This is a genomic window from Mesorhizobium sp. C399B, from assembly GCF_030323185.1.
Lineage (GTDB): Bacteria > Pseudomonadota > Alphaproteobacteria > Rhizobiales > Rhizobiaceae > Mesorhizobium.
In genome coordinates this window covers 3,876,285-4,337,657 of record NZ_CP100472.1, presented here as the reverse complement: position 1 = coordinate 4,337,657, position 461,373 = coordinate 3,876,285, and the positions used below count along the sequence as shown (strand labels likewise).

At 61.6% G+C, this 461,373-nt stretch carries 412 protein-coding genes, 2 tRNA genes, 1 other RNA gene, 8 pseudogenes and 1 riboswitch (2 of these 424 running past the window's edge); of the genes and pseudogenes, 207 read left to right on the top strand and 216 right to left on the bottom strand.

Translation table 11 applies throughout. The features are described 5' to 3' along the window. The 3 genes in view from NLY36_RS20735 to NLY36_RS20725 are tightly spaced (at most 10 nt apart) and all read right to left on the bottom strand, a layout consistent with a single transcriptional unit that may run on beyond the window. On the bottom strand, positions 1-1,044 hold the 5' portion of the coding sequence (locus tag NLY36_RS20735; RefSeq protein ID WP_023736328.1) for a CRISPR-associated endonuclease Cas1. Its footprint begins 846 nt before the window's first position; only the first 1,044 of its 1,890 coding nucleotides appear in the window; the start codon lies at positions 1,042-1,044; the stop codon falls past the left edge of the window. Positions 1,045-1,054: 10 nt separating this feature from the next. After that, positions 1,055-3,052 (bottom strand): ATP-binding protein, encoded by a 1,998-nt coding sequence (locus tag NLY36_RS20730; RefSeq protein ID WP_198020853.1) that lies wholly within the window; start codon positions 3,050-3,052, stop codon positions 1,055-1,057. Then, positions 3,049-3,744, bottom strand: coding sequence for a hypothetical protein (locus NLY36_RS20725; RefSeq protein ID WP_286461350.1), 696 nt, complete (start codon positions 3,742-3,744; stop codon positions 3,049-3,051). Before NLY36_RS20725 ends, NLY36_RS20730 begins: the two co-directional genes overlap by 4 nt. A gap of 307 nt (positions 3,745-4,051) precedes the next feature. Here NLY36_RS20725 and NLY36_RS20720 point away from each other — a divergent pair, with 307 nt between their 5' ends. Together NLY36_RS20720 and NLY36_RS20715 are read left to right on the top strand one after the other, a co-directional pair. Then, entirely contained in the window at positions 4,052-4,297 is a 246-nt protein-coding gene (locus tag NLY36_RS20720; protein ID WP_023736325.1) for a hypothetical protein, read from the top strand. Further along, positions 4,297-5,061, top strand: coding sequence for a hypothetical protein (locus tag NLY36_RS20715; protein WP_023736324.1), 765 nt, complete (start codon positions 4,297-4,299; stop codon positions 5,059-5,061). The genes NLY36_RS20720 and NLY36_RS20715 overlap by 1 nt, the downstream gene beginning before the upstream one ends. Before the next feature lie 922 nt (positions 5,062-5,983). On the opposite strand, the pseudogene NLY36_RS20710 reads toward NLY36_RS20715, so the two are convergent. After that, positions 5,984-6,851, bottom strand: a pseudogene (locus NLY36_RS20710) (IS110 family RNA-guided transposase); the annotation flags it as partial. A 180-nt stretch (positions 6,852-7,031) separates the two neighbouring features. Between NLY36_RS20710 and NLY36_RS20705 the strand changes: the two are divergent. The 5 genes from NLY36_RS20705 (at position 7,032) to NLY36_RS20690 (ending at position 12,159) form a co-directional block, all read left to right on the top strand. Further along, entirely contained in the window at positions 7,032-7,325 is a 294-nt protein-coding gene (locus NLY36_RS20705) for a hypothetical protein (RefSeq protein WP_023736323.1), read from the top strand. Positions 7,326-7,424: 99 nt separating this feature from the next. Next, on the top strand, positions 7,425-8,525 hold the full coding sequence (locus NLY36_RS20700) for a hypothetical protein (RefSeq protein WP_023736322.1): 1,101 nt from the start codon (positions 7,425-7,427) through the stop codon (positions 8,523-8,525). Beyond that, positions 8,512-8,721, top strand: a complete 210-nt coding sequence (locus NLY36_RS31760; RefSeq protein ID WP_502882017.1) for a hypothetical protein — start codon at positions 8,512-8,514, stop codon at positions 8,719-8,721. Before NLY36_RS20700 ends, NLY36_RS31760 begins: the two co-directional genes overlap by 14 nt. A 798-nt stretch (positions 8,722-9,519) precedes the next feature. Next, positions 9,520-10,023: a hypothetical protein gene (locus tag NLY36_RS20695; protein ID WP_023736320.1), complete on the top strand. Its 504-nt coding sequence runs from the start codon at positions 9,520-9,522 to the stop codon at positions 10,021-10,023. Positions 10,024-10,293: 270 nt separating this feature from the next. Further along, the gene (locus NLY36_RS20690; RefSeq protein ID WP_023736318.1) at positions 10,294-12,159 is read left to right on the top strand and encodes a DUF7380 domain-containing protein; all 1,866 of its coding nucleotides are present in this window, start codon (positions 10,294-10,296) and stop codon (positions 12,157-12,159) included. Between the two features lie 941 nt (positions 12,160-13,100). Here NLY36_RS20690 and NLY36_RS20685 read toward each other — a convergent pair. From NLY36_RS20685 to NLY36_RS20670, 4 genes are all read right to left on the bottom strand, one after another. Further along, the gene (locus tag NLY36_RS20685; protein WP_156933228.1) at positions 13,101-17,060 is read right to left on the bottom strand and encodes an NACHT domain-containing protein; all 3,960 of its coding nucleotides are present in this window, start codon (positions 17,058-17,060) and stop codon (positions 13,101-13,103) included. Between the two features lie 279 nt (positions 17,061-17,339). Further along, positions 17,340-18,176 (bottom strand): NYN domain-containing protein, encoded by an 837-nt coding sequence (locus NLY36_RS20680; protein ID WP_023736315.1) that lies wholly within the window; start codon positions 18,174-18,176, stop codon positions 17,340-17,342. A 379-nt stretch (positions 18,177-18,555) separates the two neighbouring features. After that, entirely contained in the window at positions 18,556-19,854 is a 1,299-nt protein-coding gene (locus tag NLY36_RS20675; protein WP_286461346.1) for a recombinase family protein, read from the bottom strand. A 58-nt stretch (positions 19,855-19,912) separates the two neighbouring features. Beyond that, a complete protein-coding gene (locus NLY36_RS20670) occupies positions 19,913-20,794 on the bottom strand; it encodes a hypothetical protein (protein WP_023736312.1) in 882 nt (293 codons plus the stop codon). 100 nt (positions 20,795-20,894) lie between these two features. Here NLY36_RS20670 and NLY36_RS20665 point away from each other — a divergent pair, with 100 nt between their 5' ends. Continuing rightward, entirely contained in the window at positions 20,895-25,259 is a 4,365-nt protein-coding gene (locus NLY36_RS20665) for an NACHT domain-containing protein (RefSeq protein ID WP_023736311.1), read from the top strand. 443 nt (positions 25,260-25,702) lie between these two features. On the opposite strand, the pseudogene NLY36_RS20660 reads toward NLY36_RS20665, so the two are convergent. From NLY36_RS20660 to NLY36_RS20645, 4 genes and pseudogenes are all read right to left on the bottom strand, one after another. Beyond that, positions 25,703-25,810 (bottom strand): annotated as a pseudogene (locus tag NLY36_RS20660) (ABC transporter permease); the annotation flags it as partial. A 265-nt stretch (positions 25,811-26,075) separates the two neighbouring features. Next, positions 26,076-26,693, bottom strand: coding sequence for a nitrogen fixation protein NifQ (locus NLY36_RS20655; protein WP_023736309.1), 618 nt, complete (start codon positions 26,691-26,693; stop codon positions 26,076-26,078). Between the two features lie 353 nt (positions 26,694-27,046). Next, a complete protein-coding gene (locus tag NLY36_RS20650; RefSeq protein ID WP_023736308.1) occupies positions 27,047-27,238 on the bottom strand; it encodes a ferredoxin in 192 nt (63 codons plus the stop codon). A gap of 40 nt (positions 27,239-27,278) precedes the next feature. Further along, positions 27,279-28,496, bottom strand: a complete 1,218-nt coding sequence (locus tag NLY36_RS20645) for a cytochrome P450 (RefSeq protein WP_023736307.1) — start codon at positions 28,494-28,496, stop codon at positions 27,279-27,281. 427 nt (positions 28,497-28,923) lie between these two features. Here NLY36_RS20645 and NLY36_RS20640 point away from each other — a divergent pair. Next, positions 28,924-29,311: pseudogene (locus NLY36_RS20640) on the top strand (hypothetical protein). A 79-nt stretch (positions 29,312-29,390) separates the two neighbouring features. Here NLY36_RS20640 and NLY36_RS20635 read toward each other — a convergent pair. Further along, complete coding sequence (locus NLY36_RS20635; RefSeq protein ID WP_023736305.1) at positions 29,391-30,458, bottom strand: hemin-degrading factor; 1,068 nt, start codon at positions 30,456-30,458, stop codon at positions 29,391-29,393. A gap of 684 nt (positions 30,459-31,142) precedes the next feature. Between NLY36_RS20635 and NLY36_RS20630 the strand changes: the two genes are divergently transcribed. The 16 genes from NLY36_RS20630 (at position 31,143) to NLY36_RS20555 (ending at position 47,751) form a co-directional block, all read left to right on the top strand. After that, a complete protein-coding gene (locus NLY36_RS20630; protein ID WP_023736304.1) occupies positions 31,143-31,463 on the top strand; it encodes a HesB/IscA family protein in 321 nt (106 codons plus the stop codon). Positions 31,464-31,906: 443 nt separating this feature from the next. Continuing rightward, complete coding sequence (gene nifS, locus NLY36_RS20625; protein ID WP_023736302.1) at positions 31,907-33,073, top strand: cysteine desulfurase NifS; 1,167 nt, start codon at positions 31,907-31,909, stop codon at positions 33,071-33,073. A 25-nt stretch (positions 33,074-33,098) separates the two neighbouring features. Next, positions 33,099-34,307, top strand: a complete 1,209-nt coding sequence (nifV, locus tag NLY36_RS20620) for a homocitrate synthase (RefSeq protein WP_023736301.1) — start codon at positions 33,099-33,101, stop codon at positions 34,305-34,307. Beyond that, positions 34,304-34,684, top strand: a complete 381-nt coding sequence (gene nifW / locus NLY36_RS20615) for a nitrogenase stabilizing/protective protein NifW (RefSeq protein WP_023736300.1) — start codon at positions 34,304-34,306, stop codon at positions 34,682-34,684. Before nifV ends, nifW begins: the two co-directional genes overlap by 4 nt. A gap of 187 nt (positions 34,685-34,871) precedes the next feature. Beyond that, the gene (locus NLY36_RS20610; RefSeq protein ID WP_023736299.1) at positions 34,872-35,723 is read left to right on the top strand and encodes an electron transfer flavoprotein subunit beta/FixA family protein; all 852 of its coding nucleotides are present in this window, start codon (positions 34,872-34,874) and stop codon (positions 35,721-35,723) included. A 17-nt stretch (positions 35,724-35,740) separates the two neighbouring features. Continuing rightward, positions 35,741-36,850 (top strand): electron transfer flavoprotein subunit alpha/FixB family protein, encoded by a 1,110-nt coding sequence (locus tag NLY36_RS20605; protein ID WP_023736298.1) that lies wholly within the window; start codon positions 35,741-35,743, stop codon positions 36,848-36,850. A 9-nt stretch (positions 36,851-36,859) separates the two neighbouring features. Further along, positions 36,860-38,167 carry an FAD-binding protein gene (locus tag NLY36_RS20600; protein WP_023736297.1) on the top strand — a complete coding sequence of 436 codons (1,308 nt, stop codon included), beginning with the start codon at positions 36,860-36,862 and terminating at the stop codon, positions 38,165-38,167. Positions 38,168-38,178: 11 nt separating this feature from the next. Beyond that, positions 38,179-38,478 (top strand): ferredoxin family protein, encoded by a 300-nt coding sequence (locus NLY36_RS20595; protein WP_023678245.1) that lies wholly within the window; start codon positions 38,179-38,181, stop codon positions 38,476-38,478. A gap of 179 nt (positions 38,479-38,657) precedes the next feature. Then, positions 38,658-40,421 (top strand): nif-specific transcriptional activator NifA, encoded by a 1,764-nt coding sequence (nifA, locus tag NLY36_RS20590; protein WP_031249259.1) that lies wholly within the window; start codon positions 38,658-38,660, stop codon positions 40,419-40,421. Between the two features lie 239 nt (positions 40,422-40,660). Next, a complete protein-coding gene (gene nifB, locus NLY36_RS20585; RefSeq protein ID WP_023736295.1) occupies positions 40,661-42,136 on the top strand; it encodes a nitrogenase cofactor biosynthesis protein NifB in 1,476 nt (491 codons plus the stop codon). A 31-nt stretch (positions 42,137-42,167) separates the two neighbouring features. Continuing rightward, complete coding sequence (locus NLY36_RS20580; RefSeq protein WP_023672218.1) at positions 42,168-42,362, top strand: 4Fe-4S dicluster domain-containing protein; 195 nt, start codon at positions 42,168-42,170, stop codon at positions 42,360-42,362. Positions 42,363-42,458: 96 nt separating this feature from the next. Then, on the top strand, positions 42,459-42,776 hold the full coding sequence (locus NLY36_RS20575) for a nitrogen fixation protein NifZ (protein ID WP_023736294.1): 318 nt from the start codon (positions 42,459-42,461) through the stop codon (positions 42,774-42,776). Continuing rightward, positions 42,773-42,985 carry a putative nitrogen fixation protein NifT gene (gene nifT / locus NLY36_RS20570; RefSeq protein WP_023736293.1) on the top strand — a complete coding sequence of 71 codons (213 nt, stop codon included), beginning with the start codon at positions 42,773-42,775 and terminating at the stop codon, positions 42,983-42,985. The genes NLY36_RS20575 and nifT overlap by 4 nt, the downstream gene beginning before the upstream one ends. Before the next feature lie 33 nt (positions 42,986-43,018). Further along, on the top strand, positions 43,019-43,912 hold the full coding sequence (locus tag NLY36_RS20565; protein ID WP_023736292.1) for an SIR2 family NAD-dependent protein deacylase: 894 nt from the start codon (positions 43,019-43,021) through the stop codon (positions 43,910-43,912). Positions 43,913-43,997: 85 nt separating this feature from the next. Continuing rightward, positions 43,998-45,836, top strand: coding sequence for an ABC transporter ATP-binding protein (locus NLY36_RS20560; protein WP_023736291.1), 1,839 nt, complete (start codon positions 43,998-44,000; stop codon positions 45,834-45,836). A 22-nt stretch (positions 45,837-45,858) separates the two neighbouring features. Then, positions 45,859-47,751: an ABC transporter ATP-binding protein gene (locus tag NLY36_RS20555; RefSeq protein ID WP_023736290.1), complete on the top strand. Its 1,893-nt coding sequence runs from the start codon at positions 45,859-45,861 to the stop codon at positions 47,749-47,751. A 600-nt stretch (positions 47,752-48,351) separates the two neighbouring features. Here NLY36_RS20555 and NLY36_RS20550 read toward each other — a convergent pair. The 3 genes from NLY36_RS20550 to nifA (NLY36_RS20540) all read right to left on the bottom strand — a co-directional run bounded on the left by NLY36_RS20550 (position 48,352) and on the right by nifA (NLY36_RS20540) (position 52,606). Further along, complete coding sequence (locus tag NLY36_RS20550) at positions 48,352-49,392, bottom strand: LLM class flavin-dependent oxidoreductase (protein WP_023736289.1); 1,041 nt, start codon at positions 49,390-49,392, stop codon at positions 48,352-48,354. An 89-nt stretch (positions 49,393-49,481) separates the two neighbouring features. Further along, the gene (gene hisC / locus NLY36_RS20545) at positions 49,482-50,621 is read right to left on the bottom strand and encodes a histidinol-phosphate transaminase (protein ID WP_023736288.1); all 1,140 of its coding nucleotides are present in this window, start codon (positions 50,619-50,621) and stop codon (positions 49,482-49,484) included. A gap of 218 nt (positions 50,622-50,839) precedes the next feature. Further along, a complete protein-coding gene (nifA, locus tag NLY36_RS20540) occupies positions 50,840-52,606 on the bottom strand; it encodes a nif-specific transcriptional activator NifA (protein ID WP_050591526.1) in 1,767 nt (588 codons plus the stop codon). A 1,280-nt stretch (positions 52,607-53,886) separates the two neighbouring features. On the opposite strand from nifA (NLY36_RS20540), the gene NLY36_RS20535 reads away from it, so the two are divergent. Further along, the gene (locus tag NLY36_RS20535) at positions 53,887-55,215 is read left to right on the top strand and encodes a dicarboxylate/amino acid:cation symporter (protein WP_023736285.1); all 1,329 of its coding nucleotides are present in this window, start codon (positions 53,887-53,889) and stop codon (positions 55,213-55,215) included. Positions 55,216-55,517: 302 nt separating this feature from the next. Then, the gene (locus NLY36_RS20530) at positions 55,518-56,549 is read left to right on the top strand and encodes a LacI family DNA-binding transcriptional regulator (protein WP_023736284.1); all 1,032 of its coding nucleotides are present in this window, start codon (positions 55,518-55,520) and stop codon (positions 56,547-56,549) included. 503 nt (positions 56,550-57,052) lie between these two features. Here NLY36_RS20530 and NLY36_RS20525 read toward each other — a convergent pair. Next, positions 57,053-58,078: a LysR family transcriptional regulator gene (locus NLY36_RS20525; protein ID WP_023736282.1), complete on the bottom strand. Its 1,026-nt coding sequence runs from the start codon at positions 58,076-58,078 to the stop codon at positions 57,053-57,055. A gap of 238 nt (positions 58,079-58,316) precedes the next feature. On the opposite strand from NLY36_RS20525, the gene NLY36_RS20520 reads away from it, so the two are divergent. The 12 genes and pseudogenes from NLY36_RS20520 to NLY36_RS20460 all read left to right on the top strand — a co-directional run bounded on the left by NLY36_RS20520 (position 58,317) and on the right by NLY36_RS20460 (position 70,995). Continuing rightward, positions 58,317-58,910, top strand: coding sequence for a NodA family N-acyltransferase (locus tag NLY36_RS20520; RefSeq protein ID WP_023736281.1), 594 nt, complete (start codon positions 58,317-58,319; stop codon positions 58,908-58,910). Continuing rightward, the gene (gene nodB / locus NLY36_RS20515) at positions 58,907-59,566 is read left to right on the top strand and encodes a chitooligosaccharide deacetylase NodB (protein ID WP_023736280.1); all 660 of its coding nucleotides are present in this window, start codon (positions 58,907-58,909) and stop codon (positions 59,564-59,566) included. Before NLY36_RS20520 ends, nodB begins: the two co-directional genes overlap by 4 nt. Before the next feature lie 14 nt (positions 59,567-59,580). Continuing rightward, positions 59,581-60,939, top strand: a complete 1,359-nt coding sequence (gene nodC / locus NLY36_RS20510; protein ID WP_023736279.1) for a chitooligosaccharide synthase NodC — start codon at positions 59,581-59,583, stop codon at positions 60,937-60,939. A 35-nt stretch (positions 60,940-60,974) separates the two neighbouring features. Continuing rightward, a complete protein-coding gene (gene nodS, locus NLY36_RS20505) occupies positions 60,975-61,583 on the top strand; it encodes a nodulation methyltransferase NodS (RefSeq protein WP_023736278.1) in 609 nt (202 codons plus the stop codon). Between the two features lie 35 nt (positions 61,584-61,618). Continuing rightward, positions 61,619-61,852 (top strand): annotated as a pseudogene (locus tag NLY36_RS20500) (carbamoyltransferase N-terminal domain-containing protein); the annotation flags it as partial. Between the two features lie 55 nt (positions 61,853-61,907). Beyond that, on the top strand, positions 61,908-62,819 hold the full coding sequence (gene nodI, locus NLY36_RS20495) for a nodulation factor ABC transporter ATP-binding protein NodI (protein WP_023736276.1): 912 nt from the start codon (positions 61,908-61,910) through the stop codon (positions 62,817-62,819). A 3-nt stretch (positions 62,820-62,822) separates the two neighbouring features. Further along, positions 62,823-63,611, top strand: coding sequence for an ABC transporter permease (locus tag NLY36_RS20490; protein ID WP_023736275.1), 789 nt, complete (start codon positions 62,823-62,825; stop codon positions 63,609-63,611). Between the two features lie 66 nt (positions 63,612-63,677). Beyond that, positions 63,678-64,628 (top strand): LysR family transcriptional regulator, encoded by a 951-nt coding sequence (locus NLY36_RS20485; protein WP_023736274.1) that lies wholly within the window; start codon positions 63,678-63,680, stop codon positions 64,626-64,628. A gap of 899 nt (positions 64,629-65,527) precedes the next feature. Beyond that, positions 65,528-66,040: pseudogene (locus NLY36_RS20475) on the top strand (beta-barrel domain-containing protein); the annotation flags it as partial. A gap of 721 nt (positions 66,041-66,761) precedes the next feature. Then, entirely contained in the window at positions 66,762-67,562 is an 801-nt protein-coding gene (locus tag NLY36_RS20470) for a calcium-binding protein (RefSeq protein ID WP_031249252.1), read from the top strand. A 369-nt stretch (positions 67,563-67,931) separates the two neighbouring features. Further along, on the top strand, positions 67,932-69,707 hold the full coding sequence (locus tag NLY36_RS20465) for a type I secretion system permease/ATPase (RefSeq protein WP_245260296.1): 1,776 nt from the start codon (positions 67,932-67,934) through the stop codon (positions 69,705-69,707). Next, on the top strand, positions 69,682-70,995 hold the full coding sequence (locus NLY36_RS20460; protein WP_286461338.1) for an HlyD family type I secretion periplasmic adaptor subunit: 1,314 nt from the start codon (positions 69,682-69,684) through the stop codon (positions 70,993-70,995). The genes NLY36_RS20465 and NLY36_RS20460 overlap by 26 nt, the downstream gene beginning before the upstream one ends. A 283-nt stretch (positions 70,996-71,278) precedes the next feature. Here the strand turns inward: NLY36_RS20460 and NLY36_RS20455 are convergent, their stop codons facing one another. Further along, positions 71,279-71,509: a hypothetical protein gene (locus NLY36_RS20455; RefSeq protein ID WP_023736267.1), complete on the bottom strand. Its 231-nt coding sequence runs from the start codon at positions 71,507-71,509 to the stop codon at positions 71,279-71,281. Between the two features lie 406 nt (positions 71,510-71,915). Between NLY36_RS20455 and NLY36_RS20450 the strand changes: the two genes are divergently transcribed. Beyond that, positions 71,916-72,725 (top strand): AbiJ-related protein, encoded by an 810-nt coding sequence (locus NLY36_RS20450; protein ID WP_245260278.1) that lies wholly within the window; start codon positions 71,916-71,918, stop codon positions 72,723-72,725. A gap of 241 nt (positions 72,726-72,966) precedes the next feature. Next, positions 72,967-73,443: a hypothetical protein gene (locus NLY36_RS20445; protein WP_023736264.1), complete on the top strand. Its 477-nt coding sequence runs from the start codon at positions 72,967-72,969 to the stop codon at positions 73,441-73,443. Positions 73,444-73,485: 42 nt separating this feature from the next. Here NLY36_RS20445 and NLY36_RS31755 read toward each other — a convergent pair whose 3' ends face one another. Beyond that, positions 73,486-73,986, bottom strand: a complete 501-nt coding sequence (locus NLY36_RS31755) for a Shedu anti-phage system protein SduA domain-containing protein (protein WP_156933225.1) — start codon at positions 73,984-73,986, stop codon at positions 73,486-73,488. A 27-nt stretch (positions 73,987-74,013) separates the two neighbouring features. Beyond that, on the bottom strand, positions 74,014-74,697 hold the full coding sequence (locus NLY36_RS20435; RefSeq protein WP_050591525.1) for a hypothetical protein: 684 nt from the start codon (positions 74,695-74,697) through the stop codon (positions 74,014-74,016). A 251-nt stretch (positions 74,698-74,948) separates the two neighbouring features. Here NLY36_RS20435 and NLY36_RS20430 point away from each other — a divergent pair, with 251 nt between their 5' ends. From NLY36_RS20430 to NLY36_RS20420, 3 genes are all read left to right on the top strand, one after another. Further along, positions 74,949-75,542 (top strand): GIY-YIG nuclease family protein, encoded by a 594-nt coding sequence (locus NLY36_RS20430; RefSeq protein ID WP_023736263.1) that lies wholly within the window; start codon positions 74,949-74,951, stop codon positions 75,540-75,542. Between the two features lie 422 nt (positions 75,543-75,964). Then, a complete protein-coding gene (locus NLY36_RS20425; protein WP_050591523.1) occupies positions 75,965-77,704 on the top strand; it encodes a DUF6538 domain-containing protein in 1,740 nt (579 codons plus the stop codon). A 581-nt stretch (positions 77,705-78,285) separates the two neighbouring features. Beyond that, on the top strand, positions 78,286-78,852 hold the full coding sequence (locus NLY36_RS20420) for a hypothetical protein (protein WP_023736260.1): 567 nt from the start codon (positions 78,286-78,288) through the stop codon (positions 78,850-78,852). Between the two features lie 73 nt (positions 78,853-78,925). On the opposite strand, the gene NLY36_RS20415 is transcribed toward NLY36_RS20420, so the two are convergent. The 5 genes from NLY36_RS20415 to NLY36_RS20395 form a co-directional block, all read right to left on the bottom strand. Further along, entirely contained in the window at positions 78,926-79,411 is a 486-nt protein-coding gene (locus NLY36_RS20415) for an SHOCT domain-containing protein (RefSeq protein ID WP_023736259.1), read from the bottom strand. A 280-nt stretch (positions 79,412-79,691) separates the two neighbouring features. Further along, positions 79,692-81,392 (bottom strand): helicase HerA-like domain-containing protein, encoded by a 1,701-nt coding sequence (locus NLY36_RS20410; protein ID WP_023736258.1) that lies wholly within the window; start codon positions 81,390-81,392, stop codon positions 79,692-79,694. After that, entirely contained in the window at positions 81,385-82,593 is a 1,209-nt protein-coding gene (locus tag NLY36_RS20405; protein WP_031249244.1) for an SIR2 family protein, read from the bottom strand. Before NLY36_RS20405 ends, NLY36_RS20410 begins: the two co-directional genes overlap by 8 nt. A gap of 288 nt (positions 82,594-82,881) precedes the next feature. Further along, entirely contained in the window at positions 82,882-83,412 is a 531-nt protein-coding gene (locus NLY36_RS20400; protein ID WP_156933223.1) for a hypothetical protein, read from the bottom strand. Positions 83,413-84,225: 813 nt separating this feature from the next. Next, on the bottom strand, positions 84,226-85,182 hold the full coding sequence (locus tag NLY36_RS20395) for a hypothetical protein (protein WP_023736254.1): 957 nt from the start codon (positions 85,180-85,182) through the stop codon (positions 84,226-84,228). Positions 85,183-85,392: 210 nt separating this feature from the next. Between NLY36_RS20395 and NLY36_RS20390 the strand changes: the two genes are divergently transcribed. From NLY36_RS20390 to NLY36_RS20365, 6 genes are all read left to right on the top strand, one after another. After that, positions 85,393-87,042: a RecQ family ATP-dependent DNA helicase gene (locus NLY36_RS20390; RefSeq protein ID WP_245260277.1), complete on the top strand. Its 1,650-nt coding sequence runs from the start codon at positions 85,393-85,395 to the stop codon at positions 87,040-87,042. A 152-nt stretch (positions 87,043-87,194) separates the two neighbouring features. Beyond that, positions 87,195-87,455 carry a hypothetical protein gene (locus NLY36_RS20385; RefSeq protein WP_156933222.1) on the top strand — a complete coding sequence of 87 codons (261 nt, stop codon included), beginning with the start codon at positions 87,195-87,197 and terminating at the stop codon, positions 87,453-87,455. Continuing rightward, positions 87,455-87,787 carry a His-Xaa-Ser system protein HxsD gene (hxsD, locus tag NLY36_RS20380; RefSeq protein WP_023736252.1) on the top strand — a complete coding sequence of 111 codons (333 nt, stop codon included), beginning with the start codon at positions 87,455-87,457 and terminating at the stop codon, positions 87,785-87,787. The genes NLY36_RS20385 and hxsD overlap by 1 nt, the downstream gene beginning before the upstream one ends. Beyond that, complete coding sequence (hxsB, locus tag NLY36_RS20375; RefSeq protein WP_023736251.1) at positions 87,780-89,237, top strand: His-Xaa-Ser system radical SAM maturase HxsB; 1,458 nt, start codon at positions 87,780-87,782, stop codon at positions 89,235-89,237. Before hxsD ends, hxsB begins: the two co-directional genes overlap by 8 nt. A gap of 1 nt (position 89,238) precedes the next feature. After that, on the top strand, positions 89,239-90,414 hold the full coding sequence (gene hxsC, locus NLY36_RS20370; RefSeq protein WP_023736250.1) for a His-Xaa-Ser system radical SAM maturase HxsC: 1,176 nt from the start codon (positions 89,239-89,241) through the stop codon (positions 90,412-90,414). A 15-nt stretch (positions 90,415-90,429) separates the two neighbouring features. Beyond that, on the top strand, positions 90,430-90,645 hold the full coding sequence (locus NLY36_RS20365; RefSeq protein WP_023736249.1) for a hypothetical protein: 216 nt from the start codon (positions 90,430-90,432) through the stop codon (positions 90,643-90,645). A gap of 13 nt (positions 90,646-90,658) precedes the next feature. Here the strand turns inward: NLY36_RS20365 and NLY36_RS20360 are convergent, their stop codons facing one another. Both NLY36_RS20360 and NLY36_RS20355 read right to left on the bottom strand, forming a co-directional pair. After that, a complete protein-coding gene (locus NLY36_RS20360) occupies positions 90,659-91,447 on the bottom strand; it encodes a hypothetical protein (RefSeq protein ID WP_156933221.1) in 789 nt (262 codons plus the stop codon). A gap of 86 nt (positions 91,448-91,533) precedes the next feature. After that, complete coding sequence (locus NLY36_RS20355) at positions 91,534-92,445, bottom strand: CFI-box-CTERM domain-containing protein (protein ID WP_023736247.1); 912 nt, start codon at positions 92,443-92,445, stop codon at positions 91,534-91,536. A gap of 674 nt (positions 92,446-93,119) precedes the next feature. Between NLY36_RS20355 and NLY36_RS20350 the strand changes: the two genes are divergently transcribed. Beyond that, positions 93,120-93,902, top strand: coding sequence for a hypothetical protein (locus tag NLY36_RS20350; protein ID WP_023736246.1), 783 nt, complete (start codon positions 93,120-93,122; stop codon positions 93,900-93,902). A 303-nt stretch (positions 93,903-94,205) separates the two neighbouring features. Here the strand turns inward: NLY36_RS20350 and NLY36_RS20345 are convergent, their stop codons facing one another. From NLY36_RS20345 to NLY36_RS20330, 4 genes are all read right to left on the bottom strand, one after another. After that, a complete protein-coding gene (locus tag NLY36_RS20345) occupies positions 94,206-95,777 on the bottom strand; it encodes a M12 family metallopeptidase (RefSeq protein ID WP_197031294.1) in 1,572 nt (523 codons plus the stop codon). Next, positions 95,777-98,176 carry a S8 family serine peptidase gene (locus NLY36_RS20340; protein WP_198020850.1) on the bottom strand — a complete coding sequence of 800 codons (2,400 nt, stop codon included), beginning with the start codon at positions 98,174-98,176 and terminating at the stop codon, positions 95,777-95,779. Before NLY36_RS20340 ends, NLY36_RS20345 begins: the two co-directional genes overlap by 1 nt. 32 nt (positions 98,177-98,208) lie before the next feature. Then, positions 98,209-99,723, bottom strand: coding sequence for a tyrosinase family protein (locus NLY36_RS20335; protein WP_023698875.1), 1,515 nt, complete (start codon positions 99,721-99,723; stop codon positions 98,209-98,211). A gap of 625 nt (positions 99,724-100,348) precedes the next feature. Next, the gene (locus tag NLY36_RS20330) at positions 100,349-100,924 is read right to left on the bottom strand and encodes a recombinase family protein (protein WP_023698874.1); all 576 of its coding nucleotides are present in this window, start codon (positions 100,922-100,924) and stop codon (positions 100,349-100,351) included. 813 nt (positions 100,925-101,737) lie between these two features. Between NLY36_RS20330 and NLY36_RS20325 the strand changes: the two genes are divergently transcribed. From NLY36_RS20325 to NLY36_RS20305, 5 genes are all read left to right on the top strand, one after another. Then, entirely contained in the window at positions 101,738-102,022 is a 285-nt protein-coding gene (locus NLY36_RS20325; protein WP_156033689.1) for a hypothetical protein, read from the top strand. A 379-nt stretch (positions 102,023-102,401) separates the two neighbouring features. Then, positions 102,402-102,701: a DUF1236 domain-containing protein gene (locus NLY36_RS20320; protein ID WP_023669226.1), complete on the top strand. Its 300-nt coding sequence runs from the start codon at positions 102,402-102,404 to the stop codon at positions 102,699-102,701. A gap of 79 nt (positions 102,702-102,780) precedes the next feature. Continuing rightward, a complete protein-coding gene (locus NLY36_RS20315; protein WP_023697149.1) occupies positions 102,781-102,972 on the top strand; it encodes a hypothetical protein in 192 nt (63 codons plus the stop codon). A 505-nt stretch (positions 102,973-103,477) separates the two neighbouring features. Beyond that, positions 103,478-103,681 carry a CsbD family protein gene (locus tag NLY36_RS20310; RefSeq protein ID WP_084026228.1) on the top strand — a complete coding sequence of 68 codons (204 nt, stop codon included), beginning with the start codon at positions 103,478-103,480 and terminating at the stop codon, positions 103,679-103,681. Positions 103,682-104,075: 394 nt separating this feature from the next. Beyond that, positions 104,076-104,369 (top strand): helix-turn-helix domain-containing protein, encoded by a 294-nt coding sequence (locus NLY36_RS20305; protein ID WP_084026227.1) that lies wholly within the window; start codon positions 104,076-104,078, stop codon positions 104,367-104,369. Between the two features lie 64 nt (positions 104,370-104,433). On the opposite strand, the gene NLY36_RS20300 is transcribed toward NLY36_RS20305, so the two are convergent. Then, on the bottom strand, positions 104,434-104,595 hold the full coding sequence (locus NLY36_RS20300; RefSeq protein WP_023736243.1) for a hypothetical protein: 162 nt from the start codon (positions 104,593-104,595) through the stop codon (positions 104,434-104,436). 69 nt (positions 104,596-104,664) lie between these two features. Between NLY36_RS20300 and NLY36_RS20295 the strand changes: the two genes are divergently transcribed. Continuing rightward, positions 104,665-105,078 carry a hypothetical protein gene (locus NLY36_RS20295; protein ID WP_348626949.1) on the top strand — a complete coding sequence of 138 codons (414 nt, stop codon included), beginning with the start codon at positions 104,665-104,667 and terminating at the stop codon, positions 105,076-105,078. Positions 105,079-105,147: 69 nt separating this feature from the next. Here NLY36_RS20295 and NLY36_RS20290 read toward each other — a convergent pair whose 3' ends face one another. After that, the gene (locus NLY36_RS20290; protein ID WP_023670916.1) at positions 105,148-105,393 is read right to left on the bottom strand and encodes a hypothetical protein; all 246 of its coding nucleotides are present in this window, start codon (positions 105,391-105,393) and stop codon (positions 105,148-105,150) included. A gap of 81 nt (positions 105,394-105,474) precedes the next feature. Next, positions 105,475-106,248 (bottom strand): DUF2062 domain-containing protein, encoded by a 774-nt coding sequence (locus NLY36_RS20285; RefSeq protein WP_444849009.1) that lies wholly within the window; start codon positions 106,246-106,248, stop codon positions 105,475-105,477. Between the two features lie 25 nt (positions 106,249-106,273). Here NLY36_RS20285 and NLY36_RS20280 point away from each other — a divergent pair, with 25 nt between their 5' ends. Further along, positions 106,274-106,525, top strand: a complete 252-nt coding sequence (locus NLY36_RS20280; RefSeq protein WP_023699159.1) for a GlsB/YeaQ/YmgE family stress response membrane protein — start codon at positions 106,274-106,276, stop codon at positions 106,523-106,525. Positions 106,526-106,612: 87 nt separating this feature from the next. On the opposite strand, the gene NLY36_RS20275 is transcribed toward NLY36_RS20280, so the two are convergent. The 7 genes from NLY36_RS20275 to NLY36_RS20245 form a co-directional block, all read right to left on the bottom strand. After that, positions 106,613-107,005 carry a DUF4112 domain-containing protein gene (locus NLY36_RS20275; RefSeq protein ID WP_023737211.1) on the bottom strand — a complete coding sequence of 131 codons (393 nt, stop codon included), beginning with the start codon at positions 107,003-107,005 and terminating at the stop codon, positions 106,613-106,615. A 55-nt stretch (positions 107,006-107,060) separates the two neighbouring features. After that, positions 107,061-107,555 (bottom strand): YidB family protein, encoded by a 495-nt coding sequence (locus NLY36_RS20270; RefSeq protein ID WP_023737210.1) that lies wholly within the window; start codon positions 107,553-107,555, stop codon positions 107,061-107,063. 110 nt (positions 107,556-107,665) lie between these two features. Further along, positions 107,666-108,232 (bottom strand): DUF6894 family protein, encoded by a 567-nt coding sequence (locus tag NLY36_RS20265; protein ID WP_156933290.1) that lies wholly within the window; start codon positions 108,230-108,232, stop codon positions 107,666-107,668. Then, positions 108,207-108,842, bottom strand: coding sequence for a hypothetical protein (locus NLY36_RS20260; RefSeq protein WP_023699163.1), 636 nt, complete (start codon positions 108,840-108,842; stop codon positions 108,207-108,209). The genes NLY36_RS20265 and NLY36_RS20260 overlap by 26 nt, the downstream gene beginning before the upstream one ends. 4 nt (positions 108,843-108,846) lie before the next feature. Continuing rightward, a complete protein-coding gene (locus NLY36_RS20255) occupies positions 108,847-109,257 on the bottom strand; it encodes a phage holin family protein (protein WP_023713090.1) in 411 nt (136 codons plus the stop codon). A 17-nt stretch (positions 109,258-109,274) separates the two neighbouring features. Beyond that, positions 109,275-109,832: a hypothetical protein gene (locus NLY36_RS20250; RefSeq protein WP_245260344.1), complete on the bottom strand. Its 558-nt coding sequence runs from the start codon at positions 109,830-109,832 to the stop codon at positions 109,275-109,277. Positions 109,833-110,547: 715 nt separating this feature from the next. Next, positions 110,548-110,898: a hypothetical protein gene (locus tag NLY36_RS20245; RefSeq protein ID WP_198020881.1), complete on the bottom strand. Its 351-nt coding sequence runs from the start codon at positions 110,896-110,898 to the stop codon at positions 110,548-110,550. Positions 110,899-111,284: 386 nt separating this feature from the next. Here NLY36_RS20245 and NLY36_RS20240 point away from each other — a divergent pair, with 386 nt between their 5' ends. Then, a complete protein-coding gene (locus NLY36_RS20240; RefSeq protein ID WP_027049395.1) occupies positions 111,285-112,322 on the top strand; it encodes a UDP-glucuronic acid decarboxylase family protein in 1,038 nt (345 codons plus the stop codon). Beyond that, positions 112,322-113,398, top strand: coding sequence for a UDP-glucose 4-epimerase GalE (gene galE, locus NLY36_RS20235; protein ID WP_023699167.1), 1,077 nt, complete (start codon positions 112,322-112,324; stop codon positions 113,396-113,398). The genes NLY36_RS20240 and galE (NLY36_RS20235) overlap by 1 nt, the downstream gene beginning before the upstream one ends. 67 nt (positions 113,399-113,465) lie before the next feature. Here galE (NLY36_RS20235) and NLY36_RS20230 read toward each other — a convergent pair whose 3' ends face one another. The 3 genes from NLY36_RS20230 to NLY36_RS20220 form a co-directional block, all read right to left on the bottom strand. Then, on the bottom strand, positions 113,466-114,035 hold the full coding sequence (locus tag NLY36_RS20230) for a DUF995 domain-containing protein (RefSeq protein WP_023699168.1): 570 nt from the start codon (positions 114,033-114,035) through the stop codon (positions 113,466-113,468). Between the two features lie 229 nt (positions 114,036-114,264). After that, entirely contained in the window at positions 114,265-116,751 is a 2,487-nt protein-coding gene (locus tag NLY36_RS20225; protein WP_023699169.1) for a sulfatase-like hydrolase/transferase, read from the bottom strand. A 275-nt stretch (positions 116,752-117,026) separates the two neighbouring features. After that, on the bottom strand, positions 117,027-117,545 hold the full coding sequence (locus tag NLY36_RS20220; RefSeq protein WP_023746383.1) for a hypothetical protein: 519 nt from the start codon (positions 117,543-117,545) through the stop codon (positions 117,027-117,029). Positions 117,546-117,881: 336 nt separating this feature from the next. Here NLY36_RS20220 and NLY36_RS20215 point away from each other — a divergent pair, with 336 nt between their 5' ends. Together NLY36_RS20215 and NLY36_RS20210 are read left to right on the top strand one after the other, a co-directional pair. After that, positions 117,882-120,446, top strand: a complete 2,565-nt coding sequence (locus NLY36_RS20215) for a DUF6212 domain-containing protein (RefSeq protein WP_198022487.1) — start codon at positions 117,882-117,884, stop codon at positions 120,444-120,446. Positions 120,447-120,647: 201 nt separating this feature from the next. Beyond that, a complete protein-coding gene (locus NLY36_RS20210) occupies positions 120,648-120,887 on the top strand; it encodes a hypothetical protein (protein WP_023670631.1) in 240 nt (79 codons plus the stop codon). Between the two features lie 36 nt (positions 120,888-120,923). Here NLY36_RS20210 and NLY36_RS20205 read toward each other — a convergent pair whose 3' ends face one another. Continuing rightward, positions 120,924-121,937: a glycosyltransferase family 2 protein gene (locus NLY36_RS20205; RefSeq protein WP_027049390.1), complete on the bottom strand. Its 1,014-nt coding sequence runs from the start codon at positions 121,935-121,937 to the stop codon at positions 120,924-120,926. Between the two features lie 127 nt (positions 121,938-122,064). Between NLY36_RS20205 and NLY36_RS20200 the strand changes: the two genes are divergently transcribed. Both NLY36_RS20200 and NLY36_RS20195 read left to right on the top strand, forming a co-directional pair. After that, positions 122,065-125,367, top strand: a complete 3,303-nt coding sequence (locus tag NLY36_RS20200; protein WP_023746382.1) for a DUF6212 domain-containing protein — start codon at positions 122,065-122,067, stop codon at positions 125,365-125,367. An 85-nt stretch (positions 125,368-125,452) separates the two neighbouring features. After that, positions 125,453-126,229 (top strand): OmpA family protein, encoded by a 777-nt coding sequence (locus tag NLY36_RS20195; protein ID WP_023699174.1) that lies wholly within the window; start codon positions 125,453-125,455, stop codon positions 126,227-126,229. Between the two features lie 302 nt (positions 126,230-126,531). On the opposite strand, the gene NLY36_RS20190 is transcribed toward NLY36_RS20195, so the two are convergent. Both NLY36_RS20190 and NLY36_RS20185 read right to left on the bottom strand, forming a co-directional pair. After that, on the bottom strand, positions 126,532-127,041 hold the full coding sequence (locus tag NLY36_RS20190; RefSeq protein WP_023699176.1) for a M20/M25/M40 family metallo-hydrolase: 510 nt from the start codon (positions 127,039-127,041) through the stop codon (positions 126,532-126,534). Between the two features lie 468 nt (positions 127,042-127,509). Further along, entirely contained in the window at positions 127,510-127,755 is a 246-nt protein-coding gene (locus NLY36_RS20185) for a hypothetical protein (RefSeq protein ID WP_023711241.1), read from the bottom strand. Between the two features lie 930 nt (positions 127,756-128,685). On the opposite strand from NLY36_RS20185, the gene NLY36_RS20180 reads away from it, so the two are divergent. Continuing rightward, positions 128,686-129,123, top strand: coding sequence for a hypothetical protein (locus NLY36_RS20180; protein ID WP_286461330.1), 438 nt, complete (start codon positions 128,686-128,688; stop codon positions 129,121-129,123). Between the two features lie 501 nt (positions 129,124-129,624). Beyond that, positions 129,625-129,987, top strand: coding sequence for a nuclear transport factor 2 family protein (locus NLY36_RS20175; protein ID WP_023728174.1), 363 nt, complete (start codon positions 129,625-129,627; stop codon positions 129,985-129,987). 67 nt (positions 129,988-130,054) lie between these two features. Here the strand turns inward: NLY36_RS20175 and NLY36_RS20170 are convergent, their stop codons facing one another. Then, positions 130,055-130,276: a DUF3072 domain-containing protein gene (locus tag NLY36_RS20170; protein WP_023713780.1), complete on the bottom strand. Its 222-nt coding sequence runs from the start codon at positions 130,274-130,276 to the stop codon at positions 130,055-130,057. Between the two features lie 230 nt (positions 130,277-130,506). On the opposite strand from NLY36_RS20170, the gene NLY36_RS20165 reads away from it, so the two are divergent. After that, complete coding sequence (locus NLY36_RS20165) at positions 130,507-131,424, top strand: NADP-dependent oxidoreductase (protein WP_023711237.1); 918 nt, start codon at positions 130,507-130,509, stop codon at positions 131,422-131,424. Positions 131,425-131,597: 173 nt separating this feature from the next. Here NLY36_RS20165 and NLY36_RS20160 read toward each other — a convergent pair whose 3' ends face one another. Further along, positions 131,598-131,930, bottom strand: coding sequence for a VOC family protein (locus NLY36_RS20160; protein WP_245265712.1), 333 nt, complete (start codon positions 131,928-131,930; stop codon positions 131,598-131,600). 376 nt (positions 131,931-132,306) lie between these two features. Between NLY36_RS20160 and NLY36_RS20155 the strand changes: the two genes are divergently transcribed. Next, entirely contained in the window at positions 132,307-132,549 is a 243-nt protein-coding gene (locus NLY36_RS20155) for a DUF982 domain-containing protein (protein WP_023711235.1), read from the top strand. 168 nt (positions 132,550-132,717) lie between these two features. After that, the gene (locus NLY36_RS20150) at positions 132,718-133,002 is read left to right on the top strand and encodes a PilZ domain-containing protein (protein WP_023737203.1); all 285 of its coding nucleotides are present in this window, start codon (positions 132,718-132,720) and stop codon (positions 133,000-133,002) included. 402 nt (positions 133,003-133,404) lie between these two features. On the opposite strand, the gene NLY36_RS20145 is transcribed toward NLY36_RS20150, so the two are convergent. The 13 genes and pseudogenes from NLY36_RS20145 to NLY36_RS20080 form a co-directional block, all read right to left on the bottom strand. After that, positions 133,405-134,151, bottom strand: a complete 747-nt coding sequence (locus NLY36_RS20145; RefSeq protein ID WP_023699338.1) for a Crp/Fnr family transcriptional regulator — start codon at positions 134,149-134,151, stop codon at positions 133,405-133,407. Between the two features lie 1,321 nt (positions 134,152-135,472). Then, the gene (locus tag NLY36_RS20135; protein ID WP_023713138.1) at positions 135,473-135,958 is read right to left on the bottom strand and encodes a hypothetical protein; all 486 of its coding nucleotides are present in this window, start codon (positions 135,956-135,958) and stop codon (positions 135,473-135,475) included. 1 nt (position 135,959) lies between these two features. After that, positions 135,960-136,325 carry a DUF3768 domain-containing protein gene (locus NLY36_RS20130; protein WP_050591519.1) on the bottom strand — a complete coding sequence of 122 codons (366 nt, stop codon included), beginning with the start codon at positions 136,323-136,325 and terminating at the stop codon, positions 135,960-135,962. A 100-nt stretch (positions 136,326-136,425) separates the two neighbouring features. Then, complete coding sequence (locus NLY36_RS20125) at positions 136,426-137,034, bottom strand: hypothetical protein (RefSeq protein ID WP_023736108.1); 609 nt, start codon at positions 137,032-137,034, stop codon at positions 136,426-136,428. Positions 137,035-137,309: 275 nt separating this feature from the next. Beyond that, positions 137,310-137,861, bottom strand: coding sequence for a hypothetical protein (locus tag NLY36_RS20120; protein ID WP_023699343.1), 552 nt, complete (start codon positions 137,859-137,861; stop codon positions 137,310-137,312). Positions 137,862-138,127: 266 nt separating this feature from the next. Beyond that, positions 138,128-138,382 carry a DNA cytosine methyltransferase gene (locus tag NLY36_RS20115; protein WP_245260267.1) on the bottom strand — a complete coding sequence of 85 codons (255 nt, stop codon included), beginning with the start codon at positions 138,380-138,382 and terminating at the stop codon, positions 138,128-138,130. After that, positions 138,282-139,176 (bottom strand): annotated as a pseudogene (locus tag NLY36_RS31570) (DNA cytosine methyltransferase). The gene NLY36_RS20115 and the pseudogene NLY36_RS31570 overlap by 101 nt, the downstream one beginning before the upstream one ends. 224 nt (positions 139,177-139,400) lie before the next feature. Continuing rightward, positions 139,401-139,658 carry a hypothetical protein gene (locus NLY36_RS20105; RefSeq protein ID WP_023699346.1) on the bottom strand — a complete coding sequence of 86 codons (258 nt, stop codon included), beginning with the start codon at positions 139,656-139,658 and terminating at the stop codon, positions 139,401-139,403. 17 nt (positions 139,659-139,675) lie between these two features. Continuing rightward, on the bottom strand, positions 139,676-140,017 hold the full coding sequence (locus tag NLY36_RS20100; protein WP_156933219.1) for a hypothetical protein: 342 nt from the start codon (positions 140,015-140,017) through the stop codon (positions 139,676-139,678). Between the two features lie 460 nt (positions 140,018-140,477). Then, complete coding sequence (locus NLY36_RS20095) at positions 140,478-141,242, bottom strand: hypothetical protein (protein ID WP_156933220.1); 765 nt, start codon at positions 141,240-141,242, stop codon at positions 140,478-140,480. Between the two features lie 474 nt (positions 141,243-141,716). Beyond that, complete coding sequence (locus NLY36_RS20090) at positions 141,717-142,904, bottom strand: helix-turn-helix domain-containing protein (RefSeq protein ID WP_023736109.1); 1,188 nt, start codon at positions 142,902-142,904, stop codon at positions 141,717-141,719. A gap of 167 nt (positions 142,905-143,071) precedes the next feature. Then, on the bottom strand, positions 143,072-143,671 hold the full coding sequence (locus tag NLY36_RS20085; protein WP_023696660.1) for an SOS response-associated peptidase: 600 nt from the start codon (positions 143,669-143,671) through the stop codon (positions 143,072-143,074). A 68-nt stretch (positions 143,672-143,739) separates the two neighbouring features. Further along, on the bottom strand, positions 143,740-144,003 hold the full coding sequence (locus NLY36_RS20080) for a DUF982 domain-containing protein (RefSeq protein WP_023711382.1): 264 nt from the start codon (positions 144,001-144,003) through the stop codon (positions 143,740-143,742). Between the two features lie 498 nt (positions 144,004-144,501). On the opposite strand from NLY36_RS20080, the gene NLY36_RS20075 reads away from it, so the two are divergent. After that, the gene (locus NLY36_RS20075) at positions 144,502-144,960 is read left to right on the top strand and encodes a hypothetical protein (RefSeq protein ID WP_023696662.1); all 459 of its coding nucleotides are present in this window, start codon (positions 144,502-144,504) and stop codon (positions 144,958-144,960) included. 91 nt (positions 144,961-145,051) lie between these two features. On the opposite strand, the gene NLY36_RS20070 is transcribed toward NLY36_RS20075, so the two are convergent. Next, positions 145,052-145,261, bottom strand: a complete 210-nt coding sequence (locus NLY36_RS20070; RefSeq protein WP_023696663.1) for a DUF768 domain-containing protein — start codon at positions 145,259-145,261, stop codon at positions 145,052-145,054. 27 nt (positions 145,262-145,288) lie between these two features. Further along, complete coding sequence (locus NLY36_RS20065; RefSeq protein ID WP_023696664.1) at positions 145,289-145,450, bottom strand: hypothetical protein; 162 nt, start codon at positions 145,448-145,450, stop codon at positions 145,289-145,291. Positions 145,451-145,599: 149 nt separating this feature from the next. On the opposite strand from NLY36_RS20065, the gene NLY36_RS20060 reads away from it, so the two are divergent. Next, positions 145,600-146,352: a pseudouridine synthase gene (locus NLY36_RS20060; RefSeq protein ID WP_023696665.1), complete on the top strand. Its 753-nt coding sequence runs from the start codon at positions 145,600-145,602 to the stop codon at positions 146,350-146,352. Between the two features lie 22 nt (positions 146,353-146,374). On the opposite strand, the gene NLY36_RS20055 is transcribed toward NLY36_RS20060, so the two are convergent. Beyond that, positions 146,375-146,956 carry a histidine phosphatase family protein gene (locus NLY36_RS20055; RefSeq protein WP_023687390.1) on the bottom strand — a complete coding sequence of 194 codons (582 nt, stop codon included), beginning with the start codon at positions 146,954-146,956 and terminating at the stop codon, positions 146,375-146,377. A gap of 138 nt (positions 146,957-147,094) precedes the next feature. After that, entirely contained in the window at positions 147,095-148,429 is a 1,335-nt protein-coding gene (locus NLY36_RS20050) for a dicarboxylate/amino acid:cation symporter (protein WP_023681916.1), read from the bottom strand. Positions 148,430-148,659: 230 nt separating this feature from the next. Here NLY36_RS20050 and NLY36_RS20045 point away from each other — a divergent pair, with 230 nt between their 5' ends. From NLY36_RS20045 to NLY36_RS20035, 3 genes are all read left to right on the top strand, one after another. Beyond that, on the top strand, positions 148,660-150,519 hold the full coding sequence (locus NLY36_RS20045; RefSeq protein ID WP_023736110.1) for a sensor histidine kinase: 1,860 nt from the start codon (positions 148,660-148,662) through the stop codon (positions 150,517-150,519). Next, a complete protein-coding gene (locus tag NLY36_RS20040; protein ID WP_023736111.1) occupies positions 150,516-151,865 on the top strand; it encodes a sigma-54-dependent transcriptional regulator in 1,350 nt (449 codons plus the stop codon). Before NLY36_RS20045 ends, NLY36_RS20040 begins: the two co-directional genes overlap by 4 nt. A 184-nt stretch (positions 151,866-152,049) precedes the next feature. Then, a complete protein-coding gene (locus NLY36_RS20035; RefSeq protein WP_032885862.1) occupies positions 152,050-152,397 on the top strand; it encodes a hypothetical protein in 348 nt (115 codons plus the stop codon). Between the two features lie 17 nt (positions 152,398-152,414). Here NLY36_RS20035 and ggt read toward each other — a convergent pair whose 3' ends face one another. The 3 genes from ggt to NLY36_RS20020 all read right to left on the bottom strand — a co-directional run bounded on the left by ggt (position 152,415) and on the right by NLY36_RS20020 (position 157,797). Further along, positions 152,415-154,154 (bottom strand): gamma-glutamyltransferase, encoded by a 1,740-nt coding sequence (ggt, locus tag NLY36_RS20030; RefSeq protein WP_023736112.1) that lies wholly within the window; start codon positions 154,152-154,154, stop codon positions 152,415-152,417. A gap of 140 nt (positions 154,155-154,294) precedes the next feature. Continuing rightward, complete coding sequence (gene rhaI, locus NLY36_RS20025) at positions 154,295-155,587, bottom strand: L-rhamnose catabolism isomerase (RefSeq protein WP_023736113.1); 1,293 nt, start codon at positions 155,585-155,587, stop codon at positions 154,295-154,297. Between the two features lie 107 nt (positions 155,588-155,694). Continuing rightward, positions 155,695-157,797, bottom strand: coding sequence for a bifunctional rhamnulose-1-phosphate aldolase/short-chain dehydrogenase (locus tag NLY36_RS20020; protein ID WP_023736114.1), 2,103 nt, complete (start codon positions 157,795-157,797; stop codon positions 155,695-155,697). Positions 157,798-157,980: 183 nt separating this feature from the next. On the opposite strand from NLY36_RS20020, the gene NLY36_RS20015 reads away from it, so the two are divergent. From NLY36_RS20015 to NLY36_RS19985, 7 genes are all read left to right on the top strand, one after another. Next, on the top strand, positions 157,981-158,784 hold the full coding sequence (locus NLY36_RS20015) for a DeoR/GlpR family DNA-binding transcription regulator (RefSeq protein WP_023669662.1): 804 nt from the start codon (positions 157,981-157,983) through the stop codon (positions 158,782-158,784). A gap of 48 nt (positions 158,785-158,832) precedes the next feature. After that, complete coding sequence (gene rhaS, locus NLY36_RS20010; RefSeq protein ID WP_023669661.1) at positions 158,833-159,828, top strand: rhamnose ABC transporter substrate-binding protein; 996 nt, start codon at positions 158,833-158,835, stop codon at positions 159,826-159,828. Positions 159,829-159,912: 84 nt separating this feature from the next. Next, a complete protein-coding gene (locus NLY36_RS20005) occupies positions 159,913-161,454 on the top strand; it encodes a sugar ABC transporter ATP-binding protein (RefSeq protein ID WP_023736115.1) in 1,542 nt (513 codons plus the stop codon). Next, the gene (locus tag NLY36_RS20000) at positions 161,451-162,428 is read left to right on the top strand and encodes an ABC transporter permease (RefSeq protein WP_023736116.1); all 978 of its coding nucleotides are present in this window, start codon (positions 161,451-161,453) and stop codon (positions 162,426-162,428) included. Before NLY36_RS20005 ends, NLY36_RS20000 begins: the two co-directional genes overlap by 4 nt. Continuing rightward, positions 162,425-163,420 (top strand): ABC transporter permease, encoded by a 996-nt coding sequence (locus tag NLY36_RS19995; protein ID WP_023736117.1) that lies wholly within the window; start codon positions 162,425-162,427, stop codon positions 163,418-163,420. The genes NLY36_RS20000 and NLY36_RS19995 overlap by 4 nt, the downstream gene beginning before the upstream one ends. After that, positions 163,420-163,737 carry an L-rhamnose mutarotase gene (gene rhaM, locus NLY36_RS19990; RefSeq protein ID WP_023736118.1) on the top strand — a complete coding sequence of 106 codons (318 nt, stop codon included), beginning with the start codon at positions 163,420-163,422 and terminating at the stop codon, positions 163,735-163,737. Before NLY36_RS19995 ends, rhaM begins: the two co-directional genes overlap by 1 nt. Next, complete coding sequence (locus NLY36_RS19985) at positions 163,734-165,110, top strand: FGGY-family carbohydrate kinase (RefSeq protein WP_023736119.1); 1,377 nt, start codon at positions 163,734-163,736, stop codon at positions 165,108-165,110. Before rhaM ends, NLY36_RS19985 begins: the two co-directional genes overlap by 4 nt. On the opposite strand, the gene NLY36_RS19980 is transcribed toward NLY36_RS19985, so the two are convergent. Further along, entirely contained in the window at positions 165,111-166,937 is a 1,827-nt protein-coding gene (locus NLY36_RS19980) for an alanine racemase (protein ID WP_023736120.1), read from the bottom strand. Positions 166,938-167,083: 146 nt separating this feature from the next. Between NLY36_RS19980 and NLY36_RS19975 the strand changes: the two genes are divergently transcribed. Beyond that, positions 167,084-167,293, top strand: coding sequence for a hypothetical protein (locus NLY36_RS19975; protein WP_031203497.1), 210 nt, complete (start codon positions 167,084-167,086; stop codon positions 167,291-167,293). 7 nt (positions 167,294-167,300) lie between these two features. On the opposite strand, the gene NLY36_RS19970 is transcribed toward NLY36_RS19975, so the two are convergent. Both NLY36_RS19970 and galE (NLY36_RS19965) read right to left on the bottom strand, forming a co-directional pair. Next, positions 167,301-168,551 (bottom strand): D-amino acid dehydrogenase, encoded by a 1,251-nt coding sequence (locus tag NLY36_RS19970; protein WP_023736121.1) that lies wholly within the window; start codon positions 168,549-168,551, stop codon positions 167,301-167,303. A 97-nt stretch (positions 168,552-168,648) separates the two neighbouring features. Next, positions 168,649-169,644, bottom strand: coding sequence for a UDP-glucose 4-epimerase GalE (gene galE / locus NLY36_RS19965; protein WP_023669652.1), 996 nt, complete (start codon positions 169,642-169,644; stop codon positions 168,649-168,651). Between the two features lie 279 nt (positions 169,645-169,923). Here galE (NLY36_RS19965) and hemA point away from each other — a divergent pair, with 279 nt between their 5' ends. Then, the gene (hemA, locus tag NLY36_RS19960) at positions 169,924-171,201 is read left to right on the top strand and encodes a 5-aminolevulinate synthase (protein WP_023736122.1); all 1,278 of its coding nucleotides are present in this window, start codon (positions 169,924-169,926) and stop codon (positions 171,199-171,201) included. A gap of 18 nt (positions 171,202-171,219) precedes the next feature. On the opposite strand, the gene NLY36_RS19955 is transcribed toward hemA, so the two are convergent. Beyond that, positions 171,220-172,386 carry a pyridoxal phosphate-dependent aminotransferase gene (locus tag NLY36_RS19955; RefSeq protein WP_023736123.1) on the bottom strand — a complete coding sequence of 389 codons (1,167 nt, stop codon included), beginning with the start codon at positions 172,384-172,386 and terminating at the stop codon, positions 171,220-171,222. 158 nt (positions 172,387-172,544) lie between these two features. Next, a complete protein-coding gene (gene mscL, locus NLY36_RS19950; protein WP_023681933.1) occupies positions 172,545-172,964 on the bottom strand; it encodes a large conductance mechanosensitive channel protein MscL in 420 nt (139 codons plus the stop codon). A gap of 251 nt (positions 172,965-173,215) precedes the next feature. Here mscL and NLY36_RS19945 point away from each other — a divergent pair, with 251 nt between their 5' ends. Next, complete coding sequence (locus tag NLY36_RS19945; protein ID WP_023736124.1) at positions 173,216-176,698, top strand: hybrid sensor histidine kinase/response regulator; 3,483 nt, start codon at positions 173,216-173,218, stop codon at positions 176,696-176,698. A 66-nt stretch (positions 176,699-176,764) separates the two neighbouring features. Here NLY36_RS19945 and NLY36_RS19940 read toward each other — a convergent pair whose 3' ends face one another. Together NLY36_RS19940 and NLY36_RS19935 are read right to left on the bottom strand one after the other, a co-directional pair. After that, positions 176,765-177,424 carry a response regulator transcription factor gene (locus NLY36_RS19940; RefSeq protein WP_023703427.1) on the bottom strand — a complete coding sequence of 220 codons (660 nt, stop codon included), beginning with the start codon at positions 177,422-177,424 and terminating at the stop codon, positions 176,765-176,767. A gap of 117 nt (positions 177,425-177,541) precedes the next feature. Next, a complete protein-coding gene (locus NLY36_RS19935) occupies positions 177,542-177,970 on the bottom strand; it encodes a hypothetical protein (RefSeq protein WP_023726826.1) in 429 nt (142 codons plus the stop codon). A 105-nt stretch (positions 177,971-178,075) separates the two neighbouring features. Between NLY36_RS19935 and NLY36_RS19930 the strand changes: the two genes are divergently transcribed. Together NLY36_RS19930 and NLY36_RS19925 are read left to right on the top strand one after the other, a co-directional pair. Continuing rightward, a complete protein-coding gene (locus NLY36_RS19930) occupies positions 178,076-178,426 on the top strand; it encodes a DUF952 domain-containing protein (RefSeq protein ID WP_023669645.1) in 351 nt (116 codons plus the stop codon). Continuing rightward, on the top strand, positions 178,423-179,493 hold the full coding sequence (locus NLY36_RS19925; RefSeq protein ID WP_023736125.1) for a quinone-dependent dihydroorotate dehydrogenase: 1,071 nt from the start codon (positions 178,423-178,425) through the stop codon (positions 179,491-179,493). Before NLY36_RS19930 ends, NLY36_RS19925 begins: the two co-directional genes overlap by 4 nt. On the opposite strand, the gene NLY36_RS19920 is transcribed toward NLY36_RS19925, so the two are convergent. Further along, positions 179,490-180,827 carry an MATE family efflux transporter gene (locus tag NLY36_RS19920; RefSeq protein WP_023696686.1) on the bottom strand — a complete coding sequence of 446 codons (1,338 nt, stop codon included), beginning with the start codon at positions 180,825-180,827 and terminating at the stop codon, positions 179,490-179,492. The genes NLY36_RS19925 and NLY36_RS19920 overlap by 4 nt on opposite strands. A 217-nt stretch (positions 180,828-181,044) precedes the next feature. Here NLY36_RS19920 and NLY36_RS19915 point away from each other — a divergent pair, with 217 nt between their 5' ends. Beyond that, entirely contained in the window at positions 181,045-181,947 is a 903-nt protein-coding gene (locus tag NLY36_RS19915; protein ID WP_023696687.1) for a histone deacetylase family protein, read from the top strand. 67 nt (positions 181,948-182,014) lie between these two features. Here the strand turns inward: NLY36_RS19915 and NLY36_RS19910 are convergent, their stop codons facing one another. After that, positions 182,015-182,278, bottom strand: a complete 264-nt coding sequence (locus NLY36_RS19910; protein WP_023696688.1) for a DUF6460 domain-containing protein — start codon at positions 182,276-182,278, stop codon at positions 182,015-182,017. Between the two features lie 180 nt (positions 182,279-182,458). Here NLY36_RS19910 and NLY36_RS19905 point away from each other — a divergent pair. Beyond that, positions 182,459-182,532: transfer RNA gene (locus NLY36_RS19905), tRNA-Gly, on the top strand. 4 nt (positions 182,533-182,536) lie between these two features. On the opposite strand, the gene NLY36_RS19900 is transcribed toward NLY36_RS19905, so the two are convergent. Next, positions 182,537-183,544 (bottom strand): LysR family transcriptional regulator, encoded by a 1,008-nt coding sequence (locus NLY36_RS19900; RefSeq protein ID WP_023681942.1) that lies wholly within the window; start codon positions 183,542-183,544, stop codon positions 182,537-182,539. Between the two features lie 294 nt (positions 183,545-183,838). Between NLY36_RS19900 and chvE the strand changes: the two genes are divergently transcribed. The 5 genes from chvE (at position 183,839) to NLY36_RS19875 (ending at position 189,552) form a co-directional block, all read left to right on the top strand. Then, complete coding sequence (gene chvE, locus NLY36_RS19895) at positions 183,839-184,909, top strand: multiple monosaccharide ABC transporter substrate-binding protein (protein ID WP_023681943.1); 1,071 nt, start codon at positions 183,839-183,841, stop codon at positions 184,907-184,909. A 152-nt stretch (positions 184,910-185,061) separates the two neighbouring features. Further along, positions 185,062-186,594 carry a multiple monosaccharide ABC transporter ATP-binding protein gene (gene mmsA / locus NLY36_RS19890; RefSeq protein WP_027049369.1) on the top strand — a complete coding sequence of 511 codons (1,533 nt, stop codon included), beginning with the start codon at positions 185,062-185,064 and terminating at the stop codon, positions 186,592-186,594. Then, positions 186,591-187,877, top strand: coding sequence for a multiple monosaccharide ABC transporter permease (mmsB, locus tag NLY36_RS19885; protein ID WP_023669637.1), 1,287 nt, complete (start codon positions 186,591-186,593; stop codon positions 187,875-187,877). The genes mmsA and mmsB overlap by 4 nt, the downstream gene beginning before the upstream one ends. 202 nt (positions 187,878-188,079) lie before the next feature. Further along, positions 188,080-189,075: an AraD1 family protein gene (araD1, locus tag NLY36_RS19880; protein WP_023669636.1), complete on the top strand. Its 996-nt coding sequence runs from the start codon at positions 188,080-188,082 to the stop codon at positions 189,073-189,075. A gap of 27 nt (positions 189,076-189,102) precedes the next feature. Beyond that, positions 189,103-189,552, top strand: a complete 450-nt coding sequence (locus tag NLY36_RS19875; protein ID WP_155923575.1) for a hypothetical protein — start codon at positions 189,103-189,105, stop codon at positions 189,550-189,552. A 16-nt stretch (positions 189,553-189,568) separates the two neighbouring features. Here the strand turns inward: NLY36_RS19875 and NLY36_RS19870 are convergent, their stop codons facing one another. Together NLY36_RS19870 and NLY36_RS19865 are read right to left on the bottom strand one after the other, a co-directional pair. Beyond that, positions 189,569-190,339, bottom strand: a complete 771-nt coding sequence (locus tag NLY36_RS19870; protein WP_023736126.1) for an ABC transporter substrate-binding protein — start codon at positions 190,337-190,339, stop codon at positions 189,569-189,571. Positions 190,340-190,440: 101 nt separating this feature from the next. After that, complete coding sequence (locus NLY36_RS19865) at positions 190,441-191,535, bottom strand: 2'-deoxycytidine 5'-triphosphate deaminase (RefSeq protein ID WP_023736127.1); 1,095 nt, start codon at positions 191,533-191,535, stop codon at positions 190,441-190,443. A 140-nt stretch (positions 191,536-191,675) separates the two neighbouring features. Further along, positions 191,676-191,753: riboswitch (SAM riboswitch) on the top strand. A gap of 57 nt (positions 191,754-191,810) precedes the next feature. On the opposite strand from NLY36_RS19865, the gene NLY36_RS19860 reads away from it, so the two are divergent. Then, positions 191,811-193,001 (top strand): O-succinylhomoserine sulfhydrylase, encoded by a 1,191-nt coding sequence (locus NLY36_RS19860; RefSeq protein WP_023736128.1) that lies wholly within the window; start codon positions 191,811-191,813, stop codon positions 192,999-193,001. Between the two features lie 11 nt (positions 193,002-193,012). Here NLY36_RS19860 and NLY36_RS19855 read toward each other — a convergent pair whose 3' ends face one another. Continuing rightward, positions 193,013-194,164 carry a ceramide glucosyltransferase gene (locus NLY36_RS19855; RefSeq protein ID WP_023736129.1) on the bottom strand — a complete coding sequence of 384 codons (1,152 nt, stop codon included), beginning with the start codon at positions 194,162-194,164 and terminating at the stop codon, positions 193,013-193,015. Positions 194,165-194,385: 221 nt separating this feature from the next. On the opposite strand from NLY36_RS19855, the gene apaG reads away from it, so the two are divergent. Then, the gene (gene apaG, locus NLY36_RS19850) at positions 194,386-194,778 is read left to right on the top strand and encodes a Co2+/Mg2+ efflux facilitator ApaG/CorD (protein WP_023669631.1); all 393 of its coding nucleotides are present in this window, start codon (positions 194,386-194,388) and stop codon (positions 194,776-194,778) included. Positions 194,779-194,963: 185 nt separating this feature from the next. Here apaG and NLY36_RS19845 read toward each other — a convergent pair whose 3' ends face one another. The 3 genes from NLY36_RS19845 to NLY36_RS19835 all read right to left on the bottom strand — a co-directional run bounded on the left by NLY36_RS19845 (position 194,964) and on the right by NLY36_RS19835 (position 198,233). Continuing rightward, positions 194,964-195,995, bottom strand: a complete 1,032-nt coding sequence (locus NLY36_RS19845) for an Hsp33 family molecular chaperone (RefSeq protein ID WP_027049368.1) — start codon at positions 195,993-195,995, stop codon at positions 194,964-194,966. Positions 195,996-196,103: 108 nt separating this feature from the next. Continuing rightward, positions 196,104-197,015, bottom strand: coding sequence for an ornithine carbamoyltransferase (argF, locus tag NLY36_RS19840; protein ID WP_023669629.1), 912 nt, complete (start codon positions 197,013-197,015; stop codon positions 196,104-196,106). Between the two features lie 18 nt (positions 197,016-197,033). Beyond that, positions 197,034-198,233, bottom strand: coding sequence for an aspartate aminotransferase family protein (locus NLY36_RS19835; RefSeq protein WP_023681950.1), 1,200 nt, complete (start codon positions 198,231-198,233; stop codon positions 197,034-197,036). 358 nt (positions 198,234-198,591) lie between these two features. On the opposite strand from NLY36_RS19835, the gene NLY36_RS19830 reads away from it, so the two are divergent. Further along, positions 198,592-199,110: a GcrA family cell cycle regulator gene (locus NLY36_RS19830; RefSeq protein WP_023669627.1), complete on the top strand. Its 519-nt coding sequence runs from the start codon at positions 198,592-198,594 to the stop codon at positions 199,108-199,110. A 118-nt stretch (positions 199,111-199,228) separates the two neighbouring features. Here the strand turns inward: NLY36_RS19830 and NLY36_RS19825 are convergent, their stop codons facing one another. The 3 genes from NLY36_RS19825 to NLY36_RS19815 form a co-directional block, all read right to left on the bottom strand. Beyond that, the gene (locus NLY36_RS19825; protein ID WP_023669626.1) at positions 199,229-200,236 is read right to left on the bottom strand and encodes a magnesium and cobalt transport protein CorA; all 1,008 of its coding nucleotides are present in this window, start codon (positions 200,234-200,236) and stop codon (positions 199,229-199,231) included. 95 nt (positions 200,237-200,331) lie between these two features. Further along, positions 200,332-201,054, bottom strand: a complete 723-nt coding sequence (gene phoU, locus NLY36_RS19820) for a phosphate signaling complex protein PhoU (RefSeq protein ID WP_023736130.1) — start codon at positions 201,052-201,054, stop codon at positions 200,332-200,334. 115 nt (positions 201,055-201,169) lie between these two features. Further along, a complete protein-coding gene (locus NLY36_RS19815) occupies positions 201,170-202,435 on the bottom strand; it encodes an ATP-binding protein (protein WP_023696694.1) in 1,266 nt (421 codons plus the stop codon). Between the two features lie 102 nt (positions 202,436-202,537). Between NLY36_RS19815 and ppk2 the strand changes: the two genes are divergently transcribed. Continuing rightward, positions 202,538-203,443 (top strand): polyphosphate kinase 2, encoded by a 906-nt coding sequence (gene ppk2, locus NLY36_RS19810; protein ID WP_023711408.1) that lies wholly within the window; start codon positions 202,538-202,540, stop codon positions 203,441-203,443. A gap of 201 nt (positions 203,444-203,644) precedes the next feature. Here ppk2 and NLY36_RS19805 read toward each other — a convergent pair whose 3' ends face one another. Beyond that, on the bottom strand, positions 203,645-204,283 hold the full coding sequence (locus NLY36_RS19805; protein ID WP_023681954.1) for an acyl-homoserine-lactone synthase: 639 nt from the start codon (positions 204,281-204,283) through the stop codon (positions 203,645-203,647). 275 nt (positions 204,284-204,558) lie between these two features. Further along, a complete protein-coding gene (locus tag NLY36_RS19800) occupies positions 204,559-205,290 on the bottom strand; it encodes a helix-turn-helix transcriptional regulator (protein WP_023696696.1) in 732 nt (243 codons plus the stop codon). A gap of 296 nt (positions 205,291-205,586) precedes the next feature. On the opposite strand from NLY36_RS19800, the gene NLY36_RS19795 reads away from it, so the two are divergent. Further along, a complete protein-coding gene (locus tag NLY36_RS19795; protein WP_050586840.1) occupies positions 205,587-206,402 on the top strand; it encodes an ABC transporter substrate-binding protein in 816 nt (271 codons plus the stop codon). Between the two features lie 59 nt (positions 206,403-206,461). Here the strand turns inward: NLY36_RS19795 and NLY36_RS19790 are convergent, their stop codons facing one another. After that, on the bottom strand, positions 206,462-206,875 hold the full coding sequence (locus NLY36_RS19790; RefSeq protein ID WP_023696697.1) for a tellurite resistance TerB family protein: 414 nt from the start codon (positions 206,873-206,875) through the stop codon (positions 206,462-206,464). A gap of 156 nt (positions 206,876-207,031) precedes the next feature. Here NLY36_RS19790 and NLY36_RS19785 point away from each other — a divergent pair, with 156 nt between their 5' ends. After that, positions 207,032-208,681 carry a lysine--tRNA ligase gene (locus NLY36_RS19785; protein WP_023696698.1) on the top strand — a complete coding sequence of 550 codons (1,650 nt, stop codon included), beginning with the start codon at positions 207,032-207,034 and terminating at the stop codon, positions 208,679-208,681. Here NLY36_RS19785 and NLY36_RS19780 read toward each other — a convergent pair. The 7 genes and pseudogenes from NLY36_RS19780 to NLY36_RS19750 form a co-directional block, all read right to left on the bottom strand. Continuing rightward, positions 208,644-209,507 carry a thermonuclease family protein gene (locus NLY36_RS19780; RefSeq protein WP_023696699.1) on the bottom strand — a complete coding sequence of 288 codons (864 nt, stop codon included), beginning with the start codon at positions 209,505-209,507 and terminating at the stop codon, positions 208,644-208,646. The genes NLY36_RS19785 and NLY36_RS19780 overlap by 38 nt on opposite strands. Before the next feature lie 8 nt (positions 209,508-209,515). Beyond that, positions 209,516-210,166, bottom strand: a complete 651-nt coding sequence (locus NLY36_RS19775; protein ID WP_023681959.1) for a S24 family peptidase — start codon at positions 210,164-210,166, stop codon at positions 209,516-209,518. Between the two features lie 307 nt (positions 210,167-210,473). After that, positions 210,474-210,631 (bottom strand): annotated as a pseudogene (locus NLY36_RS31750) (thioesterase family protein); the annotation flags it as partial. 11 nt (positions 210,632-210,642) lie between these two features. Next, a complete protein-coding gene (locus NLY36_RS19765) occupies positions 210,643-212,862 on the bottom strand; it encodes a 3-hydroxyacyl-CoA dehydrogenase NAD-binding domain-containing protein (protein ID WP_023696701.1) in 2,220 nt (739 codons plus the stop codon). Positions 212,863-212,885: 23 nt separating this feature from the next. Then, positions 212,886-214,094: an acetyl-CoA C-acetyltransferase gene (locus NLY36_RS19760; RefSeq protein ID WP_023669613.1), complete on the bottom strand. Its 1,209-nt coding sequence runs from the start codon at positions 214,092-214,094 to the stop codon at positions 212,886-212,888. A gap of 31 nt (positions 214,095-214,125) precedes the next feature. After that, complete coding sequence (locus NLY36_RS19755) at positions 214,126-215,295, bottom strand: acyl-CoA dehydrogenase family protein (protein WP_023696702.1); 1,170 nt, start codon at positions 215,293-215,295, stop codon at positions 214,126-214,128. A gap of 232 nt (positions 215,296-215,527) precedes the next feature. Then, the gene (locus NLY36_RS19750; protein WP_023736131.1) at positions 215,528-217,336 is read right to left on the bottom strand and encodes an acyl-CoA dehydrogenase; all 1,809 of its coding nucleotides are present in this window, start codon (positions 217,334-217,336) and stop codon (positions 215,528-215,530) included. A 530-nt stretch (positions 217,337-217,866) separates the two neighbouring features. Between NLY36_RS19750 and NLY36_RS19745 the strand changes: the two genes are divergently transcribed. Next, positions 217,867-218,085 carry a DUF768 domain-containing protein gene (locus NLY36_RS19745; protein WP_023736132.1) on the top strand — a complete coding sequence of 73 codons (219 nt, stop codon included), beginning with the start codon at positions 217,867-217,869 and terminating at the stop codon, positions 218,083-218,085. A gap of 177 nt (positions 218,086-218,262) precedes the next feature. Here the strand turns inward: NLY36_RS19745 and NLY36_RS19740 are convergent, their stop codons facing one another. Next, complete coding sequence (locus tag NLY36_RS19740) at positions 218,263-218,721, bottom strand: MerR family transcriptional regulator (RefSeq protein WP_023736133.1); 459 nt, start codon at positions 218,719-218,721, stop codon at positions 218,263-218,265. 482 nt (positions 218,722-219,203) lie between these two features. On the opposite strand from NLY36_RS19740, the gene NLY36_RS19735 reads away from it, so the two are divergent. From NLY36_RS19735 to NLY36_RS19720, 4 genes are all read left to right on the top strand, one after another. Next, positions 219,204-223,196 (top strand): peptidoglycan-binding protein, encoded by a 3,993-nt coding sequence (locus NLY36_RS19735; RefSeq protein WP_023736134.1) that lies wholly within the window; start codon positions 219,204-219,206, stop codon positions 223,194-223,196. A gap of 193 nt (positions 223,197-223,389) precedes the next feature. Further along, on the top strand, positions 223,390-224,313 hold the full coding sequence (locus NLY36_RS19730) for a sulfite exporter TauE/SafE family protein (protein WP_023669608.1): 924 nt from the start codon (positions 223,390-223,392) through the stop codon (positions 224,311-224,313). Continuing rightward, entirely contained in the window at positions 224,313-225,104 is a 792-nt protein-coding gene (locus NLY36_RS19725; RefSeq protein ID WP_023736135.1) for a TIGR02186 family protein, read from the top strand. The genes NLY36_RS19730 and NLY36_RS19725 overlap by 1 nt, the downstream gene beginning before the upstream one ends. Positions 225,105-225,280: 176 nt before the next feature. Further along, positions 225,281-226,537 (top strand): Hsp70 family protein, encoded by a 1,257-nt coding sequence (locus tag NLY36_RS19720; RefSeq protein WP_023736136.1) that lies wholly within the window; start codon positions 225,281-225,283, stop codon positions 226,535-226,537. A 4-nt stretch (positions 226,538-226,541) separates the two neighbouring features. Here NLY36_RS19720 and NLY36_RS19715 read toward each other — a convergent pair whose 3' ends face one another. After that, a complete protein-coding gene (locus NLY36_RS19715) occupies positions 226,542-227,441 on the bottom strand; it encodes a LysR substrate-binding domain-containing protein (RefSeq protein WP_023699495.1) in 900 nt (299 codons plus the stop codon). Between the two features lie 278 nt (positions 227,442-227,719). On the opposite strand from NLY36_RS19715, the gene NLY36_RS19710 reads away from it, so the two are divergent. From NLY36_RS19710 to NLY36_RS19700, 3 genes are read left to right on the top strand one after another with little or no spacing between them, the layout of a single operon-like run. Then, on the top strand, positions 227,720-230,650 hold the full coding sequence (locus tag NLY36_RS19710; RefSeq protein ID WP_286461325.1) for a molybdopterin oxidoreductase family protein: 2,931 nt from the start codon (positions 227,720-227,722) through the stop codon (positions 230,648-230,650). Next, a complete protein-coding gene (locus NLY36_RS19705) occupies positions 230,647-231,375 on the top strand; it encodes a 4Fe-4S dicluster domain-containing protein (RefSeq protein WP_023681970.1) in 729 nt (242 codons plus the stop codon). The genes NLY36_RS19710 and NLY36_RS19705 overlap by 4 nt, the downstream gene beginning before the upstream one ends. A 3-nt stretch (positions 231,376-231,378) precedes the next feature. After that, positions 231,379-232,317 carry a dimethyl sulfoxide reductase anchor subunit family protein gene (locus tag NLY36_RS19700; protein ID WP_023696709.1) on the top strand — a complete coding sequence of 313 codons (939 nt, stop codon included), beginning with the start codon at positions 231,379-231,381 and terminating at the stop codon, positions 232,315-232,317. A 12-nt stretch (positions 232,318-232,329) separates the two neighbouring features. Here the strand turns inward: NLY36_RS19700 and NLY36_RS19695 are convergent, their stop codons facing one another. Next, positions 232,330-233,208, bottom strand: coding sequence for a LysR substrate-binding domain-containing protein (locus tag NLY36_RS19695; RefSeq protein WP_023736137.1), 879 nt, complete (start codon positions 233,206-233,208; stop codon positions 232,330-232,332). Between the two features lie 95 nt (positions 233,209-233,303). On the opposite strand from NLY36_RS19695, the gene NLY36_RS19690 reads away from it, so the two are divergent. Next, positions 233,304-234,275 carry a quinone oxidoreductase family protein gene (locus tag NLY36_RS19690; RefSeq protein WP_023688710.1) on the top strand — a complete coding sequence of 324 codons (972 nt, stop codon included), beginning with the start codon at positions 233,304-233,306 and terminating at the stop codon, positions 234,273-234,275. Between the two features lie 4 nt (positions 234,276-234,279). Here the strand turns inward: NLY36_RS19690 and pdeM are convergent, their stop codons facing one another. Together pdeM and NLY36_RS19680 are read right to left on the bottom strand one after the other, a co-directional pair. Next, positions 234,280-234,996, bottom strand: coding sequence for a ligase-associated DNA damage response endonuclease PdeM (gene pdeM, locus NLY36_RS19685; RefSeq protein ID WP_023688711.1), 717 nt, complete (start codon positions 234,994-234,996; stop codon positions 234,280-234,282). Continuing rightward, the gene (locus NLY36_RS19680) at positions 234,993-237,482 is read right to left on the bottom strand and encodes a ligase-associated DNA damage response DEXH box helicase (protein ID WP_245260272.1); all 2,490 of its coding nucleotides are present in this window, start codon (positions 237,480-237,482) and stop codon (positions 234,993-234,995) included. Before NLY36_RS19680 ends, pdeM begins: the two co-directional genes overlap by 4 nt. On the opposite strand from NLY36_RS19680, the gene NLY36_RS19675 reads away from it, so the two are divergent. Beyond that, positions 237,390-237,584 (top strand): hypothetical protein, encoded by a 195-nt coding sequence (locus NLY36_RS19675; protein WP_245259898.1) that lies wholly within the window; start codon positions 237,390-237,392, stop codon positions 237,582-237,584. The two genes, NLY36_RS19680 and NLY36_RS19675, sit on opposite strands and share 93 nt — an antisense overlap. 141 nt (positions 237,585-237,725) lie before the next feature. On the opposite strand, the gene NLY36_RS19670 is transcribed toward NLY36_RS19675, so the two are convergent. The 3 genes from NLY36_RS19670 to NLY36_RS19660 form a co-directional block, all read right to left on the bottom strand. Further along, positions 237,726-238,586 carry a C40 family peptidase gene (locus NLY36_RS19670; RefSeq protein ID WP_023736138.1) on the bottom strand — a complete coding sequence of 287 codons (861 nt, stop codon included), beginning with the start codon at positions 238,584-238,586 and terminating at the stop codon, positions 237,726-237,728. Between the two features lie 29 nt (positions 238,587-238,615). Beyond that, positions 238,616-238,966, bottom strand: a complete 351-nt coding sequence (locus tag NLY36_RS19665; protein WP_023669596.1) for a MarR family winged helix-turn-helix transcriptional regulator — start codon at positions 238,964-238,966, stop codon at positions 238,616-238,618. 62 nt (positions 238,967-239,028) lie between these two features. Continuing rightward, positions 239,029-240,390 carry a leucyl aminopeptidase family protein gene (locus tag NLY36_RS19660; RefSeq protein WP_023736139.1) on the bottom strand — a complete coding sequence of 454 codons (1,362 nt, stop codon included), beginning with the start codon at positions 240,388-240,390 and terminating at the stop codon, positions 239,029-239,031. 238 nt (positions 240,391-240,628) lie between these two features. On the opposite strand from NLY36_RS19660, the gene NLY36_RS19655 reads away from it, so the two are divergent. Further along, entirely contained in the window at positions 240,629-241,450 is an 822-nt protein-coding gene (locus NLY36_RS19655) for a tetratricopeptide repeat protein (protein WP_023688715.1), read from the top strand. Between the two features lie 113 nt (positions 241,451-241,563). On the opposite strand, the gene NLY36_RS19650 is transcribed toward NLY36_RS19655, so the two are convergent. From NLY36_RS19650 to NLY36_RS19610, 9 genes are all read right to left on the bottom strand, one after another. Then, on the bottom strand, positions 241,564-242,580 hold the full coding sequence (locus NLY36_RS19650) for a type II secretion system F family protein (protein WP_023692560.1): 1,017 nt from the start codon (positions 242,578-242,580) through the stop codon (positions 241,564-241,566). A 40-nt stretch (positions 242,581-242,620) separates the two neighbouring features. Next, entirely contained in the window at positions 242,621-243,634 is a 1,014-nt protein-coding gene (locus NLY36_RS19645) for a type II secretion system F family protein (protein WP_023669592.1), read from the bottom strand. Positions 243,635-243,789: 155 nt separating this feature from the next. After that, the gene (locus NLY36_RS19640; RefSeq protein WP_023688717.1) at positions 243,790-245,298 is read right to left on the bottom strand and encodes a TadA family conjugal transfer-associated ATPase; all 1,509 of its coding nucleotides are present in this window, start codon (positions 245,296-245,298) and stop codon (positions 243,790-243,792) included. Positions 245,299-245,384: 86 nt separating this feature from the next. Further along, entirely contained in the window at positions 245,385-246,668 is a 1,284-nt protein-coding gene (locus tag NLY36_RS19635; RefSeq protein ID WP_023736140.1) for a CpaE/TadZ family protein, read from the bottom strand. 55 nt (positions 246,669-246,723) lie between these two features. After that, positions 246,724-247,461 carry a CpaD family pilus assembly protein gene (locus NLY36_RS19630; protein WP_023696716.1) on the bottom strand — a complete coding sequence of 246 codons (738 nt, stop codon included), beginning with the start codon at positions 247,459-247,461 and terminating at the stop codon, positions 246,724-246,726. Between the two features lie 13 nt (positions 247,462-247,474). Further along, positions 247,475-248,986: a type II and III secretion system protein family protein gene (locus tag NLY36_RS19625; RefSeq protein ID WP_023736141.1), complete on the bottom strand. Its 1,512-nt coding sequence runs from the start codon at positions 248,984-248,986 to the stop codon at positions 247,475-247,477. Beyond that, positions 248,983-249,795 (bottom strand): Flp pilus assembly protein CpaB, encoded by an 813-nt coding sequence (cpaB, locus tag NLY36_RS19620; protein WP_023669587.1) that lies wholly within the window; start codon positions 249,793-249,795, stop codon positions 248,983-248,985. The genes NLY36_RS19625 and cpaB overlap by 4 nt, the downstream gene beginning before the upstream one ends. Before the next feature lie 208 nt (positions 249,796-250,003). After that, positions 250,004-250,522: an A24 family peptidase gene (locus tag NLY36_RS19615; protein ID WP_023736142.1), complete on the bottom strand. Its 519-nt coding sequence runs from the start codon at positions 250,520-250,522 to the stop codon at positions 250,004-250,006. A gap of 211 nt (positions 250,523-250,733) precedes the next feature. Beyond that, positions 250,734-250,922 (bottom strand): Flp family type IVb pilin, encoded by a 189-nt coding sequence (locus tag NLY36_RS19610; protein WP_023688723.1) that lies wholly within the window; start codon positions 250,920-250,922, stop codon positions 250,734-250,736. 347 nt (positions 250,923-251,269) lie between these two features. Between NLY36_RS19610 and NLY36_RS19605 the strand changes: the two genes are divergently transcribed. From NLY36_RS19605 to NLY36_RS19595, 3 genes are all read left to right on the top strand, one after another. Next, positions 251,270-251,692: a pilus assembly protein N-terminal domain-containing protein gene (locus NLY36_RS19605; protein WP_023681988.1), complete on the top strand. Its 423-nt coding sequence runs from the start codon at positions 251,270-251,272 to the stop codon at positions 251,690-251,692. Between the two features lie 153 nt (positions 251,693-251,845). Beyond that, entirely contained in the window at positions 251,846-252,463 is a 618-nt protein-coding gene (locus NLY36_RS19600) for a TadE/TadG family type IV pilus assembly protein (RefSeq protein WP_050587454.1), read from the top strand. Between the two features lie 57 nt (positions 252,464-252,520). Beyond that, a complete protein-coding gene (locus NLY36_RS19595) occupies positions 252,521-253,129 on the top strand; it encodes a TadE/TadG family type IV pilus assembly protein (RefSeq protein WP_245260268.1) in 609 nt (202 codons plus the stop codon). Between the two features lie 28 nt (positions 253,130-253,157). Here the strand turns inward: NLY36_RS19595 and NLY36_RS19590 are convergent, their stop codons facing one another. Further along, positions 253,158-254,111 (bottom strand): PhnD/SsuA/transferrin family substrate-binding protein, encoded by a 954-nt coding sequence (locus NLY36_RS19590; protein ID WP_023736143.1) that lies wholly within the window; start codon positions 254,109-254,111, stop codon positions 253,158-253,160. Between the two features lie 176 nt (positions 254,112-254,287). Here NLY36_RS19590 and NLY36_RS19585 point away from each other — a divergent pair, with 176 nt between their 5' ends. The 4 genes from NLY36_RS19585 (at position 254,288) to rpsT (ending at position 257,649) form a co-directional block, all read left to right on the top strand. After that, entirely contained in the window at positions 254,288-255,526 is a 1,239-nt protein-coding gene (locus NLY36_RS19585; RefSeq protein ID WP_023736144.1) for a phosphopentomutase, read from the top strand. Continuing rightward, positions 255,519-256,409, top strand: a complete 891-nt coding sequence (gene mutM, locus NLY36_RS19580; protein WP_023711432.1) for a bifunctional DNA-formamidopyrimidine glycosylase/DNA-(apurinic or apyrimidinic site) lyase — start codon at positions 255,519-255,521, stop codon at positions 256,407-256,409. The genes NLY36_RS19585 and mutM overlap by 8 nt, the downstream gene beginning before the upstream one ends. 40 nt (positions 256,410-256,449) lie before the next feature. Continuing rightward, complete coding sequence (locus tag NLY36_RS19575; RefSeq protein WP_023681994.1) at positions 256,450-257,223, top strand: enoyl-CoA hydratase; 774 nt, start codon at positions 256,450-256,452, stop codon at positions 257,221-257,223. Positions 257,224-257,382: 159 nt separating this feature from the next. Then, complete coding sequence (gene rpsT, locus NLY36_RS19570) at positions 257,383-257,649, top strand: 30S ribosomal protein S20 (protein ID WP_023681995.1); 267 nt, start codon at positions 257,383-257,385, stop codon at positions 257,647-257,649. Positions 257,650-257,675: 26 nt separating this feature from the next. Here rpsT and NLY36_RS19565 read toward each other — a convergent pair whose 3' ends face one another. Next, positions 257,676-257,891 carry a hypothetical protein gene (locus NLY36_RS19565; RefSeq protein WP_155923752.1) on the bottom strand — a complete coding sequence of 72 codons (216 nt, stop codon included), beginning with the start codon at positions 257,889-257,891 and terminating at the stop codon, positions 257,676-257,678. Positions 257,892-258,496: 605 nt separating this feature from the next. On the opposite strand from NLY36_RS19565, the gene dnaA reads away from it, so the two are divergent. The 7 genes from dnaA (at position 258,497) to NLY36_RS19530 (ending at position 265,585) form a co-directional block, all read left to right on the top strand. Continuing rightward, positions 258,497-260,041: a chromosomal replication initiator protein DnaA gene (gene dnaA / locus NLY36_RS19560; protein WP_031195619.1), complete on the top strand. Its 1,545-nt coding sequence runs from the start codon at positions 258,497-258,499 to the stop codon at positions 260,039-260,041. Between the two features lie 277 nt (positions 260,042-260,318). Beyond that, positions 260,319-261,437, top strand: a complete 1,119-nt coding sequence (gene dnaN / locus NLY36_RS19555; RefSeq protein WP_023669575.1) for a DNA polymerase III subunit beta — start codon at positions 260,319-260,321, stop codon at positions 261,435-261,437. Positions 261,438-261,499: 62 nt separating this feature from the next. Then, on the top strand, positions 261,500-262,645 hold the full coding sequence (gene recF, locus NLY36_RS19550; RefSeq protein WP_023703472.1) for a DNA replication/repair protein RecF: 1,146 nt from the start codon (positions 261,500-261,502) through the stop codon (positions 262,643-262,645). 31 nt (positions 262,646-262,676) lie between these two features. Further along, positions 262,677-263,432: a molybdopterin-synthase adenylyltransferase MoeB gene (locus tag NLY36_RS19545; RefSeq protein ID WP_023703473.1), complete on the top strand. Its 756-nt coding sequence runs from the start codon at positions 262,677-262,679 to the stop codon at positions 263,430-263,432. 4 nt (positions 263,433-263,436) lie between these two features. Further along, positions 263,437-263,925 carry a GNAT family N-acetyltransferase gene (locus NLY36_RS19540; RefSeq protein WP_023703474.1) on the top strand — a complete coding sequence of 163 codons (489 nt, stop codon included), beginning with the start codon at positions 263,437-263,439 and terminating at the stop codon, positions 263,923-263,925. After that, on the top strand, positions 263,922-265,175 hold the full coding sequence (locus NLY36_RS19535; RefSeq protein ID WP_023736145.1) for an aconitase X: 1,254 nt from the start codon (positions 263,922-263,924) through the stop codon (positions 265,173-265,175). Before NLY36_RS19540 ends, NLY36_RS19535 begins: the two co-directional genes overlap by 4 nt. Further along, the gene (locus NLY36_RS19530; RefSeq protein WP_023736146.1) at positions 265,172-265,585 is read left to right on the top strand and encodes an aconitase X swivel domain-containing protein; all 414 of its coding nucleotides are present in this window, start codon (positions 265,172-265,174) and stop codon (positions 265,583-265,585) included. Before NLY36_RS19535 ends, NLY36_RS19530 begins: the two co-directional genes overlap by 4 nt. 12 nt (positions 265,586-265,597) lie before the next feature. Here NLY36_RS19530 and NLY36_RS19525 read toward each other — a convergent pair whose 3' ends face one another. Continuing rightward, positions 265,598-266,599, bottom strand: coding sequence for a 2-hydroxyacid dehydrogenase (locus NLY36_RS19525; protein ID WP_023736147.1), 1,002 nt, complete (start codon positions 266,597-266,599; stop codon positions 265,598-265,600). 157 nt (positions 266,600-266,756) lie between these two features. On the opposite strand from NLY36_RS19525, the gene NLY36_RS19520 reads away from it, so the two are divergent. Then, positions 266,757-267,314 carry an SH3 domain-containing protein gene (locus NLY36_RS19520; RefSeq protein ID WP_023669569.1) on the top strand — a complete coding sequence of 186 codons (558 nt, stop codon included), beginning with the start codon at positions 266,757-266,759 and terminating at the stop codon, positions 267,312-267,314. A gap of 13 nt (positions 267,315-267,327) precedes the next feature. Here the strand turns inward: NLY36_RS19520 and NLY36_RS19515 are convergent, their stop codons facing one another. Further along, positions 267,328-267,687, bottom strand: coding sequence for a DUF4260 domain-containing protein (locus NLY36_RS19515; RefSeq protein WP_023669568.1), 360 nt, complete (start codon positions 267,685-267,687; stop codon positions 267,328-267,330). A gap of 10 nt (positions 267,688-267,697) precedes the next feature. Continuing rightward, positions 267,698-268,129, bottom strand: a complete 432-nt coding sequence (gene irrA / locus NLY36_RS19510; RefSeq protein WP_023688734.1) for an iron response transcriptional regulator IrrA — start codon at positions 268,127-268,129, stop codon at positions 267,698-267,700. A gap of 344 nt (positions 268,130-268,473) precedes the next feature. Here irrA and fabA point away from each other — a divergent pair, with 344 nt between their 5' ends. From fabA to NLY36_RS19490, 4 genes are all read left to right on the top strand, one after another. Beyond that, positions 268,474-268,989 carry a 3-hydroxyacyl-[acyl-carrier-protein] dehydratase FabA gene (gene fabA, locus NLY36_RS19505; protein WP_023669566.1) on the top strand — a complete coding sequence of 172 codons (516 nt, stop codon included), beginning with the start codon at positions 268,474-268,476 and terminating at the stop codon, positions 268,987-268,989. Between the two features lie 122 nt (positions 268,990-269,111). Then, positions 269,112-270,332, top strand: a complete 1,221-nt coding sequence (gene fabB, locus NLY36_RS19500) for a beta-ketoacyl-ACP synthase I (protein WP_023736148.1) — start codon at positions 269,112-269,114, stop codon at positions 270,330-270,332. 33 nt (positions 270,333-270,365) lie between these two features. Further along, positions 270,366-271,178: an enoyl-ACP reductase FabI gene (fabI, locus tag NLY36_RS19495; RefSeq protein WP_023669564.1), complete on the top strand. Its 813-nt coding sequence runs from the start codon at positions 270,366-270,368 to the stop codon at positions 271,176-271,178. 183 nt (positions 271,179-271,361) lie between these two features. After that, on the top strand, positions 271,362-272,915 hold the full coding sequence (locus NLY36_RS19490) for a putative bifunctional diguanylate cyclase/phosphodiesterase (RefSeq protein ID WP_023688736.1): 1,554 nt from the start codon (positions 271,362-271,364) through the stop codon (positions 272,913-272,915). A gap of 16 nt (positions 272,916-272,931) precedes the next feature. Here the strand turns inward: NLY36_RS19490 and NLY36_RS19485 are convergent, their stop codons facing one another. The 10 genes from NLY36_RS19485 to rimP form a co-directional block, all read right to left on the bottom strand. Beyond that, entirely contained in the window at positions 272,932-273,945 is a 1,014-nt protein-coding gene (locus tag NLY36_RS19485) for a class I SAM-dependent methyltransferase (RefSeq protein ID WP_023736149.1), read from the bottom strand. A gap of 85 nt (positions 273,946-274,030) precedes the next feature. Beyond that, a complete protein-coding gene (gene pnp / locus NLY36_RS19480) occupies positions 274,031-276,178 on the bottom strand; it encodes a polyribonucleotide nucleotidyltransferase (protein WP_023736150.1) in 2,148 nt (715 codons plus the stop codon). Between the two features lie 278 nt (positions 276,179-276,456). Further along, a complete protein-coding gene (gene rpsO / locus NLY36_RS19475; RefSeq protein ID WP_280790898.1) occupies positions 276,457-276,831 on the bottom strand; it encodes a 30S ribosomal protein S15 in 375 nt (124 codons plus the stop codon). A gap of 95 nt (positions 276,832-276,926) precedes the next feature. Continuing rightward, complete coding sequence (corA, locus tag NLY36_RS19470) at positions 276,927-278,021, bottom strand: magnesium/cobalt transporter CorA (RefSeq protein WP_023682006.1); 1,095 nt, start codon at positions 278,019-278,021, stop codon at positions 276,927-276,929. Between the two features lie 44 nt (positions 278,022-278,065). Continuing rightward, a complete protein-coding gene (gene truB / locus NLY36_RS19465; protein WP_023696732.1) occupies positions 278,066-279,037 on the bottom strand; it encodes a tRNA pseudouridine(55) synthase TruB in 972 nt (323 codons plus the stop codon). Beyond that, a complete protein-coding gene (gene rbfA / locus NLY36_RS19460; RefSeq protein WP_023669558.1) occupies positions 279,037-279,456 on the bottom strand; it encodes a 30S ribosome-binding factor RbfA in 420 nt (139 codons plus the stop codon). Before rbfA ends, truB begins: the two co-directional genes overlap by 1 nt. Positions 279,457-279,617: 161 nt before the next feature. Continuing rightward, the gene (gene infB, locus NLY36_RS19455) at positions 279,618-282,182 is read right to left on the bottom strand and encodes a translation initiation factor IF-2 (protein WP_023669557.1); all 2,565 of its coding nucleotides are present in this window, start codon (positions 282,180-282,182) and stop codon (positions 279,618-279,620) included. Next, entirely contained in the window at positions 282,179-282,829 is a 651-nt protein-coding gene (locus tag NLY36_RS19450; RefSeq protein ID WP_023696733.1) for an RNA-binding protein, read from the bottom strand. Before NLY36_RS19450 ends, infB begins: the two co-directional genes overlap by 4 nt. A 38-nt stretch (positions 282,830-282,867) precedes the next feature. Continuing rightward, positions 282,868-284,463 (bottom strand): transcription termination factor NusA, encoded by a 1,596-nt coding sequence (gene nusA, locus NLY36_RS19445; RefSeq protein WP_023669555.1) that lies wholly within the window; start codon positions 284,461-284,463, stop codon positions 282,868-282,870. Between the two features lie 47 nt (positions 284,464-284,510). Then, positions 284,511-285,155, bottom strand: a complete 645-nt coding sequence (rimP, locus tag NLY36_RS19440; protein ID WP_023669554.1) for a ribosome maturation factor RimP — start codon at positions 285,153-285,155, stop codon at positions 284,511-284,513. Between the two features lie 335 nt (positions 285,156-285,490). Here rimP and NLY36_RS19435 point away from each other — a divergent pair, with 335 nt between their 5' ends. Next, on the top strand, positions 285,491-285,655 hold the full coding sequence (locus NLY36_RS19435) for a hypothetical protein (RefSeq protein ID WP_023669553.1): 165 nt from the start codon (positions 285,491-285,493) through the stop codon (positions 285,653-285,655). 41 nt (positions 285,656-285,696) lie between these two features. On the opposite strand, the gene trmB is transcribed toward NLY36_RS19435, so the two are convergent. The 18 genes from trmB to NLY36_RS19345 all read right to left on the bottom strand — a co-directional run bounded on the left by trmB (position 285,697) and on the right by NLY36_RS19345 (position 302,947). Further along, on the bottom strand, positions 285,697-286,398 hold the full coding sequence (gene trmB, locus NLY36_RS19430) for a tRNA (guanine(46)-N(7))-methyltransferase TrmB (RefSeq protein ID WP_023669552.1): 702 nt from the start codon (positions 286,396-286,398) through the stop codon (positions 285,697-285,699). A 121-nt stretch (positions 286,399-286,519) separates the two neighbouring features. Continuing rightward, positions 286,520-287,785: a methionine adenosyltransferase gene (metK, locus tag NLY36_RS19425; protein WP_023669551.1), complete on the bottom strand. Its 1,266-nt coding sequence runs from the start codon at positions 287,783-287,785 to the stop codon at positions 286,520-286,522. A gap of 222 nt (positions 287,786-288,007) precedes the next feature. Continuing rightward, positions 288,008-288,427, bottom strand: a complete 420-nt coding sequence (locus NLY36_RS19420; RefSeq protein ID WP_023669550.1) for a helix-turn-helix domain-containing protein — start codon at positions 288,425-288,427, stop codon at positions 288,008-288,010. 137 nt (positions 288,428-288,564) lie between these two features. Continuing rightward, on the bottom strand, positions 288,565-290,157 hold the full coding sequence (gene lnt / locus NLY36_RS19415; protein ID WP_023669549.1) for an apolipoprotein N-acyltransferase: 1,593 nt from the start codon (positions 290,155-290,157) through the stop codon (positions 288,565-288,567). Positions 290,158-290,234: 77 nt separating this feature from the next. After that, positions 290,235-290,705, bottom strand: a complete 471-nt coding sequence (locus NLY36_RS19410) for a VOC family protein (protein WP_023669548.1) — start codon at positions 290,703-290,705, stop codon at positions 290,235-290,237. Between the two features lie 20 nt (positions 290,706-290,725). Beyond that, on the bottom strand, positions 290,726-291,820 hold the full coding sequence (locus NLY36_RS19405) for a hemolysin family protein (protein ID WP_023682011.1): 1,095 nt from the start codon (positions 291,818-291,820) through the stop codon (positions 290,726-290,728). Between the two features lie 28 nt (positions 291,821-291,848). Continuing rightward, a complete protein-coding gene (ybeY, locus tag NLY36_RS19400; protein ID WP_023669546.1) occupies positions 291,849-292,355 on the bottom strand; it encodes an rRNA maturation RNase YbeY in 507 nt (168 codons plus the stop codon). A gap of 17 nt (positions 292,356-292,372) precedes the next feature. Then, a complete protein-coding gene (locus tag NLY36_RS19395; protein ID WP_027049340.1) occupies positions 292,373-293,365 on the bottom strand; it encodes a PhoH family protein in 993 nt (330 codons plus the stop codon). 83 nt (positions 293,366-293,448) lie between these two features. After that, entirely contained in the window at positions 293,449-294,750 is a 1,302-nt protein-coding gene (gene miaB / locus NLY36_RS19390; protein WP_245260273.1) for a tRNA (N6-isopentenyl adenosine(37)-C2)-methylthiotransferase MiaB, read from the bottom strand. 184 nt (positions 294,751-294,934) lie between these two features. After that, the gene (olsA, locus tag NLY36_RS19385) at positions 294,935-295,735 is read right to left on the bottom strand and encodes a lyso-ornithine lipid O-acyltransferase (RefSeq protein WP_023669543.1); all 801 of its coding nucleotides are present in this window, start codon (positions 295,733-295,735) and stop codon (positions 294,935-294,937) included. Positions 295,736-295,763: 28 nt separating this feature from the next. Then, entirely contained in the window at positions 295,764-296,258 is a 495-nt protein-coding gene (gene rimI, locus NLY36_RS19380) for a ribosomal protein S18-alanine N-acetyltransferase (protein WP_023669542.1), read from the bottom strand. Beyond that, positions 296,258-296,935, bottom strand: a complete 678-nt coding sequence (gene tsaB / locus NLY36_RS19375) for a tRNA (adenosine(37)-N6)-threonylcarbamoyltransferase complex dimerization subunit type 1 TsaB (protein WP_023669541.1) — start codon at positions 296,933-296,935, stop codon at positions 296,258-296,260. The genes rimI and tsaB overlap by 1 nt, the downstream gene beginning before the upstream one ends. A gap of 107 nt (positions 296,936-297,042) precedes the next feature. Further along, positions 297,043-298,149 (bottom strand): DUF1513 domain-containing protein, encoded by a 1,107-nt coding sequence (locus NLY36_RS19370; RefSeq protein WP_023692588.1) that lies wholly within the window; start codon positions 298,147-298,149, stop codon positions 297,043-297,045. Between the two features lie 2 nt (positions 298,150-298,151). Beyond that, the gene (locus NLY36_RS19365; RefSeq protein ID WP_023736151.1) at positions 298,152-299,231 is read right to left on the bottom strand and encodes an imelysin family protein; all 1,080 of its coding nucleotides are present in this window, start codon (positions 299,229-299,231) and stop codon (positions 298,152-298,154) included. Next, the gene (locus tag NLY36_RS19360; protein WP_023692590.1) at positions 299,231-300,820 is read right to left on the bottom strand and encodes a di-heme oxidoreductase family protein; all 1,590 of its coding nucleotides are present in this window, start codon (positions 300,818-300,820) and stop codon (positions 299,231-299,233) included. The genes NLY36_RS19365 and NLY36_RS19360 overlap by 1 nt, the downstream gene beginning before the upstream one ends. 12 nt (positions 300,821-300,832) lie before the next feature. Beyond that, positions 300,833-301,318 (bottom strand): bacterioferritin, encoded by a 486-nt coding sequence (gene bfr, locus NLY36_RS19355; RefSeq protein ID WP_023669537.1) that lies wholly within the window; start codon positions 301,316-301,318, stop codon positions 300,833-300,835. After that, a complete protein-coding gene (locus NLY36_RS19350; RefSeq protein WP_023669536.1) occupies positions 301,284-301,595 on the bottom strand; it encodes a (2Fe-2S)-binding protein in 312 nt (103 codons plus the stop codon). Before NLY36_RS19350 ends, bfr begins: the two co-directional genes overlap by 35 nt. Positions 301,596-301,654: 59 nt before the next feature. Beyond that, a complete protein-coding gene (locus tag NLY36_RS19345) occupies positions 301,655-302,947 on the bottom strand; it encodes an imelysin family protein (protein WP_023692591.1) in 1,293 nt (430 codons plus the stop codon). Positions 302,948-303,438: 491 nt separating this feature from the next. Between NLY36_RS19345 and NLY36_RS19340 the strand changes: the two genes are divergently transcribed. Then, positions 303,439-304,692 carry an NAD(P)/FAD-dependent oxidoreductase gene (locus NLY36_RS19340; protein ID WP_286461320.1) on the top strand — a complete coding sequence of 418 codons (1,254 nt, stop codon included), beginning with the start codon at positions 303,439-303,441 and terminating at the stop codon, positions 304,690-304,692. Positions 304,693-304,813: 121 nt separating this feature from the next. Here the strand turns inward: NLY36_RS19340 and NLY36_RS19335 are convergent, their stop codons facing one another. Continuing rightward, entirely contained in the window at positions 304,814-306,091 is a 1,278-nt protein-coding gene (locus NLY36_RS19335; protein ID WP_023692593.1) for a 4-aminobutyrate--2-oxoglutarate transaminase, read from the bottom strand. Positions 306,092-306,286: 195 nt separating this feature from the next. Here NLY36_RS19335 and NLY36_RS19330 point away from each other — a divergent pair. Then, a pseudogene (locus tag NLY36_RS19330) lies at positions 306,287-307,063 on the top strand (efflux RND transporter permease subunit); the annotation flags it as partial. Positions 307,064-307,073: 10 nt separating this feature from the next. On the opposite strand, the gene NLY36_RS19325 reads toward NLY36_RS19330, so the two are convergent. From NLY36_RS19325 to ffs, 12 genes are all read right to left on the bottom strand, one after another. Beyond that, complete coding sequence (locus NLY36_RS19325) at positions 307,074-307,412, bottom strand: hypothetical protein (protein WP_023736153.1); 339 nt, start codon at positions 307,410-307,412, stop codon at positions 307,074-307,076. Between the two features lie 14 nt (positions 307,413-307,426). Next, positions 307,427-308,176: an ABC transporter ATP-binding protein gene (locus NLY36_RS19320; protein WP_023692596.1), complete on the bottom strand. Its 750-nt coding sequence runs from the start codon at positions 308,174-308,176 to the stop codon at positions 307,427-307,429. Continuing rightward, positions 308,173-309,009, bottom strand: coding sequence for an ABC transporter ATP-binding protein (locus tag NLY36_RS19315; RefSeq protein ID WP_023669526.1), 837 nt, complete (start codon positions 309,007-309,009; stop codon positions 308,173-308,175). Before NLY36_RS19315 ends, NLY36_RS19320 begins: the two co-directional genes overlap by 4 nt. A gap of 10 nt (positions 309,010-309,019) precedes the next feature. Continuing rightward, positions 309,020-309,940 (bottom strand): nickel transporter permease, encoded by a 921-nt coding sequence (nikC, locus tag NLY36_RS19310; RefSeq protein WP_023682024.1) that lies wholly within the window; start codon positions 309,938-309,940, stop codon positions 309,020-309,022. Further along, positions 309,937-311,004, bottom strand: coding sequence for an ABC transporter permease (locus tag NLY36_RS19305; RefSeq protein ID WP_023682025.1), 1,068 nt, complete (start codon positions 311,002-311,004; stop codon positions 309,937-309,939). Before NLY36_RS19305 ends, nikC begins: the two co-directional genes overlap by 4 nt. Positions 311,005-311,023: 19 nt before the next feature. Then, complete coding sequence (locus NLY36_RS19300; protein WP_023682026.1) at positions 311,024-312,667, bottom strand: ABC transporter substrate-binding protein; 1,644 nt, start codon at positions 312,665-312,667, stop codon at positions 311,024-311,026. Between the two features lie 264 nt (positions 312,668-312,931). After that, entirely contained in the window at positions 312,932-314,209 is a 1,278-nt protein-coding gene (locus NLY36_RS19295; protein ID WP_023736154.1) for a lytic murein transglycosylase, read from the bottom strand. A 175-nt stretch (positions 314,210-314,384) separates the two neighbouring features. Next, a complete protein-coding gene (gene recR, locus NLY36_RS19290) occupies positions 314,385-314,990 on the bottom strand; it encodes a recombination mediator RecR (protein ID WP_023669521.1) in 606 nt (201 codons plus the stop codon). A gap of 97 nt (positions 314,991-315,087) precedes the next feature. Further along, positions 315,088-316,056 carry a cell wall hydrolase gene (locus NLY36_RS19285; RefSeq protein ID WP_023736155.1) on the bottom strand — a complete coding sequence of 323 codons (969 nt, stop codon included), beginning with the start codon at positions 316,054-316,056 and terminating at the stop codon, positions 315,088-315,090. A 218-nt stretch (positions 316,057-316,274) separates the two neighbouring features. Continuing rightward, positions 316,275-316,598, bottom strand: coding sequence for a YbaB/EbfC family nucleoid-associated protein (locus tag NLY36_RS19280; RefSeq protein WP_023669519.1), 324 nt, complete (start codon positions 316,596-316,598; stop codon positions 316,275-316,277). A gap of 31 nt (positions 316,599-316,629) precedes the next feature. Then, entirely contained in the window at positions 316,630-318,441 is a 1,812-nt protein-coding gene (locus NLY36_RS19275) for a DNA polymerase III subunit gamma/tau (protein WP_023736156.1), read from the bottom strand. A gap of 204 nt (positions 318,442-318,645) precedes the next feature. After that, an RNA gene (gene ffs / locus NLY36_RS19270) (signal recognition particle sRNA small type) lies at positions 318,646-318,742 on the bottom strand. A gap of 157 nt (positions 318,743-318,899) precedes the next feature. Between ffs and NLY36_RS19265 the strand changes: the two genes are divergently transcribed. The 3 genes from NLY36_RS19265 (at position 318,900) to NLY36_RS19255 (ending at position 320,679) form a co-directional block, all read left to right on the top strand. Further along, positions 318,900-319,319: an HIT domain-containing protein gene (locus NLY36_RS19265; RefSeq protein ID WP_023682032.1), complete on the top strand. Its 420-nt coding sequence runs from the start codon at positions 318,900-318,902 to the stop codon at positions 319,317-319,319. Positions 319,320-319,356: 37 nt separating this feature from the next. After that, entirely contained in the window at positions 319,357-320,298 is a 942-nt protein-coding gene (gene nudC / locus NLY36_RS19260; RefSeq protein ID WP_023732459.1) for an NAD(+) diphosphatase, read from the top strand. Positions 320,299-320,373: 75 nt separating this feature from the next. Next, positions 320,374-320,679, top strand: a complete 306-nt coding sequence (locus NLY36_RS19255) for a Dabb family protein (RefSeq protein WP_023669515.1) — start codon at positions 320,374-320,376, stop codon at positions 320,677-320,679. Positions 320,680-320,686: 7 nt separating this feature from the next. On the opposite strand, the gene NLY36_RS19250 is transcribed toward NLY36_RS19255, so the two are convergent. After that, positions 320,687-321,550 carry a prephenate dehydratase gene (locus NLY36_RS19250; RefSeq protein WP_023682034.1) on the bottom strand — a complete coding sequence of 288 codons (864 nt, stop codon included), beginning with the start codon at positions 321,548-321,550 and terminating at the stop codon, positions 320,687-320,689. A gap of 23 nt (positions 321,551-321,573) precedes the next feature. Further along, on the bottom strand, positions 321,574-322,299 hold the full coding sequence (locus tag NLY36_RS19245) for a 3-deoxy-manno-octulosonate cytidylyltransferase (RefSeq protein WP_023669513.1): 726 nt from the start codon (positions 322,297-322,299) through the stop codon (positions 321,574-321,576). A 193-nt stretch (positions 322,300-322,492) separates the two neighbouring features. On the opposite strand from NLY36_RS19245, the gene NLY36_RS19240 reads away from it, so the two are divergent. From NLY36_RS19240 to NLY36_RS19210, 7 genes are all read left to right on the top strand, one after another. Continuing rightward, positions 322,493-323,158 (top strand): c-type cytochrome, encoded by a 666-nt coding sequence (locus NLY36_RS19240; protein ID WP_023669512.1) that lies wholly within the window; start codon positions 322,493-322,495, stop codon positions 323,156-323,158. A gap of 151 nt (positions 323,159-323,309) precedes the next feature. Continuing rightward, positions 323,310-325,187, top strand: a complete 1,878-nt coding sequence (locus NLY36_RS19235) for an extracellular solute-binding protein (RefSeq protein WP_023725788.1) — start codon at positions 323,310-323,312, stop codon at positions 325,185-325,187. Beyond that, positions 325,187-327,055, top strand: a complete 1,869-nt coding sequence (locus NLY36_RS19230) for an extracellular solute-binding protein (RefSeq protein WP_023712586.1) — start codon at positions 325,187-325,189, stop codon at positions 327,053-327,055. The genes NLY36_RS19235 and NLY36_RS19230 overlap by 1 nt, the downstream gene beginning before the upstream one ends. A 174-nt stretch (positions 327,056-327,229) precedes the next feature. Beyond that, positions 327,230-328,327: a microcin C ABC transporter permease YejB gene (locus NLY36_RS19225; RefSeq protein WP_023712587.1), complete on the top strand. Its 1,098-nt coding sequence runs from the start codon at positions 327,230-327,232 to the stop codon at positions 328,325-328,327. Then, the gene (locus tag NLY36_RS19220) at positions 328,327-329,466 is read left to right on the top strand and encodes an ABC transporter permease (protein WP_023682037.1); all 1,140 of its coding nucleotides are present in this window, start codon (positions 328,327-328,329) and stop codon (positions 329,464-329,466) included. Before NLY36_RS19225 ends, NLY36_RS19220 begins: the two co-directional genes overlap by 1 nt. Continuing rightward, positions 329,463-331,094: an ABC transporter ATP-binding protein gene (locus tag NLY36_RS19215; RefSeq protein WP_023736157.1), complete on the top strand. Its 1,632-nt coding sequence runs from the start codon at positions 329,463-329,465 to the stop codon at positions 331,092-331,094. The genes NLY36_RS19220 and NLY36_RS19215 overlap by 4 nt, the downstream gene beginning before the upstream one ends. Positions 331,095-331,113: 19 nt before the next feature. Next, positions 331,114-332,055, top strand: a complete 942-nt coding sequence (locus NLY36_RS19210) for a 2-hydroxyacid dehydrogenase (RefSeq protein ID WP_023682039.1) — start codon at positions 331,114-331,116, stop codon at positions 332,053-332,055. 12 nt (positions 332,056-332,067) lie between these two features. On the opposite strand, the gene NLY36_RS19205 is transcribed toward NLY36_RS19210, so the two are convergent. Together NLY36_RS19205 and NLY36_RS19200 are read right to left on the bottom strand one after the other, a co-directional pair. Next, on the bottom strand, positions 332,068-332,424 hold the full coding sequence (locus tag NLY36_RS19205) for a hypothetical protein (RefSeq protein WP_023708189.1): 357 nt from the start codon (positions 332,422-332,424) through the stop codon (positions 332,068-332,070). 104 nt (positions 332,425-332,528) lie between these two features. Continuing rightward, a complete protein-coding gene (locus NLY36_RS19200) occupies positions 332,529-333,461 on the bottom strand; it encodes a class I SAM-dependent DNA methyltransferase (protein WP_023708190.1) in 933 nt (310 codons plus the stop codon). Between the two features lie 105 nt (positions 333,462-333,566). On the opposite strand from NLY36_RS19200, the gene NLY36_RS19195 reads away from it, so the two are divergent. Together NLY36_RS19195 and NLY36_RS19190 are read left to right on the top strand one after the other, a co-directional pair. After that, positions 333,567-334,577: a ligase-associated DNA damage response exonuclease gene (locus tag NLY36_RS19195; RefSeq protein WP_023736158.1), complete on the top strand. Its 1,011-nt coding sequence runs from the start codon at positions 333,567-333,569 to the stop codon at positions 334,575-334,577. Positions 334,578-334,821: 244 nt separating this feature from the next. Then, positions 334,822-336,420 carry a cisplatin damage response ATP-dependent DNA ligase gene (locus tag NLY36_RS19190; RefSeq protein ID WP_023708192.1) on the top strand — a complete coding sequence of 533 codons (1,599 nt, stop codon included), beginning with the start codon at positions 334,822-334,824 and terminating at the stop codon, positions 336,418-336,420. Between the two features lie 7 nt (positions 336,421-336,427). On the opposite strand, the gene NLY36_RS19185 is transcribed toward NLY36_RS19190, so the two are convergent. Next, a complete protein-coding gene (locus NLY36_RS19185; RefSeq protein WP_023736159.1) occupies positions 336,428-337,669 on the bottom strand; it encodes a hypothetical protein in 1,242 nt (413 codons plus the stop codon). Between the two features lie 352 nt (positions 337,670-338,021). On the opposite strand from NLY36_RS19185, the gene NLY36_RS19180 reads away from it, so the two are divergent. The 6 genes from NLY36_RS19180 (at position 338,022) to NLY36_RS19155 (ending at position 343,907) form a co-directional block, all read left to right on the top strand. Next, positions 338,022-338,097 (top strand) — tRNA-Thr (locus NLY36_RS19180). A 492-nt stretch (positions 338,098-338,589) separates the two neighbouring features. After that, positions 338,590-338,778 carry a hypothetical protein gene (locus NLY36_RS19175; RefSeq protein WP_023736160.1) on the top strand — a complete coding sequence of 63 codons (189 nt, stop codon included), beginning with the start codon at positions 338,590-338,592 and terminating at the stop codon, positions 338,776-338,778. Next, on the top strand, positions 338,778-339,959 hold the full coding sequence (locus tag NLY36_RS19170) for an acyltransferase family protein (RefSeq protein ID WP_023736161.1): 1,182 nt from the start codon (positions 338,778-338,780) through the stop codon (positions 339,957-339,959). Before NLY36_RS19175 ends, NLY36_RS19170 begins: the two co-directional genes overlap by 1 nt. Beyond that, the gene (locus tag NLY36_RS19165; protein WP_023682047.1) at positions 339,956-341,068 is read left to right on the top strand and encodes a glycosyltransferase family 2 protein; all 1,113 of its coding nucleotides are present in this window, start codon (positions 339,956-339,958) and stop codon (positions 341,066-341,068) included. The genes NLY36_RS19170 and NLY36_RS19165 overlap by 4 nt, the downstream gene beginning before the upstream one ends. After that, the gene (locus NLY36_RS19160) at positions 341,065-342,111 is read left to right on the top strand and encodes a glycosyltransferase family 2 protein (protein ID WP_023699437.1); all 1,047 of its coding nucleotides are present in this window, start codon (positions 341,065-341,067) and stop codon (positions 342,109-342,111) included. Before NLY36_RS19165 ends, NLY36_RS19160 begins: the two co-directional genes overlap by 4 nt. Further along, entirely contained in the window at positions 342,111-343,907 is a 1,797-nt protein-coding gene (locus NLY36_RS19155) for an ABC transporter ATP-binding protein (protein WP_031249223.1), read from the top strand. Before NLY36_RS19160 ends, NLY36_RS19155 begins: the two co-directional genes overlap by 1 nt. Before the next feature lie 123 nt (positions 343,908-344,030). On the opposite strand, the gene NLY36_RS19150 is transcribed toward NLY36_RS19155, so the two are convergent. The 5 genes from NLY36_RS19150 to NLY36_RS19130 are packed head-to-tail and all read right to left on the bottom strand — an operon-like array spanning position 344,031 to position 349,270. Next, positions 344,031-344,861, bottom strand: a complete 831-nt coding sequence (locus tag NLY36_RS19150) for a dipeptide ABC transporter ATP-binding protein (RefSeq protein ID WP_023682050.1) — start codon at positions 344,859-344,861, stop codon at positions 344,031-344,033. Beyond that, positions 344,861-345,706, bottom strand: a complete 846-nt coding sequence (locus NLY36_RS19145) for an ABC transporter ATP-binding protein (RefSeq protein ID WP_023736163.1) — start codon at positions 345,704-345,706, stop codon at positions 344,861-344,863. The genes NLY36_RS19150 and NLY36_RS19145 overlap by 1 nt, the downstream gene beginning before the upstream one ends. Then, a complete protein-coding gene (locus NLY36_RS19140) occupies positions 345,706-346,590 on the bottom strand; it encodes an ABC transporter permease subunit (RefSeq protein WP_050485757.1) in 885 nt (294 codons plus the stop codon). Before NLY36_RS19140 ends, NLY36_RS19145 begins: the two co-directional genes overlap by 1 nt. A gap of 26 nt (positions 346,591-346,616) precedes the next feature. Beyond that, a complete protein-coding gene (locus tag NLY36_RS19135) occupies positions 346,617-347,624 on the bottom strand; it encodes an ABC transporter permease subunit (protein ID WP_023669492.1) in 1,008 nt (335 codons plus the stop codon). Positions 347,625-347,671: 47 nt separating this feature from the next. Further along, positions 347,672-349,270, bottom strand: coding sequence for an ABC transporter substrate-binding protein (locus NLY36_RS19130; protein ID WP_023669491.1), 1,599 nt, complete (start codon positions 349,268-349,270; stop codon positions 347,672-347,674). 476 nt (positions 349,271-349,746) lie between these two features. On the opposite strand from NLY36_RS19130, the gene NLY36_RS19125 reads away from it, so the two are divergent. Together NLY36_RS19125 and NLY36_RS19120 are read left to right on the top strand one after the other, a co-directional pair. Then, a complete protein-coding gene (locus tag NLY36_RS19125; RefSeq protein WP_023736164.1) occupies positions 349,747-351,738 on the top strand; it encodes a long-chain-fatty-acid--CoA ligase in 1,992 nt (663 codons plus the stop codon). Positions 351,739-351,818: 80 nt separating this feature from the next. Continuing rightward, the gene (locus NLY36_RS19120; RefSeq protein WP_084026225.1) at positions 351,819-352,475 is read left to right on the top strand and encodes a 50S ribosomal protein L11 methyltransferase; all 657 of its coding nucleotides are present in this window, start codon (positions 351,819-351,821) and stop codon (positions 352,473-352,475) included. 84 nt (positions 352,476-352,559) lie between these two features. Here NLY36_RS19120 and NLY36_RS19115 read toward each other — a convergent pair whose 3' ends face one another. The 3 genes from NLY36_RS19115 to pgi form a co-directional block, all read right to left on the bottom strand. Further along, positions 352,560-352,781 carry a hypothetical protein gene (locus tag NLY36_RS19115; RefSeq protein ID WP_155922478.1) on the bottom strand — a complete coding sequence of 74 codons (222 nt, stop codon included), beginning with the start codon at positions 352,779-352,781 and terminating at the stop codon, positions 352,560-352,562. Positions 352,782-352,850: 69 nt separating this feature from the next. After that, positions 352,851-353,582, bottom strand: coding sequence for an HAD family hydrolase (locus tag NLY36_RS19110; RefSeq protein WP_023688783.1), 732 nt, complete (start codon positions 353,580-353,582; stop codon positions 352,851-352,853). Then, entirely contained in the window at positions 353,579-355,222 is a 1,644-nt protein-coding gene (gene pgi, locus NLY36_RS19105) for a glucose-6-phosphate isomerase (protein WP_023688784.1), read from the bottom strand. Before pgi ends, NLY36_RS19110 begins: the two co-directional genes overlap by 4 nt. A gap of 427 nt (positions 355,223-355,649) precedes the next feature. Here pgi and pdxR point away from each other — a divergent pair, with 427 nt between their 5' ends. Beyond that, positions 355,650-357,143: a MocR-like pyridoxine biosynthesis transcription factor PdxR gene (pdxR, locus tag NLY36_RS19100; protein ID WP_023669484.1), complete on the top strand. Its 1,494-nt coding sequence runs from the start codon at positions 355,650-355,652 to the stop codon at positions 357,141-357,143. A 204-nt stretch (positions 357,144-357,347) separates the two neighbouring features. Then, entirely contained in the window at positions 357,348-358,967 is a 1,620-nt protein-coding gene (locus tag NLY36_RS19095; protein ID WP_023736166.1) for a trimethylamine methyltransferase family protein, read from the top strand. Positions 358,968-358,984: 17 nt separating this feature from the next. Here NLY36_RS19095 and NLY36_RS19090 read toward each other — a convergent pair whose 3' ends face one another. Both NLY36_RS19090 and NLY36_RS19085 read right to left on the bottom strand, forming a co-directional pair. Continuing rightward, positions 358,985-359,383, bottom strand: a complete 399-nt coding sequence (locus NLY36_RS19090; protein ID WP_023736167.1) for a hypothetical protein — start codon at positions 359,381-359,383, stop codon at positions 358,985-358,987. A gap of 140 nt (positions 359,384-359,523) precedes the next feature. Then, complete coding sequence (locus NLY36_RS19085) at positions 359,524-361,329, bottom strand: IlvD/Edd family dehydratase (protein ID WP_023682063.1); 1,806 nt, start codon at positions 361,327-361,329, stop codon at positions 359,524-359,526. Positions 361,330-361,472: 143 nt separating this feature from the next. Here NLY36_RS19085 and NLY36_RS19080 point away from each other — a divergent pair, with 143 nt between their 5' ends. Continuing rightward, positions 361,473-361,931, top strand: coding sequence for an SRPBCC family protein (locus NLY36_RS19080; protein WP_023712599.1), 459 nt, complete (start codon positions 361,473-361,475; stop codon positions 361,929-361,931). A 17-nt stretch (positions 361,932-361,948) separates the two neighbouring features. On the opposite strand, the gene NLY36_RS19075 is transcribed toward NLY36_RS19080, so the two are convergent. From NLY36_RS19075 to NLY36_RS19065, 3 genes are all read right to left on the bottom strand, one after another. Continuing rightward, positions 361,949-363,139: an Mrp/NBP35 family ATP-binding protein gene (locus tag NLY36_RS19075; protein WP_023688788.1), complete on the bottom strand. Its 1,191-nt coding sequence runs from the start codon at positions 363,137-363,139 to the stop codon at positions 361,949-361,951. Positions 363,140-363,216: 77 nt separating this feature from the next. Next, complete coding sequence (locus NLY36_RS19070; protein WP_023688789.1) at positions 363,217-364,221, bottom strand: inorganic phosphate transporter; 1,005 nt, start codon at positions 364,219-364,221, stop codon at positions 363,217-363,219. Between the two features lie 3 nt (positions 364,222-364,224). Continuing rightward, the gene (locus NLY36_RS19065) at positions 364,225-364,866 is read right to left on the bottom strand and encodes a DUF47 domain-containing protein (protein WP_023736168.1); all 642 of its coding nucleotides are present in this window, start codon (positions 364,864-364,866) and stop codon (positions 364,225-364,227) included. A 158-nt stretch (positions 364,867-365,024) separates the two neighbouring features. Here NLY36_RS19065 and NLY36_RS19060 point away from each other — a divergent pair, with 158 nt between their 5' ends. From NLY36_RS19060 to NLY36_RS19010, 11 genes are all read left to right on the top strand, one after another. Further along, positions 365,025-365,924: a LysR family transcriptional regulator gene (locus NLY36_RS19060; RefSeq protein WP_023688790.1), complete on the top strand. Its 900-nt coding sequence runs from the start codon at positions 365,025-365,027 to the stop codon at positions 365,922-365,924. Positions 365,925-366,117: 193 nt separating this feature from the next. Beyond that, positions 366,118-366,597, top strand: coding sequence for a formate dehydrogenase subunit gamma (locus NLY36_RS19055; RefSeq protein ID WP_023736169.1), 480 nt, complete (start codon positions 366,118-366,120; stop codon positions 366,595-366,597). Continuing rightward, positions 366,594-368,150, top strand: coding sequence for a formate dehydrogenase beta subunit (locus NLY36_RS19050; RefSeq protein ID WP_023736170.1), 1,557 nt, complete (start codon positions 366,594-366,596; stop codon positions 368,148-368,150). The genes NLY36_RS19055 and NLY36_RS19050 overlap by 4 nt, the downstream gene beginning before the upstream one ends. Positions 368,151-368,160: 10 nt before the next feature. Continuing rightward, positions 368,161-371,073 (top strand): formate dehydrogenase subunit alpha, encoded by a 2,913-nt coding sequence (fdhF, locus tag NLY36_RS19045; protein ID WP_023698931.1) that lies wholly within the window; start codon positions 368,161-368,163, stop codon positions 371,071-371,073. Positions 371,074-371,105: 32 nt separating this feature from the next. Beyond that, positions 371,106-371,330, top strand: a complete 225-nt coding sequence (locus tag NLY36_RS19040; RefSeq protein ID WP_023688794.1) for a hypothetical protein — start codon at positions 371,106-371,108, stop codon at positions 371,328-371,330. Next, on the top strand, positions 371,330-372,157 hold the full coding sequence (fdhD, locus tag NLY36_RS19035; protein WP_023698930.1) for a formate dehydrogenase accessory sulfurtransferase FdhD: 828 nt from the start codon (positions 371,330-371,332) through the stop codon (positions 372,155-372,157). The genes NLY36_RS19040 and fdhD overlap by 1 nt, the downstream gene beginning before the upstream one ends. After that, the gene (locus NLY36_RS19030) at positions 372,147-372,461 is read left to right on the top strand and encodes a formate dehydrogenase subunit delta (protein ID WP_023688796.1); all 315 of its coding nucleotides are present in this window, start codon (positions 372,147-372,149) and stop codon (positions 372,459-372,461) included. The genes fdhD and NLY36_RS19030 overlap by 11 nt, the downstream gene beginning before the upstream one ends. A 134-nt stretch (positions 372,462-372,595) precedes the next feature. After that, entirely contained in the window at positions 372,596-374,149 is a 1,554-nt protein-coding gene (locus NLY36_RS19025; protein ID WP_023732485.1) for an alpha/beta fold hydrolase, read from the top strand. Between the two features lie 110 nt (positions 374,150-374,259). After that, the gene (locus NLY36_RS19020) at positions 374,260-374,739 is read left to right on the top strand and encodes a carboxymuconolactone decarboxylase family protein (RefSeq protein ID WP_023688798.1); all 480 of its coding nucleotides are present in this window, start codon (positions 374,260-374,262) and stop codon (positions 374,737-374,739) included. A 76-nt stretch (positions 374,740-374,815) separates the two neighbouring features. Then, positions 374,816-375,178 carry a nuclear transport factor 2 family protein gene (locus tag NLY36_RS19015; protein WP_023688799.1) on the top strand — a complete coding sequence of 121 codons (363 nt, stop codon included), beginning with the start codon at positions 374,816-374,818 and terminating at the stop codon, positions 375,176-375,178. A gap of 54 nt (positions 375,179-375,232) precedes the next feature. Further along, positions 375,233-375,547, top strand: coding sequence for a hypothetical protein (locus NLY36_RS19010; protein WP_023732486.1), 315 nt, complete (start codon positions 375,233-375,235; stop codon positions 375,545-375,547). A gap of 28 nt (positions 375,548-375,575) precedes the next feature. Here the strand turns inward: NLY36_RS19010 and NLY36_RS19005 are convergent, their stop codons facing one another. From NLY36_RS19005 to NLY36_RS18965, 9 genes are all read right to left on the bottom strand, one after another. Continuing rightward, complete coding sequence (locus NLY36_RS19005; RefSeq protein WP_023732487.1) at positions 375,576-376,274, bottom strand: DUF3592 domain-containing protein; 699 nt, start codon at positions 376,272-376,274, stop codon at positions 375,576-375,578. Positions 376,275-376,427: 153 nt separating this feature from the next. Continuing rightward, positions 376,428-377,855, bottom strand: a complete 1,428-nt coding sequence (locus NLY36_RS19000; protein ID WP_023703526.1) for a gamma-aminobutyraldehyde dehydrogenase — start codon at positions 377,853-377,855, stop codon at positions 376,428-376,430. 104 nt (positions 377,856-377,959) lie between these two features. Next, positions 377,960-378,775, bottom strand: coding sequence for an ABC transporter permease (locus NLY36_RS18995; protein WP_023673416.1), 816 nt, complete (start codon positions 378,773-378,775; stop codon positions 377,960-377,962). Beyond that, complete coding sequence (locus NLY36_RS18990) at positions 378,765-379,730, bottom strand: ABC transporter permease (protein ID WP_023732489.1); 966 nt, start codon at positions 379,728-379,730, stop codon at positions 378,765-378,767. Before NLY36_RS18990 ends, NLY36_RS18995 begins: the two co-directional genes overlap by 11 nt. Before the next feature lie 220 nt (positions 379,731-379,950). After that, positions 379,951-380,949, bottom strand: coding sequence for an ABC transporter ATP-binding protein (locus NLY36_RS18985; RefSeq protein WP_023732490.1), 999 nt, complete (start codon positions 380,947-380,949; stop codon positions 379,951-379,953). Between the two features lie 206 nt (positions 380,950-381,155). Next, the gene (locus NLY36_RS18980; protein ID WP_023736171.1) at positions 381,156-382,310 is read right to left on the bottom strand and encodes an ABC transporter substrate-binding protein; all 1,155 of its coding nucleotides are present in this window, start codon (positions 382,308-382,310) and stop codon (positions 381,156-381,158) included. Between the two features lie 211 nt (positions 382,311-382,521). Continuing rightward, entirely contained in the window at positions 382,522-383,433 is a 912-nt protein-coding gene (locus NLY36_RS18975; RefSeq protein WP_023673412.1) for a LysR family transcriptional regulator, read from the bottom strand. A gap of 80 nt (positions 383,434-383,513) precedes the next feature. Further along, positions 383,514-384,125 carry a DedA family protein gene (locus tag NLY36_RS18970; RefSeq protein WP_023712606.1) on the bottom strand — a complete coding sequence of 204 codons (612 nt, stop codon included), beginning with the start codon at positions 384,123-384,125 and terminating at the stop codon, positions 383,514-383,516. Positions 384,126-384,531: 406 nt separating this feature from the next. After that, positions 384,532-385,296 carry a DeoR/GlpR family DNA-binding transcription regulator gene (locus NLY36_RS18965; protein ID WP_023685103.1) on the bottom strand — a complete coding sequence of 255 codons (765 nt, stop codon included), beginning with the start codon at positions 385,294-385,296 and terminating at the stop codon, positions 384,532-384,534. A 420-nt stretch (positions 385,297-385,716) separates the two neighbouring features. Here NLY36_RS18965 and NLY36_RS18960 point away from each other — a divergent pair, with 420 nt between their 5' ends. Both NLY36_RS18960 and NLY36_RS18955 read left to right on the top strand, forming a co-directional pair. Then, positions 385,717-386,601 (top strand): phosphotransferase family protein, encoded by an 885-nt coding sequence (locus NLY36_RS18960; protein ID WP_023736174.1) that lies wholly within the window; start codon positions 385,717-385,719, stop codon positions 386,599-386,601. Next, on the top strand, positions 386,598-389,051 hold the full coding sequence (locus NLY36_RS18955) for a GcvT family protein (RefSeq protein WP_023736175.1): 2,454 nt from the start codon (positions 386,598-386,600) through the stop codon (positions 389,049-389,051). The genes NLY36_RS18960 and NLY36_RS18955 overlap by 4 nt, the downstream gene beginning before the upstream one ends. 12 nt (positions 389,052-389,063) lie before the next feature. Here NLY36_RS18955 and NLY36_RS18950 read toward each other — a convergent pair whose 3' ends face one another. Further along, complete coding sequence (locus tag NLY36_RS18950) at positions 389,064-389,696, bottom strand: class I SAM-dependent DNA methyltransferase (protein WP_023698917.1); 633 nt, start codon at positions 389,694-389,696, stop codon at positions 389,064-389,066. 106 nt (positions 389,697-389,802) lie between these two features. Here NLY36_RS18950 and NLY36_RS18945 point away from each other — a divergent pair, with 106 nt between their 5' ends. Continuing rightward, the gene (locus NLY36_RS18945) at positions 389,803-390,705 is read left to right on the top strand and encodes a phosphotransferase family protein (RefSeq protein ID WP_023736176.1); all 903 of its coding nucleotides are present in this window, start codon (positions 389,803-389,805) and stop codon (positions 390,703-390,705) included. Position 390,706: 1 nt separating this feature from the next. On the opposite strand, the gene NLY36_RS18940 is transcribed toward NLY36_RS18945, so the two are convergent. Continuing rightward, positions 390,707-391,630 (bottom strand): DMT family transporter, encoded by a 924-nt coding sequence (locus tag NLY36_RS18940; protein ID WP_023692641.1) that lies wholly within the window; start codon positions 391,628-391,630, stop codon positions 390,707-390,709. A gap of 72 nt (positions 391,631-391,702) precedes the next feature. After that, positions 391,703-392,983 carry an amidohydrolase family protein gene (locus tag NLY36_RS18935; RefSeq protein ID WP_023736177.1) on the bottom strand — a complete coding sequence of 427 codons (1,281 nt, stop codon included), beginning with the start codon at positions 392,981-392,983 and terminating at the stop codon, positions 391,703-391,705. A gap of 175 nt (positions 392,984-393,158) precedes the next feature. Between NLY36_RS18935 and NLY36_RS18930 the strand changes: the two genes are divergently transcribed. Then, positions 393,159-394,916: an ABC transporter ATP-binding protein gene (locus NLY36_RS18930; protein WP_023698913.1), complete on the top strand. Its 1,758-nt coding sequence runs from the start codon at positions 393,159-393,161 to the stop codon at positions 394,914-394,916. Positions 394,917-394,983: 67 nt separating this feature from the next. Here the strand turns inward: NLY36_RS18930 and ilvD are convergent, their stop codons facing one another. Further along, positions 394,984-396,828: a dihydroxy-acid dehydratase gene (ilvD, locus tag NLY36_RS18925; protein ID WP_023736178.1), complete on the bottom strand. Its 1,845-nt coding sequence runs from the start codon at positions 396,826-396,828 to the stop codon at positions 394,984-394,986. A 270-nt stretch (positions 396,829-397,098) separates the two neighbouring features. Between ilvD and NLY36_RS18920 the strand changes: the two genes are divergently transcribed. Next, positions 397,099-397,569, top strand: coding sequence for a VOC family protein (locus tag NLY36_RS18920; RefSeq protein ID WP_023688814.1), 471 nt, complete (start codon positions 397,099-397,101; stop codon positions 397,567-397,569). 83 nt (positions 397,570-397,652) lie between these two features. Here the strand turns inward: NLY36_RS18920 and NLY36_RS18915 are convergent, their stop codons facing one another. After that, the gene (locus tag NLY36_RS18915; RefSeq protein ID WP_286461313.1) at positions 397,653-399,245 is read right to left on the bottom strand and encodes a peptide chain release factor 3; all 1,593 of its coding nucleotides are present in this window, start codon (positions 399,243-399,245) and stop codon (positions 397,653-397,655) included. A 138-nt stretch (positions 399,246-399,383) separates the two neighbouring features. Here NLY36_RS18915 and NLY36_RS18910 point away from each other — a divergent pair, with 138 nt between their 5' ends. Next, positions 399,384-400,457: an NAD(P)/FAD-dependent oxidoreductase gene (locus NLY36_RS18910; RefSeq protein ID WP_286461312.1), complete on the top strand. Its 1,074-nt coding sequence runs from the start codon at positions 399,384-399,386 to the stop codon at positions 400,455-400,457. On the opposite strand, the gene NLY36_RS18905 is transcribed toward NLY36_RS18910, so the two are convergent. From NLY36_RS18905 to NLY36_RS18895, 3 genes are all read right to left on the bottom strand, one after another. Next, on the bottom strand, positions 400,451-401,824 hold the full coding sequence (locus tag NLY36_RS18905; RefSeq protein ID WP_023736179.1) for an amidase: 1,374 nt from the start codon (positions 401,822-401,824) through the stop codon (positions 400,451-400,453). The genes NLY36_RS18910 and NLY36_RS18905 overlap by 7 nt on opposite strands. A gap of 301 nt (positions 401,825-402,125) precedes the next feature. Next, on the bottom strand, positions 402,126-402,920 hold the full coding sequence (locus NLY36_RS18900; protein ID WP_023685116.1) for a class II glutamine amidotransferase: 795 nt from the start codon (positions 402,918-402,920) through the stop codon (positions 402,126-402,128). A gap of 15 nt (positions 402,921-402,935) precedes the next feature. Then, positions 402,936-403,190: a DUF6356 family protein gene (locus NLY36_RS18895; RefSeq protein WP_023685117.1), complete on the bottom strand. Its 255-nt coding sequence runs from the start codon at positions 403,188-403,190 to the stop codon at positions 402,936-402,938. A 113-nt stretch (positions 403,191-403,303) separates the two neighbouring features. Here NLY36_RS18895 and NLY36_RS18890 point away from each other — a divergent pair, with 113 nt between their 5' ends. The 6 genes from NLY36_RS18890 to NLY36_RS18865 all read left to right on the top strand — a co-directional run bounded on the left by NLY36_RS18890 (position 403,304) and on the right by NLY36_RS18865 (position 407,894). Beyond that, positions 403,304-403,774: an Lrp/AsnC family transcriptional regulator gene (locus tag NLY36_RS18890; RefSeq protein ID WP_023672880.1), complete on the top strand. Its 471-nt coding sequence runs from the start codon at positions 403,304-403,306 to the stop codon at positions 403,772-403,774. Between the two features lie 85 nt (positions 403,775-403,859). After that, positions 403,860-404,345, top strand: coding sequence for a dUTP diphosphatase (dut, locus tag NLY36_RS18885; RefSeq protein WP_023672879.1), 486 nt, complete (start codon positions 403,860-403,862; stop codon positions 404,343-404,345). Between the two features lies 1 nt (position 404,346). Then, complete coding sequence (locus NLY36_RS18880) at positions 404,347-405,006, top strand: HAD family hydrolase (RefSeq protein ID WP_023736180.1); 660 nt, start codon at positions 404,347-404,349, stop codon at positions 405,004-405,006. 176 nt (positions 405,007-405,182) lie between these two features. Beyond that, positions 405,183-406,001, top strand: a complete 819-nt coding sequence (locus NLY36_RS18875) for a hypothetical protein (protein ID WP_286461311.1) — start codon at positions 405,183-405,185, stop codon at positions 405,999-406,001. A 77-nt stretch (positions 406,002-406,078) separates the two neighbouring features. Beyond that, positions 406,079-406,882, top strand: coding sequence for an isocitrate lyase/PEP mutase family protein (locus NLY36_RS18870; protein ID WP_023736182.1), 804 nt, complete (start codon positions 406,079-406,081; stop codon positions 406,880-406,882). Between the two features lie 13 nt (positions 406,883-406,895). Next, positions 406,896-407,894: a proline racemase family protein gene (locus NLY36_RS18865; RefSeq protein WP_023692651.1), complete on the top strand. Its 999-nt coding sequence runs from the start codon at positions 406,896-406,898 to the stop codon at positions 407,892-407,894. A gap of 5 nt (positions 407,895-407,899) precedes the next feature. Here the strand turns inward: NLY36_RS18865 and NLY36_RS18860 are convergent, their stop codons facing one another. Then, complete coding sequence (locus NLY36_RS18860) at positions 407,900-408,601, bottom strand: sulfate transporter family protein (protein WP_023736183.1); 702 nt, start codon at positions 408,599-408,601, stop codon at positions 407,900-407,902. Between the two features lie 197 nt (positions 408,602-408,798). Then, positions 408,799-409,701 (bottom strand): DMT family transporter, encoded by a 903-nt coding sequence (locus NLY36_RS18855; protein WP_023736184.1) that lies wholly within the window; start codon positions 409,699-409,701, stop codon positions 408,799-408,801. A gap of 215 nt (positions 409,702-409,916) precedes the next feature. On the opposite strand from NLY36_RS18855, the gene NLY36_RS18850 reads away from it, so the two are divergent. Continuing rightward, the gene (locus tag NLY36_RS18850) at positions 409,917-410,909 is read left to right on the top strand and encodes an adenosine kinase (protein ID WP_023698955.1); all 993 of its coding nucleotides are present in this window, start codon (positions 409,917-409,919) and stop codon (positions 410,907-410,909) included. A 71-nt stretch (positions 410,910-410,980) separates the two neighbouring features. Here NLY36_RS18850 and NLY36_RS18845 read toward each other — a convergent pair whose 3' ends face one another. The 3 genes from NLY36_RS18845 to NLY36_RS18835 form a co-directional block, all read right to left on the bottom strand. Beyond that, entirely contained in the window at positions 410,981-412,054 is a 1,074-nt protein-coding gene (locus tag NLY36_RS18845; RefSeq protein ID WP_023698954.1) for a sensor domain-containing diguanylate cyclase, read from the bottom strand. A gap of 124 nt (positions 412,055-412,178) precedes the next feature. Further along, positions 412,179-414,458 carry an NADP-dependent malic enzyme gene (locus NLY36_RS18840; RefSeq protein ID WP_023698953.1) on the bottom strand — a complete coding sequence of 760 codons (2,280 nt, stop codon included), beginning with the start codon at positions 414,456-414,458 and terminating at the stop codon, positions 412,179-412,181. 142 nt (positions 414,459-414,600) lie between these two features. Next, complete coding sequence (locus tag NLY36_RS18835) at positions 414,601-415,782, bottom strand: glycosyltransferase family protein (protein ID WP_032934763.1); 1,182 nt, start codon at positions 415,780-415,782, stop codon at positions 414,601-414,603. Between the two features lie 165 nt (positions 415,783-415,947). Between NLY36_RS18835 and mutS the strand changes: the two genes are divergently transcribed. From mutS to NLY36_RS18820, 3 genes are all read left to right on the top strand, one after another. Continuing rightward, positions 415,948-418,677, top strand: a complete 2,730-nt coding sequence (mutS, locus tag NLY36_RS18830; protein WP_023698951.1) for a DNA mismatch repair protein MutS — start codon at positions 415,948-415,950, stop codon at positions 418,675-418,677. Positions 418,678-418,750: 73 nt separating this feature from the next. Further along, positions 418,751-419,215 carry a nuclear transport factor 2 family protein gene (locus NLY36_RS18825; protein ID WP_023698950.1) on the top strand — a complete coding sequence of 155 codons (465 nt, stop codon included), beginning with the start codon at positions 418,751-418,753 and terminating at the stop codon, positions 419,213-419,215. A 66-nt stretch (positions 419,216-419,281) separates the two neighbouring features. Then, entirely contained in the window at positions 419,282-419,836 is a 555-nt protein-coding gene (locus NLY36_RS18820) for a TetR/AcrR family transcriptional regulator (protein WP_023698949.1), read from the top strand. A gap of 4 nt (positions 419,837-419,840) precedes the next feature. Here NLY36_RS18820 and NLY36_RS18815 read toward each other — a convergent pair whose 3' ends face one another. From NLY36_RS18815 to NLY36_RS18800, 4 genes are all read right to left on the bottom strand, one after another. Beyond that, a complete protein-coding gene (locus NLY36_RS18815) occupies positions 419,841-420,599 on the bottom strand; it encodes an MBL fold metallo-hydrolase (protein ID WP_245260269.1) in 759 nt (252 codons plus the stop codon). Positions 420,600-420,651: 52 nt separating this feature from the next. Further along, complete coding sequence (locus NLY36_RS18810) at positions 420,652-421,497, bottom strand: aldo/keto reductase (protein ID WP_023736188.1); 846 nt, start codon at positions 421,495-421,497, stop codon at positions 420,652-420,654. Between the two features lie 92 nt (positions 421,498-421,589). Then, positions 421,590-421,973 (bottom strand): CopM family metallochaperone, encoded by a 384-nt coding sequence (gene copM, locus NLY36_RS18805; protein ID WP_023685134.1) that lies wholly within the window; start codon positions 421,971-421,973, stop codon positions 421,590-421,592. 43 nt (positions 421,974-422,016) lie between these two features. Beyond that, the gene (locus NLY36_RS18800; RefSeq protein WP_023736189.1) at positions 422,017-424,530 is read right to left on the bottom strand and encodes a heavy metal translocating P-type ATPase; all 2,514 of its coding nucleotides are present in this window, start codon (positions 424,528-424,530) and stop codon (positions 422,017-422,019) included. 176 nt (positions 424,531-424,706) lie between these two features. Here NLY36_RS18800 and NLY36_RS18795 point away from each other — a divergent pair, with 176 nt between their 5' ends. From NLY36_RS18795 to NLY36_RS18770, 6 genes are all read left to right on the top strand, one after another. Next, complete coding sequence (locus NLY36_RS18795; RefSeq protein ID WP_023690024.1) at positions 424,707-425,549, top strand: glycosyltransferase family 25 protein; 843 nt, start codon at positions 424,707-424,709, stop codon at positions 425,547-425,549. 33 nt (positions 425,550-425,582) lie between these two features. Beyond that, complete coding sequence (locus tag NLY36_RS18790; RefSeq protein WP_023715570.1) at positions 425,583-428,378, top strand: [protein-PII] uridylyltransferase; 2,796 nt, start codon at positions 425,583-425,585, stop codon at positions 428,376-428,378. A 76-nt stretch (positions 428,379-428,454) separates the two neighbouring features. Then, positions 428,455-430,062 carry a murein biosynthesis integral membrane protein MurJ gene (murJ, locus tag NLY36_RS18785; RefSeq protein WP_023736190.1) on the top strand — a complete coding sequence of 536 codons (1,608 nt, stop codon included), beginning with the start codon at positions 428,455-428,457 and terminating at the stop codon, positions 430,060-430,062. A gap of 173 nt (positions 430,063-430,235) precedes the next feature. After that, positions 430,236-431,303: a tryptophan--tRNA ligase gene (gene trpS, locus NLY36_RS18780; protein WP_023672858.1), complete on the top strand. Its 1,068-nt coding sequence runs from the start codon at positions 430,236-430,238 to the stop codon at positions 431,301-431,303. 99 nt (positions 431,304-431,402) lie between these two features. Continuing rightward, positions 431,403-431,894, top strand: a complete 492-nt coding sequence (locus tag NLY36_RS18775; RefSeq protein ID WP_023672856.1) for a universal stress protein — start codon at positions 431,403-431,405, stop codon at positions 431,892-431,894. A 201-nt stretch (positions 431,895-432,095) separates the two neighbouring features. After that, on the top strand, positions 432,096-432,665 hold the full coding sequence (locus NLY36_RS18770; RefSeq protein ID WP_023685140.1) for a NifU family protein: 570 nt from the start codon (positions 432,096-432,098) through the stop codon (positions 432,663-432,665). 182 nt (positions 432,666-432,847) lie between these two features. On the opposite strand, the gene NLY36_RS18765 is transcribed toward NLY36_RS18770, so the two are convergent. Further along, entirely contained in the window at positions 432,848-433,465 is a 618-nt protein-coding gene (locus NLY36_RS18765; protein ID WP_023692663.1) for a L,D-transpeptidase, read from the bottom strand. Between the two features lie 238 nt (positions 433,466-433,703). On the opposite strand from NLY36_RS18765, the gene cueR reads away from it, so the two are divergent. Then, positions 433,704-434,120 carry a Cu(I)-responsive transcriptional regulator gene (cueR, locus tag NLY36_RS18760; RefSeq protein WP_023672853.1) on the top strand — a complete coding sequence of 139 codons (417 nt, stop codon included), beginning with the start codon at positions 433,704-433,706 and terminating at the stop codon, positions 434,118-434,120. A gap of 381 nt (positions 434,121-434,501) precedes the next feature. Here the strand turns inward: cueR and NLY36_RS18755 are convergent, their stop codons facing one another. Next, positions 434,502-434,822: a hypothetical protein gene (locus NLY36_RS18755; RefSeq protein WP_023736191.1), complete on the bottom strand. Its 321-nt coding sequence runs from the start codon at positions 434,820-434,822 to the stop codon at positions 434,502-434,504. 165 nt (positions 434,823-434,987) lie between these two features. Here NLY36_RS18755 and NLY36_RS18750 point away from each other — a divergent pair, with 165 nt between their 5' ends. Both NLY36_RS18750 and NLY36_RS18745 read left to right on the top strand, forming a co-directional pair. Next, the gene (locus NLY36_RS18750; protein ID WP_023685143.1) at positions 434,988-435,158 is read left to right on the top strand and encodes a hypothetical protein; all 171 of its coding nucleotides are present in this window, start codon (positions 434,988-434,990) and stop codon (positions 435,156-435,158) included. Between the two features lie 566 nt (positions 435,159-435,724). Then, positions 435,725-436,225, top strand: coding sequence for an MmcB family DNA repair protein (locus tag NLY36_RS18745; protein ID WP_023736193.1), 501 nt, complete (start codon positions 435,725-435,727; stop codon positions 436,223-436,225). A 53-nt stretch (positions 436,226-436,278) separates the two neighbouring features. Here the strand turns inward: NLY36_RS18745 and nhaA are convergent, their stop codons facing one another. From nhaA to NLY36_RS18720, 5 genes are all read right to left on the bottom strand, one after another. After that, the gene (gene nhaA / locus NLY36_RS18740; protein WP_023736194.1) at positions 436,279-437,466 is read right to left on the bottom strand and encodes a Na+/H+ antiporter NhaA; all 1,188 of its coding nucleotides are present in this window, start codon (positions 437,464-437,466) and stop codon (positions 436,279-436,281) included. A 359-nt stretch (positions 437,467-437,825) separates the two neighbouring features. After that, complete coding sequence (locus tag NLY36_RS18735; RefSeq protein WP_023672848.1) at positions 437,826-438,389, bottom strand: ActR/PrrA/RegA family redox response regulator transcription factor; 564 nt, start codon at positions 438,387-438,389, stop codon at positions 437,826-437,828. A gap of 76 nt (positions 438,390-438,465) precedes the next feature. Then, a complete protein-coding gene (locus NLY36_RS18730; protein WP_023703121.1) occupies positions 438,466-439,791 on the bottom strand; it encodes an ActS/PrrB/RegB family redox-sensitive histidine kinase in 1,326 nt (441 codons plus the stop codon). Positions 439,792-439,823: 32 nt separating this feature from the next. Next, positions 439,824-442,286, bottom strand: a complete 2,463-nt coding sequence (hrpB, locus tag NLY36_RS18725) for an ATP-dependent helicase HrpB (protein WP_023736195.1) — start codon at positions 442,284-442,286, stop codon at positions 439,824-439,826. A 41-nt stretch (positions 442,287-442,327) separates the two neighbouring features. Continuing rightward, the gene (locus NLY36_RS18720; protein ID WP_023694178.1) at positions 442,328-443,218 is read right to left on the bottom strand and encodes a DMT family transporter; all 891 of its coding nucleotides are present in this window, start codon (positions 443,216-443,218) and stop codon (positions 442,328-442,330) included. Positions 443,219-443,244: 26 nt separating this feature from the next. Here NLY36_RS18720 and NLY36_RS18715 point away from each other — a divergent pair, with 26 nt between their 5' ends. The 15 genes from NLY36_RS18715 to NLY36_RS18645 all read left to right on the top strand — a co-directional run bounded on the left by NLY36_RS18715 (position 443,245) and on the right by NLY36_RS18645 (position 457,663). Further along, a complete protein-coding gene (locus NLY36_RS18715; protein ID WP_023696984.1) occupies positions 443,245-443,943 on the top strand; it encodes a PIG-L deacetylase family protein in 699 nt (232 codons plus the stop codon). 254 nt (positions 443,944-444,197) lie between these two features. Further along, complete coding sequence (locus tag NLY36_RS18710; protein WP_023684201.1) at positions 444,198-445,529, top strand: ABC transporter substrate-binding protein; 1,332 nt, start codon at positions 444,198-444,200, stop codon at positions 445,527-445,529. A gap of 123 nt (positions 445,530-445,652) precedes the next feature. Next, the gene (locus tag NLY36_RS18705; RefSeq protein ID WP_031198535.1) at positions 445,653-446,600 is read left to right on the top strand and encodes a carbohydrate ABC transporter permease; all 948 of its coding nucleotides are present in this window, start codon (positions 445,653-445,655) and stop codon (positions 446,598-446,600) included. Further along, on the top strand, positions 446,597-447,547 hold the full coding sequence (locus tag NLY36_RS18700; protein WP_023696983.1) for a carbohydrate ABC transporter permease: 951 nt from the start codon (positions 446,597-446,599) through the stop codon (positions 447,545-447,547). The genes NLY36_RS18705 and NLY36_RS18700 overlap by 4 nt, the downstream gene beginning before the upstream one ends. A 214-nt stretch (positions 447,548-447,761) precedes the next feature. Continuing rightward, positions 447,762-447,965 (top strand): hypothetical protein, encoded by a 204-nt coding sequence (locus NLY36_RS18695; protein WP_023668776.1) that lies wholly within the window; start codon positions 447,762-447,764, stop codon positions 447,963-447,965. Positions 447,966-447,967: 2 nt separating this feature from the next. Beyond that, the gene (locus NLY36_RS18690; RefSeq protein WP_023711246.1) at positions 447,968-449,080 is read left to right on the top strand and encodes an ABC transporter ATP-binding protein; all 1,113 of its coding nucleotides are present in this window, start codon (positions 447,968-447,970) and stop codon (positions 449,078-449,080) included. After that, complete coding sequence (locus NLY36_RS18685; RefSeq protein ID WP_023736196.1) at positions 449,073-450,086, top strand: ABC transporter ATP-binding protein; 1,014 nt, start codon at positions 449,073-449,075, stop codon at positions 450,084-450,086. Before NLY36_RS18690 ends, NLY36_RS18685 begins: the two co-directional genes overlap by 8 nt. 64 nt (positions 450,087-450,150) lie before the next feature. Next, complete coding sequence (locus NLY36_RS18680; RefSeq protein ID WP_023736197.1) at positions 450,151-451,791, top strand: dihydroxyacetone kinase subunit DhaK; 1,641 nt, start codon at positions 450,151-450,153, stop codon at positions 451,789-451,791. A gap of 70 nt (positions 451,792-451,861) precedes the next feature. Then, entirely contained in the window at positions 451,862-452,464 is a 603-nt protein-coding gene (dhaL, locus tag NLY36_RS18675) for a dihydroxyacetone kinase subunit DhaL (RefSeq protein ID WP_023668780.1), read from the top strand. After that, positions 452,461-452,850 (top strand): dihydroxyacetone kinase phosphoryl donor subunit DhaM, encoded by a 390-nt coding sequence (gene dhaM, locus NLY36_RS18670; protein WP_023668781.1) that lies wholly within the window; start codon positions 452,461-452,463, stop codon positions 452,848-452,850. Before dhaL ends, dhaM begins: the two co-directional genes overlap by 4 nt. Positions 452,851-452,871: 21 nt before the next feature. Continuing rightward, on the top strand, positions 452,872-453,174 hold the full coding sequence (locus tag NLY36_RS18665; RefSeq protein WP_023684207.1) for an HPr family phosphocarrier protein: 303 nt from the start codon (positions 452,872-452,874) through the stop codon (positions 453,172-453,174). Then, a complete protein-coding gene (gene ptsP, locus NLY36_RS18660) occupies positions 453,158-454,744 on the top strand; it encodes a phosphoenolpyruvate--protein phosphotransferase (protein ID WP_023736198.1) in 1,587 nt (528 codons plus the stop codon). The genes NLY36_RS18665 and ptsP overlap by 17 nt, the downstream gene beginning before the upstream one ends. 10 nt (positions 454,745-454,754) lie before the next feature. Next, positions 454,755-455,180, top strand: a complete 426-nt coding sequence (locus NLY36_RS18655; RefSeq protein ID WP_023668784.1) for a hypothetical protein — start codon at positions 454,755-454,757, stop codon at positions 455,178-455,180. Positions 455,181-455,202: 22 nt separating this feature from the next. Beyond that, complete coding sequence (gene dhaK, locus NLY36_RS18650) at positions 455,203-456,189, top strand: dihydroxyacetone kinase subunit DhaK (RefSeq protein ID WP_023736199.1); 987 nt, start codon at positions 455,203-455,205, stop codon at positions 456,187-456,189. A gap of 448 nt (positions 456,190-456,637) precedes the next feature. Then, a complete protein-coding gene (locus tag NLY36_RS18645) occupies positions 456,638-457,663 on the top strand; it encodes a nucleotidyltransferase family protein (RefSeq protein WP_023736200.1) in 1,026 nt (341 codons plus the stop codon). 17 nt (positions 457,664-457,680) lie between these two features. On the opposite strand, the gene NLY36_RS18640 is transcribed toward NLY36_RS18645, so the two are convergent. The 4 genes from NLY36_RS18640 to NLY36_RS18625 all read right to left on the bottom strand — a co-directional run bounded on the left by NLY36_RS18640 (position 457,681) and on the right by NLY36_RS18625 (position 460,719). Next, positions 457,681-458,676: a phosphoenolpyruvate carboxykinase (ATP) gene (locus NLY36_RS18640; RefSeq protein WP_023736201.1), complete on the bottom strand. Its 996-nt coding sequence runs from the start codon at positions 458,674-458,676 to the stop codon at positions 457,681-457,683. Beyond that, positions 458,673-459,107 (bottom strand): lasso peptide biosynthesis B2 protein, encoded by a 435-nt coding sequence (locus tag NLY36_RS18635; protein ID WP_023668789.1) that lies wholly within the window; start codon positions 459,105-459,107, stop codon positions 458,673-458,675. Before NLY36_RS18635 ends, NLY36_RS18640 begins: the two co-directional genes overlap by 4 nt. Beyond that, complete coding sequence (locus tag NLY36_RS18630; RefSeq protein WP_023684213.1) at positions 459,107-459,394, bottom strand: PqqD family protein; 288 nt, start codon at positions 459,392-459,394, stop codon at positions 459,107-459,109. The genes NLY36_RS18635 and NLY36_RS18630 overlap by 1 nt, the downstream gene beginning before the upstream one ends. A 545-nt stretch (positions 459,395-459,939) precedes the next feature. Continuing rightward, complete coding sequence (locus NLY36_RS18625) at positions 459,940-460,719, bottom strand: DUF2259 domain-containing protein (RefSeq protein WP_245260270.1); 780 nt, start codon at positions 460,717-460,719, stop codon at positions 459,940-459,942. Between the two features lie 217 nt (positions 460,720-460,936). Between NLY36_RS18625 and NLY36_RS18620 the strand changes: the two genes are divergently transcribed. After that, positions 460,937-461,373, top strand: the 5' portion of a protein-coding gene (locus tag NLY36_RS18620; RefSeq protein WP_023736203.1) for a propionyl-CoA synthetase. 1,471 nt of this gene lie beyond the right edge of the window; 437 of the gene's 1,908 nt are visible here — the first part of the coding sequence; its start codon is at positions 460,937-460,939; its stop codon lies beyond the right edge, outside the window.

The window sequence follows — 461,373 nt, the reverse complement described above, 5'->3', positions numbered from 1 at the left end:
CCCGCGAATGGTAGCGTCTTGCATGGAAGCATCAAGGCCGGGCGTGGATGGCAGACCAAAAACCGCGCTACCCGGATAGAAAATCGACAGCAGCTCGTCCTCGATCACGAGTGCAACGTCTAACCAGACCTCTTTGGTCAAGGAGTTGGCCAGAGCCGCCAATTTCGTCGCCATGGACAGCCAATGAAACCGTTCCTTCGAGGACACTGCCAGCCAGGAATGGGACGCGTGGCGCGCCTGTGCGAACGCCGTATATTCGATGGCCGCAGTTTCCAGGTCGGCCAGACGCTCCTTCATTTCGGCCCGGAGCCCGTCGTCCTGCACTGTTAGTAGGAAGGTCGTGCAAAGCTTGTAGAGCTTTGCATCCGGACGGTGCTCGCTATTGTCGAGGGATCTTTCGAACCAGCTTCGGGCAGACTCAAGGGCCGACCAGAGTGCGTCCCCGGTGGGCGCGGCCAGCCCTTCGCGCAGCTCGGCCAACCCGATTTCCATTGACGCCTCGTCGGCGGCCGCATCCAGCGTCGCCAATTGCTCGAGAAGCGACCTGAAATCCGCATCACGATAACGACGTAGAATTGCGCCAGCCACCTTGGCGACGTGACGCAGGAATTGCGGATCGTCGTCCATCGACACGTCGAGGATACTGGCCTGTAGCCTTCGCACAAGCACCGCGTTTTCCTGCGCGAGCAGCATCGCCCCCCTCAGAGCGTGAGAACGCCCCCATGGATGTTTGCTCCGATCCTCGAAGTGGGAACGGAGACCATCCCAAGCCGGCCTGGCGAACCCGACCGGTATCTCGATCCTTTCCAGACAATCGACCATCTCGGCCAATGCCGGCGCGTCGTCCGTCCACGCCAACATCTCTAGTAATACGGACTGGACGGAGGTTTCGGATATCCATCGGCACAACCAGCAGAAACCATCGGCCCGGTCCACACCGGGCGCCAGCTCCCGGACCGCAGAGAGCAGTCGGTCCGCCGACATGGAGCCCGGATCACTGGATCCGCCAGCATCGGCCTGCAGCAACTCGATAAGATGTTCCATGCCCCACCGGCTAGAAAACGTAGTCGTCGCCCTTAGCGTGCAGTCTATGCTCGATAGGCACAACAGCTTCTACGGAAGGACGCGCTGTCGTGCCGATGATTATCTGCACATCGCCCATCTCCGAGGCCGCCGTTGACACGCTATCGAGCATCGCCTCGAAGTCCTTGTCCACGACCTCCTCGGACGCGGGCGAGTCAATCACCATCAAACCGGGATGGCGGCCATGGCCCCGTTCCCTTGCAACCTCCACCGCCGCGAGCGCCATGGCGATCTTGATGCGCAGCCGCTCACCCATGGTCAGGTTACTGAACCATTCGGTAGCTCCACCCTGCCTGACCTTGAGGCGACCTCCGTTATCCAGCTGCATCTCAGTTACGTTGGGCATGCCGAACTTCTGGGCCAGGACCATCACTGATTCCGAGATCTGCTTTAGGACTTCAGACTGCTTATCAGTCATCAGTTCCTTGGTGACCTCCGTGGCGGCACGAAGAATCTTGACCGCATCGTCGGTATTGCCGTCCTTGCTTGCAGCTTCGATTCCATCACCCATGAGGTCGCGAAGTTGAGCGGCCTGCGCTTCGAGTTGGACGATCTCCAGCTCCGGATCAGGGACCTTGACGGCAAGGTCCAGCTGCAGCGCGGAAAATCGTTCCTTCACTTTCCGCAGCTCGACTACGGCGTCGTTGGCCGATTTCTCCGCGGCTTTTTGCTTGGCCCTAGCCACTTTCAATGACGTGTCGAGTGCGTCGACCTCGTCTTTCGCCAGCTGGATGCGATCGTCCTCGAAATCGTCCGTGTCCTGAGGGATATCGTTCTTGCAAAGGAGGCAAGTGCTGCCGTCCCCGGCTGACTCAGCGGCGGCCACGACGTCCTTGTACGACGCCTCGCAGGCCGGGCAGCACGACGGGCTGAGCTTGCGGAAGGAATAGCCGGCTGACTGCTCGTCCTCTAATTGCTTCACCCTCCGCCGGGCATCATCGAAGCTTTCCGAAACCTTCTTCATCGACAGGTCAGCCGCTTCGAAAGCCAAGCGGGCGGATTCCGCCACCTCACGCAGCGTGACCACCCGGTCGTCCAATTCGTCCAGTTCGACGCGCTTATCAGCACGACCGTCTACCTTCGTCGCGGTGGTCTTCGCGGTTTCGAGCTTGCCTTCGACCGCCTCCAACCTCTTCGCAAGCTCCTTGTCCAAGGCAGACCTGTCCGGACGGACGGAACGGGATTCCTCGACCTCCTTCTGCGCCGTGAGCGCCGCGCTATAGGTCGAGACCCAAGGCAACCCGATGAACAGTTGCAGTAGGCGCAGCGGGATGCCGTCGATCATGACGTCCCCAAAAAGCGCCTTGGCGTTGGTGGAACTCGACAGAAACAATGCCGACGAGATCAGCGGCCAGCCATGGGCATGACCACCCGTGTTTGAATTGTGTGCATAGATAGGCGGGAATGTCAGTTCAGCCATCATCAGCTGCTCGGTTTGGGACTTCAGCCCCTCGCCGGCGTCACCGTCGTACAGCGCCACCCAGTTCCCGTCGCCGGCCGAACGGCTGAGGCGGGCAGTCGCTTTGACCGGGTCCTCCTCTCCGACATCCTTCCGCACTTCTGTACGGTGGAGATTGCCGTCGATCTCATAGGTAACGTCGATGATTTCCAGCCACTTCCACACGTCTGCTTTGAGCCTTCCCCGGAACTCCCCCCTGATGGCGGCGTAGAGCAGGTTCAGGATCGAGGACTTGCCGCGGAGATTGCGGTCCGACATCACCGCGAACAAGCCGGTGCCGAGATTGTCCCAAGTCTCGTCAAACGGCCCGTCACGGTCGGATTCGACACGCGTACCTGCGACACGGATGCTTTTGAACCGCAAGGACTTGGCCCGAGGCGGCGTGGTCTGGGGCTGGATATTGTATTTTTGGAGGACGGACTTGGCGACACCCTCCTCGACGGCGGAACGTTCCGCGATGGCGCGGAGCCAGCCACTCTCGGTGGATTGGATTGGAGCGGACTTGCTCATTTCAGCTTCTCCGAAATCTCATGCAGGCGTTTCTCGACTTCCCCACGAATGCTCGGGATGAGATCGCCGTGAAGCGTTTGGCCGTAGGTGGGATGCTCATATTGCCAGTCTTTGAGCTCCGAACCGCTCTTGCCGGATGCCACCCGCATCACCAGCACCATCCGGTCCCGGTACCACGCCAAGGTCGGATGGTCAGTCACACACTTGTCCAGGAAAGAGACGGCCTTCGACGAGATCAGGTATTCATAGCGACGTACCTTACCGTCCTCGCCTTTGAGCTGCATCGACTGGACGAGTCCGTAGTAGCTCAGCAGGGAAAGGGCATCCTCGATGTTCTCGTAGGCGCCCCGTTTCCACCGGACCATGCGCACGAGCCTGACGGACGGTTCATCAGCTTCGAAAATGCCTTCGACCTGTTCGAGAAGGTCCAAATCCGCCTCGGCTTCGACCATGTCGAGCAGCGCGTCAGCCAGATAGTCCGGATAGCGTACAAGGAAATCCATAGCCATTAGCCGCTTTTCGGCCCTGAAGACCTTCGCGCCTTCTTCAGTAGGCTCATCGGCATCGTCCGCGCCAGCAACCAGTATGAAGAGCAGCCGCAGGGCGTCACGGTATCTAGCACCGGCGGAAGTAGCAGCGGCGGTGGTATTCACCGACCCCGCTTCGCCTACACTATCTTCAAGCAAGTCCATGTCGCCAACTACGCCCCCCCCACATAGACCGAATGTATGTCAGTCCGGATAAATTCGCGAATATTCGTTAAGTGAGCAACACCTATGGTGTTTGGCATGACCGCTCGCAACCGGGAGTGGCCGGTTCCAGAATGTCGGCTTCTCGGCGTTGACGGTGAATAGCTGCGTACGCGGAACAACGCCTATTGGAAACAGAGTTCGTGATCTAGCCGTTTCGGCGATATGATACGCGCGCCAATTATCCAGTAGTGCGATTTCTTGGTCTCGTTTCGGTCATGGTCGCGCCGAGCAACGGAAGGGGGATGGCATGGGGCGCGTCAACTGGGCGAAGGTCGTTCCGACCTGCGTGTTCTTCTTCGTAGTGTGGCTGCTTCAGGAGCAGCTCTCCACGCTCTACGAGGCCGTCGAACCTACCTGCGGAGACTCCGGCTGCGGTGAGAAGATCGCGGTCGCCTACCAGCTGCTGTCGCTGTCTACCCTGGTGTCGGCGGGAGGCATCGCATGGGCGTCGTGGCGATTCAACACGGCCTTCCACAAGGACGGTAAGGCGTAATGAAGTTTCTGCTCGAACACACGCTTCGCGACTATGTCGCACTTGGCGACGATACCACGCGCAAGCTGCTGGGGTCGGAGACGCCGCTCGTCGCTGCCATCGCGGAGTACTACCGCTTTTTTCAGAGTGAACTCTGGACGGCGGACGACATGAAGATGTCACCCCACCAGGCCTTCCTGTCGATGCATTCATTCATGACTTGGACCGCGGCCGTGAGGATCGCGCTGTCAGGCCATGCGGCAGCCACGTTTCCCTTGTTCCGAACGGCGTTGGAGGCAGCCTGCTACGCATACCTGATGAAAGATAACGATGACTTGGAGAAGACTTGGTCAGATCGCCATGCCAGCGCGGAAGCGCTGAAGAAAAGTCGCAGGGCCTTCACGTCTGCTGTAAAGGAAGCTGCCGTCCGGATCGATGCTGGGGCCTCCCCGCCTAGATACGAGAAGTGGATCATGGACGCTTACGATGGGGCCATCGACCATGGCGCCCACCCTAACCCGAGATCGATCTACCGTCACGTCAACCCACCAAAGGACGCGGGTGACCGCGTGATTGTCCACCTGACGGGTATCTACGATGCCGAGGAGACCGAGACGCTGCGGACGCTGGTCGCTTGTCTCGACTTCGGACTTGTGATCGCGTGCGTGCTCGCGCACGGCCTAAAGGAGGTGCCCGATGACCTCAACGCAAACCTGGAAAGACTGAACCAGTTGAAGGAGAAGCTCTCCGGCGAGTTGCTTCAAATACACCCGCCAGAAGACTAGGGCGGCTCACTATCGAAACGGTGACGAAACACGATCAGACCTTAACACGCGGTTTGCGCATTCGTGTCAGGATGGAAGGGCTCGATGTCAGCCGATAGCAACTGCAGCTGGCGATGCTCAGCGCCCGCATCTCGAAGAGGATGCCGCGCCTACAAGCCGCGGCTCCTGTCACGGCCGGGGCGCTTCCATTGAGGCCGTGAAGCCTATGCATTCGCGGCAGCCGCACCGGCCGCCCATACCGAGCCACCACAGGGCAGGTCAACGAGATTGGGCGTTGAGTCCTCCAACGCGGCATCTGCCGGACACAGGAACCTGAACGGTCGCACCTGTCCATCTCCTCGTCCCGGCCCACGCTTTGTAAACTGCTCGCCGAGCGCCCGCACATTGCACTAAGCCAAGGAAATTGCTGCGAACTCGCGATTTTCGCAATGTGCGGTCAACATGCACACATTGCGAAATCACTGTCTAACCCATTGAAAAACAAAGACCAAACCGCAGCGCAATGTGCGCCCTTTTATCCTGCCGTCTTAATCGGTTGTGCTTTCGATGATCTTTCTGACATCGTCGTTTCTCTCCAAATCTGCGATAATACACTATTCTATGCTCTATGGCACGATTCCGTATTCTGGCGTCGAGTCCCGATGCGCCGTGCAGTCTTCCGCGATCTGCGACGGGGTCTACCGGCTGCATGAAAGCAGCGCTGGAACCGTCGTGGCGCACTTTTCCATCGGAGCGACGGAGCATCGTCACAGGCAATCCGGCGCGGTCCGGCCGTCTCGCGATCGGCGCGGCCGCAGGCAAGATAACGTGCGTTCCGTCGTTCCTGGTCTGCATCAGTCCTCATCCGCCGGAGCGGATTCCTTGTGTCAGATGGCGCCCGTCGGCGTGCCGACGCCATGCGTTTGAACTGCGCTCGAACCGCTCATCGATGCGCTCCGAGCAGCTTGCGGGCCTTGTCATGGGCGCGTCGGTCGGCATCCGCCTGGCTTGCCGTCGGATCGCCGACATAGAACGTCCCATCGCTCCACTCGCGTACATGATCACCGCCAGCTTGGGCGCCACGGCGACACAGGCCTTGCGGTGGCAGGAGCGTTTGGCGATCGCCTGGCTCCAACTCTTGACCTTGTCGGAGCCCTTGAAGCGCGTCATCAACCCCGACGCCGCCTCGTAGAGCGAGCGTCGAACATCGGCGTCGCCGGCTTTCGATATGCGACCCTGAACGTCGATCGAGGTGCCCGACTGCCATCGCCGCGAGGTCAGCCCGAAGTAGGCCGCGACATCGCGTGAGCGGCGGAAGTGCGACGGATCGTCGATTGCCGTCATGAACGAAAGTGCTGTGACGGGACCGACGCCGGGGATTGCCATGAAGCGCCGGCACAGTTCGCTGCGTGCCACCATTTTGACGACGAGATCGTGCAGCCGGCAATACTGCCCCCACAGCGCTGCGCGCGCCGACAGCATGGCGTCCATCAACTCGGCCGACAGCGGATCCTCCGCCACGGCGGTGCGCACCGCTTTCTCGAAAGCCCCTCGCCCGACCTTGCCCAGTCGGATGCCAAATGCCTTCAGCGAATGGCGGATGGCGTTCTCCAGGTCGAGGAACTTGGCCTTCAGGTTGCGCCGGTGCGTCAGCAAAAGCTTCGTCCGGTAGCAGCTTTCCGACTTGATATGGGCCTGCCGGAATCAGCCGGTGCGCATGATGTGGGCGATGCCCAGCGCATCGGCCTTGTCGGTCTTTTGCGCGGCGCCGACATCGCGGCGCGCACGTGCTGCGGCATCAAGGACAGAGCTTCGACGGCTGGGCTTGCTTACTTGAGCTCCTGAACGACTACCCTGCATAGCGACGGTCATGCGTCCGGCCGCGCTTGACCTTCGCTGGCGATCCGATATTTGACAACCCGACTCGCGGACGCTTGCATCTTGCTCCCGATAAGCCATGATTTGTCCATATTGGGCAGGGGCGCCTGGCTATGAATCGTCAGATGCAGGGACTTATCGCGGCAGCATGCATCGCGGTGATCGCGGGGGTCGGATATTACGTTTGGGGCGAATTCTCCAGCTATCGAGCGCGGGTAGCAGAGGAAGCGGAGGTAGAGAGCGTTCGAGCCGAGCTGTTCGATTTAGCCGAGGCAAAATCATATGAACCCGAAAAGGTTCGAATGATGTGCGCGCGGCTGAGGGAAAAATTAGAGACGGAATTAAAAGACAATGACATGGCCAAACAGGCTTTTGTGAATTGCCGCGTTCTCCGTTACGCCGATTGATCCGAATGGCCTTCCGATGCGGCTTTACAGAGTGAAGGCTGACCGCGTAACTCAGCCGTAACGCCCCTAATCAAGCGGCATATTGAAAGCCCAACGAGTATGTCAGAATCGCCCGTAGGCCCGCATTCCATTTATGAGGGCCACCCCAAAGGGCCAATCGATCTCGACAGCGAGGTCACTGCTGTCCAATTTGATGGGGAGCTTTCCACTATATCAACGGCCCGCGTTCGCCTTGATGAACGTTTGCGAGTTCTCGTGGATTGGGCGGAAACATCAAAGAAGCCGGAACTCCACATCCACGATAAGGACCTGCGCATCACCTTGGATAATAGCGATCCGATTGAATTTTTCGTCAACCATCACCAAATGAACTTGGTCAGTGACGAGGCCAAATTTGAAGCGGAGCCGACAACGGAACCTGCCTTGCTCTCCGGAAACCCGTCCAATGAGGCCTTCGGGTTAATAGTGAACGGACCAAGGCTCAACATCCCAAGGCTAGACGGTATCACGTTCGTAAATGAGAATTTGAACGTGACTCTGCACGTCTTCGACCATACGCATACACTCTACCAAGGGCGCGAGCGCCTGCATATTTCAAAGGCAATAACTCACTATTTCACCGCGTCTACGATAGACGGCATGGAGATAGACGGTTCAACGTTGTTCAAGCAGGTTGGGCGGCTGGTTGATTTTCTGGGCTTCGTGAAGGGCATCCGAATTGGCTTTGGCCAAATGAGAGGTAGTCCGAAAGTCTCTGACAGCTACCGGTTCCTCGGCTTCACAAAGCACGATCGTTTCGAGCCCCCCGCGAACTGGTTCTATCGATCGTTGACAGAGAACCTGCCCGCACTTTTCGAAGATTATGTCCGTCGCCTGGCGGTGATCGAAGGAAAACGCACGCTCGGTCGTGCGTTGCAGTACTACAAGGCTGGAAACTACACCCAGACCGATGCCACCGAAATCGCGCTCATAATGTCAGCTGCTGGCTTAGAGACCATGGCCTACCATGTCCTCTCTACGGAGGGCGGCTGGTCGAAGGCGCTATTCAAGAGTGCCACACTTGCCGATAAACTTCGCGCCTGCACCCGCCTTTTGAAGGTTAAGGGTGACCCTACCGAAAAATCCGAAGCGCTGAAAAAGATAGTGAAGGCAAAGAGCAACGATAAATACGACGGGTTTACACTTCTTGCGGATTTTTGAAAACGGACTGACTCATCCAGGAGAGTTTAGCTATTCGGGAGAGGAACTGCTACACGCGTGGTTTGCGACACAATGGTTGCTAGAAGTTCTAATTCTGGCCTTCCTTGGCTACAGCGGCAAATATCAGGATAGACGCATGCAGCTAGGTGGCAGGGCGGGTGCTCATGACGATCTTCCGATTGAGAAAACGGCGTGAATGCAGATCTGATGCACCATCTGCTTTCAACCTTTTTGCAGCGTGGCATCGTGTAGGCGAACGAGGCAGGCGGCATGGCGTTGCGTCAATCGGCCTAGTCGGCTAGAATAACTCCATGATGGATCTAGCAACTCATATGTTTGACCTTCTAACGGCGCTACTTGGCTTGGCAACTGCAAGCCTTCCTGCGTTCTTGTTTTTTAAAAATACCTAAAGGATCGATATCTGCTTTTTTTATACGAACGAAAACATCCTCGCCAGATCGGGAATCCTGAAGGGCGTTGGCACAAAGGACTGGAAGTCCTTTGTGAGACTTCTGGCGCAAGCCAAACGAGTGGCCGACAGTCAAATCTCAGAACCAGAGTTTATCCGGGCCGTGATGCCGGGGCAACCAGTGCACGCGATCTGCACCCAACCTCTCAAACATAAAACCATGTCGCCATGGTGCTGGCGTAGGAGCCGAACACCGGATCCTTGAAGACTGGTCTCCCTTTTTCAAGCCAGTTCGCGAGGATCACTAGGCAGAAATGCACTGAGGCTGCCCCGTCAACGCCGGACCAGTTCCTTGACACGCTTGTGCTTGAATTCGCCACGTGTCGCCTGACGATCCGTTTCGTATTCAAGTAGATCAGCAACAAACGTCGGGCCATTTGTTTTCCGAGCCACATCTTGTTACTGGTTGTCATCGTCCGGTATCTGATTGAAGAGTCGCCATTTCGGACGTCCGAGGATGCGGTCCCGGTGAACAGTGCCGGTAGCAAAGGCAAGCAGACTTCGACAACTTGAGGTGACTAAGCAATGGATGTTCTGTGGTTCCTGAAAGAGCGGACGAAATTCATCCGCAACTACTACGAGACGGCCAGTGCGGCGTTCCGTGAAACCATACGCAAAATCGACGCGGAGGAAGCGCCCTACGAGCCGCCCTACAGTGAGGACGGAGAACCGCCGTTTCTCGCCGAATGGGGCGCTGCAGATACTTCTCTGGAGATATTGGGGGCTACATGCATTTCGATGCTGTCGGAGTCCCTCAAGCTCTACTTCTCGACATGGGAGGAACTGCTAGGGGCAAAATGCCAGAAAAATTTCCCTGGCTCGTTCAAGGGGAAGGGCTTTGTCACCGGCTACAAGGATTGCTTCGGCGCAGTCCTCAAAACTGACTGGAGCACCTGTCCCGCTGACTTCGCCGTCCTCGAACAAGTAGTAATGGCCCGCAACGCGGCAGAGCATCCGGCCGATATCGTATTTCTGCACCTGAATCATCACGAGAGCCTGCACAGAAGTTCCCGACTCCGGTCTTCATAAGCGAATATGAAAAACGGCTCATTGAACAAAATGCGCAGGTGTGGCCGCATCTCCAACTTGTGGTGACCGGGAATGCCCTATTCGAGGCTATTCGACAGGTCGAGCTACTGGCGGAATGGATGGAAGAGCGCCTATTCAACGTGCTCTATCCCGGCAACCGCGCGGGAAAACTTTGACGGGGATTTGCAGACGTGAATCGACCTAGCGACTTTCTCGACGGCTCGACGGCCATCTCATCTAAGCGGCCCAGCGCCGAAAGGCTTATGTTCAATGGCTGATGGGGAAAACACGGAGGGAAAAGAAATCCCCGGCGTTACTTTCGTAGTTCCGCTAGATGCATTTCGGCGCGACGCGGTGCAAAGTGCGATCGCGGCAACAGCCGTGGTAGACAGCAGCGACATCTACGCTCGCATTCATGAAGCAAAGGCCGCCGCCAAGACAGGAGATGTTGACAGCTTATCGGCGTTAGAGGTGCTTAGGCAAATTTCAACTTACCATTTCGTGCCAGATGATCGCATTGAGCCGTTTCGTCCTTTGGCAATCATGGGCGGACGAAGGTCGCCAATCCCGGCCGACCTCCTATCCGATCAGATCGTCATCCTGGCGGAGTTGGTGCCCGACATTGGTCACCATGCCTTTCGAGCACGAGTCGCTGATGTCTGCTGGTTGCTAAACGAGAAGGACGCGGCCTCGGGCCTCCGGGCAGTCTCGTCGTATGTCGAATGCATCACGTTGGTGCTGAACGGCGAAGCCAAATTCGACTTCGATGAAAGCAACCCCGCTAGTGTGCCGGCCGTTGAGTATCTAACGCGGGCAACAATCATCGCACGATCAATGGGATGGAAGCGAAGTGAATTCGACCCGTTGCGACAGATCATTGCTGACGTGTCGCAACTTGCTCTGGATGCCGATGACGTATGGGGCTTCATTCACATTGGTCCTATCAACCTAAGCAATCACGTTTGGGAATTGGTCCAGACAGCACAGGCCGCTGAAATTCTCGCGGCAAGCGCCAAGCTTGGTGGTAATCACCCGGCCCGCCGATCTCTATGGGAGCTTGCGGGTCGCGCCTACCTAAGCGCCAAAGATGCCGAAAACAGCAATCGATGTTTGGTCGAAGCAGCCGAGACATACGCTGCGGATGCTGATGCGCGACAAGATTCGGCCGTCGTGCAAGTGCATTTCCTCAACGATGCGATTCAAGCATTAAGACCCATCCCGGGGACTGTCGATCGACGGCGGGCTTTGCAAGACCGATTGAGTGCGATCCAGCCTCGCATAATGGACGAAATGTCCAGCTTCTCACATCAAACCAACATTACAGAACTTGTGGAAGCGGCCGAAGCTGACGTTCGCGGCAAGCCGCTCGCGCAAGCCATTCGTAAGCTGCTTATGTGCGAGGACTCACCCGATCCTGACAAGCTGCGCGACCAAGTTCTGAAAGCAAGCCATGGAGGCCTAGCCGCTATATTCTCAACGACCGTGAGCGACAGCCAAGGCCGAACTCGCTTCATTGCACCCGGTCTCGATCTCAACGGTCCGCCAGACGAAAATCAGGTCCGGTTCATGATCAATCAGCATGACCGAATTCGCCGTAGCCTTGTTGTTGCGGGGAGAATTCATCCTATCCGGCGGGTCCTTTGGGAGGAGCATTCTGTGGACACGCTGTTGCCGCTGATGCGGGCAAGTCCGTTCGTCCCACCTCGCCACGAGTATACCTTTGCAATCGGTGCTGCCAAGTTCGTCGGCGGCGACGAACTCGAAGCCGCGCATCTAATCCTGCCGCAACTGGAGAACTCACTTCGCTACATCCTCAGTTCGTCGGGTGTAGAAACCAATCGCATCAATCAGGATGGCACACAGGAAGAGGCCATGCTTAGCCGTCTGCTAGGGGATTTCCGGGAGCCCCTTTTGCAGCTCATGCCTGCCGCCCTGGTTGAGGAGATAGACCTTTTGTTCAATTTTCGTGGCGGACCTGCGATACGCCATGAACTTGCGCACGGGAAAATGACCGATGGCGAGTTCTGGAGCCCGGACGTAACCTATTCGACATGGTTGGTCCTGCACATCGTCATTTTGCCAACGTTGAGTTTCTGGGACGATGTCGCGGCCGAAATGTCGCGTCGTGGTCGATAGGGACGGTTTCTCATCCGCCGCAGCGGAACTGGTTTTGTTCAGACGGCGATGCGCGCGCCCACCCACATTCGATGGTGGTGGAGCCTAAGAAGCTGAGTCGGGTTTATGCGGATATGGTCGCAAGTCTTCCGGTATTGTTCCGTATTGTCCCCGAAATCATCGATCTCGATGCAAAACAGCCTCTACCACTTGCCCTGATACCTCGGTATCCGCATCGGGCGAACGCAAGGTCCGCGTTCTTCGTGGCGCCAAGCAATCAGGAATGAGGACAACAATGCATGCCGAGGCCCGGCCTCCAGGCGTCAGTTGATCAACGCAATTCCTCACGGGATCACGTGATGCCCAAGAAGAAAATGGCGGTCCAAGTCGCGTCCTCCAGACGTGGCCTGAACGCTATTTCGACGAAACCGATTCAGGGCATCGTGGATCTGCGTCCTAGCGCCATCAGACGAGGAACCATGGTGCGGCGAAGCGTCCAGCTGAGCTTGATTGCGCAATCGTCATCGCTGAGGAAGGCAGTTTCCTTGGGTTCTCGCGACGCCTTAGAAACCACCATTCTGCATTAAAGTCGGCGCATTCCTGATCTTGAGTACTCGCTCGGAATCGCGCTTTTTGAGCGCCATACAAAACGGGTGGTCGACCAACTTCGGTCGACGCGAGGCTGCTGGGCAGTCTTCGTCGCGTTCTGACTGACCTCGATAGTAGGGTTGCCACGGTTGCAAGTGCCCGGGGAGGACAAGCAGGGAGCTTGTCGACAAGCTTTGAAGCGCCCTCGCCCGCGGCAGAATTTCTCGACGCAATCACCGCCGCATCTCGGTCGTTCAGAACAGCTTCGTCGCTTCCTGAAAGCGGACGGGACGGGCGCGCGCTGGCGGTCTCCGTCGAGCCAGTATTCGCACATAGGACAAACCTAGCAAGGCGAGAAACACTGAGGCCGGCTGTCACCTCGCTCTCGAGCTGCCTTGCAGCGATCCACCGTCTACCGCTTTTGATAGCGCCCTATTTCTGATCTGATGCTCACTATCTGCAGACATCCTTTCCGCATGTCGCTGGATACGTTCGGTGCCCATGTAGCGCTCGTGCAGCAGAGCCATCGCACAATACCGAACGACTTTGTCCGCGCTCACAAGCAACCGTTCCGCAGCGGTCAGCTCTTCGGCATCGAGCCGCACGCCGCTAGCGAGCACCTTGTCCACAACGCGACCCTGCACCTCCCCTGCCTCAACTTCGTTGAAGAACTGTAGTCGCTCTCCGTGGGGCTGTTGAAGCCGCTCAACCAGAAGCCTGGCACCGATGTCATAGATATCTGAACGCTCGTCGGACAGGTAATTCTTGATGGTTTCGTACGAAGGTAGCCCCAACCTGGCGCCAGCTTTTGCGAGGTTTGCACGCGGGCTCGCAGGGATAACTCCGCCCTTTGTTGGATAGGGCTCTTCATGCTTCAGCCAATACGCATATGCCTGATCGATCATGTCAGCGAGCTTTGGAATTCCTGGGCGGGCTAGTGCGAGCGCCAGTTTCGCGGCCGCTTTCGCGGTGTCGACGTCAGCGGCGAACAGCCCTGTTCGAATGGCTGCCTCTACATCGGGCGACCACGGCTCTTTCAGGTCTTCGAGTAGTTCGAATAGATACTCGCAGCCCGGCACCAATGGCTTGGCAAGCCGATCTAACACTATGGGCAGGGCAAGATCACGCCCCAGCTCCTCGGCCAGAGCGGCAGCCCCCCATAATGTCCGCCTACGACCTGTAGCGAATAAGCGTTCGACAGCCTTCTGGAGCTCTGCCGGTTCGAGCAACACACCAAGAAGGTTCGCCGCGATCCATTTCAGCCAATGCGACGGGTGGGTGATAGCGGTTTCGATCTGCATGGCGTCGAGTCCAAGCGATCGTGCGCGCGTCCAATCCATCGGCGGCGCGTCTACATTTGTCGTGATGTCGTAAATAAAGCGATCTTTCTTGGTCTCGAGATATCTCCGCGCAAGCACCGCATCCTGACAAAGCTTGTCCCGGTCCAAGCCAGTCGCCGCGACGAAGCCCCGTAGTGCTGCTATGATCGAGTTACGATCGAATGGTTCCGACCAGCTCCAAAAGTCACCAGCAGCCACCTTGTTCATTCCGCTGGCGTCAATAAACGCGCTCAGATGCAACAAGGCCGGCGGTAAAGGCTCGGCGTCGGCACCAGCAATATCTGGCGGCAGATCGAGCGCTTCGAAGATCAGTTGATAGAGGTTACGGCTCGCTTCATGGAAACCAGCCGGAAAATTGAGCCAAGATAGGGCCGCTTTGGACCATTCCGGTTTGCCGATCTGGTAATTCCGACCTTTCGCGTCCGCGAGTTGCATGGCCTTGGACATGAACCCGACGCTCCCAAGGTTGTCGTAATTGAAAACCTCTTGTAGCAGCGCATCAGCCACTTGGGCTGGAGCTCTATCGAGGATCTCCTCACTCGCTTCCAGAACGAAGGCTTCAGCCAGAGCGTGCTCATCGCCTCGGGCCAGAACCACACCCCCACCGAGCGACGAGCTGATCGTGGGTCCTACGGCTTTGATGTTGTCGCGCAGCGTACCGACCAAGTCGTCAAGATCGTAAAACCTGGGACCGGCTGCGACCGTACAGGCCCATGCGATTAGTCTGCTCCATGGCTCCCTCGCCTCAAGGTACGTGGCAGCGATGGCGCCTACTTCGTCAGGAAAGCGCCGCGCTGAGGCGATCAGCGGTTTCCCGATGTCGAATGCGAGCCATTGTCGGGTGCCTCCCATTATGGCGAATGCCTGCTCGAGAAGCTTTACTCGCAGCGGCCGGCTGGGGGGAGGATCTGCCTCCGCTACCAATTCGGTCGCCAGAACAAGCCGTTCGGGTAACGCCAACAGCAACTGGGCCGCGAGAATATCCGCCATGCCTAGCATTCCGGCGAGACGAAGCACCTCGGACCAAGCCTCGGAATCGGCGATTTCCCTAACGACCTGCGGCTGCTGCGTCGCAGGCAGTGTGCGCAGATAGTGCGCCGCCGCAAACTCGCCGAAGCTTTTGTGAATGAATGAAAGAGTCTGCTGACCGCCTTGGCCTACCCGTTCAACGACGCCGACATTCTGCCAGTAGTCGAGAAAGCGTTCTGCGTTGGCGACCGCAGCAATTCGCGTTGTGCCCATGTCGGCGGCCAGGTCGAGGGCGCAACGGTCAATCGTTTCCTTGATTGTAGCAAGCGGATGCGAAGTAATCTGCCAGCCAAGGATGTCGAGGAACCGTCGTAACAGACTAGGCGGTGCCGGGGGCTCTGGACTGCGTGCGTTTGGCGCCTCGCCGATGAGGTCGAAGATTTGCGCGAAAACTCTTTCGCGAGTGGCGCCAAGTTCTCGTCCTCGCAAGAGGATCGCAACCGACAAGCCAATCAGCAACGGTGTGCGGCCGACAACCTTGGCAATCGGTCTGTCACTCAGTTCACGCCGGCAGATTTCGAATGCGTCGTTAGAGAGCTCCGATCCAGGTGGAGCTGTCGCCTCGATGAGTTGTGCGGCGGTCCGATGAGCAGCGGACGTATCGAGCGCGAAAATGTCATAGTGCCGCCAGTCCTTAAAATGAGCAGCATTGTAGCCGATCGGGCGAGTGGTGATCAGGATGCGGCTGTCAGGGTGTCCCTGGGCAAATCGGGCCAAACCCGCTGCAACTTGTTCTTGCAACGAGCCGCACTCGTCTAGGCCGTCGCAGAGAAGCATCCAGTTCGGAAATCGCGCATCGCGCGCTTCGGCGACGGAGATGCCACTTCCGTCCAGGCCCAGCTCGAATACAGCCTCTTCGAAACCGAAACCGGCCCTTATGCGCGCCGCAACAGCTGAGAGGCGCACCAATAGCACTGGGATTTGGTCCTCGCTGTAGCGTCGGGCAACACGCTTGAGCAGTGTTGTCTTGCCCATGCCCGGTCCAGCGACCAAGACAGTTCTCGTGACGAAACGGCCGAGTGTCTCCGGATTGACCGACCGGGCACCTCGCGGAGCCGATCGGGTCTCCCATTCCTGATAGCGGCGCAGCGCCTCCTCAAGGCTGGTACTCTCGTTTGCCTTGTCGTCGCGAACGACAGCGCTGAGCGGTATCCAGTCCTCGTCCGTCTTGAGCGGCGTATCGACACCAAAGATCGTAAATGTGGCATGCGTCGCCAGCGTCCAGCGAGATAGCTTGGACAGAAGCTGGATCGGCGATGCCTTCGCCGTTGACGCAATAGCAATGCCCTCCGCACGGAGCAGGCGAAGGACTGATGCAACATCACGGCGGCCCCTCTGCTCGATCTGAGCCGAAGCGTCAGTATAAATTGCCTTCCACGCAGCATCGGTGTCGGCATCCGTCGCGCATACATGCGCGAGTTCCGCGCGCGCCGCCTGTATTGCCGCTTGGTCTGCTGCCAGCGCGGGTACGGTTTGGATGCGTAGGCGTGCGCAGGCATCAAGTGCCTTAATGCGCGCGGCTGCCAATTTGTCCATGAATGTCTTGGCGATGTCTGACAACCCGTCGACGCGGCCATTGCCGATCCTAATGAGGTCGTTCGCCAAGTCCTCTTTGACCGTGGCACTGCTGCTGGGAGACACAGCCAAAACGCCGAAATTCGCCGCCCCAGTCGTGACTGCACTCGCGAGTTTGAGTAGCGACCCCCAGAGATCAGCCCCTGATCTCAGGCCCTTCTTCGCCTGAACTTCGACCGTCTTGGCACCCTTGAGGAATAGACGAATATCGTCGCCCGCGCCGCCAGTCTCGGCCTCCACCGCAACCGGCGTGTCGTCGATGAGTTTGTCCAACCACATCAGCGGACGACCGCGCGCCATGTAAATGGTTGCAATCGCAGTCACTGCCGCCTGGAAATTCATTCCGCCGCCCGTGGCCGATCCTCCCGCCCGTCGTACTTTGCTGCCCAATCAGGACTCTCCGAGAGACTTGCCTTGCTTCGCGAATGCGGCGACTACACCGGAGATTCGGCCGACAGACCGCTTCGAGTCGCAATGTCGAAAGCGGCAGCTTCTATATCTTTTTCCTCAAGAGCAAGGTGGGAACCCGACCCGATTGATCGCCAGAGGAGCCGCATCGCCCTCAAGAGCGAATGCCGCTTCGGCCTGTCGTTGGTAGTGGCGTTAGCCGGCAAGAAAAGGGCCCGCCGGCGCCTTTGCCATCAACGGCAATGATGGAATTTCTTATCCCTATCGGCTCGGCTGTGGTGAGCGGTCCTTGTTCCGCTTGTCTGCGACGTAGCTCTGCCCATTCTCCATCTTCATTATGTCGAAGAGGCCAGTCGCCGCGAAGAGTGCCGGAAAGTTCTTCACTCCATAGTTTCGTGGATCGATAGGCGCCTGTCGTTTCGCTGCACTTCCTGCCGATGACATAGCTGCCCATCCATCGTCTTGCGCCGTGGCTTCCACAGCGCCACGCAGGATCGTCACGAGGGTCGTATCTTGCGATAGAGACTTGCCGGTTCGCTTGTCGGCGGGCTTTTCAGCGGGCGTTTTAGATCTGGTCGCTGATTCCGCTTTGGTCTTTGGTTTCTCGCCGGGGGCTACAGGAGTTGTCGGTAGCTCAGCATCGTCCAGGCTATCGAGATACAGAAAAGTCGTGCAGGCATTGATGAACGGTGTGGGCGTTTTGCGTTCCCCAAATCCGTAGACTTCGAGTCCATTGGCCTTCAACTGCATCACTAGTGGCGTGAAATCGGCGTCGCTGGAAGCCAAACAGAAAGCATCAAGCTTTTGAGTGTAGAGAAGCTCCATTGCATCGATCACAAGCGCAATATCGGTGGCGTTTTTGCCGGCCGAATAGGTGAACTGTTGAATGGGCCGAATTGCAAAATTGTGCAGCTTGTCTTTCCAGTTCCTGAGATTGGCGCTTGTCCAATCGCCATAGGCGCGGCGGATATTGGCCGTGCCGTATTTTGAAAGTTCCGCCAGTATTGCTGCGATCTTGCCGTGGGACACATTGTCCGCATCGATGAGCAAGGCGATTCGCCGATCAGATGTGGTTCGCGACCGGTCCTCATTTTCCATTCGATTGTTCGCCCTCGCTGCGCATCTTCATGATAGCATCTATGTGCGATGTGCGCACGATTGTGGTTCAAGCAGCGCCCCTCGGGTGCGCCGTGAGGGGCAATTGGCCTATCGAGACCGTGGGGGCCACGCCACCAATTTCGATCGATCTTCGGCGACGTTGCCGGCTATGCAGAGCGTCGCAGATAGCAGAGGAGTGCTTCTTCGATAGTGGGACTCGCGATGTAGCGGTCTCCCGCTACCATCTCCAACCCACCGGGTCTGCCGAGATAGAGGCGCCCTGACTCGATCCCCAATGGTGAGCGAACGCGCTGCAGGTGGATCTCGCGGTGATCAAACTGCCGGGAGCATTTCCAGAGCGATCGCCGCGATCAAGAAGCTAGGTTCTCAACGCGTTCCGATGCTCGGCCTCTTTCATAAGCGCCCGAAATTCGGCCGGAGGTGCAAGGCAGAAGGTTCGAAAAGCTTCCAAGAACCCCAGCCAAACTGGATGTCCTTTGGACATGGCTATCCCTTGGGACTGCTCAGTCGATAGCGCTGCGGTTGTTTCCGCAAGCAAATCAAACGGTTGTCGAAAGACAGCGCGAACCTTGCCATCGTCCCATGTGCAGTTCGACAGTAGCAGATTCAGAAGCCGTTTCTTCTCACCAGGAGCCTGTCGGGCAAACAGTTGGCGAGCATTTCGCGCTAGCTCCAACAGGCGCACGCCATCCTCCATGTATGATTCCTCGGCCTCGCCATGCCGCTCGATCTCACGGAGTAGACGCGTCTGCTCGACCCGCCATTGCGCTGACATTCGATCGTAGAAGGCGCTGTCGATGCGTCCGTCGAGCTTGTCCAGGTACATTGCCTGAAGCCGATCATCGAGGCGGTTGTATTCTTTCTGGCACCGCAGGATCGCCTGTTCCTGTTCCTTCCGCTCATCGGCGTGGCTGGCTTTGAGCGCGTCGCGGATCCAATCCAGCACCTCCTCATCGAAATGGAGTTTGTCCAGCAAGGCGCCAAAGGTCCCTTCCAGGATTTCCTCGCGGACATACTTGCGGCGGCACTCGGCATAGCCGCCGCGGCCTTTGTCGCTGTGGCCGGTGCAGTGGTAGTAGACGTATTTGCCCTTTTTGATCTCGGCCACTACCGCGCAGCCGCATCTGGCACAGGTCATCAGGCCACCGAAGGCGAATTCATAGCCGTAAGAGTGGATAGGCGTCGCGTGGCGGCCGGTCAGCACGCCTTGGACCCGCTCCCATAGCTCGATCGATACCAGAGGCTCGTGCTTGCCGTGGTGCAGCTTGCCGTTCCATTGAAACAATCCGGTGTAGAGACGATTGCGGAGAATCGAGTGAACCGTGCTGACCGGAACCGGGTGTCCATTCTTCGGATACACAAGGCCTTCAGCATGGGCTGCCTTCGTGATTGCCTTTAGAGAAAATCCACCGGTTGAGTAGCGCTCGAACAGCCTAGTTATCATCGACGCCAGTTCAGCGTCTGGCGCGATGACCTTCTTGCCGTCGCTCCCCGTGACGTTGAGATAGGGGTCGACAGCGGCCAGTCCGCTTATGGGAGCGGATGGCGGAAGGCTGCGGTTCGGCTCTCGACCGCATTGCCGCCGCTCCTGCGCTCCGGTAGGACTGCTTTTAGCCCTTAGCTGACTTGTGTCTCGGCTTTCCTGGTAAGCCTGCACGGCGGATGGCCAGTGGATGCCGCAAGCTGCCAATCCGCCTTAATTTCGTAACTCCGACTCAGTCGCTTTCTACAACGTAGTGCTTCCTAATCTCTTTTTCTTCGTAGAGATCATCACTAACCATCGCCACGATGATGGCGGCGACGGCAAAGCACAGATCAACGTCGGCCTTAGCAATCGGCTCTGTTTTCGTGTTGTGAGCGATAGCGTTTCTGAGTTTTTCGCACTTGTCGAAACCGTTCTTAACGTCTCCCCATACCTTCACTTTATCGAGGCCGCCGACAGACGGTGGCATGTTCGCCTTTATGATCGCCTGCAGTTTCTGCATCAGTCGGATGTCAGGTTTGATCCGCTGATCGTCGGATTGCCCCTTGTTGAGTTTCTCACGCTCCGATTCAACGAAGCTGTCGAGTGCCGAAAAATATGAGAAAAATGCCTGCTTGAGCTTTCCCTCTTCCTCGAACGCGAAACCTTCGGCAATCGCTTCCGCAGCATATCCGATACGACTGCTTTCTCCGGAGTAGGAGGCCACGATGAAATTGAAGCGCACATCCATGTTCATTTCCATGGAAGTACCAGACAAGCTTCCCCTGACCAGTGCTCGGCACCCAAAGCGGTCTGCCATCTGGAGTTCCAAGGCAAGCTTCCCTGTGCTTTCAGAAGTTGCTTTCGGCAGCTCATATTCGGGATCATCGTGCGGGTCATCGTCAACGAAGTACCCATAGTCGTCCAGTATCAAACTATGGATGAAAATCGCTTCGTCCGAGAGATCGAACTCGTGCCAGACTGGGTAGTCCTTATCGGTTCCCCCGTCGTACGGGATGAAATCGAAGTCGGGAAGGAGTTCAGTGGTCCTATAGACGCGCTTGACCTCGGAGGCCTCCAATTTAAGGCAAACACTGAGCTTGTCCTGGCTCAACGCCTCCGTCAGCTTACTCATGAATTCGACCTCGAATCTTGCAGAGCATTATATCCAGGTTCTGCTGATCACGTCGTCTGCGTGAGTACAACCACCAATGACTGAAACCCATGAGGGATTTATGACCACTTCCGCCGGCCAAAAACCAAGCTTGATGGACTTTGCTCGCGCAAAAACTTTGTTGGCGGCTCGACTTCGCAAACTCGATGCGACCGGCACGAGTGGGTTTGAAGGTCTCATGCGAGACGTCCTGTCAGAAACTACAGGTCAGCTGTTCAGGTTGGCCAAATCAGGCCCGCAGGCAGGATCCGATGTCCGGACGATCGAGCACAATACATTTCGCGTCGGTCTGGAAGCCAAAAGATATGGCGCGAAAACACGGCTTAGCCTTGATCAGATGAAGGCAAAGGTCGTCGACTCCGCTCTTCAAAGCGACCCTGTCGATCTATGGATACTGGCTGCCTCGCGGGAGATCCCGGTCACCGATATCGAAGCGCTCCGAGACATCGGAAACCGCCTGGGAGTAGCTGTGCTGGTCCTCGATTGGCCAAGCCACAAAGACTCGCTTCCCGACTTGGCGGTCCTTTGCCTTGAAGCGCCAGTCGCCATGGCGAGCCACTTTGGGAACGACCGATCTCTGCGGGACGTGGTCAGAGCAATTGGATCCCACCCGGATTTCGCAAAGTCTCGCGAGAGGGTCCGCCAAAGGCTGCTGGACGCCGATATCGGATATGCGGCAGCTGTGAGCGCCATGAAGACCTGGATTGAGGTTGGTTTGTCCAATCCCATGAACGCGGCATCACGTCTTGGCGGGAGCTTTAACAATCTGCATGACCCTGCCGTGAGGAAAGTCTTACGGCCATCGCTGAACGAACAGCTCGACAAATGGCTCATCAGCGGTCGACCTGCGGTTCTGCTCGGCGATGAAGGCATGGGGAAAACCTGGTCCTTCTTGTCCTGGTGGGCAGCGAATTCCGCAGACGGCCGTAATCTGCCTCTGTCGGTTTTCGTCTCGGCCAATGACGTCCGGGACGACAACGCCGAGGAGCTGCTGGCCAAGGTTCTAGCCAGACGGCTCGGCCATGGCGATGCGACGTTCTGGCTACGCAGAGTTGGGCTCTGGCAGCGCGCCGATTTCGCCGGTCAGCAGTTCATTCTGGTCGTCGATGGACTGAACCAGAATTGGCGAAAACGCGATTGGTCGGATTTCCTGCAACCGCTCTACGACGAGCGCTGGAAAGGTCGCTTTGCCGTTCTGACCAGCTGCTGGCCAGACCATTGGGCCGATCTGCACAGGCTGGCGCCGTTGGCTCCCCGTCCGGATGAAATTCGTGTTGGTCCCTTCAGCAACGACGAGCTGAAAGCGCTGTTGAAGTTGCACGCGGTGGAGGGTGAGGCGTTTGGAGATCGGATGCTGGATCTTATGAAGGTGCCGCGTCTCTCCCAGTTGGCTATCGAACGGCGTGAGGCCCTCGCGCCAACAGGCGACATAACGCCCGAGCGACTCGCATACGAAGATTGGAAGCACAGGGTAGGTCGGCGCGGAGCAGCGCTGGCGATTTCCGATGAGGAATTCCGAGATTTCATCCGCGATCTCGGCAGCGGCGTGAAGGTTTCGCTCGATGACGCAATGTTCACCCGCGTTGACCTGGTTACGAAACTGGGCCGGGAGAGCGGCAAGGGCCAGGACGACCTTCGCGAAACCGTGGCGGAGCTGATCGCCGGGCGTTGGCTGGAAGCAGGTGACGGTCCTCATCGGTTTAAACTCCGCAAGGAGCTTACGCCTTTCGTGCTCGGCCTAATATTGGCGGCTGAACTGAGAGGCCTGGGCGATGAAGGCGAGGCCGCTGCCATCATCGCCACGTTCGTAGATCCCTACAAGGGGCAACGGCTCGGCGTTTCGATCCTGCGAGCGACAGCAACAATCGCGCTCCTGGACGGGCTTGTCGGCCGGCCTGCTCGGCGTGCCATCGTTCATCGGTGGGTAGCCGAACAAAACTTCTCTCAGGTGGACTATGATGCTTTCTGGCGTTTGATCGGCCTGGATTTTGAACTTTTTTGCCAGATTGCTGAGGAGACCTGGCTCGCCCGGTCCGGCAACAGATCGATGGATGAAATCCTTATCAAGGGACTGGCACGAGCCCATTCCTTCGCAGAGATCGCGCCACGCCTCGTCAGGCAGGTGACGATCTGGCTGGGATGGCTCTGGGCAGACCCAGACGACGGACGCTTCCTTGGTAAGATTGATCCGAACTCCGAGCGATCGGTCACAAATCGCAAGCGAACTCATGACAACCTGAAACGATGGAATGACTCGCCGATATCGTCGACCTGCCCGACCGTTGAACTGGTGGCCACGGGCGACGTGAGTTGGCTCGCTCACCGGGTGTTCGGGATTCTTTCGTTCCTGCCGCTGCAGGCATTCACTGACGCGTTCCTGGCCTGGGCAATCAGCCGGGCAATCATGGCCACCGCCAATCATTTCGAGGAGCTGGCCTGGGTCTTGCGCCTGGGCGGCGGCAAATCTGGCGATTTTCATGCCGCGCTGCTGAAAGCCGTGGACGAACTGACCGCAACAGGTGATGACATTGCGCTAACTGGCGGGCAATGGCTTCTGGAGGCTCTTGGAGACGCTGTCGCCGGGACGCACCTGGCTGCGTTAGTAAAGGACAAATCACCTACACTATTTGCAGACCGCGCGGATACCCAAAGTCCGCTTGATCCGAACGCATGCGTAGCGAACCATGATGCCAAGTTCGCAGGCGACCAGCTTTGGCTGCTCGGGCGCCAGTCGAGTGATGACGACAATCGTTTTGAGCGCCTAAAAGCTATGTTGGCCCGCACAGACCCAAATCTCCTGCAACAAATCGTTCGCTTGGCGGCCCTGAGCGCCCCGGGGCGAAACGAACTCGAATTGCAACGTCTTGTGGCCGAGGCCAACCGACTTTCGCTACTGTATAGACAGGAGGAGAGACTTCTAATCGCCGATGCCATTAAGGATTTGATCGACGCCTCGGCCATCGCCAAGGACGATGATCTTCCTTGGTGGCGAGCACGCGAGCTGGAATTGCGTCTTTGGGACCTCGAACCGGAACAACTGCTGGATAGAGTGCTCGACGATTGTCTGAAGCTGCCGATCCTCGCCAGGATCGAGAAGGTGCTGCTGCGTTGTGGACAATCAGCCATACGATCGCGCCTTTCCAGATTCCCGCTAACCGGTCCTCGCGATGACGTGCTCAGCGGGCTTCTGCTCCTGGGCGCCATAGCTGATGAAGAGGCTCTGGATGGTTGGTCAGATTTGGCGCCACTTGTCAGCAGCGTGGACGCAGAAATACGCGGCGCCGCTTTCGAACTGGCACCAGAGACACGCGACACTCAGGTGCTGCAGGCGATCGCCGATAGCGGATGGAAAGCTGCGGAAGCGAACAACCTCAAAGACCGCTGCCGGGGATCATTGGCGTTGCTGGCTGCAAGCGAGATTCTGCAACGCCCGGAACTGATGGAAGAGGCGGATCCCGAAATCTGGGCCGTCATGCTTCAACGAAATCCTGAAGACCCGGTCGCGCTGCAAAAATATCATGACTTCGTTCGCGGTGCCTTCGATAGGCTGGATCAAAAGGGAGGCTCCTGGTCCTACCCGAGATATTGGGCAAACCACGACCTGCCGATGACCATCTTGATTGCGAGGCAAGGGGCGAGCCTCGTGGCCTGGTTGAACGCTTGGCTCGACGAGCGTAACCACATTTCGAACGTTGATACGCTCGATGAATTTCCTCTCATTGCCCTGTGTGAGGGACTCATTCGATCCTTGCCCGCGGCTGGCATCCCGTTGTGGCGGAAGTTGAATGACGCAAGGGACCGAGGCATCATAAAGAACCCTCGGATAACCCTGTTGCCAGTTGAGGCGCCAGCATGCGCTGCCGGAGATGAAGGACGCCGGGAGGCTCTTGACCTCTGCACGACTGACAATGTGTTGCTTGACATGGCGAGGGCCGCCATCCAGCACGGCCAATCGAGCTGGCTTGAGGCCACCATCCGAGATGACGAGGCCAGTGGCGATGCGGCCCGGATCGCGCGGGCTTATACGCTCCTGGGTTTCTGCGATCTGACACCCGCATTCGAAAAGATATGGACCGAGTTCGAGGCGAGGAAGCCACGAACAGGCTGGCTGGCCGAGGTTTACGCGACTGGCAGTGATCACTATCGTCGAAACAGATGGGCGCGCGAGTGGTATCGACGCTACCTACACGCCGCTGATCAAGCGACCGCATTTGCCGCCCACGCAGTTCTCGCGAAGACGATCGACGGGCGAGGCAACCTTTGGATCAAGGGTAAGGATATTGAGCTGCTCACGACTCCGGTCGGGCGACACTGGGACACGAACCTGACCGTACTGAACCAAGCCATCAAGAGCAGAAGCGAAACCCTTCAGGATAAGCTTTATGGCGCGAGAATCATGAGGCAGACCCAATCGCCTTGGCTCTGACGGGGATTCGACACCGAGCAAACCTGTTGGCAATGCGAATTCGAAGCGCTTGAACCAGCCGAGTATGTAAGTTGGGTTTCCGCGCAAGCTCGGTGATTAGATAAAAAGCAACCTTCTCGGCGGCGTCGCCCGAAACTGCCAGTCCGTTTTCGACCTCTTATCGACCATCATCGATGATCAGCGGCGAAGGCAGCTTCCGGCCAAAGAGCAGTCTGCCAGAATGGCCGGGATGAGGCGCAGAGCTGTCGTTCAAAAGGTAGCACGCTTGGAAGTTCGTGCTGACGCGCTATCTGGCGCATGTGCCAGAAGTCGATGCCTTCAAAGCTATCCAAAAACCGAATCTAGTGTCCTATTTTGTCCATAAGCAACCACAATTCAGCTGGCGGCGCGAAGCAGAAAGCTCGAAAAGCTTCCAGGAACCCCAGTGCGCGCCCTGCCGGAACCTGGCCGAGAATGATGGCGGAGCCGGCAGCAACGAAATTGATGGCCACGCCGGAGACAATCTGGCCGCCCCAATGGGTGAGCGAGGCGAAACTGTGCACCAGCGCGAACAATGACGTCGGTGAACCGCGGCCGCCCAGGCGCCGCAACCGCGAGGCAGGCGAGCAGCAACGGCCCGGAGAACACCAGTTGCTCGGCGGCGATGGTGCGGGTCGCATCCTGCACCGCCATCATGACGGCGCCCGCCGAAGCGAGCATCGCGAGCAATCGGACAGCATGCACAGCATTCAATCCCCGAAGGGAGCAGTCGACATTCGACAAGAGACATATGGCGCGGCGCGAGCGCTGGCGCTGTACAATTGACGAAAGCGGCTCTCAATCCTGGGCGTTGTCCTTGGTCCGTGTGAGGCGGCTTTCGCCTTCCTCCGGGCCGAAGCAGCTTTCGAAATCATTGCAGTCCCGGCAACTGGGGGAGCTGCACAGCGAAAAGCCTTCGGCCTCGCAGAGCTTGCGATAAAAGTATTTTTTCCATTTCATGTTTTGGGTGTTGCCGGCCGCCAGCGTCGGAAAATGCCAGGCGAGCAGGCGGCCGAGGTCGGTTCGATTGAAAAGGCCGAGGTCCTGCCAGAGGTGGTCATTGCGCATGGCACGCCGGGCGATGATCTTGGCGAAGCGGGCGCTCGCCGGGTCGCCATGTCGGGCATGCGCCAGCAGCAGTCCATGCAGAAGTTCTTCTTCCAGGTCCGGCTCGGGCTCGCTCACCTCTTTCAAGGCAAACGCGTTGATAGGAAAAGCAGGGAAACAGCGGACCAGGACATCGCGCAACTCGGCGCGCGAAAGTCCGGTTGCCTCCGTCGCCGTCGCCTCGCCGGCCTCGATCTCCTCGAGCGCACGTGAAAGCACACAGGCAAGCACATGCTGGTCGAACCTCCTCTCCAGCTCAATGTGCGGCCATTGGCCGGTGCTGAGCCGGGCATAATGTTGGGCAAATATGGTGCGTTCTCCTGGTTTCGTCCTATCAATTCATGCAGAGACCCGGCCTGCCGCAACATGGGTCGGGCAGTTCTTCGGGTGTACGCAGTCGCGGATCGCCTCGCGGTCGAGTAGTTCGGCAATTCTCGTCTGGTCCACTCGGCTCTGTCGCAAATTCTGTGATTGGAAGGAGGCGTTTCGCGAACCGCGGGGCCCTGCCGTTTGCGCCTCACGGGGAACACAGGCGCCGGAAATGCCCCTGCAGAGTTGGACGTGAACCGTGCGGGACAGAGGTCGCGTGCTGAGTGCGGCCACATGGTCGGCCCCATTCAAGCCCGCCAGACTCACGGTTGAATGACGTCTGATTCAGAGCGTCAGAGAGTGAGTTCCAGCGCACGTTCAGGACAGGATCGCGCGCCTCGCGATGCAGGCAGCTCCTCCCCTTCCGCAACTTCAATGTCACCGGGCAGGATGTAGCCCTCGTCATCAAGCTTGAAGATGTCCGGCGCTTGCGCCGCGCATCGCGCGTGACCCTGGCATTTGGCCTTTTGGACGATGATGCGCATGGCGCTGCCTCCATTGTCTGTGCCCCGGCTCGGGGCGGGCCTAAGACCAGTCCAGGATCAAATTTTCGATCCCGAACACATGGCCGCCAGTGGTTATGGGTGCCGTACCCCTCTTGATCCTGAAAGCTGGAATGCGCGCCAGCCACTCCTCCAGGCCAATGACAATCTCCCGCCGGGCAAGGTGTGACCCAAGGCAACGGTGGGGACCATAGCCAAAGGCGGCGTGGCGGTTGTCCTCCCGCTCCAAATCGATCGTGTTGGGGCATTCGAATTCCGCCGGGTCACGATTGGCAATCATGGTGGCGCAGGAAACATAGTCCCCCTTCCGGATCGGCGCGCCTTCGAAGTCGATATCTTTCGTGGCCACGCGGATCAACTGAATGGGCGGATAGGCCCGCAGTAATTCTTCGGTTGCGAGTGGGATGCGGTCCGGTTCGCTCCGCAGCAATTGCTGATCTTTGAGGTTGCGTGCGAGGTACGCCAAGTCAAAGCCTATAGCTGCTGCGACCGTGTCGAGCCCAGCGACGAAGACAAGCACGCCGATGCCGCGGACTTGGGTGTCCGTCAGCCGGCGGCCCTCGACCTGTGCCTGCACGATAAAGGTCATGAAATCGTCAACCGCCTCGTCGCGGCGCATCGCTGCAAGTTCGTCGATGAATGCCACGATCGTCCGGGCAGCCACAGGTCGTTCCTTATCGTCGCCGTGGAGCAGATCTTTCCCCCAGCCGACGAATGTATCGAGTCGGTCATCAGGCAACCCCAGAAAGCGAAGAAAGGTGCTCACCGCGAAAGGAAAGGCAAAATCCTTCATCACGTCGCAGCTTGTGCCCGACGCGGCGATCCTTTCGATCAGCTCGACCGCCCGTTCGCGGACAGCCGGTTCCAAAGCCAACACCCGCTTTGGCGAAAGCAGCGGACTGAGCAGTGAGCGAAAGACGCCATGGGCCGGTGGATCGAGCTCAAGCGGGATCGTCGGCCAGTTTTCACCCAGTATGGAGGAGAAGATGCTGCGATGGCTGGAAAAAGTCTCTGCGTCCTGCAGCACCCTCCGCTGGTCCGCGGCACGGGTGATGACCCAGGTACCCCGGCCATCTTGCGTGTTGTAGCGGGAGTAAAAGATCGGAGGCCCGTCATGTACGCGAGCGACAGCTGCGTGTGGATCCCCGTTGGGTGTTGGTGGCATCCCTGGCGATGTAAACAGGCTGAAGTCCCTCACCATTTCGGGTGGGACATGATCTGGAACGGGGTTGGTCGCCATTTTGTTTTCTCTACATTGGCGTTCATGGCTCGATTGAGATTGCACGGCTGTTCGTAAAGTCGATTTCCAGCATGGGCACGTCTCTTGTCGGGCGCCTTCTAGATTCTGTCGCCTGATACAGCCCACCTGCACCAGCGCGGATGAGATCGGTTGCGAAGTCGATCAGAAGGGGCATCTCCGCCGCTCTGCGGTCATGAAGCAAAGCCGCCGCTATCCCCGTTGGGGTTGAGAGGCTGGTCAATCACCTCTGAGCTCCGTGACACACTGCTGATGCCCTGCTGATCAAATCGTCGAAGCAAGTCTCGTGCCGGATAGGCGTACCCATGGCGCTGCACCAAGCAATGCCAGCCTGCACTGGGCCCGCCGCTGGGATCACCTGTCCATCATTTTTAGGACAACGTCCGACAACCGACATCCGTGGTCGGTTTTGTCGAGTCCGCGACATCAAGCTGTTCGGCTTGGCTGCTGCTGCACAGCCTTCCGGTCGACGAGCGAGGAGATCGCTCGCACGGCCCGGATTGAGCAACGACGCGATCCAGCGCAAGGATCGACTGCGGTCCGACAAGACCCGACGGCGCTTGCGCGCGATGATCGGAATATCAACAAGGTCGAGCCGCGCTTCGGTTCGGCGTTGATGGCGTATGCGTTTTATCGCTCGCAGGCGCTGCAAGGATTTTCGGTCAGACGGCGATGCACTCGTGCGCACCGGTCCGGCCGGCGACCAGCTTGACTGTATCGATGCGGTCCATTCCGGCGTGCATCACCTGACCGTGCGCATCCGCTACGACGGCAAGCCTTTCCGCTCATGGACCTAAATTTCCTCGCGAGCCGCTGTCGGAACGTGGTGCCGAGTCCTATAGCGGCCGGTTCAATCCGAGGGCCTGTCGGCACACTCTATACATCCCTGTCGCTCGGACCGGGAATGCGTGGCAGACTCTCGGCCAGAAACCGCCAGTCGCTGCGCTCGCGTTCGCCTTCCTTGCGCGTGCCGAAGAACTGGATGATCATCTTGCCGTCGGCGCCATAGGCTTCAATGGACGTCACGTGACCGTCCCTCATCGGCTTGCGCACGGCCCAGACCTCGCGGATGTGATGGGTCCTCAGATGCAGATGGAAGGTCTCGTCGAGCACATTGATCCGCGGTCCGATCTGCTTGACCGACTTGATCGGGCCGGAATGGATCTGGATGCAACCACGATTGCCGACAAAGCACATGATAGGCATCTCGTCTTCGGCCGCCTGTTGGAACAGGGCGCCAACGGCATCATTGTCGAGCAGCCAAGCGTAATCTTCGTCGGCCATACGCATTGCCTGGCAGCGGCTGAGCTTCAGTGTCTTCAACATATGGTAGAACTGATGCACGTCGCTCAGCCGGCTCCAGTGCTCGCGTAGGTCGTCGGCAGTGGCGGCTTGGTCTGGACTCACTGTGTTATCGCGCGCACCGCCCGCTTCGACCGATATGATCGGCTCCTGGTCGCAGGATACGAGCTCTGCCGTCAGATCCTGATAGGCGTGCAGGTTCGAGGCGGGCCTGAGATGTACTTTGTGCATCGCCTCGCCGGCGGCATCAAAGAATTGCAGGCTGCGGCGGATCTCGGCTCCCTCGCGCTTCTCGAAGGCGAAGCCATACGCCCACGCTTTCGGGAAGATGCGCAGGTCGATGTCGTCGCCGAGCACCATGGCATGCTGGTTGCCGGTGACCACTTTGTCGTAGACGCCGATCTTTTGGTGCACGGCACTTTCGTTGCGGGTGAGCGCCATCACCTCGCCGACCGCTTCAAGACCCATCAGCAGATCATCGACGCGCGGCTCGATGCGCACCGCGCCGTGACCACAATGCGCCGCGACCAATTCGGCTTCCGAAATGCCCAATCGAGCGGCGAGATCATGCTCCCGGATTTTCGGATTGTCTTCGCACGCCCACCGTATTTCATCCGGCGACGGTTTCTCGCGCTGGTCCATGTCTTACCCCTGGTTCTACCTACGTGTAAGGATCAGTTGCCCTGCCGGGGAATCTTCAGCCGATAGGGCGGCCGTAATGCTCGATCCTGATCTGCTGCTGGCCCATGAACAAAGTGTCGCTTGACAGCGTGCATACGGCGTCGCACCCGCGCGAAAACCGGCGAGCAGGCACATGCCGATGGCATCCCGTTGAGCCGGTCGGCGGCTAATGGGCGGTGGTGAGCGAGTGTGCGTGTTGTCGCAATCGGCCAAGCGGGCATTCGGATGCCACGGGCGGCGCTGCTTTGCCAAGCGAGGCGTATCTGACCCGGTCCTGACATGTTGCTCCCTTGCTTCGCCCCATCCATCGCGAGGGCACCCACGGCATGATTGCGGATCGGCATGCTCTTGCCGCCTCGCCAAACGGAGCCTCAAAAACCGTGCCAATTGCGCCGAAGCAAGCTCAGAAGACGTTCTGTATTTGCTGATGTGAGTTCAACCAAGAACTCAGGCCCAACATCCCTCGTGGCGATCCCGACAAACCCGACAGTACGTGTCGGTTGGCCGACAGCTTCGCAGCAATGCACTCACAAGAAGCACGGCAGTGTCAGAGATGCCGCGCTGTGTTGAAACGTTTTTTTTCGCTTTGGCACGGTGCATGCGACGTGATGCGCAAGCAGGTCCCGGACTGAGGAGAATGGAGCCATGATTACGCTCACCGACAACGCTGTTGCCGCCTTCAAGACTGCTCTTTCCCGCGCCAGCGAGCCGGCGGAAGGCTTTCGCATTGTGGTCGAGGCCGGCGGCTGCGCCGGCTTCAAATACTTAATGGGCCTGGAGAGCGTGCCGCGCGAGGGCGACGCGATCACTGACACAGATGGGATCAAGCTGTTCGTGGACGCGGGCTCCCAACCCCATGTAGCCGGCATGACCGTCGACTTCCTCACCGGGCTCGAATCCTCCGGTTTTGTCTTCGATAACCCCAATGCGCGCGAAAAGTGCGGCTGCGGCAAGTCCTTCAGTTAAACGCCCGAAGCGCCTGTGCGGCCGACAGACTGATTTTGCGGCAGAGGAGACTTATATGGCCGGCACGACAGATGTCCCCATCCTAAAGAACAAGGTAAGGTCAAAGCCGATCTCGGGACAGCCATTCGCTTCCCTAGGATGCAAAGAACGTCGCCTCCCGAAACAGCTCGGGTCCTGGTGTCACCCGAGCTGCTTGCGGACAAATCGCGCCGCTGCGCCAAATTCGGCTCATCGAAGACCTTATCGCGTTCGGGCCGTCCTTACCTGCGGGCTGACGACGGGCACTGCGAACATGTCCATCTCGACGGAGATCCGGTCTGCGTCAAACACTCCGGGCGTCTGCGCGGGCTGCCAGTTCAGGCCCATTATCATCAACGGCATGCGCCAGAGGCTCAACGAGTCGGTCCGCGCCGCATCATTCTGGTCAACTGAGGATCACACCTATGAAGCCTGTCTACCTCGACAACAACGCAACCACACGGGTCGATCCTGCGGTCCTGCAAGCGATGTTGCCGTTCTTTAGGGATCAATTCGCCAACCCTTCGTCGGCGCACGCTCTTGGCGCCTCAGTCAGTGCGGCGGTGACAAAGGCGCGGAGGCAGTTGCAAGCGCTGATCGGCGCGGAGTTCGACGATGAGATCACCTTCACCTCGGGTGGGACAGAAAGCGACAATGCAGCGCTTCTTTCAGCGCTCGAGGCGGCGCCCAACCGAACCGAGATCGTTACGTCCGCGGTCGAGCATCCCGCCGTGCTGACGCTTTGCGCGCATCTTGAGAAGACCCGCCGCGTCAAGGTGCACAGGATCCCGGTGGATTGCCGTGGCCGGCTCGACCTCGACGCCTATATGGCCGCCCTCACCCCACAGGTGGCAATCGTTTCCATAATGTGGGCGAACAACGAGACTGGTGTGATCTTCCCCGTGGCCAGGCTTGCCGAGTTGGCCAAGGAAGTCGGCGCCCTATTCCATACCGATGCTGTGCAGGCGGTCGGCAAGCTTCCGATGGACCTGAAGTCGACCTCAATCGACATGCTGTCGCTCTCCGGCCACAAGCTGCACGGGCCGAAAGGGATCGGTGCGCTTTTCGTAAAACGTGGCGTGAACTTCCATTCGCTGATCAAGGGGGGCCACCAAGAACACAACCGGCGTGCCGGCACCGAGAATACGCCCGGCATAGCCGGGCTCGGGACGGCGGCCGAACTCGCCTTGAAATTCATGGACGACGAGACCACACGGGTAAAGTCGCTCCGCGATCGCCTGGAGGGCGGGATCCTCCAGCGCATCCCAAGCACCTGTGTCACTGGTGATCCCCTGCAACGATTGCCCAACACCGCAAACATCTCCTTCGAACATGTCGAAAGTGATGGAATTCCACTTCTCCTCAGCCGCATTGGCATCGCGTGTTCCTCTGGCTCGGCCTGCACCTCCGGCTCTCTGGAACCAAGCCATGTCCTAAGCGCGATGAAAACGCCGCACGCGGCAGTCCGCTTCTCCTTGGCGCGGGACAACAGCGAAGAGGATATCGACCGGGTGCTCGAGGTCATGCCGGCAATCGTGGGGAAGCTGCGCAGCTTTTCCGGTTCTGGGCCGGGTAATCCGGTCTATGCGTGAGCGGCAGAAGAACAGGCTACCGGTCATGACCCGTCATGTCTCCCTCAACGATACGACCTTGCGCGATGGCGAGCAGGCGCCGGGCGTCGCCTTTACCACGACGGAAAAGCTGGAGATCGCTGAGTCTCTTGCGGCGGCCGGCGTGACAGAGATCGAGATCGGCACGCCGGTCATGGGCGTCGACGAGATCGAAACAATTCGCGCCGTGGTCGCGCGGCGTCTTCCGGTTCGGCTCATGGCCTGGTGCCGGATGACGTCGTTGGATCTCGATGCAGCGATCGAGAGCGGCGTCCAAGCGGTCAATTTGTCGCTGCCTGCGTCGGACATCCAACTTGCCGCCAAGCTCGGCCTCGACAGGGCGGGAGCGCTCCAGGTCATCGATGATATGGTCAGGCGCGCCGCCGCCGCCGGCTTCTTCGTCGCGGTGGGGTGCGAGGATGCCTCGCGGGCCAATCGGGATCATCTCGCCCGCGTCATCGAGACGGCCGCACGCGCCGGCGCAAGCCGCGTGAGGCTGGCCGACACAGTCGGTGTTCTCGACCCGTTTTCAACCTTCGAACTTGTCGCCCAGCTGGTGGTGCAGTCTCCAATCGACCTTGAATTTCATGCGCACAACGATCTCGGACTTGCTGGCGCCAACACGCTAGCCGCGATCCGCGCAGGCGCGCGCCATGCCTCCGTCACCGTCCTGGGGCTCGGCGAGCGTGCGGGCAATGCCGCGCTGGAAGAGGTGGCCGCCGCGATGGCGGTCTTCGGCGGCGCAGATACCGGCATCGAGCTGACCGCATTGCCCGGCCTCGCCGCCGAGGTGGCCTGGGCCGCCCGCCGGCAGACCGCGGCCACTAAGCCGGTCGTCGGCGCCGATGTTTTCACCCACGAATCCGGCATTCACGTCGCAGGGCTGCTGAAGGACTCGCGTACTTATCAGGGGCTTGATCCGGCTCTGGTGGGCCGCTGCCGGCGGATCGTCATCGGCAAGCATTCCGGCGCCACTGCGATTGCCCATGTGCTGAGCGAAAGCGGTCGCGATCTCGACCCGGATCTGGCAGCCGCGATGGTGGCCCGCGTCCGGCGCGAGGCGGCCGAGACCAAATCGACGCTCACTGCAACTCAACTGGTCGAGCTCTACGATAAAATGTGCAGCGAGGCGTCCCTCTTCGAGCTGTGCGGGTCCAGGTCAGCCGTGCGCGCGCGCGCAAAGGCCACAGTTTTGCGACCAGGGAGAATGCAATGAATTGTTCCGCTGACAGCCGCCCCATCGATGTCACAGACATCCTCGCACGACTGAAGCGCCTGTCGGCCGCGGAGGAGTTCTTCTCAGTCCTTGGCGTCTCCTATGACCCCAAGGTGCTGAATGTCTCGCGGCTCCATATAATGAAGCGCGTGGGCCAATACCTTGCCGAAGAAGATTTCTCCGGTCTGCCCGACCAGGTGATTGCCGCGAGGGTGCGCGCGACGCTCGAACGCGCTTACGAGGACTTTGCGATTTCCTCGCCGCTCACGCATCGGGTCTTCAAGGTGCTCAAAGACCACGATCCGAACAAACCTGCCGCGCCGGGTCACACCTTTGTCCCGTTCGACTCGGTGCTGAAGCGGTTCGGACGGGAATGAGCGGCGACAAGGGTTGCGACGCGACAATGTCGAGCAGCCGACAAATCCGGTCATCACCACAGCGCCGTCAGAAGCAACCAGCCGAAGTTGTAGGAAGGGGGCAGCGCAAGAGACTTGGCACGAATTATGCGGATCAAGGAGATAACCGCAATGCCCGCACCCGGACAGGAGCCTAGAGAAACCGCCAATGCACATCGTAATCTGCATCAAGCAGGTGCCGGACTCGGCACAGATAAGGGTCCATCCGGTGACGAACACAATCATGCGCCAGGGTGTTCCGACCATCATCAACCCTTACGACCTGTTCGCCCTCGAAGAAGCGCTCAGACTGCGCGATGCCTATGGCGGGCAAGTCACTGTGCTCACCATGGGTCCGCCCATGGCAGAGGACGCGCTGCGCAAGGCGCTCGGCTACGGCGCCGACCGAGCGGTGCTCTTGACCGACCGCTATTTTGCCGGCTCCGACACGCTGGCGACCTCGTTCGCCCTTTCCCAGGCAATCGCGAAGGTCGGCGAGACGTTCGGCACGCCAGACCTCGTCTTCACCGGCAAGCAGACGATCGATGGCGACACCGCCCAGGTCGGGCCCGGCATCGCCAAGCGCCTCGGACTCCTGCAACTGACCTATGTCGCGAAGATCCCCTCTATTGACCTTGCTGCAGGCGAGATCAAGGTCGAGCGCCGCTCCGAAGGCGGCACACAGATGCTGAAGAGCAGGCTGCCTTGTCTCATCACCATGCTAGAAGGCACAAACGAGATCCGCCGGGGCTCGATCCACGACGCCTTGTGCGCCGCGCGCAGCCAGGTCTTGAAATGGAGCGCGGCCGACGCCGGCATCGAGGATCTCACCAAATGCGGCCTGCGCGGCTCACCGACGGTCGTCAAGCGTGTTTTCGCCCCTCCTGCTCGAGCTGAAAAGGCGGCACTAATCGACACCGCCGAGAAGGCCTTGCGCGATGTCGCTGACGAACTCATCACCGCAATCTTCACCCGCCAGCCGGCGCTGGAACATGAGCTCGCCTTCAACGGCGGCGCGTGACGGCAAGGAGCAAAACGATGTCGACCGCGAACCGAGAAACCCCTCGCCCTGCCGCCGGCCGCGCCGGCATAAAGAAGGAGCTGTCCGCCCATTTCAAGGACTACCGGCACGTCTGGGTCTTCATCGAGCTCGAACGCGGCCAGGTCCACCCCGTATCATTCGAGCTGCTCGGCGAAGGCCGCAAATTAGCAGACAAGCTTCAGGTCCAGCTTGCAGGCGTCGTGCTCGGACCGCCGGGAGAGGCCGTCGGGAACGCCGTTGCCGAAGCATTCGCCTATGGTGCTGACCTTGTCTACATCGCCGAGGCGCCCCTGCTCGCCGACTATCGGAACGAGCCTTTCACCAAGGCGATGACGGATCTGGTCGATACCCACAAACCCGAAATCCTTCTTCTCGGTGCCACCACACTCGGCAGGGATCTTGCCGGCTCCGTGGCGACGACCTTGCAGACAGGGCTCACGGCCGACTGCACCGAACTCGATGTGGATACCGACAGTTCGCTCGCCGCCACGCGTCCGACTTTCGGCGGTTCCTTGTTGTGCACGATCTATACGCTCAATTTCCGCCCTCAGATGGCGACAGTGCGGCCAAGAGTCATGCCCATGCCGCAGCGGACGGATAAACCGGTCGGGCGTGTCATCCGGCACAAGCTCTCGCTTGCCGAGGACGAGATCGCTACCAAAGTCCTCGGCTTCCTGCCGGACAATCAGTCGGCAAAGGCAAACCTTGCCTATGCCGACGTCGTGGTTGCGGGAGGCCTTGGTCTTGGCGCGGCGGAGAACCTGCAGCTTGTGAAGAACCTCGCGCGAGCAATCGGCGGCGAGCATGGCTGTTCGCGCCCGTTGGTCCAGAAGAGCTGGATGCCAGCTGATCGGCAGATCGGCCAAACTGGCAAGACCATCCGGCCGAAGCTTTACATAGCGGCCGGGATTTCCGGCGCCGTCCAGCATCGGGTTGGCGTCGAGGGGGCGGATCTCATCGTGGCCATCAACACCGACCCGAACGCGCCGATTTTCGATTTCGCTCACCTCGGAATCGTCACCGACGCGATCCGCTTCCTGCCCGCACTGACGGAAGCCTTCACCCGGCGGCTGTCGCCCCACAGTCGCGATAAGCTTGCGAGCTAAGGGACGGACATGATCGAGGAAAACTTCGACGCCATTGTTGTTGGGGCAGGCATGTCCGGAAACGCAGCTGCTTACACCATGGCCAGCCATGGCCTAAAGGTGCTGCAGTTGGAGCGCGGTGAATATCCGGGCTCCAAGAATGTCCAAGGTGCCATCATGTACGCGAACATGCTGGAGAAGATCATCCCGGATTTCAGGGACGATGCGCCTCTCGAGCGGCATTTGGTTGAACAGCGGCTTTGGGTGATGGACGACACATCCCATACCGGGATTCACTATCGGTCGGACGACTTCAATGAGGCCAAGCCCAACCGATACACAATCATCCGTGCCCAGTTCGACAAATGGTTTTCGCGTAAGGTGCGCGAGGCCGGCGCGACGGTTCTGTGCGAGACGACCGTGACGGAGCTCATCCGTGACGCCAAGGACAGGGTGGTCGGCGTCCGCACAGATCGGGCCGGCGGAGCCATCTACGCGGACGTGGTCGTTCTCGCAGAAGGTGTCTGCGGACTGCTTGGCACGCGAGCCGGCCTGCGCCAGATGCCGAAGGCACAAGCCGTGGCGCTCGCCGTTAAGGAAATGCATTTCCTGCCCGAAGAGGTCATTGAGCAGCGGTTCGGCGTCAAGGGCGATGAAGGCTGCGTGATCGAGGCGGTGGGCACGACCTCCCGCAGCATGGCCGGGCTCGGCTTCCTCTACACCAACAAGGAGTCGATCTCATTGGGCATTGGCTGCCTCGTCTCCGATTTTGCCGCGATGGTCGAGAGCCCCTACGTTCTCCTTGACGCCTTAAAGAGCCATCCTTCTATCCGGCCGCTGATCGCCGGCTCGGAAGTGAAAGAATATTCCGCACACCTCATTCCCGAAGGCGGCTACAAGGCTATTCCGCAGCTGTTTGGCGATGGTTGGGTCGTGGTCGGCGATGCCGCGCAACTGAACAACGCCATTCACCGCGAGGGTTCGAACCTCGCCATGACCTCCGGCCGCATCGCGGCTGAGGCAATCATCGAGGTCAACAGCCGCAACGCTCCTATGACCAAACGAAATCTCGCTCTTTACAAAGCCATGCTGGACAAGTCCTTCGTGGTCAAGGACCTAAAGAAATACAAAGATATGCCGGCCTTGCTCCACACCAATTCCTGCAATTACTTCACAACTTATCCGCGGTTGATGTCGCAAGCCGCGCAGAACTTCATGCGTGTCGACGGCACGCCGAAGATCGAGAAGGAAAAGGCGACCACGGCGGCCTTCATCAAGGCGCGCTCGCGTTGGGGGCTGGTCAGCGACGCGGTCCGCCTTGCATTGGCGTGGCGCTGAAGGGAGACGAAATGACGATCGCAGTGACAAAGTCACGTGTCGAGGACAAGCTTTACCAGAACCGCTACTTGGTGGATTCCGGCCGCCCGCATATCAAAGTGCGACCGCACGAGAGGCCAAGCGCGAACTTGCTCGCGCTTACCCACGTCTGCCCGGCGAAATGTTATGAGTTGAACGACAAAGGTCAAGTGGAGATCACTGCTGACGGCTGCATGGAGTGCGGCACCTGCCGGATTTTGTGTGAGACCAGTGGCGAGATCGAGTGGAACTATCCACGCGGCGGTTTCGGAGTCCTCTTCAAATTCGGATGACCGACGCACGCACGTATTAAGAGGGTTGATCTTGATACAGTTTAGGTCTCGCCCAACGCCAAGTCTATTTTCTTTGCTTCGATCGTCGCTTTGACGAAGAGAAGCTCGTGAATACTGTGCTTTCAGAATTCAGATAAAAAAGGAGGAGCACTCTGGACGACAACCCCTGAGGTGTTTCCATGACCCACGGACCGCAAGATCGGGTCGACGAGGTTGGACCTCGGGAGACCCGCCCTGAACCGCCCATCAAAAGCATGCCCCAATCAGATATCGCGCTCAGAGGACTCTACGAGATATCGAAGGTGCTGACCGCCCCCAGCGAGCTGGAGATTACGCTCGCCAATGTCGTGAACGTCCTGCCTTCATTTCTGCAGATGCGTCACGGAGCAATCGTCGTCCTGGACGCTGAAGGAGAGCTGGAGATTGCCGCGACTGCCGGCAATACCCACGTACGTCAATCAGGCACTCGCCGCGTCATACCACAGGCCGTAACAGATCAAATCGTCGCTACGGGGACGCCGCTCTTCATACCGGACGTGCGCAAGTCCCAACTATTTCAGGCTGACCTTCAAACGTCTTCGAGCATCGGAACCATCCCAATTGCCTTTATCGGTATCCCGCTAAAGGCTGATCATGATATCCTTGGGACATTGTCGATCGACCGCGCCGGAGACGGCGCCACCGATTTTCGCGACGACGAGGACATTTATTTCCTGACGATGGTCGCCAACCTTGTCGGCCGGACCATCCGCCTCCATCGCGCCCTGAGTACAGATCGTCAGCGGTGTGGCCATGGGCAATCGGGACCGGAGAAATCGCCCAACGAGGGGAGGACCTACGACCCTGCCCGGCATGCGGATGCCAAAATCGACGGGATCATCGGGGAAAGCCCCGCACTCAAGCAGGTGCTCGAAACCGTCTCGGTCGTAGCAGGGACCAATTCCACCGTGCTTCTTCGGGGTGAAAGCGGCACCGGCAAGGAATTCTTTGCGCAGGCCATCCATAAGCTCTCACGTCGGAGGAAGAAGTCTTTCGTCAAATTGAACTGCGCCGCACTGTCTGAAAGCGTTCTGGAGTCAGAACTGTTTGGGCATGAAAAGGGCGCTTTCACGGGTGCTATCTCCCAGCGCGCCGGTCGTTTTGAATTGGCAAATGAGGGAACGCTGCTACTTGATGAAATCGGCGAGATTTCGCCGGCCTTTCAAGCCAAGCTGTTGCGTGTCTTGCAGGAAGGCGAGTTGGAGCGAGTCGGCGGCACCAAAACGCTACAGGTCGACGTGCGCCTCATATGCGCCACCAACAAGGACCTCGAGACGGCCGTCATAAAAGGGGAGTTCAGGGCCGACCTTTATTACCGCATCAATGTCGTGCCAATTATCCTGCCTCCGCTCAGAGAGCGAACCGGCGATATTCCACGCCTTGCGAACGCCTTCCTCAACCGGTTCAACAAGGAGAACGATCGCTCACTAGCCTTCGCGGCGCCGGCGCTTGACCTGATCTCGCAATGTTACTTCCCTGGTAACGTCCGCGAGCTGGAGAACTGCGTCCAAAGGACGGCCACACTTGCGCGCTCAAGGACGATCACTCCATCCGATTTCGCCTGTAAGAAGGGCCAGTGCCTTTCCTGGCTCCTCTGGAAGCGAGCCGACCGCTCGAATGGCGGCAATGCCATCGACGATCTCGCACGGGTCAACGCAGTGCCGGTCGGATTGCGGCTGCCGGCCAGTTGCATCGGTGCCTCCGCAGGCAAGATATCTCCCTTTACGGCCGGCGATCCGAACGATCCCACTTGTCCCCCGCGTCTGGCGGAACGCGACCGGGTGATCGACGCGATGGACAAGGCCGGTTGGGTTCAGGCCAGGGCGGCTCGTATCCTCGGCCTCACGCCGCGGCAAGTCGGCTACGCCCTGCGCCGGCATGGTATCGTGGTGAAGAAATTCTAGACGTCGTTATGACGTCAACCGTAAGCAGCCCGGAGTGGTCTCGTTCACACTTTGCGCGCCCAAGGCTGGTAGCCTCGCGACCCTATTTGCGTGTCCACTGTCGTAAGCCCGACAAAGGTGTGTCGGAGCAATCCGAAGGAATCTGACACGACAAGCCTATTCGTAAACCGAAACAGCTCTTTGAGCTGGCATAGCTCTTGCGCTTTGAACTGCGACATCACGCAGCAACGGAGCCGTTCATGTCTGCACCGGCAATTTCGCTTGAGAGCCTCAGCACGACATACGGTGACCAGTTGCTTGGCACCATGAAACCCGGTGGCTGCGCGTCATCCTGCGGCTCGTCGACAAAGCCCGACGACACGGATCCGGCTGTCTGGGAGAAGATCAAGGATCACCCCTGCTTTTCAGAAGAGGCGCATCACTATTTCGCGCGCATGCACGTCGCGGTCGCGCCGGGCTGCAACATCCAGTGCAACTACTGCAATCGCAAATATGACTGCGCCAACGAAAGCCGGCCTGGGGTGGCCTCTGAAAAGCTGACGCCCGACCAGGCGCTACGCAAGGTGATCGCGGTCGCCAGCGAGGTGCCGCAGCTTTCCGTGCTCGGCATCGCCGGACCGGGCGATGCCTGTTACGACTGGAAGAAGACGAAGGCGACCTTCGCCAGGGTCGCCAGGGAAATCCCAGACATCAAGTTTTGCATCTCCACGAATGGGCTCGCGCTACCGGACCATGTCGATGAGCTTGCCGACATGAATGTCGATCACGTGACGATCACCATCAACATGGTCGACCCTGAGGTCGGTACAAAGATATATCCTTGGATCTTTTACGACCATCGCCGCTACGTCGGCCTCGAAGCCGCCCGGATGCTGCACGAGCGGCAGATGTTGGGCCTGGAGATGCTGACCGCGCGCGGCATCCTCACCAAAATCAATTCGGTGATGATTCCTGGCGTGAACGATGAGCATCTGATCGAGGTGAATAGATGGGTCAAGGAGCGAGGCGCGTTCCTGCACAACCTCATGCCGCTGATTTCGGACCCGGCGCACGGCACGCACTACGGACTGAGTGGGCAGCGCGGCCCAAACGCAATGGAGCTGAAGGCTCTTCAGGATCGTCTCGAAGGCGGCGCCCAGTTGATGCGCCACTGCCGGCAGTGCCGGGCAGATGCCGTCGGCATGCTTGGCGAGGATCGTGGCCAGGAATTCACGGCCGACCGGATTCCCGGCGAGGTCACCTACGATGCCAGCAAGCGTAACGCCTATCGGGAGCTGGTCGCGCAGGAGCGCCGTGATCACGTGGCGGCCAGAAGTGAAGCGATCGGATTGGTCAAGGCAGCGAGGCCCGGCAAATCCGTCCTCTTCGCGGTGGCGACCAAGGGCGGCGGCCGCGTCAACGAACATTTCGGCCATGCGAAGGAATTCCAGGTTTACGAAGCCTCGCCGAGAGGGATCAGCTTTGTCGGGCATCGCAAGGTGGAGAAGTATTGCCTCGGCGGCTTGGGCAAGGAAGCCGCCCTCGATGGCATCATCGCAGCCCTTCAAGGCATAGATATCGTGCTGTGCGCCAGGATTGGAACTTGCCCGCAGGATCAGCTCGCGGACGCTGGAATCAGAGCCACCGACGCTTGCGCCCATGACTATATCGCGACGGCAATCAGCGCGATTTACACCGCCGCGTCAGGGGCCCCCGCACTCGCGGCGACGGCCTGAGCTGTCTCATCCATTCGGACCAGGAGTTAAAATGGCTTTCAAGATCATCGCATCCCAATGCACCCAATGCGGCGCCTGCGAATTCGAATGTCCTTCCGGCGCGATCAAGTTCAAAGGCGAGAGCTACGTGATCGAGTCACAGAAGTGCACCGAATGCGAGGGGGTCTTCGATGCGCAGCAATGTGCCTCGGTATGCCCGGTGCCGAAGACCTGCGTTCCTGCGTGACCCCATGGGCTGCCGACATGGTTGGGGCTGCCTACGCAGGACGCCTGGAGCGCCTTGTTCACAATCTGCAGCCCCAAGAGAAATCAGGGAACGGACATGTCGCTCGGACGCGAAGAGGAGATCGAAATCCGCAGGCCCCCACGATTCATGCCGGGAGAGCGGGTACGTGCCACTCGCCACATAAAGAATGACGGCACCTATCCTGGCAGGGAAATCGGCGAAAATCTCGTGCGCAAGGGCGACGAGGGATATGTGCGCGACATCGGCACCTTTCTCCAGCAGTTTTTCATCTATGCGGTCGAGTGGATCGACCGTGGCACCGTCGTCGGCATGCGAGCGCGTGAACTGATGAGCCTCGAGAAAGCCGAGTCCTGCAGTGCTGAAAGCAATTCCAATGAAGGGACGGCCAGATGAAAGTCATGATCCGCAGGACCGATGCTGGCTTGTCGGCGTATGTCCCCAAAAAAGACCTCGAAGAGCCGATCATCAAGCTCGAGAAGGAAGAGTTGTGGGGCGGAACTATCACGCTCCGGAACGGGTGGCGGCTCGTCTTACCCGATCTCCCACGGGATACGCGTCTGCCGATCACTGTCGAGGCAAGGAAGGTTTCCGCAGAGGACTGATGCTGCCGCTAAGTGCGTCGCGAGGAAACGAGCATGAATACGATCCTGACATCGGGCCACCTCGTCATAGTGCGGGACAGTTTTGCCGATAAGCTGCTTGACTTGGCGAAGGAAGCGCTCGCCGCCGATGAGGTGATCCCCTATCTCGGTCCGGGTCTTCTTGGGTTGAACTGTGCGGAACCGCCTGTGCCGCATACTCCGGAGGTCGTTGCCGCGGCACTCAATGCACGGGCGCCCGCCCCTTCCAGGATCCGCACCAATATGTGGTCGGTTGCGCAGTTCATCGAACAGCGCCGGCATCGCCGGACGCTTCAAGCTTGGATGACGGAGATATTCGCAGCGCCGGTGAGGCCAACCCTCCTCCACGCCTGGCTCGCAAGGCTGCCGCTCTCCCTCATCATCGACAGCTGGTATGACAGCGCGATGCGCACGGCTCTCGTGGAGACCGGCCGAACGGACGTCGTTGAGATACAAGGCGTCACGCGGGCGAACGAAATCGGCAACATTTGGACAAAAACCTACGATTTGTCCGGGAGGGAGCTCGACGCCCGATCGGGGGCAAAGACGGTCCTCTATGCACCTCACGGGAGTAGTAGGCCCGCGCAAAACTTTCTCGTCGCAGATTCCGACTATGTCGAAGTCCTGACCGAAATTGATATCCAGACACCGATCCCAGACGTGGTGAAGGAACGGCGCATCACCCGTGGATTTTTCTTCGTTGGCTGCCGCTTCAACGATCAGATGCTGCGCACCTACGCCAGACAGATCATGAAGCGCTCCCGCGGTCCCTATTGCACCGTAATGGACGCGGAAACCCTGACCAGAAACGAAGCGCGTTTCCTTGCGGCGAGCGGAATCACTGTGATCGACATGCCAGTAGGTGAAGCGGCGGCTCGGCTTCTGGGAACGGGCACGGCTGCAGGTTGAGGACGGGATTAACAATGGCGGATGCCTTTGATGATGCGTCCTTCGGCTTTCCACGAAGGCGCAAAATGCAGTCGGGAATACACCCGTGAACAGTGATGCTGTCGGCAGCGCAACGAACGCTCTGAATTCGTTGACCCATGTTGAAGCGGCGCGCTGGGGCCGGGATTTGAGTACGCTGTTGCGCATTACGCGTATGAATTTTCGGCATCCCTGGCAGGTCGCCTTCGCTATGGGCTCGACGATCATGGCGGCAATCCTCCAGTTGCTCATTCCCCAGCTTCTCGGCCGGGCTGTCGACCAGGCCCAGACAGCCATCGGGGGCGGCGGGAGCGCGGCAGGGCAAGCGCTCTGGACCCCGGCTCTCCTGCTGCTCGCCGTCAGCGCGCTACGCGGCCTTTTCACGATGGCGCAGAACTATTTTGCCGAAGCCGTCGGGCATCATGTCGCGTACGAACTGCGGCTCGCCTACTACGACAAGATCCAGCGTCTCAGCTTTTCCTTTCACGATCGGGTCCATTCAGGCGATCTGATCACCATCGGAATGCTCGATCTCCAAGGGGTGCGGATGTATTTTTCCACCGCGCTCGTTCGCGTGGTCCTGCTCACCATGCTGATCGGGATCGGCGCCTACATGATGATCTCGATCGATCTCATGCTCGGCCTGGTCGCGCTGAGCTTCGTGCCTTTTGTCGCCTGGCGCTCATCGACCACACAGCTTAGGCTGCGCGCCACCTGGCTCGACCTCTATGAGCGCCTTTCGGTACTAAGCCGCGTGATGAAGGAAAATCTCGCAGGCATCCGCGTGGTCCGCGCTTTTGCGGCTCAATCCTATGAGATGCTGAAGTTCGACCGCGCTTCCAAGACCGCGCTCGGCCTCGCCAACGATCTCGTTGACATCTACGTACCCAGCACGTCGGCGATGACCTTGTCCTTCTTTTTCGCAATGGGATTGGTGCTTTGGATCGGTGGCAACAAGCTCATCGCTGGCGAGATCAGCGTCGGAACGATGGCGACCTTCCTGACCTTCATGACCATCCTGCAAATGCCAGTCCGCCAGATCGGCCTCATGGTCAATGCCTTTGCCCGCGCTTCCAGCTGCGGTTCGCGGCTTTTCGGTCTCCTCGATCAGGAGATCACGATCAGGGATGCTCTCGAGGCCAGACCGCTTGAGATAAGCGACGGCACTCTGCGCTTCCACAATGTCTCATTTGCGTACCCCAATGTCGAAAACCGCGCCGTTCTGAAGAACCTCAGCTTTGAGGCCCGGAGAGGCGAGACGATCGCGATCGTCGGTCCGCAGGGTTCCGGCAAATCGACGATGGCTCATCTGATCCCCCGCTTTTACGACGTGACCGGTGGCGCCATCACGTTGGACGGCCAGGACATACGCAATGTCACCCTCGAGAGCCTTCGCAAGGCGGTTGCCGTTGTACAGCAGGATGCGTTCCTGTTCACCACCACGATTGAGAACAACATCGCTTATGGCGACCCCTGGGCGAAGAGACAGCGAATTGAACGCGCTGGCGAATTCGCCCAGCTCCACAACTACATCCTCGGGCTCCCAGCAGGGTATGAGACGGTCGTGGGCGAACGCGGCGTCTCTCTCTCTGGCGGCCAGCGCCAGCGTCTCACGATTGCTCGCACCATGATGCTGCGCCCCTCTGTCGTCGTTTTCGACGACTCGATGGCCGCGATCGATGCCGGCACCGAGCAGCGCATTCGCGCGGCGACGCGGCGCTTCGCCAAGGATCGGGTGACGATCATCATCGCGCACCGGCTGAGTGCGCTTATGCATGCCGATCAGATCCTTTTTGTCGATAACGGCGAAATCGTAGAACGCGGCAGGCATGAAGAGCTTCTGGCGAAGCGGGGACGCTACAGGGCCCTTTACGATCTCCAGACGCGCCCAGGTGATAGCATATGACCCAGTATGGGGGCGCCCGCTGATGGACCAGGGCCCCGGCGAACTCGAAGCCGAACGTGACGACGGCAGACGCCCTCCGCGCGCGGTCGTCGGCTCGCACCGGATCGAGGAGGAGATGTTCGGCCGCGCTTTCGACAAGAGCATCCTCCGCCGGATCTGGGGCTTCGTCCATCCCTATCGGGCAAAGGTAGTTGTCACGATTGTCGCGATGTTGATCTTCACCGGGACGCAGCTTCTCATCCCCTTGATCATCCGCTACGCGATCGACCAGGGCATGAACCCGGCAGCGAGTGATCGCTCAGCCCAGCTTGCGGCCGTCGGCGCGTTCCTTTCGGCGATTTTGGTCAATTTCGCCGCCGGTTACATGCAGGAAACCTTGGATGGGAAAATTGCCGAAACTGTCCTGTTCGACATCCGCCGCGCCATGTTTGGCCATCTGCAAAAGGTTTCGCTCTCTTTCATGGACAAGACTGAGGTCGGACGCCTGATGTCGCGCCTGCAAGGCGACGTTAACTCCATACAGGAGTTCCTGGAAACCTCGGTATATTCCCTAGGCGATGTTGCACTTCTCTTCGGCATCGTTTTCGTAATGCTGTGGCTCGACTTTCGCCTCGGCCTCCTGACGCTGTCGGTTCTGCCGATCCTGGTGATCGTCCGCATTGTCTGGCTGCCGCGTGCCCGCGACGCCTTCATGGCTGCACACGAAACCAATTCCGTCGTCAATGGCGCGCTGGCCGAAGCCATTCACGGCGTGCGGACCATACAGTCGATGGATCGCCAGCAGGTGAATTTCATTCTTTTCGACGACCGGGCCCATGCCAACCTCAGGACCCAACTGATCGCTGCCAGATATGCACTGGTCATGGTGCCTATCGTCGATGGCCTCACGGGCCTCGCCTTGGCCGCCGTTATTGTGGTCGGCGGCTCGATGGTCGTGAATAGCCGTATAGATGTGGGCGTGTTGGTAGCCTACCTGTTTTACATCCAGCGCTTCTTTGACCCGATCCGCTCACTCACCCTGCAATATTCGATCATGCAGCGCGCCATGGCCTCAGGCAAGCGCCTGACCGATGTGCTCGATGTCAAGATCGATGTTCAGGACAAACCCAATGCCGAGGTGCTTTCGCCCGAAATGGACGGCTCGGTTGAGTTTAGGGACGTCACATTCGGCTACGATCCGAACCGTTCGGTTCTGAAAAATGTCTCCTTCAGGGTCAATCCCGGCGAGACGGTCGCACTGGTCGGACCGAGCGGTTCTGGCAAATCGAGTGCGATGGCCCTGGTCCACCGCTTCTATGATGTTCAGCAGGGTCAGGTGCTGGTCGGCGGGCATGATGTGCGCGACCTCACCCAGGAATCGCTCGGCCGCCAGGTCGCCATGGTGCTGCAGGAGCCATTCCTGTTCACCGGGACGGTCTTCGAGAACATTCGATACCAGAAGACGGAAGCCACGCGCGACAAGGTGATCGAGGCGGCGAAGGCGGTCGGCGCGCATGACTTCGTCATGAGCCTCGCCGACGGGTATGAGACCCAACTTGGCGAACGCGGCGACAACTTATCTCTCGGCCAGCGCCAGCTTATCAGTTTCGCCCGGGCCCTCGTCGCTGACGCCAAGATCCTCGTGCTCGACGAAGCTACCGCCAACATCGACAGCTACACGGAATTGCAGATTCAGAAGGCTCTGATCAAGCTGCTTGAAGGGCGGACTGGCCTCGTCATCGCCCACCGCCTCGCCACGATCCGGGGGGCCGACCGCATCATCGTGCTTCAGAATGGCCAAGTTGTTGCGACTGGCAACCACGATGAGCTAATAGCCATGGGCGGCCTGTATTCCAAACTCTACTATCTCAACTATGCCTCCTTCGACGACATCCCCGAACACGAGACCACCGTGCAAGCTGGCTCCCAGACCTGACTTTTTGGCGGCCTTGTGGTAGTGGCGTTGACTTTCGGGCGTGTCGGCGGACCACTCAGGCACCGCAGACGGCCAGCAGGCAGCATTCAAGGACAAGCACTCCTCGCAGTTCGTGAAGACCGGCTGCGAACGATTTCCTCCAGCATCGTATCCCGACCGCGGTGCACCCCATCATCGGGCGAGCTCGCTCCTGGTGGTGGCTGGGCGTAGCAAAGCCGCTCGCGAGCGCGCCCTCAACAGCGCCGAAGCGAGTGGCGGCTTTGCTACCGCCGGGCCGCTGATGAAGCTGGAGGCGCCGCACCGACGCCGCCCCGGGCGAGAAGAACCTCTGCGGCGGGCTATGGGCAACGGCTAGCGCGAGCGCGACGAGCAGACGCGTGCCTGCATTGTGACGCGCTCGGCCATCATCTCCTTAGGATCATGCAGGTTCACAAGATGGCCCAGACGCCAGCCAACGCACAAACCTGGTATTCTGTGCCGCCGGCTCGTCGTCAGTTTGGCCTCCCTCCCGATTGCCCGTCCCCACCACGTGCACGCTAGAGCACGTGGATGTGAGGGAGCGCTGTACAACGATTCAACCTCAGACTGCGAATTTCATGGTCAGCCAAGTCGAGCCATGATTTCGGATTGGATGGTCGTCGCAGTGTACAGGGAAGCATCTAGCGGCAGATTTCCAAATGCCAGTTGACAAAGCAGGTAGTTGGCACCTGCCTCTTCCAACTGACCTAACAGAGCTTTTCGCACAGATTCTGCTGATCCTACCACGCACAATTCACTCTCGACTGCCGCATCGAAGGTCAGCGGCAGGTTTGGTGGAGTGGGGATAGCGTTGAGCTCGTAAAGGAATTGGAAGCTCTTGAGCCAGCGTTCGTAAGCAGGTGCCGCGAGCGAATAGGCATGTGTGTCACAACGCCCAACCACGACCATGCGGAGCAATCCGATAAATTGCGCCTGATCCCCCGCGCCAGCGTTGTCCTCTCGATAGGCGCGGAACGCATCAGTAGTTTTGCGAACAGAAGAGGAAGGTCCTACACACGCGATATTTGTTCCATTCGCAGCCGCCCAAGCTGCGGACTCGGGTCGATTGGCAGCGACCCATGTCGGCGGATGTGGACGCTGATGAGGTCTTAGCGTCAAAGGAACGTCATTGAGATCAAAATGGCGGCCTTGATAGCATAGCGTGCCGACCTTCATCGGATTAACAAGTATTTCCATGAGGATTTCGCTGGCTTCAGCATAACGGCCCGGCACCGCGTCCGCACCAATCCCGAAGTAGCCCAATTCGATCGGGAGAGCACCGCGCCCTATGCCCAGTTCGAGCCTGCCACCGCTCAACTGGTCCAGCATACAGATCTCTTCGAACGCACGCAGCGGATGATAAAGCGCAAGCAGCATCACCAAGGGTCCGAGACGCAAGCGCCGGGTGCGCTGGGCGACGCTCGATAAGAACAGATTCGGCGATGGACCTCTCCCATGGGGAGTACAGTGGTGTTCTGCGAGATGATAGGCATAGAACCCTAGCTGATCGCACGCCTCTGCTAATATCAGGCGATCTTCGTACTGCCGACCGATGTCGCGGCCATCCTCGTCCAGATGATCGAAGATGCCGAACGCTAGGTTTGAAGGAAAGACGTTTGTCACTCGATAAGTCCCCGATCTTAAAAGCAGGCTGTTCTCTTGCTGGGATGACCAAGCAAGTCGGAAGAGATGTGTGTGATCGCCGATTAACGTCAGCGTAACGAAGAAGCAGAGCCTGACGCTTCCCTGCCCTTGGAGCTTGGCACCGTTAAGCTTCCAGCAATGTCGCCAGCGGCAGCAAGAAATGCATCCATCTGCTCTTTTGTGCCGATGCTGACGCGGATGCAGTGTTCCAAGCCTTTGTCCGGAAAAAACGCGACAAGTATCTTTTGCCTTTCCAATGCTGCTTGCCACCATGAGCCGTCCTGTCCCGCGGGCACACGGGCCAGCAAGAAATTTGCGCGGGAGGGCGTTACGGAAAATCCGAGTTGCGACAGCGCGACTGTCACTCGCTCTCGTTCATCCTTGATGTGCTTGTGGTTCTCTGCGTAGGCGCCGCGATGCGCAAGCACGCTGATACCAACGGCATGCCCGATGACGTTCATGTTGAAGACGTTCTGGATGTTTCGCAGCCTGCCAATAATTTCAGGGTGACCGAAACCGAAACCGACGCGAATGCCGGCGGCGGCATAGCTTTTCGAGAATGACCTCAAGATCAGAACGTTCGGATACTGGTTGATGAGGCGCAGGCCATGATCGGGTGCAAAGTCGACGTAGGCTTCATCAAGGACAACCAAGCGGTCTGATTGTGCTACGAGGCGTTCGATATCGCTTATCGGGAGGAATGTTCCGGTCGGATTGTTTGGATTGGCCAACATAATGAACTTGGCGTCTTTTGCCGGACCAGAAAGCAATTGCTCCATTGGCAGGGAATGAGCTTGACATCCGATTTCGAGAAACTCGGCGCCCTGAATCATGGCAAGTTTGCGGTTGAACGAAAACCCTGGCGACATCATCGCAACCTTGTCGCCAGGCGCGAGGAAAGCTCTGTAGATCAGTCCGAGCAGTTCAGACGACCCATTGCCTGCGATGACCTGATCCCTGGAAACGCCATAGGTGCTGGACGCCGCTTCCCTCAAGCTGATGTTATCGTCATCCGGATATAGATACTGGCACTTGAGGGCCGCCACTGCACTTTGCATTATGATTGGCGGCAACGGAAACGGGTTCTCATTCGTATTCAGCTTGACAAAATTTCCGTCCGGTGCTGGTCCGTTGGACGGCAGAGCATATAAGTGTCGCGTCACTGGCGGAAGAGCCGAAAGCACAGTTTGCAGTTTTGCATCGGACATATTTTAACTCCGTTTTAGTCACCAGGGGCATCCGTATGAGCTCGCAACGAGAGCAACATGGCGGACAGGATTGACGATGGAAGCGTTGCCTCTCACACGATGGTCGCAACGCAGACACGGGAATTCGGCCAGGCTGTCCTCGATGAATCGAGTGGAAGCGGACGCGGACCTGCTTCGCTGCCGCAAGGCGCTAAGCAGCTCAGCTCATCTCCTCGGTTTCAGATACGCTTGATCTCGACGCCGTATTTCCTCAGCACGTAGCCAATCTGGCGCGGGGTCAGTCCAAGGAGGCGCGCTGCCTTTGCCTGCACCCAGCCACATCTTTCCATGGCAGCAATGACGCGCTCTATGTCGGGGGTCCTCGCACCAATTGGGTGTGTTGCGCCGGCACGCGGGACTGTGGTCGCGGCCGAACAGGCTGCCGCATCCGGCGGCGTGGCCGGATTCGCTGACTCCGGCAGGATCGGCGCTGGTTGCATCGCGGCCTTGCCCGATCTGCACTTCCACAGCGCCTCGGCAAAGCATTGGCCTTGGGAGCAGGCAAAGTCGTTTCTCCCGATTGATAGTCCCTCGGCCAGGATCGCTGTCCGGTGCACGCAATTTTCAAGCTCGCGAATGTTGCCGGGAAACTCACATTTCATCAGCACTTCAATCGCACACGGATCGAAGGTAAGCGTACAGCCGTTCTCGTCGTTGAACTTCTTGAGAAACTCAGCTGCGAGCAGCGGAATATCGCTGCGCCTCTGGCGCAATGCTGGTACCAGCAAGGGAACCACGTTGATGCGGTAGTATAGGTCGGCGCGGAACTCATTCCTTGCAACCGCCTCTTCCAGGTTCCTGTTCGTGGCGGCAATCACGCGAACATCGACCTTGATGGTCTGATTGCTGCCGACGCGCTCAAACTCCTGCTCCTGCAGCACGCGCAGCAGCTTTGCCTGGAACGAGGCCGAGATCTCGCCAATCTCATCCAGAAACAACGTCCCCTTGTCAGCGAGCTCAAAGCGCCCCTTGCGGGAATTGAATGCGCTTGTGAAGGCACCCTTCTCATGACCGAACAATTCGGATTCCAGGACTGTCTCTGGGAGCGCTGCACAATTGAGTTTAACGAAGGGCCGCTTGGCGCGCGGCGACAACTCGTGAATTGCCTTGGCAGCCAGCTCCTTCCCGGTACCGGACTCGCCTCGCAACAGAACCGTGGTTTTTGCCTTGGCTACGATCGCGATCTTCTCCAGCAGCGCGCTTATCGCCGGACTGTCACCAATCATCCCCTCGACATGAACCTTTTTGCGCCGGGGTGCAGGGTGCTTAACATCGGAAAATTTCGTCTGCAGCCGATCTTCCAACTCCGGCGGTCGCTCGCGGTCCCCCGCGCAGAAGCGGTGCAACTTGACTGTCTGTCCCACCATGTTGGCAATCATGGTGAGCAGTCGGACATCGTAATCGAGCCGATAGCTTGACCTGCTTTCCAAAGCCCTGTCCACAGTCAGCGCGCCTACGGCGTTCCCATCAACACGAATGGGAACGCCGATGAACGACACGGTGTCGGAGGCCCCAAGCACCTCAATGTCAGCGGCAGTGAAGGCCGGATGCATCGCTATGTCCTCGGCGATGAGCGGCGTGTCCGTCGTCACAATCTGATCGATGGCGTTGCGCGGCACGCGCGACCGGGAGGGCTCATTGCTGTTCGTGTCGCAGTCGCTGGCCACGGTGATGTCCAGTCCGGCCTCGGCATCGCAGAGAGTGATGATGCCGTGCCGCATCTGCACTAACGAGTGCAGGAGATCAACGACCTTGGCCAACGTGAGTTCGAGCCGGGCGGGACCGGTGAGTATTTTCGATATTTCGAAGATTCCGGTGAGGGCGCGCTCGTGCAATGCCCCATTCGCAGGATTCGTCTCGGACGTTGGACAACCCCTTATCGCATCCGGCAGCGATATGCCGCACTCGCTGGCATTTTGTTCTGATTTGCGAATGTTGTGGTGCATGTGATCCTCGATCTCGCGCCATCAAACGTAGGCCGGCGGCATGTGCGCCCGCGACGTCGCGAGCAAGCGCGAAAATACTCCGACGTGAACTCGTGCCGCCGCCGTTTGGTCGAGTGCAAAGCGGATCGAACCCTGATGCATCGCTTGGCTCTCCCCTCCACGAAGCTTGGCCATGGTCTCGGCTTGCACCAAGGCAACCACACGTTGTTTTCAACAGACTGGAGCGAGGCGGGATAGTCAATCGAGCTTTCTTTCATTCGTGAAAGGAAACCTCGCGGGATATGATAGAATTCATCAATTCTGTTTTTGCCGTTGAACGACGGAAATACTTGCGCCGGCGATGCGGTGCCCGAGCGGCTGACCGCGCCGAGTGTAAAAGCCGGGCCGTGCCATTCACCAGCGCCCGCGACGGAGGGGCGGAAGTGATAATAACCGCCAACGGCACTGGTCGTTTGCGGCAACCGCCATTTTGCTCGAGTTGATCATACGGCGGCGGTGTCGCGTGTGAAGGCGCGAAGCTGGCGTCGAGTACGGCTTGGTAGGCGGTGCTCGCAATTTCCAGATCGCATCGTCGTGGTCAGCGCCAACGGCGTCAATCTCTACGTCTCGACGTGGCTTTCATGCAGCGGGAGCGCTGCAAAGAGCACAGCCATTCTCGGCTCTGATGCCACCGATGAACCGCGAGCCAGAGGGATCGACTGGCAGCACTCTGTCAGTGAACATCAACGGGTCGTGCTGGACCCTCGTCGTTCCCGCCTTGTGCCAGCGCATTCATTCCATCATGGGTGCCACGGCTAGTCAGGGAAAGCGAAGCTCTCGGCCTCCTCTAGACCAACGGATTTCGTCATGTGGCGCAGGCGTTCCGGCGAGAGGAACTCGCCTCTCACAGCGCTTCCGAACAGGGGTAAGTTAGCCTGTCATCTGGACGGGCTTATGAACAGGCGACCTATTTGGTACGCGCTGGCGCCAGCGATGCGGCCCGGTCCAAAGCCGGCTAAAACGAGGAACCCACCACGCTCTGTGCAGCAAAACCGCTAGCCAGAGGGATCGACCGGCAGCACTCTGCCAGAGACCATCAAGGGCGTGCCGGACCGCGGCCATCCCGCTGGTCTGACACCGCATTCCTCCATCATTGGCGAGCCCACGTCAGTTCAGGTCATGCGGATTCATCTGGCATGGGTATTGCGGCGGCGTTGGTGCAGCGTTCGACCGGAGCGCTGCGATAGGGAGAAGCCCGGGAGAAGTCACGCCACCTCGATCCGGTCAGGGAGAGAGAAACAGTGTCAGCTGCACAAGTCCGCGGCGCGAGTCCCGCGCCCCGCAAACCCTTCTACACCAAGCTCTACGCCCAGGTGCTTGCCGCCATCGCGCTCGGCGTCGCAATTGGCTATTTTTATCCGGAGACCGGCGAGAGCCTGAAGCCGCTGGGTGATGCCTTCATCAAGCTGGTCAAGATGATCATCGCGCCTGTCATCTTCCTGACAATTGCCACCGGCATTGCCGGCATGAACGATCTTCATAAGGTCGGCCGGGTCGCCGGTAAAGCAATGGTCTATTTCCTCACCTTCTCGACGCTCGCGCTGATCGTCGGCCTCATCGTCGCCAATGTCGTCCAGCCTGGCGCCGGCCTCAACATTGATCCGGCCTCGCTCGATGTCCAGGCCGTGAATACCTATGCCGCAAAAGCCAGCGAGCAGTCGGTCACCGGCTTTCTGATGAACATCATCCCGCCAACGATCGTCGGTGCCTTCGCGGAAGGCGACATCCTGCAGGTGCTGTTCTTCTCGGTTCTGTTCGGCATGGCGCTTGCGATGGCCGGCGAGCCGGGCAAGCCTGTCGTTTGCTTCCTTCAGGCGCTCATCGCGCCTGTCTTCAAGCTCGTTGGAATTCTGATGAAGGCCGCGCCGATCGGCGCTTTTGGCGCAATGGCCTTCACCATCGGCAGATATGGCATCGGTTCGGTGGTCAACCTCGCGATGCTGGTCGCGACGTTCTATTTCACCGCCTTCCTCTTCGTGTTCGGGGTTCTCGGCGCGGTCTGTCGCTACAACGGCTTCTCGATCTGTTCTCTCATTCGCTACATCAAGGAAGAGCTGCTGCTTGTCCTCGCAACGTCCTCCTCGGAGGCGGCGCTCCCTTCGCTGATGCAGAAAATGGAGAAGGCGGGCGCCAGGCGTTCGGTTGTGGGTCTCGTCATCCCGGCCGGATACTCATTCAATCTGGACGGCACGAATATCTACATGACGCTGGCGGCCCTCTTCATCGCGCAGGCGACGAACACGGATCTGTCCATTGGCGATCAGGTGCTGCTGCTGCTCGTAGCAATGCTTTCCTCCAAGGGCGCTGCAGGTGTCACAGGCGCGGGCTTCATCACCCTGGCGGCTACGCTCGCCGTAGTTCCGAGTGTTCCCGTTGCTGGGATGGCACTGATACTCGGCATCGACCGCTTCATGTCCGAATGCCGGGCGCTGACGAATTGCGTCGGCAACGCAGTGGCATCCCTCGTCGTCGCCCGCTGGGAAGGAGAATTGGACCGAGCACAGATGAAAGCCGCCTTCTGCGGTCATCAGCTTGCCAAGGCATCAAACCGGCTACCCTCCTCCAAGTAAGGTGGGCGGCCCACGACCTGTTAAGTCGCCTAGCTGGTCACATGAACTGAACGACCGACCCGCAGCCTCTAAACGGCTCCTCACGGACCATGTAGCCGAAGCGCTAAATGTGTGAGTGCAAACCGTCACCGCCCTTTAAGCGAATGAGCCTTTCAGTATACCCGGCCGGTTTACGTCTGGAATGATGTTCGTCCAACACGCTGTTGGCCGTTCGTATGGGACGTTTTCACTTTGCCACCCGAAACCGAAACCCGTTAGGCGACAGAGAGCCGGCCGGCGTCAAAAAGATCAGAATAGGACCTATGACCAAGCGCCCCACAATTGCCGATCTCGCCCGCGAAGCCCGAGTCAGCGTAGCAACGATCGATCGGGTTCTGAACGCCCGCCATCCGGTGCGCGAGGAGACCGCGCGGCGGGTCCACGACGCCGCCCACGCGATCGGCTATCATGCTGCCGGGCTAATCAAGCAGCGCTTGCGGCGAGACCTACCGCACTACCGTCTGGGCTTCATCTTGAGAAAACCGGCCCAGCATTTCTACCAAGATTTTGCGCGCGAGGTCGAAGCATCGGTCAATTTGGCCCAGTCCTTCCACGGCATTCCGCTCGTCGAATTCGCCCCGTCACATATGCCGAGCGACCTGATCGCGCGGCTCAAGGATTTGGGCGCACGCTGCCATGCGATCGCGATGGTGGCACCGGACCACCCGAAAATTACAGCAGCGGTTGAGGACCTCAAGGCCAAAGGCATTCCGGTTTTCTCGCTGCTTTCCGACTTCGCCGCCGGCGTGCGACAGGGGTATATCGGCCTTAACAACCGCAAGGTGGGGCGCACGGCCGCTTGGATGGTGTCGAAGGTCGCAAAACGGCCCGGCAAAGTGGCGGTTTTTGTCGGCAGCCATCGTTTCCAGGGGCACGAGCTCCGTGACGTCGGCTTTCGCTCCTATTGCCGTGAGAACGCGCCCACGTTCGAGGTGCTGGATCCTGTCATGAACCTCGAGAAACGGCAGATCACCTACGAGGCAACGCTTGATCTCATGCAGCGAGAGCCCGAGCTCGTCGGCTTCTATGTCGCCGGCGGCGGCATGGAGGGCGCCATCTCCGCGCTCCGAGAAGAGGGCAAAAGTCGCGATCTCGTCGCGATCGTGAATGAAATCACGCCGGAGTCTCGGGCGGCGCTCGCAGATAATATCGTCACGATGGCGGTCGCCACGCCAATGCGCCGACTTTGCCGGGAGCTGATAACGCTGATGACGCGGGCTATCGAGACCGGCACCGCTGAAACACCCGGACAGACATTTCTCCCGTTCGACATCCATCTGCCGGAAAATATATGAAACTCATGGACTCTATCGTGAGCGGGGAGTTTCCTTTCATAAACGAGAGAAAGTTGAATGTTGATCCCATCCCGCGGGGTGGCCGCACCCACGGACCTCAGCCGGGCAGAATGTAGCGCCGATTAGATGAACGGATCGGCCACGCGTTCAGGCAGAAGCGCGGGGTCAATTGCCTGGGTCCGCAGCGTCAAGCTCGACCGGCTTCATTGCCAAGTGCCCGACTTTCTCGGTGCAGGGGACTGTCGTCGACGCCAGTAGCCGAGCGAGGCTGGCACAGATGATCGACCACGTGGACCGCCATCTCCTCGCCTGGCCGCGCGTGAAAAGCCGCGGCAAGGCCTGCGACGTTGGCATTTAAGTGGGGCTGAGCATCTTCTGGGACTCCGCAAGCAAAATCGGAGGCGGCAGTCAATTCAGTAGCAACCCAGGGCGTGTGTTCTGCTCGTTCCTGGCCCTCGTACTTGACGATCAACTGCGCCGCTCTGCTGGGCAAGGCCCGGTGTTTAAGTGGGGCTTAACATCTTCCGGGACTTCGCACGCGAAATCGAGGTGGCAGTCGGTACCAACAACCGCAAGGTCGGATCGGCGTGCCCGAGACGCTCATTGATTTCAGGCAAAGGCGCCAGGCTAGATGCCTCCTGCAACATCATTTCCCGCATCCACATGCTTGCCGGATCAGTATTGTGAAGCTCAGGCCATTGGACGGCCTCCGTGAATGCGGGAGGAGGAAGTGGCGGCGGAAGTTGGACAATCCGCAGGGGTGTTGTTTTTGCGAAATGCTGCGCCAGCCGTAAGGGCATGGTCCCGATGCGGTTGCTGCCTGACAGGACGGGCGCGATCAGGCTAAAGCCCTGTACGACGACCTCGACACGTCTCTCGAAACCGTGCTCGAGCAAATACCATTCCTCCATGGTGGGCTGCCGGGTGTGCCTGAATTTGAGCACGACATGCCCCATGGACAAGTATCGCTCGAATGTAAGTGGCTCTGACAGCTGCTTGTTCGTGCCGCAGCCTACGCATACGAGCATATCTTCGAACAGGACTGCGCGAGGATGTTTCGACATGAACACTTCCGGCATAATCAGAAAATCAAGGTCGCCGCGCCGGAGAAGCTCCTCGGGGTCGTCGCAAATAGGCAGACATTCAAAGCGAACGGCGGGTGCTTCCCGCGCAGCACGCTCTACGATCTTCTTAAAAAATACGAGCGTGATGTAATCGGAAAGCATCATTCGGAAGAGACGATCCGATTGGGCCGGGTTGAAAGCGTCGGAGGAAATAATCGATAGCTGGATGTGCAGCAATGCCTCCCGGACTGCTGTGGCGAGCCCGTCGGCGCGCGGTGTCAAAATGAGCTCGCGGCCGTTCATCGTAAATAGCTCATCGTTGAAATAGGCGCGTAACCGAGCAACGGCGGCGCTCATGGCCGGCTGGCTCAGGTTGATACTGCGAGCCGCGGCAGTGACTTTACGCTCCCTCATCAGAGCGTCCAGCACAACGAGGAGATTTAGATCGAGTCCCTTGAAACGCATGTCATGTTCTATCCAACGCGTGGATGCGTATCATTCAAACAATCAATTTTACGAATTTACGAGCCATGCATTAGAGGAACGTTAATGAGCGACGTCAAGCTCAAATCGACGACACGGGCCGGAACTTCGAGAGAGCGTCTGGCTCACCTTCGCCAACGACAACGGCTGAATGCAGCCAACAGCGCCGCTTTGGTCGGGTAATGCGGCCGCAAAAAACCAATATGAAGAGAGGTCCTGAATGCGCCATCAGGTGCAGTGGAAGTTGTGCTGGGAAAACGAATTGCAGCTCTCCGATCACGTTGAGCTCGCCGAGTTCTTTCGTGATACGTACGGGCCGACTGGGGCGTCCAACGCAGAACCGTTCGAAGGTAGTCGAAGCTGGGCCGGAGCCAGGCCTGAACTCCGCGTGATCGCCTATGATTCAAGTGGTGTAGCGGCTCACATGGGCATACTGCGCCGTTTCATCAAGGTTGACGCGGTCGACCTGTTGGTGGCTGAGCTGGGCCTGTACGGGGTACGCCCGGACCTTGAGGGTCTCGGAATCGCCCATTCAATCCATGTCATGCTTCCAATACTGCAGGAGCTTGGCGTTCCATTCGCTTTCGGAACGGTCCGGGACGCGCTGCGGAATCATGTTGAGAGGTTCGGGCGGCGATACAGGCCTTTGGCCGTTTTGTCGGGAATTCGCGTCCGCTCGACCCGACCAGAGGCCCGCCTCGACCTGCCGCCCACACGCATCGATGACGCACTCACCATTGTTCTGCCGGTTGGACGGCCGATCAGCGAATGGCCCACGGGCACGATGATAGATCGGAACGGACCAGAGCTATGAGCCGTCCCGATTGCTTGTACGAAGTGCGCCGTGAGTGCTCTGACGGCACCGGCCGTCGCAGCGTTTATCTGACGTTTGACGACGGTCCCAATCGACTTTTCACACCGGAGATTCTCGATGTGCTGGCAGAGCAGCGGGTGCCGGCGACTTTCTTCGTCATCGGCGCCTACGCCTTAGAGCACCCAGATCTAATCCAACGGATGATCGCAGAAGGGCACGAGGTAGGCAACCACACGATGTCTCATCCGGATCCGTACCAATGCGGTTTCGGCGAAGTGCAACGTGAGGTCTTTGAAGCGAACGACGCCATCATGAGAGCGTGCCCGCAGGCCTCGGTGCGCTATGTTCGCGCGCCCTACGGCGCCTGGAGTGAAGAAGTCTTCACAGCGTCACAGATCGCCGGGCTGGCGGCCCTCCATTGGTCCGTCGACCCTCGAGATTGGTCTCGCCCTGGGGTCGACGCGATTATCGATAAAGTGCTCGCCTCTGTCCGGCCGGGCGCAATCGTACTCTTGCACGACGGATGCCCTCCCGGCGAGTTGGGCCGGGGCGCTCACGCCGGTCTGCGCGACCAGACGGTCACGGCGCTGTCCCGGCTGATTCCAGCATTGCGTGAGCGCGGATTTGTAATCCGCTCACTTCCTCAACATCACTGAACAAACGAGATCCCATGACTCTTCTTGGTACAACCAGCACTGTGGCCATATCGCTTTATGCGCTGCTCTCGACTGCTTATAAGAGCATGCAGGGGCTTTATGCTCTGCCGACAAACGACTCATCGGCGTTGGAGGTTCTCGTCGGCTCCGATCAACTGCCCAGCGTGGATGTCATCGTCCCCTGCTTCAACGAGGATCCGCGCACGCTTTCAGAGTGCCTGGCTTCCATTGCCGACCAAGAATACGCCGGAAGAATTCGGGTCTATGTGGTTGATGACGGTTCTGGAAATCGCGAAGCCTTAGGAACTGTCCACGAAACCTACGCGCGCGACCCTAGGTTCGACATCATTTTGCTTCCCGAGAATGTTGGAAAGCGCAAGGCGCAGATCGCCGCGATACGCCGCTCATCAGGGGATCTGGTGCTTAACGTTGATTCAGACACGTTACTCGCGTCCGACGTCATTGCCAAGCTTGTACCGAAGATGCGAGATTCAGCGGTCGGCGCAGTCATGGGTCAGTTGACGGCCAGTAACCGGACCGAGAGCTGGCTGACCAGGCTGATAGACATGGAGTACTGGCTGGCTTGCAACGAGGAGCGCGCGGCGCAGGCTCGCTTCGGTGCCGTTATGTGCTGTTGCGGCCCATGTGCCATGTACCGCCGGTCTGCGCTCCTTTTGTTACTGGACCAGTACGAGTCGCAGTTTTTTCGGGGCAAGCCAAGCGACTTCGGTGAGGATCGCCATCTTACTATCCTGATGCTGAAAGCAGGCTTTCGAACCGAGTACGTTCCGAGCGCCATCGCGGCCACAGTCGTCCCGAACAGACTAGGACCGTATCTGCGCCAACAACTCCGTTGGGCACGAAGCACATTCCGGGACACGCTGCTTGGGCTGCGCTTGCTGCCCAGCCTGAATAGCTATCTCACGTTGGACGTGGTCGGACAGAATCTCGGCGCGCTACTCCTCGCCATATCGGTATTAACGGGCCTCGCACATTTCGCACTGACAGGCTCTGTGCCTTGGTGGACAGGACTGATGATTGTGTCCATGACCCTGCTCCGATGCAGCGTGGTAGCATTTCGTGCCCGACAGTTTCGATTTCTGGGCTTTTCGCTGCACACGTTCATCAACATCTTTCTCTTGCTTCCGTTGAAAGCCTACGCGCTGTGTACATTGAGCAATAGCGATTGGCTGTCGCGAGGCTCTGCTGTCGCTACATCGAACACTGGGGGAAAACAGGCCCCCACCCAAACTCCGATCACTGGTTCCAGCAGGGCAGAATTCTCGCCGCATGCGGCTCCGCTTCGCAGGCTCAATCTTGCGCGGGATTCTTCGGAATTAGTGCTGTCGGGCAACATTTGCGGCGACGAGTGATCGCTAATTACCTAGTGGACGAGAGGTGCACGAGTTTGACCCAGAACGTGAATCATCAGTTGCTTGATCGGGAATTGGCCGCAGACGATCCGTGGCTTCTCGACGGCAATCCGTTCGAGCGGAAGCGCCACACGCAAATGCTCCAGCTGGCGCTTGCCCAAGGCTCCATTTCAAATGCCCTCGAAGTCGGGTGCGCTGCCGGCGCATTCACGGAAAAACTAGCCCCCTACTGCCAAGGGCTCACCGTCATCGATGTCGTGGCGCAAGCGATTGCTCGAGCACGTCAACGGATAAACGAGCCGTCGCGCATCAACTGGATAGTCTCCGATGTTCAACAGTTTTCGACCGACGAGTTGTTTGACCTGATCGTTGTGGCGGAGGTCCTCTACTATCTCGAAGACATAGCCGAGATGCGCGAGGCCGTCAAAAACCTGGTGCGGGTGCTTGCGCCAGGCGGGCATCTGATCTTCGGATCGGCAAGGGATGCTAATTGCCGTCGCTGGGGTCACGCCGCTGGTGCTGAGCCGGTCATCGCCATGCTGAACGAAACGTTGATCGAGGTAGAGCGTCTTGAGTGTCGGGGCGAGTCGGTCAACGAAGACTGCTTGCTCGTCCGTTTCCGGAACCCGCTTTCCGCTTCCTGATGAATCGAATCTATCGCCGTTAACCTGGAGACACTATGCGCATCTGTGGTACCAAGCTGACCCATGATGGGGCGATCGCCCTGGTCGAGGATGGACGGCTCGTCTTCTGCGTTGACCAGGAAAAGCGGCACAACGATCCGCGTTACCCAGCCATCGATAATCTTGACGCAATTGTCGCCGCTTTACCGGAACAGGGGCTAAATCCTTGTGATGTCGATCAGTTCGTTATCGACGGCTGGGATGGCGAAGACGAGTCACAGTTTCAGGTCCGGCAGGCAACCAAGCAACCGCCAGTCTTGGCGTCCCTCTCGGTAAAATGAACCCATGTCCATGGTAGCGATCGATCTTACTGACGTAAGCAAAACTTATGACAAGCTCGTTGTCGACAGACTGTCGTTCCGCGTTGCGGCGGGGGAATGCTTCGGGCTCTTGGGACCGAACGGCGCGGGCAAAAGCACGATTGCGCGTATGGTCCTCGGCATGACATCGCCCGATGCGGGGAAGATTACTGTGCTCGGCGTTCCAGTGCCGGCGCGCGCGCGTTTGGCACGTATGCGCATCGGCGTGGTCCCGCAGTTCGACAATCTTGATACCGCGTTCACTGTACGCGAGAACCTGTTGGTGTTCGGGCGCTACTTCCGGATGAGCAGACGCCAGATCGATGCGGTCATACCATCGCTGCTTGAGTTCGCCCGCCTCGAGAACAAAGCGGATGCGCGCGTCGCCGAACTGTCCGGCGGCATGAAGCGGCGCCTGACGCTCGCGCGTGCGCTGATCAATGACCCGCACTTGCTGGTGATGGACGAGCCGACCACCGGCCTCGATCCGCAGGCCCGCCACCTGATCTGGGAACGGCTGCGATCGCTGCTGGCGCGGGGCAAGACTATTCTTTTGACTACCCATTTCATGGAAGAGGCCGAGCGGCTGTGCGATCGGCTGTGCGTTATGGAGGAGGGGCGCAAGATCGCCGAAGGCCGCCCGTCCGCACTCATTGACGAGCAGATCGGCTGTGACGTGGTCGAGGTCTACGGCGGCAATCCGCATGAACTGGGTGCGCTGATCCGGCCGTACGCACAGCGCATTGAGGTGAGCGGTGAGACGCTTTTTTGCTATGCACCCGATCCGGAGCAGGTGCTGGCGCAGCTACGCGGGCGCGCGGGTCTACGCCTTCTGCAGCGTCCTCCCAATCTCGAGGATGTGTTTTTGCGGCTAACCGGGCGCGAGATGGAGGACTGAACAATGGGCGAACGTTATGCGGCGGGCATGCCCGCCAATGCGTGGAATTGGGTCGCGGTTTGGCGCCGCAACTATCTTGGATGGAAGAAAATCGGGCTTGCATCGGTGCTCGGCAACCTCGCCGATCCGATGATCTATCTGTTCGGTCTCGGCTTTGGAATCGGAACAATGATAGGTCCTGTTGAGGGCACTTCGTACATTGCGTTTCTCGCGGCTGGCATGGTTGCCACAAGCGCGATGGCATCGGCGACCGCTGAAACGGTTTACGGGAGTTTCGGCCGCATGGGCGACCAGCGCACCTGGGAAGGAATGCTATGCACTCAGCTGACGCTCGGCGATATCTTACTCGGCGAATTGGCGTGGGCAGCCACCAAGGCCCTGATGGCGGGCACAGCAATCACTATTGTTGCGACCACGCTAGGCTACGCATCGTGGCCATCCATCCTCTGCTTGCTGCCAGTCATCGCTCTCAGTGGCCTCGCCTTCGCGAGTCTAGCGATGGTCGTCACGGCGCTTGCGCCCAGTTATGAATATTTCATATTTTATAATACGCTTGTTATAACACCCATGCTGTTCCTTTGCGGCGCGATGTTTCCGGTCAACCAATTGCCCGGCGCTTTTCAGGACGTCGCCTCCTTGTTGCCGCTCGCACATGCAATTGACCTCATTCGTCCGGCGATGCTTGGCCGTCCCGCCGGCAGCATGGGCCTGCATATCGGCGCGCTTTGCATATACACGGTTTTGCCGTTCTTCCTATCGGTTGCTCTGTTTCGTCGTCGGCTGATGCGTTGACGCTCTCACCATTCGTGAAATTGATTGTTTGGGCGATACCCATCCACGCGTCGGATAGGTCAATGCATGCGTTTTAAGGGACTCGATCTAAATCTCCTCGTTGTGCTGGACGCTTTGATCAGGGAGCGTAAAGTCACCGCCGCAGCCCGCAGTATTAACCTGAGTCAGCCGGCCATGAGCGCCGCCGTCGGTCGGTTACGCGCCTATTTCAGCGATGAGCTATTTACGATGAACGGCCGCGAACTCATTTTGACACCGCGCGCGGAGGGGCTCGCCACAGCAGTCCGGGAGGCATTGCTGCACATCCAGCTGTCGATTATTTCCTGGGACCCCTTTAACCCGGTCGGATCGGATCGTCGCTTCCGCATCATCCTTTCCGATTACCTCACACTCGTATTTTTTAAGAAGATCGTAAAGCGTGCTGCGCGGGAAGCTCCCGCCGTCCGCTTCGAATGTCTGCCTATTTCCGACGACCCCGAGGAGCTTCTCCGGCGCGGCGACGTTGATTTTCTGATTATGCCGGAAGTGTTCATGTCGAAACATCCTCGCGCAGCCCTGTTCGAAGATATGCTCGTATGCGTAGGCTGCGGCACGAACAAGCAGCTGTCAGAGCCACTTACATTCGACCGATACTTGTCGATGGGGCAGGTTGTGCTTAAATTCGGGGACACCCGGCAGCCCTCCATCGAGGAATGGTATTTGCTCGAGAACGGTTTCGAGAGACGTATCGAGGTCGTCGTACACGGCTTTAGCATGATCCCGCCCCTTCTATCAGGCACCAGCCGCATCGGGACCATGCCGTTGCGGCTGGCGCAGCATTTCGCGAAATTAACACCCTTGCGGATTGTCGAACTTCCGCCGCCACTTCCTGCCGCATTCACGGAGGCCGTCCAATGGCCTGCGCTTCACAATAATGATCCGGCAAGCCTTTGGATGCGGGAAATGATGTTGCAGGAGGCATCTCGTATGATTGCCCTGCCTAAGAGCACCGGACGTCTCAGTTGTCGGCCGAATTGAGAAACTGACCCCTCGGTTATGGGAGGAGGCATGGATGGCGATTGGGATTGGGCGATTCCTGCATTGTCGAGAACGATGCAGGGAGAGCAGATCCTTCAGCCTGAAGAGGTGGCAGCGATGCTGCGGCGGCATGAGGTTGGCGGGGAACCGACGGGCGAAGGAATTCGGGTGCGCGCGCAACACCGTGCATCGGCATCTAAGCGAGGGCGGGACTGTTCCGTTTCGCAAGCCCGTGCGGCCGACGGCGTTTGACGGACTGGACGATTGGCTGCGGGAGCGCTTCTTCCCCCATGGGTCGAGCCGGATGACGATCTCGACCCGCTCCAGATGCACCGGGAACGCCTTGCGCGGTCGCGCAGCACGTCGCGGCTCGCCTGTCGGTCTTGCGGCCTTGCGGCCTCGAGTTCGGACTCAATCGCGCCGAGCCCGGTCTGGATTCGAAGGCAGGCCTGCTGGGCACGTTCGAGCTTCTCGGAGCTGCGACCGAAGCGCCGCGCTCCAGCTGCTTGACGATCCCTGAAGGTCGGCGAGCCTCTCCTGGGCACGCTCGTGTGTCGCCATCCGGACGATCTCGGCCTTGAGTGTTCGCTCCGGAGTTGTTGCAGTTCGGCCTTCTCCGCCGCCATGGGGACGAATATCGCCTTGAGCGGAACGATTTCGTGGAGACGGGCCAAAGCGCTTCTCTTCATGACGCCGACAAAAGCTTATTTTGCACGGCCAGAGGCCCGCCTTTTGCGCCTGAGTCACTTCGCCACGGCCTATCCGGCCGACGTCGGACGCCGTCTCCGTTCGGCTTAAGCGCGCCAGTCCATGCCTTCGACGAGCGCCATCAGTTGGGCGCGGCAAGCCGGATCACGCCGTTCTCCACCCGCGCCCAGCGGAACTTGTCCTCGTCCAGCGAGGCGCAGGTCGGGGAGTATGGTGAGCGCAAGGTGGCGGCTGAACAGGAACTGCGACGGATCGATATCGTCGCGCCGCAGTCAGGCACCATTCAACAACTCGCAGTTCATACGCTCGGCGGAGTGATTACGCCCGCCGATCCGATCATGCTAATCGTGCCGGAAGGCGACGATCTTGCGCTGGAAGTACGGATCACCCCGAAGGACATCGACCAAATCCAGCTTGGTCACAAGGCCGTGCTGCGGATGTCAGCCTTCAATCTGAGAACCACGCCGGAATTGAACGGATATGTCAGCCGGATCGCAGCCGATCTGGCGACGGACGAAAAAAACGGCATTTCGTATTACCTGGTGCGTCTATCGGTTCCGCATGCGGAACTGACGAAGCTCAAGGACCTGACGCTCGTGCCCGGCATGCCGGCCGAAGCGATGGTCCAGACGGGCGAGCCTACGGCGCTTTCCTATTTTGTGAAGCCGCTGTCGGACCAAATCAGTCGGGCATTCCACGAGTAATGAAAGTAATTCTGTTAGCTTGGCGTAGGCCGCGTCGCGTAGAGCCCGTGCGGCCGACGTGCGGAAGCTGTCGTTCCGAGATCCTTGAACTCTCGGCTCGCGCGAACGCGCTCCCTAATGTTCCATTGCTCGCAATGGGCAGTGCTGGCGAGATACTCGGCAACACAGCCCTATGCCTGTTCTTCCGAGGCCGGCTTGACGGTGAGCGAATGCGTAACGCAGCTGTGAGGACCCGTCAGTTGTCGTTTCAGCTCGGCTTCGGTCAACTTCGACAGCCTGTCGGCGAAAGGCGCTATCACGAGACCATTGGCGGCAAATTGCCCCCCCCTGTTGCGCGGTAGCAGCATGCGTGTCGGGGAAGGAACCGTCTCCGGCCCCCATTCATCGCTGAGCCGCGCCGTACCCGCCGCCACCGGAACTTGTCCACGTCCAGCGCTTACGGTGCGGGTATGCCGGCGTCGAGCAAACAGAGAGAGGTTTGGGCCCAACCAGGGCGGCCGGTTACCAAGTTTTCCTCGTCCGCTTGAGTGTGAATGTTCGGGTCGATCGTCTGGGCGCGTCCCCGCCGCCTGCGAGCCCGCTACTGCTCAGCGGAAGGGCGAAGTGAACGTGAATGCATCCATTTCGTAAATGTGTGTCTATCCAAGCAATCGATTTCTCTAATTACCCGATGGGCAATATGAACGCGTCAGGCAGGGTGCATCATTAGGAGTATTTTTCGATGGCAAACATTATCGAGGGTAGCCCGGATGCCGAAACACTCCTCGGCACAAAGGGTGAAGATTGGATGGAGGGTTTCCAGGGCGGTGACTGGATTGACGGTCGTGGCGGCAACGACGAGATCTCGGCTGGCCCGGGCAGTGACCGAGCCCTTGGCGGCGAGGGTAACGACCGCATCTTCGGCGGAGATGGCTGGGACGATCTCTCCGGCGACAACGGCCGCTTCAACGCGCGCGTCTCCGGTGAGGACAATGACAGGCTCAGCGGCGGTCCCGGCCAGGATGTCCTCTACGTGGGTGACGGCCAGGATACGTTGACCGGGGGCACCGACAATGACACGTTCGTGTTCCAGTTCCACAATCCGGTGCCTGGGGTCAATCCGAGTGTCGGGTCGAAGCCGGACATTACCACTATCACCGATTTCAACCCGGCGGAGGACAAGTTCGCCTTCGATGCGGTGGGCCTCTACAACGACGGTTTTGGCGCGAACTTCGTCAACAACGCCAGCATACAGTCCGGCTACCCGGTGAGCAGCTTCTACAGTGGCGCGGCCTCGGGTGCGAACGGCGAACATGTCGTGGTAATCACTGGCGAATCTTTCAACTCTGCTAATGAGGCAGCGAGTGCGATCTCCGGCGAGCACGCCGGCGACATCATTGTCTACCAAAGCAGCTACACCGACAGAGTCGCAACTCTGGCCTATGTCACCGCCGACGGCAGCGCGCACGAGTTCGCCCACCTGGGCGGTGTGGTCACCGTGGCCGACCTAGGCCTGACCGCGTCGGACTTCACCTTCGTTTGATCCAGAAAAACGATACGGAACAGCGCCCCGCCCCCTGGGCGGGCGCTTTCCCTCTCCGCTACTTGCGATGGGCCGGGGCGCCGGGAGCAGTCGCAGCGTGTACAGCTTGACGAAGCCCTGCACGTCGCGCTGGTCGTACACCGAAATCTCCCTGAAGGCGTCTGTTCGGGCCCTTGCGGCCGGCCACGATGAATCCCTTCCAAACCTTCAGCCGGACGGTGTCGTTGTTGACCCGCTCCATTAGATGCCAAACCAAACAAATTCGGCGGGAGCACTGATCCTGAATCAGCGAGTCGGTTGCCGCTCGGGGAGCAATATAGGGAGCTGGGTCGCCAGATCCTCACGGAGACCTACGTGAGTAACCATTCCTTGAAGGATTCAGCTTTGAGACCTTTCCCTCTGACTTCCGCTATTTGGGGAATTCTGTTGATCAGCGGCGTGGTCAACGTGCTTGCGCTGATCTCGCCGCTGTTCATGCTTCAAGTCTATGACCGCGTTCTGGCAAGTGGCAGCGTATCGACGCTGGTGGGGCTCGTCGTGCTTGCTGCGGGGCTTTATGCGTTCCAATGCTTGCTCGACATTTTGCGCGCCCGCGTGCTGCTGCGGATTGGCGAGCGTTTCGATGGAGAGTTTTCCGGACGCGTTCACAATGCGATCGTTCGCCTTCCGCTTTCAACGCGCATGCCGGGCGACGGCTTACAGCCGCTTCGCGATCTCGACAATGTTCGCGGCTTCTTAGGTGGAAATGGTCCGACAGCGTTCTTCGATCTGCCATGGATGCTGCTTTATCTTGGCATTTGCTTCCTCCTTCATTTCTGGATCGGCATGACGGCACTTATCGGGGCGGTCGGCCTCACATCTCTGACACTCCTTGCCAACACTCTCTCGCAACGGCCGATAAGCGATACCGTTTCCCACAACATGGCACGCAATGGTCTGCTGCAAGCAGCGCGTTGCAATGCCGAGGTCGTGCAAGCTCTCGGTCTTGGAAAGCGGATCGCTGCCCGATGGCAAAAGGCCAATGCCAAGTTTCTGGCCGCCAACCGGAAAGCTGGGGACGTGGCAGGTGGGCTGGGTGCCATTTCAAAATCGCTGCGCGTGCTGCTGCAATCGGCCATTCTTGCCGTCGGCGCGTACCTTGTCATCAGACAGGAGGCTACGGCCGGGGTTATGATTGCCAGTTCGATCATGATGGGGCGCGCGCTGGCTCCGGTCGATCTGGCCATTTCAAGCTGGAAACCTTTCCTCATGGCGCGCCAGGGTTGGGCGCGGCTGGAGGAACTCCTGGAAAAGGTTCCTGAATCCGCTGCCGTTATGCCAATGCCTGCACCTGAACGCGAACTGCGCCTCGAAGGCGTGACAATCGTTCCGCCCGGCGCAAGGAAGCCGACCGTGACCGGCCTTGCGTTTGCCATTCAGGCGGGAAGCGCACTCGGGATCATCGGTGCATCGGGCTCGGGCAAGTCGACACTCTCGCGCGCCATCGTCGGCGCATGGGCGCCGGTCGCCGGAAAAGTTCGCATCGACAGCGCAAGCCTCGATCAATGGGACCGGGAAGCACTAGGCCGTCATATCGGCTATCTGCCGCAAGGTGTTGAACTGTTCGACGGCACCATTGCCGAAAACATCGCTCGTTTTGAAGATAATCCTGACCCTGAGGCTATTGTCGCCGCGGCGAAAGCAGCGGGCACGCACGAACTGATCCTCCGATTTGAGCACGGCTACGAAACTCCGATCGGTGAGGCCGGATCGGCACTTTCCGCCGGGCAGCGCCAGCGTATCGGCCTTGCCCGTGCTCTTTATCGAGACCCTTTCCTTGTTGTGCTGGATGAACCCAATGCCAATCTCGATTCGGAAGGCGAGGCTGCGGTCATTAAGGCGATCGCCTCCGTGCGCGAGCGCAAGGGCATTGCGGTTGTCGTCGCCCATCGGCCCAGCGCCATCCGCGCCGTGGATTTGGTGTTGGTGATGGAAGGTGGACGGCAGCGAGCATTCGGTGCGCGTGATGAAGCGCTTTCCAAAGTCCTGAAGGGGACAGCGATGGCACGAGGCGCTGGCGTCAACGCCATCGAGTCTACACAGGATCACGTGGGAGAGCGCGCTGACATGGAGGATCCCGGTGTCCGGCATTCATCAGAACAATGACATTTCCAGCTCCATTCGCCGCCACCTGGTGGCGGGCCTTCTGGCGAGCGTAATCTTTGTGGGAGGAGCCGGAGCCTGGGCGGCCTTCACGAATCTCTCCGGTGCGGTTGTCGCGTCCGGACACTTTGTCGTCGATTCCTATGTCAAGAAGGTGCAGCACCCGACCGGCGGGGTGGTGGGAGAAATCCTGGTGCGCGAAGGCGATAAAGTGAAAGCCGGCGACATCCTCATGCGGCTCGATGCCACCCAGACGCGCGCCAATCTCGCCATAGTCACCAAGCGGCTCGATGAGCTCGCCGCCTACCAGGCAAGACTCGATGCTGAACGTGACGATCTCGCGGAGATCGCCTTCCCGGACTGGCTGCTCGCCCGAAGAGATGTTCCGGACGTAGCTTCGGCAATACATAGCGAGACGCTGCTGTTCGAATTCCGCAGACAATCCCGCGACGGAAAGCAGGCGCAACTGGCGGAACACATTACTCAATATCACCACGAGATCGAAGGATTCGAGGCGCAGGAAATTGCCTGTGAAAAAAGGATCGAGGTTCTCCTAAAGGAAATTGCTGTTCTGAGTGGGCTGCGCGACCAAGGCATTGTCTCGGACCAACGGTTGAACAGCCTGAAGATCCAGGTTGCCACTTTCGGTGGTGAACGCGGTGAGAAGATCGCACATCAGGCACAGACAGCAGCCCGCATAGCCGAAACGCGCCTGCAGATCCCGCAGATCGATCAGGATTTCAAGACCGAAGTCGGCCAGGAGCTCAGAGAGGTTCAGGCGCAGATCGGGGAGTATGGTGAGCGCAAGGTGGCGGCTGAACAGGAACTGCGACGGATCGATATCGTCGCGCCGCAGTCAGGCACCATTCAACAACTCGCAGTTCATACGGTCGGCGGAGTGATTACGCCCGCCGATCCGATCATGCTAATCGTGCCGAAAGGCGACGATCTTGCGCTGGAAGTACGGATCACCCCGAAGGACATCGACCAAATCCAGCTTGGTCACAAGGCCGTGCTGCGGATGTCAGCCTTCAATCTGAGAACCACGCCGGAATTGAACGGATATGTCAGCCGGATCGCAGCAGATCTGGCGACGGACGAAAAAAACGGCATTTCGTATTACCTGGTGCGTCTATCGGTTCCGCATGCGGAACTGACGAAGCTCAAGGACCTGACGCTCGTGCCCGGCATGCCGGCCGAAGCGATGGTCCAGACGGGCGAGCGTACGGCGCTTTCCTATTTTGTGAAGCCGCTGTCGGACCAAATCAGTCGGACATTCCGGGAGGAATGAAATAAGCCACAGAAATATATTGTTGTATTTCTTGGTTTCTTTGAGAGTGGTAACACCTGAAGGCACAGACATATTTCCTCATTTGCCTCTGGTCACCACTTCTTTCTGTAGTGAATTTAGCATCTTAACGTACCTCAAATGCAGAAATGTCCGCGTTTCATGTTGCAACTGAGTATCCTTGGTTTTCAATGGTTTTTAATGGTGCGCGACATGAAAGGCGACATGAAACACCGCCACCAGCGGCAGCGGGCTGTTCGTTTCTCTTCTGCGGAATGAAAGTCAGTCAGTGCCGCGTGGCTGACATCGCCTCGAACATATCCCAAGCCTCATCTCGGTTTCGGTGCTTGCCGGGAATGCGGACCCAGCACTGCTTCGCAAAGATCCGAGCTTCTAGATCGTCATCAGGATGCGTATCGGTCATAAGCGCCGTCCAGTCCCACTTCCGGGCTTCGCGGCGCATCACGTCGACCACAAACCAGCCGGAAGGCGGTCGATCACGTTCGGTGGTTCGCATGGCAGTTTCCTTCTGAACGAAAGATCCATCTCGACGGTCTCTTCACCTGTGGGTGCAATGCATAGGAAGGTCAGAATCTCGCGGGAGGCGTCGGCTATGGCGCTTCAACTTGCTGTTCTTTGAAAGATCGCATCACAAAATGGTGTGGCGGTCTGAGCAACTGCCTCCCCGTTCGAACATCGCGATGATGATCATGCGTCCGCCGCAGCACGGGCACGGAAGCGCAAGCCGTCCGGTTCGGCTGATGGGTCGTTAGTGGCGGGAGGCACGGCCGCGAGCACGGGATCTGCGGTATTGTCGCATTAGATTACCTGGCTCGCGATCGAGACGGTCTCTTCGTCTTGCGTTGCCGTCGGCTCGATCTGAGATCGGGGCCTTCGATTGTTCAAGGGCCAGGTTCGGCGCTTTGCTCGAACAGGCTGTTCACCCCCTTTCCCGATCTGGCGATGAGCAGGCGAAGACGGTCGCTGCCCTGAACAAGGTCCTTTCGCGGGATGGATATGAGCTGGCCCAGGATGGCGAAATCTCCGGTCATCCGCTCTTCAGTTTTCGCTCTGTTGTGCGCGGGGTCGGTGGCAGGCCGAAGAACCTGATCTTTGCCTCGCGGGGACCAAAGCCGGAGATCGGCTTCGCCGATGCGATCAACAACGACATCGTCATACTGTCCGGCGAAGAGAGCTGCCTTGTTTACGACCGGCCGATCGGCGCGAGCGGACTTCTGTGGTCGGAGCTCGTCGCCTGGTGGGGCGAGGTTGCGCCGGGAGCAGATGCCGCAAAACTCGGGGCGCGCCTTCAGGAATCGCTGGCCTCGGACGCGGAACGCAAGCTTTTCGCGACCTACTTCAAGTCCTATCGCTCCGCCCTCGGCGAGGAGTTGCCCGCACTCCTGCCGCAAGTCTATCTTCACTATGACCCTGCAGTGGTGAAGACCCTGCGTCATCGACTGCCTCTGCCGCGTCAGCGCATGGACTTCCTTATGTTACTTCGCAACCGTCAACGCATCGTGATCGAGGTCGATGGCAAGCACCATTTCTCGGAAAACGACCTCCCATCATTGAATGTCTATGCCGACATGGTGTCGGCTGACCGTGAACTGCGCCTTGCAGGATATGAGGTCTACCGGTTCGGCGCGAATGAACTGGTCGGTAGCGGTGCCGAGGCGAGGATCACGGATTTCTTCGAGAAGCTTTTTCGGCTGCACCGCATTCGGCAATGAGGGTGTCGGGTCTCGGGCAAAAGGATGACTTCGCGCGGTTTCACATGGTCCGCGAGCGCGTCAGCGGCAGCGATGCCGCAGCTTGGATCGGCCCTCACGCGGCCATAGGTCGGCGCGACCTCCTCGCGAGGCCAGCGCTCGACGACCGCATCGCGTTCCTGCAAGGCGCAAGGCCAGCCAGGGCGACCTCGCTTGCGGCACAACGAACGCGTACTATAACGGCCGCTCGGGGAAAGATGACATGGACCTTTTGTTCGACGACGCGCAGCTGAAGCGGGTGTGGAATCAAGAAGCCATCCCGGTCATCTTGCGACGCATCGGTAAGGGCGAGAAATTACGGGTGCGGTTGCCCTACGGAGAAGGCAATCGCAAGTGGCTGCGCAATGAACGCCGGCATCGCCCGGAATGGATCGAGGAGCTGCGTTGCTGGGACTTGCCGAAAGCCTGGCTAAATGATTTCGTCGATCGCGCGCTTGTACGCTACCGCAGCGTTTACATTATTCAGCCGTACCGCGAGCAGGAGAAATGTTCCCCTGCTTGCCTCAACGCAACTGGGCACGATTGCGAATGTTCCTGCATGGGCGAGAACCATGGTGCAGGCAATGACGGCAGCTGGTTTGAAGTATCCGAGACATTCGCAACGCGATGGGGTGGGCCTGAGCTGGCGTGTCGGCTTCTAACAGCCAAAAGTTGCGCGTCAGCAGGCGACCACGGGTAGGTCGGATTATGGGTAGTCAAGCGCGGTGAGCGGAGGCCTGAACTACACGCAGCATCCCTGTTGACAATCAACCTTGATCCATCTGCTCTGGACCATGTTCCACGATGAACCTCGCGCGCTCCAACAACTCATCGAACGTGACAATTTCTGGGCGATTGGTGTGGCGCCGGTGAAGCTCGAATGAGCGAAACTTCGGGAGATTCGTCCCACGATCAAATTGAAATTCGGCCAGCGAACCGATGACGAGACAGGATCGCGGCTCGATGTTGATAGCGCTTCACCGGTCGGGTCGCCGTCCGCGGAGCTGGGCGTCAAAAGAGATCCCAGCTGCTCGACGGCACCATGAACCGTTGCCTGCATCTGTGCAACGCCACCGGTAAGCTCGGACGAAGGCTGCCAAGTATCCGGGCGATAGCGCGAAGAAGCCAGAAGCGGCGTGTCGTGCCGCTTGATCTCCACAAAACACAGTGAACCGATAATGCCGCGGGTCTTCATTAATCCATCGACGCGTTTTCCAGCGCCATCAAGCGTGTTACCGCGCACAATCTTTTCCAGTTTCCTCTCGTTAAGCTAAGAAAGAAACTGGTACGACAGGCCGTACCCAAATATCCATGTGTTGGCCTCGAAAAAGCGTTGCCACACGTCTTCCGGTCGGCACCCGAGCCGTTGCCGTTCTGCGGAGAAGAATGCGTTGTCGTTAAGCAGTCGATCGGAGTGAGCGAGCTGCTTTCGGCGATATCCGAGTGCAACCAAATCTCTTGCCACTTCCTCGTTCTGGGCCAGTTCGAGGAAAACGTCGGAATTCTTCTCGAAGATGCGACGTGCTTGCGCCTGGTTAAGCACCAGGTCGCGCACCACATCATCCGATACGTGAACCTTTGACGCGTCGTCGAGCGGTATGGTCTCAAGGCCTGCGGGGAACCCGATCAGCGTGTTGATCTCCGGCCCGACCAGCGTGAAATGCTGCTTATCGTGCGGTCCTGTCCGACTAAGATGTTTCTGAATAGTCAGCGATGAGATCGATCGATCGTCCTCAAAGAACGTGGCCTTTAGCTCGTATCTTCCGGCCGGCGTTCGGCGGAGGACGACTTCGTCCTTTATCGTTCCAAATACGAGGCCGGCCTCTCCTTCTACGATGTGTGTAGCGATACGCAGATGCTGGCCGGGAGCCATTCCAGGAATACGTTTACTAATTATCGTCTTGTCAGTACGGCGTTCAAAAAACCACTTACGCTCATCGTAGTCATAACTCATTCCCCGGCCCGCCAGCGACGTTTCGGGAATACTATCATAAATCGTTGGATCTCGCAGTCAGGATGCAATATCTGCGCACACCCTACACGCTGACCCCTGCAGTCCGGCCTATTGAATGGTGAAGCGCGGCGGCCGGATAGAGGATGGGCATACCCCGCCGATTTTCGGGGCGCACGAAAATTCTACCTTAACGTCTGACATGTGAGTGCGTAAGAGCCGCGTAGCTTGTTTGACATGGGAGGCGATTAGCGATGCCCATTTATTTCATCCTCGAGGAGAATAACGCCGATTGGCGGATGAAGATCGGTCGCGCGACGAACCTTAGAGGTCGTCGAGGTGCCTTACAGACCGGCAACTCGCGCCCGCTAAAGGTAGTGGGGTGGATCGAAGCGGAGAATGAGGCCGAAACGGAAAGGCGGCTCCACGAGAAATATGCAGCGCATAACATTGGCCGGCATGGAGGGAGTAGCGCCAGAGAGTGGTTCTACCTTCAACCCGCCGACATTCTCGAGGATCTGAAACGCGCGGGCATCAAGGGTTTCGTCGAAAAGAATGCAGATGCCTTTGAAGTCGTCGGTCACGATCGTGACGGCTCACCTGAATATCTCGGCGTCTGGGACTGGAGCAACCTCGAGCTTGAAGAGTGCTGCCCGTTTTGTGGCTGCTTGTGCGGCATGCACTTTCAGGACGCATCGCAGATGTTTCACTGTTTAAGCTGCGATGAACTCACCGATTTCTCACAGCCCGATTTTGACAACGAGGAAGACTATATGGCTTGGAAGGAGTACGAAGAGCGCTTGAAAGTAGGGCGTGCAAGTAAGGCGCGACGTAGCAGGTTAGCTTAGACGACGGCGGCTTTTGGGACCATTTGCACAGCGAATGAACGACCGACATCAGGCGCATTTGGGCCGCAAGCGGCCATCCGTTCTCATTGAGTGGTCTTGGGCAGCCGTGGTCTTCACTCGACCCCCTGCATGATGATAAATAACCCAAGAAGGATCTAGACCGAACCGGAAGAGACAAGGTGCAGGTGCGAGGCATTGAGAGAATAGCAGGAACCGAACCAATCCACAGAAATATTTTGTTGGTATTTCTGTTGGTAGTAGATGCGACTAGCCTTCGTATAAGTCTCTGAAAGGAAAACGGGATTTTCTTCACTTGGATTCCGCCTCTGGGCACCATCCACTTCCTAAGGTGTTGATGCAGCTGAAAAACCAGCAAAATTATATGCTTAGGGCTACCCGAGTGCTACACACAGGTGTTACACATGGTCCTAGCAATGAGCCGTCCCGTAAAACATCGTAAGACCGGCGTTTACTGGTTCCGGAAGCGGGTGCCAGTCGACGTTGCCCTGTTGACCGGCCGCCGGGAAGTCAACAAGACGCTCGGAACGAAGGACCCCGAAGAGGCAAAGCGAAAGTACGCGGAGGTCCTTGCGGAGTTTGAACACGAATGGGCGCAGCTTCGGCTCGGAAATCGCTCGGTCAATAGAACCGACTCGGGTCGTCCTTCCGCTGCCGATGCAGATGCGCTCACACCTCGCCCAATCACGGACCGAGAGGCGCACCTTCTTGCCACGGCCGTGCACGACGAATGGCTTGCAAAATTCTATGACAATCCGAGCGAGCAACTCCACTGGCACACCGATCTGTATCAGGGGATGTGGAAAAGGTACCCATTGCCATCAACCGATCCTGTTGTTGGAGTGGAAGGCGTCGCTGATCCCATCCCGGGGACAATGCCAATCGAGAATATCTTTTGGAAATCGATGAGGGTCGGTTGCATTAGCAGGGCTGAGGCCATCCTGGCCGACAATGACTACAGCGACGATCCGTGGAGCGTCCACAAGACTGCACGTGCTGTAGGGGCCGCTCTGCAGCGAGCTAGCTTGACACTGCAAAGGCTTGAACGCGGGGAGTTTGAACCAGAAGAGGAGCCCGCGGGGATTCATCGTCCGGCAAATCCTCCGCGAACTGACGGCCGGTCGCCAAAGAGGGCGGCCGCAAAGGATAGGTCCGACGCAGCGACTTTGACTGGACTCGTGAACGGTTGGTGGAAGGAGAGCAAAGCAGCGGGCCGAAAACCGAGCACTTATGAAAGCTACCGAGACGCCTTTGCCTATCTTGCCCGGTTTCTGAAACACAACGATGCATTGAAGGTTACGGTTGAGGATATCATTGCCTTCAAAGATCACCGACTGAGCACACCGTCTCCGAAAACCGGAAAGATCATTTCCGCAAAGACGTTTAAGGATAGCAATCTCTCGGCTCTGAAAGTCGTCTTCGGCTGGGGCGTCGCCAACGGAATCGTCGCTCACAACCCGGCTGTCGGCGTGACCTTAAAGGTCGGAAAGCCTGCTCGCCATAGATCGAAGGGCTTTTCTGATGAAGAGGCCAAAATGATCCTTTCTGGCGCGCTATCTCATCAGCGAGGCCAGGAAAATCCCAAGACATTTGCGGCGAAGCGTTGGATACCATGGTTATGTGCCTTCACTGGAGCTCGCGTAGGCGAATTGGCCCAGTTGCGAAAGCAGGACGTGTCCCTGCGCGGCGAAGTTTGGGTCATTCGCATTACCCCTGATGCCGGAACCGTTAAGACCAATGAAGCTCGCGAGGTGCCCCTCCATCAGCAGGTAGTCGACCTTGGATTCCCTGCTTTCGTACAAGGGGCTCCAAGCGGCCACCTTTTCCTGAATGTTGATGCGTCTGACAACGTCCGAGGGGCTCTGCGCGGCTTGAAAAACCGGCTCGCCGAGTTCGGGCGCGCCTTTGTGTCAGACCCGAATGTCGCACCCAATCATGGCTGGCGTCATCGTTTCAAAACAATTGGAATGGAGGCCGGAATTCCACCCCGAATTCTGGATGCAGTGCAGGGACAGGCGGCACGGACAGTTGCGGATACCTACGGTGAGGTCACCATCAAGACCATGGCCGTTGAAATTGCGAAACTGAGCTCCTATTCGCTCGACGCGCTACAGGATGCGAAGCTGTCTTGGCAGCGGCCATAGGGCGTCCCGAAGCATGCTCCTGGGAGCCGATGGATGCGTGGTTCGTTTACACCGAAGATGTCGGCGGTTCGAGCCCGTCATCGCCCACCATTTTGTTTTCAAATAATAATTTTGCCTTTCCCTTGCAGGCGGAACGCAGGGTATTTTGACCCATAGCTACAGAATAGCAACAACCGCCACTCACGAATCTGACACCAGCAGCTGCACCTCGGCGAAGTCGTTGGGTGCAATCTTAGGCGGTGGGGGCCTAAAGACATGGTTGCTTAACTCCGTTGCGATTGTCGCGCATCGAAAGTTGCCCGCAACCCGAGATGGGCCGAACGCGGCCTTTGGCGTGGGCAAACCATGAAGTTCATGAGGGCTCCCATCCTTCTGGTCATCATCGCGTTCTTTGCACCGAATGTCGCCAATGGAGATAACGTGGCCGTGACAGCGCTCCAGATGCTTGGTTGGTGAGCTCCGCTTGATGGGGGTTCCAATCCCTGAGGAATCTTTGCAGTGCTGCGCATGACTGGCGATACAACGAATTATTGACCGGGAAGATGGAGAGTAGGTGCTTGATTGTGCAAGGTCGAAGCCAAATGGACGTAAAAGAACTTAGGGAATTCGGGAAACGAGCAGCCAAGGTTGCCGCCGTTGGTCAAGTCAAGGCCACTGCAACTGCGGCCAAGCGTAGGGGGGCAAATAACTATGCCTTCTATGGTGCTATTGGTCTTTTCGGTTTCATCGCGATTGGATTTCTTGGCCAAATCATGAAGAGTACAAAGGGCGCGCCGGAGGAGATCGCGCCTACGGCCGTCCCGGTTGAAGCCAAGTACGACGGCGGATACCTGACAGAGCCTTTAGTGATAGATCGGCCGGGCGAGCCACAGGCAACCTACACGGTTCGCAAAGTGACTTACGAAGGCAAGGGTGTCGTAAACGTCCTGCACTCCCGCTACAGCAGTCAAAGCGGAATGTGGTTTACCCATGCTCGATACGACTGCAATAAGGGAACTCTGTTCACCCTAGGCGGTGCCGAGACTGCGGCCGTCGGGACAAGCGGCGCTGACTATAAGTGGAGCTTTCTTGTAGATGGCTCTTCGGCGACACAGGTCGCCCGGTTGGCGTGCGAGAGAGTCGGGCTGAAACTTGACGTATCGAGTTAAGCGATCAGATATCGACCATCGCAAGAATTTCTGAAAGTGCAAAAAGGCGGAAATTACTAATCGAAAATTCACCTTAGAAACCATCGAAATCAGCACTGATGTAGACCTTATCGTCGTCGCCTTGTTCGAATTTATAATTCATCCCGGTCTCGATGTTGCTATTCAGGGAGACACGGGCGCGGCACACCACAACTTTAGGGTTTGGCTGTGACTTGGAGCTTGAATCACCCAGCCATCGAACGATTTTCCTTCCTTGATCAAGACCAGTCGAATTTTCCGCAATCATGTTTTCGACCATGTTCCGAGCTTCAGTTGAGTTGCAGGTCGGAAGACCTGTAAGTAGCGCTTCCGGGTGCTCATTCACATAATAATACGCTGCTGCACCGCCTAGCATGATTACCAGCCAAAAAATGCTGAGGCGACCCTTTTTACGCGTATCCGGTTTGCCGCTGAGAACAGAAGCTTTTTGTTGGGCAAATTCCTTTTCTGTCAACACGCCAGAAGCTCGTAGTGCGGCCAACCGCTCAAGTTCTTGAGCAACACCACCAGTCTCAGACATCGATAGCCCTCCCAATCCACTCACAACGTAAATGCCCAATGCTGGATCGTTCATATCGGTCGTGACAAGTGTTGACCAGCAGAAGCCACGAAGATTTCATAGTCGGACTGCTTTGTTGGGGGACTAGCGAAGAATTCGAAAGCGGGATGTGTCAGGCCACGTCCGCATCTCGAGTCGTGGCGTCCGTCGCGCGTTCGCTCTAGCCCGGCAGTCCGCACGTGTTCGCGGCTGTAATGCACTTTTTTGAATGACACCTACCCAGCTGGGTAACGAAAAGGGACTACGGATTTATCCAAGTCGCCTCTTTTCTATCCGGAATTTCTGGTTGCGAACGCGGCATCGCAACTTGTATCGGCAGCGGCATGATCGCATGGCTGCCAACGATCATCGCTTCTCCTTCGCGCAAGTTAGGCAGAAAGGAAGCGACAGACGAGTCTATGGTCCCGCTCGCATTTATCACGACCGACTGATCGTGTTGATTTATCAACCGGTGAACTATGAACATCCCTATCTGGCTTAGGACATCCTCCGGCACATCCCTCGGCCGTTGCGTAGCTAAAAGGCAGGTGAGACCATATTTCCGGCCTTCCTTGGCTATCAAGCCAAACGCGTCGAGTGTTACCTTGTTGTACTCGTCACCGACCGACTTGTTGAGGAACTGGTGAGCCTCATCCAATGCGACAACCAATGGCATCTCGTGAAATTGTCCCATCCGGGCTCGGTTTAGAAGATGTCTGCCAATAGCATTGACAACTAACTCACGTGAGTGATGCTCAAACGGCAAGTACCTCATTGAAACACGTAATATTCGCTTGTCTTTATCCGCAAGAAAATTGTCAAAAGTTGCTGTAAGATCTTCCATGTAGGGTTCTGGGCTAAAAATCGGAGAAAGATGGGGAGATTTTATAGCCGACTCGATGCGCATTGAGAGGGTGACGCAGGCGCTCTGGGAATTCTCATGGACACCGCCCCAACTCTTTGGATCTCCAGCTTGAAGATTCACGCACTCGCGTAAAATCTGGTGGCTCAATTTCTTGATATTGTATTTCGCAGATATCGCGTTGATAGCCCCGTCATTCTGGATCAAGGCCGAGTTGATCGGTTTTTTAAGCGCAAACGCCTTAATTAGCTCTCCATCAGTTCCCAAGGACGGGACAATTTCCAGAAGCTTTAAGCTGGCGATAGCATCCCGTAATTTCGGAGCTTGTACTCCGGGACTTGGTTGGAAGAGCGCGAACAAGTCGAGTTCCGTCAGATGTCTATAGGGGAATGAGACAAAGTGGCTCGTGTCGTCTTCGTCTTGTCGTTGGCCGCCGAGGTGAACATGATCAGCGAGTCCGCCAAGTGTGTGGTATTCCCCGGTAGGGTCGATCAGAAGAAGTTTGCCCCTGAGTGCAGCAAGTTGCTCCGCCAAACGAGCTGTTGTCCAGCTTTTTCCACCCCCAGTTGATCCGAGAACTGCACAGTGCCTTCCGAAGAGTGCCAGCGGTGAAATAACAATCCTAGTCTCGCTGGCTCCGCTTAGGTGGCCTAAATATACACCGCCAGATTGGGTTGGTTCCGTGATGTCGATGGCGTGACGAATGAATTCTGGATGGGCTAGGAACACATAGTCACCGATCCGAGGTGCCTCAGCGATGCCCCTCGTGGACTTGCCGGTATCTATCTCCACAGATCCTAAAAGGCGTATTGTTCCTATCGGATTGGGTTCGGCTTGATCGCTCGCTCGCTCTGGTTCAACTGACAGCCGGTCTCGATCTGGTAATCGAATGTCCATAATTCTGCCGAGAACGGCCAACGATTGTCCTTCGATAACGACGAATTCTCCAACCTGCCCCCGGGTCACGCGATGACCAGCGTATTGAGAGGGAGCTATTTCGGTAGCGAAGGGAAAGTTGACCCTAACTTCAAGCGGGTTAACCTGAGTGATCGAGCCAAGGTAACGTGAGCGCTCAAAAGGAGCTATCTGGAGTTTAGCCATTTTGACCGATTTGCCTCAATCTTTCAGAGTGGCGCTCCAGTTCGGTCTCAGCGATTATGTCAGGGATAAAAGGTATCACTTCTTCAAACTTGGCCGCGACGAGAGTTATCCTTCCGTCGCCCTTTTCTACCAATTCGCTTATGGTAGCCAAATAGGAATTCGTTCTCCTCAGGGCCTCGCTTCTCGTGCCAGCAAGGCTGGGATCAATGATCATCAGGTTAAGTGAAAGATTTGCTCGTATTGCTGCCAGAATCGGCTCGGCAATGTGCTTGTCATTAAAACCAAAGCCGACAACAATCAAAGTTGTATTATTCAGACGGACAGATGCTTGAAGGCTCCCCATCATCTCTATGTATGGTTGGCTCAGGGCCATTTCGTATTTTGTCGAAACCGGATAAATGAGTAGTGGTGACGTCGTACCCGGAACCTTGCTGATTCTACCGTCTTTTTTGCTCAATTCCCAATCAATTGAACCATGCAATTTATGGATATGAAAAAGGTTTTCGATGAAATCAGACTTTTCATCACCAGATGATCGCCGAACTACATCGTATGAAAATTGTATCGGATCGAAGATCGCGTTACTACCAAATGCGAAACCATCGACGACGATAAACCCAGATCGGCGCGCTGCCATCTCAAAGCACAAATCATAATTTGTAGTGAAGAGCTTGATTCGCGAACGTCTTGGAGACCTTCGAGCCACCCGTCTGAGGAATGCTTCGTGGACAGAAAGATCCGTATCGTCCTTTAGGAAATCAACTTTAGAGCGGATCGCCGATTCGGCCTCCTGCAAGAGCTCTTCTGCCAGCTTTGCGTCATCAGATGTAAGAATTTCGGAAGCAATCTTTGCCCTTGAGAGCAATTGCTCAAGATCGATATCTTCCCCTGAAAGATTGGCTAGAGACAGGAAGCGTTCCCAACGCTTCACATTCCCCTTCAACGGTGCTGAGTTATCGAGCTCCTTGAAACGCAGCCTTACGGCCGCATTTAGATCTTGCATTGTGGGGGCAAGTCGAGCTTCGCTACTCTTGACGCATAGCGACGTTCCGAGGCCTGCTAAGATAATTAGGTTTTGTGATCGAAGGGCCTGCGAGAAGTTTCGAGAGAGTTCTGTAGCTGCAGGATCTCTCTCTGCCAAGGCAGAGGTTTGAACCGCGATCCACTCACCATTTGTCGCACTTGTCTTAACTGACGTCATTCGAAGACCCGCGCACGGCTACACATGATTCACTCTCCGCTGGCACCAACCAGACATCCTGACTGGCAGTCTGCGAGAAGAAGGCTTGCGTTGCTCGCGAGACAAATCGGAGATATCGACCGAGGCGGGCGTAGTCTCGAAATCTTGATGCTTGTCAGCTGAAAACTCGTCATCACCGAAAATGCTTATATTACCTTCTACAGAGATATTGCTTGCCGGACAATTTGACACTCTGTTTGCCTAACGTTCCGTTGCGATATGTGGCGTCTGCTTAAGAGCTAATACAGGCTAATCGGAAAAATTGCCTTCCCGAACGAGATTTGGTCCACCCGGAAATGGGCGACCAAATATTGACCCTCGGGGGGAGAGAAATCCGCTGATGACGCGATAAGCAGATGCCGAACCATTACAGCCCGGGATTAGTAATCTAATCGCAACGTTATCTTCTGCGCCGCCGTTCTCCGTTAGTAGATAGCCGCATTCGTTTTTGTAAGGCCCCTCCAATGACAGGCGAACACACAATTGATGCTCCCCCTGCTCGTCAGTGCCATCTTCATAAATTCCCTTCCACCGTGACAGGTTTTTTTCTTCGGTTCCATTAAAATTGAGCTTCATGTGAAAGGAGTTGCCGTGGCTATCGAAATCGATCCTCTGGCGGGTGGCATCTTCGACCTGGAGCCATTTTTCCTTCACAAACTCCGATGGGGTATCCTGATAAGAAAACTCCGACTTGATTTGCTCAATGTCACTCTGATTTGAGATGCATGTTTCTTGCGCAAAGGCCACCGAACAAACAGATGTTGCAATCGCGAGAGCCAACCCGAAAGTCCGCCTAACCATGCTGACCTCATATCAAAACCATTGATCTACCAGCGTAAACGTCATCCACACCCTCGTCTAGCGCGAGCCTTTGGGAATTGCCCCACCAAAAACCGTGTCGAACGACCAGTTCCATCACCTGCAGTTCGATTAGTTCTGATAGCAAAGGCAGGGGAGTAACAATGCCAAGCCGGGAGGCGTAGCATGGGAGAGCGTGGCGCTGGCTCCGCAGAACGGCATGATGTCGCTTCAAGGCAAGCTCCAGCGTGACGTTTGGGGCGAGCCATATTCTTTCAGCAGAGCACCAATCTTCAGTCAATTAGACATAGAAGGCAAACGGCCCCGTCGCTCTGCCCAAAGCCCGATAACCCCTAGGGTTTGGACGCTGTCACGAACACAGAAATCCAGTGGTCGCATGTTCGCTCGCCAAAAAGGCTGATCCAAGCCTAGCCGCTTGATGTTGCGGAGTTGCCAACCCCCTGGATCATGCTCCATTTCGCCACGCCTATGGGCCGCTAACTCTTTCCATTTGAGAGAACCGCATACTCAACGAACATCGTATTGTGGAAGTGTCTGAAGACTTCCAAAATGCTGTTGGCATCCCGCACAAGCGGCCCGTGCAGAACTATCGTGCAGTAGCCACCAGTTAGTTTGCGGGACATTTCCAAGCGGTGATGATCGATTGTGATTTGGCCCAAGTCGTACAAGCCACCGTAAGGCTGGTGACGAGGCATTCGAGCGCCCTCGGGCGAGCAAGCCACACCGATTAGGAAACCGTCCAGCACACTAATCCCCATACCCCATGGGGACGCGTTAGTTGGCTTCGACGATACTGCTCTCGATGAGCGTCCGGCCGTCAAAGAGGCACCGGATTGTATACTTCACGTGGACGTTGAAGGCGTTCTTTGCCGTGAAAGTCGAGTCAAGAGCTACACGCCCGTCCTGTCTGACCGAATAGGCGACATCCAGAAACTTGGAGAAGTCCACAGTCGAAGGGCGCGTCGCGGCAGCCTTCGCCGCCCGCTCGCAGGCAAGCACGGCATCACTCTGTGAGATCGGCGTCACGGCCGCGAAGGTTTTCCCCGCCTCCGACGGACGGAACCAGACGTTAAAGGGTGCTCCGGAGGAAGGGTTGCAGGTCACGAAGAACACCGGGTCCTTGGGCTTGCTGCGCGATGGAGACAACGCCACTGACGCAGTATCGAGATCGGAGCAACCGGAATGCTCCTGCGCAATCTTGTTCGTGACGGCGACGATCTGAGGCATGAACTTTGAGGTGTCGTCGTCCCAGATGAAATCTGTTTCCACGTACACCCGAGTGCCCGCGCTAGTCCTCTCTATCCCCCGCAGGATCTTGGTGGGCACCCAGCCCCTAACGTGGGTGAGCCATTCAGGCGTAACAATTTGGACTTCGCTCCAATCTCCTTCCGTGCATAGCTGTTTCACGGTCGTTGAGGAATCGATCTGGTGGTATCGAATGGATCCGAGGATCGATGAGGCTTTCTCATTCTTGATTTTGTGGCCCTCGTTTGAGGGCGCGGTTCTTGGCGCGAACTCATCTATCACCGCGACGACGTTGCTCGAGGCGGGCTGTCCGATGCTGCACGTGGATGCAGGCCGGGGAGTCGCAATGGTTGTCTTTGTCGCCTTCGGCGGCATTACAGCCGTGGGCGCGCTGATGGAGTTAGACGGCGGGTTGTTCTTCGTGTGCGGCATGATGATCCACGCGGCCAGAAATAGAAGAACGGCAGCCTGCGCCAGTTTTCTCATCTTACCCCCGATTTGTCCTCGGCAACGGCTACAGCAAGCGTGGGTCGCTCCCTCAGTCCACCCCGTGAACAGCTCTACACCCGGCTTTAACGGAGGTTCGCTTATTCCTACTGGACTCTGCTTCCAGCGATAGCCGCCAGCTGCTGACTAAAATCGAGGAAATTTGATCTGAACGCGCCATCCAGTAGTTGGTCTGTTGTCCGGAAGCAGGTGCTGCAACGCGACGGCCACTGCTGTGTCTCTTGCCGCCTCAAGCTAACGTCGGCGGATGCAGACGTCCATCACTTGCTACCACGCTCGATGGGCGGGACAGACGAGCTGTCGAATTTGGTGTCGCTTTGCGATGGCTGTCATGCGAGCCATCACCCGAACTTGGCAGGTGGCCTCGCGAGACGCGCGATTGAGAGATGGGCAGTGCGACTTGCCAAATGGCTAGACCGTGAGGAAATCGTGACCGAAGCGGCGGGCAACTTCGGACCCGCGTTACGGCTGTTTGGGCTGAAGCGATTTCGTCACGGTCAGCTCCCAATCATTTTGGCGGCTCTCTCAGGGAAATCCATACTGGTTGTTAGCCCGACAGGCTCCGGCAAAACCTTGTGCTTTCAACTTCCTGCCATGCTGAGACGTGGGGTCGCCCTTGTGGTCTCTCCCTTGAAGGCGCTCATGTCCGAACAGGTGTCCGACCTTCTAGCCAAGAAAATACCGGCAACGTTCATCAACAGTGATCTCAGCCGCGACGAGAAGGAGATCCGCTTTTCTCTGCTTGGCCTCAAGGCGATAAAGCTCCTCTATGTTGCGCCGGAGCGGTTTTTCGTTCGCAGCGATGCGGAGCGCAGCCAACTCAAGCGCAGCGAGCCGTCCTTTCTTATCATAGACGAGGCCCATTGCGTTGATCGCTGGGGTGACGACTTTCGCCCCGAGTACGGGCGCTTGCGAGAGGTTCGGGAAAAGCTCGGTGCTCCCCCGGTCTTGGCTTTCACTGCTACTGCTGGAAAGGAAATGCAGGACCGGATTCTCGCCTCGCTTGGCATCCCGGACGCTAAGGTGTTTGTCCGCGATGTGGATAGGCCAAACATCGCGATGTTGCGACGACATTGTCGATCTGAACAGCGAGCGCAGGAAATAGCATCCATGCTGGCGCTGCCCCAGTTGAAGGGGCAGAAGGCGATGATTTTCGTCCCTACGGTAAAAGTGGGTGACGAACTGCGGACTGCTCTGTCAGCGATGGGCTTGGACATCCCATTCTATCATTCCAAACTGGGAACTGCATGGGAGCGGCAGGAACTCGTGAAGCGCTTCTTGGGGCAGAGCCGCCCAGTGGTCGATCAGATTGTCTGCACCAACGCCTTTGGCATGGGCCTCGACGTTCCTAACGTGCGGCTGGTGGTGCACTGGCAACAATCAGCATCTGTTGAAGACCTGTTGCAGGAGTTTGGCCGCGCTGGAAGAGATGGGAAGCCGTCGGTCTCGGTCATGTTTCACGACGGTAAAGGTCGAGGTGATATGGGACGCCTCAAATTCATGGCCGAGATGACTGTCTCGAATGCACCGGGGGATGAGCACCAAAAAGCGGTCATGCTGGAGCAGCGGACCCGGAACATCGATCAAGTGGCCGGGATGCTCCGCTCGACTTCTTGTTTTCGCAATTCAATCCGCAACTATTTCGGCGATAGCGAGGGACGGCACAAACTGAGCATCGCAGAGCGGATCCTTGAATGGGTTTTTGGAACACGTGCGCCGATAATCCGCCACACCGCTTGCTGCGATAGCTGCGACGCCGCAACCATCAAAAAACACGGCGCGATTGCTTATGTTGCACGGGTCATGGGAGGTGACTTCCCGCGTTTAGGGCGAAAATGACCGATTTGATTGTGCTCAGAAGGGTGAACGTCATCTTCTCACCACAGTATTTGGCTTGAACATTAGTGATCTCTTAAGCACTTCTCCACAATCGGTACTTGTCCGGCTTGGCGCGTTTTGCTAATGAGTCCGTACAAACGGGGGTTTGGATAATGTCGAAACGCAATTTCCTGTCACCAATGGCCTTGTCGGCCACGATGATTCTCGGTGGCCAAGTTCAGGCTGCAGTCCTTGTCGAATCGGCAAATCAGCCTTCGGCCAAGCTCGCTGAAGCTGGCATTGTTCCGGCGGACCTCGGCTACGGTGAGGTGCTCGACCGCTCAAATGGTACAGACGTCATCATGGCGTACCATACCAGCCATTCAAGCCATGCTAGTCATGGGTCTCACTGCTCTGGCTACAGCTATTGTTGATGTCGGACACCTCTCGCGATAGCGAGCTCGTCCAGACTGCCCAAGTCAAGTTTGATCTGTCAGTCTTCAGCCTCGACTGTGTGAAGCGCGCAGCGTATCGGGTAACCGGCAACGCTGCGGTTGAGATCACGATCGAAGGCGGCTTCGCAGTATGCACGATCAACTTCAGCAAGGCGGCCGCGCGAACTTCGGCCGACGCAGCGGTAGAAAGACTGCGGCTAGAGGTCTTGGATCAGGACCTGCGTAGCAGCATCGCCGCCGAAACCGCCACTGTTAGAAACGCGATACTGGCGCTTGCGTTTTCCAGATCGGGCCTACAGTCCGATGACTAAGTTTGCTCCGGCAACTGAGTTCCAACGACCGTTGGACGACACATATCAGCTCGCGTACTTCCGTTTTTCCCAGTTGGACGACGAGCGGTATGTGCTGACCAACCAAGCGGGCGAATATCTGGTATTGCCGCGCGCCGTGCTGGCTTCGTTTGTCAAGCACGAGCTTCCCAGCACACACCCTGCCTACTCCCGCCTGCGCAGCAGGCAATTCCTCTTTGATGCATCCTCCAATATCGGCAAGGAGCTGCTGGCGCTGAAGGTTCGGACCAAGGCAAAAAGGCTGGAGAACTTCACATCGCTTCACATTATGGTCGTATCGCTGCGTTGCGAGCACTCCTGCCCCTACTGTCAGGTATCTCGCCAAAGCGAAGATCGTTCAGCCTTCGATATGTCAGAGGAGACTGCCGAGAAGGCGTTGGCGCTCATTTTCCAGTCTCCAAGTCCGGCTATCAAGATCGAGTTCCAAGGCGGCGAGCCGCTTCTGAATTTCCCGTTGATCCAACACGTCGTGCATCGGGCTGAAGCGATCAACAAGGTCGCCGGGCGGTCGCTGCAATTCGTTATCACGACGAATCTCGCTGTCGTTACGGACGAAATCTTGGAGTTTTGCCGCGAGCACAGCGTCCTAATTTCTACGTCGCTTGATGGTCCGGCCACTCTTCACAATGCCAATCGACCGCGCCCGGGAAAGAACAGCTATGAATTGGTTGTGGCAGGTATCGACAAGGCCAGACTGGCTCTCGGCCATGAACGCGTCAGCGCACTTATGACGACGACCAAAGCCAGCCTTCCACTGGTGCGCGAGATCATTGACGAATACGTGCGGCTAGATTTCCCCGGAATATTCCTTCGGCCGCTTTCCCCTTACGGCTTCGCGGTCAAGACAAAATCATACGCCGCCTACGATGTGGACCGCTGGCTCGACTTCTATTTCGACGGGCTGAACTACATCCTCGAACTGAATCGGAAAGGCATTCCCTTCAAGGAGTTTTACGCGGCCACCATCCTTACAAAGATGCTCACGCCCTTCGAGCCGGGATATGTGGACCTGATGAGCCCGGCAGGCATCGGTATCTCTGCTGTTGTCTACAACTATGACGCCAGCGTCTACGCGTCCGACGAAGCGCGAATGTTGGCCGAAATGGGCGACAAGACATTTCTGCTCGGGAATGTCCACGAAAACACCTACGGTGAGATTTTCGGGTCCGATGCTCTCCTCGATCCTATCGAGCAGTCTTTTGCAGGCTCCGTACCGATGTGCGCCGACTGCGCTTACGAACCCTTCTGTGGCTCCGATCCAGTGTTCCATACCGCAACGCAGGGCGACTTTGTTGGCCTCAAAACGCGGTCGGGATTCTGCAACCGCAATATGTCGATCTTCAAGCGGCTGATTGCGCTTATGGAAAGCGACGTCACCGCTCGGGAACTGTTTCTAAGCTGGGCGAACTAAGATGTTGCGACTGAGTGGGTTCGCTGCGTCAGCAAGCATCGGTGATTTCTCTCAGCGAGTGGCACTTAGGCTCGTGACGGGCCAAGCTGATCAAGCGCCTAATCCGGAGCATGATGCGTATCTTTTCAAAGGACAGGCGTTTCATTCTGAATGCCAGTGGGTTGTCACCTTTGAGGAGCATCGGCCAGAAGCTGAGCGCCTGTTTTCCAGCCACCGGCTCGTCGTTCTGCCAAACGATTTCGACTATCTCGGTGAGGGCGACGTCATCCGCTTTGTCCCGGACCGCAAAGCTGTGCGCGTGCTATTCAGAAAGGGTGCCAACGCCAACTATTTCCTCGTCACGGAACGCTGCAACCACCTGTGCTTGATGTGCTCGCAGCCACCTAAGGACGTTGACGATCGCTGGCTGGCGCGGGAAATCCTGGACGTGCTGCCCCTGCTGCCTGCAACGACCCCGTTTCTCGGGATCACCGGCGGTGAGCCGACGCTGGTGGGGGAGGACTTTTTTGACATTTTGTCCTCGGCTCGTGACCACCTTCCTTTTACGCCAGTTCATATTCTTTCCAACGGCCGAACATTTAAGGACCGGCAATTCGCAGAGCGGTATCAAGCGATTGGACATCGCCGCCTTTCGGTAGGCATACCGATCTACTCGGCGGACCCGGAGATCCACGACTATGTGGTTCAATCCAGGGGCGCTTTTGATGAGACCATCCGCGGGATCATGAACCTGAAGGCCGTTGGGGCTGAGGTTGAAATACGAGTGGTCGTTCACAAGCAGACCTATGAAGGTCTCGCCGATCTGTCAGATTTCATTTTTAGAAACCTCACCTTCGTAGACCACGTGACGTTCATGGGGCTGGAGATCACTGGCTTCACAAGGGCAAATATGGATAAGCTCTGGATGGACCCGTACGACTATCGAAGTGAGTTGCGGGCGGCTGTGCAATATCTGGCTGCGGCCAGGATCAATGTTTCAGTTTATAACCACCAGCTTTGCCTCATCGACGGATCGATACATAAGTACGCAAAGCGGTCGATCAGTGACTGGAAAAACGAGTACGTCGAGGAGTGTGCAATGTGCTCGAAACGGGAAGAATGTGGCGGCTTCTTTTCGTCGAGCAACCTTGCACGAAGTTCCCACGTATCCGCATTCCGGCAGGAAATGGATTTCTGAACAAAAGGAGATCGAATGGACAGCTCTGAGATGACGAACGTTAAAGATTTGCTCATGAAAGCCAGCATGGAGATTGCCAAACTTGCTAGCAGCCTCGACCATTATGTGCAGGACGACAATAATCCTGAGCACAAGAAGCTATTCGAGGAGCAGGTTCGTGATGCTAATGAATTTCATGCTGACATAGACGATTTGATTGCTTTATTAACTCTTGGGCAGAGTCCATTTTAAACTTACTTGACAATCAAGCCTGCAGTTGAGTCCCGACAAAAATGAGCTGAGCCCCCTGAGTCCATGCTTCGAGCGCAACAACTGCAGCCATTCCGTCGAGTTCGTTCTTAGCGCGCTCCATGAGTGAGTCTATGCGCCTCATTTGGAGGGCGCCGGGGCCGCGTCTCGGCCTCTTGCGTTGGTAGAGCCGTTCGATTTGTTCCCCCAGAGAGCGATTTTCCTTTTGGAGGTTCTCGCGCACTGACGCCGCCATTTGCTCTGGGCTATATTCTCGCACAATGCGGGGATCTGAGCATACGTAGCGCCGGGTTATGTCGTAAACTATACGATGTATGCCGCTGGCACCGGCGAGCGCGGCGAGTATGTCCGAGGGTTTGATCAACAGCGATCGACTGAGGACGTTGTCGGACTGATATGCGGCATCGTAGGCCTGCCATGTTGCGAACCGTGGAGCTGAATAGAACACTTGCGCGCCGCTGGTTTCGAACTCTATTAGCCTTTGGAACTGATGTCCTCCGACATCAACACGAAACTGCCAGAATGGATGATCGAGCGTCGGGACCGTTGTCTCGTTGGCAGTTCGACGGAAACGTTCAAGTTGCTGGCCAAGCTTAAATTGAGCCAGCAAAATTCCACCCGTCGAGCTGAACGAAACGTCAAATCCTAGCTCTTCTTCGTGAATTAGACTGGGGAGGAAAGGGGTGGCCGTGCAGCCAAACAGCTGCAGAAGCGATTCAATCTCACGTGTGACCCCATATCCGTATGAGAATTCTGAAAGGCGCTCGTGTAGGTTAATGACCATTAGATATCCATCAGCTTGCAGGTTCACGTGTGGTGACGGTTCTCAGCCTTATCTGCCGAGTCCAATTGCAGAACACGCGATTGCAATCAGCGAAGGTTCCGATCACCCTCATAGGGCAGTTTGCGCAACCGAGTATGCGCGAAACGAGCCGCTGGTCGCACCACAATGAGGAACGAGATTTTCCGAAGGAGTGTGCTTCTCTTTATCACCGAAGCTAGCGAAGGTCCGATCCTATAGTAGGTGTCGATGAAGGCCTTTCCCCACCACTTCTTTAATATCCATTCATCGCGGAATTCTCGCAGCAGCACGACTTTAGGATGGTCATAATCTCCCAAGGTCGCTGTGACAACAAAACAGGCGTCGGCCTTCTTCTTCTCTATCACGGGTGGTGAATACGTCCCGTCAATTGAGCGGATAGCTGCCACCGCTTGATCCATCCTTGATCTGAGCAGCTGCTCGTAGCTGTCCGTGATACCTAGCGCTACCGGTATGCCGTTGTTGAATCTGTCCCGAAAGGTATAGCCTTCGATGTTGTCTTTACAGAGGTGGACAATGTTATCGAGCGTGGTCCGATCTGTTGGCGACCACATTCTGGCCTTGTCGAGTGCATCGATCATCTGAGATACGTGTACGAGATAGCTTTGCCAAGTGTTGTCCAACGCAGCATACTCAACCATATGGTCACGTGCGATTCGGTATAGGGCAACGACGATGGCATTGACCTCTCCAACAACCTCGTTTGTGACCGTTGTTTTCGCCGCCTCTGGAGTTGTCGCTAGAGCGTGACTAAAGGCAATCAGAGTTTCGTTTAGGCGAAAATTAGCTAGTGACGATTGCCATCCAGCTGCCTTGCCCTTTCCGACCCAAGCCTCGGAAATCGTCGGATCGATTTCTAAAACCCTATTGTAGTAGCTGAAAGCTTCCTGCTGATTGCCACCGGCAGTAGCCGTCCGCGCCATCCCTATTAAGTTGACGACACTGTTTTCTTCGGAACTCATCTGACTACCCCAAATTGGCTCGTCTTATGCGAGCCTTCCCCTAGCTGCCGTCACTACATTGACCAACTGGGTCGCTTGTTACAAGTCTGTTGGGTTTACCAGAAGACGAGGGCGGTTGATAACATCAAGGTATACCCTGAGGCGACGTAACTAGACTGGTAAGGCATGGCGTAACATCTGGGTTAACATCGACCATTTGTGACAGGGTGGAGTTGAACCTAAACCTCGATGTGACATGGCGACAAACCGGCTCGATGTAGATGCAGGTTAAATCAAGCGAATGCCAGCTTTGCGCCCCACTCCTTGCCTATGCCCAACTCAGACGTCACCAATGGTGATGCCACGAGTCGCGGTGCGGCGGCATCGGCAATCCACGTAGGGTGATTCTGATTCGTCGCCGGAAGCGGGCGTCCAGTTTTCGACTAGTTTTTCCGCGTCGCCTCCAACTTCGCCGGGACCGTTGTCCTTCCTAGTGCTGCTCACAATAACGATGTCTATCCGCCTTTCTGTGGGTCTTGGCAGGTCAAACTGCGTACTCAAAAATAAGTACGCCTGCTTGGCGACGTTGCTTACCGTAAACACCCAAAAAAGTTTCGCGACATAAGTTGATTCAAGTTGCAAGCTCAATAAAAAACGCGCAGCAATACTCTTCAGAAGTACATGGGGGAATCCGTATGCGAAAGCTGTTCGTTTTCGCGGCACTGATTTGTGCCGTCTTGCAAGGTTGCGTTTCAACATCTTTCAGCGACCTCCAGCCGATCAGTCAGACGGATATCTACAAGGTCATCGCCGAGGTAAAGCGACAGATAAGTGTCTATTCGGCCTATCAAAATTCGTCGCTTGGCTATGTCGCTGTTGTTGCAAAATCTCGGACCAAGGTCTGCGGCAATGGGATGCTCGGCTTTGACATCGTCTCCGTAAAAATGGAGCTTCTTTCCACGTCAGAAGGAACCGCTGGCGTTGGCGCCTCATTGGGACCAGGACCAATCGGGGGAGGCGCCACAGCCGGGGGTTCTGTCGGAGCAAGCCAGGTCACTACCGACAGCCAGACCCTCCTTATTCAGGAAGAAGTGTCGTCCAGCAGCAAGGCTGTTCCGTATGCTTCCGACATGCTTGAGAGAGCTCCGATGGCCAAAGCGATGGTCAATCTATGGAGTGCGGCTCTGCAGAGTGGAGACGACGCCAGCGACATCTGTCTTAGGCTCAAGAAGGGTTCAGCGGACGCAAACATCTTCAAGATGTCCATCACCGTGGTGAAGGACGTGAACGGCAAAGTCAGCATCGGACTTGCCCCAGTGGCCTTAGCCGCCAACGGCGAGTTCAAGGGGACGACCGGCAACACCATTACGGTGAAGTTTGAGCCGCACGATTTCAGTTTGCCGACTCCGCCGCGTCCCAGGCCTTGTCCGCCAAAGGACACGAGCCCACGCTGCCAGCAGCATTTCGACCCGGCTTGAATGATCGCACGCGCGCTACTTGGGGAGTCCAGTACCTCTGTTTTCCCAGCCTCACTTTCCAAGTAGCTGCCAGTCCCCTTCCGGCCCAACTTCGGTTGCCTTGGAAAGGCTGTCACAGATTCTGCTTGGATTGAAGTCGGAGCGCTCGCTGGCGACCCAGCGCGATCCGTTTTGACCGGATGCGGGTCCTGGGGTGGCGGCGGATGTGCGAAATCCTGCCGAACGTCCGCGTCACGACGATTTGTCCCTTTACCTGTCCCGCTCTCTCGATCCAGAAGTGCACGGCATCGCGTCAGCCGTCAGCTACTTGCTGATGAAGGCCAAATCTGCGGCATCTTGCGGGACCACCGAAGCTCCTCTGTCGGCAAAGACGTCATGGTCGAACGCGTTCGATAGGGCCTCGACTTCGGACAGTGAAATATCGGGAAACTGCTCAATGGTCGCTTTCAGGTTCTCAAATTTCCGGCCTGTCTCGGGGTCATTTTCTGCCTCTCGGTAGAGCCAGACCTTTCCGCCGGTCTCGACAAGCTTCTCCGGTCCCCCGGCAGCGTCGAAAATACAGTTCTTCCCGCAGCTTTCACCCGGAACCAGTTCAACCCACTTGGGGCCACCGAGATACACCGCCGCGTACATGGTCTTGGCTTTCACGGCAGGGACCTTAAGGGCAACCATGGCGTCATAGAACATGCGGTGCGTCTGACGCCATGGGCGAACCAAGTTCTCCTTGTAGCAATAGTGGTCATGCAAAGCGGCGGCCATGAGATACTGCTCGTCGAACGGCTGCCCGACAACCGCCTGTGCCCATTTGGGTATTGATGCCCCATCCGTCGAGCCACTGTGCACCGCAGCGCCCCAAGCGGCGTTGCGCGCCGGCGCCTTCCAGCGCACGTTCGACTTGTCGGTGAAATATATGTCATTCTTCAGATAGCAGAGCCCGTGGTCGCGACAGCCCTCCGGAAAAAGCTCGAGCTTGCCTTCAAAACCGACTTTGGGCGGATCCATTGCAATGCCGCCGTTCGTATAAAGGGTTCGGACTGCGTCGACATCGCAGTCGGCAATATAGGAGCGCTGCCCGATCTCGATGCCTTCGGGAACCGTCTCGATTGTCTTGAGGACGTCGGGGCTTTTCGAGAAGGCATATGGACCGTAGTGCATCAACGAACCGTAGCAGTACTGTCCGACGTCCTCAAAATTGACTGGATCCCTTCGAAAATTGCCCTTGTAAAAACTAATAATGTTCTCTTCCAATACGACGACATGCTGCCCTCGATCTTCTCGCGCCTGCTCGTGATGAAGACCCAGTGCATGCCCGATCTCATGCATCGCGTTGCCCGTCGAGCAACTGTCGGCAAGATTGATGACCTGCCTCCCTCCGATCATCCCCACGCTTGAGCTACAGCCGTCGCCGGCAACGAACTCGACGTAGTTGCCTTCCGGCTTAGCAATCTCCTCGAATTTTACCTGTGCGGCATCCTCCCATGCCGCCAGCGCGGAGTAGACGCGCTGCTTGTCCTTCAAGGAGGCGTCGATCCTGTAACGCATCACCTCGCCGGGCCAACGCAGTTTCTCATCGCGGGCACCCAGGCCAAAGAGGACCGGCTCCGAAAGAGACATGAGATTTGTTCCATCTGCCAGCGATGCCAAGTTCGCCATCGGGCCGAGGATAATGTCTCCCTGGTAGAGCGCCTCATCCTGGGCACTACGCAAAACGGAAATCTGTCTCAGGCCGCCACCCACCGCTAGGTTGAGTGTGACAGGGTCGCCGCTGCCGGCCTGCTCAGGAAGCGTTTTGACCGAAACGCCATCCTGAGCCATCAAGTCGCCCCACGGGCATAACGCCATCATTGAAACCAAAACAATCGCGAGCTTGCGCATCATTGCATCCTTGGAACCAGGTCTTTGATATCAGTCGTCAGCACGGTCACTCTCTCGCCGCCCCGTTTTTTCAGGCTCAGTTGGGTAGCATTCGCTTCGCATGTGTTGCTGTGAAACGCCCCCCCTTTATCGAGGTAGTAAAGAAACCGCTTGCCTGTAGGGTCAGATGGATCCTTGGCGATCTTGATGATCTTCGCGTCGACCGGGTTGCTGAAGCCGCCCTTGCAGAAGTCGTCCAGGTGGATATCGCCGAAGCTACCCGTCAAGCGAGTCACCGTCCCTTTCAACACAACGTCCACGACATCCTCGTATAGAGAGATCGCCTTGATCGGATTAAGAGCCCTGCCATCTTCGATACCGTCGAGTTCGGGGAGCAGGTCGGCGGACGCGAGAATCCTCATCGCGACCTGGTTCGAACCGTTGGCGCCCTCCGGCGCCAGCGCCGCGACGATCGCGGCCACGTAGGCGACCATCGGGGCGGAAAACGACGTGCCGTTGAACTCGCCTTCAACGTAATGATCGTTCGTGCTGTCGGGAATCCAACTGGCGATGTGGCAGCCGGGGGCAGCTATCCGTACTGCGGTCTTGGAATAATTGGAGAAACTTGCGCGCTTGCGGCCATCGAGCGAACCCACCGTAAGCAAGGTGGGCCAATCGCCGGTTCTCGCCCCCCAGCTTTGGGGGAAAAGGTTGCCGACACCGATATCGACGCCCTGGTCAGCATTGTTCAGATTGTTGTTGCCGGCGGCAACGATGATCAGTTTATTCTTTCCGTATTTCGTCAACGTGCTGAAGATTTTGTCCTCATCGGTCGATGTGAAGCTCAGATTGAAAACGTTCACGTCCGACTCGGCGAACGCGCTTTCGAATTTCGTGTAGTTCAGAAAGGTCGTTCCGTTGGCGGTCGAATAGACTTTCCTCGGTTGGATTTGGATCTGAATCCCCAGTGCCGGCAACACACCGCGCAGGCTCGGACCACCCAACGCCACGCCTGCGACGGCCGTCCCGTGCGTAAAGTCTTTGCCCATTTCGGTCTCAGCCCTGTCACGGGGATTTGTCGTCGAGGTGGTGAATAGCGTATCTGGAAACGCATCTTGGTCATCGTGCGCAGACACAAAGCCGGAATCCAGAATCCTGATAATGGCCGTGCTGGTATGTTTTCCCTGCAGGTACGCCTCGACGCGAGATTGAGCGAGAGTTCGCAGGAACTCGTCGGCGAATGCCTTCGTCCCCCAGTTCAACTGCTCTTTCGACGTGCACTGGTCGCTCGCCGCCGAGAGGATCGGGAATCCACTCTGTTCCTTTATCTCCGGCGCAGGACTCGCGCCGGAGAAAGCCGCTTTCACGCTTTCCGTTGCTGAACCGGTGTCAAACTTTCTGACGGCGGCCAGGTCAATGGGGATTTCCGTTTGCTGCCGGACTGGCACAAGCGTGACCACCATGTCACCCAGGGCGAGCTTCGAATGCCGGCGCGTCTCACCAGGGGGAACGATCCATTCGACGGATCGCTGGAAACTTTGCGTATCCGATGTGCCTGGCGCATCGCGCTCCCAGACCTGCTTCCACTGCTCGGCAGAAAGCCCGCCGTTTGGTTCGCTATATTGTTTCAGGGCGAATTTGACGGCGTCGGCATCGTTTCCGCTCAAAACGTTGTCTAGAGCGGAGGCAACAAGGTCACGATCCACTCCGCTGCGGACAAGCTCGTTTCCGGCCAGAAAAGTCTCCGGCACGGCACGTTCCGCAGCAACGCCGATCTTGGCAGCCCTTTTCAACGCCTCCTTCACGATAAGGTCGTCGTTGGACGGAATGGCAGGACCGTCCTGCGAGCATGGGGCGGAGAGCGTGTTCCCGCAATAGGCGTTCAAATCCAGCCCGATCGAATTGAGATAGGTTGCTGAGCCAGAACCGGGATCGGAATTGCTGCTGGTCAGTTTGGTGGGCACGCCCTGTCCTGCGGGGCCGAAGGGCATCCCGAGGGCATTCTCACCGCCTGCACGGGTAAAATACCCCCATAATGTGGCCTCGCGGTTCGCGAACGTCGGCGCTCTCTCGGTCTTCGGCGCCGGCAGGCAGGGTGGGAACTGCAACGTCGTGCCGGCATCGTCAAGCTTGATACCGCCGTCAGCCCCGACGTCGGTGCCCTGCAATTTGAGCGTTTCCCGGAACAAGTCGTTGTTGCGGAGGGTGTCCTCACCGCACAAAACCTCCACATACGTGCCGAGCCGGGCTCCGGGAATGACCCTGTAGGACGTGCGGGCCCCAAACCTCGCCACGTAAGATACCAATTCGGGCGGTATGGGCTGGTTTGCATATTCAAAATCAACGAAGACGAGATCGTTGCTGTCGGCGGCGGAGGTGTCTGTCGCGCAAGCGATTAACGCTGGGACCAGGGCGAGCATTAAGCTCCTGAGCTTTGCCAAGCGCAACGCCATTAGCGCGAAACCGCTTGAAGTTCGATCGATGCGACCTCCAGTTCGACCCCATTGCGCAACGGGCCTTCACTGTCACTTGTAAGCAAGTCGAAGGGAACGATCTTGATGATCAGATCGGACGTCTTTGGCATCGCGCGAAGGCGTTCAGTGACGTTGAATGACTGCGACCCCGCCGGCCCGTGATGGCTGTGATCCAGTCCAAACAGGCCCAGGGTGCCGAGGTAAGGGGACGACGCCCGAGTGTCCGCCGGTCCCGGATTGACGTACACGTCAAAGCCCGACAACGGCGCGTTGCGAAACGACAATCCATTGAAGGCGACAAGGATGTCATTAACGTCGGATGCCATGGCGTCTTGCAGCGTCGTATCGGCACTGTCGAACTTGGCGGTGTCGGAGAAGTTGACGACGGTAGGTTCAGTTGAGGAGAACACAAGGGCTCGCGTCGCCGCGATGACGGCTCGGGACCTCGCCGCGACATCGAACACGCCTGGATTCCCGCCAGTCGCTGGGGGCAACGCGAGTGGCGCCTTGGAAAGGTCCTCGTCGGCGTACACATATCCGAGATCACGGTGGTTGAAATAGATCCTACGTTGAACGGTCTTTTGCGTTCCGTCCCCGTCGAAGAAAATCCAAGCATCCGTATCAAAATACGACGCGGGTGGTAGTGCACCCCACTTACGGCCGGGATCGCCCGACCAAATCGCCCAGATGCGGTCGATGTTGCTGTGATGGACCCAAAAGATGGGGTCAAACGCTGCCCTGGGCACATCCGCCATCGCCCCGCTGACGTCGCCGATTTGGCCCCCGATCGCGAAATGGAGCTGATCGTGCGGACGTCGCTCGATGAGACCCTTCGTTCCTGCGTCTGCGTCGCTAAGTCCGCCTCCAAACCCGTCCTCGTCTGTCCGGCCGAAGAAATTCGGCTCAAGCATGAGGTCGTCGATCGCAACCGCCTCAGCTGTCAGCGCATGTGTTCCGGCGACAAAGGAGAGCTGGCGATTGCGGTGGTAAAGTGGGTTCACTTCATTGCCACCGGAACCAGGTACTACGAACCTCGCGAACTCACGAGGAAAGGTCCGCTGCGCCTCATTTGTATAGTCCCAGTAGGGCAGGGTCAGCGCCGGATTGCCGCTTGCTGCGCGAAGGATGCGCTCGAAGAAATATAGGTAAGCGCGGTGCCACGGCAGAAACTCGGCCGATGGTGCCCCAAAATGCGGGCATTGGTTGAAGAAATCTCTCACCTCAAGGATTTTGGGATCGGCAAGCGCGGCGTCTTCGAAGGCTTCTTGGCTCACGGCGTGCATCGCAGCCTGGAAGAACCAACTCGTCGGATCCGATGGTGGACGACTCCGCATGACCTGAACACCGCGCCGGAACGAGGCCATTTTGGCGCTGTCTTGGGCAAACACATGAAGGGGAAAGCGGACAAGGTTGTCCGCGGCTCGCGTTGCGGTGGCCACACCTGCAGCCCCGAGCGCAGCAGTACCTATCATCAGTTCCCGTCTGTTTATCATGCCTTACCCCCTTAATGCCGCACGTGGCCGCTAGCGGCCCCGTTTGCGGCCGCTGATGGTCGCAAGTCGATCGGCATCGATGTTGGAGATTTGGCGAACGGTAACCTAACGCGCTCGCCGCGAACCTCTCGACGCTATGACGAGGCTGCTGGTGAGCAGTAGACTGTCACCAATAGATAGAATGGCTGATAGGGACGCTTGTTGACCATAACCGACCCCCTCAATGCAAAGAAGAAGAGCTGCAGGCAAAGCTACGCATCGATGCAAGGAATGAAGCTTCGTCGCGGAAACCTTCCCCTGCATGAAAATTCTACGTAAATTGATAACAGACGCTCCCGATTGTCAAGCCTGAGCGTAAGAAACCCAGGTATTGAGCAATATCGGCCCAGAATAAGTCAACAAACCGCCATTTGAAAACTCCGCCATAACTTTTGTGTGCAGAACGCGCGCCTGCCACTAACGGTGACAACTGTGCGCCCGAACTGCACAGCGTTTCCAAGCAGCGCAAACAGCATCGGGTCGGAAACGAATGGCCGCTCTCATCAGTTCGCTTATCTAGCGGGGAGTGCGTATCGCTGCTAATTGCAAAAGCAGTCACCTTACGACAAAACGCAATCGGAGCACGTTAGGGTTCGGTCGGGTCATGTTGAAATTTAGACCTGCCGTTCAGAATTCGATAAACCTGCATTCGAGAACAGCCGACAGCCTTCGCGATTTCGGTGGGTTTGACCCCATCACCATGGAGTTGGATCACACGTTGGTAGTCTAAGCGCTGCTGGCCACCCTTGTAGACACCATTGCGTTTGGCCTGTTCGATACCGTCACGCTGGCGCTCTTTGATGAAACGGCGCTCCATTTGGGCGACCATGCCGAGAACGGTTAGCACTATGTGGCCCATCTCACCTCTTGTCGAAACGTGCGGGTCAAGTACCGTAACGAATGCCCCTTTCTGCTCACACTCGTAGATTAGATTTAGCACGTCGCGTGTATCGCGGCCGAGCCGGTCCAGCCTTGTCACCACCAGTTCATCGCCTGGCCGTAGAAAGTCCAAAACAGTGGCTAGCTCGGTGCGTCCGTCGCGGCTTCCACCCGACACTTTCTCGGCACGAACGATTTCGCAGCCTTCAGCTTTGAGCTTTGAGTGCTGGCTTTCGAGATCTTGATCAATTGTGCTGACGCGAGCGTAACCAATTCGAGCCATAGCCTGTCACCTCAAGGTTTAGGCTCGACGCTACCTTGTCACAAATAGTCGATGTCAACCCAGATGTTACGTTGACGTGTCGCCGGCGGGTTACGTCACGCGGGGGTATACCCTGATGTTATCAGCGACTACCCACCCCTCGGCTAAGGCACCGGTTTTGAAATTCGCTTGATGGTGCCCCTGCCCTTGCCGTTCGATGCCGTCAATTCTGTCAACGTGTCGCGACGAGAGCTAGTCCCTGTCGTGCTGGTCCCTGTCGTCTCATCAGTAGCGTTGCGTTAGAAACCGTAGCAGTCCGGCGTCGTCTCCCTCAAAGCAGCGCCGGTAAGGCTCGGCGCCCTTCTTGGTTTCCCCGTATGTCAAAAGGACGTCGCCGGGCTTTACCCGGCCCGTTCCTCATCGCTTGCGGGGTGTCCTGATGGCTAAGCTTGGCCCCGTGGTGGCCGAACCAAACCTTCCGAAAAGCTTTCCCAGGCTGGCGGCAGCCGAAGCGCTGCACAAGACCCCCTGGGGCACCACAGCGACACCACCAAGCTCTAAGTCAGGTCCAGTCGGCCCCTGCTGATGAGTGCCCTTGGACAGATGGATTGCGTTTGCCACCAAAAAGGAGTCGTACCGGCCCGTTCTCAGCACGTCAGCCGGAACGGGCCATGGGCAGAAACAGCCAACTGGCTAAAATCGCAAGACGACCGAAGGACCACGTCGGCGATAGCACCGGACCCGACGGCGCCCGTGTCGCCAGTAACTACGGCAGACTCTTCTCCAGCCCCGCCGGCGGCGGCGGCGCCGGTGGTAGTAGTCTGGGTCGTAATCTTGGTCGAAGTATCGCCGATGGTTGACCGGCTCCACTTCCGCGTGAGTACCTTCGTTGTCGAAGGCGTCTGGCGCGTCGAGTTCTTCGAGAATGCCGCTTTTGGCCGCTGGAACACCGGCCAATGCGTTGATAGGCCGGACCGCGCTTGCAAAGGCTGCTGCCCCTGCAACGCCAAATATCGCTGTCAAAAAGGATCGCCGATCCATAGTAAACCTCCCAAGTTACATGAGCTGAACGAAGCGCCCCGCCTGCTGAAGGAGCAGGCCCAGCGCACGGTAAAATAGAGGATTCGCCAGCCAAGCAACTCGCGAATCCTATCAGCGCAGGAAGGGACCTGGCTGCGCCGATCCAAGACATGTCAGCTAAGGACGACCGCCATTACCAGAAAGGTAACGGCTGTTGCAAAAATCGGTGCGAGCAACCATCGCGCCTGGCCAACACTTTGATCCATTTGTTCTCTCCCGTTGTGGAGAACCAACAACCTGAAGCCCTAATCCGTTCCGCCTAGTCCAAAGGTAAGACCATTGCGTTGTACGGTCGGACTTTAGACCAATCGGATTAGACAAAGGTGCGTAGGCGGGAACGTTTACCCCGGTTCAAAGTTGGTTGCCGGGCAGTGCGGGACGATGACCGTCGTGTGCCGGTCCTTGCAGGAGAGAAGATATGAAGATGCACTTCGTGAACACCGCCGCAGCCATGTTGCTCTTGGCGGGGATCGGCTCCGCCGCCGCTGACGACATTATCATCCAGCCGGAACAGGACACGGTCATCCGTGAGTATGTCAAGAAGCAGCCCTTGGCTTCGGTGAACCTTCCCGGCGTGGAATTGAACGTCGGGACAGCTCTGCCGGAAACTGTGGAGATCCACGAGGTCCCCAACGTCAAATACCGTTACGTGGTGGTCGACAACCGCACGGTTCTGGTCGATCCGGGCACCCGCAAGATCGTGAAAGTTTACGACTGAGATTTCGAACGAACCCACGCTCGCCACCCTTGGGTGGCGAGTGTGTGCATTCAAACGATACTCAGCCGGACAACTGAATATGACGAACCCTGAACTCGAGACGACGCAAGCCCTCGTCGCCCGCTTGGCTGATCTCCAGGCAAGAATGCAGGCAGCACGGCTTGTTGGAGCCGATGTAACAACCTTCCGAAAGGTTGCAGCCATGATCGATGACGGCCGCGGCGACGAGCTGATCGCAGCATCGTTCCTAGTCGGCAACACGGTTAAGTGACTGAGCCGCATTCGCTGCAGCGGGCGACTGAGGCGCAAGATGTGATCGTTGACCCTGCCCAGCCGTAGAAACGGCCGGCGCGGTGGCGGCGGGGGAATTGAAGCCCCGTAAGATACATGCACATTAGCAACCACGCAATGCACCCTGACATCAGCGTTGAGACGCTTCTATTGGAATCCGCTCCTCGTGACGCGAGAGCTGGCAGATCCGTCAACCGGCTACCCACAGAAGCAGTGCGACACCGACCCCATAAGGGATGAACACAGCCGCCAACGCGACCCAGATGCCCGGATCGGCGAGCACGTGCATTTCCTTGCGAAGCTGTTCCATAGGACCCAACGGCAAAAGGCCGGCTGTGTTCCCAAACGGAAAAGGCCGGCGCACACAAGCGGTCGACGGGCATTAGGTCCATTGCTAAATCCACCAGCAAGCGCGCTTACCTGCAGCGGAACCTGACGGCCACTACGACCGTTATTCAAAAGGACAACGAAAGGAGATCGCCATCATGGACTGGAACCGCGTCGAAGGAAATTGGAAGCAATTCAAAGGTAAGGTCAAAGAGCAATGGGGCAAGCTCACTGATGATGATCTCGACCGCATAGCCGGCAACCGCGATCAGCTCGAAGGTACGATCCAGGAACGCTACGGCATTGAGAAGGATCGCGTGCGGCGATACGTCGACGACTGGTATGGTCGGCAAGACTCGTAGGATACGACAGTTGAATCTTTTCAAATAAAGGGCGCCGTCATGAACCGCGCCCTTTTCGCGTTTTGGCATCCGTGCACCGTTCGGCTCGGCCTTGAACAAGCGATTTTTGGGAACGTGTCGGCTTCCAGCCGCGTTGATCTCCACAATGGAGGTCCTAGCAATGTCCATCCACAAAGAAGACTATCGAACGAACAGAGCTGACTACCTGATAGCGAAAAGGTCAGATCTGATTGAGAAGACTAAGCCGAAAAAGAAGACGTTGCGGCGTGCAGATCAGCGTTCCGCAAAGTTATTCGAAAACCCCGCCGCGTTACCCGAGAGGCCGGCCTCACGCCGTTAGAAATCGCAGAAGGTCAAGAGGAACATTTTAGCGATATTGAATGTTCGACTGTTTATGGACAGCCGAACCGTACTCTCAGCAGATCAATCTAAAGCAGCACGAGCCCTACTGAACTGGCCGCGTGTGCGACTTGCCGCAAAGGCCAATCTTAGCGAAATGGTGATCAGCGATCTTGAGAACGAATTCAGGAGACCGCGTCCCCACAACCTCGCCGCCATCCGCAAAGCGTTTGAGGATGCCGGAATCGTCTTCACCGTCGAAGGCACTCCATCGCTAGCCCGCTCAGAAGGTGATAGCGGCCTAGCCGCTGATAATAGACAGTGGCGCCGCCGGGAGAAAAAAGCATAAGGGGAAAAGCCCGGGTACACTCCGCAACCCGATCTCTAAAGCGGCCGCTGACAAGGGCGGTTGTTCACTGACTTTGTTCCGGCGCAAAGGCCAGGGCATAGGATTCAAGCTCGAATGATCGGCTGTCTTCCTTCCCCTTCTCTACCACGCGGACGAACCATTCTCCGCAGGCTTCGACCACCTCAACCACTGTCTGAGTTTCGGTGTTTTGAACTGTGCCGCCCATCGCAATTGCCTCCACCGCCAAACGGGACAATTAATGGATTTATAAGACCTGGGGAATCGATCTTTCAAGGTGGAATCCGCATTAGCGCTGGATGTTGCATCGCGGCGCGGAGGGGTTTTATTAGCTCCCCCTCATCTTGACGCCGGCGCCGGCTGCTCCAAAGTCTTGGGCATCGCTCGGGGAAGTATCAAAGTTGGCGACGAGGTCGCAGTCACGGCGATTGTGCGCGGCCGGGTGACGCCCGATCGCATGAGCGTGACGATCCCCTCCTACGACTTCCCGCATTCTGTTGTCGATTCGACTTGGAAGACTGTGATTGGCCAGCATATGGAATTGATCGGCCCTGTCACACGCATCGACGGGGACAAGGTAACCGTCAGCCTCCGGCCATTGGTGACTGTCGAGGCCGAGCACGTGCGCCTTGTCGAAAGACATGTGGCACTTCCACGCGGGCGAAAAAAGTCGCTGGTTGACAAGGCTTAAACTTCGTTGCCGACCCCAGGAACAGCCCACTGAAACTTTCTCCTTCACATCGGCTCTGGTCGCCTCCCGCTAGCTGCCGGCGCGTTGCGATATCGGCACAGTAGACGGGTTGGCATTTTCCGAACTTTCCGCCATGTCGTCGCGATGACGTTGGCGAAGGCGCTTCAGCAGATCGCGTGAGGCTTGAATCGCCCTGCGCGATTGATCCATGTTCTGGCGAAACGTGGCGCGTTCCTCCATGGACTTCTGCCACTTCAGCAAGGTGGCCGTAGTCGCAGTAGCGGCTTGAGCGATTTCTATGGGCGTTGCAACCATCGCATTCTCCCTAAAAAGGCAATGGTAAACGCCAAATATTGCCGACGAGCGGAGGCAATTCACAGCTGTCCTACCAGCAATTCACCCCCCAGAACGGCGATGTCGAGCGGGCAGAGGGGGTGATAAAACGATGTCTTCCTGCTGCTGGAACTGGCTCCCCTTTTTGGCCAGTCGCTTGCGCCTCCGTTCCCGGAGGGCTGTCATGCCATAGCCAGTGATGCCGTACAACAACAGGCCAAAAATCAGCCCGAGTGGCACCGCACCGCACAGCATGGGCTTTAAGACCGGTGCCCACAATTGCGAAATTGAAAGGGTCTTCAACATCTCACTCAGATGGGCTGGCCGTTCGTAACTTTGCACGTGGACGTGCAACATGATCTTGCCGGTCTCCCAAGACGCTCCCACTACAAACGGGAGGGTCAGCGGGTTGCCAAAGACAAATGTTCCCAACCCTGCCGCCACCATGTTTCCTGAAATTAGCCAGCACACGATGGCGGCAATGGCGAAATGGGATCCTAGCGGAAAGAAAGACGCGAAAACCCCAGCCGCCACCCCAGCCGCGACGGCGTTTGGAGTGGCGTTCAGACGGAGAATGCGCTTTGAGACATACTGAAACGATCGCGAGAAGGAGCGGCGCGGCCACATGTAAATGCGCAATCGCTCGAAGAGACCATCAGGATTTCGCCGTCTAAAGAGCACTCTCTTGCCCACTTCAAACGCGGTCGGTTGAACGGATGGACCTCGTCTTGAAAAAAACGCAGCCTGTGCTGCTTTGTTCCGAATGGTTCCTTCGGCTACGAACGCCCTATGTGCCGGAACTTTACTGGCGTTTGGCACGTTTTCCCGTCGAACCAATTGCGGTTCCAGGAAAAGGGAAAATATGGAAGATCCAGGTGTGGGTTGGATAGCAGCGATCGTCATCGGCGGTATCGCCGGCTGGCTTGCCGAGATGTTCATGAAAAGCAACATGGGCGTGCTTATGAACATCATCTTGGGAATCGTCGGCGCTATCGTCGCCAATGTCCTTCTAGGGCTGCTGGGCGTTTCGTTGGCCGGCTGGCTCGGCTATCTTGTCGCCGGCTTCATCGGCGCGTGTATTTTGATTGCCGTGGCGCGAATGATTAAACGCTGAGCCTACAATCGAGTTGTGCACATCAGTATCGATAGGGGCGCGTGATCCTTAGGACCACGCGCCTTTCTTCAGAGCGGAAAATCGAGATCAAGCTGGTCGCGTCGCCGGAGCCTGTCCGCTGTACTTGTTGAGGTGCCGGCGTAGCAGTCTGACGTTGCGATTGTTCGCCTTGAAATAGACGTCGAAGATCGAGCCGAGAATTGGGACACTTCCTACGAGCGTATCCAGCAGCACGTTGCCTAGCATGCGAGCGACCAACCCATTTCCGGCACCGACGTTTCGAGCTCGCAAGACGATGTAGGCCGAGACAATGCCCGTCGCCGCATCTCCGAGTACGGGGACCAGACCTACGAGCGCATCCAGTCCAAAACGAATTGATTTGCCTGGAATGCGCCAGCGGGAATCGAGTAGCGCGGCCAATAGATCCAACTCGGCAAGTGCGTTTGCTGTATCACCACCGTGACCGCCCTGCCCGATCATGCCAATTCGCGCGCCAGTACGATTTAGTATCTCTCCCTGATGGATAGCCGTCACCTTAGATATCGCTTTGACCGCCTGAATTCGCTTGCGTCCTGTGCGATGGCACGTCGTCGAGCAAGGTCGTCTCACCGGAGCTTTTCGGCGCCTCAACGGGCAATTCACCAGTAGGCGTCATTTTGCTGACGGCCTCAGGCAAATCTCGCGTGATCCGGCTAATGAGCTCCTCGCGCGAAAGGCCGGTCTGCATCGAGAGGGAAGTCAGGGTGTCTTCGTCTATGGCTGCTTCCACCTCGCTTGGCTGGATCGGCTCGTTCGGCCCGGTGCCTACCCACGAATCGACCTTCGATCCGGCGCCTGCCCCTCTGAACCGGTCGAGAATATCGCCAAGCGCGGTCCCCGAAACGCCTTTTGAAAGCTGATCTAGAATCCCGCCTTGCGGATCATTTGGGTTGCGATCACCCGCTCCAAGGATCATGTCGCCGATCTTGTCGCGATTTTGGTATGCCAAGACGCCGAGCATCGCGATCGCCAATTTTCCCAGGTTAGCCATTGGTACCTCCACTGTTCAATGGACAAGGGCTCAACATCACAAAAGTTCCGACTGGCGACGATCTAATTGAATAAGGGCTGGCGTATCGACACAGACGTGAGCGGTCGTCCCTAAAGCGGCGTGTTGTCGTTGGCCTGCCGGGCGGCTTCGGCCTCGGCGACGTCGATCGTGCAAAGCTCGTTGCCTGCCTGATCGCGCATCCGTACCAGCCATCCAGTCAAATCGTCGTCGCCGGTTGCAGGGACGAGCAGGTCGATCGCGCAACGGATCGCTTCGGCGCGAGCAGCCTCAAAACTTGGCATCACGGCAGGCGGAACCTGGCGAGCCTGGTCGCCGTCGCGATATTCGAACGTATAGACATTGCTCTGCCGGCCGCGGACATTGCCGGATTCCGGTGTCCTATTGAAACCGCCAATTCTATCGACAGGCATTTCGAAGGTCGCGGTCTGAACAAGCAGGGCTTTTGCACGGTCGATTGCCCCCAGCGCGCCGTCGGCGACGTCGCCTCGCGCCATTTCGACCGCGATAGATTCACCCCCCTGGCCCTCAAACACCACTCTAACAAGAGGCAGGCCGGAAGGCGCGGCCGCCTGTCCAATGTTGATTCCGACGATATGCATGGGGATACCTTTGACGCTCAGTTTCGCACTCTCAGTGCTTTCGCTGCTCGTGCTCATCCGCGCGGACGAGATAGTCGCTAGCTGCGGCCAGTACGGCCAAGAACGCAGCGGCATATCTGGCAAACCCGAAGGCCTGCGCGGCGGCCAATTTCGCACCGCGTGCATGCTCGGCGATAAATGCATCCGTCGCATCCTGAACTTCAGCTCCAGCCTTGCCGAATAGGGTGCGCTCCTTGGCTGTGGGCTCAAACGCCTTACCGATTATGTGGCCGAGCAGCAGGCCACCCGCAGATCCAGCGAGCACCTTGGCCCGAAACAGGTTTGTGATCGCCTTGCGCGGATGGGCTTCATAACGAATTGACGCGGCGTCGGAATGCGAGGCGCCGGCGACCTTATCTACAGCTATATCGTCGGCGCCTGCCGGGCCATGCGTGCTTCGCCTGCCGGCGTCAAACACCGCAACTGCACCCAGTGCGACCGCGGCAGCAGTGCCGCCATTATTCTTGACGGCGTCCGACACACCGCCTAGCGCCTTCGCCACCTTCTGCTTCGCGTACCGGGTGGACGCATCGACCAGATTTCGGGGCTGCAGGCGCCGGCTTATCTCGCTGACAGGTTCAAACAAAGCCTGCCGCTCTGTGCGGCTTTGCAGCATGATCTCGCGCATCTCTTCACTGGGTTGAGCCAAAACGCATCCCCTGTTTCAATGCCGCGATGTCAGTGCGCACCTGGTTGACGGTTTCGACAGGTGTGATGGTCCATCCCGCGAGCGCTCGCTTCGCAAGATAGAGAAACAGCACGCCGCCTACCCCCAGAAGCGCTGCGACGATTAGGCAAGCTACCATCGGACCGACACCAAAGTGGATCATAGCGAGGATCAGGAACTGGACCATGGCGAATGCAGCCAAGACAAAGAGCACCAGTGCGGCGATGCCGCACGCGCCTGACGAGACGATCGTAGACGTCTTAACCTTCATCTCGGCTTGGAGAAGACGAAGATCGAGGCGCATCAGCGAAGCGAGATGGCTATACCCTTCGCTGAAAACGCTTCCCAAGGGTCGGAGATTGGAACCATCATCCATCTGGAACGCTCTTCGTGTCAGGACCGATCGGAGCTTCGCATGATCCGGGTCAGCACAACGCCGGCCAGGATGCCTACGCCGAAAAAGGCCGCCGGTTGGCGCTGGGCGAATTTCGTGACCGAGTCGAGCAGTTCACCCACGTTGCGGTCCCTGATATCCGACGAAATCCGTTCGACACCTTCGGCCGCGCTCCGAACCATGCCTGCAACCTGCGGAGATTGCTTCTCGATTCCATCAGCCGCCTCCTTCACGGAATGGGCAATGTTGGCGATCGCGTCGGCGCCGGCGGTCTTGTTCGACTCCACCGCTTCCTTGAAGGCGCCCGCAGCATCCGACGCAACCGAACCGGCATAATTTTTCGCGTCAGTCGTCACCGAAGCGGCAGCGGTTTTGAGATGCCCTGCGGTTTCGGCAGCGCTCGACTTTAGTTTGCCGAGCGCTTCCTTGCTGCTGTCGGCCACCTCGGCATCGTTAGTGTGTAGCCAGTTCAGGTCGCTCGATGATCCAGTGGGGTCGTTGCTGATTGATGTGTTCACGGTTTTCCACTCCTGTTGTTGTGAAGTGAACTCGGCCAATGGCAACCTGTTCCTGCCTAGAGCGAATTTTCCTGCCGCGAGGTCTCACTAGTAGCTCTAACATGCTATTTTCGATTTGGCCTGCTGCCGGAACAGAGCAGAACTCGGGCATCTGCACCAACCGCTTCGGATCTTGCCGGGCTAACGTCAACGGACTTCCAACCAGCATCTAAAACCTGAGTGCGGAGAACTGCTCCAGCACGCGATGCAATCTTGGAAGCGACGTTCTTGGTGCACCAAAATGCCCGATCCAACGAAGCCCGCTATCGATTTCAGCTACCAATACCTGCCCTACGGAACGCAACTCGACCACGACTTGGCCGAGCTCGTGCGCAGCGCCGACGAAACAATCGACGCGCTGGCCGATGTGCGGCGGGCCGACGGGGCACTGCCGAACGCAAAGGTAACGGTCGACAGTCTTTCTCCGGCCGTCCTGGCGCTGCTGCGTGGCGACGGCCCGACTGGATCAACAGGGCCGACGGGACCGGCTGGCGTCGGCGCGACGGGGCCGAGCGGTCCCGCGCGATCGACGCCCCAACCGCAGCTTCTAAGGCGTTCGACAGAAGGGACGACGACCGTTTTCGCGCGGCTTCGACTGGATCTCTGCTTCCGACATCCGCAAACCATACGCGGATCGCTTCAGAATGGACCGGGTTATTGGGTATGCTGCATCTGCCAACGAAGGCGCTGCGGCTGCGGAGAGCGGTTGTGTGCGTCAAGCCCGGGCCGCCGGTGAAAGAGATAGGCGTCCCGGGCGATCGGTTGCGATTACGCCCGCCTCGTCGCGCAAGATCTCGTCGGGCAGTTGAGGGCTGACCTGGCGGGGGTTCGGCACGCTTTGGGAACCAACCGCATTAGCTTGTAAGATTTTATTGACAAGGTCCCATGTACGAATATTTTCGATATTTTCAAATGCTAGACCTCTGTCAGTATAAGTTTTGCTAAAGTAAGTATTAGTCTTAGATCTGCCTATTTTTTGCGGAGGTGAGAGTGCCTTGATGGCCAAATTTCCGCCGATCGGCTGTCGAAAAATCAGAAAAATGGTCTTTATATTACTGTGGTCCATTCAAATTTATAGCCCAATTCTCAGCTTTATGCGGCTGCGCTGCCGCCCCGCGATTAACCACTCCCGAATGAACACGGTTAACGATTCGCTAATTTAGTTGACTATGTTTTGCACAGGTATATTTTCGAAACGTTGGGATGTGCAATTTGGGCGAGCAATAGGCGATGGTGGCATCAGGCGCGTGACCGCGGTTTCGGGGCGTATCGGATGCTGAACGGCAGCTAATAGCCGCGTAGCACCGCCCAGCAACTCAAAAAGCAATCGACAGACAACAGGAGTGGACGATTCCGCGGGAGCGGAAGGTTTGTGACGTTCTCAGGAACGTCGCCCGGCAACGCTATGGCCGGCAGTAGTGTGCGCAGTGCGTAAGGGCGAAGGGGTGGAGTATGGGTAGAACTGTCAATGTTCTGAAACTCGGGGCCGGGAACACCCGAAGGGGCGCGAATTCCAATCGGGGTCGCGCGCTGGTTGCCGGTGGGGCAGGATTCCTGGGTTCGCATCTGTGCGAGCGTCTTTTGCGGGATGGTTACGACGTTGTCGTGTTGGACAATTTCCACACCGGCAAAAGATACAATCTCAACGCCCTCGTGCGCGATCCGCGATTTACGTGCATCGAGCACGACATCGTCGACCCACTGCCCTTGGATCTCCAGGTCGATGAAATCTACAATCTCGCCTGTCCGGCGTCCCCGCCGCATTACCAGGCAAATCCGATCCATACGTTCAAGACAAGCGTGCTTGGTTCGCTGAACCTGCTCGAACTCGCGCGGCGGAACAATGCGAAGATATTTCAGGCTTCGACGTCCGAAGTCTACGGCGACCCCCTGGTACATCCGCAGCCGGAAGGCTACTTCGGCAACGTCAACCCGCACGGTCCGCGATCCTGCTATGATGAGGGCAAGCGTTCGGCCGAGACGCTGTTCTTCGATTATTCGAGAACGTATAGCCTCGATGTCCGCGTCGCACGGATCTTCAACACCTATGGCCGCCGCATGCAACCAGACGATGGCCGCGTCGTGTCGAACTTCATCGTCCAGGCTTTGCGCGGTGACGACCTGACCGTCTACGGCAGCGGCCGGCAGACCCGTTCATTCTGCTACGCGGACGACCTCATCGAAGGTTTTATCCAGTTGATGAACGCACCGAGCGCACCGCAGCACCCGGTCAATCTCGGCAACCCTGCCGAATTCACCATTCTGGAACTGGCGACACAGGTGCTCGAATACACCAACTCACGTTCGAAGATCGTGCATCGGCCGCTGCCGGTCGACGACCCCAAGCAGCGTCGGCCGGACATCTCATTTGCCCGGGAAAATCTTGGCTGGGAGCCAAAGATCAGCCTGAGCCAGGGGCTCGCGCATACCACGGCGTATTTTGACGCCCTTCTCTACCCGAACCGGCGCGTCAAAGAAGCTGCGATGTAATGAGCCGCCCGGCAATCCTGGTGACGGGTGGGGCCGGTTACATCGGCAGCCACACCTGCAAGCTGTTGTCAGCTGCCGGCTACCTGCCCGTCGTTTTTGACAATCTGAGCCGTGGCAATGAGAGATCCGTTGCCTGGGGGCCGCTTGTTGTCGGCGATATCCGGGACCGGGAGGCGCTACAGCAGGCGATCAGCACCTACCAGCCGCAAGCGATCATCCACTTTGCTGCGCTCGCTTATGTGGGCGAGTCTGTTCACGAGCCCGCAGAGTATTATTCGACCAATGTGTCGGGTACCATCGCGGTGCTTGATGCGGCACGCTCGAGTTCTATCGAAAACATTATCTTTTCAAGCAGCTGCGCGACGTACGGCGTGCCCGAAACACTGCCCATTCGAGAGACCTCGGCGCAAAATCCAATCAGCCCCTATGGGCGAACCAAGCTGATGGGCGAGCAGATCATCAGCGACTATGCCAGCGCCTACGGAATGAAATATGCGATCCTGCGTTATTTCAACGCCTGCGGCGCCGATCCCGACGGCGAGCTCGGTGAGTGGCACTCGCCTGAAACGCACCTGATCCCGCGCGTGCTCATGGCCGCATCAGGCACCATCGACGAGATCGAGGTTTTCGGCACAGACTACGACACGTCGGATGGCACCTGCGTGCGCGATTACATCCATGTCAGCGATCTGGCCCGCGCGCATCTGAGGGCTTTCATGCATCTGGAGGCGGGTGGCGAAAACCTGTCGGTCAATCTCGGCACCGGGCGCGGGGTTTCGATCAAGGAGATTCTCCAGGCGGTCACCCGGATGACGTCAAAATCGGTTCCGGTTGTCTTCCGGCCCGGGCGCCCGGGAGACCCGGCGGAGCTCTATGCGGACCCGATCAAAGCGCGCGAACACCTGGGCTTCGTGCCGGAACTTTCCGACATCGATACCATCGTCAGGACAGCCGCCCCGTTCTTCGGGCTGGAGGCCACCGCGTTCACAATTCCGATGCCGACGGCGAGGCGCCGCCGGTCAACTGCGCCAGGAATGCCAAATGCATTGGAGGACATCACCAGCTCGCAAAGCTAGTAGTCGTCCCTGTTTGTCGTTGTCGGGGACGTGGGCTCATTGAGGTGGGTGAGCTTCTCGGCGAGCCTCAACTTTTGGAATCGATCGAGGTACGGATCTTGTCGAACTGCGCGCCCTTTGTATCGCCTTCCTCGAACTTTCGTTGCTCGTCGGAAGGGTCTCCCGGAGAGTGCCGGAAACTGTACCAGACACCGTCCGGATCCTTGCGCTGTTCGAGGGTCCCACTCCGGAAGCGGTGGCTGAAACACGTGCGGATCGGCGCTGCGGCGTAGGTCTTGGACCGCCAGACGAGATCCATGCACATCTTGCCATCGTTGCTCAGATGCCATCTGCCTTCGCCGACAGAAGCCGTGTCTTGCTCGGAGGTCCAGGCCCGGACCGGTCGATCCTTCTGTCCGAAATAGGCCGCTCCGTTATCCCATATCCACGTGCGGTCAGCATAAACAAGCTGAAGTTGGAAAGCCGTGGGAACGGCAACGGCATCTGCAGGGCCGCTGTCTTTGGGACCAGCTGCGTGCGCGGCTCCGCAAAGCGCCATCTGGCACCAAATGGCCAGGACGGGCGCAAGCGAGATGGCAAGTCGATGGCGCCTCGCCCGGCTCGCTGACTCAAATGGCAATCCGGTCCTGTTCGTCATGCTGAGCGGTCGCATTCAATGTTCGCTTCCCAAGCGGGCGTCGACCAGCCGAGCATACCGCAAGAACGGGCCCGGTCCGTCCTGCGCTGACAAGTGGCTCCACGCTGCAACCGTCAGTGTTTCGCATGCTAGTGAGTACCCCTCGAAGATGTCAACCGGTAGGACGGTCAGTGTCTGTCGCGGCGCGCAGGGGCTGCAAATCGAGGACGACGGTCTGCCACGCGGCACGCTATAGACATCCCTCGACGAACGGGCCGCTAACCCATAGCGAGCCGTTGCTGTACATGGCGGTCCCGTTGTCGTCGGTGTAGCCGTGCGATTGCTCGTCGACACGCAGCCTGGTGTTTGGCACCAACTGACCGTTCACCTTGACGCTCTTGATGAACAGATTGCGATCACCTGCCTTGCCGTCTCCGCCCCACAGGTCGTTGCTGTAGCGAAGCTCGATCGTCTTCGGGTTAGGCACGCTGCTGAGATCGATGTGGAACGGCTTGGCCAGGGTTGACGCCTGCATCAGCTCCGCCATGGCGGCTTCCGGCGTCGAAGCGACGCTTTCCTTGCCCGGGACGTCGATCTCGGCAGTGGTCTTTCCGTCGACCACGACGTCGAACCGAGGCGCGCCCCGGAGATTAATGCCGGCAGCGTCGACCTCCAGACTGGTGATGGCGCAACGTCCTGTCTCTTTCGCCGCGGCGGCCACCAGGTCGGCCACGCGCTCTCTCTGCGATTGCACCCATCCGGCGATGGGCTGCAGCAGCGCGTTTCGATCGCCGGCATCAGTGAAGAGGTTGGTTCGCTCATCGGAATCGGCCTTGAGGTCGTATTCCTCCACCTTGCCGGTGGTCGCGTTGAAGATGACCTTTCGATCGTTCTCGCGATAGCCGAACAGGAAACCGGCCCAGGGATTGAAGAAGAAGGTCTTGTTTGGCCGTTGCTCGCTGAACAAAGTGCGCCCCTGCCACTGCTTGGGCAGCGCAAGTCCGAGTATGTCGAAGATCGTCGGGGCGATATCGACGATGCCGCCGACCGGGTGAGCAACTTCATCATGAAAGAGATGCTTGTTGATCATGATGAGCGGGATGTGGATGTTTTCCTCGTAAATCGCGCTGGCATGAATGTAGTCGCCATGCTCCCCGAACGCTTCGCCGTGATCGCCCAATATGACCACCAGCGTCGAATCGAGCTTGCCAGACTGCTTGAGCGATTCAAGGATCTCGCCAAGGGCCGTATCGCCGACCTTCAGGGCGTTGAGATAGGCATTGAATTTCTGGTCGTCCGAGTAGTGGACCAGCGTGTTGCCATCGGAGGAAGGCGCCATCTTTGAAAACATCGGGCTGTCGGTGATGTAGGGATAATGGGTCATCGCCGTGAACATGATGCCGAAGAAAGGTTTTGCCTCGTCCTTGTTCATCCAATCGATGATCGACTGCGCCGTGCAAAGGTCACTGTTGTAGTCCATGTTTTTCCACTGCTCGGAGCTGAGCTTGAAGGTCGGGGTGCCGCATTTCTGCCCCCGGTAGTCCTGGACCACATCCAGTCCCTTGTTGAGGAAAAACTCATCGACCCGTTGGAATCGGGAATCCGCGCTCCAGAAAAACCCTGTGCGGAAATTGTTCTTGGACAAGGTGTTGGAGATCGAGTCCAGCGGCAGATAGGGATACCTTGCCGTCATGCCATAATATGAAATGTCGTTGTACATCGAGGTGAGCAGAGAAAATATCGAGTAATGCGTGGACGGTGCGTGCGCATATATGTTGTCGAATCGTATCGAGTCCTTTGCATACCTCTTCATATTCGGCGTGACCGGATACTTGCCGCCAAACGTCTCGATGTATTTGGATGGCACCGACTCCATCATGAAAATCAGCACGTTCTTGATTGGGTTCGGCGTCGGCGCCTTGAAGGTCGACGTCTCCGGCGGTCGCTCGCCGACGCTGGCGACATCCGGGTCATTGGTGCTGGCATTCATCGTCAGCACGACCGGCGTTGGATTGAGCAGGGCCGATTTAACAAAATACAGGATCGGATTGTCGATCTCGGCCGCCGGCAGCGCTTCCGCACGTACGTGGTGTCCACTACCGGCGATGGCAGCGCCGACACACACAACGAGCACGCCCAGGAAGGCCCCGTAGCCAGCGGCGCTCAGCCGCTGGCACAAACTGGCCGCGGCATAGCCAAGAATGAGCACCAGGATGACGGACCCGGAAAGGGTAGCGAAGTCCTTGATGTTGAGCGCGTCGCCCATCGCGTTCCTGGCATCGGCATTCTGCAGGAAGTCGCCATAGACCAGCCACTGGAACGTGAACGGTTCGCCCAGCATTTTGACGAGATTGATGTTGGCAAATCCCCAGCCCAGAGAGACCACGATAGCAACATAGAAGAGCAAGACGACGATTGCTGAGCCGAGACGGCTCGCCTTTGCCAGGAACAGCAGGATCAAAGTCGTCACAGTCAGGGACGTAACGACAATCAGGTCATAGTAGCTCGATGCCAATCCCTTGGGGACGGCCGCCAAAAGGCCTAAAACCGTGGTTTGCGGATCAATGATTGCGCCGCGGTAGACACCCAAAAGCAGCCACGACAACAGGCCCGTGCAGATGACCCGCAGGCTCCTGCGCCGGAAGCGCACATTCTTCGCCGAAGCGGTCCCCGCCTTCGACTGCGTAAGGCCGCTCTCAGGTCGGCTCGCCGACCCCCTACTGCCGCCGATGCTCATACAAACTACCCGCCGCCAGTTTGCGCTTCGGCCCCAAACAATGGCCGACAGCCTTCAAACCCCCACCCGCAGAATCGGCTTGCGCTAAAAAAAAGTCAATGAAATGGAGCTTGCGTTAACCACGTCTCTTGAGAACTGGTTAATCCACGCGATAATCGGCGAGGCGTTGTGCCCAGGTGAGCTGTTCCATCAACTGGGCACCCGCCATATGAATTGACGAACGGCGGGCGCCGTCGACCGCCCGCCGTCATGACGTTTCAGTACTGCGCAGGCAATCAGCCGCCGCGCAGACGCGTTGGGCTCAGGCTCGCGACGGTCATGCCCTGCTGTTGGGAAGGACACGTCGGCAGAAAGCGGCTCGCATCCGCGTATGTCATGGTCGCGATGGAGCTCTTTAGCCCCCCACGCTTGGCGATCCAGCCGCGAACCCAGCCAGGGTAGTTTTTCATCATGAAATTCGCGGCCACCTGATTGCCGCGCGCAGAAACGCCATACGGCAGGTGAAAGCCGAACGACGCGCTCTGCGTAATGCACACCTTGCTCTTGGGCATCGACAGATAAAGCGTGCAGGCCGAGTCGCACGAACCGTTGAACCGCACAAAAGTGCCACTGCGACGCATTTTTAGCGCACGAATGGCATAGTCGATCACATAGCCGCCGCGATCGCCACTGATGGTCTTGACGTTGGCCGTGCCAAGGCTGATGCGCGGACGCAGCAATTCTCCTGCGGAGCTTGCCGAGACCAGTGCGCCGATCAAACCGAGCGCACCGAGAAACTTCATTGTCGTTTTCATTTGCGCCTCCTGCTATGCCGTCAATGACTAGCTGGGAGGCGTAAAAATTGAATATTCCGTGTCGCTAAATTTGAATCAGTCGATCGATTATGCAGTCGTTTTAGAACCTGATTGACGATTTGGTTTACCAATGACGCAGAAGCATGATCACTGAAAAGTAAACCTGTCGCAGGCATCATTGCAGATGACTGTGCTGCGTAGCGCAATCGGCGGATGTGGATCAGAGGAAGTCGGATGGCCGTTGGTGGCAAGGAGCGGAGGAGGTCAAAGGAAGGCAAGCCTCGCCGCGTCTGCGTCGTGACGAATGCAATCGACCATGGCGGCGAAGATGGCGCCATGGTCGAGTTGGCCAGGCTTTTTGCCGAAGAGGGGGACGACGTCACCCTGCTATGGGTTCCAGGCAGGGATGCTCCAACGGAGGAGGCCGCGCGCCACCGCGAGCTGGAGGCCGCATCGGTGCGGCTGGTCATTCTCGACAAGTCCGATCAGCTGCTTCCTTGGCTGACGACACCCGAGAGCCGGTCCGCCGCTGTGCTGCATTATCTCGAACGGTCCGGCCACGATTTGGTCTACGCGCCCCTTGAGGGCGGGCTGCCTTACTACACGCTGCTAGCTGTCGAGACTGCGGCTTTTGCCGCGCCGCCGATCGTGGTCGTCGCTCACGCTCCGGAAGAATGGGAACATGAAGCCGACAAGGCGTTCTTCGACAGCGCCGAGGTGATTGCCGTCGCCTATATGGAGAAATACTGCGCCGAGATGGCGAACCGGACGATCTGTGTGTCCGCAGCCTTGCGACACTGGATGTTGTCGAAGGGTTGGAAGGTGAAGAAGGCGATCGTGACGCCGATGTTGCCGCTGCAGCATCGTCTCGCTCCAGCCGGTGTGCGATCGTCGACGGGCGGAGAACTTGCCGTCTTGGCCGGATGGCGCTTCCGCGATGGCCTGACGCTGCTTTGCGACGCGCTCGACATCATAGCGCCAATGGCGCCAAAAGGGCTGACGGTCACCGCATTCGGTCCATTTGGAAAGATCATGGGCGAGCACAGCGGTGGACTGCTGCTGAGACGCGCCGAGCGGTGGCCGTTCAAGGTCAACCTGTTGGCGCACGCAAGCCCCGCCGCAAAGCTCGACTACGTCGCGCGGGCCGGCGCGATTGCCGTCATCCCCGCCCACGCCGCATCGACGGGCGGCACCGTTGCCGCATGCATCGAGGCGGGATTGCCTTTCGTTGCGACCAATGTCGACGCGAACGCCGAGCGCTGGAGTGCGCAGGCGAGGCAGCCGCGGCTGGTCGATCCTGACGCCGCCGCGTTGGCGCAGGCCATTTCGGCGGCGCTCGACGACCCGCCTCGCCCACTGCCTGTCGACAGCCTGAGCCAATGTCGGCAGTCCTGGCTGGATACGCGCAACTTGCCGACGCCAACTAGGCGCTGGCGCGTCGACAAAAGTGCCGGGTCGTCACCCCTGGTCTCTATTGTCATGGCCCATCGCAACCGGCCGCTCTATCTTAAACAGGCAATCGCTGCGATCGAAGCGCAAACCTATGATCACCTGGAACTGGTTCTGGTCGACGACGGAAGCGACCTGGATGAAGTCAGGCGATTGCTGGATACGCTGGAACCGACCTTCCGTCAGCGCGGGTGGAAGATTCTGCGCCGACCGCACAAGCACCTCGGTGCGGCGCGAAATGCCGGCATCCGAGCTTCGCATGGCGAGCTGATCCTGTTCGTCGACGACGACAACGCGCTGTTTGCAGAGGCCGTCGATCATTTCGTGCGTGCGATGGCTACATCGGGTGCCGACATCTGCACTGCGTTCCAACTGATCTTCTACGAGGATTTCGTGCCCGAAGATCGCGCCGACGGGCTGATCCAGTACCTGCCTCTGGGTGGTCCCGACGCGCTCGGCCTGATCCATAACGTCTACGGTGACGCGAATGCGATGATGCGCCGGTCTGTCTTCTCGCGGATCGGGTTCTTGATCGAAAAGCCGGGCTACGCCATGCACGACTGGGAATTCTTTGCTCGAGCCTCTCTCGCCGGTCTCAAGATCAGGACGATTCCAAAGCCGCTATACTGGTATCGCTCGAAACCGGATGGCATGTTTCGGACGTCGAACTGGTACGACAACCGGCTTCCCATCCTGGAGGCGTTCAGGTCGAGCCTGCCCGATGGCGCCCGCCTGCTGCATCATTTGCCCATTGCCCAGAACGCGCACCGGTCTGAAATTGAAAGTGCCCGCGAAAACCTGAAATATACCCCCGGCAATCGGAAATATCTGGAGCTTTGCGACATCGAGCCGAACAGCGATGCGGCCATAGAGAAGCTTGCCAGCATTGCTGGGTCGATCGGCCGCCCCGATACGGGTGCCACTTTGCTTGGGCGCCCCGCCACAGACCACAATGCCGCCGACCGTCCTGATGTCGGCGGCGGTTCTATCATTCTCGACTACGACATGCTGCGGAGTGCGCGGTTGCTTACACCGCGCGTCTCGGCTCTCCCGCTGTTGCTTGTCGCACCGGACGACGGCGGGGTGTTCTTGCGTCCGCATGCGGACGGCCCGGTCGCTGCATCGCTTGATCATCATTTTCCAGCCTTCTTCCGGAAGGTTGAAGCATCCGTCGAAATCGCTCATGCCGATGCGCCGGCGATGGATTTTGCTCTCGCCCTTGCTCGACCCGACCAGCCCATAGATTGGCAACAGGACATCGGCAAGCAAACGATCGCCTTCTCAGGCTGGATGAGCATCGAAGACAGATTTGTGCGTCATCACTTGGTGGCAACGCTTCGCACACGAAGGAAGATGCTGCTTTCAATCGTTCTCGCCGTTCGTTTCACCGCAACTTCCAACGGTTTTCCCACGAATGCGTTCTTCCGCACGCTGACACTGTTCAGCGACTAAACGTCGATCCAACCAGGCAAGGGAGATCCGAGCCCAAGCCAGGCCCGTTCATCGGTCGTGCGCGTTAACCACGTTGGTGGAACCTTCCAAGAATGGTTGACAAAACGTTAACAGACGCTAATGTTTCAGTGGGTTGAGTAGGTGGGGTGCGTTATGCGTAGGATTCATTCTCTACTGTTGGGTGGACTTAGTCTGCTGGGGTTGAGCGTCGCTTTTTCTGACGCGGCGCAGGCGAAGACCGAAGTTGGCGTCAAGGAAGCCGAGCTTGCCTGCGAGCAGGCCCTTAAAACCGGCACCATCGAGGCACTTGAGGATTATCTGCACCGGTACCCGAACGCTCCGACAGCCTGCAAGGCGCTTGCTCTCAACAGTTTGGGCCAGTTTGCGGGCGGTGAAGAGGGCAAAGGCCACGGTGAAGGCGGCGGCCGCTACGGCGGATAAGCATCAGCCGGATTTTCCCTCAGTAGTTCGAGCACATCAGGTGGCGTAGTCGCTGCGCTGGTGTTGCATGGCCAGGGTCGAAACGAAACCGGCGAAGGGCTCCGAGGTCTTCATCCAGCCGAGTTCGACGAGTTGCGCGCCGTCACCCCGATAGCAGACGGAGCTTTGGTTCCGAAGCGCGAGTTTCGGATTGCGCTCCAAGGCCTCCATGTAGGCAGCGCGCTCCTCAAGCGTCTTTTCCTTGAGCTGCGCATTTTCACTCAGAGACGACGCTGATTTCTGGCGGAATCCCCAGACGAATTTGAAGTGCAGCAATGCGACGCGCAGTTCGCTGAATCGGACCTTGCTGATCGTGTGCTGTGCGACGTGATAACGCGTGCCGCGCCCCCATTTCACGATCGGCACCTTTGTCAGGCACGGGGGAAAAGTTTGCTTGAACCGGCCGTGCCAGAAGACCCGTTCCCTCACGCCACCGAACATCTGCTCGGGTGGGTACATACCGTCGCGCGGGCGCAGCCATCCCGGCTCCGGGTCGAAGTAGGGTGAAGCTTCAACAAGCGGGATCTTGCCATCATAGCTGTATTCGGCCAACGGGCCATCGGCGTACATGTCGATCATGGAGCCTATGACAGCGTCGACGCCGGTCGAATCGAGGTAGCTGCAAAGCTGCTGGAGATTTGCCCGCTCAAAATCGGGATAGACGAGAAGTTCGTCGGCGTCGATCGAAAGGCACCAATGGCCGGTGCCGAACACATTCATGAGCGTGTTGATCCATCGCGGCGGATCGATGTTTTCAGCGAAATGCGATCCTTCCGTGTGGAAGCAGTGGCTGTCCGGCTGCTCCAGGATCAATTCGCGGGTCCCATCCGTGGAGCCATTGTCCAGGAAGAAGAACCGATCGACGCCCAGGCCGCGGTAGTGGTCGAGAAGTTGCCGCAGCAATTGGGCTTCGTTGCGCAGTCCGACAAAGCACAAGATCTCGCCATCGGTCACGTCAATGGGCCGGTCGTCCAGTCGCGCGAGATGTTTTGGGGATCGAAGTTCAACCATCCGAGGTCATCAACCAGTTTACGCGAAAGGCAGGTACGCTGCTGAGAGTCCCGCGAAACGATTATCAAAGTGTTATCCAACTGTTGGCAAGACTGTTTCGAACGAAGCAGGCTGACAAGGGGGGTCATTGAGCATTGGTTCCAAGGCAGGCGCCATGCCCACGGGCAAGCGACAGGCAAGCCAGAAGCCTCGCAATGTGTGTGTCGTTTCGGAGGTTGAGTTCGGCTCGACGGCGACTGGCGATCACGGGTCGGTAACCTACGCGCTGGCGCAGCATCTGGCCGGAACGGGCGATACCGTGACGCTGCTTTGGGCGCCGAGCCCGCTCGGCAGCCAGCCCGATGATCAGGAAATAGTCAGGCTGGGCAAATGGTGCTTCGACAATTTCCTGGTGCGGCTCGAATTGTTGCCGCCCTCGCCCGAGTTGCTGCGCGGCACGGAGTCCTGCGACAAGAACTCATTGGCCGCCTACCACTACCTCAAGCAGAATGCATTCGACGTCGTCTATTTTGCGCTTGAAGGCGGACTGGCGCATTTCTCCACCCTTGCGAAGCGCACAGGTGTCTTTCCCGATCCTCCTACGATCATCGTGCTCGCACATGAGCCCCTTGTGTGGAAGCTGGAAGCCAATTCACGGGCGGTCGAACGCAAGGAGCAGATGACCGTCGCGCACATGGAAAAGAGGTCGGCCGAGACGTGCGACCATCTTGTCATCGCTGGCCAGTCGCTGCTCGACTGGATGGCCAAGGCGGGATGGAAGCTGCCCACCAGCCATCACATTGCTGCGCCCCTCGAGCCGGAGGAGTGGCGTTCCAACTTCGCTGTCGATCACTACAGGCCGCGGGATCGGCCAACCGCCGAAGTGATTCATTTTTCAGGCACAGAGGCGCGCGATGGGCTGACGCTGTTCTGCGATGCGCTCGATCGTCTGGCCGACAGCGGCGTCACCGATCTGACAGTGACGGTAGTCGGCGCGTTTGGTCATGTCCTGGGCGAGCATTCGGGTGGCATGATCGTTCGGCGTGCGCGGCAATGGCCGTTCAAATTGAAGCTCCTGCCCATTCGAGATGAGCCTGACATCTATAGATACCTGCGGCAGAGTCATGCTCTGGTGGCGATGACGCACTCAGCGGCTCAGCTGCCGCTGGAAGTGATGACGTGCCTTAACGAAGAGATCCCGTTCATTGCGACAGATGTCGGCAGCATTCGTGACGTGCTCCATCCGAAGTCGGCCGATGCCGTCCTGATGGATGCGTCGGCCTCCGCCATCGCGGCCAAAATTGCGTCTGTGCTGGAAAGCCGATCGTTTCGTCCGGCAAAGCCCCTGCAAAAGCGGGAAGCGCTCGAGAAAGCCTGGAGCGGGCTGCACGCGAAATTCTCCCGCGAACCCGGCAAGGTCTCCAGTCGCAGGCGGAGCCAACGGCCGCTCGTTTCGATCATCACTGCGCACTACAACCGGGTGCACCTGTTGCCGCAGGCGATTGCCTCGGTTCGACGCCAGGACTACCCCAACATCGAATTGATTGTCGTCGATGACGGCAGCACCGATCCCGATGCAATCAACCTGTTGGCGGAACTCGAACCGGAGTTCGAGCAGCGAGGATGGCGGATCATCCAGCAGAAGAACGGCTTCCTCGGCAAGGCGCGCAACACCGGTATCCGCGCCGCCAGGGGTTCGCTGATCCTGTTCCTGGACGACGACAACGTGCTGTTCCCAAACGCCGTCAGTACGTTCGTCGCCGGCATGCAAAATTCCGGCGCCGATATCTGCACGACCTTCGCCAAGTGGCTCAACGAGCCCTTCGTGCCGCCGGACACCAGGAGCGGCTATGTGCTCTACTTCCCGGTCGGCGGGCCGACGGACATCGCCATGCTCAACAATCCGTATGGCGATGCCAATGCGATGTTCCGGCGTGAGGTGTTCGACAAGATAGGTTACCTCAACGAAGAGCGGGGGTTTTCCGCAAGCGACTGGGAGTTTTTCCTTCGCGCGGATCTGGCAGGCCTGGAGATCGTCCCTGTCCCGGAGCCGCTCTATTGGTACCGGTCGGCACCGACGGGCATGAATCGAAATGCCGAGTGGCTGAGGAATCGCAAGCCGATCATCGCTGTCTTTCGAAAGCATCGATTCGCGAAAACGGAAATGTTCGTGCAACTGGCCATCAGCTCGAACACCGACAATCATGAGAAGGAGCTCAATCTCTGGAATCTGGAGCTGCGGGTTAACGACGAGCGGTATCTCAGGTTGAGTACAGGTCCCGCCAATACCGCGGACGCCATGCAGTTGCTGGCCGAGATCGCGGCACGCGAAGGCAGGGCGGATACCGCAATTTCGCTTCTCGCCCGTGCAGGGCGAAGCGACTTTGCTGTGGGTGTGGTTGAAATACTCAACGCTGCGACCGGAGAGACGGTGCCCGAGTTGAATTCCTCGCTGTACCGCGAGCAGTATCTTTCCGCCGAGCCCATGCGCCTGGCTCATGTCGGTTCGTATCCGGATGCCGATCCGGACCTGCTGAGCTATGTCGAACAGTCTCCAGACCAGTTGTTCCTCGAAGCCAGGGGCAGCAATGTCACCATGGCTTTGCTGAAGGGAGTCTGCCCGCCGGGCACCGTAGGCGCGACGTGTTGGGTTTACCTCGACGAGGAACTGACGGGCTCTGCGCAGTTTCAGCTCGCGATCGTAGACGCAGAAAACCAGACCTTCAGCAATCTCGCCCGGCTGCTTGAGGTTGGCAGCGGGAGCGGTTGGGCTGATGTCAGCCGACGGCACGAGGCGCGTGAGATAGGGGCGATGGTCAGTTCGCCGGCAACCGGCCGACGCGATTTGTTGTTGGCAGTCAAATGCGGCGGCAGCCGCCCGGAGGCGCGCGTCCTCGGCGGCTTTTCCAGCGTCCATATCCGCCATGTCGTTTCGAACGATGCCAGGCGCCCGCGCCTCAACGCACCCCAACAGCGCCAACGCACGCGCCGAATGACCAATGATGATCTGAAGCGTGCGGCGCTTGTGACGGATTATCCCTCCGAGCTGCCGACGCTGCTCATCGCGGGCGACAATGGCGGTATATTCCTGCGGCCGAACACGCACGGTCCGGTTGTTGCCGCCCTCAATTCGGCGTTCCCGGCCTTTGCCAGAAGTGTCATCGCGACAGTGGAGATCGCCCACGATGAAGCATCCCCATTCGAGTTCGCCATGGCGCTCGGCAGGCAAGAAGAAAAACTTGTGTGGAAACACGATGCACCTGTCGGCGCGCTGTCATTCTCGGGATGGACGCGCGTCTCGAGACCGTTCGAACTGCATGACCTGAAAGTTTCGACCCGGGAGGTCGATCGCAAGTGGCTGACGATCTACCTGGCAATCCGGCTGCCATCCGGCTCGAAGCCGATGCCGTCCAATGCTTTCTGGCGCAAGCTGTTGCTGGTGTGGGACTGAGGGGCGCGGGTTGTCGGGACGCGGTCGCGCCTTGTCGACGTTTAAGTGCGGTAGTAGATTAAGTCCGCGTGGAGGCGCCAAGACAATGAAGAAATCGCTGGGCCTTGTTCTGGCATTTATTGTCATTACCGGATGCGCAATGTCTTTCGGCGCGGCCGCCCAGGAACGCGACGTGGGGTCTAAATGCACGCAGTGGAATGCACATCGCGTCCTCTTCAAAAAAGGTGACGGCAAGATATCCGAGGAATCCGCGAAGGCCCTTGCGGCTTTCGTCAAGGATGCTGGGCACGATTGCGGCTACCGCCTCTACGCAACGGCGAGCAAGGAAGGCAACTACAAAAAAGCCTACGACATCGCTGGTCTCAGGCTCGATGCAACCGGCGATTTTCTCAAGGCGCAAGGCGTCAAGCCCGAAATGGTGCTGGTGCTTTCGCATTGGGTTGACGACGGCGCCGCCGACACCAATACGGCGCGGAGCGCGATACTGTACACGCTGCCAAAGCAAGGCATATCTTGCCGGCAATATGAGAAGCGCAGCCCTGTGCAGGTCGACCTGTTTTTCTATAGCCAGTCCTATGTGATCTCACCGAGGGTCAAGGCCGACCTCGAGAAGTTCGCCGCCAGCATCCGCAACTCACGTTGCAATGTCGAACTGACGGCTCTCGCGGCTACGGAATTCACCGGCGCCGACGCTGCAAAGACAAACAAGGAACTGGCCAAGCAGCGCCTGAAGGCGGTCGAGGATATCTTAACCGCAGCCGGGATCGAAAGCGATCGTCTGGTAGACACGAAAGTGGAGTACGTTGGCGACCAGAAGCCGAACGGCGTTCGCAATCGTCTGGCGACCGCATCCCTGATGTAAGCTTGCCAGATTAGCTGACCCGCGACGGACCCGCAACGATGTGGGCTACGGCGCACCACACCCGACGCTGGACGGCTGGAAGGCCCTCCTCGACCAGTTACTCGCGATCGGCACGGGCAAGGTCTATGTCGGGCGTGGGGATTTCCTGCGGGTGGCCGAGGCGGCCCAGCAGATCGCCTATGTCGACAAGCCGACGAGATCGTCACCGCCTGCATCACCCGCGGCGTCAATGACGCCCCGGGGGTCTGGTGGGCTTTTCTGCTGGGTCAGGTGTTGAATGTGGGTCGATCGTACGTCCGCGATCAATCCGCCGCCGCTCGGCATCCTTGACCACCCGCTGCAGCCCGCCGACGTCGCGAAGTGATTGACGGGCACCAGGAACTCCTACGGGTTGCCTCTTCACGCCTGTGCCACCGTCGCCCCCAAGAGGCGGCGACGGTGGCCGCTTGCAGCAGAACCCGCGCGCCGGTAACCGCGTAGGCAGGCTCCACATATTCCGCCTCGTTGTGGCTCAGCCCGTCACGGCACGGCACAAAGATCATCACGGCAGGCGCCACCCGGGCGAGGAACAGCGCGTCATGGAATGCACCCGAGATCATCTGTTTGTGCGGCAGCTGTAGGGTATTGGCGGCCTCCTCGACGGTTTTGACCATATCGGCAGAGAATGCCTCCCCCGGCATGTCGAACGACCGACTGATCGTTACCGTGCAATGCTGAGCTTCTGCCTCCGCCGCGCACACCTGGCGCAGTTCTGCTTCGATGGCATCGAGCCGCTCTACCCGCGGATGCCTGATATCGACGGCGAAGACCACAGACTGCGGTATGGCGTTGATCGATCCCGGCTGGGCGGGAGCGGAACCTCTTTCCAGCCTTGGCCCGGCTGTCTGTGCACCCTGATGTTGGGCAGCCGGGCCGACGCCCTTCTGAATTCAATTATCGCCGGCGTCGCGGCTAACAGACGAAACCGTTGCTAGCCTGGTTCATCCCTGCCTTGGTGATCTCGCCTTTACAAATTCCAATCCTGGACGCTAAGCCAGCAGCGGCCACTCGCTGCTCTCCAATCAACAAGCCTCAAACATCAGGTCGCGGTTATATGCAAAAAAGCCGGCCACCTTTCAGCAGCCGGCCAGTGCAAACAAGGAAGGGAACGTTGCACTGATGGGGCAGTGCACCGTCCGAAGCGTTTCCAAGCGACAATGTTCCACCGACGAGAGAACAAAGAAGGCTTCACCGCCAGCGCACATTCCCGTTAGCCGCGCTGTGTTGCCGTCGCCTAGTGTCTAAAGGCCTTTAACCAGCCACGGATCGGTGTCGTATCCGAGGCGCGGCTTTTCCGGCATTCCACCGGCCGGCAATTTGGCGGTTCCGGTCGGCCTGCAGTCCAGTTCGAGCACCTGCTTCTTGGCAGAGTGCTTCGTAGAGCAAAGGTCCGTGGCGTCACTCACCACCACCTTCTTCTCCTTGGCCTCAGCGACACCAGTCCCAGCGATCACGATCGCCGCGCAAAACACAGCTACTCTCATCATACTCCCCACCGTTGCTCCTCCCCAAAAAGGCTGAGCATGACGTTACGGCACATTTAAATTAGCGCAAGCGAATATTAGCTTGGCTAGTCCCCTTCACATCGGCTCTGGTCGCCTCCCCCTTGCTGCTGCGCCTTGCGAAACCGGGAGCGCGATATGGTAGGATGGGCGCATGCCTGCTCATGATCGGAGGGCCGATGTTCATGACTTGAGCTCGACATGGCAGAGGGCTGCAACCGTCAACTTTCCCAAGTCGTCGTGGCGATGAACGATCGCGTCGAGGATCGCTTACTCGTTTACTAGGTTCCGCTGGTCTAGCTCTACGCGATCACACCATAACCACGTGATGACAAATCAGCCATGTGTGTGGCGCGGCGGGCCTGTTCCGCTTGTGGCCGGCGCCTACCCACCTGGGTTCCCCAACCATGGCGTCGGCCATTTTCGTTCTCTCAGCTATTATAGGCCTTTGCTATCGGCCTATGTGTCGGCCTTGGATGGCGAGATCGCGGTTAGATCACCTCGTTCGTTTGGATGTTTCGCTGGCGTTGGCAGGAGGCGCATATGTTCGCCAGCCGGCGGATTCCACACCGCCCCACCGGTCAGGCCCAGCGCGCCCGCTGCAAAGTCCCCGCAGACGGCTGCTGGGCCGCTGGCGGGCAGCGGCTACTTGCTGACGATCCAACCCATCAAACCTTGGGACTAAACATCTAGGCCTCGGAATGCAGAGCGGAGAACGTCGGCTTGAAACGCGGAGACGGCAACAGTAGACGGGTCGGCATCTTCCCAGCCTCGCGCCACGTCATCGCGATGACGTTGACGAAGGCGCTCGCGTGAGGCTCGGATGGCCCTGCGCGATTGATCCATCTCCCGGCTAAATGTGGCGGATTCCGCCATGGACTTCTTGCGCATCAGCAAGGTGGCCGTAGTGGCCGCTTGAGCGATATCTATGAGCTTTGCAACCATCGCAGCCTCCCTCAAAGCAATGGTAAACGCCACATTAATAAGCCCGCCGAAACTCTCTCTGCAATGAAAAGAGTTGTACGATTTTTACGAATTCCCGCACCTTCAGTGATGCCGGACCTCTGCTATCCTCGCTCTTGTTCTGTCATCGCAATGAAGGACGACATCTTCGAGCAGCCGTCGCACACCTGTTGCATGAAAAAAGCTGTAGGCGTTTATAGGTGCCCGGGGAATCCGCCGTTTGTTTGCGTTGTGGAGCGGGACAAAGCAAGTTTCCTCACTCAGGCTGCCTACCGTGAAGCGGGGCACAAGCCCGACTTCCACGCGTTGCCGTGGGAAGCTGAACACAGGGCCGTCAAAGAAAGGCAGGTGAACGGGACGGCGCTCGCTGAACGGGACGGCGCTCGCTGAACGCGCCGGCTGCCTTCACGTTCACAACCGGCGCGCCGCTGGTGCGGCTTCTCAGGCGCGCTCCATCGCAGAAGGGAAGGCATCAGCTGCAGCACTGCTGGCCTTTTCCCACACGAAGGCTTGCGCGCATCGCTCTCCCACGGTGTCGGTAAAGTTGTTTACTCGACCGACAAGAGAGTTGGTTTTTCAAACTCCGGACGCTTGCGTTCCGATCAAAGCAGCCGCAACACACGGCCCTCGTTGTTGAACAGAACGAGCGGTTGAAATGGTGAAGTCGCGTCTACCCATTGGGCGGCGACTCGTTTCGGAAGTAGGGAACTTGCGACACACCTCAACTCGACCTGATCTTCTGGCGGCCTTTGGCGCGAGGCGTCGTCCGAAGTAACCGCGAAAGCAACAAAGGAAACGGACCCAACTGGTCCGAAAAACCGTTTGCCTGTTGTCAGCAAGGATCGGTCCCTCCATGCTCTGACCGCTGCAAACAGGCGTGGAGAAGCCTCGATGTCACAGACCGATGAAAGTCTTATTACCGCTACCATCGAAGGTTACGTTTTGGCCATGTCCACCGGTGCCGAAGAAGGGCTGCGGGCAGCCTTCCACCCACGCGCATCAATCATCGGTAACTTCCAGGGCGCGGTCGAATGGCTGAGTGTCGATGCCTATGTCGGCGAGGTGATGGGTGCGGGCTTGCCGCCGAACACCAGCCCCAACTGGACAGTCGCATCGCTCGACATTACGGGCGATGCAGCCACTGTGAAGGTTGAGGACGAATTTGGAACCACAAGGTTCACCGACTATCTTTCCCTGCTCAAGATCGCAGGAGAATGGAAGATCGTTAGCAAACTCTACCACCTTCACCATTAGGACCGTCCAGATCACAGGCCAAATACCGCTAAGCTGGCGATCTCCTGTCGTAGGTCTCCCAGCGCCTTTAGAGCTTGAGCTCACTCCTTAGCGCGTCGATTCGCTTCGAGGCCTCGGCTTTGCTTAGATCTTCAGCGTAGCTTCTGTCGTCGCCCGCCTGCTCACATAATGTTTTCAAGTAGGAAGCTTGCGACGGAGTCATTGGCTCGTCACCAGTCGTCCATTCGTCAGGATCCTTGCTGATAGTTTCGCTTTTGGCTCGGGGTGAAGTTTGCATGACGCTCTCCATGTTGGGAACGGCACAACGTGTTTGATCTGCTTTTGTTCCACATGCTTGAAGTGTGTGAGATTGCGAGGGCATAGGTGTTCACGACTGCAAGTTTACCCGTGCTGGAACAATCCGACGAGATTGCTTAGCTTCCGCTCGCGGTCGCCAACGATGAGCCGACGCCAACTCTGCGCGACGTCGAAAGACCCTCCGCGCCCGCAATTTACCCCAACGGTGAGGAGACAATCCCCATGAAAGCAATCGTAGCGACGGACCGGACTGCAGGAACGGCCGGGATGAAGTTGGTGGAACTGCCCGAGCCTCAGGCGGCAATTAACGACGTGGTCGTACAGGTTCATGCGGCAGGATTCGTCAACACCGAACTGGAGTGGCCCTCGACGTGGGCCGACCGAGCCTTCCGTGACAGGACCTCTTCGATCCTCGGCCACGAGCTGGCTGGTGTGGTCACTGCGCTCGGCTACGGCACCACGGGGCTTTCAATCGGTCAGCGAGTGTTCGGCCTCGCCGACTGGCATCGCGACGGCACCCTCGCCGAGTATGTTGCCATGGAGGCACGCAATCTCGCGCCACTGCCCGGCGACGTCGACTTCACGGTGGGCGCGAGCCTGCCGATCTCCGGCCTGACCGCCTGGCAGGGGCTGTTCCAGCACGGCCGCCTTCAGGCGGGGCAGAGCGTTCTCGCGCATGGCGCTGCCGGTGCCGTCGGTTCGATGGTGGCGCAGCTTGCAAGGGAGGCCGGAGCCTATGTCATCGGCACCGGACGCGCCGCCGACTGCCAGAAGGCGCTCGACTTCGGTGCAAATGAATTCGTCGACCTCGGAAATGACACGCTGGAAGACGTCGGCGGTGTCGATCTGGTGTTCGATGTCATTGGCGGCGACATCCAGAAGCGGTCCGCAACGCTGGTCCGGGCCGGAGGAACGCTTGTGACAGCCGTCGGACCAACGGATATTCGACCTGCAGACGGCCTGGCGATTGACTTTGTCGTCGAGGCTGATCGAGCCCAGCTTTCTGAGATAGTTCAACGAATCCGGGATGGACGACTGCGGACGAACATCGGCAAAGTCTCGAGCCTGGACGATGCCGTCGCCACCTTCAACTCGACCAAGCGACGCACGGGAAAGACGGTTATCCGCGTTCGTCCGTGAGAACTTGGGAGAGGAGGCGAGTCCTCTCTCCTTAAGGTCGCGTCAGGCAGCTGACACGGTGAGGTGCAAATCAGCGCCTGTCGCGGAATGTAGCCATTGTAGGCAGGCGAGGAATTCGCGTCGTCCATCGTAACCCAATGAGCTGGTTTGCCAAACAGGGGAGTCGAAATCCTTCATGTGTTGTAAGGCCGCGATGGGGGCTCTGCAAGAGTGATACGATTGCCGTCAGGGTCTGCGATCTGGGCAATCTTCCCGTAGTCACCCTCCGATTCACCTGTGAGCGTCACGCCACTTTCTTCAAGCGACCTTCGGGCTTTGTCCATTTTGGGGACCACAATAGTCAGTCTGCCGGACCCAGCATTTTCCTTATCCTGGAAGATTTGCAAGTTGGCGCCTGCGATGTTGCGCCATTGGATCAACCCGTCCATGGGGCGATCATCAGGCCTCCGCTCGAATAGCCGGGTATAGAACTCCTCCGCTTTGTCCATCCTTGCTGTGGCGAGCACGGCGTAAAATCCTTGGATTTGCATTCACATGCCTCGAGCAAATGCGGTGTTTGCGGGAACCTGCTTTGTACGTTTCCGACTCTTGCCTTTTTCGGAAAGTGACCCACAGAATAGCTGATGAGGTTCTATCTCTCTGGGAGGATGGGATGGACATTCAAGCACCTGTTCGGCCTACGCAGCAAACGGCCAAGGAGCTGGTCCGCGAGGTCCTGTTGGGCTCACAACCCGGCAACATACTTCCGTCAAGGCGACCATTGCAGCGGTGCCCGAGCGCCGGCCGCGATCTTCTCGAAACTGACTGCCAGTTAGTCGAAATGATCGTCGATTCAGCCTCCGTTTGGGGACTGTTCATCGCCTTCAACGCTCGAGAAGCGTGATGCCCCACCGTTGGTTCAACCCTCCAGTTTATGTGAAGACCGAGCGCCCGGGGCTTCGCCTTGGTGTCAACCGGGTTGATGCCGCCGCTGAGGAGCTCCTAAAATGGTCCAATCGTGGCCCCAAGTGGCGGCTGGCGGCCGAGGCTTGCCTATCTGCGATGGATGGCAAAATGCTGGGTAACGACTTCCGGCTGCTGTTCGAGGCCGCGGCCGATGAAGAGGAAATGCTGCTGCCGGATTAACAACGCTATACGCAACGGGACCACTCGGGTCTGTTTTCGCGTTGGCGGCCGGCGAATTCACCAGCGCAACGGGCATCTATGCCGTCCGGCTACCGAGCGACGCCCCAGATGGACAGTTGTTCGCCGGTGGGCTTACCATAGGGCCGGGGGGTGACCGATGGAGGTCACATGGTTGATGAAGAGCATCGCCGCGAACGGAGGCAGCGGGTGCTTAAAGGCGCCTCAATCATCAGCGGAATTACAAACTCCGAGATCAGTTGCACCATTCGGAACCAAAACAGTGGCGGAGCTGAGCTCAAAGTCCCGGTGGAAGCGCGTGTCCCTGAGCGGTTTGTGCTTTACGTGCCGACCGACGGCGTTGCCTACCAAGCAGTCCTGCGGTGGCGCAGGAACGACCGAATTGGGGTTCAATTTACAGGAACGTTGCCGAAGCCGCGTCTCCACTATGGCTAAGCAGCGCCGGTGCATTGGCTTTGCGAAATTTGGACACTATCCGGCGCTCCGCACGTGTTTCAGGGCAGTCGTACTTTAGAGGTTACCCTAGGGAACCCTCGCCTCAGGTCGACACGGCCAGAAGGCTGAAGATGCCGGGAATATTCCTCGTCCAGATAGTTAGCCAGACGCCCACGCGCTGCGGGGGTATTACCCAGTGAAGACGTCAAACAACGTCCAGCTTTCGGCGGGTTCAAGTCGTAGCTTTGGGAAGCCATGCCGTCGCTAGGTAAGTCTGCGGTCCAGTTCTCAAGCAGTGATCGACATTCGACATTCCTGTTGGAGGAGTGCGGGTTCTACAGCAGATTCGGTTTCAAGGATCGCGAGGGGTTGGCTTAATGCATCATGAGCGACCCAGCATTCTCAGAAACCGGCACCCGTCTGCGCAGCCCTATGATGCAGATAGGTAGAGTCAAAATCTGCGGCGCGAACGAGCCCTGCCCAGTCGGGCGCATGAAAACGCGAGCCAAGGGTAGATATCAGACCGTCGCGTCGAAGGTCCTGAAGCACTCGGTTCACGTGCACGGAGGAGAGGCCAAGTGCGTCGCCAAGTGCAGCCTGCGTTATGGGGAGATAGGCCACATGATCTTCAATGCGACCGACCGAGCGAAGGCGGACAATAAGTTCGCAAAGAATGTGAGCCATACGAGAGTAGGCGTCGCGCCTTCCGACGTTGGTGACCCACTCTCGATAGATCGCCGCATCGATCACAGTGGAGCGCCAAAACACTCTCGTTATCGAAGAGTGCTGGTCGCAAATGGCGCGAAGATCGTCGTGCCGCATGAAGCCCACTCGAGAGGGCATCAGAGGGGTGAACGTGCAATCCATGACCGACAAATGCAAACCATGCAGGTCGGGAATGTCGCCCGGAACAAAAAAGGAGGATATCTGACGCTTGCCCTCCCCGGTTAGTTTGGTCGACCCTATCAAGCCGTCAAGAACGACGAAGGAAAGGCTCGGCTTCTCGCCCTCGCGCAAAATGTCTTCATTGGGCTGATATTCCTTCTCCTGAATCGAAATGTTCCCCAGAATGCCAATATCTGATTGTGCGAGTTCCGAGATGGTCTGGAGCTTGCGGATCAAGATGTTTGAAGAAGGAGCCTGTGCCATCAAGAACCCGTTCGGGTAGCCCACCAATTTGCTGTGGGCGCTAATTTCGATGGCGGTTGGGCTGGCGACGTTAGATCGTGCTTGATCCCTTTGGCTTCCCGCATCAGAGAGGACCAATTCCCTCCCAGCAGCGCTATCAACTCCAAGGCTTGCGCCTCCGTTATGTTGGTCTCGTCGATAAGCCTTTGGACAAGGCGACGCTCGGGCTCAGACATCATGCCGCCTAGGATCCTAACCGCTCAGAGACCCCTTCCTAACTATAACATTTGATATAAGTTCCGACCTAAGTGGCTGTTTTTGTGAGGGGCCATAGCGTTCGAAGCCGCGCACTCCGGATCACAGCCTGCTATCCCCCAGATCAACATATGTTATTATGCGAGGAACATTCGAGGCCTCGCCGTTGAATTGCTGAGGAATTACTCACGGGGGGCAGGCTTGCAATGCCGTCGGGTTCCGTCTTGATCGTGGAGGATGAGAGCATGATCCTCTTAGACGTCGAGAACTCTCTCCGCCAGGCCGGGTTCGAGGTGATCGCCGTCTTAAAGGGCCATTGTGACTTTTGATCGTGAGCCGGAGCGAGTTGCGGCTCTGCTGACAGATATCAGACTTGGAGACGGCCCGACCGGGTGGGATGTGGGCCGGCACCTCCGAGGCGCCAATCCTACTATGCCAGTGATATACATGAGCGGCGATGGTGCGGACGATTGGCCGTCTGGAGTGCCCAACAGCCTGATGATCACCAAGCCGTTTGTTATGCCGCAGATCATTACCGGGCTGGCAACTCTCCTCAATACACAGGGAGTGTACCAACTCCCAGCCTCAGAATAGCTGCGGTTGATAGCTGCCATGTGTATATAGGGAAGTCAGGGGGGCCTCTGCTATCCGCCATCATTTGCGGGCAAGTCTCCCAGAAGCTGGCTTAACGGACCAACCAAGGGACTGGGTAGCCTACTTGATTGAAGGATCTCAACGCTTGGGAATTTTGCAGCGACAGGTGGCGGCTCGCGCGGTGTCGGCGACTAAACCGGTGGGCTTTTGCTGATACTTACAAAGCGCGAGGCCACCTTTGGTCGAGGCATTGGGCCGCCAGCGCGTCGGCGCGTGCTGGCGGCCCGTATGCGGCCTCAAAAACACCCATCGAGGCGTCGACCGGGGGGTCGAGTTCGGCCATTTTTGGCCTTTGCAATGCAGGCGTGTATTGCAGCGCCAAAGCACAACCTTTGATCAGCCGCCTGTAATCAGCAGTACGTAAGTGGGCTCGAGAACGGTAAGTGTAACCCCACTATTCAAATGCTGTTCCAGATCGCAAAAGCGCTTGGCGTCAGCCATGTTGACCTCGTAATGCCGACTGAGCAGCAGGGTCAATCGTACGATCAGCCTGCCGACTCATCGACCTGAGGATCGCTTTGACCAGCTCCGGCTCCGGCTCGTCGCCTTCGAATATTCCGAGCAGGTAGGTCGCCTTGTCGTGGCGCTCGGCATCGTTTGCAGCCGGGTACGCGCAAAGGGCCAGCAGAAACTCTCTTTCTACATCGCTCGCCGAATCCAAACGGTCGAATTCATCGCGCGTGATGGGGCGACCCGCCACGACAGCATCGGCTTGGCGAGCAATTTGCCGAAGCTCCGAGTAGGCGGCGCAGTGCGAGCAGATCGCCTTCACCAGCGCAGGCGATACGTCCTGACAGTGAGGGGCAGCCGCACAGCCATGATATTCCGCAGCCCCGCCCACCGAGGGCGTCGCATGGTCGACAAATGCAAACGGCAAGGCGCCTAACAGAGCTCGCCGGGAAATCCCACGAACAAGCATCTCAGTACTCCTCGCCCAGCATGATTGTGAGTACGCGGGTCGTGATAGCTGGCTCGGCTGGGTCGTCTGAGGCGAAGGTCATCGACTGGTCGTAGTAGTCGATCTTCCAGATTACTGTCCTACCGTCGATTTCCAGCACAGCGCAGTCGTGCTCGCCGTGAGGGTCATTGTCGTCATTGAAGGCGTCGAAGGCAGCAACCGCCGCGACTGTGTCGGTAATGTCGGCAGCACTCAGGGCCGCGATTCCGGCCGTCATCACAATCCGTCCGCCTTGTGCGGTGGTGCGCAGGCAATCATTCAGCTGCGCGATGCGTTGCTGCCTACTTCCAAGCGGGCACGTCTCACCAAAGCTGCATTGCAAACTCATGTGCGAATCCTTCTCATCATGGCCCTTGTCGGGACCATTTTTTCTGCTGTGAGTTTTGGGAACGGTGGGCGGCGGCCTTTGGCCACACGCCCAGCTTGGGTCAGTCGGTATGTTCGGGATGCAACAGCGCGATATGGATCAGCTTGCGCGTGAACACTGGAACGTCGAGCCAATCGCGCCAGCGCAGGCTGTAGACGCCGTCAGGGCTGATCCTTACCACCTGTGCCTCGAACCACCCTTGGTAGGCGCCTTCCGTGGCCAAGACCAAGCTTCCCACTTCTATCTTCGCCCAATCGGTCGGCCGCGATGGTTCGGGACGTTTCGGCCCGCTCTCCTGGGTTCCGGTGCTGGATGCCTTTTTGCCGGGCTTCAGTTTCTCTGCAGAAGGCTTGGCGGCTCTGATCGGCCACTTGTAGGTACTTGGCAGGTGGGTCGCGATTTTGTCGAATGTCGCAGCCTTCACAAAGGGCACGAAAGCCTTACCGCTGGCAAACACCCTGCCCTGTGGGAGCTTACCCGCCAGATCGCGCAGCTCGTCGGTTGAGGCCCTAAGTGCCGCCATGCCCATCATACCCGCCGCCTTTTCGGCAACGTCGGTTTCGTCCTCGCCAAACCAGGAGGCGTGGGCTTTGCCGCCGTCATCGAGTCCTAGGACGATTAACGCTGGCGAGGCGGTTGCAGTACCGGCAGAAACAGCTGCGTTGGTCATTGAGGGTCTCCCAAAGAAAAGGGCCCCGAGATGGGGCCCTTGGTTGTGTTTTCAGATGATGAACAGTGGTGTCGGCGCCAAGCCGGAGGCGGTAATTGTCGGGCTCGACGCCCTGTGGCGATAGTGTTCAAAAACCCACCTTTTCAGCTGCCTCGGTACCAAAATCGGTCTTCCGAACCCGGCTCAGTATAGCGAGCCAATAGGCAACTGTCAAGAATTATGTTAATTAAATCAACATCTTAGCGTCGACACCCTAAAGGTGGATACGCGTAGTTTCAGTTCAGTGATCGGCGTTGTGCCCGATCTGATGAGCTTTTAACGCGCAATGCTGGGACACTTGCCCGACGATCAGTGATCCACCTGTAAACCACTTGCATGTCCTCTTCGGGCGTCGCTCTTAGTGTAACGTCGATTTTGATGCCCATCCCATGAAGCGATGGCAAACTCTCTATCTTGGTTTGACTCTTCGATTTCCTGAACCTCAAGTGCTTCAGCAGAACGGACCCCTCGGTAAGATGATCAATGAATGTCTCAAGCGAGACGCTGAACTCGCATCTCGCCACCGCCATTATCAGGCAGGAGATCATTTCGACGGTGTGCTGATTGCAACGCATCGTCTCCGGCTTGGCTGACGCCTCGCGAAGCCACCTCGATACGGCGTCCTCATAAAAGTCATCGTTTCGCATGTCTCCGAACTCGATGAACATCGCGATCAGGCCCTTGTAGAGTTCCACTATGCCGACAGGGACGTCTGCCAACGGCTCTCTCAACAGAATGTCGTCCGCGAGCCACATCACCAGCTCGGCGCTTTTTGTGATTATCTTCACTCTATGTTCCTTTCTTTAGGTGTGACGGATTGTAGACCGTTCATCGCGTTCCAAGGCTGGCGCAAAAATAGACCCGCAGAAGAATTGGTATTCGCTGGATGCGGGACATAGCGTTGGCGCCCGATTTGCCGTTACCGGTTATCCGATGGGTGGAGGCACCCGCTAAGACCACCAAACGCTGGGAAAAAAAGCCTCTACCGGCGACGCTAAGGTCGAAGCCGCGTCAAAGGCCGGCGGTTCTACAGGACGCGGCTGACTGCATTGCGTTAGATGAGAACAGCGAAGGTTGTTGAGGGGCCGTTATCTGCTGCCCTGAGCGCCGTGCGGATGCTCTTCGCCATGGCCTGCGCCAGCTGCGGAGGCAAGGCGTTGCCTACTTGGCGATAGGCGGCAGTCTTGCCACCGCTGAACTTCCAGCCATCAGGAAAGCCTTGCAGGCGGGCAACCATGGCGACGGTCAGGCGAGGGAAGCCGACAAAGCCACGCTCTGGTGCGGCATCGGCAACGGACTTGCCGTTCACGCCGAGCTTTTCCCACGCCTGCCGAGTGCGCGTAGGGCCAAGGTCCGGTCCACCGTGCTTCTTTGAGCCACCGACGATGGTGGGAGCCGGGCCGGTAGCGTTCGACCGCCAAGCCTTGGCATCGGCCCAACCATATTGGAGGTTTGGCAGCAGGCTCTGGCCATGCAAAGGCCGATGAATACCGCCTCAGCATTGCCACGATGAACACTCTCTGCCGGGCCTGCGGCACCCCGAAGTCAGCAGCATTGAACAGGCGCCAGTCGACCGCGTAGCCGAGCAGGCCGAGCTGGTTCCGCAATTGCTCGCGATATGTTTCGAAGCGAGGCGCCAAGAACCCCGACATTCTCGATCATGATGGCTTTGGGTCGCATCTCTCCGATCAGGCGCAAGGCGTCGGGGAACATGTTGCGCTCGTCGAGCTCTCCTTCCTGCTTGCCCGCGACGGTGAACGGCAGGCAGGGCAGACCGGCTGCAAGCAAGTCGACCTTGTCCAGGTAGCGGCGACCGTCGAACTTGGCGATGTCGCAGTGAAATACATCCCAAAGCGGCCGGTTTGCCCACAACGTCGAACAGCAGGCAGCATCGAATTCCACCAACGCCAGATGGTCGAAACCCGCGCGGGCGACGCCGATGGCTTGCCCGCCAGCTCCTGCACACAGTTCGATTGTAGTGGGATTGCAGGGGCCGACAGGGCGAACAGCCTTATCTGCTCTCCTGTTTGAACTGCCCTTGGCAATCGGCTGGCGCACGGCGAGCGCATGGCTCCGCCGGGACGCTGAAGCATCCTTTTTCATAAGTTCTCTCCGGGAAGGTTGGGTTACGCGAGGGGCTTGTTGCCGCCTCGCTTCAGCCCTTTACGCGCCATCATCCGAGGGATCGGGCGGCGGCATCCTCCGCGAAGAGAAGTCCAGTTGTGAATAGTGCATTGGGTAAGGGTGCCGGATAGAACGGCTACCTGCGTCTAGTGCGACGTGAAAGCCAGCCCTGGATGCTGGCAGCATCCAGGGCTGGCCAAGTTTTAAAAGTTGAGGTCTTTGAGGAATTCCCGCTCGGTCTTGTCGGCTCGAAGCGACTCCATTTCCGAGTGAGTACGCGGAAGGATGAACTGCCCGTCGAACCCCACACGAGGGGTCTTGATGCCCTTACGACCGTAGTCGACTACGAATGAAAGATCGTGCGTAATTGGCTGCGAATCCAGGCACCAAAGTGGGCGAGGTTTATAGCCTGAATAGCGGAACTGCTCGTGATGAAAATGGTCGTCGAGCGTCTGAGTCATGCGTGTGTCGGGAGGCCTTACAGCGATGACGGGATATGCCGCCCGTCATTGTTCACGATGGTGCGAAAGTTGTCTTTGTGGCGCTTAAAAACTGGATAGTCGGGCGTACAAATCCAAAACGGCATTTTGATCGTCGGTATGTTCTTAGGCTTCTTAAAACAGCGTGTCAGAATTTGCGAATAGACCTTCTCCACCGTTTCCTGCATCTTCTTGTTGACGGTCGATGTCGAGCCGCTGAGGTGGTTGAACTGGAAGGTGAGCAGCGTCGCTGTCGCGCCGCACACCATTCGCTCTTCTACCATTGAGGTGTATCCGTACGTTAGGTCCTCGATCATTTTCGGTGTCAGCTCTATAGCCATCGTCTCCTCCTTGGGTTGGTTGGTTGTGATGGGGTTGTCCTCCCGTGTGAGGTGTCTTCGTGGGTAGTGGGGGTCGGTGGCCTGCCTCCAATACCGTGTTGCCGTAGCCTCCTCAGGCAGCCCCAATCGCCTCCCACCGACAAACACAGCCATGTGCGGGTCCAGTGGAACCGACATCCGAAAGGGTGAAGAACAGGTTGGCTATGCGTGGCGATTCCGCGCGTGGCGTGACTGTTCGATGTTCGACAATTGGGATTGGGCCGTGGCTGGCAATGAGCCTTTACCGGCGACCTCGGCGCGTTGCCAAGACATCGCGACGAGAGGCAGGTTAAAAAGAGGCCGGCGGAGCTTTAGCTCGACCGGCCTTTGAAGAACGTCTTAACTGCAATTTCGGACCGTCCGAAATGATCGACGTCGACAAGTTTGCCTGCGGAAAAACGGCTCGGCTGACCGTGATGACCTAGTCGCGAGGGTCTGGGTCAAGGAAGGCCTCGTTGATAGCAATCTTGAAGGGATTCCCAAGGCTGATAACCCGAGCCCGCAAAATGAAATCCTTGTTCCTTTCCAAACCAAGAAAGGGCTGCGTGTTGCCAACGAACTCCACCTTGATGGAGCCATCGTAGTGCGCCCGCGTCGTCGTCGGCGTATCGGCTTTTGATGCCTCTGGTTTGTTTGCAATCTTGCTATCCAGTTTGGATTGGCAGGTAGCTTTGTTAGATGGACTATTAGGCTTGCTCGGTCGCGTACGGTGGCCGACAATCTTCTTTTTTTCTCGCTTCGACGAGGCACCAGTTGCAGCGAGTTTCTTGAGTGTACTTCGCTTCAAATGCTCTTCAAGCTCCTCAACCTCGACGCCTTCGTTGAGCAGCGCCTGCACCGCGCGACTATAAAGGCTGGCATTCTTGGCCGCGGCGCCTCCCAGACCAAAAATCCAACGAAAAACATGGTAGAGATATTTCTTACCATTGGATGGTGGCGCGTTGTCGCCCCACTTCGGCTCGTTAATGAAATCCGCCCACGCACGCGGCCCCCCTTGTCTGATTTCTTGGGCCACAGACGTGGCCTGTACGATGCAGAGGCGAAGGCCGTCATTGCGGAGGTCCTCGTAGGTTCCGATAGCCCTTTCAATGCCGTTAAGTTGCTTTGCAACCGAACTTTCGGGAGGTTGATTGTGTCCGAGGACGGCTCGCGTATTGGGTAATTGATTCGGTACAGTCGGTACCATTGTTGCTGACTCCTTTAAACTTGGAGTCGAGCCGCCGACGAGCATCTAAATGCCGTTCGCCAGCCCGACTCATGCTGAGTTAGGACTTGACGAGACGGGCCGTTCGGTCATCCGGAGGCGGTGTGAACGCCGTTGACCATGTTCCTGCTGACCGAGCAACTACAGAACAGGGATCGCTGTCTCTAAGCTGGGCCAAGGGAGCCCTGCTCACGCTCGTTGAGCGAGGCGGCATCTGCCGCGACCTTCCTCGTAAGTCAGAATCACGTAACTTTCAAGATGGGAACTGAGCGTTCTTGAGGCAGCAACGCATCCGAGGCGCAGGCTTATAGTAGACTTTTCTACACGCCGGTGTTACACAGCGAGTGCAAATCGGTCAGCCGCGTCGTTGATTTTGTTGTCTTTTTTCAGCGATCTGCCCATTCCGCCTCTGGGCACCAACATTTTCAGGTCCATTCCGGACACATAGGTTACGGTTTATATCGGAGACATGGGTAACACTTTTGGCCCGAAGGGGTTTTGGAGTGGTTCGAGCCTGCATGTCTCATCATCGAAGAAGCCCAAATCATAATCCATGAAGGAAGCCAGCCAGATATGGTCCTCGACCTGTTTGATGCCGACGGTCTGGCCGGCAAAGACGAGGCTGAGGTTGATCTTCTTGCGATTGTAGCAGATGCGGCCGCAGGTGGTGACGGTGACGGCCTTGTCGTGAAACGGATAATCGAGATCCGGCAGGCCGGCATAGATGCGCGGTGACGGCGTGTAGCGCTCGGCTGGACAGGCCATGTCGAGCGCCTGATGTGGGCGTTCTGAGTTGAACTCATTGATGAAGTCATCGAACCTGGCCTGCTGCTGCAGGAAATTGGCGCCAGCCGGTTTGGTGGTTTCCTTCTTGAGAGTCAGGTGCATGCGCTCATGGCGCCCGTTCTGCTGCGGACAGCCCGGCTGGATGCGCTCGATGTCGATGCCCAGGCGCAGCCACCAGACCGACAGTTTGCTGAGATTGAACAGCGCGTTTGGGCTGGCAAAGGGAACGCCATTGTCGGTCCTGATGGCGCTGGGCAGGCCGAACTCTTTGAAAACGCTCTCGAACACCGTGAAGGCATAGGCTTCCTTGGTAGTCGACAACGCCTCGCAGGCGATGAGATAGCGGCTGGCGAACTCGGTGATCGTCAGCGGATAGCAATAGCGCCGATCGGCGAGCATGAACTCGCCTTTGTAGTCGGCACACCACAGATCGTTGGGCCGATAGCCGTTTGAAAGTGGTGTTCCCATCGCCCTGTTGCGCCTTCGCTTGCGGCGCTCGACCAGGCCATGGCGGTCGAGAACCGCATGCACCGTCGAGATCGCAGGCCGGTGAACGTCAGGATACAGCCGGGCCAACCGTTCGCGTATCTTTGGCGCACCCCAGGTCGGCTTGTCTTGCTTGAGGCGCACAATCAGCTTCTCGATTTGAAACGGAAGCTGATTGGCGTGGCGGTAGGGTCGGCGTGATCGATCCGTCAGCCCCTCAAGGCCACTGTCATTGTAGCGTGTGAGGATCTTGTAGCCGGTCTTGCGCGAGATATCGAACTCACGGCAAAGCACCGGTATCTTCTCGCCGTCCAGCAGCCGGGCAATGAACTTCAGCCGCTCTTCCATGACGTTACACTCCTTCCAAGGCACCTTGCCCTCCTTGCAAAGGGCCGAAAGTGTTACCCATGTCTCCGGAATGAACTGTCACCCATCTCTCGGGCCGCTCACTGAACATCAAGGGCTTGACTTCCTGGCGCCGCACCGACGGATTCCTGATTTCGGCCTGCCGGCTGTGCCGGCAAGCCTGCGCAACCGAGTTATGAACTTTCGGGGCGCACGGTCTCCACGCGCAGCGAGCCGGCTGGAAGCGGCTGCAGCAGTCCGGCTTCCGGCTTCGTCAGACTGAGCCAAGCCGCCCAATCGCCGGGCCGAAGCACCACGACCTGCCGACTGTGATAGGGCGCAATATCCGGTCCAGGCTCGGTTGTCAGCATGGTGAAGGTTGGCGGCTTGTTGCCGCTAGCTTCACGCCAAAGCCCTGCGATGGCCATGAACGGCGAGCCGTTGAGCGTGAAGCGATGCTTTGCCTTCGGATACTTCGTGCCCGTGAACTCGAAGAAGGCGGATGCCGGAACGAGGCAGCGTTTGCTGCCGGCGAATTGCCTGCCTTCGGAGCGGAAGTTGAACACTGGTCCGCCTTTCGGTCCGGCCGGTGGAAATCCGAACGTCATCGGCGTCAGTTCGACAGCGCCGGCGTCGCCGGCGGCGCGCATGATCGGGGCCGGATCATTGATGTGGATGTCATCAACCTGCGGCAGGTCAAGTTCCGTCTGGTGGGTCGGGATCTCGAGTGCCAGCGACTCCAGCATCCGGCAATACTCAGCCCAGAGAATATGCTGCTCATAGTCGTTGCACATGGAAGGCTCCCGACCGGTCTGCCAGTTTACGTTACGCAAACAAAGAGGCGATGGAAAGCCGTGGCCGTTCAACCCTCGCGGTCGCGCTCGACCAGTATATCGGCCTCGATCGCCGCATTGACGAAGGCAGCGCGGGCATAGTGCGCCTCTTTCAGGCCTTCGAGAACGCCGAGGCAGGCCTTGCGGGCGGCGACGTGATAGCGGCCCGTCTTCGCGGGCCAGCGGTTCATCAGGATGTCGGCGGCCTGCGCCACGCGCCCCACCTTGTAGATCGTGTTTCCGGACCTGCCGAGCGCCACGCGAACCGGCTCATCGACATGCTGGTCTTGCATGCTTCCCCTCCCGAACGCGATCGCGAGTCAATTCGGCATGCACTGAAATGGTTCCAGAAACGAAAGAAGCCCGCCGGCCTGAGCCAGCGGGCTTTCTGTTGATCAGCAAGTCTCGCGCTCAGTGGAGCTCTATATCAAGTCTCGTCAGTGGATGGCGGAACGTCAATGGTTCCGCCGCCACCTGACGTAGGCGAAGCAACATGCGCCGCAAGTTTGCCCTTCCGGTGCAGGACCGGCTTTTCGTATACTTTTTTTCATTGAAATATGCCCCAAGGCCCAAACGCCCGGCGCAACCCGCGCCTCCATCAGCCCAATGTCAACCAAATACGAAAACCGGCGCAACGCGAATGACAGGCTTGCCGCGATAGGAGATGGCGGCGTCCAACATTTGCCGCCCAATGAAATCACTTTGCGCGCATCGGCCAAATGGCGGATTTGATTTGCTTGGTGATCCCGTCTGCCTAGGGCAAACTGCCTGCCGGGGCTGCAGGAGGAGAAATGCGAGCACGCGCAGCTACGATCGGCGATCTCGAAAGTGTCTTCCGCGATCTGTCCACGCGGATGTCGGACGAGTATGTGGCCGCCGGCAAGGACAGCAAGGTCGCCTACGACAATCTGATGATGAATTTGAAGGAAGGCCGGGCGCACGCGCTGGTCGACGGCGACAAGACGGTGGCGATCGTCGCCTGGCACGAAAACAGCGACGCCGCCGACACGCTGTTTGCCGCGCAGGAGGGTTTCTTCAGCGCCGCGACGGTCCGCTTCTGCAGGCGCCACATCCGCCACATTCAGGCGCTGGCCGGCAACCTGCCCATCCACTCGCGCAGCTGGCTGCAGCGGGCCGACGTCGGCAAATGGTTCCGTGTCATCGGTTATGTCGAACGCGGCCGGGAGAACGGCGCCACTGTGTTCGAATTGCCGCCGGCACGGGGAGCGTCAGCTGCGCGGGCTGCCTAGCGCTGGGCACCCTCGGATGCCATCACCGAAAAGCCCACCGCCAGGATGGCGATGGGCCGATATTCGCCTGCGATGGGCTCATATCGGGGGCTCAGATATCGGGCTGATCGAGTGCCTCGAAAATCACCCGTTCCAACGAACCGAACTCCTCTTCGATCTCGCTGACCTCAAGGCCTAAATGCCGAGCATCCAGGGCAGCTCGCGTGGTCAGGGTTCGAGCCGTTGCCTTGTTGGCAGGCAGTTCGCCCGGCAGGTGCTCGTGGATCCAGCCCTGCAGGAAATCAACGCCGCGCTCGCTCATCGATTTATCCCTTCCTTTATCTGGGGATCATTCACCCAGAATGACCCCAGAAGCGACGATCTGAGCCGTCAGGCTGGTGAGCCTGCCTCGCTTCACGAGCGTCGGTTTTTCGTAGATTCTCTTCATGGCGGTGCCTTTCGCGACAAATCGCTCGTCGGCAACAACGTCTCTCGCGGGGCTGCGTTCCATGGCGGGCTGTTGAGCCCGACGCCCTGACACATCGTATTTGAGAGCAGCCGCGCTCCCGCGAACTGGTGATGTTGGTGCCGCGGCAGGTTGCGAAGCCAATGCGGGGCGTGGCATTTGTCGATGCCGATCATTGGGATGGCAAGCAGGACATGGCACGGCCACCAGACATCGCCCAACACCAGGCCCCGAGCGCAGGCGTCAGCCTGAACCGGGCGCTTTCCAAACTCGGCCTGTGTTCGCGCAAGCAGGCCGAGCTGCTGATCGCCGAAGGGCGCGTGCAGGTTGGCGGCAAGGTGGTGCGCGATCCGTCGCTGCGTGTCGATCTCGGCCGCGACCGCATCGCTGTCGACGGCGAGCAGATCGTCGGCGAGGCAAAAGTCTACCTGATGATCAATAAGCCGCGCGGACAGGTCACCACGCGCGATGACCCGCAGGATCGTGGCACCGTCTATGACTGCCTGGTGGAACTGGAGTTGCCTTTCGTGTCGCCGGTCGGCCGCCTCGACAAGGCCAGCGAAGGCCTGTTGCTGATGACCAACGACACGCGCTGGGCCAACCGCCTGCTCGATCCGGCCTCGCATGTCGCCAAGACCTATCATGTCCAGATCGGCACCGCGCCCGACGAAGCGATGCTGGCGCGCTTTCGCGACGGAGCGATCGTCGACGGCGAACTGCTGACCGCAAGTTCGATCGAACTGCTGCGCAGCGGCGGCCGCACTGCCTGGCTGGAAATCGTGCTCGACGAGGGCCGCAACCGCCAGATCCGCCGCCTGCTCGGGGCATTCGACATCGAGGTGCTGAGGCTGGTTCGGGTGGCGATCGGCGGTTTGCAGCTCGGCGAGCTCGCCAAGGGCAAGGCGCGGCATCTGACATCGGAGGAATTGGCGGTGCTCGCGCGTTAAGAGGCAGGCTTGCTGAGAAACACTACTTCTGGTTCCACCTGCGTATCACCGGCTCGCTCAGATCGTGCTCATAGCCGAGGATGCTGAGGCTCGCGGTATCAAGCACGAAGTGCGCACCGCCTTCGGGTGGCAGACCGAGCCAGCGCGCGGCCAGCACGCGCAGGAAATGCGAGCTTGAAAACACCAGCACATTGCCCTCGATTGCCCGCAGCCCGGCGATGATCCTGTCGGCCCTGGCACCAACATCCGCTACCGACTCGCCGTCGGGACAGCCGTCACGGAACAATTGCCAGCCGGGGCGCTGCACAAGAATCTCCTTGGTCTTAACGCCCTCATAGGCGCCATAGTCCCATTCCTGCAGGTCGTCCTTCTTGACGGCAGCAGCGCCGAAGCCGGCAAGCGTGCAGGTGCTGAAGGCGCGCTGCGACGGGCTCGACCACACCGCCTGGAAGGACAGATCCTTGAGCCGGTCCGCCACGCCGCGAGCCGCCGCCTCGCCCTTTGCCGTCAACGGTATGTCGGTGCGGCCGGTGTGTTTTCCCGAAGCGCTCCACTCCGTCTCGCCGTGACGGACCAGATAGATCTCGGGGTATGCACTGCTCATTCGCCGGCCTTTCGGTTGAAAACCGCCGACATCCTAGCCGGGAAGCTTTGGCCAACACCAGCCGCCATGCGCGCCAAAACAAAAGGCCGCAACGGGCGAACCGGCTGCGGCCTTGTGGCGAACGTCTGCGTTCAGTAATCAGGCGGGCTGCAGATCGCCCGACAGCGCCAGGTCGGCTTCCTCGGACAATGTGCCGGCCATGGCGGCGGCGAACTTGGTCTGGTCGAGTTCGCCTTCCCAGCGCGCCACAACAATCGTCGCCACTGCATTGCCGACGAAGTTGGTCAGCGCCCGGCATTCCGACATGAAGCGGTCGACCCCTAGGATCAGCGCCATGCCGGCAACGGGTACCGTAGGCACGACAGAGAGCGTGGCGGCCAGCGTGATAAAGCCGGCGCCGGTGATGCCGGCGGCACCCTTGGAGCTCAGCATGGCAACCAGCAGCAGCAGAATCTGGTCGCCATAGGTGAGCGGCGTATCGGTCGCCTGGGCGATGAACAGCGCCGCCAGCGTCATGTAGATGTTGGTGCCGTCGAGGTTGAAGGAATAGCCGGTCGGGATGACCAGGCCGACCACCGAGCGGTTGCAGCCGGCGCGCTCCATCTTGGCCATCAGGCCGGGAAGAGCGGCTTCCGAGGACGAGGTGCCGAGCACCAGCAGCAGCTCTTCCTTGATGTAGCGGATCAAGGCGAGGATCGAGAAGCCGTTGTACCAAGCGACAGCGCCGAGCACGACCAGCACGAAGAGCAGCGACGTCAGGTAGAAGGTGCCGATCAGAAAGGCGAGGTTGGCAATCGCGCCGATGCCGTATTTGCCGACGGTGAAGGCCATGGCGCCGAAGGCGCCGATGGGGGCGGCCTTCATCAGGATGGCGACCAGGCGGAAGATAGGCGAGGTCAGCGCCTGCAGGAAATCGACGACCGGGCGGCCGCGCTCGCCGACCAGAGCGAGAGAGATGCCGAACAGCACCGAGAAGAACAGCACTTGCAGAATGTCGCCTTGCGCGAAGGCGCCGGTGATGGTGTCGGGGATGATGTTGAGCAGGAAGCCGACGATGGTCGTGTCATGCGCCTTCTCGGTGAAGGTGGCGACCTTCGAGGGGTCGAGCGTCGCCGCATTGATGTGCATGCCGGCGCCCGGTTGGACGACGTTGGAGACGACCATGCCGACGACCAGCGCCAGGGTCGAAAAGACCAGGAAATAGATCATCGCCTTGCCGGCGACGCGGCCAACCTTTTTCAGGTCGGAGACGCCGGCAATGCCGGTGGTCACCGTCAGGAAGATGACCGGCGCGATCACCATCTTGACCAGCTTGATGAAGGCATCGCCGAGCGGCTTCAGCGAAGCACCGAGTTCGGGATAGAAATGACCGAGCAGCACGCCGGCGGCGATCGCCGTCAGGACCTGCACGTAGAGATGACGGTAAAAGGGTAGCTTGCCGCGCGGTTCGGCGGCAGCGAATGCTGGCTGCATGACGTCCTCCATGGCGCCCCGATCGAAAGCTCGACCTCCCGGGGCAGTTGTTTTCCGCAGCCTTGCGACTGCTGTATTGGTCACTGCAACTGCCGTGCCAGACTGTGCGGCATACCGCAGCCATTGATTTTGTTGGGTATTCGTCCGATCGAGGCTGCTGCCGCTCAACGCAAGTGCGGACATCCGCATGACTGAATTGTGCTTTGTGCGAAATCATGCACAAATAGGGAATGCTGCAACGCCCTGCCGCGGTCCTGTCGCCGACGCCCGAGCAACTCGGCAAACGCGCGCGTCGCGCCTGGCTGCTGTTTGCGGCGATCGCGCTGGTGATCGTTGCCACGGCGCTCACCGGCGCCGGCCTCTACGCGCGCCGCGCCGAGGTCGCGGCACTGGCGGCGCAAGGCCGCACCGATGCCAATCTGAAGGTTGCGTTGCTGCGCGCCGTGCTGGAAAGCCCGCGGGCGCTGCCGCTGCTCTTGTCCGAGGACCAGCAGGTGCATGACGCCCTGCAGAACAAGGGCGCTGTCACGATCGACGTGCTCAACCGCAAGCTCGAAGGGCTGGTCTCCGGCACCAAGGCTTCGGTGCTTTACGTCACCGGCGTCGACGGGTTTGCGATCGCCTCCAGCAACTGGCGCGAAACAACCAGCTTCGTCGGCAACGACTATGGTTTCCGCGCCTATTTCTCCGGCGCCATGCAATCGAGAACGGCCGAATATTTTGCGCTGGGCAACATCAGCAAGCGCCCGGGCCTCTATATTTCGCGTCGCGTCGGCAATGCGGCGGCACCGCTCGGCGTCGTCGTCGTTAAGATGGAATTCGACCAGCTTGAAGCCGACTGGCATGAGGCCAACCGGCCGGCCTATGTCAGCGACGACCACGGCGTCGTGCTGATCACCAGCGTGCCGTCCTGGCGCTTCATGACCACCGCGCCGCTGACCGGCCCGGTGGCTGCCGCCATCCGGAGCAGCCAGCAATTCGGCAACGCGCCGCTGATCCCCTTGCCGATCACACGCCCCGAGGCATTGAGCCCTGACGTGTCGATGGTGCATGCGATAACACCGGGCGGCAGCGATGCCGAATATCTCAGGCTTTCGACACTGGTCCAATCGACGCCATGGCGGCTCGATTATCTCGTGCCGGTCGAAGCGCCGATCGCGGCTGCGGTGCGTGAGATGCGGCTGCTGGCGCTGGGCGTCGTGGTGCCGTTGCTGGCGCTGGCCGGCTATCTCCTGTGGCGCCGTCAGTCGGCGCAGATGCGCATCGCTGCCGAACAGGCAGCGCGCATCGAGCTCGAGCGCCGCGTCGTCGAGCGTACGCATGACCTCAGCCTGGCGCGCGACCGGCTGCAGGCCGAGATCACCGATCACCGCAGCACCGAAGCCAAGCTTCAGGTCATGCAGCAGGAATTGGTGCAGGCCAACCGTCTTGCTACCCTCGGCCAGGTTGCCGCCGGCGTCGCGCATGAGATCAACCAGCCGGTGGCGACCATCCGCGCCTATGCCGACAATGCGCGTGTGTTCCTGGAGCGCAAGCAGACCGCCTCGGCCGAGGAGAACCTTGGAGCGATTGCCGCGCTGACCGAGCGCATCGGCGGCATCACCGAAGAGTTGAAGGTCTTTGCCCGCAAGGGGCGCACGGCAGCCGAACCGGTCGAACTGCGCGGCGTCATCGAGGGCGCCGTGGTGCTGCTCAGAAGCCGCTTTGCCGGCCGGCTGGACGCGCTCGATATCACGCTGCCGCCGGTAACGCTCAAGGTGATGGGCAACCGGCTGCGGCTCGAACAGGTGCTGATCAACCTGTTCCAGAATGCGCTGGAAGCGCTGGACGGGCGCGACGGCGCCAGGGTGCAGGTGTCGGCCCAGGAGACGGCCGACGGTGTGGCGCTTGCCGTCGCCGACAATGGGCCGGGCATTTCGCCTGCCATCCTCAAGTCATTGTTCACGCCGTTCAACACCTCGAAGGAAAAAGGCCTCGGGCTCGGCCTCGTTATCTCGCAGGACATCGTTGCCGACTATGGCGGACGCATCGAGGTGGTGAGCGGCCAGGCCGGCACGCGCTTTACCATTCACCTCGCCAGGGCAGCATGATGGACACCGCACCGGTCGTATTGATCGACGACGATAGCGAATTGCTGAGGGCCACGCGGCAGACGCTGGAACTCGCTGGTTTCTCTGTCTCGGCCTTTGCGGTGGCGAACGAGGCGCTGGCCGGGCTCGACGCCAATTTTCCTGGCGTGGTGGTGTCCGACATCCGCATGCCCGGCATTGACGGCCTTCAGCTCTTCGACCGCGTCTTGCAGCTCGATGCCGACATTCCGGTCATCCTGGTCACCGGGCATGGCGACATCGCGGTTGCGGTCAAGGCGATCAAGGATGGCGCCTACGACTTCATCACCAAGCCCTTCGCCGCCGACCGGCTGGCGCAAAGTGTGGCACGGGCGGCGGAAAAGCGCCGGCTGGTGATGGAGAACCGCGCCTTGCGCGAAAGCGCCGAACAGGCGCAGGACGGCCTGCCGCTGATCGGGCAGACGCCGGCGATGGAGCGATTGCGCCGGACGCTGCGGCAAATCGCCGATACCGATGTCGACGTTCTGGTGACCGGCGAGACCGGCTCCGGCAAGGAGGTGGTGGCGAGCCTGCTGCATCGCTGGAGCCGCCGCGCCAGGGGCAATTTCGTGGCGCTGAATTGCGGCACGCTGCCGGATACGGTGATCGAAAGCGAACTGTTCGGCCATGAGGCCGGCGCCTTCACCGGCGCACAGAAGAAGCGCATCGGCCGCATCGAGCATTCGAGCGGCGGCACGCTGTTCCTCGACGAGATCGAAAGCATGCCGGCCTCGACCCAGGTGCAGATGCTGCGGGTGCTGGAAATGCGCGAGGTGACGCCGCTCGGCACCAATGAAATCCGGCCGGTCGACCTGCGCGTCGTCGCCGCCGCCAAGGTCGATCTCGGCGATGCCAGCCGGCGCGGCGCCTTCCGCGAGGATCTCTACTACCGGCTCAATGTGGTGACGATCTCGATCCCGCCGCTGCGCGAACGCCGCGACGACGTCGCCCTGCTGTTCTTCTACTTCGCCGAGCGTGCAGCCGCCCGCTTCCGCCGGCAAATGCCAGCCGTGCCTGCCTCAGTGCACCGCCATCTGAGCCAGCACGACTGGCCGGGCAATGTGCGTGAACTCGCGCATTTCGCCGAGCGTTTCGTGCTTGGACTGGAGGAAGCGGCGCAAGCGCCACCTTCCGCCCCGGCGGAGCCGGATGACGCCAGCTCACTGCCGGAACGGCTGGAACGCTATGAAGCCAATGTCATCCGCGAGGCGCTTGGCCGCAATGACGGCGATGTCCGGCGCACGATTGAAGCGCTCGGCATTCCGCGCAAGACCTTCTACGACAAGCTGCAGCGGCACGGCATCGTGCGCAGCGATTTTTCCAGGTAATTCATTTTCCAGGTATTCAGGCGTGTGGACCCGAAAGCAGGGTAGATTTTGTGAACCGGCGCAAAAAAACCGTGGCAAGTCGGCATCAGAAAGTGTTGAAGACCGCATCGGCGGCCTTCGGCACGGCGCGATCCGGTTGCGCTCGGCAGATGTTGATGATTTGTTGCCGGTCAGCGGAGAATGAATGATGCGAGAACCTGTCGGTCAAGATGAATATGGATCGACCAACCCGTTCGATCCGGACGATCTGACGAATTTGAACGCGATCGGCCCGGCCATGGGCGGCGGCAACGACTTCGAGAAATACGCCGTTGCCGTGATCATCGTCTTCGGCGCGCTGATCATTGGCGGGCTGATGGCCGCTTCCATGACCTTTGGTCACCGGAACGGCTTCCTGTTTGCGCTTGGCGGCGCAACCGCGGCCTGGATATCGGGCAATGCGCTGCTCCTCGACCGTCCTCGCATCTACGCGGCGTTCGTTGTGATCGCGGCGCTGATGCTCGTCGGGTCGACGCTTACGCTCGTCCTCTGATCAATCTCTTGTTGTGATCAGTAGCCAATCGCCTCGCCGGATGCGGCGCGGCTGTCGATGGCGCCGTTGTAACGGGCGCCGCCGCCCTTCTCGATTTCCGCCAGGCTCTTGCCGCCGACAAGAATGCCGGCAGCCTGACCCCAGGTAGAATCCGCGAGATCGAGGTGGTAGCCCATGCCGGCCAGCAGTTTTTCCGTGTCGGGCGACAGGCCGAAGGGTTCGACATAGATCGTGTCGGGCAGCCATTGATGGTGGATGCGCGATGCGTCGATCGCCTCCTGGATGTTCATGCCGTGGTCGATGACGTTGACGATGGCTTCCAGCGTGATGGTGATGATGCGCGAGCCGCCGGGGCTGCCGATAACCATGAACGGCTTGCCGTCCTTGGCGACGATGGTCGGGCTCATCGATGACAGCGGCGTCTTCTTCGGCTGGATGGCATTGGCCTCTCCCTGCACGAGACCGTAGAGGTTGGGCACGCCAGGCTTCTGGGTGAAATCATCCATCTCGTTGTTGAGCAGGATGCCGGTGCCGTCGGCGACCACGCCGGCGCCGAACGAACCGTTCAGCGTATAGGTGACCGCGACCGCATTGCCGTCATCGTCGATGATTGAATAGTGCGTCGTTTCCTTCGACTCGCCGAAGCCCTTCGGCATCAAATCCTGCGAGACGCCGGCGCGGAACGGGTCGATCTTGTCGCGGATCTCCTTGGCGTAACCCTTGTCGAGCAGTTTCGAGACCGGATTGTCGACGAAATCGGGATCGCCGAGCGCCGAGTTGCGGTCCACATAGGCGTAGCGCATCGCCTCGACCATGACATGCACGGTCTCGGCCGAGCGGGCGCCGAGATAAGACAGCGGGTAGCCCTCCAGCACGTTGAGGATTTCGCAGATGATGACGCCGCCGGAGCTTGGCGGCGGCGAGGACGTGATCTCATAGCCCCGATAGGTGCAGCTCACCGGTTGCAGCTCGCGTACCTTATATTGCTCGAAGTCTGAGTTGACCAGAATGCCGCCCTTGGCGCCGCTCGCCTTGACGATGGCGTCGGCGATGGCGCCTTTGTAGAAGGCGTCGGCGCCTTTTTCGGAGATGGCGGCGAGCGAGGCTGCAAGATCGGGCTGGAGGAAACGCTCGCCGGCGCCATAGGGTTTGCCGTCCGGCTTCAGGAAGATGGCGGCGGCGGCAGGGTCCTTCGCCAGCCGTGCGGCATTGCTTGCGAATGAAGCAGCGTCGCCCTGGTCGAGGATGAAGCCATCCTTGGCATAGGCAATTGCCGGCGCCATCAAATCCTGGCGTGGCAGCGTGCCATATTTTTCACGAGCCATCTCGAACCCTGCCACGGAACCAGGTACGCCGACCGCGAGGTAGCCATCAAGGCTGGCGCCCTTCACCGGATTGCCGTCCTTGTCGAGATACATGGTCTTGGTTGCCGCCAGCGGCGCGCGCTCGCGGAAATCGAGGAAGGTCGATTTGCCGTCCTTGAAGCGGATGGTCATGAACCCGCCACCGCCGATATTGCCGGCATTAGGGTAGACGACGGCGAGCGCATAGCCGACGGCGACCGCCGCATCGACGGCATTGCCGCCCTTCTTCAGCACCTCGACGCCGGCTTCCGACGCCAGATGCTGGGCGGTGACGACCATGCCGTGCTCGCCCTTCGCAGGTTGAGGCGATGCGGCATGGAGCGCGCCGGATGGCGCGAGCGCAATTGCGAGCGAAAGGGTGACGCCAATCAGCGTCCGGCGGGTCAAGGGCATGGCGGTGCTCCAAGTGCGGTGTGCCTAGAAGAGCTACATGGAGCGGCCGAGTCCATCATCAATATGAGCGAACACATATTGGTGTTCGCCTGCCGGCAGAGGCAAGCTAATCTCCCCCCCGTGGTGGAGATTAGCCAATCTCAAACAATCCCGCCTGACCCGCCCACAACCGCCGGCCGTTCCGCCGCGACCTTCGCCCGGTAGCCCGCCGCGCGATATGCGGCGACTGGATCAATGGCGCCGCCTGTGTTCAGCCGCGCCATGGCCAGGATCGGCTCGACATCGGTGCGGTAGGCAGCTTTCAGCGTCTGCGTCGCCATCAGCGCATCATTGCCGTCTTGGAAACCCTCGAGCGCCTTGCGGTCGACCAGCAGCGCCTGCGCATAGGCGCGCTGCACCTCGACTGCCGACAGCATCAGGCTTTCGATCGGGTCGGTGACGTTGTGGCTCTGGTCGAGCATGTGGGCGGGGTCGAACCCTTCCGCGCCCGACTGTTCGGCATCGACCAGTTCGTTGAAGACCAGGAACAGCCGGTAGGGATCGATCGAGCCGGCATCGAGGTCGTCGTCGCCATATTTGGAATCGTTGAAGTGGAAGCCGCCGAGCTTTTTGAATTGGATCAGCCGCGATACGATCATCTCGATGTTGACGTTGGGCGCGTGATGGCCGAGGTCGACCAGGCAGAACGCCTTGTCGCCTAACTCCTGCGCGATCATGTAATTGGTTCCCCAGTCCTGCACGACCGTGGAGTAGAAAGCCGGCTCGTACATTTTGTGTTCGGTGAACAGCTTCCAGTCGGCGGGCAGTCCAGCATAGATCTCCTTCATCGCGTCGAGATAGCGCTCGAAGACTTTGGCGAAATTGACCTGGCCGGGGAAATTCGAGCCGTCGCCGATCCACACCGTCAGCGCTTTGGAACCAAGCGTCTTGCCGATCTCGATGCATTCCAGATTGTGCTCGACTGCCTGCCGGCGCGTGCCGGCATCGGCATGCGACAGCGACCCGAACTTGTAGGACAGTTTTTGGTCCCTGGCATCCGAGAAGGTGTTGGAATTCATGGCGTCGAAGCCGAGGCCGAAGCGCGAGGCGGCCTGCTTCAGCCGCTTCGGATCGGCCTTGTCCCACGGGATGTGCAACGAGACGGTCGGTGTCGCCTGCGTCAGTTGGCTGATGACGGCGCAGTCCTCGATCTTGTCGAAAATGTCGCGCGGCTCGCCGGCGCCGGGAAAGCGGGCAAACCGCGTGCCGCCTGTGCCGACGCCCCAGGACGGAATGGCGACGGCGAATTTCTCGACCTTGTCGCGGATGGCATCGATGGCGATGCCGCGGCGGTCGAGGCGTTCGCCGAGCGACGCGTAGTCGCGCTCGAGGTCGGGTTTGCGCTGGGCGTTGTGGCTGGAGACGAGATCGGCGGCGATGATGGTTTCGGACAAGTGCTATTCCTCCCAATGCGTTCAGTCAGCGCTGCCCTTCATCCGGCCCTTCGGGCCACCTTCTCCCCGTATAGTGACGGGGAGAAGAGAAGCGCTCCGCCCTTAACTCAGCGCGTAAAGCTCTGCGCGTTGCCGGCGTCGACGTTGATGATGTTGCCGGTGGATTTGGCCGACATGTCGGACGCCAGGAAATAGATCGCTTCGGCGATGTCTTCGGGAAACACCGAGCGCTTCAGCATCGAGCGCGAGCGGTAGTGTTCTTCCAGATCGTCGGTCGACATCTTGTAGGCGGCGGCGCGCTGTTCCTTCCACTCGCCGGTCCAGATCTTCGAACCGCGCAGCACGGCGTCCGGATTGACGACGTTGACCCGGATCTGGGCTTCCGCGCCTTCCAGCGCCAGGCAGCGGGCGAGATGGATTTCGGCCGCCTTGGCGGTGCAATAGGCGGCGGCATTGGGTGACGCGGCAAGACCGTTCTTGGAGGCGACGAAGACGACATTGCCGCCGATCTTCTGGGCCCGGAACAGCCGGAAGGCTTCGCGCGAGACCAGGAAATAGCCGGTCGACAATATGTCCATGTTCTTGTTCCACAGCGCCAGCGTCGTCTCCTCGATCGGCGCCGAGGAGGCGAGGCCTGCGTTGGAGACGAGAATATCAATGCCGCCGAACTCGACGGCTGTCTGGGCGAAGCCGGAAATCACCTGCTCCTCCGCGGTGACGTTGATCAGCACCGGCCGGACGAAGTCCTTGCCATAGGCTTTCGCCAGTTCGTCGTTGGCGTTGGCAAGTGCGGTCTCGTCGATATCGGCCAGCACGACGCAGGCGCCTTCGCGCAGCAGGCGATTGGCGGTGGCGCGGCCGATGCCGCCGGCGCCGCCGGTGACCAGCGCGATTTGGCCGGCGAGCGACTTCGGCTTCGGCATGCGCTGCAGCTTCAAATCCTCGAGCAGCCAGTATTCGATGTCGAAGGCCTCCTGCGCCAGCAGGCCGACATAGGACGAAACGGTCGAGGCCCCGCGCATGACATTGATGGCGTTGACGTAGAATTCGCCAGAGATGCGGGCGGTGGCCTTGTCGCCGGCGAAGGTGAACATGCCGACGCCGGGCATCAGGTAGACCACGGCGTTGGGGTCACGGATCGGGGGCGAGTCCGGATGCTTGCAGCTGTCGTAATAGGCCTGGTAGCCGACACGGTACTCAGCAATATCGTCGGCGAGGCGCGCAATCACGGCTTCGACGTCGGGCTTCGCTGGGTCGAACTCGATAACCAGCGGGCGGATTTTTGTGCGCAGGAAATGATCCGGGCATGAGGTACCGAGTGCCGCCAGCGGGCGCAAATCCCTGGAGTTGACGAATTCGAGCACAGCGGCGGAATCGTCGAAATGGCCGAGCTTGTGGCTCTTCTCCGAAATCAGGCCGCGGATCCTCGGCATCAGTCTCGCCGCGATGGCGCGGCGCTCAGCAGCGTCTAGCGATTTGACGACTTCGCCGCCGAAGATGGCGAGACCCTCGGAGCGGCGCTCGAACCATTCGATCGCCTGGTTGATGACCGAGATCGTCGTCTCATAGCACTCCTTGGGTGTGTCGCCCCAGGTGAACAAGCCGTGGCTTTCGAGGATGACGCCCTTGGCCTCGGGGTGTTCGACGCAGAATTTCTCCAGCCAGAGGCCAAGTTCGAAGCCCGGCCGCTTCCACGGCAGCCAGCCGATGGCGTCACCGAATATCTCCTTGGTCAACGCCTTGGAATCCTTGGCCGCGGCAATCGCGATAATGGCATCGGGATGCATGTGATCGACGAACGGCTTCGGCACATAGGCGTGCAGCGGCGTGTCGATCGAGGCCGCGCGCGGGTTGAGATTGAAGGTGCAGTGGGGAAGATAGCCCACCATGTCGTCCTCATGCGCGACGCCGCGATAAAGGCCTTTCAGCGCCTGCAGTTTGTCCATGTAAAGCGTGGCGAAACCGTCCAGCTTGATCGAGGCGCTGTCGCCGCCCGAGCCCTTGACCCATAGCACTTCGACTTCGGCGCCAGAGAGCGGGTCCTTCTGCCGGATCTTGGACGAGGTGTTGCCGCCGCCATAATTGGTGACACGCTTGTCGGAGCCGAGCGTGTTGGAGCGATAGACCAGAAGCTCAGGCTCGCTCAGCCCCTTGGCTTTAGCATCGTCCCAAAGGTTGGCAAGGCGCGAGCCGGAGCGCTTGTCGAGCATGATTATCCTCCCTGGGACGCAAAAGGCGCGGTCCATTTTGCCGGAAATGTCTACGCAAGCATCTCGGTTGTCAATCATAAACGATCAAGATCGATCATATTGCACTGCACAATGAAATTATATGAGCGGAAATGATTGACACTGGTGGTTTTCTAGTGCCTCATGACCATGCAGGGAGGAACCATGCACGAAAAAGAGCGCCACAGGATCATTCTGTCCGCCGTCCAGGAAAAGCCTGTGGTGACGGTGCAGGAGATGGTCGACCTGACGGACTCCTCCGAGGCGACGATCCGGCGCGATATCGCGGCTCTTCATGTGCAAAAGCGCCTGCGTCGCGTGCGTGGCGGCGCCGAGGCGATCTCGCCACCGCAGTTCATCGGCCTCGCCGGCCGGCCCTTTTCCGTCAACGAAACGCTTAACGCTTCGCAGAAGCGCGCGATTGCGCGCGAAGCGGTGGAGCTGTGCAAGGACGGCGAACCGATCATCATCAATGGCGGCACCACCACCTTCCAGATGGTGCATTTCCTGACCGGACGCCGCATGCCGATCTTCACCAATTCGTTCCCCATCGCCGAGCACCTGCTCAAGCATTCGAAGAACACCGTCATGCTGTCGGGCGGCACCATCTACCGCGAGCAGAACATCATCCTCTCGCCCTTCGACAATGACGTGACGCGTAATTTCTACGCGCGCCGCATGTTCATGGGCGCTCAAGGGCTCGGGCCGCTTGGCCTGATGGAAGGCGACCCGCTGCTGATCCAGGCGGAGCAGAAACTGATCGACCAGGCCGACGAACTGGTGGTGCTGGTCGACTCATCGAAATTCCGCCAGCGCTCGAGCCTGATCCTGTGCGGGCTCAAGCGCATCGCCACCGTCATCACCGATGACGGCATCGAGGATCGCGAAGCCAACATGCTGGAGGCCGCGGGTGTGACGCTGATCGTCGCCCGCAAGTCGGCAAAGGAAGAATCCTCGCTGCAGGCCTGAGGCCAACCGCAGCGACGATGGAATGCAACGCTCAAGGGAGGAAATACGATGAGCTTTCTGAAGAAATTGATGGTGACGGCCGCGTTCTCGGCCGCCATGTTCGTGAATGCCGCCTATGCCGAGAACGTCAAGATCGCGCTGGTGGTGAAGTCGCTCGGCAACGGCTTCTTCGACGCCGCCAACAAGGGCGCCGAAGAGGCGGCCAAGGAACTCGGCGATGTCGACATCATCTACACCGGCCCGACCAAGGCGACCGCCGAAGCGCAGATCGAAGTGGTCAATTCGCTGATCGCGCAGAAGGTCAACGCCATTGCGATTTCGGCCAATGACGCCGACGCGCTGGTGCCGGTGCTGAAGAAGGCCATGGAGCGCGGCATCACCGTCATCTCGTGGGATTCGGGCGTCGCCAAGGAAGGCCGCCAGCTGCATCTCAACCCGTCCGACACCGGCCTGATCGGCGAGACCATCATCAAGCTGGCCGCCGACTATCTGCCGGAAGGCGGCGAAGTCGCCATTCTGTCGGCTTCGTCGACCGCGACCAACCAGAACGCCTGGATCGACGCGGCCAAGAAGATCCTGCCGGAGAAATTCCCCAAGATCAAACTCGTCGCCACCGTCTACGGCGATGACGATTCGGCCAAGAGCACCGACGAAGCCAAGGGCCTGCTGAAATCCTATCCGAACCTCAAGGCGATCATCGCGCCGACCACCGTCGGCGTCGTTGCCGCTGCCCAGGTCGTCACCGACGCGAACCTGATCGGCAAGGTCAATGTCACGGGTCTGGCGCTGCCGTCGGAGTTCAAGAAGTTCATCGACAACGGTTCCAGCCAGGCGGTTGCCCTCTGGAATCCGATCGACCTCGGCTATTCCGCCGTCTACCTCGCTCATGATCTGGCGGTGAAGAAGGAAGAGGCAAAGCCGGGCGCAACGCTGTCGATCGGCCGCGTCGGCAAGGTCACGCTCGATGACAGCAACTCGGCTGCGATGGCTCCGCCCTTCCAGTTCGACAAGTCCAACATCGAAAAGTTCTCCAAGATCTATTGATCTCGGACGTCTCGGACCAAGCGCGGCGGGACCAAAATCCCGCCGCGACTTTAAACGGACCTTGTTTCAGGGCTTGATACGGATATGGACACGACAGCCCAGCACGGCATTGCGAAGGAGGAGCCCACGGGTCCTGCCCCGCGCCTGACGCTGTCCGGCGTCTCCAAAAGCTTTCCCGGCGTGCGCGCGCTGCACAATGTCAGCCTGTCGCTTTACCCCGGCCAGGTTACGGCGCTGATCGGTGAAAACGGCGCCGGCAAGTCGACGCTGGTCAAGATCATGACCGGCATCTACCAGCCGGACGCCGGCACGATCAGCATTGACGGCCAGGCCGTCACTTTGCCCAGCGCGCATGCCGCCTTCGGCCACGGCGTCACCGCCATTCATCAGGAAACCGTGCTGTTCGACGATCTGAGCGTCGCCGAAAACATTTTTCTCGGCCATGCGCCGCGCACGCGGCTAGGCACCATCGACTGGCGCACCATGCGAAAACACGCGCGCGAAGTGCTCGACACCATGCATGCCGGCCATATCGACGCCGATGCGCGGCTGAAAGACCTCGGCATCGCCAACAAGCATCTGGTAGCGGTTGCTCGCGCGATGTCGATCGATGCGCAGATCGTTATCATGGATGAGCCGACCGCAGCCCTTTCAATGAAGGAGATCGAGGAGCTTTTCCTGCTGATCGAATTCCTCAAGGAGGAAGGCAAGGCGATCCTGTTCATCAGCCACAAGTTCGACGAGATCTATCGGATCGCCGATCGCTACACCGTGTTCCGCGACGGCGAGATGGTTGGCGAGGGCCTTATCAAGGATACCGGCCAGAGCCAGATCGTGCGGATGATGGTCGGCCGCTCGGTCGATCACATCTTTCCGCAACGCAAGGCCGAGATCGGCGCGCCGGTGCTGTCGGTCGCTGGCCTTTCGCACCCGACCGAATTCAACGACATCGGCTTCGAACTGCACAAGGGCGAGATCCTCGGTTTCTACGGCCTTGTCGGCGCCGGGCGGTCAGAGGTGATGCAGGCGATATCGGGCATCACCCGTATATCGGGTGGAACGATCACGCTGGAAGGCAAGACGATCACGCCGAAATCGGCGGCGGATTCCATCGAAGCCGGCATCGTCTACGTGCCGGAGGAACGCGGCAAGCAGGGCGTGGTGATCGGCCTGCCGATCTTCCAAAACGTCTCGCTTCCCTCGCTCAAGCGCACCTCCAAATCCGGCCTGCTGCGATTGTCGGACGAATTCGCGCTCGCCCGCTCCTACACCGAGCGGCTTGACCTCAGGGCCTCCTCGCTCAGCCAGGATGTCGGCACGCTGTCGGGCGGCAACCAGCAGAAGATCGTCATCGCCAAATGGCTGGCGACAGCGCCCAAGGTGATCATCCTGGACGAGCCGACCAAGGGCATCGACATCGGCTCCAAGGCCGCCGTGCACGGCTTCATGGCGGAGCTCGTCGCGCAGGGCCTGTCGGTGATCATGGTGTCGTCGGAACTGCCCGAGATTCTCGGCATGTCCGACCGCGTCGTCGTCATGCGCGAAGGGCTGGTCGCGGCGGTCTACGACAATAAGGGGCTGGATGCCGAGACGCTGGTCCGCACGGCAGCGGGGATCGCCGCATGAAGGCTTTGCTGAAATACCGTGAAGTCTGGCTGGCTGTGGCGATCGTCGTGCTGATCGCTCTGATCTCGACGCGCTTCCCCGCCTTCGCCGACCCCGACAATCTGCGCCAGGTGTTCAACGACACCTCTATCCTGATGATCCTGGCGTTGGGACAGATGGTGGTCATCCTGACCCGCTCGATCGACCTGTCGATGGCATCCAACCTGTGCTTCACCGGCATGGTGGTGGCGATGCTGAACGCCGCGCATCCGGCGATCCCCATCCCGCTGCTGATCGTCATCGCGCTCGCCGTCGGGCTGGTGCTCGGCGCCATCAACGGCCTCTTGGTGTGGCGGCTGAACATCCCCTCGATCGTGGTGACACTGGGCACGCTGACCATCTATCGCGGCGCCACCTTCGTCCTTTCCGGCGGCGCCTGGGTCAATGCCGACAAGATGAGCCCGGAGTTCATCGGCTTCCAGCGTGCCGCCTTCCTCGGCATCCCGGTCCTGTCCTGGATCGCCATCCTGGTCATCGCGCTGTTCTTCGTCGTGATGACGCGCACCGCGCTCGGCCGCTCGATCTACGCCATCGGCGTCAACCCGACGGCGTCGGTCTATGCCGGCATCGATGTCGGCCGGACGAAATTCATCGTCTTCTGCATCTCCGGCATGATCGGCGGTCTCTCAGGCTATCTCTGGATCTCGCGTTACGTCATCGCCTCGGTCGAGGTCGCCAACGGCTATGAGCTCAACATCATCGCCGCCTGCGTCATCGGCGGCATCTCGATCGCCGGCGGTATCGGCTCGGTCGGCGGCGCGATGTTAGGAGCGCTGTTTCTCGGCATCATTTCCAACGCACTTCCGGTCATCAACATATCGCCCTTCTGGCAGATGGCGATTTCGGGCAGCGCCATCATCCTGGCCGTCGTGCTCAACGCACGCGGCGAACGCCAGCAGGGCCGCATCATCCTGCGGAAAGCGGAGACGGCATGAGCGACATTCCCGCCCCGCGCCACATTCCCGACCGGCTCGACAAGCCGCTCCGCTCTGCGATCTTTTCCTGGGAGGCACTGCTGGTCGTGGTGGCCGTCGGCATCTTCGCCATCAACAGCTTCGCCTCGCCCTATTTCCTCGACGCCTACTCGCTGTCGGACCTGACCTTCAATTTCACCGAAAAGGGCCTGATCGCTTTTGCCATGGCGTTGCTGATCATTTCGGGCGAGATCGATCTCTCTGTCGCCGCCATCATCGCACTCGCCTCGACTATGATGGGCATGGCGGTGCAGGCCGGCGCCGGGACGCCAGTGCTGGTGGCGATCGGCATCGTCGTCGGGCTCGGCTGCGGCGCCTTCAACGGGTTGCTGGTGACAAGGCTTGGCCTGCCCTCCATCGTCGTCACCATCGGTACGATGAGCCTGTTTCGCGGCATCGCCTTCATCATCCTCGGCGACCAGGCCTACAAGGGTTACCCCGAGAACTTCGCCTTCTTCGGCCAGGGCTATGTCTGGTGGGTGGTGTCGTTCGAGCTGGTGCTGTTCCTCATAGCGGCCACCGTCTACTGGTTCCTCCTGCATCGCACCAGTTTCGGCCGCCGTGTCTTTGCCATCGGCAACAATCCTGTCGCGGCACAGTTTTCCGGCGTTCGTGTCGGCCGCATCAAATTCATCCTGTTTTGCCTGACCGGGCTGATGGCGGGCATCGCCTCGGTGCTGATCACCTCGCGGCTCGGCTCGACGCGGCCGTCGATCGCACAGGGCTACGAGCTGGAAGTCATCACCATGGTGGTGCTCGGTGGCGTCAGCATTCTGGGCGGCTCCGGCAGCATTGTCGGTGTCGTGCTCGCCGCCTTCATCATGGGACTGGTGACCTTCGGGCTTGGCCTGCTCAACGTTCCCGGCATCGTCATGTCGATCTTCATCGGCTTGCTGCTGATCGTCGTCATCGCACTGCCGATCGTCTGGCGGCGGCTGCGTGGTAGCAGCTGATGCCTGAGAAATACGCGTTCAAGATGAAGCTCAAACCCGGCATGAAGGCCGAGTACAAGAAGCGTCATGACGAAATCTGGCCGCCTCTGGCCGCACTACTGAAACAGGCCGGCGTCTCCGATTATTCCATCCATCTCGATGAAGAGACCAACATGCTGTTCGGCGTGCTGTGGCGGCGGGACGATCACGGCATGGCCGACCTGCCGAGCCATCCGGTGATGCAGCGCTGGTGGGCTCACATGGCCGACATCATGGAAACGAAGCCCGACAACGAGCCGGTGGCCATACCGCTGGAAACAATGTTCCATATGGCATGAACGTGCTTCGCCATATCGCCGTCATCGACATCGGCAAGACCAACGCCAAGGTGGCGCTGGTCGATCTCACGACGTTGAGCGAGGTCGCACTGCGCCGGATGGCCAATGCCCCGCTGCGGCAGCCGCCCTACCCGCATCACGATGTCGAGTCGCTGTGGAGGTTCATCCTCAACAGCCTTGCCAGCCTCAACCGCGAACAGCGTATCGAAGCGATTTCGATCACCACGCATGGTGCGACCGGCGTGCTGGTCGACGCAGCGGGCGAACTGGTGCTGCCTGTCCTCGACTATGAGTTCGACGGCCCCGACAGGCTGGCTACAGAGTATAGTGCGATCCGTCCGCCCTTCATTGAGACTGGGACGCCGCGCCTGCCGCTCGGCCTCAATCTCGGTGCGCAATTCTTCTGGCTTGAGAAGCGTTTTCACACCGAATTCGCCAGGGCCGCCGCGATGCTGATGTATCCGCAATACTGGGCGCTGCGCCTGACCGGCGTTGCCGCCAACGAGGTGACCTCGCTCGGCTGCCACACCGATCTGTGGAGCCCTTGGGAGGCGGACTTTTCCTCGATGGTCGACAGCCTGAATTGGCGCAGCCTGATGGCGCCGGTGCGGCCGGCCAGGGACCAGCTCGGCCCGATCCTGCCGGCGCTTGCCGCGCGCACCGGGCTCGATCCGCAGACCCCGGTATTCTGTGGCCTGCACGATTCCAACGCCTCCCTATTGCCGCATCTTCTGTCCGACGAGCCGCCCTTCTCGGTCGTCTCGACCGGCACCTGGGTGGTATCGATGGCGGTCGGCGGCAGAGAGATTGCGCTCGATGCTGCGCGCGACACGCTGGTCAATGTCAGCGCGCTTGGCGCTCCCGTCCCCTCGGCGCGGTTCATGGGTGGCCGCGAGTTTTCCCAGCTGACCAAGGACAAGCCGCAGGACTGCAGCGGCAGCGAGGTGCTGGCCGTTCTGACCGGAAAAATGCTGCTTTTACCTTCTACGCAGCAGGGATCGGGACCGTTCCCGCACCATGCCGCGGAATGGCTTGATGCCGACGGCATCAGCAAAGGCGAGCGGTTCGCCGCCATTTCCTTCTATCTGGCACTGATGACGGCGACCTGCCTCGAGCTGATCGGCGCCGACGGCCCGACCACCGTGGAAGGACCGTTTGCTCGCAACCGGCTCTTTGTCGGCATGCTGGCGGCAGCGACCGCGCGCATCGTCATCGCCTCCGAGGCGGCCACCGGCACCAGCATCGGCGCGGCACTGCTCGCATCCGATCAGCCAGTGACGCACGGCAAGGGCGAAAGAATTGAGCCGCAGACCGACCCGGTCTGGGCGGCCTATGTCACCGCGTGGCGCGCGGCAGTCGACGCGCAAGGCTGATCACAAAATCCGCTTCCCAAAGGCCGACATGACGAAGTTGACGGCGCCGGCGCCGATCCGCGGCTCCAGACCGGCGGTCAGCCCGGAAACATCCATCGACAGCAGACCGCCGGACAGCGAGATCGCCTCCATTGCCTGATGCGTCTCGCGCACCGTCAGCCCGCCCGAGCCCGCAGCCCAGCCGGTAAATTCGGTCGCCGTCGGCGAATAGCTGACGTGAAAGCCCTGCGTGCCCGACGTCGCGATGCGGATCGCCTCATGCATGAGGTCGCGCATGCCCATGGCGTCGATGTCGGTCATGGTGAAGGCCGAGACACGCGAATCCTTGAGCACCCTTGCCTCCGCCGGATCGGCATGGCGCAGGCCCACGATGACGACATTTTCCGGCGACAGCTGCGGCTGCAGCGCGCCGGGCTTGTGATCGAGACCGAGCGCGCGGGCCAGCACCGAGACTTCAGGCATGTCTTCGGCCTCCTCGTCCTCGGGCATCAGGGCGGCGAGGGAATCGATCCAGATCAGGCCAAAGGAATGCGTCGCCCGCGCCGTTGCGGTCAGCGCCTTGTGGGCGATACGGCGATCTGCGCCGGCGGCGAGACGGACGAGGCCCGAGGGCGGCCGCTCGACGTCGGCGAGTTCGACCACGTCGAAATTCATTGCCTCCAGCCGCGCGCCGGTTCCCTCGCGGGCGATAATCCCGCCGGCTTCCGGTTCGGCCGAGATCGACACCATCTTGCGGCCGGAGAAATCCGCGACGTCGTGCATCGGCGCCTTCTCGACATATTCCGAGGTCATCGCCAGAAGCATGGCGCCATAATTCATGCGGAAGGCGACACGGTCGCCGACGGTAGGTCGCGGATCGGCATCCTGCACATCGAGCAGCAGATGGTCGCTGGAAGCGCCGAGCACCCTCACCCCTTTGGCGATCGGCGTCAGCCCTTCGACCAGCACGTCCTCGCGGCCTATATTGGCGATGGCGCGCAGCCGGTCGCCCTCGTCGGCGAAGACCGGCTGGTTGCCGAAGGCGTCGTAGCCGGATGTGCCGATCGGCCGCGAAGGCTTGAGTTTGACCTCGATGATGTCGCTGGTCAGCCGGCAGGCATCGGGTTCGAGTTCGGGCCACGGCACGTCGCGAAAGGTTTCGACACCGCCTTGCAGGATCGCCTCGCCCACGCGCAGATTGTTGATGCCGGGCGGCAGCTTGCCTTCGAGCAGCAGCGTCAGCGATGACGAGGCGCCGCCGGAAATGAAGTCGAGGCTTTTGCCGGACAGGCGCTCGGTTTTGTAGGCATGGGCGACGAGTTGGCCAAGGTTCTCCGGCGTCGGCATTATGGCGCCGAAGCAGCCGAGATTGGTGCCGATGCCGGCGATGCGCACGCCCTTGAATTGTAGGATCTGCTCGACGGTGGGGATCAGGTCGCTTGGCCAGATGCCTTCGCGGAGATCGCCGAGATCGATCATCAGCATGATATCGTGGACGCGGCCCATGCGCTCGGCAATGCGCGATATCTCGCGGATGGTGGTTAGTTCCGACTGCAGGCTGATGTCGACGGTGCGCACGACCTCCTCTACGCGCGCCATGGGCGGGCTGCGCAGCAGCATGACCGGCGCATTGATGCCGCTGTCGCGCAGCCGGCGGATGTTTTCGAAGCGCGATTCCGCGATGCCGGCAACACCGCCGCGCAGCATGGCCCGCGCCACTTGCGGCATGCCGCATGTGCCCTTCGTAACTCCGAACACCTTGATGCCGGACAGCGCGCAGCGCTCGACGATGGTGCGGGCGTTGCGCTCGATGCGGCCAAGGTCGATAGCGACTTGCGGTCCCGACATTTCGTCACTCAGGGTTTGTAGAATCTGTCAGCCAGATGCATCTTCCAGATCGTCGTACGATATTTGTCAAACTTTGCGCAGTGACGGCCTCAATGTTGGAAACCAGAGCAATTGTATGTGGGCACGTCTTTCGATCGGAGAGGCCGGTGACGCTGGTCGTTCATCATTTCGATGGTGAGTGGCAACTGACCTGCGGCGAACATGATCATCCCGCGGACTGTGGAGATTTCGAAGTTATCGGTCTCGGCCATTTGACCTCCAGGCAGGAAAACTTGGCACAGATTGGCCAGCTTGAGCGCGGATGGCTTGCCGAATGGGTGCACGGCGAATGGACTCGATGCCAACACGACGACTAGAGCTCCCTCAGTTCCCGTAGACCAGCCCTTGCGGGTCGATCTCCGGCTTGCGGCCGGCGACGAGGTCGGCCAGGAACTTGCCCGAGCCGCAGGCCATGGTCCAGCCGACATGGCCGTGGCCGGTGTCGAGGTAAAGGTTCTTGTATTTCGCCTTGCCGATGACCGGCACCGAGTTGGGCATCATCGGCCGCAGACCTGACCACAACAGCGCCTTCTTCTCGTCGAAAGCGCCAGGGAAAAGGTCTTTGCCGGTGCTCAGCATAGACTTGAAGTCGCTGGGCTTGAAGCTGCGGTCGAAGCCGGTGAACTCGGCTGTCGAGGACATGCGCAGGCGGTTTCCGAGCCTGGAGTAACCAACCAGCCGGTCCTCGTCGGCGCCGCCCATGGTCGGTCCCTTGCTCTCGTCCTCCAGCGGGATGGTCGCGCTATAGCCTTTAACCGGATAGACGGGCAGGTCGATACCGTAGCGGCGGCCGATCAGGCCGCTCTCGGGGCCCATGGCGATGACGACGGCGTCGCCCGTCACCGGGCCGGCCGACGTCATGACCGCACGCACCCGATCGCCCTCTATGTCGAGCCCCTCGACCGTGGTGTCGAACAGGAATCTGACGCCGAGCTTTTCGGCGGCATAGGCGGCCAGCCCATCGACGAATATCCTGGAATCGCCGGTCTGGTCGATTGGCGAATAAACGCCGCCGGCGATCTTTTCCTTCACTCCGGCGAGCCCGGGCTCAAGTTCGACCAGCCGGTCGCGGCCGACGATCTCGATCGGCAGGCCATGCTTCGCCAGAAACTGGTAGTTGTCGGTGCCGGTGTCGAGACTGTGCTGCGAGCGGAAGAAATAAAGAATGCCCTTCTTGCGCTCGTCATAGTGGATGCCGGTGGCGTCGGAGAGCGCGTTGATGCAGTCGCGCGAATAGAGCGCCAGGCGCAGTTTGACCTGGCTGTTGGCGCGCAGGCGCTCCACCGTGCACTGGCGCAGGAAGCGCAGGCTCCAGGCGAGGAAATAGGGGTCGAAGCGCAGCCTGACCTTGATGCCGAGATCATGGTTCCAGAGAGCGCGCAGGAAGGTCTTCAGCGCCGCTGGCGAGGCCCAGGCGGTGGCGTCGCCCGGCGACACCAGACCGGCATTGGACTGGCTGGTGCCGCGCGCCGGCGCCGGATGGCGCTCGATCACGGTGACCTCATGGCCGTCGGCGGCCAGATAATAGGCGGCCGCGGTACCGACAACGCCGGCTCCAAGCACCGTTATCTTCATGCCACCCCCTCTTCGCGGCACAGCGCCTCCACGCCGCACCGCCATTGCTTCAATAGCGCTTCGCCGCGGGCCTTGCGAGCCCTCGGAAGTGCCCGGCTCAGCCCCGCGCGGAGTTCTTGCCGGTGAGGATACGCTCCCAGGCGAGTGCATCGGCGACGATCTGGTCGAGGTCGTCGCGTTGCGGGGTCCAGCCGAGTTCGGCGCGTGCAAGGTCCGAATTGGCAACCACGGCGGCGGCGTCGCCGGGGCGCCGGTCGCCCATCTTGACCTCGAAATCCCGGCCGAAGGCGCGCCGCACGCTGTCGATGACCTCGAGCACCGAATAGCCGTGGCTGTAGCCGCAATTGGCGACGAGGCTGCCGCCGCCGGCGCGCAGGCGCTGCAGCGCCAGCCTGTGGGCCGCGGCCAGGTCGCTGACATGGATATAATCGCGCATGCAGGTGCCGTCCGGCGTCGGATAATCGGTGCCGAACACCTGCATGAATGGGCGTTTGCCGAGCGCGGTCTCGCAGGCGACCTTGATCAGATGCGTGGCGCCAGGCGTCGACTGCCCCGTCCGGCCCCTGGGATCGGCGCCGGCGACGTTGAAGTAGCGAAGCGCCGTGTAGCGCAAGGGATGCGCAAGCGCTGCATCGCGCAGCATCCATTCGCTCATCAGCTTGGACAGGCCGTAGGGCGATTCCGGCGCCAGGCGGGCATCCTCGCGCACCGGCTCCAGGCCGGCGCCGCCATAGACGGCGGCGGTCGAGGAGAAAATGAAATGCGGCACGCCCTCGCGCACGGCGGTTTCGATCAGCGTGCGGGTCTTGGAGGTGTTGTTCTCGTAATAGGCGAGCGGATCGGCAACCGATTCCGGCACCACGATGGAACCGGCGAAGTGGATGATCGCGTCGACCTTGTTATCCCGGATGATCTGGCCGACCAATTCCCTATCGGCGACATCGCCGACGACAAGCTTGGCTTCCGGCGCTACCGCCCATTCGAAGCCCGTGGAAAGGCGGTCGAGAACGACGACGCTCTCGCCGGCATCCAGCAGTTCCCAGACCATGTGGCTGCCGATATAGCCGGCGCCGCCCGTTACCAAAACCGTCATCCGCGTCCTCTTTTACTCATGATTTATCGGAAACTGTCTCAATCACCGCCTTACTGGAAAGCCTGCGGCAAGGCCATTAGAAACGCCTGAATGTTAAATCCGTAACAGTCTCACCGGCCTGTGGCATCGTACGGAAACAAAATTGATCCACATCAAGGGAATAGGCCACGATCTGGCATCGTTAGGAACAGGCTTGGGGCGTGGCATTTTGACCAAAACGGCCCGGTGGACGACGAATGGGCCAACGATTATGATCCCGCGCAAAACTGGGAAGGCGACATGAACTATCAGCGGTTCTTCGAGGAAGCGATCGACCAGCTCCACGCCGAGCGGCGCTACCGGGTTTTCGCCGATCTCGAGCGCATTGTCGGCAAGTTTCCGCGCGCCATCTGGCGTTCCAACGGCCGCGCCGAGGAAATCACCGTCTGGTGCTCCAACGACTATCTCGGCATGGGCCAGAACCCCGATGTCATCGCCGCTTTCCAGAACGCGGCCGGCAAGATGGGTTCGGGCGCCGGCGGCACCCGCAACATTTCCGGCACCTCGAACCCGTTGGTCGAACTCGAGCTGGAACTGGCCGACCTGCACGACAAGGAAGCCGCGCTCGTCTTCACCTCCGGCTTCGTCTCCAACGAGGCCTCGATCTCGACCATTGCGCGGCTTTTGCCCAATTGCCTGATCATTTCGGACGAGCTCAACCATGCCTCGATGATCGAAGGCGTACGGCGCTCGGGCGCCGAAAAGAAGATTTTCCGCCACAACGACGTCGCGCATCTCGAAAGCCTGTTGCAGGTGGCGGGCCGCGAACGCGCCAAGCTGATCGTGTTCGAGAGCGTCTATTCGATGGATGGCGACATCGCGCCGATCAAGCAGATCGTCGAACTGGCCGAACGCTACAACGCCATGACCTATATTGACGAGGTCCATGCCGTCGGCATGTACGGACCGCGCGGCGGCGGCATCACCGAGCGCGAGGGGCTGGCCGACCGCATCGACATCATCGAAGGCACGCTGGCCAAGGCGTTCGGCACGCTGGGCGGCTATATCGCCGGCAACAGCGCCGTCATCGACGCGGTGCGCTCCTATGCGCCGGGCTTCATCTTCACCACGGCGCTGCCGCCGGCCGTCGCCGCCGCCGCCACCACGTCCATCCGCCACCTCAAGCGGTCGCAAGCCGAGCGCGATGCGCAACAGCGCCAGGCGTCGCGGACCAAGGAGGTTCTGTCTGCAGCTGGCCTGCCGGTGATGGAATCGCCGACACACATCGTGCCGGTGCTGGTCGGTGACCCCGAACTCTGCAAGATGGCCAGCGACCGTCTGCTCGGCGTGCACGGCATCTACATCCAGCCGATCAACTATCCGACCGTGCCGCGCGGCACCGAGCGGCTGCGCATCACGCCGACGCCGTTCCATACCGATACCCTGATTGCGGGACTGCAGGACGCGCTGGTCGAGACATGGGATGCGCTGGGCATTCCCTACGGCTCCGCCGGACGGCCCAGTGTCGCCAAGAGCGACCGGATTGTGCCGCTGCTGGTGCCGAAGTCGGGCGGCTGAAGCCGCCGGCCATTCACCTCAAACCGTCCTCATCCATCCCGCCAGCCGGTGTGCCGCTTCCTCGAGTTGGTCGAGGCGGCGGTGGAAGCACAGGCGCAAAAACGCCTCTCCGCCAGGGCCGAAGGCGGTGCCCGGCGCCAGGCCGACATTGGCCTTGTCGACGATGTCGAAAGCAGCCCGGCGCGGATCGGTGATGCCGTCGACCGTGAAAAACAAATAGAACGCGCCTTGCGGCACGGTGAAGCGCGCTTTGCCGGTTGCGCCGAGAATATCGCAGACCAGGTCGCGCGCTTTCCTGGCGCGCTCCACCTGCTCGACGATGAAGGCATCACCGTGGTCCAGCGCCGCGACGGCGCCGCGCTGCATGAACTGGGCGACGCCTGAGGTCGAATACTGGATCAGGTTCTCGAACACCTGCTGCAGCTCGGGATGGGTCTTGATCCAGCCGACGCGCCAGCCGGTCATCGCCCAGTTCTTGGAAAAGGAGTTGACGAACAGGATGCGGTCTTCCGCGGTCGAAATGTCGAGGAAGGACGGCGCACGGCCGTGGCCGTAGTGGAACAGCGAATAGATCTCGTCGGCGATGATCCACAGGCCCTTTTGGCGGGCGAGATTCAGGATCGCCTGCAGCGTTTCCTTATCGGCCGTCCAGCCGGTGGGGTTCGATGGCGTGTTGACGAACAGCGCCTTGGTGCGCGGCGTCACCGCAGCCGCAATCTTGTCGACATCGCAGGACCAGCCATTGCCCGACTGGTCGAGCGTGACCGCAACCGGGGTAGCGCCGGAAATACCGGCGGCGGCGGCGAAATTCGGCCAGGCCGGGGAGAGATAGACCACCTCGTCGCCGCTGCCGGCGACCGCGGCTAATGCCAACTGAATGGCATGCATGCCGGAACCGGTGGCGATGAATTCCTCTTCGGCGAAGCTCTTGCCGAAATGCCTGGCATAGTAGCGAGAAAGCGCTTGCCTCAACTCCGGAATGCCTTTCTGCCAGGTATAGAATGTCTCGCCATTGGCGAGCCCCTTGGCGGCGGCTTCCGAAATGAAGGCAGGCGTCGGCAAATCGCCTTCACCGGCCCAGAGCGGGATCATGCCCTCGCGCGAACGGCCGTAATTGACGACGGCGACAATGCCGCTTTCGGGGGCGGCCACCGCTTCGGCGCGCAAGCTATCGATCAGGGTCATGAACAGGTCCGTTTTGATGTCTGCTTTGATGCATGTCATTATCCAGAACCGCTGCGCACTTGTGGGCGACATGCATTGGCGGATGCTCTTAGCAGATGCGGCAACAGAAAACCCCGGCCGCGAACGACCGGGGTTTTGGTCCAGAAATCTGGCCTTATCTATTTCCTGGCGAGGAGATCGCGAATTTCGGTGAGCAAAGCGACGTCGGCCGGTGGCGGAGCCGCAGGTGCGGCCGGCTTCTCCCGCTCGAGCCGCTTGCGCATGTTGTTCACGGCCTTGACCATCAGGAAGATGATGAAAGCCAGGATGACGAAATTCAGCGCCACGGTGATAAAATTGCCGTAGGCGAACACCGCGCCTTCCTTACGCGCGTCGGCAAGATTGGTCGAATGCACTGTTGATGAGAGGCCTATGAAGTAGTTGGAAAAGTCGACGCCACCAAGTGCGCCGATGAAAGGCATGATGATGTCGTTGACAAGAGAATCGACGATCTTGCTGAAGGCCGCGCCGATGATGACGCCGACCGCAAGGTCCATCACATTTCCTTTGGAAATGAATTCCTGGAATTCTTTCAGCATTCGACCCTCCTTGTCGTGACGGACCGCGCTGCCGCCGTCCCTCCGGCGTCGGCCCGTGCGCACCATAACAAAAACCTGCGGTTGCAACAGAAGCAAAAGCTGGAAAACACCGCTTTCTCCTTACCTTGGTTCACGGTTCGACAGGGCAGCGTCGCGACCATGCGCCGAAAGCCGCGATGGACTTGACCTTAGAGCTGTGATTGCCTCTGGGCAGGCCGGGGTGAAAGCTGGCCGAGGAGGATTTTCGGGCCGTGCAGGGCTGGTTCATCGTCATCATTGCCGTCGCCTATGTGACGCTGCTGTTCGCCATCGCTAGCCTTGGCGACCGGCGGTCGACGGCGTCGGGACCCGGCCACGCCCGGCCCTTCATCTATGCACTCAGCCTCGCCATCTACTGCACCTCCTGGACCTTCTTCGGCTCGGTCGGCCTGTCCTCCGAGCGCGGCCTCGAATTTCTCGGCATCTATACCGGCCCGGTGCTGGTGTTCGTGTTCGGCTTTCCGCTGCTCAATCGCATCGTGCGGCTGGCCAAGAGCGAGAAGATCACCTCGATCGCCGACTTCCTCGGCGCCCGCTATGGCAAGAGCTTTGCCGTCTCGGCGATCGCCACGCTGATCGCCACCATCGGCGCGGTGCCCTATATCGCACTGCAATTGAAGGCGATCTCCGGTTCGGTCGGCCTGATGGTCGAGCATTATACGGGATCGCCGCCCTCCTTCGATCCCTTCGTCAGCGACATCTCGCTGGTGGTGGCCATGCTCTTGGCGCTGTTTGCGGTGCTGTTCGGCACCCGCCATGCCGACGCCACCGAGCACCAGGACGGGCTGGTGCTGGCGGTGGCGGTCGAAACCGTGGTCAAGCTCGCCGCCTTCCTGGCGATCGGCCTGATGGTCACCTTCCTGATCTTCGGCGGCCCGGGCGACATGATCGACAAGCTGGCCGAAAACAGCCAGGTGCGGCAGGCCATGGGCTACGACACCTCGCTCGCCACCTGGCTGGTGCTGACTTGCCTGAGCGGCTTTGCCATCATCATGCTGCCGCGCCAGTTCTACGTCACCATCGTCGAGAACCGCGGCGAGGCCGAACTGCGCACCGCGACCTGGGTGTTCCCGCTCTATCTCGTGGCGATAAACCTGTTCGTGCTGCCGATCGCCTTCGCCGGCCTGGCGCTGGTCGGCACCAAAACCACCAGTGACCTCTATGTGCTGGCGCTGCCCTTGTTCGGCGGCCATGATTTCCTCGCCATGGCCGCCTTCATCGGTGGGCTGTCGGCGGCGACCGCCATGGTGATCGTCGAAAGCGTGGCGCTGTCGATCATGATCTCCAACGACCTCGTCATCCCGCTGTTCGTGCGCCGCCTGCTCAAGACCACGACCTCTGAGAATGAGGATTGGTCGACGCTGATCCTCAACGTGCGGCGCGGCGCCATCTTCATCCTGTTGTTCATCGCCTTCCTCTACTACCGCGAAAGCACCAACTCGGCGCGGCTGTCGTCGATCGGCCTGATGTCGTTCGCGGCAATCGCCCAATTCGCGCCGGCGCTGATCGGCGGGCTGATCTGGCGCGGCGCCAATGGCCGCGGCGCGGCCCTTGGCATGGTCGCCGGCATCCTCGTCTGGGGCTATACGCTGCTTTTGCCGTCGCTCTCGGCAGCCGACGCGGACATCGTCGTGCAGGGGTTGTTCGGTTTCGAGGCGCTGCGGCCGCAGGCTCTGTTCGGCACCGTCGCCGAACCGTTGAACCACGGCGTGCTCTGGAGCCTGTCGGTCAACACGCTGTTCTTCGTGCTCGGCTCGCTGTCGCGCGCGTCAGTACCGCTGGAGCGTATCCAGGCGTCGATCTTCGTGCCGCGCGAATCCGGCCCGATGCCCAGCCTGCGCCGCTTCCGCACCGCCATCACCGTCAACGTGCTGAAAGACACCATCTCGCGCTACCTCGGCGTCGAGCGCACCGAGCGCTCCTTCCAGTCCTTCGAAAAGAGCACTGGCGTCTCGCTGCACGGCAATGAGCAGGCCAGCATGGATGTCATCCGCTTTTCCGAGCAGCTGCTGGCGAGCGCTGTCGGCTCGTCTTCGGCGCGGCTGATCCTGTCGCTGCTGTTTCGCCGCAACGACCGCGAGTCCAAGGACGCCTTCCGCCTGCTCGATGACGCCACCGAAGCGCTGCAGCACAATCGCGACCTGTTGCAGATCGCGCTCGACCAGATGGAACAGGGCATTACCGTCTTCGACCGCGATTTCCGCCTGATCTGCTGGAACAGACAATATCGCGCGCTGTTCGACCTGCCCGACGAGATGGGCCAGGTCGGCGTCTCGCTCGACCGCATCCTGCGCCACCTCGCCGAGCGCGGCGATATCCCGGCCGACCAGCGCGTGGCGATGCTCAACCGGCTGACCAGCTTCGTCAGCCCATGGCAGATGGAGTTGACGACCAGTGGCCGAATCCTCGAACTGCGTTCCAACCCGATGCCGGACGGTGGCATCGTTGCCACCTATGCCGACATATCAGGACGCGTCGAACAGGATTTGGCGCTGAAGCGGGCCAATGAATCGCTGGAGCAGCGGGTCAAGACGCGTACCATCGAACTGACTAGGGTCAATGAGGAGCTGGCGCAGGCGCAGATGCTGGCCGAGGAGGCCAATCTGGGCAAGACGCGCTTCCTCGCCGCCGCCGGCCACGACATCCTGCAGCCGCTGAACGCCGCCCGGCTCTACTGCTCGTCGCTGATCGAAAAGGCCGGCAAGGGCCCGGCCGGCAAGGCCGCTATCAACATCGAATCCTCGCTGGAATCGGTCGAGACGATCCTGGGCGCCGTGCTCGACATTTCCCGCCTCGACGCCGGCGCGATGAAACCGGACGACAGCGCCTTCCGCCTGGACGGGCTGCTGCGCCAGATCGGCAATGATTTTCAGCCGCTCGCCGCCGAAAAGAAACTCGATCTGACGATCATAGCCTCGTCGCTCAGCGTGATGACGGACCGCAACCTACTGCGCCGGCTGATCCAGAATCTGGTCTCCAACGCCATCAAATACACCCCCCATGGCCGCATCCTGGTCGGCGTGCGACGGCGCGGCGAACTCGCCGAAATCCAGGTGATCGACACTGGCATCGGCATTGCCGGCGACAAGCTGAACACGGTCTTCAACGAGTTCACCCGGCTGGACGAAGGCGTGCGCGAAGCCGAAGGTCTCGGCCTTGGCCTGTCCATCGTCGACCGCATCGCGCGGGTACTGCGGCTCGAGATCCAGATCTTTTCCAACCCGGGCAAGGGTACGCGCTTTTCCGTTATCCTGCCGGTTGCGGCGGTTGAGGCGCCGCGGCGCGAGGTCGAGCCGAAGGCGCCTGCCCGCACCGCGAATTCGCTGGCCGGCCTGCGCGTCATGTGCATCGACAACGACCCTCGCATTCTCGATGGCATGCGGCTTTTGCTCGAAGGCTGGGGCTGCAGCGTCGGCACGTTTTCGGGTTCGGAGGATTTTGGCAGGGCCGATCGTCCCGACATCGTGCTTGCCGACTATCATCTCGATGGCAGAAGCGGCCTCGACATCATCGCGCGCCTGCGTGACATCCATGGTTCGGACCTGCCGGCCGTGCTGGTCACCGCCGACCGCTCCACCGAGGTCCGTGCCGCTGCCGCCGCCATTGACGTGCCGGTGATCAACAAGCCGCTGAAGCCGGCCGTGCTACGCTCGATGATGGCCAGGGTCAGGCCGCTGGCGTCGGCGGCCGAGTAGAGTCCTATCTCTTTGTTTTTGCGCAATTCCCAAGGGAAAGCGCTACGCACTTTTCCTGGAATAGCTTTAGCCTGCTGGCTGCAACGGATCGCTGCCGATCTTGGACAGCTGGATCACCGCCTGGGTGCGGCTGTCGACGCCGAGTTTCTGCAGGATGGCCGAGACATGCGCCTTGACCGTCGCTTCGGAGACGCTGAGTTCGTAGGCGATCTGCTTGTTGAGCAGGCCTTCGGCCAGCATGCCGAGGACACGCGTCTGCTGCGGCGTCAGCGCCTGCAGCCGCTTGATCAGGTCGGATATTTCGGGGTCGCGCTCGACGCCGAGGTCGATGCCGACGGGCGCGGCGATATCGCCGGCCAGCACCGTCTGCACGGCGCCGCGGATCTCCTCCATGCTGGCCGATTTGGAGATGAAGCCGGATGCGCCGAGATCGAGCGCGCGCCGGATGGTCACCGGGTCGTCGTGGGCCGACACCACCACCAGCGGCACCGCCGGGTGGATGCCGCGCAGCGCGATCAGACCGGACAGGCCGCTGGCGCCCGGCATCGACAGGTCGAGCAGCACCAGGTCGACATCCTCATTGGCCACGACCAGGGCCTTGGCACTTTCGAAATCGCCGGCCTCGTGAATGGCGGCGACATCGCCGACGCCGGCAAGCGCCTCTTTCAAGGCGCCGCGGAACAGCGGATGGTCGTCGGCAATGACGAAGGTGTAGCCCGACGGCAAATGTTCCTCCCCAAATCCCTTATTGATTATCGGCTTTTACGGGACCGGACGATTATGCGGCGAAGCGCTTTGTTTCAAGCGGCAATGGCCGGACGGGGCATTTCCCCGCCGGGCAGTTCAGGTCTTTTTCGAATTGAGATTGGCGCCGTCATCCTTGTCCATCTCCTTGACGATGCCCATGAAGCCACGCAGCATGCGCTCCATATAGCTCATCGTCTTGTCGAAATCCTCTTCGCTCGGCAATTTCGACTCGAGACGGGCCGACAGCGAATTCTCCAACCTAGCGACGCGTTCGTCCATGGCCTTCATCGAGGCCTGCAAACGCTCGACCTCGTCCTGGAAGGCGGCGCGTTCGTCGGCCGCCATCTTGCAGACGAGCTGGCCGGAGCGCTCCTCGCAGATCGACATGGCGCCGGTCCGGGTGTCCATGCGGACATAGCCGTTGGCCGATTTTTCCAGCCGGTAGCGGTCGGTCTCTTCGGACCAGGCCGATGCCGCAACCAGCGAGACCAGTGCGGCGGGGATCAGTATGTGCTGCAGACGCATGTTCCATCCTCCACGAGCCAGTATGCGCAACCTATCACAGCTTTGCGCCGTAAATGCGGACGAGTTGCCCTTCCCCGCATGATCGGTTCGGATTATAGCGCAACCATGTCTCAGATTATCTACAAGATCGCGCCCGAAGCGCTTTGGCGCGAGGCCGAGAAAAACGGCCGTTTCACCGGCGCTCCGATCGATATCGCCGACGGCTTCATCCATTTCTCCACCGCTGATCAGGTCAGGGAGACGGCGGCGAAGCATTTCGCCGGCCAGATGGATTTGCTGCTGATCGCCATCGACGGGGCGCTGCTCGGTGACGCGCTGAAATACGAGGTCTCGCGGGGCGGCGCGCTGTTCCCGCATCTCTATGGCGTGCTCGATATGAGCGCCGTGCTGTGGGTGCGGCCACTGCCGCTCGGGGCCGACGGCGCCCATCAATTCCCGGCGCTGGAGGCCGAATGATCGTGTTCGATCGCATCGGCCAGAAACTGCTGTTCACCTTCGATCCGGAAACGGCGCATGGCATGTCGATCGCGGCGCTGCGATGCGGTCTGCCGGTCGGCGCGCGGACGGTGCGCGACGACAGGTTGAAGCTCAGCCTCTGTGGCATCGCCTTCCCCAATCCGCTCGGCATGGCCGCAGGCTACGACAAGAACGCCGAGGTGCCCGACGCGCTGCTTGGCCTCGGCTTCGGCTTTGCCGAAGTCGGCACCGTGACGCCGCTGCCGCAGGCCGGCAATCCGAAGCCGCGCATTTTCCGGCTGACTGAGGATGATGCGGTGATCAACCGCCTGGGCTTCAACAATGAGGGCCACGAGGCGGCGGAAAAACGCCTTGCCGCGCGCCAGGGACGCGGCGGCATTGTCGGCGTCAACATCGGCGCCAACAAGGACAGCGCCGATCGTGTCCGTGACTATGAGTTGGGCGTTTCCCGTTTTGCGAAATACGCCAGCTATCTCACCGTCAACATCTCGTCGCCCAACACGCCCGGCCTGCGCACCATGCAGGCGCGCGAACAGCTCGGCGAACTGTTGTCTCGGGTCATGTCGGTGCGTGCAGCAGCTTCGGCGCAGCCGCCCCTCTTCCTCAAGATCGCGCCCGATCTGGTCGAGGCCGAGCTTGAAGACATCGCCGCCGAAGTCAGCGAGAAGCAGATTGACGGCGTCATCGTCTCCAACACGACGCTGGCGCGAACCGGATTGCGTAGCGCCACCAGCGAGACCGGCGGGCTCTCCGGCAAACCGCTGTTCGAGCTTTCGACCATCGTGCTGGCCAAGATGCGCAAATTGCTCGGGCCGGAGCGCGCCATTATCGGCGTCGGCGGCGTCGATTCGGCCGAGAACGCGCTGGAGAAAATCCGCGCCGGCGCCGATCTCGTCCAGCTCTACACCGGCATGATCTATGCCGGGCCGGCGCTGCCGGGGCGCATCCTTGCCGGGATGGTGCGATTTGCCGACAAGGAGCGGCTGAAATCATTGCGCGAACTGCGCGACAGCCGGCTCGATCAGTGGGCTGCCAGGCCGCTCTAAAACGCCGTGCGCAACCGGAGCCGCAGGATGGCCAGCAGGCTGAAGCCGCGCACCAGCAGGAAAACGTGCAGCGCCGCCCACAGGCCGTGATTGCCGAGAGACGGCGCCAAGCTGAACAATGCGGCGCTGAAGGCCAGGAACGACACCAGCATCATGTTGCGCATGTCGCGCGACCAGGTAGCGCCGATGAAGACGCCGTCCATCTGGAAGGCCAGCACGCCGCTCAGCGGTGTCAGTGCCGCCCACGGCAGATAGATGTCGGCAACAGCACGAACATCCGGCGACGTGGTGATCAACGAAATCAGGCCGGCGCCGCCGAGCCAGAAGATCAGCGTGGCGGTTCCGGCGAGGCCGAACCCCCAGAATAAGGTCAGACGTACCGCCCGGCGGAACGCCGTCTCGGCACGTGCGCCGATCGCGCGTCCCGCCAACTGTTCGGCCGCGGTGGCGAAACCGTCGAGAAAATAGCCGGCGACGAGGAAGAAGTTCATCAGCACGGCATTGGCGGCCAGCGTCAGCGTGCCGAACTGCGCGCCCTGGCGGGTGAACAGCGCGAAAGCGGCGAGCAGCGAGAACGAGCGGATCATGATATCGCGGTTGAGCGACAGCATGCGCAGGAAAGCGGGCATGTCGAGCAGGCGATGCCGCGGCAGGCGGGGTGCGGCCCGGAAGCGCCAGACAACGATGGCGAGACCCAGCAGCATGGCCAGACATTCGCCGGTGACGGTCGCCCAGGCCACGCCGGCGACGCCCCAGCCAAGCTTCAGGCCGAGCAGGATGCAAAGCACGATGTTGATGCCGTTGAGCACCGCCTGCAGCATCAGCCCAAGCCCGCCCTCGCCGCGTCCAAGGACATAGCCGAGGATGGCGTAGTTGATCAGCGTGAAGGGGGCGGCGAGCATTCTGATGTGGATATAGACGCCCATCGCCTCGCCGACGCGCGCTTCGCCGCCGATGAATTTCTGGCCGGCGATGGCAATCAGCGGCGCAAGGACGACAAGCACGATGCCGGCGGCGACCGCGATCAGCACGGCGCGCCAGAACACCGCCTGCTCCTCCAGTTCGTCGCCGCGCCCAAACGCCTGGGCGACGAGGCCGGTGGTACCGGAGCGCAGGAAATTGAAGGTGCTGAAGACCACGTCGAAGACCAGCGCCCCGGCCGCCAGGCCGCCGAGCAGGGCGGCATCGCCGAACTGCCCGACCACCGCCGTGTCGACGATGCCGAGCAGCGGCGTCGTCAGATAGGCGAGCGTCATCGGCACGGCGATGGCGAGCACCGAACGGTTGGTGACGGCGAAGGGTCTCGCGTCGGCTGGGATTGCACCCGTGTCCAGGGGACTGCTGCCTTGCTGATTGCGGCTTGATCGAACAGCCGATGTGCCCCATTTTCCGGCCACCGCGCAATCACTCTTGCCGTGACGGCCAACCGAAATGTTCTTCTGGCGCGAGCCCGCCGGATCCGAGTACTGGTTTTAAGCAATTCCCAAGGGGAAGCGCTACGCGCTTCTCCCGGGAAAACCGCTGCACACTTTTCCTGGAATTGCTTTAGCCATGCCCCTGCAGATCGTCCATCATCCCGACTACGATGCCGGCTTCGCCGTCAATCATCGCTTTCCGATGAGCAAATATCCGCTGCTGATGCAGGCCTTGCATATCAGGGGTCTGATCCATGCGGGGGCGCTGTCGATGCCCGAGCCGGCGCCGGCCTCCTGGCTGAAGCTCGCCCATGCGGCTGATTATGTCGACCAGGTCATCACGTGTTCAGTGCCTGAAAAGATCGAGCGCGAGATCGGCTTTCCCGTGGGACCGCGCGTTTCGCTCAGGGCGCAACTCGCCGCCGGTGGTACGGTGCTGGCGGCGCGACTGGCGCTTATCAATGGCATTGCCTGCAACAGCGCCGGCGGCAGCCACCATGCGCGGCGTGCGCAAGGCGCGGGCTTCTGCACTTTCAACGATGTCGCCGTCGCTTCGCTGGTGCTGCTAGCCGAAGGTTCCGCCCAAAACATCCTGATAGTCGATCTCGATGTGCATCAGGGCGACGGCACCGCGGACATCCTGAAAGACGAGCCACGCGCGTTCACCTTTTCCATGCATGGCGAGCGCAATTATCCGGTGCGCAAGATTGCCTCCGATCTCGACGTTGCCCTGCCGGACGGCACCGGCGATGGCGCCTATCTCGAACGGCTGGGTGTCCTCCTGCCGGAGCTCTCGGCCAAGGCGCACTGGGACATCGTCTTCTACAATGCCGGTGTCGACGTGCATGCCGAGGACCGGCTCGGCCGGCTATCGCTCAGCGATGACGGCGTGCGTGCCCGCGACGCCATGGTGATCGGTCATTTCCGCGCGCTGGGCATCCCGGTCTGCGGTGTCATCGGCGGCGGCTATTCGACCGATGTCGCAGCGCTCGCGGCGCGCCACGCCATCCTGTTCGAGGTGGCGTCGGACTTTGCCTGAGTGGCCTTTGGTTTGAGCACAATCTTTTCCGAAAACCGGTTTCCACTTTTCGGGATCGTGGTCCGCTTCACTTCCGGTAGTTCGCGAGCCTGAGCAGGATGAACACCGGCACGACGATCGCGGCGCCGAGCAGGATATAGCCCAAGAAGCGATAGACCGCGTTGAAGCCGAGGTTCCAAAGATCGATGAAGAAACCCTGGATGCGGTAGAAGACGTCCATCGGCGTCCAGCCGAACGCATTCATGACCAGGCCGACCAGGAACGACACGACCAGCAGCTTGACGATCACCCTGACGGGCGAGTCACCGAGAAAGCGCGTCACTGTGGACAAGGGGCCTGCCTCCAGATTGGTGTGCCCGGATTCGGGGTACAAACCCACGAATACGCACTTGCTGCGCCCGCATCAAGGCGGGCGGACGGCGCAATCGGTCGGGTTTCCAACAGCCGTTTCCGAACAGCTGTCCAAGGGCGATTGCCCGAAGCACGCCCGTCATGATATCGAGAGGCCGACGCGGGTATGATGTAATGGTAGCTTGTCAGCTTCCCAAGCTGAACGCGAGGGTTCGATTCCCTCTACCCGCTCCAGTTCCTATCCCACTTCCCGCAAGATAAAATCGTGCAGCATCTTGGCTGCCGGCGACAGCACGCGGTTCTTCACCGTGATCAGGCTGTAGGGGCGGACCTCGATGTCGAACTCGGTCTGGACGACATCGATGGCGCCGGCGAGACCGTCGGGGTTCTGGATGAATTTTGCCACCTGGATCGACACCGGGGCGATGGCGTCGGACTGCGCCACCATGACCAGTGTGAGCAGCAGCGACGAGGTGTTGAGGATGCGGTCCGGCAGGGCGATGTTGCGGTTCAGGAAATTGCTCTCCATCGCCTGGCGCAGCGGCGACCCGCCCGACTGGAACACCCAGTCAAAGGCGGCGGTGTCCTCCAGCCTCACCGCCTTCCCATTGTTTAGAGGATGGCCGTTGCTCAGCGGGTGGCCTCGGCGCACGATCAGGCAGGCCTTCTCGACGCCGATGACGCGCGATTCGAACAGGCGCGGATTGAGGTCTTCGGGGACACGGGCGATGATGAAATCATGGCGCGTGGCGATCAGTTCGCGCGCCAGCACATTCGACGTCTCGACCTGCATGGTAATCTCGATGCGCGGATAAAGGCGGCGTATCTCGCGGATCGCCGGGACCGCCAGTTCGATCGCCGGCGCCGTCACCGCGCCAAGGAACACCGAGCCGCCCTTGCCGGCCTTGAGCTCCGATATTTCGCGGTCGGCCTCGCGCATTTCGAGCAGGATCGAGCGCGCGCGCCGCGCCAGCGCCTTGCCGTAAGGGGTGAGCGTGATGCCGCGCGGCAGCCTTTCGCACAGCTTGACCTCAAGCACCGCTTCCATCTCGGAAATCATGCGCGAGGCCGCCGGCTGCGAGATGTTCATCACCTGGGCGGCCGCGCTCACCCGACCGTGATCGTCCAGCGCTGCGATCATGCGCATGTGACGCAGGCTCAAGCCACTGCGCAGAAGTGTCTCGCCATCGCCCGGCAATTCATCGTAACCGCTTGAAATTCCCTGAGGACCTCGTAAAGCCGCCATGCCTTTTCCCGCTTCCGCCACTGTTCCAGCCCGGTCTAGTCATATACCGGTTTTGGTATAGCAACCACCGAAGATCGCATTTGACAGTTATGGCAAAGGGTCACACTTTCGCGCGTCCTCAAGACTTGACGGTCGATGACGAGCAAAATCGTATCGATTTAAATCAAGACTGAGGGCCGATTGGGAGGATACCGGAGATCGATTATGACGGCGGCGGCGCTTTGGCGCATCCGCCCGACTGCGCGGCCCGCGAAGCCCCGAGGTGTCGCGTCCATCAACCAGGGAGAGTTTTACGTGAAAATCATCAAGACACTGGCCGCCGTCGCGGCCCTTGGCATCGCTGCCATGACCTACTCGGCGCACGCAGCCGACAAGGGTCTTGTCGGCGTGCTGATGCCGACCAAGACCTCGCAGCGCTGGATCAATGACGGCGATGCCGTCAAGTCCCAGCTCGAAGCTCTCGGCTACACGGTCGACCTGCAGTACGCGCAGGACGACATCCCCAACCAGCTCAGCCAGCTGGAAAACGAAATCACCAAAGGCCCGAAGGCGCTGATCATCGCTTCGATCGACGGCACCACCCTTTCGGACGCGCTGCAGAAGGCCGCCGACGCCGGCGTCGTCGTCGTCGCCTATGACCGCCTGATCAAGAAGACCGCCAATGTCGATTACTACACCACCTTCGACAATTTCGGCGTCGGCGTGATCCAGGCGAACTCGCTGGTCAAGGGTCTCAAGGAGCGCTTCCCGAACACCAAGCCGTGGAACGTCGAACTGTTCGGCGGCTCGCCGGACGACAACAACGCATTCTTCTTCTACAACGGCGCAATCTCGGTGCTGCAGCCGCTGATCGATGACGGCTCGATCAAGATCAAGTCCGGCCAGACCGGCATGGACAAGGTCGGCACGCTGCGCTGGCTCGCCGCCACCGCCCAGGCGCGCATGGACAACCTGCTGTCGGCCAACTACTCGGACGGCAGCCGCGTCGATGGCGTTCTTTCGCCCTATGACGGCCTGTCGCGCGGCATCACCGCTTCGCTGCGCGCCGTGGGTTACGGCACCGACGCCCAGCCGTGGCCGATCGTGACCGGCCAGGACGCCGAGACTGCTTCGGTCAAGCTGATCATCACGGGCGAGCAATACTCGACCGTGTTCAAGGACACCCGCGAACTGGCCAAGGCCACCGTCGAACTCGTCGACAAGGTGCTCTCGGGCGGCAAGCCGGACGGCCTCGATGAAAAGACCTACAACAACGACGTCAAGGTCGTCCCCTCGATCCTTTTGACGCCGCATGAGGTCGACAAGTCGAACTACCAGGCACTGGTCGTCGACTCCGGCTACATCAAGGCCGACGAACTGAAGTAATCCGTTTATAAAGACAGGGGTCCTGCGCGACGCAGGACCCCTGTCCGTTCACAAGCGACCCCGGTATTGTTTCTACCGGACTTAGTTTGCGTGCATGTCGTTGTCTCAAACCGCAAGCACTTTGGAGCGACATGCAACAGGAGGAGCTTGCCCTGATGACGACGATTTTGGAGATGCGCGACATCACCAAGACGTTCCCCGGCGTGAAGGCGCTGTCGAACGTCAACCTCAGCGTCGAAGAAGGCGAGATCCACGCCGTGGTTGGCGAGAACGGCGCCGGCAAGTCGACGCTGATGAAGGTCCTGTCGGGCGTCTATCCCGCCGGCACCTATGACGGCCAGATCATTTTTCAGGGTCAGGAATGCCAGTTCAAAGGTATCCATGACAGCGAACACAAGGGCATCGTCATCATCCACCAGGAGCTAGCGCTGGTGCCGATGCTGTCGATCACCGAAAATATCTTCCTCGGCAACGAAAACGCCCGATACGGCGTCATCGACTGGGATGCCAACGAGGCGCGCACCGCTGCCCTGTTGAAGAAGGTGGGCCTCAAGGAGGACCCCAAGACACTGATCACCAATATCGGCGTCGGCAAGCAGCAGCTGGTCGAGATCGCCAAGGCGCTGAGCAAGGACGTCAAGCTTTTGATCCTCGACGAGCCGACCGCGTCGCTCAGCGAGAAAGACAGCCAGGCGCTGCTCGATCTTCTGCTCGAATTCAAGCGACAAGGCATGACCTCGATCCTGATCTCGCACAAGCTCAACGAGATCAACCGGGTCGCCGACAAGGTAACCGTCATCCGTGACGGGCGCACCATCGAGACGCTGGCCAAGAAGGATATCTCCGAAGACCGCATCATCACCTCGATGGTCGGCCGTTCGCTCGACGACCGCTATCCGCCGCGCGAGCCCAAGATCGGCGAAGTCGTGTTCGAGGTGAAAAACTGGTCGGTCTATCACCCGCTCCATGCCGAGCGGCAGGTGATCAAGGGCATCGACATCAATGTGCGCAAGGGCGAGGTGGTCGGCATCGCCGGGCTGATGGGCGCCGGCCGCACCGAATTCGCCATGAGCCTGTTCGGCCGCTCTTATGGCCGCCGCATCACCGGCGAAGTGCTGCTCAAGGGCAAGCCGGTCGATGTCTCCTCGGTAAGCAAGGCGGTCCAACACGGCATCGCCTATGTCACCGAGGACCGCAAGACCTACGGCCTCAACCTCATCGACCATATCAAGCATAACATTACGCTGGCCAATCTCGACGGCGTGTCGCGCCACAGCGTGATCGACGACATGCGCGAACTTGCGGTCGCCAACGACTATCGCAAGAAGACCAATATCCGAGCGTCCAGCGTCTATCAGATGACCGGTAATCTTTCCGGCGGCAACCAGCAGAAGGTGGTGCTGTCGAAATGGTTGTTTGCCGACCCTGACGTGCTGATCCTCGACGAGCCGACACGCGGCATCGATGTCGGCGCCAAGTATGAAATCTACACGATCATCGCGCGCCTTGCCTCGGAGGGTAAGGCGATCGTGGTCATCTCGTCGGAAATGCCGGAATTGCTGGGGATTACCGACCGCATCTACGTTATGAACGAAGGGCGCATGGTGGGCGAAATGCCGGCGGCGGAAGCAAGCCAGGAAAAGATAATGCGCGCCATCGTCCGGGGAGAAGGAAAAGCAGCATGAGCACCGAAAGCGCCCCCGCCCCGCAGGGAAACGTCGCCGACGAACAGCGCCCGCGCATCGCCGTCTCGGCGCTGGCGACGAATTTGCGCGAATACGGGCTGATCATAGCGCTGATCGTCATCATGCTGTTCTTCCAGTTCACCACGTCGGGAACGTTGTTCAAGCCGGTCAATCTCAGCAATCTGGTGCAGCAGAACTCCTTCATCATCGTGATGGCGCTGGGCATGCTGCTGGTGATCGTATCGGGCTATATCGACCTCAGCGTCGGATCGGTCGCCGGTTTCATTGGCGCGCTGGCGGCAAACATGATGGTCATCTGGCAACTCGGACCGCTGAGCAATCCCCTGGTGGTTTCGATCGTCTGCCTGGTCGCGGGTGGCCTGATCGGCGCCGCGCAAGGGTATTGGATCGCCTATCACCGGATACCGAGCTTCATTGTCACGCTGGCCGGAATGCTGATCTTCCGCGGCATTTGCCAGGCGTTGCTTGGCGGCGGCTCGTCGGTGGGTCCGCTTCCCGACGACTTCAAGATGCTCAGTTCCGGCTTCATCCCGGATGTGATCGGCCCACTGACGCTCGTCCCGCCGGTCGTGAACGCAGCCGGCAAGACCATCATGGGCAGCGGCGTGACCCTGCACATGACGACGGTCGTGCTGGGGCTGATCGCCGTGCTCGCCTATGCCTATTTCGGGGTCCGCACCCGGCGCAAACGAGAACGCCATGGTTATGAGGCCGAGCCCTTCACCCTGTTCGTGGTCAAGACGCTGGTCGCCAGCGCGCTGGCGCTGTTCCTAGTCTATGAGTTTGCCAGCTACCGCGGCCTGCCGGTGGTGCTGCTGGTCATGGGCGTGCTGATCACGCTGTTCGTCTTCGTCACCAAGCGCATGACCATCGGGAGGCGCATCTACGCCATGGGCGGCAATCCCAAGGCGGCGCAGCTGTCGGGCATCAACACCGAGCGGCTGACGCTGATGGTGTTCATCAATATGGGCGTGCTGTCGGCGCTTGGCGGCCTGATCATCGCGGCTCGTCTCGGCCAGGCGGTGCCGGCGGCGGGTCTCGGCTCGGAGCTCGACGTCATCGCCGCAGTGTTCATCGGCGGCGCCTCGGCGATGGGCGGCGTCGGCCAGGTCATCGGGGCAGTCGTCGGCGGCTTCATCATGGGCGTGATGAACAACGGCATGTCGATCATGGGCGTCAATGTCGACTGGCAGCAGGTGGTCAAAGGCCTGGTGCTGCTCGGCGCCGTGATCTTCGACGTCTACAACAAGAACAAGGCCTGACAAGCTTCAGGCGAGGCAAGCAGGAGGCATACGGTCGCGGCGCAGCCGGCAAGTTGTCGGCACAAGAAGTCCCCCGAGGGATGGAGCTCGCGAGCGCAATCCGGACGAAGAGTTCAACCCGTGGCGCGGCGAGGTCCGAGCCGCGCAGGTCAAGGTTTGCCAAGGGGCAACCCGGCCAAGGCACATGAGAGAGGATTTCATCATGCTAATCTCCCAGATCCTCGACGACGCCGAGACCATCCGCGTCGTCGCCCGCAATGGCGGCGGCAAGACCAGGATCATCAACGGCGCCCGCAGCGTCTATTCGCTGGCCATGGAAGCCGCGCGCACCGGAACGGGCCTCGCCGCGCTGATCGAGCGCAAGGGGTTCGGTGAAGCGATAGACCTCGACGCCGTCTACAAGAAGGGCCGGCTGGTGTCGCCGATCAACCATCCCGATCCTGCGCATCTGCATCTGACCGGCACCGGCCTGACCCATCTCGGCTCGGCGGCGACACGCGATTCCATGCACAAGAAGCTCAGCGATGGCGGCGAGGAGCAGCTCACCGATTCCATGAAGATGTTCCGCATGGGGCTCGAAGGCGGCAAGCCGGCCAAGGGCCAGACCGGCGTGCAGCCGGAATGGTTCTACAAGGGCAACGGCACCATGGCGGTGGCGCCGGGCGCCGCATTGATGTCGCCGGCCTTCGCGCAGGACGCCGGCGAGGAGCCGGAAATCGCCGGCATCTATGTCATCGGCGACGACGGCGCGCCGTTCCGCGTCGGCTTCACGCTGTCGAACGAGTTTTCCGATCATGTTACCGAGCGGGTGAACTATCTGTTCCTGGCACATTCCAAACTGCGCAACGCCTCGTTCGGGCCGGAAATCCTGATCGGCGACCTGCCGGCCGACGTCAGGGGCTCATCGCGAATCTATCGCGACAGCAATTTGCTGTGGGAAAAGCCGTTCCTGTCGGGCGAAGCGAACATGTCGCACACAATCGCCAATCTCGAACATCACCACTTCAAATATTCGGCCTTCCGCCAGCCGGGCGACGTGCATGTGCACATGTTCGGCACGGCGACGCTGTCCTTTGCCGACGGCATCAAGACTCAGGCTGGCGACGTGTTCGAGATCGAGGCCGGGGATTTCGGCCTGCCACTGCGCAACCCGCTGGAGATTGAGCAGCCGGTGAAGGTGGCGGTGAAGGCGCTTTGAGGCAGCATCACAATTTGGGAGCCGGAAATGAACGGAATGCGGCTTGTCATTGTGTTCACGGGCGTGGCCCTGTTCCTGACCCAACCGTCGGTGGCCTTTAGCGCCGGCCAGTGCAGCCCGAAGTCCTATCGTGAAGCCCGTTTGGCGATGACGAGCCGTCTTCTGGCAACCGGCTATTCGAAAGCCCAGGTGAGCTTTCTGATGCGCAACACGGATCACATGACATCAGCGCTTCGCAGCGACAGGCTGAACAACAATGGCAAGGTCTGCGGCATCGACTCCGCCAAGGCCCATGTCCTCGGTTGCCTCGACAAGCAGTTGTTCCCGTTGAAGCGCGGCTCAAACGCTTCGCTCGACGAGGTCAAACTGACCGAAGGCTTTTGGGGCAGGAAACGTTTGGCCGCACGCGAACTGCTGTTTATCGGCCATTTTCATGCCTGCCTTGGCGCCGCGAAAGAGTATCTCTTTCGCGGCTGACGCCGGCGGACGGGACTCAATAAATATCGAAATCGAAATACTTGGCCTGGATCTTCTTGTAAGTGCCGTCGGCGACGATGGCGTCTATCGCCGCATTCAGCTTGTCGCGCAGCGCCGTGTCCTCCAGGCGGACAGCGATGCCGGCTTGCGTCTCGGTGCCCTTGACGTCGCCGACAAGCTTGCAGCAGCCTTCGCTCGCCTTCTTCAGCCAGTCCATCAGCACGAATTTGTCGGAGATGACGGCGTCGAGACGGCCGTTCTGCAAGTCGGTGATCGCCTCTTCCTGGGTGGGGTAGAGTTTCGCCTCGGCGCCGGCCTTGCCATAGGCGTCCTGCGCATAGTCGGCCTGGGTGGTCGAGGCCTGCGCGCCCACCGTCTTGCCGGCAAGGGCTGCCGGTTCGGTGGAAGTGAGGTCGCTGTCCTTGGGCGCCACCAGCGCCAGCGGCGTCGTGTAGTATTTGTTGGTGAAGGCGACCTGTTTCTTGCGCTCCTCGGTGATGCTCATCGAGGCGATGATGGCGTCGAACTTTTTCGCCTGCAGCGCCGGGATGATGCCGTCCCAGTCCTGGGTGACGATCTCGCACTCGACCTTCATCTGCGCACACAGCGCATTGGCAATGTCGATGTCGAAGCCCTCGATCTTGCCGTCCGCGGTGATGGTGTTGAAGGGCGGATAAGCGCCCTCGGTGCCGATCTTCAATTTGTCCTGCGCCTCAGCCAGCGAGCCGGCCGATATCACCAGCATGGCAGCGCCCGCTGCCGATATGATCCATCTTGAAATCTGCATTTTGGTTCCCCTTGCGCGCCGTTCTCTTGCCGGCCACCGAAAGGCAGCCAAGCATGGTGACGCAGCGCAGGCAAGTATTTTGCCTGACGGTGATCGAAGGTTCAGCCGGCGGGGCGGAAATGCTTGGAGAGCTTGAGGCCTTGCGCCTGGTAATTCGAGCCGAGATCGGTGCCGTAAAGCGCCTGCGGCCGCTTCAGCATGTGTTCGTAGACCAGCCGGCCGACGATCTGGCCGTGGTCGAGGATGAACGGCACTTCGTGGCTGCGCACTTCGAGCACCGCCCGGCTGCCGGTGCCGCCTGAGGCCGAATGGCCGAAGCCCGGATCGAAGAAGCCGGCATAGTGAACACGGAATTCGCCAACCAGCGGATCGAAGGGCGTCATCTCGGCGGCGTAGAGCGGCGGCACGTGCACGGCTTCGCGGCTGACCAGGATGTAGAACTCGTCCGGGTCGAGCACCAGTTCGCCGGCGCCGCTCTTATAGAGCGGCTCCCAGAAATCGACGGCATCCTGGGCGGCGCGCTTGTCGACATCGACCAAGCCGGTGTGATGCTTGCCGCGATAGCCGACCAGGCCGTTCTGGTCGCCGTCAAGATCGATCGACAGCGCAATGCCGCCGCCGGAAATGTTGGGCGGCTCGGTCGCCACCAGCATCTCGGCGCGGTGCAATTCGTTCAGCTCTGCCTCCGACAACAGCGCGTTGCCGGTGCGAAAGCGGATCTGCGACAGTCTCGATCCAGCGCGTACGACGATCGGGAAGGTGCGTGGACTGACTTCGAGATAAAGCGGCCCGTGATAGCCGGGGGCGATCTTGTCGAACTCATGGCCGCGATCGGTCATCACCCGGGTGAAGATGTCGAGCCGGCCGGTCGAGCTCTTCGGGTTGGCGGAGGCGGACACGTTTGCGGGCAGCGCCAGGCTTTCGAGCAGCGGCACGATGTAGACGCAGCCGGTTTCCAGCACCGCGCCCCCGGCGAGACTGAATTCGTGCAATTTCAGCCGGTGAAGCTTGTCGGCCACCAGATGATCGGGACCCGGCAGGAAGGAGGCGCGCACGCGAAAAGCCTTCTCGCCGAGCCTGAGATCGAGGCTCGCCGGCTGCACCTGGTCGACATCGAGCGCGCGCGGCGACTTCAGCGCGCCGGACTGAAACAGCGCGGAAATGTCCTGATCGGGAAGAATGCCTGTCTGCCGCAAAAGGCTGGCTCCGCTCCAAGGTCGGTCTCTTTGTGGCAGGTTCTTGCCGCAAAACCGCTGGATATTATTGCGGAACCTGCCTGGTACAAACCTCTTAATGAAGCCGGCAATTGACGCAAGCGCAGGTGAGGTCTAAAGGGTCGTTATCCCGTGGTGATTTGGCCGGTCGGCTTGCAGCCACGTTAAACAAGTCGCTAAAGGACCGTCAGGCCGCAAGGCCATATGGACCGGTTGCGACTTTCGCGGCCGGTTTTTTTGTGTCTGGAACAAAAGCGATGAGCACCAAGAAGCGTAACTGGAAGCCTCAGACCGCACTCGTGCACGGGGGAACGCTGCGTTCCCAGTTCGGCGAGACGTCAGAAGCGATGTATCTCACTCAAGGCTATGTCTACGAGACGGCGCAGGCTGCCGAGGCCCGTTTCAAGGGCGAGGAGCCGGGCTTCATCTATTCGCGCTATGCCAACCCTACCGTCGACATGTTCGAAAAGCGCATGTGCGCGCTGGAGGGTGCCGAAGATGCCCGCGCCACGGCGTCGGGCATGGCTGCGGTGACGGCAGCGCTGCTGTGCAGCGCCAAGGCCGGCGACCATATCGTTGCGGCGCGCGCGCTGTTCGGCTCCTGCCGCTGGGTGGTCGAGACGCTGGCGCCGAAATATGGCATCGAGGCAACGCTGGTCGACGGCACCGACATCGCCAACTGGGAAAAGGCGGTGCGGCCGAACACGAAACTGTTCTTCCTGGAAAGCCCGACCAATCCGACGCTGGAAGTGGTCGACATCGCAGCGGTGGCGGCGCTCGCCACCTCGAACGGCGCCAGGCTGATCGTCGACAATGTCTTTGCCACGCCCTTGCAGCAGAAGCCCTTGCAGCTCGGCGCCCATATCGTCGTCTACTCCGCGACCAAGCACATTGACGGCCAGGGACGCTGTCTCGGCGGCATCATCCTGTCGGACAAGAAATGGATCGACGAGAATTTGCACGACTATTTCCGCCACACCGGCCCGAGCCTGTCGCCGTTCAACGCCTGGACGCTGCTCAAGGGCCTGGAGACGCTGCCGGTTCGGGTGCGCCAGCAGACGGAAAGCGCGGCCAAGATCGCGGATTTCCTGGCAGGACGGCCGGAAATCGCCCGCGTCATCTATCCCGGCCGCGCCGACCACCCGCAGGCCGACATCGTCAAGAAGCAGATGACGGGCGGATCGACGCTGATCTGCCTCGACGTCAAGGGCGGCAAGCAGGCGGCCTTCGCCTTGCAGAACGCGCTCGACATCGTGCTGATCTCCAACAATCTCGGCGACGCCAAGAGCCTGATCACCCATCCGGCGACCACCACGCACAAGAACCTCAGCGACGAAGCTCGCGCCGAGCTTGGCATCGGGCCGGGAACGCTCAGGCTGTCGGTCGGTCTTGAGGATACGGACGATCTGCTGGAGGACGTTGCGCAGGCGCTGAAGGCAGCCGGATAGGCCGCGAGGCGTCACGCTCCCGACGAAACCTCTTCCAGTTCGGCCGTCTTGGTGCCGATGGTCATGGTGTTGCCGCGCCAGTCGACGGCGCCGCTCAGCCAGCCGCGCGCCCAGATGGCGGGAAGCATCATGTCGCGGACCATCATCGCCGGGACCATGCGCAGCGACAGATGCCAGCCCTTGGCCGCGGCCAGCGCGCATTCGGGAATGTAGGCCGCCGTCAGCACGGCCATCACCGTGGCCGGCAGGCTGATGCCGGCACTTGCGGCCGCCACCAGCGCCAACGCCAACGGCACGGCGACGCCGGTCAGGATCTCGGGTGCGAAAAACAGCGGGAAGGTGACGCGGCGCAACCGCGCCCAGCGCGCCTGGCGCGACCAGATGTCGGCAAGTCGGCGCTGCCCCAGTGGTTGCTCGAAAGGCGAGGCAACGAGATTGACGTGCAGGCCCAGTCCGTTGACCAGCTTGGTTGCAGCAGCATCCTCGGCGATCTCGGCGGCCAGCGCGCGGATACCGCCACTGGTATCGAGCATCGGCTTGTTCCACAGCATGCTCTTGCCTTGGGCAAAGCCGAGACCGAGCGCCTCGCCGGCATATTGCCAGCGCGCCTGCAGCGTGTTGAGGAACGCGCATTCGACCTCGGCCCAAAAGCCATCCGGCCGAGAGCCGATCGGCGTCGAGCAGATAAGCCCGGTATTGGTCCGCCAGGCCGCCATCAGGTGCTGGACGTAATCCCTTGGCATCAGCACGTTGGAATCCGCCAGAATAACCCAATGATAGCGCGCCGCTTCCCAGCCCTTGACGCAGTTGTTGAGCTTCGGGTTGCTGCTGACGCGGTCGTCGCCGATCAGCAGCCGGGCCGGCACGTTGGGAAACAGGACGATCGCCCTGTTTATCAGTTTGACGACGGGATCGTCGGCGTGAGCGACGCAGAAGATCAGTTCGTAGCGCGGCCAGTCGAGCGAGAAGGCTCGCTGCAGCGTCTCTTGTGTGAACGGCTCCACGCCGCGCGACGGCACGACGATCGAGACCGGTGGCTGCTCGCCGGACGGCGGAGGGATAAGGCGACGCGCTTGCAGTTTCGACGAAGCAAGCAGGATGCTGGCGAGATTGGAAAGAAGCAAAGCGGAGGAAGCGAAGGCGGCTGTGAGAGCTAGTTCCATCGAGATCTGGTCACTCCGGAAAGGCCGCTCGCGGCTGCTTTGTCAGTCGACAGATGGGCCTTGAGTCGCCGGCAAGGTTTGCGCACACCAACATTGTCATGTGTCACTTAAATGACATTGTTTGTCGGCACTGCGCTTTGAGGCTGGCAGGACATGCCGCTCTGCGCGTATCAAACCGCATGGCGCGACAAATGTTCCCTGCTGCGCAACCGGAGCAGCCCATGTACCGCGCCGTCACGCGCAACATCGAAGTGCAGGTCAGACCGTTCTACCTGGAGGACCGCTCGGACCCGGCGGAGAACCGTTATGTCTGGGGCTACCAGGTGACGATCGACAACCAGTCGGACGATTTCGTGCAGCTTATGGCGCGTTACTGGCACATCACCGACGGCAGCGGCCGGGTCGAGGAAGTGCGCGGCGCCGGCGTGGTCGGCGACCAGCCTGAGCTCAATCCCGGCGACAGCTATCAATACACGTCAGGCTGCCCGCTCTCGACGCCCTCCGGCTTCATGGTCGGCCACTACACCATGCGCAACAAAAAGGGCGAGACGTTCGACGTCGCTATTCCCGCGTTTTCGCTGGATCTGCCGGGGACCCGACGGACGGTGAATTAGGGGTTTTCTCCCCATCTCTATACGGGGAGAAATGCCCGGCAGTGCAATGAGGGGCGCCGCCGGACTCATGAGGTTTCTTCCACGCACATGACGTAGGCTATGCGCGGCCATTCACCAAAGTTCGCGCTGCCCCTCATCCGCCCTTCGGGCACCTTCTCCCCGTGAACGGGGAGAAGGAAGAGATGCTACTGAGCTGCAAACTCCGCCGGGTCGAAGTCGTACTGCTTCGAGCAGAACTCGCAGGCGACGTGGATGCCGCCATCTTCGGTGCTGTCCTTGATCTCCTGCGCGGAAAACCCCTCGAGGATGCCGCGTATCTTGTCCCTTGAGCAGGAACATTGGTCGGCGACCGGCACGCCGCCGAAGACGCGCACGCCATGTTCGTGGAACAGCCTGTAGAGCAGCCGCTCGGCGCCGATGGTCGGGTCGATCAGCTCGGTCGGCTCGATGGTGCCGAGCAGCGCCACCAGCTCGCGCCACGAATTGTCGGCCGGCTCCTGCGTCACGTCACGCGGATCGCCGTCGCCGCCCGAAATGTCCGGCACGCGCATGCGCTCGGGTGACTGCGGCAGGAACTGCGCCAGGATACCGCCGGCGCGCCACTGCTCGCGCGCACCGCCGGGGCCGGGCGTCAGAAGCTTGGCCACCGACAGCCGGAGGTCGGTCGGGATCTGCTCCGACTGGCGGAAATAGGTGCGCGCGGCGTCTTCCAGCGTCTCGCCGTCGAGCTGGACGATGCCCTGATAGCGCTGCGTGTGCGCGCCTTGGTCGATGGTCAGCGCCAAAACGCCGCTGCCCAGCAGCGTCTGCTGCGAGGTCTGGCCTGCGGCCACCAGGGCCTCCAGCCGGTCGGCGTCGAAACGCGCATAGGCGCGCAATGCCGAAGGCGTGGAGAAATCCGCGACCAGCATGTCGACCGGGCCGTCGGTGCGGGTCTGCAGGATGAACTTGCCTTCGAATTTGAGCGAGGTGCCGAGCAGCACCGTCAGCACACAGGCTTCCGCCAGCAGGCGGGCGACCGGCTCGGGATAGTCGTGACGGTTGAGGATGGCGTCGAGCATCGGCCCGAGTTGCACGGTGCGGCCGCGCACGTCGAGCGGGCCGACCTCGAAGGGTACGACATGATCGTCGCCGGCATAGCCGAACTCGCCGAGTTTGGGGTGATGTTCAGTCACTTGATGCGTTTCCAACATGACAAAGCTCCAGGGCGCGGCCATGCGGCCCGGAGGGGTGCATGCGTCCAAACGCGCTTGATTTGCGTGATGCGGCGCAAATAGGCATCGCGCCGCCCCGGATCAAGCGCTTGGAGATCAAGCGCCTGGAGATCAAGCGCCCAGACACCAGGCCAAAACCGCCTTCTGGGCGTGGAGCCGGTTCTCGGCTTCGTCGAAGACCACCGAATGCGGACCGTCGATGACCTCGTCGGTCACTTCCTCGCCGCGGTGCGCCGGCAGGCAGTGCATGAACAGGGCGTCGGGCTTGGCCCTGGCCATCAGCGCCGCATTGACCTGATAGGGCGAGAAGACATTATGGCCGCGGGCGCGGTGTTCCTGGCCCATCGACACCCAGCAGTCGGTGACGATGCAGTCGGCCTGGTCGACGGCTTCCTCGGGCGAGCGGGTGAAGTGCAGCTTGCCGCCATTGCTCTTCGACCAGTCGATATGCTTTTGCGCCGGCTCGCTGCCTTCCGGCACTGCGACGTTCAGGTTGAAGCGGAACCGCGCCGAAGCCTCGAGCAGCGAATGCAGCACGTTGTTGCCGTCGCCGGTCCAGGCGATGGTCTTGCCGGCAACCGGACCGCGATGCTCCTCGAAGGTCATGATGTCGGCCATCAGCTGACAGGGATGGGTGTCGTCGGTCAGCCCGTTGATGACCGGAATCGTGGCATTCTCGGTCAGCTCGAGCAGCCGCTCATGCGACGTGGTGCGGATCATGATGGCGTCGACATAGCGCGACAGCACCTTGGCGGTGTCGGCAATGGTCTCGGAGCGGCCGAGCTGCATTTCGGTGCCGGTCAGCATGATTGTCTCGCCGCCGAGCTGTCGCATGCCAACGTCGAAGGACACGCGCGTGCGCGTCGACGGCTTGTCGAAGATCATGGCCAGCACCTTGCCTTCGAGCGGTTTGGTCCGTTCGCCGGCCTTGAGGCGCGCCTTGCGCACCACCGCATCGTCCAGCATCAGGCGCAGATCGCCTTCGGAAACGGCGGAAAGATCGGTGAAATGGCGAAGGCTCATCGGGAATGGTTCTCGGGATTACTTCGCGGCGGCCGCGGCGATGGCGTCGGTCAGGCCCTTGGCGCCGGCGCGGATGCGATCGAGCGCTTCGCCGATCTCGGCGTCGGTGACGGTCAGCGGCGGCAGCAGACGAATGACGTTGTCGCCTGCCGGCACCGCCAGCAGATGCTGGTCGCGCAGCGCCATGTTGACCTTGGTGTTGGGCATGGCGCATTTCAGGCCAAGCATCAGGCCGCTGCCCCTGATGCCTTCGATGACATCAGGAAATTCGTCGGCGACCGCCGCCAGGCCCTGCTTCATCAGCAATGCCTTGCGCTGGACGTCTTCGAGGAAGCCGTCTTCCAGCACGACGTCGAGCACAGCGTTGCCGACCGCCATGGCCAGCGGATTGCCGCCGAAAGTGGTGCCATGCACGCCTGCCGTCATGCCGACGACAGCGTCGTCGGTGGCGAGGCACGCGCCCATCGGAAAGCCGCCGCCAATGCCCTTGGCAATCGCCATGATGTCGGGCGTCACGCCGGTCCATTCATGCGCGAACAGCTTTCCGGTGCGACCGATACCGCACTGGACCTCATCGAAGATCAGCAGCAGGCCGTGCTGGTCGCAGAGCTGCCGCAGCCGTTTCAAGGATTGCGTCGGCACCGGGCGGATGCCGCCCTCGCCTTGCACCGGTTCGATCAGGATCGCGGCGGTCTCTGGTGTGATCGCCTTTTCGGCGGCGTCGATGTCGTCGAAGCCGACCTGGTCGAAGCCTTCGACCTTGGGCCCAAAACCTTCGAGATATTTGTACTGGCCGCCGGCGGCGATGGTCGCCAGCGTGCGGCCGTGGAAGGCGCCTTCGAAGGTAATGACCCGGAAGCGCTCGGGATGGCCCTTGACGAACTGGTAGCGCCGCGCCGTCTTGATCGCGCATTCGAGCGCCTCGGCGCCGGAATTGGTGAAGAACACCTTGTCGGCGAAGGTGGCGTCAGCCAGCCGCTCGCCGAGCCGGGCCTGCCCCGGGATCTCGTAGAGATTGGAGACGTGCCAGAGCTTGGCCGCCTGTTCGGTCAGCGCCGAGACCAGATGCGGATGGCTGTGGCCCAGCGAATTGACCGCGATGCCGCCAGCGAAATCGAGATATCGCTCGCCCTTGTCGGTAACCAGCCAGGTGCCTTCGCCATGATCGAAGGCCAAAGGGGCGCGGGCAAAGGTCTCGTAAAGCGCCGAACCGCTCATTATATGCGTCTCCGGTACCGGAAAAATCAAAAAAGCCGCCAAAGCGGCGGCCTTTGCGGCTTATCGTGTTTTTCGGCCATGAAGTCAACGAAAACGTCGTGCAGAGGCGCGTGGCCAGCTCCCGACGAGACGCCGGCTCATAAGCGACCGGGCAAGTTGGGGAAAACCTAAAAAACCGATTCGTGTTGCACCTGGGACTCTTGTCACCGAGTCAACACATGAGGTAATTGTAGTCGGGAAATAACTAGATTTCGTGCGGCGGACCTAATCACCTAATATATGTGGTGTCTGCCCCGGCAAAGATTGCCGGGTCGGGAACGGATTCCGGCTGCCGCACACATAGCAGGAGCGCGGTCTCATGAACTGGACTGACGAGCGGGTCGAACTTCTCAGGAAACTGTGGTCGGAGGGCTTGAGCGCAAGCCAGATCGCCGCCCAACTCGGCGGGGTCAGCCGCAACGCGGTCATCGGCAAGGTGCACCGGCTGAAGCTGTCGGGCCGCGGACGCTCGACTGCAACGCCGGCGCGTCAGAAGAAGACAACGCAGGGATCTTCGATCCAGAAATCGGTGCCGCGCGCCGCAACCACGCAGCGCCATGTCACGACGTCGATCGGGGCGAACGCGCTGCAGGCGCAGTTCGACGCCGAGCCAGTGGCGCGCCACTACATCCGCCCGGTCGAAAACGTCGTCGTGCCGATCTCGCGGCATCTGCAGCTCACCGATCTCACCGAGCGCACCTGCAAATGGCCGAATGGCGACCCGCTGTCGGAAGACTTCAACTTCTGCGGCAACGAGGCGGCCGAAACCGGACCTTACTGCAAGTACCACGCAAGGGTGGCGTTCCAGCCGGCTTCAGAGCGGCGCAGAAGCCGGTAGTTAGGAATAGGGATTGGGGACTGGGCAGTAGGGAATGGGGTAGCGCTCGTGAGGCGCCACCTTATTCTGCCTACTGCCTACTGCCTACTGCCTACTGCCTACTGCCTACTGCCTACCATCACAGCCACCCACTCTTCCGAAATCGCCAATACAAAAACGAGCAGATCAGCGCGATCGAGACCAATACGACGGGATAGCCGTATTGCATCTTCAGCTCCGGCATGTCGTCGAAATTCATGCCGTAAATGCCGGCGAGCGCCGTCGGCACCGCCAGGATCGCGGCCCATGAGGCCAGCTTCTTGGTGTTCGCGGTTTCCTGGCTCTGGCCGACCAGCAGGCTGGCTTCGAAAGCGAAGGCCAGAACCTCGCGCAGGCTGTCGATCTTTTCCTGCACGGTGCGGATATGATCGGTGACATCGCGAAACAGCGGATGCATGGCGGTATGGATCTGCGGCAGGTCGGCGCTGGTCAGCCGGCGGCAGACCTCGACCAGCGGCAGCGCCGCATTGCGCAGGCGCAACAGATCGCGGCGCAGCATATAGAGCCGCTCGATGTCGGGACCGGTCATCGGCTTCAGCAGCACCCTGTCCTCGATCGCCTCGACCTCGTCCTCGATCTGCTCGAGCACCGGCATGTAGTTGTCGACGATGAAGTCGAGAATGGCGTAGAGGACGAAATCCTCGCCCTTGGCCAGTGAGTGCGGACAGCTTTCCCAGTGCTGGCGCACGGCGGCGTATGAGGTCGAGGGACCATGCCTGACGCTGACGATATAGCCTGAGCCGACGAACAGATGCGTCTCGCCGAAGGTGACGCGTCCGTCGATCAGCTGTGCAGTGCGGGCAACGATGAACAGCGCATCGCCATATTGCTCGATCTTCGGCCGCTGGTGCGGATGTTCGGCGTCTTCAATCGCCAGCTCATGCAAATGGAATTGCGCCTTGACGCGCAGCAGAAGCTCGCGGTCGGGTTCGAGCAGCCCGATCCAGACGACATGGCCCGACTTCTTGGCCCATTCACCGGCTTCCTCGATCGGAATGTCGGCGATGCGCTTGCCGGCGGTGTAGACGCTCGACGCGATGATGCCGGACGATGCCGGCGCCGGCTTGAACTCTCGGACATATTCCATCGCAGCCTCCTGAGCGCCTGGCCTTGGCCAGGAACCGAGACGCTAACATCCGGGTAGTTTAGCGCAATATGATTAAGCGTTCGAGGGGCGCGCGATCACTTCACCGGCAGCGCCGGAAGGGCAATCTTGTCGGTCTTGTCGCCCTTTGGACGCTCGGCCGGCAACTGCTCGCCGGTGACGATGTAGTAGATCGTCTCGGCAATGTTGGTGGCGTGGTCGCCGATGCGCTCGATGTTCTTGGCGCAAAACAGCAGATGCGTGCACGGCGTGATGTTGCGCGGATCTTCCATCATGTAGGTCAAAAGCTCGCGAAACAGCGAGGTGTACATGGCGTCGATCTGGTCGTCGCGGTCGCGAACGAAGCCTATTTTCTCGACCGAGCGCGAGGCATAGACGTCGAGCACTTCCTTGAGCTGGGTCAAAGCGAGTTCGGCAAGCGCCTCGAGGCCGCGAAACAGGCTGGTCGGCTGGCGGCCGTCAATGACGCTGACCACACGCTTGGCGACGTTCTTGGCGAGGTCACCGACCCGTTCGAGGTCGGCCGAAATGCGGATGGTGCCGACGATCTCGCGCAGATCCGTCGCCATGGGCTGGCGCTTGGCGATGATGACGATGGCTTTGTCGTCGATTTCGCGCTGGCCATCGTCAAGCACGATGTCGTCACGAATGACCTTCTGGGCGAGGCCGGGATCGGCATTGACCAGCGCCTGGATCGCCTGCTCGACCATGCGCTCGGCATGGCCGCCCATCGCAGCGATGCGCTTCGCCAGGTATTTCAGCTCTTCGTCATAGGCGCTGACAATGTGTACGGACTGCATGGGCGAAATGCCTTCCTTAAATCTTTGGCCTTTTGAGTCGTTTCCTCGACCCCTGTGCTGATACGCTAGCCGGATGACAGAAAGAAGAAACAGGCAGTTAGCAGATAGTACCGCCTCAGCCTGCCGGCAAATGGACCGTGAACGCCGCGCCCTTGCCAACCTCCGACTTGATCGAAAGCCGGGCGTTGTGGCGCGTCAGAATATGCTTGACGATGGACAGGCCAAGACCGGTGCCTTTCTGCGTGCGGCTGCTCTCCACGTCGACGCGATAGAAGCGCTCGGTAATGCGCGGTATGTGCTCTTCCGGGATGCCCGGGCCGTAGTCCCTGATGGTTACATCGATGCCCGGTTCCGGGCCGGCCTCGCCCCGCGCGATCGACACCGTGACGCGTCCGCCAGGCTGGCCGTATTTGCAGGCGTTTTCCAAGAGATTCTCGAACACCTGGAACAGCTCGTCGCGGTCTCCGGGCACGTCGAGCGGCCCCTCGGCGTAGTCGCGTTCGATGACGACGCCGTTCTCGCTGGCGAGCGGGCCTAGTGAATCGATGACGCTGTCGATGGTCTGGCGCAGATCGACCTCGGTTCCCGGCCTCAGGTAAGGCTTCATTTCAAGCCTCGACAGCGACAGGAGATCGTCGATGAGGCGCGCCATGCGGCCGGTCTGGTTCTGCATGATCTGCAGGAACTGCTCGCGCGCCGCCGGATCGTTGCGGGCCGGGCCGCGCAACGTCTCGATGAAGCCCGAGATTGAAGCAAGCGGGGTGCGCAACTCGTGGCTGGCATTGGCTATGAAGTCAGCGCGCATGCGGTCGATGCGGCGCGTGTCACTCTGGTCCTTGAATACCAGCACATAGAGATCGGTGGCGTGGCCGACCGAGGACGCGCTGACCCGGTAGGCCCGTTCAACCGGCAGCTTCTCGGTGTAGTCGACGGCATCGGAGGCGACGGTTCCCGACAGCACGCCGTCGAGCAAGGCCTGCATTTCCGGCGCGCGGAATTTTAGCGACAGCGACAGGCCGGGCGCGATACCGACAAAGGCGGCAAAGGCGGCGGCATTGGCGTGGACGATGGTGGCGGTGCGGTCGAAGATGATCAGCGGATCGGCAACGGCAGCCGCAAGATATTCGCCGGAAAGCCGCTGCAGCCCGCTCGCCTCGATCGTGGCAATGGTCTCAGCAGACCGGCTGGCGCCTCCGGTTGGCAGAAGCGCGGCGGCCAGCAGCACCGTCAACGCAGCCAGGACGACATAGGCGGAGATACCGGCAAAACCATAAACGGCCATGATGGCGATCGCACCGGCGGCAAGCAGCCATCGGCTGTTCCACAGCCGGCCGGCGACGGCCTGCCCCGTGGTTGTCCGCTCTGCGCCGGTGTCAGCCATTCGTGCTTTCCGTGCTTCTGCGCCGGTCCCGCCGAAACTTCCGCTGGACCGGGTTTGAGGCCCCCCATAGCATGAGTCCGCAAGCTGGAAAGGTTCGTCTCGATGAAAAAAGCCAAGGAAAGTCCCGCCGCAGAGCCGGCAGAGGGGCCGCTGAAGATCAAGGTGGACGGCAAGGAGCGGGAGTTCGACATCGAAAACCCCGAGCTTCCCAGCTGGATCGAGGACCACAAACTGACCGCAGGCGACTACCCCTACGACAAGAAAATGAAGACCGAGGAGTATGACGAGACGCTGGAGCGGCTGCAGATCGAACTGGTCAAGGCGCAGGCCTGGCTGCAGGCGACCGGCAGCAGACTGATGTCGCTGTTCGAGGGGCGCGATGCCGCCGGCAAGGGCGGCACCATCTCGGTGCTGCGCCAGTATCTCAATCCTCGAACCGCGCGCAATGTGGCGCTGACCAAGCCGACCCCAACCGAAGTCGGGCAATGGTACTACCAGCGCTACGTCGCCCATTTCCCGACATCGGGCGAATTCGTCACCTTCGACCGGTCCTGGTACAACCGCGGCGGCGTCGAGCCGGTGATGGGCTTCTGCACACCGGAACAGCATGCAAAATTCCTCGACGAGACGCCGCATTTCGAGCGGATGATCTCCAACGACGGCATCTATTTCTTCAAATTCTGGCTCAACATCGGCCGCGAAACCCAGCTCGAACGGTTTCACGACCGCCGCTGGTCTCCGCTGAAGAACTGGAAGTTCTCGCCGATCGATATTGCCGGCATCACCAAATGGGACGACTACACCAAGGCGCGCGACCAGATGGTCGAGCGCACGCACAAGCAGTTCGCGCCCTGGATCATCGTGCGGGCCAATGACAAGCGACGCTCGCGGCTGGCCGTCATGCGGCGCATCCTGTTGTCACTGCCCTATGATGGGCGCGATCTCGACGCCATCGGCAAGGAAGACAAAAAGATCGTCGGCGAAGGGCCGTCGTTTCTCGAGAAGTAGAGACTGGCCTCGATAGGCAGAGGCTGAAATTACAGAGCCCACCCCCACACGGAGGTGGGCTCTGTGGCCATTGTCTAAAGCGCATCGCATTTGAACGGATTCACGCGACGCGCTTTAGGTCTTTGTTTCATGCATGTCGTTCTCTCAAAACCGGGGCCACTTTGAGCGACATGCATTAAAGCGCGTCGGGTGAAGACAGTCTCACGACGCCTGCCGCATGCCGAGCATGTGGGGGGTGCCCCTGGCCAACACCGGGGCGTGATGGTTGCGGCGCGAACGCACGACATCCAGCGTATGCTCGTTGAAGGTCAGCAGTGTGGCGACGACCTGCTGGTTGCCATAGGTGCGCTGGTACCCGAGCGGCGTCGCCAGGAAGTGCAACTGCAGCGTCCGCAGCACCCACACCGGCTCGACCTCGATAATGACCTGATCGACATTGCGAGCAAGGCCCCATTCGACGAAGCCGGCGATCAGTTCGGTGCCGACCGTAGACACGCCGCGCTTGCCATCGCGAAAGCCTGGCGCCACCGCGTAACGGGTTAGCTCCCAGACATTCGGTCCCGAAGGGCGCTTTCCCTCGCAGAGTTCCGGCATCACATCGCTAAGGAGATGCGGCCGTGTGGTCGGCAGCATCCGATGATAGCCTGCAAGCTCGCCATTGCGTATGACAAGGTGGTGTTCGGCCTCATCATGGTCGAATTGATCGATTTCGAGGCCGTCCGGGCGATCGAGATCGGTCCACCGCATCTCATCGACGAAGACCTTGTAACGCAGGCGATGGACGGCCTCCCATAGGTCGGGACGTTCCATCAGTTGTTGAGTGGTAAGGGAAAATAGCATTAGCCGTCTCCTGGGCTTAAGAGGAAGATACGGCCGGGCTTTCCCGAAAAAATTGCGCGAAGGTGTTGGCAAGGATTTCCAGGCTGCCACAGCCGACATGGCTAATATAGCTGCGTCTAAACGCCTCCGCGATGGCGTGCACCCTGTTGGCGACGCCGAGTCTGCTTTTGGCGTTAAGAAAGCATTAGCCGTCTCAAGAGGACGACAGGGGCCGGTCTTTTCTGAAGATATGACGCCAACAATGCGGCCATAAATTTCGGGCCGCCAGAACCGGCCTAGCTGATATAGCCGTGCCTGACTGCTTCGGCGACTGCCTGCACACGGTTGGCGGCGCCTAGTTTGCTCTTGGCGTTGAGAAGGTGTTTCTCAGAGGTATGCTCCGAGATGCCGAGGATCTGCGAAATCTCCCACTCGGATTTTCCGACCGCCGCCCATTGCAGGCATTCGCGCTCGCGCGGCGTCAATTCAATGTGATCGATAGATTTGCCGGCCGTCGTTTGAAGCTGCATGGCGCGGCCGATGGCATAGGTGGAGGCCAGCGAGACCATTGCGAATTCGGCTTCGGACAGTTCGACCGCCTCACCGCCCAGCGAGACCAGCGCGATCTGGCCTTCGAGCGTGATCAGCGGGAAGGCGAGGCCGTCACGCAGCTTGAACTGGCGGGCGTCGCGCATTACCTCGGCGCTGCTCTTGTCGGCGGGCATGCTTTGAACGGCATCGCGCCATTGGAATGGCGCCCGAAACTGCTTCAAATGGCTGACGACCGGATCGTGGTCGACGTAGTTGCGCGATAAGTAACGCTCCAGCCATTCGGTAGGCCAATCGCAGAGCAGCACATGGTCCTTCGTCTGGCTGCTTGGTGTACCGGGCTGCGGCACCGTTGCGGCTATCAGGGCCGTCAATCCGAAATTCGAGGTGACACTAAGTAGCTGCTCGCACACCGCAGCCGACGTGTCGGCACGCTGCACCCGGTCAATATATTCAAGTGTCCGGTCAAAATAACCCATCGCAACATCTACCCCATGTTGCCTACCGCTCTTGAGACCGATGCTACGTGCCTGCCCCGCACTTAGCCATCAACCCCGGATTGCAAAGCCACATCCTTAGCTTTTCTAACGCCAGCGACCGCCAACCCCGGGCCGACTCTGTGCGGCTATTTGCAACCTCGCCAAAGCATAACCCGAAATTTGCCCTTTGAAATCAAAAACAATTGTGCCTGCGCCGTTTTCGTATCACAAGCCAACGGCCAAGACGGGCGGAGTTTTTTGTGACATCACGCTGGATAACCATCGCCTTGCTGTCGATGCTGATCGGAGTGCAGCCGTTTGCCGGCGCTGTGCGGGCAGCGGAACCGCAGGTGCCGGTGCTTTGGGATGCCAAGGAGCGGCTGCCGAAGCCGGACCTTGCGGCGCTGCCGAGGCTCAGGTTCCTCACCACAACCGATTTCCCGCCCTTCAATTTTCTCGACGGCACGGGCCGACTGTCCGGCTTCCACATCGACCTGGCGCGGGCGATTTGCGCCGAACTCGACATCGCCGACAAATGCCAGATCCAGGCGCTGCCCTGGGCCGAACTCGACGACGCGTTGCAGAAGGGCGAAGGCGAGGCGATCATCGCCGGCATCGCCGCAACGCCGGAGACGCGGGCGAAGTACAGCTTTTCGCGCTCCTATCTACAGTTTCCGGCGCGCTTCATCATGCCGAAGACCAAGGCCTTCGCCGAGCCGATCCTCGACAAATTGCGCTCGAAGCGGGTCGGCGTGCTGGCCGGCTCGGCGCATGAAAAGATGCTGCGCGATTATTTCGGCACCGTGCAGATCATCCGCTTTCAACGGCCGGAAGACCTCTACAGCGACTTGAAGAGCGCCAAGATCGATGCCGCCTTCGGCGACGGCATGCGCTTTTCCTTCTGGCTGGGCGGCACGGACGCCGCCGGTTGCTGCCGCTTCGCCGGTGGACCCTACCTGGCGCCGGAATATCTGGGGTCCGGCATGACCATTGCCACCCGGGCCAGCGACCCAGCGCTGGCCGCAGCCATGGACTACGCGCTGCAGGAGATATCGGTGAAAGGCACCTTCGCCGAATTCTACCTGCGCTATTTCCCGGTCAGTTTCTTCTGATCCGGTTCCCGGTCAGCTTTTTCTGATCCGGTCCCGGTCAGCTTCCTTTAGGGGCTGGATCAGGTCAGCGTGCGCAGGCGGGCCTTCGCCCCGCGCGCGATGGCTGCGGCGGTCAGCGTGTCGAGATCGAGCTCACGCCGGATCAACTGCAGCACCCGCAATTCCTCCATGCGCATTTCTAGATCGACGGCGGCAACCTCGAAGGCCGCGGCATAGGCGGTGTCGTGCAGCCGTTCGGGCAAAGTCTCGGCGATACGCTCGAGCACGCCTTCCAACCCATCCTTTTCATGCAGCATCTTCTGGCAGTCCTGCGCAATGGCGATCAGCCTGTCCTGCTTGAAATCCTCGAACACCGGCCAGCTGCGGACGACGTCGCCGATGCGCGCCAGTTCGATATCGGTCATGTCGCGATCGGAAGCCGAGGTGATGACCATCAGGTAGATCAGGGCTTCATGGGTGGACGGCAACGGCATTCAAAACTCCTTGATAGTGAGGGTCGAAGGTAGGGACGCCACGGCGCCGTCGCAACGAAAACGCCTGATATCGTTGACGCTCCGCCCTGTCGCGCCTAGAGACCCGGTTGAAAAATCTTACCAGCCGCGAAAGCCGGCCATGACTGGAACTTTGACATGACGGGATCAAACATCGCCGATCTCAACCCCGAAATGCTTGCGGCAGCCGCCGAAAGCAAGGCCTGGCCGTTCGAGGAAGCCAAAAAGATCATCGAGCGCTACAAGGGCGGCGACTTCCCGGAGATCGTCCTGTTCGAGACCGGCTACGGCCCGTCGGGCCTGCCGCATATCGGCACGTTCGGCGAGGTCGCGCGCACCTCGATGGTGCGCCATGCCTTTCACGTGCTGACCGGGAACAAGGTCAAGACCAAGCTGCTCTGCTTCTCCGACGACATGGACGGCATGCGCAAGATCCCCGACAATGTGCCGGATCGCGCAGCCCTCGAGCCTTATCTTCATATGCCGCTTTCGTCGGTGCCCAACCCGTTCGGCGGCGACTATGCGAGCTTTGCCGACCACAACAACGCGATGCTGTGCCGCTTCCTCGACACGTTCGGCTTCGACTACGAATTCGCCAGCGCCACGCAGTACTACAAGGCCGGCCGCTTCGATGCGATGCTGGTGCGCGCCGCCGAGCGCTATGAGCAGATCATGGCGGTGATGCTGCCGACGCTGGGGCCGGAGCGGCAGGCAACCTACAGCCCGTTCCTGCCGATCTCGCCGAAGAGCGGGCGCGTGCTCTACGTGCCGATGAAGCATGTCGACGCCAAGGCCGGCAACATCACCTTCGACGATGAGGGCACTGAGACCACGCTTTCGGTGACCGGCGGGAAGGTCAAGCTGCAGTGGAAGCCGGATTTCGGCATGCGCTGGGCAGCGCTCGGCGTCGATTTCGAAATGTTCGGCAAGGACCACCAGACGAACGCGGTGATCTACGACCGCATCTGCAACATTCTCGGCGGGCGCGCGCCCGAGCATTTCGTCTACGAACTGTTCCTGGACGAGAACGGCCAGAAGATCTCGAAGTCGAAGGGCAACGGGCTGACCATCGACGAATGGCTGCGCTACGCGCCGACCGAAAGCCTCGGCCTCTATATGTATCAACGGCCAAGGCAGGCGAAAAAGCTCTATTTCGACGTCATCCCACGCGCCGTCGACGAGTACTACACCTTCCTCAACGCCTATCCGCGCCAGGACTGGAAGGAGCGGCTGGGCAATCCGGTCTGGCACATGCATGACGGCAAGCCGCCTTCCATCGACCTGCCGGTGCCGTTCTCGCTGCTGCTCAACCTGGTCAGCGCCTCCAACGCGCAAAACAAGGATGTGCTGTGGGGCTTCATCTCGCGCCATGCATCTGGCGTGACGCCGGCGACGCATCCCGAACTCGACCAGCTGGTCGGTTTCGCCATCCGCTACTTCGACGATTTCGTGAAGCCGACGAAGACCTTCCGGCCGGCCGACGATGTCGAACGCGTGGCGCTGGAAGCGCTTGGCAACGCGCTTGCTGGCCTGCCGGCCGGCGCCGACGGCGAAGCGATCCAGAACGCTTCGCTCAACGTGGCGCGCAAGATCGAACGCTATCAGGACCATTCGAAGAAGAGCCCGGACGGCGGCCCTGGTGTCTCGGGCGCTTTCTTCCAGATGATCTACCAGGTGCTGATCGGCCAGGAACGCGGACCGCGCTTCGGTTCGTTCGCAGCCCTCTACGGCATCGCCGAAACCCGCGCGCTCATTGAGCGGGCGCTGGCTGGTCAGCTGGCGGCGTAATTTCCGTCCCGGCCGGCGGCGTGTCCATCGCCGGGGCATCGAGGATCGGTTGCGACGCCGTCGGTGCCGCAACAGGCGTTGGCGCCGGTGGCAGGCCGCCAAGATCGGGCGCGGCGCCGAAGACGCCCTTCTTGGCGGCGCGCGCCTTGTCGCCCGCTTCGACATAGGGGCCGCCTGCCGTGGCGCGCGCCCAGCCGTTTTCGACCAGCCACTGGCCGAGATCCAGCTTGCCGATGCGGCATTCGGCGGCGATCAGCGCACGGTCGGCCTCCGGCGGCACCTTGCAGGCAACGGCCCGGCCGCGCAGGAAAGACCGGAACGCGGTGCGCGCCCTGATACCGCAAGCCCAGGACTTGCCGCCCTCGGTGCAGGTCTCGTCTTGCCTGACGATGTCGATGCCGGAGACCGTCACGGAATAACCATTGGCTTCGATCAGGCCGGCGGCGGCCGCGACCGGCTGGAACAGTTTTGTTCCTCCCCAGTCGTCGACCGCTCTGCGCCCACGCGGCTTGGGCGGTCCGGCCAGCGCCAGGTCGCTCAGCGGCTCGCGTGGCTCAACCCGTTCTACCGGCAGCGGCGGCGGTGCGATGGCCTCGGGATCGATCGCCCTCGAATGCACCTGAGGCGAGTGCATCGGAGGCTTGACGGGCTGGACCTCGGGGATCGCCGACGTCGCCGGCTCCTCGGGCACGGCCTCGGTGTCCGGGTCGATCTGGTCGACGGTGATGGCGGTGCTTTCGTGATGCAGCGCGCGACCGCCGGCGACGACAATGGCGACCATCACCGGGACCGCCAGGAGGGCTATGAGGATTTGAAGCAGACGCACCGCGAGACCTACTGGCTTGCCCAGACGATCCGCGCCACCCATTCGACATCGCGCATCGCGATGTCGCGGTCCGGGTGGTCGGGGTTGAGCGAAATCAGCACGATCGATTTCGTCGTCTGGCGGTCGAGCACCTTGGCCATGACTTCGCCGGCATTGGTCTTGACGACGACGCGGTCGCCCTTGCGGGTAGCGGCGCCCGGCTCGACGATCAGCACATCGCCGTTGCGGTACAGCGGCAGCATGGAATCGCCCTGCACCTTCAACGCATAGGAGGTTTCGGTCGCCCGTGCCGGAAGCTCGACAAGGTCCCAGCCCTGGCCTGAGGGATAGCCGGCATCATCGAAGAAGCCGCCGGCGCCGGCCTGGGCAAAGCCGAGCAGCGGCACCGCCGAACGCTGCGCGGCTACCGAGCCCGAAGCGGCCTTGGCACGGCCTTCGACCAGCCCGGTGAATTCGTCGAGCGAGGCGCCGGTCGCCTCGATGATCTTCGCCAGCGATTCGGTCGACGGCCAGCGCGGCCGTCCATCCGAGGACAGCCGCTTCGATTTGTTGAAAGCGGTGGAGTCCAGACCGGCTCGCCGGGCCAGGCCGGAGGCCGACAACGAATAGCGCTCGGCGAGAGCGTCGATGGCTGCCCAAACTCGGTCATGCGAGAGCAATTCGCTCTCCTCAAAACAGGAAAAAATACCTTTTCCTTCTAACGCGCGGTCATCCGATTGTCCACCGGCGCGCGGCCCGATCCCCTAAAAAGCGGTGTGCGGCGAAGTCGTCATGGATGCCTCAAACTGCCTTGGCAAGGCTGCGCAATCCCTGGTCGGAGCTCATGAAAACCCGCTCGGCCTCGGTCGGCGGTCGCGGTTGAACGGAGCGGGCAAGCGTACTGTTGGACGCGCCAAGGACGCTGTAGCATTTTGATTTGGCACATGACCCCGAAAATCGATTCCGATTTTCGGGGTCATGCGCGAGGTCGGCGAGCATCATGTAGCGGGCGTTGTTGAGATGGAGGTTGAAGTCGATCTCGGTCGGCAGGCAGCGAAAAGCCAGTCGGCTTTCGCTACCGACCGCGTAAGGCCACGGCGCCTTGCCGTGGCCATCATGCGCGCAAGGCGCCCCCAGACGTACATGGGGCGCTAGCTCAAGCGGCCTTCTGCACCTCGCCTTTCGCATAGGGATCGAAGCGCTGGTAGAAGGTCTCGCCCTTCTCGGCCAGGTCGAGCAGCAGCTTTGGCGCCTTGAACTCGGCGCCGTATTTCTTCTGCAGGCCTTTGGCTATTCTGACGAACTCCCTGGCGCCGATGCCGTCGATATAGGACAGCGCGCCGCCGGTGAATGGCGCGAAACCAAAGGCGAGGATCGACCCGAGATCGGCCTCGCGCGGATCGGTGACGATGCCTTCCTCCATCACCCGGGCCGCTTCCAGCGCAATGGTTACCAGCAGGCGCTGCTGCAGTTCCTCATAGTCGACCTTCTCGGCCTCCAGCTGCGGATAGAGATCCTTCAGGCCCCGCCACAGCTTCTTCTTGGCAGGCTTGGCGGGATAGTCGTAAAAACCCTTGCCGTTCTTGCGGCCGAAGCGGCCATGGGTGTCGACCAGCGTGTTGATCAACGCCATCTGCCTGGGGTCGACGGCCTTGTCGCCGAGGTCCCTGATGGTCTGCTTCATGATCTTCTGGGCAAGGTCGATCGCCGTCTCGTCGGTCAGCGCCAGCGGGCCGACCGGCATGCCGGCGGCCTTGGCGGCATTCTCGATCATCGGCGCCGGAACGCCTTCGATCAGCATCTTGTAGGCTTCCGACATGTAGCGCAGCACGCAGCGGTTGACGTAGAAGCCGCGCGTGTCGTTGACGACGATCGGCGTCTTCTTGATGGCGCGCACGAAATCGATCGCGGTGGCCAGCGCCTTGTCGCCGGTCTTCTTGCCCAAAATGATCTCGACCAGCATCATCTTGTCGACCGGCGAGAAGAAGTGGATGCCGACGAAATTCTTCGGCCGCGCCGAATTCTTGGCCAGCGCGGTGATCGGGATGGTCGAAGTGTTGGAGGCGAAGACCGCTGACGATTTCAGCACGGCTTCGGCCTGCTCGGTGGCAGCCTTCTTGACGGCCGAATCCTCGAACACCGCCTCGACCACCAGATCGCAGCCGGCGAGATCGGCATAGTCGGCCGTCGGCGTGATCAGCGACAGAAGTCTGTCCTTCTCCTCGGGCTTGGCGCGGCCCTTCTTGACCTGATCGGAGATCAGGCTGTCGGAATGCGCCTTGCCCTTTTCGGCCGACGCCATGTCGCGGTCGAGCAGGACGACCGGGATGCCGGCCTTGGCGGTGACAAAGGCGATGCCGGCACCCATGAAGCCGGCGCCGAGAATACCGATCTTCTTGAACTTGGTCTCCGGCACGCCGGCCGGGCGGCGGGCGCCCTTGTTGAGCTCCTGCAGCGACACGAACAGCGAGCGGATCATCGCTGCTGCTTCCTTCGACTGCATGATTTCGGTGAAATAGCGCTGTTCGATCCGCAGACCGGTGTCGAACGGCACCAGCAGGCCCTCATAGACGCATTTCAGGATGGCCGCGGCGGCCGGATAATTGCCGTAGGTCTCGCGGCGCAGGATGGCGATGGCCGGCGGCCACAGATTGAAGCCGGCCGGCGTATAGATTTGGCCGCCAGGCAGCTTGAAGCCCTTCTCGTCCCAGGGCTGGACGGCTTTCAGGCCGTTCCTGATCATCGCTTTGGCGGTCTCGATCAGCTTGCCGGGTTCGGCGATCTCGTGGATCAGCCCCATCGCCTTGGCTTTCTGCGGCGACAGCGTCTGGCCGGTGGTCAGCATCTGCAACGCCTGCTGCTGGTCGGTCAGGCGCGGCACGCGTTGGGTGCCACCGGCGCCGGGGAAGATGCCGACCTTGACTTCCGGCAAGGCCATCTTGACCTTTTCGGAGTCAGCGGCAACGCGGCCATGACAGGCCAGCGACAGCTCGAACGCGCCGCCCATGCAGGTACCGTTGATCGCCGAGACCCAAGGTTTGCCCGACGTTTCGAGCTTGCGCCACAAGCCACCCATGCGGCCGGCATTGTCGAACAGGAGCTGTGCCGCCTTCTCCGGGTCCTTGGTCTTCTCCTTGGCAAATACGGCCAGCATCTTCTGCAGCATGGTCAGGTCGGCGCCGCCCGAGAAGCTGTCCTTTCCCGAGGTGATCACCGCGCCCTTGATGGCGGCGTCGGCCACCACCTGGTCGATGATCTTGTCGAGCTCGTTCATCACCTCTTCGGTGAAGACGTTTATCGAGCGGTCCGGCATGTTCCAGGTGACCATCGCGATGCCGTCTGCGTCCGTGTCGACCGTGAAGTTTGTATAAGTCATGTCTCTCTCCTTCCGGCCGAAAATCAGACGCGTTCGATAATCGTTGCGGTGCCCATGCCGGCGCCGATGCAGAGCGTCACCAGAGCGGTGTTCAAATCGCGGCGCTCGAGCTCGTCCAGCACCGTGCCCAGGATCATCGCGCCGGTGGCACCGAGCGGATGGCCCATGGCGATGGCGCCGCCATTGACGTTGATCTTGTCGTGCGGGATTTCGAATGCCTGCATGTAGCGCAGCACCACCGAGGCGAAGGCCTCGTTAAGCTCGAACAGGTCGATATCCGACAGCTTCATCTTGGCGCGCTTCAGAAGCTTCTCGGTGACGTCGACCGGACCGGTAAGCATCAGCACCGGCTCGGAGCCGATGTTGGCAAAGGCGCGGATGCGGGCGCGTGGCTTCAGGCCCATCGTCTTGCCGGCCTTCTTCGAGCCGAGCAGTACGGCGGCCGCGCCATCGACGATGCCGGACGAGTTGCCGGCATGGTGGACGTGGTTGACCTCTTCCACCTCAGGGTGCTTCTGCACGGCGACCGCGTCGAAGCCGCCCATTTCACCAGGCATGACGAAGGACGGGTTGAGCGAAGCCAGCGACTGCATGTCGGTCGACGGCCGCATATGCTCGTCATGATCGAGGATGGTGAGGCCGTTCTGGTCCTTGATCGGTATGACGGAGTTCTTGAAACGGCCATCGGCCCAGGCCTTGCCCGCACGCTTCTGGCTCTCGACCGCATAGGCATCGACGTCGTCGCGCGAAAAACCGTATTTGGTGGCGATCAGGTCGGCCGAAATGCCTTGCGGCACGAACCAGCCGGGCAGGCCGACGGACGGGTCCATGAACCACGCGCCGCCCGAGGCGCCCATGCCGACGCGCGACATCGATTCCACGCCGCCTGCAATGACGATCTCGTCGGCGCCTTGAGCGATCTTGGCGGCGCCGAAATTGATGGCGTCGAGGCCTGAGGCGCAGAAGCGCGAGATCTGCATGCCCGGCGCCTTGTTATCGTAGCCGGCCTCGAAGGCGGCGGCACGCGGAATGACGGAGCCGGCTTCGCCGACCGGATCGACGCAGCCGAAGATGATGTCGTCGACGTTTGCAGTGTCGAGGCCGTTGCGGTCGCGCAACGCTTCAAGCGTCCTGGCCGCAAGCCGCACCGCCGGCACCTCGTGCAGCGAGCCATCCTTCTTGCCCTTGCCGCGCGGTGTGCGCACGGCGTCATAGACATAAGCTTCAGCCATTTGCTTGCTCCTTGCTTTGCCGACGTCGCTCTCAGAGAGAGCGGCCGATCAGCAATTTCATGATCTCGTTGGTGCCGCCGTAGATGCGCTGGACGCGGGCGTCGCGGAACATGCGGGCGATCGGATATTCATTCATGTAGCCATAGCCGCCATGCAATTGAAGGCATTCGTCGACGACTTTTCCCTGCAGGTCCGAGAGCCAGTATTTCGCCATCGACGCCGTCACCGGATCCAGCCCGCCATTGATGTGGCGGGTGACGCAATCATTGTAGAAGACGCGGCCGATGGTGGCCTCGGTCTTCAGTTCGGCGAGCTTGAACTGGGTGTTCTGGAACTCGATGATCGCTTTGCCGAAAGCCTTGCGATCCTTGACGTAGTCGATGGTCAGCGCCAGGGCGCGTTCGATCATGGCGATGGCGCCGGTGCCGATCTGCAGGCGCTCCTGCGGCAATTGCTGCATCAGCTGGATGAAGCCCTGTCCCTCTTCGTGGCCAAGCAGGTTCGAGGTCGGCACGCGCAGATCATTGAAGAACAGCTCCGACGTGTCGTTGGCTTTCAGGCCGATCTTGTCGAGGTTGCGGCCGCGTTCGAAGCCTTCGGCCTCGTCGGCCTCGACGACGATCAGCGAGGTGCCCTTGGCGCCTTTGGCCGGATCGGTCTTGGTGACGACGATGATGAAATTGGCCAGTTGGCCATTGGTGATGAAGGTTTTCGAACCGTTGATCTTGTACTGGTTGCCGTCCTTCTCGGCGCGCGTCTTGACGCCTTGCAGGTCGGAGCCGGCGCCCGGCTCGGTCATGGCGATGGCGCCGATCAGTTCGCCGGTTGCCAGCTTCGGCAGCCATTTCTTCTTCTGCTCCTCGGAGCCGTAATGAAGGATGTAAGGAGCAACGATCGCATTGTGCAGGCCGATGCCGAAACCGTCGACGCCGACATGGCCGATCGCCTCGATGATGGCGCTCTCATGCGCGAAGGTGCCGCCGGAGCCGCCATATTCCTCCGGCATAGAGGCGCAGAGCAGGCCGGCGGCACCCGCCTTGCGCCAGCTCTCGCGGTCGACCATCTCGTTCTTCTCGAACTCGTCGTAGCGCGGCGCGATCTCTTCCGACATGAAGCGGTGCGCCATGTCGTAGAGCATGCCGACCTCGTCCGCCGCCCAGGCGGGCTTCGGCAAGGAGAGCACTTCGGCTGGATTTGTCATGCCGTTTCTCCCGCGCCAACGTCCCCCTCCCCCTCGAGGGGAGGGTGGCCGCGAAGCGGTCGGGTGGGGTCGCCGATGACGTGCTCGACCTTATCTTCGGAATTGACGCGGGTTTGGGGCATTGCGATCATCTCCTACCAAAGCGCCAACCAGCCGGCGCACTGCACGCAAGGACCCCTCCCGGCCCTTCGGGCCACCCTCACCTCAAGGGGGAGGGGGACGCCAGCCATTTCTAGAACGCTTCCGCAGGCAGCGCCATTAGCGTGTCCGCACCACTGGAAATGCGGGCGAGATGTGCCGATGTCTCGGGCATGATCCGCTCCATGAAGAAGCGCGCCGTCACCATCTTGTTATCGTAAAAAGCCCCATTTTCGTGGACAGATTGGGAGCCATTGGCCCCGGTCTTACCGAGCGCGGCCTTGGCCATCTGCGCCCACATATAGCCCAGCGCGACCAGGCCGAAGAGATGCATGTAATCGGTCGACGCGGCACCGGCATTGTCGGGCTTGGCCATGCCGTTCTGCACCAGCCACATGGTTGCCGCCTGCAGATCGTTGAGGCCCTTCTTCAGCGCCTTGGTGAACGGCGCCAGCTTCTCGTCGGCGCGGTTCTCCTCGCAGAACTCGCCGACATCCCTGAAGAAGGCCTGGATGGCGCGGCCGCCATTGAGGCCGAGCTTGCGGCCGACGAGGTCGAGCGCCTGGATGCCGTTGGCGCCTTCATAGATCATGGCGATGCGGGCATCGCGCACAAACTGGCTCATGCCGTGTTCTTCGATATAGCCGTGGCCGCCGAACACCTGCTGCGCCATGACGGCGTGGTCGAAACCCTTGTCGGTGAGCACGCCCTTGATCACCGGCGTCAGCAGGCCGGTATAGTCGTCGGCGGCCTGGCGATCCTTGTCGTCGGCAGAGCGGTGGGCGATGTCGGACTTGATCGCCGTCCACAGCGCCAGCGCGCGGCCGGCCTCGTTGAAGGCCTTCATGGTCATCAGCGAGCGGCGAATGTCGGGATGGACGATGATCGGATCGGCTTGTCTGTCCGGCGCCTTGGCGCCCGACAGCGAACGGCCCTGCAGCCGGTCCTTGGCGTAGGCCACCGCGTTCTGATAGGCGATCTCGGACAGCGACAGGCCTTGCAGGCCGACGCCCAGGCGGGCTTCGTTCATCATCGTGAACATCGCCTTCAGGCCGCCATTGGCCTCGCCGAGCAGCGTGCCTTCGGCCTCGTCATAATTCATGACGCAGGTCGAATTGCCGTGGATGCCCATCTTCTCCTCGATCGAGCCGCAGGAGAGCGTGTTCTTCTCGCCCGGATTGCCCGAGGCGTCGAGCTTGAGCTTCGGCACGATGAACAGCGAGATGCCCTTGACGCCTGCCGGCGCGCCTTCGATGCGGGCCAGCACGAGGTGGACGATGTTGTCCGACATGTCGTGCTCGCCTGCCGAGATGAAGATCTTCTGGCCTGAAATCTTGTAGGTGCCGTCGCCGTTCGGCACCGCCTTGGAGCGCAGCAGGCCGAGATCGGTGCCGCAATGCGGCTCGGTCAAGTTCATGGTGCCGGTCCAGGAGCCCTCGACGAGCTTCGGCAGCCATGTCGCCTTCTGTTCGTCGGTGCCATGGGTGATGATTGCCGCGATCGCGCCTTGCGTCAGGCCCGGATACATCATCAGCGCCATGTTGGCCGAGACCATGTATTCGGCAACCGCCGTGTGCACGGCATAGGGCAGGCCCTGGCCACCGTACTCGACCGGTGCCGCGAGCCCCATCCAGCCACCTTCACGATACTGGTCGTAGGCTTCCTTGAAGCCTTTCGGCGTCGTCACCGAGCCGTCCTCATGACGCACGCAGCCTTCCATGTCGCCGACGCGGTTCAGCGGATGCATGACGTTTTCGGCGAGCTTGGCGCCCTCGGCAAGGATCGCCTCGACCACATCCGGCGTCGCGTCAGCAAATCCGGGAAGATTGGAATAGCGCTGGTAGCCCAGCACCTCATTGAGCACGAACAGCGTGTCCTGGACCGGCGCCCTGTAGATCGGCATGTGTTTCCTCCACCATGCGGGTCTTGGCCGCGAGATCGGCCCCCGAAAAGCAAGGTCGGGGCAGCATGCGGGCCAAAGTTGAAATGGGGATAGCAAAAATTGACGTTTGCGTAAACGTCAATTTTATCGCCGCGACAAAATTTCCTTGCGCAGGCCTATCCACGCAGCGCGCCGAGATCAGCCGACGGCATCGCGCCCACGTCACGATCCATTGAAGATTTATCCATTTCCCATCAGGGCAACCGCATATGGCAGTACCGCCCCTTGCTTGAGCGCGCGGCGCGAGCGGCGATTGGCGCGGTTTCGTCATTCATCAACCGGCTCGTCCGTCAACTCCGGACCAAATTATCCGCTGGCCCAAACCGACAGGTTTTTTGCGTTAGCTTGGGAACGTCTCGTCGGTGAGACTGTTGTCGGGTACCCGGCACGTGCTCCCTCAGCGCGCACCGGCGACCAAGGTGTCCCCCATCATGGTCCGGCCCGCGCCGCCTTGACCGAACGCGCGGGCCAACCCTTTGAAGGCCTCCAAAATGAGACAGCGTGCCGAAAAATTTTTGGATGAATGGATCGAGAAGTACGACCTGATCCAAGGCTGTTCTGGCCGCGACCAGACTGAGATTGAGCGGCTGGCACAACGCCTTATCGCAGACGCTGAGGCAGAGGGGATCAATGAGACTGATCTGACCGAAGCCTTCAACGATGATACGCGCTACTCGGCTTTGGCGGGTCTGCTCGTCCCTAAGGATTAGATGCCCATCTACGCCTCGACGGCGGCGGGCCTTATTCATCATGATGATCCTAGCGTAGCGTCTTCGAGACCGTTCGTGAGGCGATGCACAATCGCTTTGGCATCTATTGAAACGTGGCAAACGAAAAGCCGCGTAGCAAGCCACGCGGCTCATCGTCAATCAGAAGGAGGCGCCGCCTCAGCTGGCGGCGCTGGCCGGGGCGGTCCGCTCGGACAGCATCTGGCGCACGGCCGACATCGAGCCGCTCAGCTCGTTGATGGCGTCGTCGATCAGAGCCCGCTGCTTCTGCAGGCGGGCAAGCTGCTTCTCCGACTTGTCGAGCGCCAGCCGCAGCTGCTTGCTGTTGGATCCCGTTGGATCGTAGAGATCCATCATCTGCTTGACGTCGCGCAGCGAGAACCCGACCTTGCGGCCGAGCAGGATCAGCTTCAGCCGCGCCTTGTCGCGGCGCGTGTAGAGGCGCGTTGCCCCATCGCGCTGCGGATTGAGCAGGCCCTTGTCTTCGTAGAAACGCAGCGTGCGCAGGGTCACGCCATATTTCTTGGCCATTTCGCCGATGCGCACGAGGTCCTCGCCGGCTTCGACAGATATAGTGTTGGTGTTGGCCGCGGCTTCGCCGGGCGAAACAAGTTTCATGGTCACTGGCTTTCCCCTGTCGTGGCGTCGCGGTTCTCGGACCTTGCAACACCTGAGTGGAAGCGGGGGCATGCTTCCAGTCGTGGGTTTCAACTAATTCCTCGCAAAAGGCACGAAAGCGCCCCTCTTACGTTTACGTCAATTCTATATCGATAGCCGCCTCATGACGCAAGGGCGTTCTGGGATTGCGAAACCTTATGCCGCACCCTCGCTACAGTCGTTGAAGTGCGCCGACCGTATTTCAGCAATGTCGCACCTTCTTAAGCTTGGTTAACGCCTTGTTTACCACGATGGGTGAAATGTGCGTATGTCGGTCACCCGTGTTTATCCAGTAGCGAATTTTTCACGGTTTTTCGGAGTGCGGGCCTGGCCCGGGAAGCTCGTCTTTCGCCGCAGCGACAGCCGCGCGGCCGCCTTCGTTCCCGACAGGGACTTTGGGGAAACTGGCAGCAAGCCGGCCATTCTGAAAAACGGACGCATCGATGAACAGCAAGCGGTCCTATCTCGATACACTCAACGCAGGCAGGCCGCGCAGGCCGAACACCACGCTTGATGAATTGAACCGCTCGCTGGAAACGCTGGAGCAGCGGCTGGAGCGCAAGCGCGAGGACGCCACTGAGCGCTTCGACCCGCGCCGGCCGCCGATCGAGCCGCGCTACGCCAGCGCCCAGCCTTACGCCCCGCCGCCGCGCTGGTATGAGGACCCGCAGCCCACGCCGCGGCCGAAAAGCCCCGTGACGACCGGCTTCGACCAGAACTATCAGGCACTCGCGCGCGACATCGACCGCGTGCGCGGCCAGGAAGACAGCGTCGCGGTGGTCGGCAAGATCGCCGGCGAATTGCGCGGCCTGCGCGAGGAACTGCGCCATCAGATGACCGCCGGCCTGCAGCGCGAATTCGCCGCGTTGCGCAAGGACATCGAGCGGGCGTTCCAGGCGAGCAACCAATCGGGTGGCCAGGCAGGTGGCTTGCCCGGCAAGGGCAGCGCCGAACTCGGCCTCGAATTCGAGCGGCTGTCCGGCGCCATCCAGACGCTGGCCGAAAAGAGCGACGACAGAAGCGTCAACATGCTGCGGCTCGAGCTTGAGCAGGTGAAGGCCGCGCTCGACACGCTGGCGCGCGAGGAGAGCGTGCTGAAGGTCGACCGCCGCTGGGACGATTTCGACCGCCGCTGGAGCGCGTTCGAGGACCGCGTCGACGCCGACCAGCGCAAGCGCGCGGACGGCCCCGGATTTTCTGCCCTGACCGACCGGCTCGAACAGATCAGCAATGCCGTCAACAATTTGCCGGAATCGCTGTCGCTGCGCTCGATGGAGGAAAAGGTCCGCACCCTTGCCGGCGCCGTCGATCATTTCGTCAGCCAGCAGAACAACCGTGGCGGCGACACGCTCGGCCTGATCGACGAACGGCTTGACGAGATTTCGCGCGCCATCGTCGCCTCGACCGTCGCCGCGCAGGCCCATTCCTTCGACCCCGAACCCTTCGAGCGTATCGAGAAGCGGATCGCTTCGCTGGCGCAGCAGATCGAGGAAGTCATACAGGACCGTCCAAGCAGCGAAGTCATCGACCGTCTCGGCATGCTGTCGAGCCGGGTCGACGATCTCGCCGGCCGCGCCAATCTGCCGGAGCAGGCGATGGAGCGCCTCGGCAAGCAGATCGCGATGATTGCCGACAAGATCGACCGCGCCCCGGCCATGCCCGACGCCGACTATATCTTCCAGGGCCTGGAACAGCGCTTCGACGTGCTGTCGGGCATGATGGAACGCCGCCAGGGCGACGCCATCGAACAGGGCAACATGCTGTTTCGCGACCTCGAACGGCGACTGGACGAGGTCGCCGACAGGCTGGACCAGCGCCAGCCGCAGGCCGACAGCGCCGGCATCATGGACGCCATCGACGCCCGCTTCACCGCGCTCGCCCAGCGCATGGAGACGCGCATCCCCGATCCCGCCAACCAGGCGGCGATCCGCGGCCTCGAAAGCCGGCTCGAAGACATTTCAAGCCGATTGGAATCGTCGGCTGCTCAAGTCGCCGGCATCGACCCGGCGCTGATCCGCAGCCTTGAGGCGCAGGTCTCCGGCCTGTCGGCGCATCTGTCGAAGCCCGGCACGCCGCTGCCGGAATTCGAGGACATCAGCCCGCGTCTGAACGAAATCGAGAAGTCGCTGGCCGGAACGCGCGATTCGATTATGGGTGCGGCGCGCGAGGCGGCCGAGAGCGCCGTGCGCTCATTGGCCGATTCCAGTGCCAACACCGCTGCCGTCTCCGGCCTGGCCCAGGATCTGAAGACGCTGGAATCGCTGACGCGCCGCTCGGACGAGCGCAATTCCAGGACATTCGAGGCCATCCACGACACGCTGCTCAAGATCGTCGACCGCCTCGGCTCGCTGGAAACCAGCGAGCCGGTCGAGGCGGTGAGCGAGCTCCTGGATACGTCAGAACCGGCGCGGCGGGGGCGCACTGCCCGCGCTTCCAAGATCGCGGTGCAGGACGCGCCGTCGATGGACATCGACCAGCCGCTGCCGTTGACCGGGGACATGGCCGACCTCGACGGCCGCGCCGCCGCCATCATGCGCAACGAGCCCGATATGCGCGCCGAACCTGACATGCGCAGCGACCTGGCTGCGCGTAGCGCCCCGGTACGGCGCTCGCCCGCCGAGGCAGCTGCTGCGGCCGCCCAGGCGGCGCTCGGGTCCGACACGATTGCCGAGAACGGCGAAGGTGCCGGCGGCAAAAAGTCTTTGTTCGGCGGATTGGCGCGTGCCTTCAGGGGCAAGAAACAGGCGGATATGCCGCCGCTTTCTGGCTCAGGGCCCAATGTCGACATACCGAGCGTCGATCTCGACGAACCGCTCGATCCGAAGCTCGCCAACCGGCCGCTGGAGCCGGGCTCCGGGGCGCCCGACCTCAATGCCATCATGAAGCGCGTGCGCGACGAGCGCGGCCCGCCGATGCGCCAAGGCACCGCCGATGCGTCGAAATCCGACTTCATCGCCGCAGCCAGGCGCGCGGCGCAGGCCGCAGCAGCCGAGGCCGACGCGCTGAAACGCCAGTCCACCATGAAGGGCCCGGTCAAGGCGCTTCGTATCGGCGACCTGCTCAAGGCGCGGCGCAAGCCGATCCTGATGGGAGCGGTCGCGATCATGCTGGCGCTTGCCGGCCTCCAGTTGGGCAAGGCCTTCTTCGCCGACCCGGTCGAGGTCGCAAGCAACGATACAGCGCCGATCGTCGCCTCGCAGCCGGTCGAGACTGCCTCGGTCAACGCTGCCAGCCAACCCAAGGCAGATGCGCAGGTGGCCGTTCAGGACGTGCCGGCCCGGATCGTCAGGCAGGCGGAGCCCACGGAACCGGCAGGTGGCAACGATGCGCCAATGAATGCGGCCTCGGTCGCCGAGCCCGAAGTGCCGGCGGTGGAGCCCGCGCCAGCGCCGATGGCTTTGGCCGATCCGGCCCCCACGCCAAATGCAATGCTGCCGACCACCGCCACTGCGGAACCGGCGGCTGCCGACGCGCAGCCTGCGGCCGCCGTCATGGCGCCCTCGGCCTCGGATACGACGGCCTCGGATACTACCGGCGCCGTTCCGCCGGCTGATGCCGCGGTAGCACCTGTCGTGGCCAAGATAGACGTTCCGGCCGATGCCGGCCCGCAAGCCTTGCGCGACGCGGCTGCCGGCGGTGACGCCAAGGCGCTGTTCGAGCTCGGTTCGCGCTATGCTGAATCGCGCGGCGTCAAGGAAGACATGGCGGCAGCGGCCAAATGGTACGAAAAGTCGGCCGAGCTCGGCTTCGCACCGGCGGAATACCGCATCGGCAATTTCTACGAGAAGGGCATCGGCGTCACGCGCGACGTCAAGAAGGCAAAGACCTTCTACCAGCTCGCCGCCGCGCAGGGTAATGCCAGCGCCATGCACAATCTGGCCGTTCTGTTTGCCATGGCCGCCGACGGCGTGACCGACAATGAATCGGCCGCGCACTGGTTTCAGGCGGCGGCCGATGTCGGCGTCAAGGACAGCCAGTTCAATCTCGGCATCCTGGCGGCAAAGGGCGTCGGCATGAAGCAGAGCCTGGAGGAATCCTACAAATGGTTCGCGCTCGTCGCCAAGACCGGCGACAAGGATGCGGCTGCAAAGCGCGACGAAGTCGCCACTGCGCTGCGCCCCGAACAGCTGGAGCGGGCGCGCGCCGCCACGGAACTGTGGAAGCCGAAGCCGCTCGACCCGGCGTCCAACTCGGCCGACATTCCTGAATCCTGGCAGGAAGGCACGCCGCAGACCACCGCCAGCGTCGACATGAAGAAGGCGGTCAAGAACATCCAGCTCATCCTCAACAAGAACGGCTACGATGCCGGCGGCGCCGATGGCGTGATGGGCGGCAAGACCAAGACCGCAATCATGGCTTTCCAGACCGACAACAAGATGCAGGCGACCGGCGAAATCGACGAAAAGCTGGTGAAGGCGCTGCTGGCGCACAAATAACGGCAGATGCGTCGCTAACGCGACGCCCTTGCCATACATTTGCCTGTTAACTGCTTGAGATGTTTTTTGTTTCGGTAGGGCGGCGGGGTTTGATCCCACTGCCCCGGCGGTGCAAGAAAGAATTGGCTTTTCGGTGCGACAATGCCCTGGAATGGCTGCAATCGCCGACAGGCAAACTGATCGAGACTGACGGGTGGGCATCTATCTCCCGATCGCGGAAATTTCCGTCAACGTCTTCGTGCTGCTGGCAATGGGCGCGGCGGTGGGTTTCCTGTCGGGCATGTTCGGGGTCGGTGGCGGCTTTCTGATCACGCCGCTCTTGATCTTCTACAACATCCCGCCGGCAATCGCCGTTGCCACTGGCGCCAACCAGGTTATCGCCTCCTCCTTCTCCGGCGCGCTGTCGCACATGAAGCGCGGCACGCTCGACTTCAAGCTCGGCGGGGTGCTGCTGGCCGGCGGCATCGTCGGCTCGACCGGTGGTATCTTTGTCTTTGCCTTCCTGCGCCGGCTCGGCCAACTCGATTTGTTCATTTCGCTGCTCTACGTCGTGCTGCTCGGCACCGTCGGCGGGCTGATGCTGGTCGAGAGCGTCAATGCGCTGCGCGCGACGCGCAGCGGTGCGGCGCCGGTCTTGAAGAAATCCGGCCAGCACAACTGGATCCACCGGCTGCCGCTGAAGATGCGCTTCAGGGCCTCGAAGCTGTTCGTCAGCGTCATTCCGGTGCTGGGGCTCGGCGCCGGCATCGGCTTCCTGTCGTCGATCATGGGTGTCGGCGGCGGCTTCATCATGGTGCCGGCGCTGATCTATCTCTTGAAAGTGCCGACCAACGTCGTCATCGGCACCTCGCTGTTCCAGATCATTTTCACCTCGGCCTACACCACGCTTGTCCACGCCACCACCAACCAGACGGTCGACGTCATGCTTGCCTTCCTGCTGATGGCGGGCGGCGTTGCCGGCGCGCAATATGGCGCCAAGGCAGGACAGAAGCTGCGCGGCGAACAGCTCAGGGCACTGCTGGCGCTGCTGGTGCTGGCGGTTGCCATCCGGCTTGCCATCGATCTCTTCGTCACGCCGCCAAACCTCTATTCGCTGACCGCCGCGGGCCTGAACTGATGCCGCGGTGGGGGATTTTTTCGGCCGCCGCTTTGCTTATCGCCGTCGCTCTGCCGGCCGCAGCGCAATCGCCGAACCCCTTGCCGGAAGGCATCCAGATCGGTCTCTCCACCGACGCCGTGTCGATCACCGCCGGTTTTTCCGGCGCCGACCTGACCATTTTCGGTTCGCTGGAAAATCCCGACCCGCTGGTCGCGCGACAGGGGCGCTATGACGTCATCGTCGTGCTCGAAGGCCCGCCGCGGCCGGTGGTGGTGCGCCGCAAGGACCGCGTGCTCGGCGTCTGGGTCAATCTGGAATCCGAGACCTTCGAGAACGTGCCGGTCTCCTACTCCGTCGCCACGACACGGCCGCTGCAGGACATCACCGAACCCAACAGCTACAAGCAGCTGTCGCTCGGCGCCTCCAACCTTTACATGCAACCGGCCGACGTAACCGACAGTCCGGCGACGATCGAGGAATTCACCGTGGCGCTGCGCGAGCGCAAGGCGGCGACCGGCCTCTATAGCGAGAATGTCGGCGGCGTGCAGTTCCTGTCGCAGAACCTGTTTCGCGCCACGGTGCGGCTGGCGCCCAACGTCCCGGTTGGAACGCATAAAGCCCGCGCGTTCCTGTTCAAGAGCGGCCTGTTCCTCAAGGAAAGCTCGGCCCAGCTCGAAATCCGCAAATCGGGTTTCGAACAGTCGATCTTCCGCGTCGCGCATGATTACTCCTTCCTCTACGGCGTCTTCTCCGTGTCGCTGGCCATGATCACCGGCTGGCTGGGCAGGCTGATCTTCCGCAGGGATTGACGCGCACGACCCATTTCCGGGGAAAGGGGGTTCCCCTTTTCTCAGTCTTGCGATAGACCGCCGCCTCCCAACCCTCGGGTTACACGCACAATCATTCGGCAGAACGGTCAGGCCTCTGGACGGCGCGCGCCTTGCGGACGCCTGCCACAGCGACGACCCAATGACAGGAGGCTGCAATGCACCAGGCATTTGGCGGCATCGATTTCGGCACGTCCAATTCTACGGTGGGCGTGATCCGCAACGGCCAGGCACGGCTGGTGGCGCTGGAAGGCGGACAGCCGACATTGCCAAGCGCGGTTTTCTTCAACTTCGAGGACGGTCACACCTATTTCGGCCGCCGCGCCATTGCCGACTACACCGATGCCATCGAAGGCCGGCTGATGCGGTCGCTGAAGAGCGTGCTCGGCAGTTCGCTGGCGCATGAGAAGACGCGGATCAAGGCCCGGCAGATCGGTTTCATCGACATTGTCGGCATGTTCGTCGGCCATTTGAAGAAGCGGCTTGAGGAAGATGCCGGCGCTCCGGTGGAGAACGTTGTGCTCGGCCGGCCGGTGCAATTTGTCGACGACGATGTGGAAGCCGATGCCAAGGCGCAAAGCGAGCTTGAAAAAGCGGCGCGCGCGCAAGGCTTCAAGCACATCGCCTTCCAGTTCGAACCGATTGCGGCAGCACTCGACTATGAGCAGGACGTGAAGCGCGAGGAACTGGCGTTGATCGTCGACATGGGCGGCGGCACGTCCGACTTCTCGATCGTGCGCGTTTCGCCGCAACGCGCCCGCTCACGCGACCGCAAGGACGACATCCTCGCCAACCGAGGCATTCATATTGGCGGCACCGATTTCGACCGGCTGCTCAGCATCGCCCATGTCATGCCCAAGCTCGGCTATCTCTCGCCCACAAAAGACGGCAAGCGCAACCTGCCGGCGAGCTATTTCATTGATCTCGCGACGTGGCAGCGCATCAACCTCGTCTATACTGCCAAGGCGATGACGCATCTGAGGCAAATCCGCTTCGAGGCCGTCCGCGCCGACCTTGTCGACCGCTTCATCCATATTGTCGAGCACCGTTACGGCCATGCGCTGGCCGGCCTCGTCGAACGAGCCAAGATCGCGCTGACGGATCAGGCTTCGGCCGATGTAACGGTGGCGCTGCCTAGCGCGCATTTCGCCGCCGAGATCTCGCGGACCGGCCTGGAAGAGACCATCGCCGCCGACATCGAGCGGGTGTCCGCTACGGTGCGGCAGACGATTGCCGATGCTGGCGTGAAAGCGTCCGACATCACCGCCGTGTTCCTCACCGGCGGCTCGACCGCCATCCCGCTGGCACGGCGCGAAATCCTGTCGCTGGTGCCGCAAGCCGCCGTTATCGAGGGCGACATGTTCGGTTCGGTCGGCCTTGGCCTGGCGCTGGATGCACAGCGGAAGTTCGCCTGATCGCTTACGCCGGATTGCTGACGGCCTCAGCGCCGAGATGCGCCTTGAGCGCCATCTGGGCGAGGCTTGCCTGGCGGTCGCGATGGGTGATCATGGCGAAGTCGCGCTTCGGCAGTTCGAGCGGCACCGACCGGAGACTGCCCTCGGCGACGGCGCGTCCGACGACGAGGTCCGAGATGATGGTGGCGCCGGCGCCGGCCTCGACCGCCTGGCGAACCGCCTCGTTGCTCGGCAGCACCAGAAATATCTGCAGGTCGCCAAGCGATATCCCCTCGCGGCGGGCCAGGTCCTCCAGCACCTCGCGCGTGCCCGAACCACCCTCACGGATGATCCAGCGCAGCCCTCTGATATCCGGGCGGCCCGGCGCAATCTCGGCGATTTCGGGATGCGAGGCGGCGACGACCAGCATCAACCTGTCGACGTCGACCTTGGTGCGGCGGAGGATGTCTGACTCGGTGCGCCCCTCGACCAGACCGAGATCGGCGGTGCCGTCGAGCACATTGGCCTCGACCTGCCTGGTGTTGCCGATGCTGACGCTCAAGCGCACCGCCGGGTAGGCCTCGTGGAAAGAGGCCAGCCTGCGCGGCAGCCAGTAGCTGGCGATGGTCAGGCTGGCGGCGATCGACAGGCTGCCGGCGACCGTCTGCGAGACATGCTCCAGCACATTTCGGGCGGCGGCGGCGCGTTCCAGCACCGCCTTGGCCTCGGGCAGGAAACGGTGGCCGGTCTGAGCCAGCTCGATGTTGCGGCCGACACGGTTGAACAGATGAACGCCATGCTGCTCTTCCAAAGCGCGGATGGCCGCCGACGCCGCCGACTGGGAGATGCCCAAAAGCTCCGCCGCCTTGGTCATATGGCCGCGTTCGGCAACGGCAACGAAAATGCGCAACTGGTCCAGCGTCATGTGTGCATTAAGAACCAATTCCGATCGAATTTACAAGAACAACTGATTAGACGGATCGATAGCTTTATTCTACTTTTTCAGTCGAAGTTAGAAAAAATTCGCCAACAAGTCGCGGCCAACAAAATGATCGGGCGGTTCAGATCCCTGTTTGCGCATTGGACCCGTGGCCTCAGGCGGCGGCTGGCCGGCGATCGATATCATCCTGAAGAACACTATATGCGTGGCCCCGGACCGAAGACGCGGGCCAAATTCGCAGGTAGCAAAAGCACGCCGGCATCATGAACCCAGCTGCGCCGCGCGGAGCCAATTCCGCACCGTCGCAACGGCCGCTTGGCGACACGCGCGCGCCTGATGAAGGCGACGGCGTCGACACCTCGCCCGCTATCTCCGACAGCATCGCCAAGACCACCTGTTATATGTGCGCCTGCCGGTGCGGCATCGACGTCCACATCAAGGACGGCAAGGTGCGCTACATCAACGGCAACAAGGACCATCCGGTTAACCGCGGCGTAATCTGCGGCAAGGGCAGCTCCGGCATCATGCAGCACTACAGCCCGGCGCGGCTGAAGAAGCCGCTGTTGCGCAGCGGCCTGCGCGGCTCGGGCGAATTCCGCGAGATCGAGTGGGAGGAAGCGTTTTCGATTGCGACCGGGCGGCTATCGAATATCCGCCGGGCCGATCCGAAAAAGCTCGCCTTCTTCACCGGGCGCGACCAGTCGCAGTCGCTGACCGGCTGGTGGGCGAGCCAGTTCGGCACGCCGAACTTCGCCGCCCATGGCGGCTTCTGCTCGGTCAACATGGCGGCCGGCGGGCTCTACACGATCGGCGGCTCGTTCTGGGAGTTCGGCGAGCCGGACTGGGACAATACGAAATACTTCATGCTGTTCGGCGTCGCCGAGGACCATGATTCCAACCCGATCAAGATCGGCTTGGGTAAACTCAAGGCGCGCGGCGCCAAGGTGGTGTCGATCAACCCCTGTCGCACCGGCTACAACGCCATTGCCGACGACTGGATCGGGATCCGGCCCGGCACCGACGGCCTCTTCGTCTTCGCCCTAATCCATGAACTGCTGAAGGCAGGCCGCGTCGATCTCGATTATTTGTTGCGCTACACCAACGCCCATGTGCTGGTCGTCCAGGAGCCGGGTGCGGCGGACGACGGGCTGTTCCTGCGCGACAGCGACAACAATCTTCTCGCCTGGGACAGAGTGGCGAAGACAACCGTCAACGCAGCCGATGCGGATGCGAAACCGGCGCTGACCGGCAGCTTCGCGTTCGCCGGCCGCCGTTGCGTGCCGGTGTTCCGGCTTATCGCCGACCGCTACATGGACGACAGCTACGCACCCGATGCGGTCGCGGCACGATGCGGCATTCCGGCCGACACCATCCGCCGGATCGCTGCCGAACTCGCCCACGTCGCCTTCGAACAGACGATCGAACTGCCGGTTGCGTGGACCGACTGGGCCGGACGGCGGCACGAGACGATCAAGGGACGGCCGGTGTCGATGCATGCCATGCGCGGCATCTCGGCCCACTCCAACGGCTTTCACTCCTGCCGTGCCATCCACCTGCTGCAGGTGCTGCTCGGCACGGTGGACGTGCCCGGCGGCTTCCGTTTCAAGCCCCCCTACCCGCGCTCGGCGCCGCCGGGACCGAAGCCGGCCGGCAAGGTGGTCAGGCCGATGACGCCGCTCGACGGCATGCCGCTCGGCTTCGTCTGCGGGCCGGACGATCTCCTGGTCGACGAGGCCGGCACGCCTTTGCGCATCGACAAGGCTTATTCCTGGGATGCGCCGCTCGCCGCGCATGGGCTGATGCATACGGTCATCCGCAATGCGTGGGCCGGTGACCCGTACCCAATCGACACGCTGATGATGTACATGTCGAACATGGCGTGGAATTCCTCGATGAACACCGTCGAGACCATTGCCATGCTCACCGACCATGACGAAGCGGGTAACTACAAGATCCCCTTCATCATCTATTCCGACGCCTATTATTCCGAGACGGTGCCGTTCGCCGACCTGGTGTTGCCCGACACCACCTATCTCGAACGTCACGACTGCATCAGTCTGCTCGACCGGCCGATCAGCCATGCCGACGGGCCGGGCGACGCGATCCGCCATCCGGTGGTCGAACCGGACCGAGATGTCAGGCCGTTCCAATCGGTGCTGATCGAACTTGGCGCTCGGCTTGGCCTGCCCGGCTTCGTCGAGGACGATGGCTCGGCCAGATATGCCGACTATGCCGACTACATCGTCAATCACGAACGCACGCCGGGCATCGGCCCGCTGGCCGGCTGGCGCGGCAAGGACGGCACTTCCGTCGGCAAGGGCGAAGTCAATCCCGACCAGTTGCAGCGCTACATCGGCAATGGCGGCTTCTGGCACCAGGATTTTGCTGAGGACCAGCGCTATTACAAGATGGCCAACCGCTCCTATCTCGACTTCGCAGAGCAGATGGGGTTCATCCCCAAGGCCGAGCCGATCGTGTTCCAGCTCTATTGCGAACCGATGCAGCGCTTTCGCCTCGCCGCGCGCGGTCATGGTCGCGTCCAGCCGCCCGAGAGCGAACGCCGGCGCATCGAGACCTATATGGATCCGCTGCCGTTCTGGTTTACCCCGTTCGAAGAGGCCGCCGTCGATCCGCAGAAATATCCGCTGCATGCGCTGACGCAGCGGCCGATGCACATGTATCATTCCTGGGGTTCGCAGAACGCGTGGCTGCGGCAAATCACCAGTCAGAACCGCCTGTTCGTGCACCGCAAGACCGCGGCGGGCCTCGGCCTTTTCGACGACGACTGGGTGTGGATCGAAAGCATCAATGGCCGGGTGAAGGGGCAGATCAAGCTGGTCGACGGGGTCAATGCGGATACGGTCTGGACATGGAACGCCATCGGCAAAAGGCGCGGCAGCTGGGGGCTTAAGGACAACGCCGCCGAGAGCAATCGCGGCTTCCTGCTCAACCACATTATCGGCGACCAGACATCGGCTGACGCGAAAGGCAAACGCTATTCGAATTCCGATCCGGTGACCGGCCAGGCGGCGTGGTTCGACCTCAGGGTACGCATCGTCAAATGCTCTGATGAGGAAGCCGGCTTCACCGAACCGCAATTCGAGCGCTTCAGCCAGCCGCCAAATGTCGAGCCTTCGCCCGACATCCTTCGCTTCGGCGCCGAGTTCCGCGTCCATAGGGAAGCCGTGGAATGACCTGCCTTCCCGCCCATACAGACAAGAAGCTTGGCCTAGTCATCGACCTCGACACCTGCGTCGGCTGCCAGGCCTGCGTCACCGCCTGCAAGGAGTGGAACACCGGCGGCCACATGGCGCCACTGACCGACATCGACCCCTATGGCGGCCGTGTCGACGGCGTCTGGTTCAACCGCGTGCACAGCTACGAGCACACGACCGAGGCGGGCGGGCGCACGGTCAACTTTCCGCGCTCCTGCCTGCATTGCGAGACGCCTGCCTGCGTCACTGTCTGCCCGACCGGCGCGTCCTACAAGCGGGCGTCGGACGGCATCGTGCTGATCGACGAAAGCAAATGCATCGGCTGCAAACTGTGCAGTTGGGCCTGCCCCTATGGCGCGCGCGAATTCGATACCGACGTCGGCGTGATGAAGAAATGCACGCTGTGCGTCGACCGTATCTACAACGACAATCTGGCCGAGGAAGACCGCGTGCCGGCCTGCGTTGCCGCCTGCCCGACCAGCGCCCGGCATTTCGGCGACCTCGGCGATCCCACCTCGGCGGTATCGCAACTGGTGGCGGAGCGTGGCGGCGTCGACCTGATGCCGGAGATGGGTTACAAGCCGACCAACAAATATCTGCCGCCGCGCGCCCAGCGCGCCGCATCGGTGCCGGCGCCAAGGCTCGAGCCAGTCACGGTCGAAGGCGGTTTTCTTGGCTGGATCGACCGCATGCTTTCGAACTGACCAATGCATCCAGCCTTTTCCGTCGTTTTCTTCACCACTGCTACAGGAGCGGGCTACGGACTGCTGGCGCTGCTCGGCGTGCTTGGCGGACTGGGTTTTATCCCGGCCCATTTCTGGCTCGGCCTTATCGGCATGGGGCTGGCGCTTGGCCTGATTGCCGCCGGCCTTTTGTCGTCGACCGGCCATCTCGGCCGGCCCGAACGCGCCTGGCGCGCCTTTTCGCAATGGCGTAGCTCCTGGCTGTCACGCGAGGGTGTATCGTCGGTCGCAACCTTCATTCCCGCCGGGCTGTTCGGCATCGGCTGGGTGTTTTTTGGCCGCACCGGAGGCTGGATGGCCATCGCCGGGTTTCTCGCAACTATCGGCGCAATCGTCACCGTCTGCACCACCGGCATGATCTATGCCTCGCTGAAGCCGATCGCGCAGTGGCATAGCCCGTATACGCTGCCGGGCTATCTCATCTTTTCGGCGATGACCGGCAGCGTGCTGTTGAACGCGCTGCTGCAGGCTTTCGCCATCAGCCCGACCGCCGTTGCGGTAGCCGCCCTGCTGCTGACCTTGCTCGGCTGGGGCTGGAAGCTGGCGACGTGGCGATACAATGACGCGCTGGAGATCGCGACCACCGCCAACACGGCGACAGGCCTCGCCGGAGGGACGGTGCGCTCGCTGGAATGGCCGCACACCGAGGAGAACTACCTGCTCAAGGAAATGGGCTTTCGCATCGCCCGCAAGCACGGTGCAAAGCTGCGGCTGATCACGCAGTTGCTGGCTTTCGCCTTGCCTGCCCTGCTGCTGCTTTCTGTCTTATTCGCTTTGCCCTGGCCATTCGCAGCGGTGCTGTCGGTGCTTGCGGCAACCGTCCAGTTCGCCGGCATGCTGGTCGAGCGCTGGCTGTTCTTCGCCGAGGCCAAGCACACCGTCACCCTCTATTACGGCCGGTAGAGCGTCCCGCCGTCAGGCGGCCCGTGCTCGTGGCGCCGCCGGCAAATCCTTAAGCAGGATTTCGATCGCGGCATCGATTACAGCTGTCCTGCGGTCGTGCGCGTAAAGGCCGTATTGGACCGTGAGCGGCTCGGGCAGGCCGGCTGACGTCTTCAGCACCCCCATCGAAGGGGTGCGCACGGATTCGGGCGGAAGCAGTCCAACGCCCAGTCCGTTCTCGATCGCGGCCTGAAGGCCGGTGACGCTCTGGCACGACAGGACGATCCGGTGCTCCCGGCCGGCGGCGACCAGCGCCTCGATCATCCGCCTGCGCCAAGGGCAGGTTGCGCCGAAGGCGGCGAGATCGAGTGGCCGGTCATGGTCCAGCACATAGTCCTGGGCGCAGACCCACTGCAGTTCGACGTTCCATGTCGTCACGGCATCGGCCGCGACGACGGATGTCGGGGCAATCATGACATCCAGCGCATCCTCGCTCCACAGCCGTCCCAGCGCGACGCTGTGCTCGACCATCGCGTCGAGGCTGATGTCGGGATAGGTGCGATGCAGCCGCCCAAGCGCGGCCGAAAGCGCGGCCGTGGTGACCTCTTCGGCAAGACCAATACGCACGCCGCCGCCAATGCTAGCCTGCTGCAGACGCGCCACCGCTTCGTCGCCGAGAGCGAGGATGCGGGTCGCGTATCCCAGAAAGAGCTCTCCCGCCGCAGTCGGTACGACACCGCGGCCGGTGCGCTGGAACAAGTGCCGTTGGAGCAGGCCCTCCAGCCGGCGCATCTGCATGCTCATCGCCGATTGGGTCTTGCCGGTCTGCGCGGCGACCCTGCTCAGGCTACCTTGCCGGCAGACCGCGACATAGGTGCGGAGAAGGTCGAGGCCGATCTGCCCAGATATCATTTTGTTTGAACTCTGATGTCATAGGTATCAGTCTACAATGATATCTCGCCACGCGCTATCTCACACTCAAGAGAAACAGCGCAGGGAAGAAAACCATGAAAGCGATCCGTGTTCACCGCCATGGCGGGCCAGATATGCTCGCCTACGAAGATGTCGACATCGGCCAGCCCGGACCGGGCGACGTGCGCGTGCGCAACCGGGCGGTCGGCCTCAACTTCGTCGACATCTATTTTCGCACCGGCGAATACGCGCCGCCCGCTCTGCCATTCATTCCCGGCAATGAAGGCGCCGGCGAAATCGTCGCCGTCGGTGAAGGCGTCAGCGGCTTCGCGCCTGGCGACCGAGTCGCCTATGTCGAGACGCTCGGCGCCTATGCCGAAGAACGCATCGTGCCCGCGCATTTCGTCGTGCATCTGCCCGACGCCATCGATTTCGAGACAGGTGCGGCGATGATGCTGAAAGGGCTGACGGCGCAATATCTGCTGCGCCGCACGTTTCGCGTCGAGGCGGGCCATACCATCCTGGTGCATGCCGCGGCGGGCGGCGTCGGCCTCATCCTGACGCAATGGGCCAAACATCTCGGCGCGACCGTCATCGGCACGGTCGGTTCACCCGAAAAGGCCGAACTTGCGCGCGCCAATGGCTGCGACCATGTCATCGACTACAGCAAAGAGAATTTCGCCGCACGGGTGAAAGAGGTCACCAACGGCGAAGGCTGCCACGTCGTCTATGACGGCGTCGGCAACGCGACCTTCCCCGCCTCACTCGACTGCCTGCGGCCGTTCGGCACCTTCGTCAGCTACGGCACAGCGTCGGGGTCGATCCCGCCATTCGACATCATGCTTTTGATGCAAAAGGGTTCGCTGTTCGCCACCTGGCAGTTGCTGTTCCATCATCTCGCCAGGCGTGAGGACGTCGTCGCCATGAGCGAGGATCTGTTCAGCGTCGTCCTCAGCGGCGCAGTGAAAATCCCGGTGCACACAAGCATGCCGCTTGCCGAAGTGGCGGAGGCGCATCGCCGGCTCGAGGCACGGCAGACGACAGGCGCAACCGTGCTTATACCGTAGAAACTTAGCCCGGCCGCAGCATCGAACCGGAAATGGCGAAGATGCGCGCGGCGCCCATCATATAGGCCATCAACGTCTCGCGGCGGAACAGGCCGGCATAGGCGCGGTCGAGCACGTTGAGCGAGCCGGTATAAGCGCCGAAGGCCGGCATGATCATGCGGCCGCCATCGCCGGCAAAGCAGCGCCGCCGCACCGAGCGGCCCTGCTGGACGATGCGGGCGCAAGGGTGAAGATGGCCGGCAACTTCGCCCTCGGTTCTTATCTTCGACGGCTCGTGGCGGAACAGCAGCGAGCCGATGGCGAGTTCGCGCACCGTCTCGCCGGGCAAATCCGCCGGCGCTTCCGGGTCATGGTTGCCGGCGACCCAGAACCAGTCGCGGCCGGCCATCAATGCTTCCAGCCGATCGCGGAAGGTTTGATGCATGCGCTCGGCGCCGCCGCCGTCGTGGAAGGAGTCGCCCAGGCTGATGACGATGGCCGGCTGGTAGTCCGCGATTACCGCCTGCAGCCGGAGCAGAGTGGCGCCGGTATCGTAGGGCGGGATCAGTGCGCCGCGCCTGGCGAAGGACGAGCCCTTTTCCAGATGCAGGTCGGAGACCGCGAGCAGCCTCAGATCGGGGAAATAGAGCACGCCGCGCGAATCACAGACCGCGCGCTCGCCGGCGATGCCGACAAAGTCGGCCTCGGCGATCAGCGATGCCCGCGCCAGCGAAAAATTCATTCCTCAACCATCCCAGGACCCATGGCTTCCTCGACCAAAGTCGCGGCATCCATCAGCAGCGTTTCGTCGGCCTCGCCGTTCACCGGCATCTTGCCGATTTCGAGCATGATCGGCACGGCCAGCGGCGATATCTGTTCGAGTGCCTTATGCACGATTCGACCCTGGATACGCGAGAGCATGTCGGCAAGTCTGCTGACATCGAGCAGACCGGTCGCCGCGTCGGCGCGCGTCGCCTGCAGCAGGATGTGGTCGGGCTCATGGCTGCGCAGCACGTCATAGATCAGATCGGTCGAGACGGTGACCTGGCGGCCGCTTTTCTCCTGGCCGGGGTGACGTTTCTCGATCAGGCCTGAAATCAGCGCGCAGTTGCGGAAGGTGCGCTTGAGCAGCCAGCTGTCGGCCAGCCAAGCCTCGAGGTCGTCGCCCAGCATGTCCTGGTCGAACAGAGCGCCAAGCGAAGGTTTCCGCGATTTGAACATCGCGCCCATATCGCCCAGCGACCAGATGGCCAATGCGTAGTCGGTGGCGACGAAGCCAAGCGGCCTGGCGCCGGCCCTGTCCAGCCGGCGGGTGAGCAGCATGCCGAGCGTCTGGTGCGCCAGCCTGCCCTCGAAAGGATAAGCGACGAGATAGTGACGGTTGCCGCGCGGAAAGGTCTCGATCAAGAGGTCGTCGCGTTTGGGCAATACCGATTTGTCGGCCTGGTAACGCAGCCAATCCGACACCTGCTCGGGCAGCTTCTTCCAGCGCTGCGGGTCGTCCAGCATGGCGCGCACCTGCTCGGCGAGGTAGGTCGAAAGCGGAAATTTGCCGCCGCCATAATAAGGCACCTTGGCGTCGCTTCCCGGCGCATTCGAGACGAAGCATTCGTTCTCGCGGATGCCTTCGAAGCGCAGGACTTTGCCGGCAAACATGAAGGTGTCGCCATGCGTCAGCGTTTCGAGGAAGGCCTCCTCGATCTTGCCCAGAACCCGGCCGCCGTGCGAAGCCGAGCCTTTGCTGCCGGCCTTGACGTAACGCACATTGAGCGCCGGCACCTCGATGATCGTGCCGACATTCAGCCGGTATTGCTGGGCAACGCGCGGATTGGAGACCCGCCACATGCCGTCCTTGTTGAGGCGGATTCGGGCGTAGCGCTCGTAGTTCTTCAGTGCATAGCCGCCGGTAGCGACGAAATCGATGACGCGGTCGAATGCCGGCCGGTCGAGGCTGGCATAGGGCGCTGCTGTCAGCACTTCCTCGTAGAGATCGTCGGCGCGAAACGGCGCTCCGCAGGCGCAGCCCAGCACATGCTGGGCCAGCACATCGAGCCCGCCATTGACCAGCGGCGGCGTATCCTGGGCGCCCAGATAGTTGGCGTCCAGCGCTGCCCGGCACTCCAGCACTTCGAAACGATTGGCCGGGATCAGGATCGCCTTCGACGGCTCGTCCATGCGGTGATTGGCGCGGCCGATGCGCTGCGCCAGCCGGCTGGCGCCCTTGGGCGCGCCGACATGGACGACCAGATCGACATCGCCCCAATCGATGCCAAGGTCGAGCGTCGAGGTGGCGACGATGGCACGGAGCGCGTTTTCCCCCATCGCCTTCTCGACGCGTCGGCGCTGGGCGACATCGAGCGAGCCGTGATGCAGCGCGATCGGCAAGGTATCCTCGTTGACCCGCCATAATTCCTGAAACAGCAGCTCGGCCTGGCTGCGGGTGTTGACGAACAGCAGGGTGGTCTTGTGGCGCTTGATCTCGCGATAGATTTCCGGCGTCGCATAGCGCGCCGAATGGCCGGCCCATGGCACGCGCTCTTCCGAATCGAGTATCGAGATTTCGGGCTTCGCGCCGCCGGTTACGACGATGAGTTCAGCCATGTCTCCCGGTGGATTCTGGCCGACCAGCCAGCGCCGCAATTCGTCGGGCTCGGCCACCGTTGCCGACAGACCGATCGTCTGCAGGCCGGGCACGATGCTGCGCAGCCGCGCCAGCCCGAGCGCCAGCAGATGGCCGCGTTTTGATGTCACCAGCGAATGCAGCTCGTCGAGCACGACATAGCGCAGGTCCTCGAAGAAGCGCCTGGCATCGCCGGCCGCAATCAGCAGCGCCAATTGCTCGGGCGTGGTGAGCAAGATATCGGGCGGCGCCAGCTTCTGGCGCTGCCGCTTGTGGGAAGGCGTGTCGCCGGTGCGCGTCTCGATGGTGACGGGCAGGCCGATCTCCTCCACCGGCTTGCCGAGATTGCGCTCGATGTCGACGGCCAGCGCCTTCAGCGGCGAGATGTAGAGCGTATGGATGACGCGCCGCGCCATACCGGCTTTGCGTCTGGGGCGGTTGGCCAGTTCGGTCAGCGACGGCAGGAAGCCGGCCAGCGTCTTGCCGGCGCCGGTCGGTGCGATCAAGAGCACCGATTGCCCGGCTTGAGCCTTCGCCAGCAGCTCGATCTGGTGAGCGCGCGGCGACCAGCCTTTTTCGCCGAACCATCTGATGAATGGTTCGGGCAGAAGGACGGCGGCATTCTGTTTGGCAAGGCGCGGCTGCTCGGTCACGCGAAAGAGGTAGCGCGATGGCGCGCGATCGCCAAGGAAAATCGGAACAAAAGGTGATCGGGTGAGCTATCCCTCGCCGCGTTTACGGGGAGAGGATGCCGGCAGGCAGGTGAGGCGCAGCGCGACCTTTCAGTCGCTGTCGTCGCCCCTCATCCGCCCTTCGGGCACCTTTCCCCGTGAACGGGCGAGGAAGAGGCGCTAGGGCCGCCGAAACCCAGTCGGCCCGCCATAGAGATACCCAATCCGATCAACCGCATCCTTCAGCCCTTCGCGCGAGACCAGCATGGTGTGGCCGTTGGCGTGGATCATTGTCTCGGCGTCGGTCATGATCGCGACATGGCCCTTCCAGAACACCAGGTCGCCGCGTTTCAGTCCGGCATAATCGAATCCCGGATCGAGCGGCTCGCCGAGGCCTGCCGCTTGCATGTCGGAATCACGCAGCACATTGCGGCCGGCCATGCGCATGGCCAGTTGCACAAGGCCCGAACAGTCGATGCCGAAGCCGGAGGTGCCGCCCCAGAGATAGGGCGTGCCGAGAAACATCTCGGCGACCGAGACATAGTCGGCGGCGATGTCACTGACCGGGCACATATGGCCGGCAATGAGCGCCTCGCCGGAGGGCAACAGCGCATAGTCCGTGCCGCGCGTTTCGGCAGCGCCGGTTACCGTCACCGTCGAGCCCATCGACAATTGGCCGCTGATCGGGAAGCGCAGATCCGGGCCGGGATAGAGAAAAGTGCGCGGCGCCGTGACGATGTGGGTTGGCGCATGCTCGCGTGCGCCCAGCATGGTGGCGCCGACGTAGCCGACATAGCCGTCGCGTTCGGCCTGGACCCAGGCCCAGCCTTCGGCTTCCTCGAAGACAAGCACATCGTCGCCGAACAGTACCTGCGTGTTGACGCCGGCATCCGGGCGCGGTGCCTTGCGCACGTCAGCCACGGGGGCCGTGATCCGGGCCCGACGGCCGGTGACGAAGCGATCGGCCGAAACCTCCCCTTTCAGCCTTGCATCGGCGAGGTCGGAACGGAAGGCGTGGAGGCGGGCATCCCTGGCAGTCAAATCGGTACTCGTTCTAATTCATGGATTGATCAGATGGGCAGTTCATGAGCCCTGGCAACGATACCATCCCCGAAGCGCTCGACAAAGAGCGCGCCTTCGACCGTGCGCCGGATCAGCACATTGCGCTTGTCGAGCTCGTCGCGATGGCGTGACACCAGTTTCAGCGCACCCATCGTGTCGAGCGCGCGGGTGATGACCGGCTTGGTAACATTGAGGCGGGCGGCCAGACCGCGCACCGTGTGCGGCGGCGGGTCGAGATAGATGGTGAACAGGATCGCCGTCTGGCGCATGGTGAGATCTGGCGCGCCGGCGCGCACCTGCGACAGCATCACCTGCTGCCACAGCCGCATCGCCTGGCTCGGACGCATCGAAATCGACATCGCCCGAGCATGACGGCAAATTGTTTCGGTTCCGTTTCAGTTTTGGTGGCCGTCTCAGGGCGTCAGGCATAGCGCCTCGAAATGACCCGCTCCAGTGCACGGATGCCTTGCGCCTCGCCGCCGGCGGGTCCATAGGGGCGATCGGACGGGTTCCAGGCGAAGATGTCGAAATGCGCCCAGCCCGTTGTCCGTTCGACAAAGCGCTTGAGGAACAGCGCCGCGGTGACCGAGCCGGCGAAACCGTCCGTGGTGACGTTGTTGATGTCGGCGATCTTCGACGCCAGCCTGCCGTCATAGGGCCGCCACAACGGCATGCGCCACAACGGATCCTCGACGGCCACCGAGGCCGCAGCCAGTTCGGACGCCAGCGCTTCGTCGCCAGTGTAGAAAGGCGGCAGATCGGGACCGAGCGCGACACGCGCTGCCCCGGTCAGCGTCGCCATGTCGATCAGCAGTTCCGGCTCCTCGTCATCGGCCAGCGCCAGCGCATCGGCCAGCACCAGCCGCCCTTCGGCGTCGGTGTTGCCGATCTCGACGGTAATGCCCTTGCGGCTGGTCAGTACATCTCCAGGCCGGAAAGCGTTGCCGGCAATCGAATTCTCGACCGCCGGGATCAGGACGCGCAGCCGGATCTTCAGCCCGGCAGCCATGATCATCGAGGCCAGGCCCAGCACATTGGCGGCGCCGCCCATATCCTTCTTCATCAAGAGCATGCCCGACGACGGTTTGATGTCGAGGCCGCCAGTGTCGAAACAGACACCCTTGCCGACCAGCGTCACCTTCGGCGCGCCTTCCGGTCCCCAAACCATGTCGATCAGTCGCGGCGCTCCGACCGAGGCCCGGCCGACCGCATGGATCATCGGGAAATTCTGCTTCAGGAGATCATCCCCCTTGATCACCGACACCTCGGCCTTGTGAGTGGCCGCCAGGGTCCGCACGGCCTTCTCCAACTCGTCCGGTCCCATGTCGCTGGTCGGCGTGTTGACGAGGTCGCGCGCCAGGAAGACGCCGTCGGCGATGCGCCGGACGCGTCCTGCATCTACGCCGAGCGGCAGCGCAAAACGCAGCGTCTTGCCTGATTTCTTTCCGTAGCGAGTGAAGACGTAACCGCCGAGCACCAAGGCTATGGCCGCGAGTTCCGGCTCGGCTGGAGCGGCGGCAAAATGCCAGTCGCCTTCCGGCAAGGCTCTCGCCAGCATGCCGACGGCCAGCGCCCCCTCGCCATCACCGACGCCGAACAAGGCGCCGGCAAGGGAACCGTTGTCGCCGGGCAGGGCCAGCGTCCTGCCGGCTTCGCCGGAAAAGCCGTTGGCGGCCGCCCATGCGATCGTGGAAGGCGAAAGCGCCAAAGCCTCCAGTCCATCCCTCGCGACCAGATGGACCGGCAAGGCAGTGCTTAGTGTCTCGATGAGTTCGACAGGCATTCGATGGTCTCCGGGAGGCTTGCAGATCGTCCTCAGTCAAGTGACAGGGACGTCGAATGATTTCAACATCTATGCACAGAGCCGGGCATGGGACGTGCCAGGCCAGTGGCTTCCGGCGGGCCGTTCACCGATCCGACGGCTCGCTTTTTAACTGTCCGTTAGGGTTAACAGAATATTTCTGCGGGGATGAAGATGGCCACGTGAATGGCCACGCGCAGGAATGGAGAGCCCCGTGCCGATGCCCACCAACCGCAGGATGAACGTCACGGGTAAACGGCTGGTGACCACAGCGCTGCTGATGGCGTTGGCGGCCGGTGCTGCGGGGTGCGGAACCAGCAAGCTCACGACCGGCTCGATCGGGCGCACCAGCGGCAAACCGCTGGAAACCATGTCGGCCAGCGAGTTGCACGGGGCGACCGGGCGGCTCGGCGTATCCTACGCAAAGAACCCCAACGACAAGCGGCTGGCGACAAATTTTGCGGCGGCGCTCCAGATGGACGGCGATGCCGACCAGTCGCTTGCCGTGATGCGCAAGCTGGCGATCGCCTACCCCAAGGACCGCGACGTGCTTGCCGCCTACGGCAAGGCGCTGGCCGCCAACGGCCAGTTCGAGCCGGCGCTCGACGCCGTGCGCCGGGCGCAGACACCGGAATATCCGGACTGGCGGCTGATGTCGGCCGAGGCCGCCATTCTCGACCAGCTTGGCCAGAAGGATGAAGCGCGCCAGAACTACCGCAAGGCGCTGGACCTCAAGCCGAACGAACCCTCGATCCTTTCCAATCTCGGCATGTCCTATGTGCTGGAAGGCGATCTGCGCACCGCCGAGACCTATATGCGCTCGGCAGCCCAGCAACCGAATGCCGACAGCCGGGTGCGCCAGAACCTTGCGCTGGTCGTGGGACTGCAGGGCCGCTTCGACGAGGCCGAGAAGATCGCCTCGCAGGAGCTTTCGCCCGAACAGGCGCAAGCCAATGTAGCCTATCTTCGCCAGATGCTTGCCCAGCAGAACGCCTGGAGCCAACTCAAGGATCAGGACAAGGCAAAGCCGGCGACCAACTGAGCGCCGCATGGGCGCCGGCCCCGCACAGCGCAAAATCCGTCCCCATATCAAAGCTGAAAAAACAAGAGCCGCACTGCATGGCAATGCGGCACTTTGTATGGCCGCAACGAGGCCTACTGGCTTGAGGAACTGTGCTGGTCGCCGAAGATGCCGCGCTGGCTGACCTGGATGCCGGCCGGGCCCAGAATGATGGCGAACAAAACCGGCAGGAAGAACAGGATCATCGGCACGGTAAGCTTCGGCGGCAGGGCGGCGGCCTTCTTCTCGGCGGCATTCATGCGCATGTCGCGGCTTTCCGAGGCCAGCACGCGCAATGCGTGCGCCACGGGTGTGCCGTAGCGTTCCGCCTGGACCAGTGCCTGGGACACTGACTTGACCGATTCCAGGCCGGTACGAGCCGAGAGGTTTTCATAAGCCTGCTTGCGCTCCTGCAGATAAGAGAGTTCGGCGTTGGTCAGCACGAATTCCTCCGCCAGCGCCACCGACTGTGAACCGATCTCCTCGGAGACCTTGCGCAAGGCAGCCTCGACCGACATGCCCGACTCGACGCAGATCAGCATCAGGTCGAGCGCATCCGGCCACGCCGCCTGGATCGACTGCTTGCGCTTGGCGGCACGATTGTTGACGTAAAGGATCGGCGCGTAGAAACCCGCGTAGGCGACAAGGATGCAGACGAACAGTTTCACGAAGGCCGGCCGGTCCGGCAGTCCGCCGAGCACGAACAGATAGATCGCTGCCAGCGCGAAACCGACAAAAGGCAGGATCAGGCGGAAGAACAGGAAGCGCGTCAGCGGGTTCTGGCCACGAAAGCCCGCCACCTTGAGCTTCTGCAACGTGCCTTCATCGGCCAACGCACGCCGCAGGTCCAGCCTGTCGACGATGTTGCGCATGCCGATCGACTGCTCTTCGCGCAGCCCCTTGCGGCGACGATCGGCTTCATTGGCAAGCCGCGCGCGCTGCTTGGCGCGCAATTCGTCACGCTCCAGCGCCACCGATCTCATGCGCGTCTTGAGCTGATTGCCACCAAGGGCCGGCAGCACCGTGAAGACGGTCGCGAACACCGCAATGCCAACCAGCAACGCTATCAGGAAGGCAGGATCGGTCAGCGATTTTACGACTTGGTCGGTCATTCGTTTTCAGTCTTTTCGTTTCGAGCTTTCCAAGGTCGGCCTAAACTTCAAAGTTCATCATCTTGCGCATCACCAGAATGCCGATCGACATCCAGACGCCGGAACAGCCGAGGATCAGATTGCCGGTGCTGGTGGTGAACAGCGGCATGATGTAGTTCGGGCTCGACAGATAGACGAGAAGGGCGACGACAAAAGGCAGCGCGCCGATGATGACGGCCGACGCCTTGGCTTCCATGGAAAGCGCCTGGACCTTGGCCTTCATCTTCTTGCGATCGCGAAGCACGCGCGACAGGTTGCCAAGCGCCTCGGAGAGATTACCGCCGGCCTGTGACTGGATCTGGATAACGATGCCGAAGAAGCTTGCCTCGCTGCACGGCATGGTTTCAGCCATGCGCAAGGTGGCATCGGGGATGGACATGCCAATCTGCTGTGAATCGACGATCCGGCGGAACTCGGTCTTGACCGGCTCCGGCGATTCACTGGCGATCAGGCGAATGGCGTCGTTGAGCGGCAGGCCGGATTTGACGGCGCGCACGATGATGTCGAGGGCGTTGGGAAATTCGTTGAGGAACGCCTTGACCCGGCGCGCGCGGCGAAACGAGACGAACCAGCGCGGCAGGCCGAGCGCCCCCGCCAGCAGCGCGCCCGGCAGGACCAGAAGCGGCGCGCCGGCGAGATAGGCAAGCACCGTCAGCGCGATGCCGCAAATGACGGAGTAGATATAGAAACGCTCGATCGAGACCTGCATGCCGGCCTGACGAATCTGGGCCTTTAACGGCGGCTTCTTGACGGCGAGTTCGTTGGTTTTCTGCTTTTCGTCGAGCTGTTTCAGCGTGTCCTGGACAGATTTACGCCGCTTGACCGCCTCCGCGACACGGTCGCGCGAAGCCTTGACGACCGAACGATCGGTCTCGGCGGCCTTGATCGTCTCGAGCCGCTTGCCGGCCTGCTTCTCGTTGCTCATCTTGGTGAACAGGAAGGCATAGGCGACCGCACCGGCGCTGAAGCCGGCGAGCACGATGAACGCCAGTACGGTGGTGTCAATTCCGAACATCGACCTCGGTCCCCAGCGCATATCGCCGTTTCAAGGAAACGGCGATATGCGCTATCGCTTTGTTTTGACGCAATTCCCAAGGGAAAGCGCTACGCGCTTTTCCCGGGAAAACCGCTTCACACTTTTTCTGGAATTGCTTCCAACCTCGATATGCGTCAGTCAGCGCGTTTCTCCATCGATTCCAGCGCATTGGCGAGGCGCTGTTCCTCGCCATAGTAGCGGGCGCGATCCCAGAAGTGCGGACGGCCGATGCCGGTCGACACGTGCTCGCCAAGCAGCCTTCCATTCGAGTCCTCGCCCTTGATGTTGTAGAGCACGATATCCTGCGTGATGATGACGTCGCCTTCCATGCCGATCACCTCGGTGATGTGGGTGATGCGGCGCGAGCCGTCGCGAAGGCGTGCTGCCTGGATGATGACATCGATGGAGCCGACGACGATTTCACGCACGGTCTTCTGCGGCAGCGAATAGCCGCCCATGGCGATCATCGATTCGATACGGTTCAGGCATTCGCGCGGGCTGTTGGAGTGGATCGTTCCCATCGACCCATCATGGCCGGTGTTCATCGCCTGCAGCAGGTCGAAAACCTCCGGTCCGCGCACTTCGCCGACGATGATGCGTTCGGGCCGCATGCGGAGGCAGTTCTTGACCAGGTCGCGCATTGTCACCTCGCCTTCGCCCTCGAGATTGGGCGGGCGGGTTTCGAGACGCACCACGTGCGGCTGCTGCAGTTGCAGTTCGGCCGAGTCTTCGCAGGTGATGACGCGTTCCTCGCGGTCGATATAGTTGGTCAGGCAGTTGAGCAGCGTCGTCTTGCCGGAGCCGGTACCGCCGGAGATGACGATGTTGCAGCGGACGCGGCCGATGATCTTGAGGATCTCGGCGCCCTGCGGCGAGATGGCGCCGAACTTGACCAGCTGATCGAGCGTCAGCTTGTCCTTCTTGAACTTGCGGATGGTGAGCGCGGTGCCGTCGATGGAGAGCGGCGGGGCGATGACGTTGACGCGGGAGCCGTCGGGTAGGCGGGCGTCGCAGATCGGACTCGATTCGTCGACGCGGCGGCCAACCTGGCTGACGATGCGCTGGCAGATGTTGAGCAGTTGCTGATTGTCGCGGAAGCGGATGCCGGTCTGTTCGACCTTGCCATTGACTTCGATGTAGACGTTCTTGGAGCCGTTGACCATGATGTCGGCGATATCGTCGCGGGCGAGCAGCGGCTCCAGCGGGCCGTAGCCCAGCACATCGTTGCAGATGTCTTCGAGCAACTCTTCCTGCTCGGCGATCGACATTGCGAAATTTTTGATGGCGATGATGTCGTTGACGATGTCGCGGATTTCCTCGCGCGCGCTCTCGGGATCGAGCTTGGCGAGTTGCGACAGGTCAATGGTGTCGATGAGCGCGGAGAAGACCTGGCTCTTGGTGTCGTAGTAGGTTTCACTTTTTTCGCGCTGGATCTTTTTTGGCGGCTCCGGCGCCATCGACGGCGCCTCAACGGCACGGCGAGTTGGCGGGGTTCCCGGCGCTCCAGGCGGCGCTGCCGCGGGCCGGGCAAGTACCGCCATGTCCGCAGGCGTTGCAGTGGCCGGCGCCGCTGGCGCCGGTGCTGGCTGACGGAACTCCGGGGTGAACCGGCCGCCGTCGTCGGAGCCTCTTTTACCAAACATGATCGACTACCAATTCCGTCCAGAACATGATGCCGAAGCGGTTTTCGAACGACATCATGCTCTACTTCTTGATTTGGAGGGGAGCGTCATTTCTTGTTACGCGAGAGCTTGCCGAGCAGGCCGCCAAGGCCTGCCTTCTTCCTGGCCTTGATTTCGCTGCGACCGGTCAGGACATGCGCGATTTCGTTGATCATGCCGACGACCGGGCTCCTGGCATCCATCTCGCCCAGCATGCGGCCGTTGTTGGCGGCATTTCCAAACAACAACGGGTCGAAGGCGATGACCGACATCGGCGTGAGGCTGAGCGGCTCGGCGAAGTCGGAAGCGGATATCTCGGGTCGCTTCGGTACGCCGGCCTGGTTGATGATCAGTTTCGGCGGCGGATCGTTCGGGCGAAGCCGCGTCAGCATATCGACCAGATTCTTGGTGTTGCGCAGATTGGCCAGTTCCGGCGTCGCCGTGATGACGATCTCGTCAGCCTTGATCAGTGTGTTCTTGGTCCAGCCGGTCCAGACATGAGGAACGTCGAGCACCAGCAGCGGCACACTGCGCTGCGCGGTGTCGATGAGTTGCGTGAAGGCATCGGGATCGAAATCATAGACACGTTCCAGTGTGGAGGGCGCGGCGAGCAGCGACAGATGTTCGGCGCACTGGGCAAGCAGACGGTCGAGATAGACCTCGTCGACGCGTTCGGGCGAAAATACGGCTTCGGCGATGCCTTGCGCAGGGTCCTGGTCGAAATTTATGTTGGCCGTCCCGAAAGCCAGGTCGAGATCGGCGACGACCACTTCCGACTTGAACAGCGATGACATCGCCCACGCTACATTGTGGGCGATGGTCGAGGAGCCGACGCCGCCCTTGGCGCCGATGAAGGCGATCGAGCGGCCGATCGGCTCGGCTTCCGGATCGACGAAGATCGATGACACCACGGAGACGATATCGGCCATCGACACCGGCGCGATGACATATTCGGAAATACCGAAGCGGATGAGTTCGCGGTAAAGACCGACATCGTTGTAGTGGCCGACCACCACGACTTTGGAGGAGGGATCGCAATATTCTGAAAGCTGGGCAAGCTGCTCCAGCAACTGCTTCGGTTCGCTGCGCGATTCCAGCAAGATGAGGTTCGGCGTCGGCGCCGACTGGTAGAATTCGATCGCCGTGGCGATGCCGCCCATATGCACTTTCAGATGGGCCTTGGCCATGCGGCGATCCTCGCCGGCCCGCTCCACCGGATGCGCAACACCTTCCGTCTCGCAAAATGCCTGGATAGAAATACGCGGCACCGGCCGCAGCGCCTGCATCGCTGCAATATCCGATTGGGAGCTGCCGCCGCCGTCTCCGGGCGTGTCGTAGGCAAGATTGCTCATCGTCATGCTCTTTTCCGTGACTTCTCTTTCCGGTCTCTACGCGGGGCCGGCGCTCCTAATACGTCACTTCCGAATTGCCGAGGAACTCGTCCGAAATACCTCTGCCGCGATAGACGTCGATCACCGCGCCGCGGTTCTCGGCGTCGATATCGGACGACTTTCTTGGCCCGAGCAGATCGGCCGGATTGGCGAGTTGCGCGGCGAGGTTGTTTTGAGAGGAGCAGCCGTAATCGGCGTAGTGCTTGTTTTCGGAGGTTGCGAGGATGTCTTCGGGCCAGCGCCCGCATTTGTCGGTCTGGGCTCTCACCGAAATATAGGAAACCCGGATAGGCGCCGAGGCTTCCGGGGAAACCGACTGGTAGGAGGTCACCACGATCCGGTTTCGCTTGATGCCGCTGGCAACCGCCAGCCTGGCGAAATCGCGCGCCGCGGCAGTCGCCGCCACCTCATTGGCCGAGCCGATCGGGGTTGCGATCGTCAGCGCCGGGGCAGCGCTCCTGTCGTAGCCGTCAAGGAAGCCTAGAAGCGTGTCGCGCTGCGAGCCGGTCATGCCGCGATCGCCGGCGCCGACCGGGAGGTCCAGCTTCTGGTTCTTCTCGGCAATCACGATAGGATGCGTGGTGCGATAATCATCGGGAATCGCCCCGACCGTGATGCTGTCGCGCTTGGCACAACCGGCGAGCGAGGCCGCGATCGCGATCGCCAGGATCGGCATTGCCGATCGGCTGATCCGCGCACCACCGGACCGCACTGTCGTGGCGACCGCTATGGCCTTCGATGCTGACTGAGACATGTCCGCTCCCCGCTTACTTGTAGATGAAGCCGACAACGCCGTGGTAGCGGCCGTTGGGCTTGTCGGTCTGCATGGTGCCGTAGACGCGGTTGACGCGGCCAAGGAACATGGCCGGGCCATCGCCGGCGGCGTTGAAATTGTCGTCCGGCTTGGTCAGGTCGTTGCGCGCCACGGGCCGCGCCAGATAGGGCGTGATGATGATGACCAGCTCGCTTTCGTTGCGGACGAAATCGCGGCTGCGGAACAGCGTGCCGAGCACCGGGATCTTGGTCAGTCCGGGCAAGCCGTTTACGGCCTGCCTGACGTCGTCGCGGACGAGGCCGGCTATCATCATCGATCCACCCGAAGGCAGTTCCACGGTCGTGTCGGCCAAACGTTTACGCAGCGATATAATATTGGTGTCTCCGAAAGAGACCGCGCCTTCGGTGGTCGGTTCGGAAACCGACGTCCTGACCTTCAGGCTGATGCGACCGGGCGACAGCACCACAGGCTGAAATTCCAGGCCGATGCCGTATTCGATTTTCTGAGCCGTCCAAACCCTGTCGGCATTCTGATTGGCGTCCGACTTGGCGTTTGTAACGGCGCTGACCATATTGTATTCGCCGCCGACCCTGAAGGTCGCCTTCTCGCCGGAGACGGCCGTCAAAGTAGGCTCGGCCAGCGTTTTCATGACGCCGGACTGCTCCATCGCAGTGATGTAGCCCTGCAGAGCAGAGGTGGCGAAATTGACCCCCGAACTCGACAACGGCTTGCCTAGGCCGGGGAAGGTGTCACTGGTCGCATTGAAGCTGATGCCGTTGGAGCTGCCTTTGCCAACCATGTTGACGCCGAGCTGCTTCATCACCGAGCGGCTGACTTCGGCCACGGTCACCTTCAGCGTCACCTGGTCGTCGCCGATGATCTGAAGCAGGTTGACGATCTTCGAGACCCGGCGTTCGGCATCCGGATTGTTGATGTCGACGCCGCCATTGGCATTGCCGCCTGCCGCGGTCTGCGAATACTGACCGGTCGTCGCTTCACCGCCGGACACGAAGATGGTTGCCAGATCGACGGCGCGCTTGGCATCGAGCGGCGTGTCCACCGTCCCGGTCAGGACGACGTTGTCGTTCAGCAACTCTACCTTGATCTCGGCATTCGGAAGGAAGCGCTTGAGATAATCTTCCAATCCGGCGACGTCGCGTTCGACGGCCAGATCCAGGCTGGCGATCTGCTCGCCATTGGGACCGAAGACGAAGATGTTGGTTTCGCCCACCGACTTGCCGAACAGATAGATCCGCCTTGCGGTGCGGGTGACCGCATCGGCGACCGCGGGGTTGGCGACCAGGATGTCGTAGGCGTCGCTCGGCAGATCGATGACCACCGATTTGTTGAGGCCAAGCTTGACACGTTGCGTGGCCGACGAGGCCGTGACCCCGACGCTCTTTCCGGCGGCCTTGGCGTCGACAAGGCCACTTGCATGGGCTCCGAGAAAAAGCAGGCCGATGGCCGCAGCCGTGGTGACCGGCAGTCTAGCGACTAACCTCATTTCCTTGCCCCTACTTCGGAAACTTCGCCCGATTTGATCAACCGCACCGTTCCGCGCCGCCCATTGCCGGAAACGAGGTAGTCGGCTTCATCGGTACCCTTTTCCTTGTTGTCGGTGATCGAGCGCAGCGCCAGCGTCAGGCGATCGGCCATCTGCTGGGCGACGGTGATGATCTCGGCCTGCTGCGGCGTCAGCTCCAGCGTCGCCGTCTGTCCGACCCTGGTCTTCTTGCCTTCCTCGTCCTCCTGGATGGTCTGATCGATCGCCAGGACGCGGATGTTCTTGAGGATGGTCTCGGTGGTGAATCCGCTACCGCCGTTGCCGGTGTCGGATCTGCGGGTCATGATGACGTCGACAAAATCGTTAGGCAGTATAAAGCCGCCTGCCGACGTGTCGGCCGAGATCGCGGTGGCGACGGCACGCATGCCGGTGGGCAGGATCGAAGACATGAAGCTCTGCCCCTCGCCGATCAGCTTGGAGCGCCGCAACGGCTCACCGGTGTACATCGCCATGCGGGCGACGGAGCCCTTCAGCTTCTCCCGCGCTTCGGGTTCGGCGGCACGGGTGATGAAATTCGCATTGATGCCATCGGACGGCCAGGACTCCCAGCTGAGATTGTTCTCAAGCGGGCTTCCCATCGGCACGTCGCCGGAAAGCACGAGCACATCCTGCAAGGCGATGGCCGGCGCCTGCGGGGCATCGACGACGACCTGCTGGGGCGGGACCGCCACCATATTCTTGGCAACATAACCTGCACCACCCGCCGCGGCCACCGCCACGCCCAGAATGATCAGTCGGGATGCTGGCATCTGTCCGAACCCTCGCCTTTAGGCAACCACCTAGCCAGGCCGGACTTTGCAGCGGCAATCGTCAAAACAAGGTTAATACAATGCTTACGATCGTGATTAATTCAAGGTTTACATAATTACACGACCATGCTCCGACAAATGAAAAAGGCGGCCAAGCCGCCTCTTTTTTTCAGGATCGATGCCGGAAGGGCAGAGGAGGTTCGCTACATCAGGTCGCCAACCTTGCCAATGCCCATTCCATCAAGGGCGAATCCGGATAGGTCAGCAGCCCGCCAATGCCGAGTGCGATGCCATAGGGAACGCCATTCATCTCGTCGGCGAAATGGCGCAGGACCGGATTGTGACTGGTGTAGGTCGCCAGCGGCGATTTCCGATAGAGGAGAATGGCGAGCGTCAGCAGGCCACCGATGAACGTCGAAGCCAGGAGGTAATTGACAAGGTGAATGTTGAGCCCCATCCAGATGGACGTGGCTGCCAAAAGCTTGGCATCGCCGCCGCCCATGCCGCCGAGCGCAAACAGACCGAAAGTCACGGCCAGCACCAGGCCGCCGGCGGCGAAATGCCAGCCATAAGTTGCCCAGTCCATACCCGTCAGTGGCGCAACCACGGCAAAGACGGCCACAAGCAGCACCGGCACCCGATTGGAGATTGTCATCGACAGCGCGTCGGAGATCGCCGCAAAAAGCATGCAAAACGGAAAGACAACGAAGATCAGTGCGTTGAGCATCGGTCTCTCATGGTTGGAAAGGCAACGATGGCTGCAGGTTAGGCGGCTTGGGTTAAGGATTGGTGAGTTCTGCTCATCCGGGTCAAATCCCGAGAAATGTCAGCGCGCTAAGCGGCGCAGCAAGACCAAAGCCAAACGATCTTCAAAAGACAAAAGGGCCGCCAGCGAGGCGGCCCTTCCAGTCTACCCGTCGAAACAGGATGCTAGATCATTACTTACAAGCAGCGTTCGTCGGATCCTTCACGCAATCCGCGATGGTCGTGAACTTGGCGTTCAGGGCATTGCCGAGCTGACCAGCGCCAACCATGATGGCAAGCGCGATGAGAGCGGCGATCAGACCGTATTCGATAGCGGTCGCGCCGGATTCGTCCTTCGCGAAACGTGCGATGAGATTAGACATTCGAGAGCTCCTACTCCACGTGTTACAGCACTTCCGTCAACTTCTGTGGTGGTTGATCGGATGCTGCCAATCTACGGAGAAGCTCTTTCAATCGGCTTAATAAACAGCCTTACCGATTCCTTTCCCGCTTCGAACAGCTTGCGTGGTTAACCGTAAACTAAACGCTGGACAGTAGCTCGCCTGCCCGTGAAGAGCTGTAATTTCACGGCTATCGGCAGGATGCATTGTTACATTAGCTGGCAGCAGGATTGGTGCGAATACCCCGGCGCCGGTCAAGGGTTTAACCGTTGGTTCACCAATCTCCTTCATGTTTCTTTGAACAAGTTTTGCCGCTGTGGAGCGCCTTGATGACTGCCATGAAATCGTCATTCCTGCTTGTCGCGCTTCTCGCCGTCCCGGCTTTTGTGCTGCCGGCCAAGGCCGGAGCCGGCATCGAAGTGACGATGAATCAGGCCAAGATCGTCAAACTGACACGCCCCGCCGACACCATAGTCGTCGGCAATCCGGCGATTGCCGACGCCTCCGTCCAGGATGCATCGACGATCGTACTGACTGGCAAGGGGTTCGGCGTCACCAATCTGGTTGTCCTCGACCACGATGGCAGCCCGATCGTCGACGAGCAGGTGACCGTGGTGCGCCAGGACGCGTCGTCCGTGCGTATCTACAGGCGCGCCTCGGTACAGACCATGTCCTGCACGCCCTATTGCGAAAGCTCGTACAAGAGCGACTCGGAAAAGTCGTCCGAAGCCGAGATGAGCGCTGGGCAGTAAGCGCCTCAGTTGGCTCGATTGTCTCGGGAAAGCCGCGTCGGTTAGCGGCCGGTTAATGTCGCCTGGTCGAATTTAACGGTCATTCAAACCGGAGCTAAATGGGTTCTTGATAGTGGTGCTGACGGTACCGCATCAGGATCGCAGGAACGGGATATGGGCGACGTTTTGGACGAGGATTCAGAACGCGAGATCTGCAAGGCCAAGGCAGGGCGCGTGACGTTTGCCCCTCATTTCCTTCGTGATCGGCGCGGCAGCACGGCGATAGAATTCGCGATGCTTGCGCTACCGTTTGCGGCTCTCGTCTTCGCCATCCTCGAGAGCTGCGTTTCATTTGCCGGACAGGAGGTGATGGCCAACATCACCGATGATATCGCCCGTCAGTTGCGTACTGGCCAGTTGAGGCAAGCGGATGTGACGGAAGAGAAGCTGAAGGGCTTGGTCTGCGCCAGACTCGAGATCATTGTCGCGAAGGGTTGCCCCGGTTTGCTGGTGGATCTGCGCCCGTTCAAGACCTTTGCCGGGGCAGCCAGTGCGGGTTTCACGATTTCCGGCTCGACCATCACGCTGACGGGCAAGGATCCGGATACAGGCAAGGACCCGGCTTTCGGGACCCCTACAATAGGTCCGGCAGAATCAAAGAACATGCTGCGGGTCTTTTACCCTTGGCCGGTCATGACCGATTTCATGGCTCAATACATGTCGAATATGGATGGCGGCAAGACTCTGCATTACGCGACGACAACGTGGCAAAACGAGCCATTCGACAACTGAAATTGCACGTGTAAGCAAAAGGAAAAGTGCATGTTTCGTGCGGGGGCACATCCGGGGATGTCGGTTAGCTGGAAGAGAGCGGAGCGGTTTTTTTCCGATCGGCGCGGCATAGCGGCCGTCGAGTTTGCCCTCATCGTGCCTGTCTTGCTGATCATGTATTTCATTACGATGGAGGCCTCGCAAGCCATCGAGGCCAGCAAGAAGGTCAGCCGCATCAGCTCCATGGTTGCCGACCTCGTCACGCAGCAAACGTCGGTGGTCAACGCAGATCTCACCGACATCATGAAGATCGGCAACTCCAGCCTTCAGCCTTACAACCGCTCGGTCGCCAATATCTCCATTACGGCAATCGACATCAGAACCGACCCGAACAATCCGATACCGCAAGCAAAGGTGGCGTGGTCCTGGAGCGTGCTGGATGGGAAGACTGGCCGCGACTCCAACCCGACAACTTCCACCACCGTTCCGGCGACGCTCAATGTTGCGGGGACTTTCCTCATTCGTGTCAAAACCACTCTAGCATACCAACCGATCATCTCCTGGTCGGAAGGCTCCGAAAAGCCGCTCGGATTTATCTCGGCCTTCAACGAAGGCAAGATAACGATGAGCGAAACCTACTATCTCAGGCCGCGCCGGACCACGTCGATCCCCTGCAGCGATTGCTGAAGCAGCTCTGGCCCATCCGACCCCGGCTTTATTGCGCGCCGCTGTCGGTGCTGCCCGACACCAGGCGCACGATGGAATCGGCCATCGCATAGTCACTCGCAGCGGCGAGCGTGAACCCTCCCGAATGTTTCGATTCCACGAAATCGTAGACTTCCGGCGACTGCGATCTGAGATTGGTGAGGAAGACGGTCAGTCGGCGTTTGGCTTCGGGGTCGAGATCGCTGCGGACGGCGTGAGGGCCGTATCTGAGCACGCCGGAGGTCCAGATGATCTGGAGCGCGGCTTCTGGAATGCCCGCCGCCTCCAGTCGCGCCGCCGTGCCGTCCGGATCAGCCGGCTGATCGCCAGCAATCGCCGTCCGGTTTTCCGCCGTGGCCCGCTCCCAGCCGAACAAGGCATCGGCCTGGCCATCGACCAGCATCGCTTCTGCGGCGGCAGCCGAGCCGGCATGAGCGAGGAATGGCGCATCCTGGCTGATCTTGATGCCGTCGGCCGCCAGCCCGGCGAGCGGTAGAAGCGAACCGCCGACATTGTCGGAAGGCGCCATGGCGATGCGGTGCGTTTCCAGGGCCGCGAGATCGGAAAGCCTGCCGTCGCGCGTCAAAAGCACGGAGCGGATGCCCGTGGCACCGTCGGCGTCGACCGGCGCCACAAGAGGTTCGACGCAGCCGCAGCGCTCCGAGGCGGTGGCGTAGGCGGTCGCCGAATAGACCGCGTATTGAATCCGGCCATTGGCCTGCGCCTCGATCAGCGCCGCATAGTCATGCGCGACGACGAATTCCACCTTCATGCCGAGCGCCCTGCCGTAGGCGTCAGTCAGCATGGCCAGACCCGGAACCGTGTTGCCGGCGTCCGGCTCGGCAACGATGCCGATGCGAAACGTGCCGATCTGGTCGCGCCAGTCGGCGTGCGCGGCGAGCTGCGAGGCCAGGAGCGCTACAGTGGTCGCTAGTGCACTCCAACCGAGGTCAGCCCGTCTCATCGATCCATGCCCCGCACACCGTTTCCTTGAAGCGCATCGCATGTCTCAAGGATGCGTACAGCGCGCCTGCCCGACCTCGCGACTATTGCGCCAGGCCGCTGCCGCCTGGTTTACGATTTGCCAATGCCGCGACGGGACCTTATGTCTGGTCAACCAGACTGGCAATGACGGCACCGATGTCACGCGCTTTCCTCTTCGTTCTCGATTCTTTCGGCATTGGCGGCGCCGCCGATGCCGAACGCTATGGCGACGCCGGCTCGAACACATTCGGACATATCGCGCTGGCCTGCGCGGAAGCCCGCGCCGATCGCGAGGGCCTGCGCGAGGGACCGCTGAAGGTGCCCACCATGGTTTCGCTCGGTCTCGGCCGCGCAGCAGAAACCGCAACCGGCTTCCAATTCGACAGCAAAGCCGCCGTTTCAGCCTCCGCCTTCCACGGCGCCGCGCAGGAGATTTCGAGCGGCAAGGATACGCCGTCGGGTCACTGGGAAATCGCCGGGCTGCCCGTGCGGTTCGACTGGGGCTATTTCCCCGATAAGGTGCCCGCCTTCCCTGCCGAACTGACCGAAGCGATGATCCGCGAGGGCAAGGTGCCGGGCATTCTCGGCAACTGCCATGCGCCCGGCACGGAGATCATCGAGCGCTTCGGCGAGGAGCATATCCGCACCGGCCAGCCGATCTGCTACACCTCGGTCGATTCCGTCCTGCAGATAGCAGCGCACGAAGTTCATTTCGGCCTGGAGCGGCTCTACGAGTTCTGCAAGACGGTACGCCGGCTGGTCGATCCGCTGAAGATCGGACGGGTGATCGCACGGCCTTTCCTGGGCGAAACATCAGCCACCTTCGAGCGCACCTACAACCGCCATGACTACGCCGTGCCGCCGCCTGAGCCGACGCTGCTCGACCGCTTGACCGGGCGCGGCAGCCGGGTGATCGCGGTCGGCAAGATCGGCGACATCTTCGCCCACCGCGGTATCTCGGAAGTACGCAAGGCGCCCGGCAACATGGCAATGTTCGACAAGGCGCTGGGCGCGATGGACGATGCCGGCGACGGCGACCTGGTGTTCGCCAATTTCGTCGACTTCGACACCGCGTTCGGCCATCGCCGCGACGTCGCCGGCTATGCTGCGGCGCTCGAAGCCTTCGACCGCCGGCTGCCCGAGGCACTGGCAAAGCTGAAGCCGGGCGATCTGCTCATCCTCACCGCCGACCATGGCAACGATCCGACATGGCGTGGCACCGACCACACGCGCGAACGCGTCCCGGTCATCGGCACCGCACCGGGTCTCACGGGCGGCGACATCGGGCTCAGGACCACCTTCGCCGATATCGGCGAGACGGTCGCCGAACACCTCAAGCTGGCGCGCGGCCGCCACGGCGCTTCCTTCCATTCGGCGATAGGCGGCCATGCCTGAACTGCCCGAGGTCGAAACGGTCCGGCGCGGCCTGCAGCCGGTTCTGGAATGCGCGCGGATCGTGCGCGTCGAGGCGCGCCGGCCCGATCTCAGATTTCCGTTTCCGGCGAAATTTGCGCAGCGGCTGACCGGCAAGACGGTCATCGCGCTTGGCCGCCGCGCCAAATATCTCACCATACACCTGGACGGTGGCCCGGTGCTGATCTGCCATCTCGGCATGTCGGGCTCGTTCCGCATCGAGGCCGCTGATGACAAAGAGACGCCCGGCACGTTCCATCAAGAGCGCTCGAAGGATGCCAAGCACGACCATGTGGTGTTCCATGTCGTGTCGCCTGTCGGCGTCCAGTCTCGCGTGGTCTTCAACGACCCGCGTCGCTTCGGCTTCATGCTGTTTGCGGAAGGCCTGGCCGACGCGCATCCGATGCTCGCGGGACTGGGCGTCGAGCCGACCGGCAATGCGCTGGAAGGCGCCCTGCTCGCCTCTCTGCTGAAGGGCCGCAGATCGCCGTTGAAGGCGGCGCTGCTCGACCAGAAGCTGATTGCCGGGCTCGGCAATATCTATGTGTCGGAAGCGCTGTGGCGCGCCGGCCTTTCGCCATTGCGCGAGGCAGGCACCATCGCCGGGACCGGCAAGAAGGCCAAGGAACAGAGCGAACGACTGGCCGAGGCAATCCGTTCGGTGATCGCCGATGCGATCGCCGCCGGCGGGTCTTCGCTGCGCGACTATGTGCACACAGACGGGTCGCCGGGCTATTTCCAGCATTCCTTCGCGGTCTACGATCGCGAAGGCGAGCCCTGTCCGACGCCCGGCTGTCGCGGCCACATCGAGCGCATCGTGCAAAGCGGCCGCTCGACCTTTTATTGCCGGACCTGCCAGCGGTAAGCTAGACGGTCCTTCAGTGCCGCAACCAGGAGGCCAGCCCATGAGCTATGAAACCATCATCGTCGAGACGCGCGGCAAGGTCGGCCTGATCACGCTGAACCGGCCCAAGGCGCTGAACGCGCTGAACGCGCAGGTGCTGGCGGATTTGCTGACGGCGGCAAAGGGGTTCGACGCCGATCCCGGCATCGGCGCCATGGTCATCACCGGTTCCGAGAAGGCTTTTGCGGCGGGCGCCGACATCAAGGAAATGCAGGCCGTCACCTACGCGGAGGCCTATGTGCAGGATTTCTTCGTCGGCTGGGAAGAGTTTACCCGTGCGCGCAAGCCGATGATCGCGGCGGTCGCCGGCTATGCACTGGGCGGCGGCTGCGAACTGGCGATGATGTGCGATTTCATCATTGCCGCCGACACGGCGAAATTCGGCCAGCCCGAAATCACGCTCGGCGTCATTCCCGGCATGGGCGGGTCGCAACGGCTGACCCGCTTTGTCGGCAAGTCGAAGGCCATGGACATGTGCCTGACCGGTCGGATGATGGATGCCGCCGAAGCCGAGCGCAGCGGCCTGGCCTCCCGCGTCGTGCCGGCCGGCGAGTTGATCGAGGAGGCGATGAAGGCCGCGGCCAGGATATCAGAGTTTTCACTGCCATCGGTGATGATGGCCAAGGAGGCAGTCAACCGCGCCTACGAGACGACGCTGGCGGAGGGACTGCGCTTCGAACGCCGGCTGTTCCACTCGCTGTTTGCGCTCGACGACCAGAAGGAAGGGATGGCAGCCTTTGCCGAGAAGCGGAAGCCGAATTTCACCAATCGCTAGAGTGGCGGCGGCGCGGACCAAAAAGAAGCCAAAGCGGCGTTGACGCGCCGGAAAAGCTGAACTATAAGCCGCTCCAACCGAGGCGGCCGTTGGCTGCCCGTTTGTTTTTTGCGCCCTGCGGCATCCCGCATGCGCCCACCAGATCAGAAGAGAGGCATCATGGCCAATACCTCCTCGGCCAAAAAGGCAACGCGCAAGATCGCCCGCCGCGCAGCGATCAACAAGAACCGCCGCTCGCGCGTGCGTACATATGTCCGCCAGGTCGAAGAGGCACTGGCTGCCGGCGACAAGGCAGCCGCGCTGGAAGCCTTCAAGACCGCAGAGCCGGAATTGATGCGCGCCGCGACCAAGGGCGTGATCCATAAGAATACGGCATCGCGCAAGGTGTCGCGTCTGGCTCACCGCCTCAAGGTGCTGTCGGCCTGATTGACCGTTCCTGAACTGTCGTTCTTTCAAACCCGGCCAATCGTGCCGGGTTTTTTCGTTTGCCGGCAAGCACTTAAAAAGAACGGCCGCAAAGCACGCCCGAGCCGCATTCCAGAGTCTGGAATGCTTTGCCGGCACATACACTCCCACTGATATTCCAATCCGCCGAAACGGCCCACGCCAATAAATTTGGCTGTCACAAATTGCTGATATTTTTCAACGACTTGCTGGAAGTGATCCACAGCTTGTTCACATCGCCTGTGGGCGATAGGCAGCAAGTTGGTGTCAAGCGAATTATTTCAGAAAATTTCAAACCGCACAGCCATTTTCATATTCGCGGCAAAAGGGTTTGAATCCCAATGGCTTTGTCAAAATATGCGCTTCCAGCACGGAGCCCGAACCGTTGTTCACTAACCAGATTCCTTAAAAATCCGTTAGAGGTGGCCTTGCCCTATCCACAGCGATTTCGGTAATGTCGGTCTATCGAAAGGGACGGGCCATTAGCCCTTAACCCAGCCTGAATCGGCCAGCTAACAGTGGCAGAATTCATGACGTGGATCAATTCCGCGAACGGGTATGGCTTGCCTTTTCGATACGATAGGGGACTGGCGTAATTGTACATGGCAGCTTGATGGCGCACCGGCGTTTTCGCCGGGTAGCACCGCTTTGCCCGAACATGTCAGACGGACTGGCTTTAAGCAGCCGGGACCCATCCCATTCTGACGAGGCAACGTCATCCGCCGGCGGCGGCGGTGGTGTTGTAGCGAAGATACGGTCGCCGGAAACATGGGTGCAGGAGGCGCACTCCCGGCGGAAAAAAGGTACAAAGGAAAAGGGACGCACAATCATGCAGAGCGGCATCGAGCGGGAGCTTACGGGCGACCTGCCATTTCCCGGAACATTGGTCGGAGCGCACGATATGGCGGCTTCCAGCGACGCGGAACAGAAGTTCGACCGGGTCAAGGCCCAGTTGAAGGCGCGCCTGGGAACCGAGGTCTATTCGAGCTGGTTCGGCCGTATGAAGGTGGCTGAGGCTTCCCGGGGCATTGTACGCATCTCGGTGCCCACGGCCTTCCTGCGCTCGTGGATCAATGGCCATTATCTCGATCTCATCGCCGATCTGTGGAAGCACGAGGATCCCGAAATCCTCAAGATCGAGATGGTCGTGCGCACCGCGACCCGTCCTGCCCGCAATGGCGTCGAACCCGAGGCCGTGCCGGCGCGCAAGATGACCAAGCATACGCAGACCGCATTGGCGGCCGGCACGGTCGGCCCCGGCAGGGTGGAGCGGGCGCCCGCCCCTCGTCCCGGCACGCCGATCGAGAGCGAATTCCGGCACAATGTGCTGGGGTCGCCGCTCGACCCGCGCTACACGTTCGGCTCCTTCATCGAAGGCCCGTCGAACCGGGTGGCTTTCGCCGCAGCCAAAGCCGTGGCGGAATCGCAGTCGAGCGCGGTGCGCTTCAACCCGCTGTTCCTTCATGCGACCGTCGGGCTCGGCAAGACGCACCTTTTGCAGGCGATTGCGGCCGAATCCCTGAAACAGAACCCGAAATCGCGCGTCGTCTATCTGACGGCCGAATATTTCATGTGGCGCTTCGCCACCGCGATCCGCGACAACAATGCGCTGACGCTGAAGGAACAGCTGCGCGACATCGACCTCTTGATCATCGACGACATGCAGTTCCTGCAGGGCAAGTCGATCCAGCACGAATTCTGCCATCTCATCAACATGCTGCTCGACAGCGCCAAGCAAGTGGTGGTTGCCGCTGACAGGCCGCCGTCGGAACTGGAATCGCTGGAACCGCGGGTGCGCTCGCGCCTCAATGGCGGTGTCGCGCTGGAAATGTCGGCGCCGGACTTCGCCATGCGCATAGGCATGCTCAAACTTCGGCTTGCCACCGCCAAGGTTGACGATGCATCGCTCAATATTTCGGAGGAGATCCTCAACCATGTCGCCCGCACGGTGACCGGCAGCGGTCGTGAGCTGGAGGGCGCGTTCAACCAACTGCTGTTTCGTCAGTCGTTCGAGCCGGCGATCACCATCGACCGCATCGACGAGATCCTGGGGCACATCTATCGCTCTGGCGAGCCGAAGCGGGTGCGCATCGAGGACATCCAGCGCATCGTGGCGCGCCACTACAATGTGTCGAAGACCGAGTTGCTGTCCAACCGGCGCACGCGCACCATCGTGAAGCCCAGGCAGGTCGCCATGTACCTGTCGAAGGTATTGACGCCGCGCTCGCTGCCGGAGATCGGCCGGCGGTTCGGCGGGCGCGACCACACCACGGTGCTGCATGCGGTGCGCAAGATCGAGGACCTTTCCGGCGTCGACAACACGCTGGCGCAGGAACTGGAACTGTTGCGCAGGCTGATCAACGACCAAGCCTGATCGGCGCGGCAAACGGTCGTCGCGCTTTAAATTTTCTTGTTTTGATGCATGTCGTTGTCCCAAAACCGCTGCGCAGTTTTCGGCGACATGCATCGGTTGCCGGCCAACGTCCGCTTTATCCCCAGAAAGCCCGCTTAACCGGCGCGAACCGGTGGCCCGGACTTGCGTTTGCTGGCTTTTTCCTGTCAGTTTGCATAGATTCTGAGCCTGTTCAGACCTTTCGCGGGGCGCCGCCCACTGGTGACCCGTCCATTCATTCAAGCGAGCCTGTTTCGTCATGCGTGTTATCCTGGAACGGTCCAATCTCCTGAAGTCGCTCAACCACGTTCATCGCGTGGTCGAGCGGCGCAATACCATACCGATCCTGTCGAACGTGCTGCTCAGCGCCGAGGGCGCCAGCCTTGAAATGAAAGCCACCGACCTCGACCTCGAAGTGACCGAAGCGACGCCGGCAAAGGTCGAGCGCGGCGGGGCGACGACGGTTCCGGCGCACCTGCTCTACGACATCGTGCGCAAGCTGGCCGACGGCGCCGAAGTGATGCTGAAGACCGACGAGGACGGCAACGCCATGACGGTAACGTCGGGCCGCTCGAGCTTTCGCCTGCAATGCCTGCCGCAGTCCGATTTCCCGGAGCTTTCGGCGGGATCCTTCTCACACATCTTCCGGCTCGATTCCGTCGCCCTGAGAGGCCTTATCGAAAAGACCCAGTTCGCCATCTCCACCGAAGAGACGCGCTACTATCTCAACGGCATCTACCTGCACACGCATGAAACTGGCGGCAAGCTGAAGCTGCGTTCGGTGGCGACCGACGGCCACCGCCTGGCGCGCGCCGAGATCGACGCTCCGGCCGGGTCCGAAGGCATGCCGGGCATCATCATTCCGCGCAAGACGGTCAGCGAATTGCAGAAGCTGGTCGACGATCCCGATGTCGCGGTGACCACCGAATTGTCCGACACCAAGATCCGCTTCACCATCGGCAGCGTGGTTCTGACCTCGAAGCTGATCGACGGCACTTTCCCGGACTACCAGCGCGTCATTCCGACCGGCAACGACAAGAAGCTGATCATCGACCGCCAGAGCTTCGCCGCCGCCGTCGATCGCGTCTCGACCATTTCCTCCGAGCGCGGCCGCGCGGTGAAGCTTTCGATCACCGAAGGCCAGGTGACGCTTGCCGTCAACAATCCGGATTCGGGCAGCGCCACCGAGGAACTGGCCGCTGATTACTCCTCAGACCCGATCGAGATCGGCTTCAACGCCAAATATCTGCTCGACGTCGCTGCTCAACTGACCGGCACGGAAGCCAAGTTCATGCTGGCCGATGCCGGTTCGCCGACGCTGATCCACGACATGGCCGATGAGACCGCGCTCTACGTGCTGATGCCGATGCGGGTGTAGCAGCCGCACTGCGGCACACTGCAGCATAATTGATTGCGGCGACTTCTACAGGCGGATAGCGGTTGCCGGAACAAAATCACATAAGTAAGCTCACACTTACGAATTTCCGCAATTATGCGGCGTTGTCGATCGGCTTTTCACCCGGCGCGGTGGTGTTTTCCGGCGACAATGGCGCCGGCAAGACCAATCTCCTGGAAGCCATCTCGCTGCTGACGCCTGGCCGCGGCCTGCGCCGTGCGCCCTATGTCGACGTGGCCCGCGAAGGCGGCGATGGCGGCTTTGCGCTGCACGCAAGGCTCGACGGGCCGGAGGGGCAGGTCGAGATCGGCACCGGCATCACCGGGGGTGAAGCGGCCGGCGAGGGCGGTCGCAAGGTGCGCATCAATGGCGCGCCGGCACGGTCGGCCGACGCCATGCTGGAATGGCTGCGCGTGGTCTGGCTGACGCCGGCCATGGACGGCCTGTTCCCCGGACCTGCCGCCGACCGGCGGCGCTTTCTCGACCGGCTGGTTTTGGCTGTCGATCCTGGCCACGGCCAGCGTGCGCTCGATTACGAGAAGGCGATGCGCGGACGTAACCGCTTGCTTACGGAAGGCTCGCGCGACGGCGCCTGGTTCGACGCCATCGAGATGCAGATGGCCGAAACCGGCGTGGCGATCGCGGCTGCGCGCGCCGAGCTGGTGCGCCTGCTGGCCGCCATGATCGACAGGTTGCCGTCCAGCGGGCCGTTTCCGCAAGCCGACATCAGCCTCTTCGGCGACCTTGAAAGCCATGTCGCCTCAGCACCCGCTGTGGATGTCGAGCAACGCTATCGCGACGCCCTTGCCGACGGCCGCGAGCGCGACCGCGCCGCCGGACGCACGCTCGACGGCCCGCACCGTTCGGATCTACTGGTGCGCCACCGCCCCAAGGCGATGCCGGCCGAACTCTGCTCGACCGGAGAGCAGAAGGCGCTGCTGGTCGGCATCGTGTTGTCGCACGCAAGGCTGACCGGCGAGATGTCGGGGATGACGCCGATCCTGTTGCTCGACGAGATTGCCGCGCATCTCGATGCCGGCCGGCGCGCCGCGCTGTTCTCGATCCTGGAGGAGCTGAACTGCCAGGCCTTCATGACCGGAACCGACGCCGCGCTGTTTTCCAGCCTGAGGGGACGCGCGCAGTTCCTCACCGTCGACCACGGCACGGTTGGGCCAACCGAAGAGACCTGACAAGGTTTTTGCTCCGCTATATGGTCGGGCAATGACCCCTGCCGCCCTCACCGACGAAGAACTCGAACGCTATGCCCGCCACATCGTGCTGCCTGAGATCGGCGGCGCCGGCCAGCAGAGGCTGAAGCGGGCGCGAGTGCTGGTGATCGGCGCCGGCGGCCTCGGCGCGCCGGTGCTGGAATATCTCGCTGCCGCAGGCGTCGGCACGCTTGGCATCGTCGACGACGATATTGTCTCGCTGTCCAATCTGCAGCGGCAAGTGATCCACGCCACCGATACGGTCGGAACGGCGAAGACCGAGAGCGCCAAAGCAGCGATCGCCCGGATCAATCCCCATGTCGCGGTGGAATTGCACGATTTCAGGCTGACGGCCGACAATGCTGCCGTTCTCGTGGCGCGCTACGACGTGGTCGTCGACGGCTCCGACAATTTCGAGACGCGCTATGTGGTGGCGGATGCCTGCGCGGCGGAAAAGCGGCCGCTCGTGCATGCCGCCGTCGGCCGCTTCGACGGCTCGGTTACGGTGTTGATGCCGTTCGGCACCGGCACCGACGGCAGACCGAACCCTGGATATCGCGACCTCTTTCCCGAAGCGCCGCCAGAGGGGCTGGTGCCATCCTGCGCGGTGGCCGGGGTCGTCGGTGCGCTGACCGGCGTCGTCGGCACGCTGCAGGCGATGGAAACGATCAAGCTGATCACCGGCATCGGCGAACCGCTGGTCGGCCGGCTGCTGCTCTACGATGCGCTGTCGGCGCGCTTCGACACGATCCGCTACAAGAGAAGCTGACCGCATGGATCAGCCTGCCAGTGTTTTGGTCACGCAGCTCGCCCCCGGCTTCGACCGCTGGGACGAACTGCTCAGCCTGATCATGCGCGCCTTTGCACCGATGGACGGCGTCATCGACCCGCCCTCCTCGGCACATCTGCTGAACGCCGGAAACCTCAGGGACAAGGCTGGCCGAGAGACCGTGTTGCTGGCCCTGCAGGATGACAGGATCGCCGGCTGCGTTTTCGCGCTGGAGAGAGCCGATGATTTCTACATCGGCAAGCTCGCCGTCGAACCTGAGCTTCAAGGGCAAGGCATCGGCAGGCGGCTGATGCAGGCTGTCGAATTTCTCGCCCGCAGCCGGAACAAACCGGCCATCGAACTGCAGACGCGAATCGAACTGACCGTAAATCATGCAACCTTTGCCGGTCTCGGCTTTCGCGAGACTGAACGCACCGCGCATGACGGCTATGACCGGCCGACCTCGATCACCTTGCGCAAGGAGTTGGCGTGAGCCTTGCACTCAGCTCACAGGAGCAGACAGTCGCCTCCGGCCATGACGGGGCGGCGATGGCGATGCGCATCGTTGCCGAAAGCGCTGCGCTGCTCGGCGCGCCGCGACTTATCCCGATCGCCTCGACGCATATAGACGGCGCGCTCTATCACGGCGATTCCGGCACGCTGTTTGCCGAAAGGCTGGTCGATAGCGGCGCCAGGGTCGCGGTGCGCTCGACGCTCAATGTCGGCGCGCTCGACCTGATGGGCTGCTCGCGCGTGCGCCTCGAAGAGCCGGCGCGCGGCATGGCGCGACGAATGATGGAGGCCTACCGCAAACTGGGCTGCGAGCAGAGCTGGACCTGCGCGCCCTATCAGGCCGGCCACAGGCCGGCGCTTGGCAGCGATGTCGCCTGGGGTGAATCCAACGCGGTGGTGTTCTGCAATTCGGTTCTGGGGGCACGCACCAACCGCTATGGCGACTTCCTCGACATCGCCTGCGCCATATCGGGCCGCGCGCCGGATTACGGCCTGCATCGCCCCGAGAACCGGCAGGCACGGCTGGTGTTCGATGTGTCCGGCCTATCCGCCTCGTTCCTTGGCTCCGAGATCGCCTGGCCGGTGCTGGGCAACCTCTACGGCCGTGAGGTCGGCAATGCGATCGGCGTCGTCACCGGCATATTCAGCCATCCCGGCGAGGATGCGCTGAAGGCCTTCGGCGCGGCGGCGGCATCGTCGGGCGCCGTCGGCCTGTTCCACATTGCCGGCGTGACGCCCGAGGCGCCCGACGCCGAGACCATCCTGGTGGGCGGCAGGCCGGAAACGATGATCCGCGTAACGCCGGAGATGGCCATGAAGGCCCGCGCCGGCCTGTCCACCGCAGCCACGCAGACCGCCATCGATGCCGTGGCGATCGGCAGTCCGCATCTGTCTTTGGCCGAATTCGATGCACTTGAGCGGCTGATTGGCGGGCGGCGGCTCAGCGTGCCGATTTACGCCTGCACCGGCCGCCACGTGCTCACCAGGCTGGAGCAGAACGGCAAGCGCAAGATGCTCGAAGCCAGCGGCGTCATCATCGTCGCCGACACCTGCGTGGTGGTGACGCCGATCCTGCCGGATCTGGCCGGCGGCGTGCTGATGACCAATTCGGGAAAATTCGCGCACTACGCGCCGGGCAATACCGGTTACGCCGTGCTTTACGGCTCGCTGGCCGACTGCGTGGAAAGCGCGGTTGCCGGTAAGCCCAGGTTTACGGACATCGCCGCATGAATGCTGCAGCCGACATACTGGTGCCGGGCAGCGGAGGCGAAGGGCTGGCCTTGGTGCTGACGGCGCCGATCAGCTTCTGGGGTGGCGTCGATCCGAAGAGTGGCCGCATCGCCGATGTCCGCCACCCCCAGTATGGCGAAACCATTTCCGGTCGCGTGCTGTTCCTGCCCGGCACGATCGGCTCGTCCTCGGCGTCCGCCGTGCTGATGGAACTCCTCCACAATGGCCATGCGCCGACGGCACTCGTGCTGCACGAGCCGGACGCGATCCTGCTGCTTGGCTTGATTGTGGCCAGGCAAATGGGCTGGCGGACGCCGGTAGCGCTCAGGCTTAGGCGCGACGCTTTTGAGGCCTATCCCGGCAAGCGTGTGAGTGTCGCGGCGGATGGCGCCCTCACAACCGCATCCTGAACGCGGCCCGCTTCAAGTCCGTAGCGGCAGCACGCGGTCCGGCGGCCGGTGGCCGTCGAAGAAGGCGCGGATATTGATGATCACCTTCTCGCCCATGTCGATGCGGCCCTCGATCGTCGCCGAACCCATATGCGGCAAAAGCACGACCTTGTTCTTGGCGGCAAGCTTCAGCAGTTTCGAGTTCAGCGCCGGTTCGTGCTCGTAGACGTCGAGGCCGGCCCCGGCGATCTTGCCGTCCTGGATAAGCTTGACCAGCGCTTCCTCGTCGATAATGTCGCCGCGCGCGGTGTTGACCACATAGGCGGTGGGCTGAAGCAGAGCCAGGCGCCGCGCCGAAAGCAGATGAAAGGTCGCCGGCGTCGACGGGCAGTTGACCGAGATGATGTCCATGCGGGCAAGCATCTGGTCGAGGCTTTCCCAATAGGTCGCCTCCAGCCCTTCCTCTACCGCCGGCAGCACGCGATGGCGGTTATGGTAGTGGATCGACAAGCCGAAAGCCTTGGCGCGCCTCGCAACCGCAGTGCCGATACGGCCCATGCCGACGATACCGAGGCGCTTGCCCCAGATGCGCCGGCCGAGCATCCAGGTCGGCGACCAACCGGCCCATTTCTTGTCGCTGGTCAGCACATTGGCGCCTTCGGCCAGCCGCCGCGGCCCGGCCAGCATCAGCGCCATGGTCATGTCGGCCGTATCCTCGGTCAGCACGTTCGGCGTGTTGGTGACGGTAATGCCTTTCCTGGCCGCCGCAGCGACGTCGATCTTGTCGACGCCATTGCCGAAATTGGCGATCAGCTTGAGATTGTCGCCGGCCTGGGCAATCAGCGCCGCATCGATCTGGTCGGTGATGGTCGGCACCAGCACATCGGCTTCCTTGATCGCCGCGACCAGCTCCGGCTGCGTCATCGGGCGGTCCTCGACAATCAGCCTGGCGTCGAAGAGTTCGCGCATGCGGGTCTCGACCGGATCGGGCAGCTTGCGCGTGATGACGACGAGAGGCCGTTTTTTGCCTGCCATTGTTTCCTCGAACCCGATCTCGTTGAGACCTCTTTAACCAAGACAGGCGAAACTGAATACCGGTCGCGGTGCCTGCCACTCCTGTAACAAGCGGTGCCGCCGAAGACAAAGAAAAAGGGGCGCCCGGACCAAAGGGCACGCGCCGAAAGGAATGAAAGTGTCTGGTTTCGCGTCGCTTCGCCTGATCCTCAGCGCAGCGCTTCTCGGCGCTCTCCTGCATTCCCCGCAAGCCGCGGCGCAAGGTGCCGCCGCACCTGTGCAGACGGTCACGCTCGGGCCGAGCGGCCTGCCGCTGCCGCGTTTCGTCAGCCTGAAATCGGCTCGCGTCAACTCGCGCGTTGGCCCCGGCGCCAACTATTCCGTCGACTGGATGTACACAAAGGCCGGCCTGCCGATGGAAATCATCCAGGAATTCGATACCTGGCGGCGCGTGCGCGATGCCGATGGCTCGGAGGGTTGGATCAACCAGTCGCTGCTGTCCGGCCGCCGGACCGCGATCGTCGCCCCCTGGCAACGCACCAAAGGTGGCCGAATCAATCTGCTCGACGATGCCGATAAGGACGCCAGCGTCATCGCCATCATCGAGCCGGGCGTTACGGGCACGATCAAAACCTGCGATGGCCAGTGGTGCGAAATGACCTTCGACGGCCACACCGGCTGGATCGCCCAGTCGCAGGTGTGGGGCGCCTATCCCGGCGAGCACGTCAAGAATTGAGATTGCTGGAGGCCTAACGGCCGATACGGCCGAGATGGGTGTCCTGAAAACCAGTCGACAGTTTGAGACCGTAGCCGAGCGCGCGGTCGACGGCGATGTGGATGATCCAGATCAGACCAATAGCGGTCGCCGTCGAATTGGCCAGAACATATCCGGCGAGGGCCAGCAACAGCGGGACGATCAATATGTGCAACGCGTTGTAAGCGACAGCGCCGATCCGTGCCCCGGCGAGATAGCCCAGCATCGACAGGTCGGGCGCCAGAATAAGCAGGGCGAACAGCCACCAGGAAACGCCTGACGCGGCATAGGCGACTATAGCCACGACCGCGACCGCAACCCATTCGAGCCGGATTGCAAAATCGACAGGTTTCACGGGTTGGGGCTTAAACGCTGCGCTTCGGGCGCAGCCTCACCACGATGTCGACATTGGCGATCTCCATGCCTGCGGGTGGCTCCGGCAGGTTGGAGACGGTCACCGGACCGCTTTCTATATCGAAGATCCTGTTTTCGCCTTCGATGTAAAAATGATGGTGATCGGAGGTGTTGGTGTCGAAATAGGTCTTGGACCCCTCGACCGCCAGGATGCGCAGCAGGCCGGCCTGGGTGAACTGGTGAAGCGCGTTGTAGACGGTGGCGAGCGAGACCGGCACGCCGGCGGCGACCGCCTCTTCATGCAGTTCCTCGGCCGAAAGGTGGCGGTCGCCCTTGGCAAACAGCAGATCGGCCAGCGCAATGCGTTGGCGTGTCGGCCTGAGGCCGGCTTCGCGAACCCGCTTGTCCACAGCGACATTTTCCTTCCGGCAGCCCAGATCCATCTATCCGTCCAAGCCCACAGTTCTGCCTCAAGACACGCCCAGAGTGGCGAAAAAACGTCATCAACCGAAACTGGATACCTCCCGACATATATTCTGTTGGCGGAATACGATCAATAGAGCGACGTGCGTCCAGTTGGACGCACTAAGTGCGCTCTATCGCTTTTTTGGCGTCGCATCGTGCTTTCCGGAATCGAGATCGATTTCGGGCCGATGCGAGAGCGCGCATTGACCCGGGCAGACGGGCGGGTTAAGCGCAAACGCCGGTTTCCGGACCGAAAGGGATTGTGTTAGGAAACCAACGACAAGGGCGCCCCACCGCCCGGGACATTATGGGGACGAGACATATGGCGGGTTCGAAATCCAGCTACGGTTATGAGGAATTGCTTGCCTGCGCCCGCGGCGAGCTGTTTGGGCCTGGCAACGCCCAGCTGCCCTATCCGCCGATGCTGATGTTCGACCGCATCACCGAGATCAGCGAGACCGGCGGCGCCCACGACAAGGGCTTCATCCGCGCCGAATTCGACATCAAGCCGGACCTGTGGTTTTTCGCCTGCCATTTCATCGGCAATCCGATCATGCCGGGGTGCCTGGGCCTCGACGCCATGTGGCAATTGACGGGTTTCTACCTCGGCTGGCTCGGCGAGCCGGGCAAGGGCATGGCGCTGTCGACCGGCGAAGTGAAGTTCAAGGGGATGGTGACGCCTTCGGTCAAGAAAGTGGAATACGGCATCGATTTCAAGCGCGTCATGCGCGGACGCCTGGTTCTCGGCATCGCCGATGGCTGGCTTAAAGCCGACGGCGAACCCATATACGCGGCGACAGACCTCAAAGTGGGGCTGTCCAAGCAATCGGCCGCCTGACCGGCGCCACTGCAGCAGGGCGTTCCCGGACGCGCAACGACGCTGCGGCATTTTTGTTTTGCGTATGATCGCCGGCGAAAACCGACTAGGGTTTCGGGATCATCCGCTGGAAGGAGTTGCGAATGAGAAGGGTCGTCGTCACAGGCCTCGGCATCGTATCGTCGATCGGCAACAACGCCAACGAGGTGCAATCCTCGCTCCATGATGCCAAATCAGGCATCAGCTTCTCAGATTCCTTCGCCGAACACGGCTTCCGCTGCCAGGTCTGGGGTGCGCCGACGCTCGACCCGACCCCTATGATCGACCGGCGCGCCATGCGCTTCCTGAGCCAGGGCGCGGCCTGGAACCATGTCGCGATGGACCAGGCGATCGCCGACGCCGGGCTTGGCGAAAGCGACATCACCAATGAGCGCACCGGCATCGTCATGGGCTCGGGTGGCCCCTCGACCCGCACCATCGTCGAGGCGGCCGAGACCACGCTCAAGAACAACAGCCCCAAGCGCATCGGTCCGTTCGCGGTGCCGAAGGCGATGTCGTCGACCGCGTCGGCGACGCTCGCCACCTGGTTCAAGATCCACGGCGTCAACTATTCGATCTCGTCGGCCTGCTCGACCTCGGCGCATTGCATCGGCAACGCCTACGAACTGATCCAGTGGGGCAAGCAGGATGTGATGTTTGCCGGCGGCCATGAGGACCTCGACTGGACGATGTCGGACCTGTTCGATGCCATGGGGGCGATGTCGTCGAAGTATAACGACAAGGCGTCAACAGCGTCACGCGCGTATGACGCCACCCGCGATGGCTTCGTCATCGCGGGTGGCGCGGGCGTCCTCATCCTGGAGGAGCTCGAACACGCCAAGGCGCGCGGGGCCAAGATCTACGCTGAGATCGTCGGCTATGGCGCGACGTCGGACGGTTACGACATGGTGGCCCCGTCGGGCGAAGGCGCGGTGCGCTGCATGCGCCAGGCTCTGGCGACGGTGTCCACGCCGGTCGACTACATCAACACCCACGGCACCTCGACGCCGGTCGGCGATTCCCGGGAAATGGGCGCCATCCGAGAGGTGTTCGGCGACAAGATGCCGTTCATCACCTCGACCAAGTCGCTGACCGGCCATTCGCTGGGTGCCGCCGGCGTCCAGGAATCGATCTACTCGATCCTGATGATGCAAGGCGGCTTCATCGGCGAGAGCGCCCATATCGAAAACCTCGATCCCGAATTCGAGGGCATGCCGATCGTGCGCAAGCGCATCGACGACGCCAGGATCGACACGGTTTTGTCCAACTCGTTCGGCTTCGGTGGCACCAACGCAACGCTGATTTTCCAGCGCTATTCCGCATAAGGCCAGCGTTTTTTTGTAGGGGGATTGCCGGCCATGGACGGACTGATGAAGGGCAAGCGCGGGCTTGTCATGGGCGTCGCCAACGATCATTCGATCGCCTGGGGCATCGCCAGGAAATTGTCCGAACACGGAGCGGAGCTTGCCTTCACCTATCAGGGCGACGCATTCGGGCGCCGCGTCAAGCCGCTTGCCGAGAAGCTTGGGGCGTCTCTGGTGGTGCCGTGCGACGTCGAGGACAGCGCATCGGTCGCCGCCACCTTCGAGACGCTCGGCAAGGAATGGGGCGGGCTCGACTTCGTCGTCCACGCCATCGGCTTTTCCGACAAGAACGAGCTCAAGGGGCTCTACGCCGACACCAGCCGCGACAATTTCGTCCGCACCATGGTCATCTCCTGCTACTCCTTCACCGAGGTCGCCCGCCATGCCGCCCCGCTGATGAGCGAAGGCGGCGCGATGATCACGCTGACCTATGCCGGTTCTGTCCGCGTCATGCCGAACTACAACGTCATGGGCGTCGCCAAGGCCGGACTGGAAGCCAGCGTGCGCTATCTCGCCAACGACTATGGCCCGCGCGGCATCCGGGTGAACGGCATATCGGCGGGACCGGTGCGTACTTTGGCCGGCGCCGGAATTTCGGACGCCCGCCACATGTACTCCTACCAGCAGCGCAACTCGCCGCTGCGCCGCACGGTGACCATCGACGAGGTCGGCGGCTCGGCGCTCTATCTTTTGTCCGACCTCTCGTCAGGCGTCACCGGCGAAATCCATTATGTGGATTCCGGCTATCACATCGTGTCGATGCCAACCCTGGATGAGTTGAAGCAGACCGACAGCGTACGCGATTAATTCACCAGTAAAATTAGATGCATGGGCGGAAACTCATTTTAAGGAGATATCCGCTAGAAGTCCTATGGGCTTGGGCTCTGCGCGTTCTTGCTGGGCGCAAAGGATGCTTTAGCCTTTATGAATTTGCGCTTGATATTTCCCGAAGTCGAGTTGATTTCGGGATCATGCGACAGGGACTGAGCAATGCCTGCTGTCAGCAACCCGAAGCGAACACCTGTGTTCCGGCTGCTCACCGTCGCCAGTTCGGGCCTTGGCAGTTTCATCCTTGGGCTTTGGGGCCTCCGGCATGGTTTCGGGGACGGCTTTGCCGGCATGCAGGCGGAAACCATGATCGGCATCGCGTCGGCGCTATGCGCGCTGGCCGCCGCCGGTGCTGCCTTGTCCTTCTTCGCCGGCGTCGATGAATCGGTGGACTACGTTTTCAACGAAACCCATTTCGACAAGCTGACCGGGCTTTTTGCGCGGCCGGCGATGGTCGGCAGGATTGCCGACGCGGCGTCCGCGACGATCAGGACCGGTGAGCCGGTGTTCCTCATCGACATCGACATCGACCGCTTCAAGCAGATCAACGACGCCATCGGCTACAGCCATGGCGACGAACTGATCCGCGGCTTCACCAAGCGGTTGAAGGCCTGCATGCCCGAAGGCGCGGTCATGGGGCGCATCGGCGCCGGCGAGTTCGCTATCCTTGTCTGGGAACACCAACTCCAAAGGTCCATGGAAAGCACCGTCGAAACCATGATCGAGGAGATGCTGAAGCCGTACCAGCTCGATTCCCACCTGCAGTCGGTCGGCCTGTCGGTCGGCATCGTGGCGATGCCAAAGGATGGCGTCGATCCGGTCCTCATCCTGCGCCGCTCCAACCTGGCGCTGCAGAATGCCCGCGCCGGCGGCGTGGGCAACTGGTCGGTCTTCCATTCCGACATGGGCCAGGTCGCCGACTACCGCCACTGGATCGAATCCGAACTGCACATCGCCTTCGACCGTGGCGATTTCGACCTTCATTACCAGCCGCAGCTCGACCTGCCGACCGGCCGTGTCGTCGGCTACGAGGCGCTGATCCGCTGGAAGCACCCGGAACGCGGCATGATCCCGCCGATGGAATTCATTCCTATCGCCGAAGAGACCGGCATGATCCACCCGATCGGCAATTGGGTGCTGAACAAGGCCTGCAGCGATGCCCGTCATTTGCCCGAGGACTGCTTCGTTGCCGTCAACATCTCGCCGGTCCAGTTCAGGACCAAGGATTTCGTCGGTATCGTGCGCGACACGATGGCCAGCACCGGCATCAAGCCGTCGCGGCTGGAGCTCGAAGTGACCGAGACGGCGATGATGCAGGACCGCGACCGCGCCGCCATCATCCTGCAGCAGCTTGCCGACATGGGCATTTCGGTGGCCGTCGACGATTTCGGCACCGGCTATTCCAATCTCAGCTACCTGATCGACTTCGCCTTCGGCAAGCTGAAGATCGACCGCTCGTTCGTCAGCCGCATCGACACCGATTCCAATTCGGGCGCCGTCGTCTCTACCATCGTCGGCCTGTCGCGGGCGCTCGGCGTCGGCATCATCGCCGAAGGCGTCGAGACCGAGAACCAGGCGACGCTTTTGCGAGCAGCTGGTTGCGAGATGGTGCAAGGCTATCTGTTCGGCAGGCCGGCGCCGCTCAAGATCAAGCCTGGCGATATCAGACCGACCATTCCCGTCCACGAGCCGGCGCGCATCGTCAGCATGCATTGAGGCGACCGGCACCGTCCTATCGGCGCGCGGAGAAAACCTTGAACATGCCGTCGCGGGCGAGCTCGGCATGGCTGGAGAAGACGGCCTTCAGAACCGGTTCGTAAGGCAGCTGACGGTTCGCCACCATGAACAGCCGCCCGCCCGGCTTCAGCGCCTTGCCCGCCGCCTGGATCATGCCGGCGCCGATTTCCGGCTCGGCCGCCCGGCTGCGATGGAAGGGCGGGTTCATGACGATGGCATCATAGCGCCGCTCGACCGGCTCGCTCAGCAGATCGGTCCAAAAGAAGCCGGGCTCGAAGCCTGTCTGGCCGATATTGCCCTTGGCCGCCTCAAGCGCGTCGAAATCCGCTTCGTAAAGGTCGAGCCCCGTTATACCGGATGAACGTGCCGCGACCTCGGCGGCGACATAACCCCAGCCGGCGCAGAAATCCGCAATGTTGCCGCGCAGGTCTTTGGGCAGGTTGTCGACCAGAAGTTTCGAGCCGGCGTCGATCCGGTCGAAGGAGAACATGCCGGGCGCGGTGCGGAAGCGGTCCTCTACGACCAAGGCGGGATTGGCGACGCGCAGTTTTTCCGCAGGCGCCAGATCGACCGGACGGCGAAGCCAGAAGGCGATGCCGTGATATTTCGGCAGATGCCCTTCGATGGGAACAAGCTCGTCGATGCGCTTGCGCAGGCTGGCGATGCCTTCGTCCTTACCGCCGGCGACAATGATCAGACCGCCCGGCGTGACGCGTTCGATCGCCTCGGCAATACGCATCTCGTTTAGCCCACGATGGCGGCCGGCAAGCACGAGCGCTGCATCGAATGCATCGCCTTCCGCGCGCGGCGTTACCTTGTGACCGGCACGCTCCAGCGCTCGGAGATGCGGCCGGAAACCCTGTGCAAGATGGAGCTCTGCCTCGAAGCCTTCCGGCAAGCGGAAGCCGGGCTCCGCACCCAGGAACAACACACGCTCGCCCTTTTGCGGCAGAGGGAACCCCTCGGCCTCGAAGGGATGGAACAGTGTCTTCAGCGGCTCAGCGGCCATTCTTCGATTCTCATGTCGTAGACGGGTATTAAACGAAAACGGGCGCGACATAAGCCGCGCCCGTTCAACTCTATTGTCAGACCACTCAGGCGGCGTTTTCTTCGCCTTCGGCCTTCTTGTCGCGGGCGATTTCCTTGCCGGTGGCCTGGTCGACGACCTTCATCGACAGGCGGACCTTGCCGCGCTCGTCGAAGCCCATCAGCTTGACCCAGACCTTGTCGCCTTCCTTGACGACGTCCGAGGTCTTGGCGACCCGGTCGTTGGCAAGCTGCGAGATGTGGACGAGGCCGTCACGCGGACCGAAGAAGTTGACGAAAGCGCCGAAGTCGGCGGTCTTGACGACCGTGCCTTCGTAGATTTCGCCGACTTCCGGCTCGGCGACGATGGTATGGATCCACTTCTTGGCCGCCTCGATCTCCTTGGCGTTCGACGAAGCGATCTTGACCGTGCCGTCGTCCTCGATGTTGATCTTGGCGCCGGTCTTCTCGACGATCTCGCGGATAACCTTGCCGCCGGAGCCGATCACGTCGCGGATCTTGTCGGTCGGGATGTGCATGACCTCGATGCGCGGTGCGAACTCACCGAGTTCGGGGCGGGCGCCGGTCAGAGCATGCGCCATCTCGCTGAGGATATGCTGGCGGCCGTCCTTGGCCTGGTCCAGCGCGATCTTCATGATCTCCTCGGTGATGCCCTCGATCTTGATGTCCATCTGCAGCGAGGTGATGCCGCCTTCGGTACCGGCAACCTTGAAGTCCATGTCGCCGAGGTGATCTTCGTCACCCAGGATGTCGGACAGAACCGCGAAGCGCTCGCCTTCCTTGATCAGGCCCATCGCGATACCAGCAACCGGCTTGGCCAGCGGAACGCCGGCATCCATCAGCGCCAGCGATGTGCCGCAGACGGTGGCCATCGACGACGAACCGTTGGACTCGGTGATCTCCGAGACGACGCGCAGCGTGTAGGGGAACTGGTCCGCGCTCGGCAGCATCGGACGGATAGCGCGCCAGGCGAGCTTGCCGTGGCCGATTTCGCGGCGGCCCGGCGAACCCATGCGGCCGGTCTCGCCGACGGAGTAGGGAGGGAAGTTGTAGTGAAGGAGGAACTTCTCCTTGTACATGCCGGTCAGCGAATCGACATACTGCTCGTCCTCGCCGGTACCCAGCGTGGCAACGACCAGCGCCTGGGTCTCGCCGCGGGTGAACAGCGCCGAACCGTGCGTGCGCGGCAGGACGCCGACTTCCGAAACGATCTTGCGGACAGTCTTGAGGTCACGGCCATCGATGCGCGAACCGGTGTCGAGAATGTTCCAGCGCACGACCTTGGCCTGGAGTTCCTTGAACACCGAACCGATCTGCTCGGAGGTGTACTTGGCGTCTTCGCCTTCGGCCGGAGCGAACGCCGCCTTGACCTTCGCCTTGACGGCGTCGACGGCGGCGTAACGCTTCTGCTTGTCGACGTTTTTGTAAGCATTGCTGAGCTCGTCGCCGACGATCTTCAGCATTTCGGCTTCGAGCGCGGAGTAGTCCGGCGCCGTGAAATCGCGCGGCTCCTTGGCGGCAACTTCGGCCAGCTTGATAATGGCGTCGATCACCGGCTGGAAGCCCCTGTGGCCGAACATGACGGCGCCGAGCATCAGCTCTTCGCCGAGTTCCTTGGCTTCGGACTCGACCATCAGCACGGCGTCGGCGGTGCCGGCGACAATGAGGTCGAGCCTGGATTCCTGCATCTCATCGACATGCGGGTTGAGCACGTATTCGCCGTTGATGTAGCCGACTCGGGCGCCGCCGATCGGGCCCATGAAGGGAACGCCCGACAGCGTCAAAGCGGCCGAGGTGGCGACGATCGACAGGATATCGGGATCGTTCTCGAGGTCATGCTGGACGACGGTGACGACGATCTGGGTGTCGTTCTTGTAGCCGTCGGCGAAGAGCGGGCGGATCGGGCGGTCGATCAGGCGGGAAACCAGCGTTTCCTTTTCGCTCGGACGTCCCTCGCGCTTGAAGTAGCCGCCCGGGATCTTGCCGGCGGCGTAGGTCTTTTCCTGGTAGTTGACGGTCAGCGGGAAGAAATCGAGGCCTGGCTTCGGCTCCTTCATCGAAACGACGGTGGCGAGAACCTTGGTTTCGCCATAGGTCGCAAGCACCGCGCCGTCAGCCTGACGTGCGATCTTGCCGGTTTCCAAGATGAGCGGACGGCCGCCCCATTCGATTTGCACTTTGTGGTAGTTGAACATATCTTGTCCTTAATAAGCGGAAAGGGCCGCGCCGTTTCACGGTGCGCGGATGCCCTTTCCCTGGCTTCCTTTCTCGGGCAGCCACGGGCAAGACAACGGGAAGCTCGGGTAGATTTCGGCGCTGGTTAGCGCACGAGCGTCCTGCAATCCTGCCCCATGACCGTCCATGGGCGGTTTCGAGTGGCCTCTGCACGCTCGAAACCGGGTCTGGCCAATCGGTGCGACTGGCAGAATGCGCGACCGGCGGGCTCTCCTTCGAAAGCCCGCCGGTCAATTCGTCAACGGCGCAGACCGAGCTTCTCGATCAACGTCTGATAGCGCGCGTCATCCTTGCGCTTGAGATAATCAAGCAGGCTGCGGCGCTGGGAGACGAGAGCGAGCAGACCACGGCGGGAATGGTTATCCTTCTTGTGGTCCTTGAAGTGGTCGGTCAGGTTCTTGATGCGCTCGGAAAGGATGGCCACCTGGACTTCCGGAGACCCGGTATCGCCCTTGGCGGTTGCGAATTCACCCATCAATTCCTGTTTGCGCTCGGCAGTAATCGACATCGTGTTTTTCCTTATCTGTTTGAGGAAACGGGTCGCCCTCAGCCGGGATGTCGTCCAGCAGGGGCCGGTGCAAGCAAAGCGACATGGCGCGATGCTGCGGCGCATATAAGGCAATTCCCTGGAAAACACCAGCCCATTCATAAAGCCGGCTCCTCGCAGCCCTTTGCTCAGGAATCCAGGATCCCCCTGACACCTGAAGCTTACAGCCACTTTTTGCTTTTGAAGAAGACGATCAGCCCGACAGCAACGGCCAGCATGAACAGCAGCGAAGCCGGGTAGCCATAGTAGGCTTTCAGTTCCGGCATGTTCCACGGCGAGCTCTCGGGATCGAAATTCATCCCCCAGATACCGACCAGGAAGGTTAGCGGCATGAAAATCACCGAGACGATGGTGAGATAAGAGATCACATCGTTCGTGCGCGCCTGGCTCAGCGACAAATGCATTTCGATCAAGCCGGTCAGCATATCACGCTGGTTCTCGACCAGCTCGATCAGCCGCAATGCGTGGTCGAGCGTGTCGTTGAAGAAGATTTTCGTCTCCGGCTTCACATAGGGCACGTCGTTGCGGATCAACGTCGCCAGCGCGTCGCGCATCGGCCACAGCACGCCCTTGAGCACATTGGCGTCGCGCCGCAATTCGTGCAGCTGGCGCATCTGATGCTTGTGAGGCGTGTTGAGCATCTCGTCCTCGATGCCATCGACCTCCTCGCTAGCGGCCTCAATCGGCGGGAAATAGCTGTCGACGATGGAGTCGATGAGCGCATAGGCCAGATAGTCGGCGCCGCGCATCCGCAAGCGGTTGGGCAACGCTGCCGCGATGCGCTTGCGTACGGGGTCGAACGGATCGCCTTCGCGCTCCTGGAAGGTGACGACGAATTTCTTGCCGAAGAACACCGCGATCTGCTCATAGCGATGCACCTTGACGTCGTCGATCATGCGCATGACGACGAAGGCGTGGTCCTCGAAGAAGTCGACCTTCGGCCGCTGGCCGGTGTTGACGACATCTTCCAGAGCCAGTGGATGCAGGTTGAAGATCCGGCCGATCTCCTCGATCAGCTGGATGTTGGCGAGACCGGTGCAGTCCAACCAGACGACCGGCCAGTTGTCGCAATGGGTGTTGAGATCGTCGATGCTGGCATCGTTGATGGTCTTGAATTTTTCAGGCGAAATCAGCGTCAGCCGCAGCTCGGACCGTCGCGCCGCCGGATCGGCGATCAGCGTGCCGGGCGAGGCGCCAACCGGCGGCCGGCGCGTTGTCACCGGCGCCCGCTTCTTCACCGCCTCAGCCTTTGCCATGTGCCCCTCGGATGTGACGTCGACGTAAGACTAGACGAGAGTGGTCAGCCGACAAAGACCCGCTTCGGCTTGAACATGCCTTGCTCGATGGCGCCGATGGCGACAAGCTTGCCGCGCGCGGTGGCGCAGGCTTCCTCGGCTTCCACGGGCGCGTCGCGGCCGCGGATGATGACGGGATTGCCAAGGCGGATCTTGGTCGCCGCTTCGTCGCTGATGGCGATCTGGGGCAGGCAGTCGAGCGCGGCAGCCGTGTCGACAAGCAGCGCATCGATGGCGCCGAAGTCGATCGGCGCATCGGCAACATCGGCGTCGCCCTCTCCGTCAGCTTCGCGCTGTTCGCCGAAACGGGCGACTTCCAGTTCGGCGAGGGTGACGAAATCCTCCTGGGTGAACGGCTCGACCTCGACCCGGCGCAATTCGGCGATGTGGCCGAAGCAGCCGAGGTCGCGGCCCATGTCGCGGGCCAGCGAGCGAACATAGGTGCCTTTGCCGCATTCGACCTCGAACAAGGTGTGGCCGGCAGCGTGCTCGACGATGTCCAGACGGCCGATCTCAATCTCGCGCGCGGGGATGTCGACTGTCTCGCCCCCACGAGCGAGATCGTAGGCGCGTTCGCCTGATATCTTGATGGCCGAGAATTGCGGCGGTGTCTGCATGATGACGCCGGTGTAGTTCGGCAGCAGCGCCCTGACATCTTCTTGCGCCGGACGGCGGTCGGAACTTTGCGTCACCGGGCCTTCGAGATCGTCGGTCGAACGCTCCTCGCCCCAAGCGACGGTGAACCGGTAGATTTTGGCGCCGTCCTGCACATAAGGCACGGTCTTGGTTGCCTCGCCCAGCGCGATCGGCAGCATGCCAGAGGCCAGCGGGTCGAGTGTGCCGGCATGGCCGGCCTTTTCGGCCTGGAAAAGCCATTTGATCTTGGAGACGGCTTCGGTCGAACCCATGCCAACCGGCTTATCCAGCACCACCCAGCCGGAGATCGGCCGGCCCTTCTTCTTGCCGCGGCGCCCCACTATTTCTCGTCCTTGTCGTTGTCTTCGCCATCGGCACCCAAGTCTCGCGCGACTTCGGGCGATTTCAGCAAATCGTTGATCCTGGCGAAATTGTCGAAGGACGTATCGAGCTTGAAGCGGAACTCCGGCATGAACTTCATCTGGCGGAGCGCGCCGGAGACGCGGCCACGGACGAACTTCGCATGCTTGTTGAGCGCGTCGATGACCGCACCCGTGTCCTTGGCGCCAAGCGGCGAAACGAAGGCCGTTGCGACCCTCAGATCAGTGGACATGCGCACTTCCGAGACCGAAACCACGGTGTTCTCGATCAGCGGGTCGATAATCTCGCCGCGCTGCAAGGTTTCCGACAGCGCATGGCGCACCTGTTCGGCGACGCGAAGCATGCGCTGGGATGGGCTGGAGGCGGTTGGACGGGGCATTTTTCTCAATCCGGAAAGCGTGAGGCGCGGGATGGGACCGTGCCGCCATGTCTCATATTTGTTCTATGCATGTCGTTTATCCCGCACTTTTGGGCGACAGGCATTAAAGTTAGGGCGGCGGTCTTTCGACCACCGCCCGGTCGTATCGACAGTATACGAACTCAGAGCGTCCGGGTCACCATCTCGACGCGGAAGCACTCGATGATGTCGCCGACGCGCATGTCCTCGTAGTTCTGGAAAGCCATGCCGCACTCCTGGCCGCCCGGAACTTCCGCGACTTCATCCTTGAAGCGCTTGAGGGTCTTCAGCGTACCTTCGTGGATGACGACGTTGTCGCGGATCAGGCGCACGCCCGCTCCACGTTCGACCTTGCCTTCGGTGACACGGCAGCCGGCGATCTTGCCGACCTTGGTGATGTCAAAGATCTCGAGGATCTCGGCATTACCGATGAAGGTCTCGCGGCGTTCCGGCGACAGCAGGCCGGAAAGTGCTGCCTTCACATCGTCGACGAGGTTGTAGATGATCGAGTAGTAGCGGATTTCGATGCCCGCGGCCGCCGCGGCCGCACGTGCCTGCACGTTGGCACGGACGTTGAAGCCGATGATCGCGGCCCCCGAGGTCTCCGCCAGCGACACGTCGCTTTCGGTGATGGCGCCGGCGCCGGCATGAACGATGCGCGCACGCACCTCGTCGGTGCCAAGCTTGTCGAGAGCGGCGTTGATCGCCTCGATCGAACCCTGCACGTCGCCCTTGATGACCAGCGGGAATTCCTTCAACCCGCTCGTCTGCAGCTGCGACATCATCTGTTCGAGCGAGCCGCGCTGGCCGGCATGGCGAGCCACTGCCTTCTCGCGCGCCAGACGCTGGCGATATTCGGTGATCTCACGGGCGCGGGCCTCGTTGTTGACGACAGCGAAGCGGTCGCCGGCTTGCGGCGTGCCCTGCAGGCCAAGCACCTCGACCGGCATTGCCGGCGGAGCCTCCTTGATCTGCTCGCCACGGTCATTGACCAGCGCGCGCACCCGGCCCCATTCGTTGCCGGCGACGAGGATGTCGCCCGGCATCAAAGTGCCGGTCTGCACCAGTACGGTGGCGACGGGGCCACGGCCCTTGTCGAGCTGGGCTTCGATGACCACGCCTTCGGCGGTACGGTCCGGATTGGCCTTGAGGTCGAGGATTTCGGCCTGCAGCAGGATCGCTTCCAACAGCTTGTCGAGGTTGGTGCCCTTGGTCGCCGACACTTCGACGTCCAGCACTTCACCGCCCATCGATTCGACGAACACCTCATGGCGCAGCAGTTCCGACCGAACCTTCTGCGGATCGGCATCATGCTTGTCGATCTTGTTGATCGCCACGATGATCGGAACGCCGGCCGCCTTGGCATGGCTGATCGATTCGATGGTCTGCGGCATGACGCTGTCGTCGGCCGCCACCACCAGGATGGCGATGTCGGTCGCCTGAGCGCCGCGGGCGCGCATCGCCGTGAAGGCGGCGTGACCGGGCGTGTCGATGAAGGTGATCTTCTGACCGTTCTTCTCGACCTGGTAGGCGCCGATATGCTGGGTGATGCCGCCGGCTTCGCCGGAGACGACATTGGCATTGCGGATGGCGTCGAGCAGCGAGGTCTTGCCGTGGTCGACATGGCCCATGATGGTCACGACAGGCGGCCGCGACACCAGGTCCTCGGCATTGTCGGCAATGTTGAACAGGCCTTCCTCGATGTCGGACTCGGCGACGCGGCGGACCGTGTGGCCGAATTCTGTGGCGACCAGCTCGGCCGTGTCGGCGTCGATGATGTCGCCCGGCTTCAGGATCTGGCCCTGCTTCATGAAGTACTTGACCACATCGACAGCGCGCTCGGACATGCGCTGCGCCAGTTCCTGGATGGTGATGGTTTCAGGCAGGATCACTTCGCGCATAACCTTCTCGCGCGGCTCATTATGCATCGCGCGCTTGAATTTTTCCTGGCGGCGACGCATCGACGACAGCGAGCGGGCGCGCGCGTCCTCGTCGGAAAGAGCCGTGTTGAGGGTCAGCTTGCCGCGACGACGGTCTTCCTCGGCCTTGGTCGGCTTGGCCGGGCGCGCCACTTCGGGCGTAACCGGACGGCGTACCGGGGCACCGGCGGCGGTGCGCTTCGGCTTGACCTCTTCCTCATCGTCCGACGCCACAAGCTCGGCAGCCTGCGGCGCGCGGCGGCGCGCTTCTTCCTCGGCGCGGCGGCGGGACTCGGCCTCGGTCTGCAGGCGGGCTTCTTCCTCGGCCTGACGGCGCGCGGATTCCTCGCGCTCGCGCTTGCGGCGTTCCTCATCCTCGTTGCGGCGCTTGGCCTCTTCGATGGCGCGTTGGCGGTCCTCGACGTCGCGAACCTTGGAGCCTTCGAGCGCCCTGCGGCGCGCTTCCATCTCATTGCGCGACAGTTCGTTCAGCACCATGCCGCCGCGTTCGGCCGGGGGCGGCGGAGGCGGCGCCTTGGGCGCTTCCTGCACGACGGGGGCTGCCACTACCGCGGGCTTGGGCGTAAATACGGGTGCAGCCACCGGCTCCGGCTTGTCGCCGGGCATGGAGAATTTGCGCTTCTTGATCTCGACCTGGACCTGCTTGGTGCGGCCATGCGAGAAATTCTGTCGCACGACGCTCTGCTCGGTACCGGGGCGCTTCAGCGTCAAGGTCTTCTTCGGTGTAACACTCAACGTCTTATCGTCGCCCGATTTCGTATCGCTCATTCCATATCCTCTGCAGCATCATCTTCGTCAGCAACGGCCGCAAGCATTGCCAGATCGTCGGGGGTTCCGCCCCGATATCGGTCGAGCGCAACCATGCGCCTCTCAACCGCCTTGCCCGCGTCTCCCGCGAGAACGGCAGCATGTATCACATTTGTACCCCCCAATGCCAAGCTCAACTCGGCCTCGGAGAAAAGTTTGTAGGCAAGGACTGCCGGCCCGCCGAGGTGGACAGTTGCCCGCCGCGCCTGACTGATCTTGCGCACGCCATCGTCGGATGCCTCGGTCGCGTGGAGCACGAAAAGCGCCAACCCCGAGCGCACCGCGCTCTCGACCTTGGTTGCGCCGAGTGCGATCGAGCCAGCCTTGCGGGCAAGGCCGAGCATACCCAAAGCGGATCGTGCAAGCAGTCCGTCGACCATGCCGCCGAGATCGGGCGGCACGATGACCTGCGCCTTGAAGGCGCGGGCAAACAGGTTCTTCGCCGCCGCCTTGTCGATATGTAGGCGGTCGGCGCTCACCCAACAACCACGGCCGGGCAGATTTCTCTTTAGGTCAGGAACGACGGCCGAATCCGGGCCGACGACGAAACGGATCAGCTCATCCGGCTCGGCTTGCTTGCGCGTGACGATGCAGGTGCGATCGTTCATCTCGTCCTGGGGCGGGTTGTGTGCGATGCGGTTTCACCTCACGCACCAACGGCTTCGTCAGCCGGGACCTGTTCGGCTGCAAGCTCGTCTTCGGTGATCCAGCCGGCCTTGAGGCGGGCTGCCAGAACCATCTGCTCGGCGTCGGCGCGCGACACGCCGTGATTGGCGAGCACACCCGGGAATACCTTGGTCTCGCCGTCCTTGCGTTCCTTCCAGCCGGTCAGGTCGTCGGCGGCATAGCCGGCGAAATCCTCGATCGTCTTCACGCCATCCTCGCCGAGCGTCACCATCATGGCGGTGGTGACGCCAGGGATCTCGCGCAGTTCGTCGGTGACGCCCAGCGCCTTGCGCTTGTCGTCATGCTCGGCTTCGATCTTCTCCAGATATTCGCGGGCGCGGGTCTGGATTTCCGAAGCGGTGTCTTCGTCGAAACCGTCGATCGAGGCGATCTCGCCCGAATCGACATAGGCAACTTCCTCGACGCTGGTGAAGCCTTCGGAGGCCAAAACCTGGCCGACCATCTCGTCGACATCGAGGGCTTCCATGAACAGCGACGAGCGTTCGACGAATTCCTTCTGGCGGCGCTCGGACTCCTCGGCCTCGGTCAGGATGTCGATGTCCCAGCCGGTGAGCTGCGAGGCAAGACGCACGTTCTGGCCGCGACGGCCGATGGCCAGCGACAGCTGGTCGTCGGGAACCACCACTTCGATGCGCTCGGCATCCTCGTCGAGCACGACCTTGGCGACTTCCGCCGGCTGCAGCGCGTTGACGATGAAGGAGGCGGCCGAAGGCGACCACGGAATGATGTCGATCTTTTCGCCCTGCAATTCGCCGACCACGGCCTGGACGCGGCTGCCGCGCATACCGACGCAGGCGCCGACCGGATCGATCGACGAGTCACGCGAAATGACGGCGATCTTGGCGCGCGAGCCTGGGTCGCGGGCGACCGACTTGATCTCGATGATGCCGTCATAGATTTCCGGCACTTCCATGGTGAAGAGCTTGGCCATGAACTGCGGATGGGTGCGCGACAGGAATATCTGCGGGCCGCGCTGTTCGCGGCGCACGTCGTAGACATAGGCGCGGACGCGGTCGCCGTACTTGTAGTTTTCACGCGGGATCAGCTCGTCGCGGCGGATAATGGCCTCGCCACGGCCGAGATCGACGATGACGTTGCCATATTCGACGCGCTTGACGGTGCCGTTGACGATCTCGCCGATGCGGTCCTTGTATTCGTCATACTGGCGGTCGCGCTCGGCCTCGCGCACTTTCTGCACGATGACCTGCTTGGCCGACTGGGCGGCGATGCGGCCGAAATCCATTGGCGGCAGCTGTTCGGCGATGAAGTCGCCAAGCTGGGCGTCCGGATTGCGCTCGCGGGCCGAGGAAATGGCGATCTGGGTGGCGTAGTCGTCGACCTTCTCGACCACTTCCATCAGCCGCTGCAGCTTCATCTCGCCGGTGTTGGCGTTGATGTCGGCGCGGATGTTGGTTTCCTGGCCGTAGCGCGAGCGCGCGGCCTTCTGGATCGCATCAGCCATGGCGGCAATGACGATCGACTTGTCGATCGACTTTTCACGCGCCACCGCGTCGGCGATCTGCAGCAGTTCAAGTCTGTTGGCGCTTACAACCATCTTATTTCTCCCGAGCTTGTTGCCGAGCTTTTAGGCCCGGCCGCTCATCATAGTTCCTGTTCGATTTCGTCTTCCGCGCCGCCTTCAGCACCTTCGGGTGCATCATCAGCTTCGCCGCGGCGTTTCTTGGCTTCCTTGCGTTCCCGGTTGTCCTTCGAAAGGGCATCGCGAATAAGGTCGTCGGTGAGGATCAGCCGCACATCGGCGATCGCGTCATAAGGAATGCGAACCGTCGGCTCTTCGCCGTAGGCGGCCTTGTCGCGCTCGAGCAGCATGTCGTCTTCGCCGGCTTCGGCGATCTTGCCCTTGAAGCGCTTGCGGTCGGCGACCGGCACCGAGGTTTCCATCTTCACAAGATGGCCGGTCCAGGTGACGAAATCCGACTTGCGTACCAGCGGCCGGTCGATGCCCGGCGACGACACTTCGAGATGATAGGCCTTTTCGATCGGGTCATCGACGTCGAGCGCCGGCGACACAGCGCGGCTGACCTCTTCGCAATCCTCGACGGTCATGGTGCCGTCTTCGCGTTCGGCCATGATCTGCAGCGTCAGGCCGTTCTGGCCCGACAGATGCACCCGCACGAGACGGAAGCCAATGCCTCGCAACACCGGCTGAACGATCAGCGCGATGCGCGCATCGATACCGCTTTCGCGGATGATGCGGTCGTCGGCTTCGCTTGCCGTTGCAGTCATGCGGTTCCTGTCGTTCTCTGGATCAGGATGATCGTCGTCCCGAACCATCTCTTTGCTGATGGCTGACCGGCAGGTAATAAAAAAGAGCGGGACCGGGTGGACCCACTCTTCGTCATACCGACCAAGAATTTGAGGCTGATATAAACGATCCCGGCCGGTGTTTCAAGTCTGTTGACGGGCCGGGCAGAGTGCAGCCGGGGACGGCTGGCAGGATTGCGCGCGGCGCATGCCGGCTATGCGGTAACGGCCCTGTGATCCCGGATTTCACATCCCTATCTATGTTGCACTGCACAAATCAAAGATGAGCGCGCGGTGGCGCGCGAAAGGTCAAGACAATGAGCAACCGTACCGTGTTTTCCGCCATAGGCGACGCCTTTGCCCTGTTCGGCAGCGCCGTTGCCGCCTCGCGGGCCGTCGAAGCCGGCCGCAAGCCGCGCGCCAACGATCTGCGCCGGCTCGGCATGGACCCGACCGCTTTCGGCAAGATCGGCCGTTTCTGAACCAGACCGGCTGTCGATGCGGGACACTTTCCCGCATCGAACTATTTTCTGATGAAGGTGAGATAGGCCGGCCGTCGGCCCTCGCGAATGGCTTTTGCCTCGTAGCGTGTGCCCGGCCAGCCTTCATAGGGCCGATGCCAGTCGGCCCCATCTTGCACCTGCCAGAGGAGCGCGCCATGCGCCCGACAGTGCAACAAGGTCCAGTTCACATAGGTGTCGATGTCGGATGCGAAGCGGAATTTTCCGCCCGGCTTCAGCACGCGCGCGAACCGATCGAGGTTGAGCGGGCTGACAAAGCGCCGCTTCCAATGCTTTTTCTTCGGCCAGGGATCGGGGTAGAGCAGATCGATGCCGTCGAGCGACGCCTGCGGCAACCAATCGAGCAGGCGCGTGGCGTCGTCGTCATAAACGCGAAGATTGGCAAGCGGCTTTTCCCGCACCGCCATCATCAACTTGGCCATGCCGTTGACGAACGGCTCGACACCGATGAAGCCGGTCGCCGGTGCCTCCGTGGCACGGTGCAGCAGATGCTCACCGCCGCCGAAGCCGATTTCCAGCCGAACCGTTGAAACATCCGCTGAGAATAGCGCGCGCAATTCTGCCGGTGCCTGGACGGAGAGGTCGAGGCCATACGCTCCAAGACCGCTTTCCAGCGCCGCGGCCTGCTGCGGGCGAATGGTCTTGCCGTGCCGGCGGCCGAAGAACCCTTCGGTCGCGCGGCTCCGCCTGTCCTGTGGATCCATGGCCTGGTCGCGCGCCGCGCTTAGATTGAGATGAGATTTGGCTGAAATCTCATTCTCAATCTAATCCTTTGTTGGAGCATGATCTTTTCCAAAAAACCGGTACCACTTTTTGGAATCATGCCTAAGCAGCGATCGCGTCCTTGAGCGCCTTGGCCAGATCGGTCTTTTCCCAGGAGAAGGACCCGTCTCGGCCGGCCTTGCGGCCGAAATGGCCGTAGGACGAGGTCTTTGCGTAGATCGGCTTGTTGAGGTCGAGATGCCTGCGGATGCCGGATGGCGACAAATCCATCACCGTGCGCAGCGCTTCCTCGAGCTTGGCCTCGTCGACCTTGCCGGTGCCGTGCAGGTCGACATAGACCGACAGCGGCTGGGCAACGCCGATGGCGTAGGACAGCTGGATGGTGCAGCGGTCGGCGAGCTTGGCCGCCACTACATTTTTGGCGAGATAGCGCGCCGCATAGGCGGCGGAGCGGTCGACCTTGGTGGTGTCCTTGCCGGAGAAGGCGCCGCCGCCGTGCGGGGCAGCACCACCGTAGGTGTCGACGATGATCTTGCGGCCGGTCAGGCCGGCGTCGCCGTCCGGTCCACCGATGACGAACTTGCCCGTCGGGTTGATGTACCACATGCAATCGTCGGCGATCTTGAGGTCGCCGAGCGCCTCACGGATGTAAGGCTCAACGACCTTGCGGACCTTCTTGGAATCCCAGGTCGCGTCGAGATGCTGCGTCGACAGCACGATCTGCGTCGCTTCGGCGGCTTTGCCATCGACATAGCGAACGGTGACCTGGCTCTTGGCGTCGGGTCCGAGCTTGCCGGCTTCGCCGTTGTTTTCGTGACGGGCAGCGGCGAGCAGTTCGAGAATCTTGTGGCTGTAATAGATCGGCGCCGGCATCAGGTCCGGGGTCTCGCGGCAGGCATAGCCGAACATGATGCCCTGGTCGCCGGCACCCTCTTCGCCCTGGCGGTCGGCGGCGTTGTCGACTCCCTGGCCGATGTCGGGCGACTGGCCGTGCAGCAGAACCTCGATCTTTGCCGTCTTCCAGTGGAAGCCGGCCTGCTCGTAGCCGATTTCGCGGATCGCCTTGCGGGCGACCGACTTGAACTTGGCCGGGTTGACGACCGAATGCCCGGCGGCGTCCTTGAGGATGTTGCCGGCTTTGTCCCGCTTCAGCAGAGTATCGGGAACCCTTACTTCGCCGGCGATGACGACGCGGTTGGTGGTTGCGAGCGTCTCGCAGGCGACGCGGACTTTCCACGGGTCCATGCCGGTCTTCTTGGCCTCGCGATAGACCAGATCGACGATCTCGTCCGAGATGCGGTCACAGACTTTATCGGGATGACCCTCGGCCACGGATTCCGAGGTGAAGAAGTAGTTCTGCCGCGTCACGGGTGTCCCCTCTTGAAAAAACGATCGGCAGGGCTGCCGATTTTGGCGCGCCACGTGTTAACGGTGCCGGGCGCCGCTCGTCAAGCGGTGCCGCGGTTCTGGCATGAGTGCCGCAGCAATATATCTTGTACCACCGGCGGCTTGGCGCCGCCGGCAGTCGAGCCTCTGGGCTACTCGGGCCCGGGGGATTACTGGGGCCAATGGGTCAATCGACCCACCGAATCACTCGGCATCTTCGGCAGAAAGGGACTTCACAAGGTCGATAATCCGGCGGCGCACCTTCACATCCGCGATCTTGACGAACGCGCGGTTGAGCTGAAGCCCTTCCGGACTGCCGCAGAATTCGACGGCGAAAGCCATCGAAGTGTCCTCGGCAAATCCTCTATTACCCACCGGCTCCTGCCCTGGCGCATCCTCGAAAAAGAAGGCGACAGGCACGCTGAGTATCGAGGCTATTGCCTGCAGACGGCTGGCGCCGACGCGGTTCGTTCCTTTTTCATATTTTTGGATCTGCTGAAACGTAATACCGAGATTTTCACCAAGCTTTTCCTGGCTCATTCCAAGCATATTGCGCCGAAGGCGGACGCGACTTCCGACATGGATGTCGATCGGATTCGGTTTCTTCTTGTTTTCTTCTGTCATTTTTTCCTCGCCGAATTTTTCCGGCCTTTTCTATTTTTCTCGCCCAAACGAAGCCGGAGCCAACTGCCCCAACAGAAACACCAACCGACTTCGAGAAAATTAGGCGGTAACAGTATGAGTTTCTAATGTGTCGACTGTCAATTCACCCGTAGCCGTTGCCTTACGTTCAAGCTGAGGGCGATTGCGGCAAACACCAACATGATCAGCATTCCGTTAATGCGCCGCCCCGCGGCGGAGATGAAGGCTTGGCCGGAGATCGGCACCCGCACGTCGATGGCGCCACGTGCATCGACCGCCAATGCGTCGACGATGCGTCCCCGCGTATCGACAACGGCGGAAATGCCGTTGTTGGCGGCGCGCAACAGCGGCAATCCGTTTTCCACCGCGCGAATCTGAGCCTGCCTGAAATGCTGGTACGGCCCAGGCGTGTCGCCGAACCATGCGTCGTTGGTGACGTTCACAATAAGCTGGGATGACGTTGCGTCAACAGCCACAAGATCAGGAAAGATCACCTCGTAGCAAATAAACGGCAAGGCGCTGATGCCGCCGGGCAAAGCGATCGGATGGCGCTCGTTGCCGGCGGCGAAATTCATCGGCCCGGCGACGAGCTGTCCGATGCCGAAGCGGCTGAGCAGACCGGAAAACGGCAGATACTCGCCGAACGGGACCAGATGGACCTTGTCGACGGCATCAGCGATTTCGCCCTTGTCATCGATCGCCACCACCGAATTGTAGTAGCGGCTGTCGGCATCCGCCCCGGATCCGCGCTCCTCGCGCACGACGCCGGCAATCAGCATCTGACCAGGCTGCAGCATGTCGCCGACCGCGGTCAGCGCGTCCGGACGCTCGGTGAACAGGAAGGGTACCGAGGTCTCCGGCCACAGGATCAACTGCGGTTTGTTATGGCCGGGATCGGGCGCTGCGGCCGACAGGCCCATCATCGTGGCGAAGATGCGGTCGCGCACCGAGGCGTCCCATTTTTCGCTGAGGTCGACATCCGGTTGCACGATACGGACATCGAGAGTGCGGGTTGTCGGCTTGTCGGGGGTCGCGAGCCTGAAATAGCCGAAGCCAGCATGGGCGGCGACGAGAATGGCAAGCAGGACCACACCGAGACGGACATGCCGGCGTGCTGCAAGCAAGGCCGGCATGGCGAAGACAAAGACCGCCAGCGCGTTCATGCCGACCATGCCGGTCACCGACACGCTTTGCATCAACAGCGGCACGGGCATCGCCGCATAGCCGACGGCATTCCAGGGAAAGCCGGTGAACAGGAAGCCGCGCAGCCATTCCGTCAGGCCAAAAGCAAAGGCAAGGGCGGCAACGCGGCCAATATCGTTGGTCCATAACAGCCGCGCGACGACGGCGGCGAAGCCGTAGAAAAATGCCAGCGCCAAAGGAATGCCGACGACCGCGAAGGGTAAGGCCCAGGCGAAACTGTCGGCCTCGACCAGAAGCGCCTCGCCGATCCACCACAGGCCGGCGAGGAAATAGCCGAAACCGAACCACCAGCCGATGGCAAAAGTCGGCCGCAGGCGCCTGAGCCAGCCGTCGGAAGCCTCGCCGGTGGCGCCGTCGAGCAGCCAGACCAGCAGTGGAAACGAGACGAAACAGACGGCGAAGAAATCGTAAGGCGCCTGGGCGAGCACCGCCAGCGCCCCGGCAAGAAACGCCACCAGCGCGCGTCGCCAGCCCCAAAGCAGAATTATCCGGCCGGCAAGGCGCTCCATACAGACTTCCCAAGTCGCGCGAATCAGGAGCCAAGATTTATCAGATTTATTGAAACGCGAACCGGCCGATCGCTGCGCTATCGGTGCCATCCCTCGATGGTGAGCCCGCTCAGGTGCTCGGCCTCCTCGCGCGGCACGGTGCGCACGGTCTGGGTGAAGGTCCAGACATGGCCTTCGGGGTCGCGCGCCCGATACTGCCGTTCGCCGTAGAAATGGGCGGCAGGCTCCTCGACGATTTGGGCTCCAGCCGCCATTGCCCGCTCACAATGCACGTCCAGGCCGTCTTTCAGATGCACACAGACCGACTGAGTGTTCTTGCCGCCGACGCTTACCGGACTGGCAATATGATCGGCCCATTCGGAATCGACGATGATGTAGCCGTCGCCAAAACGCATTTCGGCATGGACCAGCCGTCCGTCGGCGTCGCTGACCACCATGCTCGGCTCGAAGCCGAAGGCCGTTTCGAGCCATTTCAATGCGGCTCGCGGGTCCTTGTAGAACACACCCGAGCCAAAGGTTGAGTGCTTGAAGGGATCGTCGATCGTCATCGGCCGGGCGACGTTCTGTCCTAGGCCTGCTCGGTGCGGGGGGCGGTCACGCGGCGGCGACGCTCGCCCTTCTGGTTCTGGACGATGCGCACCCGCTTGACGCGGCGCGGATCGGCGTCGAGCACGTGGAATTCGAAGCCGGGGATGGCTTGCACAACCTCACCACGCGCGGGCACGCGGCCCAGCGTGTTGAAGATCATGCCGCCGATCGTGTCGACATATTCACCATGCTCACCGGCGGTAAAGTCCTCGCCGATCATCTTGGCGACCTCGTCGATCTCGGCCTTGCCGTCGACGACGAACACGCCCTCGCCGGTCTGGGTGATCAGCGGCTCGTCCTCGTCATGCTCGTCCTCGATATCGCCGACGACCATCTCGACGATGTCTTCCAGCGAGGCGAGACCATCGGTGCCGCCATATTCGTCGATGACCAGCGCCATCTGGGTTCGCGTCGTCTGCATATGGCCCATCAGGTCGGAGGCAAGCATCGAGGGCGGCACGAAAAGCACCGGGCGGATTAGATTGAGGTCGCCGATGGTGCGGCCGAGATCGACCTGGGCGAGGTCGAGAAGCGTCGTTGCCGGCGTCTTCCTGGATGTTCTGCCCTTCTTGACCCGGGCGACCTTGGTGATGTGGGCCAGCACGTCGCGGATGTGAACCATGCCGCGCGGATCGTCGAGCGTCTCGGAATAGACCGGCATGCGGGAATGGCCGGACTGCTCGAACAGACCGAGCAGATCGCCCAACGTCGTGGTGATCTCGACGGCCTCAATATCGGCGCGCGGCACCATGACGTCCTCGACGCGTACCTCGCGCAGGCGCAATATGTTGTTGAGCATGGCGCGTTCGCCGGGCGAGAAAGACCCGGCATCGCTGGTCGTTTCGGCAAGCGCGCCGGCGATTTCCTCGCGCAGGCTGGTGCCGTTCCGCTGCCTGAAAAGGCCCAAGACGCGGTCGAACAGGGACGGACCGGCAGGCGATGGCTCGCTGGCAATGCTACCAGAAGCGGGGCTGCCGGAACTGGGACTCGGACTCGATCCCTCTTCCGTCGTATCGGAAGGCTTTGTCGCACTGCCAGCCTCGGGGCGGGCGGCAGTTTCTGGTTTGTCGTTCATCGTCGTCCGGTCAATTGGTCTTTTGTCATTACGTGTAGGGATCGGGAATGGCAAGCCTTGCGAGCGCTGAGCGCTCGATGGCTTCCATCTCATCGGCCTCTGCATCGGTCTCGTGATCGTAGCCCAGCAAATGCAGCAGGCCGTGGATGACGAGATGGGTGATATGGTTCTCGAAGGGCTTGTCTTCCAGGGCTGCTTCGCGCGCCACCGTCTCGGCGGCCAGCACGATGTCACCCAGCATGGGCGGCAGCTTGCCACCCCTGGGGAACGGAAAAACAGGGAAAGACAAGACGTTGGTCGCCTTGTCCTTGCCGCGCCAGCCGGCATTGAGGGTACGGATATGGGCATCGTCGGAAAAGACGATGCTGAGTTCGGAAGGACCGGCAGCAGCGGTTTCGGCAAAGGCAGCCGACACGGCGCGATCGACCAGACGCGTCAGCGCCGCCTCATCGGGCCAGTCGCCGGCCTCGACCGACATATCGATCTCGACGGGAACCGAACTATCCCCGCCGCCAGGTCTTATGTCTTCAGGCATGAGCCCGCATCGTCACATCAGCTCTCGGCGCCGAGGCCGCGCGCCAGCTTGGCGTCGCGGTCATAGGCCCTGACGATTTCGGCCACCAGCGGGTGGCGCACAACGTCGACATCGTTGAAGCGCACGGTTACCGCGCCCGCCACGCCGTCAAGGACACGCAAGGCTTCGACGAGGCCCGACTTGGTGCTTGGAGGCAGATCGATCTGCGTCGGATCGCCGGTGACGATCATGCGCGAATTCTCGCCGAGGCGGGTCAAAAACATCTTCATCTGCATCGGCGTGGTGTTCTGCGCCTCGTCGAGGATGACGGCGGCATGCGCCAGCGTGCGGCCGCGCATGAAGGCCAGCGGCGCGATCTCGATGACCTCGGCGGCAATGGCGCGCTCGACCTTGTCGGCCGGCATCATGTCGTAAAGCGCGTCATAGAGCGGCCGCAGATACGGATCGACCTTTTCCTTCATATCGCCGGGCAGAAAACCCAGCCGCTCGCCGGCCTCGACCGCCGGCCGTGACAGGATGATGCGCTCGACCATGCCGCGTTCGAGCAGCATCGCCGCATGCGCCACCGCCAGATAGGTCTTGCCGGTGCCGGCGGGGCCAATGCCGAAGACAAGTTCCGAACGCTCCAGCGCCCGCATATAGGCGTCCTGGTTGAGCGAACGGGCATAGATCGTCTTCTTGCGGGTGGAGATCTGGGCGGCCGAAACCTTGCCCTTGCGTTCCAGCGTCGGCAGCGTCAGCTGGTCGTCGGCGGCAATCGCCATGCGCACGGCGCCATCGACGTCGGACTGGCCAATATCGGTGCCCTTCTGGAGAATGCCGTAGAGATTGTCGAGCGCGCGGCGCGCCTGCTCGGCCGCCGAGGCCGAGCCCTTGATGGTGAGCTGGTTGCCGCGCGAGCGGATGTCGACGCCGAGCTTCTGCTCGAGCCGGGCCAGGTTCTCGTCGAACTGGCCGTACAGGGCGCTGGCAAGCTTGTTGTTGTCGAAAGTCAGAACGATGTGCGCCATGTCAGAGGCCCCGGACGTCTGGTTCTGGGGCAGAGTCTTCACTTCAGCAGCGCTCAACCGTCTCTCCTCATCTGCCGAGGCCATCAAGCCAACTCGGCGAACAGGCTATTGTAGCCCGTCTTCGTGATTCGCACCCGGATAATGTCACCGATTTCGCCGGCCTTTTCATCAACAATAACCGGCTGCAGCCAGGGCGAGCGGCCGACCTTCTGGCCGGCCTGACGGCCGGGCTTCTCGATCAGCGTGTCGATGGTGCTGCCGACCAGGCCCAGGCCGAAATCCTGCTGCTGCTTGAGCAACAATGCCTGCAGCTGTTGCAAACGTTCATCCTTGACCGCTTCCGGCACGTGATCGGGCATATCGGCGCCCGGCGTGCCGGGACGCGGCGAATATTTGAACGAGAAGGCCGAGGCGTAGTTCACCTGGCGCACCAGACCCATCGTCGCCTCGAAATCCGCCTCGGTTTCGCCGGGGAAGCCGACGATGAAGTCACCGGACAGCGCGATGTCGCCGCGCGCAGCGCGGATGCGCTCGAGCAGCGCCAGATAGTCCTTGGCCGTGTGCCTGCGGTTCATCGCCTTGAGGATGCGGTCTGACCCGGATTGCACCGGCAGGTGCAGATAAGGCATCAAAGCCGGGAGATCGCGATGGGCAGCGATCAATTCGTCGTCCATGTCGCGCGGATGGCTGGTGGTGTAGCGCAGCCGCGCCAGGCCAGGAATTTCGGCCAGCCGGAACAGCAGGCGACCAAGCCCCCATTCCATGCCATCCTCACCCTTGCCGTGCCATGCATTGACGTTCTGCCCCAGCAGCGTCACCTCGCGCACACCGGCATCGGCCAGCCGCTCGGCTTCGGCGACGATCTGCGCCACCGGCCGCGACACTTCCGAGCCCCTGGTATAGGGCACGACGCAGAAGGTGCAGAATTTGTCGCAGCCTTCCTGTACCGTGAGGAAGGCGGTGACGCCGCGCTTGATCATTTCGGCACGCTTCGGCTGCGGCAGATGCTCGAACTTGTCCTCGATGGCGTATTCGGTCTCGACGATCTTTTCGCCGCCACGCACCCGGGCCAGCACATCGGGCAGCCGGTGATAGGTCTGCGGGCCGATGACCAGATCGACAGCAGGCGAACGGCGGATGATTTCCGGGCCTTCGGCCTGCGCGACGCAACCGGCGACGCCGATCAGCATTTCGCGCCCAACTGCTGCGCGTTCAGCCTTCATGTCGCGGATGCGGCCGAGCTCAGAATAGACCTTTTCCGCCGCCTTCTCCCTGATATGGCAGGTGTTGAGCAGCACCAGGTCGGCGTCGGCGATGACATCGGTCGCGGTGTAGCCGTCGGCGGCCAGCGCATCGGTCATGCGCTGTGAGTCATAGACATTCATCTGGCAGCCATAGGTCTTGACGAAGACCTTTTTGGCCGGGGCGGACGCCGCAGCAGCGCTTTGCGAGGCGCTGTCGGTTTCGTTCCGCTCTATCGTGTTCAAATCCATCCGGCGGCTTCTAACGCCTTTCCGTGACAAAAAACAGACGATTCTCGGGCATCGGCCTGTAGGCGCTCGGCCTGCGCTAGCGGCTCGGTCGGGGATCGGCGAGCGCGGCCTGCATCATGGCGCGCACCTTGCTTTCCATCATCCTCGACGTTTCCTTGCGGTTCGAGCCCTTGGAAAAGGCGATGGGCTCGCCGAAATGCACCTCGACGTCAATGGCGCCTTCGGCCATCAGCACCTTGAGATGCGGCATCAGGTCCTGATCGCCGATCCAGGCAGCGAGCGGCCGGTGGCGACGGCCGAGAGGCACGCCGTGCACCCGCGTGTAGGCAATCGCCAGCGGCTGGATGAAGACCTGCTCGGCCGCGCCTTCCGAAATCGCCATCGAGGCGGCGCCGAACAAGGTGCTCTTGAACGGCAGGATGGTGTTGCCGTCGCCGGTAGAGCCCTCGGCAAATAGCACCATAGCGTCGCCCTTGGCCATGCGGCTGGCGATCTCGCTGGCCTGGTCGCCAGCTGTCCGCTTACGCTCGCGTTCGATGAAGACCGTACGCTGCAATTTCGACAGCCAGCCGATCAGCGGCCATCCCTCCATGTCCGCCCGAGCGATGAAGGTCACATCGGCAAAGGAGCCCAGCACCATGATGTCGGTCCAGGAGATATGGTTCGAGGCGACCAGCAGCGGGCGCTGGCTGGACAGCGCACCTTTGACATGGATGCGCAGGCCGAGCGTCCGGACGATGAGGCTGTGCCAGGCCTTCAGAATGACCGTCTCGCGCCAGATTCCAGTCTTCATCGACAGCAGCTGCAAAGGCACAAGGACCAGCGAACCGATGACAACGAGGCTCAGCGCCAGGAAAATCCTGATTTTTCCGATCATGCAGCTTGGCCCTGCCCCAAAACTTTGGCTAGCGAAGATCGCGGCGCATGACAAGCGCGCCGGTAGGACCATGTTCGGTCGAGCGGTAATAATTGGCGCGGTGCCCGACCTGGCGGAAGCCCAGCCGCCGGTAGAGGGCGATGGCAGCGACATTGGTCTCGTCGACCTCAAGGAACAGCGCCTCGGCGCGCTGCGCATGCAATTCGCGCAGTACGGCGTCCATCAATTGCCAGCCGAGCCCCTGGCGGCGATGCGAGCGCGCCACCGCCACGGTCAGAATCTCGCCCTCGCCGGCTGCAAGCCTGGCCAGCACGAAGCCGACCGGCGGCTTGGCGCCCTGGCCGATTTCGCGCGCGGCATAGCCGAACACGGTTTCCTGTTCGAGCAACGCGGCGAACTCGCCATCGGTCCAGGGCCGGACGAAATCCTCGCGGTGCAGCACCGACGCTGCCGGGCTGTCGGCGATGGTCAGCGGCTCGAGCGCATAGTCCCTGCGGCGCGGCTGGAGGAAAGGGATGCGCATCACTTTTCCTGCCTCAACAGGATGAACCCGGCCTGCGCCTTGGCATCGGCGCCGCGCAGATAGAGTGGCTTCGGCTTGTCGCCCTCGCCTTTTGCAGCGGCGAGCCGGGCGTAGACGGCAATGTCGGCGGTGGCAGCCGTCGGGCCGATATCGAAATCGCGACCGGCCGCGGCTGCGATCTGCACGGCGGCCGTGCCGGCAAGCACCGGACGATTGTCCGCCGCCATTCCCGCGGCTTGCGCAAGTGTGGTCACCGCCGGACCATAGCGCAAAATCGCTTCCGCATCGTAAAGCGCGGCATGGATTTCCTCGCGGCCGGCATCGAGAGCGGCCAGGACCGGGCGGCCGGGAAATGCCGCCCTCGCCTCGGCCGCCAGCGCCTCCAGTGTCGTTACCCCGATCGCCGGGATCTTCAGCGCCAGCGCCAGGCCGCGCGCCGCCGAGACGCCCACCCGCAGGCCGGTGAAGGAACCCGGACCGATGGAAACCGCAACGGCGCCAAGGCCGGCATAATCGGTGCCGTCCGCTTTCAGCGCTTCGTCAATGACAGCCATCAGGTGTTCGGCATGGCCTTTGCCGAGATCGAGTACCGAGCGGCCAAGTTCTCTGCCGCCCGATGCGTCATAGACGCAAGCGGCGCAGAGATTGGCGGCACAGTCGATGGCGAGCAGTTTCATGGGCGACCGGTTCGAAAAACAGTCTCCCTCTGCCCGCCACGGCGCGCCGCCGCAAGAGCCAGCGCGTAAATTGTTAAGTGGCTTCGCTTCGGTGCAGGCCGGACGGCTTACGCCGCCGGCGCGATGCGCAGCATGTGGTTGTCCCAGACATAGTCGGGCTCGGAGCGCGTCGCGCCGCTGCCTTCGATGATTTCGCCAGCACCCGTGGTTGCCATGAAGCCCGGGCCGTCGGGCGCCAGGCCGCAGACCTCGACCAGCGCCTTGGTGGCGACGATCTTGCCGCTGGCGGCGTCGATGACGGCCAGCGAATTGCCTTCCGGCGAAGACACCGCGACCGTGCCGGCAATCGGGTTGGCGGCGACCGAGCCGATGTAATTCCGGAAGCCGGATAGCACGTCCTGCGGCATGTCGAGCAGCTGCAGCCCCTTGCCGCGCGTGGCGCGGCCGACCAGCGGTGGCCGCTCGGTGCCCGGCCCGCGGTACTGGCAGCCGAACCAGATGGTGCCTGTGGGGTCGGCATCCATGTGGCGAATCGACAGCTGGTGCAGAGCCGGCGGCAGTTCGTGCTTTTCGATGAGATCGCCGGTTGTGCGATCGACCAGCACATAGGACGGCTTCATGGTGGCGATGTTGAGCTCGGCGCGGCCATAGTCGGGATGGGTCTCGATGCCGCCATTGGCGATGGCGATCGTCCGGCCGTCTCCGAGCAGCAAGAGCTCATGCGGCCCCATGCCATAGGTCGGAAACTCGCCGATGCGGCTGAACTTGGCCCGTGCGTCGTAGATCCCGACGACGCCGGCGGCATTGTCGAAATTGTTTTCGGTGGCGTAAAGCAGCGCGCCGTCGGTGGAAAACACACCGTGGCCGAAGAAATGCCGACCGGTGATGCTGGCGATGGTCAGCGGCGGCTCGCGGCCGGCATGGTCGAAGACCACGGCGAAGGTGCCGGGTTGCCGGGCGAAGACCACGGAGCGCTTTGAGGCCGGATCGAAGGTGACGTCGTGGCCACGGTCGGGCAGGTCGATCGCATGCAATACTTTTCCGGCTTCCGACAACACAGCGGCGCCAAAGCTGCCGTCGCGCTTGCCGAAGGCGGTGGCAAAGACGGCATCGGCGGCAAGCGTGTCCGCCCAGGCCCGCGGCGCCATTGACGCGACGAAGCCGGCGCCGGCAGCCCTGAGAAAATCGCGGCGGTCGATCAGCGGCGTCCTCATGATCAGTCTCCGTCGAGCGAGGAGAAGCCGGCGGTCAGGCCGAACTCGGCGGTCAGCCTGGTTCCGATCAGGCCCGACAGGCTGGAGGTGATCAGCGCGAAATGCTCGAGTTTTCCGCGCTCCGCGGGATCGGCCAGCGTCTTGTCGATCGGACCCTGGATGGATTTGGCAGTGGCAACGCCATTGATGAGCTGGATATGGATGGATTCCGCCATCCATCTGCTATCCTCGGGCAGCGCGTCGCCGAGCTTCGAGGCCTGGAACAGCGCATCAATGCCGGAGAGGTTGCCGGCTAATGACAGGCCGGTGTTTTGCGACCGCCAGTAGATCGCCTGCCTTGGCTTGTCAGCCTCCGGCTTGGCGCCGAAAAAACCTTTGAGGCGCACGTCGCGGACCATTTCCAGCTCGTTGATGAAGACGCCGACCAGTTCGGTCACCGCTTCGGTGCCGTCGCGGTAAAGCGCATTGTCGGGTCCGGGATTAGCCCACGAGGCTGCAAAACCGTCCGGTTTTTTCCAGGCCGCGTCGACATCGGCCGCCATGGTCTCGATGTTCTTGGCGACTGCCGCGCCATAGGCGCAGCGATAGGGCTCGTCCTTGCCGACGAGCGTCTCGGCGCCGTCGCCGTAAAGCACGAGCTCAAGCGCCCCTAATCCCTGCATCGCGACACTCTTGCCCGCCAGCTGCGCCGGATCGGTGGCGGTCGGATCCTTGCCGGCCAGCGCCGCCTGCACCTGCTTCAGGCCGATGCTCTTTCGGTCCGGCCAGTAGAGCATGCGCTCCAGCCGGTTGTTCTCCTTGATTGGCCCGAAGCCGATGATTTCAGCCGACGACCAAGCTGCGACCGTGGCCGAGAATCCGGCATGCGCGGCATCGAGGTTGCCCTGCGACGGCGCCTGGCAGAGCGCGTCCATGGCCTTCGCCAAGGTGCCGGCATGGCCATGCAGGCTGGCATAGGCGGGGCGGACAAAGCCGTCGATCGCTCTTTGGATCACGTCGGAGGCTTTCACCGAGGCCGATGCCGGGGACGCACCGAACAGAGCCAATGGGAGGAGGAGAACAGGCAAAACCCGCTTGAGCATCAGAATGACTCCAGGAATTTGATGAGAGCATCGCGGTCGGCCGTATTGGCGGCGGCAAAGCGATCGCGCGCCTTCTGCCCCTCGCCGCCATGCCACAGGATCGCTTCGGTAAGCGTGCGCGCACGCCCGTCATGCAGGAAGAAAGCGTTGCCGTTGACGGTCTTTGTCAGGCCGATGCCCCATAGCGGCGGGGTGCGCCATTCACTGCCCGTGGCATCGCCCACCGCCTGGCCGTCGGCAAGGCCAGGCCCCATGTCGTGCAGCAGAAAGTCGGAATAGGGCCAGATCAGTTGGAACGCCTGCGCCTTGTTCCCGCGCATGGTGACGAATTTCGGCGTATGGCAGGCAATGCAGCCCATCTCGTAGAACAGCTTCTTGCCGGCGAGCACGGCGGGTGCGCCGACATCGCGCCGCGCCGGCACCGCAAGGTTCTGTGAATAGAAGGTGACGAGGTCCATCACCGGTGGTGGCGCCTCGACCGGGCCGAGCCGCTTCTGCACGCCATTGGGCATGGCTAAGCAGGCCTCTTCGGCTGCGGTGCAATCGCCCCAGTGGCTGGGCTCTTCCGGCGTCGAAATGCCGATATCGCCGGCAAAGGCGTCCGCCGCCTGCTGGCGGATCGATGCGGTCTGCGCCTTCCAACCGAAGCGGCCAAGCGTCAGTTGCCCGCTGCTGAGGTCACGCACCATGTTGGGCTTGCCGGAAATGCCGTCGCGGTCGTCGGGATCGGCATGGGCAAGGATGTCGGCCGGCGCGATCTGTTCGATCAGGCCAAGGCCGATCATGGGCGGGGTCAGACGTGGCGACAGCGTGGTGCGCGGGTCAAGCGGGCCGTAGCCAAGCCCGTCGAGCGAATAGCTCGGCTTGCGCAGCGAAACGATGCTACCGTCGCCGAGCGTGACCTTTTCCTTGCGATAATCGACATACATGCGGCCTTCGCCCTTGAGGCCGGGCACCGCCAGTTCCTGCAACTGCGCGCCGTAGACCGGATCGGGGAAGTTCAGCACCTTGTGCACGGCAATCTCGGCTTTTTCCTCGGCCGTGCTCGCATCGCGCGCCAGCCGCAGGAACATCGACGTGGTGCGGCTGTCGGCGGCCGGCGGGCGGCCGCGGCCATCCTTCAAATGGCAATTCTGGCAGGCGCGCTCGTTGAACAGGGGTCCGAGACCGTCCGAGGCCTGGGTCGAGGATGGCGACGACACCCAGTTCTTGCGGAAAAGCGCATTGCCGAGCTTGAAATTGCCCTGTTCCTCGAAGGTAATGTTTTCAGAGGGTTGCGAGAAGGCGTCGCGGTCGACCTGCTTGCGCGACGTGCCGGCGCCGCCTTGCATCGTTTCGAAGGATTCGGGCTTGGAGAAATCCTGGGTTGGCCTGGTAACTGCAAGGACGCGGGCCTGGTCCTTCGGCGTCAGGTCGGTGCGGCTCGTGGCGAGGCCGACCGGTTCCGACGATCCGGCCAGGGCCGGGGCCAAAATTGCCGCCAGGGTTACAACCGAAAGCCCGCGAAAGGCCTGATATCGCGGGTTTTTGAGGAGCAGCGGGCCGGCGGCCCGCCGCAAGCGGCGCAGAATATCTATGGGGCGCCGCATTCCTGCATGGTCCTATTCCGCCTCGTCCGCCGATGCGGCGTTGAGCTGGCCGTATTTTTCCTCGCCGATCGAGGCAAGGAGGTCGAGCTGCGTCTCGAGGAAGTCGATGTGACCTTCCTCATCCGCCAGCAATTCCTCGAACAGCTTCATCGTCACGTAGTCGCCGGCTTCGTTGCAGATCTCGCGCGAACGCTTGTAGGCGGTGCGTGCGTCATATTCGCCGGCGAGATCGGATTCGAGCACTTCCTTGACGTTCTGGCCGATGCGCAACGGCGCCACGGACTGCAAATTGGGATGCCCTTCGAGGAAGATGATACGGGCCACCAGCCGGTCGGCATGGTGCATCTCCTCGATCGATTCGGCGCGTTCCTTCTTTGCCAGCTTGGCATATCCCCAATCTTCGAGCAGGCGGAAATGCACCCAGTATTGATTGACGGCGCCAAGCTCCAGGAACAGAGCCTCGTTAAGCCGCTCGATGATCTGCGGTTCGCCTTTCATGGATTCTGCTCCCATATTGGACGCGCAGGCCTCTGACGCGATCCAGGTGTGAAACGATGTCCACGCCGCTCGCCTCCGAACGGGTGTGGTAATTTTCGGTGACCCGAATGATCGTTTCGACCACATTTGGGAAGCAGCCGCAACAGCGACCGCGCTTTTGCATCGTGTGATAGACCTTCGCCGGCACGATCAGTTGCCAGGGGTCCTGATCCAGCAGATCGACGATCGTCTGCTCAATCTCCTTTTCGGTGATGATGTTGCAATGGCAGATCAGCATGGATTGGCTCTGGCTGACGGCGCCCCTCCGCGCCGTTTGGCTGGTAGTTGGTTGGGGTGCTACTTGAACACCTTGTCCGGTGCGTCGAGGCTGTCGGACCCCTCGAAGGCTATGTTGTTCAGGTTCAGCGCGCCGACGGCGCGTTCGATCGACTTGGTCTGGTCGACCAGCGCGTCGATTGCCGCCTGCACGGTAGCATTGCCTTCGGTGTTGCCCTCGGCGATCTGCTGGTCGTAGGCCTCGCCGGCCACTTCCCGCGCCTTGATCGCCTCCATCTTGGCGACCGAGACATCGAGCTTGTCGGACAGTTCCTTGTCGATCGCCGGATCGGCCGCCTTGACCATATCGTGCACCGACGGGCCTGAAACGACGGTGCCGTCGATGCGCGTGTAGCTGGCGAGATAGGCGGCGCGGATGCCGATGGCGTCATAGAGATGCGAGTTGTAGGTATTATCCGAGAAGCAGTCGTGCTCCTCTTCGGGATCGTGCAGCAGCAGGCCGAGTTTCATGCGCTCCCCGGCCAGTTCGCCGTAGGACAGCGAGCCCATGCCGTTGAAGATCACCGAGATAGCGGTGTTCGGCTGGCCATCGACGAGGTTCTTGCGGGCGGCGCCGTCTTCCTTCCAGTTGCCGACCATCTCCTGCAGGTCGGAGACCAGAAGATCGCTGGCCGACTTCAGATACTCGGCCCGGCGATCGCAATTGCCGCCGGTGCAGTTCTTGAGGTCGTAGTCGGTGTACGGACGCTCGCCGGCGCCCGGGCCGGTGCCGTGCAAATCCTGGCCCCAGAGCAGGAATTCGATGGCGTGATAACCGGTGGCGACATTGGCCTCGATGCCGCCGGCCTCCTGCAGCGTGCCGGCGAGGAACTCCGGCGAAAGCTTCGAGGCGTCGACCTTCTTGCCGTCGATCTCGATGTCCTTGTTGGCGATGACATTGGCGGTGTAGAGCGCGTTGGCGTCGGACTCGGTGCCGTAGCTCTTGGCGACGTAGTCGATCAGGCCTTCGTCGAGCGGCCAGGAGTTCACCTTGCCTTCCCAGTCGTCGACGATCTTGTTGCCGAAGCGGTAGACCTCGGTCTGCTGGTAGGGCACGCGCGACGCCTTCCAGGCATCGCGGGCGGCATTCAGCGTGTCCGCCGACGGGTTGGCAAGCAGCGCGTCGACAGCCTTGTCGAGCGCCTGCGCCGTGGTCAGCGAATCCTCGTACTTGGCCAGCGCGATGTCGGAATAGGTCTTGATGACCGCCTTGGCATCGATCTCCGCCGCCTTGGCCGGCAGGATGAAAACCGCCGCCGTCAACATAGCCGTGGCACCGATCGCAGCCAGTCTGCCGCCATATCGCGCTGTCATCATCAGTCTCCAGTTCAAAGGGGATTCGGTAAAAGGCGCGCGTGCCAAACGGTGCCGGGACATAGGCATGCCGTAGGACACCACAGATGCCGCGCCGCTCTGCGGCTCACGGGAGAAAGACACCAAATGCCTCCAATCGAACGGGTTCAAGGCCCAAACATCAAAGGGATGCGCTGACGCGCGAGCCTCCATAAAACGATGGCGAGGCCGGAAGTCAACTGGTGAACCCTAGAAAATTCAATTGAAACAACAGTTTAGAATTATTCTAAACTAGGACTGTCAACTTTAAATCGTATAGCCAGCAGCCAAGATGAGAGACGGCGCGATTGACAAGCGACCGTTCCGGGTGCGACCCGGACCGGGGCTCTTGCGACGGCGGCAGACAATCGCCATCTGGCGGAACGGCTCACAATCAAAGCATGATGTCGTCCGAAAACCGCTTCACACTTTCGGCATCATGCTCCAGATTTGAAACAGGAATTCGGTTTGCGATGAAGAACGGGGTCGTCATTCTCGGTGCGGGTCATGCGGGCGTGCAAGCGGCCGCCAGCCTGCGCGAGGAAGGCTATGACGGGCCTGTCGTACTGATCGGCGACGAAACCGATCTGCCCTATCACAAGCCACCGCTGTCGAAGACCTTCATCAAGGACGCCGATGCCAAGCCGCAACCCTTGCGCGGCGAGGCCTTTTACACCGGCAGCGCCATCGACTTCAGGCCGGGCGTCCGAATCGACAGCATCGATACGGCAGGCCGCAAGCTGGACATAGCAGGCGGCGGCGTGCTGCCGTTCGACCGGCTCATCCTGGCCACCGGTTCGCGGCCGCGGCTCCTGCCGCTGCCGGGCGCCGACCTCTCGGGCGTGCTGTCGCTGCGCTCGATCGCCGATGCGCGGCTGATCCGCCAGCTCAGCGCCCAAAGCGAAGACGTGGTCATCCTCGGCGGCGGCTTCATCGGGCTGGAGATCGCGGCTACGCTGAGGGCCGCCGGCCGCAACGTCACCCTGGTCGAGGCTGTCGACCGGCTGCTTGGCCGCGCCGTGGCGCCGGTGGTGGCGAGCCATGTCCGCCAACGGCTGGAGGCGATCGGCGTGCGTATCCTCACCGGCACCACCATTGCCAGGCTGGAAGGGGAAAACGGCCATGTCTGCGCTGCCATCACCTCCACCGACGAAAGGCTGCCCGCGCGCATGGTCATCGTCGGCATCGGCGCCGTGCCGAATGTCGAACTTGCTCAGGCTGCCGGACTGACTGTCGCCAATGGCATCCGCGTCGACCAACAGATGCGCACCTCAGTGCCTGATATTCTGGCCATCGGCGACGCCGCTTCCTACCGCCACTGGTCGACCGGCGGCGACGTGCGGCTGGAATCGGTGCAGAACGCCACCGACCAGGCGCGGCTTGCCGCACGCACGATCACCGGCCATACGGACGCCTATGCGGCGGTGCCGTGGTTCTGGTCTGACATCGGCGACATGAAACTGCAGATGGTCGGGCTGACCTCGGGCGGCGACAGCCATGTCGTGCTGGGCGACCTCGCTGAGAACAAGTTCTCGATCTACCACTATGCTGGAAGCCGGCTGCTCGGCATCGAATCAGTCAACAGGCCGGGCGACCATATGCTGGGCCGCAAGATGCTCGGGGCCGGGTTTTCGCCGATGGCGCAGACTGTTGCGGAAGGGCCTGATGGGCTGAAGGCGGCGCTGGCCGCGTTCCAGCAGGATGAGCCGGCACGGGCTGCGGGCTAGACGCACTTACCCTCCCCCTTGTGGGGAGGGTAAGTGCGAAGCAGCGGGGTTGGGGTCGGCGCGAGGCCCCCACCCGGACCTGCGGTCCGACCTCCCCACAAGGGCGAGGTAGGGGTTTGCGCTAGGCAGCGCAGACTTCGCGGATCGAGCTTTCCAGAATGTCGAGCGCCTCGTTCATGACATTGTCCTGGATGGTGATCGGAGCCAGGAAACGGATGACGTTGCCGTAGACGCCGCAGGTCAGCAGGATCAGCCCCTTGTCGAGCGCCTTCAGCCGGATCGCGTTGGCGATCTCGGCCGACGGCAGGCCCTTCTTGACGTCGTTGAACTCGACCGCGTTCATGAAGCCGAGACCCCTGATGTCGACAATCTCGGGCACATCGTCGCGGATCGACTGCAGCCGCTGTTTCAGCCGGGCGCCCAGCGTATTGGCGCGGTCGCACAGCTTTTCGTCCTCGATGACGTCAAGCACGGCGTGTGCTGCGGCGACACCGATCGGGCTGCCGCCATAGGTGCCGCCGAGCCCGCCAGGACCGGGCGCATCCATGATGTCGGCGCGGCCGGTGACCGCCGCCAGCGGGAAGCCGCCGGCCAGGCTTTTCGCCATGGTGGTAATGTCGGCCGCGACCTCATGATGATCCATGGCGAACATCTTGCCGGTGCGGGCAAAGCCGGTCTGCACCTCATCGGCGATCAGCAGCATGCCGTGCTGGTCGCAGAGCTTGCGCAGCGCCGTCAGGAATTCGCGCGGCGCGTCGTAGAAGCCGCCCTCGCCCTGGACCGGCTCGATGATGATGGCGGCAACGCGAGCCGGATCGACATCGGCCTTGAAAAGTCTGTCGAGCGCGGCAAGCGAATCGGCAACCGACACGCCATGCAGCGGCACCGGGAAGGGCGCGTGGTAGACGTCGCCCGGCATGGCGCCGAAGCCGACCTTGTAGGGCACGACCTTGCCGGTCAGCGCCATGCCCATGAAGGTGCGGCCGTGGAAGCCGCCGGCAAAGGCGATGACGGCTTGGCGGCCAGTGGCGTTGCGGGCGATCTTGATGGCGTTCTCGACGGCTTCAGCGCCCGTGGTGACGAAGATGGTCTTCTTCTCGAACTTGCCGGGCAGCATGCCGTTCAGCCGTTCGGCCAGCCGCACATAGCTCTCATAGGGCACGACCTGGTGGCAGGTATGGGTGAAGCGGTCGAGCTGTGCCTTGACCGCCTCGATCACCCTGGGATGGCGGTGGCCGGTGTTGACGACGGCGATGCCGGAGGAGAAATCGATGTATCGGCGGCCTTCTACATCCCAGATCTCCGAATTCTCGGCGCGGTCGGCATAGATCTGCGTCGTCATGCCGACGCCGCGCGAGATCGACTGGTTCTTGCGCTCGGAAATGGCTGCGTTCTTCATTTCGTCCCTCATCGGGCCGACGCCCGTTCTCGTTAGATGAATGCCAAGGCCTCTTCTGACCTTATTTCACGTTTTCCTCAAGTTGGCACCGCCGCCGGGCGATTGGGCCTGTCGTCGATGCGGGCCACTTCGACAGACCGGTCTTAACCAGCCGACCGATACACGTACGGGGCAGTCCGTGACAGCTCACCCGTCACCGGGAACGGCGAAGCGATCCCGCTCGCGGCAGTGGCGACTTCCGCTACGACCTCGAACAGCCGACGGTGTGGCGGCGCAACCGCATCCCGACGATCACCGTTCGCGCCTCGTTGGCGACGTGCTGCCGGCCACCGTCGTCAACGAATTGAAGCCGTCGGTCGACGCCTTCATCGCCAAACTGCCGCCCGGCTATTCCGTTGCAACCGCCGGCTCGGTCGAGGAAAGCGCCAAAAGCCAGGGACCGATCGCAGCGGTGGTGCCGCTGATGCTGTTCGTGATGGCGACCATCCTGATGATCCAGTTGCAAAGTTTTCAGCGCCTGTTCCTGGTGGTGGCGGTGGCGCCGCTCGGCCTGATCGGCGTGGTCGCGGCCCTGGTGCCGAGCGGCGCACCGCTCGGCTTCGTCGCCATTCTGGGCGTCCTGGCGCTGATCGGCATCCTGATCCGCAACTCGGTGATCCTGATCGTGCAGATCGGGTATCTGGTGGCCGAGGGCCAAGACCGCTGGGAAGCCGTGATCGAAGCGACCAAGCACCGCATGCGGCCGATCGCGCTGACAGCCGCGGCCGCCAGCCTAGCGCTGATCCCGATCGCGCGCGAAGTGTTCTGGGGCCCGATGGCCTACGCCATGATGGGCGGCATCATAGCCGGCACGGCGATCACGCTGCTGTTCCTGCCGGCGCTTTAAGTGACGTGGTTCAGGATCAAGAGCCTAAGCAGGGGGACGAACCATCTGTTCCGGAGAACGGCGAACTGGCGCAAAGCTCGACTTAGCCCTGCTGCATCACTCGTTGTCGTTGGAGGGTACAGGGAGTGATTTAGCGCGCTGCCAGGGCGACAATTTTGAGGTGCGCCAAGCATGCCAGCCTTTTGGCAAATCGGCCAATTCCAGGATGCTCTCATCCCGCTGAACCACATTCTGGAGGCTGACGAGCATTATCTCGGGTTCATCTCGATTTGGCTTGTCGCTGCTATGAAATTGCCAACTGCCACCCTCATCGTTGTGGTTATCGTCGTCATCAGCTTCATGCACAACGTATGCGATCCAGTCACCACGTTTAAATATGCTTCTGTCCGACAACACCGCGACATTGGGTGGGTCTTCGAACTTCCATTCCGCCATAGGAAACCCCAGATTCAAGCGGTCCGCACAAACCCCTCGCTCGCCCTCAACAGATTGCGCGTATAATCCTTCTCCACCCGATGCCCGATCAGCTGGCCCGCGGTGAGATTTTCCACCGCTTCGCCATTCTGCATCACCATCAGGCGCTCGCACATATGGGTGATGATGGCGAGGTCGTGGCTGACCATCAGGAAGGTCAGCTTGCGCCGCCGGCGAATTTCTTCGAGCAGGTTGAGCACTTCGGCCTGCACCGAAGCGTCGAGCGCCGATGTCGGTTCGTCGAGCAGCAGGATCGACGGTTCGAGGATGAGCGCCCGCGCGATCGCCACGCGCTGACGCTGACCGCCGGAGAGCTGGTGCGCGTAGCGGAAACGGAAACCGTTGCCTAATCCGACCTCGTCGAGGGCGCGCTGGATGCGTTGCTCGCCATCGGCAAAGCCGTGAATGGCGAGCGGTTCCTGTAGCAGGCGGTCGACGGTCTGACGCGGGTGCAGCGAACCATAGGGGTCCTGGAAGACCATCTGCACTTCGCGATAAAAAGCCTTGTCGCGGCGCGCTCCCAGCGTCTTGCCATTGACCGTGATAGTACCGGATGCGACAGGCACCAGGCCGGCAATGGCTTTGAGCAGCGTCGACTTGCCGGAACCGCTCTCGCCGACCAGGCCGAAGGATTCGCCGGACTTCACCTCGAGGTTCGCCCCTTTCAGCGCGCGAAAACGGTCGAACACCACCTCCAGCCCTTCAATCGAAATGGCTGGCGTCATGCCGCCCACTCCGGCTTGCGGTCGAGCACCGGCAGCGGGTGGCGTTCGTAACCGATCCTGGGCATGCAGTTGAGCAGGCCGCGCGTGTAGGGATGCTGGGCGTCGCGCAGCTCCGACGCCTTGAGCTGCTCGACCACCTTGCCGGCATACATGACGATGACGCGGTCGCAGAAGGAGGCGACCAGCCGCAGATCGTGCGAGATGAAGATCAGACCCATGCCGCGCTCACTGACCAAGCGGTCGAGGATGCCGAGCACATCGAGTTGCACGGTGACGTCGAGCGCCGAGGTCGGCTCGTCGGCGATCATCAGTTCCGGTCCGGCGATCAGCATCATTGCGATCATGGCGCGCTGGCCCATCCCGCCGGACACCTCGTGCGGATGCAGGTCGAAGACACGCGAGGGATCGCGGATCTGCACAGCTTCCAGCATGGCCAGCGCCCGCTCGCGCGCTTCGGCCTTGGAGACCTTTTCATGCGTGCGCAGCGTCTCGACGATCTGGCGGCCGATGCTCATCACCGGGTCGAGCGAATATTTCGGATCCTGCAGGATCATGGCGATGCGTTTGCCGCGCAGCGCCCGGCGCTGGCGGGCGGGTATGTCCAAAAGATCGATGCCGTCCAAGGCGAGCTTCTTGGCCGAAACCAGAGCCTGCGGCGGCGTCAGCCCCATGATGGCGCGGCCGGTCTGCGACTTGCCGGAGCCGCTTTCGCCGACAATGCCCAGCCGCTCTCGGCCAAGCGAAAAAGTGACGCCGCGCACCGCCTGGATGAGGCCGGTCCGAGTCGGGAAGGTGACGCGCAGGTCGTCGACATCGAGAAGTGCACCGCTCATTGGTCACCACTCATTGGTCGCCACTCCGGGGATCGAGCGCATCGCGCAGGCCGTCGCCCAGCAGGTTGAAGCCGAGACTGACGATCAGGATGGCGAAGCCGGGCGCGCCGGCCACCCACCATTGGTCGAGCACGAAGCGACGGCCGGACGCGATCATGGTGCCCCATTCCGGCAGCGGCGGCTGCGCGCCGAGGCCGAGGAAACCGAGGCCGGCGGCGGTGAGGATGATGCCGGCCATATCGAGCGTCACCCGGATGATGAGCGAAGAGATGCAGAGCGGCATGATGTGGCGCAGCACGATGCGGAACGGCGAGGCGCCCATCAATTGCACCGCCTTGATGTAATCGGAATTGCGCACGGTCATCGTCTCGGCCCGCGCAATTCGCGCGTAAGGCGGCCACGAGGTGATGGCGATGGCCAACACCGCGTTTTCGATCCCGGGGCCAAGGGCGGCGACAAAGGCCAGTGCCAGGATCAGCTTGGGGAAGGCGAGGAAGATGTCGGTAATGCGCATCAGAATGGCATCGGTCCAGCCGCCGGCATAGCCGGCGACGGTGCCGACCAAAAGGCCGATGGGGGCTGCGATGACAGCGACAAGAATGACGACATAGAGGGTCCAGCGCGAGCCAAAAAGAATGCGCGAATAGATATCGCGGCCGAGATCGTCGGTGCCGAACCAATGCGCCGCACTCGGCGCCAAAAGCCGGGCATTCTTGAGATCGCCGATGGTCGGCGAATAGGGCGCCAGCACATCGGCAAAGGCTGCGACCAGCAGCAGCGCGATGATGATGAGCAGGCCGAGAAACGCCAGCCGGTTGGCGGAAAAGCGCCGCCAAGCGACGTAGGCGCGGCCGAGCCGTGCCTGCATGCGCGAGGCCGGCCGATCGCTGAGCAGCCAATCGCGGCGCGTTTGGATTGCTTCGGCGCTCATCCTGTCTTCGTCCTCGGATCGAGCACCTTGTAGAGAACATCGGACAGGAGATTGATGCCGATGAACACCGAACCGATGACGATGGTGCCGCCGAGCACGGCGTTCATGTCGGCGTTCTGCAGCGAATTGGTGATGTAGAGGCCGATGCCGGGCCAGGAGAACACCGTCTCGGTCAGCACCGAACCTTCGAGCAGCCCGGCATAGGACAGCGCGATCACCGTGACCATCGGCACCGCGGCGTTGCGCAGCGCATGGCCCCAGATGATTCGCGTTTCAGACAGGCCCTTGGCGCGCGCGGCGACGATGTATTCCTGCGACAGCTCGTTCAGCATGAAGGAGCGCGTCATCCGGCTGATATAGGCGAGCGAGAAATAGCCCAGCAGCCCTGCCGGCAGGATGATGTGGCGGTAAGCGTCGTAGAAGACATCCCACTGGCCCTGCAGCGCGGCGTCGAGCAGGTAGAAGCCGGTGATCGGTGTGAATGTGTACTCGTAGACGATGTCGAGGCGGCCGGGAAAAGCCACCCATTGGAGCTTGGCGTAGAACAGGACAAGCCCCAAAAGCCCGATCCAGAAGATAGGCACGGAATAGCCGATCAGGCCGACAATGCGAACGATCTGGTCGATGAGACTGCCGCGTTTTACCGCTGCCAGAACGCCGAGCGGCACGCCGATCAACGACCCTATCAGAGTGCCCAAAGTCGCCAGTTCGATCGTTGCCGGAAAGGCACGGCGGATGTCGGTCATCACAGGATTGGTGGTCAGCACAGAGGTGCCGAAATCACCGTTCAGCGCATGCTTGAGATAGATATAGAATTGCTCGATCAACGGCAGGTCGAGCCCCATCTCGCGGCGGGTGCGCTCGACGACATTGGCCGGTGCGCGGTCGCCGAGCACCGCCAGCACCGGATCGATCGGAATGATGCGGCCGATGAAAAAGGTCACCGCGAGCAGGCCGAGATAGGTGGTGACGGCGATGACCAGGAAGCGGCCGATCGCCAACAAGATAGCGACGGCGCGGGCGCTTCCCTGCCCCGCCGTCGCCTGGTTTTCAATCGCGCTCATCAGGGCGCGTCCGCCGGCGCTATTCCTTGGAGACCGGGCCGACGAAGTTGGTGTCGAAGCTCGGACCGAGCGCAAAGCCTTTCAGGTTTTTGCGCAGGCCTGCCACTTCCAATTGCTGGTGGATGATTACGAAGGGGCTGGTGTCGAGGATCGTCTTTTCAAGGCTCTTGTACATATCGGCGCGCTTGCCGGCATCCTTCTCCAGCAAGGCTGCTTCGGTCTGCTTTGTCAGGTCCGGGATGTCCCAGGCATTGCGCCAGGCCAGCGTCTTGGTCTTGCCTTCATCAGAATTGTCCGGGTTTGAGGCAAAGGTCTGGGCGTTGGAGTTCGGATCGAAATAGTCCTGGCCCCACTGGCCGATATAGATGTCATGATTGCGGGCGCGGTATTTGGTCAGCGTCTGCTTGCCGTCGCCCGGGATAATTTCCAGCTTGATGCCGGCTTGGCCAAGCGTCTGCTGGATCGATTCCGCCATGCCCGTTGTCGGCTGTCCCGTGCGTACGTCCATGGTTACGCTGAAGCCGTCGGCCAGGCCGGCCTTGGTCAGCAGTTCCTTGGCTTTGGCGACGTCGAACTTGAACGGATTTTCGTCCAGTTCGCCCAGCACGCCCTTGGGCAGGAAGGTCTGGTGAATCTCGCCAATGCCCTTGAGGATGGTCGTGCTCAGCGCATCGTAGTCGACCAGATATTTGAACGCCTGGCGAACCTCGGGCTTGGCGAGGTTCGGATTCTTCTGGTTGAGACTGATGTAAAAGACCGTGCCCTTCGGCGCGCTGGTCGTGGTGAGATCGGCATTCTTGGCGATGGCGTCGAGATCGTTCGGCTCGAGGTTGCGGGCAACGTCGATGTCGCCTGCTTCGAGCGCCAGGCGCTGTGCCGAGCTTTCCTTCATGTTGCGGTAGATGACGCGGGCGAGCTTGGCCTTCTCGCCATTGTAATTGTCGTTGCGCTCCAGCACGACGACCTCATTGGCCCGCCATTCGCGCAGCTTGTAGGCGCCGGAGCCGGCATAACCGGTCTTCAGGAAGGCGTTGCCGAAATCGTTGTCCCATTTGTAGTCGGCACTCGGCGTCACCGCGGCGACATGTTCCTTGACCAGCTTTGCGTCGACGACCGAAGCGACCGTTGCCGACAGGCAGTTTAACACGAAGCTCGGCGCATAGGCCTTGTCGACGGTGAACTGGAAGGTGGTATCGTCGACGGCCTTGGCCTTGTCGGCAACATTGTCGCCGCTGATGCCGAACTGGTTGATGATGAATGCCGGCGGCTTATCCAGCTTGATGGCGCGCTCGAAGGAATAGGCGACATCGGCGGCCGTCAGTGGATTGCCCGAAGCGAACTTTAGGCCGGGCTTGAGCTTGAACGTATAGACCAGGCCGTCGTCGGAGACGGTCCAGCTCTCGGCAAGGTCGCCCTTGACCTTGGAGGTGTCGCTGAGGTCGAGGCGGACCAGCAGATCATAGGTGTTGCCGGTGACTTCGGCGGTCGACAGTTCGAACGCCTCGCCCGGATCCATGGAGATGATGTCGTCGATGGCAAAACCTTCGACCAGCGTGTCGGCGGGGGTCACGGCAAAGGCCGGCGCGACGCCAATGAGCAGAGCGGACATGGCAGCACCTGCGAGCCAGACGCGCGAACGTAGAGCAAACTTTTCCATCATCATGATGATTGTTCCCTGTTTTGTTGATTGTTGACCCCGAGTTCCCGGCTCAGGGCTGCAGTAATCTTTTTCGCGGCCGGAGGACGACCGTTAGACCCCATACCGTGTTGATTTTTTTCCAGTTGGTCAACACCCTATCCGGCAGCCCTCCAACCGGCAACGGGCATTTTTGCGAGCCGGCATACTGGACCGGAATATACTGTGCGCGTCGAAGCATGGGCGAGCCAATTGCAGCCGCCGATGGGGAAAAATCTGCTCTTTTCCGTGTTACTTGATGGCAGCAACCAGATCGGCGTCGGGGAAGCAGGTGGCGGGGCGGCCGTTCTTTTCCTGCCAGCTGCCGATCGAGCGGCGGGTCTTGAAGCCGGGCAGGCCGTCGGCGCTGCCGACATCGTAGCCCTTGGCCTCCAGCGCCCGTTGCAGCGCGGCGATGTCGGAACGATGCAGGCCGCCGACCGCACCCCAGCTGCCGACGAAATCAGCATCGCCATGGGCGATGCGGTCAGCGCCATGGCCGATGAACAGGGCGTAGAGGTCGCTGGTGTTGTATTGCTTCAGCACGTAGAAATTTGTCGTGGCGATGAAGGCCGGACCGCTGCGTCCGGCCGGCATCAAAAGGAACCCTTCCGCCTTCAGTTCGTTGGCCGGAAAGGCTTTGCCGCCGACGCGGCTGATTCCCATCGCCGCCCAGGCTGAGATCTTCTTGCCCTGGTCGGGACCTTCGAGCGAGCAGGAAACGCTTTCCGGAACCGTCACCTCGAAACCCCAGCCACGCCCCTTCACCCAGCCATAGTGGACGAGATAGTTGGCGATCGAGGCCAGCACGTCCGGCGTCGAATTCCAGATGTCCGGGTGCCCATCACCGTCGTAGTCGACGGCGTGCTTCAGGAACGAGGTCGGCATGAATTGCGGCTGGCCGAGCGCGCCGGCCCAGGACGATTTCATGGCGCCGACCGGCGCCAACCCATGCTCGACGATCTCGAGCGCCGCCAGTACCTCGGTGCGGAAGAAGTCCTTCTTGGTCGACATGAACGCCTTGGTGCCGAGAACATCGAAGGCGTCGTAGGGCATTTTCGCCGCGCCGAAGCCGGTCTCGCGGCCCCAGATCGCCAACAGTATCTCGCCCGGGACACCGTAGCGCTTTTCGATCGCAGCCAGCGTCTTGGCGTTGGCCGCCTCGCGCGTGCGCCCACCTGACGTGACGGCGCGCACCGTCTTTTCGGCGAAATAGGCGCCGGGCGAACCGAACTCGGCCTGATGCTGTTTTTGCGGGGTTTTGGGTTTCTCGCCGGGCAGGACGAGGTCGGGCAATTTGAGGTTCGGCTTCACGCCATCGAAAGCGGCGTCGAAGGTGGATTTGGAGATGCCTTTGGTCTGGGCTTCCGGCCAGAGATCGGTTTGCAGCCAGGCGCGGAACTGGTCGTCGATTTTGGCCGCGGAGGCGGGGGCTACAAAAAGCAGGGCAACAAGGGATGCGAGGAGCGCAACGAGCGCCAATCCGAAAGATCCGCGTTCTGTCGCGCCCCCCTCTGTCCTGCCGGACATCTCCCCCTCAAGGGGGGAGATTGGCTGTCGCTTCGGTTTTCGCCAACCACCAGCGTTGAAAGAAGAATGCCGCCCGAGAAGCTGCTGATCTCCCCCCTTGAGGGGGAGATGTCCGGCAGGACAGAGGGGGGCCCGAAGGAATGCTGTCATCTCCGGAGCATCCCCGCCAATTGCGTCAAAACGCCGTCCGCGATCGCAACGCGGCTGCCAGCGTACCCTCATCCAGATAATCAAGCTCGCCGCCAACCGGCACGCCATGGGCAAGTCGTGTCACCTTGACCTCGAAGCCCGACAACTGGTCGGTGAGATAATGCGCCGTCGTCTGGCCCTCGACGGTGGCGTTGACGGCGAGGATCACCTCCTTCACCTCGCCGCCGGCGACGCGGTCGACCAGCGAGCGGACATTGAGCTGGTCGGGGCCGATGCCGTCGAGCGGCGACAGCGTGCCGCCGAGCACGTGGTAGCGCACATTCATGGCCGCCGCCCGCTCCAGCGCCCAGAGGTCGGAGACATCCTCGACGACGATCAGCGTCGAGGCATCGCGGCGCGGATCGGTGCAGATCATGCAAGGGTCGGAGGTATCGACATTGCCGCAGGTCGTGCAGATGCGCACCTTGTCGGCGGCTTCAGCCATGGCGGCGGCGAGCGGCGACAAAAGCTGCTCCTTCTTCTTGATGAGGTGCAGTGCCGCACGCCTGGCCGAACGCGGCCCTAGTCCCGGGACCTTGGCCAGGAGCTGGATCAGGCGTTCGATCTCGGGACCGGCGATTCGCTTCGACATCGCACTGATCTAGGATTTTTCCGCGCGCTTTGAAACATGCCGCATACGCACCGAGCCCGCCATGCTACCATGGCGGGCTCGGAAACTGTTTTAGGCGTCAGTAGGCTGAGAGCGGCCGGGTTTGATCGACGATCATTGCGCCGATAGCGTCGGTGTTCTCAGGCGTCGACTGGAAGCCCATCGACGCTTCCTGCGTCGCCGATGGAACCGAGGTGATGTAGCGGGCGTTCAGCGTGCCGCCGAAACGCGAGGCATCCGGCTCGGCCATCGGCTCCTGCATCGCCACCTCCGTCTGCTTGGCGGCGACGCGGGCGCTCTTGGCGGGCGCCGCGGAAGCCGTCACATAGGTCTGCTCGGCCGGGGCACGTGTCGCCTTGGCTGCGCGAACCGCCGCGGCCTGCTTGGCAGGATCTGGACGGACAATGGTCTTCACCACCGGCTCGGCGTAGGCAACCTGCACCGGCGCTTCAGGCACAGGCGCGCGCGGCGTCCCCGAGGCAACCATGGTCGTGGATTCATCCGGCAGCGGCTGCCAGTTGCGGCCGCGCTTCTCGTAGAAGGCGTTGCCGCCGGCAACCATGGTGTAATGCATGTTCTTGTAGGGGAACCTCAGGCCGGCGGTGTGGAAGTACATCGTGTTCTTCAGCTTGGCCTTGCGCTCGCCCTTGAGCACCGCATCGGCGGCCTCCTCGACATCGGGCATCGCTTTCGAATTCATCGCCCGCGTCATCACGCCGGGCGCGAACTGGCCCGGTTCGCCAACCACTTGGCAAATGGTGCTGCCATGATTGCCGGAGCGCAGCCGGTTCATCACCACCGTGCCGACGGCGATCATGCCGTCACGGCTCGAGCGGTTGGACTCGAAGAACATCGCCCGCTCCAGGCATTCCTTCTCCTTCGGCGTGTTGCGGTAGGCGCGCGTCGAAAGGAAACTGGGCGTGATGGCGTCGGTCAGGCTGGCGACCGACAGGCCGTGCGAAGACGTGGTCTGGCTGCAACCGGCCAGGAACATAGGGGAGAAGATGATGCCGAGCAGAAGCGGCGTCTTCCATCGCGTCGCGATCAACAAAAATGCCTCATTGTCCAGATGCCAGCCCGCCCCGAGATGTGGCAAGAATGAGACTCTTAAAGGCAAAAAGATGGCTAAAGGATTAGCTTTCGTGCAGCATAGGTAAAACTTTATAAATGCCCGGATATGTCCGCGTGAGCAAAGCCGGAGAAAGTCTTAACAACAGCCCCCGCAGCCGATTTCCCTTCATAATCAATTAACTGGTTGGAGCCGGCTCAGAACGGCAATTTCATTCCGGGCGGGATCGGCAAGCCTGCCGTCAGCGCCTTGGTCTTCTCCTGCATAATCTGCTCGACCTTATTTTTGGCGTCATTGTGAGCGGCCAGCAGCAGGTCTTCGAGAATCTCGACCTCGTCCTCCTTGAACAGCGACGGATCGATCTTCAGCGACTTCATTTCGAACTTGCCGGTCAGCGTGACATTGACCAGCCCGCCGCCCGCCTGCCCGCTTGCTTCAATCGTCGCGATCTCGTCCTGCATGGCCTGGAACTTTGCCTGCATTTCCTTCGCCTTGCCCATCAGGCCGAGAAGATCTTTCATGGTCGGGTCCTTTGCGGATTCGTGGCTATGGTCAGGTTTCGTCGTCGTCGGACGGCGGCTCGACCGGCGCTTCGGCCTTGTCGGTGTCGACTTCCGGCGCGTCGGGAATGCGCACGTCGATGATCTTGGCGCCGGGAAAGCGCGCCAGGATGGCGGCCACCGCCGGATCGCTTTTCGCGTCGGAGAAAGCGGTCTCGCGCCTGGTCGATTCCATCTCGGCCAGCGTTTGGCCGCCCTCTTCCTTCGACAATGACACCAGCCAGTTGCGGCCGGTCCAGGCCCGCAGCTTCGTCGTCAAGTCGTTGAGCAGCATCTTGGGCGCATCGGCGGTCAGGCCGACGTCGATACGGCCGGGCTCGATGCGCACCAGGCGAATACAGCTCTTGACCAGCACCTTGAAGGCGATGTCACGCTGCGCGTCGGCAAGAGCGACAATATCGGCCAGCGATTTCAGCGGCGGCGATTGCGGCTCGACGACCGGCTGCGGAGGCGCGACAAAGGCGACCGGGGGCGCGTCGACCAATCGCATGGTTTGCGCACCGGCTGGCCCGGACGGCATCCGGGTCTGCGCTACCGCGCTGGCGCCGCCGCCATTGCCGGCATTTACCGGCGCACCATTCGGGCGTGAAACACCACCGGACGCCGGAGCGCCGCTCTCTAGAGATTTCAGCGCCTCGTCCAGCGTCGGCAGGTCGGCGGCATGCGCCAGCCGGATCAGCACCATCTCGCCGGCGCTGACCGGTCGGTTGGACGACTGCACCTCGGGAATGCCTTTCAAGAGCATCTGCCAGGTTCGCGACAGAACCTTGACCGACAGCGTGCTGGCGAAGTCGGCGCCGCGGCGGCGCTCATCCTCGGACAGGGAAGCGTCGTCGGCAGCCGTCGGCACGAAGCGCAGCCGGGTGACGAGGTGGTTGAATTCGGCCAGATCGGTCAGCACGGCAGCCGGATCGGCGCCGGTGTCGTACTGGTTGCGGAATTCGGCAAGGGCGGCCGCCACATCGCCCTTCATGACATGTTCGAACAGGTCGACGATGCGGGCGCGGTCGGCGAGACACAGCATGGCGCGCACCGCTTCGGCGCTGACGGCGCCGCCGCCATGGGCGATCGCCTGGTCGAGGATGGAGAGCGAATCGCGGGCCGAGCCTTCGGCGGCGCGCGCGATCATCGCCAGCGCGTCGTCGTCGACCGATATGCCTTCCTTGCCGGCAATCGAGGAGAGGTGCGCGACCAGTGCGCCAGCATCGATGCGTCTCAGGTCGAAACGCTGGCAGCGCGACAGCACGGTGATCGGCACTTTGCGGATTTCGGTGGTGGCAAAGATGAATTTGACGTGCGGCGGCGGCTCTTCCAGCGTCTTCAACAGGCCGTTGAAGGCCTGGGTGGAGAGCATGTGCACTTCGTCGATGATGTAGACTTTGTAGCGCGCCGACACCGGGGCATAGCGCACGCGCTCGATAATGTCCCTGATGTCGTCGATGCCGGTATGCGACGCGGCGTCCATCTCGATGACGTCGACATGGCGGCCTTCCATGATCGCCTGGCAGTGCTCGCCCAGGAAGGCGAGGTCGACCGAGGGATGGTCGACCGTCGGCGTCTTGTAGTTGAGCGCCCGCGCCAGGATGCGCGCCGTCGTGGTCTTACCGACGCCGCGCACGCCGGTCAGCATCCAGGCCTGGGCGATGCGGCCTGTGGAGAAAGCGTTGGTCAAAGTGCGGACCATCGGCTCCTGGCCGATCAGTTCCGAGAAATTCGACGGACGATATTTGCGCGCCAGCACGCGATAGGCGACGGCCTTTTGCTTCTCCAGGTTTTGGGGGTCCGAATTTCCGGCTTCGCTCATTCGCCCGTAAAGCTCCAAAAGGCCGCGTCTCAGCGTAGCCGATTCCTGCTAGATCGTTTCACCGTTTTCTGAAACGGCAAACCGCTCTACCCTTTGCTTTAACGCAATTCCGGACGGGAAACCGCTCACACTTTCCCTGGAATTGCTCCAATAGTCTCGCCCGCGCTGCAATGCGTCGTCAATGTCGCGAGAGGGGCCGATGAGGTGGGAGGCTGGAACAATGACCCGTTCCGGGCTCGTTAGGGCTGCTTCCTTCCGGACCTGACCCGGTTGGCGAGTGGATCGTCCACCACCAACCTCCCGCGTTCCATATCGGCAATTCAGCGATCAAATGCAAGGGTGCATTGAGAATCGGATGCCCTTGAACTCCGCCGCTCAATGAATCGCTTGCAGCCCCCGTGCAGCCGCTCTAGCGTCATGAGTTTGGGAATAATGCGAGAAGCGCAAGGGAAACGCCAATGCTACCGGGCCTCAAGGCCGGATTCACGCTCGACTCCAGGCTGGAGGCGGATAGCGAGCAGCTGATGTGGCTCGGCCTGTGCGAGCTCAGGGTGATGAACGATAGCCGCTGGCCATGGCTGGTCCTGGTGCCGCAGCGGCCGGGGGCCGAAGAAATCCACGACATGACGCCGCTCGACCAGGCGATGTTGACCTTCGAAACCAACATGGTGGCGCAGGCGCTGAAAAGAACCACGGGCTGCACCAAGATCAACACCGGCGCGCTCGGCAACATCGTTCGGCAATTGCATGTCCATGTCATCGCCCGCTCGGAAGGCGATCCGGGCTGGCCGGGGCCGGTGTGGGGGCACGGCATGCGCGAGCCCTATGAGCGTTCAGGCATCCGCCAGTTTGCGCAACAGATCAAGGCGGCGCTATAAGCGCCGCCTGTGTCCATTCCTAGACGTTCGAGCTTCCATGACCTTTCGCCTTTTTGACGCGCCCTTGCGCGAACCGAGCCAGTTCGTCGGCTTCGCCGGAAACACGATTGATCGGCAATCCGAGAACCGCGCCGACGATTCCGTCGAAAAGGCGTTGGCCGATCCCTCGGCACGTCTTTTGCCGATGCATGGCGGACGGCTGTATCTGAAATTGCACGATGGCAGCTTCGACCCTTGGTTCGATCTGGCTGAGAGCCAGAAGCTGCAGCCATCACTCGCACAAGGCGTGCTGCTTGGCTTTGCCGAGAGCGGCCCGGTACTTGCCGTGCCGGTCGGCCTCGATCCCGAACAGCTACCGGAGACCATGAAGGCGATCGATTATCGCTCGGTCTATATTCAGGGGCTGATCGACGAGGCGGCAGCGGGCGCGCTGGCGCAAGGCGCCGCCCTGCTTGCCTGGCATGCCACCCATCGCTTCTGCAGCAAATGCGGCCATGAATCGCAAATGCGGGCCGGCGGCTACAAGCGCCATTGCCCAAATTGCGGCACCGAGCACTTTCCACGCACCGATCCGGTGGCGATTATGCTGACGGCGACGAGGGAAAAATGCCTGCTCGGCCGCGGCCGGCATTTCGGGCCCGGCATGTACTCGGCGCTTGCCGGCTTCATCGAGCCGGGCGAGACGATCGAGGCGGCGGTGCGCCGCGAAACGCTGGAGGAAGCCGGCATCCGGCTCGGCCGCGTCGTCTACCATGCCAGCCAACCCTGGCCGTTCCCCTATTCGCTGATGATCGGCTGTTTCGGCGAACCGCTCAATGACGACATCCAGGCCGATCTCAACGAGTTGGAAGATTGCCGCTGGTTTTTTCGCGACGAGGTGCGTTCCATGCTGGAGAGGACGCACAAGGACAATCTGGTCACGCCGCCGAAAGGCGCGATCGCGCATCATCTGATCCGCGCCTGGGTCGACAGCGAATAAGACTTGTTATTTTACGCAATTCCGGACGGAAAACCGCTTCACACTTTTCCTGGAATTGCTTAACGGGAGCAAAAAATGATCCGTCACACCGTGGTTTTCACCCTGAAGCACCCGCAGTACTCGCTGGAGGAAAAGCGGTTCCTCTCCGATGCCAAGCGCATTCTCAGCGCAATCAAGGGCGTCACCCATTTCGAGCCGCTGCGGCAAGTCAGCCCGAAGAACGACTATCACTTCGGCTTCTCGATGGAGTTCGTCGATCAGGCCGCCTACACCAGATATAACGAGCATCCCGACCACGTTGCCTTCGTGCGCGACCGCTGGATCCCGGAAGTCGAAACCTTCATGGAAATCGACTATGTGCCGCTGACCCTGCTGGTTTAGGGGAACCTTAGTCCGCGACCTTCCACTGCTCGCGCGACTCGCTGGCGGGATAGACACCCAGGATGCGCACTTCGCGCGAGAAGAAGCGCAGTTCGTCCAGCGCCAGCTTGACCAGTGGATCGTCGGGATGGCCCTCGATATCGGCGTAGAACAGCGTCGCGGTGAAGGCGCCCAACTGATAGCTCTCCAGCTTCGTCATGTTGACGCCGTTGGTGGCGAAACCGCCCATTGCCTTGTAGAGCGCAGCCGGCACGTTGCGGACACGGAACATGAAGGTCGTCATCATCTTGGTGTCGGCCGAGGGCCGTTCGGCCAATCGCTTGTCCTTGGTCAGCACGACAAAGCGGGTGACATTCGAATCCGTGTCCTCGACGTTCTTCTCGATGATGTCGAGGCCGTAGAGTTCTGCGGCTAGCGCCGGGGCGAGCGAGGCCATGGTGCGGTCCTTGAGCTCCGAGACCAGCTTCGCAGAGCCCGCCGTGTCGCCGGCGATCACCGGCTTCCAACCGTTCTTGCGGATGTATTTGCGGCACTGTCCCAGCGCATGGATATGGCTGTGCACGGTCTTGATCTCTTCGCGTTTGACGCCTGGCAGCACCATCAGCTGGAAGTGGATCGGCAGAAAATACTCGCCGACGATGTGGAGTTTCGATTCCGGCAAGAGATGATGAATGTCGGCGACGCGGCCGGCGATGGTGTTTTCGATCGGGATCATGGCGAGGTCGGCCTTGTTGGTCTCGACCGCGTTGAAGGCATCCTCGAAGGTGGGGCACGGCAACGGCTCCATCGAAGGGAACATGTTGCGGCTGGCGGTGTCGGAATTGGCGCCCGGTTCGCCTTGGAAGGCTATTCTGTTGGTCTTGTCAGGCATGCCGATATCTCAGGTTGAAGGTCTCAGGAAAGAATTTGTCGGGCGCGTTCGAGGTCTTCCGGCGTGTCGACGCCCAGCGGCAGCGATTGCACGATCTCGGCATCGATGCGCATACCGGCCTCCACCGCCCGCAACTGCTCCAGCCGCTCGCGCCGTTCGAGCGGCGAAGGTTTTAGCGCGACGAAGCGTTCGAGGGCTGAGCGCCGATAGGCGTAGAGGCCGACATGGTGATAGAGCGGCCCCTCGCCCCAGGGCGCGGTGGCGCGGGTGAAATAGAGCGCCTTCAGCCGCGTCGCCGACAACGGCGAACCGACGATCTTGACGACGTTGGGGTTGGCCTTTTCCTCGTCGCGGACGATCTCGACGCCGAGCGTGGCGATGTCGACCGCAGCGTCCTCGAACGGTTTCAGCGCCGCACCGATGATCTTGGGATCGATGGTCGGCAGGTCGCCCTGCACATTGACGATGGTTTCGACCTTGCGATCGGGGTCGAGGGCGGTCAGCGCCTCGAAGATACGGTCGGAACCGGATTCGTGGTCGGTGCGCGTCATCACCGCCTCGAAACCGTGCGCGCGCACCGCTTCGGCCACGTTGCGCGTGTCGGTTGCCACCACTACCCGGCCAAGCCCAGCCTCAGCGGCGCGGCGGGCGACATGGACGATCATCGGCGCGCCGGCTATGTCGGCCAGCGGCTTGCCCGGCAGGCGCGTCGAGGCCATGCGGGCCGGGATCAGGATGAGCGTGGACATCGAGGTTGCAAGGCGTTCGAAAGAGGATGGGGAAAGTGGCAAAAGGTCTCACTGGAAGCGCCCTTATAGGTGTTGCAACGCCCAAGCAAAAGACCTAGTTTCCGCCCGATTTGACCGGCTCGACGGGGTGGGTCACGATACCGACGGACGGAGTGGACGGAGAGGTCCGCCGGAAAAGGGAGCCCTGGGGCGTATGGATTCCAACGAAGTCAACAAACTGCTCGCCGGGTTGCTTGGAACCTGTTTCGTCGTCTTCTCGGTCGGTTTGGTGTCCGACGCCCTGTTTGCCTCGCCGGCGCCGGAAAAACCCGGCTTTGCCATCGAGGCGACGGAGCCTGCCGAAGGCGGCGCCGCCGGACCCGCAGCAGAGGCGAAGCCGATCGCCGACCTTTTGGCCACCGCCAATGTCGAGCAAGGTGCGGCCGTCTTTAAGAAATGCCAGGCCTGCCATTCCGGCGAAAAAGGCGGCCCCAACAAGGTCGGCCCGGATCTCTGGGACATCGTCGACCGCCCCGTCGCCGAGCATGAGGGCTTTGCCTATTCGGCCGGCATGAAGGAGTTTTCCAAGGGCGGCGCCGAGAAGTGGACCTATGACAATCTCAACCACTTCATCACCTCGCCGAAGAAATTCGTGAAGGGCACGGCGATGGGCTTTGCCGGCCTGCCGAAGGACGAGGACCGCGCCAACGTCATTGCCTATCTGCGCACGCTGTCGGATAGCCCGAAGCCGCTGCCGACGCCAGGTGCCGCCGCCGATGCAACGGCGCCGGCCAAGCCGGCCGAGGGTGCCGCTCCGGCCAAGCCGGCTGAAGGTGCAGCTCCAGCCCCTGCGACGCCGGCACCGGCGCCCGCCAAATAACCGAATTGTCATCTCCATGACCTCAAAAAAGCCGGGTTCAGCCCGGCTTTTTGTTAGGAAAATCGCATATGCGGCGACAAAGCCGCCGCATGGCGGTTTTCACCGGCGTCAAATCATTTAGGATTGCCGGGCATCGCGACGAGGAGAACGCATGACGGTTGGCCGAACGCTTCTGAGGTCCTTTCTGGTTGTGGGCGCCCTCGCAGGCGGCCTGCAGGCATCCTTCCCCCAGGAATGGCACACCACCTCTTCGCTGATCGGCCCCTCCAAATATGGCGAGAACTTCCAGCGCTACGATTATGTGAATCCGGATGCACCGAAGGGCGGTACCTACAATTCGGTCGTTTCCGGCACGTTCGACAGCTTCAATCCCTACGTCGTGCAGGGCTCGCCGGCGGCCGGCCTGCAGCCATTTGGCGGCGGCCTGCTCTACGACACGCTCATGGATCAAGCGACTGACGAAGGCAGCGTCAGCCACCCGCTCATCGCCGATGCCTACAAGTACCCTACCGACTATTCCTCGGCCACCTACCGGCTCGACCCACGGGCGAAATGGCATGACGGACAGCCGATCACCACTGACGACGTGATCTGGTCGTTCCAGGTGCTGAAGGCCAACAGCCCGATGTACAGCCGCTATTTCGAAAACGTCACCGACGCCGTCGCTGTCTCGGACCGTGAGGTCGAGTTCCACTTCGACCAGAAGGGCAATCGCGAACTGCCCAAGATCCTCGGCGACCTTGTCGTGCTGCCCAAGCATTGGTGGGAAGGCACCGACGACAATGGCAAGAAGCGCGACATCACCAAGGGGACGCTGGAGCCGCCGCTGGGCTCGGCTGCATACAAGATCGCCAGCTTCAAGGCGGGGTCGGAAATCGTCTGGCAGCGCGTCCCCGACTATTGGGGCGCCAAGCTGGCTGTGAAGATCGGCCGGGAGAATTTCGACACGCAGCACTTCACCTACATTCTTGACGACAACGCCTCCTGGGAGGCGTTCAAGAAAGGTGGCCTCGACGATATCAAGCCGGAAAACAGCTCGAAGCGCTGGGCGACATTTTATGATTTCGCGGCGATCAAGGCCGGCGATGTGATCAAGCAGGAGTTCAAGACCACCTCGCCCGAGCCGATGCAGGCTTTCATGCTCAACCAGAGACATAGGTTGTTTGCCGATCGTCTGGTCAGGGCCGCGCTCACCTACCCGTTCGATTTCGAATCGATGAACCGCACGCTGTTCTTCGGTTTCAACACTCGCACCCACAGCTATTTCCAGGGCACGGACCTAGCCTCCAGCGGCTTGCCGCAAGGCAAGGAATTGGAGATCCTGGAGAAGTACCGCGACAAGCTGCCGCCGGAAGTATTCACCCAGGAATTCAAGTTGCCGGTCTACGATTCGCCGCAGGCGGAGCGCAAATATCTGAAGCAGGCGGTCGACCTGTTCGCCCAGGCCGGCTGGGTGATCAAGGGCGGCAAGATGGTCAACGCCAAGACCGGCGAGCCATTCAAGTTTGAAATCCTAGGCTCGAATGAAACCGACCAGGTCATTTCCAGCCCCTGGATCGCCAATCTGCGCAAGATCGGCGTCGATGCGACACTGCGCATCGTCGACCCGAGCCAGTACACCAACCGCGTCAGAAATTTCGATTACGACGTCATCACAGGACAGCTCCAACAGTCGGAATCGCCCGGCAACGAGCAGCGCGATTTTTGGAGCTCCAAGTCCGCCGGCACACCGGCATCGCGCAATTATTCCGGCATCAAGAACCCGGTCGTTGACGCCCTTGTCGACCGCATCATTTTTGCCACGGATCGCGATGACCTCGTCGCCACCACCCATGCGCTCGATCGCGTGCTGCTGTGGAATTACTATGTGGTGCCGCAATACTATCGCGCCGTTGTGTGGCTGGCTTACTGGAACAAGTTCGGCATTCCGGAAAAGCAGCCCGGCTACCGTGGCGCCGATATCGATTCCTGGTGGATCGATGCGGACAAGGAAAAGGCCCTGGCCGCCAAGTACAAGGGCAGCAATTGATGGCGGGGCTCCCTCGCCGCGATTTCCTGGCCCTCAGTGGCGCCGCGGCTGTTGCTGCGCTGCTGCCGGGCAAGGCTTTCGCCGCCAGCCCAACCCGCGTGAAACTGCATGGACTGTCGGCTTTCGGCGACCTCAAATACAAGCCGGACTTCACTCATTTCGACTATGTCAATGTCGATGCGCCGCAAGGTGGCGTCTTCAACTTCCTGCCGCGCAACTGGCTTGCCAACCAGACGCCGCTGACCTTCAACACGCTGAATTCGTTCGTCCCCAAAGGCGATTCGCCCCAGCGCACGGAGATGTGCTTCGATTCACTGATGGTGAGAGCGTACGACGAACCTGACGCCGTTTACGGGCTGATCGCTGACGGCGTGACGATTTCCGACGACCGCAACGACTTCACCTTCTCGCTGCGCCCGCAGGCCCGCTTCCATGACAGCACGCCATTGACCGCAGAGGATGCCGCCTTCACCTTCAAGCTGCTCAAGGACAAGGGGCACCCGTACTATTCCCTGCCGCTAACGCATCTGGATGACGGGATTGCCGTGGATGCCCACACGCTGCAGCTTAGGTTTTCCGGCAAGCAGACAAGCCGCACCATCCTCAACGTCGTCGAGTTCCCGGTCCTGTCGAAGGCGTTCTACACGACCAACCCGTTCGATTCCTCGCAGATGAACCCGCCGTTGGGGTCAGCCGCCTACAAGGTCGGTCGCTGGTCGGCAGGGGCCTGGATCGAATATGAGCGTGTGGCTGATTATTGGGGCAACGACCTGCCGGTCAATCGCGGCCAGAACAATTTTCAGCGGATTCGCGTTGAGTTCTATCAGGACCGTAGCGTTGCCTTCGAAGCGTTCAAGAAGGGAGAAATCCTCTACAGGGAGGAATTCACCTCGCGCGTCTGGGCGACCGGCTACGACTTCCCAGCCTTCACTGCCGGCAAGGTGGTGAAGCACGAATTCCCGGCCGAAACGGTGCCTTCGATGCAGGGCACCGCCGTCAACCAGCGGCGCGAGCAGTTTCGCGACTCGCGCGTGCGGCAGGCGATCGGGCTGTGCTTCGACTTCGAATGGACGCGGCGCAATTTCTTCTACGGTTCCTATGAGCGCTCGCAATCCTGCTTCGAGAAATCCGAATTTCGCGCCGAGGGCAGACCGTCGCCACAAGAATTGGCTCTTCTTGAGCCGCTGCGTGAGCAGATTCCCGCCGAGGCTTTTGGCGAAGCCGTGATCCAGGACGCGTCGAACGGCTCCGGCCGCGACCGGCAGTTGCTTGGCAAGGCGGCCAAGCTTCTGGCCGAGGCCGGCTGGAAACGGTCCGGCAATTTCGTCGTGAACGACAAGGGTGGTCGGTTGTCCGCAGAGTTTCTTGTCGACGACGAAGTCTTCGAACAGGTCTACTCGCCCTGGGTCGAAAACATGAAGGCGGTCGGCATCGATGCCTCGATCCGGCTGGTGGATGCCGCGCAATATCAGCTGCGGCAGAATTCGTTCGACTACGACCTCGTCTCGGTCGCGGCCTCGTTTCCGGCGACGCCAACCCGTGATGACCTCGAAACCATTTTCCATTCGCGAGCAGCTACCGTATCGGGCTCTCGCAATCTGCCGGGAACGTCGAGCCCGGCCATCGACGCCCTGGTTGACGCCGCAGGTGCCGCCGAGGGTCGCGAAAGCCTGACAATTGCCATGCGCGCGCTCGACCGGGTCTTGCGTGCACGGAGGGATTGGATTCCAAGTTGGTTCCTGGCGAATCATCGAAGCGCCTATTGGGACATGTTCGGTTTTCCCGAGCGGAAACCCGATTTCGACTTCCCGGTCGAAGCGCTGTGGTGGGTCGACAAGGGCAAGGCGGCAAAAATTGGCAAAGGGTAGGCTGTTGCGCGGCACTTTACCCTCCCCCTCGTGGGGAGGGTCGGTGAGCACTTCGTGCGCAGCGCGAATGGCGAACCGGGGTGGGGGTGTGACGGCGTACGCCGGATCGAGACTACCCCCACCCCGCTCCGCTTCGCGGATCGACCCTCCCCACAAGGGGGAGGGTGAAAGCTGATGGGCGCCTACATACTGCGCCGTATCCTGCTGATGATACCGACCCTGTTCGGCATCATGGCTGTTGCTTTCGTCGTCACTCAATTCGCACCGGGTGGACCGGTCGAGCAGGTCATCGCCAGCCTGACCAACCAGGGCGGCAGCGATCGCCTCGGCAGCGGCGGCGGCGATGCAGGAGGCGGCGGCAATTTCGATGTGGCCGGCGATGTCGGTTCGAAGTACCGCGGCGCGCAAGGGCTCGATCCTGAATTCATCAAGAAGCTGGAAAAGCAGTTCGGCTTCGACAAACCACCGCTCGAACGCTTCGGCATGATGCTGTGGAACTATGTCCGCTTCGATTTCGGCGACAGCTATTTCCGTGACATCTCGGTGCTCGATCTGATCCTGGAAAAGATGCCGGTGTCGATCTCGCTTGGGCTGTGGATCACGCTGTTGTCCTATCTGATCTCGATTCCCCTTGGCATCCGCAAGGCGGTCAAGGACGGCTCCGCCTTCGACGTCTGGACCAGCGGCGTGATCATCGTCGGCTATGCCATACCGGCCTTCCTGTTCGGCATATTGCTGATGGTGCTGTTCGCGGGCGGCTCCTTCTGGGACTGGTTCCCACTGCGCGGCATCGTCTCCGACAATTGGGACCAATTGTCGTGGCCTGACAAGATCGTCGATTATTTCTGGCACATGACCTTGCCGCTGACGGCGCTGGTGCTGTCGGCCTTCGCGACGACGACGCTGCTGACCAAGAACTCCTTCCTGGAAGAGATACGCAAACAGTATGTGGTGACGGCCCGTGCCAAGGGCCTGTCGGAGCGGCGGGTGCTTTACGGACATGTGTTCCGCAACGCAATGCTGATCGTCATTGCCGGCTTTCCAGCGGCCTTCATCTCGGCCTTTTTCACCGGCTCGCTTTTGATCGAGAACATCTTTTCCCTCGACGGTCTCGGGCTGCTCGGTTTCAGGTCCGTGTTGGCGCGCGACTATCCGGTCGTGTTCGCCAACCTCTATATATTTTCGCTACTTGGCCTGTTCGTGACGCTGTTGTCCGACCTGATCTACACATGGGTCGATCCGCGCATCGATTTCGAGCGGAGAGACGTCTGATGACGCAGGCTGCAGCCGAGATCACACCGACAAGGATCGCCCGCCCCTGGCTGTCGCCGCTCAACAAGCGGCGCTGGCAGAACTTCAAGGCCAACAGGCGCGGCTACTGGTCGTTGTGGATATTCCTCGCTCTGTTCGTGCTGTCGCTGTTTGCCGAACTGATCGCCAACGACAGACCGATCGTCGCCTACTACAAAGGCGAGATCCTGTTCCCGGTGGCGGTCGCCTACCCCGAGGAAAAATTCGGCGGCTTCTACGCCGTCACCGACTATCGCGACCCGGTCATCCGCGACGAGATCAACGCCAATGGCTGGATGATCTGGCCGCCAATCCGCTATTCCTACCGCACCGTCAACAATGCGATCCCCGACGCCGCTCCCGCAAAACCGTCATGGGAATACGACGCGCAGAGGCGATGCAGCCAATATCCGCAAGGCGCTGCCGATCCTGACTGCATTGTCGGCAACTGGAACTGGCTGGGTACCGACGACCAGGCGCGCGACGTGCTGGCGCGCATCATCTACGGGTTCAGGATTTCCGTGCTGTTCGGGTTGATCCTGACCGCGGGTTCGTCGGTTATCGGCGTCGCCGCCGGCGCGCTGCAAGGGTATTTCGGCGGCTGGACCGACCTTCTCTTTCAACGCTTCATAGAAATCTGGTCGGCGATACCGCTGCTGTATCTGCTGCTGATCGTCGCTGCCATCCTGCCGCCGGGCTTCTTCATCCTGCTCGGGCTGATGCTGCTCTTCTCCTGGACGTCGCTTGTCAGCGTGGTGCGCGCCGAATTCCTGCGCGCGCGCAACTTCGAATATGTCAACGCGGCCCGCGCGCTTGGCGTGTCCAACCGCACCATCATGCTGCGCCATCTTCTGCCCAATGCCATGGTGGCGACGCTGACCTTCATGCCTTTTCTGGTCAGCGCCTCGATCTCGACACTGACCTCGCTCGACTATCTCGGCTTCGGCCTGCCGCCCGGCACCGCGTCGCTCGGCGAACTGCTAAAACAGGCGCAGAGTAACCTCAATGCCCCCTGGCTCGGTATATCGGGCTTCATCGTCATCTCGCTGATGCTGTCGCTGTTGGTGTTCATCGGTGAAGCAACGCGCGATGCTTTCGACCCGCGCAAGGCGTTCCGATGAGCAGCGAACTCCTGCTCTCCGTCCGCGATCTCAGCGTTGCCTTCACCCAAGGCGGCAACGAGTCGACCGCCGTCGACCACATCTCCTTCGATCTCGCCAAGGGCGAGACGGTGGCGCTTGTGGGCGAATCCGGTTCCGGCAAATCGGTCTCGGCGCTGTCGGTGCTGAAGCTTCTGCCCTACCCGACGGCCAGCCATCCCTCGGGCAAGATCCTGTTCCAGGGCGCCGACCTTTTGGCGATGAACGAAAAGCAGTTGCGCAGCGTGCGCGGCAACAAGATCACCATGATCTTCCAGGAGCCGATGACCTCGCTCAATCCGCTGCACACGATCGAGCAGCAGATCGTCGAGATCCTGGCGCTGCATCAGGGCATGGGCGACCGCCAGGCCAAGGCGCGCACGCTGGCGCTGCTCAACGAGGTCGGCATTCGCGAACCGGAAAAGCGGCTCGACGCCTATCCGCACCAGCTGTCCGGCGGCCAACGCCAGCGCGTCATGATCGCCATGGCGCTGGCCAACGAGCCTGAACTGCTGATCGCCGACGAGCCGACGACGGCGCTCGACGTCACTGTCCAGGCGCAGATCCTCGAATTGCTGGCGGGGCTGAAGAGCCGCAAGGGCATGTCAATGCTGTTCATCACCCATGATCTCGGCATTGTCAGAAAGATCGCCGACCGCGTCTGCGTGATGACCAAAGGCAAGATCGTCGAGACCGGGCCGACCAGGGACATCTTCGCCAACCCGCAGCACGCTTATACCAAGCACCTGCTCGCCGCCGAGCCGAAGGGCAAGCCGCCGGCCACCAACGACGCCGCCAAACCGGTTATGACCGGCAAGGACATCAAGGTTTGGTTCCCGATCAAAAAGGGTTTCTTTCGCACCACCGTCGACAATGTGAAGGCTGTTGACGGAATCGACGTCACCGTACGCGCCGGCCAGACGCTAGGCGTCGTCGGCGAATCCGGCTCCGGCAAGACGACGCTCGGGCTGGCGCTGGCGCGGATGATCTCATCGACCGGCACCATCCAGTTCAATGGCAGCGACATCAACCAGCTTTCCTTCAACGCCATGCGGCCGCTGCGCCGCGAGTTGCAGATCGTTTTCCAGGACCCATTCGGCTCGCTCAGCCCGCGCATGTCGGTCTCGGAGATCATCGAGGAAGGCTTGAAGATCCACGAGCCGAAGCTGTCGCCCGACCAACGCGACGACAAGGTCGTCGCCGTGCTGAAGGAGGTCGGGCTCGATCCGGCGACCAGGAACCGCTATCCGCATGAATTCTCCGGCGGCCAGCGCCAGCGCGTCGCCATTGCGCGCGCCATGGTGCTCAATCCACGCTTCGTCATGCTGGACGAACCGACCTCGGCGCTCGACATGAGCGTGCAGGCGCAAGTGGTCGACCTCTTACGCAATCTGCAGGCCAGGCACGACCTTGCCTATCTGTTCATCAGCCACGATCTGAAAGTCATTCGCGCCCTTGCCAATGACGTCATCGTCATGCGCAATGGCAAGATCGTCGAAGCCGGCCCTTCCGAACAGATTTTCGAGCGGCCGCAGACCGACTATACGAAGGCGCTGATCTCGGCCGCGTTCAAGATCGAGACGGCGCCGGTCGGTATCGTCAGCGAATAACAGGGAATACAATCCGCAAATGGAAAAAGGCAAAATCCTGCTTGCCGTCACCGGCTTTCATCCGCAGCGCTGGCGCGAGCTGCTGTCGGCCGAGCGCGAAGTGGTGCTGGAGCCGGACGGCGCTTCGGATCCGTCGATCACCTATGCGGTGGTGTGGAAGCAGAAGCCGAACCTCTTGAAATCGCTGCCCAATCTACGCGCAATCTTCTCGATCGGCGCCGGCGTCGACCATATCTTCGCCGATCCCGGCCTGCCCGATGTGCCGATCGTCAAAGTGGTAGCCGACAACCTCACCCAATACATGACCGAATATGTCGTCTGGCGGGTGCTCGACCATCATCGCCAGGGCATGCTCTATCGTGCCCAGCAGCCGAAGAAGACCTGGCACGAACCGCCGCAGCGGCCGGCCGGCGACATCTCGGTCGGCATTATGGGGCTCGGCAATCTCGGCCGCGCCGCGGCGTCGGTGCTGTTGTCGCTCGGCTTTGCCGTCAATGGCTGGTCGCGCAGCGACAAGGCCATGAAAGGCGTTGCGACCTATGCCGGAGAGGCCGGGCTGATCCCCTTCCTCAACGCCACCGACATACTGGTGGTGCTGCTGCCGCTGACGCCGGATACGCACGGCATCATCAATTACGGCGTGCTGAAGGAATTGCGCAAGCGCAACGGCCTCGGCGGCTCGGTGCTGATCAATGCCGGGCGCGGCCGGCTGCAGAAGGACGCCGACATATTGCGCGCGCTGGGCGACGGCACGCTGAAGGAGGCGAGCCTCGACGTGTTCGAGGTCGAGCCGCTGCCGAAGACCAGTCCGCTATGGAGTCACCCGAAAGTGTTCGTGACGCCGCACGCGGCGGCGACCTCCGACCCTGTCCACCTGGCGCCGAGCATGTTGCGGCAGATGGATGCCTTCGAGCGCGGCGAAAAGCTTGATAACGTGGTCGACCGCAAGGCGGGGTACTGAGGAAGTTCAGGTTCAGCTCGGCAGACTGAACTTCTTCTGCTTATTGGGCTTGCCGCAGTCGCGGCGGACGATCGAGCGGTTCATGGCGTCGATCTTGCCACTAGCCAGATCAGTATCGCGCTTGCTTTTGGAGCGCATATCCGGGGTAAACGGGCCGAAGCCCATCGCCGGATTGGAGAAGCTCGGCTTGGCGGCCGTCGACAGATGGTATTGCTGCGCCAGTTCGTTGCGCTGCGCCAGCAACTGGTCGCAAGGCACATTGTCATACTGCAGCGACGATTGTACGTCCTGGTCCTGCCGCTCCGACATCGAACTGCTGCAGCCGGTCATCGCCAGGCAAGACACCAAGACCATCATGTTCCAGCGCATGTGTTCCTCCTCAATGCCTGCCGAGGGCTTTTCTAGGCTTGTATCCTACCTGATGCCGCGCCAGCCGCAAAAATCCTATTCACGTTTTCGAACAAGACGAGACATCAACCCTTGGACGAGGGCACCGCCAGCGCGGCAAGCCCGTCGACCGGCTGGCGGCGATCCCAGCGGATGACGGTCGGCTGCATCGACAGCACCGACAGGCCGTTTGCGGCAAGCACCCGCTCGACATAGGCTTGAGAATGGGCGTAGCGACGAGACGGCTGCAGCGCGAAACCGGCGTCGCCGCCCGCCCCGCCCTTGGCTGGCGTTTCGACGGAAAAGGCAAACAGGCCATTGGTGGCCAGAATGCCGGCGACGGTCTTCACCACGCGATCGAGCGCGCCGACATAGATGAACACGTCGGCCGCCGCCACCAGATCGGCTTTCGGCCCGGCATAGGCAAAATGCTGCAGATCGGCCTTGGCGAGCAGGTCGTAGACGCCCTTGGCGCGGGCCTTTTTCAGCATGGCGGCGGAGATATCGTAGCCCTCCAGCCGTTCGGCGACCGGCCGCAGTTTCTCGCCCATCAGACCGGTGCCGCAACCGAGATCGAGCGCCAGCGAAAAGCGGCCCGGTCTTGCCGCGCGAATGGCGCGATCGAGAAACTCCGGCAGCCGGTAGCCGAGCTTGTCGACCAGCGAGTCCTCGAAAGTCTCGGCATAGTGGTCGAACAGCGTCTCGACGAAGGCGCTGGGTGGCGCTGCGGCAGCCGGCGCCTTGCCGATCAGCTGCAGCTTCAGCGCAGCACCCAGGCGATCCGCCGGGTCCAGTTTCAGCACCGTCGCCCAGGCCTGCGTCGCCAGGTCGAGCAGCCCCGTTGCCTCCTGCATCTCGCCCAGGCGGAACCAGCCCGCCGCCCATTGCGGCGCCAGTTCCAGCGCGCCGAGCAGCAGTTCCGCCGCTGCCGCGTGCTCGCCCGAGCCGAAAAGCATCTCGGCATAGTCGGCGCGACGGTCGGCGGTCAGGTCGCCGGACGAGATTTTCAGCGGTTGCATGGCGATGGCCCCGCCGGCTGATGCGGCCGGTGGCTGGCTGTAGGCCGAGTCAGCAGTCTCTTGCAACAGGCTTCCCGCGCTGGAATTAGCCACTATCTTGACTGGATGCGCGCCAGCGACCTGCTCCATCCCCGGCCTGAAGGCCTTTATTGCCCATTCGGCGATTTCTTCATCGACCCGGTGCGGCCAGTCAACCGGGCGTTGATCACGCATGGCCATTCCGACCATGCCCGATCCGGCCATCGTTCGGTGCTGGCGACGCAGCAGACGCTCGACATTATGGGGTTGCGTTATGGCGAGGATTTTGCCGGGACAACGCAAGCGGCCGTGCTTGGCGAAGCGATGGCGCTGAGCGATGTCAGCGTCACCTTCCATCCGGCCGGCCATGTGCTGGGCTCGGCGCAGATCGCGGTCGAGCACAAGGGCAGGCGCATCGTCGCCTCCGGCGACTACAAGCGCCAGAAGGACGCGACCTGCGCACCGTTCGAACCGGTCCAATGCGACGTCTTCATCACCGAGGCGACCTTCGGCCTGCCGGTGTTTCACCATCCGCCCGACACGGAGGAGATCGCCCGGCTGCTCAAATCGGCGGCGCAGTTTCCCGAGCGATCGCATCTGGTCGGCGCCTATGCGCTGGGCAAGGCACAGCGGGTGATGCGGCTGCTGCGCGATGCCGGTTATGACAGGCCGATCTATATCCACGGCGCGCTGGCCAAGCTCAGCGAATATTACCAGAGCCAGGGCATCGACCTCGGCACGCTGGAGCCGGCAACCGTCGACAGCGGCGGCAAGCAGGATTTCACTGGGGCCATCATTGTCGGCCCTCCATCGGCCTTCGCCGACCGCTGGGCGCGGCGCTTTCCCGACCCGATCTCATGCTTCGCCTCGGGCTGGATGCGCATCCGCCAGCGCGCCAAGCAAGGCGGCGTCGAACTGCCGCTGATCATTTCCGACCATGCCGACTGGGATGAACTGACCGCTACCGTCAAGGAGACGGGCGCCGGCGAAATCTGGGTGACGCACGGCCGCGAGGAAGCGCTGGTGCGCTGGTGCGAGCTGGAAGGCATCGCCGCCAGGCCACTGCACCTTGTGGGCTATGAGGACGAGGGCGATTGATGGTGATTTTTGATCCAGAAATCGCCGGCGCGGCGATCCTTCCCACCCCCCTCTGGCCTGCCGGCCATCTCCCCCGCAAGGGGGGAGATCAGATGTCACCTCCGCTTTCGCCAATCGCCAACCTCGCAAGATGGGCGGCAAGATCAAGGCTGCCAATCTCCCCCCTTGCGGGGGAGATGTCCAGCAGGACAGAGGGGGGTGTGCCAGAGCGCAAACCTCTGCCGTCAACGCGGTCCTTGCATCCATGAACCGCTTTGCCGAACTCCTCGACCGTCTGGTGCTGACGCCGTCGCGCAATGGCAAGCTGACACTGCTCGTCGATTATTTCCGCAGCGTCGAGGACCCCGACCGCGGGCTGGCGCTGGCGGCTATCACTGGCGACCTCAACATTGCGGCGGTCAAGCCGGCGATGCTGCGCACGCTGGTCACCGAGCGCATGGATCCGGTGCTGTTCGGCTATTCCTACGACTATGTCGGCGACCTTGCCGAAACCGTCTCGCTGGTTTGGCCGCAAACGCCGGGACATATCCCCAACCGGGAGCCGACGCTTGGCGATGTCGTGGCGACGCTGCAGGCGGCGAGCCGCTCCGACGGACCCAAGGTGCTGGCCGGGCTGCTCGACAGCGCCGGCATTTCGGCGCGCTTTGCCATCATTAAGCTGGTCACCGGCGGCTTGCGCATCGGCGTTTCGGCGCGGCTGGCCAAACAGGCGCTGGCCGATTTCGGCAAGGTCGATGTCGCCGAGATCGAGGAGCTGTGGCACGGGCTGACGCCGCCCTATATCTCGCTGTTCGCGTGGCTGGAAGGCAAGGCCGAGAAGCCGAAGCGGACCGCACTTGCCCTGTTCAGTCCGGTGATGCTGTCGAACCCGGTCGGCGACGGCGACCTCGAAAAGCTCGATCCGGCCGCCTATGCCGCGGAATGGAAATGGGACGGCATCCGCGTTCAGGCGGTGTGCGAGGGCGGCGTGCGCCGGCTCTATTCGCGCACCGGCGACGATGTGTCCGGCGCATTCCCCGATCTCGCCCAGGCGATGAATTTTTCCGCCGCGCTCGACGGCGAATTGCTGGTCGGCGAGCCCGCGGCGACCGGCACGTTTTCGGACCTGCAACAGCGGCTCAATCGCAAGAGCGTGGCCCCGAAGATACAGCAGCAATACCCGGCCTTCATGCGCTGCTACGATGCGCTGCAGATCAACGGCGAAGATTTGCGCGCGCTACCTTTCCGCGAGCGGCGGGCCCGTCTTGAGGCCTTCATCACAACGCTGGACCCGCACCGTTTCGATCTGTCGCCATTCGTCGAATTCCGGGATTGGCAAACGCTGGAGGAACTGCGCCGCGCGCCGCCGCACCCGATTATCGAAGGCGTGATGCTGAAGCGCTGGGATTCGCCCTATCTCGCGGGACGGCCGAAAGGGCCGTGGTTCAAGTGGAAGCGCGATCCGCACACGGTCGATGCTGTACTGATGTATGCGCAGCGCGGCCATGGCAAGCGGTCGAGCTTTTATTCCGACTATACGTTCGGCGTCTGGTCGGGGCCGGAAGGCGCGGAGGAATTGGTGCCGGTCGGCAAGGCCTATTTCGGCTTCACCGACGAGGAGCTGAAGCAGATCGACAAATTTGTCCGCGACAACACGGTCGAGCGTTTCGGCCCGGTGCGCTCGGTGCGCGCCGACCGCAGCCAAGGCCTGGTGCTGGAGGTGGCGTTCGAAGGTCTCAACCGTTCGACTCGCCACAAATCCGGCGTTGCGATGCGATTTCCCCGCATCTCACGGCTGCGCTGGGACAAGCCGACCGCCGAAGCCGACCGCATCGAGACGCTGCAGGCGCTGCTGGATCGCTAGGCAGCGCTCACGGTTCGATCGAGACGCGGATCTCGTAGATGTCGACCGCCTTGCCCTGCTTGTCGAAGTCGGAGTTGATGGCGATGCTCCCGGCGGCGCCCGGGGGCTTGTCGGGGAATTTCACGTCGAACAGATATTCGTTACGCTGCTGGCCGACCGCATAGCGCTTGCGGCCGCAATCGCCGAGATCGCCGAAATTGCAGTCGACGGAGATCTGCGTGTCCTTGCCGTCCTCGGCGCGGGCGACGATGTCGAACACGGCATGTTTGCCGGCAAGCTTCTCCAGCACGCCCTGCCCGACATCGAAGCTGATGGCCGAGCCGGAAGCACCGGAGCGGATGCGCAGGAAGGAGCCGGTGTCGTCCTGCACGACATCGGCCTTGGCGTCGGACGGGGTCGCCACATGCGTTGGATCGGTGGGTGTAAACACGTTGATCCAGTCGCGCGTCTGTTCGGCGACACCAGGCTGCTGCGGCGCGCCAGGCTGCTGCGGCTCAGTTGTACCGGCAGGCGGCGTGAAGTCGTCATCGTCGACGGTCGGCGGCGCTTCGGGCGGCGCCGTGTCGAGCTGCGCCGGCGTCTTGAACACCCCGGTCTGCACGGCGAAATAGAGGCCGATGCCGGCGGCGGCGAGCAACGTCACGCCAAAGAAGATCGCCGTCAGCGGCAGGCGGCGGCCCCTTATCCGCCTTTCATCGCGATCAGGCGCCACTTCCGCCGCGGCCTCGGCCGGCGCGGAATCGGCCATATCGATCGCCGGGGCGCCGGGCAGCGTGGCGTCAGGCATGATGTCGGGGACGACCGGCAGCACGCGCGAACGCGGCGCGTCGGATGCCTCGGGCTGAACCGGTTCATCAACGACGATCGCCGGCGACGGTCCGGCCGCGACACCTGTCGGGGCATCGACCGCGGGCGCTTCGGCGGCGCCCTGTACGGCGTCTTGCGGCTGCGCAACGCGTTGCGGCAGCGCGGTATCTTGTGTCTGCGCAGCGCTCTGCGTCGGCGCGGCGCTCTGCGTGGGCGCGGCGACATCGGGGACCGCGGGCAGGAATTCGGATTCGATCTCGGCGATCTTTTCCTGGACCGCCTTGCGGCGCTTGATGGCGGCTTCCACCGTCACGCCGGGATTGGCCTGGAGCACGCGGTCGAGCGCCGCGAAAGCCGACCGATAGACCCTCTCGCGAAATGCCCGGTCCTCGGCGTTGCCTTTCTCGAAGGCGTTGCGGATCGCTTTTTCGATCGCGTCCAAGCGAATTTCCCCTGTCCGTTCGCTTACATTGCCATGATCGTTAGCCGCAGGAGACCAATCAATCAACGGGCGAGCGCCCGCATTCTGCCTTACAGGCCTGTTCAAGGCCCATTTCGATGCGTTTTGGCAATAAAATCAGTCGGTTTTGCCGCCTTGCCGGGCAGTTTGTGCGCAGTCCACCGCGACGTCTCCGCGTAGCCGAAATAGCAAATGAGGCGGTGGCTCATTGCGCGCCAATGGAAAATGCCGGGACGAATTGCCGGATGCCGGCTCGAAATCGCGGTTGCCCATCTTGAATTAGCGGCCGGTTGAGTCTATCACCCAGCCGATCCTGGAACCTCGCGCTTCCCGGGCCGCTTTAGCTCAGTTGGTAGAGCACATCATTCGTAATGATGGGGTCAGGTGTTCGAGTCACCTAAGCGGCACCAGTTCTCCATCCGACGCAAGCGTGACGGCAGGTGCAAGGCTAATGCACGTCACTCCCTACGCCAACACCGGCACTTCCTGTCTGCCTCGTCGACATGCGCCATATGGCCGCCGCCACAGGATTGCGTCGTCAGACGCTTGACCATCGACTATGCTGCATCGCGCAAGATCGACAACCTAGAGAACCCGACACTACAAGCATAATTTATAAGATACAAAACCACTACCTTAGAATAATCTTCGTCAATTTTGACCTATATCAGACACTCCGGATTATAGTTGTGTAATTAAACCGTGTCTTTTCTGACATGGTACCACTTCTCGTACAGCATTGCGGACGTGAAAAACCCTCAGCGACGCAACGCACTCGCAAATCATACCCATTTTTAGCACTAACTCACACAAATATTACAGCTCGATAGATATTTTGTGTTGCACTGCACCATTACCCGGTTGCACCATTTCTTGGGGGATTTGGTACTGGGAAGTGCGCCGTGGAGGATTCCGCCAAGTTGATCAGCTTGAATTTTTCGCTGGCCAGCACCGATTTCGAGGCTGCCCCGCGCAAAAGGCGCGGGTTTGTTGTTTTCGGCGCACTCTCGACGCTGGCAGGCCTCGACCTGAGGCCCGGAATGCAGGGCCGCTGGCTTCATCGGAGATTTCAGACCGGCGGAAATGGCTGATGGCGGTCGCGCGTGACAATCAGTTGGACGCTCTGCGCGCCATCGCTGTCACGATGGTTCTCTATTCCCATTTCCTTGCACCCAACGGCTCCTCCTTTTGGGGCCACATCGGGGTGCGGCTTTTTTTTGTGCTGAGCGGCTTCCTGATCACACGACTGCTGCTCGAAGCGCGCGCCGCGGCCGAATTCAAAGCCGGCCCTGCATTGAGTTCCTTCTACATCAGGCGCGCGCTGCGCATATTCCCGCCCTATTTCGCCGTGCTTGGGTTCGTCTGGCTGACCGATCTGGAGCAGTCCAGTGGCTCGCTCGTCTGGCATGCGCTTTACCTGTCGAATTTTTGGTACGCGCTGCGCAACGAATGGACGCCCTGGCTACTCTGCCATTTCTGGAGCCTGAGCATCGAGGAGCAGTTCTATATCGCCTGGCCGCTGGTCGTGCTTCTCGCACCCCGCCGGCGGGTGGAAGCGATCACTATCGGCGTCATCCTGTTGTCGCTGGCCTATCGCTTCTACTGGCCGATCACCGCCACCCCGGCGCTAGCGCGCGACCTGCTGCCGCCAGCATCGATGGACGCGCTGGCGTTTGGTGCTTTGCTTGCCTGCCGGCGGACCAGAGGCGCCGGCCTGCCGCAATGGATGCGGCTAGGCTGGCCAGCCCTTGCGGCTGTCTTCCTGGCGATTGAGTGGCTTATCCCTGCGCCGGCCGATCCTATGCTGGAATGGGCCCGCTGGGCGTTGCTGCAGATCCTGCCCCTAGTGCCGCTGGTGGCCGTTGTGGCCGTCTGTTCAGCCGGCCTTGGCGGCGTCCTCGGCAGGGTTTTCGAACTGCCACCGCTGCTGTCACTGGGCCGCATCAGCTACGGCGTCTATCTTTACCATCCGATCCTTCTGTCGCTCGCCGTCAAGTCACAGCCCTGGATCCCGCTCAATGTCTCGGAGCAGGGGCCAGGGCGTTTCCTGGTCGCGAGCGCCGCCACGATCGCCGTCGCTTCGATCTCGTGGACGGCTTTCGAAAAGCCGCTCAACGGCCTCAAGCGCCGCTTCCCCTATGTAGCGCGCCGCCGCTCCCAGGCACGCTCTGGCGATGCCGGCTGGCTCGGCAGGGCGGCGGACGCCTATCCCGGCGGATCCCCCGATGGCCGCGCCGCACTCGAACTCCGGCGAACGGATGCACAGAGATGACCACCGCGCCGCTCGTCTCCGTCCTGCTGCCGGTCTACAATGCCGGGCCTTATCTCACCGCTGCGCTGGAGAGCATTCTGCGGCAAGACTACGATCGCCTGGAGGTCATCGCTATCGATGACGGATCGACTGACAACTCGCTCGAGATTCTCGAACGATACCGCCGGGCAGACAATCGCGTTTCTGTCATCTCGCGTGAGAACCGCGGCCTCGTCGCCACCCTCAATGAAGGGCTACGACTGGCCCAGGGCGAGCTTGTTGCGCGAATGGATGCGGACGATGTCGCCTATCCCCGGCGCCTCTCGCGCCAGGTCGCACTGTTCGAGCGGCGGCCCGATCTCGGCTTCTGCGGCGCCTGCGTCGATACCTTGCTTCACGGCCGTATCGCCAAAGGCAGGCTAGACCCGGTGTTCCGGCTCGGCCGGCTCGACATATTGTCGATGTTCTTTACGATATTCTTACATCCGACGGTGATCTATAACAGGAAGGTTATTGGGAACAACGATCTCTATTACGATCCAAAGTATAGGCATGCCGAGGATTTCGATCTCTTCAGACGGCTTGCCGGCCGTTTCCCGGCGACCATATTGCCCGATAGCCTGCTCGTCTATCGCATCCATGCGGGAAGCGTGACCATGCGGCATGCCAAGGAAATGCGCAGGACGCATTTGCGGATCGTGGCCGAAAATCTCGAGCGTGAGGGGCTTGCGGAAACCACAGCGGATCTGCGCGACATCGGCGAGGCCGTCTCTTTCGACACGGTTTCGCGCGCAGCCGATTTCATCCGTGCGCTCGAAGAGCGGATTTCCGAGCTGCCGACCGACACACGGCCAAGCTTCGAGGCAGGCGCGCTGAACCTGTTCTATTTCCTCTACCAACTCGTCGGCGACGAAGGAGAACCGCCGCTGACCCACGAATTGCTCACGCGGACGGCGAGATGGAATTTCATCCGGCGCCGCGAACAATATGCGCTGCGTCCCGGCGTCTGGGCGCCTTGGCTCAGCCTGCTCTCGATAAGGGCCGGAAAGCGGGCGGACGCGGTGGCCTACTTCTTCAAAACCACGCCGGCCGAAGCGGTGCTTGCGCGTTATCAGCGGGGACTGGTATGACCGACAGGCCCCACCCGCTCCTGCGCGATCACCAGTTTGCGAGTGCGCCTGTCCCGACATCTCCCCGATCGGAGCGGCCGTCGCTCGAGGTCAGTTTCATCGTCTGCACGCGCGACCGCGCCGCTGTGCTGGAGGCTTGCATAGCCTCGATCCAGGCGGCATGCCGGGTGCACGCCACCTTCGCGGCAGAGTTGGTGGTGGTCGATAATGGTTCACGGGACGGCACGTCAAAGCGGCTGGCCGCTATCGCCGAAACTTCCGACATCCCAGTCACAGCCGTCTCGGAGACTCGCCCCGGACTAGCCGCTGCCCGCAATGCCGGATTGGCGCGAGCGCGAGGCCGCGTGCTGGTCTTCGTCGACGACGACTGCAAGCTCGACCGCGACTATCTCCGCGACCTGGAGCGGCACTACCGGAGTGGCGAGAAGTGGCTGATCCGCGGCGGCCGGGTCGAGCTCGGTGATGCCCGGGACCTGCCCTTCACCATAAAGCTCTACGAGGCAAGCGAGCGGCTGACCCCGGCGGTCCACCCCGGCGGCTTCGTGCTCGGCTGCAACATGACCATGCACCGCGACGTCGCGGCCCGCATCGGGTCGTTCGACGAACGCTTCGGCGCTGGCGGCCCGCTACGCTCGGCTGAAGATACTGATTATCTCGTGCGGGCGATGCTGCTCGGCATGCCGGTCGAGTATGTGCCCGACATGACGGTCTTGCATCATCACGGCCGGCGAGACCGCAAATCGATCGACAGGCTGCACCGCGACTATAGCCTCGGTAATGGTGCGCTGTGCCTGAAACATGTCCGCCACGCCCCTTGGCTGCTTCGCCATGTCTATTGGTCCGCGCGGGCCGCGTTCAGGGAACTGGCGGGCCGTCCTCGCTTTGACCGCGACCTCGATCTGTCGCACTGGCCTATTGTCGTTATGAATCTGGCAGGTGCCGCCAGATTTGCGCTGCTCGTCATGATGGGATGGCCAAAACGGCTGCCGCTGCGCCACGACCGACAAGCCAGCGAAGCCAACGCGGAGGCCAGAGCGCGATAATGTCACTGATTCCGTCAGCCCTGCCAATGCTGCGCCGCGCGCTTGGTGGCAGGCTGTTGCGGCTCGTTCCCGTCGTGGTGGGGCTCGGGCTTGCAGGCGCCGCGCTGGAAGGCCTCGGCATCGGTCTCATCATTCCGCTGCTTGGCATCATTATGGGACGTGGCGAAACATCAGGCATGGCCGGTTTCTCAGCCCTCCTCCAGCAGGTTGGAGCGGACCTCGGCGAGCGCCAGCGGCTGATCACCATTTCGGCCGCGATCCTCGGTTCGATCGTACTGAAAAATGTCTTTGCCTTCGCCAACACGCTGCTGACCAGCTACATCTACGGCAAGGCAGGTTATTCGATCCGTAGCGCACTGTCGGAGCAGTTGCTCAGGGTCGGCTACCCCTTTTTCCTGCAGCAAAGCCCCGGGCGGCTACTCAACATCATCTCCAACGAATCGTGGCGAGCATCCGACGCTATCCAGGCCCTGCTCGGCGCGATCGTCAGTGCCTCGGCCGCCGTCATCCTGCTCGCCTTCCTCCTGCTCCTCTCTTGGCAGATGACGCTGCTGGTGACGCTAGGGCTGGCGCTCGTCCAGCTGGCGCACGGGGTTTTGTCGTCCAATCTGAAGGCGCCGAGCCGCAGCGTCGTCTCGCGCAACAGCGCACTGGCGTCGCAGATGCTGCATCTGGTGCATGCCGGGCGCCTAATTCGCATCTTCGGGCAGGAGAACCGCGAAAAGGCAGTCTTCGCCAAAGCGTCCGACGGGGTGCGGCGGGCGGCTTTCGTGCTTTCAATCCGCCAGGGCGTCTTACCGCCACTGACCGAGGTGTTGCACGCGATGCTGTTCCTGGCGGTGGTGATCGGAGCCTGGCTGGCGAATGTAAGCTTCCCGCTGACCGTCGCCTTCCTCATCCTGCTCTACCGACTGCAGCCGCATATGCGCGCCTTGCAGATGTCCTGGAGTCAGTTGCAAGGCATGAGCGGCTCGCTGGAGGAGGTACAATGGCTGCTCGATCCTTCCGACAAGCCCGAGGCGCCGCAGGGCAGCCTGCCGTTCGACGGCTTGCGCCAAGGGATCAGCTTCGATGATGTGAGCTTCGCCTATTCCGGTCCCCTGTCAGACCCCGACGCGCGCGAGGCGGTGCTGCATAAGGCGGTGTTCGACATCCGCAGCGGCCGCTCGACGGCGCTGATCGGCCGCTCGGGCGCCGGCAAGACGACGATCGTCAATCTCCTGTGCCGCTTCGTCAAACCCGACAGCGGCAGGATCCTCGTCGATGGGGCACCGCTCGATGAACTCGACCCAAGCCAGTGGCGGCGGAACATTGCCCTGGCCAGTCAGGAGCTGGAACTGGTCGATGGCACCATTTTTGAAAACATTATCTACGGCTACGACACGGCGTCGGCCAGCGACGCCATGCGCGCCGCAAGGCTGGCCGAGGCACATCAATTCATCGAGCACCTGCCGCAGGGTTACGCGACGCTGGTCGGATACCGGGGCATCAACCTGTCAGCCGGACAAAGGCAAAGGATCGCCCTGGCGCGGGCGCTGGTGCGCGATCCCGATATTCTCATCCTCGACGAAGCCACCAGTGCGGTGGATGGGTTGTCAGAAGCCGCTATTGTCGAGACGCTGAAGTCGCGGGCCGGCCGCCGCACCACCATTGTCATCAGTCATCATTACAGCACCATATCGTTCTGCGACGACGTGGTGATCTTGAGCCGCGGTCGGGTGAAAAAACAGGCCCCCTTCGCAACCCTGGCAATGCTCAGCATGGACGAGCTTTACCAGCACGGAGCGGGTGAGTGATGGGGCGCACCCCAACCTGCGACGCGGCTTGCGCCCGGCAGCTCGCAGATCGCGATCAATCCTGCCGGCAAACCACCGCCGCGACGCATTTCCGATTGTTCAAAAACAATTCTCGGTGAGAGGTCAGGCGGCCTTCTTCTTCGCCAACCGCGCCTTGATCGAGGCGACGTCGGCGCGCGGCGTCGCGGCGAACAGCGTCCTGGTGTAGTTGTGCTTGGGGTCGGCGAAGACCTCCTCGCGCGAGCCGTATTCGACGGCTTCGCCGAAATACATCACCATCACATCGTCGGCGATGTAGCGCACGACCGACAGATCGTGGCTGATGAAGACATAGGTCAGCTGGAATTCGTCCTGCAGGTCGGCGAGCAGGTTGAGCACCTGCGCCTGCACCGAAAGATCGAGCGCGGAGACCGGTTCGTCAAGCACCAGCAGGCTCGGGTTCAGCATCAGCGCGCGGGCAATGGCGATGCGCTGGCGCTGGCCGCCCGAGAACATGTGAGGATAGCGATTGTAGTGCTCGGTTCCGAGGCCGACTTTCTTCAGCATCCTCATGGCGAGGTCGCGCCGCTCTTCGGCCGGCTTGTCGGTGTTGATGAGCAGCGGCTCGCCCAGCACATCTCCGATCTTCTGGCGCGGATTGAGCGATCCGTAAGGGTTCTGGAAGACGATCTGCACCTTGCGGCGCATCTCCCTGGTCAGGCCGTTCCTTGCGATGTCGACCTTGTTGCCGTCGATGAACAGCTCGCCCGACGTTGCCGGATCGATCAGCGTGATGATGCGCGCCAGCGTTGACTTGCCGCAGCCCGATTCACCGACGATGGCCAGCGTCTTGCCCTTGTCGACGCTGAACGAGACGCCCTTGACCGCATGCACGGTGCGCGCGCCGCGAAACAGGCCGCCGCCGACGTGATAGTCGCGCACGATGTCCTTGCCTTCGACGACCTTGATGCTCATCAGAAGCCCCCGGCAGCCGGTTCGAACAGCATGTCCGAGACGGTCGGCAGCCGGTCGCCGATGGCATTTTCCGGCAGCGCCGACAACAGCGCGCGGGTGTAATTGCTCTTCGGCGATTCAAACAGCGACAGCACGTCGGCCTCTTCCATCTTGCGGCCCTTGTACTGGACGATGACGCGGTCGGCCGTCTCGGCGACCACGCCCATATTGTGGGTGATCATGATCAGGCCCATGCCGTATTTGACCTGCAGCGACACGAGCAGGTCGAGGATCTGCTTCTGGATGGTGACGTCGAGCGCGGTGGTCGGCTCGTCGGCGATCAGAAGCTTCGGATTGCAGGCGATGGCGATGGCGATCATCACGCGCTGGCACTGGCCGCCCGACATCTGGTGCGGAAACGAGTTCAGCCGTTCGGCCGGCTCGGCAATGCCGACCTGCGTCAGCAATTCGATGGCGCGCTCGCGACGCTGGGCCTTGTCCATGCCCATATGGAAGCGCAGCACCTCCTCGATCTGAAAGCCGACGGTGAAGCACGGATTGAGACTGGCCATCGGCTCCTGGAAGATCATCGACATGTCCTTGCCGACGATCTTGCGCCGGTCGGCCGGGCTCATCTTCAGGAGATCGCGGCCGTTGAAGCTCATCTCGTCGGCAGTGACCGTCGCCGTCCACGGCAACAGCCCCATCACAGCCAACATCGACACCGACTTGCCGGAGCCGGATTCGCCGACGATGGCCAGCACTTCACGTTCGTTCACATGGAGCGAGACGCCATCGACCGCGCGGAACGGGCCGGATGCGGTCTGGAACTCGACGACGAGATTGCGGATGTCGAGCAGCGCCATTACGACCTCCTCAGCTTCGGATCGAGCGCATCGCGCAGACCGTCGCCGATCAGGTTGATGGCAAGCACGGTGATGAGGATGGCCAGACCGGGGAAGGTCACCACCCACCAGGCGCGCAGGATGAATTCACGCGCCGAGGCGAGCATGGTTCCCCATTCCGGCGTCGGCGGCTGGGCGCCAAGGCCGAGAAAGCCGAGAGCGGCCGCCTCCAGGATGGCGTTGGAGAAGGACAGCGTGCCCTGCACGATCAGCGGCGCCAGGCAGTTGGGCAGGATGGTGCGCAGCATAAGCCTTATATGGCCGGCGCCGGCGACCTTGGCGGCGACCACATATTCGCGGCTCTTTTCGGCCATGACGGCAGCGCGCACCAGACGGGCAAAGTGGGGTTGCAGGACAAGCGCGATGGCCAGCATGGCGTTGAACAGGCCGGGGCCGAGGATGGTGACCAGAACCAGCGCCAAGAGCAGCGACGGGAAGGACAGGATCAGATCCATGACCCGCATGATCGCCACGTCGACCCAGCCCCGGAAATAGCCGGCCAAAAGGCCGAGCGTGATGCCGCCGACAAGCGCCAGCGTGACCACGACGGCGCCGATGAGCAGCGAGAAACGCGCGCCATAGAGCAGGCGCGAGAGCATGTCGCGGCCGACCGCGTCGGTGCCAAGCAGATATTCCATGCTGCCGCCTGCCTGCCAGGCCGGCGGACGCAAGAAAGCGGTCTTGTCCTGGATGTCGGGCGCATAGGGCGCGAGCAGCGGTGCAAAGAGCGCGGCCAGCACCAAAAGGATGAAGACGAACAGGCCGATGACGGCGCCGCGGTTTACCGAGAAATAGTGCCAGAAAGTCCTGAAGCCGGTCAGTCGGTCAGGGTTGCCGGCGGCCATCGGGGCGATTTCGGTCGACTGGCTCATCACGCCGCCCTGATGCGCGGGTTGATGACGGCATAAAGCACGTCGACGATCAGGTTCACCGCCATGACGATGAGGGCGATCAGCAGCAAGCCTGACTGCACGACGACATAGTCGCGCTTGGATATGGATTCGACCATCCACTTGCCGATGCCCGGCCAGGCGAAGATGGTTTCTGTGAGAATGGCGCCGGCGAGCAGGGTACTGACCTGCAGGCCGATGGTGGTGACCACCGGGATCAGTGCATTGCGCAGCGCATGCACGCCGATGACGCGGGACGACGACAGGCCCTTGGCGCGGGCGGTCCGCACATAGTCTTCGCCCAGCACTTCGAGCATGGCCGAGCGCGTCTGGCGCGCGATCACCGCCAGCGGGATGGTGCCGAGCACAATTGTCGGCAGCACCAGGTGACTCAATGCCGAGCGGAAAGCATCCCATTTGCCGTAGAGCAGGCTGTCGAGGGTCAGGAAGCCGGTGATCGGCTTGATAAAGAACTGAAGGCCGATGCGTCCTGAAACCGGGGTCCAGCCGAGATAGCCGGAGAAAAAGATGATCAGCAGCAGACCCCACCAGAAAATCGGCATGGAATAGCCGACAAGGGCGGTGCCCATCAGCCCCTGGTCGAACCAGGAGCCGCGTTTGACCGCAGCAATGATGCCGGCCGGTATGGCCAGCACCATGGCGAAGATCATGGCGAAGACGGAGAGCTCGATGGTTGCCGGGAACAGCGTCATGAAATCTTCGATGACCGGCCGCTTGGACGAAATCGACACGCCGAAATTGCCGGTCGCGGCATCGCGGACATAATGCGCGTATTGCTGCCAGATCGGCAAATTGTAGCCGAACTGTTCCTTCAGTTCCGCGTAACGCTCGGGCGACACGCCATGCTCGCCGGCCATGGCAAGAATGGGATCGCCGGGCAGCAGCCTGACGAAAGCGAAGGCGCAGATGGTGATGCCGATCAGCGTCGGCAGCACCAAGACGATTTTGTTTAGGAGATATCGGAGCATCTTGAAAAGCGGGCGGCGCCTGATTGCGCGCCGCCCGCCTAACAGTTCTATTCGGCCTTGTCGACGCCGTCGAAGCGATGAATGCCGAGCGGGTCCATCATGAAGCCGCTGACATTCTTGCGCACGACTGCGTAGACCTGGCTGTGTGCCATGAGGAAGGCCGGAGCCTGCTTCTGGAAGACAACCTGCGCCTCTTCATAGAGCTTGGTGCGTTCGGCCTGGTCGCTGGTCTTCTTGGCCTTCTGGATCAGATCCTCGAAGTCCTTGTCGCACCAGCTGGAGTAGTTCGACACGCCGATGGCCGAGCAGGCGAACAGCGTGGCGAAGAAATTGTCCGGATCGCCATTGTCACCGGTCCAGCCGATCTGGAAGGCGCCCGGCCGTTCCTTCTTCTTGCCTTCCTCGCGGTACTTCGTCCACTCGTAGCTGACGATCTCCGCCTTGACGCCGACCTTGGCCCAGTCAGCCTGGATCAGTTCGGCGGCGCGCTGGAAGTTCGGGTTGTAGGGACGGACGCGGTCGGAGGCCCAAAGCTGGATCTCCTTCAATCCGGCATCGGCCAGCACCTTCTTGGCGGCTTCCGGATCATAGGCGTCGGACTTCACGTCCTTGTTCCACGACCACATGGTCGGCGGGATCAGGTTTACGGCCGGCGTGGCGCCGGCGTCCTGGAACAGCGACTTGATGAGCGATTCCCGATCGATCGCCTGGTTGAGCGCATGGCGCACTTCAGGCTTGTCGAGCGGCGGGATGGTGGTGTTGTAGCTCATATAGCCGATGTTGAGGCCAGCCTGATCCATCAGGGTCACGTCGGCGTTGGCCTTGATCGTGCCGATGTCGGCAGGATTCGGATAGGGCGCGATATCGCATTCGCCGGCGAGCACCTTCTGGATGCGGGCGGTGGCGTCAGGCGTGATCGCGAAGACGAGATCGTCGATCTTTTCCTTGCCCTTGAAGTAGTCCGGGTTGGCCGCATAGCGGATGACCGAATCCAGCTGGTAGTCGACGAACTGGAACGGACCTGTACCGACCGGCTTGGTCGAGAAGTCGGCCATCTTGCCGTCTTTTTCCAGCTGGTCGGCATATTCCTTCGACACGATCGAGGCGAAGTCCATGCCGAGATTGGCCAGCATCGGCGCGTTCGGCTCGGTCAGCGTCAGCTTCACGGTCAGGTCATCGACCTTTTCCCACTTGGCGACGTATTTCGGCATGTCCATGCCGGTGTAGTAGTCCCAGGTCAGGTTCGGCAGGTACTTCTCGCCGTTCCAGGGGTTTTCCTTATTGAACTGGCGATCGAACGAAAAGACGACGTCGTCGGCATTGAAATCACGCGTCGGCTTGAAGAAATCCGTCGTCTGGAACTTCACGCCCGGATGCAGGTGGAAAGTATAGACCAGACCGTCGTCCGAAATCTCCCATTTGTCGGCGAGACCGGGCACAACTTCGGTGCCGCCATGCTTGAACTCGACCAGGCGCGAATAGACGGTGCGCGACGAGGCGTCGAAGTCGTTGCCGCCCGTCGTGGTACCCGGGTCGAAGTTGGCCGGCGAGGCCTCCGAGCAATAGACCAGCGTCTTGGCATTGGCCACACCGCCGAGGACGCTTGCAGCCAGCAACGCGGCTGCAAAAGTCAGTTTCTTTTTCATTGAGCACTCCCTGATGTTCTTCCAAGCCCCTCTATAGGCTCGCGAAGCGCGCATATAAGCACCGTTTTTCCGGCTTTGGAACACCCTGTTTGCCTACCCCACCGTAAGCAGAAAATATTTCTCGGTCTTTGACGAACTGCAGAAACAAATAGCAAAATCTGCTAATCACGGGATTGTTAACGACCGCATTTTTTCATTGATCGCAGCAATCGTAAGCCAAAAATCCACAAGCCTGGGTTTCGCCACCGAGATGACCGGACGGCATTGCCTGAGCTGGCATCGCGGGAAGGATTTCGACGGCAAATCTTTGCCGTCCTGCCGCTGGGGCAAGACTTGCACGGCCGCCGATAGTCGCAATAGATAGATGACACGCTGGATTTTCCGGGAATCCGCGACATCGCTGCAGCGGAGGACGCCTCACCACATCGAGGCGGCGCAGCAGGAGCAGGCAACAGAACGACCGAGGGAGGCTAGAGGTGGCGAAAGCAACAAAGACAACGGCCCCGGCGAAAGCAAAAGCGGCGAAAGCTTCAAAACCGGCCGCCGCTGCCGCCAAGTCGAAAGCGCCACCGGCCAAAGCCACTCCCGCCGTCAAGCCAACGGCAACCTCGACGCCGGCGAAGGCAAGCGCCAACCCGGCAGCGAAACCTGCGGTCAAGCGCGCGGCGAAGACAACACCCGCTGCAAAGCCCGCCCAGCCGCCAGCCGCGAAGACAGCCGCGGCGAAGCCCGCCTCGAAGCCGTCGCCGGGCGCGGCCAAAAAACTGCCGAATACGCTGACGGCGCTTGCCGCGGGCTTGCCGGAAAAGCCATGGCTAAAAAGCTATTCGAAAGTCGTGCCGGCGGAGATCGGCGCCCTGCCCTACAGTTCGATCGGCGACTTCCTCGTCGGCGCCTGCAAGCAGTTTTCCGGCCAGCCGGCATACGTCTGCATGGGCAAGTCGATCTCCTATGCCGAACTCGAGCGGCAATCGGCCGCCTTCGGCGCTTATCTGCAATCGAAGGGCCTGCAGAAAGGCGCACGCGTGGCGCTGATGATGCCGAATGTGCTGCAATATCCGGTGGCGATGATGGCCGTGCTTCGCGCCGGCTATGTCGTGGTGAACATCAATCCGCTCTACACGCCGCGCGAGCTCGAACATCAGCTCAAGGATTCCGGCGCGCAGGCGATCGTCATTCTGGAGAATTTCGCCAGCACCCTGGACGCGGTGATTGCCAGGACGGCGGTCAAGCATGTGGTGGTCGCGGCGATGGGCGACATGCTCGGCGCCCTCAAGGGCACGATCGTCAACCTCGTCGTGCGCCGGGTGAAGAAGGTGGTGCCGGCCTGGTCGCTGCCCGGCCATGTCAAATTCAATGCGGCGGTGAAAGCCGGCGCCGGCATCGCCTTCAAACCGGCCAAGATGGAGGCCGGCGACGTCGCCTTCCTGCAATATACCGGCGGAACCACGGGGATTTCCAAAGGTGCTGTGCTGCTGCACTCCAATGTGCTGTCCAATGTCGCGCAGAACACGCTGTGGCTGCAGGACGCCTATGCGATCAAGCCGAAACCGGCGCATCTCAACTTCATCTGCGCACTGCCGCTCTACCATATCTTCGCGCTGACGGTGAACGCGCTGATGGGCATGCAGCAGGGCGCCCAGAACGTGCTCGTTCCCAACCCGCGCGACATTCCCGGCTTCGTCAAGGAGCTGCAGAAATACCCGATGCACATTTTCCCCGGCCTCAACACGCTGTTCAACGCGCTGCTCAACAACGAGGATTTCCGCAAGCTCGACTTCAAGCCGCTGATCATGACGCTGGGTGGCGGCATGGCGGTGCAGAAGGGGGTTGCCGAGCGCTGGAAGGCGCTGACCGGCAATTCGATCACCGAGGGCTACGGGCTGTCGGAGACCTCGCCGGTGGCCACCGCCAACAAGTTCAGCGACAGCAATTTCACCGGCACGATCGGCCTGCCGCTGCCGTCGACCGAGATCGTCATCCGCGACGATGACGGCAACAACCTGCCGCTGGGCGAAGTCGGCGAGATCTGCATTCGCGGGCCGCAGGTCATGGCCGGTTACTGGAACCGGCCGGACGAGACCGCCAAGGTGATGACCAAGGACGGGTTTTTCAAATCCGGCGACATGGGCTTCATGGACGAGCGCGGCTACACCAAGATCGTCGACCGCAAGAAGGACATGATCCTGGTCTCCGGCTTCAACGTCTATCCCAACGAACTCGAGGAAGTCGTCGCCCAGCATCCGGGCGTGCTCGAAGTGGCGGCGATCGGCGTGCCGGACGAGCATTCGGGCGAGGTGCCGAAGCTGTTCATCGTCAAGAAAGATCCGGCGCTGACCGCTGAGGCAATCACCGCCTATTGCCGCGAAAGCCTGACCGGCTACAAGCGGCCGAAATACATCGAGTTCAGGACCGAACTGCCGAAGACTCCGGTGGGCAAGATTTTGCGCCGGGCGCTGCGGGAATAGATTTGAACGACGAGCCTAGTCGCGGCGAAAGTGTAGACGACAATCCGCGTCCCGACGCGGCGACGTTCATCAAGGCGAACATGCGCCTTGCGCCTGTTCCCGCCCTTCGTGAAATCCAGCTCTATACGGCTCATTCCGGCAGCGGCCTGAGGCGGCTTGTCGAGTGGCGAGCTCATGGACCGGAAGACGGCAGCCAAACCGAGCAGCACGAAGCTGAGCCGCAGCCGCCCTACTGGGCCTATGCCTGGGCCGGCGGCGCCGTGCTGGCGCGCTATATACTCGACCATCCGCAAATCGTGGCCGGTCACCGCGTGCTCGATCTCGGCGCCGGCTCCGGCCTCGTCGGCATCGCCGCCGCCAAGGCCGGCGCCAGCGCGGTGATCGCCGCCGAGATCGATCGCAACGGTATCGCCGCGATCGGCATCAATGCCGCGGCCAACGGCGTCGAGATCACCGTCCTCGACACGGACATCACTACAGGTCCGCCACCGGCGGTCGACCTCGTGCTTGCCGGCGACGTGTTCTACGGCCGCGAGGTTGCTCTGCGGGTTATCCCGTTCCTCGACCGCTGCCTGGCAGCCGGCATCGAGGTGCTGGTCGGCGATCCCCGCCGCGCCGATCTGCCGCTGTCGCGGCTACGATTGCTCGCCGAATATCAGGTGCCGGATTTCGGCGACGCAAAGGGTGATGTGACCAAGCCGAGCGGTGTGTTTTGGTTCGAGCCGGAAGATTGCTAGCGCGACGCGGCAAAGCCCAGTCGCTCTGAATGGCCGGATTCTACTCATTGTGGACAAACCTCAAGGGGCAGAAAATAGATTGGATTAGCCGTTGATAGGAGAAGTCGAATGGCGTGGATTAAAGTTGTTCAACGTATCGGCTTCATAGTTTGCCCAAAGTGCGAAAATCGCGGCTTCGAGCTTCAGCCTGGCGAAGACATCGATAACGCAAGCGCCAAGATCAGGTGCGGCAGATGCGGGTACGTTTGCTCTGCTGATGAGTAGCCCACTATGTCCGAAAACAAACCAGAAGCTCCATAGTTTCATGGCTGCTTCCCCCAACTCGGCCATTGGCGGGGAAATCCCGAGCCGAATTGAGTTTGCCCCAGGCCCCCGTCAGACCGTCTCCTTGACCCGCGCCGACAGAAAGTCCGGCAAGTCGGCAACCGAATCCAGAACGACATCGGCGATCGACGCCAGCGATTCCCGCGTGCCGGTGCCGGAGAGCACGCCGACCGCCAGGCCGCAGCCGCCGGCACGCGCCATCTCCAGGTCGTGGCGGTTGTCGCCGACCATGGCGATCTCGGACGCCTTCAACCCGGTCAGGTCGCAAAAGGCGACGATCGTGTCCGGCGCCGGTTTCGGATTGGCGACCGCGTCATAGCCATAGGCGGCGGTGAACAGCTGCGCGACGCCGAGCGTGACCATGGTCTTTTCGGCACCGGCAGTCGAATCATTGGTGGCGACGCCGAGCCGGTAGGATCGCTTGTGCAGAGCCGTCAGCGCCGCGACGATGCCGGGCAAGGCCACCGCCATCGATGAGCCTTGCACCGAGGTGATCTCGTTGAAACGGGCGACGGCCAGCATCTGGTCCTCGTCGGACAGGCGCGGGAACCATAGTTCGACGACATCCATGTTGGTGCCCGAGGCGAAGATGGAATCCGGCTTGAAACGCTTGGCGACAAAATCGAAGCCCGCCGCTGAAAGCAGCCTGTCGGCTTTCCAGCGATCGCCCTCGGCAGCATCCATGGCCATGAAATCGGCGATGCCGAGCCAGGTCGCGTTGAAATCGACAAGCGTGCCGTCCTTGTCGAACAATATGCCCTTGATGTCGGCCGGATTTTTCATTGCGCCCCCCGCAGTTGCTGGATGCGCGCCACCAGCCCGGCCGTCGATGCGTCGCGCTTGGCGGCGCTCTCCTTGCCTTCCACGACTGGCAACAGGCCGGTCGCCAGCTCCTTGCCGAGCTCGACGCCCCATTGGTCGAAGGAATTGATGTTGAACAGAGTGCCTTCGACGAAGACGCGGTGCTCGTAAAGCGCGATCAGCCGGCCGAAGGTGCGCGGGTCGAGCTTGCGGTAGAGGATCGTCACCGAGGGGCGGTTGCCGGAGAAGACGCGGTGCGGGGCTATTCTGTCGACATCGGCCGGCTTCATGCCCTTGGCCAGCATCTGCGCGCGAGCCTCGTCCAGCGTGCGGCCCTTCATCAACGCTTCCGATTGGGCCAGGCAATTGGCAAGCAGTAGATCGTGCTGGTGCTTCAGATCCGGCTCATGGCCGACGGCAGCGGCAAGGAACTCGACCGGGATGGAATCGGTGCCCTGGTGCAGCAGCTGGAAGAAGGCGTGCTGGCCATTGGTGCCGGGCTCGCCCCAGACCAGCGGTCCGGTCGGCGTCGTCACCGGCGTGCCGTCGAGGGTGACGCCCTTGCCGTTCGATTCCATGTCGAGCTGCTGCAGATAGGCCGGCAGCCTGGAAAGGCGCTGGTCATAAGGGATGACCGCACGCGCCGGATAACCGCAGATCACGCGATGCCACCAGCCGACCAGCCCCAGCAGCGCCGGCAGGTTCTTCTGCAGGGGTGCGGTGCGGAAGTGCTCGTCCATCTCATGCGCGCCATCGAGGAAGGCGCGGAAGTTGCGCGGGCCGATGGCGATCATCACCGGCAGGCCGATGGCGCCCCACAGCGAATAGCGGCCGCCGACCCAGTCCCAGAAGCCGAACACGCGATCCGCTTCGATGCCGAACTTGGAAACCAGGTCGAGCGCGGTCGAGACGGCGGCGAAATGCTTGCCGACAGCTTCCTTGCCGAGCGCCTTCTGCACCCATTCGCGCGCCGTCTCGGCATTGGTCATCGTCTCGACCGTGGTGAAGGTCTTCGAGGCGATGATGAACAGGGTGGTTTCGGCCGACAGGCCCTTCAGCGTGTCGTGGATATGGGCGCCGTCGATGTTGGAGACGTAGTGCGCGCGCGGGCCGTCGTGATAGGGCGCCAGCGCCAGCGTCGCCATGGCCGGGCCGAGATCGGAGCCGCCAATGCCGATGTTGACAATGTCGGTGATTTTCTTGCCGGTGGCGCCGGCGGCCTTGCCGGAGCGAATGGCGTCGGCGAAAGCGCCCATGGCGTCGAGCACGGACAGCACATCCGCCTTGACGTCCTGGCCATCGACGGTGACGCCCTTGCCCGAGAGGTTGCGCAGCGCCGTGTGCAGCACGGCGCGGTCTTCGGTGATGTTGATTTTCTTGCCGGAAAACATTGCGGCGCGGCGACCTTCGAGATCGGCGGCGGCGGCGAGCTTCTCGAGCAGTTCCATCGTGCCCTGGTCGACCGCGCATTTCGACCAGTCGAGCAAAAGGTCGCCGTCGCTGGCCGAGAACGTCTCGAAGCGCTTGGGGTCGGCGGCAAAAGCCTCGCGCATCGTACCCGATGCCGCCGCGCGCGCAGCACGCAAGGCGACAAGCTGTTTGTCGAAGGAGGAATGATCCACTTTCGGCTCCTGATCGTTTTTCACGACATCTTATCAGACCGGATGTTTCCGGCGCGTGTCGTCGCGCTGATCTTATTGAGCCGAATTCCGCATGTTTCAATGCGTGGGGATGACGCAGTGCAGCATAGTGCGATGTGATGGAGCTATGACGCTGCGCGCCGCGCTGGATGATTTGATGGGAGTAGCGACGACGCTGCGCGTCGCGCTGGGGATAATGAGGCGCGACGACGCTTCGCATCGCGCGGGCGTCCGCGCTGCGGGATGACGCAAGCGTCACCCGGGGATGCGACGACGCTGCGCGTCGCGCATAGATCACTGGCATAAATCCCAGCGATCAGAAAAATTGATTGGCGCAACCCCTTGTGCCACGGTTACCTTCCGCTGGTCCAGCCAAGCAAAAAAGACTGGCCATCGAGGAACACCTTCCATGCCACAGCGTAACGACACGGCCATATGGTCCGGCCTGTTCCGGATTTCGGCGGAATCGGGCCAGACCCTGCAGGCGCAGATCCGTCAGGCGATCGTCGCCGCCATTCTCGACCGGCAGATCGCCGCTTCGATGCCGCTTCCGTCCTGCCGCATCCTGGCTGAAAAACTCGGCGTCGCGCGCGGCACTGTGGTGCTGGCGTTCCAGCAATTGGTCGACCAAGGTTTCCTGGTGGCGCGCGAACGGCGCGGCCATTTCGTCAATCCGGATGTGCTGGCCACCCCCGCCAAGCCGCACCAGAAGGCGCCCGACCAGCAGAACGAGATCGACTGGAAGGCACGCCGGCAGATCGCCGCCAGCGACATGCCGCCACCGGCCAAGCACGACAACTGGATCAAGTCCTCCTACCCCTTCGTCTACGGCCAGTTCGACCCGGCGCTGTTCCCGACAGCCGAATGGCGTGAGTGCAACCGCATGGCGCTGGCCGTGCTCGAAATCCGCAACTGGGCCTCCGACATGGTCGATCGTGACGATCCGCTCTTGATCGAGCAGATCCAGGCGCGGCTGTTGCCGCGGCGCGGCATCTTCGCCAATCCGGACGAGATCATCGTCACGCTGGGCGCCCAGAACGCGCTCTATATGCTGGCGACACTGCTGATGACAAAGGGCTCCAAGGTCGCGATGGAAGACCCGGGATACCCCGACGCGCGCTCGATCTTCCGCTTGGCAGGCGCCGAAATCCAGCCGGTTCCGGTCGATCAGTCCGGCATCGTCACCTCGTCCATTCCCAACGATTCCGGCTTTGTCTTCGTCACCCCCAGCCACCACTGCCCGACCATGGTGCCGCTGTCGGCGGAGCGGCGGCAGGACCTTCTGGCGCGCGCCAACCGCCACAACCAGATCATCATCGAGGACGGCTATGACAGCCAGCTTCTCGACGAGGCGCCGCAGCAGGCGCTGAAGAGCCTCGATCGCTCGGGTCGCGTCGTCTATGTCGGCTCGATGTCGAAGACGCTGGCTCCGGGCCTGCGGCTTGGCTACATCGTCGCTTCGGCTGGACTAATCTCCGAGCTCAGGGCGCTGCGTCGCTTCATGCTCAGGCACCCGCCGGCCAACAACCAGCGCGCGGTCGCGCTGTTCCTGTCGCTCGGCCATCACGAAGCCCTGGTGCGGCGGCTGTCGTCGGCCTTCGACGAGCGGCGCAAGCGTCTGGTCCATGCGATTTCCGCATTCCTGCCGGAATGGCGCTCGACCGATTCGGCCGGCGGCACATCGCTCTGGCTGGAAGGCCCGCGCGGCACCGATTCACGTGGACTGGCCGAGGCCGCGGCCTCGCGCAGCGTCATCATCGAGCCGGGCGATCGCTTCTTCGATCGCACCGAAAAGCCGTCGCGTTTCATGCGCTTGGGCATTTCCTCGATCGCACTGCAGCACATCGAGCCGGGTATTCGCGAGCTCGCGACCGCAGCCGGACGCAGGCCCGCTGCAGCCTGATTTGCCTGTGCCGGGGCTTTGAACAGCCCGGCCCTTGGCATGATCACCAACATTCTGCATTAGCTCTCTGGCATACTCGGCTGCGTTGACTGGCCCATAGGCTGGGCCAATGGCACGGCATAGTCGGCTGACAGAGGGACGAAGCAGGCCGACGGTGGACCAATCACCGCGTCGTGTTTCGCAAGCTAAAGGTGGAGTGCCCCCATGTCAGTGGCTGTTGAGCAGCAGGATGCGGCTCTTAAGGATGCGGCTCCTAAAGATACATCAGCCGACCAGCGTTCGCGACGATCCGGCGGGCGCGAAGCGCGCCGCGCCATGCGGGCAGCACCTTTGGCCGACGACATCAGGCCGGTACGTGCCGGGCTTGAAGGCGGCAGTTACGGCCCGCTCAACCGGAACGACCAGGAGCGCATCCATGAAGCGGTGCTGACGCTGCTGGAGACCGTCGGCTTCGCCAATGCCATTCCCTCCTGCATCGAGGCTCTGACCGGGGTCGGCGCCGTCTATGGCGATGACGGCCGCGTCCGTTTCCCACGTGGGCTTGTGATGGACACGATCAGACGAGCCGCGCGAAATTTTACGCTGCACGGCCAGGACCCCAGGCATGACATGCTGATCCAGGGCAAGCGTGTGCATTACGGCACGGCGGGTGCGGCGGTGCATCTGGTCGATGTCGAAAAGCGCGAATACCGCGAGTCGCTGGTGCAGGACATTTACGACGCCGCTCGCCTCGTCGAAGGGCTCGACAACATCCATTTCTTCCAGCGGCCGATGGTGCCGCGCGACATTCCCGATCCGCTCGAAATGGACTTCAACACGCTCTACGCCTGCGTGATGGGCACGTCTAAGCATGTCGGCACCTCGTTCACGGTGCGCGAGAACGTGCAGCCGGCGCTGGAAATGCTTTATGCGATCGCCGGCGGCGAGGAGAACTTTCGCGCCCGGCCGTTCGTATCCAATTCCAACTGCTTCGTCGTGCCGCCGATGAAATTCGCCGAGGACGCCTGCGGCGTGCTCGAAGCCTGCGTCGAAGGCGGCATTCCGATCCTGCTTCTATCGGCCGGCCAGGCCGGCGCCACCGCTCCGGCGGCAATTGCCGGCGCTGTGGTGCAAGCGGTGGCCGAAGTGCTGGTCGGCCTCATCTACGTCAACGCCATCAAGCCCGGGCATCCGGCGATCTTCGGCACCTGGCCGTTCGTCTCCGACCTCAGGACCGGCGCCATGTCGGGCGGCTCGGCCGAGCAGGCAGTGTTGACTTCGGCCTGTGCGCAGATGGCGCAGTTCTACGATCTGCCGGGCGGTTCGGCCGCCGGCATGACGGATTCGAAACTGCCCGACATCCAGTCCGGCTATGAAAAGGGCATCACCGATGTGATGGCCGGTCTTGCCGGCCTCAATCTGGTCTATGAATCGGCGGGTATGCATGCCTCGCTGCTCGGCTTTTGCCTGGAGAGCCTGATCATCGACAATGACATGCTGGGCCACTGCCTGCGCTGCGTGCGCGGCATCGAAGTGACCGACGAAGCGCTGTCGATCGACACCATCACCGAAGTCTGCATGAATGGCCCAGGCCACTATCTCGGCAATGAGCAGACGCTGCGCCTGATGCAGACGGAGTATTTCTATCCGGCCGTCGGCGACCGCTTTTCGCCCAAGGAATGGAACGAGAAGGGCCGGCCCGACATCTTGCAGCGGGCGATCATCGAAAAGAAGCGCGTGCTGGCCGAGCGCTTCCCGCGCCATGTGCCGAAGCTGCTCGACGACAAATTGCGTGCCCGCTTCGGCGAGATGATCAAGCTGCCACGCAGCGGCATGGGCGGGTAAGCTTCACCTTACGAAGGTCAGTCCGCACTTAGCCCAAAGCGCTCGACGACTTCGGCGCTGATCAGCTTGCCATGCAGCGCCATCAACACGATCTGGGCATCCAGGCTGTCGCCGGTTTCAAGCGCAGCCTCGATGCGGCGCTCAGCGTCCAGCCGCCGCTCCGGCCCATTGGCCTGCTCGAAGGTTTGTGGGCCCGCGATGCAATAGCCAAACAGCTGCGCCACGGACCGGTAGGCGTCCGGCGGCGGCTCGTCCGGCCAACAATCCTTCATCAAATTGACGATGGTGAGCTTTACCCCCTCAGGGACAAGCGCCGGATGCAGATCGGCGCCGCGCAGCGCGTTGTCCAGTTCCCGCAAATCGCCGGAGCGGCCGAACATGCCGAGGAAACCGATTGAAGAGCGCCGCTTCGTCATTGATGGGTGTTATCCCTCGTGCAGGACCTGTCGAGACGACGTATCTGTAGACTTGGCCCAATCGATACAAGAGCGTTGCCATGAGAAAAGGCGGCCTGCCCGATGGCAAGCCGCCTTCGATTTCACCAAGCTTGCAACGCTTAGTGGTTGTCCCTCGGCACGCCGCTGGTATGGGCGACATCCTGGTATTTCACCGCCGGCTTCAGCACCATGCCCTCCGAGAACTGGTCGACCATGGAGCGCTGGATCTCCTGCCATGGCGTCTGATGCTTGGGATAATGATAGCCGCCATCGACCTGCAGTTCGGCACGGCGGCGCGTGATTTCCTCGTCGGTGACGAGGATGTTGGCAGTGCCTTTCCGTAAATCGATGCGCACACGGTCGCCTGTCTTGAGCAGCGCCAGGCCGCCGCCAATGGCGGCTTCCGGCGAAGCGTTGAGGATAGAGGGCGAGCCCGATGTGCCCGACTGGCGGCCATCGCCGATGCAGGCCAGCGCGTGAATGCCCTTCTTGATGAGATAGGCGGGCGGCTGCATGTTGACCACCTCGGCGCCGCCGGGATAGCCGATCGGGCCGGCCCCGCGCATGAACAGGATGGTGTGCTCGTCGATGCCTTGCGCCGGATCGTCGATGCGGGCGTGGTAGTCCTCGGGACCGTCAAAGACCATGGCGTTGCCTTCGAAGGCTTCCGGGTCGTTCGGGTTGGAGAGATAGCGCTCGCGGAATTCCGGCGAGATGCCGCTCATCTTCATGATTGCGGAATCGAACAGATTGCCGCTGAGATTGATGAAGCCGGCATTGGCCTTCAGCGGCTCGGCGACGGCGCGGATGACGTCGGTGTTCTCGTTGGCGACACCCTTGCAATTGTCACCGATAGTCTTGCCATTGACGGTCATCGCTTCGGGATAAGGCAGCAGCTTGGCCTTCATCAACTCGGCCACCACAGCCGGCACGCCGCCGGCATGGTGATAGTCTTCGCCGAGATATTCGCCCGATGGCTGCAGATTGACGATGAGCGGCACATGGAGGCCGACCGTCTGCCAGTCGTCATTGGTGAGCGGCACGCCGAGATGACGGGCAATCGCGTTGAGGTGGATCGGGGCATTGGTCGAGCCGCCAATCGCCGAATTGACGACAATGGCGTTCTCGAAGGCCTTGCGCGTCATGATGTCGGACGGCTTCAGATCCTCATGCACCATCTCGACGATGCGCTTGCCGGTCTCATAGGAGATCTGGCCGCGCTCGCGGTAGGGTGCGGGAATGGCGGCCGAACCCGGCAATTGCATGCCGAGCGCCTCTGCCAGCGAGTTCATCGTGGTGGCGGTGCCCATGGTGTTGCAATAGCCGGTCGACGGCGCCGATGAGGCGACGATGTCCATGAACTCGTCATAGTCAATCTCGCCGGCGGAGAGCCGCTGGCGCGATTCCCAGACGATGGTGCCGGATCCCGTGCGCTTGCCTTTGTGCCAGCCATTGAGCATCGGTCCGACCGAAAGTGCTATGGCCGGAATATTGACGGTGGCCGCCGCCATCAGCAGCGCCGGCGTGGTTTTGTCGCAGCCGATGGTCAGTACGACGCCGTCGAGCGGATAGCCGTAAAGCACTTCGACCAGGCCGAGATAGGCAAGGTTGCGGTCCAGTGCCGCGGTCGGGCGCTTGCCGGTCTCCTGGATCGGATGGCACGGGAATTCGAAGGGGATGCCGCCCATCGAGACGATGCCTTCGCGCACGCGCTTGGCGAGTTCGATATGATGGCGGTTGCACGGCGACAGATCCGAGCCGGTCTGGGCGATGCCGATCAGCGGCTTGCCCGACATCAGCTCGGCCCGCGTCAGGCCGTAGTTCAGGTAGCGCTCGAGGTAGAGCGCGGTCATGCCTGGATTGTCGGGATTGTCGAACCACTCCTGCGAGCGAAATTTCTTCTTTCCGGTGGGGGCGCCTGCCATCATGGTCTCCGTATTTGTAAGACAAATCGATATGGCAACGCGCGGAAGCAGGCAAGAGGGCGCACCGTCGCAACCGGACTTTGGTGCGATAGACACAGACCAGACCGTGCGTTAGGCCTTCGAAGTCTGTCCGGGAGGTGTCGATGGCTTTGGTGATCGAAGGCGAGGAACGCATTGCCGCCCCCCTGCAGAAAGTGTGGGACGCGCTGAACGATCCGAAGGTTTTGCAGGCGACCATTCCCGGCTGCCAGCACCTGGAGATGAAATCGCCGACCGAAATGGCGGCGACGGTGGTGTTGAAGATCGGACCGATCAAGGCGACATTCAACGGCGAGGTGACATTGAAGAACCTGAAGCCGCCGCACTCCTACACCATCCAGGGCGAGGGCAAGGGCGGTATTGCCGGCTTCGCCAAGGGTGGCGCCGACGTGACGCTGACGGCGGACGGGCCGGATGCGACGGTCCTCAAATACTTTGCCAAAGCCGAAGTCGGCGGCAAGATCGCCCAACTCGGCAGCCGGCTCATCGAATCGACTTCGAAGAAGCTGGCCTTGCAGTTCTTTTCAAGCTTTGGCGAGAAGGTGGGTTCCCCTCCCCCTTGAGGGGAGGGATATCCGAGCTACTCGAACACGATGTTCGGCACCGCCGCTTCGGCCGCGCCGCGTTCTTCGTTGACCCGGTCCCAGACCTTCGAAGCAATGCCGCGATAGATCTTCGCCTCGGCGCTGTCTGGCTTCGACGCCACCACCGGAGCACCTTCATCAGAACTTTCGCGAATGCCCATTTCCAGCGGCACTTCGCCGAGGAAGGTCACGCCGAGTCGCTCGGCCTCGCGCCGCGCCCCGCCATGGCCAAAGATGTCGTAGCGCTTGCCGGTATCGGGGGCTATGAAATAGCTCATGTTCTCCACGATGCCGAGCAGCGGCACGTCGACCTTCTTGAACATATTCAATCCTTTGCGGGCGTCGATCAGCGCCAGGTCCTGCGGCGTCGAGACGATGACGGCGCCGGCCAGCGGCACCTGCTGGGCCATGGTCAGCTGGGCGTCGCCGGTGCCGGGCGGCATGTCGACGACGAGCACGTCGAGGCGGCCCCATTCGACCTCGCGCAGCATCTGCGTCAGCGCCGACATCACCATCGGACCGCGCCAGATCATCGGCGTCTCCTCGTCGACGAGGAAGCCCATCGACATCACCTTAAGGCCGTAATTCTCCATCGGTTTCAGGATCTTGCCGTCGACGGTCTGCGGCCGGCCATGGATGTTGAGCAGCCTGGGCATGGACGGGCCATAAATATCGGCATCGAGCACGCCGACACGCAAACCGTTGGCGGCGAGGCCAAGCGCGATGTTGACGGCGGTGGTCGACTTGCCGACGCCGCCCTTGCCGGACGCCACCGCGATGATCGCCTCGATGCCGGGCACGCCGCGCTTGCCCGAGCTTTGCGAGGCCGGGGCGTGCGGGGCTGGAGAGTGTGGAGCTGGGCGCGGCGCGGCTGGCGCAGCCGGGGGTGCCGGCCTGGGCGCGGGACGCGACGCAACCGGAGCCTCCATGCCGCCGCCCTTCTTCTCCGCCGTCAGCGCGACGACGGCGCCGGCGACACCAGGGATCGCCTTGACGACACGCTCGGCTGCGGCGCGCAGCGGCTCCATCTCCTGTGCACGGGCGGCGGGAACGGTGATCGAGAAAAACACTTTCGAATCGGCGATGAAAATCTCCGAAACCATGCCGAGGTCGACGATGTTGCCGGTGAAGTCCGGCCCGTTGACCGTCTTCAGACGCTCGGTGACGATTTCCTTGGTGACGGACATGCATTGTTCCCTAAGGCGTTTGGCTGCGGCTCAGATAGTGCAGATTGGCAGCGACTCCAAGCACCACAGTGTCCGCCTCACCTTGCCAGGCCAACCGCAAGGTAGGTGAGCGCCGAAATTGCAGCCGTGGCCGGCAAGGTGACGATCCAGGCGATGACGATGTTGCCGGCAATGCCCCAGCGCACGGCCGAGACGCGACGGGCAGCGCCGACACCGATGATGGCCCCGGTGATCGTATGGGTGGTCGACACGGGAACGCCAAGCCAGGTGGCGGCAAACAGGGTGATGGCGCCGCCGGTCTCGGCGCAGAAGCCCTGCATCGGGTTCAACCGGGTGATCTTCGAGCCCATCGTGTGGACGATGCGCCAGCCGCCGAACAAAGTGCCGAGCGCCAGTGCTGTCTGACAGGTGAGGACGACCCACAGCGGCACGTAGAACGTCCCGCCGAGCATACCTTGCGAATAGAGCAGCACGGCGATGATGCCCATGGTTTTCTGGGCGTCGTTGCCGCCGTGCCCTAGCGAATAAAGCGAGGCCGAAAAGAACTGCATGACGCGGAAAGTGCTGTCGACGGCGAACGGTGTCTGGCGCACGAACAGCCAGGAAACGGCCAGGATCAGGACCAGCGCCAGAACAAACCCTGTCGCCGGCGACACGACGATTGCGGCGACCGTCTTGCCAAGCCCGGTCCAGACGATGGCGCCGGGCCCAGCCTTTGCAACGCCGGCGCCGACGAGCCCGCCGATCAGGGCATGCGAACTGCTGGACGGGATGCCGGCAATCCAGGTGACGATGTTCCAGACGATGGCGCCGACGAGCGCCGAGAAGATCACCGCCGGCGTGACGATGCTGACGTCGACGATACCTTTTCCCACGGTTTCAGCCACGTGAAGGCCGAAGAACATGAAGGCGATGAAATTGAAGAAAGCCGCCCACAGGACCGCATATTGCGGTCTCAGCACGCGGGTGGAGACGATGGTGGCGATGGAGTTCGCCGCATCGTGCAGGCCGTTGAGAAAATCGAAAAACAGCGCGACGGCGACAAGGCCGATCAGCACGGGAAAGGCGATGGTGGCTTCCATTGCCTAAACGTTCTCGATGACGATGCCGCTGATCTCGTTGGCGACGTCCTCAAAGCGGTCGACCACCTTCTCCAGCTGGCCGTAGATCTCCGAGCCGATCAGGTAGGCCATCGGATCGCTGCGGCCATGCCGCTTGAACAGGTCCTTCAATCCCTGCTCATGCAGATCGTCGGCGCGGCTTTCGACGCGCATGACCTCTTCGGCGATGGCGTTGAGGCGTACCGTGTGCGTGCCGACCTTGCTGAGCAGCGGGATCGCTTCGGCAACCAGCCTGGAGGCGGCAACGATGACGCCGCCCATCTCCTGCATCAGCGGGTCGAATTCCTTCTTTTCGAACAGCTTCACCGTCTTGACGGTCTTTTGCATCATGTCGATGGCGTCATCCATTGACTGGATCAGGTCCTTGATGTCGCCGCGATCGAAAGGCGTGATGAAGGAACGCCGCACCGCCAGCAGGACTTCGGCCGTGATATGATCGGCCTCGTCCTCGAGATCGATGATCTTCTGGCACCAGCGATCGATGTCCTTGCCCTGCAGAAGCTGCTCCAGCGCCTCGGCGCCGCCGACCACGGTGCGGGAATGCCGTTCAAAGAGGTCGAAGAAGCGATCTTCGCGCGGCAAAAGCTTGCGGAACCAGCCCAGCATGTCCGATCTCCTCGTATTCCATCCAACCACATAGCGCCGTGTTCGGCCGGGGGAAACAGCCAGCCGGCCCAAAGATGTGGATGCATGGCCAATTGCGGGTAGAGCTTGCGGCGAAAGGCAATTTCCCCGACCTTGCGCGCAACGAACGGACGGATGGGATGATCGACAAGCTCGAATTCTTCATCGCGCTGGCCAAGGAGGAGCATTTCGGCCGGGCGGCGGAAGCGTGCGGCGTCACGCAGCCGACCTTGTCGGCCGGGATCAAGCAGCTGGAGGGCCAGCTCGGCGTCATGCTGGTCAATCGCGGTTCGCGCTTTCAGGGGCTGACGCCGGAAGGCAAGCAGGTGCTGGTGTGGGCGCGTCGCATCGTCGGCGATTCCAGGACCATGCGCGAAGAGATGCGGGCGGCGCGACATGGCCTGTCCGGGCGTATCCGTATTGCCGCCATCCCAACCGCCCTCGCCATGGTGGCGCGGCTGACGACGCCATTTCGCGAGAAGCATCCGGGCGTCACCTTCTCTATCCTGTCGCGCACCTCGATCGAGGTGTTGTCGCTGCTCGGCAATTTCGACGTCGATGCCGGCATCACCTATCTCGACAACGAGCCTCTCGGACGGGTGACCAGCGTGCCGCTCTATGACGAGCGCTACCAGCTGATCACGGCGGTCGGAAATCCCTATTCGGATCGCGACAAAGTGACATGGGCCGAAATCAGCCAGCTGCCGCTCTGCTTGTTGACGCCGGACATGCAGAACCGCCGCATCATCGACCAGCATCTGGCCGAGGCCGGCGTGCAGGTGCGGCCGACACTGGAATCCAACTCGATGATCGTGCTGTTCTCCCACATACGGACAGGCAAATGGTCGTCGATCATGCCGCTCAACCTGGCGGAAACATTCGGTTTTTCCGAGCCGATCCGGGCCATTCCGATCGTCGAACCGGATGCCAGCCACACGGTCGGGCTGGTCGCCGCGCCGCGCGAACCGCACACGCCGCTGGTGCAGGCGCTGCTGGACGAGGCGATGGCGCTGGCAGACGATTTCCGCGCCAATCGCTGAGCTAGTCATAACTGATCAATCGGCGCGATAGAAATTTTCTATCGTGCAACGAAACCGCTTTATTGATTTCAGGGGTTTTCTCTGATTTCTTAAGCACTTAGCGATTAAGCGGCGTAGGCATGTCGTTGTTCCAAAACCGCGTCATGCTTTTGGACGATATATGCATCGATCGCTACGATAGGGAGGGCGCTGCGTGACGATGCAGCCAGCAAGTACCGAGATACAGTCGCGCACGGCGGCGATCATCCAGGAGTTGAAGGGCCTCGAAGGCCCGCTGCTGCCGATCCTGCACGAGATCCAGGACGAATTTGGCCACGTGCCGCAGGACGCCGTGCCCGTCATCGCCGATGGGCTGAACCTGTCGAGGGCCGAAGTGCATGGCGTTGTGACCTTCTATCATGATTTCCGTGCCCGGCCGGCCGGCCGGCATGTGCTCAAGCTCTGCCAGGCGGAAGCCTGCCAGTCGATGGGTTCGGATGCGATCGCCGCAAAGGTCAAGCAGTTGTTGGGCATCGATTTCCATGAGACCACCCGCGACGGATCGGTTACACTTGAGCCTGTCTATTGCCTCGGGCTGTGCGCCTGTTCACCGTCGGCGATGCTGGATGGTGAGGTGATCGGGCGGCTCGATGACGAGAAGATCGAAGAGATCGTCGGGGAGGTACGCTCATGATCCCGCGCATCTACATTCCAGGTGACTCCGGCGCGCTGGCGCTCGGCGCCGAAAAGGTCGCCAAGGCTGTTCGTGCGGAACTGGCTGAACGGGGCGTCGAGGCCAAGATCGTCCGCAACGGCTCGCGCGGCGCCTATTTCCTCGAACCGATGGTCGAGGTCGCGACCGAAAAGGGCCGCGTCGCTTACGGGCCGGTCAAGCCATCGGACGTCAAGAGCCTGTTCGACAGCGGCTTTCTCACCGGCGGGCATCACAAGCGCTGGCTGGGCGCGCCCGACAAAATCCCGTTCCTGGCCAAGCAGACGCGCCTGACCTTTGCGCGTTGCGGCATCAACGACCCGCTATCGCTCGATGCCTACAAGTCACTGGGCGGGCTCAAGGGCCTGCAGAACGCGGTGGCCATGGCGCCGCTCGACATCGTCAAACAGGTCACGGAATCGGGCTTGCGCGGCCGAGGCGGCGCCGGCTTCCCGACCGGCATCAAGTGGAAGACGGTGCTCGATACGACATCTGACCGCAAATACATCGTCTGCAATGCCGACGAGGGCGACAGCGCCACCTTTGCCGACCGCATGATTATGGAGGGCGACCCCTTCGTGCTCATCGAAGGCATGACGATTGCCGGCATCGCCACCGGCGCGACCAAGGGGTTCGTCTATATCCGCTCGGAATATCCGCATGCGGTGGCTGTCATGAACAAGGCTGTCGAGGTCGCCCGCAAGGCAGGCGTGCTCGGCGTCAGCGTGCTGGGTTCGCCCAACGCCTTCGACATGGAAATCCGCGTCGGCGCCGGCGCCTATGTCTGCGGCGAGGAAACGTCGCTGCTGAACAGCCTTGAAGGCAAGCGCGGCGTGGTGCGCGCCAAGCCACCGCTGCCGGCAATCCAGGGTCTGTTCGGCAAGCCGACGGTGATCAACAACGTCATCAGCCTAGCCTCCGTGCCCATCATCATGGACCAGGGTGCTGCCTTCTACAAGGATTTCGGCATGGGCCGCTCGCGCGGCACGATCCCGATACAGATCGCCGGCAACGTCAAGTTCGGCGGCCTGTTCGAGGCGGCGTTCGGCATGACGCTGGGCGAGATCGTCGACGATATCGGCGGCGGTACGGCCACAGGTCGCCCGGTGAAGGCGGTGCAGGTCGGCGGCCCGCTCGGCGCCTATTTCCCGCGCGGCCTGTTCGACACGCCGTTCGACTACGAAGAGTTCGCGAAGCGCGACGGGCTGATCGGCCATGCCGGCATCACCGTGTTCGACGACACGGCCGACATGCTGAAGCAGGCGCGCTTTGCCATGGAGTTCTGCGCCATCGAAAGCTGCGGCAAGTGCACGCCCTGCCGCATCGGCTCGATACGCGGGGTGGAGACCATCGACCGGCTTGCCGCCGGCATCGAGCCGGAGAAGAACCTGGCACTGGTCACCGATCTCTGCAACACGATGAAGTTCGGATCGCTCTGCGCGCTGGGCGGCTTCACGCCCTATCCGGTGATGAGCTCGATCACCCATTTCCCCGAAGATTTCAAGCCCGCGCCGGCGCGCGTGGCTGCTGAATAGGAGCTGGCAGATGAATATCAAGGCCGACTTCCCGACACTCATCGAAGAACTCGATTACGGAACCCCGGAATCGAAGGCGCAAAAGCAGGTTACGCTGATCGTCGACGGCCGCAGCATCAGCGTGCCGGAGGGTACGTCGATCATGCGCGCGGCGATGGAAGGCGGGGTCGAGATCCCAAAACTCTGCGCCACGGACATGCTGGACTCGTTCGGCTCCTGCCGCGTCTGCCTGGTCGAGATCGACGGGCGCGGCGGCACGCCGGCATCCTGCACGACCCCCGTCGGCGAAGGCATGGTGGTGCGCACGCAATCCGAGCGGCTCGACGCCATCCGCCGCGGTGTCATGGAGCTTTACGTCTCCGACCACCCGACCGGCTGGAACGAGAAGGCCGGCACCGGCGCCAGCGAGTTCGACGTTGTGGCGAAATCGGTCGGCCTGACCGAGAACCGCTTCGGCATTGAGGGCCGCAACCACGTCAAGCAGGAAAACGGCGTCGCGCCCGGCCATGGCTCGCTGGCGGTCGACTACATCGCCCGCGACGAGTCCAACCCCTATTTCACCTATGATCCGGCGCAATGTATCGTCTGCTCGCGCTGCGTGCGGGCCTGCGAGGAGGTGCAGGGCACCTTCGCGCTGACGATCGAGGGCCGCGGTTTCGAATCGCGCATGGTCGCCGGCATGCACGAGGATTTCATCGCCTCCGAATGCGTGTCCTGCGGCGCCTGCGTGCAGGCCTGTCCGACCGATGCGCTGCGTGAAAAGACCGTGCTTGAGAAAGGCATGCCCGAGCGTTCCGCTGTCACCACCTGCGCCTATTGCGGCGTCGGCTGCTCGTTCAAGGCCGAAGTGAAGGACGACGAAGTCATTCGCATGATGCCCTACAAGGACGGCAAGGCGAACCACGGCCACTCCTGCGTGAAGGGCCGTTTCGCCTATGGCTATGCCACCCACAAGGACCGCATCCTGTCGCCTATGATCCGGGAAAAGGTCAGCGATCCATGGCGCGAGGTGAGTTGGGAAGAGGCCATCGCCCATACGGCCAAGGAATTCCGCCGTATCCAGTATCAATACGGCCGCACCTCGATCGGCGGTATCACGTCCTCGCGCTGCACGAATGAAGAGACCTATCTCGTCCAGAAGCTGGTGCGCCAAGGCTTCCGCAACAACAATGTCGACACTTGCGCGCGCGTCTGCCACTCGCCGACCGGCTACGGCCTCGGCCAGACCTATGGCACCTCGGCCGGCACGCAGGATTTCGATTCCGTCGATTTCACCGACGTCGCCGTCATCATCGGCGCCAATCCGGCTTCCGCGCACCCGGTGTTCGCCTCGCGGCTGAAGAAGCGGCTGCGCCAGGGCGCCAAGCTGATCGTGCTCGATCCGCGCCGAACCGAAATGGTCAAGTCGGCGCATATTGAGGCCGACTATCACCTGCCGCTGAAGCCGGGCACCAACGTGGCGGTGCTGACGGCGCTGGCGCATGTCATCGTTACCGAAGGGCTTTTCGACGAAGCCTTCATCCGCGATCGCTGCGACTGGGCGGAGTTCCAGGATTGGGCTTCTTTCGTCGCCTTGCCGGAAAACAACCCCGAAATCGTGGGCAAGCTGTCCGGCGTCGATCCCGAACTGATCCGAGGTGCTGCGCGGCTCTATGCCAAGGGCGGCAATGGCGCGATTTATTATGGCCTTGGCGTCACCGAACACAGCCAGGGTTCGACCACGGTTATGGCTATCGCCAACCTTGCCATGGCGACGGGCAATATCGGCCGTCCCGGCGTCGGCGTGAACCCGCTGCGCGGCCAGAACAACGTGCAGGGTTCCTGCGACATGGGCTCGTTCCCGCATGAACTGCCGGGCTACCGCCACATCTCCGGCGAGGCGGTGCGCGACATCTATGAGACGTTGTGGGGGGTGAAGCTCGACGACGAACCGGGCCTGCGCATCCCCAACATGCTGGATGCCGCCGTCGACGGCTCCTTCAAGGGCATCTACATCCAGGGCGAGGACATCCTGCAGTCGGACCCTGATACCAAGCATGTCGCGGCCGGCCTGGCGGCGATGGAATGCGTGGTCGTGCACGACCTGTTCCTCAACGAGACCGCCAACTACGCGCATGTCTTCCTGCCGGGCTCGACCTTCCTGGAGAAGGACGGCACTTTCACCAATGCCGAGCGCCGCATCAACATGGTGCGCAAGGTTCTGGAGCCGAAGGCGCGCTACGCCGACTGGGAAGCGACACAGGAGCTTGCCCGTGCGATCGGGCTGGACTGGAACTATCAGCATCCCTCCGAGATCATGGACGAGGTTGCAAAAACGACGCCGAGCTTCGCCGGCGTGTCCTTCGAGCTGCTCGACCGTGTCGGATCCGTGCAATGGCCCTGCAACGAGAAGGCGCCGCTCGGCACACCGATCATGCATATGGATGGCTTCGTGCGTGGCAAGGGCAAGTTCATCCGCACTGAATATGTCGCGACCGACGAGCGGACCGGGCCGCGTTTCCCGTTGCTGCTGACCACCGGCCGCATTCTCAGCCAGTACAATGTCGGTGCACAGACAAGGCGCACCGAAAACGTCATGTGGCACTCGGAAGATCGGTTGGAGATCCATCCGCACGACGCCGAGAACCGCGGCCTGCGCGATGGCGACTGGGTGCGGCTGACCAGCCGTTCGGGCGAGACGACGCTGCGTGCGCTGATCACCGACCGGGTGTCGCCGGGCGTGGTCTACACCACCTTCCACCATCCGGACACGCAGGCCAACGTCATCACCACCGACTTCTCCGACTGGGCGACCAATTGTCCGGAGTACAAGGTGACCGCAGTGCAGGTCGGCGCGTCGAACGGACCTTCGGACTGGCAGCGCGACTATAACGAGCAGGCCGAGCAGAGCCGCCGCATCGCTCCGCTACAGGCGGCGGAGTAGTCTGGGTAGACTCGCCGCCGGAGGAAACAAGAGTGACTCAAAAGGAAGCCTACGAAACGCTTCTGCGCCTATGTGAGAAGCAAGGCGCCGACCTGAACCAGTTTTTGTTCGATATCCAGGGACATGCTTCCGAGGAGGATTTCAACAACCTTCGCCGCATTGTCGCGTACATAATGGGCTACGGGCATCATAAGGCCTATGAATCCATCGCGCGCGATGTTCCGGAACTGACACCGGATTGGATGAAGGGACCCTGATGCGCTCCCGCCAGCCAATCAGCCAGATCTCTCGCCTCGCCCACCGTGCAAGTGGCACCGCGGCGGCCAACCGCATGGTGCCGGAGGAGACGCCGGTGGCGTTCTCGTTTGCCGGCACCACCCATGCGGTGATGATGGCGAGCCCGGCCGACTTCGAGGATTTCGCGCTCGGCTTCTCGCTGACCGAAGGCATCATCGGTTTGCCTGACGAGATCGAGGCGATCGAGGTCGAGGACCATGGCGCCGGCATCGATATCCAGATCCGGCTGAAGGACCAGGCCAATACGCGCTTCGAGGCGCGGCGGCGGCGGCTCGCCGGCCCGGTCGGCTGTGGGCTGTGCGGCATCGAATCCATCGAGGAAGCGATGCGCTCGGTCGATAAGGTTGGTGCGTCCAAGCTTACGCTTGAAGCCGACGACATCACCCGTTCGGTAAAGCTTTTGTCCAAGGTGCAGCCTCTGCATTCAGAAACCGGCGCCGTGCATGCAGCGGGCTTCTACATTCCCGGCAAAGGCATCGTCATGGCGCGCGAGGATGTCGGCCGGCACAATGCGCTGGACAAACTGGCCGGCGCGCTGGCCAAGGCCGGCATTGACGGTGCATCGGGCGCGGTGGTGGTGACATCACGCGTCTCAGTGGAGATGGTGCAGAAAACGGCGGCGATCGGCTCCGCCTTCATCATCGCCGTGTCGGCGCCGACAGCCCTTGCCATCCGCACCGCCGAAGAGGCCGGCATGACGCTGGTGGCGCTGGTGCGCGGCGACGATTTCGATGTTTTCACCCACCCGGAACGGGTGGTCTTGGGAGTTGCCCAGCATGTCGCATGACGAAGAACACATCACGAGCACCGGGGAAAAGCTGGTGCGCATGGCCAACCAGATCGCCGCCTTCTTCCATTCAAGGCCCCGCGAGGAAGGTGTGGCGGGCGTGGCCGAGCACATCAACAAGTTCTGGGAGCCCAGGATGCGCCGGCAGTTCTTCGAGATGCTGGACAGTGGCGGCGAAGGTTTTGACGAACTCGTCGTCGTGGCCTCGGCCAGGATCAAGCGGCCGAAGACCGAGGAGCAGGCCGATGTGAGCATCGGCTACGTCCAACCCACGGGTGCAGAGAGCGCCGCTCCCCAGAAATAGCCTCCCCCAGAAATGGCGGGCGAACACGGTTCGCCGCGGGCTATATTCCTGTCTTCTAAAGTTTGGCTGCCGCATCCGCCAGGCGTCTGCTATGGTCGGCGATCAGAAATCGTCTGGCCGGGCGGGATAGCAACGTGAGGCCGATCGAGACGCGATATGCCCTCAGCGGCGACGTGCGGATCGCCTATCAGGTGGTCGGCCAGGGATCGTTCGACCTGGTTTTCGTGCCCGGCTTCATCTCCAATCTCGACCTGCATTGGGAAGACGAGGGCTACGCCAGGCTCTTGAAACGGCTCTCGGCGTTCTCGCGGCTGATCCTGTTCGACAAGCGCGGCACCGGCCTGTCCGACCGCGTCGACCCACGCCACCTGCCCAGCCTTGAAACCCGCATGGACGATGTGCGCGCGGTGATGGATGCCACCGGCAGCGGCCGCGCGGCCTTGCTCGGCGCTTCGGAAGGCGCGCCGATGGCAATGTTGTTTGCCGCCACCTATCCGGAACGGACACGAGCGCTGGCGCTCTATGGCGGTTATGCGCATTTCCACAAATGGGTGATGTCGCCGGAGCGCCTCGAGGCCTTCATCGCGACGGCCGGCACGGAATGGGGCACGGGCGCCACACTGCCCAACTTCGCTCCCGGCCGGGTAGATGATGCGCATTTCACCCAGTGGTGGGGCCGCTTCGAGCGGCTGTCGGCCAGTCCGACGGCAGCGGCAGCCCTTGCCCGGATGAATGCCGGAATCGATGTGCGCGGCGTGCTTTCGGCGATCGGCGCACCGACACTGCTCATTCATCGCCGCAACGACGCGCGGGTCGACCCGGACGCCAGCCGCTTCCTGGCGAAAGAGATCGCCAATGCGCGATTGGTCGAGGTCCCCGGGCGCGACCACCCGATCTGGACCGGCGATGTCGACCGGGTGGCCGACCTGATCGAGGAATTCCTGACCGGCGAGCGTGCCGTGGCCGAAGCGGAGCGCGTGCTTGCCGCTCTTCTGGCGACACGCATCTACGACACGGCGCGGGTTGGCGACCGCATGTGGAGCGAACGTAGCGAGCGCTTCCAGGAGAGCTGGCAGCAGCTGGTCGGCCGTCATGGCGGACGCGTCGCCGGCATCCATGGCGAATTGATGATCTCGCGCTTCGACGGGCCGGCGCGGGCCATACGCTGCGCGGCGGCACTGCGCGATGCGGCGCAACATATGGGCATTGCAAGCGCCCAGGGCGCCCATGTCGGAGAGGTCGAAATGCGCGGGCCGCCGGTGGGGCTGATGGCACGGGTGACGATGCAGATCGCCGCCCATGCCGGGCGCGGCGATATTCTGGCGTCGCGGCTGGCCGCCGATCTGGCGGCGGGGTCCGGCCTGCATTTCATCGATGCCGGGCGTGTCACGGTGGATGAGCTGGACGAGCCGCTGGCGCTGGTCCAGGCAACGTCGGAACAGCACCTGGAGCCGGCCTGCCGCCCCAAGGCGAAACCCGCCGAGCCGGCTCAACTGACGGCGCGCGAAAGCGAGGTGGTGATCCTGATCGCCGACGGCAAGAGCAATGCCGCGATCGCCGCCGAGCTGAGGCTCAGCGAGCATACGGTCAAGCGTCATGTCGCCAACATATTGCTGAAGCTCGATTTGCCGTCACGGGCGGCGGCAGCGGCATTTTCCGCCAGGCAGGCTGGCCCGGACGGGCCATAGGGACCATGGCGCTTTCGGGCGAAGCGGCCAGGTGGGGTCGAGGCGTACCAATTCTCTCCATGCAGGCCAGGCGGATGTCGCCGGGAAAGGCACTGCGGATGGAGGATGCAATGCTGAAGTCAAACAGGTCGATCAAATCGCTGGTGATAGCGGCAGGCGTTGGCGCGCTGTTCACGATCGCTCCCGCCAGAGCCGAGGATGCCTCGGCGGCCGCCGCCTACAAGGACATCGAGGCGACGCTCGGCTCAGTGCCGGACATGTTCAAGACGCTGCCCGATGTCGCGGTTGCCGGCGCCTGGGCCGAGATCAAGGGTGTGCAGCTCAACCCCAAGACCGCGCTCGACGGCAAGACCAAGGAACTGCTGGGGCTGGCCGTCGCCTCGCAGATCCCCTGCCAGTACTGCATCTATTTCCACACCGAGGCCGCCAAGCTCAATGGCGCGACCGATGAGGAGATCAAGGAAGCGATCGCGATGGCGGCCATCGTGCGCCACTGGTCGACGATGCTCAACGGCAGCCAGGTCGACTTCGCGACCTTCAAACAACAGACCGACGGCGTGTTCGCAGCCGTCAAAGCCAAGTCGCAGTGAAAGACAAACGCCCGGCGGTGCGCGCCGGGCAGTGCTTGATCATCAACCGCCCGATCGACGGGCCATGGAGGAAGAAATGCTGACAAAGACGCAAAGCGTGGACGGCGCGGCGATCAAGAAAGCGATCGAAGGACGGGACGGCAGGATGCTGGCGAGCTTCTATGCCGACGACGCGCTGGTGCGGGTGATCGACCGCAACAATCCGCCGAGCAAGCCGCGCGAGATCCGCGGCCGGGCGGCGATCAGCACGTTCTGGGACGACATCTGCAGCCGGGCGATGACCCACAAGGTCGACACCACCATCGCCGATGGCGACAATCTCGCCTTCACCCAGGCCTGCGCCTATCCGGACGGAACGAAAGTGTTCTGCGCGGCGATGCTGGAGCTGAAGAATGGGCGGATTGCGCGACAGACCGTCGTGCAAGCCTGGGACGAGTAGGTCACCGCGAAAGATCAACCGCGGTTTGGGGCCGCATAACTGGAGGAGACAAAAATGTTCAGCGCCAGATGGCAGATCGACGCCAAGTTCGGACACAAGCAGACCGTGCTCGAACTGCTCAAGAAATGGGAACGCGAGATCGGCTCTCAGGTCGGCATCGCCGACCTCAAATTCCAGATCATGACCGGTTCGATCGGCGCCCGGGAAGCGACGGTCGAATCGCATCATCAGGTCGAAAGCCTTGCCCAGTTGGAGGGATTCTTCGCCAAGATCGGCAAGATCGACGCGCACGCAAAATGGGGCAAGGAGATGGAGCCCTACGTCGTGTCGGGCACCAGCCTTTGGAACATCTATCGCATCGTGGAGTAGCCGTGGCAGGTGCAGCAGTTTTCGGCCATCAGTTGCGGCGGCCGAAACTCGTCCGCTGCCCGGGAAACCGCCCTTCCCTGGCCAATCCGGCAGCCGCGACACGTGCCGGCTGATTGGGCAATGTGGCCTGCTTGGCCAGGGCCGCCGCTATCAAGGCGTCGGCCTGGCGCGCGCGCTGGTCCGCGCCGGCATCTCCGGCAGGGTTGCCCGCCACGGCGGAGCTCGACATCCGCCGGCGGGGTTTGAAAGCAAGATAGAGAAGCAACGCGCCGAGCAGTCCAGCCCCAATGACGATCGTCAAACGCGTGCCGGTCATGCCGGTGTGTTCGATCTGGGTAGGGTTGGCGGGGTTCTGGACGACGGTGAGCTTGTCGCCGACCTGCGGTTCGCGGGCACCGTTCTTGTTCAGCTCCATCGTGGCCTCGACGGCGTCGGCGCCGGTGCCGACGCGCAAGGTGCCGGTGAATTTCTGGGTCACCTTCCACTCTTTGTCAGCATGGACCGTCTTGAACGCATCCACCAGTTCGCACGGGATCGTGGCGGTGCTGACGGTCTTGTAGACAATCTTGTGGGCGGTCGATTCCATGTCGCATTCGACATTGACCGCGAGGATTTCAGCAGGCGCCTCGGGCCAGCCGCTCTTCTTGATCATGTCCTTGCCGCCGAACACAGCGATCAGCAGACAGAAGCCGCCAATGAGTACCAGCTTGATCTTGGTCGTGTTCATGCGCAAACCCCTCGCCGCGCGGTTTCCCGGCAAGAGGCTGCTCGTTCAGGTTGAATATTCAGTAAATCGTGAACTCCCGCCGTACCGCAAAGGTTACTCACGCTTAATATACAGAAAACGCGGTGGCGAATATTTTAGAGATAGTGGCGGCCTCTACCCATGCGCCACCATCACATGACGAACGGCGGTATAATCCTCCAGCGCATAGAGAGACATGTCCTTGCCGTAGCCGGACTGCTTCAGCCCGCCATGCGGCATCTCGTTGGTCAGCATGAAATGGGTGTTGATCCAGGTGCAGCCATATTGCAGACGGGCGGCCGTCGCCATGGCGCGCGAGACGTTCTTGGTCCACACCGAGGATGCCAGGCCGTAGTCGCTGTCATTGGCCCAGTTCACGGCTTCATCGACTTCGGAGAAGCGGGTGATGGAGACGACCGGACCGAACACTTCGCGGCGCACGATCTCGTCTTCCTGCAGCGCGCCGGCAACCACCGTCGGCTGGTAATAGAAGCCGGAGCCTTCGCCCGGCTTGCCGCCGGTGGTGATCTCGATGTGCTTCAGTTCCGAAGCGCGCTCGACGAAGCTCGAGACTCGATCGCGCTGGCGGCGCGAGATCAGCGGCCCGATCTCGTTTTCGGTGTCGTCGGGCTGGTTGTATTTGATGGTCGAGACGGCAGATGAGAGATCGGCGACGAGCTTGTCGTAGATCTTCTTGCCGGCATAGATGCGGCAGGCGGCTGTACAATCCTGCCCGGCATTGTAGTAGCCGAAAGCGCGCAGGCCGTTGACCACGGCGCCGAGGTCGGCGTCGTCGAAAACGATGACCGGCGCCTTGCCGCCGAGTTCCAGATGCGTGCGCTTGACCGACTTGGCGGCGGCCTGCAGCACCTTCTTGCCCGTGGCGACGTCGCCGGTGATCGAAATCATGTTGACCTTGGCGTGATTGATCAGCGTGTTGCCGACGCTGTCGCCGCGGCCGAGCACGACATTGACGACGCCCTCGGGCAGAACCTCGGCCAGGATCCTGGCCAGCTTCAGCGCCGTCAGCGGCGTCTGCTCCGACGGCTTGAAGACGACGGTGTTGCCGCCGGCAATGGCCGGCGCCAGCTTCCAGGCCATCATCATCAGTGGATAGTTCCACGGCGCGATGGAAGCGACGATGCCGATCGGGTCGCGCCGCACCATCGAGGTGTGGCCGGGCAGATATTCGCCGGCGACCACGCCCGGCATCGAACGTACCGCGCCGGCAAAGAAGCGATAGCAGTCGACGATCGCCGGGATTTCGTCATTGAGCACGGCGTTGATCGGCTTGCCGCAATTCAGCGCCTCGAGCGCCGCGAACTCCCGCGCGTTGGCCTCGATGCGGTCGGCGATCTTGAGGAGATAGCCGGAGCGCTGCGCCGGCGTTGTGCGTGACCACAAGACGAACGCTCGCCCGGCGGCAGTAACAGCCGCCTCGATCTGCGCCTGGCTGGCTTCAGGCAGGTTGAGAATGGTCGCCCCGGTCTTTGGATTCAGAATCGGCTCCTCGGTGTCGGTGCCGTTCTCGAACTTCGAGCCGATCAGCATCTGGGTGTCCATGCGGGTTCTCCTTGGTCAGGAGCGAGTAGCGAATAGCGAGTAGCGAATAGGGCTGGTCGTGCAATCTCCCTATTCGCTATTCGCTACTCCCTATTCGCTGTTCTTCATTTGCCCGAACCGGCGATCTGGTCGCCGTCGCGGGTCAGGTAATAGGCGGCAAGGATGGGCAGCAGCGTCACCAGCACCACGACCATGGCGACGACATTGGTGACCGGACGCTGGCGTGGGCGGATCAGCTCTTCCAGCATCCAGATCGGCACGGTCTGCTGCTGGCCGGCGGTGAAGGTGGTGACGATGACCTCGTCGAAGGAGAGCGCGAAGGCGAGCATCCCCCCGGCAAGCAGAGCGGTGGCGATGTTGGGCAGCACGACGTGCCGGAAGGTCTGGAAGCCGTCGGCGCCGAGATCCATCGAGGCCTCGATCATTGAGCCGGAAGTGCGGCGGAAACGGGCGACCGCATTGTTGTAGACGACGACAACGCAGAAGGTGGCGTGGCCGAGCACGATCGTCCAGAACGAGAACGGGATGTCGGCTAGCGAGAAGGCCGAGCGCAACGCGATGCCGGTGATGATGCCGGGCAGCGCGATCGGCAGGATGACGAGCAGCGAGATCGTCTCGCGGCCGAAGAATTTCGTCCGTGACACGGCGGCGGCGCACAGCGTGCCCAGTATCAAGGCAATCGCGGTCGAGATGGCGGCGACACGGACCGAAAGCGACAGCGCCTGCCAGACATCCGGCCGGTTCCAGGTGACGGCGAACCATTGTGTGGTCAGCCCCGGCGGCGGCCAGACGAAGCTCTTCTCTTCCGTGGTGAAGGCGTAGACGAAGATCAACAAGATCGGCAGATGCAGGAACAGCAGGCCGCAGGCGGCAGCGATCTTGAGGCCGAGCGGAGCGGATTGCGAACCGTCAGAGCGCATCGAAGGCCCCCATGCGCTTGGCGCCCCAGAGATAGAAACCCATGATGACGATGGGCACGACGGTGAAGGCTGCGGCGAGCGGGATGTTGCCGGCTGTGCCTTGCTGCGAATAGACGGCCTGCCCGATGAACAGCCGCGATGTGCCGATGATCTGTGGGATGATGTAGTCGCCCAGCGTCAGCGAGAAGGTGAAGATCGAGCCGGCGACGATGCCGGGCAGCGCCAGCGGGAACAGCACGTTGCGGAAGGTCTGGCCCGGCGATGCGCCGAGATCGGAGGACGCCTCGACCAGATTGCCGGGCACGCGCTCCAATGCCGCCTGCACCGGCAGGATCATGAACGGCAGCCAGACATAGACGAAAGCGATGAAGGTGCCGGTGGCGGAGACCGACAAAGAGTTGCCGCCGACGACCGGCAGCGACAGCCAGCCATCGAGCACCCAGAGCAGATGCAATTTGGCGAGCAGCCAGGTCAAAATGCCTTCCTTGGCGAGGATCAGCTTCCAGGCGTAGATCTTGACGAGGTAACTCGACCATAGCGGCAGCATGATTCCGAGATAGAACAGCGCCTTCCAGCGGCCGCGGGCATAGCGCGCCGCATAATAGGCGATCGGGAAGGCGATGACGGCCGAGGCCAGCGTGACCAGCACCGCCATCGTCACCGTGCGCAGGATGATGTCGAGATTGGCGGGCTGGAACAGGTCGCCATAGGTCTTCAGCGTGAATTCGTGGTTGATGAGGCCGGAGAACTCGTCGATCGAGAAAAAGCTCTGCGCCAAGAGCGCGAACAGCGAACCGATATAGACGACGCCCAACCACAGCACCGGCGGCGCCAGCATGAGGAACAGCAGCAGTTGCGGCTTGCGCCAGAAAAGGTCCGACAGTGCGCCGCGCATGCCACCGCTGCCGGGCAGGATGGCGGGGGCGGAGGTTGAGTTGAGCGCGGCGATGGTCATGGGGCGACCGCGTGCTGAAGGAACCCTGAGAAGCCGCGTTCCTTCACACCCCCCTCTGTCCTGCCGGACATCTCCCCCTCAAGGGGGGAGATCAGCAGTTTCGCTGTCTCGCCAAATCCCCAACGTTGAAGATTGGCGAAACCGGGAGGAACAGCCAATCTCCCCGCTTGAGGGGGAGATGTCCGGCAGGACAGAGGGGGGTGCTTGGCGCAAACCTCAATCATGCCGGCTCGTCCATCAAATGCAAATGCTCGCGGTTGAACGTCAGCACCACCGCTTCGCCTTCCGCCGGCAGCTTTGTCCCGGCCGGCACGATGGCGTGCAGCCTCAACCCGTCGGCGTCGAGCGCCAGCTTGGTCGTAGCGCCGAGATAGTTGGTTCCGACCAGGCGCGCGGCAACGCCCTCGCCTTTGGCGGCGCGGCCGATGCGGATGGATTCGGGACGCAGGCTGCCCCAGCGGTGCTGGCCGGAATAGCGCTGGACGAAGTCCGGCGGCAGTACGTTGGAGGAGCCGACGAAATCGGCGACGAAGCGGGTCTTCGGCCGCTGGTAGATGTCTTCCGGCGTGCCGATCTGCATGATCTTGCCGTCATTGAAGACGGCGACGCGGTCGGCCATCGACAGCGCTTCGCCCTGGTCGTGGGTGACGAAGACGAAGGTGATGCCGAGCGCCTTCTGCAGCGACTTCAGCTCTTCCTGCATGTTCTCGCGCAGTTTGAGATCGAGCGCGCCGAGCGGCTCGTCGAGCAGAAGCACCTTGGGCTGGTTGACCAGCGCACGGGCCAGCGCCACGCGCTGGCGCTGGCCGCCGGAGAGCTGGCCGGGACGGCGGGCGCCATAGCCGGGAAGCCGCACCAGTGACAATGCCTCTTCCGCCGCCTTCTGCCGCTGCGGCTTGGCGATGCCCTTGACCATCAGCCCGTAGGCGACATTGTCCAGCACGTTCAAATGCGGGAACAGCGCGTAGTCCTGGAACACCGTGTTGACGTTGCGGCGATAGGGCGGCACGCCCTCGGCGCGGTCGCCGAAGATCGAGATCGAGCCCGAGGTCGGCTGCTCGAAGCCGGCGATGAGGCGCAGGCAGGTCGTCTTGCCGGACCCCGACGGACCGAGCATGGCGAAGAACTCGCCCGGCACGATATCGAGATCGACCGCATCGACGGCGCGCACGCTGCCGAAATGGCGAGAGACTTTCTGGAAGGAAACGGCCGATGTCATGGGCTGTCCGTCTGTTGCCGGTTTGTGTTCGTCGAAATAGCTCTTGCCGCCACCAATCAGGCCAGCGGGCACGGCACTTCACCTCCCCCTCGATGGGGGAGGTCGCGGCGAAGCCGCGGGTGGGGTGACTAGCACCGGACGTCAGCGTTGCCCCCACCCCGACGCTGCGCGTCGACCCTCCCCACAAGGGGGAGGGTTAAGGGAGCTCAACGCCCGCCGATGACGCCGATATAGTCGGACACCCAGCGGTAGTAAGGCACGCACTGGTCGTTCTGGGTTGCGCACTTGGAGACCGGCGTCTTCCAGAACTTGATCTTGTCGAAGTTCTCGTAGCCGTTGGTCTTGCAGCCTTCCTCGCCGAGCAGCTCGTTGCCCTTGCAAGCAGCGGGCACGACCGGGAGCGAGCCGAACCAGGCCGAGACGTCGCCCTGGACCTTGGGCGACAGCGAATGCTCGAGCCACATATAGGCGCAGTTCGGGTGCGCGGCGTCGGCCTCCATCATGGTGGTGTCGGCCCAGCCGGTGACGCCTTCTTCCGGCACGGTCGAGGCGACCGGCTTCTTGGCGGCGACCAGCGTGTTGACCTGGTAGGGCCATGAGCCGGAGGCGACGACGCCTTCGTTCTGGAAATCGTCGACCTGGATGGCGGCGTCATGCCAGTAGCGACCGACCAGCGTCCGCTGAACACGCAGCAGTTCGAGTGCGGCCTTGTACTGGTCCTCGTTCAGTTCGTAGGGATCCTTGATGCCGAGTTCCGGCTTGTGGAACATCAAATAGTTGGCGGCGTCGGCGATGTGGATCGGGCCGTCATAGGCCTGGACGCGGCCCTTGTTGGACTTGCCGTCCGGCAGGTTCATTTCCTCGAAGACGACGTTCCAGCTCTTGGGCGCTTCCTTGAAGACATCGGTGTGGTACATCAGGATGTTCGGGCCCCACTGATAGGGAACGCCGTAATGCACCTTGTCGACGGTGAACCAGGGCGCATCCTTCAGACGGTCGTCTACCGCCTTCCAGCTCGGGATGAGATCGGTGTTGATCGGCTGCACGCGCTTGCCGGCAACGAGGCGCAGCGATGCGTCACCCGAAGCGGTGACTAGATCGAACCCACCCTCATTCATCAGCGAGACCATCTCGTCGGAGGTGTTCGCGGTCTTGACGTTGACCTTGCAGCCGCTCTCCTTCTCGAAGGAGGTCACCCAGTCATAGCCCTTGTCGGTTTCGCCGCGCTCGATGTACCCCGGCCAGGCAACGATGCTGACCTCCCCTTCGCCCTTGCCAAGTTCCTTGACCTGGGCGACGGCCTGACCGGAAAAGGTCAGCGCGACCGTCAAGGCGGTGCACGTCTTCAGGAATGAATTCATCGTCAATCTCCCATTTTGGCGCCTGACTGCGAAGCGAGTCGCCGCCGCGGTCAGCCGCAGGCTGAAAAGCGTCAGTTCATCCGATGGCACGTTGCCGCTCTGATGGCGGCTTTCGTCCCTGACATGAAAAGTGCTCGGAAAATTCCGGTTTCGCAAATTCATTTATCAGAAACGCGATATCGGTTTTTCCGATAGATAACCACGCACCCTATCAACGCTGCTGGCGTACCATACGCTGCGACTGGGCAAGGCCGATGAAGTCGCGCGACGCCTGCGGCAGACCGGAGCCGCGGCGCCAGACCATGCCGACCTGGACGACCGGCAGGGAACCCGAAATGTCGCGCGATTCGATGCGGTCGCCTTCCAGCGACCACGGCCGGTAGACTAGGTCGGGCAGCAACGCCACGCCCGCACCTGTGGCGACGAGGCTGCGAACGGCTTCGACCGAGCGGGTGCGAAAGGCGACATGCGGCCTGGCGCCGATCGCCGCCAGAAGCTTGCCGGTGTTCTCCTCGATCTCGTCGACGGTCAGCATGATCAGCGGCTCGCCGGCAATGTCGCCTATGCCGATAATGTCGGCGCTGGCCAGCTTGTGGCCGAGCGGGACCCACAGCCGGTAGGCCGAGACCTCGAGGATTTCCGACTGCAGCGCGGTGCGGTCGCGCAAATTGGAGGTGACCATGACGGCAATGTCGAGCTTGCCGCCGATCAGCAGATGTTCGAGATAGTCGCCATTGTCCTCGATGGCCGAGACATCGACGCCGGGATAGGCGCGGCGGTAGCGCGCCAGCAGATCGGACAGCACATAGCCCGCGACCAGCGAGGTGACGCCGAGCTGCAGCCGCCCGCCGGCCACCACCTGGTCGTCGGAAAAAGCGCGGCGCGCGTCGGAGACGTCGGCCAGGATCTTGGTCGCATGGCGCAGGAACTGGTGGCCTTTGTGGGTAATGTTGAGGCCACGCGGATGGCGCTCGAACAATTCGACGCCGAGATCGCTCTCCAGCTCCTTGATCGCCTCGGTGACCGAGGATTGCGAGATGGAGAGGTTTTGTGCGGCGCCCGACACCGTGCCTTGCTCGGCGACGGCAATGAAGAACTGCAGCTGGCGGATGGTGAAAGCCATGGCCGGACTAAACACCGGCGCGCCGGGGAAGGAAAGCCGAAGGCGGAGCTTATACCCATACGGCTTGAGGCGCCTCCTGGTCAGCCGAACCCGAGGCGCCGCCGGCAGGCTGAACCGTAGCGCAGCGCGAGCATGAACGCCGTCTCCAGCGCCATGACGATGACGATGATGCGAAAGCCGATGGCATAGGAATCCCGGCCGCTGCCGCGCATAAGGTAGCCGGTGACGAGGAAGCCGGTGTTCCATAGCGTGGCGCCGAGCAGCGTCGCCGCCGCGAAGGGCAAGAGTGGAAGACGGAGCGCGCCGGCCGCGATCGGCAGATAGTTGCGAACCGTCGGGATGAACTGCGCCAGCAAGGAGACCCGGACATGATGGCGGCGATAGGCCTGACCAAGCTTGCTGTAGGTCGCATAGCGCAAGCAGACATATTTGCCGAAACGCTGGACCAGCCTGTCGGCACGATCCAAGCCAATCCGACGACCCAAACTATACCAGACAAGGCAGCCTGTGATGGCGGACAGCGTCGTTACCAGAAGCAGGATCGCCAGCGCCGGGAGATCGGGGGCTGCCGTCATGCCGAGGAACAGCAGCAGCACATGCGAGGGCGGCAGCGGCAGGATCTTTTCTGTGAAGGCGAGGCAGGCGACGCCGAGCAGGCCGAAGCCCAGGATCGCCGACAGTGGATCAGTCATGCGAAGCGCCAGTCATAGGTTTTGAGGTTCTTGATCCTGGACACCTTATACACCGTCATACACCGTCGCCGGCGGAAAGTTGCGGAATGTCCGGCCAAGCCGGGTCGGCTTCCAGGTCGGAGCGCGCAAGCGTCCAGGCCATGAGGAAAGACAAGGCATCGTTTGCAGCATGGTGGCCTCATTGCTGATGCGGGCGATTCGCCCGGCCCGCATTTCGACGAGGCGCTGTTTGCAGCTGCCAAGTTGCATGGACATTGCGAAGAGCGGGATGTGTGAAAAAGAAATTCTTCCCCCACAATGACATCTTCTGCGGCCGGCGACGCGGCGCGCATGATGCACAACATCGCCTTCGCGGCTCGGGTGGCGGCATGGCCGGGATTGCGGCGCACCAGCCGCTGGTATTTGGCTAGGCGGCAGCGATGCTGAGGCGCGCTCCAGCCTCGGCAAGTGCCGAGGCAATGTCGCGCGGCGGCGGCTGGTCGGTGGCGAGTTCGGAAAAACCGTCGAAGCCGCAGACCTGGACTAGACCCTGGCGACCGAACTTGGTGTGGTCGGTGATGACCAGCGAGCGCTGGCCGCGCGACAGCACCATGCGGGCGAACTCCGCCTCTTCCAGATCGTAGTCGGCAAGGCCTGCGGCGGCATCGACGGCGCCGATCGAAATCACCGCATGGCTGACCGAGAAGCGGCTGACGAAATCGATCGCCGAGGCGCCGAAGGCGGCTCCGGAATCGCTGCGCAATTCGCCGCCGGCCATATAGACCTTGTTGCCGTTGACGGTGGCCAGCGTGCGGGCGATATCGGACGAGTTGGTGACGACCGTCAGCCGCCGGTGGCCGAGCAGTTCGCGGGCCAGGAACGAGGTCGTGGTGCCGGTGTCCAGCATGACCGATTCACCGTCGCGAATGGTGGCAGCGACCATGCGGGCGATCAGCCGCTTGGCCTCGGCATTGTCGCGCATGCGCCGCTCGAAGGGCGCTTCGCCGGCCATCGACGGCAGGCCGATGGCGCCATGCATCTTGAGCACCGAGCCATTGCCGGTCAGTGGCTTGACATCCCGGCGCACCGTTTCAAGCGAAACCCCCAGCCGGTCGGCGAGGCTGGCAATGGTGACGGTGCCCTCTTCCTTGAGGAGGCGGAGGATTTCGCCATGCCGTTTCGAATGGATCATCTGGCTTCCTGAATTTTGCGGCCTGCCCGGTTTTAGGGCAATGCCGCCGTTTTTAAAGGAATTGCTCGTGGTTTCGGGCAAAACACCCAAAAAAAGTCACAACATTTCATTGACAGTTAGGTAGCACTGGCGTGACATTGACGGCGTGACAGCTTCGGAACTGCCACGGGAGGGTGATGGCAGAGCCGCAATTCACGGACCGGACCGTCTGGCCAGACCGTCTGGGTTTGAACTGGCACAAAAGTTTCTCAAATCCGCGGGGGCGGAGACCGGGTATCAAAACCTGGCCAGAGGGGCTCGTCGGTGCGGCGCGGGATAGGAGTTCCTGCGTCCCGCACCGACGAGATTTTTGCGTTTCCCAACGCTCGTTGCGCGGCGCATGGCGCCCAAGAAAGCTCCGCAAAAGTCAGGGATGGTCCCGTGACTGCTGAAGACCGCATCCGGGCCTTGCCCTGCTGGAACGGCAACATCGACATTGCGCCGCTGCCGGGCGGCCTCAGCAACGCCAATTATCTGGTCAAGGACGCAGCCGGGCGGCATGTCGTGCGCTTCGGCCAGGACTATCCATTTCACCACGTCTTTCGCGACCGCGAGGTGATGACGGCCCGCGCGGCGCACGCCGCAGGCTTCGCGCCGGCGGTCCGCCATTCCGAACCCGGCATTATGGTCACGGAATTCCTCGGCGCGAAAACCTTTGTCGCCGAGGATGTGCGCGCCAATATCGGCCGCGTCGCAGCCCTTATGCGCGGGTTCCATCGCGAGATGCCCAATCACATCTCCGGCGCCGGCTTCATGTTCTGGGTCTTCCATGTCATCCGCGACTATGCGCGAACGCTGAGCGAAGGCGGCAGCCGCAAGCGGGACGAGCTGCCCAGGCTGCTGGCGCTGGCCGACGAACTGGAGCGGGCGCAGAAGCTGCTGCCGATCGTGTTCGGCCACAATGATCTTTTGCCGGCAAATATCCTCGACGATGGCGACAGGTTGTGGCTCATCGATTTCGAATATGCCGGTTTCAACACCGCGATGTTCGATCTTGCCGGCGTTGCCTCCAACGCCGAGATGAGCGACGCGGAGTCCTTCACTTTCCTCACGGCGTATTTCATGCGCGAGCCGGATGAGGCGATCCGCCGCTCGCACGCGGCCATGCAATGCGCCTCGCTGCTGCGCGAGGCGATGTGGAGCATGGTTTCCGAACTTTACCTCGACGCGCCCGGCATCGACTACGTCGCCTACACCGCGGAGAACCTGACGCGGCTCGACGCGGCGCTGGACAATTACCGCACGAAGTACGGGACACAGTCATGACATTGCCTACACATGCCGGCATCGTCGTCATCGGCGGCGGCATTATCGGCTGTTCGACGGCCTATCACCTGGCGCGCGACCACAAGGCCGATGTCGTGCTGCTGGAACAGGGCAAGCTGACCTCGGGCTCGACCTGGCATGCGGCCGGGCTGGTCGGCCAGTTGCGCTCGTCGGCCTCGATCACCCGCGTGCTCAAATATTCGGTCGAGCTCTACAAGGGACTGGAAGCCGAAACCGGGCTCGCTACCGGCTGGAAGATGACCGGGTGCCTCAGGCTTGCGACCAATGCCGACCGCTGGACCGAATATAAACGGCTGGCGACGACGGCCAGGAGCTTCGGCATGGACATGCAGTTGCTGTCGCCAGGGGAGGTCAAAAAGGTGTGGCCGCTGCTGGAGACCAGCGACCTCGTCGGCGCCTCCTGGCTGCCGACCGATGGGCAGGCCAGCCCCTCCGACATCACGCAGTCGCTGGCCAAGGGCGCGCGCATGCATGGCGCGAAGCTGTTCGAGGATGTCCGCGTCACCGGATTTGACATGATGGACGGGCACATCACCGCGGTGAAGACCAACAAGGGCGACATTGCTTGCGACAAGGTGGTGAACTGCGCCGGGCAATGGTCACGCCAGGTCGGCGCGATGGCCGGCATTTGCGTGCCGCTGCAACCGGTCAAGCACCAGTACATCATCACCGAGAAGATCGACGGGCTGGCGACCGACGCGCCGACAATCCGCGATCCCGACCGCCGCACCTATTTCAAGGAAGAGGTCGGCGGGCTGGTGATGGGCGGCTATGAGCCGAACCCGCAGGCCTGGGCGACCGGCCTGCTCGGCGGCGATGTCCCCGATGACTGGGAGTTCCGCCTGTTCGACGACGACTACGATCATTTCGAACAGCATATGAGCCAGGCGATCGCGCGCGTGCCGGCGCTGGAGACGGTCGGCGTCAAGCAGATGATCAACGGGCCGGAGAGTTTTACGCCGGACGGCAATTTCATCCTCGGTGTCGCGCCCGAATGCGCCAACATGTTCGTCGGCGCCGGCTTCAACGCCTTCGGCATCGCTTCCGGCGGCGGGGCCGGCTGGGTGCTGGCGCAATGGGTGGTCGACGGTGAAGCGCCGCTCGACCTCTGGGTGGTCGACATCAGGCGCTTTTCCGGCCTGCATCGCGATCGGCAATGGGTCAGCGATCGCACGCTGGAAGCCTATGGCAAGCATTACACGATCGGCTTTCCACATGAGGAGTACGCCTCGGGTCGGCCGCGCATCGTCTCGCCGCTCTATGAGCGGCTGAAAGCGCACCGCGCGGTGTTCGGCTCCAAGCTCGGCTGGGAACGGCCGAACTGGTTCGCGCCGAAGGGCGCCAGACCCGAAGACATTTATTCCATGGGCCGGCAGAACTGGTTTGGCCCGGTCGGCGAGGAGCACCGCCATGTGCGCGAGAAAGTCGGCATCTTCGACCAGTCGTCCTTCGCCAAATACGAAATGACGGGTTCGGATGCGGCTAAGGCGCTGGACTGGATCTGCGCCAACGATGTCGCCAAGCCGGTGGGACGGCTGACCTACACGCAGCTTCTCAACACGCGCGGCGGCATCGAGGCCGATTTGACGGTGGCCAGGCTCGCCGAAGACAAATTCTACATCGTGACCGGCACCGGCTTCCGCACGCATGATCTCTCCTGGATCGGCGACCATGTCGGCAAGGGTCTCGACGTGACGCTGAAAGATGTCACTGAGGATTTCGGCACGCTGTCACTGATGGGACCGCGGGCCCGCGACGTTCTGGCTGCCGTGACCGATGCCGATGTCTCGAACGCCGCCTTCCCGTTCGGCCATATCCGCGAGATCACGACTGCCGGCCATACGGTTCGGGCGCTGCGCGTCACCTATGTCGGCGAGCTTGGTTGGGAATTGCATGTGCCGATCGCCGCCACCGGCGAGATTTTCGACACGCTGATGGCGGCAGGCAAGCCGCACGGCATCCGGCCGATCGGCTACCGGGCGCTGGAATCACTTCGGCTGGAGAAAGGCTACCGCGCCTGGGGCTCCGACATCACCCCCAACGACACGCCTCAGGAGGCCGGCCTCGGCTGGGCGGTGAAGCTGAGGAAGAACACCGATTTCGTCGGCCGGCGGGCGCTCGAAAAGATCAGCGGCGCCGACCTGAAGAAACGCTTTGCCGGCTTCACGGTCGACGATCCCGATATCGTGCTGGTCGGGCGCGAGACGATTTTGCGCAATGGCGAACCGGTCGGCTATCTCACCAGCGGCGGATATGGCTACACGCTGGCTAAGAACATCGGCTATGGCTATGTCCGCAACGCCGATGGCGTCAGCGACGATTTTCTCAGCTCAGGCGACTATGAGCTGGTGGTGGCGATGGAACGGACGCCGGCGAAGATCCATCTCGAACCGATGTACGATCCTTCGATGAGCAGGATCAAGGCATAGGCTGCGCCAGACTCAGCTCACGCGCAGCACAAGGCCGCGGCTGGGCACGGTGTCAGCCTCGCCCGGCATCGAAACATAAGGCGCAGTCTCCTCGGCACGAACGACCCTGACCTCAGCCGCGAGCGCAGCGATGCGATCGGCAAAGCCGGCGTTCCACAGCGTGTTCTTGATGGTCAGCACGATGACGCCACCGGGACGGCAGACGCGGATCAGTTCGTCCAGCCCCTCGGCGCCGACATGGCCGGAGGTGAAAACGCCGGCCGAGACGATGCCGGCATAGGCATTGTCGGCAAAGGGCAGTGGCCCGCCGAGCGCCAGGCAATGCAGCGCCGAATAGACGCCCTTTGCCGCCGCTTTAGACAGCATGCCTTGCGAAATATCGAGCGCTTCGACCTGGGGATAGCCGGTGATGGCCAGCCACTCGCCGATCAGCCCGGTGCCGGCGCCGGCGTCGAGAAGCGGTGCGGCGCCGCGCGGCAGATGCCGTGCGAGCAGGGCCAGGCAGATCGTCGGATGGCGGTAGCCGGCGGCCGACATGTCGGCATCGTAGGTTTCCGACCAACTGTCATAGATCGCGGCGACGTCCTCGGGCCGTTGCGCCGCATAGGCGGCGCCAAGCCCGCCATGATCCTTGTTGCTCGCCATGGCTGTTTCTCCGCCAGTTCGCTGCTCACCCTCGATCGGATGATAGCCAAACGGCGAAAACTGTGGAACCGTTGTCGCAAGAAATACACGGCCAAGGGCAACAGGCATGGGGACGGACGAGGCACGCGCAACACTTGCGGCAATTCCGGCATTGGCGGGCTACGACGGACCGCTGGAGCGGCTGGGCGGGATGACCAATCTCGTCTTTCGGGCCGGCGATATCTGCCTGCGTATCCCCGGCAAAGGCACCGAGGAGTATATCAACCGCGCCAATGAAGCGGTGGCGGCGCGTGAGGCGGCCAAAGCGGGCGTCAGCCCCGAAGTGCTGCATGTCGACCCCGCGACAGGCGTGCTGGCGAGCCGCTTCGTTGCCGGCGCCGTGACGATGTCGCCGGAAAAGTTCAAGCTGCGCGCCGGCAGCCCGGCCCGCGCCGGAGAAGCCTTCCGCAAGCTGCACACGTCCGGTGCGGTATTTCCGTTCCGCTTCGAGCTGTTTGCGATGATCGACGACTATCTCAAGGTCTTATCGACCAAGGAAGTCGCCTTGCCGCCGGGCTACCACGACGTGGTGCGCGAATCCGACACCGTGCGTGCGTCCCTTGCCGCGCATAGACTGCCGCTTGCGGCCTGCCATTGCGATCCGCTGTGCGAGAATTTTCTCGATACGGGCGAGCGGATGTGGATCGTCGACTGGGAATATTCGGGGATGAACGATCCGCTCTGGGACCTCGGCGACCTCTCGGTCGAAGGCCGGTTCCACACCGCGCAGGAGGAAGAGATGATGCGCGCCTATTTCGGCGGCGAGGCGAAACCGGCCGAGCGCGGCCGCGTCGTTATCTACAAGGCGATGTGCGACCTGTTGTGGACGCTGTGGGGGCTGATCCAGCTTGCCAACAACAACCCGGTCGAGGACTTCCGCGCCTATGCCGACGGCCGCTTCGCCCGTTGCAAGGCGCTGATGGAAACGCCTGAGTTTTTACGGCATCTGGCGGCGGTGCGCCAAGGTTAGGTCAATTCACGCCTTTCGGCACGTTCTCCGGCGGCACGACTGTTTCGACCACCTTCTGGCGGTGGAAGATGAACAGGCCGGCGAGCACGACGATGGCCGAGCCGATCAGGATGCGCGGTCCCGGCAGGTCGCCGAAGAAGGCCAGGCCGAAGATCACCGCCCATAGAAGCAGGCTGTAGTGCAGCGGCGCCAGCGTCGAGGCAGGGGCCAGTTTCAGCGCCCTGGTAATCATCAGATGCGCGCTGCAGGAGACGATGCCGAGCAGGAGCATGGCGCCGAAATCGAGTGCCGAGGGCGTCTGCCAGGCGCCTATGGTCATCACGCCGCCGACGAGCAGCGTGCCGATAGTCTGCCAGGTGACCAGCGTTGTGTCGCTGGTGCCGCGCAGGCGGCGGCTGAGGATGATGGCGAAGGCGAAGGCAATGCTGCCGACCAGTGCGAACAGCGAGGACTGCGAGAACGCCGCCGAAGACGGCTTCAAGATGATCAGCACGCCGCAGAAGCCGACCATGATGGCGGCCCAGCGGCGCCAGCCGACCTTTTCGCCGAGCAGGAAATGCGACAGCGCCGCTACATAGATCGGCCCGGCCATGTAGAAGCTCATCACGTCGGCAAGCGGAAGATAGACGACGGCGGCATAGAACAGCGCCGTGTCCGCCGTGGTCGCCAGCACGCGCAGAATCTGGAGGACCGGCCGCTCCATCCGGAACAGTCTGCGGGCGCCCTGGTTGGCGATCATCGGGCCGAGCACGATGAAGGCGCCGATGGATCGGATCAGCACCACCTGGCCGACAGAGAAGCTGGCGACCAGCCATTTGCCCATCGCGTCGTTCAGCGCGAACATGAAGTCGCCGGCCAGCATCAAGAGGATGCCGGCCAGAAGCGCGTTCCTGATAGTGAAGGTGCGGACGAGCGACTGGGCCATGCGGCTCCCTAGCTGCAAGCGGTCGCTTTGACGAGGCAAATCGGTAAGACCAGCGGCGGAAATCGGCTGTTTCTACGCAGTTTTGTGCCGCCGGTTCACCTGTCCGGGACGGCCGGCGATCGACAGCCGTGTCTCCTGTTTCGTGCGCTCGGCCACCACCTTGCCCCTGGCGACGACGCACAGCCGTTCGGCACGCAGCCTCAAGGCCTCGATCGGGTTGCCTGCATCGAGGATGACGAAGCTGGCGCGCTTGCCCACGGCAAGGCCGAGATGATCGAGGCCCATGATGGCGGCGTTGACATTGGTGACCATGTCGAAGCAGCGTGCCATGTCGGCAGGGCTCGACATCTGAGCGACGTGAAGCCCCATGAAGGCGACGTCGAGCATGTCGGCGGTGCCCAGCGAATACCAGGGGTCGAGAACGCAATCCTGGCCCCAACCGACGCGGATGCCGAGCGCCAGCATCTCCTTCACCCGGGTCATTCCGCGGCGTTTGGGAAACGTGTCGTGGCGGCCCTGCAGCATGATGTTGATCAGCGGATTGGGGATCGCCGACACACCGGCCTCGGCAATCAGCGGCAGCAGCTTGGAGACGTAGTAATTGTCCATCGAGTGCATTGAAGTCAGATGCGAGCCGGCTACCTTGCCCTGCAGGCCAAGGCGCTGCGTCTCATAGGCAAGCTGCTCGATGTGGCGCGACAGCGGATCGTCGGTCTCGTCGCAATGCAGGTCGACCATCAGCCCGCGCTTCGACGCGATTTCGCACAATTCGGTCACCGAGCGCGTGCCGTCGGCCATGGTGCGTTCGAAATGCGGGATGCCGCCGACGATGTCGACGCCCATGTCGAGCGCGCGGATGGTGTTGTGGCGCGCCGTCGGCGAGCGATAAAACCCGTCCTGCGGGAAGGCGACCAATTGCAGGTCGATATAGGGCGCGACAATCTTCTTGACGTCGAGCAGCGCCTCGACCGCGAGCAACCTGTCATCGCAGACATCGACATGGGTACGGATGGCGAGCAGGCCCATCGAGACCGCCCAGTCGCAATAGGCGAGCGCCCGCTCGCGAACCGCGTCATGCGTCAGGAGCGGCTTCAGCTCGCCCCATAGCGAAATGCCCTCCAGCAGCGTACCCGAAGCGTTGATGCGTGGAATGCCGTAGGACAGCGTGGCATCCATATGGAAATGCGGATCGACGAAGGGCGGCGAGATCAGATTGCCACGGGCGTCGATCGACGTGCCGGCGCTGACATGCAGTTCGGGCTCGATGGCGACGATCGTCTCGCCGATGATGCCGAGGTCGGCGACGGTGCCGTCGGGCAGCGTTCCGCCGCGCACAACAAGGTCGAAATCCATCTGTCGTCATCTCCCCGCAGATCAATCGCCGCAATCGTGGCGCAAAAGACACCGTGCCGCAGCCGATTGTCTCCGCGACAGCGAAAGGTTCCATCCGGCCACAACTCGCTCTATAAGCCGCCTTTCGCCCTGGTGGCGAATCCGAAATTCGTCAGTCAGGCATGGGATCGGCCATTTGTTTCGCTTCTTCCGTTCGACGGAAAACCAGCGCCTTATCGCAAGGCTTTTGCGGGAATCCTTTCACGCGCATAGATTTGGCTACGCTGCGGCCATTCTGTCGATGCTGGTGGTGGCGGCAACGACAGCAGCCAGCGCCTATATGCTGCGCGAAATCACCAATGAATTCGTGGTTTACAAGCGGATTGGGCAGGTCAATCTGATCGCGGCGGCGACCGGAGCGATTTTCATTCTCAAGGGCTTCGCAAACTTCATCCAGGCCTACTTCATGAGCAGGGTCGGCAATGCCATCATCGCCGACCGGCAGCGCAAGATCTATGACAGCATTCTTGCGCAAGGCATCGAATTCTATCATTCGACCTCTTCGTCCGAACTGATTTCGCGCATGACGAACAATGCCCAGGCCGCGCGCAGCGTGCTCGACCAAATCGTCACGTCCTATGTTCGCGACCTGGTGACGCTGGCTGCGCTGGTGGGTGTGATGGTCTGGCAGCAGCCGGCGCTGTCCCTGATCTGTCTGGTGATCGGGCCGATCGCCATTTACGGCGTCAATCGTATCCTGAAGCGCGTCCGAAAAATTGCCTCGCAAGAATTCCGTTCGCTCGGCCAGATCGTGCAGGTGATGCAGGAAACGGCGATCGGCGTGCGCGTCGTCAAATCCTTCGGCCTCGAAGGCGCCATGCGCAAGCGCATGTACAAGGCCGTGTCGGACGTGGAGAGCCGCGCCAACAACATCGCCACGCTGGAGGCCGCCACCAGCCCGGTGATGGAAACACTTGCGGGGCTGGCCATCGCTGGCGCCGTTTTTGTCAGCGGCTTCCTGGTTCTGGGCGGCGGCGGTCAGATGCCGGGCAACATCATGGCGTTCATCGCGGCGCTGCTGTTGGCCTATGAGCCGGCCAAGCGCCTGGCCCGCGTACGCATCTCGCTTGAAACCGGCATTGTCGGCGTGCGCATGATGTTCCAGCTCGCCGACCGGCCGCTGACGCTGGCCGAAAAGCCGGATGCAAAGCCGCTGCGGGCCGGGCCGGGCGAGATCCATTTCGACAATGTCAGCTTCGCCTACCCCGAAAGCGCGCCGGTGTTCGAGGGACTGGACCTGACGCTTGCCGCAGGCAAGATGACGGCGCTGGTCGGACCCTCGGGCAGCGGCAAGTCGACCATCCTCAACCTGATCATGCGCATGTACGACCCGCAGGTCGGCAGGGTGATGTTCGACGGGCAGGACATTTCTTGTGCCACGCTCACCTCGGTCAGGGAAAAGATCGCCTATGTCAGCCAGGACACGTTCCTGTTTGCCGGCACGATCATGCACAACATCAGGCTCGGGCGCGAGGGCGCCACGGACGAGGAAGTAATGGCCGCCGCAAGGGCCGCCAATGCACATGACTTCATCAGCGCCCAGGCGAAAGGGTACGACACGGATGTCGGCGAGAATGGCGCGCTGCTGTCAGGCGGCCAGCGCCAGCGCATCTCGATCGCGCGCGCCATGCTGCGCAATGCCGAAATCCTGCTGCTCGACGAGGCGACCAGCGCGCTCGACGCCGAATCCGAGGCGCTTTTCCGCGACGCGCTGCAGCAGCTGACGGTCGGGCGCACCACCATCGTCATTGCCCACCGCCTGTCGACCGTGCACCAGGCCGACACGATCGTGGTGCTGGAGGCCGGCAAGGTGGTGGAAAGCGGCGCGCATCGCACGCTGCTCAACCAGGGCGGGCTGTATCAGAAGCTTTACGAATATCAGCTGATGCCGTGAGCTTTACCCTCCCCCTTGTGGGGAGGGTCGCTGCGCAGCAGCGGGGTGGGGGTCGGCGCCGCACCCCTCACTCCGGTACGTGCCGCACCGCGCCCTTGTCGGCGCTGGTGGCGAAGGCGGCGTAAGCGCGCAGCGCGGTCGTCACCTTGCGCTTGCGCTTTTCCTCGGGCTTCCAGGCCATGGCGCCCTTTGCCTCCATGGCCGCGCGGCGCGCGTCGAGTTCAGCGTCGCTGACAGCAAGCCGGATCGTGCGGTTGGGGATGTCGATCTCGATCGTATCGCCTTCCTGCACCAGTCCGATCGTGCCGCCTTCCGCTGCTTCGGGCGAGGCATGGCCGATCGACAGGCCTGATGTGCCGCCGGAGAAGCGGCCGTCGGTGACCAGCGCGCAGGCTTTGCCGAGGCCTTTCGACTTCAGATAGCTCGTGGGGTAGAGCATTTCCTGCATGCCGGGGCCGCCACGCGGCCCTTCATAGCGGATGACGACGACATCGCCGGCCTTAATTACGTTGGACAGGATCGCTTTGACGGAAGCGTCCTGGCTTTCGAACACGCGGGCCGGGCCGGTGAACTTCAGGATCGACTCGTCAACGCCGGCCGTCTTCACGATGCAGCCGTCGAGCGCCAGATTGCCTTTCAGCACGGCAAGACCGCCGTCTTTCGAGAACGGCGTCTCGGCTGAGCGGATGACGCCCTTCTCGCGGTCGAGGTCGAGCTCGTCCCAGCGGCGGTCCTGGCTGAAGGCGACCTGTGTCGGCACGCCACCCGGAGCGGCGAGAAAGAAGTCGCGGACGCTCTGGCTTGAGGTGCGGGAAATGTCCCAATGGTCGAGCGCTTCGCCGAGGCTTGCCGTATGCACCGTCGGCAGGTTGCGGTTGAGCAGCCCGGCATTGTCGAGCTGGCCGAGGATCGCCATGATGCCGCCGGCACGATGGACATCTTCCATATGCACGTCGGACTTGGCCGGTGCGACCTTGCACAGCACCGGAACGCGGCGTGACAGCCGGTCGATGTCTTCCATGGTGAAATCGACCTCGCCCTCATGGGCGGCGGCCAGGATATGCAGCACGGTGTTGGTCGAGCCGCCCATGGCGATATCGAGCGTCATGGCGTTCTCGAAGGCGCCTTTGGAGGCGATGCTGCGCGGCAGTGCCGACTCATCATCCTGCTCGTAGTAGCGCTGGGCGAGATCGACGATGAGATGGCCGGCCTCGACGAACAGCCGCTTGCGGTCGGCGTGGGTTGCCAGGGTCGAGCCGTTGCCGGGTAGCGACAGGCCGAGCGCCTCGGTCAGGCAATTCATCGAATTGGCGGTGAACATGCCGGAGCACGAGCCGCAGGTCGGGCAGGCCGAGCGTTCGATGACCTTGACGTCCTCGTCGGAGATCTTGTCGTCGGCGGCGGCAACCATGGCGTCGACCAGGTCGAGCGCTTGTGTCTTGCCGGCGAGCACCACCTTGCCGGCTTCCATCGGCCCCCCGGAGACGAAGACGCTTGGGATATTGAGGCGCAAGGAGGCCATCAGCATGCCGGGCGTGATCTTGTCGCAATTGGAGATGCAGACCATGGCATCGGCGCAATGCGCGTTGACCATATATTCGACCGAGTCCGCGATCAGCTCGCGCGACGGCAGCGAATAGAGCATGCCGTCATGGCCCATGGCGATGCCGTCATCGACGGCGATGGTGTTGAATTCCTTGGCGACGCCGCCGGCCTTCTCGATCTCGCGCGCCACCAGCTGGCCAAGGTCTTTCAGATGGACATGACCCGGCACGAACTGGGTGAAGGAATTGACCACCGCGATGATCGGCTTGCCGAAATCCGAATCCTTCATGCCGGTGGCGCGCCACAGGCCGCGGGCGCCGGCCATGTTGCGGCCGTGGGTGGTGGTGCGGGAGCGATAGGCAGGCATGAATTTTCCTTGGCTGGCTGGCTGCGCCCGGTGCGGAGCGTGGCGGCGCGGAACTTGGATCGCAGGGTTTATAGACCGGCAAGTATGGTCTGGCCACTTTTTTGCAATGCGCCAGAGTCTCGCTGAAAATCAGGGTTTCGAAAAAGATTGCCGGCCAGTGTCGGATCGCTAGCCCGGCATCCGTCCTTGGACGACGGCAAGGGAATGGCACCATTTCTATAAGTCAGCAGCTTCACCTGTAACCGCAACCAAACACCCGAGGAGCATGACATGCAAAAGATCACCACCTGCCTGTGGTTCGATGGCCAGGCCGAAGAGGCGATGAATTTCTACGTCTCCATCTTCAAGAATTCGAAGGTGCTGAGCGTGCTGCGTTGGCCCGAAGGCCAAGCCGATGCCGGCAAGGCGCTGGTGACCACGTTCGAACTCGACGGCGTGCAGTTCCAGGCACTCAACGGCGGACCGCAATTCAAGTTCAACGAGGCGATGTCACAGTCGATCGACTGCAAGACCCAGGAAGAGGTCGATTATTTCTGGGACAAGCTCATCGAAGGCGGCGGCGAACCGTCGCAATGCAGCTGGCTGAAGGACAAGTTCGGCGTCTCCTGGCAAGTCGTGCCGGAGCAACTGCCGCGCCTGCTTCTGGATCCGGACCGGGCCAAGGCCGGGCGGGTGATGTCGGCGATGATGCAGATGAGCAAGATCGATATCGCCAAGATCGAGGAAGCTGCCAAAGGCTGAGTGAAGCCCTCAACGCCTCGCTGCCCCTCATCCGCGCTTCGGGCACCTTCTCCCAGTGAACGGGGAGAAGGCAAGATGGCGCCTTACGCCGCCTTGTCGCGGACCTGGTAGTCTTTGACGGTTGCGAAGCGGATCGCCTTCCAGCGTTCGGCTTCGTAGTTCAGCGAGAAGGCGTGCTGGGCCAGAAACACAGGGTCGTTGTCGAGGTCGCGGGCGATGTCGCCGCGATGCGCTTCGATGAAGCGAAGCGTCTCGCCCTTGTCGTCGGCCGAGATCCAGCGGCAGACCGAGAAGCGCGACATTTCGAATTCGACCGGCAGCGTGTATTCGAAATTCAGCCGCTCCTTCAAAACGTCGAGCTGCAACGCGCCGACGACGCCGACGATGGCCGGCGAGCCGTCTTCCGGCGAAAACAGCTGCACGACGCCTTCCTCGGCCATCTGGTGCAGCGCTTCCTTGAGTTTTTTCGCCTTCATCGCGTCGCCGAGGCGCACACGGCGCAGGATTTCCGGCGCGAAGTTGGGTACGCCGCGGAACAGTATCTCCTCGCCTTCGGTCAGCGTATCGCCGATACGCAGCGTGCCGTGGTTGGGAATGCCGACGACATCGCCGGCAAACGCTTCGTCGGCGGTGACGCGGGTGCGGGCAAAGAAGAACTGCGGCGCCGACAGGCTCATCGGCTTGCCGGTGCGCACCAGCTTGGCCTTCATGCCGCGCTCGAGCTTGCCCGAACAGACGCGCACGAAGGCGATGCGGTCGCGATGGTTGGGGTCCATATTGGCCTGGATCTTGAACACGAAGGACGTCATCTTCTCCTCCGTCGCCTCGACCTTGCGGGTGTCTGCGTCCTGCGCACGCGGCGGCGGGCCGAAGGCGCCGAGCGCCTCGATCAGGTCGCGCACGCCGTAATTGCGCAGCGCCGAGCCGAAATAGACCGGTGTCAGATGGCCTTCGCGGAAGGCGTCGATGTCGAGCGGGCGGCAAGCTTCGCGCGCGAGCTCCAGCTCCTCGATGAAGGCCTCGCGCTCGTTTTCCGGCAGCAGGCCGGCGACGCGGTTGGAGTCGGGGCCGTTGACCGGCGTGCGCTCTTTCTCGGCATCGCCCCTGCGCACAGCGTTGAGCGCCAGGTGGTAGGTGCCGGCAAAAGTCTTGCCGCGGCCGATCGGCCAGGTGATGGGGGCAGTGTCCAGCGCCAGCTTCTGCTCGATCTCGTCCAAAATCTCGAAGGGGTCGCGGCTTTCGCGGTCCATCTTGTTGATGAAGGTGATGATGGGGATATCGCGCAGCCGGCAGACCTCGAACAGCTTCAGCGTGCGCGGCTCGATGCCCTTGGCGGCGTCGATGACCATGACGGCCGAGTCCACCGCCGACAGCGTGCGGTAGGTGTCGTCGGCAAAATCCTCGTGGCCGGGCGTATCGAGCAGGTTGAAGACATTGTCCTCGTATTCGAAGGTCATCACCGAGGTGACGACCGAAATGCCGCGCTCGCGCTCGATCTTCATCCAGTCGGACCGCGTCTGGATGCGGTCCTTCTTGGCCTTGACCTCGCCCGCAAGCTGGATGGCGCCGCCGAACAGCAGCAGCTTTTCGGTGAGCGTCGTCTTGCCGGCGTCTGGGTGGGCGATGATCGCGAAAGTGCGGCGGCGCGATACCGCCTGTTCGATGTCTTCAGCCAATTTCTGGAATCCTGTCTGTGGCGCGGGCTTCTAGCAGCGCATTGCCAGCCTGTCGACAGTTTCGGGCCGGCAGGCCGACCACACTTGAGCTTGAATCGTTACGGTGGCATCAGAGGAGCCCATTCTGAGAGGTCCGGTATGAGCAGCGCTAAAGAAGTCATCGTCATCGGCGCCGGCATTATCGGGGCGTCCATCGCCTGGCACCTGACCAAGGCCGGGGCGCGGGTGACTGTGATTTCCGATAGTGGTGCCGGCGGCGTCGCCACGCCAAACTCCTTTGCCTGGATCAACGCCAGCTGGGGCAATCCCGAAATCTATTTCCGGCTGCGCATCCGTGCGATGGCCGAATGGAAGCGGCTGGCAAACGAGCTGCCCGGCCTGCCGCTCGCCTGGTGCGGCGGGCTGTGCTGGGATCTGCCGGCCGACAGGCTCGAAGCCTACGCGGCTGAGCACGCTTCCTGGGGTTACGGCATCGAACGCGTCGACGCCGGGCGCGCAGCGCAAATCGAGCCCAATCTCGTCGAGCCGCCGGAATTCGCTGTCTATGTCGCGGAAGAAGGCGTGGCCGAACCGGTCGCAGCGGCCAAGGCGCTGCTGGCCGACGCAGAACGGCAAGGTGCGCGCGTTCTCTCCAGTTCTGTAACCGCACTTGTCCAGACCGATGGCAGGATTGCCGGTGTCGATACATCGCATGGGCTGATGCCAGCCGAAGAGGTGGTGATCGCAGCCGGTGTCGGGGCGCCCGATATTGCCGCTACCGTCGGCATCAAGCTGCCGATCGAGACGCCGCCCGGTCTGATCGTCCACTCGCAGCCCTACAAGAAGCTCCTCAACGGGCTGGTGCATGCCGAAAAGCTGCATATGCGCCAGACGGCGGAGGGCCGCATCATCGCCGGCTCGGATTTCGCGGGGAGCGATCCCGGTGAGAATCCCGACGCCACGGCGCGCGAGCTGTTTGCAGCAATGAAGGCGGCTTTGCGCGGCGCCGACGAACTGGAATTCGATTTCCACACGGTTGGCTACCGGCCGACGCCGATCGACGGCTTTCCGATCATCGGCCGCGCCGAGGGCGCCGACGGCCTCTATGTCGCCGTCATGCATTCCGGCATCACGCTGGCGCCCGCGGTCGGGCTGTTCGCCACGCGCGAAATTCTCGACGGCGAGCGTGATCCGCTGCTGACGCCTTATGGGTTGGGTCGGTTTGCTCAGTAGCCCGGCGGACGCTTGAAGCCGCCGGTCAGCGCTTCGATCGCCTTGGCGATGCCGAGCAGCCGCGATTCCGACCAGCGCTTGCCGACCAGTTGCAGGCCGATAGGCAGGCCGTCGCGGTCTTGCCCGCAGGGCAGCGAGAGTGCCGGATGGCCGGAATAATTGAAGACCGCGCCATAGGCCGGTAGCATCCAATAGCTTTGCTCCTTGCCGTCGACTTCGATCGGCGTGCCGGGCTCACAATGCGCGAAGGCCGTGGTCATGGCGACCGGGCACAGCAAGGCATCGCAGGTTTCGAAGAACCTGTCCCAGGCCAGGATCGAGCGGTCGCGGCGAGCGAGCGCCTCGAACCAATTGGTGATCGGCGTTGGCTGCTCCGGCGGTTCGGGCTGCGCTGCCTCCAGCATCATGCCGATCAGATCGCCGCCCTGCTCCAGATCGTCATGCAGATCGATCTCAGGCAAGTTCGCTTCTTCCACAATCACCCCTGCTGATTGCAAGCGCTTGGCCAGGCTTTCGACCGCGGCAGCGATTTTACCAGCCACCGGAAAGCCGGGGAAGGACGGCGCGACGGCGATGCGCAATGTCTTGAGGTCGAGCCTGGGCATGGCCTCTACGGGCACCGGCGCGAGGTCGGTGTCTGCTCCGTCCGGGCCGGCGATGATTTTGTAGATCAGCGCAAGATCGTCCACGCTGCGCGCCAGCGGGCCGAGGCAGGACATCAACCGCACGCTTCGCGCCGCGCCGTTCGGATCGGGGAAGGCGCCGGCCAGCGACACGCGATGCTCGGTCGGTTTCAACCCGTAGACACCGCAAAAAGCCGACGGCAGGCGGATCGAATCCTGCATGTCGGTTCCCACATCGAACGGCGTCATGCCGGTCGCCACCGCTGCCGCGGCGCCACCGCTGGACCCGCCTGACGTGCGCGAGCGGTTCCACGGATTGCTGGTGCGACCGAACAGCGGATTGTCCGACTGCCAGTCGCCCAGCATGGTCGCGACATTGGTCTTTCCAATCAGGATGCCGCCTGCGGCTTTCAATCGGGAGACGACCGGGCTGTCCGATTTTGCCGTATGGTTGGCGAAAGGCGGGAAACCGACCGTGGTCTCCATGTCGGCCGTTTCGTGCGTATCCTTCAGGGTGAAGGGCACGCCATGCAGCGGGCCGAGCGCATCGCCATGCGCCAATGCCACGTCGGCGTTTTCAGCGCGCTCACGGGCGCCTTCGCGGTCGAGATTGACGATGGCGTTGACGGCCTCGTTGTGTCGGTCGATTTGGACCAGATGGGCGTCCAGAGCTTCGACGGCGGAGATCTTTCGCGCCGCGATTGCGGCGGCGAGATCGATGGTCGAGGAAAAGGCGAGGTCCATGATTGCTCCGGCTGCTGCCAAACGTATCGCGGTTTAAAACCAAGTTCAGCATTCGGAGATCATCGGCGCTTGATCAAAATTGCGCTTGCCGGTCGGTTGAGGTTGGCGCTCTACGGCGCCCCCCTCTGTCCTGCCGGACATCTCCCCCACTTTGGGGGAAGATTGGCAGCTTTGGCTTCGGCGCCCCTTTTCCTGCGTTGAAAATTGGCGAAGGCCGCCGTGACCTCCAATCTCCCCCCTCGTGGGGGAGATGTCCGGCAGGACAGAGGGGGGCGCGAAGGAATGCGGCTTAGACTAGGGCCTAGACGACCAGTGCCAGCCTTGCCACAGCCGGCACGAACGGCCGAATGCTCATCCCATCGCCAGTGATCGTGACAAAACTCGCCGGCGGGATCGCCTGCCAGTCGCCGCCTTCGCGGTCGAAGGGTTCGGACACGATGCAACGACCGCCGTTGCGGAGCGACGTGTACAGGGTCGGTGCGTGGGCATCGCTTGCGTAGCGCACGGCATAGAGCGCGCGCCCATCCGAAAGGGCCGCAGTGAGTTTCAAGGCCGGTTCGAGACCGGCGTGGCGTGACGCCTCCAGAACCCGAGCGGTGGCGCGCGATACTGCCCCTTGCGGGTCGCCAGCAAGACCCTCGTCGATCATCAGCAGGAAAAACAATTCGGAATCGGTGGTGCCCTCGCGCTGGTCGAAGACGGCGTCAGAGAGCGAGTTCTCCAGCGCGCGGCGGATCTTTTCGAAGCCGCCGATCTGGCCGTTGTGCATGAACGACCAGTTGCCGGAGATGAAGGGATGGCAGTTCATGCGGCTGGTGGCGCCGCCGGTCGACGCCCTGACATGGGCGAGGAACAGGCCGGATTTGATCTGCCGGCATAGGCTTTTCAGATTGGGATCCGACCAGGCCGGCAGGATGTCGCGGTAGAGGCCGGGCTCGGGCCGGTCGCCATACCAGGCAAGGCCGAAACCGTCGCCATTGGTCGGCGACTTGGCTTCCTGGGCGCAATGGCTCTGGGCGATCAGCGAGTGGCAAGGTGCGGTGACGACGTCTTCGAGGAAGACCGCTTCACCCAGATAGGCCGCCCATCGGCACATGGCTTCTAACCAATCCTAGGCGCGATCCAAGAGAGCCTGGGGCTCCTTGACCGCGTGCGAGCCTCTGTTGTGCGTCCGCTCGTAGAGTTCGCGAACGATTCGGCTTGCCGTAGTTTCGAAGAGAAACGGCAAGAAAGCGTGAACGAGTGCCGCACCAGCGGCCATCAGGAGGCGCGAGCAGAACCAGGCGGCAAAGGCCATATGGCTGAAATAGGTCTCGCCCACCTTGGCCGGGTGAGAGGTGAACAGCTTCGAAAACAGCGTCGTCATGGTGATCCCTCCTGCCGGGATAAGCCCCGATGTGGGTATCCTGCCACGGGGTAAAGGTTCATCGGTCTCAATTTGTCCTTGTCTAACGCCGTGGTTCGGGACATTCATCCCACATGGCGCTTGAATTTGATGAAATCGACCGAAGATTGCTGGCCGAGCTGCAACGCGACGGCACACTATCGGTCGATCAGCTCTCCGAAAAAGTGTCGCTGTCGCGCAACGCCTGCTGGCGCCGGGTCAAGCGGCTGGAAGAGGACGGCGTCATCACCGGACGGGTGGCGCTGGTCGATGCCGACAAGCTCGGGCTCGGACTTTCGGTGTTCATCCTGATCCGCACCTCCAATCATGACCCGGACTGGCTGCAGAAGTTCCGTGCGGCGGTGACCGGTTTTCCCGAGATCACCGGGGTCTATCGCATGTCCGGCGATCTCGACTATGTGCTGCGCGCCCGCGTCGCTGACATGAAGGCCTATGACCGGCTCTATCAGCGGCTGATCGCCAAGGTGGCGCTGTCGGACGTTTCGGCCTCCTTCGTCATGGAGGAGATCAAGGAGACGACCGTCGTTCCGATGGAATTGCGCTAGGTCACACTGACGCCTGAAAGAAAGCCGTTGATAGGCCTGCGGACGAGTTGACCGAATCGCCGTTCGCGCCGATAGGATCGATTTTATGCGCGCAGCCTTCCAAAATTCCTCCGTCATTGGTCCCACTGTCGGCTTCGTCAGGTTGCCGCATGGAGATGGACTTCCCCTTCCCGCCTATGAAAGCACCGGCGCCGCCGGCATGGATCTGCGCGCCGCGGTGCCGGAAGACCGGCCGCTGCTGATCCTGCCTGGCAAGCGCGCCTTGGTGCCGACCGGTCTGATCCTGGAAATTCCCGAAGGAATGGAAGGCCAGGTGCGGCCGCGCTCCGGCCTTGCCTTCAAGCATGGGCTGACCGTCCTCAATTCACCGGGCACGGTCGACAGCGACTATCGCGGCGAGGTCAAGGTGCTGCTGATCAACCTTGGCGACGAGGATTTCGCGGTGACGCGCGGCATGCGCATTGCCCAGATCGTCTTTGCCGCGGTGACGCAGGTGACGGTTGAGGAGCGCTCGCTGGCCGGCGCCACGACGCGCGGCGCGGGCGGGTTCGGATCGACCGGCACCGCCTGAAATGAGCATACCGAAACTGGTCATCTTCGACTGCGACGGCATCCTGGTCGACACCGAGAACCTTGCCAACCGGCGGCTTGCCGAGTGGTTTGTTGCCGCCGGTTATCCCACCACATTCGAATATTGCCGCAAATATTTTTCCGGCCGCAGCATGGCTTCGGTGCAGAAGGAAATCGAAGAGACGACCACGGTGCGGCTCGGCGCCGATTTCGTCGATCGCTGGAATGCCGGCCTGCCCGAACTGTTTGCGCATGGCGTCGAGGCGATCCCCTATGTGCGCGACTTCATCGAGGCGGTTCGCGCGGCCGGCATTCCCTATTGCGTCGCCACTTCCGCGCGTATCTCGAAGATGCACATCACGCTCGGCCAGACCGGGCTGCTGCCGCTGTTCGAGCATGCCATGTTCTCTTCGACCATGGTCAGCCGCGGCAAGCCGTTCCCGGACCTGTTCCTGCATGCGGCAAAGACCATGGGTTTTGCGTCGGCCGACTGCATCGTCATCGAGGACAGCGTTGCCGGCACGCAGGCCGGCATTGCCGCCGGCATGCGTGTCTATTCCTATCATGGCGATCCCTATTCCGACCGCGATGGCCTGGCCAGCGCCGGCGGCGTCCTGTTCGACGACATGCGCGAACTTGCCGGGCTGGTGCCGATCCACTGAAGCTGTGTTAGGTTCCGCGCGGCCAGCCTGAGGCACCCATGCCAACGAACCTGCTTCGCTCCATCCTAAAGCGTTTCACCGTTTCATGGAAACGGCGAACCGCTCTATCTTTTTGTTTTGTCGCAATTTCCGGCCGGAAAACCGCACACACTTTTCCTGAAATTGCTCTAGCGCTTGTGCTGCTGCCGTGGCTTTGGACCGCAGCCAGCGCGCAAGCCGTCAGCTTCCCGGAATTCGGCAGCGCCATCCCCGGTCACATGGATGTGACCTATCTGGACCTCGCAAGGATGGTCATTCCCGGCCTCGCAGGTGACAGCAACGGTTTCTACCGGGGTGGATTGCCGATCGAGATGCGCCACATCGAGGGACCGGATGGCGGCGGTTCGCCGCCTGAGACATCGGGCCTCTCCAACGCCGGCGTGCTCGCCATCAAGGCCGGGGGCAAGGACCGGCTGGCGATGCTCTACGACCTCGGCGACTCTCCCGACAGCGCCGAAGGCTATGCCGTGCTGGCGCTCTACGACATCACAGACAAGCCGAAGCTGCTCGACGCCGTCAATGTCGCGCTCGACCGCGGCACCTATTTCCGTGAACCGGGCAAGCTTTCCGTTGGGCCGAACGACGACATCGTGATCACCATGAGCGCGCATTTCAATTCAAGCCAAAACTACGCGATCACGCCGCTGATCATGGTGCGCGACGACAAATTCCAACTGATCGACATGATCTTCACCTTCGATGAGAACCTGTGCGCCTACAGCCGCAAGCAGGACGTTGCTTTCCAGACGATCGCTGACGGGCAGCCTTATGCCGCGGTCAAAGTGACGGTGACCGACGCCACGGTGCTCAACGGCGAGAGCTGCGACGACCAGCCGCCCAAGCCTGAAGCCCACACAATTTCCGTTACCTATCATTGGGACAAGAAGACGTTGCACTACGTCAAGGATTCCGATGCGCTGGACAAATTGGCAGGAGAGAACGCCAAACGCTTCTGAGCCAACCGCATTTGTTTGCCCGGTGCATTGCTGCACGATAGAATCTGCCGGCATTTCCGCATCTGAAGGGAGCACTCATGGACAAGGGCAAGATCTTTCGCGACCTGCACGCCTCGACCTTCGTCATGCCCAACCCCTGGGATGTCGGCACGACCAAGCTCCTGGCCTCCTTCGGCTTCAAGGCGCTGGGGACGACCAGCGCCGGTTTTGCCTTCTCGCGCGGCCTGCCCGATGGCGCAGTGACCTTCGAGGCGATGATCCACCATTGCCGCGAGCTGACGGCGGCAACCAGCCTGCCGGTGTCGGCCGATCTCGAGAAAGGCAAGGGCGACAGCGCGACGAGTGCCGCCGAGACGGTTTTTGCGGCCGAAGCGGCAGGTCTCGCCGGCTGCTCGATCGAGGACCATACCGGCGATCCCGACAAGCCCATCTATGAGTTTTCACACGCCGTCGAGCGCGTTGCAGCTGCTGCTGAGGCCGCACGGGCGCTCAAGCATGATTTCGTCTTCACCGCACGGGCCGAGAATTTCCTTTGGGGCAAACCGGATCTCGACGACACGATCAAGCGGCTGCAGGCCTTCGAAAAGGCCGGCGCCGATGTGCTCTATGCGCCCGGCCTCAAAGATGTCGAGACCATCCAGAAAGTCTGCTCGGCGGTGAGCAGGCCGGTCAATGTCATGGCACTCCCGGCCTTCACCATCGCCGACCTTGCCATGGCCGGGGTCAAGCGCATCTCGCTCGGTCCGTGGCTGACCAATTTCGCCTTCGGCATGCTGGAAACCGCGGCGCGCGAGATCCAGCAGGACGGCACGTTCGGCTTCACCCGGGCCGCCATCCCGTTCGGCAAATTGCAGGCGCTGTTTTCCAAATCCTCAGGCTAGGGGGTCCCGGCGCATGACGCTCACCGTCGTCGACATGCACACCGGCGGCGAGCCGCTCAGGATCGTCACCGACGGCTATCCAGACATTCCCAAAGGCACGATCCTGGAAAAGCGCGCCTATGTGCGCGACCACCTCGACCATTTGCGCAAGCTGCTGATCTTCGAGCCGCGCGGCCACTACGACATGTATGGCGCGCTGCTGGTGGAGCCCGACCTGCCCGGCGCCGAGCTGGCCGTGCTGTTTATGCACAACGAGGGCTATTCGACGATGTGCGGCCACGCCATCATTGCGCTTGGCCGCTACGCCGTCGACGAAGGGCTGGTGGTCAAGCAGGAGCCAATCACCACCGTCAACATCGAGGCGCCGTGCGGCATGGTCGTCGCCTCGGTCGAGGTCAGGGACGGCAAAGCGGGATCGGTGTCGTTCGAAAGCGTGCCGGCCTTTCTGTTTGCCCATGACCAACAAATCGAATTGGGGGGATACGGCAAGATTGCGTTCGACATCGCCTATGGCGGCGCCTTCTACGCGCTGGCCGACTGCCATCAATTCGGCCTGGAGTTCGGCCGCAGCCGGGTGCGCGATTTCGTCGACGCGGCAACCGCGCTGACCGAGCGGCTGAAGGCGGCGTTCCCTCTATCGCATCCCGACCATGCCGATCTCGCTTTCCTCTACGGCACCATCCTCACCGATGGACACGATGCGTTCTCCGGCGAGGCAACAAAAAACATCTGCGTCTTTGCCGATGCCGAGGTCGACCGCTCGCCGACCGGCTCCGGCGTCACCGCGCGGCTGGCGGCAATGCATGCCAAGGGTGAGATCAACCCTGGTCAGGAGCGGTCCTTCGAAAGCATCGCCGGCTCGCGCTTTTCCGGAGCGGTGGCGCGCACGACCATGGCCGGCCCGCATGATGCGATCATCGCCCGCGTCGGCGGCCGCGCCTACTATTCGGGCCGGGCGGAATTCACCGTCGAGCCGGATGACGAATTGGGACGCGGTTTTCTTCTGCGTTGATAGGCCTATCGCCCGGCGCTCTCCCGCGCGCCGACCGCCTTGTGCAGATGCACCATCATGGCGGCGGCAAAGAGCGGCGTCAGCAGGTTGAGCAGGGGCACGGCGAGGAAGGCAGCGATGAGCAGCCCGGCCAGAAAGACGGTGCCGGCATATTTCCGGCGCAACGCCCTCGCCTCATCTTCCGGGCGGAAGCGCATGGCGGCGAATTCGAAGAATTCACGTCCGAGCAGATAGCCGTTGACGATGAAGAAGGCGGCGATGTTGACGCCCGGAACCAACAGAAGGAGCAAGGCGACGATGTTGCCCAGGATGACGACGCCGAAGAATTTCACCGACAACACGAGCGAGCGCAGCGCCGGCATGGCGCGTCCGACGGGATCGGCCGGATAGTCGGTGCGCTCGACCACTTCGGCGATGTCGTCGAGAAACAGGCCGGCCACGATTGCCGTCGCCGGCGCGATCAGCAGCGCCATCCCGAAGGCAAGCGCGATGGCAGCGATGATGCCGCTCAGCCATCCGGCCCAGGACGGCAGGCCGGGCAGCAAGGAGTGAACCCATGGCAGGGCCAGCCAATCGACAAGCCCGGTCAAGACGAACCACAAGGCGACCAGCGCCAGGACGGTCAAGCCCAGCGTCTTCAGGAAAACCGCGCGGAATTCGGGAGAAAACAGCCGGCTGAAGGCGGCGCGGGCAGCGTTGAAGATCACGGCGTTTCACCCCCAGGAACGAACGGATATCTCCGACATAGGCTGAGACCCTGTCAGCCGCAAGCCTGCCGGAGCGGGCGCAATTCCGGACGGGAACTAGAGCATGATCCCAAAAAGTGGGTACCGGTTTTTGGAAAAGATCATGCTCCAACAAAGGGTTAGATCATGATGAGATTTCAACCAAATCTCATCATGATCTAGCGCGCCAGCGCCCGGGAGCGGGCTGGGATGGTCATTGCCGCAACGCCGACGACGACGCAGCCCATGCCCCAGAGCGCCGTCGGCCCGATGCTTTCGCCGAGGAACAGGACACCGATGCCGACGCCGATCGGCACGCGCAGATAGGCCTGCGACGTCGTGCCGACCGAACCCAGCGTGTGGATGAGGCGGAAAAAGATGCAGAAGGCCAGCGCCGTGGAGAACACCGACAATGCCAACAAGGCCAGTATCGACGCCATTGAAGGCGACAGCGTCCACGGGCGGTCGAAGGCCAGGCTCAAGGGGACGAGGATGACCGCGCCGCACAGCATCGAGCCGGCGGCCGGCAGCATCGGGTCGAGTCCCCTAAAGCTGCGGCCGAAAATGGCGGCGCCGGCATAGCAGACCGTGGCGGCAATGACGGCAAGCTGCGCCCACAATTGATGGCCGAGCCCGCCAAGCGCCTGGGTGCCGACGATCAGGCAAATGCCGGCAATGCCGGCACCGACACCGAACAGCTTGCGTGCGGTCACGGATTCATGGCGGGTGATAAGCGCGGTCAGCAGGAAGGTGAAGATCGGCGAGGTCGCGTTGAGAATGGTGGCCAGACCGGCGTCGATGGAGCGCTCGGCGGCGGCGATCAGCGTGAACGGCACGACGCTGTTGAGGCAGGCCTGGACCATGAACCGCCACAAGGTCGCGCCGTCCTTGGGCATGGAAAGGCCGCGCCAGCGGATCAGCGCGAGCAGGATGGCGCCGGCGATCAGGGTGCGAGCAGCGATGAAGGTTATCGGCGGGATCGTCTCGACACCGATCTTGATGAAGGTATAGGACGCGCCCCACAGGGCGGCCAGCACGCCAAGCAGCGCCAGTTCGGTGGCCATGTCGGTCTTTGCTTGCATGCAGGGTGCTTCCAGCGCTTGATCTGAGGCCAAGCTTGTAGGCGACCCGGCGGTCAGATGCTTCGGCCACGGTCGAACTGTGATGGAGCCTCGTCCCAGGCGCGCGCGCCGGCCTGGGCCGGCAAAGGGTGGAAATCGGTTGCCATTTTTCGGGGTGATGCTGTAGACCCGCCCGGGCGTGGCAGAAAGCCGGCAGTTCCCAGGCGGAGAAATTGATGCCCGATTATGACGTGCTTTGCATCGGCAATGCCATTGTCGACATCATCGCCCAGTGCGACGACGCTTTTCTCGAGACCAACGGCATCATCAAGGGTGCGATGAACCTCATCGACACCAAGCGCGCCGAGCTGCTCTACAGCCGCATGGGCCCCGCGATCGAGGCCTCCGGCGGCAGCGCCGGCAATACCGCCGCTGGCGTCGCCAGCTTCGGCGGCCGCGCTGCCTTCTTCGGCAAGGTGTCGAACGATCCGCTCGGCGAAATCTACGCCCATGACATCCATGCCCAGGGCGTTGCCTTCGACACCAGGCCGCTCGAAGGACAGCCGCCGACGGCGCGCTCGATGATCTTCGTCACCCCCGATGGCGAGCGTTCGATGAACACCTATCTCGGCGCCTGTGTCGAACTCGGCCCGGAAGACGTCGAGGCCGACAAGGCATCCGGCGCCAAGGTCACCTATTTCGAGGGCTATCTGTGGGATCCGCCGCGCGCCAAGGAGGCGATCCGGCAGACTGCGAAGCTGGCGCATGCCGCCGGGCGCGAAGTGTCGATGACGTTGTCGGATTCGTTCTGCGTCGACCGCTACCGCGACGAGTTCCTCGAGCTGATGCGCTCGGGCACCGTCGACATTGTCTTTGCCAACAGTCACGAGATCAAGTCGCTCTACCAGACAAAATCCTTCGACGAGGCGCTGGCGGCTATCCGCAAGGACTGCAAGATTGCCGCCGTCACCCGCTCCGAAAAAGGCTCGGTGATCGTGCGTGGCGAGGAGACCGTCACCATCCAGGCGACGACGATCCGCGAGCTGGTCGACACCACCGGCGCCGGCGACCTCTACGCCGCCGGTTTCCTCTATGGCTATACGAGCGGGCGCAGCCTGAAGGATTGCGGCGATCTCGGCTCGCTAGCCGCCGGGCTGGTGATCCAGCAGCTCGGACCGCGGCCACGGCAGAATTTGCGCAGCGCGGCCCAACTGGCGGGGCTGCTGTAGGGCCGTCTTTCGGCGCGCAGCGCCGAGCCAGATGAGGGGTGCCCGCCGGTTGAGGCTGTCCGGCGCTCCGCTCAGGCGGTGCGGCGAAGGTCGTCGGACGTAGGCCCGGGTTCCAAAGCCCCGGCGGTGACCAGCCGGTTGCGGCCGCTCTTTTTGCCGATGTACATCAGTCGGTCGGCGAGCGTTATCAGCGCCTCCGAATCGGACGCTTCCGCCGGGTAGATGGCGACGCCAACGGTGCAACCAACATGGATGGCACCATTCGGCGTCGGCACCTTGATCCGCAGCTTTTCCAGGATACGTTCGGCGACGCCCACGGCCTTCTGTCGGGCCCGGCTAGCCTCTCCTGAAAACAGGAATGCGAACTCGTCTCCACCGAGCCGCGCCACGAAATCAGCGCTGCGCAGGATGGTGCGAAGCTGACCCGCCACATCCTGCAGCAGCGCGTCGCCGGCCTCATGGCCGAGCGTGTCGTTGACCTTCTTGAACCTATCGAGGTCGATGAACAGCAGGCCGGCCGCCTGGCCAGTGCTGTCGCAGCGGTCGATCACCGACCTCAGCTCGTTGTGAAAGGCGCGCCGGTTGGGCAGGCCGGTCAATGCATCGTGGTTGGCCGAATGATCGCTCTGCTGCTTGGCCAGCTCGATCTCGCGCTTTTGTACGGAGAGTTCCTCATTGGCGGCCTTGAGTTCGAGCAGCAGTTCGGCATTGAGATCCTCGACTACCTTACGGTCGCTAATGTCGACGACGAAACCTTCGAGGAATTCGAGTTCGCCGGCACCATCCCAGACCCCGCCTCCGATCTCGCGCACCCAGAGCGGCTCGCCGACCTGTGGCACGATGCGGTAGTCGACGTTCCAGTTGCAGCGCGCCTCGAGCGCGGTATCGACGGCGGCATAGACCGCAGCGAGATCATCCGGGTGGATCGCCGAGACATAGTCGCGCACGGCATTTTGAATGAAGTCGCTCGGCCGATAACCGCTGACGGTTAAAATGCCGTCGCTGATGTAGAGCATGGTGTAGGACGCATCGTTGCGGCAACGGTAGAGATAACCGTCCATGCGGCCGGTGATGCTCAGCAGCGCATCCAGGCGCTCGTCGTGATAGACCCCCTGGCCGACCACAGATGCCGTGTCATGCTTCATGGCCGCACCCCCGTTTTGGCGGTCTGAGCGCGCCGCCAATGCCATAAGGCCATAGGGGGCGAGAACGTTCCCTATAGCAGCCGAATATTATCAATCTCTTATGCGTTGGCGATTTTGCCGCCAATCAGGCTCCCGCGCTATAGGCCGCGATCGCAGCCATGTTGACGATGTCCGAATCCTTGGCGTTGAGCGAGACGATCTGGACCGGTTTGTTCAAGCCGACCAGCAGCGGGCCGATGACGGTGGAGCCGCCGAGTTCCTGCAGCATCTTGGTCGAGATCGAGGCCGAGTGGAACGCCGGCATGATCAGCACGTTGGCCGGGCCGGTCAGCCGGATGAACGGATACTGCGCCATGGCACGGGCGTTCAACGCAACGTCGGCGGCCATCTCGCCGTCATATTCGAAATCGACGCGGCGCTTGTCGAGGATACGCACCGCTTCCTGCACCCGCTCGGAGCGTTCGCCCTGCGGGTGGCCGAAGGTCGAATAGGCAAGCATGGCGAGCCTCGGCTCGTAGCCCATGCGGCGGGCAAATCCCGCCGCCTCTTCGGCGATGTCGGCGATCTGTTCGGCATTGGGCATGTCGTGCACGGCGGTATCGGCGACGAGGACTGTTTTGCCCCGCGCGAGCACGATGGAGACGCCGATGACGCGGTGTCCGGGCTTGGCGTCGATGACGCGGCGGATATCGTCAAGCGCCGTGGAATAGTTGCGGGTGACGCCGGTGACGATGCCGTCGGCATCGCCCAGCGCCACCATGCAGGCAGCGAAATGGTTGCGGTCGTTGTTGATCAGCCGCTGGCAGTCGCGGAACAGGAAGCCTTTGCGCTGCATGCGCTCGTAGAGATAATCGGTGTAGATGCCGTTGCGGCGCGAAAGCCTGGCATTGATGATCTCGATGCCTTGCTTGTTCAGGTCGATGCCGGCGTGCCTGGCGTTTTCCTTGATTACATCGTCGCGGCCGAGCAGGATCGCGGTGCCGAGCTTCTGGTTCACATAGGAGACGGCGGCGCGCATCACCTGTTCTTCCTCGCCCTCGGCAAAGACGATGCGCTTGGGCTGGCGGCGGACGCGATCGTAGATGCGCTGCAAGGTCGAAGCGATCGGGTCGCGGCGGGCCGACAGCTCCTGCGCGTAGCGGTCGAGGTCGAGGATAGGCTTGCGGGCGACGCCCGACTCCATCGCCGCCTTGGCCACCGCGAGCGGGATGGCCGAGATCAGGCGCGGATCGAACGGCACCGGGATGATGTAGTTCGGGCCGAATTTCGGCCGGTTGCCCTGATAGGCGGCGGCGACATCGTCGGGCACGTCCTTGCGCGCCAGGTCGGCCAGCGCTCTCGCTGCGGCGATCTTCATGTCGTCATTGATGGTGGTGGCCCTGACATCCAGCGCACCGCGGAAGATGTAGGGGAAGCCCAGCACATTGTTGACCTGGTTCGGATAGTCGGAACGCCCGGTGGCCATGATGGCATCGGTGCGGATCTCGGCCACTTCCTCGGGTGTGATCTCCGGGTCGGGGTTGGCCATGGCGAAGATGATCGGGTTCTTGGCCATCGACTGCACCATCTTGGTGGTCAACGCACCCTTGGCCGACAGGCCGAGGAAGACATCGGCGCCGTCGAGCGCCTCGGCCAGGCTGCGCGTGTCGGTCTTGACCGCATGCGCCGACTTCCACTGGTTCATGCCCTCGGTGCGACCCTGGTAGACGACGCCCTTGGTGTCGCACAGAATGATGTTGTCGGGGGCAAAGCCCATCGCCTTCATCAGTTCGATGCAGGCGATACCGGCCGCACCGGCGCCGTTGCAGACCATTTTCGTGGTCTTCATGTCGCGGCCGGTGATCTCCAGCGCGTTGATCAGCCCGGCGGCCGAGATGATGGCGGTGCCGTGCTGGTCGTCGTGGAAGACCGGGATGTCCATCAGTTCGCGCAGGCGCTGCTCGATGATGAAGCATTCCGGCGCCTTGATGTCTTCCAGGTTGATGCCGCCGAAAGACGGCCCAAGAAAGCGCACGCAATTGATGAACTCGTCGGCATCCTCGGTGTCGACTTCGAGGTCGATGGAGTCAACATCGGCGAAACGCTTGAACAGCACCGCCTTGCCTTCCATAACCGGCTTGGAGGCCAGCGCGCCGAGATTGCCGAGGCCGAGAATGGCGGTGCCGTTGGATATGACGGCGACCATGTTGCCGCGCGTCGTGTAGTCGAAAGCGCGGCTGGGGTCTTCGGCAATGGCCAGCACAGGAACCGCGACACCCGGCGAATAGGCGAGGCTCAGATCGCGCTGCGTCGCCATCGGCTTGGTGGCGACGATCTCCAGCTTGCCGGGGCGGCCCATGGCGTGGAATTCCAGCGCCTCCTCGGCGCTGACGGAGGGGCCGCTATTTTCGGTTTTCTTGGCCATGATGCTTTTGATTTCCTCGCCGGTGCCGCCCCCTTGAGACGGGTGCGTGTTTTTGAAACTTCTGGATCAAGGCTACACGCCACCGCTGTAAATCGCCAAGCGATCTTCACGCCCGCAGCGAATCTCCCGAAGTCGAACGGCGTCACGTCGGCTCTGGCTCGCTGACGAAGGCAGCGATTTCGCGCACCGTTCCCCGCCGCATCATGCCGTCTGTGCCGGGGAAAGGCCACGTCTCGATGGGTGGCGCACGGCTTCCCTTGCGCCGCAGCAATGCAGTCAGGAACGCCATGAGTTCGATGCGCTGGGCGTGAACCTTCTCCAGCGTGCGGCGGCGGATGTGCTGACGCGGTATGGCACGATCTCGCAGCGTCTCGACGGCGCGGCGAATGGCAGCCGGTTCCGGATCGGCGACGATGCAATAATCCGGATCGAAATAGACGTCGCGACCGCCAAGGCTCGGCGTACTGACGATCGGCAGGCCGGCCATCAGATATTCCATCGAGGAGTACATCGCTCCTTCCACGGCCGACAGGCACAGCCCGACGGCGGCCTGGTTGTAGACGTGGTTGACCTGTTGCGCCGTCAGCTTGCCCGGCCAGCCGTCGACGAGCGGATTGGCGATCTGGTGGAGCGGCGAACGCGCCTGCAGTCGCCGAACAAAGGCGCGGGCGGCAACCGGCGGCAATTCGCCGATCGAATAGGTGATGTGGGCCAGCCGCTCTATGTCGAAGGCCAGGTGATGGCGTTTGATCGGCGAGATGCGGCCATTGTAGACCGCGTCGAATTCGACCGGCACGTCCGGCAGCGGCCGGAATATATCCTCCGACACCATCAGATTGTGGTTGGAGAAGATGGCATTGCCGCCCGCAGCTGCGATGAGACGGCGCTCTTCCTCGGTGTTGCACAGGAAGATGATTTCGTGCAGCGGAAACCGGCCGGCATACCAGGCGAGATCGCGGCCCATCCGGGCGATGACAGCCGGCCGCTCCATGGTCCAGGTCTGCATCGTCAGGAAGGTGACGCGGCGCGCCGCCAGGCGCCGGCCGAGCGCTGCCAGCGGATAGAGCGGCCGCGACCCGCCAATCGGGACATAGAGCACCAGCGGGTCGCGGCTGAGCACATGCAGCGACATGTCGATGCCGCCATCGACATCGGACAGCGGCCCGCGTGTCGGCAGGAGGAAGGGGACGCGCTTGCGCAGTGTCCCCCTGAGCTTGCCTTTGGTGCGGTGGACGCGCCGCGCCGCCAACAGCAGCAGGCGCTCAAGCGCCGATCCAGCCGGACCGACCAGCTCTTCGAACGCCTCCTGTTTGTCCTGATCCATGCCGCTTATCCCCGCCATGGCGATCATAGGGTCTGGTTGGCGCCCGAAGCAACCAACGGCTTCACCCGGCGTAGAGGGAGCACAAGCCGCCGTCGAGGCCGGTCGTCCCCTGCTTTTCGGGCCGCCGGCATTAAACCCCGCACCCACATCTGCTAGCGTGCGGGCATGAACATGCACACTTCAGCAGAAACCGACGCCCCCGAGGTGACACCGCCTGCGCCCGTCGGCAGCGTCACGCCGATGATGGAGCAATATATCGAGATCAAGGCGGCGAACCCGGATTCTCTGCTGTTCTACCGCATGGGCGATTTTTACGAGCTGTTCTTCGACGACGCCGAAAAGGCGAGCAAGGCGCTGGGCATCGTCCTGACCAAGCGCGGCAAGCACCAGGGTAACGACATTCCGATGTGCGGCGTGCCGGTGCATGCGGCCGACGACTATCTGCAAAAGCTGATCGGGCAAGGTTTTCGCGTTGCCGTGTGCGAGCAGATCGAGGACCCGGCGGAAGCCAGGAAGCGCGGCGGCAAATCGGTCGTACGCCGTGACGTGGTGCGCCTGGTGACGCCAGGCACCATCACCGAGGATAAATTGCTGGCGCCGTCGGAATCGAGCTTCCTGATGGCGCTAGGGCGGGTGAAGGGCGGCAACAGCGGTGACGCCTTCGCCCTGGCCTGGATCGAGATCTCGACCGGCGTCTTCCGCGTCGCCGAAACCACGACCGACCGCCTGCTGGCCGATGTCTTCCGCGTCGACCCGCGCGAGCTGATCGTCGCCGAGCCGGTGTTTTACGATCCCGAGCTGAAGCCGGTGTTCGACGTCATTGGCCGCGTTGCCAGCCCGCAGCCGCCGTCGCTTTTCGATTCGGCTTCGGCAGCGGGGCGGATCGCGCGTTTCTTCGAAGTGGCGACGCCGGACAGTTTCGGTGCCTTCTCGCGCGCCGAATTGTCGGCGATCTCGGGCGCCATCGCCTACGTCGAAAAGACGCAGAAGGCCGAGCGGCCGCCTTTGTCGCGTCCCGAACGCGAGGAGCAGGGCTCGACGCTGTTCATCGATCCTGCGACACGCGGCAATCTGGAACTGTTGCGCACGCTGTCGGGCAGCCGCGACGGCTCGCTGTTCAAGGCTATAGACCGCACGGTCACCGGCGGCGGCGCCAGGCTGCTCGCCGACCGGCTGATGGCGCCGCTGACCGATCCGGCGGCGATTGCCGCCCGGCTTGATTCGGTATCGTTCTTCCGCGCCGAGACGCGGCTCTGCCAGGCGGTGCGGTCAAGCCTGAAGAGCGTCGCCGACATGCCGCGAGCGCTGTCGCGGTTGGCGCTCAACCGCGGCGGCCCGCGCGACCTCGGCGCGCTGCGTGCCGGCTTTGAAGCGGCGGGCGCCATTGCCGAAATCTTCGCCGCAACAGCGCTGCCCCATGAATTGACGGAAGCACTTGCCGCGATCAAGGCACTGCCGCGTGCGCTGGCCGAGCATCTGACCCAGGCTCTTGGCGAGGAACTGCCGTTGCTCAGGCGCGACGGCGGCTTCGTGCGCGGCGGCTACCATGCCGAGCTCGACGAAATGCGGGCGCTGCGCGACGAATCGCGCAAGGTGATCGCCGGACTGGAGCGCTCGCTGATCGAGGAGACCGGCATCCGCTCGCTGAAAATCCGCCACAACAATGTGCTGGGCTATTACATCGAGGTGACGGCCAACCACCATTCAATCATGACCGGAAGCGACGGCGCCAAGGCGCGCTTCATCCACCGCCAGACCATGGCCAACGCCATGCGTTTCACCACGACCGAACTTGCCGAACTCGAGACCAAAATCGCCAATGCCGCCGACCGGGCGCTGAGCATCGAGCTTGCCGCTTTCGACACGCTGACGACAGAGGCGGTCGCCGAGGCGCAAAAAATTCGCGCCGGCGCCGATGCGCTTGCCGTACTTGACGTGTCGGCGGCGCTCGCGCTGTTGTCGGAGAGTGAAGCCTGGTGCCGGCCGCTGGTCGATTCCAGCCTCGCCTTCGATATCTCGGGCGGACGCCATCCGGTGGTGGAACAGGCGCTGCGGCGCTCGGGCGAAGGGCCGTTTGTCGCCAATGATTGCGATCTGTCGCCGCAAGACGGGGCCAAGGCCGGCGCGATTTGGCTGCTCACCGGTCCGAATATGGGCGGTAAGTCGACCTTCCTGCGGCAAAACGCACTGATCGCCATCCTCGCCCAAACCGGTTCCTTCGTGCCGGCGACGTCGGCCCATATCGGCGTTGTCGACCGGCTGTTCTCGCGGGTCGGCGCCTCGGACGATCTGGCGCGTGGCCGTTCGACCTTCATGGTCGAGATGGTAGAGACGGCGGCGATCCTCAACCAGGCCGGCGAACGGGCGCTGGTGATCCTCGACGAGATCGGTCGCGGCACCGCCACGTTCGATGGCCTGTCGATCGCCTGGGCGGCAGTCGAGTATCTGCACGAGAAGAACCGCTGCCGGGCGATCTTCGCCACTCATTTCCACGAAATGACGGCACTCTCCGGCAAGCTGCCGCGACTGCACAATGTCACGATGCGGGTTAAGGAGTGGGAAGGCGACGTGGTCTTCCTGCACGAGGTCGGCAAGGGTGCCGCCGATCGCTCCTATGGCGTTCAGGTCGCTCGCCTTGCCGGTCTGCCCGAAGCGGTGGTCGGCCGGGCCAAAGAGGTGCTGCATCAGCTCGAGGAAGGCGATGTCTCCGGCAAGGCCAACCGGCTGGTCGACGATCTGCCGCTGTTTTCGGTGGCAATGAAGCGGGAAGCGGCAAAGCCTGCGAAGAGCGACGCATTGGGCGCAGCGCTGGGTGAGATCAATCCAGACGAGATGACGCCGCGCGAGGCGCTGGAAGCGCTCTACCGGCTGAAGGGGCTGGCGGGGAAAACCTAGTCCGATTTCAGCCTTGACCAATTGTACCGTTTGGTACAATGCTCGCCATCGCCTTTGCCGATGGAAGAATGACATGAGCCGTCCGCCGCTGCCGCCCTTCACCGCCGAGACCGCTGCGCAGAAGGCTCGGCTTGCCGAAGACGCCTGGAACAGCCGCGATCCCGAACGGGTTTCGCTCGCCTATACGCAAGACAGCACCTGGCGCAACCGCGCCGAGTTCGTCTCGGGCAGAAATGAGATCGTCTCCTTCCTCACGCGCAAATGGGCGCGCGAGCTGGACTACCGGCTGATCAAGGAGGTCTGGACCTGGAACGACAACCGCATCGCGGTGCGCTTTGCCTATGAATGGCGCGACGACAGCGGCCACTGGTTCCGCTCCTACGGCAACGAGAATTGGGAATTTGACGCGGATGGACTGATGCGTAGGCGCGTCGCCAGCATCAACGACCTGCCGATCGCTGAGGGTGAGCGCAAATATCACTGGTCGCTCGGCCGCCGGCCGGACGACCATCCCGGCCTGTCCGAACTCGGACTTTAGAGTATGATCCCTAGAGCTGTGTCGCGGTTTTCGGCAAAGATCATGCTCAAGCGGAAAAACTAGCGCATGCGCAGGGTCGCGCCCGATCGCGCCGATTTGCTCTCCATCATCGGCGAGGTTTTCCGCGAACACGGCTATGAAGGGGCGAGCCTGGCGCGGATCGGTGCGGCGACCGGCCTAGGCAAAGGCAGCCTTTACCACTTCTTCCCCGGCGGCAAGGAAGAGATGGCGGCGGCTGTCATTGCCCATATAGATGGCTGGTTCGAGGAGAATGTCTTCGTGCCGTTGCAGGACAGGGCCGACCCTCGCACGGGCATCGACCGGATGTTCGAAGCGACCGACAGCTATTTCCGCTCGGGACGCCGGGTATGCCTGATCGGCGCCTTCGCGCTGGATGAATCCCGCGACCTCTTCGCCATCGCGATCAAAAGCTACTTCGGCCGCTGGGTGGCGCATCTTGCCGAAGCGCTGACGCGCGCCGGACACGACCCGGCCAAGGCGGATGAACTCGCCGAAGAGACGGTCGGCGCCATCCAGGGCGCGCTCACGCTGGCGCGCGCCTTCGACGACACCGCAGTGTTTTCGCGCGCGTTGCGACGGGCGCGGGCGGCGCTCGGCTAGAGTGCTACAAGGGCTCGAAGCGGAAAGCCGTCTCGGTTCGAAAAACCCGGCCGACGCCGGGCGAATCAAGATGCGCGCCGGCGACGTAGCAGTCGTTGTTGGCCGCAAGCGCCAGCATTTGCAACCGGCTTGCCCTCGCCTGCTGCTGGTCTGCGTCGAATTCCCACGTGATCTCGGGTCGATCGAATTGAAGCGACGGCACATGTACGATGTCGCCCCAGATCAACAGTGTTTCGCCTGCGCTCACAACGCGAAAGCAAGTGTGGCCGGCTTCATGGCCAGCGGAGCCGATCGTATCGATGTCAGCGCTGACGCGCTGTCCAGCATCGAGAGGCTGGGCGCGATCGTGGAAGCGTTCCAGCCTCGCCACGTCGCGAAACATGCCGAGCTCAGCGCGCGGGACAAGCAGCCGAGAGAGCTGCGGGAAGCCGTCGCCACCATCGGCAAGGATGAGCCCGTGTATATGGTCGAGATGGGTGTGGGTGAAAGCAACAGTCCGAATCCGCTCGGTGGCGATCTTCGCCTCGCGCAGCGCCTCGGGCAGGTGCCCCATTGTCGGGTGCCAGGCGTTCGAAGCCCCTGTGTCGATCAGCGTGATGTCGTCGCCGTCATCGATGGCGAAGGCGTTGACCGACAGCCTGAGCGCACCGTCGACGAGCGGTACATGCGAGGGCAGGTTGTCACCGAATGTCCGGTCTCCGGGCTGGCGCAGCCGCCTGATTGGCATGTCGACGTAACCGTCGCGCAGCGACGTGACCGTCATGGCTCCGACTCTATACGCCGTATGATTATACCCGGTCGAAATCCGTTCCAATCTAGATCATCTCCAGGCCGCGCTTGCGCGTCGGCGGTGGAAAGGCGCGGTCGAGTTCGACGAAATCCTCAGCCTCCAGCTCGATGTCGAGCGCGGCAACATTCTGGCGGACGTGCTCCTGGCTGCTCGCCTTCGGGATGGCGATGACACCGGGCTGCGCCATCACCCAGGCCAGGGCGATCTGTGCCGGCGTTGCGTTGTGGCGGGCGGCGATGGTTTCCAGCCTGGAATTGCGCGCCAGCGCGCCCTGCTCGACCGGCGAATAGGCCATCAGCGGGATGCCGCGCTGCCGGCTCCATGGCGCGAGATCGAATTCGGGGCCGCGCCGCGACAGATTGTAGAGTACCTGGTTGGTCTGGACATGATCTCCAGACGACAGGCCGGTCAGCTCCTCCATTTCGTCGGTGTCGAAATTGCTGACGCCCCAGTGACGGATCTTGCCGGCCTTCTTCAACGCCTCGAAAGCCTCGACCGTTTCGCCTAGAGGCACACTGCCCGGCCAATGCAGGAGATAGAGATCGATGCGGTCGGTGCGCAGGCGCTTCAAGCTGTTTTCGCAGGCCCGCGCCACGCCGGCGCGCGAGGCATTGGACGGCAATACCTTGGAGACAAGAAAGAGTTCGTCGCGACGCCCGGCAATGGCTTCCGCCACCACCTCCTCGGCGCCGCCGCTGGCATACATTTCAGCGGTGTCGATCAACGTCATGCCGAGGTCCAGCCCGAGCTTCAGGGCATTGACCTCCCCGGCGCGGCGGCGGGAATCCTCGCCCATCTTCCATGTGCCCTGTCCCAGCACCTGGACGGCCTCGCCCGAAGGCAGCGTGGTGGCTCTTATCGTCGATGGCATGTGGGCTCCTGGCGCCGTGTAATCGATGTGAATGGCATCACAACCACGGAGAGAAATCCAGAATGGATCTCTCCGGCATGGCCGTTGCTGCCTTACTTCGCCGGATGGGCGGCGAGCCAGGCCTGCATCTTGGCGATCTCGGCTTCCTGCGCGGCGATGACATCTTCGGCCAGCTTGCGGATTTCGGGGTCCTTGCCATTGGCGAGTTCCACCTTGGCCATGTCGATCGCGCCCCGATGATGCGGGATCATGCCGCGCACGAAATCGACATCGGCATTGCCGGAATATTCGATCATCATGTCGGTGTGCATCTTGTCCATCGCCGCCTTGTAGCCGTCGGTCGAAGGACCTTGCGCGCCCATCGCGCCCATGTCGTGTTTCATCTCTTCGGATTGCGCCGGGACGCTTTCGAGGAAAACGGCAAGCAGCATTCCCGCCGCCATCATCAAAAGCACGATCTTCTTAGCCAAGGTCATCCATGATCTCCTGTTGATTGATATTCGTATCTGGGGGCTTTGCTCAGAGTTTCAACGTCCGCAGCCGCAATGCGTTGGCGATGACCGAAACCGAAGACAGGCTCATGGCCGCCGCCGCCAGCATCGGCGACAAAAGCGTGCCGGTGAGCGGATAGAGCACGCCGGCGGCAACCGGCACGCCAAGCACATTGTAGAGGAAGGCGAAAAACAGATTCTGGCGGATGTTGCGGATCGTCCCCTGGGCGAGCGTTCGGGCCCTGACGATGCCGTTGAGATCGCCCTTGACCAGCGTAATGCCGGCGCTCTCGACAGCGACATCGGCGCCGGTGCCCATGGCGATGCCGACATCGGCGCTGGCCAGGGCCGGCGCATCGTTGACGCCGTCGCCGGCCATGGCTACGCCGGCACCTTTCGCACGCAACTCCTCGACAAGGGCTGCCTTTTGTTCCGGCAGCAGGCCGGCGCGCACCTCGTCAATGCCAAGGCTTTTGGCGATGGCGCGCGCCGTGCATTCATTGTCGCCGGTCGCCATGATGATCCGCAAGCCTCTGTCGTGCAGCGCCCTGATCGCCTCGGCTGTCGTTGCCTTGACCGGATCGGCGACCGCGACAATGCCGGCCAGTTTTTTGTCCACCGCAACGAACATCGCCGTCTTGCCTTCTGCCTGCAGCGCCTCGGCCCTGGCCGACAGGGAAGCGGTGTCGATGCCGACATCGGCCATCATGGCGGCGTTGCCGAGCGAAACCTTCCTGCCAGACACCGTGCCGGATACGCCCTTGCCGGTGACGGCGTCGAAGCCGCCGGCCTCAACGAGCGTCAGGCCGCGTTCGCCGGCGCCGCCGACAATGGCCTCGGCCAGCGGATGCTCCGAGCCTTTTTCCAGGCCGGCGGCGAGCGCCAGCAATTCATTCTCAGACAGGCCTTCGGCAGCGACGACATCGGTCAAGCGAGGCTTGCCTTCGGTCAAGGTGCCGGTCTTGTCGACGATCAACGTGTCGACCGAAGCGAAGCGCTCGAGCGCGGCCGCGTCCTTGATCAGCACGCCCGCGTGCGCCCCGCGCCCGGTGGCAGTCATGATCGACATCGGCGTCGCCAGGCCGAGCGCGCAGGGGCAGGCGATGATCAGCACCGAGACCGCCGAGACGATGGCAAAGATCAAGCTGGGTTCGGGACCGAAGATCGCCCAGGCGGCAAAGGCCATGAGCGCGACCAGCACGACGGCCGGCACGAAGTAGAAGGAGACGCGATCGGCTAAACCTTGAATCGGCGCGCGCGAACGCTGCGCCTTTGCGACCAGCTCGACGATGCGCGAAAGCGTCGTTTCGGAGCCGACCTTTTCGGCGCGCATGATCAGCGAACCGTTCTTGTTGAGCGTGCCGCCGGTCAAGGCATCGCCTTTCGTTTTTTCGACCGGCAGCGGCTCGCCCGAGATCATCGATTCGTCGATGGAGGAACGGCCTTCCGTTACGATGCCGTCGACCGGCACGGCGTCGCCTGGACGGAGGCGCAGGTGGTCGCCGGTCTTGACCGCATCGAGCGGCACGTCGGTGTCGGAGCCGTCCTCCCCGATCAGCCGTGCCGTCTTCGGCGCCAGGTCGAGCAGCGCACGGATGGCCGAGCCGGTCTTTTCGCGCGCCCGCAATTCGAGCACCTGACCGAGGAATACCAGCGCGACGATGACGGCGGCTGCCTCGAAATAGACCGGCACTGTGCCGCCATGACCGCGGAACTGGTGTGGAAAAATGTCCGGGAACAGAGTGGCCGCCACGCTGTAGAGATAGGCAGCGCCGACACCGAGCGAAATCAGCGTCCACATATTGGGGCTGCGGTTGACCAGCGACTCCCAGCCTCGGTGGAAGAACGGGAAGGCCGCCCACAGCACGACGGGGCTGGCCAGCGCCAATTCCAGCCAGACCATCGTTCGCCCGTCGACAAACGCCTGGAACGTCAGGCCGAGCATCGGCGCCATGGCAACGATCAGCAGCGGCAGGGACAGCACCGCGCTGACCCAGAACCGTCTGGTGAAGTCTACCAGTTCGGGGTTCGGGCCCTCATCGCCAGTGGGAACGCCCATCGGCTCAAGCGCCATGCCGCAGATCGGGCAGGAGCCGGGCTTGTCTCTTATCACTTCGGGATGCATCGGGCAGGTGTATTGCGTGCCTTTCCGCACTGGCGACGGCGTCGGCCTGTCACCGAGATAGTTTTGCGGCTCGGCCTCGAACTTCGCCCGGCAGCCGGCCGAGCAGAAATAGAAACCCTGGCCTTCGTGGCGGAAAAAATGCCTGGCGGTAGCGCGGTCGACACTCATGCCACAGACGGGGTCGGTGGCGGTCAGGTATTTTTCGGGCCCGGCGACGAATTTCGTACGGCAACCCTCGCTGCAGAAGTGAAAGAGACGGCCGCCATGCTCGGCCGTCGGCTTACCGGCTGCCGGATCGACGCTCATGCCGCAGACCGGATCGCGCACCACGGCTTCGGCGGCCGGCTCAGCAGCCTTTGCCGTACAGCAGTTGCCATCGGCCGCGTGCGCGTGGTGGTGATGCTCGGAATGCGCCATCGAAAAGTGCCTTATATCTGTCTGGGTGAGGAGGTAGTGCTTCCAGTAACTGGAAGGTCAAGGGGCGATTTCCACTTTTCGATCGTGGCCGTCATCGCGCACATCGAGGGAAAATCGCTTACGCAACTTTGTTCCCATGCTATGGACGCGCGTCCCACTGCATCGATCCCACCCAAATGAAATGCCTGATTATCAATCTCGATCGGTCCCGCGATCGCCTCGCCCATGTAACGGCGGAGTTCGCGCGCATCGGCATCGCCTTCGAGCGGGTCGCCGCCATCGATGCGCGAGATCGGCCGGATCTGGCCGAAATGCCGCAGGGCAAGAAGCATTTGCGCCTGGCCGACGCCGAGATTGCCTGCCTGCTCAGCCACCAACAGTGTTGGTCGACGATCGCTGCAGGTGAGGATGCTTACGCGGCGATTTTCGAGGACGATGTCGTTTTCCCGGACAAAGCCGGCGCTTTGCTTGCCGATGCGGGCTGGATTCCCGCCGATGCGGACATCGTCAAGTTGGAAACGTTCTTCAACCGGACCGTAATTTCACGCAAGCAAGTTGCCTGCGGCCACGGTTTTTCCGCGAGCAGACTGCACGGGCTCCATATCGGTACGGCGGGATACATCCTGTCCAGACAGGCCGCGCGGGACCTTCTTGCGGCAACGAATGAGATCAGCATTCCCGTCGATCACCTCATCTTCAATCCGCGTTTTGCGACCTCGTCCGACAAGGTCATTTACCAACTCGTCCCAGCATTGTGCCTGCAGGCACAATTCCTCGGCGACAGTCCGGTGAGATTGCCAAGCCTGCTCAAGCAGGAGCGAACAGAGGAATGGGTGGCAAGCGGGATAGGTAAACGGCGCCCCAGGCCAATCACCGCCAAGGTAAGGATCGAGACCAGGCGGTTGACGCGGCAGATCGCCGATCTCTTCCGGCTCCGGCGCGAGATGATCATCCCTTTCTGGTATCGCGGCCGACGCGTCCGTCCGCCCCATACACAGCGCCGTGAAAACGCGCTATAGACGCCGCGCAAAGGCGAGGCCCACCGGCAATCCATGGCAAAAATCTCCCTCAAGCTCGACGCGCTGATCGACAGCGAGGCTTTGCGCCGCGACATGACGGCGCTGATCTCGGCGGCCAGCGGCATCGAGCCCGGCGCGCGCGTCGGTGCGCTCCGGCTGCTGAAGGATCGGCTGACCGAGGGCCGCAAGGTTGCCGAGCGCATGCTGATGGACGATGGCAGCGGCACGGCCTGCGCCGCCCGGCTGTCGCATCTGATGGACGAGATCATCCGCGCCCTCTACGAGTTCGCCGCGACCCACGTCTACCGGGTGAAAAGCCCCTCGACCGCAGAGCGCATGGCGGTCGTCGCCGTCGGCGGCTATGGCCGCGGCACGCTGGCGCCGGGCTCCGACATCGACCTGTTGTTCCTGCTGCCCTACAAGCAGACGCCGTGGGGCGAACAGATCGTCGAATATATGCTCTATATGCTGTGGGACCTCGGGTTGAAGGTTGGCCACGCCACCCGCAACATCGACGAGTGTCTCAGGCTGTCGCGCAGCGATATCACCATCCGCACCACGATCCTGGAAGCGCGGTTCCTGTGGGGCGAACAGAAGCTCTTCGACGAATTGCTCGCTCGCTTCGACCATGAAGTGGTGCGCACCACCGGACCGGAATATGTGCAGGCCAAGCTCGCCGAACGCGACGATCGCCATGCCAAGGCCGGCGAAAGCCGCTATCTGGTCGAGCCCAACGTCAAGGACGGCAAGGGCGGCCTGCGCGATTTGCAGACGCTGTTCTGGATCGCCAAATACTTCTATCGCGTGCGCACCGGCGAGGAATTGGTCGAGAAAGGTGTCTTCACCGAGGCCGAGTACCGCGAATTCCAGAAGGCCGAAGACTTCCTGTGGGCGGTGCGCTGCCACATGCATTTCCTCACCGGCAAGCCAGAGGAACGGCTGCATTTCGATATCCAGCGCGAGATCGCCGAACGGCTGGGCTACACCACCCATCCCGGTCTGTCGGCGGTCGAGCGCTTCATGAAGCATTACTTCCTCGTCGCCAAGGATGTCGGCGACCTCACCCGCATCTTCTGCGCCGCGCTCGAGGAAGAGCAGGCCAAGCATGTGCCCGGCTTCAACCGCATCTTCCTCACCTTCCAGCGCCGCAAGCGCAAGCTGGCAGGCACGTCGGACTTCATTGTCGACAATCACCGCATCAACGTCGCCGACGACAGCGTGTTCGAGCGCGACCCGGTCAATCTGCTCAGGCTGTTCTGGTTCGCCGACAAGCACGGGCTGGAGTTCCATCCCGATGCGCTGAAGCTGCTCACCCGCTCGCTCGGTCTGGTCAACAAGTCGCTGCGGCGCGACGAGGAGGCCAACCGGCTGTTCCTCGACATCCTGACCTCGGACCGCAATGCCGAGCTTAATTTGCGGCGCATGAACGAGGCCGGCCTGCTCGGCAGGCTGATCCCCGATTTCGGCAGAATAGTCGCCATGATGCAGTTCTCGATGTACCACCACTATACGGTGGACGAGCACCTGATCCGCTGCATCGGCGTCTTGGCCGAGATCGAGCGCGGCGACGGCGAAAAGGTGCATCCGCTCTCGCACACGCTGATGCCGGGGCTAGAGAAGAGCCGCGAGGCGCTCTATGTCGCGGTGCTGCTGCACGACATCGCCAAGGGCCGGCCGGAGGATCACTCAGAGGCCGGCGCCCGGATCGCGCGCCGCATCTGCCCGCATATGGGGCTGTCGGCGGCCGACACCGAGACAGTCGCCTGGCTGGTCGAGAACCATCTGGTGATGTCGATGACGGCGCAGACGCGCGACCTCAACGACCGCAAGACGATCGAGGATTTCGCCTCGATCGTGCAATCGGTTGAGCGGCTAAAAATGCTGTTGATCCTGACCGTCTGCGACATCAGGGGTGTCGGGCCGGGCGTGTGGAACGGCTGGAAGGGCCAGCTCCTGCGCACGCTCTACTACGAGACCGAACTGCTTTTGACCGGCGGCTTCTCGGAAGTGTCGCGCGCCAAGCGGACGGCGGCGGCGCGCGAGCGGCTGGCCGAGGCGCTGGCCGATTGGCCGGACAAGGCCCGCAAGCGCTATGTCGGCCTGCATTACGAGAACTATCTGCTGACGGTCGACCTCCCCGATCAGCTGCGCCATGCCGAATTCATTCGCGAAGCCGACGCGGCAGGCAAGAAGCTCGCCACCGTGGTCAGGACTCACCAATTCGAGGCGGTGACCGAGATCACCGTGCTGGCGCAGGACCATCCGCGCCTGCTTTCGGTTATTGCCGGCGCCTGTGCCGGCGCCGGCGGCAACATCGTCGACGCGCAGATCTTCACCACGTCCGACGGCCGCGCGCTGGACATCATCCTGATCTCACGGGAATTCGACCGCGATGAGGATGAGCGCCGTCGCGCCGAGCGCGTCGGCCGGCTGATCGAGGACGTGCTGTCGGGCAAGAGCTGGCTGCCGGAGATGATCGAGAAGCGCACCCGGCCGCGGCGCGGCGCCAAGGTGTTCAAGATTCCGCCGCGCGCCGAAATCCGCAACACGCTGTCGAACCGGTTTTCGGTGATCGAGGTCGAGGGACTGGACCGGCCTGGGCTGTTGTCGGAAATCACCAGTGCGTTGTCCGATCTCTCGCTCGACATCGCCTCGGCTCACATCACCACCTTCGGCGAGAAGGTGATCGACACTTTCTATGTCACCGACCTTACGGGGCAGAAGATCGACAACCCGGCACGCACCGCCACCATCCACGCCAGGCTGATCGCGGCGCTTGAAGGCGTTGTCCCAGAGCGCGGCGGCAAGGCCAAGGCGGCGGCCGAGTGACCATCACTTTGTCCCAATCACCCCCTTTGTCCCAATCATCCCCTTTGTCCCAACCATCCAGGCAATCTCCCCGCGCATGAGCCTCGTCAAGAAATTCGCCACGGTTGCGTCCGGCACGCTGATGAGCCGCGCCCTTGGCTTTGGCCGCGAGATGCTGATGGCTGCCGCACTCGGCACCGGGCCGGTGGCGGACGCCTTCAACGCCGCCTTCCAGTTTCCAAACACGTTTCGCCGGCTGTTTGCCGAAGGCGCTTTCAACGCCGCCTTCGTGCCGCTGTTTGCCAAGGAGATCGAGACCCACGGCACCGACGGCGCCAAGCGCTTTTCGGAGGAAGTGTTCGGCGTCCTGTTCACCGCACTTCTGGCGCTGACCATCGTCATGGAATTGGCGATGCCGCTGATCGTGCGCTATCTCGTGGCGCCGGGCTTTGCCGACACGCCGGGCAAATTCGAGACGACCGTCCTGCTGGCGACGATCATGTTCCCGTATCTCATCTGCATGTCGCTCGCAGCGATGATGGCCGGCATGCTGAATTCGCTGCGCCGCTATTTCGCGGCTGCCGTGGCGCCGGCTTTCCTCAACATCATCCTGATCAGCGTGCTCGGCTACGCCTGGTACCACGGCATGGATGCCCGTGAGGTCGGTTTCAGCCTGTCCTGGGGCGTGCTGGCGGCGGGGCTGGTGCAGCTTGCCATCGTCTGGGTGGCGGTGCGCAATGCCGGCATCGCCATCGGCTTTCGCCGGCCGAAGATGACGCCCAACGTCAAGCGCCTGCTGATCCTGGCGCTGCCGGCGGCGATCACCGGCGGCATCACCCAGATCAACCAGCTGATCGGCACGGCGATCGCGTCGGCGCAGGACAGCGCCGTGTCCTCGCTTGCTTACGCCGACCGCATCTACCAGCTGCCGCTCGGCGTCGTCGGCGTCGCGGTGGCCATCGTGCTGTTGCCGGAGCTGTCGCGGGCGCTGAAATCGGGCAATCTGGTCGAGGCGGCCAATCTGCAGAACCGCTCGGTCGAGTTCACCCTGTTCATGACCTTGCCGGCGGCGGCGGCACTGTGGGTGATGGCGGAGCCGATCGTGCGGCTGGTCTATGAGCGCGGCGCCTTCGCCGCCAACGGCTCGACGCCGACAGTGGCCGCAATCCTGGCGATCTTTGGCCTCGGCCTGCCGGCCTTCGTGCTGATCAAGGCCTTCACTCCCGGCTATTTCGCCCGCGAGGATACGCGCACGCCGATGATGTTCGCCGCCATTTCGGTCGGCGTGAACGTGATCACGGCACTGACGCTGTTCCCGAGCATGGGCGCGCCCGGCATTGCGGTGGCCTCGGCCGTGGCCGGCTGGGTCAACGCTGTGATGCTGCTTGCCGTGCTGATCCGACGCGGCCATTGGGGCCGCGACGCGCCGCTGCTGAAGCGCATTCCGCGCCTGGTGCTGTCGGCTGCGGTGATGGCGGTGGCGCTCTATTTCGCCGAGCACTGGCTGGCCGTCAGGCTCGGCCCCGGCTCGCCACTGGTGATCAAGGCCGTGACGCTTCTCTCATTGGTGGCCGGCGGGGCGCTGCTCTACTTCGTCACGGCTTTCGCCACCGGCGGCGCCGATTTCGGAATGATCCGGCGCAATGTGAAACGCGGCTCGGGCAAGGCAGCGGCGCCAGCGCCAAACGCCGATCTGGACGAATAGTCCGGGCGAGCTAACAGCAACACCGGTCTTGATCCTCTCCGCCCCTTCGTCCATAAGCGCGCCGTCGCAAGACTTTCGCCGCGCGTGGTTTCCAGCCGCGTGATTGGCTCCGAAAGGTCTGCAACTTTTCGGAAACACGCTTAATACGGCCCTCCACAAGCCATGAGGAACCCATGACCGCCTTCAAACAGCTCGTCTTTTCCGGGGTACAGCCGACCGGCAATCTGCATCTCGGCAACTATCTCGGCGCCATCAAGAAATTCGTTGCGCTTCAGGACACGTCAGACTGCATCTATTGCGTCGTCGACCTGCATTCGCTGACGGCACAACTCGTCCATGATGACCTCGCAGACCAGACCCGCTCGATCACCGCCGCCTTCCTCGCCTCGGGCATCGACCCGAAGAAGCACATCGTCTTCAACCAGTCGCGGGTGATGCAGCATGCCGAGCTTGCCTGGATCTTCAATTGCGTGGCGCGCATCGGCTGGATGAACAAGATGACGCAGTTCAAGGACAAGGCCGGCAAGGACCGCGAGAACGCCTCGCTGGGCCTGCTTGCCTATCCCTCGCTGATGGCGGCCGACATCCTGCTCTACCGCGCGACCCATGTGCCGGTGGGCGAGGACCAAAAGCAGCATCTGGAGCTGACCCGCGACATCGCGCAAAAGTTCAATAATGATTTTTCGAGCCGCATCGCCAGTCTTGGCGTCGGCGTCGAGATGCAGGTCGGCGAAGAGACGGTAAACGGGTTCTTCCCGATAACCGAACCGGTGATCGGCGGGCCGGCGGCGCGCATCATGAGCCTGCGCGACGGCTCCAAGAAGATGTCGAAGTCGGACCCGTCGGATCTGTCCCGCATCAATTTGACCGACGATGCCGATACCATCTCGAAGAAGATCCGCAAGGCCAAGACCGACCCGGAAGCGTTGCCAAGCGAAGTCGACGGCCTGGAAAGCCGCCCGGAAGCGGAAAACCTGGTCGGCATCTATGCAGGGCTGGCCGAGATGTCGAAGGCGGACGTGCTGAAGGAATTCGGCGGCCAGCAGTTTTCCGTGTTCAAGCCGGCGCTCGCCGACCTTGCCGTGGAAAAACTGGCGCCGATCGCCGGCGAGATGCGCCGTATCGAGGGCGACCGCGCCTATGTCGACGCGGTGCTGAGAGACGGCGGCGAACGCGCCGGCGCGCTGGCTGAGACCACCATGAAGACGGTACGCGACATTATAGGCCTGTTGCAGGGCTGATCACCGTCAGTGCACCGCACCATTCTGGCCCAAGGCCGGCGGCTTGCCGCCGGTCTGCCGCGGTGGCAGATTGCGGCCGAAAACATCGAGTAGATAGACATGGTCTCCAAACGCCTCAGTCGCGAAGCCGGCCATCGCAGGAAATTCCTGACGATCATCGACGACACGCCGGAGTGCGAGCGCGCCGTCGCCTACGCCTCCAAGCGGGCGCAGAGCACCAGCGGCACGCTGGTGCTGCTCTACATCATCACACCGGACGACTTTCAGCACTGGCTGGGCGTCGAGAAGATCATGCGCGAGGAAGCCAATGCCACGGCACGCGCGGCACTCGACGGCTACGCCAACAAGGTGCGCCAGAAGCTCGGCATCGAGCCCGAGATGGTGGTGCGCGAAGGCAAGCCGACCGAGGAGATCCACAAGCTGATCGAGGAAGACCAGGACATCGCCATCCTGGTGCTGGCGGCAGGTGCCGGCAAGGAAGGACCCGGGCCGCTGGTCGGGGCTGTTGCCGGCAAGGGCGCCGCCTTCCCTATTCCGGTCACAGTGGTGCCGCAGAACCTGTCTGACGAGGAGATCGACAGCCTCGCATAGAGAGTGATGCCGGAAGTGTGAAGCGGTTTCGGATAACATCACGATCCTGGATTTACAGCCCGCGCGGGATTCATTCCCAGCCAGCAAAAACATTCCGCCAGCCAGCCGTTTTGAGCGACGCGTTTCGCTTGAATGTCCAGCCGATTGAGCCTATTTAGAACTATTCCAAACTAGCTGCCCGACTGGGGCACGGAGACGGCCATGTTCATCCAGACCGAATCGACGCCGAACCCGGCAACGCTGAAGTTCCTGCCCGGCAAGGAAGTGCTTGTCGAAGGCACCGCCGATTTCCGCGACGCCGACAGTGCAGCCAGCGCCTCGCCGCTGGCCGGCCGCCTGTTCGAGATCCCCGGCGTGACCGGCGTCTTCTTCGGCTATGACTTCATCACCGTGACCAAGGACGGCCCGGACTGGCAGCACCTGAAGCCGGCCATCCTCGGCGCCATCATGGAGCATTTCATGTCGGGCGCGCCCGTCATGGTCAACGCCGGCCCCGCTGCCGAGACCAGCCAGACCGGCGAATTCTACGACAAGGCCGATGAGCAACTGGTCATCACCATCAAGGAATTGCTCGACACCAGGGTGCGCCCGGCGGTTGCCCAGGATGGCGGCGACATCACCTTCCGCGGCTTCGAGAACGGCACCGTGTTCCTGCACATGAAGGGCGCCTGCGCCGGCTGCCCGTCCTCGACGGCGACGCTGAAGCACGGCATCCAGAACCTGCTCCGCCACTTCGTGCCGGAAGTACAGCAGGTCGAGCAGGTCTCCTAAGACCCCTTCACGCATTCGAGCGAGCAACAAAAAACCGGGCCAGATTGCCCGGTTTTCTGTTTTGGACGTCCGTTGTTGCCTAGACGGTCCGCGTACGAAGGGTAACGCCTATCTTGACCTTGATCTTCCCGAAAACCGGTTCCACTTTTCGCTTTCGTGGACCTCGGTTCCGGATCAAGGTCCTACATCACGATGACCTTGGCACCGACCGAAGTGCGGTCGTAGAGGTCGATGATGTCCTGGTTCATCAGCCGGATGCAGCCTGACGACATCGCTTTGCCGATCGAATTCCATTCCGGACTGCCGTGCAGGCGGTAGCCCATGTCGCCGCCCTTGTTGAACAGATACATGGCGCGCGCGCCGAGCGGGTTCTTCAAGCCCGGCTCCATGCCGCTCGCGAACTTCGCTAGCTCCGGCTGGCGCTGGATCATCTGCCGCGGCGGCGTCCAGGTCGGCCATTCGCGCTTCAGCGCGATATGGGCGGTGCCGTGCCATTCAAAGCCTTCGCGGCCGACGCCGATGCCGTAGCGGATCGCCCGGCCGTCGCCTTCGACGAAGTAGAGAAACTTGTTCTGGGTATCGACGACGATGGTGCCCGGCTTTTCCGAGGTGTCGTAGTTCACCTCTTGCCGGTGGTACTTCAGCGGCACCCTCTCGATCGGGATGCGCGGCAGTTGGTAGCCTGCATCGTTCACCGAACCGTAGTTGTTGGTGAACAGTTGCGAGCCGATCGTGCTGCAACCCGAGATCGCGGCCGACAACGCAAGTGCGGCGACGATTGCAAATGACTTCATGCGCATGAAATGGTCCGATGCCCCGCCAAGATGTCGCGACACGTTACGGCCGCTTTTCCTGAAATCATTCATGCTGGCATTTGCTTTGCTTGCCAAGCGCGCGATGCCTATATGCAGGAGCTTACGTGCCGGTAAGCCGTCAACTATGGCATTTCGGCAACAGGACTCACGGGATTGTGAAGGAAAAACAATGGGCGGCCCTGTCGGATAGCCTAGAAACAGGGAACCACATCGAGGAATCACAATGAATGTAGGCGATGCCGCGGCGCGGTCCGGCCTGCCGGCCAAGACCATCCGCTACTATGAAGAGATCGGCCTGATCGCGCCGGCGCGCGCCGGCAATGGCTATCGCGATTATTCCAGCGACGACATCCATCGGCTGGCCTTCCTGCGCCGTGCCCGCAACCTCGGCTTTTCAATCGACGATTGCCGCCAGCTGATGGCGCTCTACCGGGACCGCAGCCGCGCCAGCCACGATGTGCGCGAGATCGCCGCCGCCCATGTCAGCGCCATCGAGGAAAAAGTGCGCGAGCTGCAGTCGATGCGCACGACCTTGCAGACGCTGATCCAGGCCTGCCATGGTGACGACCGGCCGGATTGCCCGATTTTGGATGACATTGCGGGGGCTGCGCAGGCCGCAGACAGGCGGGCCACGGTTTGAAGCACGGGCGCCGGGATAGACTGGGCGCCGGACGCGCAAGAAAAACCTCCAAAGGTCTATATCTCATTTGGCTAAAATTACGGAACGTCCAATGGACAAGAACGGAACCAAAGCGGTTACATCAGACCTTCGCGCTCACGACGTAAGACTTTAGTCCGGCCGATTTATAGCTAAGGACGGAAGTCGATCGGCACGACATAGGGCCGCTGTGGATCAATACCAGACTGCACCCAGACGAATATGGTGCGATCGCGGAAGACGCTCGGACCAAGCCGTCACCCAGGTTTGGCAACCGAATAATCGTCTGATGAGGCGCGCATATGCTGGGGTCAAAATCCGAAAGCGACCGCCACCTTCAGACCGAACGAGTAAGAAGCAGACCTAGCTTGAGGTAGGTTCAAACTCTTCTCTGACTTCCTTCCAGAGCAAAAACTTGAATGGCCACGCTCTGAGATAGGGGATCAGCTTCTCTCGCCGCAGAGCCGCAAAAAGAAGGGTGGTCAGAACTGAAAACATACAGGACAGAAACGCCACAAAAGCTATCGGCATCATCAATACCGCAGTGAAGCCACCTACAATATGCGGCCAAGTACCCTTCTCAGCTACGATTCCCGCGCTAGCAAGAAGGCCAATCCCCAGCAAGATTAGGCCTATCGTGCCCAACGATACGAGCAGCGCGGTGAGTGCGGTTCTACGCTTCATATGCTTTGCCTCCCGGTAGCTTATCTCAAGCATAGCGGGGATCAATCCGCAGGGCGCGTTGTAAAGTATATAGTCGCCCTGCGAAAGGTGATTGTATGGTTGACAAACCCATTTGCTCACGACCTTGGCTCTGCTAGTCTCGCGCTTGGGTTTGGGGGTCAAGACATGAATGCCGTTGAGTTTATCGACAAGGTTCTAACGCCGCTCGGTGGTGGGCTTGGCGTCCTGCTGGCATGCCGGTTTTCACCGCAACTTCGTGCGCAGGTCAGGCCTGGTCTGGAATTAGTGATGGCAGTTATTGTCGTGCTGATCCTGGGAGCCATCAAATGGCTCTAGGAGCTACCCAGCCGTAGGGAAGTTACCAATTTCGGAACCAAATTCCGCCTAACGCTTACGAGTCGTCGTTTCGTATACGGCTTGGTCATTTACAAGGTTTCGTATGCATCCGCCCTGATAGCCGCCAGTCGGGAACGCGCTATGCTGGTGCGGCGTGGCGTGCAACGGCTGTTGCGGGACATGGGCCCTCTGCAGAACTGGCCCACGCTTGCCGCGGCGATAACAGGCCCTGACTGCCTCGATTTTTGATGATATGGCGGGCTTAGGCCGGGCGAAGGCAAGGCCGCTTCGGGCAGTGACATAAGCGGCCGGACCTCGCTCATCCGAGACTTCAGGACCTTTTCGGCCATCCCGCTTCTCACAAACGCGGAGATGACACCGATCAGAGATTCGATCCAACGCAGTATTGTCCGCAGTACTTCCCGTAGCGCCTGGCCCATGACGTGACATGCCTCTCGGATCATCAATCGTAGCAGGATTATATTCCTATCTGGCCGAATTTGTCAATCGGGATTTTGCCCAAGCATAGGTTCAAACCGTGAACAAAATCTGGCATGGTGGGTGCCATGCCGATCATTTCGCCGATTCTCCTCAATCCCCTGATCGATGGCCGCCAGTCGGAACGCGCCATGCTGGTGCGGCGTGGCGTGCAGCGGCTGCTTATGCAAATGGGCACGCATGTGCTGCCCGAACTGTCGCTGGCCACCGGGCGGCGCGCCGACCTTGTGGCGCTGACCAGGCAGGGCGACATCTGGATCATCGAGATCAAATCCTCGATCGAGGATTTTCGCGTCGACCGCAAATGGCCTGATTACCGGCTGCACTCCGACCGCTTCTTCTTCGCCACCCATCCGGGCGTGCCATCGGAGATCTTCCCCGAGGAATGCGGCTTCATCCTCTCCGACGGCTACGGCGCCGAGATTCTGCGCGATGCGCCCGAGCACCGCATGGCCGCAGCAACGCGCAAGGCGCTGATGCTGCGCATTGCACGGGCGGGTGCGGCGCGGCTGCTGGCGGCGGAGCTGGCGGGTGTGGCGGTGCCGGCGCTGGCGGGAGAGAGCGAGTAGACGAAGCTCAAGTTCCTCGCCCCGCTTTGCGGGGGCGAGGAACCCAAGAACACCTACTCCACCACCTCCTCCACCCCTGCCGCCGGCGCCATCAGGAGCACGGCGGCACCCAGCAGCGCTGCAACGAAGGACCCCGCCAGGATGCCGACCTTGACGGCGTCCTGCAGCGCCATGTCGTTGGCGAAGGCGAGCAGGCCGATGAACAGGCTCATGGTGAAGCCGATGCCGCAGAGCAGCGAAATGCCGATCATGTGCAGCCAGCCGGCATTGACCGGCAGGTCGGCGAAGCCGAGCCGGATGGCAAGCGCGGACGAGCCGAAGACGCCGACCAGCTTCCCCAGCACCAGGCCAGCGGCAACGCCGAGCGTCAGCGGCTCGACCAGGGCAGAGGCGCTGAGGCCGGCCAGCGACACGCCGGCATTGGCAAAGCCGAAGATCGGGATGACGAAGAAGGGCACGATCTTGTGCAGGCCGTGTTCAAGCCGGTGCAACGGCGAATGGTCGAGATCGTGGCCGCTGCCGTCAGAGATTTTCAGCGGAATGGTGAGCGCCAGCGCGACGCCGGCCAGCGTGGCATGCACGCCCGATTTCAGCACCAGCACCCACAGCACGGCGCCCAGAACGAGATAGGGCGTCAGCGTCGTCACCCGCATGCGGTTGAGCACGATGAGCACCGCGATGACGGCGAAGGCCGCACCGAGATAGGCCAGCGACAGGCCGCTTGTGTAGAAGATGGCGATGATGATGACGGCGCCGAGATCGTCGATGATGGCGAGCGCGGTGAGAAAGATCTTGAGCGACGCCGGCACGCGGTTGCCGAGCAGCGACAGTACGCCGAGCGCAAAGGCGATGTCGGTGGCGGTCGGGATCGCCCAGCCGGAGAGCGCGGCGGCGTTGTTGCGGTTGATGGCGACATAGACGAGTGCGGGAACCAGCATGCCGCCGGCGGCGGCGACGCCTGGCAGCACGCGGCGCGGCCAGGTCGAGAGCTGGCCGTCGAGCATCTCGCGCTTGATCTCGAGGCCGACCAGCAGGAAGAACACCGCCATCAGCCCATCGTTGATCCAGTGCGACACGCTGAGCGGGCCGAGATAGGCGTGGAGAGCGGCGAAATAGGTTTCGGCCAATGGTGAATTGGCGACGATCAGCGCAAGGGCTGCCGCAATCATCAGGATGATGCCCCCCGCCGCCTCGCCGTCGAGGAATTCGCGAAGGATGGATTTCGGCTGCTTGTCGCGCATCTGTGCTCCGTTGCCGGGTTTTCCGGCGGCGTTATTGCCGATGATGGGCAAAGGTCGATGGCACGGCAAGCCCAACTGTTTCCAGCGTTGGCGCCGCCCCAACCAATCCGCTTGGCGCTGCGGCGGACGCATAGGGGGAGAGAAGTGTCACCTATGTATCCGGTTCAAAGTGTTACCCATCTATCGGCTGGACAGCAGCTTCAGCCTCGCCGTCGTCTCCTGCAACGCCGGCGATTGGCGAAGCCGGCGATGAGAGCGCCCCTCTCCCCCGTCTCTATACGGGGAGAGGACGCCGGCAGGCAGGTGAGGGGCAGCGCTGAGGTCGGCAATTGGCGGCCGGCGCCGCCGGCGCGTGAACCTCAGCGTGGTGCGCGCTTGGCGAGTATCCGCTGCAGCGTGCGGCGATGCATGTTGAGCCGGCGCGCGGTTTCCGACACGTTGCGGTCGCACATTTCGTAGACGCGCTGGATGTGTTCCCAGCGCACCCGGTCGGCCGACATCGGGTTTTCCGGGGGGGCGGCGCGTTCGCCGGCGGTGCGGGTGAGCGCTGCAAACACGTCGTCGGCGTCAGCCGGCTTCGACAGATAGTCGATGGCGCCGAGCTTCACCGCGGTCACCGCGGTGGCGATGTTGCCGTAGCCGGTGAGGATGACGGTGCGGGCATCGTCGCGCTTCTCGCGGATGGCGGCGACGACGTCGAGGCCGTTGCCGTCGCCGAGCCGCATGTCGACCACCGCATAGGCCGGCGGATGGGCGCGCGCCTTGGCCACCGCCTCCTCGACGCTCTCGGCCGTCTCGACCACGAAACCCCTGGTTTCCATGGCGCGGGCCAGCCGCGTCAGGAACGGCTTGTCGTCGTCGACGATGAGCAGCGAGGTGTCCTCGCCTTCGACCATTGCGCCAATTGCTTCTTCGCCAGTCATTATCTTAAAAAATCCTGCTGCCTTAATTTTACGCAGATATAGTTCCTGAACGCCATTGTCCAATTTTGCCAGGCTTTTACGCGGTGTCGAACATCGAGATCCCCACCGATTCCGGGTTGAGGAAGACGGTGCGGGGCCACGATATCTGCACGATGGCGCCCTCGCCCAGCCCGCTCGAATTGCGGAAATCGAGCGTGGCGCCGGAGCGTTCGAGCAAGGTCTTGGCAATGAAGAGCCCGAGTCCAAGGCCACCGCCGGCCTCGTTGCCCTGGCGTGTCGACATATAGGGCTCGCCGATGCGATCGATGATTTCGGGGGGAAAGCCCGGCCCGTCATCGATGATCGAGAAGGTGACGTCGAGTTCGTCCCAGCTCCATCGCACCGTCACACTGTTGCGGGCGAAGTCGACGGCGTTCTCGACAAGATTGCCGAGGCCGTAGATGACCCCGGGGTTGCGTCGTCCCACCGGTTCGGGGCCGACGCGCTCGCCCGGCCGAAGCTTGATCGAGATGCCGAAATCGCGGTGCGGCGCCGTCACCTCCTCGACCAGCGAGGTCAGCGGCAGACGGGACAGATGCGCCTCGCCCTCGGAGGACAGGCTGGTCAGCCGCTTCAGGATCTCGCGGCAGCGCTCGCTCTGCGACCGCAACAGCTTCACATCCTCACCATATTTAAGATCGTTGCCCAGCGCCTTCTCCATTTCCTTGGAGACAAGGGCGATGGTGGCGAGCGGCGTGCCGAGCTCGTGCGCGGCGGCGGCGGCGAGCCCATCCAGCGCCGACAGATGCTGTTCGCGTTGCAACACCAGTTCGGTGGCGGCAAGCGCATTGGCGAGCAGGCGGGCTTCCTCGGCGACGCGGAAGGCATAGATGGCGGTGAAGGCGATCGAGGAAAACACCGCCATCCATATGCCGGCGACATAGATGAATGGCATGGGCAGCGGCGCGCCCTCATACCATGGCAGCGGCTGGTGGAAGAAGACCAGCAACGTGGCCGCCGCCATGACCAGCGCGCCGAGCACCGCAGTCAGCCGCAGCGGCAGCGACGCCGCCGAGATGACGACGGGCACGGTCATCAGCACCGAGAACGGGTTGGTGAGGCCGCCAGTCAAATAGAGCAGGCCGGCAAGCTGCAGGCTGTCGAAGGTCAGGATGAAAAAGGCTGAGAACGGGGTCAGCCGGTGCGCTGCCGGATAGCGGAAGGTCAGCACCAGGTTAAGCCAGGCCGAGCAGGCGACCAGCGCGAAGCAGAGGCTGACCGGCAGCGGGAATTTGAGCCCATAGGCGACGACCAGCACCGCCAGGCTCTGGCCCACGATGGCCAGCCAGCGCAGCCGGATCAGCGTGTTGAGGCGCAGCCGCTGGCTTTGCTGGAAGTCTGGCGCGTGCACGATGTTGATCATGGCCAAGGATTATAGCCGGGAAAGGACGAGCGCTAGGTCCCTCGCGGTTTGGCGCGGGCGGTGGCCGCAGCGAGCAGCGGATTTTCCGGCCAGACATGGCGGGGATAGCGGCCGCGCATGTCGGTGCGCACATCGGCCCAGGAGCCGCGCCAGAAGCCGGGCAGGTCGCGCGTCGTCTGGATTGGCCGGTGCGCCGGCGACAACAGCTCGAGCGTCAGCGGCACGGTGCCGTTGGCGATTGCCGGATGGCGGTCAAGGCCGAACAGTTCCTGCACGCGGATGGCCAGCACCGGCCATTCGCCGTCATAGCGGATCGGCGCATGGCTGCCGGACGGCGCGTCGAAATGGGTCGGCGCCAGTGTGCCGATCTTGCGCTGCAAATCATGCGGCACCAGCGCCATCAGGCCCGACGACAGCGTGCCGGGGTCTATGGCGGCGAAGGACGCCTTGCCCGACAGGAACGGCAGCAGCCAGTCGTCGAGGCGTTCGAGCAGGGCGGCTTCCGAAACATCGGGCCAGGGCGCGCCGAGGCCGCGATGCAGCCAGCCTAGGCGCTGGCGCAGCGTCTCGCCGTCCTTGCCCCATTCCAGCAGCGACAGGCCGTGCTCGCGCAAGGCATCCAGGATGGCGCGGTCGGCGTCTGTTCCAGTTGGTGCGGGCAGCATGCGCTCCGACAAAGTGATGGCGCCGAGCCTGGCGGTCTCGCGCACGCGCACCGCGCGCCGCTCGCGGTCGAAGCTTGTCTCGCGGCGCGTCTCGATCCTGTCGGCGAGAGCGGCACGGATGTCGGTCTCGTGGACCGCGGCCGCGGCGGTTATACGAGCGTTTTGCGCCTTGCCTTGCAGATCGGCGACGACCAGCCAGGTCTCGCCGGCCAGCGGATCGGCGGCGTCGACCATTGCACCGGAGCCATTGGCCAGCACAAAACGGCCGCGCTCACCGCGCGCTTTTGCGACACGGTCCGGCCAGGCGTGAATGAGGAGAACGCCGGCGCCTGCCGGCGCTTCGCCTTTGCCGCCGCCCGCCTGTTTCGCCAGCCGCTCAGCCAGTTGCCTTGCCGCAACGGCGCGTGGCGATTTCTCAGTGCGAAAGCGCATCAGCCGCCGTTCGAGGTCGGCGCCGTCACCGCCGAGACCACGCTCGGTGAGCAGGACGGCTAGCATCGCAGCCTCGAGCGCGTGGCCGCCGCCAGCGGCTTCAGCGACCATGTGTGCGAGCCGCACGGGCAGGGCCAGCTTGCGCATCGCGCCGCCCGCCTCCGTCAGCCGGCCAGCCGCATCGATGGCGTGCAGCGCCAGGAGCAGGGCCCGCGCCTCGTTGAGCGCGGGAATGGGCGGCGGATCGAGGAAGGACAGGCTTGCGGGATCGGCGACGCCGAAGGCGGCGCAATCGAGCAGTAGGCCGGACAGGTCGGCTTCCAGAATCTCGGGTGGGGTGAAGGCGGGAAGGGCCGCCGTCTGCTCGGCCCGCCACAGGCGGATGGCGACGCCTGGCTGTGTACGCCCGGCGCGGCCGGCGCGCTGGTCGGCGGACGCCCTGGAGACACGCACCGTCTCCAGCCGCGTCAGGCCGCTCGCCGGTTCGTATCGTGGCAGCCGCGACAGGCCGGAATCGATGACGACGCGCACGCCGTCGATGGTGATCGAGGTCTCGGCGATCGACGTCGCCAGCACCACCTTGCGGCGGCCGGGCGGCGCCGGTTTGATGGCGGCATCCTGCGCCCTGTTGTCGAGCTGGCCGTAGAGCGGCACGATGTCGGTGTCGGCGCCGAGCCGGCCCTGCAGCCGCTCGGCGGTGCGCTCGATCTCGCGCTGTCCCGGCAGGAAGGCGAGCACGCTGCCGCTCTCCTCGGCAAGGGTGGAGCGGATAGCCTTGGCCATGGTGTCTTCGACGGGAACGCCGGCCGGCCGTTCGTCGTAACGGATGTCGACGGGAAAGGCGCGGCCTTGACTTTCGATCACTGGCGCGCCGGACAGGAGTTTCGCGACGCGCGCGCCATCGAGCGTTGCCGACATCACCAGCAGCCGCAAATCCGGCCGCAGCGCGCCCTGCACGTCGAGCGCCAGCGCCAGGCCGAAATCGCCGTCGAGCGAGCGCTCGTGGAATTCGTCGAAAATCACCGCCGAGACGCCGGGCAGCTCGGGATCGTCTAGGATCATGCGCGCCAGGACGCCTTCGGTGACGACCAGGATTTTTGTCCGGGCCGATGTGCGGTTTTCCATGCGCATGGCATAGCCGACAGTGGCGCCGGGCTCTTCATCAAGCAATTCGGCCATGCGGCGGGCGGCGGCGCGGGCGGCGAGGCGGCGCGGTTCGAGCAGGACGATCTTGCCGGCGACCAGCCAGGGCGCATCGAGCAGCGCCAGCGGCACCAGCGTCGTCTTGCCGGCGCCGGGCGGCGCCACCAGGACGGCGCTGTTGCCGGAGCCGAGCGCCTCGCTCAGGGCCGGCAGCACGGCGGATACCGGAAGCTCCGGCAAGGATCTCGTCGTCATTGCGTCCGCATATCAGCGGTCACTATGGCCATGCAACCGGATCAAAGCCTCGTGCGCGCAAACGGGTTCCAGCGCACCGTGCCCAGCCGGACCTCCTCGCGCACCATGGTGAGCAGGCCAGACGCGCCAACGACGGCCAAGCCGACCAGCGATATCCAGTCCGGATACTCCTGGAAGAACAACGCGCCGAGGATCACCGCCCAGACGATCTGCGAATAATGCGTCGGCGCGATGCGGTTGGCCGGTGCGTATTTGGCGGCCAGCAGCTGCAGCAATTGGCCGCCGGCGGTAAAGGCGCCGCCCAGCACCAGCCACAGCAGCTGCATGGCGTTGGGGAGGGTGAACGATGTGGCGATGGTGCCGGCCCCGTTGAACAGCAGCCCGTAACCGATGAGCACGCCGAGCATGGTGGTGCGCTTTTCCTGCTGGGCGAGCGACCGCATCAGGATGACGCTGGCCGCGGCAAGGAAGGCCACCGTGAAGGCGGCAAGGTGTCCGAGATGCAACTCGCGAAAACCTGGCCTTACCACCAGCATGACACCTGCAAAGCCGGCAACCACCGCTAGCCAGCGCCATGGACCGACCTTTTCTTTCAGGATGACGGTCGAGAGAATGGTAACGCAAAGCGGCGCCAGGAAGATCAGTGCATAGGTCTCGGCCAGCGGAATGGTGGTGAAGGCGTAGACGCTGAGCACGCCCGAGGCGATGCCGGCCCAGGCGCGGGCCTGCACCGCCCATGGCCGCCCGGTGCGCCAGAAGTCGCGCCAGCGCTCATCGACTGGGCGGCTGAAAAACAGGAAGCAGCCGGCAAACAGCGTGATGAAGAAGCCGATCTCGAAGACGGTGAACTGTCCGCCAAGGCTCTTGATAACGGCATCGCTGCACGAATAGCTTGCATAGGCGATGAGGGCGAGCAGGATTCCGTTCGTCACGTTTTTCCATTTCCGGGGAGAGTGCAGTGAAGGTATTGGCGCTCGGCGCGCATCCCGACGACATCGAGATATTCATGTTCGGTACGCTGGCTGCCTATGCCACGCAAGGCGCAGAACTGACTTTTGCCGTGGCCACGGATGGCGCCAGGGGCGGCATGGGCGACCCGAGCGTTTTGGCTCGTGTCCGCCGCGACGAGGCGGCGGCCGCTGCGGCGCTGCTCGGCGCAACCCTTCGCTTTCTCGACTTTCCCGACGGCGAACTGGTGGCTGATGCGGCACTGATCGCTTCGCTGAAAGCGCTGATACGCGAGACCGCGGCGGATCTGGTTATCACGCATGCCCCCAACGACTATCACGCCGACCATCGTGCTTTGTCGGACGGCGTGCGCATCGCGGCCTCGTTCGGCGTCCCCGTGCTGCATGCCGACACGATGGGCGGCACCGGCTTTGCGCCGACGCATTACGTCGACATTTCCGCCTACGGCGATATCAAGACGCAGGCGATCCGAGCGCACCAGTCGCAGTGGCCGGAGCAATATGTCGACAGAGCGCGCGTCCAGAATGAGTTTCGCGCCGGGCAATGCAACAGCATTCCCGGCTCCCTGGCCGAGGCCTTCCGATTCGAGCCGACATTTCCCTTCGCCGACATCCGCGCGCTGCTGCCGCCCGCGCCCCCTGTTCGGCCGGTGACGCCGCAGACGAAAATTATAGGCGACCCCGGCTAAGCAACTTCCGGGCGAGCCGTCCGGCAATCATTTCCCAACGATTTCAATCGCCGTTTCGCCATGTTGCGGCGCAGCGACGAATTCGCTTGCCTTGTTTAGTAAAAATTGCATCACTAAACAAATTACTAAACATCTGCGGCGCACCGCGCCGCCCTGGCGACGCATAGCGCGCCGTGTTTAGCCCCTCGGAGGAGCGAGGGTTGAGGGGTTCTTGAAACGGCCATCCGGGCGCGTTTCGCAAATGGGAGGAAGGCATGAAATCGAGCTTGAAACTGGCGTTGGGGCTGGCCTCGGCGATTACCGCGTCGACAGCCGTCTCGAACGCGGCGCACGCTGAAGACCTGACGCTTTGCTGGGCCGCCTGGGATCCGGCAAACGCGCTGGTCGAACTGTCCAAGGACTTTACCAAGGAAACCGGCATCGGCATGAAATTCGAATTCGTGCCGTGGACCAACTATGCCGACCGCTTCCTCAACGAGCTCAACTCGCACGGCAAACTTTGCGACCTGATCATCGGCGACAGCCAGTGGATCGGCGGCTCGGCCGAGAACGGCCACTACGTCAAGCTGAACGACTTCTTCGACAAGGAGAAGATCAGCATGGACGACTTCGTGCCGGCAACCGTCGTCGGCTATTCCGAATGGCCGAAGAACACGCCGAACTACTGGGCGCTGCCGGCCATGGGCGACGTCGTCGGCTGGACCTACCGCAAGGACTGGTTCTCCAAGCCGGAACTGCAGAAGGAATTCAAGGAAAAGTATGGTTGGGACCTCGGCCCACCGACCACCTTCGACCAGCTGAAGCAGGTCGCCGAATTCTTCCAGAAGCGCGAGATCGACGGCAAGACCGTCTATGGCGCTTCGATCTACACCGAGCGTGGCTCGGAAGGCATCACCATGGGCGCCATGGACGTGCTCTACAGCTACGGCTTCCAGTATGAAAACCCCAAGAAGCCCTACGAGATGGAAGGCTTCGTCAATTCGCCAGACGCGGTCAAAGGCCTGGAGTTCTACAAGTCGCTCTACGATTGCTGCACGCCTCCGGGTGCCTCGAACAGCTATATGGGCGAAGGCGTCGACGCCTTCAAATCCGGTCAGGTGGCCATGCACATGAACTTCGCCTTCACCTGGCCCGGCCTGCAGAAGGACGAGAATGTCGGCGGTGACAAGATCGGCTACTTCGTCAATCCGAAGGGTCCCGGCGGCGCCCAGTTTGCGCAGCTTGGCGGCCAGGGCATTTCGGTCGTGTCCTATTCAGACAAGCAGGAATCGGCGCTGAAATACATCAAGTGGTTCGCCAACAAGGATGTGCAGGCCAAATGGTGGTCGCTCGGCGGCTATTCCTGCCTGAACGCGGTGGTCAAGGACCCGGCCTTCCCGTCCAGCCAGCCCTATGCGCAGACCTTCCTCGACTCGATGGCGATCGTGAAGGACTTCTGGGCCGAGCCGAGCTACGCACCGCTGCTGCAGGCGTCGCAGAAGCGCTTCCACGACTATGTCGTTGCCGGCCAGGGTTCGGCCAAGGACGCGCTTGACGGCCTGGTCAAGGACTGGACGCAAGTGTTCCAGGACGACGGCAAGATGTAACCGGACAACGGTTTAACGGCTCCTCCCGAGTCGCGCCGACGCGTCCCGTGCCGCCCTTGGCACGGGACGCAGTTCAGATAAATTCCAGTGTCGAGACTTGACGTGACCGAAGCAGGACTCACCATGCTCAATCGGACTGCGGAGAACGTTGCCCGGGCGACCCCGGAGCCGTTGGCCCGCAAGGTCCGGGGCATCAGCGACAAGGGCCTCGCCTGGCTGTTCATCTCGCCGACGATCCTGTTGCTCTTGGCCATCAACATCTTCCCGCTGTTCTGGGCGATCTACCTGTCCTTCACCAACTTCCGCGCGAACCGCCCGAACGAGGTGGTGAAAAACCTCGGCTTCGCCAACTACCAGCGCATCCTCGGCGACCAGGACATCTGGATCGCCATGCAGACGACGGCGCATTTCGTGTTCTGGACGATCCTGCTGCAGACGCTGATCGGTTTCACGCTGGCATGGCTGATCGACAGGAAGTTTCGCGGCCACGCCTTCTGGACGACCATCATCCTGGTGCCGATGATGCTGTCGCCGGCGGTGGTCGGCAATTTCTGGCGTTTCCTCTACGAGCCGCAGATCGGCCTGTTCGCCTACGCCATCTCGTTCGTCACCCGGATACCACCGACCGACATCCAGATGCTGTCCAACGTGTCGCTGGCGCCGTGGTCGATCATCATCGTCGACACCTGGATGTGGACGCCCTATGTCATGCTGATCTGTCTCGCCGGCCTGCGCTCCATCCCCGAATACATCTATGAAGCCGCCGAGGTCGACCGCGCGTCCAACTGGCGGCAGTTCTGGTCGATCACGCTGCCCATGGCGCTGCCCTTCATCATGCTGGCGGTGCTGTTTCGCGGCATCGAGAACTTCAAGATGTTCGACATGGTCAACCTGCTGACCGGTGGCGGGCCGGGCTCGACCACCGAGGTCGCCTCGATCACGCTGAAGCGGCAGGCCTTCGAGAGCTGGCGCACCGGATATTCCTCGGCCTTCGCCATCATCCTGTTCGTCGCGGTGTTTGGGCTGGCCAACATCTACGTCAAGGCGCTGAACAAGGTGAAGCAGAGATGAGCCTGACCACCGCCCACTCCGTCGTCGCCCCCTCGGCCAATTCGAAGCGGATCGCCGGCACGATCATCGTGCTCTACGCGCTGATCTCGATCGTGCCGTTGCTGTGGATCTTCGCCACCAGCTTCAAGACGCCGCCGGATTCGATCGCCTATCCGCCCAAGATTCTGTTCCAGCCGAGCATCGAGGGCTATTGCAACCTGTTCACGACGCGCACCAGGCAAACGCCCGACTACATCAACTCGCTCGGACCCGCGACCGGTTTCTGCGACGAGACCTCGCGCAAGCGCAACATGGTGATTGCCGGCCCGTCCAATTTCCTGCCGCGCTTCGTCAACTCACTGATCATCGCCTTCGGTTCCACCTTCTGCGCCGTATTCCTCGGCACGCTTTCGGCCTACGGTTTCTCGCGCTTCAAGGTGCCGCTGGCCGATGACCTTCTGTTCTTCATCCTGTCGACGCGCTTTATGCCGCCGATCGCGGTCGCGATTCCCATCTACCTGATGTACCGCGAGCTCGGCCTGTCCGACACCGCGCTGGGCATGATCCTGCTCTACACCGCGGTCAACGTGTCACTCGCGGTGTGGCTGCTGAAAGGCTTCATCGACGAGATCCCGCGCGAGTATGAGGAAGCGGCGATGATCGACGGCTATACCAGGCTGCAGGCCTTCTGGCGCACCGTGCTGCCGCAAGCGACTACCGGCATCGCCGCGACCGCCATCTTCTGCCTGATCTTCGCCTGGAACGAATATGCATTCGCTGCACTCTTGACGTCCGGCACCGCGCAGACCGCGCCGCCCTTCATCCCGACCATCATCGGCGAAGGCGGCCAGGACTGGCCGGCGGTGGCGGCCGGCACGACGATCTTCCTGGTGCCGATCCTGGTTTTCACCGTCCTGCTTCGCAAACAATTGCTGCGCGGCATCACTTTTGGGGCGGTGCGCAAATGATTGGTGTGCCAGGTCGACCCCCACTCCCTCGAGCTTCGCTCGACACCTCTCCCCCGATCGACGGGGTAGAGGAAGGACGCGAACTTCATTCAGCCAGGCTCCCTTCCTCTCCCTCCGGAGGGGGGAGAGGTGGCGCTGCGAAGCAGCGACGGAGTGGGGGAACCACCTGGCAACCGTCTCGCCCCGTTACCGGGCAGAAGGAAGGGAGCTACGCATGACGCGCCCAGCCATCTCCAAAAAGTCATCCTGGCCTCGCTGGGCCCGGCGCGGCCTCATGGAAAATATCGCCACGACGCTGATCGCCATTGGATTCCTGATGCTGTTCCAGCCCTTCGCGCTGGCGCTCTACACCTACTCCTTCATCACCATGCTCGCCGGCACGGTGATGTTCATCATCGTCTCGAAATTCCCGGAATAATCATGGCCGAAATCCGCGTCCAACATTTGGGAAAGGCCTTCGGCGATTTCGTCGCCGTGCAGGATTCCAGCTTCGTCGTCGAGGATGGCGAGTTCTTCGTGATGCTTGGGCCGTCAGGCTGCGGCAAGACGACGACGCTGCGCATGATCGCCGGGCTCGAACTGCCGACCGGCGGCCAGATCCTGCTCGGCGGCGAGGATGTCACCATGCGCCGGGCGCGGGAGCGCGACATTGCCTTCGTGTTCCAGCTGTTCGCGCTCTATCCGCATATGAATGTGCGCAAGAACATCGGCTTCCCGCTGCTGGCGCAAGGCATGCCGTCCGCCGAGATCCGCCAGCGGGTCGAAGAGACGGCCAAGCTTTTGCGCATCGACCACCTGCTCAACAAATCGGTCTCAGGGCTTGCCGGCGGCGACCGCCAGCGGGTCGCGCTCGGCCGTGCCATCGTGCGGCGGCCAAAGTGTTTTCTGATGGACGAGCCGCTCGGCACGCTCGACACCGAATTCCGCGATCTGATGGTGCATGAGTTGCGCGAGCTGCACAACCGCATCCACGCCACCACCGTCTATGTCACGCACGACCAGATGGAAGCGATGTCGATGGCCGACAAGATCGCCGTCATGAACCATGGCGTCATCGAACAGTTCGGCAGCCCGCGCGAAATCTACGACCGCCCGGCAACCATGTTCGTCGCCGACTTCATCGGCTCGCCGCCGATGAATTTCCTGGGCTTCGGTGGCGGGCTGGCGAAGGGGGCGAAGGAAATCGTCGTCCAGGGCGCCAAGGTGGCGGTGCCGGAAGTGCGCGAGGAAATTGCGCCCGCCGACATGGCGCTCGGCATCCGTCCCGAGCACATCCGTTTCGACGATGCGTCGAAACTGCGCGGCGCCATCTACGGCACCGAATATCTCGGCACGACGCAGATCGTGGCGGTGGAGACGGCGGACGGCATCATCAAGGCGCGGGTGCCGGCCGAAATCCGGCTCGCTGCCGGCGATCATGTCGGCCTGATGTTGAACAGCGCGCGGCTGTCACTCTTCGACAAGGGATCGGGCCGCGCCGTGCGCACCGCTGTTCACGATACCGCCTCTCAAGGGAGAGCGCAGCATGGCTGACGTGCACATCAAGGGCGTGACCAAAAGCTTCGGCGACCATGTCGCCGTCGATGGCCTCGACCTTAACATCGCCGATGGCGAATTCGTCGTGCTGCTCGGTCCCACAGGCGCCGGCAAGACGACGACGCTGAGATTGATCGCCGGACTGGAGCGGCCGGATGGCGGCACGATCCATATTGGCGGCCACGATGCGACGACGCTGTCGCCGGCCGAGCGCGACACCGCCTTCGTGTTCCAGCAATATTCGCTCTACCCGCATCTGTCAGTCTACGACAACCTCGCCTTCCCGCTGCGCTCGCCGGCGCGGAAAGTACCGGAGGACCAGATTCGCCGCCGCGTCGAAGAGGTCGCAAGGATGGTGCGCATCCACCACAAGCTCGCCAACCGCTCGACCAAACTGTCGGGCGGCGAGATGCAGCGCGTCGCCATCGGCCGAGCGTTGGTGCGCAAACCGTCGATCTATCTGATGGACGAACCGCTGTCGTCGCTGGATGCCAAATTGCGCGCCGATCTCAGGCTCGAACTCAAGCGCATCCAGGCCGAACTCGGCGCCACCATGCTCTATGTCACGCACGACCAGATCGAGGCGATGACCATGGCCGATCGCATCGGGATCCTCAATGACGGCGTGCTGGTGCAGATCGGCACGCCGCGCACAATCTATTCGGAGCCGGCCAACCTTCATGTCGCGGCCCGCCTCGGCCAGCCGGCGATCAACCTGCTGCCGGCCGGGCTGCTGCCTGATGGTGGGGCGCCGACCGGAACCAAGACCATCGGCGCGCGCACCGAGCATCTGTCGATCGAGAAGACCGCAAACGGCCATGCCGACGGCGTCGTCGACTGGGTCGAACATCTCGGGGACCAGAACCATCTGCATGTTACGGTCGGCCCGAAGAAACTGGTGACGCTCACCGACCCCGATACGGATCTGGCCGAGGGCGACAAAGTGGTGATCCGCTACCGCTCGCCACTTTATTTCGGCGCCGACGGACAAAGACTGATGTGAGGTTTTCGGTGTCTCGCCAAGGGCACGGCACCGGCTTCTGATTGACGAATACAGGACGAATTCGATGAAGCACTTTTTCAACCGCAGGGAAACGATCGTCACCGAGGCGCTGGACGGGCTGTTGCGGACTATCGGTTCCGGCGATCTCGCGCGCCTCGACGGTTACCCCGAGATCAAGGTCGTGCTGCGCGCCGACTGGGACAAGGCGAAAGTTGCCGTCGTCTCCGGTGGCGGCGCCGGACACGAACCGTCTCATGCCGGCTTTGTCGGCAAGGGCATGCTGACGGCGGCGGTTTCGGGCGAGATCTTTGCCTCGCCCAGCGTCGAGGCGGTGCTGGCGGCCATCCGCGCGGTGACCGGCCCCGCCGGCTGCCTGCTGATCGTCAAGAACTACACCGGCGACCGGCTCAATTTCGGCCTGGCGGCCGAGAAGGCGCGCGCCGAGGGGTTTCGCGTCGAGATGGCGATCGTTGCCGACGACATCGCCCTGCCGGGTATCAACCAGCCGCGCGGCGTCGCCGGCACCTTGTTCGTGCACAAGATCGCCGGCCATTTGGCGGAGACCGGTCAGGACTTGGCAGCCGTTGCTACAGCCGCTCGCGCGGCGGCGAAGGACATCGTCTCGCTCGGCATGTCGCTGTCGTCCTGCTCGATCCCCGGCCAGCCACATGAAGAGCGGTTCGGCGAAAATGACGGCGAACTCGGCCTCGGCATCCATGGCGAGCCGGGCGTCGAGCGCATCGCGGTGCAAAGCGCCGACAAGCTGGTGGCGATCATGGCGGAGCGGCTGGCCGCGCGGCTCGACCCGAACGCCAGCCACGCGTTGCTCATCAACAATCTCGGCTCGGTGCCGCCGCTTGAGATGTCGCTGGTCGCCAATGCCGTGCTGGCCTCGCCGCTGGCCAAGACCGTGAAGCTTGCGATCGGCCCCGGACCGCTGATGACGGCGCTCAACATGAACGGTTTTTCGCTGTCGCTGATCAAGCTCGATGCGGCGCGCGAGGCAGCCTTGCTGGCGCCTGTCGGCCCACATGCCTGGATGCCGGCCAAAACCGTCGTCGCGCCGGCTATCGTGCCTATGGCGAAAGCGGCTGGAAACAGCGCAGCCCAAAGGGCCAGCCAGGATTCCGGCACCAGGCGTTTGATCATCACGGTCTGCGCACGGCTGATCGCGCTCGAAGAGACACTGAACGGGCTCGACGCCAAGGCGGGCGATGGCGATACCGGTTCGACGGTTGCGACCGGCGCGCGCAGCGTGCTGGAACGGCTCGATGCGCTGCCGCTGGCCGACCCTGCCGCCACGCTTGCGGCTATAGGCGATAGTCTGGGCGTCGCAATGGGCGGCTCCTCAGGCGTCTTGCTGTCGATCTTCTTCACGGCGGCGGCTCAGGCTTCGAACGGCGGAGCAACCCTGTCCAAGGCGCTGCTTGCCGGGCTTGACCGGATGACCTTCTATGGCGGCGCCAGGGTCGGCGACCGCACCATGGTCGATGCCTTGGAGCCGGGGCTGAAGGCGCTCGATGCCAAGGGGCTGGATGCCGCGGCTACAGCGGCACGGCACGGCGCCGAGGCGACCGCGGCCATGGAGAAGGCGAAGGCCGGGCGCTCCGCCTATGTCGGCACCAAATTGCAGGGCGTAGTCGACCCTGGCGCCCATGCCGTGGCCGAAGTGTTCGCGGCCGCCGCGCTGCATGCAACGGCCTGACGGCATGCTTAGATTGTCGAATGAAAACTCTTGCGATACTGCCGGCAGGATCGAAACCGGGAATCTGGACATGGCAGCGTTCGACCTTGCCAGGCTGATCACCGCCGCCGCGGACACGATCGCCGCTCACTCGGAAGAGTTGACCGCGCTCGACCAGGCGATCGGCGACGGTGACCATGGGCTGAACATGAAGCGCGGGTTTGAGGCCTTGCGTGCCGATGCCGAGGCGTTTTCGGCCAAGCCGCTGCCCGAGGCGCTGAAGGCGATCGGCACCAAGCTGGTGATGACGGTTGGCGGTGCATCCGGGCCGCTCTTCGGTACATTGTTCCTGGCGCTGGGCAAGGAGATTTCGGGAGAGCCGGATCGTGCCAATCTGGCGGCTGCTTTCGGCAAGGCAATCGAAGCTGTGGCCGCCAGAGGCAAATCCCAGGTCGGTCAAAAGACCATGCTCGATGTGCTGCAACCTGTGCAGGACGCGTTGGTCGAAGGAAAGACGGCCATGGAAATTGCAGATATCGCCGACATGGCTGCCGAGGCGACCGTGCCGATGAAGGCAACACGCGGTCGCGCCTCATTCCTCGGCGACCGCTCAATCGGTCATATGGATGCCGGCGGACGCTCTGTGGCGCTGCTGGTGCGGACCGTCGCCGAAACCGTCGAGGGCCAAGCATGAGCAATGTCGGCATCGTCATCGTCTCGCATTCCCCGCTGGTTGCCGAAGGCACGGCCGACATGGTGCGGCAGATGGTGGGCGACGAAGTGCCGCTTGCATGGTGCGGCGGAAACGGCCATGGCGGGCTCGGCACCAGCGTCGAAGCGATCATAGGCGCCATCGACAAGGCGTGGTCGGAGGCGGGCGTCGCCATACTGGTCGATCTCGGCGGCGCCGAGACCAATTCGGAAATGGCGGTGGAAATGATCGGCGAGCCGCGGGCGCAGAAGATCATCGTCTGCAACGCGCCGATCGTCGAAGGCGCGGTGATGGCGGCGACCGAGTCCTCCGGCGGCGCCTCGCTGAAGGAAGTGGTGGCGACGGCGCATGAATTGTCGCCGTCGTGAGTGAACGGGAATTTTGACCTGATGTCCGCCTTTGCCGAAGCGACCGTCCTGATCACCCACGAGGTGGGTCTGCATGCGCGCCCTTCGGTGAAGTTCACCAAGCTTGCCAAGAGCTTTGCCGCCGAGGTGGAGATTGCGCTTGCCGCCAACGGCCCATGGTTCGACGCCAAGAGCATCGTCAAGGTGATGGCGGCCAGGGCGCCGAAAGGCACCATGCTGCACATCCGGGCCACAGGCGACGGCGCCGATGATGCCGTGAGAGCGCTGGCCGAGCTGGTGCGACGCGGTTTCGACGAGGATGCGGGCCATGCCCGAACCGCTTAGGCTGCAAGGCATTTCGGCCTCGGCCGGCTATGCCGAGGGGCCGTTGTTCAACCTCGACAACGGCACCGCGCACTACACGGGCAAGGCGAGCGCCGCGGACGAGAAGGCCGCATTGGAAGCAGCTATCGCCAGCGCGACGGACCGGCTCGCGACCCTGATCGAAACCGCCGATGACGAGGCCGCCGGCATTCTCGAATTCCAGCTCGCCATGCTTGGGGACGAGGCACTGACCGGCCCGGCTTTTGCCGCGATCGCGTCCGGCATGCCGGCTGACATGGCCTGGCGACAGGCGCTGGACGCCGAGATCTCCGGCTACGAAACGTCAGACCAGGACTATTTCCGGGCTCGCGCCGCCGATATCAGCGATATCCGCGACCGCGTGCTGCGCGCCCTTACCGAGGAGCAGGAGAGCGCTCCACCAGCGGGCGCCATTCTCTATGGCGAGGACATCGCGCCGACGCGCTTTCTCGAGACCGACTGGAGCACCGGCGGCGGCATCGCGCTGAGGGCCGGCAGCGCCGCCAGCCACGTCGCCATGCTGGCGCGCTCGCGCGGCGTGCCGATGGTGGTGGGGCTTGGCGCTTCGCCGGCTAATCCCGTCGGTCTGGCTCTGCTCGATGCGGAGCATGGCGGTATCGTGCTTTCGCCGACCACGACCGAGATCGAAGCGTTCCACCGGTCCTCGTCCTCGTTTGTGGCACATCGAGACAAGGCCGGAGTCTATCTCGCGAAACCGGCGGTAACCCGGGCCGGGACGACAGTGCGCGTGCAGGTCAACATCGCCGATCCGTCCGAGGTCGACGGCATCGACATTTCGACCTGCGACGGGGTCGGGCTGATGCGCACCGAATTCCTGTTCGGCAAGGCGCCGCCGGACGAGGAGACGCAATACCAGGCCTATCGCAAGGTGCTGGAATGGGCAGGCGACAAGCCGGTGGCCATCCGCACCGTCGATGCCGGCGGCGACAAGCCGGTGCCGGGCTTCACCGTCGAGGAGAGCAACCCGTTCCTCGGCCTGCGCGGCATCAGGCTGTCGCTGGCAAGGCCGGAGGTGTTTCGCGCACAGATCAGGGCGCTGCTGCGCGCGGCGGTGCACGGCAATCTGAAGGTGATGTTTCCGATGATCGCCGTCGCGGAGGAATACCAACGCGCCGCCGCTCTGTTCGTGGAGGAGCAGGCCGGGCTTGCCGCGCGCGGCATCGCGCAAAAAATGCCGCCGCTCGGCATCATGGTCGAGGTGCCTTCGGTGGCGATCGCGCCGGAGGCGTTCGCCGATGTCGCCTTCTTCTCGATCGGTTCGAACGATCTGACCCAATATGTAATGGCGGCTGCCCGCGATAACGCAGCCGTGGCGCATCTTAATTCTGTCCGCCATCCCGCCGTGTTGCGGCTGATCGGCTCGGTTGCCGCTTTTGGCCTGCGCGCGAAAATCCCAGTCAGCCTGTGCGGCGATGCCGGCGGCGATCCGGCATCGATCCCGGCCCTGCTCGAGGCCGGCCTGCGGGATCTCTCGGTGGCTCCCGCCCAACTCGCCATGGCCAAGGCGGCCATCTCGGATGCATCGGTCTAGGATGACTGAGATGGCCGACAAGACACCAGAAGCCGGCTCCGAAGAGGCGATCCGCGCCTACAAGACGATCCTGTCGCAGGTCATCGACCAGCGACCGTCGGGTATGCGACAACGCCTTGCCGACGCGCTTGGCAAGCACCGCAGCTTCGTCACCCAGATTTCCAGCGCGGCCTATTCGACCCCGATCCCGTCAAAACATCTGCCGGCTATTTTTTCGGTCTGCCATTTCAGTCCGGCCGAGCGCGATCAGTTTCTGGCTGCCTATCATCTGGCGCATCCCGGCAAGATGTCGGTTGCGGCAGGCATGCGCAAGACCCGGCATGTCTCGCTGATCGTGCCCGATTTCGGCGACGACAAGCAGAATGCAGCGCTCGACAAGGCGATCAACGAATTCATCCAGAAGATCACCAGCATCACCGGCAGGAGTGGCGGCTGATCGTGTTGTGTCGGGAGGACACATGAAGAAGTTTATGAATTCCGTCGACACGGTGCTGACCGAAAGCCTCAACGGCTTCGTTGCAGCTCATGCCGACATCCTGGTGCTGGGCGAGGAGCACAAATTCATTCGCCGCAAGGTGATGAAGCCGGGGAAGGTGGCGCTGATCTCGGGCGGCGGTTCCGGCCACGAGCCGTTGCATGCCGGCTTTGTCGGTCACGGCATGCTGGACGCCGCCTGCCCCGGCCAGGTCTTCACCTCGCCAACGCCGGACCAGATACTGGCGGCGGCCGCCGCCGTCGATACCGGCGCCGGCTGCCTGTTCATCGTCAAGAACTATGAAGGCGACGTGATGAATTTCGACATGGCCGGCGAAATGGCCGACGGCGTCCTGCAGGTGGTGATCAATGATGACGTCGCCGTCGAGAATTCGTCCTTTACGACCGGCCGGCGCGGCGTCGCCGGCACGCTGGTGGTGGAGAAGATCGTCGGCGCCGCCGCCGAGCAAGGCATGGCGCTGGCGGATCTCAAGGCGCTCGGCGGTCGCATCAACAGCGCGACGCGTTCGATGGGCGTGGCGCTGACCAGTTGCACGGTGCCGGCGGCCGGCAGGCCGACCTTCGAGATTGGTGATGGCGAGATGGAATTCGGCGTCGGCATTCATGGCGAGCCCGGCCGGCGTCGCGACACGTTGAAAAGCGCCGATGCGATCGCCGAAGAGATTTGCGCCGCGATCCTGGGCGATCTCGGCGACAGGGCGAAAGGCCCGGCACTGTTGTTCATCAACGGCTTTGGCGGCACGCCGCTGATGGAGCTCTATCTGATGTACAACAGCGCCCGAAACATCTTCGAAAAACAGGGCGTGACGGTGACCCGCTCGCTGGTCGGGTCCTACGTGACATCGCTCGACATGGCCGGCTGCTCGATCACGCTGACCATGCTGGATGACGAGGCAACGTCAATGTGGGACGCGCCGGTGCAAACAGCCGCGCTGCGCTGGGGACTGTAACGGAGGGGCCTTGCCCATATCCCGAACAGGCGGCTTATGAACTTGCCTTAGCCTGCGGGACCGGACGGACCGTTACCCGCAGTCACGCCGACAGATTGCCCGCCTGCAGCGCGGCTTGCCTTGCGGCCGACCGCTCCGGCTTCATCCAAACCGAAGCCGTAGAAGTCTTATCGCGGTATCGGCAGCGACGGCCCGGCCACCACGCTGGACAACTTTCCTGCCTTGCGCAGCACGGGCGCTTCATACTTTTTCTTGGCCATTCCAAACACCCTTTTCAGTCCAGTGCAAAAGAATGGATCGAAACCGTGGAAAGTCAATTCATGAGCTGGTTCTGCCACCACACGCTGGCTTCATGCATGCTTTTCTGCAACATACGCTCCTCTGAGTTGGTTGTTTGACGCAATTCCGGACGGGAATTGCTGATGTGGGCGAACGCAATCCGGGTTTGATGCTGCCATCTCTTGCGCCTGCCGATGAAAAACTGCTGCTGACCTTCGCCGACCCGGAGGCGACGGTTGCCATTGGCCGTGACGTTGCTGCCGAAAGCTTGCTGGCACTGCTCGCCAATGCCGAGTTCCACGGCGTGCTGCCGATCATGCTGCGCAAGCTCAGCGAGATCGGCGACGCCCAACTGCCTGCGGACGCAGCCTTGCGGCAAAAGCTGTCGGAACTGCGTGATCGCTCGACGCTGGCGACCGGCCAATCGATGCTGCTGCAATATCATGGCGACCGCATCATGAAGGCATTGGCGGCGAAAAATGTTCCGGCCCGCATCGTCAAGGGTCCGGTCTTCGCACGCAAACTTTACCGCCACGCCGCTGACCGGCCGTTCACCGACATCGACATTCTGGTCGAGCCGGCCAGCATCATTGAAGCCAACACGGTGATTGCCGGATGCGGCTTCGAGCTCTGGAGCGGCGAGGCGCAGTCGCAGGATCTGCAGGAGTTCAAGTGGCTGGAGAAGGAGAATACCAGCCTGCTGATCGAACTGCACGGCAACCTGGTGCATGATTCCGGCATGCGGCGGCGGCTGTCGCTGGGCTTTCGCGAATTGCAGATCATCGACGGCAGCGAGGCCGACACGCCGGCCGCGCTGCTGACCATCGCCATTGTCCACGCCGCCGGCGGGCACAAGTTCCACCGGCTGCAGCTTTGCGTCGATGTGCTGCAGGGCGTGCGCGCGCTGCGGTCGCCCGCGGATGAAGACCGGCTTTTCGAGGCGGCGCGCATCAGCGGCATCGAGCTCGAACTGGCGACGGTTCTCAATGTGACGGGGCGGCTGTTTGATGCACCGCGCGCGATCGAACTGGCCGACCGCATCAAGCCCGACCTCTCGATATTTTTGGCCAAATGGCTGATCACCGGCGATACGCTGCTCGGCGTCAATTCCAGGGACAAGATGCATTCGCGCCTGCGCCGCGACGCCTTCCGCTGGATCCAGCGCCTCGCCAGGCCAAAGTCACGTTTTGCCTGAACTTGCCGCGCCGGCCGTCAGTCCGGCGCCGGCAGCGCGGCGCGGATCAACGGTGACGCCTCGGCCGGTTTTTCGCCGACTTCCAGGGTAAAGGTCGGGACGGCTTTGACCAGCGTTGCGATGGTTGCCATGCGGCGCCTCTGCGCCGGCAAAAGGCCGGTCATGCCGGTCCTGACATTGTCGGTGGCAAGCGCCACCATGGCGTCTGTCCTGGTCATGGGCACGAGCCGGGTTTGCGCGTCCGCCGAGCGGGCGAGATGAAACAGTGCCGCAACCGGTCTGCCGACAGTCTCCTCGATGCGGATGATCTCGGCGAGACGTTCCAGCGAGACGGCCTGCTCGCCATTGGCGTCCCATTTGTCGCCAAGGCAAGGCGCCACGAAGGGCAGCATTGCCGCGGTGTGGCGGTGGACCTTCACCTTGCGCGGCAAGCCCCAGGCCGTGATGCCGCCACCGGCCAAAACCTTGAGGATCATGGCGTCATCAGAGCACAGGCCGAAACTTTGCGACGCCAGCGCCAGCGACGTCGTCGACTTGCCGGTGCCGCTCGGCGCATGGATCAGCACGAGCGCCTCGCGGCCGGGCAATGTCAGGCCGGCGGTGTGCAGCATGTGCTGGTCGCCGGCATCAAGTGCTGCATCCAGCACCATCATCAGCACCGTCCATTTGACCTTGGCATCGGGATGGACTCGTATCTCGGCCCAGCCTCCATCGGCATTGATCGAGACGGTCTGCAGGCCGGGAAAGACCAGATGAACGGTGCCGCCACCGTCGATCAGCCGGCAATGGCCGTCCTCCGGCACCTCGCCGTCGAAAGCGAGTTTTCCGGCAGGCGATTCCGGTAACTCCCGCGTCTCGACGATGTCGACGCGGAAATCGGGCTCGGCCGGCCCGCTCACGCGCAACGTGCCGAGCATGAGGTCGAAGCTCGGCCAGAGATCGGCCCGCGAGGCCGATATGCTGATGACCTGGCCCTGGAGATCGTAGCAGAAGGTGGTCGCCGGACCGGTCAAGCAGCGTGTGCCTTTCCGGCATCGGCGTGATGGCGATAGATCTGGACCATGCCGGGGAGGCTGTCCGAGACCACCGGGCGGCCATCGAGACAGACCCAGCAATGAGCAGACATGCGCGGCGCCTGCATCGACTTCGGATCGACGCCGAAGCGCAGATCCGGATCGAAGCCGGCAAAGCGCAGGAAGCGGTGGGCGAGCAGGCCCTCGCGCAGGCATCTGCGGTCGCGCATCAGCCAGGGGTGCCGGACGGTCCGGTTGACGGCAGCGACGATGTAGGCTGACGACAGGCCGCGATAAGGGGTGGGTGCGCTGAGCGGCGCCCATTTCAGCACCGATTCGAAGCTGCGGCGGCCGATCAGGGTCGGCATCAGCCGCGCGCTTGCCCATAAATGGACACGAAACAAAGCGCGCAGGAGAACGCCGTCCACCATCAGGGAGCCGGGTCGGCGAGAATGCCTTCGCTCACCAGTTCGGCGGCCAGCGCCGCCATGTCCTGGTCGAGCGTGCCCTTGTCGACCTCGAACTCGTCAGACAACAGGACGACGATCTGGTCAAGGCTGCGGGCGCCGTCCACCTTGTCGAGAAAGGCTTCGGTGGTGCCGTTGCAGGTGTAAAGCTGGCCGCTGCGCGCCAAGAGCACGACGGCGCCATCGCCGACATGCTGGACCGAGGCGTCGTCCGCCAGCCGCAGAACCATTTCAGAACCGATTTGGGCCATGGAGCCCCTCCACCATTTTCTTGGAGAGCAGATAGCGCGGCGATGCGGGTCTGTCCATTGCGCGGACGAGAGGGAGAACAGGCCGGCCTGACCGTTCTGTGGCAATCCGGCAACGCCACCATCCTCACGACACAGACAACCGAAGCCTAATGGAGACATCCAATTTCAGATTGTGGTAACTTCCACATCATTCAGAGCCTGAGAACAGGGAAGCACCCCAGAAATAGTCGGTGATTGCAGCTGGGAATCACCGCCGCAAACGGTCAAGCCAGCTATCTCGCAGGGTCAAGGTCTTGCTTTTCTTACCTAAAGTAAGCTATGGAGTCGCGGGGTTTTGGGAGAGCATTGGGTATGCGTTACAATTGGGAGCGGGCTCCGACCGCGTTCGAACGTCATCGAAAAGCGTTGGCAGCCGCCATATTGATTGCGGGTGGCGTCGGGCTGATGCTGGCGGCCTTGCCGCTTTAAGACTGATATCCGACACGAACGCCCTGCTTTCTCCGGGCGCATGAGCTTTTTCTGCCTGCCACAAGACGGGCCGCGGCTTAGCGTGCCTGGCCGGTTACGGCGATGAAGCGGCGGTCGCGTCCTTCGAAGCCCTGGCTGAAGCGCTGCACCAGCACGGCCAGTACCGCCGGCCTGCCGGGCGGGGCGTATTCGTAGGATTCCGACAGGCTGTAGGAGGTCGGGCAGTTGCGCGAGCCCGGCACAGCCTTGTCCTCGTGCAATACCTTGAACGGCTTGCCGTCCTGCCCCTGCAGCGACAGGCGGAAGCCGCGCGCCTTGCCCGTCTTGTCCCCTTGAAGTGTCTTGTCGCCCGGAAGAACTTGGTCGCTTGGCTTGGCGTCATCAAAGCTTGCCAAGCAATCCTCCTTGCTGTCGGCAAGGATCTCATCGAGCTGGATGGTCGAAATCGGTGTTTCGCCATAGAACGGCGACAGCCATTTCTGCGCGGCCTGCTCGAGGCGGGGGATGTCGTTGTACTCGACCGCGTCGTCCGGGAAGGTGAACCTGTCGGAGGCCGTGCGCGTGCCGCGCTCGGCGATGCCGTATTTGGCCAGGATTGGCGCGGCCTGCTTTGCGGCCTGCGCCCGTGCCCGCTCCACCGTCGTGGTCGCCTCTTCCGATTCATCGAGGACAAGGATCGGCTTGCCGCCGACGAACTCGTCTGTGCTTGTGTCGATGATGTCGATCTGCGACCAGCCGGAAACGGCAGCGTCGAGCTCACCATATTGTTCGAAGGCGAAATATTTGCCGTCGGGGGAAAAGCCGATGATGCGCCGCGCGGCGGCATCGCCGGCCTGGGCGGCGGAAACGATCGTCAACAGCAGCGCTGCTCCAACGGCAGATCCAACCCCGTATCGTACCGTCATTGCGCGCCCTGCCCCGATTTCAAACCCGGCCATGGTGCCTGCGTTTATGGCCAAGGCGAGATCGGCCAAGCCCCAAATTTCGGGAAAGACATGGCATTTGGGGAAAGACGTGGCCGGGAAAACCCGCATAGGCTATTGCAAGATAGAGAGTTTTCCCGAGGAGGGATGAATGGCGTCACGCTACCACGAGGTCTATGACGGCTGGAAACGCGACCCAGAACAATTCTGGGCCGATGCGGCCGAGGCGATCGACTGGTATTCGCCGTGGACCAGCGTCTTCGATGCCAAGGCGGGCGTTTACGGGCGCTGGTTCAACGGCGCCAGCTGCAACACCTGCTTCAACGCTCTCGATCGCCATGTCGCAGGCGGCCGCGCCGACCAGATCGCACTTATCTACGACAGCGCGATCACCGGCACGGTCAAGAAATTCACCTATGCCGAATTGAAGCGCGAAGTGGTAGCGCTGACTTCGGTGCTCAAGAACCGCGGCATTCGCAAAGGCGACCGCGTCATCATCTACATGCCGATGGTGGCCGAAGCGACGATCGCGATGCTTGCCTGTGCCCGCATCGGCGCGGTGCATTCGGTGGTGTTCGGCGGCTTTGC

Coding starts and splice junctions, on each gene's coding strand:
- pdxR (WP_023669484.1), top strand. CDS start 355,650: ATGCCACAGCGTAACGACACGGCCATATGGTCCGGCCTGTTCCGGATT.
- NLY36_RS18755 (WP_023736191.1), bottom strand. CDS start 434,822: ATGAAGCGTAGAACCGCACTCACCGCGCTGCTCGTATCGTTGGGCACG.
- NLY36_RS19130 (WP_023669491.1), bottom strand. CDS start 349,270: ATGAAAAAGAAACTGACTTTTGCAGCCGCGTTGCTGGCTGCAAGCGTC.
- NLY36_RS19275 (WP_023736156.1), bottom strand. CDS start 318,441: ATGAGCGAAGCCGGAAATTCGGACCCCCAAAACCTGGAGAAGCAAAAG.
- NLY36_RS20275 (WP_023737211.1), bottom strand. CDS start 107,005: ATGATCGGGCAGGGCGGTCACGGTGGTGATACAGCAAACGCACTTGCC.
- NLY36_RS20260 (WP_023699163.1), bottom strand. CDS start 108,842: ATGCGCGAGATCATGCTGCAAAGCCGCACAGAGCGGCAGGCTTTGTTT.
- NLY36_RS20395 (WP_023736254.1), bottom strand. CDS start 85,182: ATGAGAAAACTGGCGCAGGCTGCCGTTCTTCTATTTCTGGCCGCGTGG.
- bfr (WP_023669537.1), bottom strand. CDS start 301,318: ATGAAAGGCGAACCGCAGATCATCGAGCGGCTTAACGAGGCTCTGTTC.
- NLY36_RS19095 (WP_023736166.1), top strand. CDS start 357,348: ATGTCAGTGGCTGTTGAGCAGCAGGATGCGGCTCTTAAGGATGCGGCT.
- NLY36_RS19725 (WP_023736135.1), top strand. CDS start 224,313: ATGCCGCGGTGGGGGATTTTTTCGGCCGCCGCTTTGCTTATCGCCGTC.
- NLY36_RS18965 (WP_023685103.1), bottom strand. CDS start 385,296: ATGATCCATTCGAAACGGCATGGCGAAATCCTCCGCCTCCTCAAGGAA.
- NLY36_RS20230 (WP_023699168.1), bottom strand. CDS start 114,035: ATGACGAACAGGACCGGATTGCCATTTGAGTCAGCGAGCCGGGCGAGG.
- phoU (WP_023736130.1), bottom strand. CDS start 201,054: ATGCAGTCCGTACACATTGTCAGCGCCTATGACGAAGAGCTGAAATAC.
- NLY36_RS20680 (WP_023736315.1), bottom strand. CDS start 18,176: ATGGAAAATGAGGACCGGTCGCGAACCACATCTGATCGGCGAATCGCC.
- NLY36_RS20085 (WP_023696660.1), bottom strand. CDS start 143,671: ATGTGCAACGACTATGAGCAGCATATTCTCTGGGCTGAGTATTGCCGG.
- NLY36_RS20635 (WP_023736305.1), bottom strand. CDS start 30,458: ATGGACCAGCGCGAGAAACCGTCGCCGGATGAAATACGGTGGGCGTGC.
- NLY36_RS19015 (WP_023688799.1), top strand. CDS start 374,816: ATGCTGACAAAGACGCAAAGCGTGGACGGCGCGGCGATCAAGAAAGCG.
- NLY36_RS18735 (WP_023672848.1), bottom strand. CDS start 438,389: ATGACTGGCGAAGAAGCAATTGGCGCAATGGTCGAAGGCGAGGACACC.
- dnaA (WP_031195619.1), top strand. CDS start 258,497: ATGCAGAGCGGCATCGAGCGGGAGCTTACGGGCGACCTGCCATTTCCC.
- NLY36_RS20430 (WP_023736263.1), top strand. CDS start 74,949: ATGCCCATTTATTTCATCCTCGAGGAGAATAACGCCGATTGGCGGATG.
- NLY36_RS19070 (WP_023688789.1), bottom strand. CDS start 364,221: ATGGAAGCCACCATCGCCTTTCCCGTGCTGATCGGCCTTGTCGCCGTC.
- NLY36_RS19295 (WP_023736154.1), bottom strand. CDS start 314,209: ATGTCCGGCAGGACAGAGGGGGGCGCGACAGAACGCGGATCTTTCGGA.
- NLY36_RS20065 (WP_023696664.1), bottom strand. CDS start 145,450: ATGGAACGCAGCCCCGCGAGAGACGTTGTTGCCGACGAGCGATTTGTC.
- NLY36_RS20105 (WP_023699346.1), bottom strand. CDS start 139,658: ATGACTCAGACGCTCGACGACCATTTTCATCACGAGCAGTTCCGCTAT.
- NLY36_RS20335 (WP_023698875.1), bottom strand. CDS start 99,723: ATGATAAACAGACGGGAACTGATGATAGGTACTGCTGCGCTCGGGGCT.
- NLY36_RS18750 (WP_023685143.1), top strand. CDS start 434,988: ATGAATGCCGTTGAGTTTATCGACAAGGTTCTAACGCCGCTCGGTGGT.
- NLY36_RS19395 (WP_027049340.1), bottom strand. CDS start 293,365: ATGGCGCACATCGTTCTGACTTTCGACAACAACAAGCTTGCCAGCGCC.
- nodC (WP_023736279.1), top strand. CDS start 59,581: ATGACTCTTCTTGGTACAACCAGCACTGTGGCCATATCGCTTTATGCG.
- NLY36_RS20225 (WP_023699169.1), bottom strand. CDS start 116,751: ATGAGCATCGGCGGCAGTAGGGGGTCGGCGAGCCGACCTGAGAGCGGC.
- NLY36_RS20150 (WP_023737203.1), top strand. CDS start 132,718: ATGGTTGATGAAGAGCATCGCCGCGAACGGAGGCAGCGGGTGCTTAAA.
- NLY36_RS19410 (WP_023669548.1), bottom strand. CDS start 290,705: ATGACGATCGACGATCCCTTCAAGCACTCAACCTTTGGCTCGGGTGTG.
- NLY36_RS20305 (WP_084026227.1), top strand. CDS start 104,076: ATGGACAGCCGAACCGTACTCTCAGCAGATCAATCTAAAGCAGCACGA.
- NLY36_RS20565 (WP_023736292.1), top strand. CDS start 43,019: ATGAATACGATCCTGACATCGGGCCACCTCGTCATAGTGCGGGACAGT.
- NLY36_RS19170 (WP_023736161.1), top strand. CDS start 338,778: ATGGCGGTCGCGCGTGACAATCAGTTGGACGCTCTGCGCGCCATCGCT.
- NLY36_RS19705 (WP_023681970.1), top strand. CDS start 230,647: ATGACCTGCCTTCCCGCCCATACAGACAAGAAGCTTGGCCTAGTCATC.
- NLY36_RS20185 (WP_023711241.1), bottom strand. CDS start 127,755: ATGATGAGAGTAGCTGTGTTTTGCGCGGCGATCGTGATCGCTGGGACT.
- NLY36_RS20245 (WP_198020881.1), bottom strand. CDS start 110,898: ATGGACCACAGTAATATAAAGACCATTTTTCTGATTTTTCGACAGCCG.
- NLY36_RS20300 (WP_023736243.1), bottom strand. CDS start 104,595: ATGGGCGGCACAGTTCAAAACACCGAAACTCAGACAGTGGTTGAGGTG.
- NLY36_RS19140 (WP_050485757.1), bottom strand. CDS start 346,590: ATGGCCGCCGGCAACCCTGACCGACTGACCGGCTTCAGGACTTTCTGG.
- NLY36_RS20415 (WP_023736259.1), bottom strand. CDS start 79,411: ATGTCTGAGACTGGTGGTGTTGCTCAAGAACTTGAGCGGTTGGCCGCA.
- NLY36_RS18770 (WP_023685140.1), top strand. CDS start 432,096: ATGTTCATCCAGACCGAATCGACGCCGAACCCGGCAACGCTGAAGTTC.
- NLY36_RS19605 (WP_023681988.1), top strand. CDS start 251,270: ATGACTGCCATGAAATCGTCATTCCTGCTTGTCGCGCTTCTCGCCGTC.
- NLY36_RS20715 (WP_023736324.1), top strand. CDS start 4,297: ATGAAGTTTCTGCTCGAACACACGCTTCGCGACTATGTCGCACTTGGC.
- NLY36_RS18905 (WP_023736179.1), bottom strand. CDS start 401,824: ATGGACCTCGCCTTTTCCTCGACCATCGATCTCGCCGCCGCAATCGCG.
- miaB (WP_245260273.1), bottom strand. CDS start 294,750: ATGAATGTCTATGACTCACAGCGCATGACCGATGCGCTGGCCGCCGAC.
- NLY36_RS20240 (WP_027049395.1), top strand. CDS start 111,285: ATGGGTAGAACTGTCAATGTTCTGAAACTCGGGGCCGGGAACACCCGA.
- NLY36_RS19695 (WP_023736137.1), bottom strand. CDS start 233,208: ATGATATCTGGGCAGATCGGCCTCGACCTTCTCCGCACCTATGTCGCG.
- NLY36_RS18655 (WP_023668784.1), top strand. CDS start 454,755: ATGGCCGACAAGACACCAGAAGCCGGCTCCGAAGAGGCGATCCGCGCC.
- fabI (WP_023669564.1), top strand. CDS start 270,366: ATGGACGGACTGATGAAGGGCAAGCGCGGGCTTGTCATGGGCGTCGCC.
- NLY36_RS19735 (WP_023736134.1), top strand. CDS start 219,204: ATGAACAGCAAGCGGTCCTATCTCGATACACTCAACGCAGGCAGGCCG.
- NLY36_RS18730 (WP_023703121.1), bottom strand. CDS start 439,791: ATGATCAACATCGTGCACGCGCCAGACTTCCAGCAAAGCCAGCGGCTG.
- NLY36_RS20455 (WP_023736267.1), bottom strand. CDS start 71,509: ATGCGAACCACCGAACGTGATCGACCGCCTTCCGGCTGGTTTGTGGTC.
- NLY36_RS18705 (WP_031198535.1), top strand. CDS start 445,653: ATGCTCAATCGGACTGCGGAGAACGTTGCCCGGGCGACCCCGGAGCCG.
- NLY36_RS19490 (WP_023688736.1), top strand. CDS start 271,362: ATGCCTGCTGTCAGCAACCCGAAGCGAACACCTGTGTTCCGGCTGCTC.
- NLY36_RS20175 (WP_023728174.1), top strand. CDS start 129,625: ATGTCACAGACCGATGAAAGTCTTATTACCGCTACCATCGAAGGTTAC.
- NLY36_RS20165 (WP_023711237.1), top strand. CDS start 130,507: ATGAAAGCAATCGTAGCGACGGACCGGACTGCAGGAACGGCCGGGATG.
- NLY36_RS19935 (WP_023726826.1), bottom strand. CDS start 177,970: ATGCGTCTGCAGCACATACTGATCCCCGCCGCACTGGTCTCGCTGGTT.
- NLY36_RS19875 (WP_155923575.1), top strand. CDS start 189,103: ATGAACGGAATGCGGCTTGTCATTGTGTTCACGGGCGTGGCCCTGTTC.
- NLY36_RS18815 (WP_245260269.1), bottom strand. CDS start 420,599: ATGACGGTCACGTCGCTGCGCGACGGTTACGTCGACATGCCAATCAGG.
- nhaA (WP_023736194.1), bottom strand. CDS start 437,466: ATGCGCGACAAGCAGCCGAAATCCATCCTTCGCGAATTCCTCGACGGC.
- NLY36_RS20700 (WP_023736322.1), top strand. CDS start 7,425: ATGTCAGAATCGCCCGTAGGCCCGCATTCCATTTATGAGGGCCACCCC.
- NLY36_RS19050 (WP_023736170.1), top strand. CDS start 366,594: ATGATCCCGCGCATCTACATTCCAGGTGACTCCGGCGCGCTGGCGCTC.
- NLY36_RS19760 (WP_023669613.1), bottom strand. CDS start 214,094: ATGGCTGAAGCTTATGTCTATGACGCCGTGCGCACACCGCGCGGCAAG.
- NLY36_RS20280 (WP_023699159.1), top strand. CDS start 106,274: ATGGAAGATCCAGGTGTGGGTTGGATAGCAGCGATCGTCATCGGCGGT.
- NLY36_RS19220 (WP_023682037.1), top strand. CDS start 328,327: ATGACGCAGGCTGCAGCCGAGATCACACCGACAAGGATCGCCCGCCCC.
- NLY36_RS18835 (WP_032934763.1), bottom strand. CDS start 415,782: ATGGATCAGGACAAACAGGAGGCGTTCGAAGAGCTGGTCGGTCCGGCT.
- NLY36_RS19315 (WP_023669526.1), bottom strand. CDS start 309,009: ATGAGCGGTGCACTTCTCGATGTCGACGACCTGCGCGTCACCTTCCCG.
- hxsC (WP_023736250.1), top strand. CDS start 89,239: ATGTTGCGACTGAGTGGGTTCGCTGCGTCAGCAAGCATCGGTGATTTC.
- NLY36_RS18695 (WP_023668776.1), top strand. CDS start 447,762: ATGACGCGCCCAGCCATCTCCAAAAAGTCATCCTGGCCTCGCTGGGCC.
- cpaB (WP_023669587.1), bottom strand. CDS start 249,795: ATGCCAGCATCCCGACTGATCATTCTGGGCGTGGCGGTGGCCGCGGCG.
- NLY36_RS19650 (WP_023692560.1), bottom strand. CDS start 242,580: ATGACCGACCAAGTCGTAAAATCGCTGACCGATCCTGCCTTCCTGATA.
- NLY36_RS20425 (WP_050591523.1), top strand. CDS start 75,965: ATGGTCCTAGCAATGAGCCGTCCCGTAAAACATCGTAAGACCGGCGTT.
- NLY36_RS20485 (WP_023736274.1), top strand. CDS start 63,678: ATGCGTTTTAAGGGACTCGATCTAAATCTCCTCGTTGTGCTGGACGCT.
- mutS (WP_023698951.1), top strand. CDS start 415,948: ATGAACATGCACACTTCAGCAGAAACCGACGCCCCCGAGGTGACACCG.
- NLY36_RS20630 (WP_023736304.1), top strand. CDS start 31,143: ATGATTACGCTCACCGACAACGCTGTTGCCGCCTTCAAGACTGCTCTT.
- NLY36_RS19765 (WP_023696701.1), bottom strand. CDS start 212,862: ATGACTTATACAAACTTCACGGTCGACACGGACGCAGACGGCATCGCG.
- NLY36_RS19805 (WP_023681954.1), bottom strand. CDS start 204,283: ATGCTATTTTCCCTTACCACTCAACAACTGATGGAACGTCCCGACCTA.
- NLY36_RS19640 (WP_023688717.1), bottom strand. CDS start 245,298: ATGTTTGGTAAAAGAGGCTCCGACGACGGCGGCCGGTTCACCCCGGAG.
- NLY36_RS19350 (WP_023669536.1), bottom strand. CDS start 301,595: ATGCTGATCTGCCATTGCAACATCATCACCGAAAAGGAGATTGAGCAG.
- NLY36_RS20035 (WP_032885862.1), top strand. CDS start 152,050: ATGATGCGAGAACCTGTCGGTCAAGATGAATATGGATCGACCAACCCG.
- NLY36_RS19615 (WP_023736142.1), bottom strand. CDS start 250,522: ATGCTCAACGCACTGATCTTCGTTGTCTTTCCGTTTTGCATGCTTTTT.
- NLY36_RS18700 (WP_023696983.1), top strand. CDS start 446,597: ATGAGCCTGACCACCGCCCACTCCGTCGTCGCCCCCTCGGCCAATTCG.
- NLY36_RS18945 (WP_023736176.1), top strand. CDS start 389,803: ATGGGGACGGACGAGGCACGCGCAACACTTGCGGCAATTCCGGCATTG.
- dnaN (WP_023669575.1), top strand. CDS start 260,319: ATGCGTGTTATCCTGGAACGGTCCAATCTCCTGAAGTCGCTCAACCAC.
- NLY36_RS19800 (WP_023696696.1), bottom strand. CDS start 205,290: ATGGGTTATTTTGACCGGACACTTGAATATATTGACCGGGTGCAGCGT.
- NLY36_RS19030 (WP_023688796.1), top strand. CDS start 372,147: ATGTCGCATGACGAAGAACACATCACGAGCACCGGGGAAAAGCTGGTG.
- NLY36_RS20365 (WP_023736249.1), top strand. CDS start 90,430: ATGGACAGCTCTGAGATGACGAACGTTAAAGATTTGCTCATGAAAGCC.
- NLY36_RS20170 (WP_023713780.1), bottom strand. CDS start 130,276: ATGGAGAGCGTCATGCAAACTTCACCCCGAGCCAAAAGCGAAACTATC.
- NLY36_RS19195 (WP_023736158.1), top strand. CDS start 333,567: ATGCGCGCCAGCGACCTGCTCCATCCCCGGCCTGAAGGCCTTTATTGC.
- NLY36_RS19265 (WP_023682032.1), top strand. CDS start 318,900: ATGCTACCGGGCCTCAAGGCCGGATTCACGCTCGACTCCAGGCTGGAG.
- NLY36_RS18955 (WP_023736175.1), top strand. CDS start 386,598: ATGACATTGCCTACACATGCCGGCATCGTCGTCATCGGCGGCGGCATT.
- NLY36_RS20075 (WP_023696662.1), top strand. CDS start 144,502: ATGCGAGCACGCGCAGCTACGATCGGCGATCTCGAAAGTGTCTTCCGC.
- NLY36_RS18920 (WP_023688814.1), top strand. CDS start 397,099: ATGCAAAAGATCACCACCTGCCTGTGGTTCGATGGCCAGGCCGAAGAG.
- NLY36_RS18935 (WP_023736177.1), bottom strand. CDS start 392,983: ATGGATTTCGACCTTGTTGTGCGCGGCGGAACGCTGCCCGACGGCACC.
- NLY36_RS18880 (WP_023736180.1), top strand. CDS start 404,347: ATGAGCATACCGAAACTGGTCATCTTCGACTGCGACGGCATCCTGGTC.
- NLY36_RS19835 (WP_023681950.1), bottom strand. CDS start 198,233: ATGAGCGGTTCGGCGCTTTACGAGACCTTTGCCCGCGCCCCTTTGGCC.
- NLY36_RS19700 (WP_023696709.1), top strand. CDS start 231,379: ATGCATCCAGCCTTTTCCGTCGTTTTCTTCACCACTGCTACAGGAGCG.
- NLY36_RS20645 (WP_023736307.1), bottom strand. CDS start 28,496: ATGGCGACCAACCCCGTTCCAGATCATGTCCCACCCGAAATGGTGAGG.
- NLY36_RS19485 (WP_023736149.1), bottom strand. CDS start 273,945: ATGGCCGCTGAGCCGCTGAAGACACTGTTCCATCCCTTCGAGGCCGAG.
- NLY36_RS18890 (WP_023672880.1), top strand. CDS start 403,304: ATGGCGCTTGAATTTGATGAAATCGACCGAAGATTGCTGGCCGAGCTG.
- NLY36_RS19690 (WP_023688710.1), top strand. CDS start 233,304: ATGAAAGCGATCCGTGTTCACCGCCATGGCGGGCCAGATATGCTCGCC.
- NLY36_RS19750 (WP_023736131.1), bottom strand. CDS start 217,336: ATGCCGATCTACAGGGCGCCGGTCCAGGACACGCTGTTCGTGCTCAAT.
- NLY36_RS19740 (WP_023736133.1), bottom strand. CDS start 218,721: ATGAAACTTGTTTCGCCCGGCGAAGCCGCGGCCAACACCAACACTATA.
- NLY36_RS20145 (WP_023699338.1), bottom strand. CDS start 134,151: ATGGCACAGGCTCCTTCTTCAAACATCTTGATCCGCAAGCTCCAGACC.
- NLY36_RS19240 (WP_023669512.1), top strand. CDS start 322,493: ATGGATTCCAACGAAGTCAACAAACTGCTCGCCGGGTTGCTTGGAACC.
- NLY36_RS20665 (WP_023736311.1), top strand. CDS start 20,895: ATGACCACTTCCGCCGGCCAAAAACCAAGCTTGATGGACTTTGCTCGC.
- mscL (WP_023681933.1), bottom strand. CDS start 172,964: ATGCTGAAAGAATTCCAGGAATTCATTTCCAAAGGAAATGTGATGGAC.
- NLY36_RS19575 (WP_023681994.1), top strand. CDS start 256,450: ATGAGCTATGAAACCATCATCGTCGAGACGCGCGGCAAGGTCGGCCTG.
- NLY36_RS19205 (WP_023708189.1), bottom strand. CDS start 332,424: ATGCGCTGGAACATGATGGTCTTGGTGTCTTGCCTGGCGATGACCGGC.
- rpsT (WP_023681995.1), top strand. CDS start 257,383: ATGGCCAATACCTCCTCGGCCAAAAAGGCAACGCGCAAGATCGCCCGC.
- NLY36_RS19115 (WP_155922478.1), bottom strand. CDS start 352,781: ATGAAACTATGGAGCTTCTGGTTTGTTTTCGGACATAGTGGGCTACTC.
- NLY36_RS19335 (WP_023692593.1), bottom strand. CDS start 306,091: ATGAAGAACGCAGCCATTTCCGAGCGCAAGAACCAGTCGATCTCGCGC.
- NLY36_RS20050 (WP_023681916.1), bottom strand. CDS start 148,429: ATGCAGCCAGCATTCGCTGCCGCCGAACCGCGCGGCAAGCTACCCTTT.
- NLY36_RS19325 (WP_023736153.1), bottom strand. CDS start 307,412: ATGGCGGAATGGAAGTTCGAAGACCCACCCAATGTCGCGGTGTTGTCG.
- NLY36_RS20405 (WP_031249244.1), bottom strand. CDS start 82,593: ATGACGTCAGTTAAGACAAGTGCGACAAATGGTGAGTGGATCGCGGTT.
- NLY36_RS20320 (WP_023669226.1), top strand. CDS start 102,402: ATGAAGATGCACTTCGTGAACACCGCCGCAGCCATGTTGCTCTTGGCG.
- NLY36_RS20600 (WP_023736297.1), top strand. CDS start 36,860: ATGATCGAGGAAAACTTCGACGCCATTGTTGTTGGGGCAGGCATGTCC.
- ybeY (WP_023669546.1), bottom strand. CDS start 292,355: ATGCCTGAAGACATAAGACCTGGCGGCGGGGATAGTTCGGTTCCCGTC.
- NLY36_RS19530 (WP_023736146.1), top strand. CDS start 265,172: ATGAATGCTGCAGCCGACATACTGGTGCCGGGCAGCGGAGGCGAAGGG.
- NLY36_RS18630 (WP_023684213.1), bottom strand. CDS start 459,394: ATGGCCCAAATCGGTTCTGAAATGGTTCTGCGGCTGGCGGACGACGCC.
- NLY36_RS19090 (WP_023736167.1), bottom strand. CDS start 359,383: ATGACGAAGCGGCGCTCTTCAATCGGTTTCCTCGGCATGTTCGGCCGC.
- NLY36_RS18950 (WP_023698917.1), bottom strand. CDS start 389,696: ATGGCGAGCAACAAGGATCATGGCGGGCTTGGCGCCGCCTATGCGGCG.
- dhaK (WP_023736199.1), top strand. CDS start 455,203: ATGAAGAAGTTTATGAATTCCGTCGACACGGTGCTGACCGAAAGCCTC.
- NLY36_RS19540 (WP_023703474.1), top strand. CDS start 263,437: ATGGATCAGCCTGCCAGTGTTTTGGTCACGCAGCTCGCCCCCGGCTTC.
- NLY36_RS19590 (WP_023736143.1), bottom strand. CDS start 254,111: ATGAGACGGGCTGACCTCGGTTGGAGTGCACTAGCGACCACTGTAGCG.
- galE (WP_023669652.1), bottom strand. CDS start 169,644: ATGACGGTTTTGGTAACGGGCGGCGCCGGCTATATCGGCAGCCACATG.
- NLY36_RS20270 (WP_023737210.1), bottom strand. CDS start 107,555: ATGGCTAACCTGGGAAAATTGGCGATCGCGATGCTCGGCGTCTTGGCA.
- NLY36_RS19080 (WP_023712599.1), top strand. CDS start 361,473: ATGGCTTTGGTGATCGAAGGCGAGGAACGCATTGCCGCCCCCCTGCAG.
- NLY36_RS19665 (WP_023669596.1), bottom strand. CDS start 238,966: ATGTCGATTTCGATGCGTCCGAGCCAGGCGATGCGGCTGTGGCAGCAG.
- NLY36_RS18990 (WP_023732489.1), bottom strand. CDS start 379,730: ATGACCATCGCCGCGCTCAACTCAACCTCCGCCCCCGCCATCCTGCCC.
- NLY36_RS18690 (WP_023711246.1), top strand. CDS start 447,968: ATGGCCGAAATCCGCGTCCAACATTTGGGAAAGGCCTTCGGCGATTTC.
- hemA (WP_023736122.1), top strand. CDS start 169,924: ATGAACTATCAGCGGTTCTTCGAGGAAGCGATCGACCAGCTCCACGCC.
- NLY36_RS20005 (WP_023736115.1), top strand. CDS start 159,913: ATGGACACGACAGCCCAGCACGGCATTGCGAAGGAGGAGCCCACGGGT.
- NLY36_RS19255 (WP_023669515.1), top strand. CDS start 320,374: ATGATCCGTCACACCGTGGTTTTCACCCTGAAGCACCCGCAGTACTCG.
- NLY36_RS18765 (WP_023692663.1), bottom strand. CDS start 433,465: ATGCGCATGAAGTCATTTGCAATCGTCGCCGCACTTGCGTTGTCGGCC.
- NLY36_RS18895 (WP_023685117.1), bottom strand. CDS start 403,190: ATGACGACGCTGTTTTCGAAGCTGTTCACCTCTCACCCGGCCAAGGTG.
- NLY36_RS20595 (WP_023678245.1), top strand. CDS start 38,179: ATGACGATCGCAGTGACAAAGTCACGTGTCGAGGACAAGCTTTACCAG.
- NLY36_RS19795 (WP_050586840.1), top strand. CDS start 205,587: ATGCTGATCGGAGTGCAGCCGTTTGCCGGCGCTGTGCGGGCAGCGGAA.
- nodB (WP_023736280.1), top strand. CDS start 58,907: ATGAGCCGTCCCGATTGCTTGTACGAAGTGCGCCGTGAGTGCTCTGAC.
- NLY36_RS20420 (WP_023736260.1), top strand. CDS start 78,286: ATGGACGTAAAAGAACTTAGGGAATTCGGGAAACGAGCAGCCAAGGTT.
- NLY36_RS20350 (WP_023736246.1), top strand. CDS start 93,120: ATGCGAAAGCTGTTCGTTTTCGCGGCACTGATTTGTGCCGTCTTGCAA.
- NLY36_RS20725 (WP_286461350.1), bottom strand. CDS start 3,744: ATGGACTTGCTTGAAGATAGTGTAGGCGAAGCGGGGTCGGTGAATACC.
- nodI (WP_023736276.1), top strand. CDS start 61,908: ATGTCCATGGTAGCGATCGATCTTACTGACGTAAGCAAAACTTATGAC.
- NLY36_RS20525 (WP_023736282.1), bottom strand. CDS start 58,078: ATGCGTTTCAAGGGACTCGATCTAAATCTCCTCGTTGTGCTGGACGCT.
- NLY36_RS19200 (WP_023708190.1), bottom strand. CDS start 333,461: ATGCAACCGCTGAAAATCTCGTCCGGCGACCTGACCGCCGACCGTCGC.
- NLY36_RS19305 (WP_023682025.1), bottom strand. CDS start 311,004: ATGAGCGCGATTGAAAACCAGGCGACGGCGGGGCAGGGAAGCGCCCGC.
- NLY36_RS20135 (WP_023713138.1), bottom strand. CDS start 135,958: ATGCTTGTTCGTGGGATTTCCCGGCGAGCTCTGTTAGGCGCCTTGCCG.
- NLY36_RS20330 (WP_023698874.1), bottom strand. CDS start 100,924: ATGGCTCGAATTGGTTACGCTCGCGTCAGCACAATTGATCAAGATCTC.
- NLY36_RS20060 (WP_023696665.1), top strand. CDS start 145,600: ATGGCACGGCCACCAGACATCGCCCAACACCAGGCCCCGAGCGCAGGC.
- NLY36_RS19830 (WP_023669627.1), top strand. CDS start 198,592: ATGAACTGGACTGACGAGCGGGTCGAACTTCTCAGGAAACTGTGGTCG.
- NLY36_RS20015 (WP_023669662.1), top strand. CDS start 157,981: ATGCACGAAAAAGAGCGCCACAGGATCATTCTGTCCGCCGTCCAGGAA.
- NLY36_RS20130 (WP_050591519.1), bottom strand. CDS start 136,325: ATGAGTTTGCAATGCAGCTTTGGTGAGACGTGCCCGCTTGGAAGTAGG.
- NLY36_RS19450 (WP_023696733.1), bottom strand. CDS start 282,829: ATGAACGATCGCACCTGCATCGTCACGCGCAAGCAAGCCGAGCCGGAT.
- NLY36_RS19860 (WP_023736128.1), top strand. CDS start 191,811: ATGAGCACCAAGAAGCGTAACTGGAAGCCTCAGACCGCACTCGTGCAC.
- ptsP (WP_023736198.1), top strand. CDS start 453,158: ATGCCCGAACCGCTTAGGCTGCAAGGCATTTCGGCCTCGGCCGGCTAT.
- NLY36_RS19720 (WP_023736136.1), top strand. CDS start 225,281: ATGCACCAGGCATTTGGCGGCATCGATTTCGGCACGTCCAATTCTACG.
- NLY36_RS20695 (WP_023736320.1), top strand. CDS start 9,520: ATGGATGTTCTGTGGTTCCTGAAAGAGCGGACGAAATTCATCCGCAAC.
- NLY36_RS19790 (WP_023696697.1), bottom strand. CDS start 206,875: ATGCCGTTGCCGTCCACCCATGAAGCCCTGATCTACCTGATGGTCATC.
- NLY36_RS18825 (WP_023698950.1), top strand. CDS start 418,751: ATGAGCCGTCCGCCGCTGCCGCCCTTCACCGCCGAGACCGCTGCGCAG.
- NLY36_RS19010 (WP_023732486.1), top strand. CDS start 375,233: ATGTTCAGCGCCAGATGGCAGATCGACGCCAAGTTCGGACACAAGCAG.
- NLY36_RS19870 (WP_023736126.1), bottom strand. CDS start 190,339: ATGCAGATTTCAAGATGGATCATATCGGCAGCGGGCGCTGCCATGCTG.
- NLY36_RS20100 (WP_156933219.1), bottom strand. CDS start 140,017: ATGGCTATAGAGCTGACACCGAAAATGATCGAGGACCTAACGTACGGA.
- rhaM (WP_023736118.1), top strand. CDS start 163,420: ATGCCTGAGAAATACGCGTTCAAGATGAAGCTCAAACCCGGCATGAAG.
- NLY36_RS20610 (WP_023736299.1), top strand. CDS start 34,872: ATGCACATCGTAATCTGCATCAAGCAGGTGCCGGACTCGGCACAGATA.
- NLY36_RS19755 (WP_023696702.1), bottom strand. CDS start 215,295: ATGACAAATCCAGCCGAAGTGCTCTCCTTGCCGAAGCCCGCCTGGGCG.
- NLY36_RS20000 (WP_023736116.1), top strand. CDS start 161,451: ATGAAGGCTTTGCTGAAATACCGTGAAGTCTGGCTGGCTGTGGCGATC.
- infB (WP_023669557.1), bottom strand. CDS start 282,182: ATGAGCGATACGAAATCGGGCGACGATAAGACGTTGAGTGTTACACCG.
- NLY36_RS20195 (WP_023699174.1), top strand. CDS start 125,453: ATGAAGAAATCGCTGGGCCTTGTTCTGGCATTTATTGTCATTACCGGA.
- mutM (WP_023711432.1), top strand. CDS start 255,519: ATGCCTGAACTGCCCGAGGTCGAAACGGTCCGGCGCGGCCTGCAGCCG.
- NLY36_RS20520 (WP_023736281.1), top strand. CDS start 58,317: ATGCGCCATCAGGTGCAGTGGAAGTTGTGCTGGGAAAACGAATTGCAG.
- NLY36_RS19980 (WP_023736120.1), bottom strand. CDS start 166,937: ATGTCGGGACCGCAAGTCGCTATCGACCTTGGCCGCATCGAGCGCAAC.
- trmB (WP_023669552.1), bottom strand. CDS start 286,398: ATGGATCCACAGGACAGGCGGAGCCGCGCGACCGAAGGGTTCTTCGGC.
- NLY36_RS19155 (WP_031249223.1), top strand. CDS start 342,111: ATGTCACTGATTCCGTCAGCCCTGCCAATGCTGCGCCGCGCGCTTGGT.
- NLY36_RS19630 (WP_023696716.1), bottom strand. CDS start 247,461: ATGTCTCAGTCAGCATCGAAGGCCATAGCGGTCGCCACGACAGTGCGG.
- nifA (WP_031249259.1), top strand. CDS start 38,658: ATGACCCACGGACCGCAAGATCGGGTCGACGAGGTTGGACCTCGGGAG.
- NLY36_RS19005 (WP_023732487.1), bottom strand. CDS start 376,274: ATGAACACGACCAAGATCAAGCTGGTACTCATTGGCGGCTTCTGTCTG.
- corA (WP_023682006.1), bottom strand. CDS start 278,021: ATGGCAAAGGCTGAGGCGGTGAAGAAGCGGGCGCCGGTGACAACGCGC.
- NLY36_RS18985 (WP_023732490.1), bottom strand. CDS start 380,949: ATGACATCGGCCGTTTCCTTCCAGAAAGTCTCTCGCCATTTCGGCAGC.
- NLY36_RS18810 (WP_023736188.1), bottom strand. CDS start 421,497: ATGCCATCGACGATAAGAGCCACCACGCTGCCTTCGGGCGAGGCCGTC.
- nifV (WP_023736301.1), top strand. CDS start 33,099: ATGACCCGTCATGTCTCCCTCAACGATACGACCTTGCGCGATGGCGAG.
- irrA (WP_023688734.1), bottom strand. CDS start 268,129: ATGGATCTGGGCTGCCGGAAGGAAAATGTCGCTGTGGACAAGCGGGTT.
- NLY36_RS20555 (WP_023736290.1), top strand. CDS start 45,859: ATGGACCAGGGCCCCGGCGAACTCGAAGCCGAACGTGACGACGGCAGA.
- NLY36_RS18850 (WP_023698955.1), top strand. CDS start 409,917: ATGCCCGATTATGACGTGCTTTGCATCGGCAATGCCATTGTCGACATC.
- NLY36_RS18665 (WP_023684207.1), top strand. CDS start 452,872: ATGTCCGCCTTTGCCGAAGCGACCGTCCTGATCACCCACGAGGTGGGT.
- NLY36_RS19970 (WP_023736121.1), bottom strand. CDS start 168,551: ATGAAGATAACGGTGCTTGGAGCCGGCGTTGTCGGTACCGCGGCCGCC.
- NLY36_RS18980 (WP_023736171.1), bottom strand. CDS start 382,310: ATGAATTCATTCCTGAAGACGTGCACCGCCTTGACGGTCGCGCTGACC.
- copM (WP_023685134.1), bottom strand. CDS start 421,973: ATGACCTTGGCTAAGAAGATCGTGCTTTTGATGATGGCGGCGGGAATG.
- NLY36_RS19065 (WP_023736168.1), bottom strand. CDS start 364,866: ATGCTGGGCTGGTTCCGCAAGCTTTTGCCGCGCGAAGATCGCTTCTTC.
- NLY36_RS19610 (WP_023688723.1), bottom strand. CDS start 250,922: ATGTCTAATCTCATCGCACGTTTCGCGAAGGACGAATCCGGCGCGACC.
- NLY36_RS18800 (WP_023736189.1), bottom strand. CDS start 424,530: ATGGCGCATTCCGAGCATCACCACCACGCGCACGCGGCCGATGGCAAC.
- NLY36_RS19825 (WP_023669626.1), bottom strand. CDS start 200,236: ATGGAATATGTCCGAGAGTTCAAGCCGGCGCCGGCATCGTCCGGCATC.
- NLY36_RS18970 (WP_023712606.1), bottom strand. CDS start 384,125: ATGACTGATCCACTGTCGGCGATCCTGGGCTTCGGCCTGCTCGGCGTC.
- NLY36_RS20215 (WP_198022487.1), top strand. CDS start 117,882: ATGGTCGAGTTGGCCAGGCTTTTTGCCGAAGAGGGGGACGACGTCACC.
- ilvD (WP_023736178.1), bottom strand. CDS start 396,828: ATGCCTGCCTATCGCTCCCGCACCACCACCCACGGCCGCAACATGGCC.
- NLY36_RS19145 (WP_023736163.1), bottom strand. CDS start 345,706: ATGGCGCTGCTCGACATCCGCAATCTCGTCGTCGAGTTCCAGACCGCA.
- NLY36_RS18635 (WP_023668789.1), bottom strand. CDS start 459,107: ATGGTGGACGGCGTTCTCCTGCGCGCTTTGTTTCGTGTCCATTTATGG.
- NLY36_RS19365 (WP_023736151.1), bottom strand. CDS start 299,231: ATGCTCAAGCGGGTTTTGCCTGTTCTCCTCCTCCCATTGGCTCTGTTC.
- fabB (WP_023736148.1), top strand. CDS start 269,112: ATGAGAAGGGTCGTCGTCACAGGCCTCGGCATCGTATCGTCGATCGGC.
- dut (WP_023672879.1), top strand. CDS start 403,860: ATGCGCGCAGCCTTCCAAAATTCCTCCGTCATTGGTCCCACTGTCGGC.
- NLY36_RS19635 (WP_023736140.1), bottom strand. CDS start 246,668: ATGAGCAATCTTGCCTACGACACGCCCGGAGACGGCGGCGGCAGCTCC.
- olsA (WP_023669543.1), bottom strand. CDS start 295,735: ATGATCGGAAAAATCAGGATTTTCCTGGCGCTGAGCCTCGTTGTCATC.
- NLY36_RS18680 (WP_023736197.1), top strand. CDS start 450,151: ATGAAGCACTTTTTCAACCGCAGGGAAACGATCGTCACCGAGGCGCTG.
- NLY36_RS19625 (WP_023736141.1), bottom strand. CDS start 248,986: ATGAGGTTAGTCGCTAGACTGCCGGTCACCACGGCTGCGGCCATCGGC.
- NLY36_RS20410 (WP_023736258.1), bottom strand. CDS start 81,392: ATGGCTAAACTCCAGATAGCTCCTTTTGAGCGCTCACGTTACCTTGGC.
- NLY36_RS19360 (WP_023692590.1), bottom strand. CDS start 300,820: ATGCGGCGCCCCATAGATATTCTGCGCCGCTTGCGGCGGGCCGCCGGC.
- NLY36_RS19660 (WP_023736139.1), bottom strand. CDS start 240,390: ATGCCTGTCGAACTCATCGAGACACTAAGCACTGCCTTGCCGGTCCAT.
- NLY36_RS20345 (WP_197031294.1), bottom strand. CDS start 95,777: ATGCGCAAGCTCGCGATTGTTTTGGTTTCAATGATGGCGTTATGCCCG.
- pdeM (WP_023688711.1), bottom strand. CDS start 234,996: ATGAATTTTTCGCTGGCGCGGGCATCGCTGATCGCCGAGGCCGACTTT.
- NLY36_RS20490 (WP_023736275.1), top strand. CDS start 62,823: ATGGGCGAACGTTATGCGGCGGGCATGCCCGCCAATGCGTGGAATTGG.
- NLY36_RS19585 (WP_023736144.1), top strand. CDS start 254,288: ATGTCACGCGCTTTCCTCTTCGTTCTCGATTCTTTCGGCATTGGCGGC.
- NLY36_RS20265 (WP_156933290.1), bottom strand. CDS start 108,232: ATGAGCACGAGCAGCGAAAGCACTGAGAGTGCGAAACTGAGCGTCAAA.
- NLY36_RS19745 (WP_023736132.1), top strand. CDS start 217,867: ATGAGACAGCGTGCCGAAAAATTTTTGGATGAATGGATCGAGAAGTAC.
- NLY36_RS19320 (WP_023692596.1), bottom strand. CDS start 308,176: ATGACGCCAGCCATTTCGATTGAAGGGCTGGAGGTGGTGTTCGACCGT.
- NLY36_RS19300 (WP_023682026.1), bottom strand. CDS start 312,667: ATGATGATGGAAAAGTTTGCTCTACGTTCGCGCGTCTGGCTCGCAGGT.
- NLY36_RS18975 (WP_023673412.1), bottom strand. CDS start 383,433: ATGGCTTTCACCATCCGCCAGCTGCAGTTCTTCATTGCCGTCGCCGAG.
- NLY36_RS20670 (WP_023736312.1), bottom strand. CDS start 20,794: ATGAGTAAGCTGACGGAGGCGTTGAGCCAGGACAAGCTCAGTGTTTGC.
- NLY36_RS20070 (WP_023696663.1), bottom strand. CDS start 145,261: ATGAGCGAGCGCGGCGTTGATTTCCTGCAGGGCTGGATCCACGAGCAC.
- hxsD (WP_023736252.1), top strand. CDS start 87,455: ATGTCGGACACCTCTCGCGATAGCGAGCTCGTCCAGACTGCCCAAGTC.
- NLY36_RS18870 (WP_023736182.1), top strand. CDS start 406,079: ATGGACAAGGGCAAGATCTTTCGCGACCTGCACGCCTCGACCTTCGTC.
- NLY36_RS20385 (WP_156933222.1), top strand. CDS start 87,195: ATGTCGAAACGCAATTTCCTGTCACCAATGGCCTTGTCGGCCACGATG.
- NLY36_RS20705 (WP_023736323.1), top strand. CDS start 7,032: ATGAATCGTCAGATGCAGGGACTTATCGCGGCAGCATGCATCGCGGTG.
- NLY36_RS19900 (WP_023681942.1), bottom strand. CDS start 183,544: ATGGCGGCTTTACGAGGTCCTCAGGGAATTTCAAGCGGTTACGATGAA.
- NLY36_RS20205 (WP_027049390.1), bottom strand. CDS start 121,937: ATGGTTGAACTTCGATCCCCAAAACATCTCGCGCGACTGGACGACCGG.
- NLY36_RS20220 (WP_023746383.1), bottom strand. CDS start 117,545: ATGAAAACGACAATGAAGTTTCTCGGTGCGCTCGGTTTGATCGGCGCA.
- NLY36_RS19075 (WP_023688788.1), bottom strand. CDS start 363,139: ATGTCCGTCACCAAGGAAATCGTCACCGAGCGTCTGAAGACGGTCAAC.
- NLY36_RS20095 (WP_156933220.1), bottom strand. CDS start 141,242: ATGGTACCGACTGTACCGAATCAATTACCCAATACGCGAGCCGTCCTC.
- NLY36_RS18900 (WP_023685116.1), bottom strand. CDS start 402,920: ATGTGCCGATGGGCGGCCTATCTGGGTGAAGCGGTCTTCCTCGAAGAC.
- NLY36_RS19645 (WP_023669592.1), bottom strand. CDS start 243,634: ATGTTCGGAATTGACACCACCGTACTGGCGTTCATCGTGCTCGCCGGC.
- recR (WP_023669521.1), bottom strand. CDS start 314,990: ATGTCGAAGCGAATCGCCGGTCCCGAGATCGAACGCCTGATCCAGCTC.
- NLY36_RS19160 (WP_023699437.1), top strand. CDS start 341,065: ATGACCGACAGGCCCCACCCGCTCCTGCGCGATCACCAGTTTGCGAGT.
- araD1 (WP_023669636.1), top strand. CDS start 188,080: ATGCTAATCTCCCAGATCCTCGACGACGCCGAGACCATCCGCGTCGTC.
- nifA (WP_050591526.1), bottom strand. CDS start 52,606: ATGCACCACAACATTCGCAAATCAGAACAAAATGCCAGCGAGTGCGGC.
- argF (WP_023669629.1), bottom strand. CDS start 197,015: ATGAGCCTTCGCCATTTCACCGATCTTTCCGCCGTTTCCGAAGGCGAT.
- NLY36_RS19120 (WP_084026225.1), top strand. CDS start 351,819: ATGCGCCTTGCGCCTGTTCCCGCCCTTCGTGAAATCCAGCTCTATACG.
- NLY36_RS20720 (WP_023736325.1), top strand. CDS start 4,052: ATGGGGCGCGTCAACTGGGCGAAGGTCGTTCCGACCTGCGTGTTCTTC.
- NLY36_RS20340 (WP_198020850.1), bottom strand. CDS start 98,176: ATGCTCGCCCTGGTCCCAGCGTTAATCGCTTGCGCGACAGACACCTCC.
- NLY36_RS20155 (WP_023711235.1), top strand. CDS start 132,307: ATGCCCCACCGTTGGTTCAACCCTCCAGTTTATGTGAAGACCGAGCGC.
- NLY36_RS19955 (WP_023736123.1), bottom strand. CDS start 172,386: ATGACCCTGATCGATAGCTTGCGCGCCGAAGCGGTGGCCGCCCCCGAA.
- galE (WP_023699167.1), top strand. CDS start 112,322: ATGAGCCGCCCGGCAATCCTGGTGACGGGTGGGGCCGGTTACATCGGC.
- rbfA (WP_023669558.1), bottom strand. CDS start 279,456: ATGCCCCGTCCAACCGCCTCCAGCCCATCCCAGCGCATGCTTCGCGTC.
- NLY36_RS19545 (WP_023703473.1), top strand. CDS start 262,677: ATGACCCCTGCCGCCCTCACCGACGAAGAACTCGAACGCTATGCCCGC.
- NLY36_RS18855 (WP_023736184.1), bottom strand. CDS start 409,701: ATGCAAGCAAAGACCGACATGGCCACCGAACTGGCGCTGCTTGGCGTG.
- NLY36_RS19135 (WP_023669492.1), bottom strand. CDS start 347,624: ATGCTCCGATATCTCCTAAACAAAATCGTCTTGGTGCTGCCGACGCTG.
- NLY36_RS20690 (WP_023736318.1), top strand. CDS start 10,294: ATGGCTGATGGGGAAAACACGGAGGGAAAAGAAATCCCCGGCGTTACT.
- NLY36_RS20470 (WP_031249252.1), top strand. CDS start 66,762: ATGGCAAACATTATCGAGGGTAGCCCGGATGCCGAAACACTCCTCGGC.
- NLY36_RS19995 (WP_023736117.1), top strand. CDS start 162,425: ATGAGCGACATTCCCGCCCCGCGCCACATTCCCGACCGGCTCGACAAG.
- NLY36_RS19085 (WP_023682063.1), bottom strand. CDS start 361,329: ATGGCAGGCGCCCCCACCGGAAAGAAGAAATTTCGCTCGCAGGAGTGG.
- NLY36_RS20290 (WP_023670916.1), bottom strand. CDS start 105,393: ATGGTTGCAACGCCCATAGAAATCGCTCAAGCCGCTACTGCGACTACG.
- nikC (WP_023682024.1), bottom strand. CDS start 309,940: ATGAGCGCCGAAGCAATCCAAACGCGCCGCGATTGGCTGCTCAGCGAT.
- NLY36_RS20580 (WP_023672218.1), top strand. CDS start 42,168: ATGGCTTTCAAGATCATCGCATCCCAATGCACCCAATGCGGCGCCTGC.
- hisC (WP_023736288.1), bottom strand. CDS start 50,621: ATGTCCGATGCAAAACTGCAAACTGTGCTTTCGGCTCTTCCGCCAGTG.
- nudC (WP_023732459.1), top strand. CDS start 319,357: ATGACCTTTCGCCTTTTTGACGCGCCCTTGCGCGAACCGAGCCAGTTC.
- mmsB (WP_023669637.1), top strand. CDS start 186,591: ATGAGCACCGAAAGCGCCCCCGCCCCGCAGGGAAACGTCGCCGACGAA.
- NLY36_RS20040 (WP_023736111.1), top strand. CDS start 150,516: ATGATGGACACCGCACCGGTCGTATTGATCGACGACGATAGCGAATTG.
- NLY36_RS18775 (WP_023672856.1), top strand. CDS start 431,403: ATGGTCTCCAAACGCCTCAGTCGCGAAGCCGGCCATCGCAGGAAATTC.
- NLY36_RS19110 (WP_023688783.1), bottom strand. CDS start 353,582: ATGAAAAATCCGGCCGACATCAAGGGCATATTGTTCGACAAGGACGGC.
- apaG (WP_023669631.1), top strand. CDS start 194,386: ATGTACCGCGCCGTCACGCGCAACATCGAAGTGCAGGTCAGACCGTTC.
- hxsB (WP_023736251.1), top strand. CDS start 87,780: ATGACTAAGTTTGCTCCGGCAACTGAGTTCCAACGACCGTTGGACGAC.
- NLY36_RS18710 (WP_023684201.1), top strand. CDS start 444,198: ATGAAATCGAGCTTGAAACTGGCGTTGGGGCTGGCCTCGGCGATTACC.
- NLY36_RS20055 (WP_023687390.1), bottom strand. CDS start 146,956: ATGAGCAGTGCATACCCCGAGATCTATCTGGTCCGTCACGGCGAGACG.
- nifS (WP_023736302.1), top strand. CDS start 31,907: ATGAAGCCTGTCTACCTCGACAACAACGCAACCACACGGGTCGATCCT.
- NLY36_RS19190 (WP_023708192.1), top strand. CDS start 334,822: ATGAACCGCTTTGCCGAACTCCTCGACCGTCTGGTGCTGACGCCGTCG.
- NLY36_RS19930 (WP_023669645.1), top strand. CDS start 178,076: ATGTCTCAGATTATCTACAAGATCGCGCCCGAAGCGCTTTGGCGCGAG.
- NLY36_RS20355 (WP_023736247.1), bottom strand. CDS start 92,445: ATGAGTTCCGAAGAAAACAGTGTCGTCAACTTAATAGGGATGGCGCGG.
- NLY36_RS20045 (WP_023736110.1), top strand. CDS start 148,660: ATGCTGCAACGCCCTGCCGCGGTCCTGTCGCCGACGCCCGAGCAACTC.
- lnt (WP_023669549.1), bottom strand. CDS start 290,157: ATGGAGCGCCTTGCCGGCCGGATAATTCTGCTTTGGGGCTGGCGACGC.
- nifB (WP_023736295.1), top strand. CDS start 40,661: ATGTCTGCACCGGCAATTTCGCTTGAGAGCCTCAGCACGACATACGGT.
- fdhF (WP_023698931.1), top strand. CDS start 368,161: ATGAATATCAAGGCCGACTTCCCGACACTCATCGAAGAACTCGATTAC.
- NLY36_RS19000 (WP_023703526.1), bottom strand. CDS start 377,855: ATGGACACCCAGATGCTGATCGGCTCGAAGTTCGAGAACGGCACCGAC.
- NLY36_RS20255 (WP_023713090.1), bottom strand. CDS start 109,257: ATGGATGATGGTTCCAATCTCCGACCCTTGGGAAGCGTTTTCAGCGAA.
- NLY36_RS19845 (WP_027049368.1), bottom strand. CDS start 195,995: ATGGCCGCGCCCTGGAGCTTTGTCATGTTGGAAACGCATCAAGTGACT.
- NLY36_RS18685 (WP_023736196.1), top strand. CDS start 449,073: ATGGCTGACGTGCACATCAAGGGCGTGACCAAAAGCTTCGGCGACCAT.
- nusA (WP_023669555.1), bottom strand. CDS start 284,463: ATGGTTGTAAGCGCCAACAGACTTGAACTGCTGCAGATCGCCGACGCG.
- NLY36_RS19655 (WP_023688715.1), top strand. CDS start 240,629: ATGCCCACCAACCGCAGGATGAACGTCACGGGTAAACGGCTGGTGACC.
- NLY36_RS19525 (WP_023736147.1), bottom strand. CDS start 266,599: ATGGCAGGCAAAAAACGGCCTCTCGTCGTCATCACGCGCAAGCTGCCC.
- NLY36_RS20020 (WP_023736114.1), bottom strand. CDS start 157,797: ATGCTCGACAAGCGCTCCGGCTCGCGCCTTGCCAACCTTTGGGACGAT.
- NLY36_RS19915 (WP_023696687.1), top strand. CDS start 181,045: ATGCCCCTGCAGATCGTCCATCATCCCGACTACGATGCCGGCTTCGCC.
- NLY36_RS20445 (WP_023736264.1), top strand. CDS start 72,967: ATGGACCTTTTGTTCGACGACGCGCAGCTGAAGCGGGTGTGGAATCAA.
- NLY36_RS19600 (WP_050587454.1), top strand. CDS start 251,846: ATGGGCGACGTTTTGGACGAGGATTCAGAACGCGAGATCTGCAAGGCC.
- murJ (WP_023736190.1), top strand. CDS start 428,455: ATGAGCCTCGTCAAGAAATTCGCCACGGTTGCGTCCGGCACGCTGATG.
- NLY36_RS20575 (WP_023736294.1), top strand. CDS start 42,459: ATGTCGCTCGGACGCGAAGAGGAGATCGAAATCCGCAGGCCCCCACGA.
- NLY36_RS18910 (WP_286461312.1), top strand. CDS start 399,384: ATGAGCAGCGCTAAAGAAGTCATCGTCATCGGCGCCGGCATTATCGGG.
- dhaM (WP_023668781.1), top strand. CDS start 452,461: ATGAGCAATGTCGGCATCGTCATCGTCTCGCATTCCCCGCTGGTTGCC.
- hrpB (WP_023736195.1), bottom strand. CDS start 442,286: ATGACGACGAGATCCTTGCCGGAGCTTCCGGTATCCGCCGTGCTGCCG.
- NLY36_RS19060 (WP_023688790.1), top strand. CDS start 365,025: ATGATCGACAAGCTCGAATTCTTCATCGCGCTGGCCAAGGAGGAGCAT.
- NLY36_RS20530 (WP_023736284.1), top strand. CDS start 55,518: ATGACCAAGCGCCCCACAATTGCCGATCTCGCCCGCGAAGCCCGAGTC.
- NLY36_RS19710 (WP_286461325.1), top strand. CDS start 227,720: ATGAACCCAGCTGCGCCGCGCGGAGCCAATTCCGCACCGTCGCAACGG.
- NLY36_RS19245 (WP_023669513.1), bottom strand. CDS start 322,299: ATGTCCACGCTCATCCTGATCCCGGCCCGCATGGCCTCGACGCGCCTG.
- NLY36_RS18795 (WP_023690024.1), top strand. CDS start 424,707: ATGAAATGCCTGATTATCAATCTCGATCGGTCCCGCGATCGCCTCGCC.
- NLY36_RS20125 (WP_023736108.1), bottom strand. CDS start 137,034: ATGACCAACGCAGCTGTTTCTGCCGGTACTGCAACCGCCTCGCCAGCG.
- NLY36_RS19925 (WP_023736125.1), top strand. CDS start 178,423: ATGATCGTGTTCGATCGCATCGGCCAGAAACTGCTGTTCACCTTCGAT.
- dhaL (WP_023668780.1), top strand. CDS start 451,862: ATGGCAGCGTTCGACCTTGCCAGGCTGATCACCGCCGCCGCGGACACG.
- NLY36_RS19785 (WP_023696698.1), top strand. CDS start 207,032: ATGACGGGATCAAACATCGCCGATCTCAACCCCGAAATGCTTGCGGCA.
- NLY36_RS18840 (WP_023698953.1), bottom strand. CDS start 414,458: ATGGCCAAGAAAACCGAAAATAGCGGCCCCTCCGTCAGCGCCGAGGAG.
- NLY36_RS19595 (WP_245260268.1), top strand. CDS start 252,521: ATGTCGGTTAGCTGGAAGAGAGCGGAGCGGTTTTTTTCCGATCGGCGC.
- ppk2 (WP_023711408.1), top strand. CDS start 202,538: ATGAAAAAAGCCAAGGAAAGTCCCGCCGCAGAGCCGGCAGAGGGGCCG.
- pnp (WP_023736150.1), bottom strand. CDS start 276,178: ATGTTCAACTACCACAAAGTGCAAATCGAATGGGGCGGCCGTCCGCTC.
- NLY36_RS19250 (WP_023682034.1), bottom strand. CDS start 321,550: ATGCCTGACAAGACCAACAGAATAGCCTTCCAAGGCGAACCGGGCGCC.
- NLY36_RS19165 (WP_023682047.1), top strand. CDS start 339,956: ATGACCACCGCGCCGCTCGTCTCCGTCCTGCTGCCGGTCTACAATGCC.
- NLY36_RS19280 (WP_023669519.1), bottom strand. CDS start 316,598: ATGAAAGATCTTCTCGGCCTGATGGGCAAGGCGAAGGAAATGCAGGCA.
- NLY36_RS19420 (WP_023669550.1), bottom strand. CDS start 288,427: ATGACAGAAGAAAACAAGAAGAAACCGAATCCGATCGACATCCATGTC.
- NLY36_RS18820 (WP_023698949.1), top strand. CDS start 419,282: ATGCGCAGGGTCGCGCCCGATCGCGCCGATTTGCTCTCCATCATCGGC.
- NLY36_RS19340 (WP_286461320.1), top strand. CDS start 303,439: ATGAAGAACGGGGTCGTCATTCTCGGTGCGGGTCATGCGGGCGTGCAA.
- NLY36_RS19405 (WP_023682011.1), bottom strand. CDS start 291,820: ATGAACGACAAACCAGAAACTGCCGCCCGCCCCGAGGCTGGCAGTGCG.
- NLY36_RS19345 (WP_023692591.1), bottom strand. CDS start 302,947: ATGACAGCGCGATATGGCGGCAGACTGGCTGCGATCGGTGCCACGGCT.
- NLY36_RS20080 (WP_023711382.1), bottom strand. CDS start 144,003: ATGCAAGACCAGCATGTCGATGAGCCGGTTCGCGTGGCGCTCGGCAGG.
- NLY36_RS18995 (WP_023673416.1), bottom strand. CDS start 378,775: ATGCGCTCTGACGGTTCGCAATCCGCTCCGCTCGGCCTCAAGATCGCT.
- trpS (WP_023672858.1), top strand. CDS start 430,236: ATGACCGCCTTCAAACAGCTCGTCTTTTCCGGGGTACAGCCGACCGGC.
- NLY36_RS20435 (WP_050591525.1), bottom strand. CDS start 74,697: ATGAGTTATGACTACGATGAGCGTAAGTGGTTTTTTGAACGCCGTACT.
- NLY36_RS20650 (WP_023736308.1), bottom strand. CDS start 27,238: ATGCGCATCATCGTCCAAAAGGCCAAATGCCAGGGTCACGCGCGATGC.
- NLY36_RS19215 (WP_023736157.1), top strand. CDS start 329,463: ATGAGCAGCGAACTCCTGCTCTCCGTCCGCGATCTCAGCGTTGCCTTC.
- ggt (WP_023736112.1), bottom strand. CDS start 154,154: ATGCCCTTGACCCGCCGGACGCTGATTGGCGTCACCCTTTCGCTCGCA.
- NLY36_RS19150 (WP_023682050.1), bottom strand. CDS start 344,861: ATGAGCATCAAGGTCGTCGAAGGCAAGGACATCGTGCGCGACTATCAC.
- nifT (WP_023736293.1), top strand. CDS start 42,773: ATGAAAGTCATGATCCGCAGGACCGATGCTGGCTTGTCGGCGTATGTC.
- tsaB (WP_023669541.1), bottom strand. CDS start 296,935: ATGAAACTGCTCGCCATCGACTGTGCCGCCAATCTCTGCGCCGCTTGC.
- NLY36_RS19235 (WP_023725788.1), top strand. CDS start 323,310: ATGACGGTTGGCCGAACGCTTCTGAGGTCCTTTCTGGTTGTGGGCGCC.
- NLY36_RS19020 (WP_023688798.1), top strand. CDS start 374,260: ATGCTGAAGTCAAACAGGTCGATCAAATCGCTGGTGATAGCGGCAGGC.
- NLY36_RS19230 (WP_023712586.1), top strand. CDS start 325,187: ATGGCGGGGCTCCCTCGCCGCGATTTCCTGGCCCTCAGTGGCGCCGCG.
- NLY36_RS19985 (WP_023736119.1), top strand. CDS start 163,734: ATGAACGTGCTTCGCCATATCGCCGTCATCGACATCGGCAAGACCAAC.
- NLY36_RS19435 (WP_023669553.1), top strand. CDS start 285,491: ATGAGCAACCGTACCGTGTTTTCCGCCATAGGCGACGCCTTTGCCCTG.
- NLY36_RS20605 (WP_023736298.1), top strand. CDS start 35,741: ATGTCGACCGCGAACCGAGAAACCCCTCGCCCTGCCGCCGGCCGCGCC.
- rimI (WP_023669542.1), bottom strand. CDS start 296,258: ATGCGCATCCCTTTCCTCCAGCCGCGCCGCAGGGACTATGCGCTCGAG.
- NLY36_RS20730 (WP_198020853.1), bottom strand. CDS start 3,052: ATGAGCAAGTCCGCTCCAATCCAATCCACCGAGAGTGGCTGGCTCCGC.
- NLY36_RS19855 (WP_023736129.1), bottom strand. CDS start 194,164: ATGGAACTAGCTCTCACAGCCGCCTTCGCTTCCTCCGCTTTGCTTCTT.
- NLY36_RS19715 (WP_023699495.1), bottom strand. CDS start 227,441: ATGACGCTGGACCAGTTGCGCATTTTCGTTGCCGTTGCCGAACGCGGC.
- NLY36_RS19210 (WP_023682039.1), top strand. CDS start 331,114: ATGGAAAAAGGCAAAATCCTGCTTGCCGTCACCGGCTTTCATCCGCAG.
- NLY36_RS18865 (WP_023692651.1), top strand. CDS start 406,896: ATGACGCTCACCGTCGTCGACATGCACACCGGCGGCGAGCCGCTCAGG.
- NLY36_RS19815 (WP_023696694.1), bottom strand. CDS start 202,435: ATGGCTGACACCGGCGCAGAGCGGACAACCACGGGGCAGGCCGTCGCC.
- NLY36_RS18745 (WP_023736193.1), top strand. CDS start 435,725: ATGCCGATCATTTCGCCGATTCTCCTCAATCCCCTGATCGATGGCCGC.
- NLY36_RS20360 (WP_156933221.1), bottom strand. CDS start 91,447: ATGGTCATTAACCTACACGAGCGCCTTTCAGAATTCTCATACGGATAT.
- fdhD (WP_023698930.1), top strand. CDS start 371,330: ATGCGCTCCCGCCAGCCAATCAGCCAGATCTCTCGCCTCGCCCACCGT.
- NLY36_RS20315 (WP_023697149.1), top strand. CDS start 102,781: ATGACGAACCCTGAACTCGAGACGACGCAAGCCCTCGTCGCCCGCTTG.
- rimP (WP_023669554.1), bottom strand. CDS start 285,155: ATGACTGCAACGGCAAGCGAAGCCGACGACCGCATCATCCGCGAAAGC.
- NLY36_RS18645 (WP_023736200.1), top strand. CDS start 456,638: ATGCTGCCATCTCTTGCGCCTGCCGATGAAAAACTGCTGCTGACCTTC.
- fabA (WP_023669566.1), top strand. CDS start 268,474: ATGGCGGGTTCGAAATCCAGCTACGGTTATGAGGAATTGCTTGCCTGC.
- rhaS (WP_023669661.1), top strand. CDS start 158,833: ATGAGCTTTCTGAAGAAATTGATGGTGACGGCCGCGTTCTCGGCCGCC.
- NLY36_RS19370 (WP_023692588.1), bottom strand. CDS start 298,149: ATGAGGACGCCGCTGATCGACCGCCGCGATTTTCTCAGGGCTGCCGGC.
- NLY36_RS18790 (WP_023715570.1), top strand. CDS start 425,583: ATGGCAAAAATCTCCCTCAAGCTCGACGCGCTGATCGACAGCGAGGCT.
- NLY36_RS18845 (WP_023698954.1), bottom strand. CDS start 412,054: ATGAAGCATGACACGGCATCTGTGGTCGGCCAGGGGGTCTATCACGAC.
- NLY36_RS19225 (WP_023712587.1), top strand. CDS start 327,230: ATGGGCGCCTACATACTGCGCCGTATCCTGCTGATGATACCGACCCTG.
- NLY36_RS18940 (WP_023692641.1), bottom strand. CDS start 391,630: ATGGCCCAGTCGCTCGTCCGCACCTTCACTATCAGGAACGCGCTTCTG.
- rpsO (WP_280790898.1), bottom strand. CDS start 276,831: ATGCGCCGCAGCATCGCGCCATGTCGCTTTGCTTGCACCGGCCCCTGC.
- NLY36_RS20310 (WP_084026228.1), top strand. CDS start 103,478: ATGGACTGGAACCGCGTCGAAGGAAATTGGAAGCAATTCAAAGGTAAG.
- nifW (WP_023736300.1), top strand. CDS start 34,304: ATGAATTGTTCCGCTGACAGCCGCCCCATCGATGTCACAGACATCCTC.
- cueR (WP_023672853.1), top strand. CDS start 433,704: ATGAATGTAGGCGATGCCGCGGCGCGGTCCGGCCTGCCGGCCAAGACC.